This window comes from Rhizobium sp. RU20A (genome assembly GCF_900155885.1).
GTDB lineage: Bacteria > Pseudomonadota > Alphaproteobacteria > Rhizobiales > Rhizobiaceae > RU20A.
This window is the reverse complement of record NZ_FTMB01000002.1, coordinates 54,341-393,106: the sequence shown is the minus strand read 5'-3', so window position 1 is coordinate 393,106 and position 338,766 is coordinate 54,341. Positions and strand designations below refer to the sequence as shown.

298 protein-coding genes, 5 tRNA genes, 1 pseudogene and 1 riboswitch (1 of these 305 running past the window's edge) are annotated in these 338,766 nt (G+C 62.7%); of the genes and pseudogenes, 165 read left to right on the top strand and 139 right to left on the bottom strand.

Annotated elements, in window-relative coordinates; all coding sequences use genetic code 11:
• The first annotated feature begins 335 nt into the window (after window positions 1–335).
• Window positions 336–1,217: a class II fructose-bisphosphate aldolase gene (locus F3H41_RS10485; RefSeq protein ID WP_188129423.1), complete on the top strand. Its 882-nt coding sequence runs from the start codon at window positions 336–338 to the stop codon at window positions 1,215–1,217.
• A gap of 4 nt (window positions 1,218–1,221) precedes the next feature.
• Window positions 1,222–1,920 carry an HAD-IA family hydrolase gene (locus F3H41_RS10480; protein ID WP_149738616.1) on the top strand — a complete coding sequence of 233 codons (699 nt, stop codon included), beginning with the start codon at window positions 1,222–1,224 and terminating at the stop codon, window positions 1,918–1,920.
• A 212-nt stretch (window positions 1,921–2,132) separates the two neighbouring features.
• Here the strand turns inward: F3H41_RS10480 and F3H41_RS10475 are convergent, their stop codons facing one another.
• Window positions 2,133–3,041 carry a MurR/RpiR family transcriptional regulator gene (locus tag F3H41_RS10475; RefSeq protein ID WP_188129422.1) on the bottom strand — a complete coding sequence of 303 codons (909 nt, stop codon included), beginning with the start codon at window positions 3,039–3,041 and terminating at the stop codon, window positions 2,133–2,135.
• Between the two features lie 91 nt (window positions 3,042–3,132).
• Window positions 3,133–3,498, bottom strand: a complete 366-nt coding sequence (locus F3H41_RS10470; RefSeq protein ID WP_149738614.1) for a hypothetical protein — start codon at window positions 3,496–3,498, stop codon at window positions 3,133–3,135.
• Here F3H41_RS10470 and F3H41_RS21430 point away from each other — a divergent pair.
• The 7 genes from F3H41_RS21430 to F3H41_RS10440 all read left to right on the top strand — a co-directional run bounded on the left by F3H41_RS21430 (window position 3,497) and on the right by F3H41_RS10440 (window position 10,915).
• Window positions 3,497–4,483 (top strand): thiamine pyrophosphate-dependent dehydrogenase E1 component subunit alpha, encoded by a 987-nt coding sequence (locus F3H41_RS21430; RefSeq protein WP_210246656.1) that lies wholly within the window; start codon window positions 3,497–3,499, stop codon window positions 4,481–4,483. The genes F3H41_RS10470 and F3H41_RS21430 overlap by 2 nt on opposite strands.
• Before the next feature lie 21 nt (window positions 4,484–4,504).
• Window positions 4,505–5,509, top strand: a complete 1,005-nt coding sequence (locus F3H41_RS21425; RefSeq protein ID WP_210246655.1) for an alpha-ketoacid dehydrogenase subunit beta — start codon at window positions 4,505–4,507, stop codon at window positions 5,507–5,509.
• Between the two features lie 21 nt (window positions 5,510–5,530).
• On the top strand, window positions 5,531–6,748 hold the full coding sequence (locus tag F3H41_RS10460; RefSeq protein WP_149738613.1) for a transaldolase family protein: 1,218 nt from the start codon (window positions 5,531–5,533) through the stop codon (window positions 6,746–6,748).
• A gap of 11 nt (window positions 6,749–6,759) precedes the next feature.
• On the top strand, window positions 6,760–8,130 hold the full coding sequence (locus F3H41_RS10455) for an acetoin dehydrogenase dihydrolipoyllysine-residue acetyltransferase subunit (RefSeq protein ID WP_149738612.1): 1,371 nt from the start codon (window positions 6,760–6,762) through the stop codon (window positions 8,128–8,130).
• 198 nt (window positions 8,131–8,328) lie between these two features.
• A complete protein-coding gene (locus F3H41_RS10450) occupies window positions 8,329–9,036 on the top strand; it encodes an HAD family hydrolase (RefSeq protein WP_149738611.1) in 708 nt (235 codons plus the stop codon).
• 71 nt (window positions 9,037–9,107) lie between these two features.
• Complete coding sequence (locus F3H41_RS10445) at window positions 9,108–10,040, top strand: TIM barrel protein (RefSeq protein WP_149738610.1); 933 nt, start codon at window positions 9,108–9,110, stop codon at window positions 10,038–10,040.
• Between the two features lie 110 nt (window positions 10,041–10,150).
• Window positions 10,151–10,915 (top strand): triose-phosphate isomerase, encoded by a 765-nt coding sequence (locus F3H41_RS10440; RefSeq protein ID WP_149738609.1) that lies wholly within the window; start codon window positions 10,151–10,153, stop codon window positions 10,913–10,915.
• A gap of 65 nt (window positions 10,916–10,980) precedes the next feature.
• On the opposite strand, the gene F3H41_RS10435 is transcribed toward F3H41_RS10440, so the two are convergent.
• Window positions 10,981–11,511, bottom strand: a complete 531-nt coding sequence (locus F3H41_RS10435; RefSeq protein ID WP_149738608.1) for a DUF992 domain-containing protein — start codon at window positions 11,509–11,511, stop codon at window positions 10,981–10,983.
• 279 nt (window positions 11,512–11,790) lie between these two features.
• Here F3H41_RS10435 and F3H41_RS10430 point away from each other — a divergent pair, with 279 nt between their 5' ends.
• Window positions 11,791–12,861 carry an HD domain-containing phosphohydrolase gene (locus F3H41_RS10430; RefSeq protein WP_188129421.1) on the top strand — a complete coding sequence of 357 codons (1,071 nt, stop codon included), beginning with the start codon at window positions 11,791–11,793 and terminating at the stop codon, window positions 12,859–12,861.
• Between the two features lie 53 nt (window positions 12,862–12,914).
• On the opposite strand, the gene F3H41_RS10425 is transcribed toward F3H41_RS10430, so the two are convergent.
• The 5 genes from F3H41_RS10425 to F3H41_RS10405 form a co-directional block, all read right to left on the bottom strand.
• Window positions 12,915–13,697 (bottom strand): glucose 1-dehydrogenase, encoded by a 783-nt coding sequence (locus F3H41_RS10425; protein WP_149738607.1) that lies wholly within the window; start codon window positions 13,695–13,697, stop codon window positions 12,915–12,917.
• Between the two features lie 146 nt (window positions 13,698–13,843).
• Window positions 13,844–14,632: an SDR family oxidoreductase gene (locus tag F3H41_RS10420; protein WP_149738606.1), complete on the bottom strand. Its 789-nt coding sequence runs from the start codon at window positions 14,630–14,632 to the stop codon at window positions 13,844–13,846.
• A gap of 23 nt (window positions 14,633–14,655) precedes the next feature.
• The gene (locus F3H41_RS10415; protein WP_149738605.1) at window positions 14,656–16,134 is read right to left on the bottom strand and encodes a sugar ABC transporter ATP-binding protein; all 1,479 of its coding nucleotides are present in this window, start codon (window positions 16,132–16,134) and stop codon (window positions 14,656–14,658) included.
• 23 nt (window positions 16,135–16,157) lie between these two features.
• Window positions 16,158–17,087, bottom strand: a complete 930-nt coding sequence (locus tag F3H41_RS10410) for a sugar ABC transporter substrate-binding protein (protein WP_149738604.1) — start codon at window positions 17,085–17,087, stop codon at window positions 16,158–16,160.
• A gap of 137 nt (window positions 17,088–17,224) precedes the next feature.
• A complete protein-coding gene (locus F3H41_RS10405; protein WP_149738603.1) occupies window positions 17,225–18,205 on the bottom strand; it encodes an ABC transporter permease in 981 nt (326 codons plus the stop codon).
• Window positions 18,206–18,445: 240 nt separating this feature from the next.
• On the opposite strand from F3H41_RS10405, the gene F3H41_RS10400 reads away from it, so the two are divergent.
• The 6 genes from F3H41_RS10400 (at window position 18,446) to F3H41_RS10375 (ending at window position 24,488) form a co-directional block, all read left to right on the top strand.
• The gene (locus tag F3H41_RS10400) at window positions 18,446–19,255 is read left to right on the top strand and encodes a transketolase (protein WP_149738602.1); all 810 of its coding nucleotides are present in this window, start codon (window positions 18,446–18,448) and stop codon (window positions 19,253–19,255) included.
• Window positions 19,255–20,208 (top strand): transketolase family protein, encoded by a 954-nt coding sequence (locus F3H41_RS10395; protein WP_149738601.1) that lies wholly within the window; start codon window positions 19,255–19,257, stop codon window positions 20,206–20,208. The genes F3H41_RS10400 and F3H41_RS10395 overlap by 1 nt, the downstream gene beginning before the upstream one ends.
• Before the next feature lie 161 nt (window positions 20,209–20,369).
• Window positions 20,370–21,836 carry an FGGY-family carbohydrate kinase gene (locus F3H41_RS10390; RefSeq protein ID WP_149738600.1) on the top strand — a complete coding sequence of 489 codons (1,467 nt, stop codon included), beginning with the start codon at window positions 20,370–20,372 and terminating at the stop codon, window positions 21,834–21,836.
• Window positions 21,837–21,856: 20 nt separating this feature from the next.
• Complete coding sequence (locus tag F3H41_RS10385) at window positions 21,857–22,819, top strand: sugar-binding transcriptional regulator (protein WP_149738599.1); 963 nt, start codon at window positions 21,857–21,859, stop codon at window positions 22,817–22,819.
• Between the two features lie 353 nt (window positions 22,820–23,172).
• The gene (locus tag F3H41_RS10380; RefSeq protein WP_149738598.1) at window positions 23,173–24,015 is read left to right on the top strand and encodes a hypothetical protein; all 843 of its coding nucleotides are present in this window, start codon (window positions 23,173–23,175) and stop codon (window positions 24,013–24,015) included.
• On the top strand, window positions 24,012–24,488 hold the full coding sequence (locus F3H41_RS10375) for a hypothetical protein (protein WP_149738597.1): 477 nt from the start codon (window positions 24,012–24,014) through the stop codon (window positions 24,486–24,488). The genes F3H41_RS10380 and F3H41_RS10375 overlap by 4 nt, the downstream gene beginning before the upstream one ends.
• Before the next feature lie 268 nt (window positions 24,489–24,756).
• Here the strand turns inward: F3H41_RS10375 and F3H41_RS21250 are convergent, their stop codons facing one another.
• The gene (locus F3H41_RS21250; RefSeq protein WP_188129420.1) at window positions 24,757–24,933 is read right to left on the bottom strand and encodes a hypothetical protein; all 177 of its coding nucleotides are present in this window, start codon (window positions 24,931–24,933) and stop codon (window positions 24,757–24,759) included.
• 270 nt (window positions 24,934–25,203) lie between these two features.
• On the opposite strand from F3H41_RS21250, the gene F3H41_RS10370 reads away from it, so the two are divergent.
• Window positions 25,204–26,331 carry a GlxA family transcriptional regulator gene (locus tag F3H41_RS10370; protein WP_149738596.1) on the top strand — a complete coding sequence of 376 codons (1,128 nt, stop codon included), beginning with the start codon at window positions 25,204–25,206 and terminating at the stop codon, window positions 26,329–26,331.
• Window positions 26,332–26,338: 7 nt separating this feature from the next.
• Here the strand turns inward: F3H41_RS10370 and F3H41_RS10365 are convergent, their stop codons facing one another.
• From F3H41_RS10365 to F3H41_RS10355, 3 genes are read right to left on the bottom strand one after another with little or no spacing between them, the layout of a single operon-like run.
• The gene (locus F3H41_RS10365; RefSeq protein WP_149738595.1) at window positions 26,339–27,238 is read right to left on the bottom strand and encodes an NAD(P)-dependent oxidoreductase; all 900 of its coding nucleotides are present in this window, start codon (window positions 27,236–27,238) and stop codon (window positions 26,339–26,341) included.
• Window positions 27,239–27,285: 47 nt separating this feature from the next.
• Window positions 27,286–28,494, bottom strand: coding sequence for a mandelate racemase/muconate lactonizing enzyme family protein (locus F3H41_RS10360; RefSeq protein ID WP_149738594.1), 1,209 nt, complete (start codon window positions 28,492–28,494; stop codon window positions 27,286–27,288).
• A gap of 19 nt (window positions 28,495–28,513) precedes the next feature.
• Window positions 28,514–30,145 (bottom strand): GMC family oxidoreductase N-terminal domain-containing protein, encoded by a 1,632-nt coding sequence (locus F3H41_RS10355; protein ID WP_149738593.1) that lies wholly within the window; start codon window positions 30,143–30,145, stop codon window positions 28,514–28,516.
• 131 nt (window positions 30,146–30,276) lie between these two features.
• On the opposite strand from F3H41_RS10355, the gene F3H41_RS10350 reads away from it, so the two are divergent.
• On the top strand, window positions 30,277–31,194 hold the full coding sequence (locus F3H41_RS10350) for a LysR substrate-binding domain-containing protein (RefSeq protein WP_149738592.1): 918 nt from the start codon (window positions 30,277–30,279) through the stop codon (window positions 31,192–31,194).
• Between the two features lie 72 nt (window positions 31,195–31,266).
• Here the strand turns inward: F3H41_RS10350 and F3H41_RS10345 are convergent.
• Both F3H41_RS10345 and F3H41_RS10340 read right to left on the bottom strand, forming a co-directional pair.
• Window positions 31,267–31,342 (bottom strand) — tRNA-Thr (locus tag F3H41_RS10345).
• A 146-nt stretch (window positions 31,343–31,488) separates the two neighbouring features.
• Window positions 31,489–32,448, bottom strand: coding sequence for a nitronate monooxygenase family protein (locus tag F3H41_RS10340; RefSeq protein WP_149738591.1), 960 nt, complete (start codon window positions 32,446–32,448; stop codon window positions 31,489–31,491).
• 315 nt (window positions 32,449–32,763) lie between these two features.
• Here F3H41_RS10340 and F3H41_RS21735 point away from each other — a divergent pair.
• A pseudogene (locus F3H41_RS21735) lies at window positions 32,764–32,976 on the top strand (biotin transporter BioY); the annotation flags it as partial.
• Window positions 32,977–34,284: 1,308 nt separating this feature from the next.
• On the opposite strand, the gene ppk2 reads toward F3H41_RS21735, so the two are convergent.
• Window positions 34,285–35,166: a polyphosphate kinase 2 gene (gene ppk2, locus F3H41_RS10330; RefSeq protein WP_149738590.1), complete on the bottom strand. Its 882-nt coding sequence runs from the start codon at window positions 35,164–35,166 to the stop codon at window positions 34,285–34,287.
• 131 nt (window positions 35,167–35,297) lie between these two features.
• Here ppk2 and F3H41_RS10325 point away from each other — a divergent pair, with 131 nt between their 5' ends.
• The 7 genes from F3H41_RS10325 to phoB all read left to right on the top strand — a co-directional run bounded on the left by F3H41_RS10325 (window position 35,298) and on the right by phoB (window position 43,268).
• On the top strand, window positions 35,298–36,623 hold the full coding sequence (locus F3H41_RS10325; protein ID WP_149738589.1) for an ATP-binding protein: 1,326 nt from the start codon (window positions 35,298–35,300) through the stop codon (window positions 36,621–36,623).
• Between the two features lie 196 nt (window positions 36,624–36,819).
• Window positions 36,820–37,854, top strand: coding sequence for a substrate-binding domain-containing protein (locus F3H41_RS10320; protein WP_149738588.1), 1,035 nt, complete (start codon window positions 36,820–36,822; stop codon window positions 37,852–37,854).
• Window positions 37,855–38,146: 292 nt separating this feature from the next.
• Window positions 38,147–39,628 (top strand): phosphate ABC transporter permease subunit PstC, encoded by a 1,482-nt coding sequence (gene pstC / locus F3H41_RS10315; protein ID WP_149738587.1) that lies wholly within the window; start codon window positions 38,147–38,149, stop codon window positions 39,626–39,628.
• On the top strand, window positions 39,625–40,944 hold the full coding sequence (gene pstA / locus F3H41_RS10310) for a phosphate ABC transporter permease PstA (RefSeq protein ID WP_149738586.1): 1,320 nt from the start codon (window positions 39,625–39,627) through the stop codon (window positions 40,942–40,944). The genes pstC and pstA overlap by 4 nt, the downstream gene beginning before the upstream one ends.
• Before the next feature lie 13 nt (window positions 40,945–40,957).
• The gene (gene pstB / locus F3H41_RS10305; protein WP_149738585.1) at window positions 40,958–41,773 is read left to right on the top strand and encodes a phosphate ABC transporter ATP-binding protein PstB; all 816 of its coding nucleotides are present in this window, start codon (window positions 40,958–40,960) and stop codon (window positions 41,771–41,773) included.
• A 46-nt stretch (window positions 41,774–41,819) separates the two neighbouring features.
• Entirely contained in the window at window positions 41,820–42,530 is a 711-nt protein-coding gene (phoU, locus tag F3H41_RS10300; RefSeq protein WP_149738584.1) for a phosphate signaling complex protein PhoU, read from the top strand.
• 54 nt (window positions 42,531–42,584) lie between these two features.
• Window positions 42,585–43,268 carry a phosphate regulon transcriptional regulator PhoB gene (gene phoB / locus F3H41_RS10295; RefSeq protein ID WP_149738583.1) on the top strand — a complete coding sequence of 228 codons (684 nt, stop codon included), beginning with the start codon at window positions 42,585–42,587 and terminating at the stop codon, window positions 43,266–43,268.
• Window positions 43,269–43,443: 175 nt separating this feature from the next.
• On the opposite strand, the gene F3H41_RS10290 is transcribed toward phoB, so the two are convergent.
• Window positions 43,444–43,965, bottom strand: a complete 522-nt coding sequence (locus tag F3H41_RS10290; protein WP_149738582.1) for a GcrA family cell cycle regulator — start codon at window positions 43,963–43,965, stop codon at window positions 43,444–43,446.
• 437 nt (window positions 43,966–44,402) lie between these two features.
• Here F3H41_RS10290 and F3H41_RS10285 point away from each other — a divergent pair, with 437 nt between their 5' ends.
• From F3H41_RS10285 to F3H41_RS10275, 3 genes are all read left to right on the top strand, one after another.
• Window positions 44,403–45,605 carry an aspartate aminotransferase family protein gene (locus F3H41_RS10285; protein ID WP_149738581.1) on the top strand — a complete coding sequence of 401 codons (1,203 nt, stop codon included), beginning with the start codon at window positions 44,403–44,405 and terminating at the stop codon, window positions 45,603–45,605.
• A gap of 40 nt (window positions 45,606–45,645) precedes the next feature.
• Entirely contained in the window at window positions 45,646–46,563 is a 918-nt protein-coding gene (gene argF / locus F3H41_RS10280; RefSeq protein WP_149738580.1) for an ornithine carbamoyltransferase, read from the top strand.
• A gap of 193 nt (window positions 46,564–46,756) precedes the next feature.
• A complete protein-coding gene (locus F3H41_RS10275; protein WP_149738579.1) occupies window positions 46,757–47,743 on the top strand; it encodes an Hsp33 family molecular chaperone in 987 nt (328 codons plus the stop codon).
• Between the two features lie 24 nt (window positions 47,744–47,767).
• Here the strand turns inward: F3H41_RS10275 and apaG are convergent, their stop codons facing one another.
• Window positions 47,768–48,160 (bottom strand): Co2+/Mg2+ efflux protein ApaG, encoded by a 393-nt coding sequence (gene apaG / locus F3H41_RS10270; protein WP_149738578.1) that lies wholly within the window; start codon window positions 48,158–48,160, stop codon window positions 47,768–47,770.
• Window positions 48,161–48,436: 276 nt separating this feature from the next.
• Window positions 48,437–49,621: an O-succinylhomoserine sulfhydrylase gene (locus tag F3H41_RS10265; protein WP_149738577.1), complete on the bottom strand. Its 1,185-nt coding sequence runs from the start codon at window positions 49,619–49,621 to the stop codon at window positions 48,437–48,439.
• Between the two features lie 41 nt (window positions 49,622–49,662).
• Window positions 49,663–49,741, bottom strand: a riboswitch (SAM riboswitch).
• A gap of 121 nt (window positions 49,742–49,862) precedes the next feature.
• On the opposite strand from F3H41_RS10265, the gene F3H41_RS10260 reads away from it, so the two are divergent.
• Window positions 49,863–50,966, top strand: coding sequence for a 2'-deoxycytidine 5'-triphosphate deaminase (locus F3H41_RS10260; RefSeq protein ID WP_149738576.1), 1,104 nt, complete (start codon window positions 49,863–49,865; stop codon window positions 50,964–50,966).
• A gap of 81 nt (window positions 50,967–51,047) precedes the next feature.
• A tRNA-Gly gene (locus F3H41_RS10255) sits at window positions 51,048–51,121 on the top strand.
• A 29-nt stretch (window positions 51,122–51,150) separates the two neighbouring features.
• Here the strand turns inward: F3H41_RS10255 and F3H41_RS10250 are convergent.
• Window positions 51,151–53,109 carry a glycosyltransferase gene (locus F3H41_RS10250; protein WP_149738575.1) on the bottom strand — a complete coding sequence of 653 codons (1,959 nt, stop codon included), beginning with the start codon at window positions 53,107–53,109 and terminating at the stop codon, window positions 51,151–51,153.
• 111 nt (window positions 53,110–53,220) lie between these two features.
• Here F3H41_RS10250 and F3H41_RS10245 point away from each other — a divergent pair, with 111 nt between their 5' ends.
• Entirely contained in the window at window positions 53,221–54,027 is an 807-nt protein-coding gene (locus F3H41_RS10245; protein ID WP_149738574.1) for a transporter substrate-binding domain-containing protein, read from the top strand.
• A gap of 5 nt (window positions 54,028–54,032) precedes the next feature.
• Here F3H41_RS10245 and F3H41_RS10240 read toward each other — a convergent pair whose 3' ends face one another.
• The 7 genes from F3H41_RS10240 to F3H41_RS10210 all read right to left on the bottom strand — a co-directional run bounded on the left by F3H41_RS10240 (window position 54,033) and on the right by F3H41_RS10210 (window position 58,890).
• On the bottom strand, window positions 54,033–54,443 hold the full coding sequence (locus F3H41_RS10240) for a tellurite resistance TerB family protein (protein ID WP_149738573.1): 411 nt from the start codon (window positions 54,441–54,443) through the stop codon (window positions 54,033–54,035).
• 215 nt (window positions 54,444–54,658) lie between these two features.
• Window positions 54,659–55,588 carry a hypothetical protein gene (locus F3H41_RS10235; protein WP_149738572.1) on the bottom strand — a complete coding sequence of 310 codons (930 nt, stop codon included), beginning with the start codon at window positions 55,586–55,588 and terminating at the stop codon, window positions 54,659–54,661.
• Window positions 55,589–55,599: 11 nt separating this feature from the next.
• Window positions 55,600–56,265: a helix-turn-helix transcriptional regulator gene (locus F3H41_RS10230; protein ID WP_149738571.1), complete on the bottom strand. Its 666-nt coding sequence runs from the start codon at window positions 56,263–56,265 to the stop codon at window positions 55,600–55,602.
• A gap of 131 nt (window positions 56,266–56,396) precedes the next feature.
• Complete coding sequence (locus F3H41_RS10225; RefSeq protein ID WP_149738570.1) at window positions 56,397–56,999, bottom strand: hypothetical protein; 603 nt, start codon at window positions 56,997–56,999, stop codon at window positions 56,397–56,399.
• Window positions 57,000–57,141: 142 nt separating this feature from the next.
• Complete coding sequence (locus F3H41_RS10220) at window positions 57,142–57,483, bottom strand: hypothetical protein (protein WP_149738632.1); 342 nt, start codon at window positions 57,481–57,483, stop codon at window positions 57,142–57,144.
• Window positions 57,484–57,739: 256 nt separating this feature from the next.
• Window positions 57,740–58,216, bottom strand: a complete 477-nt coding sequence (locus F3H41_RS10215; RefSeq protein WP_244616162.1) for a GNAT family N-acetyltransferase — start codon at window positions 58,214–58,216, stop codon at window positions 57,740–57,742.
• Between the two features lie 92 nt (window positions 58,217–58,308).
• Window positions 58,309–58,890, bottom strand: a complete 582-nt coding sequence (locus tag F3H41_RS10210; RefSeq protein ID WP_149738568.1) for an XRE family transcriptional regulator — start codon at window positions 58,888–58,890, stop codon at window positions 58,309–58,311.
• 153 nt (window positions 58,891–59,043) lie between these two features.
• Here F3H41_RS10210 and F3H41_RS10205 point away from each other — a divergent pair, with 153 nt between their 5' ends.
• From F3H41_RS10205 to F3H41_RS10190, 4 genes are all read left to right on the top strand, one after another.
• A complete protein-coding gene (locus tag F3H41_RS10205) occupies window positions 59,044–60,195 on the top strand; it encodes an MFS transporter (RefSeq protein ID WP_149738567.1) in 1,152 nt (383 codons plus the stop codon).
• A gap of 67 nt (window positions 60,196–60,262) precedes the next feature.
• On the top strand, window positions 60,263–62,089 hold the full coding sequence (gene lepA / locus F3H41_RS10200; protein WP_149738566.1) for a translation elongation factor 4: 1,827 nt from the start codon (window positions 60,263–60,265) through the stop codon (window positions 62,087–62,089).
• A gap of 58 nt (window positions 62,090–62,147) precedes the next feature.
• On the top strand, window positions 62,148–62,381 hold the full coding sequence (locus F3H41_RS10195; protein WP_149738565.1) for a type II toxin-antitoxin system CcdA family antitoxin: 234 nt from the start codon (window positions 62,148–62,150) through the stop codon (window positions 62,379–62,381).
• Complete coding sequence (locus F3H41_RS10190; protein WP_149738564.1) at window positions 62,381–62,680, top strand: CcdB family protein; 300 nt, start codon at window positions 62,381–62,383, stop codon at window positions 62,678–62,680. The genes F3H41_RS10195 and F3H41_RS10190 overlap by 1 nt, the downstream gene beginning before the upstream one ends.
• A gap of 21 nt (window positions 62,681–62,701) precedes the next feature.
• Here the strand turns inward: F3H41_RS10190 and F3H41_RS10185 are convergent, their stop codons facing one another.
• From F3H41_RS10185 to F3H41_RS10160, 6 genes are all read right to left on the bottom strand, one after another.
• Window positions 62,702–63,208: a hypothetical protein gene (locus tag F3H41_RS10185; protein ID WP_149738563.1), complete on the bottom strand. Its 507-nt coding sequence runs from the start codon at window positions 63,206–63,208 to the stop codon at window positions 62,702–62,704.
• Window positions 63,209–63,273: 65 nt separating this feature from the next.
• A complete protein-coding gene (locus tag F3H41_RS10180; protein WP_210246654.1) occupies window positions 63,274–64,902 on the bottom strand; it encodes a CRTAC1 family protein in 1,629 nt (542 codons plus the stop codon).
• Window positions 64,902–66,254 carry a vanadium-dependent haloperoxidase gene (locus F3H41_RS10175; protein ID WP_244616153.1) on the bottom strand — a complete coding sequence of 451 codons (1,353 nt, stop codon included), beginning with the start codon at window positions 66,252–66,254 and terminating at the stop codon, window positions 64,902–64,904. Before F3H41_RS10175 ends, F3H41_RS10180 begins: the two co-directional genes overlap by 1 nt.
• Window positions 66,255–66,409: 155 nt before the next feature.
• Complete coding sequence (locus F3H41_RS10170) at window positions 66,410–68,626, bottom strand: FAD-dependent oxidoreductase (RefSeq protein ID WP_149738562.1); 2,217 nt, start codon at window positions 68,624–68,626, stop codon at window positions 66,410–66,412.
• 153 nt (window positions 68,627–68,779) lie between these two features.
• Window positions 68,780–69,988, bottom strand: coding sequence for an acetyl-CoA C-acetyltransferase (locus F3H41_RS10165; protein ID WP_149738561.1), 1,209 nt, complete (start codon window positions 69,986–69,988; stop codon window positions 68,780–68,782).
• 244 nt (window positions 69,989–70,232) lie between these two features.
• Window positions 70,233–72,029 (bottom strand): acyl-CoA dehydrogenase C-terminal domain-containing protein, encoded by a 1,797-nt coding sequence (locus F3H41_RS10160; protein WP_149738560.1) that lies wholly within the window; start codon window positions 72,027–72,029, stop codon window positions 70,233–70,235.
• A 428-nt stretch (window positions 72,030–72,457) separates the two neighbouring features.
• Here F3H41_RS10160 and F3H41_RS10155 point away from each other — a divergent pair, with 428 nt between their 5' ends.
• The 4 genes from F3H41_RS10155 to F3H41_RS10140 all read left to right on the top strand — a co-directional run bounded on the left by F3H41_RS10155 (window position 72,458) and on the right by F3H41_RS10140 (window position 78,814).
• Window positions 72,458–76,465, top strand: coding sequence for a peptidoglycan-binding protein (locus F3H41_RS10155; RefSeq protein ID WP_149738559.1), 4,008 nt, complete (start codon window positions 72,458–72,460; stop codon window positions 76,463–76,465).
• 286 nt (window positions 76,466–76,751) lie between these two features.
• Window positions 76,752–77,678 carry a sulfite exporter TauE/SafE family protein gene (locus F3H41_RS10150; protein WP_149738558.1) on the top strand — a complete coding sequence of 309 codons (927 nt, stop codon included), beginning with the start codon at window positions 76,752–76,754 and terminating at the stop codon, window positions 77,676–77,678.
• Window positions 77,678–78,508: a TIGR02186 family protein gene (locus F3H41_RS10145; protein ID WP_149738557.1), complete on the top strand. Its 831-nt coding sequence runs from the start codon at window positions 77,678–77,680 to the stop codon at window positions 78,506–78,508. Before F3H41_RS10150 ends, F3H41_RS10145 begins: the two co-directional genes overlap by 1 nt.
• 69 nt (window positions 78,509–78,577) lie before the next feature.
• The gene (locus F3H41_RS10140; RefSeq protein WP_149738556.1) at window positions 78,578–78,814 is read left to right on the top strand and encodes an Lrp/AsnC ligand binding domain-containing protein; all 237 of its coding nucleotides are present in this window, start codon (window positions 78,578–78,580) and stop codon (window positions 78,812–78,814) included.
• Between the two features lie 17 nt (window positions 78,815–78,831).
• Here F3H41_RS10140 and F3H41_RS10135 read toward each other — a convergent pair whose 3' ends face one another.
• The 9 genes from F3H41_RS10135 to F3H41_RS10095 form a co-directional block, all read right to left on the bottom strand.
• Window positions 78,832–79,854, bottom strand: coding sequence for an LLM class flavin-dependent oxidoreductase (locus tag F3H41_RS10135; RefSeq protein ID WP_149738555.1), 1,023 nt, complete (start codon window positions 79,852–79,854; stop codon window positions 78,832–78,834).
• A 61-nt stretch (window positions 79,855–79,915) separates the two neighbouring features.
• Complete coding sequence (locus tag F3H41_RS10130) at window positions 79,916–80,215, bottom strand: alkylphosphonate utilization protein (protein ID WP_149738554.1); 300 nt, start codon at window positions 80,213–80,215, stop codon at window positions 79,916–79,918.
• Window positions 80,216–80,421: 206 nt separating this feature from the next.
• Window positions 80,422–81,324 (bottom strand): PhnA-like protein, encoded by a 903-nt coding sequence (locus tag F3H41_RS10125; RefSeq protein ID WP_149738553.1) that lies wholly within the window; start codon window positions 81,322–81,324, stop codon window positions 80,422–80,424.
• Window positions 81,325–81,445: 121 nt separating this feature from the next.
• A complete protein-coding gene (gene pdeM, locus F3H41_RS10120) occupies window positions 81,446–82,177 on the bottom strand; it encodes a ligase-associated DNA damage response endonuclease PdeM (RefSeq protein WP_149738552.1) in 732 nt (243 codons plus the stop codon).
• A gap of 16 nt (window positions 82,178–82,193) precedes the next feature.
• Window positions 82,194–84,728: a ligase-associated DNA damage response DEXH box helicase gene (locus F3H41_RS10115; RefSeq protein ID WP_244616161.1), complete on the bottom strand. Its 2,535-nt coding sequence runs from the start codon at window positions 84,726–84,728 to the stop codon at window positions 82,194–82,196.
• A gap of 67 nt (window positions 84,729–84,795) precedes the next feature.
• Window positions 84,796–86,055, bottom strand: a complete 1,260-nt coding sequence (locus F3H41_RS10110) for an FAD-binding oxidoreductase (RefSeq protein WP_188129426.1) — start codon at window positions 86,053–86,055, stop codon at window positions 84,796–84,798.
• 55 nt (window positions 86,056–86,110) lie between these two features.
• Window positions 86,111–86,866, bottom strand: coding sequence for an ABC transporter substrate-binding protein (locus tag F3H41_RS10105; RefSeq protein WP_149738549.1), 756 nt, complete (start codon window positions 86,864–86,866; stop codon window positions 86,111–86,113).
• Window positions 86,867–86,963: 97 nt separating this feature from the next.
• Window positions 86,964–87,599, bottom strand: coding sequence for a YitT family protein (locus F3H41_RS10100; protein ID WP_149738548.1), 636 nt, complete (start codon window positions 87,597–87,599; stop codon window positions 86,964–86,966).
• Window positions 87,600–87,812: 213 nt separating this feature from the next.
• On the bottom strand, window positions 87,813–88,748 hold the full coding sequence (locus tag F3H41_RS10095; protein WP_149738547.1) for a methyltransferase domain-containing protein: 936 nt from the start codon (window positions 88,746–88,748) through the stop codon (window positions 87,813–87,815).
• Window positions 88,749–88,977: 229 nt separating this feature from the next.
• On the opposite strand from F3H41_RS10095, the gene F3H41_RS10090 reads away from it, so the two are divergent.
• The 3 genes from F3H41_RS10090 to F3H41_RS10080 all read left to right on the top strand — a co-directional run bounded on the left by F3H41_RS10090 (window position 88,978) and on the right by F3H41_RS10080 (window position 91,231).
• Window positions 88,978–89,244 (top strand): DUF6460 domain-containing protein, encoded by a 267-nt coding sequence (locus tag F3H41_RS10090; RefSeq protein WP_149738546.1) that lies wholly within the window; start codon window positions 88,978–88,980, stop codon window positions 89,242–89,244.
• A complete protein-coding gene (locus tag F3H41_RS10085) occupies window positions 89,241–89,774 on the top strand; it encodes a CAP domain-containing protein (RefSeq protein ID WP_149738545.1) in 534 nt (177 codons plus the stop codon). The genes F3H41_RS10090 and F3H41_RS10085 overlap by 4 nt, the downstream gene beginning before the upstream one ends.
• A gap of 119 nt (window positions 89,775–89,893) precedes the next feature.
• Complete coding sequence (locus F3H41_RS10080) at window positions 89,894–91,231, top strand: MATE family efflux transporter (RefSeq protein WP_149738544.1); 1,338 nt, start codon at window positions 89,894–89,896, stop codon at window positions 91,229–91,231.
• A 16-nt stretch (window positions 91,232–91,247) separates the two neighbouring features.
• Here F3H41_RS10080 and F3H41_RS10075 read toward each other — a convergent pair whose 3' ends face one another.
• On the bottom strand, window positions 91,248–92,336 hold the full coding sequence (locus F3H41_RS10075) for a quinone-dependent dihydroorotate dehydrogenase (RefSeq protein WP_149738543.1): 1,089 nt from the start codon (window positions 92,334–92,336) through the stop codon (window positions 91,248–91,250).
• On the bottom strand, window positions 92,333–92,680 hold the full coding sequence (locus F3H41_RS10070) for a DUF952 domain-containing protein (RefSeq protein ID WP_149738542.1): 348 nt from the start codon (window positions 92,678–92,680) through the stop codon (window positions 92,333–92,335). The genes F3H41_RS10075 and F3H41_RS10070 overlap by 4 nt, the downstream gene beginning before the upstream one ends.
• A gap of 158 nt (window positions 92,681–92,838) precedes the next feature.
• On the opposite strand from F3H41_RS10070, the gene F3H41_RS10065 reads away from it, so the two are divergent.
• Entirely contained in the window at window positions 92,839–93,249 is a 411-nt protein-coding gene (locus tag F3H41_RS10065; protein ID WP_244616160.1) for a hypothetical protein, read from the top strand.
• A gap of 82 nt (window positions 93,250–93,331) precedes the next feature.
• On the top strand, window positions 93,332–93,979 hold the full coding sequence (locus tag F3H41_RS10060) for a response regulator transcription factor (RefSeq protein ID WP_149738540.1): 648 nt from the start codon (window positions 93,332–93,334) through the stop codon (window positions 93,977–93,979).
• Window positions 93,980–94,129: 150 nt separating this feature from the next.
• Here F3H41_RS10060 and F3H41_RS10055 read toward each other — a convergent pair whose 3' ends face one another.
• The 3 genes from F3H41_RS10055 to F3H41_RS10045 form a co-directional block, all read right to left on the bottom strand.
• Entirely contained in the window at window positions 94,130–97,639 is a 3,510-nt protein-coding gene (locus F3H41_RS10055) for a NahK/ErcS family hybrid sensor histidine kinase/response regulator (RefSeq protein ID WP_149738539.1), read from the bottom strand.
• 154 nt (window positions 97,640–97,793) lie between these two features.
• Complete coding sequence (gene bfr, locus F3H41_RS10050) at window positions 97,794–98,285, bottom strand: bacterioferritin (protein WP_149738538.1); 492 nt, start codon at window positions 98,283–98,285, stop codon at window positions 97,794–97,796.
• Window positions 98,251–98,565 (bottom strand): (2Fe-2S)-binding protein, encoded by a 315-nt coding sequence (locus tag F3H41_RS10045; protein ID WP_149738629.1) that lies wholly within the window; start codon window positions 98,563–98,565, stop codon window positions 98,251–98,253. Before F3H41_RS10045 ends, bfr begins: the two co-directional genes overlap by 35 nt.
• Window positions 98,566–98,827: 262 nt before the next feature.
• Between F3H41_RS10045 and F3H41_RS10040 the strand changes: the two genes are divergently transcribed.
• Window positions 98,828–99,580 (top strand): DUF2189 domain-containing protein, encoded by a 753-nt coding sequence (locus F3H41_RS10040; RefSeq protein WP_244616159.1) that lies wholly within the window; start codon window positions 98,828–98,830, stop codon window positions 99,578–99,580.
• A 124-nt stretch (window positions 99,581–99,704) separates the two neighbouring features.
• The gene (locus F3H41_RS10035; RefSeq protein WP_149738536.1) at window positions 99,705–100,148 is read left to right on the top strand and encodes a metallopeptidase family protein; all 444 of its coding nucleotides are present in this window, start codon (window positions 99,705–99,707) and stop codon (window positions 100,146–100,148) included.
• An 84-nt stretch (window positions 100,149–100,232) separates the two neighbouring features.
• On the opposite strand, the gene F3H41_RS10030 is transcribed toward F3H41_RS10035, so the two are convergent.
• Window positions 100,233–100,439, bottom strand: a complete 207-nt coding sequence (locus tag F3H41_RS10030) for a DUF1737 domain-containing protein (protein ID WP_149738535.1) — start codon at window positions 100,437–100,439, stop codon at window positions 100,233–100,235.
• 61 nt (window positions 100,440–100,500) lie between these two features.
• Window positions 100,501–101,427: a CoA ester lyase gene (locus tag F3H41_RS10025; RefSeq protein WP_149738534.1), complete on the bottom strand. Its 927-nt coding sequence runs from the start codon at window positions 101,425–101,427 to the stop codon at window positions 100,501–100,503.
• A gap of 180 nt (window positions 101,428–101,607) precedes the next feature.
• Between F3H41_RS10025 and F3H41_RS10020 the strand changes: the two genes are divergently transcribed.
• The 9 genes from F3H41_RS10020 to F3H41_RS09980 all read left to right on the top strand — a co-directional run bounded on the left by F3H41_RS10020 (window position 101,608) and on the right by F3H41_RS09980 (window position 108,583).
• The gene (locus F3H41_RS10020) at window positions 101,608–101,856 is read left to right on the top strand and encodes a hypothetical protein (RefSeq protein ID WP_149738533.1); all 249 of its coding nucleotides are present in this window, start codon (window positions 101,608–101,610) and stop codon (window positions 101,854–101,856) included.
• A gap of 123 nt (window positions 101,857–101,979) precedes the next feature.
• Window positions 101,980–102,585, top strand: a complete 606-nt coding sequence (gene leuD, locus F3H41_RS10015) for a 3-isopropylmalate dehydratase small subunit (protein ID WP_149738532.1) — start codon at window positions 101,980–101,982, stop codon at window positions 102,583–102,585.
• Window positions 102,586–102,756: 171 nt separating this feature from the next.
• A complete protein-coding gene (gene mscL, locus F3H41_RS10010) occupies window positions 102,757–103,188 on the top strand; it encodes a large conductance mechanosensitive channel protein MscL (RefSeq protein WP_149738531.1) in 432 nt (143 codons plus the stop codon).
• 159 nt (window positions 103,189–103,347) lie between these two features.
• Window positions 103,348–104,529 (top strand): pyridoxal phosphate-dependent aminotransferase, encoded by a 1,182-nt coding sequence (locus tag F3H41_RS10005; protein WP_149738530.1) that lies wholly within the window; start codon window positions 103,348–103,350, stop codon window positions 104,527–104,529.
• A 159-nt stretch (window positions 104,530–104,688) separates the two neighbouring features.
• Window positions 104,689–105,723, top strand: coding sequence for a UDP-glucose 4-epimerase GalE (galE, locus tag F3H41_RS10000; RefSeq protein ID WP_149738529.1), 1,035 nt, complete (start codon window positions 104,689–104,691; stop codon window positions 105,721–105,723).
• Between the two features lie 159 nt (window positions 105,724–105,882).
• Window positions 105,883–106,656, top strand: coding sequence for a glucose-1-phosphate cytidylyltransferase (gene rfbF, locus F3H41_RS09995; protein WP_149738528.1), 774 nt, complete (start codon window positions 105,883–105,885; stop codon window positions 106,654–106,656).
• 4 nt (window positions 106,657–106,660) lie between these two features.
• Window positions 106,661–107,746, top strand: a complete 1,086-nt coding sequence (rfbG, locus tag F3H41_RS09990) for a CDP-glucose 4,6-dehydratase (RefSeq protein ID WP_149738527.1) — start codon at window positions 106,661–106,663, stop codon at window positions 107,744–107,746.
• Window positions 107,746–108,312, top strand: a complete 567-nt coding sequence (locus F3H41_RS09985) for a dTDP-4-dehydrorhamnose 3,5-epimerase family protein (RefSeq protein WP_149738526.1) — start codon at window positions 107,746–107,748, stop codon at window positions 108,310–108,312. Before rfbG ends, F3H41_RS09985 begins: the two co-directional genes overlap by 1 nt.
• An 82-nt stretch (window positions 108,313–108,394) precedes the next feature.
• Window positions 108,395–108,583, top strand: coding sequence for a hypothetical protein (locus F3H41_RS09980; RefSeq protein WP_149738525.1), 189 nt, complete (start codon window positions 108,395–108,397; stop codon window positions 108,581–108,583).
• A gap of 45 nt (window positions 108,584–108,628) precedes the next feature.
• Here F3H41_RS09980 and F3H41_RS09975 read toward each other — a convergent pair whose 3' ends face one another.
• Window positions 108,629–109,291, bottom strand: a complete 663-nt coding sequence (locus F3H41_RS09975) for an HAD-IA family hydrolase (RefSeq protein ID WP_149738524.1) — start codon at window positions 109,289–109,291, stop codon at window positions 108,629–108,631.
• 152 nt (window positions 109,292–109,443) lie between these two features.
• Window positions 109,444–109,764, bottom strand: a complete 321-nt coding sequence (locus F3H41_RS09970) for a chorismate mutase family protein (RefSeq protein ID WP_149738523.1) — start codon at window positions 109,762–109,764, stop codon at window positions 109,444–109,446.
• 250 nt (window positions 109,765–110,014) lie between these two features.
• On the opposite strand from F3H41_RS09970, the gene F3H41_RS09965 reads away from it, so the two are divergent.
• Both F3H41_RS09965 and F3H41_RS09960 read left to right on the top strand, forming a co-directional pair.
• Window positions 110,015–111,226 carry a glycosyltransferase gene (locus tag F3H41_RS09965; RefSeq protein WP_149738522.1) on the top strand — a complete coding sequence of 404 codons (1,212 nt, stop codon included), beginning with the start codon at window positions 110,015–110,017 and terminating at the stop codon, window positions 111,224–111,226.
• 395 nt (window positions 111,227–111,621) lie between these two features.
• Window positions 111,622–113,301 carry a radical SAM protein gene (locus F3H41_RS09960; protein WP_149738521.1) on the top strand — a complete coding sequence of 560 codons (1,680 nt, stop codon included), beginning with the start codon at window positions 111,622–111,624 and terminating at the stop codon, window positions 113,299–113,301.
• 440 nt (window positions 113,302–113,741) lie between these two features.
• On the opposite strand, the gene F3H41_RS09955 is transcribed toward F3H41_RS09960, so the two are convergent.
• Genes F3H41_RS09955 through F3H41_RS09945 form a run of 3 tightly spaced genes read right to left on the bottom strand, consistent with a single transcriptional unit; the run spans window position 113,742 to window position 116,575 of the window.
• Window positions 113,742–114,554 (bottom strand): cephalosporin hydroxylase family protein, encoded by an 813-nt coding sequence (locus tag F3H41_RS09955; RefSeq protein ID WP_149738520.1) that lies wholly within the window; start codon window positions 114,552–114,554, stop codon window positions 113,742–113,744.
• Window positions 114,555–114,569: 15 nt separating this feature from the next.
• Window positions 114,570–115,298, bottom strand: coding sequence for an FkbM family methyltransferase (locus F3H41_RS09950; protein WP_149738519.1), 729 nt, complete (start codon window positions 115,296–115,298; stop codon window positions 114,570–114,572).
• A complete protein-coding gene (locus tag F3H41_RS09945; RefSeq protein WP_149738518.1) occupies window positions 115,295–116,575 on the bottom strand; it encodes an FkbM family methyltransferase in 1,281 nt (426 codons plus the stop codon). The genes F3H41_RS09950 and F3H41_RS09945 overlap by 4 nt, the downstream gene beginning before the upstream one ends.
• 221 nt (window positions 116,576–116,796) lie before the next feature.
• Between F3H41_RS09945 and F3H41_RS09940 the strand changes: the two genes are divergently transcribed.
• Genes F3H41_RS09940 through F3H41_RS09930 form a run of 3 tightly spaced genes read left to right on the top strand, consistent with a single transcriptional unit; the run spans window position 116,797 to window position 119,952 of the window.
• Window positions 116,797–117,708 carry an NAD(P)-dependent oxidoreductase gene (locus F3H41_RS09940; protein ID WP_149738517.1) on the top strand — a complete coding sequence of 304 codons (912 nt, stop codon included), beginning with the start codon at window positions 116,797–116,799 and terminating at the stop codon, window positions 117,706–117,708.
• Window positions 117,656–118,732 carry a radical SAM/SPASM domain-containing protein gene (locus F3H41_RS09935; protein ID WP_149738516.1) on the top strand — a complete coding sequence of 359 codons (1,077 nt, stop codon included), beginning with the start codon at window positions 117,656–117,658 and terminating at the stop codon, window positions 118,730–118,732. Before F3H41_RS09940 ends, F3H41_RS09935 begins: the two co-directional genes overlap by 53 nt.
• The gene (locus F3H41_RS09930) at window positions 118,729–119,952 is read left to right on the top strand and encodes a glycosyltransferase (RefSeq protein WP_149738515.1); all 1,224 of its coding nucleotides are present in this window, start codon (window positions 118,729–118,731) and stop codon (window positions 119,950–119,952) included. The genes F3H41_RS09935 and F3H41_RS09930 overlap by 4 nt, the downstream gene beginning before the upstream one ends.
• Window positions 119,953–120,091: 139 nt before the next feature.
• Here the strand turns inward: F3H41_RS09930 and F3H41_RS09925 are convergent, their stop codons facing one another.
• From F3H41_RS09925 to F3H41_RS09900, 6 genes are all read right to left on the bottom strand, one after another.
• Window positions 120,092–121,195, bottom strand: coding sequence for a hypothetical protein (locus F3H41_RS09925; RefSeq protein WP_149738514.1), 1,104 nt, complete (start codon window positions 121,193–121,195; stop codon window positions 120,092–120,094).
• 747 nt (window positions 121,196–121,942) lie between these two features.
• Window positions 121,943–122,236: a hypothetical protein gene (locus tag F3H41_RS09920; RefSeq protein ID WP_244616152.1), complete on the bottom strand. Its 294-nt coding sequence runs from the start codon at window positions 122,234–122,236 to the stop codon at window positions 121,943–121,945.
• 160 nt (window positions 122,237–122,396) lie between these two features.
• Window positions 122,397–122,690: a hypothetical protein gene (locus F3H41_RS09915; RefSeq protein WP_149738512.1), complete on the bottom strand. Its 294-nt coding sequence runs from the start codon at window positions 122,688–122,690 to the stop codon at window positions 122,397–122,399.
• 90 nt (window positions 122,691–122,780) lie between these two features.
• Entirely contained in the window at window positions 122,781–123,074 is a 294-nt protein-coding gene (locus F3H41_RS09910) for a hypothetical protein (protein WP_149738511.1), read from the bottom strand.
• 116 nt (window positions 123,075–123,190) lie between these two features.
• Complete coding sequence (locus F3H41_RS09905; RefSeq protein WP_149738510.1) at window positions 123,191–123,472, bottom strand: hypothetical protein; 282 nt, start codon at window positions 123,470–123,472, stop codon at window positions 123,191–123,193.
• 110 nt (window positions 123,473–123,582) lie between these two features.
• A complete protein-coding gene (locus tag F3H41_RS09900) occupies window positions 123,583–123,897 on the bottom strand; it encodes a hypothetical protein (protein ID WP_149738509.1) in 315 nt (104 codons plus the stop codon).
• A 741-nt stretch (window positions 123,898–124,638) separates the two neighbouring features.
• On the opposite strand from F3H41_RS09900, the gene F3H41_RS09895 reads away from it, so the two are divergent.
• The 5 genes from F3H41_RS09895 (at window position 124,639) to F3H41_RS09875 (ending at window position 130,011) form a co-directional block, all read left to right on the top strand.
• Complete coding sequence (locus tag F3H41_RS09895; RefSeq protein WP_149738508.1) at window positions 124,639–124,836, top strand: DUF2256 domain-containing protein; 198 nt, start codon at window positions 124,639–124,641, stop codon at window positions 124,834–124,836.
• 309 nt (window positions 124,837–125,145) lie between these two features.
• A complete protein-coding gene (locus F3H41_RS09890) occupies window positions 125,146–125,559 on the top strand; it encodes a hypothetical protein (protein ID WP_149738507.1) in 414 nt (137 codons plus the stop codon).
• Between the two features lie 99 nt (window positions 125,560–125,658).
• On the top strand, window positions 125,659–128,190 hold the full coding sequence (secD, locus tag F3H41_RS09885) for a protein translocase subunit SecD (protein WP_149738506.1): 2,532 nt from the start codon (window positions 125,659–125,661) through the stop codon (window positions 128,188–128,190).
• A 427-nt stretch (window positions 128,191–128,617) separates the two neighbouring features.
• Window positions 128,618–128,827 (top strand): hypothetical protein, encoded by a 210-nt coding sequence (locus F3H41_RS09880; protein WP_149738505.1) that lies wholly within the window; start codon window positions 128,618–128,620, stop codon window positions 128,825–128,827.
• A gap of 173 nt (window positions 128,828–129,000) precedes the next feature.
• Window positions 129,001–130,011 carry a KpsF/GutQ family sugar-phosphate isomerase gene (locus F3H41_RS09875; RefSeq protein WP_149738504.1) on the top strand — a complete coding sequence of 337 codons (1,011 nt, stop codon included), beginning with the start codon at window positions 129,001–129,003 and terminating at the stop codon, window positions 130,009–130,011.
• Window positions 130,012–130,028: 17 nt separating this feature from the next.
• Here the strand turns inward: F3H41_RS09875 and F3H41_RS09870 are convergent, their stop codons facing one another.
• The 5 genes from F3H41_RS09870 to F3H41_RS09850 all read right to left on the bottom strand — a co-directional run bounded on the left by F3H41_RS09870 (window position 130,029) and on the right by F3H41_RS09850 (window position 142,879).
• A complete protein-coding gene (locus tag F3H41_RS09870) occupies window positions 130,029–131,342 on the bottom strand; it encodes a capsular biosynthesis protein (protein ID WP_188129419.1) in 1,314 nt (437 codons plus the stop codon).
• A gap of 2 nt (window positions 131,343–131,344) precedes the next feature.
• Window positions 131,345–132,973, bottom strand: coding sequence for a sulfatase-like hydrolase/transferase (locus F3H41_RS09865; RefSeq protein ID WP_149738502.1), 1,629 nt, complete (start codon window positions 132,971–132,973; stop codon window positions 131,345–131,347).
• 153 nt (window positions 132,974–133,126) lie between these two features.
• Complete coding sequence (locus F3H41_RS09860) at window positions 133,127–133,924, bottom strand: SDR family oxidoreductase (RefSeq protein WP_149738628.1); 798 nt, start codon at window positions 133,922–133,924, stop codon at window positions 133,127–133,129.
• 28 nt (window positions 133,925–133,952) lie between these two features.
• Window positions 133,953–135,368, bottom strand: a complete 1,416-nt coding sequence (locus F3H41_RS09855; protein WP_188129418.1) for an aminotransferase class I/II-fold pyridoxal phosphate-dependent enzyme — start codon at window positions 135,366–135,368, stop codon at window positions 133,953–133,955.
• Window positions 135,365–142,879: a type I polyketide synthase gene (locus tag F3H41_RS09850; RefSeq protein ID WP_149738501.1), complete on the bottom strand. Its 7,515-nt coding sequence runs from the start codon at window positions 142,877–142,879 to the stop codon at window positions 135,365–135,367. The genes F3H41_RS09855 and F3H41_RS09850 overlap by 4 nt, the downstream gene beginning before the upstream one ends.
• A 413-nt stretch (window positions 142,880–143,292) precedes the next feature.
• Between F3H41_RS09850 and F3H41_RS09845 the strand changes: the two genes are divergently transcribed.
• Window positions 143,293–144,462, top strand: coding sequence for a polysaccharide biosynthesis/export family protein (locus F3H41_RS09845; protein ID WP_149738500.1), 1,170 nt, complete (start codon window positions 143,293–143,295; stop codon window positions 144,460–144,462).
• A gap of 176 nt (window positions 144,463–144,638) precedes the next feature.
• On the opposite strand, the gene F3H41_RS09840 is transcribed toward F3H41_RS09845, so the two are convergent.
• The 12 genes from F3H41_RS09840 to F3H41_RS09785 all read right to left on the bottom strand — a co-directional run bounded on the left by F3H41_RS09840 (window position 144,639) and on the right by F3H41_RS09785 (window position 161,742).
• Entirely contained in the window at window positions 144,639–147,413 is a 2,775-nt protein-coding gene (locus F3H41_RS09840) for a DNA translocase FtsK (protein ID WP_149738499.1), read from the bottom strand.
• Between the two features lie 278 nt (window positions 147,414–147,691).
• A complete protein-coding gene (locus tag F3H41_RS09835; RefSeq protein ID WP_188129417.1) occupies window positions 147,692–148,966 on the bottom strand; it encodes a glycosyltransferase family 1 protein in 1,275 nt (424 codons plus the stop codon).
• A gap of 28 nt (window positions 148,967–148,994) precedes the next feature.
• Entirely contained in the window at window positions 148,995–150,281 is a 1,287-nt protein-coding gene (locus F3H41_RS09830) for a glycosyltransferase family 1 protein (RefSeq protein ID WP_188129416.1), read from the bottom strand.
• A gap of 116 nt (window positions 150,282–150,397) precedes the next feature.
• Window positions 150,398–151,423: a hypothetical protein gene (locus F3H41_RS09825; protein WP_149738496.1), complete on the bottom strand. Its 1,026-nt coding sequence runs from the start codon at window positions 151,421–151,423 to the stop codon at window positions 150,398–150,400.
• A 10-nt stretch (window positions 151,424–151,433) separates the two neighbouring features.
• Complete coding sequence (locus tag F3H41_RS09820; protein ID WP_149738495.1) at window positions 151,434–152,147, bottom strand: ABC transporter ATP-binding protein; 714 nt, start codon at window positions 152,145–152,147, stop codon at window positions 151,434–151,436.
• A 5-nt stretch (window positions 152,148–152,152) separates the two neighbouring features.
• Window positions 152,153–153,364: a hypothetical protein gene (locus tag F3H41_RS09815; RefSeq protein ID WP_188129415.1), complete on the bottom strand. Its 1,212-nt coding sequence runs from the start codon at window positions 153,362–153,364 to the stop codon at window positions 152,153–152,155.
• 29 nt (window positions 153,365–153,393) lie between these two features.
• Window positions 153,394–154,182, bottom strand: coding sequence for an ABC transporter permease (locus F3H41_RS09810; protein ID WP_188129414.1), 789 nt, complete (start codon window positions 154,180–154,182; stop codon window positions 153,394–153,396).
• Between the two features lie 20 nt (window positions 154,183–154,202).
• Window positions 154,203–155,381, bottom strand: coding sequence for a hypothetical protein (locus F3H41_RS09805; RefSeq protein ID WP_188129413.1), 1,179 nt, complete (start codon window positions 155,379–155,381; stop codon window positions 154,203–154,205).
• A 366-nt stretch (window positions 155,382–155,747) separates the two neighbouring features.
• Window positions 155,748–157,850, bottom strand: a complete 2,103-nt coding sequence (locus tag F3H41_RS09800) for a tetratricopeptide repeat protein (RefSeq protein ID WP_188129412.1) — start codon at window positions 157,848–157,850, stop codon at window positions 155,748–155,750.
• An 86-nt stretch (window positions 157,851–157,936) separates the two neighbouring features.
• Entirely contained in the window at window positions 157,937–159,472 is a 1,536-nt protein-coding gene (locus tag F3H41_RS09795; protein WP_149738490.1) for a glycosyltransferase, read from the bottom strand.
• Window positions 159,469–160,656, bottom strand: coding sequence for a glycosyltransferase family 4 protein (locus tag F3H41_RS09790; RefSeq protein ID WP_149738489.1), 1,188 nt, complete (start codon window positions 160,654–160,656; stop codon window positions 159,469–159,471). Before F3H41_RS09790 ends, F3H41_RS09795 begins: the two co-directional genes overlap by 4 nt.
• Window positions 160,657–160,755: 99 nt before the next feature.
• Window positions 160,756–161,742, bottom strand: coding sequence for an NAD-dependent epimerase/dehydratase family protein (locus tag F3H41_RS09785; RefSeq protein WP_149738488.1), 987 nt, complete (start codon window positions 161,740–161,742; stop codon window positions 160,756–160,758).
• A gap of 399 nt (window positions 161,743–162,141) precedes the next feature.
• Between F3H41_RS09785 and F3H41_RS09780 the strand changes: the two genes are divergently transcribed.
• From F3H41_RS09780 to F3H41_RS09770, 3 genes are all read left to right on the top strand, one after another.
• Window positions 162,142–163,473: a hypothetical protein gene (locus F3H41_RS09780; protein WP_149738487.1), complete on the top strand. Its 1,332-nt coding sequence runs from the start codon at window positions 162,142–162,144 to the stop codon at window positions 163,471–163,473.
• A gap of 221 nt (window positions 163,474–163,694) precedes the next feature.
• On the top strand, window positions 163,695–164,660 hold the full coding sequence (locus tag F3H41_RS09775; RefSeq protein ID WP_149738486.1) for a sulfotransferase domain-containing protein: 966 nt from the start codon (window positions 163,695–163,697) through the stop codon (window positions 164,658–164,660).
• A 301-nt stretch (window positions 164,661–164,961) separates the two neighbouring features.
• On the top strand, window positions 164,962–167,157 hold the full coding sequence (locus F3H41_RS09770) for a glycosyltransferase family 1 protein (RefSeq protein ID WP_149738485.1): 2,196 nt from the start codon (window positions 164,962–164,964) through the stop codon (window positions 167,155–167,157).
• 89 nt (window positions 167,158–167,246) lie between these two features.
• Here the strand turns inward: F3H41_RS09770 and F3H41_RS09765 are convergent, their stop codons facing one another.
• Window positions 167,247–167,807, bottom strand: a complete 561-nt coding sequence (locus F3H41_RS09765) for an NUDIX domain-containing protein (protein ID WP_188129411.1) — start codon at window positions 167,805–167,807, stop codon at window positions 167,247–167,249.
• Between the two features lie 166 nt (window positions 167,808–167,973).
• On the opposite strand from F3H41_RS09765, the gene F3H41_RS09760 reads away from it, so the two are divergent.
• Window positions 167,974–168,828, top strand: coding sequence for a DUF1796 family putative cysteine peptidase (locus F3H41_RS09760; RefSeq protein ID WP_149738483.1), 855 nt, complete (start codon window positions 167,974–167,976; stop codon window positions 168,826–168,828).
• A gap of 40 nt (window positions 168,829–168,868) precedes the next feature.
• Here the strand turns inward: F3H41_RS09760 and cysC are convergent, their stop codons facing one another.
• The 3 genes from cysC to F3H41_RS09745 form a co-directional block, all read right to left on the bottom strand.
• A complete protein-coding gene (gene cysC / locus F3H41_RS09755) occupies window positions 168,869–170,770 on the bottom strand; it encodes an adenylyl-sulfate kinase (RefSeq protein ID WP_149738482.1) in 1,902 nt (633 codons plus the stop codon).
• A complete protein-coding gene (gene cysD, locus F3H41_RS09750; RefSeq protein WP_348532488.1) occupies window positions 170,770–171,672 on the bottom strand; it encodes a sulfate adenylyltransferase subunit CysD in 903 nt (300 codons plus the stop codon). The genes cysC and cysD overlap by 1 nt, the downstream gene beginning before the upstream one ends.
• Before the next feature lie 131 nt (window positions 171,673–171,803).
• Window positions 171,804–171,878 (bottom strand) — tRNA-Thr (locus tag F3H41_RS09745).
• A gap of 146 nt (window positions 171,879–172,024) precedes the next feature.
• On the opposite strand from F3H41_RS09745, the gene F3H41_RS09740 reads away from it, so the two are divergent.
• The 6 genes from F3H41_RS09740 to F3H41_RS09715 all read left to right on the top strand — a co-directional run bounded on the left by F3H41_RS09740 (window position 172,025) and on the right by F3H41_RS09715 (window position 176,683).
• A complete protein-coding gene (locus F3H41_RS09740) occupies window positions 172,025–172,240 on the top strand; it encodes a hypothetical protein (protein WP_149738480.1) in 216 nt (71 codons plus the stop codon).
• A gap of 209 nt (window positions 172,241–172,449) precedes the next feature.
• Window positions 172,450–173,742, top strand: a complete 1,293-nt coding sequence (gene murA / locus F3H41_RS09735; protein ID WP_149738479.1) for a UDP-N-acetylglucosamine 1-carboxyvinyltransferase — start codon at window positions 172,450–172,452, stop codon at window positions 173,740–173,742.
• A 120-nt stretch (window positions 173,743–173,862) separates the two neighbouring features.
• Window positions 173,863–174,297 (top strand): DUF2948 family protein, encoded by a 435-nt coding sequence (locus tag F3H41_RS09730; protein WP_149738478.1) that lies wholly within the window; start codon window positions 173,863–173,865, stop codon window positions 174,295–174,297.
• Window positions 174,298–174,418: 121 nt separating this feature from the next.
• The gene (hisD, locus tag F3H41_RS09725) at window positions 174,419–175,723 is read left to right on the top strand and encodes a histidinol dehydrogenase (protein ID WP_149738477.1); all 1,305 of its coding nucleotides are present in this window, start codon (window positions 174,419–174,421) and stop codon (window positions 175,721–175,723) included.
• A complete protein-coding gene (locus F3H41_RS09720) occupies window positions 175,720–176,196 on the top strand; it encodes a UPF0262 family protein (RefSeq protein WP_149738476.1) in 477 nt (158 codons plus the stop codon). The genes hisD and F3H41_RS09720 overlap by 4 nt, the downstream gene beginning before the upstream one ends.
• A gap of 4 nt (window positions 176,197–176,200) precedes the next feature.
• On the top strand, window positions 176,201–176,683 hold the full coding sequence (locus tag F3H41_RS09715; protein WP_149738475.1) for a low molecular weight phosphatase family protein: 483 nt from the start codon (window positions 176,201–176,203) through the stop codon (window positions 176,681–176,683).
• Between the two features lie 67 nt (window positions 176,684–176,750).
• Here the strand turns inward: F3H41_RS09715 and F3H41_RS09710 are convergent, their stop codons facing one another.
• The 3 genes from F3H41_RS09710 to F3H41_RS09700 are packed head-to-tail and all read right to left on the bottom strand — an operon-like array spanning window position 176,751 to window position 179,270.
• Complete coding sequence (locus F3H41_RS09710) at window positions 176,751–177,644, bottom strand: metal ABC transporter substrate-binding protein (RefSeq protein WP_149738474.1); 894 nt, start codon at window positions 177,642–177,644, stop codon at window positions 176,751–176,753.
• Between the two features lie 16 nt (window positions 177,645–177,660).
• Entirely contained in the window at window positions 177,661–178,533 is an 873-nt protein-coding gene (locus tag F3H41_RS09705; protein WP_149738473.1) for a metal ABC transporter permease, read from the bottom strand.
• Window positions 178,530–179,270, bottom strand: a complete 741-nt coding sequence (locus F3H41_RS09700) for a metal ABC transporter ATP-binding protein (protein ID WP_149738472.1) — start codon at window positions 179,268–179,270, stop codon at window positions 178,530–178,532. Before F3H41_RS09700 ends, F3H41_RS09705 begins: the two co-directional genes overlap by 4 nt.
• A gap of 500 nt (window positions 179,271–179,770) precedes the next feature.
• Between F3H41_RS09700 and infA the strand changes: the two genes are divergently transcribed.
• The 4 genes from infA (at window position 179,771) to F3H41_RS09680 (ending at window position 181,388) form a co-directional block, all read left to right on the top strand.
• Window positions 179,771–179,989 (top strand): translation initiation factor IF-1, encoded by a 219-nt coding sequence (infA, locus tag F3H41_RS09695; protein ID WP_004435948.1) that lies wholly within the window; start codon window positions 179,771–179,773, stop codon window positions 179,987–179,989.
• 126 nt (window positions 179,990–180,115) lie between these two features.
• Window positions 180,116–180,736 (top strand): Maf-like protein, encoded by a 621-nt coding sequence (locus tag F3H41_RS09690; RefSeq protein WP_149738471.1) that lies wholly within the window; start codon window positions 180,116–180,118, stop codon window positions 180,734–180,736.
• Between the two features lie 4 nt (window positions 180,737–180,740).
• The gene (yacG, locus tag F3H41_RS09685; protein ID WP_149738470.1) at window positions 180,741–180,944 is read left to right on the top strand and encodes a DNA gyrase inhibitor YacG; all 204 of its coding nucleotides are present in this window, start codon (window positions 180,741–180,743) and stop codon (window positions 180,942–180,944) included.
• 368 nt (window positions 180,945–181,312) lie between these two features.
• Window positions 181,313–181,388, top strand: a tRNA-Phe gene (locus F3H41_RS09680).
• Between the two features lie 90 nt (window positions 181,389–181,478).
• Here the strand turns inward: F3H41_RS09680 and F3H41_RS09675 are convergent.
• The 9 genes from F3H41_RS09675 to F3H41_RS09635 form a co-directional block, all read right to left on the bottom strand.
• Entirely contained in the window at window positions 181,479–182,549 is a 1,071-nt protein-coding gene (locus F3H41_RS09675; RefSeq protein WP_149738469.1) for a tyrosine-type recombinase/integrase, read from the bottom strand.
• A 5-nt stretch (window positions 182,550–182,554) separates the two neighbouring features.
• Entirely contained in the window at window positions 182,555–182,803 is a 249-nt protein-coding gene (locus F3H41_RS09670; RefSeq protein ID WP_149738626.1) for a hypothetical protein, read from the bottom strand.
• Between the two features lie 356 nt (window positions 182,804–183,159).
• Entirely contained in the window at window positions 183,160–188,223 is a 5,064-nt protein-coding gene (locus tag F3H41_RS09665; RefSeq protein ID WP_149738468.1) for a tape measure protein, read from the bottom strand.
• Between the two features lie 9 nt (window positions 188,224–188,232).
• A complete protein-coding gene (locus tag F3H41_RS09660) occupies window positions 188,233–188,652 on the bottom strand; it encodes a hypothetical protein (RefSeq protein ID WP_149738467.1) in 420 nt (139 codons plus the stop codon).
• A gap of 33 nt (window positions 188,653–188,685) precedes the next feature.
• Window positions 188,686–191,160: a DUF5906 domain-containing protein gene (locus F3H41_RS09655; protein ID WP_149738466.1), complete on the bottom strand. Its 2,475-nt coding sequence runs from the start codon at window positions 191,158–191,160 to the stop codon at window positions 188,686–188,688.
• Between the two features lie 49 nt (window positions 191,161–191,209).
• Window positions 191,210–191,515: a hypothetical protein gene (locus F3H41_RS09650; protein WP_149738465.1), complete on the bottom strand. Its 306-nt coding sequence runs from the start codon at window positions 191,513–191,515 to the stop codon at window positions 191,210–191,212.
• The gene (locus tag F3H41_RS09645; RefSeq protein WP_149738464.1) at window positions 191,512–192,303 is read right to left on the bottom strand and encodes a hypothetical protein; all 792 of its coding nucleotides are present in this window, start codon (window positions 192,301–192,303) and stop codon (window positions 191,512–191,514) included. The genes F3H41_RS09650 and F3H41_RS09645 overlap by 4 nt, the downstream gene beginning before the upstream one ends.
• An 88-nt stretch (window positions 192,304–192,391) precedes the next feature.
• Window positions 192,392–193,084: a hypothetical protein gene (locus F3H41_RS09640; RefSeq protein WP_149738463.1), complete on the bottom strand. Its 693-nt coding sequence runs from the start codon at window positions 193,082–193,084 to the stop codon at window positions 192,392–192,394.
• A gap of 81 nt (window positions 193,085–193,165) precedes the next feature.
• On the bottom strand, window positions 193,166–193,372 hold the full coding sequence (locus F3H41_RS09635) for a hypothetical protein (RefSeq protein ID WP_149738462.1): 207 nt from the start codon (window positions 193,370–193,372) through the stop codon (window positions 193,166–193,168).
• A 126-nt stretch (window positions 193,373–193,498) separates the two neighbouring features.
• Here F3H41_RS09635 and F3H41_RS09630 point away from each other — a divergent pair, with 126 nt between their 5' ends.
• The 3 genes from F3H41_RS09630 (at window position 193,499) to F3H41_RS09620 (ending at window position 195,049) form a co-directional block, all read left to right on the top strand.
• A complete protein-coding gene (locus F3H41_RS09630) occupies window positions 193,499–193,738 on the top strand; it encodes a helix-turn-helix domain-containing protein (protein ID WP_149738461.1) in 240 nt (79 codons plus the stop codon).
• 123 nt (window positions 193,739–193,861) lie between these two features.
• Window positions 193,862–194,164, top strand: coding sequence for a hypothetical protein (locus F3H41_RS09625; protein WP_149738460.1), 303 nt, complete (start codon window positions 193,862–193,864; stop codon window positions 194,162–194,164).
• A 585-nt stretch (window positions 194,165–194,749) separates the two neighbouring features.
• Window positions 194,750–195,049, top strand: coding sequence for a hypothetical protein (locus F3H41_RS09620; protein WP_149738459.1), 300 nt, complete (start codon window positions 194,750–194,752; stop codon window positions 195,047–195,049).
• 125 nt (window positions 195,050–195,174) lie between these two features.
• Here F3H41_RS09620 and F3H41_RS09615 read toward each other — a convergent pair whose 3' ends face one another.
• The 10 genes from F3H41_RS09615 to F3H41_RS09570 form a co-directional block, all read right to left on the bottom strand.
• Window positions 195,175–195,723 (bottom strand): NYN domain-containing protein, encoded by a 549-nt coding sequence (locus F3H41_RS09615; RefSeq protein WP_149738458.1) that lies wholly within the window; start codon window positions 195,721–195,723, stop codon window positions 195,175–195,177.
• A gap of 300 nt (window positions 195,724–196,023) precedes the next feature.
• Window positions 196,024–196,461: a hypothetical protein gene (locus tag F3H41_RS09610; protein ID WP_149738457.1), complete on the bottom strand. Its 438-nt coding sequence runs from the start codon at window positions 196,459–196,461 to the stop codon at window positions 196,024–196,026.
• 181 nt (window positions 196,462–196,642) lie between these two features.
• A complete protein-coding gene (locus F3H41_RS09605) occupies window positions 196,643–196,858 on the bottom strand; it encodes a hypothetical protein (RefSeq protein ID WP_149738456.1) in 216 nt (71 codons plus the stop codon).
• A gap of 146 nt (window positions 196,859–197,004) precedes the next feature.
• Window positions 197,005–197,721 carry an SOS response-associated peptidase gene (locus tag F3H41_RS09600; protein ID WP_149738455.1) on the bottom strand — a complete coding sequence of 239 codons (717 nt, stop codon included), beginning with the start codon at window positions 197,719–197,721 and terminating at the stop codon, window positions 197,005–197,007.
• A 468-nt stretch (window positions 197,722–198,189) separates the two neighbouring features.
• Window positions 198,190–198,702, bottom strand: a complete 513-nt coding sequence (locus tag F3H41_RS09595; RefSeq protein WP_149738454.1) for a hypothetical protein — start codon at window positions 198,700–198,702, stop codon at window positions 198,190–198,192.
• Between the two features lie 7 nt (window positions 198,703–198,709).
• Complete coding sequence (locus F3H41_RS09590) at window positions 198,710–198,919, bottom strand: hypothetical protein (protein ID WP_149738453.1); 210 nt, start codon at window positions 198,917–198,919, stop codon at window positions 198,710–198,712.
• A gap of 266 nt (window positions 198,920–199,185) precedes the next feature.
• The gene (locus F3H41_RS09585) at window positions 199,186–200,649 is read right to left on the bottom strand and encodes a hypothetical protein (RefSeq protein WP_149738452.1); all 1,464 of its coding nucleotides are present in this window, start codon (window positions 200,647–200,649) and stop codon (window positions 199,186–199,188) included.
• A gap of 86 nt (window positions 200,650–200,735) precedes the next feature.
• Window positions 200,736–201,818 (bottom strand): protein kinase, encoded by a 1,083-nt coding sequence (locus F3H41_RS09580; RefSeq protein WP_149738451.1) that lies wholly within the window; start codon window positions 201,816–201,818, stop codon window positions 200,736–200,738.
• Between the two features lie 9 nt (window positions 201,819–201,827).
• The gene (locus tag F3H41_RS09575) at window positions 201,828–202,112 is read right to left on the bottom strand and encodes a hypothetical protein (protein WP_149738450.1); all 285 of its coding nucleotides are present in this window, start codon (window positions 202,110–202,112) and stop codon (window positions 201,828–201,830) included.
• Window positions 202,112–202,330 (bottom strand): ribbon-helix-helix domain-containing protein, encoded by a 219-nt coding sequence (locus F3H41_RS09570; RefSeq protein ID WP_149738449.1) that lies wholly within the window; start codon window positions 202,328–202,330, stop codon window positions 202,112–202,114. Before F3H41_RS09570 ends, F3H41_RS09575 begins: the two co-directional genes overlap by 1 nt.
• 636 nt (window positions 202,331–202,966) lie before the next feature.
• Here F3H41_RS09570 and F3H41_RS09565 point away from each other — a divergent pair.
• The 3 genes from F3H41_RS09565 to F3H41_RS09555 all read left to right on the top strand — a co-directional run bounded on the left by F3H41_RS09565 (window position 202,967) and on the right by F3H41_RS09555 (window position 207,622).
• A complete protein-coding gene (locus tag F3H41_RS09565) occupies window positions 202,967–204,235 on the top strand; it encodes a hypothetical protein (protein WP_149738448.1) in 1,269 nt (422 codons plus the stop codon).
• A gap of 415 nt (window positions 204,236–204,650) precedes the next feature.
• The gene (locus F3H41_RS09560) at window positions 204,651–206,321 is read left to right on the top strand and encodes a phage portal protein (protein ID WP_149738447.1); all 1,671 of its coding nucleotides are present in this window, start codon (window positions 204,651–204,653) and stop codon (window positions 206,319–206,321) included.
• Window positions 206,318–207,622, top strand: a complete 1,305-nt coding sequence (locus tag F3H41_RS09555; protein ID WP_149738446.1) for a S49 family peptidase — start codon at window positions 206,318–206,320, stop codon at window positions 207,620–207,622. The genes F3H41_RS09560 and F3H41_RS09555 overlap by 4 nt, the downstream gene beginning before the upstream one ends.
• Window positions 207,623–207,976: 354 nt before the next feature.
• Here the strand turns inward: F3H41_RS09555 and F3H41_RS09550 are convergent, their stop codons facing one another.
• From F3H41_RS09550 to F3H41_RS09495, 12 genes are all read right to left on the bottom strand, one after another.
• Window positions 207,977–209,401 carry a mannose-1-phosphate guanylyltransferase/mannose-6-phosphate isomerase gene (locus F3H41_RS09550; protein WP_149738445.1) on the bottom strand — a complete coding sequence of 475 codons (1,425 nt, stop codon included), beginning with the start codon at window positions 209,399–209,401 and terminating at the stop codon, window positions 207,977–207,979.
• A gap of 22 nt (window positions 209,402–209,423) precedes the next feature.
• Window positions 209,424–210,821, bottom strand: a complete 1,398-nt coding sequence (locus F3H41_RS09545) for a phosphomannomutase (protein WP_149738444.1) — start codon at window positions 210,819–210,821, stop codon at window positions 209,424–209,426.
• A gap of 222 nt (window positions 210,822–211,043) precedes the next feature.
• Window positions 211,044–211,760 (bottom strand): Bax inhibitor-1/YccA family protein, encoded by a 717-nt coding sequence (locus F3H41_RS09540; protein WP_149738443.1) that lies wholly within the window; start codon window positions 211,758–211,760, stop codon window positions 211,044–211,046.
• A gap of 34 nt (window positions 211,761–211,794) precedes the next feature.
• Window positions 211,795–212,568 carry an anti-sigma factor gene (locus F3H41_RS09535; protein WP_149738442.1) on the bottom strand — a complete coding sequence of 258 codons (774 nt, stop codon included), beginning with the start codon at window positions 212,566–212,568 and terminating at the stop codon, window positions 211,795–211,797.
• The gene (locus F3H41_RS09530; protein ID WP_149738441.1) at window positions 212,555–213,106 is read right to left on the bottom strand and encodes a sigma-70 family RNA polymerase sigma factor; all 552 of its coding nucleotides are present in this window, start codon (window positions 213,104–213,106) and stop codon (window positions 212,555–212,557) included. The genes F3H41_RS09535 and F3H41_RS09530 overlap by 14 nt, the downstream gene beginning before the upstream one ends.
• 397 nt (window positions 213,107–213,503) lie before the next feature.
• Window positions 213,504–213,965, bottom strand: coding sequence for a YbaK/EbsC family protein (locus F3H41_RS09525; protein WP_149738440.1), 462 nt, complete (start codon window positions 213,963–213,965; stop codon window positions 213,504–213,506).
• Window positions 213,966–214,007: 42 nt separating this feature from the next.
• Window positions 214,008–214,196: a hypothetical protein gene (locus F3H41_RS09520; protein WP_149738439.1), complete on the bottom strand. Its 189-nt coding sequence runs from the start codon at window positions 214,194–214,196 to the stop codon at window positions 214,008–214,010.
• 11 nt (window positions 214,197–214,207) lie between these two features.
• Window positions 214,208–214,462: a GlsB/YeaQ/YmgE family stress response membrane protein gene (locus F3H41_RS09515; protein WP_149738438.1), complete on the bottom strand. Its 255-nt coding sequence runs from the start codon at window positions 214,460–214,462 to the stop codon at window positions 214,208–214,210.
• 69 nt (window positions 214,463–214,531) lie between these two features.
• A complete protein-coding gene (locus F3H41_RS09510) occupies window positions 214,532–214,726 on the bottom strand; it encodes a type II toxin-antitoxin system HicA family toxin (RefSeq protein ID WP_149738437.1) in 195 nt (64 codons plus the stop codon).
• 5 nt (window positions 214,727–214,731) lie between these two features.
• The gene (locus F3H41_RS09505; RefSeq protein ID WP_149738436.1) at window positions 214,732–214,974 is read right to left on the bottom strand and encodes a DUF1902 domain-containing protein; all 243 of its coding nucleotides are present in this window, start codon (window positions 214,972–214,974) and stop codon (window positions 214,732–214,734) included.
• A gap of 121 nt (window positions 214,975–215,095) precedes the next feature.
• Window positions 215,096–216,391, bottom strand: coding sequence for an L-rhamnose catabolism isomerase (gene rhaI, locus F3H41_RS09500; RefSeq protein ID WP_188129410.1), 1,296 nt, complete (start codon window positions 216,389–216,391; stop codon window positions 215,096–215,098).
• Between the two features lie 13 nt (window positions 216,392–216,404).
• Window positions 216,405–218,495: a bifunctional rhamnulose-1-phosphate aldolase/short-chain dehydrogenase gene (locus F3H41_RS09495; RefSeq protein WP_149738435.1), complete on the bottom strand. Its 2,091-nt coding sequence runs from the start codon at window positions 218,493–218,495 to the stop codon at window positions 216,405–216,407.
• A 206-nt stretch (window positions 218,496–218,701) separates the two neighbouring features.
• Here F3H41_RS09495 and F3H41_RS09490 point away from each other — a divergent pair, with 206 nt between their 5' ends.
• The 12 genes from F3H41_RS09490 (at window position 218,702) to fliF (ending at window position 230,651) form a co-directional block, all read left to right on the top strand.
• Entirely contained in the window at window positions 218,702–219,505 is an 804-nt protein-coding gene (locus tag F3H41_RS09490; RefSeq protein WP_149738434.1) for a DeoR/GlpR family DNA-binding transcription regulator, read from the top strand.
• Between the two features lie 639 nt (window positions 219,506–220,144).
• Window positions 220,145–221,791: a globin-coupled sensor protein gene (locus tag F3H41_RS21705; RefSeq protein WP_280177042.1), complete on the top strand. Its 1,647-nt coding sequence runs from the start codon at window positions 220,145–220,147 to the stop codon at window positions 221,789–221,791.
• 127 nt (window positions 221,792–221,918) lie between these two features.
• Window positions 221,919–222,203 (top strand): STAS domain-containing protein, encoded by a 285-nt coding sequence (locus tag F3H41_RS09480; protein ID WP_149738433.1) that lies wholly within the window; start codon window positions 221,919–221,921, stop codon window positions 222,201–222,203.
• Window positions 222,204–222,214: 11 nt separating this feature from the next.
• On the top strand, window positions 222,215–222,580 hold the full coding sequence (cheY1, locus tag F3H41_RS09475; RefSeq protein ID WP_149738432.1) for a chemotaxis response regulator CheY1: 366 nt from the start codon (window positions 222,215–222,217) through the stop codon (window positions 222,578–222,580).
• Between the two features lie 15 nt (window positions 222,581–222,595).
• Window positions 222,596–224,890, top strand: coding sequence for a chemotaxis protein CheA (locus F3H41_RS09470; RefSeq protein WP_149738431.1), 2,295 nt, complete (start codon window positions 222,596–222,598; stop codon window positions 224,888–224,890).
• Between the two features lie 24 nt (window positions 224,891–224,914).
• Window positions 224,915–225,382 (top strand): chemotaxis protein CheW, encoded by a 468-nt coding sequence (locus F3H41_RS09465; RefSeq protein WP_149738430.1) that lies wholly within the window; start codon window positions 224,915–224,917, stop codon window positions 225,380–225,382.
• Window positions 225,382–226,281 carry a protein-glutamate O-methyltransferase CheR gene (gene cheR, locus F3H41_RS09460; RefSeq protein ID WP_188129409.1) on the top strand — a complete coding sequence of 300 codons (900 nt, stop codon included), beginning with the start codon at window positions 225,382–225,384 and terminating at the stop codon, window positions 226,279–226,281. Before F3H41_RS09465 ends, cheR begins: the two co-directional genes overlap by 1 nt.
• A complete protein-coding gene (locus tag F3H41_RS09455) occupies window positions 226,278–227,336 on the top strand; it encodes a chemotaxis response regulator protein-glutamate methylesterase (protein WP_149738428.1) in 1,059 nt (352 codons plus the stop codon). The genes cheR and F3H41_RS09455 overlap by 4 nt, the downstream gene beginning before the upstream one ends.
• Entirely contained in the window at window positions 227,336–227,725 is a 390-nt protein-coding gene (locus F3H41_RS09450; RefSeq protein ID WP_149738427.1) for a response regulator, read from the top strand. Before F3H41_RS09455 ends, F3H41_RS09450 begins: the two co-directional genes overlap by 1 nt.
• Window positions 227,722–228,276 carry a chemoreceptor glutamine deamidase CheD gene (gene cheD, locus F3H41_RS09445; RefSeq protein ID WP_149738426.1) on the top strand — a complete coding sequence of 185 codons (555 nt, stop codon included), beginning with the start codon at window positions 227,722–227,724 and terminating at the stop codon, window positions 228,274–228,276. Before F3H41_RS09450 ends, cheD begins: the two co-directional genes overlap by 4 nt.
• Window positions 228,277–228,358: 82 nt before the next feature.
• Window positions 228,359–228,751, top strand: a complete 393-nt coding sequence (locus F3H41_RS09440; RefSeq protein WP_149738425.1) for a hypothetical protein — start codon at window positions 228,359–228,361, stop codon at window positions 228,749–228,751.
• A gap of 214 nt (window positions 228,752–228,965) precedes the next feature.
• Entirely contained in the window at window positions 228,966–230,651 is a 1,686-nt protein-coding gene (gene fliF / locus F3H41_RS09435; protein WP_149738424.1) for a flagellar basal-body MS-ring/collar protein FliF, read from the top strand.
• Window positions 230,652–230,904: 253 nt separating this feature from the next.
• Here fliF and F3H41_RS21700 read toward each other — a convergent pair whose 3' ends face one another.
• Window positions 230,905–231,039, bottom strand: coding sequence for a hypothetical protein (locus F3H41_RS21700; protein WP_280177041.1), 135 nt, complete (start codon window positions 231,037–231,039; stop codon window positions 230,905–230,907).
• A 133-nt stretch (window positions 231,040–231,172) separates the two neighbouring features.
• Between F3H41_RS21700 and F3H41_RS09430 the strand changes: the two genes are divergently transcribed.
• On the top strand, window positions 231,173–231,913 hold the full coding sequence (locus F3H41_RS09430; RefSeq protein ID WP_149738423.1) for a helix-turn-helix transcriptional regulator: 741 nt from the start codon (window positions 231,173–231,175) through the stop codon (window positions 231,911–231,913).
• An 11-nt stretch (window positions 231,914–231,924) separates the two neighbouring features.
• Complete coding sequence (locus F3H41_RS09425) at window positions 231,925–232,668, top strand: LuxR family transcriptional regulator (protein WP_149738422.1); 744 nt, start codon at window positions 231,925–231,927, stop codon at window positions 232,666–232,668.
• Window positions 232,669–232,809: 141 nt separating this feature from the next.
• Here F3H41_RS09425 and F3H41_RS09420 read toward each other — a convergent pair whose 3' ends face one another.
• The 6 genes from F3H41_RS09420 to motA all read right to left on the bottom strand — a co-directional run bounded on the left by F3H41_RS09420 (window position 232,810) and on the right by motA (window position 238,299).
• Window positions 232,810–233,241, bottom strand: coding sequence for a hypothetical protein (locus F3H41_RS09420; RefSeq protein ID WP_149738421.1), 432 nt, complete (start codon window positions 233,239–233,241; stop codon window positions 232,810–232,812).
• 5 nt (window positions 233,242–233,246) lie between these two features.
• Window positions 233,247–234,326: a flagellar biosynthesis protein FlhB gene (flhB, locus tag F3H41_RS09415; RefSeq protein ID WP_149738420.1), complete on the bottom strand. Its 1,080-nt coding sequence runs from the start codon at window positions 234,324–234,326 to the stop codon at window positions 233,247–233,249.
• A 380-nt stretch (window positions 234,327–234,706) separates the two neighbouring features.
• Entirely contained in the window at window positions 234,707–235,744 is a 1,038-nt protein-coding gene (fliG, locus tag F3H41_RS09410; protein ID WP_149738419.1) for a flagellar motor switch protein FliG, read from the bottom strand.
• 26 nt (window positions 235,745–235,770) lie between these two features.
• On the bottom strand, window positions 235,771–236,415 hold the full coding sequence (fliN, locus tag F3H41_RS09405; RefSeq protein ID WP_149738418.1) for a flagellar motor switch protein FliN: 645 nt from the start codon (window positions 236,413–236,415) through the stop codon (window positions 235,771–235,773).
• Between the two features lie 57 nt (window positions 236,416–236,472).
• Window positions 236,473–237,417 carry a FliM/FliN family flagellar motor switch protein gene (locus F3H41_RS09400; RefSeq protein WP_188129408.1) on the bottom strand — a complete coding sequence of 315 codons (945 nt, stop codon included), beginning with the start codon at window positions 237,415–237,417 and terminating at the stop codon, window positions 236,473–236,475.
• Window positions 237,418–237,420: 3 nt separating this feature from the next.
• Entirely contained in the window at window positions 237,421–238,299 is an 879-nt protein-coding gene (gene motA / locus F3H41_RS09395; RefSeq protein ID WP_149738417.1) for a flagellar motor stator protein MotA, read from the bottom strand.
• Window positions 238,300–238,524: 225 nt separating this feature from the next.
• On the opposite strand from motA, the gene F3H41_RS09390 reads away from it, so the two are divergent.
• The 36 genes from F3H41_RS09390 to F3H41_RS09215 all read left to right on the top strand — a co-directional run bounded on the left by F3H41_RS09390 (window position 238,525) and on the right by F3H41_RS09215 (window position 269,440).
• Window positions 238,525–238,992, top strand: a complete 468-nt coding sequence (locus F3H41_RS09390) for a DUF1217 domain-containing protein (RefSeq protein ID WP_188129407.1) — start codon at window positions 238,525–238,527, stop codon at window positions 238,990–238,992.
• A gap of 1 nt (window position 238,993) precedes the next feature.
• Window positions 238,994–239,722: a flagellar basal-body rod protein FlgF gene (gene flgF, locus F3H41_RS09385; RefSeq protein WP_149738415.1), complete on the top strand. Its 729-nt coding sequence runs from the start codon at window positions 238,994–238,996 to the stop codon at window positions 239,720–239,722.
• 110 nt (window positions 239,723–239,832) lie between these two features.
• Window positions 239,833–241,230, top strand: a complete 1,398-nt coding sequence (fliI, locus tag F3H41_RS09380) for a flagellar protein export ATPase FliI (protein WP_149738414.1) — start codon at window positions 239,833–239,835, stop codon at window positions 241,228–241,230.
• Complete coding sequence (locus F3H41_RS09375; protein ID WP_188129406.1) at window positions 241,227–241,796, top strand: flagellar protein; 570 nt, start codon at window positions 241,227–241,229, stop codon at window positions 241,794–241,796. Before fliI ends, F3H41_RS09375 begins: the two co-directional genes overlap by 4 nt.
• Before the next feature lie 161 nt (window positions 241,797–241,957).
• Complete coding sequence (gene flgB / locus F3H41_RS09370; RefSeq protein WP_149738412.1) at window positions 241,958–242,341, top strand: flagellar basal body rod protein FlgB; 384 nt, start codon at window positions 241,958–241,960, stop codon at window positions 242,339–242,341.
• A 3-nt stretch (window positions 242,342–242,344) separates the two neighbouring features.
• Window positions 242,345–242,761, top strand: a complete 417-nt coding sequence (flgC, locus tag F3H41_RS09365) for a flagellar basal body rod protein FlgC (protein WP_149738411.1) — start codon at window positions 242,345–242,347, stop codon at window positions 242,759–242,761.
• Window positions 242,761–243,099, top strand: a complete 339-nt coding sequence (locus F3H41_RS09360) for a flagellar hook-basal body complex protein FliE (protein WP_149738410.1) — start codon at window positions 242,761–242,763, stop codon at window positions 243,097–243,099. Before flgC ends, F3H41_RS09360 begins: the two co-directional genes overlap by 1 nt.
• Window positions 243,100–243,111: 12 nt before the next feature.
• The gene (gene flgG / locus F3H41_RS09355) at window positions 243,112–243,900 is read left to right on the top strand and encodes a flagellar basal-body rod protein FlgG (protein ID WP_149738409.1); all 789 of its coding nucleotides are present in this window, start codon (window positions 243,112–243,114) and stop codon (window positions 243,898–243,900) included.
• 15 nt (window positions 243,901–243,915) lie between these two features.
• Window positions 243,916–244,422, top strand: a complete 507-nt coding sequence (gene flgA / locus F3H41_RS09350) for a flagellar basal body P-ring formation chaperone FlgA (protein WP_149738408.1) — start codon at window positions 243,916–243,918, stop codon at window positions 244,420–244,422.
• A complete protein-coding gene (locus tag F3H41_RS09345) occupies window positions 244,419–245,546 on the top strand; it encodes a flagellar basal body P-ring protein FlgI (protein WP_149738407.1) in 1,128 nt (375 codons plus the stop codon). The genes flgA and F3H41_RS09345 overlap by 4 nt, the downstream gene beginning before the upstream one ends.
• The gene (locus tag F3H41_RS09340; protein WP_149738406.1) at window positions 245,543–246,076 is read left to right on the top strand and encodes a MotE family protein; all 534 of its coding nucleotides are present in this window, start codon (window positions 245,543–245,545) and stop codon (window positions 246,074–246,076) included. Before F3H41_RS09345 ends, F3H41_RS09340 begins: the two co-directional genes overlap by 4 nt.
• A complete protein-coding gene (flgH, locus tag F3H41_RS09335; RefSeq protein ID WP_149738405.1) occupies window positions 246,073–246,783 on the top strand; it encodes a flagellar basal body L-ring protein FlgH in 711 nt (236 codons plus the stop codon). Before F3H41_RS09340 ends, flgH begins: the two co-directional genes overlap by 4 nt.
• Window positions 246,784–246,873: 90 nt before the next feature.
• The gene (locus tag F3H41_RS09330; RefSeq protein ID WP_149738404.1) at window positions 246,874–247,440 is read left to right on the top strand and encodes a flagellar basal body-associated FliL family protein; all 567 of its coding nucleotides are present in this window, start codon (window positions 246,874–246,876) and stop codon (window positions 247,438–247,440) included.
• The gene (gene fliP / locus F3H41_RS09325) at window positions 247,437–248,174 is read left to right on the top strand and encodes a flagellar type III secretion system pore protein FliP (RefSeq protein ID WP_149738403.1); all 738 of its coding nucleotides are present in this window, start codon (window positions 247,437–247,439) and stop codon (window positions 248,172–248,174) included. Before F3H41_RS09330 ends, fliP begins: the two co-directional genes overlap by 4 nt.
• A 242-nt stretch (window positions 248,175–248,416) precedes the next feature.
• Complete coding sequence (locus F3H41_RS09320) at window positions 248,417–249,385, top strand: flagellin (RefSeq protein ID WP_149738402.1); 969 nt, start codon at window positions 248,417–248,419, stop codon at window positions 249,383–249,385.
• A 267-nt stretch (window positions 249,386–249,652) separates the two neighbouring features.
• Window positions 249,653–250,621: a flagellin gene (locus tag F3H41_RS09315; RefSeq protein ID WP_149738401.1), complete on the top strand. Its 969-nt coding sequence runs from the start codon at window positions 249,653–249,655 to the stop codon at window positions 250,619–250,621.
• A gap of 349 nt (window positions 250,622–250,970) precedes the next feature.
• Window positions 250,971–251,936 (top strand): flagellin, encoded by a 966-nt coding sequence (locus F3H41_RS09310; RefSeq protein ID WP_149738400.1) that lies wholly within the window; start codon window positions 250,971–250,973, stop codon window positions 251,934–251,936.
• 556 nt (window positions 251,937–252,492) lie between these two features.
• Window positions 252,493–253,128: a hypothetical protein gene (locus F3H41_RS09305; RefSeq protein ID WP_244616150.1), complete on the top strand. Its 636-nt coding sequence runs from the start codon at window positions 252,493–252,495 to the stop codon at window positions 253,126–253,128.
• Window positions 253,125–254,318: a flagellar motor protein MotB gene (locus F3H41_RS09300; protein ID WP_149738398.1), complete on the top strand. Its 1,194-nt coding sequence runs from the start codon at window positions 253,125–253,127 to the stop codon at window positions 254,316–254,318. Before F3H41_RS09305 ends, F3H41_RS09300 begins: the two co-directional genes overlap by 4 nt.
• A complete protein-coding gene (gene motC / locus F3H41_RS09295) occupies window positions 254,318–255,622 on the top strand; it encodes a chemotaxis protein MotC (RefSeq protein WP_149738397.1) in 1,305 nt (434 codons plus the stop codon). The genes F3H41_RS09300 and motC overlap by 1 nt, the downstream gene beginning before the upstream one ends.
• Before the next feature lie 2 nt (window positions 255,623–255,624).
• Window positions 255,625–257,388 carry a flagellar hook-length control protein FliK gene (locus F3H41_RS09290; protein WP_149738396.1) on the top strand — a complete coding sequence of 588 codons (1,764 nt, stop codon included), beginning with the start codon at window positions 255,625–255,627 and terminating at the stop codon, window positions 257,386–257,388.
• A complete protein-coding gene (locus F3H41_RS09285; RefSeq protein WP_244616157.1) occupies window positions 257,372–257,890 on the top strand; it encodes a lytic transglycosylase domain-containing protein in 519 nt (172 codons plus the stop codon). Before F3H41_RS09290 ends, F3H41_RS09285 begins: the two co-directional genes overlap by 17 nt.
• A gap of 279 nt (window positions 257,891–258,169) precedes the next feature.
• A complete protein-coding gene (locus F3H41_RS09280) occupies window positions 258,170–258,841 on the top strand; it encodes a response regulator transcription factor (RefSeq protein ID WP_149738394.1) in 672 nt (223 codons plus the stop codon).
• Window positions 258,842–258,948: 107 nt separating this feature from the next.
• The gene (locus F3H41_RS09275) at window positions 258,949–260,154 is read left to right on the top strand and encodes a flagellar hook protein FlgE (protein WP_149738393.1); all 1,206 of its coding nucleotides are present in this window, start codon (window positions 258,949–258,951) and stop codon (window positions 260,152–260,154) included.
• A gap of 28 nt (window positions 260,155–260,182) precedes the next feature.
• The gene (gene flgK, locus F3H41_RS09270; RefSeq protein WP_149738392.1) at window positions 260,183–261,649 is read left to right on the top strand and encodes a flagellar hook-associated protein FlgK; all 1,467 of its coding nucleotides are present in this window, start codon (window positions 260,183–260,185) and stop codon (window positions 261,647–261,649) included.
• A gap of 6 nt (window positions 261,650–261,655) precedes the next feature.
• Window positions 261,656–262,708: a flagellar hook-associated family protein gene (locus tag F3H41_RS09265; protein WP_149738391.1), complete on the top strand. Its 1,053-nt coding sequence runs from the start codon at window positions 261,656–261,658 to the stop codon at window positions 262,706–262,708.
• A gap of 34 nt (window positions 262,709–262,742) precedes the next feature.
• A complete protein-coding gene (gene flaF / locus F3H41_RS09260) occupies window positions 262,743–263,090 on the top strand; it encodes a flagellar biosynthesis regulator FlaF (RefSeq protein WP_149738390.1) in 348 nt (115 codons plus the stop codon).
• Window positions 263,087–263,536 carry a flagellar biosynthesis repressor FlbT gene (gene flbT, locus F3H41_RS09255; RefSeq protein WP_149738389.1) on the top strand — a complete coding sequence of 150 codons (450 nt, stop codon included), beginning with the start codon at window positions 263,087–263,089 and terminating at the stop codon, window positions 263,534–263,536. Before flaF ends, flbT begins: the two co-directional genes overlap by 4 nt.
• Window positions 263,527–263,964, top strand: coding sequence for a flagellar hook assembly protein FlgD (gene flgD / locus F3H41_RS09250; RefSeq protein WP_149738388.1), 438 nt, complete (start codon window positions 263,527–263,529; stop codon window positions 263,962–263,964). The genes flbT and flgD overlap by 10 nt, the downstream gene beginning before the upstream one ends.
• Window positions 263,961–264,227, top strand: coding sequence for a flagellar biosynthesis protein FliQ (gene fliQ, locus F3H41_RS09245; protein WP_149738387.1), 267 nt, complete (start codon window positions 263,961–263,963; stop codon window positions 264,225–264,227). Before flgD ends, fliQ begins: the two co-directional genes overlap by 4 nt.
• A 119-nt stretch (window positions 264,228–264,346) precedes the next feature.
• Window positions 264,347–266,434 (top strand): flagellar biosynthesis protein FlhA, encoded by a 2,088-nt coding sequence (gene flhA, locus F3H41_RS09240; protein ID WP_149738386.1) that lies wholly within the window; start codon window positions 264,347–264,349, stop codon window positions 266,432–266,434.
• A complete protein-coding gene (gene fliR / locus F3H41_RS09235; protein ID WP_149738385.1) occupies window positions 266,431–267,192 on the top strand; it encodes a flagellar biosynthetic protein FliR in 762 nt (253 codons plus the stop codon). Before flhA ends, fliR begins: the two co-directional genes overlap by 4 nt.
• A gap of 44 nt (window positions 267,193–267,236) precedes the next feature.
• Complete coding sequence (locus F3H41_RS09230) at window positions 267,237–267,653, top strand: hypothetical protein (RefSeq protein WP_149738384.1); 417 nt, start codon at window positions 267,237–267,239, stop codon at window positions 267,651–267,653.
• Between the two features lie 170 nt (window positions 267,654–267,823).
• Window positions 267,824–268,390 (top strand): rod-binding protein, encoded by a 567-nt coding sequence (locus F3H41_RS09225; RefSeq protein WP_149738383.1) that lies wholly within the window; start codon window positions 267,824–267,826, stop codon window positions 268,388–268,390.
• A 121-nt stretch (window positions 268,391–268,511) separates the two neighbouring features.
• Entirely contained in the window at window positions 268,512–268,883 is a 372-nt protein-coding gene (locus F3H41_RS09220) for a hypothetical protein (protein WP_149738382.1), read from the top strand.
• Window positions 268,880–269,440: a hypothetical protein gene (locus tag F3H41_RS09215; RefSeq protein ID WP_149738381.1), complete on the top strand. Its 561-nt coding sequence runs from the start codon at window positions 268,880–268,882 to the stop codon at window positions 269,438–269,440. Before F3H41_RS09220 ends, F3H41_RS09215 begins: the two co-directional genes overlap by 4 nt.
• A 59-nt stretch (window positions 269,441–269,499) precedes the next feature.
• Here the strand turns inward: F3H41_RS09215 and F3H41_RS09210 are convergent, their stop codons facing one another.
• The gene (locus tag F3H41_RS09210; protein WP_149738380.1) at window positions 269,500–270,483 is read right to left on the bottom strand and encodes a glycosyltransferase family A protein; all 984 of its coding nucleotides are present in this window, start codon (window positions 270,481–270,483) and stop codon (window positions 269,500–269,502) included.
• Window positions 270,484–270,644: 161 nt separating this feature from the next.
• Here F3H41_RS09210 and F3H41_RS09205 point away from each other — a divergent pair, with 161 nt between their 5' ends.
• From F3H41_RS09205 to F3H41_RS09195, 3 genes are all read left to right on the top strand, one after another.
• Window positions 270,645–271,916: a glycosyltransferase gene (locus F3H41_RS09205; protein WP_149738379.1), complete on the top strand. Its 1,272-nt coding sequence runs from the start codon at window positions 270,645–270,647 to the stop codon at window positions 271,914–271,916.
• Between the two features lie 2 nt (window positions 271,917–271,918).
• Window positions 271,919–272,788 carry a WecB/TagA/CpsF family glycosyltransferase gene (locus tag F3H41_RS09200; RefSeq protein WP_149738378.1) on the top strand — a complete coding sequence of 290 codons (870 nt, stop codon included), beginning with the start codon at window positions 271,919–271,921 and terminating at the stop codon, window positions 272,786–272,788.
• A 72-nt stretch (window positions 272,789–272,860) separates the two neighbouring features.
• Window positions 272,861–273,769 carry a DUF6492 family protein gene (locus F3H41_RS09195; protein WP_149738377.1) on the top strand — a complete coding sequence of 303 codons (909 nt, stop codon included), beginning with the start codon at window positions 272,861–272,863 and terminating at the stop codon, window positions 273,767–273,769.
• A gap of 17 nt (window positions 273,770–273,786) precedes the next feature.
• Here the strand turns inward: F3H41_RS09195 and F3H41_RS09190 are convergent, their stop codons facing one another.
• Together F3H41_RS09190 and F3H41_RS21245 are read right to left on the bottom strand one after the other, a co-directional pair.
• Window positions 273,787–275,052: a lipopolysaccharide biosynthesis protein gene (locus F3H41_RS09190; protein WP_149738376.1), complete on the bottom strand. Its 1,266-nt coding sequence runs from the start codon at window positions 275,050–275,052 to the stop codon at window positions 273,787–273,789.
• 407 nt (window positions 275,053–275,459) lie between these two features.
• A complete protein-coding gene (locus F3H41_RS21245) occupies window positions 275,460–275,636 on the bottom strand; it encodes a hypothetical protein (RefSeq protein WP_188129405.1) in 177 nt (58 codons plus the stop codon).
• 78 nt (window positions 275,637–275,714) lie between these two features.
• On the opposite strand from F3H41_RS21245, the gene F3H41_RS09185 reads away from it, so the two are divergent.
• Both F3H41_RS09185 and folD read left to right on the top strand, forming a co-directional pair.
• Complete coding sequence (locus F3H41_RS09185; RefSeq protein WP_188129404.1) at window positions 275,715–277,658, top strand: GumC family protein; 1,944 nt, start codon at window positions 275,715–275,717, stop codon at window positions 277,656–277,658.
• A 173-nt stretch (window positions 277,659–277,831) separates the two neighbouring features.
• Window positions 277,832–278,731: a bifunctional methylenetetrahydrofolate dehydrogenase/methenyltetrahydrofolate cyclohydrolase FolD gene (folD, locus tag F3H41_RS09180; RefSeq protein WP_149738374.1), complete on the top strand. Its 900-nt coding sequence runs from the start codon at window positions 277,832–277,834 to the stop codon at window positions 278,729–278,731.
• Window positions 278,732–278,800: 69 nt separating this feature from the next.
• Here the strand turns inward: folD and F3H41_RS09175 are convergent, their stop codons facing one another.
• Complete coding sequence (locus tag F3H41_RS09175) at window positions 278,801–279,856, bottom strand: substrate-binding domain-containing protein (RefSeq protein ID WP_149738373.1); 1,056 nt, start codon at window positions 279,854–279,856, stop codon at window positions 278,801–278,803.
• A gap of 301 nt (window positions 279,857–280,157) precedes the next feature.
• On the opposite strand from F3H41_RS09175, the gene F3H41_RS09170 reads away from it, so the two are divergent.
• From F3H41_RS09170 to ugpC, 5 genes are all read left to right on the top strand, one after another.
• Window positions 280,158–281,519 carry an ABC transporter substrate-binding protein gene (locus F3H41_RS09170; protein WP_149738372.1) on the top strand — a complete coding sequence of 454 codons (1,362 nt, stop codon included), beginning with the start codon at window positions 280,158–280,160 and terminating at the stop codon, window positions 281,517–281,519.
• A gap of 157 nt (window positions 281,520–281,676) precedes the next feature.
• Window positions 281,677–282,687 carry a sugar ABC transporter permease gene (locus tag F3H41_RS09165; RefSeq protein ID WP_149738371.1) on the top strand — a complete coding sequence of 337 codons (1,011 nt, stop codon included), beginning with the start codon at window positions 281,677–281,679 and terminating at the stop codon, window positions 282,685–282,687.
• Window position 282,688: 1 nt separating this feature from the next.
• Window positions 282,689–283,834 (top strand): carbohydrate ABC transporter permease, encoded by a 1,146-nt coding sequence (locus F3H41_RS09160; protein WP_149738370.1) that lies wholly within the window; start codon window positions 282,689–282,691, stop codon window positions 283,832–283,834.
• A gap of 28 nt (window positions 283,835–283,862) precedes the next feature.
• Window positions 283,863–285,527 (top strand): alpha-glucosidase family protein, encoded by a 1,665-nt coding sequence (locus F3H41_RS09155; RefSeq protein WP_149738369.1) that lies wholly within the window; start codon window positions 283,863–283,865, stop codon window positions 285,525–285,527.
• Between the two features lie 45 nt (window positions 285,528–285,572).
• Entirely contained in the window at window positions 285,573–286,661 is a 1,089-nt protein-coding gene (ugpC, locus tag F3H41_RS09150; RefSeq protein WP_149738368.1) for a sn-glycerol-3-phosphate ABC transporter ATP-binding protein UgpC, read from the top strand.
• A 333-nt stretch (window positions 286,662–286,994) separates the two neighbouring features.
• Here ugpC and F3H41_RS09145 read toward each other — a convergent pair whose 3' ends face one another.
• The 6 genes from F3H41_RS09145 to F3H41_RS09120 all read right to left on the bottom strand — a co-directional run bounded on the left by F3H41_RS09145 (window position 286,995) and on the right by F3H41_RS09120 (window position 294,522).
• Complete coding sequence (locus F3H41_RS09145) at window positions 286,995–287,444, bottom strand: GNAT family N-acetyltransferase (RefSeq protein ID WP_149738367.1); 450 nt, start codon at window positions 287,442–287,444, stop codon at window positions 286,995–286,997.
• Between the two features lie 62 nt (window positions 287,445–287,506).
• Window positions 287,507–289,327, bottom strand: a complete 1,821-nt coding sequence (gene edd, locus F3H41_RS09140; RefSeq protein WP_149738366.1) for a phosphogluconate dehydratase — start codon at window positions 289,325–289,327, stop codon at window positions 287,507–287,509.
• A gap of 79 nt (window positions 289,328–289,406) precedes the next feature.
• Window positions 289,407–290,105, bottom strand: a complete 699-nt coding sequence (gene pgl, locus F3H41_RS09135) for a 6-phosphogluconolactonase (protein WP_149738365.1) — start codon at window positions 290,103–290,105, stop codon at window positions 289,407–289,409.
• A 9-nt stretch (window positions 290,106–290,114) separates the two neighbouring features.
• Complete coding sequence (gene zwf / locus F3H41_RS09130) at window positions 290,115–291,593, bottom strand: glucose-6-phosphate dehydrogenase (RefSeq protein WP_149738364.1); 1,479 nt, start codon at window positions 291,591–291,593, stop codon at window positions 290,115–290,117.
• 88 nt (window positions 291,594–291,681) lie between these two features.
• On the bottom strand, window positions 291,682–292,968 hold the full coding sequence (locus tag F3H41_RS09125) for an FAD-binding oxidoreductase (RefSeq protein WP_149738363.1): 1,287 nt from the start codon (window positions 292,966–292,968) through the stop codon (window positions 291,682–291,684).
• A gap of 123 nt (window positions 292,969–293,091) precedes the next feature.
• Window positions 293,092–294,522 carry a glutamine synthetase family protein gene (locus F3H41_RS09120; RefSeq protein WP_149738362.1) on the bottom strand — a complete coding sequence of 477 codons (1,431 nt, stop codon included), beginning with the start codon at window positions 294,520–294,522 and terminating at the stop codon, window positions 293,092–293,094.
• A gap of 136 nt (window positions 294,523–294,658) precedes the next feature.
• Between F3H41_RS09120 and F3H41_RS09115 the strand changes: the two genes are divergently transcribed.
• From F3H41_RS09115 to F3H41_RS09105, 4 genes are all read left to right on the top strand, one after another.
• Window positions 294,659–295,843 carry an NAD(P)/FAD-dependent oxidoreductase gene (locus F3H41_RS09115; RefSeq protein WP_149738361.1) on the top strand — a complete coding sequence of 395 codons (1,185 nt, stop codon included), beginning with the start codon at window positions 294,659–294,661 and terminating at the stop codon, window positions 295,841–295,843.
• A gap of 250 nt (window positions 295,844–296,093) precedes the next feature.
• Window positions 296,094–296,234, top strand: a complete 141-nt coding sequence (locus F3H41_RS21240) for a hypothetical protein (protein ID WP_188129403.1) — start codon at window positions 296,094–296,096, stop codon at window positions 296,232–296,234.
• Between the two features lie 209 nt (window positions 296,235–296,443).
• Window positions 296,444–298,975 (top strand): HAMP domain-containing methyl-accepting chemotaxis protein, encoded by a 2,532-nt coding sequence (locus tag F3H41_RS09110; protein WP_149738360.1) that lies wholly within the window; start codon window positions 296,444–296,446, stop codon window positions 298,973–298,975.
• Between the two features lie 160 nt (window positions 298,976–299,135).
• A complete protein-coding gene (locus tag F3H41_RS09105; RefSeq protein ID WP_149738359.1) occupies window positions 299,136–300,971 on the top strand; it encodes a methyl-accepting chemotaxis protein in 1,836 nt (611 codons plus the stop codon).
• A 189-nt stretch (window positions 300,972–301,160) separates the two neighbouring features.
• On the opposite strand, the gene F3H41_RS09100 is transcribed toward F3H41_RS09105, so the two are convergent.
• On the bottom strand, window positions 301,161–301,436 hold the full coding sequence (locus F3H41_RS09100; protein ID WP_149738358.1) for a hypothetical protein: 276 nt from the start codon (window positions 301,434–301,436) through the stop codon (window positions 301,161–301,163).
• A 145-nt stretch (window positions 301,437–301,581) separates the two neighbouring features.
• Complete coding sequence (gene aceA / locus F3H41_RS09095; RefSeq protein WP_149738357.1) at window positions 301,582–302,871, bottom strand: isocitrate lyase; 1,290 nt, start codon at window positions 302,869–302,871, stop codon at window positions 301,582–301,584.
• Window positions 302,872–303,118: 247 nt separating this feature from the next.
• On the opposite strand from aceA, the gene F3H41_RS09090 reads away from it, so the two are divergent.
• The 5 genes from F3H41_RS09090 to F3H41_RS09070 all read left to right on the top strand — a co-directional run bounded on the left by F3H41_RS09090 (window position 303,119) and on the right by F3H41_RS09070 (window position 308,827).
• Window positions 303,119–304,522 carry a helix-turn-helix transcriptional regulator gene (locus tag F3H41_RS09090; protein WP_149738356.1) on the top strand — a complete coding sequence of 468 codons (1,404 nt, stop codon included), beginning with the start codon at window positions 303,119–303,121 and terminating at the stop codon, window positions 304,520–304,522.
• A gap of 170 nt (window positions 304,523–304,692) precedes the next feature.
• The gene (locus F3H41_RS09085; RefSeq protein ID WP_149738355.1) at window positions 304,693–305,784 is read left to right on the top strand and encodes a polyamine ABC transporter substrate-binding protein; all 1,092 of its coding nucleotides are present in this window, start codon (window positions 304,693–304,695) and stop codon (window positions 305,782–305,784) included.
• 172 nt (window positions 305,785–305,956) lie between these two features.
• On the top strand, window positions 305,957–307,099 hold the full coding sequence (locus F3H41_RS09080; protein ID WP_149738354.1) for an ABC transporter ATP-binding protein: 1,143 nt from the start codon (window positions 305,957–305,959) through the stop codon (window positions 307,097–307,099).
• Window positions 307,100–307,103: 4 nt separating this feature from the next.
• Window positions 307,104–308,009 (top strand): ABC transporter permease subunit, encoded by a 906-nt coding sequence (locus F3H41_RS09075; RefSeq protein ID WP_149738353.1) that lies wholly within the window; start codon window positions 307,104–307,106, stop codon window positions 308,007–308,009.
• Window positions 308,010–308,011: 2 nt separating this feature from the next.
• Window positions 308,012–308,827 carry an ABC transporter permease subunit gene (locus F3H41_RS09070; protein ID WP_149738352.1) on the top strand — a complete coding sequence of 272 codons (816 nt, stop codon included), beginning with the start codon at window positions 308,012–308,014 and terminating at the stop codon, window positions 308,825–308,827.
• A 67-nt stretch (window positions 308,828–308,894) separates the two neighbouring features.
• On the opposite strand, the gene F3H41_RS09065 is transcribed toward F3H41_RS09070, so the two are convergent.
• Together F3H41_RS09065 and F3H41_RS09060 are read right to left on the bottom strand one after the other, a co-directional pair.
• Window positions 308,895–309,149, bottom strand: a complete 255-nt coding sequence (locus F3H41_RS09065) for a DUF6460 domain-containing protein (protein ID WP_244616149.1) — start codon at window positions 309,147–309,149, stop codon at window positions 308,895–308,897.
• 95 nt (window positions 309,150–309,244) lie between these two features.
• On the bottom strand, window positions 309,245–311,173 hold the full coding sequence (locus tag F3H41_RS09060) for an AsmA-like C-terminal region-containing protein (RefSeq protein WP_188129402.1): 1,929 nt from the start codon (window positions 311,171–311,173) through the stop codon (window positions 309,245–309,247).
• A gap of 247 nt (window positions 311,174–311,420) precedes the next feature.
• Between F3H41_RS09060 and F3H41_RS09055 the strand changes: the two genes are divergently transcribed.
• On the top strand, window positions 311,421–313,385 hold the full coding sequence (locus tag F3H41_RS09055; RefSeq protein WP_149738350.1) for an acetoacetate--CoA ligase: 1,965 nt from the start codon (window positions 311,421–311,423) through the stop codon (window positions 313,383–313,385).
• Window positions 313,386–313,630: 245 nt separating this feature from the next.
• On the opposite strand, the gene F3H41_RS09050 is transcribed toward F3H41_RS09055, so the two are convergent.
• The gene (locus tag F3H41_RS09050) at window positions 313,631–315,223 is read right to left on the bottom strand and encodes an iron ABC transporter permease (RefSeq protein ID WP_149738621.1); all 1,593 of its coding nucleotides are present in this window, start codon (window positions 315,221–315,223) and stop codon (window positions 313,631–313,633) included.
• Between the two features lie 295 nt (window positions 315,224–315,518).
• Window positions 315,519–319,547 (bottom strand): ATP-binding protein, encoded by a 4,029-nt coding sequence (locus tag F3H41_RS09045; protein WP_149738349.1) that lies wholly within the window; start codon window positions 319,545–319,547, stop codon window positions 315,519–315,521.
• A gap of 254 nt (window positions 319,548–319,801) precedes the next feature.
• On the opposite strand from F3H41_RS09045, the gene F3H41_RS09040 reads away from it, so the two are divergent.
• The 5 genes from F3H41_RS09040 (at window position 319,802) to F3H41_RS09015 (ending at window position 326,755) form a co-directional block, all read left to right on the top strand.
• A complete protein-coding gene (locus F3H41_RS09040; RefSeq protein ID WP_149738348.1) occupies window positions 319,802–320,248 on the top strand; it encodes a phasin in 447 nt (148 codons plus the stop codon).
• A 268-nt stretch (window positions 320,249–320,516) separates the two neighbouring features.
• Window positions 320,517–320,593, top strand: a tRNA-His gene (locus F3H41_RS09035).
• Window positions 320,594–321,691: 1,098 nt separating this feature from the next.
• Window positions 321,692–323,305: a methyl-accepting chemotaxis protein gene (locus F3H41_RS09025; RefSeq protein ID WP_244616148.1), complete on the top strand. Its 1,614-nt coding sequence runs from the start codon at window positions 321,692–321,694 to the stop codon at window positions 323,303–323,305.
• 238 nt (window positions 323,306–323,543) lie between these two features.
• Window positions 323,544–325,595, top strand: coding sequence for a glycosyl transferase (locus F3H41_RS09020; RefSeq protein ID WP_149738347.1), 2,052 nt, complete (start codon window positions 323,544–323,546; stop codon window positions 325,593–325,595).
• Window positions 325,592–326,755, top strand: a complete 1,164-nt coding sequence (locus F3H41_RS09015; protein ID WP_149738346.1) for a UDP-galactopyranose mutase — start codon at window positions 325,592–325,594, stop codon at window positions 326,753–326,755. The genes F3H41_RS09020 and F3H41_RS09015 overlap by 4 nt, the downstream gene beginning before the upstream one ends.
• 22 nt (window positions 326,756–326,777) lie before the next feature.
• Here the strand turns inward: F3H41_RS09015 and F3H41_RS09010 are convergent, their stop codons facing one another.
• Both F3H41_RS09010 and F3H41_RS09005 read right to left on the bottom strand, forming a co-directional pair.
• On the bottom strand, window positions 326,778–333,857 hold the full coding sequence (locus tag F3H41_RS09010; protein WP_149738345.1) for a hypothetical protein: 7,080 nt from the start codon (window positions 333,855–333,857) through the stop codon (window positions 326,778–326,780).
• A gap of 228 nt (window positions 333,858–334,085) precedes the next feature.
• On the bottom strand, window positions 334,086–334,967 hold the full coding sequence (locus F3H41_RS09005) for a LysR family transcriptional regulator (protein ID WP_149738344.1): 882 nt from the start codon (window positions 334,965–334,967) through the stop codon (window positions 334,086–334,088).
• A gap of 107 nt (window positions 334,968–335,074) precedes the next feature.
• Here F3H41_RS09005 and F3H41_RS09000 point away from each other — a divergent pair, with 107 nt between their 5' ends.
• From F3H41_RS09000 to F3H41_RS08990, 3 genes are all read left to right on the top strand, one after another.
• Entirely contained in the window at window positions 335,075–336,571 is a 1,497-nt protein-coding gene (locus F3H41_RS09000) for a CoA-acylating methylmalonate-semialdehyde dehydrogenase (RefSeq protein ID WP_149738343.1), read from the top strand.
• A gap of 199 nt (window positions 336,572–336,770) precedes the next feature.
• Window positions 336,771–337,874 (top strand): DUF898 family protein, encoded by a 1,104-nt coding sequence (locus F3H41_RS08995; protein ID WP_149738342.1) that lies wholly within the window; start codon window positions 336,771–336,773, stop codon window positions 337,872–337,874.
• A protein-coding gene (locus F3H41_RS08990; RefSeq protein WP_149738341.1) for a M48 family metallopeptidase crosses the window boundary here: on the top strand, window positions 337,864–338,766 show its 5' portion. 210 nt of this gene lie beyond the right edge of the window; only the first 903 of its 1,113 coding nucleotides appear in the window; its start codon is at window positions 337,864–337,866; its stop codon lies off the right edge, out of view. Before F3H41_RS08995 ends, F3H41_RS08990 begins: the two co-directional genes overlap by 11 nt.

The window sequence follows — 338,766 nt, the reverse complement described above, 5'->3', positions numbered from 1 at the left end:
GCAGAAATAACAAACGCCACGACAACACCGACGACACACCGATGAGCAAAACAAGGCCGGCGCCAAAAACGCCGGCCTTGCCGCGTCAAGGGGGGGGATGTAGTCGGCAAATTATTTCCATAAATATGACGGGGTATGCTCGTTTCTGGATGGGCGCGTCCGAACTCACGTGATAAGCGCCTAATAACGTCATATTTTCCGTCGCGCTTTGCGTCTTTCATAAGAAAATTATTTACAAAAATCCGTCGTCTGATAGGAAGGAGCGGAGGCCGGCTCGGCCTTGCGGGATCAAGAGGATGGCCCGCGGCGACAACGACCGAACAGGGATGGACACCATGGCACTCGTCACGATGGGGCCGATGCTCAAGCGTGCGCAGGCTGCGCGTTACGGGATCGCGGCTTTCAACATGATCGACTACAACAGCGCGCGCGCGATCGTCGAAGGGGCTGCCGACTTGAAGGCGCCGATGATCGTTCAGGTCTCGGTCAAGACCATCAAGCACTGGGGCTACAAGACGATTGGCACCTGGGTGCGCATGCTGGCCGAGGATGTCGACGTGCCCGTCGCGCTGCATCTCGACCATTGCAGCGACAAGGACGTCATCCGCCGCTGCATCGATGCTGGCTGGACCTCCGTGATGTTCGATGGTTCGGCCCTGCCGTTTGCGGAAAACAAGGCGAAGTCGGAAGAGATCTACGCGATGACCGAGGCGGCCGGCGTTGGCCTCGAGGCGGAGATTGGCGCCATCGGCGGTGTGGAGGACGACAAGTTCGTGGCGGAGGATGCAGCCATCCTCGCCAATTATGACGAATGCGTCGCCTTCGTGAAGGACATGCCGAACCTCGCCGTCTTCGCGCCGGCCATCGGTACGGCCCATGGCTTCTACAAGGGTCAGCCGAAGATCGCCTATGATCTCCTCGAAAAGATCACCGCGACCATTCCGATCCCGATTGCGCTGCATGGCGGCACGGGCCTCAGCCAGGAGCAGTTCGACCGCTGCATCGCCGGCGGCTGCGCCAAGGTCAATATCTCGACCATGCACAAGAACCGCTTCATCGAGGGCTTCCTTGCGGTGCGTGCCGAAAAGCCGAAGCTTGCCGAGCCGCTCCCGTTCATCGAGGGCCAATATGCGGCGATGAAACAGGACGTGCTCGACATGATCCGCGCCTTCGGCTCCGAGGGCAAGGCAGCCCACGCGGCCGGCCAGGGGGCCTGATCCGATGCAGGCGCTGATCTTCGACTGCGACGGCGTGCTCGTCGATACCGAACGTGACGGCCACCGCGTGGCCTTCAACGAGGCCTTCGCCGAGCTTGGTCTCGAGACGGTCTGGAGCGTGGAGCGCTATGGCGACCTCCTGCTGACGGCCGGCGGCAAGGAGCGCATGCGTCGCCATTTCGACGAGACCGGTTGGCCGGAAAGCCATCCGGATCGTGATGCGCTGATCCTCGCGATCCACAAGCTGAAGACGGAGATCTTCATGCGGCTGATCCGTGAGGGGCGCATGCCGCTGCGCTCCGGCGTTGCGCGCATTGTCGATGAAGCGATCGCCAACGGCATCAAGCTGGCCGTCTGCTCCACCTCGAACGAAAAGGCCGTACAGGCCGTGGTAGACGTCATGCTGGGAGCCGAGCGTTCGAAGCACATCACCGTCTTCGCCGGCGATGCCGTCGCGGCCAAGAAGCCGGCGCCGGACATTTACAATCTCGCGGCCCAGACGCTGACGTTGACGCCCGGCCAGTGCATGGTGATCGAGGACAGCAATAACGGCCTGCGCGCCGCCAAGGCCGCCGGCATGCACTGCACGGTGACGGTCTCCTCCTACACGGGCGAAGAGGATTTCTCGCTCGCGGACAAGGTTGTGGCGGATCTGGATGCGGGCGGGGTGGATATTGCAGCCTGCCGGGCGATGATCGGGTGAGGTGCGGGAGAGTACCTGCCTTCAGTTTTGCGCCATTAACCGCCTCATCCGCCCTTCGGGCACCTTCTCCCCGAGGGGAGAAGGGAGGTGCAGCGCCGCGCTTGTGTCCCCTCTCCCCTCGGGGAGAGTGTCAGGGCGAGGGGGCTAACGGCGCAATCGGAAATGAATGACTTACCTAACGCCCGACTAAGATTACGCCGCCAAAGCCTGCCTCACACGCCCCCGCGCTTTTTCCTGTAACGCTTTTCCAGTGCCTCGCCGGTGGTCTTCAGCGCCGTGGCGGGGCCGTCGCCGTTGCGGAAGAGGGCGCCGACATAGAGCAGGTCGATGAGGAAGAGCTGGCTGGCGCGTCCCTCGAGGAAGTCGCCGTGCAGCGGCACCAGTTGCTGGTCGGCGCTCCAGGTGGTCAGCACCACATCGCCGGCATGGCCGACATCGCTATCGCCATTGCTGGTGATGGCGATGGTCGTGGCCTTCTTCTCGCGGGCGAGCAGCAGCGCGTCGGTCACCGTCTCGGTGCTGCCGGTGTGCGAGATGCCGACCATCACGTCGCCGGCCGTCAGGGTCGAGGCGACGATCGTCTGCGTATAGCCGTCGCGATAGCTGGTTGCGTCGAAGCCGGCCTTCATGAACACATGCGCAGCCTCGTCGCATATGGCGGCAGCGCCGCCGACGCCGACGAAGACGATCTTGCGTGCCGCGCGCAGGGCTTCCACGGCCTGCTCCAGCCGGTGCGCGTCCAGCATGCGCTGCGTGCCGGCAAGGCCGGCGATCAGCAGGCTGGCCAGCTTGTTGCTGGTGCTGATCAGCGAATCGGAATCATCGATTTCAAGCGGCAGGTTGACGATGCTGGAGCGGTTGCGCGTGCCTTCGGCGAGCGACAGCTTCATGTCCGGATAGCCGTCATAGCCAAGCGCGCGACTGACACGGCTGATCGTGGCCTCGCTGACGCCAAGGGTGCGGCCGAGTTCGGTGATGGAGCTGTCGAGACGTTTGCCCGCATTGTTGCGCAGGAAGTCCGCGACAATGCGTTCGGATTTGCGCAGCGTGCCGTAGCGTTCCTGGATCCGTTCGAGGAGATCACCTTGTCTGTGTTCCGGCAGCGGCCGCTGTTCCGTCATATCGGGGTCCATATTTCGATGCGGTCATGACAGGACCGTGAACATTGTTAGCATTTCTCAATCCGGAAGAAAAGTTTTCGCGTCGGATCGGTCATCTGTTCGTAGCCGATCCCTTGGGAAGGCGGCCTTTTCCTCTATCCTGCATCTTGCTGCGGAGCCAACCATCTCCGAATTTAATGGCGATGTGGAAGAAATTTTCCTTTTTAAAATATATGAACAAATCCATAGTCTTATCATGATCGAGGTGTTTCGCGAGTGATCGCCGCACTCGATCCGGTTTGCCGTCTAATGAATTGAAATGATGAAATTTATTGAGAGATTCATTCCATGAAGAGGTGGAGAGGGCGACGTCATTCGCACCTCCTGCTTTGAAGAAAATTTTCTCGACAGTCATTTCTGGTGGTGCTAGAGAACTGCCTATCGAAAAATCATGGACTTTCGGGGAGTGAACATCCATGTCAGAGCAGGCATCCAAGGCCAATGCCCCCTCGCGGGAGCTTCTGGAAAAACTTTTCAAGACCGCCTACAAGATCCGCGTTTTTGAATCGGAAGGCATCAAGCTTTACCGCCAGGGTCTGATCCGTGGCTATTTCCATCCCTATCTCGGGCAGGAAGGCATTGCGACCGGCGTCTGTGCGGCGCTGAGCGAAGGCGACTACATCGCCTCCACCCACCGCGGTCACGGCCATTGCATCGCCTGGGGCGCGGATGTGAAGCGCATGGTCGCCGAGCTGCTGCAGAAGGACACCGGCTACTGCAAGGGCTATGGCGGCTCGATGCACATCGCCGACATCTCCGTCGGCAATCTCGGCGCCAACGGCATCGTGGGTGCCGGCACGCCGCTCGGCGTCGGCGCGGCCCTTGCCAATCAGATCAAGGGGAACGACGCGGTAACCGTTACCTTCACCACGGATGGCGCCTCCAACAACGGCACATTCATGGAATCGCTGAACCTGGCGGCGATCTGGAACCTCAACTTCGTCCTCGTCATCGAGAACAACCAGTACGCCGTTTCCACCCGCATCGAGGAATCGACCCGCGAGACCGATCTCTACAAGCGCGGTATCGCACTCGGCGTCGAAAGCCATCTGGTTGATGGCAATGATCCGATCGCCGTGCACGAGATCATGCAGGATGCGGTCGCCAAGTGCCGTCGCGGCGAAGGCCCGATCGTCATCGAGGCGCGCACCTACCGCCACATGGGTCACCACGTAAACGATCCGGGCAAGTACATGCCGGCCGACAAGCTCGCCTATTACAAGGAACGCGACCCGGTCGACCGCGCCCGCAACGCCCTTTCCGAAATGGGTGGCGCCACCGCCGCCGAGATCGAGGCGATCGAAAACGAAATCAAGCAGGAATTCGAGGACGCCGTCGAATTCTCCAAGGCGAGCGGTGAAGTGTCCGTCGCCGAGTTCCGCCAGTTCGCGGACATCTACTAAGGTTCCCGGGGGAGAAACATCATGGCACGAGAACTCATGTACCGCGACGCCCTGCGCGAGGCGATCGACGAGGAAATGGAACGCAACAATACGGTCTTCATCATCGGTGAAGGCATTGCCGAGCGTGGCGGGTCCTACAAGGTCACCGAAGGCCTGCTCGCAAAATACGGCCCGAAGCGCGTACGCGATACGCCGATCGCCGAAGCCGGCATGATCGGCGTCGGCGTGGGGGCGGCGATTGCCGGCGCCCGCCCGATCGTCGAAATCCTCTATATCGATTTTGCCATGCTCGGCATGGACATGATCGTCAACCAGGCCGCCAAGTTCCGTCTGATGACGGGTGGCGAGGGCCGTGTGCCCTTCATCATGCGCACCCAGGGCGGCACCGGCGGCGGCGTGGCCGCGCAGCACTCGCAGAGTCTCGAAGCCATGTTCTACCATGTGCCGGGTCTGAAGGTCGTCATGCCCTCCACCCCGTCCGATGCCAAGGGCCTCTTGAAATATGCCCTGCGTCAGGACGACCCGGTCATGTTCCTGGAGCACAAGCACCTCTACATGACCAAGGGCATGGTTCCGGATGGTGAGCACATCATCGAATTCGGCAAAGGCGACATCAAGCGCGCCGGCAAGGACGTAACGGTCATTGCCTGGTCGAACATGGTCCCGCGCGCGCTCGAAGCGGCGGCCCGGCTTGCCGAAGAAGGCATCGACGTCGAAGTCATCGATCCGCGCACGCTGGTGCCGCTCGACAAGGAGATGATCCTGACGTCGGTTGCCAAGACCAACCGCTGCGTCATCGTACAGGAAGCCGTTCGCCGCGGCGGCGTCGCCTCCGACATCGCGTCCATCATCCAGGAGGAAGCCTTCTACGATCTGGATGCGCCGATCGAGATCGTCGCCGGCCTCAATATTCCGATCCCCTTCAACCTCGAGCTCGAAAAGGCTTCCGTGCCGCAGGTGGATGACGTCGTGGCTGCCGTGCGCCGCTCGCTGCACGCCAAGCCGCTCGCGCAAGCCGCCGAGTGAACCGGAGGGGAGGAAAACATCATGTCGCTTCATGTGCTGGAAAAGCTGGCGGAGACCAATCCGGATTGTGAGATCTGGTGGGATTCCTCGCCGCTCGTCTACGAAGGCTGGAAGGCCTCCGTTTTGAAGGATGCGCCTGCCGACAAGCGGGAAGAGTGGGAGGCGCAGCTGACGCGCCTCTTCAATGCCGAGGATGCGGCTAGCGGCAAGATGGGCTTTCGCGGCGTGACCACCAACCCGCCGCTCTCGCTCCAGGCGATCCAGGCCGACCCGGAATTCTGGGCCGGCGAGATCCGTAAGATCGCGGCCGAGCGCAATGCCGACGATATCGAGGACATTTATTGGGCCGTCTATCTGGATGTGGTGCGCAAGGGCGCGGCCATGATCCGCCCGGTCTTCGATGCCTCCAACGGCAAGTATGGCTATGTTTCGGGTCAGGTCGATCCGCGCTTCGTCACCAACCGCGAACGCATGCTGGCGCAGGGCCTGCAACTGGCCGAGATCGCACCGAACGTGATGGTGAAGATCCCCGGCTCGAAGGAAGGCTACGAGGTCATCGAGGAGCTCACGGCCCGCGGCATCTCCACCAACAACACGACCTCCTTCACCGTACCGCAATATGTGGCCTGCATGAATGCCGTGTCGCGCGGTCTGGAGCGTGCGAAGGCCGCCGGTATCGACCTCTCCAAGTGGCGCTCGGTCATCACCCACATGTCCTCGCGCCTCGGTAATATCGGCGACCTCAAGGCTCAGGCCGATGCTCGCGGCATCGCCTTGACGGCTGAGGAGATTCTGCTCGGCGAAATGGCGGTATTGAAGCGCGCCTATCGCTACGGCAAGGAGAACAACCATCCGAGCAAGATGCTGCAATGCTCGATGCGCGTGCAGGATGACGGTCCGGGCGGCAAGGCCTCCAGCGGCCACATCGCGCTCATTGCCGGTGGTGACTTCGTCTACACCTGCCCGCCGGGCTACATCGCGCAGCTGATGAAGGCGGAAGACCGTCTCCCGGCCTTCGATGCCGGCGCAATCGATACGGATGCCCCTCCGGAACTGATCGAGAAGCTCTTGCGCATTCCCTATTTCCGGCAGGCCTATGAATTCGACGGCATGAAGCCGGAGGAATTCGCCTATTTCGGTGCCTTCGCCGCCACCGCGACCGAATTTGCCGCCGCCACCCGCAAGACCGTCGATTTCGTCGCGCAGTCGGTCGAACAGCTTCGCCGCCGCGTGGCATAAGGAGACAGACCATGGCACGTCCCATTCTGATGCCGCAGGTCGGGCAGGACCTGACCGAAGGCAAGGTGACCGCAATTTTCGTCAAGCAGGGTGATCCGGTCAAAAAAGGCGATATTGTCGCCGAGGTGGAATCGGAAAAGGCGGTCTTCGAGGTCGAGGCCTTCGAAACCGGCACGATCCTCGAAATCCGCTACAAGGTCGGCGATACCGCCATCGTTCTCGAGCCGCTGATGATGGTGGGTGAAGAGGGCGAGGTGCTGGAAACGGCTCCGGCAGAAAAGCCGGCGCCGGCGACCTTCTCGGGCGAGGACGCCCAGACGATCGTCCAGGCTGCCAAGGCGCCCGCCGCCGAACCCGTAGCGGAAAGCCAGCCTGCAAATGTCACGAGCTTCCCCGCGGAAGCGGCACGGGAGGCCGAAACAGCCTTCCTCAAGACCGGTACGACGGGCGGATCCTCCCCGCTCGCCCGCCGGTTGGCCGCCGCCGCCGGGGTGGATATTGCCACCGTCAAGGGCACCGGCCCGCGCGGCGCCGTCGTCAAGCGCGACGTGGAGGCTTTCAGCCGGTCCGGCCAGTCTTCCGGCTCGCAGGTTCTCGCCTTCAGCGGCAAGACGGCGACGGGCGCGGCAGGGTCCTTCATCAAGACGCTGCAGTCCGGCACCGGCGATCCCGTACTCCTGATCCACGGCTTTGGCGGCGAACTTTCCGCCTGGCGGCCGTTCCTCGCCCATCTCGGCATCGCCAATCCGATCCTCGCCATAGACCTGCCGGGCCACGGCGCGGCGTCAGCGACATCCGCCTCGGACTTCGATGCGCTCGTCGCTTCCGTTCGGGCTTCGCTGGCGGCGGAAAAGCTGGATCGCGTGCATCTTGTCGGTCACTCGCTGGGAGCGGCGGTTGCGACAGCCATTGCCGGTGGCGGCGATCTCGATATCCGCTCGCTGACGCTGATTGCGCCGGCCGGTCTCGGCCCGAAGATCAACGGCGATTACGTCGCCGGCTTCCTCGGCTCCTCCACGGAAGGCGCGTTGAAGGTCTGGCTCGACCAGCTCGTGCATGATCCGGCTGCCATGCCCGGCGTCCTCGTTCGGGCCACGCTCTCCGGCCGTGACGGCACCGCCATGGCGGCCAACCAGGGCAAGCTCGCGGCTGGCGTCTTCTCCGGCAATACGCAGCTCTTCTCGGTGCGCGAGGCGCTTGCCCGCTTTGCCGGCCCGGCGCGCGTCATTGTCGGCACGGAAGACCGCATCGTGCCACCGGATCAGACCGTTCCGGCCAGCGTTGCCCTGCACCGCCTGCCGCAGGTCGGCCACCTGCCGCAGCTCGAAGCCGCCGCCCTTGTCGGCCGCCTCGTGGCCCAGACAGTCCGAAGCGCCGGTTGATCCGGCGTTTCACCTCCCGGAGCCGGCCCTGTGTTCCCTGTCGCAGGGCCGGCTCCTCCGGCGGCCTGAAAATGGCGGCAAACTTTCTGTCGCCGACCCTTCCAGAAGCGCGGCAGGTGACTATGCTGGCGGCCGGACAACGGGCGATTCACGCCCGAGAGGACTGACGGGCGGCAGCGCCCGAGGAGGAGACTTGAGATGACGGGCACCACGCAAAAGGTCGGCACGATCATTTTCGACCTTGATGGCACCCTGGTCGACAGCGTTCCCGATCTTGCCGGCTCGCTCGACACGCTGATGGCGGAAATGGGCCTGGCACCGATCGGTGTCGATCTCGCCCGCCGGCTGATCGGCCATGGCATTCCCAACCTCGTACGCCGGGCGCTGACCGAGCGGGGCGTGGAATGGGAAGAGGAAGCCGGCAAGGCGGCGATCCAGCGCTTTACCGAGATCTACGGCAGCCGCGTCGCGCAGGAAACGCGGCCCTATGCCGATGTTGTGGAGGTGCTGACGACGCTCAAGGCCGAAGGCTGGAAGATGGGCGTGTGTACCAACAAGATGGAACGCTTCGCCCGCGCCGTCGTTGATGATCTCGACCTCGCATCCTTCTTCGACATCGTCGCTGGACCCGATACGTTCAAGGTCGGCAAGCCCGATCCGCGCCACCTGACGGAAACCGTCAAGGCCGCCGGCGGCGCCGAGCCGGTGCTCTATGTCGGCGATAGCGAGGTCGATATCGCGACCGGCGTTGCTGCGGAAATTCCCGTCATCGCGCTGACCTATGGTTACACCAAGACGTCGCTTGAGGGCCTCGGCGCCGATCGCCTGATCGACAGCTTCGCCGAGCTGCCGGACGCGATCCACTCTGTTCTCGTTGCCCGCGCGCCCGTCGCGGCCGCATCCTGATCGAATATCCTGCTGCACCGGCCGTGCTGGTGTCGCTGATCTGACAAGGCCATTCCTGGGAGGAAATCACCATGGCGCTGAGGCTGTCCCTCAACACCAATCCGCTCGTCAACCGCTTCGCCGAGGTCGATGACCTCATGGATACCCTCGCCGAGAAGATCCGCATCGGCTACATCCAGCTGACGCCGGAGTTCATTCATCCGTCCTGGCCGGCCTCGACCATTGTCCGGCGCGTGCGCCAGTTTGAAAAGGCCATGGAGCGGACCGGCATCCGCATCACCTCGGTGATGACGAGCACCTATGCTCGCCTCAACCACATGGGCCACCCGGATGCGGATGTGCGCAAATATTACGTCGAGTGGTTCCGCACGCTCGCCAACATTGCCGGCGATCTCGGCGCCGACGGCATGGGTTCGCAATTCGCCATCTTCACCCAGAAGGACTACAATGACGCGGCCCGCCGCGAGGCGCTGATCGACGAGGTCATCGAATGCTGGCGTGACGTGGCGGAGCAGGGCAGGGATGCCGGCCTCAAATACGTCTTCTGGGAGCCGATGTCGGTCGGCCGCGAGTTCGGCCACACGATTGCCGAGTGCCGGTCGTTCGACAAGCGCCTTGCCGCCGCCAATCTCCCGCTCCCCTTCAAAATGATCGTCGATATCGACCATGGCGATGTCACCTCGCCGAACCCCGACGATACCAACCCCTATGCCTGGGCGGCGGCCTTCCCGCAGGAATCGCCGATCATCCACGTCAAGCAGTCCTCAATGAACAAGGGCGGCCACTGGCCCTTTACGGCCCAGCACAATCAGGATGGCCGCATCCAGCCGGAAAAGATCATCCGCACCGTCACGGAAGCCGGCGGCACGGACAACGAGATCTGCATGGAACTGTCCTTCCGCGAGCGCGAACCGACGGACAGCAACATGGTGGAGATGTTGCGCGAATCCGTCGCCTACTGGGAGCCGCACATCGACACCGGCTTCAACGGCCGCAATTCGTAAGCTTTAAATGACGTTACGGGGGTTTCAATCGGCAGTCCCAAGGGGCTGCCGCAGCCCTCCTGTGTGCAAATTTTGAAAGAGGGAGCGGCGCAACCGCGCCGGAGGGATCGATGGCAAGGACGTTCTGGGTCGGCACGAGCTGGAAGATGAACAAGACGCTGGCGGAGGCCCTGGCCTTTGCCGATGGCCTGCAGGCGGCGGATGGGGAGCGCCATCCGAATGTCCAGCGCTTCATCATTCCGCCTTTCACGGCGGTGCGCGAGGTCAAGGCGCGGCTGGAGGGTACCAGCGTCAAGGTCGGCGCGCAGAACATGCATTGGGACGAGGGCGGCGCCTGGACAGGTGAAATTTCGCCGCTGATGCTGAAGGACTGCAATCTCGACCTCGTTGAGATTGGGCACAGCGAGCGGCGCGAATTCTTCAACGAGACAGACGAAGCCGTTGGCCTGAAGACGCGTGCTGCCGTGCGCCATGGGCTGGTACCGCTTGTCTGCATCGGAGAAACGCTCGCGGAGCGTGAGGCGGGCCGGGCCGACGAGGTGCTGCGCCGACAGGTGGGAAAGGCGCTCGAACCTCTCAGCGCCGAGGAGCGAAAGGCTGAGATCCTGATCGCCTACGAGCCCGTCTGGGCCATCGGCGTCAACGGCATTCCGGCCACCATCGACTATGCGAACGCCCGGCATGAGAAGATCGCGGCCGTGGCTGAGGCAGCGCTCGGCAGGCGCGTGCCGATCCTTTACGGCGGCAGCGTCAATCCCGGCAACTGCGCCGAACTCGTCAGCCAGCCGGATATTGACGGCCTCTTCATCGGGCGCTCCGCGTGGACCGTCGAAGGTTACCTCGACATTCTCGCCCGCGTGGCGGCAACGCTTTGAAGAAAAGAAAGCGGGCGGCGACCTTAGGTCACCGCCCGCTTTTGAGATCACGGGGCCGGGAGGCCTCAGCTTGCCGGCTTCAGCGTCACCGAGGTGCCGGTGGCGGCGATGTTGAGCCCGATCTGGCCCTGAACGCTGACCGTCTGCAACTGGATGGAGCCTTCCGTGCCGCCGACGAGAATGTTGGTGCCGACGCCGGCGCCGACCGTCACTTCGGCCGTTGCGCCCTGATAGACGCCGCCCAGTGAGCCGCGATGATAACCCGCGGTCGGAGCAAAGACTGCCCAGATCAGGCGCCCTTCTGTGGTGAAGCCGAGATCGACGCCCATCTTGCGGATGACGCCGACGTAATGGTCACGAGCCTGGCCGCCCACGGTCGAGGTAAAGGTGCAATCGGCTTCCTTGGCCGAGCCCAGCACGTAGCCGACGCCACCGCCGATGCGGCAATCGAGATAGCCGATGCGCACGCCGCCACGCTGATCGGGCTCTTCATAGCGCGGCGCGGCTTCGTAACCCGCCATGTCGGCAGCCAGCACTGCAGTCGTGGAGGCCGTCATGGCCAAGGCGGCAATGGCCGCACGCAAAATCATTGTCATTTTTGGTACTCCGGTTCTGTCGGATGGGGTTCGCCATCACCACGCGGTTGTTGCCGTCTGGTGGTGATCAACGCATGTGGCGAAAGAATGATCCCTCGCGGCCGCAAAATCGGCTTTCCCAGCCGCAACGGGAGGCCCCCGAGTATTCCGCGGGCTCGGACAAATTTGGCTTGAAACAACAACACCTTCTTAAGGCGTTTTGAATATTATTGGCCTCGGCGCGGACGAGTGGACCGCTGATTTCAAGGGTGATGCCGCTGGCTTGAGGGGGACGTTGCAGTGCAGATTCTCGTGGTCGATGACAGCAAGTCTATTCTCGTTGCCATCTCGGCTGCGCTGTCCACCATTCCCGACATCAGGGTTACCACCCTGCTACATCCGATGAATGCCCTCGACCTTTGCGCGACGACGACCTACGATCTGGTGATGGTCGATTACACAATGCCGGTCATGACCGGCGTCGATCTCATCCGGGCGTTGCGCCAGCGCGATGATTACCAGCATGTGCCGATCGTCATGCTGACCTCGGAAAGCGAGCGGTCCGTGCGCCTTGCCGCCATTGAGGCGGGTGCCACCGAATTCCTCAGCAAGCCCTTCGATGCGCTCGAACTGAAGGCCCGCATTGTCAACCTGCTGAAGCTGCGTCGGTTCCAGTTGGACCTTGCAGGGCAGGCCGATATGCTCCAGCGTCTCGTGGACAATGCGACCGCCAAGCTCGCCGCCCGTGAGGAGGAAATCATCTGGCGCCTTGCCCGCGCCATCGAGTATCGCGATGGCTGCACGGGCGATCATATCTCGCGCGTCGCGCAGATCTCCACCCTGCTGGCCGAAGAAATCGGCATGCCCGAAACCCAGTGCCGGATGATCTATCTGGCGACACCGCTTCATGATGTCGGCAAGATCGGCATCGCCGATGGCGTCCTCACCAAGCCCGGTCGACTCACGTCGGAAGAACTTGTCGAGATGCGCCGCCACGTGGAAATCGGCGTACGCATTCTGGAGAACGGTTCCTCCGAACTGCTGCAGATCGCCGAGGGCATTGCCGCCGGCCACCATGAAAAATGGGACGGCACTGGCTACCCCAAGGGGCTCAAGGGCAGCGCCATCCCGATCGAAGCCCGCATCGTTGCCATTGCTGACGTGTTCGAGGCGCTTTGCAGCCATCGCCCCTACAAGAAGGCCTGGACGCTTCAGGCAGCCCGCGAGCATATCCTGTCGGAAGCTGGCCGCCATTTCGATCCCGAATGTGTCGCCGCCTTCGCTCGCCGCTGGCCGCAGATCGAGGCCCTGATGACGGAATCCGAAGGGGCAGGCCACGAAGAACCAGCCCCCCGAGCTGCCGTTGCTTGAAGCCCGCGCCTTAACGGTGGCTTCGGCGCAATGACGGCTGCCGCGCGCCGGTGTCAGGACATGATCAGCCCACCATCGACATTGATGGTCTGTCCCGTGATGTAGGCGGCATCCTCGCTCGCGAGGAAGGTGACGAGGCCGGCGACATCCTCGCCGCTACCGGCCCGCTTCATGGGAATGCCTTCGACCCATTCCTTCATCAGTTCGCCCGGTGCGTAAGTGCCGAGCAGCTTGCCCCAGGCCTGATCGTTATAGGCCCACATGTCGGTCTCGATGATGCCGGGGCAGAAGGCGTTGACGGTGATGCCCTCGATCGCGACTTCCTTGGCAAGGCTCTGCGTGATGCCGACGACGCCCATCTTCGAGGCCGCATAATGCGGCGTGTAGATGAAGCCGTCGCGCGCCTGGCCCGATGCCGTGTTGATGATGCGCCCGCCCTTGCCGTGCTTGCGCATGCGGGCGATTGCTTCCTGCGCGCAGAGGAAGACGCCCTTGGTGTTGACGGCCATCACCTTGTCCCAGTCGTTTTCCGGCAGGTCTTCGACCTTCGCGATGGTGATGACGCCAGCATTCTGGATCGAGACATCGACGCTGCCGAAGGCCTTCTCGGCCGCGTCATAGAGCGCCACGACGCTCGCCTTGTCCGTCACATCGCAAAGAACGGAGATCGCCCGACCGCCCTCGGCCTGGATGGTCTGCGCCACGCCATGCACGGCGTCCTCATTGGCGGAGACGACGAGATTGGCGCCTTCGCGCGCAAAGCGCCTGGCGATGGCCGCGCCAATGCCGCGGCTGGCGCCGGTGATGACGACGGTCTTGTTGGCAAAGCGGGTCATGGATTTCCTTCCGGGAAAAGTGACGGTTGAAGAAAGGACGGCCGGCCCCGAGGGACCGGCCGCCGCAGCCGGTGGACGAACAGGGAGAACGCGCCGCCAACTGCGAGGATGGGTTTTGGGACGGCGTCACGGCCGACGGGCGCGGCTCACCAGCAGCAGAAACCGCCGTCCACGAGAAGGTCGACGCCCGTGACGAAGCTGGCGGCGTCCGAGAGCAGGAAGACGGCCGGGCCGACCATCTCGTCGACATTGGCCATGCGCTGCATCGGCGTCTGTTCTTCGAAAAGCTTGGTCTGGTGCACCATTTCCGGTCGCGTGTTCATCGGCGTTGCCGTGTAGCCGGGCGAGATGGTGTTGACGCGGATGTTGCGCTCCACCCACTCCATCGCCATCGACTTCGACATGTGGATCACCCCGGCCTTGGAGGCATTGTAGTGGCACTGCTGCAGGCCGCGATTGACGATGACGCCGGACATGGAGGCGATATTGACGATCGAGCCCTTGCCGCGCTTCAGCATCGACCTGGCTTCGGCCTGCGAGGAGAGGAAGACGCCCTTGAGGTTGATGTCCATCAGCGTCTGGTACTGGTCTTCTTCCATCTCCTCGGCCGGATTGGCATTGGCAATGCCGGCGGCGTTGACGGCGAGCGAGAGCAGGCCGAGTTCGGCTTCGGTGCGTGCGACGGCGTCCGCCATCGAGGCCTTGTTCGTCACGTCGGCGGCAATCTCGATCGCCTTGCGGCCGGCCTTGCGCACGAATTCGGCGGTGACGGCAAGACCGTCATCCTGCCGGCGGTCGAGCAGGGCCACATCGGCGCCACACTGGGCAAGACCCATGGCGATGCGCTGGCCGATGCCGCTGCCGGCGCCGGTCACGAAGGCGACGTTGCCGGAAAGATCAAAAAGCTTGGGAGCATTGAGAGAGATGGCGGTCATCGCTCTTCCTTTCGTTCAGATGATCAGATGGTGGCCAGTTCCATGACCGAGACGTCGTTTGCCTGCTCGCGGTCGAGCATGCCAGCCTGCCTGCCCTGCGCCAGCACGAGAATGCGGTTGGAAACGCCGAGCACCTCTTCCAGGTCGGAGCTGACGACGATGACGGCGACGCCCTCCTTGGCGAGGTTGGCGATGATGTCGTAGATGCCGGCGCGCGCGCCGACGTCGATGCCGCGGGTCGGCTCGTCGAGTACCACAACCTTCGGGTCGCGCGTCAGCCATTTGGCGATGACGACCTTCTGCTGGTTGCCGCCGGAAAGATCGGAGGCCAGCTGCTCGCCGCGCCCCTTCACGCCGAAGGCGCGGATCGCCATGTCGGCGAAGCTGCGTTTCTTGGAAGGCGTGATCCAGCCGTTTCCGAAGCGGTCGAGATTGGCATAGACGAGGTTTTCATCGATCTTGTGGCCGACGACCACACCCTGCAGCTTGCGGTCTTCCGGCACCATGACGATGCCGCGGGCGATCGCATCCGCCGGGCTCTTCAGGGAGAGCTTTTCACCGTTCATGCGGATTTCGCCCGAGCGAATGGCATCCGCCCCTGCAATCGTACGCACCAGCTCGGTGCGGCCGGCACCGACAAGGCCGGCAATGCCGAGGATCTCGCCGGCCTTGACCGAGAAGCTGACATCGTTGAAGGCACCGTTGGCACCGGTGAGGTTCTTCACCTCGAGGACAGTTTTTTCCTGCGGCACGGCGCGGGCCGGGAACATGCGCTCCAGCGAGCGGCCGACCATGCTCTCCACGATGGTGCGCACCGGGGTCGAACTGTCGGCGAATTCATGCACGCGCTCGCCGTCGCGCAACACCACGATCCGGTCGGTGATCTTCTTGATCTCTTCCATGCGGTGCGAAATGTAGATGATGCCGACGCCTTCGGCGCGCAGCTTGCGGATCTGCTCGAACAGAGCCTCCGTCTCGGCGCCGCCAAGGGCGGCCGTCGGTTCGTCGAGGATCAGGAGGCGCGCGTCAAGCGCCAGCGCCTTGGCAATTTCGATGAGTTGCTGGTTGGCGGTGGAAAGGCCGGCCACCTTGCGGGTCGCGGGAATGTGCAGGTTGAGGCGCGACAGCTGCTCCTGCGCGCGCGCCACCATCTGCGCCCGGTCCACCCTGCCATTCTTCATCGGCCAGCGACCGATGAAAACATTCTCGGCAATCGAGAGTTCGGGCAGAAGCTGAAGCTCCTGGTGAATCAGCACCACGCCCTTGTCGATGGCTTCGCGGGGGGTGGCCGGGGCATAGGGCTGCCCCAGCCATGTCATTTTGCCCTCGGACGGGGTCTTCGACCCGGCAATGATGCCGGAGAGTGTCGATTTGCCCGCGCCGTTTTCGCCCAGAAGCGCCACGACTTCACCGGGGTAAACGTCCATCGAGACGTTCTTCACCACTTCCAGCGGTCCGTACCGCTTGGTGATGCCCCTCAAAGAGAGAACCGGTTCCGTCATGGCACGCCTCCTCGCGTTGGCTATCAGGGATGGTTGGCGATGAAGCCTTCGACGTTGTCCTTGGTGGTCAGCGTCGCGTCGAGGAGCTGAACCGGCTCCAGCTTCTCGCCGGCAACCAGCTTGACGGCGGCGTCAACGGCCAGGCGGCCCATCTTCTGCGTCTGCTGGGTCGCGGTGGCTTCGAAGACGCCGTTCTTCAGGGCTTCGAGGGCAGCCGTGTCGCCATCGAAACCGCCGACGACGATGGTCTGCGAGGGGTTGGCGACCTTGATGGCCTGGGCAGCGCCGAGCGCAAGGCCGTCAGCCTGGGCGAACACGATGGAAACGTCCGGGTTGGCCTGCAGCAGGTTCTGCATGATCTGGAAGCCTTCGTCCTGGCTCCACATGTTCGACCACTGCTCGGCAACAACTTCGACGCCGGGGTTGGCGGCGATCGATTCACCACAACCCTTGGAGCGGTCGACTTCCGGCGTCGTGCCCTTCTGGCCGTGGATGATGACCATCTTGCCCTTGCCGCCGGCCTTGGCAATGATGTGGTCGCAGACGGCCTTGGCCGAAGCGACGGAGTCCGTTGCGAAGAAGGTATCGCCCGGTGCTCCCTCGGCATTGCGGTCGACGTTGACGACGGGAACGCCGGCGTCACGGGCAAGCTTGACCGGAACGGTTGCGGCAGCGGCGCCAGCCGGGATGTAGATCAGCGCGTCGATGTTCTGGGTCAGCAGGTCCTGGATCTGGTTGACCTGCGTCGGGCCGTCGCCCTTGGCATCGACGGTGATGACCTCGATGCCGCGATCCTTGGCTTCGGCTTCGACGGCCTGCTTGATCTGGTTGAAGAAGTTGGCCTGCAGGTTGGCAACGGCCAGGCCGATCTTCTTGGCTTCGGCGGCATTTGCGGCGCCCATCGTCAGGGCCAGGATGGCAGCCGACGTCATCAGGATACGAGACAGTTTCATGGAAGTCCTCCGTTTGTTAAGGGCCGCCCGCAGGAGTTCCTCCACCCGTGGGCTCTTTGAAATCCGCTCCGGTCGCCGGAGAGGAAGCAGGCGCGGCGGCCGGTATGTCAGCCGCCGGAAGTCCGTCCGTCGGCCCCTCAGCGCGTCTTGCGGCGCAGCGTTTCGGCACCCACGGCGAGCACGATGACGACGCCGATGATGACCTGCTGCAGGAAGGGGGAGACGTTGAGAAGATTGAGGCCGTTGCGCAGCACGCCGATGATCAGGACGCCGATCAGCGTGCCGCCGATGCCGCCGGCGCCGCCCGACAGCGAGGTGCCGCCGATGACGACCGCCGCGATCGTGTCGAGTTCATAGCCGAAACCGCTGGAGGGCTGCACCGAGTCCAGACGGGCGGCGAGTACGATGCCGGCAAGGCCGGCCAGAACGGCGCAGAACATGTAGACGCCGATGGTGACGAGCTGCACGTTGATGCCGGCAAGACGCGCCACTTCCGGGTTGCCGCCGATGGCGTAGAGCATGCGGCCTTCGGCCCGGAACTGCAGGAAGAGCCAGGAGACGAGAAGCACGACCAGCATCAGGAACACGGTGGCCGTCAGGATGCCGAAGTGCCGGTCGATGGCCAGCATCATGAACCATTCGGGGAAGCCGACGATCTGCTGACCGTCCGTGATCATGTTGGCGACGCCGCGGGCGGCCGACATCATGGCAAGCGTCGCGATGAAGGCCGGCACCTTGAAGCGCGTGACGAGAATACCGACGATGAGGCCGCAGACGGCGGAGGCGAGAAGCGCGAGCGGAATGGCAACGGCCATCGGATAGCCCGCCACATTGGCGACCCAGCCCATGATCATCATCGAGAGCGCGAGGACCGAGCCGACCGAAAGATCGATGCCGCCGATCAGGATCACGTAGGTCATGCCGACGGCCATGATACCGATGACGGTGATCTGGTCTAGAATGTTCAGCCCGTTGCGAACGGACAGGAACTTGTCACTGGCAAAGGCCAGGAACAGGCAAAGCAGGATGAGGCCGATCAGCGGGCCCGTCGCGCCGCCAAGCCAGGACATGGAATTCTGCGGCTTCTGAGCCTGTTCTTTGACGTCGACCGTAGCCATCGCCCCTCCCAATTGCGCCTCCTCCAGAGAGCCGCTGTGATGCGAGAATATATATTCATGTATGTTGTAAAATTCAGTACCAAGGGAGGCGAGGGCTGTCAATAGGGCTCGTGCCCGCCAAATGACCACAGCCGGATTCGGTTTGCGCGAAAATTTGGCAGGTGGGCTTGACTGAATCGCGAGATGTGCAAGAATATCTATATCTGAATAAATATTCTTACGCGGATCAAAGAGGATCACATGGAGACCAGGGAACTCGAGCAGATCGCCCGGCAGATACGCTTGCGCGATGTGCAGGCGGTCTACGAAGCCGGCGCAGGCCATATTGGCGGGGAGATGTCGGCCACCGATATTCTGACGGCGCTTTTCTTCCGCGTCCTCAACATTTTCCCGGAGAACCCGAAGAACCCGGAGCGTGACCGCTTCGTGCTTTCCAAGGGTCACGTTGCGCTGGCGCTTTATGTGACGCTCGCCAAGCGCGGCTTCATTCCGGAAGAGGAAATCTCCACTTTCCTGAAGCCGATGTCGCGCCTTAACGGCCACCCGAACTGCAACAAGGTGCCGGGCGTCGAGACCAACACTGGCCCGCTCGGCCACGGCCTGCCCGTCGCCGTCGGCATGGCAAAGGCCGCCAAGCTTTCGGGTGCTGCCTACCGCACTTTCGTGCTGACGGGCGACGGCGAAATGCAGGAAGGCTCCAACTGGGAGGCCATCATGGCCGGCGCCCAGTTCGGCCTCGACAATCTGACGCTGATCATCGACCACAACCGTTTCCAGCAGGGCGCATCCCTGAAGGACACCAATGATCTGGCGCCGCTGCGCCCACGTCTCGAAGCCTTTGGCTGGGACGTGACCGAGATCAACGGCAATGCGATGGCCGAAGTCGTGCCGGCGCTCGAAAAGCGCACCGCCCGCCCGCACTGCATCGTTGCCCACACCAACAAGGGCCACGGCATTTCCTTCATGCAGGACAGCGGCGACTGGCACCACAAGGTCCCGAACAAGGACCAGTACGAACTTGCCGTCAAAGAACTGTCGGAGGCCCTCTAATGGACGCGACCACCAAGACCAATCTCTACGACTGCCGCGACGCCTTCGCCTCGGTTCTCGAAAAGCTCGCCGCTGACAATGAGGCGGTCGTTGCCGTCTGCAACGACAGCGTCGGCTCCTCCAAGCTCGGTGGCTTCAAGTCGAAATTCCCCGAGCGCCTCGTCAATGTCGGCATCGCCGAGCAGAACATGGTCGGCGTCGGCGCCGGTCTTGCCAATGGCGGCCGCATTCCCTTCGTCTGCGGCGCTTCCTGTTTCCTCACCGGCCGTGCGCTGGAGCAGATCAAGGCGGACATTTCCTACTCCAATGCCAATGTGAAGCTGATCGGCATTTCGTCCGGCATGGCTTACGGCGAGCTGGGACCGACGCACCATTCGATCGAGGATTTCGCCTGGACCCGCGTCCTGCCGAACCTGCCGGTCATCGCCCCCTGCGACCGCATCGAGACGGCCGCCGCCGTTGCCTGGGCTGCCACCTATGACGGCCCGGTCTTCCTGCGCCTGTCGCGCGTCGGCGTTCCGGACCTCTTGCCGGAAGGCCACGTCTTCGAAGTCGGCAAGGCGAATGTCCTGCGCGAGGGCACCGATGTGACGCTGATCGCGAACGGCACGCTGACGCACCGCATGGTGAAAGCTGCCGACATCCTCGCCAAGGACGGCATCAACGCCCGCGTCCTGAACATGGCGACGGTGCGCCCGATCGACGAAGCCGCCATCATCGCCGCTGCGAAGGAAACCGGCGCCATCGTCACGGCCGAGGAGCACTCGATCTATGGCGGCCTCGGCTCGGCCGTTGCCGAAGTCGTGGTCGATCATGCGCCGGTGCCGATGAAGCGTCTCGGCGTGCCCGGCGTCTATGCGCCCACCGGCTCAGCCGAATTCCTGCTGGACGAATTCGGCATGGCCCCGGGCGCGATCGCCGAAGCGACCGTCGCCCTCTTGCGCCGCAAGTAAGGCTAACCGATGAGAGACGAGGCCGGGGCGTGATCATCGCGCCCCGGTCTTTTTGAACCCCCCCGGCCGAATGGCCCCGTGGGGAGATAGAACCGAGAGACAGGGCCCGTCCGGCGCTTCCCCGTGTCGCCGACGACGGCTTCAGGGAGACGAGACCGTCCATGCGCGCCATTCTTGCGATCGACCAGGGCACCACCAATTCCAAGGCCATCCTCGTCTCGGAGGGCGGCGAGGTTCTCTCCCGCGGCGCGTCCCCCGTCGGCATCAGCTATCCCCAGTCCGGCTGGGTGGAGCAGGACCCGAACCGCATCTGGGCCTCCGTCTGCGAAGCGATCGCGCAGTGCATCGCCGCCGGCCCTGATGTCAGCATCGAAGCCGTCGCCATTTCCAACCAGCGCGAATCCGTCACCATCTGGGACGGCGAAACGGGCGAGCCGCTCGGCCCCGTGCTCAGCTGGCAGTGCCGCCGCACCGCGCCCGAATGCGAGGCGCTGATCGCGAGCGGCCATGCAGGCCGCGTGCTGGAAATCACCGGCCTGCCGATCGATCCCATGTTCCCCGGCGCCAAGATGAAGTGGCTGATCGACCGCGCCCCCGCCGGCCGCAAGCTCCGCGTCGGCACCATCGACAGCTGGCTCATCCATCGCTTGACCGGCGGCAAGGTGCACGCCTGCGATGCCTCCAACGCCGCCCGCAGCCAGTTCCTCGATCTCAAGGAACAGGTCTGGAGCGACGAACTCTGCGCCCTTTTCGGGATACACAAGGCCGTGCTGCCGGAGGTGCGCGACAGTGCCAGTCCGTTCGGCGTCACCGCCGGCGTTCCGGGCATTGCCGATGGCACGCCGATTGCCGCCGCCATCGGTGACAGCCATGCCGCGCTGTTCGGCCATGGCGCCTATGATGTCGGCGACGGCAAGGTCACCTTCGGCACCGGCTCCTCCATCATGGCGACGCTGCCGCGCTTCATTGCCCCCAGCGACGGCATCACAACCACGGTCGCCTGGCGCATCGCCGGCAAGCCCACCTTCGCCTTCGAGGGCAATATCCTCGTCAGCGCCTCCAGCCTGCCCTGGATGGCCGGTATTCTCGGCCTTCCCGATGTCGCGGCGCTGCTGGAGCTGGCGGCAACCGCCCCGGCCGGCGGCCCCGGCTTCGTGCCCGCCTTCGTCGGCCTCGGCGCGCCCTACTGGAACTCCGACGCCCGCGCGCTCTTTGCGCAGATCGACTTCAACACCACCCGCGCCCAGATGGCCCGGGCCGTGGCCGACAGCATTCCCTTCCAGGTGCACGACGTCTTCGCGGCCATGCTGAAGCACGGCGATGTGGCCATCGGCTCGCTTTATGTGGATGGCGGCCCGAGCCGCAGCGATTTCCTGATGCAGAATGTCGCCGACATTCTCGACCACGCCGTCATCCAGTGCGAGGCGCCGGAAGCCTCGGCCCTTGGCGCGGCCTATCTCGCCGGCCTTACCCTCGGCCTCTGGCCGGATCTTGCCGCCATCAAGGCCCTGCCGCGCGCCACCCGCCGCATCGCCCCGCAGCAGGGGCCGATCCGCGGAGAGTTGAAGACGTGGAAGGATGCAATCGCCCGCTCGACCTTTGTTCCGGAGAGCGCTAAGGTTGAATAAAAATTCACCGGGCGGGGCACATGGGACGCATTAACGAACTTCGGCTGATCTCCCGCGTGGCGCAGATGTACCATCTGGAGCACAAGCGCCAGGCGGAGATTGCCCAGCACCTGCGCCTGTCGCAGGCCACCGTCTCGCGCATGCTGAAGCGCGCCGAGGCGGAGGATATCGTGCGCACCACGGTTATCCCGCCGGCCGGCACCTATACCGATCTCGAAACGGCGATCCGCAACCGGTTCGGCACGGGCGAGGTCATCGTCGTCGAATGTTCGGAGGACCGCGATGGCGCGGTCATGGCCCGCATCGGCGAGGCGGCCGCCCACCTGCTCGAAATCACGCTTTCGCCCGGCGACGTCATCGGCGTCTCCAGCTGGAGCCAGACCATTTTCCGCATGGTGGAAAACATCCATCCGCAAAAGAGCGCCCAGGCGAAATACATCGTCCAGACGCTCGGCGGCATGGGCGATCCCTCCGTGCAGACCCACGCCACGCAGCTGACGACACGGCTCGCCCGCCTCACCGGCGCCGAGCCGAAGCTGCTGCCCGTGCAGGGCATCGCCACATCCCGCGAGGCAAAGCTCCTGATGCTCGCCGATCCCTTCGTGCGCGAGACGATCGAACTCTTCCAGTCCATCACGCTCGCCATCATCGGCATCGGCGCCGTCGAGCCCTCCGAACTGCTCGCCCGTTCCGGCAACATCTTCTCCGCCCGCGAACTCACCGACCTCGCCGAAGCCGGCGCCGTCGGCGACATGTCGCTGCGCTTCTTCGACCGCACCGGCAAGCCCGTCAAAACCCCCCTCGACGATCGCGTCATCGGCATTTCGCTCGAAGAACTCGATAAGGTCGACCGCGTCATCGCGCTGGCCGGCGGCGCCGCCAAGACGGCGGCAATTGCAGGGGCCTTGCGCACCGGGGTCATTGATACGCTGGTGACGGATCGGTTTACGGCGGAGCGGCTGGTGGGGGATGGGGTGGCGTGAGGGGTGTGTTGGTAGGGGAGACGAATTCCTAGGTCCGCTATCGGCCCATCGTGGACATTGAGACGAACGTAGTCGAGCGCAGCTTTGCGTTCTAAAAGCTGCAATTCAGCTCGGCCGGAAGATTGCGATTAAGAGGTAGCTTGCCGATAGGCAGTTTTAAGGCCAAACGGGCACTCACCAGCGGCCCCCTCTTGAGGGGCGAGCCTTGGCCTATGGCAGCCACAGCAAGGGTAGATTGGACGACACGCTTGAGGACAAACTGAATTGCTTGTCTATTCCAAAGATCGGCAGATAGAAATGACTCGCCAAATGCGCGAATCACATATTTTAATGCGCCGAAAAGTGAGGGGCGCATGGATAAGAATTTTACATTCCGTTTTTACAACGTCAGCCGATCGAACAACCAGATACCGTCTATGGTATCAATGCTGAAACAATCAGTGAAAGAGCCTGACAAACAAAAGCGGGAAATCCAATTAGCGCAAGACTACGTGATCCGCCTCGAAAATCTTGACGATGACGGCGCGGATGCTGTGGTAGGGGAGTTTGTCAGGTGCCAAGGCACAAACCTGCCCGGTGAGCTGGACGGAGCAACGAGAAAGTCTCTCTCTGCGAAGAAGCTTGCTCACAGCATTGTATTTAGACTTAATCACGTGAAGGGCATACTCGGCGTGCAACACGATCCTCGCGTTGTTTCGGTCGGTCGTATCCTAGATTATCTAGCTTCCTACAACGTAGCCGCTCAGTATCGGCTAGACCCGCGCGTAAACCCTGATGCCTGGAAGAAATTCAACGGTGGCAACACTCGTAAGCTGTCGGTCAGGATTGCAAATCCCGACAGCATGGACGACCTCGGCGGAGACGGAAAAGCGGCATCACAGGGCATTAAAGCGATGGCAGATGCCTACGATGCGCCGTCGATACTGATTGAACTTTCAATGGGTCATCGAAAAGGCTTTTTATCATCTAAAGTGTCCGAATTGGCTGAGTTGTTGGCCACGTCCGTCGGAGCGAAGGCCAGGATTGACAAGCTGACGGCCGTAACGGTTGTGAACGATGTTTCCGAGGAAATCGACTTGATTGAAGATCGTCAGGTCCTGAAGGACACGCTTTCAATCGATGACCGCGACCCGGATAAAAACTACAAGATTAAGGTTCAATTCCTGTCAACGCGAATGAAGAATCTTATGGGATGATGGGCATCATAGAGAAATTCGGACCTATCTCGCTGGCAGCTTTGTCGTGCCTGCTACTGTATTATTTCCGTTCGGATCTCATTCAGCTTTCTGTCTCGGAAGATATCAATGTATCTAATATCTATTCATCGGTTTTTGACTGGTCCTCAATTCAGACAGGTTTCTTATTTGCCATTTTCGGTTTCATCGCAGGCAAAACGGACGGCTTTATAAATCGTATCAAAGACACACCAGAGATGAAGATCTTTCTTAAATACACTAAACACGCTCTTCTTCTCGGATTCGCTATTACCTTCGCATCCATACCTATGACCGTCACATCTTTCGACATAGCAAAAGGCGCGAGCTGGAAGTTCCATTTTTTTGCAGCTTGGAGTTTTCTCTCTGTCTGGGGCTTCTTTTCTTTTTTGAGAGTGGCCTACATTTTTGGTGCCATTATTAAGGTGAAAGACGACAAGCGAGTTGTTGGCTGACGGTTCACTTGGTTCCTGTCAGAATACGCAGTGAGAGTTTCGCAACCAGGAGGGCGAGTGCCTCGACATCTGTCCATTTCCCAGAGAGATTTATCGCCCTTAGGACATTTGCAAGTCTTCTTATCGGGAGTGGCCGCTTTGAAGGTGCTTTGCAGACTAGGCGAGGGGACCGGCAGGTTTTCAGGCAAACGACAGATTGTGCCCAAAGGCCGATATCGAAGGCGCTAAGCTGTCGGGCGAGGGTCAACCGCGACTGGATCTGCATGTGCTAGAGAGGAAGCAAGTGGTTCACCCAAGCCATCACGGCATCCGACGTGTGAATTAGCGTTTCATAAATTTGGTGCTGCTGGGCCTTATAGGAATCAACCGAGATATCGCCGATGATGCCTGATAGTGCCGCGCCGACAACAAAACCCGTGATCTTTACTTCGCCGATACCCTTCATAAGTGCAATCGAAAACCGCGGAGTTCCCCGGCGAGCTTTAGGGACGCAAAGTGGGCGCCGCAAAAATGGCGTTCCCATGTCTGCTCATGGCGCAAAGCAGACAACACCTCCAACTCCCGCACCACGTCCCCCCACCTCCCAGCCGTAGTTTTGACACCCAAAGGCGCAAAGCCACGGATGCGCATGTCGTTTCCTGCGGTATGATCCGACAATCCCACCGGTGCCGGCGAGAGGTCTGCGCGGCGTGCGCAAGGGGATGAGGAGAACGAGATGGCGGGTGCACAGGGTGGCGTGGCGCGCAGGCCGGCCGGTGGCCGGGCGAGGGCCGATGGTGCCGCGCCCGACCGCAAGCTGAAGGTCGGCTTCGTGCTTGCCCGGCTCTTCACCCTCTCGGCCTTCTCGCTCTTCATCGATACGCTGCGGCTGGCGAGCGACGAGCTGGATCGCTCCGGCCGCGTCAAGGCGGACTGGGAGCTGCTCGGCTCGACGCGCCATCTCATCCGCTCCAGCTGCGGCGTTTCCGTCGCGCCGACGGCCGATCTGACGCGTCCCGAACGTTTCGACATGATCGTCGTGGTCGGCGGCCGGCTGGAATCGGAGGAACTGTGCGACGAGGAGACCCTGCGCTTCCTGCATCAGGCGGCCGAGCGGCGCATTCCCCTGATCGGCCTGTGCACCGGCACCTTCATCCTCGCCGAAGCCGGGCTTTTGACCCGTCACCAGACCTGCGTGAGCTGGCTGCACTACGCCTCGTTCCGCGAGCGCTTCCCGGATCTGAAGGCGCGGCCCGACCGGCTCTTCAATTTCGACGGATCACGCGGCTCCTGCGCCGGCGGCATGAGTTCGGCCGATCTCGCCGCCCATATCATCCGCACCTTCATCGGGCGTGATGCCGAGCAGAACGCGCTGGAAGTGCTGCAGATCGGCCGGGCCCGTGCGCCGAACGACACGCAGACCCGCGCGCCGCTGCAATCGCTGGAGGGCATGGCCACCACCGAGCGCCGCGTCAACGCCACGCTCATCACCATGGAGCAGCATTTGGCCGAGCCGAAGAGCATTCAGGCTCTCGCCGGCATGGTGGGCCTGTCCCGCCGGCAACTGGAGCGCCTGTTCCTGACGACGCTCGGCATGGCGCCGGCCCATGCCTACAATCTCGTGCGCCTGCAGCGCGCCCGTGAGCTTCTGGCCAGCACCGACCGCCCCATCATCGCCATCGCCATCGACGTCGGCTTCAACAATGCCTCGCACTTCTCCCGCGCCTTCCGCCGCACCTATGGCGTCTCGCCTACGCAGGTCCGCTCCGGCTTCGCGCGCCTGCCGGAGGAGGGGGAGTTGGAGGGGCCGAAGGATGGAGAGGCCGAGGCCGGTTCATCCGCAGCCGAGAGCCTGCCGGCTTAAGACATCCTCACTCCAGACGGGCGGGAAACCCGTCGGCCCGAAGGTCCGTCCCGACGGCCTCTTCCAGCAGCTTGACGATCTGGGTGGACTGGGCGCTGCCGCCATAGGCCTCCTTGCCCTTGAGGAAGATCGCGTGCGTGTGTTCGGCGAGCGCCAGCGGCACGTCGAAGGTCTCGCCGAAATTCATGGCAAAGCCGAGATCCTTCAGGGCCAGATCCATGCTGAAGCCGACATCATAGCTGCCGTTGAGAATGAGCTGACCTTCCGTCTCGTGCACGAAGCTGTTGCCGGAGCTGGCCTTGATGGCCCGCCAGGCCTGCGCGAGATCGAGCCCGCCGCGCTTGGCCAGCATCAGCGCCTCGCCATCGGCGACCAGATGGATGAAGGCCAGCATATTGGTGATGACCTTGATGACGGCGGCGCTGCCGAGCGGACCCATGTAGAAGATCTGGTCGCCCATGGCCTCGAGGGCCGGGCGATGACGATCGATGAGCTCCTTGTCGCCGCCCGCCAGCATGGTGATCTTGCCCTGCGCCGCCAGATGCACCCCGCCCGTCACCGGAAGTTCCATGGTCGTAACGCCGCGCTCGGCGGCCTTTGCCGCAAGTCGCAGGATCTCGTCGCGGCCAAGGGTGGACATTTCGATCCAGGTCAGCCCCGGCCGCGCGGCCTTAAGGATCTCGTTGAGCACCGCGTTCGACACCTGCGGCGAGGGCAGGCAGGTGAGCACGGCATCCGACTGGCCGGCGAGTGCACCGGCGCTGTCGGCCCAGACCGCGCCGGCCGTAATCAGCCGTTCGGCGGCGGCCGGATCGCGATCATGCACCACGACATCGAAGCCGCTGCGCAGCAGACTGGCCGCCAGATGCCCCCCGAGATTGCCGAGCCCGATGAAACCATAGCGCATGAGAGGACCTTTCCGTGTTGAAGCTGCGGCATGTCGTGACGGGTCGGTCACGGCACCAGCGGCTCGGTGTCGAGATTGAGATGGAGTTCGCTGCCCGTATAGGGGCTCGCGGCGATCGCCGCGTCATTCAGCGTCACGCCGAGCCCGGGCGCGGTCGGCGGGATGACATAGCCGTCTTCCCAGGCGATCGGCTCGTTGAGGAAGCGCATGAAGGGGCCGTCGAAGCGGCCGATCGATTCCAGTACGAGGAAATTCGGACTGCACGCCGCAAGCTGGATATTGGCGGCGGCGACGATCGGCCCGCAATAGAGATGCGGCGCGATCTGCGCCGACCGCGTCTCGGCCATGCCGGCAATCTTCTTCGCCTCCAGAAGGCCGCCGACCCGGCCGAGGTTCATCTGCAGGATCGAGGCGGCGCCTACCTCCAGCAGGCGGGCGAATTCGTGCTTGGTGCACAGCCGCTCGCCGGCCGCAATCGGGATCGCCGTGAAGCGGGCGACTTCCGCCATGTCGGCCGGGTTCTCCGGCGGGATCGGCTCCTCGAACCAGAGCGGATCATAGGCCTCGAGCCGCCGCGCCAGGCGTTTTGCGCCCGAAACCGTGAACTGGCCATGGGTGCCGAAGAGCAGATCCGCCCGGTCGCCGACCGCTTCGCGAATGCGCCGGCAGAAGGCCTCCGAGCGCGTCAGGTCCTCCATGCGCGGCTGGTGGCCGTCATGGATGGTGTAGGGCCCGGCCGGATCGAACTTCACGGCGGTAAAGCCTTGCTCGACCGCAAGCAGCGCCGCTTCGGCGGCCAAGTCCGGGTCGTTGTAGACATTCGGACGGGTAGGGTCGGGATAGACGTCGCCCTGCGGCGGATAGAGATAGGTGTAGCTGCGCAGCCGTCGATGCACCTGGCCGCCCAGCAACTGGTAGACCGGCTGGCCGGCGGCCTTGCCGATAATGTCCCAGCAGGCCATTTCGAGGCCGCTGAGAACGCCCATCACCGTCACATCGGGCCGCATCGTGTAGCCGGCACCATAGCTGCGGCGCCACATCTGTTCGATATGATGCGGATCCTGGCCCTCGAACTGGCGGGTGAACATGTCGACCGCCATCGCCGCGCAGAGGTCCGGCCCGAAGGTGGCGTTGTAGATCTCGCCGACGCCGCTGATGCCGCAGGCCGTCGTCAGCCGCACGAAGATGAAGTAGCGGCCCCCGTGCCGCGGTGGCGGATTGGCCACCACGAAGGTTTCGATCCTGTCGAGCTTCATGCCTGTGTCCTTCTCTGTGTCATCGCCCGAGCCCGACATAGGAAGGGCCGTTCAAAATCAGGTCCGCTGCGCGGTGGGCCAGCATGATGGTGGGCGCATTGGTGTTGCCGGAGGTGATGCTGGGAAAGGCGGAGGCATCGACGACCCGAAGCCCGGTGACGCCGAAGACGCGCAGCGCGCTGTCCGTCACGCCGCTCGCGGCATCCCGCCCCATGCGGCAGGTGGAAACCGGATGATAGACGCTGCCGCAGCGCAGCCGAAAATCCTCAAGAATGCCCCCATCGTCGAGCGCACGCACGTCCGGCGCCATCGCCTCCTTGATGAAGCCGCGCATGGCCGGCGTCGCCGCCATGCGCTGGATGAGGCGGCCGCCGGCGATCACGTCGTCCAGATCCTTCTCAGTCGACAGCGAATTCGGGATGATCCGCGGCGCATCGGAAGGGTCCGGCGAGATGATCTCGATCCGTCCCCGGCTGGTCGGCCGCGTCGGCTGGAAGGACAGAATGAAGCCGGGAAAGGGGTCCGGCCGGATCTTTGGCCGATTGTTCGCCGGCCCCGTCGTGTAGGTGAGGGGGTTGAGGTAGAGCTGCTGGTCGGGCCGCGCCAGGCCCTCCCGCGAGCGCACGAAGCCGCCGCACTGGTTGACGCTGAGGCTGAGCGGACCGCGCCGCGTCAGAAGATACCGCATACCCTGCAGCATCTTGCCCCACCTGGGGGCGAGAACGGAGTTGAGGGTCGCCTCGTTCGCCTTGTAGTAATAGCTGATGCCCAGATGATCCTGAAGATTGGCCCCGACATTCTGATTGGCCATGATGACGGGAATCCCGAGCCGCGCGAGCAGCGCCTGCGGCCCGATGCCGGAGGCTTGCAGGAGCTTCGGCGAATTCACCGCGCCGGCGCTGACGATGACGTCGCGACCGGCCTGAAAGGTCTCCATTCCCTGCGTCGTGCGCACCGAAACGCCGACGGCCCGCCGCCCTTCGAACAGAATGCGCTCGACCATGCAATTCTGGATGAGCGTGACATTGGCACGCGTGAGCGCCGGGCGCAGAAAGGCATCGGCCGCCGACCAGCGCCCTCCCCGCCGGGTCGTGATGCGGTAGCGCGTCACGCCCTCCGGGAAGGGCCCGTTGCAATCCTCCGTCACCGGCAGCCCGAGGTCTCGCGCCATCGCGAAATAGTGGCGGTTGCAGGGATGCGTGTCGTGCCTGACATCGGTGACGAACAGCGGCCCGTTTCCCTCGATCGTGCCGTCCGCCAGGACCCGGCTTTCGATCTGCTCGTAGTGGGCCCGCACCCGGTTCCAGTTCCAGCCGGCCGCGCCAGCCTCCTCCCAGTCGTCGAAATCTCCCGGAAGGCCGCGGCAATAGACGAGCGCATTGATCGAGCTGGAGCCGCCGAGAACCTTGCCGCGCGGCCAGTAGCCGATCCGCCCGCCGGTCTCCGGGTCCGGCTCGGTCCGGTACATCCAGTTGATGCGTGGATCGAAGAAGGTGCGGCCGTAGCCGATCGGCGTCTTGATCCAGAAGCTGTTGTCGCTGCCGCCCGCCTCGAGCACGAGAACGCTGTTCGCACCGCTGCGCGACAGCTGGTCGGCGAGCACGCAGCCGGCAGATCCGGCGCCGACGACGATGTAGTCGAATGTCTTCACGATCCGGTCCCCGACCATGCGATCAGCGCCGAGACGGCGCGTCCTGCTGCCAAAATTCGATCCGGGCTTGGCGCAAGTCAAACAAAGCTTTATGGGCGTAAGGCATCATTTTATTTGAAGCGAGGAGATCGATGGCCTATGCACTCCCGCCCCTGCAATGGCTGCGCGCCTTCGAGGCCGCAGCGCGCCTGTCGAGCTTTTCCGCTGCTGCCGAGGAACTGAACCTCACCCCGGCCGCCGTCAGCCACCAAGTGCGTTCCCTGGAGCGGCATTTGCGCGGGCAACTGTTCAAGCGCCTGCCGCGCGGCCTGCAACTGACGACGGTGGGACGTGCCTATCTGCCGGGGGTGACGCGGGCCTTCGACGAACTCGCCATCTCCACCGTCGGCATGTTCGGTCGCGGCCAGCACACGCATCTTGCCGTGCGCGCCTCGGTTCTCTTCGCAACGACCTGGATTGCGCCGTTGCTTCCGAAGTTCCACGCGCTCTTTCCCCACATCAAGATCCGGCTGCTGGCCGCGGTCTGGGCTGACAGATCCACCAGCGTCGATGTCGATATCCGTTTTGGGGACGGGCAGTGGAGCGACTTCGATGTGCGCCCGCTCTGGCATGAAGATTCCGTCGTCGTCGCGCGGCAGGAGAATGCACCGCCCGGCGGCGGCGACCGCGAACGACTGGCCGCCCTGACACGCGGCGGCGTGGTGCAGATCATGGGCTGCGAAGACCGCTGGACACGCATGCTGCGCCGGCACGACCTCGATGAGACGGCGCTTCGTGTCAACACCATGACCGACAGTTCGCTCATCGCCCTCGAACTGACCGCCGTCGGCTTCGGGCCCTGCATCGTTCAAAGCAGCTACACGACACACTACCTGAAGGAACGCGGCCTCTACCTGCCTTTCGCCGACGGCATCGACATCCCCGAATCCCACTTCATCCTCACCGCGCATGCCGTGGAACGGACCACGCCGGAAGCAGCGATCTTCCGCGACTGGCTCATCGAGGCGCTGAGGGATGCGCGAGGCGCGGCGCGCCTGCCGGCCCAATGACGTCGGCAGGGGTCTTCCCATCCGAAACGTCTCATCATCTGTTGAAGTGGTAGACAGAAGCGATCAGGAAAATGGTGCCGCTTACGTGACTCGAACACGTGACCCCATCATTACGAATGATGTGCTCTACCGACTGAGCTAAAGCGGCATTCCTCTCTCCGGCGCGGCGGAGCGGAAGGTGAGGGGCTGATAACCGCAAAGCGGGGGGAATTCAAGCCTGTTATCTTGGGTTCTGCGAAAAAACTGCGGCGCCCGCTGTGTGCGTCAGGGGCGCCGCCGTCGTGGATCGGGTGCCTAGAGGGCGAGGCGCGCGCGGGCCGCGGTGTATTCGCCTTCAAGGCGCGCCACCAGCGTTTCGACCGGGGTCACGGCCTTGACGGCGCCGATGCCCTGGCCGCAGCCCCAGATTTCCTTCCAGGCCTTGGGGCCCTCGGCGGCCTTTTCGAAGTCCATTTTCGAGGGGTCGGCCTCCGGCAGATGGTCGGGGTCCATGCCCGCCGCGGCGATCGAAGGTTTCAGGTAGTTGCCGGGAATGCCGGTGAAGTAGTTCGAATAGACGATATCGGCGGCGGCGCTGTCGACGATCATCTGCTTGTAGGCATCGACGGCGCGGGCTTCTTGCGTCGCGATGAAGGGCGAGCCGATATAAGCGAGGTCGGCCCCCATCGCCTGCGCCGCCAGAATGGCGCCGCCGGTCGCGATGGCGCCGGACAGGGCCAGCGGCCCGTCGAACCATTCGCGGATTTCCTGGATGAGCGCGAAGGGGGAGAGCGTGCCCGCATGGCCGCCGGCCCCCGCCGCCACCGCGATCAGCCCGTCCGCGCCCTTGCGGATCGCCGAGCGGGCATGGCGATCGTTGATCACGTCATGCAGCACGATGCCGCCATAGGAGTGAATTGCCGCATTCACCTCCGGCACGGCGCCGAGCGAGGAGATGACCACGGGCACCTTGTATTTGACGCAGAGCATCAGATCCTCCTCCAGCCGCTTGTTGGAGCGGTGGACGATCTGGTTCACAGCAAAGGGCGCGGCGGGCTGGTCCGGATGGGCCGCGTCGTGGGCGGCGAGCGTCTCGGTGATCTCGGCCAGCCATTCGTCGAGTTGCGAGGCCGGCCGGGCGTTGAGGGCCGGGAAGGCGCCGACAATGCCGGCCTTGCACTGGGCGATGGTCAGCGCCGGATGCGAAATGATGAACAAAGGTGCGGCAATCACCGGAATGCGGCGAAGGCCGGACAGGACGGGCGGCAGGGTCACGGGTCTCATCCTCCCAGATTTGACGTTTGCGTAAACGTAAGAATAGCCCAGTAGGCGGGGCGAGCGCAAGTCACGTCGCGCCGCGTGCGGACGCCTTTGCGGGGACGGTGTGGGCGCAAGGTTTCGGCGATCAATGTGCCTCGTCCACAGGGCGCGCTGTCGCCACGGCCTTGTCTCACATTGGGGATCATGGTTGCTTTGCCGGCTGGCCTCTTGCGTTACCTTGAGGCAATCGTTACCGAAAAGTAAACGGCACTGGTGGCCATTGGCACGTCCCGCATCGGCGGAGTGTTGCGGCCGACTGAAGGATGAGATGTGAGCGGACTGGAAACTGCGATCAGAAATGCGCTCGACCGCTCGGATCGCGGCAATCCGGAAACGCGCGCCCGCATCTACAAATCCGCCCGGCTGGCGCTCGAAAGCGGCCTGCGCAAGCAGGATGTCACCGATCCCGAGATCGTCGCCCAGCAGCGACAACGGCTGGAGACCATCATCCAGTCCATCGAGACCGAAGAGCAGTTCGCCCTCGGCTCCACACCAGGCAAGCGGGTCCCGCCCGTCGTTGCGCCGCCGGAGAGAAGAGAACCGGAGAGGCGAGAGCCGGACCGCGGCAGCGACCCTGCCTTTACCCCTGAGGTCAACGAGCGCCGGAAGGCTCCCGAACCCGTCGCCGTCTACCCTGCCGGTGCCGCCCCACGGGTCGAAGCGCGCGCGCAGGCGCCGTCGAAGCCGCGCTTCTGGGGGCGCAGTGGCGAAGACACACCGGCCTCATCGCGTCCCGATCCGGCGCTTGCGGCTGAACATGTCCCGCAGACACCCCGTGACGTCGGCGCGGTCGACACCGTTGCCGCCGCGCCCCAGGCACCCGCCGATCTGACGACCCGTGACCCGGTTGGCTCCGATCCGCTGGACGGCTTGCCGGTCGCGCCGGTCCGGCCGCTCGTCTCGCCGGAGCCGGTCGTCAGCGTCACGTCAGGCGAAAACAAGGAAGCCGTCCGGGCGGAGGAAGCAGCATTTCCGGCCGTCGAGCCCGTCACCATGGATGCATCCCTGCGCGACGTGCCGCCCATGCCGGAGGCTGCACGCGGCGATACCGTGAAGCCTTCGAAGGGCCGGCGACAGCCGAAGGCCCAACAGGCGTCCGGAAAGAAGCGTTCATCGATCGGCCGCTTTCTTTTCTCGACCTTTCTGGTGGTCGCAACGCTTGGCGCCGGCATTGGCGCTGCTGCCTGGTGGCTGGACCAGCAGGGCCTTCTCCAGCCGCTGCTCGATCCCGATGCGGAGATGCCCGTGCGCGTGGCCGACACGAGCGATGGCGCCGGCGCCGGGCTGAAAACGCTCGGAAAGCGGGAAGGCTTCACGGCGGACTGGCTGCCGGTCTTCCAGCCGCAGGAAGCGGGCAAGGATTATATCGCTGGCGCGCGCGCGGCGACGGAAGTCGTTCGCGACGAGGCCGGTTCACGCCTGAAGATCGCATCCACGCAGGCCGGGCCGGATGGCGAGGTCGCCATCGACGTGCCGGCCAATGTTCTTGGCGAAATCTCCGGCAAGACATCGACCTTGGCGCTCACCGTGCAGGGGGCCGATGGCCGCCCGACGGAATTTTACGTGGAGTGTGATTTCGCCAGCCTCGGCAGTTGCGGCCGTCACCGCTTTACCGTGCATGGCGAAAAGGTGGATGTGCTCTTCCAGGTCCGCTTCGACAGGACGCTGGCACCGGGAACGCCGGGCAAGTTGCTCATCAACAGCGATGTTTCCGGCCGCGGCGAGAGCCTCAACCTCTACGCCGTCAGGCTGCTGCCGGGAACCTGACCGGTCGGGACGTTCCGTCCCGCGTCAGTCGAGAAATGCGTGGCCGGAACAGACGATGCGGCTGTCGATCGTGCCGACGACGCTCTTGTCCTTGCCCTCGTAGTCGAGCGCCGTGAGAATGCTGCGGATGATCTCGATGCGCGCACGGCGCTTGTCATTGGCCCTGACGACGGTCCAGGGCGCGTGGTCGGTGTCCGTTTCCTTCAGCATGCGGTCCCGCTTTTGCGAGTAGTCGTCCCACTTGTTGAGGGCGGCAATGTCCATGGGTGAGAGCTTCCACGTTTTCAGCCGGTCGTGGGCCCGGTCATGGAAGCGCTTCAGCTGCATTTCGCGGCCGATGTCGAGCCAGAACTTGAAGAAGAAGAAGCCGTCCTGCACCAGCATCTTTTCAAAGCGCGGCGTCTGGGCCAGAAAGCGCTCGTACTCCTCGGGGGTGCAGAAACCCATGACCGGCTCGACGCCGGCGCGGTTGTACCAGGAGCGGTCGAACAGCACGAAGTCGCCCGCAGTCGGAAAATGGGCGATGTAGCGCTGGTAATACCATTGCCCGCGCTCGGTTTCCGTCGGCTTCGTCAGCGCCACAACATGCGCATTGCGCGGGTTCATATAGGCGAGAATATCGTGGATCGCGCCGCCCTTGCCGGCGGCATCGCGTCCCTCCAGCAGCGCCATGACACGCCCGCCGGTCTTCTGCAGCCAGAACTGCACCTTGACGAGCTCGGCCTGCAGATCCTCCAGCGTCTTGGCGAAGACCTCCTTGTCGAGCTTGTCGGGATAGGGATAGCCGCCGGATGAAAAGGCATTGTCATCCACCCAGCCGGGCAGCTTGGGATCGTCGATGTCGAAGGCCCGCTTCTTGCCGCCGATATCCAGAACCACGGCCTTGCTGTCCACGGGGTCGACCATCTCTGTCCTCGCCTTTTCGCCAAGCATCGTGAAAAGGAGGCCACAATTCCATTGCGAATTCAAGCGTGTCGTGACCATCCTGTCACAATGGCCTGCTAGCGTCCCCTCCCTTGAGGGAGTGAGGGAAGGGCATGAAAGAGGGAGTTGTCTTGGCTGAGGAGCCGTCAATCAGACGCCTGTTGGCATCGAGCGTGCGTGCCGGGCGGTGGACCGTGCTGGCGGCGCTTGTGCTTGTATCGGGCCTCCTGGTGCTCGGCCAGTCCGTGGCGGCCGCAAGCCTTGCCGGCATTTTCCTGATGCTGTTTCTGTTCCAGCGTGGCGAACGGCCGGGCCCGGCCGAAGCCGCTGCTCGAACCGAGCTGGCCGAGGAGCCGGTGCCGGCCGATATCGCCGACGTCATGCCCGCGCCGCCGCTCGCCAGCCCCGTCCTGGAAGCGCTCGACATGCCGGTCCTGCTGATCGGCCCCTCCGAGATGGTGCTGCACCAGAATGCGTCGGCGCTCCGCCTGTTTGGACCCATTCCGGCTGGCAGCTATCTCGGTGCCTATGTCCGCTCCCCCGGCATTCTCGACATGGTACGCGACACCTTTTCCTCCGGCCGGGTAACGCAGCTCGAGCATTCCGAGCGCCTGCCATCCGAAGCCGTCTATCTCGTGCGCGCTGCCCTCGCGGCGTCGCAGCCGGCCGGGCAGCAGGGGCAGGGGGCGGGGGCGGGCGACGCCGGCATGTCGGGCCGCCTGCTGGTCCTCTCCTTTACCGATATCTCCCAGACGCGGCGCATCGACCGCATGCGCTCGGACTTTGTCGCCAACGCCAGCCACGAGCTGCGCACGCCGCTCGCCTCCCTCACCGGCTTCATCGAGACCCTTCAGGGGCCGGCCCGCAACGACACCAAGGCGCAGGAACGCTTCCTCGCCATCATGTACGAGCAGGCAACCCGCATGAGCCGGCTCGTGGACGACCTGCTGTCCCTCTCGCGTCTTGAGCTGAAGTCGCATCTCCCGCCACAGGAGGAGGTCGAACTCGGTCCCCTCATTGGCCATGTCCATGACAGCCTCCAACCTCTCGCCGTCGAGCTTGGCGTCACCATCGCGCTCAGCCTGCCTGAGCAGCCCGTACGCGTGCGCGGCGACCGTGACGAACTGATCGAGGTCGTTGAGAACCTGATCGAGAATGCCTGCAAGTATGGTCAGGAAGGAAAGAAGGTCGAGGTGACCCTGGCGGTCGGTGCCAACGGGCCGGAACTCTCGGTGCGCGACTATGGCCCCGGCATTCCGCCCGAGCATGTGCCGCGGATCACCGAACGTTTCTACCGCGTCAATGTGGAAACCAGCCGCACGAAAAAGGGCACGGGTCTCGGCCTTGCCATCGTCAAACACATCCTCACCCGCCACAGGGCGCGGCTGGTGGTGGAGTCCGAAGTCGGCAGGGGAACGGTGTTTACCGTGAGGTTTTGACACACTGAAAATCGTTGTGTCACGAAGCTGTAAAAATACTCAATTTTAACAAATGGATAGGCTGTCATAAATCTTTCGTCGAACCGACATAAAAGGGCGGTGTGACCAGCGTTAAGAAAAGGCAGCCGATCAGGACGGTCCACCTCAGTCTTGAAGCTGGCGGTCGAATTCACAAAGCCCCAACGGGAGATCATCCATGAAAAACGTCAAGTTCACGGTGGCACTGCTTGCTGCCTCCGTCGCTTTCGCCGGCGCTGCCGCTGCCCGCGATCAGGTCCAGGTTGCCGGTTCCTCGACGGTTCTGCCCTATGCCAAGATCGTTGCCGAAGCCTTCGGCGAAACCTTCCCGAACTTCAAGACGCCGGTCGTTGAATCGGGCGGCTCTTCGGCTGGTCTGAAGGAATTCTGCAAGGGCGTCGGCCCGGAGACCATCGACGTCGCCAACTCTTCGCGCGCGATCAAGTCGTCCGAAGTTGAAGCCTGCAAGGCTGCCGGCGTAACGGAAATCCAGGAAGTCAAGATCGGCTACGACGGCATCGTCTTCGCAACCGATTCCAGCAACAAGGACCTGGCGATCGTTCCGAAGGACATCTACCAGGCTCTCGCCGCTGAAGTTGTCGTGGACGGCAAGCTCGTTGCCAACCCCTACAAGAAGTGGTCGGAAGTCAACAAGGACCTGCCGGACGTCGAAATCGCCGCTTACATCCCGGGCGAAAAGCACGGCACCCGTGAAGTCTTCGAAGAAAAGGTTCTCGCCCAGGGCTGCAAGGACTCCGGCGCTGCCGAAGCCATCAAGGGCCTCGTCGCGGACGAGAAGGAGCAGCACTCCAAGTGCGTTGCAGTTCGCAAGGACGGCATGGCTGTCGACATCGACGGCGACTACACCGAAACGCTCGGCCGTATCGGCTCCAACAAGAACGGCATCGGCGTCTTCGGCCTCGCCTTCTACGAAAACAACGCTGACAAGCTGAAGGTCGCCACCGTCAACGGTATCGTTCCGTCGACCGAAACGATCGCTTCCGGCGAGTATCCGGTTTCCCGTCCGCTGTTCTTCTACGTCAAGAAGGCCCACATCGGCGTCATCCCGGGCCTGAAGGAATATGTCGAGTTCTTCACGAGCGACGACATGATCGGCCCCGACAGCCCGCTGGCCCAGTACGGCCTCGTTGCTGCTCCGGACGCTGAGCGCGAAGAAATTCGCAAGGCCTTCGAAGACGGCAAGGTCATGTAATGATCAAAGGCTGGCGCATCTTTGGATGCGCCAGCCCTTTTCGCGAGGTGGGCTTGCCTTGCGATGTCTGCGCGCTGTACGGCCTCTCCGTCTGTCGCGTGTGACTGCCGCCCTGCCGGGGCGCGTGTCCGGCGTCGGCCTTCTGCCGGTCGTCGGAAAAGTTTCGAAATGACGATGACATGTATCGGAGCATGAGCGGCGTCGCTGCCGAGCGTGTTTCAGGCGATCAACGCCAGGCCAGGCCTCGGCTACCGGGGAACGAGGGGCTAGGCGGCCTCGGGGGTTTATCCGAATGAGCACATCACTGCTTCTCTTGCTGGTCGCCATTATCGGCGTGATCGGCTACGTCGCCGGGTCCCGGCGTGCGTCCGTCCTGGCGAACGGTAAGTCGTCCAATCTGCATTCCCGTCCGGGCTATTACGGCGCCTATGTCGGTATCTGGGCCACGCTGCCGGCGATCCTCGTCATGGTGGTCTGGAACATTGCCGCGCCAACCTACATCAATTCCACGGTTCGCGGCGAGTTTCCGGCTGAGGTCCAGGCTGAGTCCGCTGCGACGCAGAACCTTGCCTATGGCATGATCGGCGCCATCGCCCGCGGCCTGAACCTTGCGACGCCCGAGGAAGTCGCGGCCATCGATGCCGGCGGCGACGTGCGCGCCATTCTGGCCGGCAAGGGCGTTCCGCTCGCCGACCAGCCGCAGCCCTACATGATCGCGGCCGCCAAGCATCTCAATGAGATGAACGCGACGAGCGCGATGCTGCTGTCCGTGGCCGTCCTTCTCGTCGCCGTCGGCGGCGCCCTGCTGGCCTACCGCTCGATCGCGGCACGCTTCCGCGCCCGCAACCGGGTCGAGAGCGTGATCCTCGTCAGCCTCATCGTTGCGTCCTCCATCGCCATCTTCACCACCGTCGGCATCGTCTTCTCGATGGCGTCGGAGGCGATCCACTTCTTCACGATGGTCCCCGCCCACGAGTTCTTCTTTGGCACCGTCTGGGATCCGCGCTTTGCCGCGGCCGGTTCGGGCGGCACATCCGGCCAGTTCGGCCTGATCCCGCTGCTGCTCGGCACGCTCTATATCGGCGCGGTCGCCATGCTGTTTGCCGTGCCGATCGGTCTCTTCGCCGCCATCTACATGGCCGAATATGCCGGGTCCAAGTTCCGCAGCCTTGCCAAGCCGCTGCTCGAAGTGCTCGCCGGCATCCCCACCATCGTCTACGGCTTCTTCGCCCTCGTCACGGTCGGCCCCTTCTTCCGCGATCTTTCCGCGCAGATGGCCGGTCTTGCCACGGGCAACTACCAGAGCTTCATCCAGGCGCAGAGCGTTCTGACGGCCGGTTTCGTCATGGGCATCATGTTGATCCCCTACGTCTCCTCCCTCTCGGACGACATCATCACCGCCGTGCCGCGCTCGCTGCGCGACGGTTCGCTCGGCCTCGGCGCCACGCGCTCCGAGACCATCAAGAAGGTCATCCTGCCGGCAGCCCTGCCGGGCATCGTCGGCGCCATCCTGATGACCGCATCGCGCGCCATCGGCGAAACCATGATCGTGGTTCTGGCCGCCGGCGTTGCTGCCCGCATGCAGCTCAACCCCTTCGAGCCGATGACCACGGTCACCGTCAAGATCGTCAACCAGCTGACCGGCGACCTTGAATTCACCTCGCCGCAGACGCTCGTTGCCTTCGCACTCGGCATCACGCTCTTCGTGATCACCCTGTGCCTGAACATCTACGCCCTCTTTATTGTCCGCAAGTACCGGGAGCAGTACGAATGAGCCAGGTCATCTCGGCGCCCGCCGCCACGGCCCGCGCCGCCACACCGCGCCGCGACATCGGCATCAAGCGTCGCTACGCCGCCGAACGTCGCTTCCGCGCCTATGGTTTGGCAGCCATCACCTTCGGCCTGCTGTTCCTCTTCCTGCTGGTCAGCTCCGTCGTCTCGAAGGGCTACACGGCCTTCGAGCAGACCATGATCACCATCCCTGTCGAATTCACCGAGAGCGCGATCGACAAGGACAATGAGCGTGCCACCAACCCGCAGAAGCTGATGACTGCCAACTATCCGGTCGTCGCCCGCAATGCGCTTGCCAAGGTCCTCGGCGTTGACCCGAACGACCGTGCCAGCATGCGCGCTGTCGGCGGCATGCTCTCCGACAGTGTCCGCACCCAGCTGCGCAACATCGTCGTCAACAATCCCTCGGTCATCGGCACCACGCAGCCGGTCTCGCTGCTCGCCCACGGCGATATCGATTCTGCCTACAAGGGGCAGATCGATCTCTCCGTGCCGGAAACCAACCGCAAGGTCTCCGACAAGCAGGTCGGCTGGATGAATCAGCTTGCCGAAAGCGGTGCGCTGGCCGGGCATTTCAACACGGGCATTTTCTTGAACGGCGCCTCCAGCCGTCCGGAAGCCGCCGGCGTCGGCGTCGCCTTCATCGGTTCGCTCTACATGATGCTGATCGTGCTCGTTCTGTCGCTGCCGATCGGTGTCGCCGCCTCGATCTACCTCGAGGAGTTCGCGCCGAAGAACCGCTTCACGGACCTGATCGAGGTGAACATCAACAACCTCGCCGCCGTGCCCTCGATCGTTTACGGTCTGCTCGGTCTTGCCGTCTTCATCAACTTCGCCGGCCTGCCGCGTTCCGCAGCCCTCGTCGGCGGCCTGGTGCTGACGCTGATGACGCTGCCGACCATCATCATCGCGACCCGCGCTGCCCTCAAGGCCGTGCCGCCGTCGATCCGCGCCGCCGCCCTCGGCCTTGGCGCTTCGAAGATGCAGACCGTGTTCCATCACGTCCTGCCGCTGGCCATGCCCGGCATCCTGACCGGCACCATCATCGGCCTTGCCCACGCACTCGGCGAAACGGCTCCCCTGCTGCTGATCGGCATGGTCGCCTTCGTCGCCGATTTCCCGGGCTCGCCGCTGGCGCCGTCCACGGCTCTTCCGGTACAGATCTACATGTGGGCCAACGAAGCCGAGCGCGCCTTCGTGGAACGCACCTCCGGGGCGATCATCATCCTTCTGATCTTCCTCGTCCTGATGAACCTTGGCGCAATCTTGCTGCGCCGTCGATTTGAACGTCGCTGGTAGGGAGTACCCGATCATGAACATGATGAATGAAGCAGCGATCGAAAAGGCAGTGGACCAGAAAATGAACACCGTTCCCTACAAGATGATCGGCAAGGACGTCTCCGTCTACTACGGCGAGAAGCGCGCCCTGTTCGACGTCAACCTGAACATCCGCGAAAACACCGTCACCGCCCTCATCGGTCCGTCGGGCTGCGGGAAGTCGACCTTCCTGCGCACGCTGAACCGCATGAACGACACGATCGACAACTGCCGGGTCACCGGCAAGATCACGCTCGACGCGGACGATATCTACGATCCCAATATCGACGTCGTGGAACTTCGCGCCCGCGTTGGCATGGTGTTCCAGAAGCCGAACCCTTTCCCGAAGTCGATCTACGAAAACGTCTCCTACGGACCGCGTATCCACGGTCTTGCCCGCACCCGCGCCGAGTTCGATGAAATCGTCGCCTCGAGCCTGCAGAAGGCCGGTCTCTGGAACGAAGTGAAGGATCGCCTGCACGAGCCGGGCACCGGCCTGTCCGGTGGTCAGCAGCAGCGCCTGTGCATTGCGCGCGCCGTAGCCGTCAGCCCGGAAGTCATCCTGATGGACGAGCCCTGCTCGGCCCTCGACCCGATCGCCACCGCCAAGGTCGAGGAGCTGATCCACGAACTGCGCACCAACTACACGATCGTCATCGTGACGCACTCGATGCAGCAGGCCGCCCGCGTTTCGCAACGCACCGCCATGTTCCACCTCGGCAACCTCGTCGAGGAGAACGACACGGACAAGATGTTCACCAACCCGGACGACCAGCGTACGCAGGACTACATCATGGGCCGCTTCGGCTGAGGCGGATTGTCCTGCCTGTTGTCACGCGGTTTGAGAGGAAACACCCATGCCCAGCCATATCGTCTCCGTCTATGACGAAGAACTGAAGTACCTTGCCCGCCGCATCTCCGAGATGGGCGGTCTGGCCGAGCAGATGCTCGGCGACAGCGTGCGCGCCCTGATCAACTCGGATGTCGCGCTCGCCCAGAAGGTCATCTCCGATGACGTGATCCTCGACAATGCCGAGCGCGAGATCGGCGAGAAGGCCATCGTCACCATCGCCAAGCGCCAGCCCATGGCCGCCGACCTGCGCGAGATCATGGGTGCGATCCGCATCGCAAGCGACCTCGAGCGCGTCGGCGATCTCGGCAAGAACACCGCCAAGCGCGTCATCGCTGTCGCGACGTCGGGCGTTCCGCGCCAGTTCGCCCGCGGCCTCGAGCACCTGACGGAGCTCACCGCCGCCCAGCTCAAGGAAGTGCTTGATGTCTACGCATCGCGTTCGGCCGAAAAGGCCAACAACATCCGCCAGCGCGATGGCGAGATCGATGCGATCTACACCTCGCTCTTCCGCGAGCTTTTGACCTACATGATGGAAGACCCGCGCAACATCACCTCGTGCACGCATCTCCTGTTCTGCGCCAAGAACATCGAGCGCATCGGTGACCATGCGACCAACATCGCCGAAACCATCTACTACATGACCACCGGCGCCCAGATCGAAGGCGAGCGTCCCAAGGACGATACGACTGCCACGATGCGGGTCAGCGGCGAATAATCCGCCTGCGGGCCCCTTAGGGGGCCTGTTGGCGGGCAGGAAGGAGGAGGCAACATGTTGCCCAGAATTGCAGTGGTGGAAGACGAAGAGGCGCTGAGCGTCCTTCTGCGCTACAACCTCGAGGCGGAAGGTTTCGACGTCGATACCATCCATCGCGGCGACGAGGCGGAAGTCCGTCTCCAGGAACGGCTCCCCGATCTTCTCATTCTCGACTGGATGTTGCCCGGCGTCTCCGGCATCGAACTGTGCCGGCGGCTGCGCCAGCGCGCCGAAACCGAGCGCCTGCCGATCATCATGCTGACGGCACGCGGCGAGGAGAGCGAGCGCGTCCGCGGGCTCGCGACAGGCGCCGACGATTACGTCGTCAAGCCCTTCTCGACGCCGGAACTCATGGCCCGCGTCAAGGCCATGTTGCGCCGCGCCAAGCCGGAACTCCTCTCCTCCGTGCTCAAATGCGGGGATATCGAGCTCGACCGCGAAACCCACCGCGTCCACCGCAAGAGCCGCGAAGTGCGCCTCGGGCCGACCGAATTCCGCCTCTTGGAATTCTTCATGTCCTCGCCCGGCCGCGTCTTCTCCCGCTCGCAACTGCTGGACGGCGTCTGGGGCCACGATATCTACGTCGACGAACGCACCGTCGACGTCCATGTCGGCCGCCTGCGCAAGGCGCTCAACTTTTCCAACATGACCGACGTCATCCGCACCGTCCGCGGCGCCGGTTATTCGTTGGAAGGGTAAGCTTTGCTCAGCATCGCTCCGGCGAGGAACACGGCATCCTGTCCGGTGATCAGCAAAGGCGGTCCGCAAGGTCCGCCTTTTTGCATGCCTTATCCCTGCGAGCCTGCAACCGGCAATGAAAAAGGCGGCCGAGGCAAAGCCTGGCCGCCGCTTTCGAGCAGGGGTGTCCGGCGTCTTACCGAACCCGGCGGCGCTCGGCCGAGGGCTGATAGGCGAGGCGAGCGTGCGCCGTGCAATAGGGGCCGGCCTCGGCGCAGTCATTGCCGCAGAAGTGGAAATCGTCCTTCAGCGGGTCGCCGACGGGCCACTTGCAGGTGCGCTCGGTGAGCTGCGTCAGCACGAGGCGGCGCGTCATCGGCACGACGACGTTGGATGCGGGTACGAAATCTTCCTCGGCAACGAGATCGACTTCGACCTCTTCCTTGAGGACCGTGGCGCCCTGGACGCGCGAGACGGTGCGCGTGGCAACCTTCGAGGCGTAGTTCGGCGCGCGCGGCGGGGCGGTGGTGCGCTTGGTGCGCGGCGCGGCAGCGGCGCTGCCGCCGGCTTTTGCGCGACCGGGGAGGCTGAGGCGATGCACCTTGCCGATTACGGCATTGCGGCTGACGCCGCCCAGTTGCGCAGCGATCTGGCTGGCGCTCAGTCCTTCCGACCAGAGCTTCTTCAGTTTCTCCACGCGTTCGTCCGTCCAGTTCATTCCATTCGTCTCCGCCGGTTCGAGTCCCGTTCGGCGAATCCTTCACCGTGCCCTGAACAGCACAGTCGGAGCGCAAACGCGATAACTCTATGTGGTGACTAGGTCCGCCGCATGCGTCTAGTAATTGACTATTAACCTAGAGACAGGGCGACTCTGTGGCAAGAGTCGGGCGAATCACGCCGAATCGATTTCGCGGTTTTCCCCAACTTGCTTCCCCCGGCGTGGCATTTTTGCAATGGTGCGCAAGGCTCGCGCAAGCTCGCCTCTTTACCTGCCTTCGCCCCCGCAAAACCCCGGTCTTTGTTGACATTGCGGTGCGAGATGGCGATAGTGCGCGCGCCGCCGAAAGGCGGCATTTTTGATTTTTGCGGATCGCAGTCCGGCGCCTCGAATGGCCGCCGCTCAAAGGTCCGGACCACGGCATCAGGAGATGGCAGATGAGCGCCACCGCAGCCCTTTACGACACCTATGCCCGCGCGCCGCTCCGCTTCGAGCGCGGTGAGGGCGTGTGGCTGATCGACGAGGAGGGCAATCGCTACCTCGATTTCGCCGCCGGTGTTGCGGTCAACTCGCTGGGGCATGCCCATCCCCATCTCGTGGAGGCGCTGAAGGCGCAGGCCGACAAGGTCTGGCACCTCTCCAACCTTTATGAAGTGCCCGGCCAGGAAAGCCTGTCGCGGCGCCTGTGTGCCGTTACCTTTGCCGACAAGGTCTTCTTCGCCAATTCCGGCGCCGAAGCGCTGGAATGCGCCATCAAGACCGCGCGCCGCTATCACCATGCCAAGGGCCACCCCGGCAAATTCCACATCATCACCTTCGAAGGCGCCTTCCACGGCCGCACGCTGGCGACGATCGCCGCCGGCGGTCAGGCCAAGTATCTCGAAGGTTTCGGCCCCAAGGCGCCCGGCTTCTACCAGGTTCCCTTCGGCGATATGGCCGCTTTGCGTGCCGCCATCACCGAGGAGACCGCGGCGCTTCTCATCGAGCCGCTGCAGGGCGAGGGCGGCATTCGCCTCGTCAGCAAGGAATTCCTGCGGGAAATGCGCGCGATTTGCGACGAATTCGGCCTCCTTCTGATCTTCGACGAAGTGCAATGCGGCGTCGGTCGTACTGGCAAGCTCTTTGCCCATGAATGGGCCGGCGTCACGCCTGACATCATGGCTGTCGCAAAGGGCATCGGCGGCGGCTTCCCGCTCGGTGCCTGCCTTGCCACGGCGGAGGCCGCGAGCGGCATGGTCGCCGGCACCCATGGCTCCACCTATGGTGGCAATCCGCTCGCCATGGCGGTCGGCAATGCCGTTCTCGATGTCGTGCTGGCCGATGGCTTCCTGGAGCACGTCCGCGATGTCGCGCTCGTCTTCCGCCAGGGCCTCGCCTCGCTCAAGGACCGTTTCCCGGATGTGATCGAGGAGATCAGGGGCGACGGGCTGATGCTCGGCATCAAGGCCAAGGTGCCGAATGGCGATCTCCTGCAGGCGATCCGCGCCGAAAAGCTGCTCGGCGTTCTCGCCGGCGACAACGTGCTGCGCCTCCTGCCGCCGCTCATCACCACCGCCGCCGAGGCGCGCGAAGGTCTGCATCGCATCGAGCGGGCCTGCGAGGCCCTTTCGCAACCGATCCGCGCCCAGGCATTGGCCTGATTTCGCAGCCACACGTTCACCAAGACGGATATCCAACAGCATGGCATCGACCAGACACTTCCTCGACCTTTCCGCCGTCAGCGCCGCCGATCTGCGCACCATCATGGACGATGCGCACAGCCGAAAGCAGGCGACGAAGGCCGGAACGGCGAAGAAGCCGCTGGACGGCAAGATGCTGGCGATGATCTTCGAAAAGCCGTCGACCCGCACCCGCGTATCCTTCGATGTCGGCATGCGCCAGCTGGGTGGCGAGACGCTGTTCCTGTCCGGCACCGAAATGCAGCTCGGCCGCGCCGAAACCATCGGCGACACCGCCAAGGTCCTGTCGCGCTATGTCGATGCGATCATGATCCGCACCACCGATCATCGCCGCCTGATGGAGCTCGCCGAGCACGCCACGGTGCCGGTCATCAACGGGCTGACGGACGATACCCATCCCTGCCAGATCATGGCCGACATCATGACCTTCGAGGAGCATCGCGGCCCCGTGAAGGACAAGACCTTCGCCTGGACGGGCGACGGCAACAACGTGCTGCATTCGCTGATCGAGGGGTCCGCCCGCTTCGGCTACAAGATGCGCATGGCAACGCCCTTCGGCTCGGAACCCTCCGACAAGTTCCTCAACTGGGCCCGCAACAATGGTGGCGACATCCTCTTGATGCATGAGGCTGAGCAGGCCGTCGCCGGCGCCGATTGCGTCGTCACCGACACCTGGGTGTCCATGAACCAGGAACACCGCGCCCGCGGCCACAACATCTTCCAGCCCTATCAGGTCAATGCCGCGCTGATGCAGCATGCCGCGCCCGACGCGCTCTTCATGCACTGCCTGCCCGCCCATCGCGGCGAGGAAGTCACCGACGAGGTGATCGACGGCCCGCAGTCGGTCGTCTTCGACGAGGCCGAAAACCGCCTGCATGCGCAGAAGGCCGTGCTCGCCTGGTGCCTCGGCGCGTTCTGACATTGGCAAGAGGGCCTGGCGGTTCTCCGCTGGGCTGCTGACCTTGCAATTGCCGGGCAACGACCCGATCTAGGGGCCAAACGGTTCCCTTTCGGATGATGGTTGCATCCGATCTCCTTCCGTATAGCTTCACCGTGATCGGCGGCGCGCCTTCCGCGCCGGCCGGAGCGCGGCCATTGATGGGACAAGACTGATGAGCCAGGCAACACCCGCCCTCGGGCAGTTCGATTTCGCAGGCGACGACCATGTCGTGCCGTTTCAGGTAGAGGGGCTCGATGTGCGCGGCCGCGCCGTGCAGCTCGGGCCGATGCTGGACGCCATTCTCGAGCGTCACCGCTACCCTGTGCCCGTTGCCCGGCTGGTGGCGGAAGTCGTGACGTTGACGGTGCTGCTCGGCACCTCCCTGAAGTTCAAGGGAAAGCTGATCATCCAGACCAAGAGCGATGGTCCGGTCGATCTGGTCGTTGCCGATTTTTCGGCCCCGGACAGCGTGCGCGCCTATGCCCGCTTCGATGAGGATGCGCTGAAGGCGGCGCTCGCCGAAGGCCGCGGCGCGCCGGAGCAACTGCTCGGCAGCGGCGTGCTCGCCTTCACCATCGATCAGGGCGCCCATATGCAGCGTTATCAGGGCATCGTGCCGCTGGATGGCGCAACGCTCGAAGAGATCGCCGGCGTCTATTTCCGCCAGTCCGAACAGATCCCGACCAAGGTGCGCCTCGGCGTTGCCGAACTGCTGGATCGCGACGAGCACGGCAAGGCGCGGCATCGCTGGCGCGCTGGCGGCATCGTCGCGCAGTTCCTGCCCGAAGCGCCGGAGCGCATGCGCCAGCCCGACCTTCACGGCGGCGATGGCGACGACCATGCCGATCACGTCGAGGACGATACCTGGGCTGAAGCCAAGACCATGCTGGAGACGATCGATCTCGATGAGTTGACCGATCCGACCGTCGGTTCCGAGCGGCTGCTTTACCGCCTCTTCCATGAGCGGGGCGTGAGGGTCTATCCGCCGCAACGGGTGGAGGACCGCTGCAGTTGCTCGCGCGACCGGTTGAAGTCGGTGCTCTCAAGCCTCAGCGAGGAAGAGATCGCTCACACGATCGAGGATGGCCGCATCTCGGTGACCTGCGAGTTCTGCTCGACGGCCTACCATTTCGAGGCGTCGGAAATCCGTCCGGCCTGAGATAGGTCGCCCCAGGCGCGTCGCTCAGTTGAGCACGCGCACGAGCCCGGGGCTGTCGAGGGAGAAGGCGGGGATGGCGATGTCGAATTGCTCTCCGCTCTCCGCCTCCATGCTGTAATGGCCGAACATGACGCCGGATGGCGTGTCGAGCGGGCAACCGGAGGCGTATTCATAGGTGTCGCCGGGGTTCAGTACAGGCTGCTCGCCGACGACGCCGGGGCCGCTCACTTCGTCCACCTGGCCGTTCTGGTCGGTGATGTGCCAGTAGCGCGAGACCAGTCGAACGGTCAGGTCGGAATGGTTGGCAATCACGATCCGGTAACCCCAGACGTAGCGGCTGTCTTCCGGGTCGGACTGGTCTTCCAGATAGTAGGGTTCGACCACGACTTCGATGTCGCGGGTCAATGCGCGATACATGCCTTCACCTTCCGGAAAGACGACTGTCCAGAAAGACCGACGCTGCGTCGCAATCGTGCCGGCCGATAACGGCGGCCGGCGTTGAGATTGAAAACGGGGCGTGATCCCTGAGCCGGGCCGTCCTTGATGCTGATCGAAGGTAGCGATTGCGGGGGGATTTCGTCAAGGATTCCCGAAGGTTTCACGCGAGATCGGCCCAATCTGGGATATCACGGACATGAAAACGGCCGGTGCTGCGGGCAGCGCCGGCCGTCCTGCTCGTCTGTGCCAAGGCCGTCAGGCCTGAACGTGCTTCAGCGCGGCCGCGAAATCGTCGACGAGATCGTCGCTGTCCTCGATGCCGGCCGAGAAGCGCACCGTGCCGGCGGAAATACCAAGCTCCGCGCGCGCCTCGTCCGAGAGGTTTTTGTGCGTTGTCGTCGCCGGATGGGTGATCAGGCTCTTGGAATCGCCGAGATTGTTGGAGATCTTCACGACCTTGAGGGCGTTCTGCAGAGCAAAGGCGGCCGCCTTGCCGCCCTTCATCTCGAAGGCCACCAGGGTCGAGCCGCCCTTCATCTGTGCGGCCGCGAGGTCCGCCTGCGGGTGATCCTTGCGGCCGGGATAGATGACGCGGGCGATCTGCGGCTGCTCGGCGAGGAAATCGGCGATGCGGCTTGCATTGTGCTGCTGCTGGCGCACGCGCAGCGGCAGCGTCTCTATGCCCTTCAGAAGCGTCCAGGCGTTGAAGGGAGAGAGCGCCGGACCGGTGTGGCGGAAATAGTCGTGCAGGTTCTCGTCGATCCATTCCTTGCTGGAGAGGATGACGCCGCCGAGGCACCGGCCCTGACCGTCAATGTGCTTGGTGGCGGAGTAGACGACCACGTGGGCGCCGAGCTCCAGCGGCTTCTGCAGCAGCGGGGTCGCAAAGACGTTGTCGACAACCACCTTGGCGCCGATCTGGTTGGCGATCTTCGCGACGCCGGCAATGTCCACGAGCTCCAGCGTCGGGTTGGTCGGGCTTTCCAGGAAGAAGATCTTTGTGTTGGGGCGAACCGCCTTTTCCCAGTTCTCCAGCGAGCGGCCGTCGACCAGCGTGAACTCGATGCCGTAGCGCGGCGCCAGCGTCTCCACCACCCAGCGGCAGGAGCCGAAGAGGGCGCGGGCCGCAACGATATGGTCGCCCGCTTTCGCCTGGCACAGAATGGCGGCGCTGACCGCGGCCATGCCGGATGCCGTGGCGCGCGCATCTTCCGCGCCTTCCAGCATGCACATGCGCTTTTCGAACATGTCGTTGGTCGGGCTGCCGTAGCGGGCATAGATGAAGCCGTCCGTTTCGCCCTTGAAGCGCGCCTCGGCCGCTTCCGAGGTGTCGTAGACGAAGCCCTGCGTGAGGAAAATGGCTTCGGATGTCTCGCCGTGGTTGGAGCGCGTGGTGCCGCCATGGACGAGCTGCGTTGCGGGTCTCCAGGTCTTGCTCATGGTCTCGTTGCCTCAAACAAAAAAACCGGCCGCGAATGCAGGCCGGTTTGCACCCGGCCTTTTTAGCTACTTGTTTAACGTGGCTGCAAGCCGGCCGGCCAAATCACCACGGGATAAATTCCCTTACTCTCAAACCCCGGCTTGCGTCAATCAAGCGAGTTTGGTTTTGTCGCGGGCGCCCGGCCTGACGGCCGTTTCCGGCTGCCCGGGCATCGGGACATCGGGTCCCGGAGGGGGCCGCATGACGCGCACGACGGGAATTTTGCCGGACAAGGCGATCGAAGCACTTTTCGCGCGCGGCGCGCTGAAGAGCGAACGTCCGCTGGATGCCGATCAGATCCAGCCGGCGAGCCTCGATCTGCGCCTGGGCGTGAAGGCCTTCCGCGTTCGCGCCAGCTTCATGCCCGGCCCCGGCCATCTTGTCTCCGACAAGCTCGATCGCCTCAGCCTGCATGTGATCGACCTCTCCGAAGGGGCCGTTCTCGAAACCGGCTGCGTCTACATCGTGCCGCTGATGGAAAGCCTGGCGTTGCCCGAGGGCATGTCGGCCTCGGCCAATCCGAAAAGCTCCACCGGCCGCCTCGATATCTTCACGCGCGTCATCACCGACCGGGCCCAGGAATTTGACAAGATCGCGCCCGGCTATGTCGGCCCGCTCTATCTTGAAATCAGCCCGCGCACCTTCCCGATCGTCGTGCGCCGCGGCTCCCGCCTCTCGCAGATCCGCTTCCGCATCGGCCACGCCCTGCTGGCGGAAGAAGAGGTTTCGGCGCTCCACAAGAGCGACATGCTGGTCGCCGCCGAGCAGCCGAACGTCTCGGGTGGTGGCATCGCACTCTCCATCGATCTTGAGGGGCGCGGCAGCGATGGCCTGATCGGCTATCGCGGCAAGCACCACACGGCCGTTATCGACGTCGACAAGAAGGCCGAGCACGGCATCCACGATTTCTGGGAGCCGCTCTACGATCGCGGCCGGCGTGAACTGATCCTCGACCCCGACGAGTTCTACATCCTGGTCTCCCGCGAAGCCGTGCATGTGCCGCCGCTCTATGCGGCCGAGATGACGCCCTTCGATCCGCTGGTCGGCGAATTCCGCGTCCACTATGCCGGCTTCTTCGATCCCGGCTTCGGCCACGTCGCCTCCGGCGGGAGCGGTAGCCGTGCGGTGCTGGAAGTGCGCAGCCACGAGGTGCCCTTCATCCTCGAACACGGCCAGATCGTCGGCCGCCTCGTCTACGAACACATGCTGGAGCGCCCGCAAAGCCTCTACGGCCTCGGCCTCGGCTCGAACTACCAGGCGCAGGGCCTCAAGCTCTCCAAGCATTTCCGCAGCGAGGACGCCTAAGGCGCGGGCAGCGCTCGCGTCTTGACAGCGCTGCTGCCCTGAGAGATTGTCCGCCCGCTGGCGGCACATGCTGCTGCGTCGGCGGGTATGATGTAATGGTAGCCTGTCAGCTTCCCAAGCTGAACGCGCGGGTTCGATTCCCGCTACCCGCTCCACCATTTTATAGTCATTCGTCAGAGGACGGTCATTCGCCGGCAGTCGGCTCCTGCATCGCCCTTGTCGGCATGTGCGGCGTCTTGTTCCAGACGAACGGGCGGCGGTAGAGCTCGCCCACGGCGCGCCAGGCCGCTATCGATATCAAGAGCCAATAGACCGGAAGCCACCGCCACGCGCTTCCAACCTTGCGCCGCTCCCTGGGACCCATGGGGCTGAAGCCGAGGGAGAGCAGCGCGGCGTAGCTGCCAGCCATGTTGACGAGATCGATGGCCGCCAGCAGTTGGGACATGGGATGGGAAAGAAACGTCGGATCGAGGCTGTAGCAGATCGGTATCGATAGGGCAAAGACCAGCATCAGCGGGTGGATGAGCGCCGAAAACAGCATGCCCGAGATCATGATGTGGACGCTGAGACTGGCGCCGGGGCCCATGTCGCGCCACAGGCGACCCGGGGCGCGCATCATTACCAGCCAGGTCTGCAGCCAGCCCTTGAACCAGCGAACGCGCTGTGGCTGCCAGACTCGCCAGCTTGTCGGCGCGTCCTCGAGTGTCGGGAGGCTGATCATTCCCGTGCGCCAGCCGAGACGATGGAGACGCAGGCCAAGATCCGCGTCCTCCGTCATGTTGAACGGGTCCCAGCCGCCGGCCTCCCGCAGCGTATGGGTGCGGAAATGGTTGGAGGTCCCGCCAAGCGGCAAGGGCAGGCCGCGCGCTGCCAGCATGGGGAGCAAACGGCGAAACAGGCCGGCATATTCGAGCGCGAAATTTCCGCTCAGCCAGTGTGCATCGGCATTGGCGATAACAAGAGGCGCCTGCAGGCAGGCGAGCCGGTCGGGCGAGGCGCGAAACGTCGCCGCTGCCTCGCGCAGTTGCTGCGGATGCGGCCTGTCTTCCGCGTCATAGACCGTGAGGAACTCGCCGCGGGCGCCCGCCAGGGCAAAGGAGAGCGCTTTCGGCTTGGTACGGGGCAGGGCCGGCGGCATCTCGACGACCTCGTAGGCAGGACCAAGCGAAAGCGCCCGCAGCGCCTCAAGCGTCTCGGTATCGTCCGCCTCGCAGATGAGCTTGATATCGAGGCGGGAGACCGGCCAGTCCAACTGATCGAGGGCCGCAACCAGTTGATGGCAGACCGCGGCCTCCTTGTAGAGCGCCACCATCACCGTATAGACCGGCAGGGCCTCCTCTTCGAGCCGTGCCGGCGGGCGGGCGCTCGGCCGGGCGCGTTCGCTCATGCTTGTCAGCGCCGACAGGCGCAGCAGGAGATGGCTGAGATAGAAGACGGAGAGCAGGAGATGCAGGATGGTCTGCGCCTCGCCCGGGGCGAGCGCCAGACAGATCAGCAGGTTGGCGGCCAGAAAGCCGATCAGGAAGGCCTGCGGCCCCGCCAGGACGATGCGGGCGCTGATGTCCCGGTCGCGCTCGAAGAGCCGGCCGACCGTCTCCCTGAGCCGACGGGCCGCTCCGGCTTTCCAGACAGCACGGCGTATGGCCGTTGGCGTGGTGATGCCGAGGCTTGCCCTCAGCTCCGGCAGCCTTTCCATGCGCGCAGCGAGCTCGGCGCTCCTCGCCAGTGTCGGCACGATCCAGGTGCGCGGCGGGCGGACGGGGTGATGACAGCGCAGGATTTCCGGGCGCACGAGCTGCGTGTCGAGCCACGCTGCGTCATGGACCGTGGCGGGGTCGATCTCGGCGGCGAAGGGAAGATCGAGCCGCTCGGCGAGAACCTCGTAGTAGACCGTTTCGGAAATGGCGCCGCTGGCCAGCAGTTCCTGCTCGATGCTGGTGCCGTTGCGCGCCGCCAGCGCCGCCATGCGGCCAAGCAGCGGCTTGCCGATCCCGAAACTCATGAGAATGCGCAACTCGCCCGCAAGAGTCGGAGGGATCGAGAAGACGGGGTCTTCCGGATCAGTGCGGTGTTTGCCCTGTATGAGACCATCCTCCGGGCCGGTAGCCAGAAACGCTTCAACCGGGTAATCTTCGCCCTGCATGCGTTACCGTCACCCCGAAAGGGTGCGCCCCGTTTCCTGTGCCCGAAGTCAAAATGAGTGAATCAACCCTTGCGCGCATCCCTAAGAATTAACTGGATTTCGAAGATTCTCATGCTCATCGTTGCACTCGGTTGTGCCGATGCACGTGCCGAGGTATCGAAGCCCGTCTTTCCGCTGCTGTTCGATGCGCGCGAACGCATTGCCAGCCCCGACCTGACAGGCCTGAAGCGCCTGCGTTTCCTGACGACGGTCGATTTTCCGCCGTTCAACTTCATCGACGCATCGGGAAAGCTGTCCGGCTTCCATATCGATCTTGCCCGCGAGATCTGCCGGGTCCTTGCGATCGAGGATCGGTGCCAGATCCAGGCGGTGCCGTTCGATGAGTTGCAATCGGCGCTTGATCGCAGCGAAGGGGAAGCTGTAATCGCTGGCCTGTCGGTGCAGCCGGAACTCAGGCAGAAATATGCGTTCTCCCGACCCTTCATGCGCCTGCCAGCGCGCTTTGCGACGGCTGCGACGATCACCTCGCTGAAGGACCTCTCCGGCCAGCCGGTGGGCGTCGTTGCGAGCACGGTGCATGAAGCGATGGCAAAGGTATTCTTCCCGGATTTGTGGCTCACACCCTTTCCGGATCGTGCCGCCATGCTGAAGGCGCTTGCCGATGGCAGCCTGAAGGCCGCCTTTGCCGATGGCGTGCAACTGTCCTTCTGGGTGGATGGCGCCGAGGCAAAAGGCTGCTGCCGGCTTCTCGACGGCGCCTATTTCTCGCAGCGGTTCCTGGGGGAGGGGCTGACGGTGATGACGCGCAAGGCCGATCCGCTGCTCAATCAGGCGATCGACCACGCCCTGCTCGATCTGTCCCGCTCCGGCCGGCTGGAAGAACTGTACCTGCGCTATTTCCCGAACGGTATTTATTGAACCGGTCAGCGACGAAAGCGCGCCATGGCGCCGCGCTCGATGGCCGCACAGGTCAGCTTGTCGAGACCGAGCCGGTCCCGCAGCAACTGCAGAAAGCGGATTTCCTCGCCGCGAATGGCAAGGTCGGCAGCCGCGACTTCCACGGCCAGCGCATAGGCCGTATCGGCAAGCCGCGACGGCAATGCCTCGCGGATCACCTCCAGCACGATGTCCAGCCCTTCAGGACCGGAGAGCATCAACGTGCACTCCCGCGCGATGGCGACGAGCCGCTCGGTGTCGAAGCCGTCGAAGACCGGCAGCGACTGGGCAAGCCGCCCGATGCGCGAAAGTTCCGCATCGCTGATGCTGGCATCCACGGCCGACATGGTCACCATCGCATAGATCAGGGCATCATGGGTATCGAGACGGGTGGGCATGAAAAGGGTCCGTAAGTGGTGGGCCGGCCGCAAGAGGGCAGGCGGGGATTTAAGGTGGCAAGGGGCGGTATGGTCCCCCAAGCGCGCGTGGCCTGACAGCGCCCGCGCCGCGATCATTTGGGTGGCGAGAAAGCCGGTTGCAAGGCCGTGCGTTGGCCCCGCCGGCGGTGCAAGATGGGGCGCAGGGCGTCAGGGGCCGCCGCCTTGTCGTAAGCCTACTGCTCTGCCGTCGCGGCGGCCCCGGCCAGCGGCAGGGCGTCCAGCGGTTCGGTCAGCTCCGGCGTTGTGGCCACATCGGCGACGGGGCCGGGCAGATCAGCGGGCTTATCTTGCGGCGGTGTCGTGGCAAAAAGGCCGAGGCCCTTCCGGCGGGCCGAATCGGTGAGCGCCGCATAGGTGGAGCCGGCCGCCGCTTCCGCCCAGCCCTGTTCGGCCAGCCAGCGGGCGGGATCCTCGCCCGCGACGGTGCAGCTTGCCTCGATGGAACCGGTCCATTCCGCGCGCGGCACGCTGCAGACCATGGCTCGCGCCCTCAAATAGTTGCGAAAGGCGAGCTTGGCCGCCTTGCCGCAATCCCAGGTGCCGCCGGCGCTGTCGCAGCGACGGTCGTCATCAAGGCCGTCGATCCCTGCAAGGCGGATTTCGCGGGCCCCAAACCGTATATGCCCGGCGGCCAGAACGACGGGACGGCGCAGGACGAGGCTGCGGGGCTTGCTTTCCGTCTGCTGGGTGTCGGGCGTCAGGGCCGGTAGCCGTTCCAATGGCTTACCCTGCACATCGGCGGGCAGGGAAAAACCGGCTGGATCCACGGTGCGCACGGCAGCCACGGGCGTGCCGTTGTCGCTGGCGGCGGGCGCGGCGTTGGCGCCATCGCTGCCGGGCGTTTCGAGTGGCGTTCCCGGCGTGACCGAGGGGCTGGTGGCCGGTGTCTCTCCGGCATTCGGGAAGGACGGCACCATTTCGTCCGTCTCCGTCAGTTCCGCTTCCCCCGGGATGTCCAGCGTCATGTCGGGCGTTTCCAGCTGGAAACCGGCTGCCGGCTGGCTGTCGCGCCCCCGGATGGCGGCCGCACCGCCGGAGAGAACGGCAAACCACACGCCAAGCGCGATGGCGGCGCCGAGAAGCGAAAAAAGCCGGCCCTGCATGCCATCGTCTCCTACTGGCTTGCCCAAATGATCCGGGCGATCCAATCGATGTCCCCGCTCTCGAATGTGCGGTTGGGGTGGTTGGGATTGAGCGAGAGCAGTTCGATGCCGCGCAGGGTCTGGCGGGCCAGCACTTTTGCCATCACCTCGCCGTCGCGCGTCTTGACGACGACGCGGTCGCCGCGCCGCACCTGCGCACCGGGATCGACGATCAGCACGTCGCCGTCCCGGTAGAGCGGCATCATGCTGTCGCCCTGGATTTCCAGCGCGTAGACCCCGCCGGTGCGCCCGGGGCCGGCCGGAAACTCCACCATGTCCCAGCCCTGGCCGGCCGGGAAGCCGCCATCATCGAAGAAGCCGCCGGCGCCCGCCTGCGCAAAGCCGAGCAGCGGGATGGAGCCCGGCTGCGGAGGGAAATTGCCCTCCGGCAGGCTCCCCGGCGGGCGTCCTGGCCTCAGAAGCTCCAGAAACTGCTCGATCGTCGAGCCGGTTGCATCCAGAACCTTGGCGATCGATTCCGTCGATGGCCAGCGCTCGCGCCCATCCGTCGATTGCCGCTTCGATTTATTGAAGGTCGTCGGGTCAAGGCCGGCCCGCCGGGCAAGCCCCGACGGCGACAGACGATGCCGCTCGGCAAGCGCGTCGAGGGCGCGCCAGATCGCATCATGTGAGAACATCGTCGTTTTCCGGCCAGATATTGCGGGCATCTCCAAACGCCCGGCGATGCGGGAAATTAAAGCATGGGGACGCAGGAGTAAAGCAGTTGAGGAAAATAATCCTGCATTTCTGTGCTGATTCTGTGGTGCGGCTAGGAGGAAAATCCGGTGGCAAGCGCCGATCCTGCCAGCGTTGCGGAAAAGGCGAAGAGTGCGACAGCCGCCCCGCGCCGCAGGAGATGCGGGCGCATGGTCGCCGCACCGAAATGGCTGAGCTTGCGCCCCACAAAAACCCATAGCGCACCGACCGAGACGACCATCAGGGCCAAGAGAAAAAGCCTCATGATGCGGCCTTCCGGCGTCCCGTCCGGCACGAGCACGAGACCGAACATCAGACCCTTGGGATTGAGGAGCGTGGTGAGGAAGAGCGTGCGGGCGGTGATGCCGTGCAGCGGTTCCTGCCCCGGGCGGCCCGAAAGCCAGAGGCGAAGGCCGATGACGAGCAGCCAAAGGGCGGCCCCGCCCTTCAAAAGCAATGCTGCCACCGGATGATGATCGCCGATCAGCGGCGCAAGCAGGCTCAGTGGCACAACGACGGCGAGATAGCCGCAAAGCTCGATCGGCAAGAGCCGAAGCGCTGCGCCCAACTGTCTCTCCGCGCCGGCCAGGGCCAGCATCGTGTTGGTCGGTCCGGGCGTTGCCAGGAGGAGAAGAACGGCGAGGCAAAAGGCGGCAAGGCTCATGGCGACAGTCATCGAAAAACCGGCCCCTTCTCAGGGCCAGTGGTGGCAGGATGACGTTCGATAGCATCGGCCGCGCCGCCGCCGCCTTGCGCAAGGTCAACGACGCGGCGTTCGCCTCTCGGGCTGTCAGGCGCCCATGGTCGTTGCTTGTGCCTTATTCCACGAGTTCGATCGTTTCGGTCTCGCCGCCCGTGCAGGTGTAGCAGCAATCCTCGCAGCGCTCGGCATTGTCCGGTCCGGTGCCCCAATAGGTGCCCTTGTCACCCGAAATCCACGCGCCGTAGCAGATCTTTTCGCCCTCGTCGCAGGAGAGCGGAATCTGCTTGGTCTCGCCATCGTCGAGATAATAGACCTCGCCATTGCCCGGCCAGACATGGTCGCGGTCCTGGCTGTAGAGTTCGACCTCCAGCGCATTCGGATGGCTGTTGCGCATCATGAAGGTCACGTCGGCGGCCCCCGCCGCGCCGGCCGCAAAGCCGGAAAGCACGAGCGCCATGGTCACGCGACGGGCAAAGGCTGATGCGACAGTGATGGTTCGTATTGGCATGGTTTCTCCCTCTGCGGCGCACCCCTGCGCCGGACGGTCAGTTTACGAAGGGGCGGGGGCGGCGCAAAGGGGGGAGTGGCCGCAAACGGGGCGCAGAGCGATCATCTTTGGTGCCTTTTGATCCTGCTCGGCACGCCTGCCTCGAACGCGCCTCTTCCTGTCAAACCGCAGGGTGCCGACCCCGACGCAGCGCATCGAAAGATCCCTACGCACCGAGATGCTTGTAGAAGAACGTGGTGTCGCAGGAGCGCCCGTCCGGCATCAGAGCGTAATGCGGAATGACGCCGACGCGGATCCACCCCAGCCGCCCGTAAATGGCCTCGGCCGGCTCGCCGGTGGCCGTGTCAAGCACGAGAACGGTCTTGCCATGACAAAGCGCCGTTTGCTCGGCAAAGTCCATCACGCGCCGGGCAAGGCCAAGGCCGCGCGCGCTGCGATGGACAAGCAGTTTCTTGATGTCGGCCCGGTGTGGCTGGTTGGGCGGCATCTTCAGGCCCACCTGCACGGTGCCGACGATCTCTCCGCCGATGCGCGCCGCGATCAGCGCCACCGCATCCTCCTCGACCGCCTCCGCAACGCCCTCCCAGAAGGGCAGCGCCGCATCCGGCGGAAAGGGCGTCATGAAGCCGAGCGACGCACCGCCCTCGACGCAATCGGAGAGGATATCGCAAAGGGCGGGCATGGCCGCGCGCGCGCCCTCTGCGTTCAAGCGCTCGACAAGGATGTCTCCGGGGGCAGGGCTGGCAGGTCGGGTCATCGATGGGTCCTCTCGCGTCAGCCCGGTTTGCGGTTCAGCACGACGATGTAGCGGGCCGGCATCGTGTGCGGATTGTGAAAGGCATGCGGCTCGCAAAGCCGCATGAACAGGCAGTCGCCGGGCTCCATGGCATGGACCGTGCCGTCCGCCGTCATCTCCAGCCGGCCCTCGATCAGCCAGATATGCTGCGTGACGCCGGCATCGGCCGGCTGCCGGTCGAAGGACACGCGCGCGCCCGGCGGAAAGATCACCTCCACCAGATCGATCGCAGAGCCACCCGCCTCGGTCGAAACCTGCCGCCGCAGATAGCCGGTCTGAGGGTCGCGCCATACCGGCTGCGCGTCGCGGCGCCGCAGCGGCGAGGCGGTGGTATCCTGCTGAAAAGCAAAGAAGCGCGACAGCGTAGTGCCGAGCGCGCTGCACAGGCGCGCCAGCAGTTGCGCCGTCGGGCTCGCCTCGCCGCGCTCGATGCGCGAGATCATGGCGCGGCTGACACCCGACTGCGCCGCCAGCGCATCGAGCGTCAGGCCGCTTTCGCTGCGCAGCGATTTGAGCCGTGTGCCAATGGCCGTGTCCATCGGGTCTTCAACATTTTCCATTTTAATAGAAAATACCTCCCGCATAATGGAGTCAAGGCACCCGAAAATGGATCGAAAATGCGCTGCTGAGACGCGATCTCAGCGGGCATACAACTTAAGATGCGGATAGTGTTGCGAGAGAGCTGATTCGCCGGGGGAGGGCGAGGGCCCCGCATGAAAACCCATTTCTCGACCTATGTTCCGGTCGCCGGCATCATTCTTTCAATGGTCTGCGTCGCGCTCGGCAATGGCATGATGTTCGCCTACGTGCCTTTCGTGCTGGCGCAAACCGGCGCGCAGTCCTGGGCTGCCGGTGCGGCCATCACCGCTGTCGCTTTCGGCGGTCTCGTCGGCTGCCTGCTTGCCGGTCCCATCATCCGCCGCGTCGGCCATGCCCGGGCGTTTTCCTGTTCCATGGCAATCGTCATCATCGCCGCGGTGCTGGTGGCAGCCGGCGTTCATCCCATCCTGTGGATCATCGCGCGCGGCCTCTATGGCGCTGCCGGCAACATGAATTTTGTCATCACCCAGAGCTGGCTGAACAGTGCATCCGAAAACGCCTGGCGCGGCCGGATCATGTCGGTCTTCTACATGGCCTATATTCTGGGGCTCGGCCTCGGTGCCTGGTGCTTCGCGCTCGTGCCGGCTGAAGGCAATATGGCGCCGATCATCACCATCCTCTTCACCGCCTTTGCTTTGCTGCCGATCGGCCTGACGCGCCTGCCCAATCCACCGCCGCCGGCCGGCGTTTCCATTGATTTTCCAATGGTCTGGAAGAATGCGCCCGTCGCGCTTGCCGGTGTCATGGCCGCCGGCGGCCTCTCCATGGTGGTGCAGGGCTTCACGCCGATCTACGCCGCAAGCTCCGGCGCCAGCCAGGATCAGGTGGCGCTTCTGATGTTCCTCATGCAGTTCGGTCTGCTCTTCGTGCAGCTTCCGCTGGGCATGCTCTCCGACAGTTTCGACCGAAGGCAGGTGCTGCTCGGCACGCTGGTTCTCATCCTCGTCGCCGGCATGGGCACTTTCGGCGTCTCTCTCTCCAATTTCATTCTTCTCGCCGCCGTCTTCGCGCTTCTGGCCGGCGCTGTCGAGTCGATCTATTCGATCGCCAATGCCCATGCCAACGACCGCACCGAGCCTGACAAATTCGTGCCATTGACGTCCACGCTGCTGATTGCCTGGTCGGTTGCGGCAACACTGGTGCCGCTGGCCGTGACCGTTCTGACGCCCAGCCTCGGGCCGCAGACCTTCCTCTACGCCGCCCTTGGCGTTGCCTTCCTCTACGCGGTCTTCATCATCTACCGCCTGCAGAAGCGTCCGGACTGAGGGAACCGCTGCAAAGCCTGCATTTCCCGCTTTGCCACAGGCGGGGGCACTGCTATATGCGCGAGCCATGAGCACCAATCCGAACCGCACGCCCCTCGACCACATCAGAAACTTCTCCATCGTCGCCCATATCGACCACGGGAAGTCGACCCTTGCCGACCGTCTCATCCAGTCCACGGGCGGCCTCGCCGACCGCGAGATGAGCGAGCAGGTGCTCGACAACATGGATATCGAGCGCGAGCGCGGCATCACCATCAAGGCCCAGACCGTCCGCTTGCACTACAAGGCCAAGGACGGCGAGACCTATGTCCTGAATCTCATCGACACGCCCGGCCACGTAGACTTCGCCTACGAAGTCTCGCGCTCGCTGTCGGCCTGCGAAGGCTCGCTGCTGGTCGTCGATGCCTCTCAAGGCGTGGAGGCCCAGACGCTCGCCAACGTCTACCAGGCCATCGACAACAACCACGAGATCGTCACCGTCCTCAACAAGATCGACCTGCCGGCCGCCGAACCCGACCGCATCAAGGACCAGATCGAGGAAGTGATCGGCATCGACGCCTCCGAAGCTGTGCTGATTTCCGCCAAGACCGGCCTCGGTATTCCCGACGTGCTGGAAGCCATCGTGACCAAGCTGCCCGCGCCGAAGAGCCAGGGCGGCGAGGATGCGCCGCTGAAAGCGCTGCTGGTCGACAGCTGGTACGACACCTATCTCGGCGTCATGGTTCTCGTGCGCATCATCGACGGCGTGCTCGTCAAGGGCCAGACCATCCGCATGATGGGCACCGGTGCGAAGTACCAGATCGAGCGTGTCGGTGTTCTGACGCCAAAGATGGTCGCCAAGGACGCGCTCGGCCCGGGCGAGATCGGCTTCATCACGGCCTCGATCAAGGAAGTCGCCGATACCCGTGTCGGCGACACGATCACCGACGACCGCAAGCCGACCGCAGAAGCCCTGCCGGGCTTCAAGCCGGCCCAGCCTGTGGTCTTCTGCGGCCTTTTCCCGGTCGATGCCGCCGATTTCGAAGAGTTGCGCTCGGCCATGGGCAAGCTGCGCCTCAACGACGCCTCCTTCTCCTTCGAAATGGAAAGCTCGGCGGCGCTCGGCTTCGGCTTCCGCTGCGGCTTCCTCGGCCTGCTGCATCTGGAAATCATCCAGGAGCGCCTCAGCCGCGAATTCGACCTCGACCTCATCGCCACCGCGCCCTCGGTCGTCTACCAGTTGACGATGACGGATGGCACCCAGAAGGAGCTGCACAACCCGGCCGACATGCCGGATGTCGTGAAGATCGAGGAGTTCCGCGAGCCCTGGATCAAGGCGACCATTCTGACGCCGGACGATTATCTCGGCGGCATCCTGAAGCTCTGCCAGGAGCGCCGCGGCATCCAGACCGAGCTGACCTATGTCGGCAGCCGCGCCATGCTGACTTACGAACTGCCGCTGAACGAAGTGGTCTTCGACTTCTACGACCGCCTGAAGTCGATCTCCAAGGGCTATGCCTCCTTCGACTACAACCTCTCGGACTATCGCGAGAGCGACCTCGTCAAGCTGTCGATCCTCGTGAACAGCGAGCCGGTCGACGCGCTCTCCATGCTGGTGCACCGCTCCGCCGCCGACCGGCGTGGCCGCACCATGTGCGAGAAGCTGAAGGAACTGATCCCGCCGCACATGTTCCAGATACCGATCCAGGCCGCCATCGGCGGCAAGGTCATCGCCCGCGAGACCGTTCGGGCGCTGCGCAAGGACGTGACCGCCAAGTGCTACGGCGGCGACGCCACCCGCAAGCGCAAGCTTCTGGAAAAGCAGAAGGAAGGCAAGAAGCGCATGCGTCAGTTCGGCAAGGTGGAAATCCCGCAGGAAGCCTTCATCGCCGCCCTGAAGATGGGCGACGAATAGGCTTTTCTGTGCCGGTGGCTGAGTCTATCATCGGAGCGTAGCAGAAGGAGGCGTTCCGATGGTTGTGCATGCAACACGCAAGTCCGCGACGGTATCGATCGATAGCCGCCTGCTGATGGAGGCGCGCGACCTGAAAATTGACCCGTCGATAGCCGCTGAAGATGGCTTGGCGCGGGCGATCAAGGCGGAGAAGGAACGGCTCTGGCTGATTGAAAACGCGGACGCTATCAGGGCGGCCAATGAGTATGTGGAGAAGCATGGATTGCCTCTCGCCAAATACCGTCAGTTCTGATGCGCCGCTTCCAGGTTTACCGTATGGGTGAAGATGGAACGCTGGCGCTCGACCTGCAGTCCAATCTCCTCGGCGGCCTTGAAACGCGGGTTGTCGCGCCACTCGTTCTCGCCGCAGACGTATCGAAGCTCGTGAGCCGGCTCAATCCACGCTTCACCATCAATGGAAGCGTCTATGTGATGATGACGGAGTTTCTCACGGCGGTACACATGCGCGAGATCGGTGAAACGGTCGCCGATCTGTCCGGCCGTGCCGACGACATCGTCGCCGCCACGGATTTCCTGTTCCAGGGCTTCTGACCGCCCGTTGCCGGTCGTCGCTCAGTTCGCCGGCTTCTCGATCTTCGCGCTGCAGGTGCCCATCGCGCTGTCGAAGGCCGCATCGGTCGGCTCCAGCGTGCCCGTGTCGATCTGGATCGGGCGATAGGGCGGCACTTCCTGGTTGGCAGGCTGCACCTGTGTCAGGCGGTAGCAGCCGACATAGACCGTCTCCTTGCCACCCTTCTCGGTCGCCTTGATGGCGACGGGAACGGAGATGTGGATCGAGCCGGCGGCGCCTTCGCTCTCGCTTTCGCCGGTGCGCACCACGACCTCGACCGTATTGGCGTAACCCGCCTTGAACTCTTCGAGCTTCGGTGCGGTCTGCGGATCATTGTAGCTCCAGGCGCGCAGATATTCCTGCCTGTTCACCGCATTGTAGAGCGAAACGATGACGCGCTCGGCCGAAGAGCGGTCGTCGATAAAGTCGCTTCCCGGTGCCTGGGCGGCGGCAGGTGCCGCGGCGATGAGGAGGGGCAGGGCAAGAAGGCGGTTCAGGAATTGGCGCAAGACGGGGTACTCCGGTGTCCGTGGGAGAGCGTCAGATAGGGCGACCGCCATAAACGGGAAGGGCGCTATCGCGTGGGCGTGGACGTCCAGGCCTCGATCCTGTCGGCGGCGCCATCCTTGCCCTTGATGGCCGAATAGAAACCATCGGCCTTGATAGCCTGCCAGTCTCCGGTGCCGCCGTCCGGCCAGAGAATGCGGATGTCGGCGGATGTCGCATCGCCGAGACCGAAATGATGCCAGCCCGAAATGCCGCTGGCATGGCCGCCGCCGACCGTCACCTCGCGGCGTTGGACCGTGTCGCCGCGCCGGATCTCGATCCATGATCCCACCGCATCACGGTTCGCCCCGTCCTGAGAGAGCCGGATCTCGACGAAGTGTCCGGCCCTTTCCGTGGCGTTGCGCCACAGCTCGGCCGGCCCGGACTGGTTGACGACGACGAGGTCGAGCAGGCCATCAAGGTTGAGATCCACCAGCGCGGCGCCGCGCCCCGAAAGCATGCTGGCGACGCCGGCCTTGTCTCCGCTTTCCAAGAACGTCCCGTCGCCTTTCTGGAGGAGCAGGTTGTTGGGGTCCTTCAGCGCAAAATCCGGCATCTTCGACACATTGCCCTTGGCAACGAAAAGATCGGCGCGCCCGTCATTGTTGACGTCGGCAAACTGCGCATGCCAGGCCGTGCTCGGCCGCGTCTCCCCGCCGGTATAGGGGCGGTGGGCCGTGACGCCCTTGGCGAGCGCCACGTCCCGGTAGACGGGTTGGGGTGTGCCCTCCGGATCGACCTTGGCCAGTGTCTGCAGCTTGTTGTCGGCCATGGATGTCAGAAAATATTCGGGAAAACCGTCGCCGTTGAGGTCGGTGCTTGCAATGCCCATCCCCCAGATCTTCAGCGTCTTCCAGCCTTCCTGGTGCGTGTAGAGCGCCGGGTCCCGGCCGGGTTCGACGTGCCAGAGCTGCTCCTCTCCGCCCTTGTAGTATTCGCGGTCGTTGGACACCCTAAGCGCCGGCGTCCCGGATCGGTTCCAGTCGGTAAAGAGCATGGAGAGCGGGCAATAGGACGGCTTGAGCGGCATGGGAGGCCCAAAACGTCGCGTGCCGTCCGCAGCCGGGCGGTGCAGCCAGTTGTCCGTACACGAACCCCAGGGGTGAAGATCCTCGTAGCGATCGATATAGTTGCCGATGGCGATGGTCGGGAAGGATGCACCCTTTTCCCACGTCGCCGCCAGCGCCGTCGACCAGCCATCGCCGCCCTCGAAACCCCAGGCCTTATTGGCGCGCTCGAACCGGCAGCCACCGAGGCCGCGCATGGCGACGTTCTCGCCGGAGCGCAGCAGCACGACATCCAGATGGCCATCGCCATCGATATCGAGCGGATATGCGCCGGTGACGGCGTCGAGCTCCAGGCCGCTCCGGCTCTGCTCGAAGGAGAGCGGGCTGCCATGCGAACTGCGGTTCTGGTAGAACTTTGCCGGGACAGCCCCGCCTGGCAGAAGCAGGTCGTCAAATCCGTCGCCATTGCAATCGAAGGCAGCCACGCCGCCGCCGACCATATATTCCCACTCGCCGGTGTAGGTGCTGTCGATGCCGGCCTGCCGGGTCTCGTCGATGAAGTGCGGCACGAGAGGGCCATCCTCGGCGCGTGCCGCACCGGCCGAAACGGCGAGGACGCTGAAAAGGACAAGCGTTCGGCGCATCGCCATCAACCCCGCATCGTGAGGCGCGCCGCATAGGCGCCGATGCAGCGCCCCTGCTCCAGCCCGCGGTCGATCGCCGAACGGAAATGAATGCCGCCATAAAGGCGTGAGATGCCGGCCTCCTCGGCCGCCGCGCGGAAGGAGGCGTAGTGCCGCGGCGCGATCCCGTCGGCGACATGCGTGGCATCGTCGAAACTGAAAGTCTCGCCGAACACCTGGGTCAGCACGACTTCGGCCGCGCCCGACTGGGTCGAATGTCCGCTCGGATATTCGGGGAAGGGCGGCGTGTTGAGAATGGGTTCGAAGCCGGGATCCATGACCTTGCGGATGTAGGTGATCGGCCGGATGAGGTCATAGCGGTACTTGGCATCCCAGCAGCCGATGAAGGCATCGGCGAGCGTGATGCCGAGGCGGGCGAGGACCTCGAAAATCTGCACCGCATCCAGCCGGTCGCGCTCGGCGATCTGCATCGCGATCGACAGCCAGTGCCCCGGCGGTGTCGGCGACAGCATCGGGTCATCGGACCAGAAACGGGCAATGGCGCGCTGCTCCGGCGTCAGGGTCTTCACCGCATCGCGCACCTCTTCCGCCTCCCTGTAGAAAGCCGAACCGGGTGACTCGCTATAGTCCGGCGGCGGCGGCAGGCCACAGGTCTTGCCCGAGGGCGTTGCAAAGCTGCGATTGTTGCCCCAGCCCGGCAGGAGCGGCATTTGCTGCTGCTGTACAAGGCTCGTCGGCGTCCAGCGTCCCGGCTCGCGGGACAGCGCGTAGGTGAGGGGAAAACCCATATTCTCAACCACCGCGCCGCCATCCGTCATCGACCAGGTGAGAATGTGGTCCGCAACGGTCTCACCATGCGCAATGCCGGCCGCGACGGCCTGGGGATCGGCGCCTTTCGCCACCCGCGCGGTCAGTCGCGCCGTCATCTTGCGGATGGCCCGTTGTCCCGTCGGCCCGGTGTTGGAGAAGAAGTGCCCGACGGCGGCGGCAAGCGCGGCATTCAGCATCGCCGTCTCGTCGCAGGCGCGCGTGGCATCGGGCGCTGGAGAGGCCGTCAGTCCGTTCAACTGGCCCGCCAAGGAGACGAGACCCGGCTGCGTGGCGGCAAGCGCTTCCCAGCCCGTGACGCCGAGATAGGCAAAGGCCCGGCTGGCGACGGGCGGCGAATAGGTCGGCGTATGCCGGACGAGTTCCAGCACCAGCCTGTACCAGGTGAGGATCACCTCGCTTGCCGCAAGGCGGTCTTCGGCGCGCGCCGTGCGCGGAGCGAAGACGGTGCCCGGCCGTGAAGCAAAATCAAGGCCTGCGGCCGCTGCCAGAAGGCCGCCACCGAACTGTCGCCGGCTGATCATTCCCATGAAATCCTCCCCAAGATCCCGTCCACCGATAGACCATGATCATCGACAGGCTTCAAGGGGCAGCGTTTGTCGGTAGGGAGTTACGCTTTGCCGGACACGAAAAGGCCGGCGGATCAGGTCGATCCGCCGGCCCCTGTTCTGGCTGTCGCTGCCACTCAGGCGGCCTTGTCGGCTGCCGGATAGGGATTGAAGCGCCCGTAGAACGTCTCGCCCTTGGCGGCCATTTCCTTCAGGAGCGGCGTCGGCTGGAAATGCGCGCCGTAGCTGGCGGCCAGCTTTTCGCACAGCGCCACGAAGGCCTTCGCCCCCATGCCGTCGATGTAGGACAGCGTGCCGCCCGTGTAGGGTGCAAAGCCGAAGCCGAGGATGGAGCCGACATCGGCCTCGCGCGGATCGGTCACGATGCCCTCTTCCATGGTGCGGGCAGCTTCCAGCGCGATGGTGACGAGGAGGCGCTGCTTGATCGTCTCGACGTCGAATTCTTCCGCCGGCTTCTGCTCGAACATGTCCTTGAGGCCCGGCCACAGGAACTTCTTGGCGGGCTTTGCGGGATATTCGTAGAAGCCCTTGCCGTTCTTGCGGCCGCGGCGATCGAGCTCGTCCACGAGCTTGTTGATCATCGTCAGGTGACGCGGATCGACAGCCTGTTCGCCGAGATCGGCAACGGTCGCCTTGAGGATCTTCTGGGACAGATCGATGGCGACCTCGTCGTTCAGGGACAGCGGACCGACCGGCATGCCGGCCATCTTGGCGGCATTTTCGATCAGAACCGGCGGCACGCCTTCAAGCAGCATGTCGTAGGCTTCGTGGATGTAGCGGAAGACGCAGCGGTTGACGTAGAAGCCCCGCGTGTCATTGACGACGATCGGCGTCTTCTTGATGGCTGCGACATAGTCGAGCGCGACGGCAATCGCCTTGTCGCCGGTGTCCTTGCCGAGGATCACTTCCGTCAGCATCATCTTCTCGACCGGCGAGAAGAAGTGGATGCCGATGAAATCGACCGGGCGCTTGGAATTGCCGGCAAGGCCGGTGATCGGCAGCGTCGAGGTGTTGGAGGCGAAGATGGCGCCTTCCGGCAGTACCGCTTCCACCTTCTCGATCACATCCTTCTTCACCTGACGATCCTCGAAGACGGCCTCGACGACGAGGTTGGCATCCTTGAGATCGGCATAGTCAGCCGAGGGGGTGATGCGGGCGAGCAGCGCCTCGCCCTCTTCCTTGGTCATGCGGCCCTTGCCGACGCTGTCCTTCACGAGACCTTCGGAATGCGCCTTGCCCTTGCCGGCCGCTTCGAGGTCGCGGTCGATGAGGGTGACGCGGATGCCGGCGGCAGCCGTAACATAGGCGATGGACGCGCCCATGAAGCCGGCGCCGACGACGCCGACATGCTCGAACGTCGTCTTCGGCACGCCGGCCGGGCGGCGGGCGCCCTTGCCGAGTTCCTGCATGGAGATGAAGAGCGAGCGGATCATCGAGAAGGCCTCGGTGGTCTGCAGGATCTGCGTGAAGTAGCGCTGCTCGATCCTGAGGCCCGTGTCGATCGGCACCTGAAGGCCTTCATAGACGCATTTGAGGATGGCGAGCGCGCCCGGATAGTTGCCCTGCGTCTCGCGGCGCAGAATGGCGGTGGCAGCCGGCCACATCTGGGCAGCCGCCGGCGTCCAGATGCCGCCACCCGGCGCCTTGAAGCCCTTTTCGTCCCACGGGGCAACCGGCTTCAGGCCGTTCTTGATCATGGTCTTGGCGGCTTCGACCAACTGGTCCGGCTCCACCACCTCATGCACGAGGCCCATGGCCTTGGCACGCTGCGGGATCAGCGTCTGGCCGGTGGTCATCATCTGCAGCGCGTCCTGCGCATTCGTCAGGCGCGGCACGCGCTGCGTGCCGCCGGCGCCCGGGAAGATGCCGACCTTGACCTCGGGAAGGGCGATCTTCACGCTTTTGCCATTGGCAGCGACGCGGCCGTGGCAGGCGAGTGACAGCTCGAAGGCGCCGCCCATGCAGGTGCCGTTGATGGCCGAGACCCACGGCTTGCCGCAGGTTTCGATCTTGCGGAACAGCCAGGTCATCTTGCCCGCGAGGTCGAAGAGCTTCTTCGCCGCATTGTCGGGATCGAGCGCCTTCTGCTCCTGCTGGAAGCTGAACATGCCCTTGATCATCGACAGGTCCGCGCCGCCGGAGAAGGTGGACTTGCCGGAGGTAAAGACGACGCCCTTGACGGCTGCGTCGGCGACGATCTGGTCGGTGACGGCGTCAAGCTCGGTCAGAACCTCGGCCGTGAACACGTTCATCGACTTGTCCGGCATGTTCCAGGTCACGAGCGCAATGCCGTCTGCGTCAGTCTCGACCGTGAAATTCGTATAGGTGGTCATGGTGGGATACCTCTTCCCTTGAAATCTTCGTCCTGCGGTCGGGCGCCCGGTTCTCTTCACGTCATCCTCGGGCTTGACCCGAGGATCCCTTGCCGCCTGCGGCTGGATGGTCGGGTCAAGCCCGACCATGACGGTGCGTCGGGCGCGCCGCCCTTACACCCGTTCGATGATCGTCGCCGTGCCCATGCCGGCGCCGATGCACAGCGTCACGAGCGCGGTGTTGAGATCGCGCCGTTCCAGCTCGTCCAGCACCGTGCCGAGGATCATCGCGCCGGTGGCACCGAGCGGATGGCCCATGGCGATGGCGCCGCCGGCGACGTTCATCTTGTCGTGCGGAATGTCGAAGGCCTGCATGTGGCGCAGGACGACGGCCGCGAAGGCTTCGTTGAGCTCGAAGAGGTCGATGTCGGAGAGCTTGAAGCCCGAGCGTGCCAAGAGCTTTTCCGTGACATCCACCGGGCCCGTCAGCATCAGCGCCGGATCGGAACCGATATTGGCGAAAGCGCGGATGCGGGCCCGCGGCTTCACGCCGAGGATATTGCCGCCTTCCTTGGAGCCGACGAGGACGCCGGCCGCGCCATCCACGATCCCGGAGGAGTTGCCGGCATGGTGGACGTAATTGATCTTCTCGATATCCGGATGCGCCTGGATGGCGACGGCTTCGAAGCCGCCCATTTCGCCCGGCATCTGGAAGGAGGGGTTGAGCGAGGCGAGCGACTGCATGTCCGTGCCGGGACGCATGTGCTCGTCACGGTCGAGAATGGTGATGCCGTTGACGTCCTTCACCGGCACGACGGACTTGGCGAAGTGGCCCTTTTCCCAGGATTCGGCAGCGCGACGCTGGCTTTCGACTGCATAGGCGTCCACGTCGTCGCGGGAAAAGCCGTATTTGGTGGCGATGAGGTCGGCCGAAACGCCCTGCGGCATGAAATAGCCGGGGAAGTTGACGGAGGGGTCCATGTACCAGGAGCCGCCGGCCATGCCCATGCCGACGCGCGACATGCTTTCAACGCCGCCGGCGATGACGAGATCGTCCGCCCCTTGCGCGATCTTGCCGGCCGCAAGGTTGACGGCATCGAGACCTGAGGCGCAGAAGCGCGAGATCTGGATGCCCGGCGCCTTCATCGAATAGCCGGCTTCGAAGGCGGCCGACTTCGGGATCACGGCACCGGCTTCCATGACCGGATCGACGCAGCCCATGATGATGTCGTCGACCTTGGTCGTGTCGATGCCGTTGCGCTCGCGCAGCGCCGTCAGCACGCCCGCCGCCAGCCGCGGCGTCGGCACCTCGTGCAGCGCGCCGTCCTTCTTGCCGCGCCCGCGGGGCGTGCGCACATGGTCGTAGATGAAGACTTCAGTCATTGGTTTCTCTCCCGTACCGGGTTGGATCTCCGGCGCAGCGCAGCCGCACTGAACACCGTGTGTGTCGTCGCTTCTGGGGCCGTCGTCTCCTGGCCAACGCCGCATTGCGCTGCCATCAGCATGCGCATTCTGCAGCCGCTCGTCCCATGACATTCCCAGATAGCATCAGCTTCGTGGCGAATGGACAAGTCTGAAAGCCGAAGACCGGCACCGGCTTCTCAGCCGGCGCCGGATCGCGGCTGGATCAGAATGCCTCGGCAGCCAGTTCCATCATCGTGTCGCTGCCGGCTTCGATGCGGGACTTCCGCAGCGTGGTTTCCGGCATCAGGCGTTCCATGAAGAACTTCGCCGTGACGAGCTTGTTGCGGTAGAAGGCTTCGCGATCGCCCGCACCGGCCACCAGCGCGTCCTCGGCGGCCTTCGCCATCTTTGCCCACATGTAGCCGACGACGACGAGGCCGAAGAGGTGCATGTAGTCGGTGGAGCCGGCGCCGGCATTGTCGGGCTTGGCCATGGCGTTCTGCATGAACCACATGGTGGAGGCCTGCAGGTCGTTGAGCCCCTTCTTCAGCGCCTTGGTGAAGCCCGAGAGCTTCTCGTTGTCGCGGTTTTCCTCGCAGAAGCCGCCGATTTCCTGGAAGAGAGCCATGACGGCGCGGCCGCCATTCATGCCGAGTTTGCGGCCCACGAGGTCGAGGGCCTGGATGCCGTTGGCACCTTCGTAGATCATGGCGATGCGCGCATCGCGCACATACTGGCTCATGCCCCATTCTTCGATATAGCCGTGGCCGCCATAGACCTGCTGGGCCATGACCGCGTGGTCGAAGCCCTTGTCGGTGAGCACGCCCTTGAGGATCGGCGTCATCAGGCCGAGAATGTCGTCGGCGTTCTGGCGTTCCGCCGCATCGGTGGCGCGGTGGGCGACATCGGACTTCAGCGCCGTCCACAGCGTGAAGGCGCGGCCGCCCTCGTTCCAGGCCTTGATGGTGAGCAGCGCACGACGGATGTCGGGGTGCACGATCAGCGGATCGGCCTTCTTCTCCGGCGCCTTGACGCCCGAAAGAGAGCGGCCCTGAATGCGCTCGCGCGCATAATTGGCCGCGTTCTGGTAGGCGATTTCCGAAATCGACAGGCCCTGCAGGCCGACGCCGAGGCGGGCCTCGTTCATCATCACGAACATGGCGTTGAGGCCCTTGTTCTCCGCGCCGATGAGATAGCCGGTCGCACCGTCATAGTTCATGACGCAGGTCGCATTGCCGTGAATGCCCATCTTGTGCTCGATCGCGCCGCAGGACACGGCGTTGCGCTCGCCCGGCGTGCCGTCGTCCTTCAGCACGAATTTCGGCACGATGAAGAGCGAAATGCCCTTGGTGCCCTCAGGCGCGCCTTCGATGCGGGCCAGCACGAGGTGGATGATGTTCTCCGACATCGTGTGCTCGCCGGCGGAGATGAAGATCTTCTGACCGGAGATCTTGTAGCCGCCATTGCCATCCGGCACGGCCTTGGTGCGCAAAAGACCCAGGTCGGTGCCGCAATGGGGCTCGGTGAGGTTCATCGTGCCGGTCCAGGTGCCTTCCACCATTTTCGGTAGATAGGCGGCCTTCTGGGCGTCGGAGCCATGCACGAGGATGGCCGCGATCGCGCCCTGCGTGAGGCCCGGATACATGGTCAGCGCCATGTTGGCCGAGGACATGTATTCGCCCACGGCGGTGTGCAGCGTATAGGGCAGGCCCTGACCGCCGAATTCTTCCGGCACGGCAAGGCCGAGCCAGCCGCCCTGGCAATAGGCGTCATACGCTTCCTTGAAGCCCTTCGGCACGGAGACGGTGGCGTCCTCGTTGCGCGTGCAGCCTTCCTTGTCGCCCGAAAGATTGACCGGGAAGAGCACTTCCTCGGCGAGCTTGGCTGCTTCACCGGCAATTGCCTCGATCATGTCGGGCGTCGCCTCGGCAAAGCCGGGAAGGTTGTTGTAGCGCTCGATGCCGAGCACGTCGTTCAGAATGAAAAGCGTATCGTCGACTGGGGCCTTGTAGATCGGCATGGGCTTTCCTCACCTAAGCATACGGGCGTTCGGCAAGGGCCGACGCCTTTTCCTCCGGCCGGCTGCGGACGAGCAGTCCGGCAATCTCGAAGAGGATGCTACAAAAATTTGACGTTTGCGTAAACGTCAAATTTGCAGCCGTTGCCAAATTTCTTCACCCGCCCGGCAATCTCTTCGCCCGGTGGTAAAGTGTGGCGCTCCTCACCCTGACGCAAGCCTCGCATCAGCATGGAACGAAATGGTTAAAAAAATTTCGGGAAGGTTAACCGCTTGTTTACCATGTTTGGCCGAATGTGCCGGCTTAGAGGGCTATGCCGCGCTCAGTCTGTTCTTCGCGTCGATGCGGCATCGCTTGGTTATGTCGGCCGGGGCTTCTCGCCCATGTCAGTGCCGGCAGGCGGCAAACCGTCAAACGAGGCGAAGAAAATATGAGCGGATCGCGACCCACCTATCCCCGAAGCGCCGGGCGCCCCGGCGGCGACCGGACATCGCTTGATCAGCTCAACCGCACGATCGACGGGCTGGAAGCACGGCTCGAAGGCCTGATCGGCACACCGCGCGGCCGCTCGCAGCCCGTGCGCGAGGAAACGCGCGACCCTGTCGACGAAATTCGCGAACGTCAGCGCGCCCTTGGCGCCCTGCGTGACCGCACCTCGATCCGCGACACGATTGCCGCCCGCGCCGATCGCCTGCGCGAGCAGGATGTCCGCCCGCAGCCGCCCGTGCATGCAGAGCCGCCCTACCAGCCGCAGGCACACGCCGCGCCGCGCGCCGATTTCGCCGTTCGCCCCGAGCCCTTCGCTCGCGCCGAGATGCGCGAGCGCCCGGATGCCTATGCCCGGCCCGAGATGCGCGAACGCGCCGCTCCGACCCCGCAGCCCGTGGTCCGCGATCAGTCGGCCAACGACATCGCCCGCGCCCTTGTCGATCTGCGCCAGGACCTCAAGCGGGACCTGACGGAAGGTCTGACGCGCGAGATGGATGCCCTGCGTGCCGAAATGCGCGCCATCCGCTCCGCCGCCGAAAGCAGCGACAGCGTGGAGGACATCCGCGGCGAGATGCAGCGTCTGGCCGAAAGCATCGGTCAGCTCGGCCGTCAGGCCAGCCCCGCCCAGGCGGATGCGTTGCGCAGCGAATTCAACGACATGCGCTCGCTGATCGACGGGCTCGCCCGCGAAGACAGCGTGCGGCGCATGGAAACCCGCTGGAGCGGCGTCGAGCAGCGCCTCAACGCCTTCGACGCGACCCGTGACGACGAACTCGTCGCGCTCGCATACCGCCTCGACGAGATCAAGAGCCAGATCGAGAGCGTCGGCAATCCGAAGGTGCTGAATGCGCTTGAAGACAAGCTGATCACGGTCGCCCATGCGATCGAAATGATCGGCCGCCAGATGCAGCCGGACGACCATCATCTGGCGTCCCGCTTTGCCGAACTCGATGTCCGCCTGGATGAGATCAGCCGTGCCATCATCTCCAGCGGCCGCACGGCCGGCAATGCGGACCATGCCGGTGTCTCGCGGCTCGAAAGCCGCCTGAGCGACCTGGCGCGCCATGTCGAGAGCCTGGCCACGCGCCCGGACGACGGCCTTGCCATGCGTCTTGAGGCGCTGGCGGCCCGCGTCGAGGAACTGGCTTCCGACGACGCCGCAAGCCGGCTCGAGGAGCGCCTGCATCAGCTCGCCGTTCTCATGGAACGCTCCAACCGTGACAGCGACGTCGAGCTCGACCGGCATCTCGCCGACATTTCCCACAAGATCGAATCGCTCGAACGTGGCAACCTGAACGGCCAGCTGGTCGACAGGCTGGATGCGCTGGCCCGCCGCATCGACGGCCTCAACGTGCCGCAGGTGGCCGACACGCGCGATCAGGACGCCCGCTTCGAGCGCCTCGAAGACCAGCTTGCAACGATCGCCACGCATCTGGCCGAAACGCAGGTCGCCCCACGTGACGACCGCGAGGCCCTGCGCGGACTGGAATCGCAGATTGCCAGCCTGTCCGCGCTCGTCTCCTCTTCCGCACCGGCGGCGGCCGCGCTGCCGGCGGAATTCGAAAGCCGCATGCACGTCCTGGAAGACTATCTCGCCACCAGCGACGAGTACATCATCGAGGCTGCTCGCCAGGCGGCAGAGGCGGTCATGGAAGCCTATCAGCGCAACGGCGTCGGCGCGGCTCCCCAGAACAACGCCGGTGACGTTTCCGCCATCGCTGCCCTGGCGGAAGATCTGAGGGCGCTGGAAGGCATCAGCCGCTCCAGCGAGGAGCGTACCGCCCGCACCTTCGAAGTCCTGCACGAAACGCTGGTCCACATCGCCGAAAAGCTCGAGCGGCTGGAAGAGGGCGTGGAGCGTCGCGTCGCGGCGCCGCCGGCCATCGATCCGCGTCCGGCCGTTGCCGCCGAGCGGGACAATGGTCCGCGCACGGCCACTCTCTCTGGTCTCTCGCCGGCGCTGGAGGACGGTGAGCGCGACCCTTTTGGCGAAATGCTCGTGGCGGCCCTTTCGCAGCGGGAGCCGGTCGCCGATAGGGCATCTGTTGCTTCGCTCGTCGCCGCACGCGACGAGGCCAAGCGCGAGGACATGCGGGCTCCCGCCGCGGCAACGGCTGCAACGCGGCCCGCACCGGAGGACGCGCCGCGCGAAACCGCCTCGACGGGCCTCGCTTCCATCGGCGAGGACGTGGAGATTCTGGTCGATGACGAGGATCTCGCAACCGCTGCCGAAGCCGAAATGCGCGGCGGTCTGCTGTCCTCGCTCACCCGCCGCTTCACACCCCAGCGCAAGGAAAAGTCGACCGCTGACGAGACGGCTGCTCGCCATGAAATCGATCCCGCCCCGTCAATCGACGCTGCCGACATGGCCGCGCCGGATATGTCGAGCCAACTGATCGAGCCGGGTTCCGGCCTGCCGGATGTCAAGCGCATCCTCGAGCGTGTTCGCGCCGGTCAGCGCGACGGCGTCAAGCCTGCCGATGCCGATGAAGGCGAGCGGATCGACCACATCGCGGCCGCGCGCCGCGCCGCCAAGCTCGCCGCCGAAGAAGCCGGCACGATCCGGGCCGAACAGGCTGGTGCAAGCCCCAAGGCGGCCCCTGCCAAGAGCGGCAGCCGTCGTCCGCTGCTTCTTGCCGTCGGTGCCGTGCTGCTTGCGGTCATGTCGTTCCCACTTGTCAACACGCTGCTCAACGGCGAAAGCGCACCGCCTGCCATCGAGGCGAGCGCCGAGCCCTCGGCAACAGAAACATCCTCCGCGCCGGCCGAAGAGCCCGCTGCCGAAACCGGCGATGCGGCCGCGACAGGCGCCGCGAACCCCGATGAGGCCACGGCTTCCGATGCTCAGCCGGAGCCCGTCATGCCCGAAGCCGAAACGGCAATGGCGAGCGAGACGGCCGAAGCCTCGGCAGGTGATGTCGGCACGCGCGTCCCGGCCGTAACGGTCCCGACCACGACGCTCACCCGTCCGGCGGAACCCGTGGCCAGCCTGACCTCTGACGCGCAGACCGGATCGGAGGCGACCCTTGAGCCGCTTCCGCAGACGCCGGCGGCCGCGCCGGTCGCCAGCCAGGCAGAGCCCGTCACCGTGCCGGACAATATCGGCCCCGCGGCGCTCGTCGAGGCTGCCCGAAAGGGAGATCCGCTCGCCTATTTCGAAATCGGCGCCCGCTATACCGATGGTCGCGGCGTGCCCGCCGATCTCGCCGAAGCGGCGAAGTGGTACCAGCGCGCCGCCGATGCCGGTGTCGTGCCGGCCGAGTATCGCCTCGCGAACCTTTACGAGAAGGGGACGGGCGTTGCCCGCGACCTCGACAAGGCCAAGGCGCTCTACGAATCGGCCGCCAATCGCGGCAATGCCAGTGCCATGCACAATCTGGCCGTCCTGCTTGCGACCGGCAGCGGCGGCAACCCGGACTTCAAGGCCGCGGGCGAATGGTTTCGCAAGGCCGCCGACTTCGGCGTGAAGGACAGCCAGTTCAATCTCGCCATCCTCTATGCCCGTGGAAACGGCGTGCCGCAGGATCTAGAAGAAAGCTACAAGTGGTTCGCCGTTGCGGCCGCCGGCGGCGACACGGATGCCGCCCAGAAGCGCGATGAAGTGGCCTCCGCCATGAAGCCGGAGCAGCTGGAAAGCGCCAAGGCGAAGGCCGATGCCTGGACGGTGCAGCCGCTCAGCGAAGACGCCAATTCCGCCAACGTCCCGGATGCCTGGACCGGCGGCGGCGTGAAGACCTCGACGATCGACATGAAGAAGGCGATCCGCAACATTCAGGCGATCCTCAACAACAACGGCTTCAAGGCCGGCACGCCAGATGGGACGCTGGGTCCGCAGACGGTGAGCGCCATCAAGGCCTTCCAGACATCGATCGGCCAGGAACCGACCGGCGAACTGACTGACGCCCTGGTGCGCGAACTTCTCAAGCGCAACCAGGCCAAGGCCGGCTGAGCGGTCGAAGGACTGGATCCGGCGGCCCGGTCAACAGGCCGCGTCACAAAATGGACACGCCGCGCGGGTGAAAGAAAACCGCGCGGTTTTCGGTTCCGCGCAGGCGGTTGACAGCCACAGGCTGGCAGCGCAAGACGAAGAAGGCCGGTCGGCCGGGCCATGCCCGTTGATGCCGGTCTCTGCTGATCGATCAAGACGCCCGGCGGGGCGACCCGCCACCGACGCCCGCCGGCCTTTGCGGGCCCCTGCTGGCCTTTCCAGGTCATTGGCACATCGAGGTCCGCCCGTGACGGTGTATCTGCCCATTGCAGAATTGTCGGTGAACATCCTCGTCATTCTCGGAATGGGTGCGGCTGTCGGCTTTCTTTCCGGAATGTTCGGTGTCGGCGGCGGCTTCCTCATCACGCCGCTCCTGATCTTCTACAACATCCCCCCGGTCGTCGCTGTCGCCACGGGCGCCAACCAGGTCGTCGCCTCTTCCATCTCCGGCGCCATCACCCATTTCCGGCGCGGCACCATCGACGTCAAACTGGGCAGCGTGCTCCTGGTCGGCGGTCTCATCGGCGCCACCATCGGCGTGTGGATCTTCTCCATGCTGCGCCGCATCGGCCAGCTCGATCTTGTCATCTCGCTGCTCTACGTCGTGCTGCTGGGTGTCGTTGGCGCGCTGATGCTGGCCGAGAGCCTGCGGGCCATGCGCAAGGCCTCGAAGAACCAGCCTGTGGCGCTGAAGCGGCCAGGCCAGCACAACTGGGTGCACCGGCTGCCCTTCAAGGTGCGCTTCAAGAAGTCGAAGATCTATCTCAGCATCATCCCGGTCATCGCCCTCGGCATGGGCATCGGCGTGCTGACCTCCGTGATGGGCGTCGGCGGCGGCTTTATCATGGTCCCCGCCATGATCTACCTGCTGCGCATTCCGACCAACGTCGTCGTCGGGACCTCGCTCTTCCAGATCATTTTCGTCTCCGCCTATGCGGTGATCGTGCAGGCCTCGACCAACTACACGGTCGATATCGTCCTTGCCTTCATCCTCATGGTCGCCGGCGTCATCGGTGCGCAGTATGGCGTGCGCGTCGGCCAGAAGCTGCGCGGCGAACAGCTGCGTGCGCTGCTCGCGCTGCTCGTGCTCGCGGTCGGCATCCGCCTTGCCATCGATCTCGTCCTTCCCCCCGCCGACATCTACTCGGTCGTTTCCACGGGGGTCGGCTACTGATGCGCGCCTTCGCCCCGAAACTCCGTTCGCTGTGCGCCGGCCTCCTGCTGGCATTCGCCAGTGCCGCCCCGGCACTGGCGCAGGCGGATGGCAGCGGCGGAGCGCAGCCATCGGGCGATTTTACCGAGCAGCTTGAAATCGGGATTTCCACCGACGAGATTTCGATCACCTCCGATTTTCGCGGTGCCGACCTGACGATCTTCGGCGCCATCGAGGGCTTTGACGAGCGCCTTCTCGCACAGGGCAAATACAATATCGTCACGGTGCTGGAAGGTCCGAAGGACAATGCCACGGTTCGCAAGAAGGAGCGCGTTTTCGGCATCTGGGTAAACCGCTATTCGATGACCTTCGAGCTCGTGCCGGAATCCTATTCGCTCGCCACGACCCGCGACATCAACCAGATCGCCCCGCCGCAGGACATCGCCAACATGGGCATCGGCGTCGATCACATGCGGCTGATCCCGACCGGCTTCGTCGGCAACGGCTCGAACCTCACCGAATTCCGTGACGCTTTCCGTCGCATCCGCGAGCAGAGCGGCGTCTATGAGCGCGATCCCGGCGGCGTGCAGTTCATCTCCTCCAGCCTTTTCAAGGCCTCGATCCGCCTGCCGGCGGATGTGCCGAACGGCATCCACCTCGTGCGCGCCTACCTTTTCCGCGATGGCACCTTCGTTGCCGCAAAGGCCCTGCCGCTCCGGGTCGTGAAGACCGGTCTTGAAGAAGCGATCACCCGTGCCGCGCACGAGCAGCCCTTCTTCTACGGTGTGTTTGCCGTGCTGATCGCGGTCATCACCGGCTGGGGCGCGAGCCTGCTCTTCCGCCGCGACTGAAGCGGACGCGCATATTGACCGGTCGGCGCAAATCGACCACATCAGCGACAAACGGAGGACATCCCGACCATGAAGCCGATTTTCGTCCAGATCCAATGCGCCCCCGGCAAGACCTACGAGGTCGCCGACGAGATCTACAAGAAGGAGATCGTCTCGGAGATGTATTCGACAAGCGGCGACTACGATCTGCTGCTGAAGATCTATATCGCCGAAGGCGAGGATATCGGCAAGTTCATCAACGACAACGTCGCCACCGTTCCCGGCATCACCCGCTCGCTGACGACGCTCACTTTCAATGCGTTCTGACGGGCCGAATTCCGGCCTCAGCGCCAGCCGAGCGCCGGCGCCACATGGGTCAGGATCGCCTCGATGACATGGGCGTTATAGGCGACGCCGAGCTGATTGGGCACGGTCAGCAGCAGCGTATCGGCTTCAGCGATCGCCTCGTCCTTCTTCAACTCCTCGATGAGGACATCCGGCTCGGCTGCGTAGCTGCGGCCGAAGATGGCGCGGGTGTTCTCGTCGATATAACCGATCTGGTCGCTTTCCTTGCCGCTGCGGCCGAAATACATGCGGTCCTGATCATTGACGAGCGCGAAGATGCTGCGGCTGACGGAAACGCGCGGCGTGCGCGTGTGGCCTGCCGCTGCCCAGGCATCCCGATAGGCGCGGATCTGCCGGGCCTGCTGGATGTGGAAGGGCTCGCCCGTCTCATCGTCCTTCAGCGTCGAGCTTTGCAGGTTCATGCCCTGCTCGGCGGCCCAGACGGCGGTGCGGTTGGAGCCGGCACCCCACCAGATGCGATCGCCCAGACCATCAGAATAGGGCTCCAGCCGCAGAAGCCCCGGCGGGTTGGGAAACATCGGCCGCGGGTTGGGTTGAGCAAAACCTTCGCCCTTCAGCACGTCGAGGAAAATCTCGGCATGATGGCGGCCCATCTCGGCATCGCTCATGCCCTCGGGCGGCACATGGCCAAAGTAACGCCAGCCATCGATCACCTGCTCCGGCGAGCCGCGACTGATGCCGAGCTGCAGGCGTCCGCCGGCGATGAGATCGGCAGCGCCGGCATTTTCCGCCATATAGAGCGGGTTCTCATAGCGCATGTCGATAACGCCGGTGCCGATCTCGATGCGCTTGGTGCGCGCGCCGACGGCCGCAAGAAGCGGGAAGGGCGAGGCAAGCTGCCTGGCAAAATGGTGGACGCGGAAATAGGCGCCATCCGCACCCAGATCCTCGGCCGCAACGGCAAGGTCGATCGATTGCAACAGCACATCCGAAGCCGTCCGCGCGCCCGATTGCGGGGAGGGCGACCAATGCCCGAAGGAGAGAAAACCGATCGACTTCATCCTGCCTCACTTGTCGTTCGGCCGGGACGGTCTCTTGCGACCCTCCCGCCGTCGATGTGTATTAGCGCTTCTTCACGAATTCGGTGCGCAGCACGAGGCCCTTGATGGCATCGTGACGGCAGTCGATTTCTTCCGGATTGTCTGTCAGCCGGATGGAGCGGATCACCGTTCCCTGCTTCAGCGTCTGATTGGCCCCCTTGACCTTGAGGTCCTTGATCAGCGTGACGGAATCCCCGTCCGCCAACACGTTGCCGGCGCTGTCGCGCACCACGGATGCAGCGGCGGCAGCCGCAGCCATTTCCGAAGCCGGGCGCCATTCGCCCGTGACCTCGTCGTAGATATAATCATCATTGTCGGCCATTGAAGCCCCTTTCGTCCGGCGGCATCGGTGCAGCACCCCCAAAGCGCATGGCCCGGCCGTCTTGCCGGGCATAACCGATGGCAGGGTGCGCCGCAATTGCCGCGCCCGCGAACCGCGCCCTGACGCGGGCCGTCCGGCAAACGCAAAAACGGCCACCCGTGACAAGGGGCGGCCGCCTTCGTTGAACGGAGTGGTGTCGAACAGCGTTAGGCGCGGACGTAGACATCCTCCGTCCGCACGACACGGGTGGTCCCGACCGAACCACCAATGAGAGAGGCGATTGCGCCGACCACGAGAGCGACGAAGGCGAGCACGGCACCCGTGGAGACGGCCGTGGCGGCGGTCTGGGCGGCGGCAGTTGCCTGCTGCTTGGCGGTTTCCATCGCCTGGCGGTACTCGGTCTCGTACTGGGCGACCTGCTGGCGGGCCTGCTCGACCGGAATATTCTGGGCGCGGGCAATGGCGTCTGCAGCCTGTGCGCGGGCCTGTTCGGCCTGGGCCGGATCGCCGGTCAATGCCGCCTGAACGGCCTTGACGGCGGTGTCACGCAGAACGGCCGGATCATTGCCGCCGCTGGTTTCGCGGATCTGCTGCTCGATGGCGGCCATCGGGTTGGTGGCTTCGGCAAGTTGCGGGGCGGCCGCGGTCACGGCAGTTGCCGCGGTCGAGCCGGCGCCGGAGATGATGCCCGAAATGCCGTTGAAGAGACCACCGGCGAGGGCGCCGACCGAGGTCGTCAGCAGGTAGAAGATGACGAGCGTGGTGACCGCCCAGGAAGTCAGGCCATGCAGCGCGCCCGTGGAACGCAGCGGACGGCCGGAAAGGCGGCTGGCAACATAACCGCCGGCAAACGAGGCAATGATGCCGCTGATCACGAACCAGGCGATGGTGCTCATCGAGAAGGTCGATGCGGCCGGATTGTCTGCTGTGCCGGGATCAAGCACGGCCGCGCCAATGCCAACGCCAAGCAGATTGAGTACCAGCTGAACCGTCAGCGCGATCGCCACACCGGCGAAAACGGCGCCCCAGGAGACGCGGTTGAAAGCTTCGTTGAGGGTGGGGGAAGTGCCGCGCGTCTGCACGTGCGCGTAGGTGGCGGTATCGGCCATGGGGTTCTCTCTCCTGTGTGCCGGAACGCGTTCAATTCCGGCATGTCTTGAATGCCTCGCAAAACGGGCAGCAGGAGTGTTTGTTCCCGAGGTTGCTAAAAAACGTTCGGGCGTAGGAAGGTCAGCTTTTGAGATTGCCGTAGCGGACGGAGTAGATGCGGTCGCGGCCGAGCAGGTGGGCGATGAGGGACGGGCGGTTGAAGAGCCCGGTCATGGCGCGGTGGTTGAGGTCGAGGCCGCCCGTCGTCACCCCGAAGGCGGGCATCAGGAGGCGGGCGCCGTCCGTCGCGAAACAGGCGCGGCGCACGGATTTCTCGCGCCGTGTGACGATCGCGGCCGGGTGCAGGTGGCCGGCGATCTCGCCGGCTTGCGGCCCAGCGCTCGGCTCGTGCCGGAAGGTGAGGCCGCCGTGGCACAGGCTGTCGGCGGAGATGCCGGGCAGGCCGAAGACGCCGTCGGGATCGTGGTTGCCGGCAATCCAGACCCATTCACGCCCGCGCGCCATGGCTGCGATCATCTCTCGAAAGGCAACCGGCATCAGGGCTGCGCCGACGCGGTCGTGGAAGGTGTCGCCCAGGCTGACGACGATCTTCGGATCATGCCGGACGATCAGCCGCGACAGCAGCGTCAGGGTCGCCAGCGTATCGTAAGGCGGAAGCATCATGCCGCGCCGGGCAAAGGCGGAGCCCTTCTCCAGATGCAGGTCGGAGACGACGAGCATGTCGAGCGACGGCAGGATCATTCCGCCCATGGGATCGAGCAGCGCGCGAATGCCCGCCACCTCGGTTTCCACGAGTGCGCCCGCCAGTTCCGTCTCCGCCCGGCGCGCCAGCGCCACCCTGTCAATCGTCATCTCGTATCCGGTCTTCTCAATCGGGGATCACGCCGAGCGCTTCCTCGATCAGGTCTTCGGCCGCTTCCGCCAGCACCGCATCCTGCGCTTCGCCGGCCACCGGCTCCCTGCCGATTTCCAGCATGATCGGCACGGCGAGCGGTGAAATCCGCTCGAGCGCCCGGTGGGTGATGTGGCCCTTGATTCGTGCCAGCATATCGCCGAGACGGCCAATGTCCAAAAGCCCCGTGGCCGCATCGTTGCGCGTCGCCTGCATCAGGATGTGGTTCGGCTCGTGGCTGCGCAGCACGTCGTAGATGAGGTCGGCCGACACCGTCACCTGCCGTCCGGTCTTTTCCTGTCCCGGATGGCGCTGGTCGATCAAGCCGGCAATCACGGCGCAATTGCGGAAGGTGCGCTTGAGAAGAAAGCTCTCGTCGAGCCAGGCTTCCAGATCGTCGCCCAGCATGTCCTCGTCGAAAAGGGCGGCCAGCGAAGGCTGGCGTATCTGGAAAGCCCAACCCATGTCTTCGAGAGCCCAGATCGCCAGCGCGTAATCGGTCGCGACGAAGCCGAGCGGCTTCAGTCCCATGCGCTCCAGCCGCCTTGTCAGCAGCATGCCGAGCGTCTGGTGCGCCAGCCGCCCTTCGAAGGCGTAGGCCACCATGTAGTGGCGCTGTCCGCGCGGGAAGGTCTCGATCAGGAGCTCGTCCGCCCGCGGCAATTGCGAGACGGCATGTTGCAGCGACAGCCAGTCGCGCACCTGTTCCGGCAGATGGCTGCGTCGTTCGGGGTCGGCCAGCATGTCGCGCACCTGCGCCGCGAGATAGGTGGAGAGCGGAAATTTGCCGCCCGCATAGGCTGGCACCTTCGGGTCCAACTTGAAGCCTTGCGTGACGAGGCACTCGTTTTCGCGAATGCCTTCAAAGCGCAGCACCTTGCCGGAAAAGAGGAACGTATCACCCGGCGACAGCATCTCGGTGAAATATTCCTCGACCTTGCCGAGCGACATGCCGCCGCGCCCGACGGCGCCGCGCGCATTGCGCTTCACCATGCGCACGTTCAGCATCGGGCTTTCGACGATGGTGCCGACATTCAGCCGGTATTGTTGCGCGACCTGCGGGTTGGAGACCCGCCAGAGCCCGTCCGCCGTCTGGCGGATGCGGGCATAGCGCTCATAGGTCTTCAGCGCATAGCCACCGGTCGCCACGAATTCGATCACCTGCCGGAAGGTGTCGAGCGCAAGATCGGCATAGGGCAGGGCGCTCGTCACCTCTGCATAGAGGGCTTCTGTCGCAAACGGCGCCGCGCAGGCCGAGCCGAGAACATGCTGCGCCAGCACGTCGAGCGCGCCCGCGCCGATCGGCGGCGTGTCCTGCGCGCCGATGTAGTTGGCGTCCAGCGCCGCCTGGCACTCCATCACCTCGAAGCGGTTGGCGGGAACGAGGATCGCGCGGCTAGGCTCGTCCATCCGGTGGTTGGAGCGGCCGATGCGCTGCGCCAGCCGCGAGGCACCCTTGGGCGCGCCGACATGGATGACGAGATCGACATCGCCCCAGTCAATGCCGAGATCGAGCGTGGAGGTGGCGACGACGGCGCGCAGCTTGTTCTCGCTCATCGCCGCCTCCACCTTGCGGCGCTGGCCGACATCCAGCGAGCCGTGATGCAGCGCGATTGGCAGGTTGTCGTCGTTGATGGTCCAGAGCTCCTGGAACAGCAGTTCCGCCTGGCTGCGCGTATTGACGAAAAGCAGCGTCGTGCGGTGCTCCTTGATCGCCGCATAGACATCGGCCATCGCGTAGCGGGCGGAATGGCCCGACCAGGGGACCCGCTCCTCGGTGCCGAGAATGGTGATCACGGGCTTGGCGCCGCCGGCGACCGTGATCAGCCCGGCATGGCGCACCTCATCCGCCCCCTGCGGCACCAGCCAGCGCTGCAGCTCCATGGGGTCGGCCACGGTTGCGGAAAGCCCGATGGCGCGCATCTCCGGCGCCAGGGTTCTCAGCCGCGCGAGCCCGAGCGACAGCAGATGCCCGCGCTTGGACGTGACGAGCGAATGCAGCTCGTCCAGCACCACGTAGCGAAGATCCTTGAAGAACCGCTCCCCCTCGCCATTGGCGATGAGGAGCGCCAACTGCTCGGGCGTTGTCAGGAGGATGTCGGGCGGATTGAGCTTCTGGCGCTGGCGCTTGCCCTGCGGCGTATCGCCGGTGCGTCCCTCGATGGTGATCGGCAGGCCCATCTCGCTGACGGGCTTCATCAGGTTGCGCTCGATATCGACGGCCAGTGCCTTCAGCGGCGAAATGTAGAGCGTGTGGATGCCCGTAAAGGCGGTGCCTGGCTTCTTGCGGCCGCGGTGGGTGAGCGAGACCAGCGAGGGTAGGAAGCCCGCCAGCGTCTTGCCGGCGCCCGTCGGGGCGATCAGCAGCATGTCCTCTCCGGCGGAAACGCGCGCCAGCAGATCGAGCTGATGGGCACGCGGCTGCCAGCCCTTTTCGGCAAACCAGCCGGTGAAAGGCGCGGGAAGCAACGGCAGTCCGTCGCGGGGCGGGGGCGAATCGATGGCGTTCACGGCAAGAAGGTAGTGACGCGCAGCCAAAAAAGAAGCCGCGCCTTTCGCCGGGCTGAACCCGCGACCCTCAGGCGAAGCGCGTGGCCGCGTAGGGCGCGGGATCCACGAACGGCGTCTCGCCCGTCATCATCTCCGAGAGCAGCCGTCCGCTGGCCGGACCAAGGGTGAGGCCGTGATGGGCATGACCGAAATGGAACCATAGGCCCTTGTGCCGGGGGGCGGGTCCGATGATCGGCCGCATGTCAGGCAGGCATGGGCGAAGACCGAGCCAGGGCGTTTTCTCCACCGGCGGCCCGAGATCGAGCAGCCGGCGCGCCTCAACTTCGTCGCGGCGGATCTGGATGTCGTTGGCGGGGGCGGCGGGATCGGCAAACTCGATGCCGGTGGTGATGCGCAGGCCCTGCCGCATCGGCGCCAGCACATAGCCGCTTTCCTCGTCCACCACCGACAGGCGCGGCATGGCGCCGTCCGTCTGCGTGTAATGGCGGTGATAGCCGCGCTTGATGCCGAGCGGGATGCGATACCCTGCCTTGCGAAACACGAGACCGGACTGCGGTCCCAGCGCCACCACGGCCTCGCGCGCCGTGATTGTTGCGCCGTCCGCGCCGGTCACCTGCCAGCCGCCGGCAATCTCTGTAAGCGTCGCCGCATCGCCGCGCGCCATTTGCCCGCCGTTCGCGGCAAAGAGATCGGCATAGGCTTTCACCAACCCCTGCGGGTCGGTCACCGTTTTCGGATCCTGCCAGTGAATGGCGCCGGCGATGGTGGAGAGTCCCGGCCGGTAGGCCGGTTCCAGTGCGATGAACTCCTGCGGCGTCAGGACGCGATACTGCAGCCCGAAGGGCGCAAGACGCCCGGCTTCCGCGACGGCGGCGTTAAACCGCGCCGTCGTCTTGTAGAGGGCCACCCAGCCATCGGCCCGGATGAGGTGCTCGGCCCCGGCGCGCGCCACCAGCCGGTCATGCTCGGGAATGCAAGCCTGCACCAGCGGCAGCATGGCGCGCGTCGCCACCTCAAGCGGCGCGGCGGCGGAGTTGCGCCAGTATTGCCAGAGGAACGAGGCCGCCTTCGGCAGGAAAGAAGGGCTGTATCGCACATCCGACTGGCCGTTCAGCGCGTAGCGCAAAAGCGCCATGGGATCGCGCGGAAAGGAATAGGGAATGACCGACGAGCGCTCGATCAGGCCCGCATTGCCGTAGCTCGTGCCGCTGCCGGGCTCGGCCCGGTCGAACAGCACCACGGAGCGGCCGCGCTCCAAAAGATGAAGAGCGGTGCTGACGCCGACAATGCCGGCACCGAGAACGAGAACGTCTGATGTCATGGGGATATGCCTTCGCGATGTCCCCGCCCGCAACGGGCGAGCAGGGACGAGCTTCGCGGTCTCAGTAGATGTCGAAGGGGAAGTATTTCTGCGTGATCTTGGCGTAGGTGCCGTTGGCGACGATGGCGTCGATTGCCTTGTTGAAGCGTTCTTTCAGCTCCGTATCACCCTGGCGGATGCCGATGCCGGCTTCCGTTTCCGTGCCGGCCACGTCGCCGACCATCTTGCAGCAGTCCTTGCCGTCCTTGTTCAGCCAATCGGTGAGCACGAACTTGTCGGAGATCAGCGCATCGAGACGGCCCGCCACGAGATCCGCCACGGCCTCGTCATTGGTCGGGTACTGCTTCACGTCGGCGCCGCCCTTGGCATAGACATCATCGGCATACTGCGCCTGCGTGGTGCCCGACTGAGCACCGACCGCCTTGCCGTTCATGTCTTCGGCGGTCGTGCCGGCGAGCGTGCTGTCCTTCGGCGCGACGACGGCCAGCGGCGTTACGTAGTATTTGTTGGTGAAGTCGATCTGCTTCTTGCGCTCTTCGGTGATCGACATGGAGGCGATGATCGCGTCGTACTTCTTGGCGATCAGGCCGGGGATCATGCCGTCCCACTCCTGCGCGACGATCTCGCACTTGGCCTTCATTTCTTCGCACAGGGCGTTCGCGATATCGACGTCGAGGCCCTTCAGGCTGCCATCCGTATCAACATAGTTGAAGGGCGGGTAGGCGCCCTCGGTGGCGATCTTGATGGTCGCGTCCTGGGCCGAGGCCGTGCCGGCAGCGAGCATCGCCAGCGCAGCAAGGAAAATGGTCTTCTTCATGGTGCTGTTCCCGTTTCGGCGCCGTCCGGGCGGCGCATCTTTGACACTATCGCACAGACGGGCCAAAACAAGGCGGAACGTGGTCTGGCGTCGCCCTTCAGAGGGCGACGTAGCGATCCGAGCGGTGATTGATGGCGATGAAGAGGTTGAGCACCACGGCGCCCAGCACCGAATAGATCACGGTGGTCGGCGGGGTGATGAGGAAGGCGGCGGCCAGCACGCCCATGTCGATCGTCAACTGCACGAGGCCGGCGCGGATGCCGAAGCGCTCCTGCATCCAGACGCCGAGAATGCCGACGCCGCCGAGGCTGGCGCGGTGTCGATAGAGCGCGAGAAGCCCGTAGCCGAGCAGAAGGCCGCCCGAGAGCGCGCCCCAGGCCGGGTTCATGCCCGAAATGGTGAAGAACTGCGTCTGGACGTTGGAGATCACGGCGGTAAGGCCGATCGCGATGAAGGTCTTGATGGTGAAGGCGGGGCCGAGCTGACGCCAGGAGAGGTAGAAGAAGGGAACGTTGAGGAGGAAGAAGGCGAGGCCGAAATTCACGCCCAGCGCATAATGCAGCAGGAAGGCGATGCCGGCCGTACTGCCGGTCAGAAGCCCGGCGCTGGCAAGAAGGTAGAGGCCGAGGGCGGCCACCAGGCTGCCGGTGAAAATGCCCTGCACATCTTCCACCGGCGTGTGGCGCGTCGCGCTGCTGTTCCAGAAACCGAGACTGTTCATCAACTGCGTCATGGCTGCAAATCTCCCACGGGAAACGGTCCGCGCGGACATCGGGCCGGCGGGCGACGGTGATCTGTAAAGGAAGGTATCTGTGAAATGAGGATATGAGCGGGTGCCCATCATCCCCTATGTGCCAGAAGTATCAGCGATTTAGAGTGGTCCGGCAAGGGAAATATGTAAGCAATGCTGACCTAATTGAAAATCGCAAGATTGCGTCTGGCGTCGTCAGCGCTGCGCAACAAACAGAATACCCGGTACCGTTTCGGCGCCATCTTTGCGAAGGGTGGTTTTCTCCACCGCCAGCAGGGTCATCCCGGCGCGCTTCACCAGACCCCGCACATAGATCTCTGAATGGGCAAAGCGCAGCGATGGCCTGAGCACCACATCGCCATTCCCACCCGCATCCTCCACCGAAAAGGCGAAGATGCCGGCAGGCGCGAGGAGCCGGGTGATGATCGCAAAGACCGGATCGAGCGCCCCGATATACATCAGAACATCGGCTGCCGCCGCGAGATCGGCGCGCCGTTCGCTGCAGTCGGCGGCAAACACGCCGCACGCCTCCGGTGCCAGCGACAGGTCTGCCTCGCCCAGCCGGTCATAGAGCCCCTTGGCCTCTGCTTTCGCCAGCATGCCCGCGGAGAGATCATAGCCTTCGAGACGATCGACTTGGGCGCGAAGTTCCGCGCCCAGAAGGCCCGTGCCGCAGCCGAGATCGACGGCGTGCGCAAAGCGGCGGTTGCCGGTCGCGGCAAGCAACAGCGCCGTCAGCGTCTGCGGCACGCTGTAGCCGAGACGCTCCACCAGCGCCGCATCGAAGCGCTCGGCATAATCGTCGAAGAGCCGGCCGACATAGGCGCTCGGCGCCTGCCGGGTCTTCTGCGCTCCGGACAGAAGCGCGATCTTCAGCGAGGCCCCGAAAATATCCTCGGGCACAAGATCAAGCGCCGCGCGATAGGCGGCGACAGCTTCCGAAACCAGCCCCGCCTTTTCCCGGTACTCCCCCAGCCGGAACCAGCCCGCCGCCCAGCCGTGCACGATCTCCAGCGCCTGCTCCATCAGCTCGGCCGCGCCGGCAAACTCGCCGCTTTCCGCCAGCATGCGGGCATAATCGGCCCGGCGGTCGGCGAGAAGATCACCGGAGGACAACTGGTGGGTGGACATGGGCAAGATCCCGAAGCGTGTGCGGATGGCCGTCCTGTGACGCCATTGCCGGGGAAAGGCAAGGCCGCGCGACATTCCGGCAGCTCCCATTTTCAAAGACTGGCGCGCCTCCATAGTTTCGCCGCCTTGCCGGTGTCATCCCGCATCCTTATGTGTGCCGCGAGAATGAGACGCGGCGGCGTGGCCTAAGGGCTGCGCGGGCACGCGGGTGCAACAGGAGATGATCGGCATGGCCGAAGGGTTGAACAGATTTCTGGGCGATACGCCCGGCCGCGTGATCATCAAGCTGATCGTGGTCTCGATCATCGTCGGCTTCGTCATGGCCGTCTTCCACGTGAACCCGGCCGACATCCTCTTCACCATCCGCGATTTCGTGCTCGATCTCTGGCACACCGGCTTTGCCGCGCTGGGACGTGTGGGGGATTACCTGATCCTGGGCGGTGTCATCGTCATTCCCGCCTTCATCATCCTGCGCCTTCTGAGCTGGCGCCGATGAGCCGGGTTGTTCATGCCCCGGTCCGCACGACCGGTCTTCAGGCCGACGCCAACCCCTCCCGCCGCCTGCTTCTCGGCGGCGCGGCGGCCTTCACGCTCGCGACCATCGCCGGATGCGCCTCGCGCCCGAAGGCACCGCCGGCCGCGGGGGCCGACCAGACCGCAACGGTCCTGCCGCTGATCAACGACCTGCGCGCCAAAAAGGGTCTCTCGCCGCTCGCCTACGATCCGGCGGCTGCAAAGGCCGCCGAAGGGCAGGCGATCCGTATGGCCGAGGCGCGCAAGATGGCGCATCTAATCGGCCTTACCGACACCTTCCTCGGCCGTATGAAGGGCGCGGATGTGCGCCTGCCGGCAGCTGAAAACATCGCGGCGGGACAGCAGAGCCCTGAGGCCGCCTATCAGGCCTGGGTCGACTCCCCCAAACACCTCGAGAACATGCTCGGTCCCTACCGCGGCCTTGGCGTGGCGGTGGCAAAAACGGGCGAAGGCCGGCCCTACTGGGCGATGGTTCTCTCCAACGCCGGCTGAACCGCCATTGGGTGGGGAAACAGAGCCAGGCGACCCTCTTTGTCGGAACCGGCTCTTTCCCGGCCATCCCTGCGCCTATATGAATTTTCCGTGATGACAATGCGGAAAGGGCGTGCGAGATGGTGGCGAGCGAGCGCGCAGACGAGGCCGGGCCCTTTGAGGTCACCGATCGCCTGATCTTCTCCATCGCCGTGCCGATGACGCTCGCCTTCCTGACGACGCCGCTGCTCGGCCTCGTCGATACGGCCGTTGTCGGCCGCCTCGGCAGCGCAGCGCTGATCGCCGGCCTTGCGGTCGGAGCGGTGCTCTTCGATCTTCTCTTCTCCACTTTCAACTTCCTGCGCGCTGCCACCACCGGTCTCGTCGCGCAGGCGCTCGGCGCCGGTGACCGGCGCGCCGAACAGGCGACCTTCTGGCGCGCGCTTGTCAGCGCCCTCTGTCTGGGGACGGTGATGCTCGCCCTTTCGCCGCTGCTGCTCGCCGCCGGACTCTGGCTGATGGCGCCGGAACCGGCCGTGGCAGAGGCGACGCGCGACTATTTCGGCTGGCGCATCCTCTCGGCCCCCCTCGCCCTCGCCAACTATGCCATCCTCGGCTATGTGCTCGGCCGTGGTCAGGCCGGTCTCGGCCTCTTCCTGCAGATCCTCATCAACGGCATCAATATTGTTGGATCCATCGGCCTCGGGCTTGTCGCCGGCTGGGGTGTCGCCGGCGTCGCGGCCGGCACGGTGGCCGGTGAAACGGTGGGTGCCCTGGTCGGCTTCCTGCTCGTCATCAGGCGCTTCGACCGCAGCTTTGCTCCGTCCGTGGCCGATCTTCTCGACCGCAAGCGCCTCGCGGAACTCTTCGCGCTCAACCGCGACATCATGATCCGCTCCTTCGTGCTGCTGGCCACCTTCACGCTGATGACGCGCATCGGCGCGGGCATGGGGGCGCTGACGCTCGCCGCCAATGCCGTGCTGATGACGCTCTTCATGGTCGTCGGTTTCGGCCTTGATGGTTTTGCCAATGCCGCCGAGCAGATCGTCGGGCGTGCCGTCGGCGCACGCTTTCGTCCGGCCTTCGATGCGGCGCTGAAGCGCATCGCGCTCTGGTCCTTCGGTCTTGCCGTGGTGATGGGCGCGCTCTTCCTTGTCTTCGGCAGTGCGCTGATCGACCTTTTGACCACGGTCGCGGACGTGCGCGCCGAAGCGCACACCTATCTGCCCTGGGTGGCGCTGACGGCGGTGACCGGGGCGCTCGCCTTCCTCATGGACGGGGTGTTCATCGGCGCCACATGGTCGCGCGACATGCGCAACATGATGCTCCTGTCCTTCCTCGTTTTCGCGGGGTCGGCGTTGGCGCTGGTGCCGGTTCTCGGCAATCACGGCCTGTGGGCCGCGCTCAACCTCTTCCTGCTGATGCGCGGCGTGCTGTTGATCGCTCGCGTGCCCGCCCGCAGCGCCGAGAGTTTCTGAAAGCCCGTGCGGGTGCTCAGATCGGCTGCGCGGCCCAGTGCTCGACGCGGCTGTCCCGGATGTCGCGGATCGAGGACAGGCTCTCGCGGGTGCAAAGCTCGGACAGGCCCTTGACGATCCGGCCGGGCAGGGAAGGGCCGCCGTAGACCATCATCGAATAGAGCTGCACCAGATCGGCGCCCGCGCGGATCTTCTCCGCCGCCGTTTCCGCAGAGCCGACCCCGCCGACGCCGACGATGACCGTTTCCGGCCCCAGCAACTGGCGCATGCGGGCAAGAACCGCCGTCGAGCGGGCAAAGAGCGGCTTGCCGGAGAGGCCACCGGCCTCGCCGGCACGGGTGCGATCGGTCAGTCCATCGCGCGACAGCGTCGTGTTGGAGACGATCACGCCGTCAAGCCGCTGCGCGATCACCTCCGCCGCGATATCGTCGATCCCCTCTTCGGTAAGGTCGGGCGCAATCTTCAGGAAGACCGGCACGCGGCGTCCGGTCTTCGTCGCCTCGTCGTTGCGGACCGCCAGCACGGCGCTGAGCAGAGCCGCGAGGCTTTCGCGCGCCTGCAGGTCGCGAAGGCCCGGCGTATTGGGCGAGGAGATATTGGCGGTAAAATAGCGCGCAACAGGATAGAAGAGGCGAATGCCGGCCACGTAATCGGCAACGCGGTCGACGCTGTCCTTGTTGGCGCCGATATTGACGCCGATCAGCGCCGCGCGGTCGCAGGCGACCAGCCGCTCGAAGGCCGCGGCGTGGCCTTCATTGTTGAAGCCGAGCCGGTTGATCACGGCCTCGTCGTTCACGAGGCGGAAGATCCGCGGCTTGTCGTTGCCGGCCTGCGCACGCGGCGTCACGGTGCCGATCTCGGTGAAGCCGAAGCCGAGCTTCAACAACGCCTCCGGCACCTCTGCATTCTTGTCGTATCCGGCAGCCATGCCGAGCGGATTGGGGAAGGTGAGGCCGGCGAGCGTCTGTGCCAGGCGCGGGTCGGCAGGCGCCGCGCAGGCGGGCACCAGTCCGGTCTTGAGCGCCCGGATCGAGGCACCATGGGCGGTTTCCGGATCGAGCAGGAAGAGGCCGCTGCGGGCGAGACGTTCGAAGGCGCCGATCATGCGTCAAGCTCCGGAAAGATGTGTACGCCATCCGCCCCGAGCGGCAGCGGCTTTACCCAGACGGCTTCGGCCGGATCGAGGCTGGCGTAGAGATGGGGAAAGAGCGCACCGCCGCGCGAGGCCTCATAGACCAGCGCCGAACCGAAGCGCGCGCCGTCAAAGGCGGCGAGCAGCAAGCCCTCCTGTCCGGCAAAATGCCGGGCGGCGGTTTCGCGCGCCTGCTCTGCCGTCGAGAAGTGTATGAAGCGATCCGCAAGATCGACCGGCGCACCTTTGAAAATACCCCTGGCCATGGCATCCTGCCAAAGATTGGTCGGAACGATCTTGTAGATCAATGTACCCATGTCATCCGTCTTTGCGCGCACTATGTGTATCGTTATTGGACGCTTGCCTTAACGCGGATGGAAAGTCCACCTTCGGTGAAGCGTTGCTCTCGTTTTCAACCCTCAGAAAGGCAAACGCCATGAGGAAACTGATCGCCCCCGCGCTGCCGTCCGCCTTTATGCTGTCTGCCCTCATTCTGTCTGGCGCCTCCGGCGCCCTGGCCGAGGAGATCGGCCGCTACCAGATGCAGAAGACGGAGACGGGCGTTGCCCGCCTCGACACGCAGACCGGCGAGATGACGCTGTGCCGCGAGCAGGCCGGCGAGCTCATCTGCCGTATGGGCGCCGATGAGCGCCGCGCCTTCGAAGACGAGCTGGACCGCCTTTCGGCGCGGATCGATGCGCTGGAAAAAACCGTAAGCGGCGGCGAAACGAGCCTCAATCGCCGCCTGCCGAGCAACGAGGAGATTGACCAGACCATGAGCATCATGGAAAGAATGATGCGACGGTTCATGGCGATCGTGAAGGATCTGAATGCGGAAGAGGCTCAGCCCCCGGGTGGTGCCCAGCCGACGCCTGACAAGACCTGATCCGCCGCCGTCATGAGCGTCCCGCCGGAGCGATTGGAGGATTGCCCGGCCAAGAAGACGCGCCAAGGGAGGGACGGGTTGTATGACGGACGGACTGACCATCATCATCGCGGATGACCATCCGCTGTTTCGTGGTGCCATGCGACAGGCGATTTCGGGGCTCGATGGCCAGCCGACGGTCATCGAGGCCGGTGATTTTGCCGCCGCCCGGCAGGCGGCCGAGGACAATCCCGCTGCCGATCTCCTGCTTCTCGATCTCACCATGCCCGGCGTCAGCGGCCTTTCCGGCCTGATCGCGCTGCGGGCGGAGTTTCCGAGCCTGCCGGTGATGATCGTCTCGGCCCATGACGAGCCTGCCACGATCGGCCGCGCGCTGGACCTCGGCGCGGCCGGCTTCCTTTCAAAATCCTCCGGCATCGACGATATCCGCACCGGGATCGAGACGGTTATCGCCGGGAACATCTTTACGCCGAAGGGCTTCGAGCGCGGTATGGAGCACGAGCCGGAGGTCGCCGATCTCCTGCACCGCCTCCAGACGCTGACACCGCAGCAGTCGCGCGTGCTGAGCATGCTCGGGGAGGGGCTGCTCAACAAGCAGATCGCCTACGAACTCGGCGTTTCCGAAGCCACCATCAAGGCCCACGTTTCCGCCATCCTCCTGAAGCTCAACGTCGACAGCCGCACCCAGGCGGTGATCCAGCTCGGCAAGATCGGCGCGGTCGCGGCGTAGTCAGGCGCCATGTTGCGGGGCTGTCCTTTGGCGACCTGAAGAACGCTCCCTCACCCCGCCGGCCTTCTCCCTCGGGGAAAAGGTGCCCGAAGGGCGGATGAGGGGGCTTGCCCGCCATACGTCGCCGCACGCCATCGCCTGACAGCCACGTCACTCCGCCGCTGTCCGCAAGCTGATCGATAGCTGCGTCAGCCAGGCCCGGAGCGCTGCCGGCTTCACCGGCTTGTTCTGCAAGGCAATTCCATCACGCTCGGCTGTCGCACGCACCTCCGGCGAGCGGTCGGCGGTGACCAGCAACGCCGGCAGGCCCGCCCCGAAGGCGTTGCGGGCAGCAGAGACAGCATCGATGCCGGTGCCATCGTCGAGATGGTAGTCCGCAATGATGGCGTCCGGCGCGGCCGGCAGGGAGGCGGTCAGCGTCGCCAATGCGCCGAGGCTATCGGCGGTCAGCACCTCGCAGCCCCAGCCGCCGAGCAGCACCCGCATGCCGTCGAGAATCTGCGGCTCATTGTCGACGCAGAGAACCTTCAACCCCTTCAGCGGTTCGGAGACCGGCCGGATCGGCTGCGCCGTGCGGGCCGTTGCAGCGAGCGCCGGCGCCTTGGCGATGGGAATGGAGACCCGGAACAGCGTTCCGCGCCCCTGCTCGGACCGCAGTTCCACAGGATGATGCAGCACGCGGGAGATGCGATCGACGATCGACAGGCCGAGGCCGAGGCCTGAGGCCGTGCGAGCGCCCTCGTCGAGACGGGCGAACTCCTTGAAGACCGTGCGGAATTTCGAGGCGGGAATGCCGATGCCGGTGTCGAAGACCTGGATGACGGCCTTTTCGCCCTGCCGCTTCACGCCGACCAGAACACGGCCGGAAGGCGTGTATTTGATCGCGTTGGAGACGAGGTTCTGCACCAGGCGGCGCAAAAGGTTCGGATCGGTGCGCACGCTGAGCGAACTTGGCAGCACGACAAGCGCCAGGCCCTGCGCACGGGCGACCGGCGCAAAATCGGTCTCGATGCGCTTGAGGAAATCGTCGAGCGCGACGGTCTGCAAGCGCGGCTTCATCGCGCCCGTGTCCAAACGGGAAATGTCGAGCACGGCGCCGAGAATGGCCTCCACCGATTCCAGCGAGGAATCGATGTTGCGCACCAGCGTGCTGTTGTCGCTTTCCCCGAGCCGCTCCACCAGCGAGGAGGAATAGAGCCGTGCCGCGTTAAGCGGCTGGAGGATATCGTGGCCGGCGGCGGCGAAGAAGCGCGTCTTGCCGATATTGGCCTCTTCCGCCGCGGCACGCGCTTCGGCAAGCTCGGTATTGACGCGCGTGAGCTCGCCAGTGCGCTCGGCCACACGTTGCTCAAGCGTCTCGTTGGCCTGCTTGAGGGCCTGATCGGCCGCCATGCGCTGGGTAATGTCGGTATAGGTCGTGACGATGCCCTTGTCGGGCATGGCGTTGGTGCGCACTTCCACGATGCGGGCGCCGCCGGCAAGCGTCAGCAGGAAAGGCTTGTCGAGGGTGAGGAAGGTCGCGATCACCGCCTTCTCGTCGCCCGGCGCGATATCGCCGCGCCGCGCCAGCATGGCCACGATATCGGCCAGGGGAAAGCCGACCTGTCCCGCCGCTTCCGGCAGGTCCAGCAGTTGCCGGAAACGCCGGTTCCAGATGATCAGATTGTTGGAACTGTCGAAGACGGCAATGCCCTGTTCCATCTGCGAGAGCGCGGTCTGCAGCATATCCTGATTGTATTGCAGCGCTTCCGAGGCCTGGTCGAGCAGCCAAGCCGTGTCGGAGGAGGGGTCGTCCATGCGCTGCAAGACCAGCGAAAGAACGAGTCGCGCAGACGAGGAGCCGATCGCGCTGCCGAGCAGCTGTTCGGAAAAGTGGATCAGCGCCATGTCGGCCGCGCCATTGTCGTCGAGCCAGCGGCCGCTCTGTCGCTCGTAGCTGTGGAAGGAGCGCAGCATGCGTTCCTCGCCGAGATAGCGCGCGATGGTGGCCTTGAGGTCGCCGACGGTGACCTTTGTCTTGCGTCCGCGGAAGGCGCGCTCCGTTCGTGAGCGGCGCGTGATGAAGACGCCGGCCTGTAGGCGCTCCAGGGGCTTCGGCGCCCGCGTCAGCGAGCCCAGCACATAGGCAATCCCGTTGGCGATCAGGCTGAGCACGGTGGCGCTGACGAGCGGGTCAAGGCCGGTCGCCTGTCCTTCCGCCGTGAAGGGGAAGAGGAAATGCAGGACCTTACCCGCAACCCATGAGTAGTCGGGTCCCCCAAGGCTCGGCAGGAACAGCAGATAGGCCCAGACGAGAAAGCCGATGGACATGCCGAGAATGGCGCCGCGGGCATTGGCCTGCCGCCAGACGAGGCCGCCAAACAGCGACGGCGCCATTTGCGCCACCGCGGCGAAGGAGAGCAGCCCGATCGACGCGAGGCCGCCCGTCATGTCCGCTGTGCGATAATAGGCATAGCCGAGCAACAGCACGATGAAGATCGCGCCGCGGCGGATGTTGAGCAGCGTGGAGGCGAGGTTTTCCTGGCCCGTGCTGCCGCGTCGCATCAGGTTGCGGCGCAGGAAAATCGGCATGACGATATCGTTGGACACCATGATCGACAGTGCCACGGACGCGACGATGACCATGGCGGTGGCGGCCGAAAAGCCGCCGATGAAGGTGGCAAGCGTGATCAGCGGCTCATTGGCCGCCATCGGCAGCCGCAGGAGATAAAGATCGACGTCGCCGGACCCGCCAAAGGTCAAAATGCCTGCCAGCGCCACCGGCAGCACGAAAAGATTGATGCCGACGAGGTAGAGGGGGAAGAGTACGGCGGCCGTCTTCAACTCCCGCTCGTTGCGATTCTCGACGACGGTGACGTGGAACTGTCGCGGCAGGAGGATGATGGCGAAGGCGGAAAGAACGATCAGCAGCAGCCAGCGGGAGATCGGCGTCTCATAGGTCAGCGCGGACATGGCCAGCGGGCTTTCGGCCGCCTTCTGCCAGAGATCGGAGGGCCCATCGAAGATGACGAAGAGGATATAGAGCCCGGCCGTCAGGAAGGCGATGAGCTTGATGACCGATTCCATGGCGATGGCGAGGATCAGCCCGTCCTGGTGCTCCGTCGCATCCGTGTGGCGCGTGCCGAAGACAATGGCGAAGCAGGCGAGGAAAAGCGTGACGAGCAGCGGCAGATCCATCGCCATTATGCCCGCGCCGAGGCCATAGCCCGTCGTATCGACCATGGCTTCCACCGAACTCGAAACGGCTTTCAGCTGCAGGGCAATGTAGGGAATGGCGCCGACCAGAGAAATCAGGGCCACGATCGCGGCCACCGCCGGGTTCTTGCCGTAACGGGCGGCGATGAAGTCGGCAATCGAGGTGATCCGCTCGGACTTGGCGAGCCGCACGATGCGGCGGATCACCGGCAGGCCGATCGTGAACATGAGGATCGGACCGATATAGATCGCCGTGAATTCGAACCCCCGCTCGGCCGCCAGCCCCACGCCGCCGAAATAGGTCCAGGAGGTGCAGTAGATCGCGAGGCTGAGCGCATAGACGATCGGCCGGCCGCGACCCGCCGCCGCCGTGCTGCGGGCACGCCGGTCGCCATAGCTCGCCACCGCAAACAAGAGCAGCAGATAGCCGACGGCGCAGCCGAAGATCACCGACCCAGACAGCATGCCTCCTCCTTCCTCCCGTGGAGAGCATAGGCCAAAGCCGCGGGAGAGAGAATTGCCCTTCGCTACGCCTTAAGTTCTATGCAGACGGTCAAGGCAATAAAAAAAGGCGGAGCAGCCAGGCTGCACCGCCTTCGCACCAAAAGGGGCGTTTTGTTTATTCGGATTCGGCTTCGTTGGCCGGCGCTGCATTCAACTGGCCGTACTTCGATTCGCCGATCTTGCCGAGAAGTTCGAGCTGGGTTTCGAGGAAGTCGATGTGACCTTCCTCATCGATCAGCAGTTCTTCGAAGAGCTTCATCGTGACGTAGTCGCCGGCATCGTGACAGATGTCGCGGGACTTCTTGTAGGCCGTGCGGGCGTCGTATTCGCCGGCGAGGTCGGCTTCCAGCACTTCCTTCACCGTCTGGCCGATGCGCAGCGGCGCAACCGTCTGAAGGTTCGGGTGACCCTCAAGGAAGATGATGCGGGAAATCAGCTTGTCGGCGTGCTGCATTTCCTCGATCGACTCGGCGCGCTCCTTGGCGGCCAGCTTGGCATAGCCCCAGTCATCGAGAAGACGGTAATGCAGCCAGTACTGGTTGACGGCACCAAGCTCGAGGAACAGGGCCTCGTTAAGCTGCTCGATGACTTTTTTGTCGCCTTTCACGGTCGGCTCTCCTTTGATCGTCATGGAACTGTTTCAGACGGCTCATGAAATCGAAGATTTCCGCTTCCGTCGCGTTACGGCGGGTAGCATGATAATCTTCGGTTGTCTGAATAATAATGTCGATGACGTTCGGAAAGCAACCACAGCAGCGGCCGCGCTTTTCCATGGCATGGTAGACCTTGGCCGGGACGATCAGCTGCCAACAGTCCTCATCGAGGAGGGCGTTGATCGTATCAACGATCTCCTGTTTCGTGATGAAATTGCAGCTGCAAACCAGCATGGCGAGATCTTCCCGGTCGACCTTTGCGTTCGTCATCTATGCTAAAGCGGAGAATGAATGTCAAGATAACCCTGTGTGCGTTGCCGCTTTCCCTCCCGCTGTATGCCTCCACTATTTTTTCAAGCGTTTGACGGCTGTTAAGGACGTCGCCGGCAACTGCGGCATAATGGCACTTCAGGACAGGACGGCGGGGAGGGTCGGAATGGACGAGAGTGCAAAGGCAGGCCTGCGCAAACGGGGGCTTGAGGCGGTCTTTCCGGGCATGCCCGACGTCAGGGCTGTGACGGCCGCGGATATCGGCAGCGCGCTTGCCGCCGGCCTTGCCGATTTTCGCCGGGCGCCGGCCTTCGGCCTGTTCTTCGGGGCCGTCTATGCGATGGGCGGTCTGATCATCGCGCTGTCCCTGGCGCTCTGGCATGTGCCCTGGCTCATCTATCCCTGCGCCATCGGCTTTCCGCTCATTGGCCCCTTCATCGCCGTCGGTCTTTACGAGGTCAGTCGCCGGCTGGAGCGTGGCGAGACGCTTTCCTGGCCCGGCGTGCTAGGCTTCGTCTGGGCGCAGCGCCGGCGCGAACTGGGCTGGATGGCCTTCGTCATGCTCTTCATCTTCTGGGTCTGGATGTATCAGATCCGCCTGCTGATCGCGCTCGTGCTCGGGCGCCTGTCCTTTTCCACCCTGCCAAAATTCGTCGACATCGTGCTGACGACCCCGGAGGGCTGGCTGTTTCTCGTGCTCGGCCACATCGTCGGGGCGGTGCTGGCGCTCATCCTTTTTTCGCTCACCGTCGTCTCCGTGCCGCTGCTGATGGAGCGCGATCTCGACATCGTCACCGCCATGGCCACCAGCGTGCGGGCTGTTCTGGCAAGTCCGGTGCCCATGCTCGGCTGGGGTGTCGTCGTCACGCTGCTGGTACTCGCCGGCGCGGCCAGTGCCTTCATCGGCCTCGTCGTCGTGCTGCCCGTGCTTGGCCACGCCACCTGGCATCTTTACCGCGCGATCATCCCGCCGGCCTGAGCGCAACGGCGCTGGGAGGGGCCGCCGCGTCGTTAAGGCAAAACCGAGAAACCGGGCCTGCCCGGCATTCCCGTCTCGAAATCCGCCGTGGGCTCCGCTATATGGGGGCTGACAAGGAGACCCCATGGCACGGATAGACCAGACCGACGACTGGCGCGAAAAGCAGGCACCGACCCTCGATACCTTCGAGACCCTGGCATTGGAGGCCTATGGCCACCTGCCGGAGGAATTTCGCGCGCTCGCCAGCGATCTGATCATCGAAGTTGCCGATTTCCCGACGGACGAAGTCTTCGAGGACATGGCGCTGGAAACGCCCTTCGACCTGCTCGGCCTTTTCGAAGGCCGCGGCATCGGCGAGCGTTTCACCATGGAAACCGGCCAGTTCCCCAACCGCATCACCCTCTATCGCCGCGCCATCATCGACTACTGGGCCGAGCACGAGGAAACGCTGGGCGACATCATCACCCACGTCCTCATCCACGAGATCGGCCACCATTTCGGCCTGTCGGACGACGACATGGAGCGCATCGAAGCGAGCGTCGAGCACGTGGGGCCGTCGGGCGGCTGAAAGACACGGCTGGACGACACGCGCGTTTGGACACGCGCAGGCAGGGCGGGGACGAGCCAATCGTGCACGCCCGCCAGCGCGTTCTCAATGCTCCGACAGCTTCGTCTCCGGCGTGTACTCCTTGCCCGGCACGTCCTTCACGACGGCCTGCCCGCACATCATCAGACGCGTCTCGGCATTGTAGGCGTAGGTCGGCGAGCCGTGGAGGTCCCAGCCCTTGTTGAGGGCGGCCGTGACCTTGTGGCAGAAGGTGGCGTCGTCCTGAGCGGTCAGCAGGCGGTAGAGTTTCATCGCAGTTTGCCTTTCACTTGTGTTGTCCGACGCCAGGCATGGCCGGCGTGCGGAAGAAGGATCAGATGACATCGGGATCGCGCGTGCGCGCCGCGATGGCCGCCACGCGCGCCAGGAGACGTTCGGCCTCGACGAGATGCAGCCGCTCCACCATGCGTCCATCGACGGTGATGACGGCGCGATCTTCATTGCCCGGCAGGGCAAAGGCCGCAACGATCGCCTCAGCCGCCTGGCGTTCGGCAGCGTTGACGCCGAAGGCGGCATTGGCGGGACCGATTTGGGCCGGGTGGATGAGCATCTTGCCGTCAAAGCCCATGGCGCGGCCCTGCTCGCATTCGGCCACAAGCCCCGCCGCGTCGCGAAAATCGTTGAAGACAGCGTCGATAATGTCGAGCCCGGCCGCGCGGGCCGCCAGGAGAATCTGCATGAGCCATGGAACGAGATAGGTGCGCCCCGGCATGGCCGGCACACCGGTCTCCTTGCGCAGGTCGTTCAGCCCGGGCACGAGGCAATCGAGCCGCGCGCCGCGCGTGCGTCCCGCCTCCGCGGTGGCGGCGACATTCAGCACGCCTTGCGGCGTCTCGATCATCGCCCACAGGCGGATATCGTCGCCATCTTCCATCTCGGCCAGGAGATCGGCGGCGAGCGCGATGTCGCCTGGGCCGGAAACTTTCGGCAGCAGGATGGCGTCGGGTTTCAGCGGCGCGATCGCCATCAGATCCCGTCGCCCGGTCTCTTCATGGAGGGAATTGATCCGCACGATCCGCTCGAAGGGGCGCTCCGCCCCGTCCGACAGATGCGCCACCAACATGGCCCGCGCCTGGGCTTTCGCTTCCGGCAGCACCGCATCCTCAAGGTCGTAGATCACCGCGTCTATGGGAAGCGTCGTTGTTTTTGCCAGCGCACGGGCATTGTCGGCCGGAAGGCACAGAACGGAACGGCGCAGCCGCACGGGATGACGCGGGTGCGTTGCGGCGGGTGAGAGCATGGGCGGTCTCCTCCGATGAATGGGTCGCCGCGGCACCGATCGCGATCACGGATCCGCGAGCGCCGCGAATTCGGTTGTCTTGCCCGCCTTCTGCCACTTTCGCAAGGGACTGTCGGCCTTGCAAAGAAGACGACGCGTTCCCAAATGAAGTACCGAAGGTCCGGAAGGAGGGCCTTGCTGATGAAGACGATCCGTTCCGTATTGCTGACTGCCATTGCCGCCGCTGTTGGGCTCGTAGCTCTGGTGTTTACCGCCTCGCTGGGCCTCATGCTGGCCGCGCTGATGTCGGTTGTTCTGGTCGGCGCCACGCTGGCCAATCGCCTGCAGCCGCGCCCCGTGCGCGCTCGCGCGACGGCAGACGCCCGCTCCGGCCAGCGCCAGCCGCTGCGCGTATGGAACGACGGTCGCGGCACGATCATCGACATGTAATCCTGTTGCGGACTGCAAGGCGGCGCATGTGACGCAGGAAGGGCAATTTTGCCCTTCATTTCCGGGCGATTTTGCACTAGAGCGTCACGCCAGAAACGCAGTCGCAACGTAAAGGCCTGCCCCATGGACAAGTTCGTGAAGCTCACCGGCGTCGCCGCGCCCCTCCCGGTCGTCAATATCGACACGGACATGATCATTCCGAAGGACTACCTTAAGACGATCAAGCGCACCGGCCTCGGCACCGGCCTCTTCGCCGAAGCCCGCTACAAGGAAGATGGCTCGCTGAACGAAGAGTTCGTGCTCAACAAGCCGGCCTACCAGAATGCAAAAATTCTCGTTGCCGGTGACAATTTCGGCTGCGGCTCCTCGCGCGAGCATGCGCCGTGGGCGCTTCTCGACTTCGGTATCCGTTGCGTCATCTCCACCAGCTTTGCCGATATCTTCTACAACAACTGTTTCAAGAACGGCATTCTGCCGATCGTCGTGAGCCCGGAGAACCTCGACAAGCTGATGGACGATGCCAGCCGCGGCTCCAATGCCATCCTCACGGTCGATCTGGAAACCCAGGAAATCACCGGGCCGGACGGCGGCAAGATCAGCTTCGAGATCGACGCCTTCAAGCGCCACTGCCTGCTGAACGGCCTCGACGACATCGGCCTGACGCTAGAAAAGGTCACCGCGATCGACAGCTTCGAAAAGTCCAACGCGGCCTCGCGCCCCTGGGCCTGATCGTCCCGGGCCGTCCTCCGCTATCTGATTGTTCGCGAAAACCGGCTCCCTGGGGCCGGTTTTCCGTTTCGGGTGGCTGTGAAATCCTCTTTCCTTTGTCGCTTCCTGCTTTAATTTGACACGCGGGGGCGCGTGTCACGCGCCGGTTTGCAGTCAGGAAGCGGGGAAGCCATGCTCAACGAATTCAAGGCCTTTATCGCGCGCGGCAACGTGCTCGATCTCGCCGTCGGTATCATCATCGGCGGCGCCTTCACACTCATCGTCAATTCGATGGTCAACGACATCATCATGCCCGTGATCGGCGCCATCACCGGCGGTCTCGACTTTTCCAACTTTTTCTTTGCTCTGTCCGACAAGGTCACGGCCAATTCGCTGGAAGAGGCCCGCAAGCAGGGCGCCGTTTTTGCCTATGGCAACTTCATCACCGTCGTCATCAACTTCCTCATCCTCGCCTGGATCATTTTCCTGCTGGTGAAGGCCGTGAACCGCATGCGCGCCACGCTGGAGCACGAGAAGAAGACCGAGGCGACGCCGCCGGCCCCGCCGCCGGAAGACATCCTGTTGCTGACGGAAATCCGCGACCTGCTGAAGCAGCGCGGCTGATTTCGCCGGCATCGTCCTTTTCAAGACCCCGGATCGCCTCGCGACCGGGGTCTTTTGCATCAACGAAATCAATCCATGCCTCAAGGAAAGGCGCGTGATCCCCTGCGGAAATCCGGTTAAAAGCACCTGAAGACCGTTGTTGACCGGAGACGCCAGGGCATGACCACCGCCACCACCGCACCGCTCGCCGCCATCAGTCCGCGGGCCCTTTCGGCGCCGGAAAGCGGGATCGTCGAAGTGGTCAATTATGCCCGTGGCCGTGAGGGACTCATCCCGCTCTGGGTTGGCGAGGGCGATCTGCCGACGCCGGATTTCATCTCCGCCGCTGCCGCCACCGCCCTTCGGGCCGGCGAGACCTTCTACACCTGGCAGCGCGGCATCCCAGGCCTGCGCGAGGCGCTGTCGCGCTACTATGCACGCCGTTTCGGGCACGTGCTTTCTCCCGAGCATTTCTACGTCACCGGTTCCGGCATGCAGGCCATCAAGCTCGCCATCGAGGCGATCTCCTCGGTCGGCGATGAACTTGTGCTGCTGACGCCCGCCTGGCCGAATTTCGCAGCCGCCGCCGATCTTTCCGGCGTGCGTCCCGTCTGCGTTCCGCTCGCCTTCGAGAATGGCGCCTGGCGTCTCGATCTCAACCGTCTCGAAGCGGCGATCACGCCGAAGACGAAGGCCCTCTTCATCAACACGCCCTCCAACCCGACCGGCTGGACGGCAACGCCTCAGGATCTCGTCGCCATTCTCGACATTGCCCGCCGCCGGGGCGTCTGGATCATCGCCGACGAGATCTATGCGCTCTACTATTACCACGGCGCCCGCGCGCCCTCCTTCCTCGACGTCATGCAGCCGGGCGACCGCATCCTCTTCGTCAATTCCTTTTCCAAGAACTGGGCGATGACCGGCTGGCGCGTCGGCTGGGTGGTGGCCCCGCCGGAAACCGGACAGGTCTTCGAAAATCTCATCCAGTATTCCACCTCGGGCGTGGCGCAATTCATGCAGCAGGGCGCGGTCGCCGCACTCGATGACGGCGATGCCTTCGTCGATGCCGGGGTTGCCCGTGCCCGCAAGGCCCGTGACATTCTCTGCGATGCGCTGATCTCCACCAATCGGGTGGAAACGCTGAAACCCGATGGGGCCATCTACGCCTTCCTCAAGATCGATGGCGTCACCGATGCCCGACAGGCGGCGATCGACATCGTCGACAAGACCGGCGTCGGCCTTGCGCCCGGCACGGCCTTCGGCGAGGGCGGAGGTCTCTTCATGCGAGCCTGCTTCCTGCGCGACCTCAAGGACGTGCGTGAGGCAGCAAGCCGTCTGGTGGACTATATCGCGGCCCGCTGAGGCCGCGCCGATTCCGGTCGCCAGCCCTCGTCGTCCGTAGCAATGTCTTTACCAAAGACGCTAAAAGGCCCTGCTTTTCCGGCTCCCGAGGGGCCGCGAAAGGAATTCCTGAACCGATCTGCGCTTTGATGTCTCCCAAGAGAATTAAGGGAGAAAGTCATGGCTGTTCTGGTCACAGGCGGCGCAGGCTATATTGGAAGTCACATGGTCTGGGCTCTCGTCGATCGCGGCGAGGAGGTTGTGGTGGTCGACAATCTGTCGAGCGGTTACCGCTGGGCCGTCGCGCCGGCTGCGATATTCTACGAGGGCGATGTCGCTGACGAAGCATTGATCGCCGACATTCTGCTGGCCCACGAGATCGATGTGATCGTGCATTTTGCCGGATCGAAGGTCGTGCCCGAATCGGTCGCCGACCCGCTCGCCTATTACGACAACAATACTGGCCGCACCCGCGCATTGCTCACGAGCGCCGTGCGTGCCGGCGTCCCGCATTTCGTGTTCTCGTCCACCGCCGCCGTCTATGGCGCTGTCGATACGGGACATCTGGTGCGCGAAACCGATCCGCTGACACCGCAAAGCCCCTATGGCTGCTCCAAGTTGATGAGCGAACTGATCCTGCGCGACTGTGCCTACGCCTATGGGCTGAATTTCGTGGCGCTGCGCTATTTCAATGTCGCCGGTGCCGATCCGCTGGGCCGCACCGGTCAGTCCTCCCCGGATTTCCCCCATCTCATCAAGGCGGCCTGCCAGGCCGCGCTCGGCATCCTTCCCCATGTCAGCGTATTTGGCACCGATTACCCGACCCATGACGGCACCGGCGTGCGCGACTACATCCACATCGCCGATCTCGTCGAGGCGCACTTGAAGGCGATCGACCATCTGCGCGATGGCGGGGAGTCGATGGTGGCCAATTGCGGCTACGGCGAGGGCTATTCGGTTCTCGACGTCCTCAACGCCGTGACCCGCGTCCACGGCCGCCGTTTCGATATCCGCTACGAAGGCCGGCGTGCCGGCGATCCAGCAGCGCTCGTTGCCGACCCCACCGTCGCGCGCCGCCGCCTTGGCTGGGAGCCGCGCTTCGACAATCTCGAGGATATCGTCGAAAGCGCGCTGCGCTGGGAGCGGGCACTGCTGCGCCGCAGCACCTATGCCCGGGAAACCGCCCGCTCGCTCGCCCGCCTCCATCCGGCCTGAGCTCGGTAAGCTTCTGGTGAAATAACGGGCCAACCGCTCCAGTTTGACAACAGTTTCACCCGCTATCGTCCCTCAAACAGTGACGATAGCTGGGCGAACCATGGCTTGTGATCCGATCATCCACCGGGACGGACGCGCCGCATTTTGCGGGGGGCGCCCATGAAAGCCGTCATTCTGGCCGGCGGCCTCGGCTCGCGACTGGCCGAGGAAACGCATCTGCGCCCCAAGCCCATGGTGGAGATCGGGGGGCGGCCGATCCTCTGGCACATCATGAAGATCTATTATTCCCACGGCATCCGCGATTTCGTGATCTGCTGCGGATTCAAGGGTTATGTGATCAAGGAATACTTCGCAAATTACGGCCTGCACATGTCGGACATCACGTTCGATCTCGCGGAAAACCGCATGGTCTTCCACCGCCAGAGCGCCGAGAACTGGCGCGTGACGCTGGTGGACACCGGCGAGGGCTCGCTGACGGGCGAGCGCCTGCGGCGCGTGAAGGACTATCTGAAGGACGAGGACGCCTTCTGCTTCACCTATGGTGACGGCGTCAGCAGCGTCGATGTCAGCGCCACCATCGCCTTCCACCGCAGCCACGGCAAGCTGGCGACCGTGACCGCCGTGCGCCCGCCGGCCCGCTACGGCGCGCTGCAGCTCGATGGCGCCCAGGTGCAGGGCTTCATCGAAAAGCCGGAAGGCGAGGGCGGCCTCATCAATGGCGGCTTCTTTGTGCTGTCGCCGAAGGTGATCGACCGCATCATCGAAGCCGACAATATGAGCTTCGAGGGCGAGCCCCTCACGGGCCTCGCCGCCGAGGGCGAACTGATGGCCTACATCCATCATGGCTTCTGGCTGCCGATGGATACGCTGAGAGACAAGAACCAATTGGAAACATTGTGGCAGAACGGCAATCCGCCGTGGAAGAGCTGGTGATCGGATGAACGAAGAATTCTGGAGCGGCAAACGCGTGCTGCTGACCGGGCACACCGGCTTTAAGGGCAGCTGGCTGAAGCTCTGGCTGGAAGAGCTGGGTGCCGAGGTCCATGGCCTTGCGCTTGCACCGCGCACCGAGCCGGCCCTCCACAGCCTGCTCGGCCATGGTGCCGAGGGAGACGATATCATCGACATTCGCGATCGCGTCGCGGTCACCAACCGTGTCGTTTCGGTCAAGCCGGACATCGTCTTCCATCTCGCCGCCCAGGCGCTGGTGCGCGCCTCCTACCGCGACCCGGTCGGCACCTATGAGGTCAATGTCAGCGGCACCGTGAACCTGCTCGACGCTCTGCGCCTTCTGCCGGACCTGATGGCCGTGGTGGTGGTGACGACCGACAAGGTTTACCACAATCCCGAATCCGGCCTCGCCTTCATGGAAAGCGATCCGCTCGGCGGGCACGATCCCTACAGCGCCAGCAAGGCGGCTGCGGAGATCGTCGCGGCGAGCTACCGCACCTCCTTCTTCTCCGGCCGCAGCGTCGGTATCGCAACGGCCCGCGCCGGCAACGTCATTGGTGGCGGTGACTGGGCGGAAGACCGGCTCATTCCCGATGCCGTGCGCGCCTGGACGCGCGGCGAGGTGCTGCAGGTGCGCCGGCCGCGCGCCGTACGCCCCTGGCAGCACGTGCTGGAGCCGCTCGGCGGCTATATCGACCTTGCCGAGCGTCTTGCAGGCGCGCCGGGTGCGGCAGAGGCCTATAATTTCGGCCCCGACCATGCCGAATCCGCCTCGGTCGGCGCGGTGCTCAAGGTCGCGCAGAAGCATTTCGGCAGCGGCGAGATGGCCTTTGGCGATGGCATGGACGGGCCGCACGAGGCCGGCTACCTCGTGCTTGACTCCGCCCGCGCCAAGGCCGATCTCGGCTATCGTCCCCGCTGGGGCCTCAGCGAAACGGTGGCCCGAACCATGAAGTGGTACAAGGCGCTTGATGCCGGCGGCATCGCCCGTGACCTGTGCCTCGGCGATATCAGGGACTTCGCCAGCGGTGAACGGGCTGCACCTGGCCGGATGTTCGCAAAGGCCGGCTGATGTCCCTGCGCTTCTCCCCCCTTCCGACCCCGATCGACGGTCTCCATCTTCTGGAGCGCCGCCGCATCGGCGACGAGCGGGGGTTCTTTGCGCGCCTCTTCTGTGCCGAGGATCTCGCGCCCTTCGGATGGGACGGCGCGGCTGTGCAGATCAACGAGAGCCTGACGCGTATTCCCGGTACGGTACGCGGCCTGCACTATCAGAACCCGCCCTTTGCAGAGCACAAGCTGGTCACCTGCGTGGCCGGCCGCGTCCTCGATGTTGCAGTCGATATCCGTAAGGGTTCACCGACATTTCTTCAGAGTTTTGCGACCGAGCTGAGTGCCGAGAACGGCCGTTCGCTGCTGGTGCCGCGTGGCTTCGCCCATGGCTTCCAGGCGCTGACGGCAGACGTCCATCTCGTCTATGCCGTCTCCACCCCATACTCCGCCGAGCACGAGGCTGCGCTGCACTGCCTCGACCCGGCCATCGGTATCGATTGGCCGCTGCCGGTCGTCAATCTTTCGCCGCGCGACAGCGGCCACGCCTTCATCACGCAGACTTTCGAGGGAGTGGCGCTGCAATAAGACGGTCGCGCCAGCCATCCCTGATCCTTGCAGAGCGCCAGGGGGGCGCCCTGCCGAACCGCAGCCCGAAAGGGGTAGCACCATGGACCTGAAACCGAATAGCCAGCACACGGGCTTTATCTTCCAGCGGCTTGGCTGGGAAACCGACCCGCGCGCGCCACGCGTCGCCACCGTCCTGCCCGCGCCGTCCGACGAAGCCGCGAGTGTGCCTATCCCGACCATCGAGATCACGCTGACCACGAAGGCGGCGAAGAGCGAGTCGGAAAAGTAAGCGAAAACGACGGATTGCTGTTGTGGCCGGCGCCGACGCTGGCCCTCAGGGGACGCGCACGACCTGCAGTCGCCCATCGTCCGCCGGCAGCATGGCGACACCGCGGTAGTCGGCAATTTTCGGACCCGTCGTCTCCACATGGGCGCGATGCGCACCCGTGATCAGCATGACGTCGGCGCCGGCGCTGAGCCCGGCTCGCATGCCAGCCGGGGCATCTTCGAACACCAGGCAATTGGCCGCGGAAAAGCCGAGGCGCTGGGCGCCAAGCTGGAAGCAATCCGGGAAGGGCTTGCCATTGGCGACGTCGGAGGCGCCGATGATGACCTTCGGCAGCGGCAGTCCGGCCGCTTCCACGCGGCGCTTCGCCAGCGGCATTTCCGCCGAGGTGACGATCGCCCAGCGATCAGACGGCAGCGACGAGAGGAAGTCGACCGCACCCGGCAACGCCGTGATGCCGTCCATGTCCTCCATCTCTTCCTCGAACATCTGCCGCGCCACGGCCTCGCAATCGGTCCCCTCGGGCGCGAAGCGACGGATATTGTCGATGGCCCTGACGCCATGGATCACCGAGAGCACGTAGAGCGGATCATGGCCATAGGTCACCGCCAGTTTCGACCAGATGCGCTCCACCACCGGCAGTGAATCGAGGATCGTCCCATCCATGTCGAAGAGATAGGCATCATGCGTGCGGGAGAAGAACGGCTTCATGGGAAGGGCCTGGCTTGGAGGGCAGGAAGGAAACGGCCGGAGCCGCCGGATTTGTCCTGTCCTTAAACATATTCCGGCGGCGCTTGAAAGTTATTTTCAGGAAATTCTGACAATTGTCAGACGGCGTGGCACAGAGGCCGTCCCGACCGGCATCACCGCGCGCTGCCGTTCTCGTCCTTTTCGCCAAGAATGGCCTTCTCATGAGCAATCGACTGCGCGATCAATTGGCGCCAGATTGCCTGGTAGAATTCGGGCTCGAGCCCCGCGGCAACGGCGTTGCGCCCGGCATTGGCGACCACCTCCTCGACGCGCTCGGGGATGTCGGCCTTCAGCCCCTGCGGCCCTTTGATCTCGGCGGCGCGACCGATATAGCCCCAGCGCTCGGCAAACAGCGCCATCAGCGCCCGATCGATCCGGTCGATCTCCAGGCGGATATCCGCCATGGTCTGGCAGTTCTCAGCCGTCTTTCCCATGCGCCTCGTCTCACTCTTCAGGCCCGCCTGACGGCGCTTCCCTCACATAGGGTGCCGCCTTTCGGTCGTCCATGCCAACGGCACGGCTCATAACAAGCCCGCCCGCCGATGAAAAGCCGACGAAGCGCCGCGCCGCGCGCCGCGGTGGGCCGCCTCGTCGCAAAACACGCTCGCCTTCGCCATCGTTGGCCACCCGGGGGCAAGCCTCGCGCAACCGCCCCCGACTAGGGTGCGGCAAACGGAGAAGACCATGACCGCCACGCCGACGCTGACCATCTGCGTTCCCTCGCGCAACCGTCAATACACGTTCAAGGAAACGATCCGCAGCCTCGTCATGAGCCCGCGCCTCGACGTGCACTTCGTCTTCGCCGACAATTCCGACGATCCGTCGATCATGAACGACTTCATGAAAGACGTCATCGGTGACCCGCGGGTCACCTACCTGCCGACGGACGACCGCATCCACCCGATGAGCGGCAACTGGGAACGCTGCGTGGAAGCCGCCCGCGGCGACTTCATCTGCGTCATCGGCGATGATGATTATGTGGATCCGGACGTGGCCGGGCTGATCAGTGATCTGTGCGCGAAGGAGAAGGACGTCGATGTCGTCGTGTGGGGTCGGTTGAGTTTCAACTGGCCGGACAATCGCTTCGCGCCATGCAGCGTGGCCGTTCCACTTGGAACCAAGGTCTTCGAAGTTCCGAGGGTGCACCTCTTTGAGGAGTTCTTCGGCTGGAAGGTGCATGATGCGACGCCGAATTGCCCCTTTTCCATCTATCACGGCGCGGTGTCGCGTCGCGCGATGGAGGCCAACAAGCGGCGATTTGGCGGGCGTCATTTCGGTCACATCACCGTCGATTTCGAGACGAGCTGCAAGCTCGTCGTGAATGCGCGTCGCTTCTTTTATGTCGAGCGACCTTTTTCCGTACTTGGGGCCTGTTTTGCCAGCAATTCGGGTGGCGTTGGCAACCCGGAAGAGCTCAAGCGCCGGCACGCGAATGCGATGGCCGAGCTTGGCCGCAACATCGACGAAGACCCCTATATGAAGAATTTCCCCTTTGGCTGCATTCTCGGCGTGGCTGCAGCGGTCGGTCAGGTCCAGGAATGGTTTTGCACAACGTTCGGCATCAAGAGACCGAAGGGCTGGGAAGCGAATTTTGCCGACGCCTGTGCCTTGGATTGCAATCGATCGGGCAGCCAACAGGCCTTCGATCTTATCGTCGAGGGTTACTTGCGGGGCCTGCGCCTGTGGAAGGGGGGGGAATATGTGAAATATTTCAACCCGGTATTCAAGGAACGTTCTGCAGGCCTGGTGTATTTCGGGATGAATGAAAAAAATCTTCATATCGACGAAAATGTCGCAGATGTTCAAACGCCAGCAGAGCTTTATCGCATCGTCAGTCAAGTCATGGTCCCGATTGCTGAGCTGAAGAAAACAAATTCGAAAAAGAAGGTGGCATAGACAGCACAAGGATAATTCCTCTTTGGTGCGCTGTTCGAAATCATCGGATCTGAACGGTCTTGGAAGTCTCCTCATGCGAAGCGTGAAACGTCATCGCCCAGTCTCAAATCGTCAACAGCGGCGGACTGAAATATAACTAGAGCACGTCCAGCAAAACTGCGTTAGCGGTTTTGCGTCCGGACTGCGTAAAAGCAAATAGATAGAGCATTTGAGATGCTCCCGTTTTCACCGGAAATGCTCTAGCGCCATTTAGTGCCACAAATCTCAAATATTTCTGTAAAATAGACAGGCTGGTGCAAGTCATGCGCAATATTCTCTTCGGAGATAGTTCCGCCATCACACAGATTTCGCGGTTCTCTTAACGGTGGAAGCCGAAATCCCTGAGGAGGTTGCCCATGACCAAATTGCTTTTCATAATTCCGCCGTACTTCAACGCAGCTGACTACATTGGGAAAGTACGAAACGCCGTCCTGCCGGCCTTTACGATTCCCTATGGCATTTTGTCGATGGAGACTTACCTGAAGGCAAACTGCACGACGGACGTGGATGTCCGGGTTGTCGATCTGAACATCACGCTCAAGACCTTGGTCGAAGATGGCCGAGCGGAAGACCATGAGCAGATATTCTCGGCGGAAATTCGCGAAATTCTGCAGGAGTTCCAGCCAGATATTGCCGGTGTATCGGCGCTCTTCAATACCTCGTTTCGCTATATCCAGTCGTTGGTGAATACGGTCAAGCGATATGATCCCAACATTCTGACGATCGCCGGCGGCGGGCTGCCATCTGCTGCCCACGGGATGATGTTGGAGCGATGCCCCGACCTGGACGCCATTTGCAAAGGCGAGGGTGAATCGCCTCTCAAGGCTCTGATCGATGCGCCTGATCGGGCGATCGTTCTGTCTGAGCACAAGGCGTGGATTACCCGTGAGGGGGTCGCCCGCGGGAAGGTGCCCGCACACGACTTCATCGATAATCTCGATGACATCCCCCAGCTCAACTACAGCATACTTGATCTCAACAACTACAACAGCCGCAGCATCGATAAACGATATGCCAACGAGCAGCGTAGGGAAATGGCGATCCACACGTCGCGTGGTTGCCCGTTCCTGTGCGTCTTTTGCTCAAATCCGTCACTGCATGGTCGCACTGTCCGCTTCATGTCGATCGAGCGTGTCGTGGAAGACGTTCGACGCATGCGTGACGAATTCGGCATGACCGTTCTCATGGTTGAAGACGACCATTTCTTTCAGGACAAGGAGCGCGCCAAGAGGCTGCTCGCCGCCCTTGCCGACCTGAATATTCGATTGGAATTCCCGAACGGTGTCGCCGTTTATGCGATTGATGAAGAGGTCGCGGAGTTGTTCTCGAAGGCGGGCGTGTCAGCCGTAGCCTTGGCCGTTGAGTCGGGGTCGGACCACGTCCTGAACAACATCATCAAGAAGCCGTTGAAAAAGAAACTCATTCGCCCTGCGGTGGAGGCGTTGCGGAAATTCGATGTCCGAAGCCATGTCTTCATCGTTGCGGGGCTTCCCGGTGAAGAGGATGAACACCGGCAGGAGACGCTCGAAATGCTCTTGGAGAACGGCTTTGACTGGATTCACGTCTATCTCGCCATCCCGATTTTCGGGAGCAGGCTCTACGAGATTTGCGTTGAAAACGGCTATATCCAGTCGACGGACAATGATGACTTCGTTGCGACGAAGACGGTCCTCAATGTTCCCGGCCAGGACCCGAAAAAGCTGGAGGCCTATGCCTATGAAACGCAACTGCGCGTGAACTTTATAGAGAATTACAATATGCGGATTGGACGTTACGACGTTGCGATCCACTACATGAAGAACGTGTGCGACAAATATCCGGACCATGCATTCGGGCAGCTGTATCTATCGCGGTGCTATGCTGCGCGTGAAGAGCACGTCTTGGCCTCCCAACACGCGGCACGAGCTCTGGAGATTTTTGCTAGGGATGATTATTGGCGTGATCTCGCGGATCGCTTTGGCGTTGATTACACCAATGTCCTTAATCTCGCGCTCCCTTCCGACCAGCACAGCTCGTCACTTCGGCAGTTCGCATGAGGCTGCCCAGTGCCTCTGATTCAAGCGAAGGGGCGACCATGTGAGAGGACTCGAAGGCTTTGCTCCGCTCAGGCAGGCGACGCATGTGGTTCTTCACGCGAGCGGTTTGATGTCCTCGCGAGAAAGCCAACGCCTTTAGCGCGCGAGGACATAATTGGGCGCGAGTGACGGGGATCGATCTGATTCTGCCTCAACATAAGAGATTTAGAGCGCGATCTCGTCCAATCAGATCGCGCTCTATTTCGTTTGGACTTCATACATTCGGCCTTCGGTAATGTATGGAGGCGTGCGCCTTCAGGGCGCACGAAAGCAGGGAAATCGCCGCGATCTGCAGAAATGCAATCAAGAAGCAGATACGAAGGAATTCCGGTGCGCCGGTCTCGCCTGCTCGGGAGACAACGCATCGTCGGAAAGACGCCCCGCCTCTCGCCGTTTGACTGTTAGACCCTTCGCAGGAATCCGTCCGGCGAGGCGGTGATGGCGATCTTATGCTCGATCGTGTGGTCATATTCGAAGGTGAGCCGCTCCCCGTCTGCCGCCTCGCGTCCCTCGTCCGACAGGCGCTTCATGTATTCCCAGACCGCCGTCTTCGGATTGTCACCCTTCCCCCAAGGGCGGTTTGCGCACATTTCGTTCGGCAAGTCTTCGACGCCCGTGTCCCAGACAACGCAATAGGATCCCTTGGTCGTAAGCGGTGCATAGGCTTCCAGCTCCGCCAGCACATGTTCGTGCGTATGGTTGGAATCAAGGAACAACATGACGCGGTCGTAGCCCTTGGCTATCGCCTTCACTTGGTCAACGATCTCCGGCGCAACGGAGGAGCCCTGCAATAGTGTGATCTTGTGAGAAAGAGGATGGCTCTCGATTCCGGCACGGTTATGGGCACGAATGTCGATATCGATGCCCACGACTTTGCGGCGGCTGGCACGGGGGTCCAGCGTCGTGCCGGCTGCAGCTGCATCGCAGTAGTCGAGCATGGCCAGCATTGAGGCGCTCATGATCAGCGAGCCGCCGTGGGCGATGCCGGTCTCGATAACGAGATCCGGGCGGCAGGCCCAGACAAGTTCCTGGATGGCGTAGGTATCCTGCGGCACTTGAATAATCGGTCGCCCCAGCCAGGTGAAGTTTTGCGCGTAATTGTGCCGGATACATTCGCGGATCCAGACCTGCGACAGACCTTGGAAACCTGCATCGGCTGCCGAACGCTCGATGTTGCCACGCACGAATTCCGCAAATTTCTGTTCTTCAGTCATGGTGCGATTTACCTTTTATGAGATCTTCGTGCAGTGGATGTCCCACCATTGGGTCCGCGGAGCTAGCCTGTTGCCGGTCCGGTCACGGACCGTTCGGCTATAAACATCGACAACCGCGTCGTAGGAGAGCCAATCTCCCTCGATATCGGGGCCGAGCGGACCGGATGACCCCTGCGGGAAACGGTGGCCAGTTATGGAATCGATCCGCCCCTCCACGGTCGATTGGTCGAAAAGCTTGAAGCCGTCATAGCCGCAACGCGCGAGGCTTTCCAAATATTCATATCCGAAGCGGCAATCCTCCACGCTCACGAAACGGGGCAGCAGCGGCAGTCCGTGCAACTGGCCGAGAACCATGTGATCAACCCCTTCGACGTCGATTTTCAATGTGAAGGGGACGCCGTGGCTGCTGAACAGTTGCGGCAAGGTCAGGCATTGAACCTGAACAGCCTTGCAGGCACTGCCATTCCGGCTTGCCCAGCCGATATCGAGACTGCTCCAGTGATCGTTTTCGAGATTGATGTAGAAGGTTTGCTCGCCGGAGCTTTCCCAAATGGCCGCATTGATGATTGTCAACCGTCCTGTTCGCGCGGCGTCGGCGAATCGACCTGCAGCTCGTTCGCAGAGCGAAGGGTTGGCCTCGAGTGCGACCACACGCAGCCCTCGCTCGAGATAAAACGCGCTATCATCGCCATTGTTCATGCCGAGATCGAAGATCAGGCCATCGTCTGAGACAAATTTGGTCATGAACGGGAAGACCTTTCCATAGGAAGCGCATACACCACCGCTCCCGTGCCGCACCAGCCATGCAGGCGAAACAGGAAGCGGTATCCGTCCAGCGTCTCCATCATCACCTTCGCCGTGCGATAAAGGCCGTCCGCGTCGTGATAGACGGTGACCGCAATAATGGGGCGGTGCTGGCGGATGGTGGCGAGGCCGCCGAGAAGCGCGTCGCGTTCGGCGCCTTCGAGATGCAGCTTGATGAAGCCGGGGGCGGCCGGCAGGTTGGCTGCGAGCGCATCGATCGTGGTTGTCCGGATGATCTCGCTGCCAGTCTCGGAGAGCTGCGAGGCATAGCCGAGGCCGGAGTGGAAGCGCCGGCGGCCGGGCATGGCATCTACCGGGTCGTTTTCGATGATGATGCGCTCAGCGATGTGTGAGGGCAGGCGCGAGACAAGTGTCAGAAGCGCCGCCCGGTTCGCCGCATCCGGCTCGACCGCGAGGATGCCGCCGAAGGGTCGTATCGTATTGCCGTCGGCGCCGATGGCGTCCAGATAAGCTTCGACCACGCTGCCATGATGGGCGCCGAGGTCGAGGAAGGTTTTTGCGGGATCCAGGGCCGTGCGCACCTCCGGGATGAAGAAGCGTGCGCAGGACGGCATCGGCGCGCCCGCAAAGCTCCATTCCGCCCTCAGCCGCCGCCAGGCGATGAACTGCAGGTGATGGGCACGCGAGATATCGTCGTCCCAGCCATCGAGGACGGCGGTCATGGCATGGAGGTCGTCGTCGGAAAATGCACCTGCGAACCAGCCGTTCGAGAGAGGATGCCGGTCGCGGAAGGTTTCGGCAAGGTCGTAGAAGGGCACCACGCGGTGCCAGCCATCGGCCATCAGCTGCGCTTCCAGCGGCACGAAGGGCACGGTGGAAATGCTGACGGCCAGCAGTGCCGTGGCCTTGATGCTGTCCGGCACCGCGTCCGGCGTCATCAGCGTCACGCCCTGCCAGGCCGGGTCGTCCTTGAGGGTGTCGGCATTGCGGTCCACGACCAGCGTGAAATCGAGCCCGACGAGGCGCAGGTGATCACGTGCCAAACGGCCAAGATTGCCGGCGCCGTAGAGCACCACAGGCCGGTCTGCCCTCTCGGGCGCAAAAGTCGGCGTCTGCGCAGCGATAGTCTCCAGCAGGGCGCGCGCCGTCGCCGCATCGGGCAGGCCGGCAAAATGCCGTTCTGGGTGCGCATGGGCAGCGACGTCGTTGAGGCTTGCGGCCGGCGTCTCGGTTTTGGTCGGCTGGGCGCGTGTCATGTCCGGTTCCGTCTGTGCCGCGTCCTGGTGACGGGGCGTCCTTGCGTCAGTATCGTCTTACCAGGCAAGGCATCGCCGTGATGCCGCAAGCCAAAATCATGTGACAGTGCGCCGGCGGATGCTTAAGGCTTGCGGTTGTCGATCATCAAACCGATTCGCGACCTGACCATGCGCGCCACGCTTTTCGCACCTAATCCCTTCGAGCTTTCCCGGACCTTGTCATGACCCATGTTCTCGTCACAGGCGCGACGGGTTTCGTCGGTCGCCAGGTGGTCAAGGCGCTGCTGGCCAATGACCACACCGTCACGGCCATCTGCAGGCCGGGCTCCGAGGGGAAGCTCGGAACGCTCGCGGACAAGGTCGCAATCATTGTCTCCGCCGACATGTTTCGCGAAAGCGAGGAGTGGTTGGCCGGGCACCTCACCGGGAAAGACGCGGTCATCCATGTCGCCTGGTACGTCGAGCCCGGCAAATATCTCGATTCGCCGGAAAACCTTGCCTGCGTCGAAGGCTCGCTGCGCCTTGCGCGCGCGGCCGTGGCGGCCGGTGTCGGGCATGTCATCGGCGTCGGCACCTGCTTCGAATACCGTCTGCCGTCCGACCATCTGACGGTGGAGTCCCCGCTCGCCCCCCAGACCCTGTATGCCGCATCTAAACTTTCTGTTTACCATATGCTGGGACAGTATCTGGCGAAACAGGACACCCGCTTTTCCTGGTGCCGCCTTTTCTATCTCTTCGGGGAGGGCGAACATCCAGCACGGTTGGTGCCCTATGTCAGAGGCAGGCTCGCAGCAGGCGAAACGGCCAAACTTTCGGCCGGAACGCAGATCCGGGACTTCCTCGACGTCGCAATAGCCGGGGCGATGATCGCCGACGTGGTGAGAACTGGTCAGCCTGGCGCAATCAACATCTGTTCAGGTCGGCCGACAACGATCCGTGCGCTCGTCGAAGGGATCGCCGACGAAGTTGGCAGGCGCGACCTGCTGGAATTCGGCACGGCGGCCATTCACCCTTCCGATCCTGCCGCCGTCGTTGGTGTCTGCAATGCCATCGCACCGGAACGCGTGCGGGAGACCTCTGATGAAAGCCCAGCTGAAGCCGCGCATCAATCTGGAAGACCGCACGGCGCTTGAGACGGTCATTCCGCTCGACACGCCGTTCATCGTGTTCGTCGATCCCGCCAGTTCCTGCAATTTCAAATGCACCTTCTGCCCCACCGGCCATCGCGACATGATTGCGGAGACTGGCCGCTATCAGGGCGCCATGAAGTACGATGTCTTCACCAAGGTGATCGACGATCTCGGCGCCTTCGAAAAGCCGATCAAGGTGCTGCGCCTCTACAAGGATGGCGAACCCTTCCTCAACAAGCGCTTTGCCGACATGGTGCGCTACGCCAAGTCGAAGGACTATATCGAATATATCGACACGACGACCAACGGGACCTTCCTGACGCCCGACCGCATCGGCCCGGTGCTCGAAGCCGGCATCGACAAGATCAACATCTCGGTCGATGGCATGACCGTCGAGCAGTACATGCAGTTCACGGGCTTCAAGTTCGACTTCCCGAAGTTCATCGAAAACGTGAAGTGGATCTACGAGAACAAGGGCAATACCGAAATCTCGATCAAGATTCCCGGTGAACTCATCACGGAAGACCAGAAGCAGGAATTCTTCGATACGTTCGGCGATTATTGCGACCGCATCTTCATCGAAAATTTCGCCCCCTGCTGGCCGGAATTCGACATCGAAAAGCACACTGGCGTGAAGATCACCAAGGGCATCTACCAGCAGGAAATCGGCTCGACCGATACCTGCCCCTACATCTTCTACGGATGCTCCGTGAATGCCGACGGCCTCGTCTCCTCCTGCTTCCTCGACTGGGGCCGCAAGCTGATCATCGGCGATGCCCGCATCCAGTCGATGCAGGAGATCTGGAACTCGGACAAGATGAATGCGCTGCGCCTCCAGCATCTGGAAGGACGCCGCTGTGAGAACCAGACCTGCGGCAATTGCGGCCAGCTGACGCACTGCCTGCCGGATAGCATCGACGCCCACCGCCCGATGCTGCTTGAGAAGTTCAAGCAGATGGTCAAGCTCGACCCCTCCGTCCGGGCGCCCGGCGGCACCCGCATTCCGGCGCCCATCGCGGCCGAATGAAGATCCTTCACATCGCGGCGCATCTCGGCGGGGGGGTCGGCAAGGCCCATGCCGAGGTCACCGCCTGTGACCGCAGCGATATCCGCCGCCACTTCGCCCTTCTCGAAGAACCGCGCGACCGTCGCTTCGCGCACGCCATCGTGGCCGCCGGCGCGACCGCCGACGTCGTCGCGGACATGGCCGAACTCGCGCGCCGCGCTGCCGATGCCGATATCGTCCAGGTCGAATGGTGGAACCATCCCCGGCTCTATGCGGCCCTGTGCGCAGCAGGGCTGCCGGCGGCACGGTTCATCTTCTGGTCCCATATTTCTGGCCTCTTCGCGCCCTTCCTGCCGGAAGGCCTGACGGACGCCGGCAGCGCCTTTATCGCGACGTCGCCGTGTTCCCTGCCGGAGGGTGAAACGCTCCGCCGACGGGCCATCGGCTCCGGCTTCGGCTTTGCCCTGCCACAAGACCGAACGCCTGCGGTCGCCCGCAACCCGCGCGCCGTCGGCTATCTCGGCACGGTCGACTTCGCCAAGATGCACAGCCGCATCTTCGACGCGATTGATGCCGCATCGCCCAGGGCCGGCGCATTTGCCGTCACGTTCCATGGCGGTGTGGCGCCCGATGGACCAGTGCCCCTCGCGCAGGCCGCCATGCGCCATCCGGGACGTGTACAGCTGGCCGGTCACACGCCGGACCCGCGGGCGGCGCTGGAGCGGCTGGGCATCTTCTTTTACCTGCTTGATCCCCGGCACTACGGCACGGCGGAAAACGCGCTGGTGGAGGCCATGTCGCTCGGCGTGGTGCCGATCGTTCTTGCCAATCCCTGCGAACAGGCGATTGTTGAGCACGGCATCACCGGCTTCGTCGAGCCCGATATCGAAGCGGCCGCGCGCCGTCTGGCCTGGGCGCTCGATCACCCCGAAGCCCTGCCGCCGATCGGCAGCGCCGCCATGCAGGCCATGGCCGAGACGCGTACCGCGCAACGATCGGCAACGGCCTTTGCTTCTCTTTACGATGCGGTGCTGGCGGATAGGCCCGAGGTCATCGACTTCGCGGCGCTGCTGGGCGCCAGCCCCGCCGAATGGTTTCTCTCCACGCAGGGCGCGCGCCGCAGCGCCTGGCCGGAACTGGCCGCTGCCAAACCCTGGGCGAGAGGAGGAGGGGAAAGCAAGGGCAGCCTTGCCCATTTCCGCGCCTGCTTTCCCGAGGATCCGGGCCTTGCAACTCTCTGACAGTCGCGTCATCAAAATGAAAAAACCGCCGCGGATCTTGCCCTATCCGCGGCGGTTTGCGCGAGCCCCTGCGGGTTTCGCCTGAGGCGCATCGACAAATCGCCCTGTCGATGCGCAAGCCTGGCACCATCGTCCTTCGTCAGGCCGCGTCCGTAACGCCGCCGCAGATGAGGCCGACGGGCGCCATCATGGCACGCGCCACGCGGAAGAAAGCGGGAGCCGTCTGCGCGCCGCCCAGAAAGCGATCGACAAACAGGATCTTGTCCTTGAGGCCACGGCTGAGGTCCGGCGCCTGTTCCCCACGGAAATCAGGCCGGAAGAGATGGGCGAGGGCGCCGCCATTGAACCGCTCCAGCGAGGCGAAATAGGCATTGCCTTTGGCAACGAAGCGCTGCCGATCCGTTTCCATGATGCAATCGATCATGCAGGCCCGCACGAAGGCCTCCCCGACCTGCCAGGGGCTGCTGAGTTCCCTGAGGACATGGAACTGCACTTCTGCGACGGCGCCTGTAATGCCGAGACCGGAGTGGAAAAGGAAATATTCGGACGCTTCCGGCTCTACCGGTTGGTAGCGCACGGCATTGATCGCCGAAAGCGGGCGCGCGCAGAAGGCAAGCTCCTCCGCAAAAAGCAGGGCCTTGGCTGCCCATTCATATTGCGGAACAGGTGTCTGCCACGCGTCCGTCGTCGGAATGGCAAGGATGCCCTCGAGGAGCGAACGACGGACCGCGCCGTGGTAGAGGCCGAAAGGCATCTTGGGAACGTTGAGGCTGTTTTCCCAATGGAAGAACGCCTTCAGCATGGCGGTCTTGTCGAAGCTGTTGATCTGGTAGGCCGCGGGAATGGCGACGGAATTGGTTTTGCCGGGTTTTGCATCCGGATCGATCTGGAAGGCGTTCCAGCCCAGCGCATCGACCTGGGGATGGGAGGCCTTGAGATAGGAAACCATCACATGCAGATCGGGTTCGATCGCATCGCCCGGCCGGATCAGGCAAATCCATTCGCCGCTCGTTGCCGACAGCGTCGCGTGCCAGAGCATGCGACGATGGGCGGCGTCTGTGGTGATGAGCTTGACCCTTGCGTCTTCGGCGGCAAGCGCCGCAAGCGGGGCGGGGAAGTCCACGCCGGCCATGGCGCCGACGAGCACCTCGATATCGGCGGCCGCATCCTTGAGCAGCGGCACGATCTCGCTGGCAGGATCCTCGCCGTGTTCGAGCGGTATGGCGATGGAGAGTATCGGCATGAACTGTTCCCCGGATCGCCGGCCTGCTGTCAGCCGTGACCGGCGAAGCATGGCGGCGGATGATCGCAAACACCGTGCGCCGCGTGCTTCGCTCCCGGAAGACACGCCGGCGCCACGGCACGATGGTGCCGCCCCAGTGGAGCGGCCATGCTCCGCACGGATCCGGCGCAACGCCGAAGTCCCATGTGCGACACCCCCGCCTCATGCGGGAGGGAATATGGGCACACCGGTGGAAAAGTCTGTCGTCGAAGGAGGGTGCGGTCCTGTCTTCGCCGCCAACCTTTTTCCACCGGCATGTAGGGGGACACTACCGAGACAAGCTTGACCGAAACTGTCATGCGCCGGGCGTAGATATTGCCCGGCAGCAAGCCCGCGACACCATGGCGCCGACCGCTAGAGGCAGCGGAAAATGCAAATGATGGCGATCGATAAAATTGCGCTGACTGTCTTTATGGTGGGGCAAGCGGGAGCGTCTAGGTTCACCCTCAAGACGGAGAGAACAGGCGGGCACGGCGCCCGCGGCTCCTCCGCCCGGAGCCTGCCCTGCCGTATCCCCCTGCGGCGCTGAATGATCATGTCCCGCCTTGCCGCAGCACGCCCGTCGTCGCTGCGGCATTTTCTTTTTGTTCCTATGCAAACACCCCGGACGGGGGGTGTCCGGGGTGTCTGAAGGCATGGCTTCAATGGGGGGCGGAAGCCATGCCACCGAGCCGCCTGGAGTGAGCGGCCCGGTCGGTAGCCTGTGCCTTAGCGGGAAAGGCCGGGATAATAGTCACCATTTTCGACGGGGCTCTGCGGCGCTGCGCCACGAACCACCGAGCCGGTGGCCAGCGTATCGACCGGCGTGCGCGAGACACCGGAATAATAGGTGCCGTCGCCGCCATTGTTGACCCGGGCCGCGGTGCCGGCCGTCGAAGCGGCGCGACCCTGGAAGATCGGTGCATCCGATACGCCGTTGTAGTAGTTGCCGGTCGCAAAGGCAGAGGATGCGGAGCCAAGAGCTGCGGCTGCGATGACGAGGGTTGCGAGGGTCTTTTTCATGGTCATGTCCTTTCAAGAATGCGCCCGCTCCTGCGGGCGGTCCGGCCTCGGGTCGATCGCCTCGGACCGACCGGGCCAATTGATCTGGCCTGATGTGGATTGCACGGCCAGGGCGAAGCGATCCGGGAGGAAAGACCGCTTCGCATGAAGGACGTGCCGCTTAGCGCGACAGGCCCGGATAGTAGTCGCCGTTCTCGATGGCGGTCTGCGGTGCGGCGCCCCTGACGATCGAACCGGTGGAGACGGCGTCGACGCCGGTGCGGGATGCGCCGGTGTAGTAGGTGCCGTCACCGCCATTGTTGACGGCGGCTGCCGTGCCGGCGGTCGATGCGGCCCGGCCCTGGAAGAGCGGGGCTTCCGACACGCCGTTGTAATAGTTGCCGTCGGCAAAGGCGGAGGAAGCGGAGCCGAAAGCAACGGCGGCGACGATGAGCGATGCGATGGTCTTGGTCATGGATCTATTCCTTCTTGGGTCGGATGCGCCCCGGTTCGAGGGGCCTGCATCACGGAGTGATTGTCAGTGTTGCGTCTTTTGGCCGGATGCTTAGCGCGACAGGCCCGGATAGTAGTCGCCGTTCTCGATGGCGCTCTGCGGAGCAGCGCCCTTGACGATCGAGCCGGTGGCAACGGAATCGATGCCCGTGCGGGAGGCGCCGGCATAGTAGGTGCCGTCACCGCCATTGTTGACGGCGGCAACCGTGCCGGCAGAAGCCGAGCCGCTGCCCTGGAAAAGCTGGGCCGGAGAAACGCCTTCGTAGTAGTTGCCGCCGGCAAAAGCGGAGGAAGCGGAGCCGAAGGCAACGGCGGCGACGATGAGCGATGCGATGGTCTTGGTCATAATAAGGTTCCTTTGGGTGTCAGAGGCCCTGGCACGCCTTCAGGGCGCGTTCCGGGCGTTCAGGTTCGGTAAAAGGGCGGGGCGACCGGTGTGGGCAGTCGCGGGTGGTGAAAGCGTCAGTCGGCAAAGCCGGTGCCGGTGGCGGAAAGGCCGGCCCCGGAGGATGCCGAGGACGACGCCTCGGATGTGAGAATGCTGCCGGTCGCCAAGGTATCCGTCAGGCCAGTATCTGCACGGGCCTGCAGTGCGGCGCCGTTTCCGGCCATGGCGGCCCAGGCGGCCGTAAAGCCGGGTGCCGCACTTCCATCCTGCTCGGAGGCGTTGGCGTTGAGCGGCATGGCCATCAGGAGTGCTGCGGACAACAGTGTTCCGAGCGCGGACGCGAGCGTCCTCGTCATGGTCGTCTTCCTATCGTGTCTGGGTTCTTCAGTATCGGGTTCAGATGGCCGGGCCCGGTTTGGGGCCCGGCATGGCGCCGTTGCCGGCGCTGGTCGTGTCAGGGCGTCCGTTATTCGACGTCAGCACCCTGGTAGTAGTCGCCGGGCTGGAAGGGGCTCTTCACAGCCTTGCCCTTGACGATGGAGCCCGTGGCGACATTGTCGACCGGGTCACGCGAGACACCCTGGTAATAGGTGCCGTCGCCGCCATTATTGGGCTTCAGCGAAGCATTGGAGCCTGCGCCGACCGTGGCGGAGGCGGTGAACATCGGGCTGGCAGTGACGCCCTGGTAGTAATCGCCGCTGGCAAAGGCGGTGGATGCGCCGGTGATGACCGAAGCGGTCAGAACGAGGGCAGCGAGGGTGGCATTGATGGTCTTGGACATGATCGTATCTCCAGTGTTTAACGGTTCAGTTCCAGACGACCGGGGCGATCACGAATGCGTCTCGTGCCAGCATCGCTGGCGGCGCCATCCGTCGGTCGGAGCGGCCGGGTCGAGGCCGGAGAACCATGCGTCTTACACCTTGGGCGCATGATGGTCCGGACCGAAGAGGGTGCACCGGCCGCCCTGGTCACCTTCCGGTGAAGGCTGGCGGCCTGTCACGAAGTGCATCCCTTCGTCCTTCGACACGTCTCACAAGAGTGTTTCGTTGCTCTTGTGAGATTAGATATGGTCCCTCAATATGCGGGTGTGAAGTAAGAATTATTGGAAACCACTGTCAACACATAGTGAACAATAGAAACTGCCCAAATTGCCTTCGTCCTGTCCGCGCGCAAAGTCTCTGCGCCGGGTCAATAATTCGGAAGTTTCGTAAGTGACAGAAATCTAAAAAGGTCGAGGAATAGGGCGTTTGAGCGAACCGAGCGGTTCGAAATGACCCTCGTCAACGCGAATTCGGCGTGTGCACGTCGCCGCGTTAAGAATTGGGGCGAAGACGCCGACTTGGGAAATTTCAAGACCCTCACGAAGGTGTGAACCGCTCGGTTCGATCGAGGCGGGCGGTTTTGCGGGGCGGATTTTGCGGCGAAAACAAGGCAATCCGAGCCCATCGCTGCAGCGTATCAGGCCGTCACCACCGGCGCGCGACCGTTGCCGGACGACTTTCAAACACGGGAGACGGCGTTCATGCCGCGCGGAGTAGCCAAGCAGAACCTGCCGGAAAAGATCTGCCCCACCTGCGGGCGTCCCTTCAGTTGGCGCCGCAAATGGGCACGAAACTGGGAAACGGTACTTTACTGTTCAGAGCGCTGCCGCCGCGAAAAATCGGCAACAGTGTCTCCCATGCATGCGCAGGGGACGGGCACCGGGCGGGCCGGCAGATAGCGGATGACAAGCGCCGGGCCGGAATGCGATCACGGTGAGGTTGGCCGTGGCAACTTCCTCTGTCGCGGCAGGAATGCGTCCCTGGGACGAGCAAAAACCGGCCTTGTCCGGCCGAAACACCCCGCAAACGCCCGCCTTGAATTGACTTCCGGACCCGTGGGTGGTTCTGTGCCGCGCCTGCTCCGGCTGCTTTGCGGCGGTCGGCGGGAGATGTGGTAGCAGGTGTTCATGAGGCCGCCGCATCCCCGACAGGACAGAACGAACTGTCGTTGCCACACCGGGCAACAGACGGAGCGAGGAACCGAAAACGTGACGAGCCGGACGAGGCGAAGAGGGCAGGGCAATCCGGCGACAGACCGTCGGCGGCTCATGCCCGTGCTCGCGATGGCGATCGCGCTCGTCGCCCTGCAGTTCGCCGCCCTGTCCGGCTTCGATCCCGCCGCGGCGCGCTCGGCGCGTGCCGCTGGCACCGTCACGCCGGATGGCGGCGAAACCGCCGCTGCCCGTCAGGTGCTGCGGGCAACGCTGGCGGCCGATGTGCGGGTACTTGGCGAAAGAGCCGATGGCAAGACCCTTGCCGGTGGCCCGCAGCCTCTCCTTCTGCCCTTCCTCCCGACAGAGCGCTGGCCGGCGCCAGCCACCCTTGCCCTCGGGCCGGGTTCGGACAGTGCGGTTGGCGGCGTGTTTGCCAGCCACTACCGCGTTCGCGCGCCCCCGGCCTGACCTCTGATCCTTTCGCGGGGCAGGTGTCTGTCCCTTCTTTCCATCCTTCATGTGCCCCGGTTGCGGACGTTTGTCTGCCCGGGTCAAAGGTATTGATAAATGCGCACATCCCGCTGGGCCTTGCTGGCCTATATTCTGGTGACCGTTTTCGGGATCGCCGCCGCGCTGCCGAACGTGCTGCCGGCTTCCATGGAACAGTCCATTGGACGCTATCTTCCCGCATCTCCTGTCACGCTTGGTCTCGACCTGCGTGGCGGTTCTCACCTCGTCCTGGAAGTCGATGCCGCCGGCCTGCGCAAGGCTCGACTCGACACGCTGATGGACGATGCCCGTCGCATCCTGCGCGAAGAGCGCGTTTCGGGTGCCACCGTTCGGCTCGTCGGCGACCAGGTCAGCGTCCAACTGGCGACCGCCGACGACCGCACCAAGGTCCTGCCGCGCTTCCAGGAACTGGCAGCCCCCACCGCCGGCACGCTCGGCTTTGGCGGCGGCGAATCCGACATCGCCATTGGCGGCGACGGCCAGACCATCACCATGGCCCTGACGGAAGCCGGGCTCGCTGACCGCATGAACAAGGCGGTCGAGCAGAGCCTGGAAATCATCCGCCAGCGCGTCGACCAGGTTGGTGTCGCAGAGCCGCTGATCCAGCGCGTCGGCTCCGACCGCATTCTCGTGCAGCTCCCCGGTCTCCAGGATCCGACACGCCTGCGCCAGCTCCTCGGCTCCACCGCGCAGATGAGCTTCCACATGGTGGATCCGTCCACCGATCCCAACACGACGACCCCGCCGCGCGGCGTGGAAATCCTGCCGGGCCAGAATGACGGCCAGAAATATGCGGTCGAACAGCGCGTAGCCATCTCCGGCGAGCGGCTGGCCGATGCGAAGGCCGGTTTCGACCAGCGCACCAACGAGCCGATCGTCTCCTTTACCTTCGACAGCCTCGGCGCGCGCCAGTTCGCCGACATCACGCGCGACAATGTCGGCCGCCCCTTCGCCATCGTTCTCGACGGCAAGGTGCTGACCGCGCCTGTCATCCGCGAGCCGATCATCGGCGGCCAGGGCCAGATCAGCGGCAACTTCACCGCCCAGGAGGCGACAGTCCTGTCCGCGCTCCTGCGCTCCGGTGCCCTGCCGGCACCCCTGACCATCATCGAGGAACGCTCGGTCGGTCCGAACCTCGGCTCGGATTCCATCCAGCGCGGTCTCTATACCGGCGCCGCCGGCCTCGTCGCCGTCGTCGTCATGATGGTGGTGCTCTACGGCGCCTGGGGCTGGATCGCCAATTTCGGTCTCGTCCTCCACACCATCTTCACTATCGCCGTTCTAGGCCTTCTCGGCTCGACCCTGACGCTGCCCGGCATCGCCGGCATCATCCTCGGCATCGGCATGGCGGTGGATGCCAACATCCTCATCAATGCCCGAATAAGGGAAGAGACGGCCGCCGGCGCGGGCGCCATGAAGGCGCTTGACCTCGGCTTCAGCAAGGCCTTCGCCACCATCGTCGATGGCAACGTCACGACGCTCGTCGGCACCATCCTGCTGTTTATGTTCGGCACCGGCCCGGTTCGCGGCTTTGCCATCACCATGATGATCGGCATCGTGATCTCGATGTTCACCTCGATCACCGTCGTGCGCATGATGATGCATGAGGTTGTCGTCCGCCGGAAGATGAAGAAGATCGAGATTCACTCGCTCTTCGGCAAGGTGCCGCAGCTGCCGCAATTCTCCTTCATGCGCGGTCGCTTCATCGCCATCGGCATGTCAGCCTTCCTGTCCATCTCCTCGGTCGTGCTGTTCTTCACGCCGGGCCTCAACTACGGCATCGACTTCGTCGGCGGTATCCAGGTGGAGGCGACGTCCAAGCAGGCGATCCAGCTCGCGCCGCTGCGCGCGGGCCTGGAGAATCTGAACTACGGCGAAGTGGCGCTGCAGGAATTCGGCCAGGGCACCTCCGTCCTGATCCGCATCCAGCGCCAGCCGGGCGGAGAGCAGGAGCAGACGGCGGCATTGAACGCGATCCGCGATCGCGTCCAGCAGATCGTTCCAGACGCGACCTTCGAGCGAACCGAAGTGGTCGGACCGACGATCTCGGCCGAGCTTGCGCGCTCGGGCTTCCTCGCCGTCGGCCTCGCCATGCTCGCCATCCTGATCTACATCTGGTGGCGCTTCGAATGGCACTTCGCGATCGGCGCCATCGTCACGCTGTTGCTCGACATCACCAAGATGATCGGCTTCTTCGCGCTGTTCCAGATCGACTTCAACCTGACCGCCATCGCCGCGGTGCTGACGCTGATCGGCTACTCCGTCAACGACAAGGTGGTCGTCTATGACCGCATGCGCGAGAACCTGCGCAAGTACAAGACGATGCCATTCAGCCAGTTGATCGACATGTCGATCAACCAGGTGGTGATGCGATGCATCTTCACTTCCGTTGCGGTCTTCCTGTCGCTGGTGCCCATGGCCATCTGGGGCGGCGATCCGGTCAAGCCCTTTGCCTGGCCCATGGTTTTCGGCGTCATCGTCGCCACGACCTCGTCGATCTATATCGGCGGTCCGATCCTTCTCTTCCTCAGCCGCTGGTGGAAGGACCGCGAGGCCACGCGCACGACGGACGGCAAGGTCGAAGCCTGATTTCTGTCGCATTGATCGACCACAAGGAGGGCCGCGGGAAATTTCCGCGGCCCTCTTGATTTGGAGGTATAACCTTCCCAGTTATGGCCCGGACTGAAACGGACCTTTTCTGGATTCGGTCTACAGGCAGGAAAAGTGAAATTATTTTTCACAATCCTGTCATGGTAGTTGAGTAAAGAGATAGAAAATTCTATTGTAGTCGCATGGTTCGAGATGGATCCATGGACTTCGAAGCGAGCTAGAGGAGAGTGGCATGTTCGGTTCCGCCTGCATTAACGCTATCCGCGGTTCGATCTCCCGTTGTCGTGTGACGGGTAAACGAGTGGTTGCATCGGCCCTTTGCCGAATGTGACCGAAAGACAAGCGTTTCCGAAAATCACGAAGACTTTGAAGCCTGCATGGTGCGCCATGCAGCGGGAGAATACGCATGAGCAAGCAAGTCATCGAATTCAATGGTGAACCCGTCGGCGTCGTTGTTCCGGATCAGGATCGGCTGAAGTTCCTGGCTGTGAAGTATCACGTCTGGGCGCTGGACGCGCAGCGTTTCGAAAGCGTCGAGGAAGCCCAGGCGGCCATCCGCAGCCTTTTCGCCGGCCCGCCGAAGAGAGCAGCCGCCCATCAGGGCATGGCGGCCTGACCGGGCCGGTGCCGTGCCCCTGCGAGGCGGGTCGCTCGGCTGGCCCGCTGACGCTATCCCTTCACGAATGCGCCCACCGCTTCACCGCCCGGGGCCCTCGCATGCGCGGGTGTTGATCTGTGAGGCCAAGAGGTTTAGCAGGGGGCTTTCAAACGGCAGCCCCGAGGACAGCCATGGCATTGAGACCCCTGACATCGGATGCGGCGGACGAGGCCGGTGCCCGCGCTTCGGTCGAACGCAGCCTGAAGGCGACGGTCGACGGCGCGCGCGCCCTGCAGGCCGCCTTCGAGGATGGCGCCACGCTGGCCCGCAGCGTGATCGACGCCGTCGCGCTGATCGCCGCCGGCCGTGGCCGTGTCGTGGTCTCCGGCGTCGGCAAGAGCGGACACATCGGCCGCAAGATCGCCGCGACGCTCGCCTCGACGGGCACCTCCGCCTATTTCGTCCATCCGACCGAGGCCAGCCATGGCGACCTCGGCATGGTGACGTCTGACGATATCCTTCTCCTCCTCTCCTGGTCAGGCGAGACGGCGGAACTGGCGAACATGCTGACCTACGCCAAGCGCTTCCGTGTGCCGATCATCTCGCTGACATCGGGCGCGGATAGCGTGCTCGCCCGCAATTCCGATGTCGCGGTCGTGCTGCCGAAGGTGGTCGAGGCCTGTCCCCACGGTCTGGCGCCCACCACCTCGGCGCTGCTGCAACTGGCCATCGGCGATGCCATTGCCATCGCGCTCCTCGAAGGACGCGGCTTTTCCGCCGAGGACTTCAAGGTCTTCCATCCCGGCGGCAAGCTCGGCGCGCAGCTGATGCTGGTCGGCGAACTCGCCCATTCCGGCGAGGCTATGCCGCTCCTGCCGCTGGGCACGCTGATGAGCGAGGCGCTGATCGTCATGACCTCCAAGGGCTTCGGCGTTGCCGGCGTCACGGATGACGAGGGCAGGCTGACCGGCGTCATCACCGACGGTGACCTGCGCCGTCACATGTCGGGCGACCTCATGCAGACCCCCGTCGATGCCGTCATGTCGCGCCACCCGCGCACGGCGCCGGCCCGCATGCTGGCAAGCGCCGCCCTGAAGGCCATGCAGGACCAGAAGGTCACTGTGCTCTTCGTCGTCGACGAGGCCGGCGTTCCGACCGGCGTGCTGCACATTCATGACCTGCTGCGCGCCGGCGTCATCTGACATCTGATCGGATCCCGTCAGCGCTGGCCCTCCCGCCAGTCCCGTTTCACGGGCTTGCGGCGCGGCGCCGGATCGACATAGGCCCCGGGCTCGTTCACATCGCGGGCATCAAGCCGCGCGGCGATCGCTTCCGCGCCGGCCTTGGCGCCTTCGATGGAATAGAAGTTGCCGCGCACCTGGATCGTTGCCGCCATCAGCCGCAGGAAAGCCGAGAGCAGGGCTGGGTCCGGCTGATGCGGCTGAGCCCAGAAGGCATCGAGCGGCCGCTGGTCCGAGAGCCCCTCGACATCGAAGACCGCTGATCCCAGCACCTTCACCGGCACGGCCTGCTGGTAGGCATGCAGGCCAACGGTCGAATTGACCGTCACCACGCCGCGGCTGCGCCCCAGCAGCAGCGCCAGATCCCCGCCGTCGAGATAGACGATACGCCTGACAATGCCGAGCGCCTCGGCGCGTGCGCGCGCATAGGCTTCCCAGTCGATGAGGTCGTTGTCGAGCGGATGAACCTTGATGACCAGCGTAGCCTCCGCCGGCGCATGCGCCGCGAACGAGACGAGGATCTCGTCGATGGCCTGTCTCTGGCTGTGATAGGGCGAATGGGCGCGCAGCTGGAAATCTGTCTCCAGTTGCAGCGGATAGACGAAGAAGGGGCGCTCGCTCGCCAGGAGCTCTTCGATCCGCCGCTGAGCGGTGGCCGAGCGCCGCTTGCCCGTCACAAGCCTGCGCAGCCAACCGGCATATTCCGCCAGAGGATGAAAGATCGCATGGCGGCGATAATACGGGTAGAGGAACCAGAAGAAGACGTTCGGGAGATTGTAGATGAGGTCGAGCCCGGCATCGGCGAAGAAGGTCTGGCTGTAGCGCCGCGTCCAGTCCGGTTCCGGCAGGCCTTTGGCGGCTGAAAGAATATGGGCAGGGTCGCGCGGGAAGCGGGAGTTGGAGGACATGCCCTCCCGCTCGATGGTAATCCAGTCTGGCCTCAGATACCCCATCTCGACCACGGAAATCCTGACGCCATTGCGACGTGCGGCCGCGCAGGCCACCTGATGGTAAGGCCGCTCTTCGCCGAGCAGGATGAGTTCGTCGACGCGGTTCAAGAGCAGGAAGCGCTCGACGAACCCCGGCCAGTCCGCCTGTTTGCCGCGATAGGCCGTCGCGCCGCTGTGGCGCCAGAAGATCTGGTCGCCCGCGTTCAGATTGATGCGCAGGCACCGGTGGCCGCGCCGTTCGAGCGCCCGGGCGATGTAGACGAAGAGCAGCGAGGATGGTCCTTCCAGAAACAGGAAGGTGCGGGCGGCGGGCGGTGCCTCCATTCGGGTCTGGTCCGTCACCGTCAGCTCAGCCTTTCCTTGTTGAGGCCGGCATGGTTCAGCAGCGCGCGCACCAGATTGGCGGGGTCCTCGTTCTTCGGGAAGGTCGGGGCATGCTGCGCCTTGCGGGCAGCGGACAGCGGCACGATGAAATAGTCGGTGCGCGGATCCGGGAAGGGATCGGCGAAGGATTTGAGAAGCGGCGCATGATCGCCGTAAAACAGCAGCCAGACGGGCCGGTCGAGATGGTTGAGGCCGTCGAGCAGCTTGGCAAGCGCCTTGTCCGACTGCTGCAGAAGCTCGAGATAGATCGAGACGGGGTCCGTCAGGCCCTCGACCCGGTTCGGCTCCCATGGGCCGTGATTGGCCATACTGGCGACAAAGACGAGACCGGCCTGATCGCCGTCGATCGTCTCGCAGATCCCGAGCACCTTGTCCGTCAGCCTGTCGTCGGAGACATAGGGGCCGTCCCGCTCCGGATCATGGTCGAAGCTGTCGAGCATCGACATGTGGTCGAAACCGAGCTGCGGCATCGCCTTGTGGCGCAGGAAGAAGGTGCGGTCGTAGGGATGGACGAAATGCGTCGACCAGCCCGCCGCCCGCATCTTTCCGGGCCATACGATATCCGCATAGTGGCTGGCGCGCAGATAGGGGTAGCTCGCATCCACATGGATGTCGTCCGGCTGCAGGCCACTCAGCACCGCAAATTCGGTGCGCAGCGTATAGCCGCCCTCGAAGACGCTGTTGAGGCGGCCCCATTGCACGGCCCGCTGCTTCATGCGGTCGATGGTCGGCAGTGCCAGTCCTGGCACGTCGAAGTGGCGCATGTCGATGAAGGATTCCGACTGCCAGACCACGACCAGCGGCGCCTTGTCTGTCGTATACTGGTCGATCAGGTCATGGAAGGCCGCCAGAATACGGTTCGACACGTCTGTCACGATCCTCTCGCGCCGGACGCCGAGCCAGATCAGGAAGTTGAAGATCACCGAACAGAAGGTGCCGAACCGCACCGTGATCAGCCGCGGCTCGATGACCGGCATGAACCGTTGCACCGTGGCCGCAATCGGCGCGTTGATCGGCGCGAAGAACAGAAGGAACCAGGTGACATTGGCGATCAGCCACATCACGAAGATCCAGAAGAGGTGATTGTCCTGCGGCAGCACATGCGGTTCGAACCACATATAGAGCCCGGAAACGCCGAAGACGTAGGAAAAGGACGCAATCCAGAAGACGATGTTGAGCTTGGAGGCGTAGAAGATCGTCTTGTATTTGAAGACATCGGCAACGAGCGCAATGTCGGAGAAGACCAGCGGCTCGCGGATGAACTGGAACTTGGCGCGCGAGATGGCCATGAAGATGATGAAGAAGCTCATCGTTCCCGCGCCCGCATAAAGCGGCCGCCAGGAAATGGCGAAGAAGCCGATGAAGACGAGCGCGATGACCGGCAGCCGCACGGCGACGTCGAAGACGTGGTTCTTCCACGTCATGCCCTGTCGCTTGGCGCGGCGCACCCGCTTCGGCACGGCAAAACGATCCATGAACACGGAAACGATGACACTGAGCGTGAAGGTGCCGAGCGTGAGGAGAAACGGATAGTCGTGAAGGCGGAAGGGGATCAACGCAAATACATCCGTCTGCTGGCGGCCTGTCATCGGCCGCACTCTGCCTCATTCCATGTGGGGAGCCGACGCGCCGGCTCCGGGACACCATGCCGTTCTTTTCCCGTCCCGTGCTTTAGGCGCAAACGGGGCCCGGGACAAGACGGCGCGCCGTTCTCCACCGGCGGTGCGGCCCGCGCGGCTCGATCAGGATCGCCGGTTGCGTTTGCCCAGCACCGCGATCTGCCGGTCGAAAACGGCGTTGATCAGCGGCGCGGCGAGCGGTCCGAGCCGCGCCAAAGCCCATAGGGTGGGCGTGAAGAAGGTCTCGAAACGTCCGGTGTCGATGGCGCCGACGATGCCGCGTGCCACGCTCTCGGCCTCAACAGGCTTCACCGTGCCCATGATCACCTGCGCCTCCGGTGGGCGGCTTGCGAGTTCACGAACGAACTGCGGCGTCTGCGTATCCGGCGGATAGCAGATCGACACGGCGATCCCACTGGCCTTCAGCTCACTGCGCAGCGCCCCGGCATAGCCCCGCAACGCATATTTCGAGGCGCAGTAGCCGGCATAGCCGTGAATGCCGATGAGGCCGGCGCCGGAGGAGACCAGCATGATGCGCCCCCCGCCCGCCTGCCGCATCGACGGCAGAACGGCACGAACGGCATTGGCCGTGCCGGTGAGATTGACCGCGATCTGCCGGTCAAAGAGGTCGGCGGGCTGGTCCGCAAATGCGCCAGGCTCGACGATCCCGGCGGAAGAAACGAGGATGGTGCAAGGGCCGAACCTTTCGGTGGCGCGCACAATCGCCGCCTCCAGCGCCGCACGATCGGCGACATCGGCGGCCTCTGCGGCCGTTTCTCCCGTTCCCAGCAGCGCAAGGGCCTCGTCGAGAAGACCCGCGCCGCGCGCAATCAGCGTCACGCGGGCGCCGCGCGCCCTGTAAAGCCGTGCAACCGTCAGTCCGATGCCGCTCGACCCGCCGGTGATGATCACATGCGGCATGCCGGACGGCGCCATGGCGGGGCCTTTCTCAGCGGCTGGCAAGCAGCTTCATCATCTGTTCGATATCGACGGAGCCAAGCCCAAAATTCCGGTCCGTCAGCGCTTTGAGCTTTTCCGCCGTCAGCCGCACCGTCTCGCGGATCTGCGCATCGGTGTGCTCGCTGGTGATGAAGAAGCGCAGGCGGGCAAGGCCTTCGGGCACAGCGGGATGGATGATCGGCAGCGCATTGACGCCGGCCGCCAGCAACTCGTTGGAAAGCTGAACGGCCCGCAACGAATCGCCCACCAGCACCGGCACGACGGAGTAGCCGACGCTGAGGCCCGTATCGAGCCCGGCTTCCTGCGCAAGCTTGAGGAAGAGTTCGCCATTGTGGCGCAGCCGTGCGGTGCGTTCTGGTTCGCGCGAGAGCACGTCGAGGCTGGCGATCGCCGAGGCCGCAAGGGCAGGGGCAAGGCCGACCGAATAGACGAAGCCACCGGCCTGCGCCTTGAGCACGGCCGCCAGCGCCTCGCTGCCGGCCACATAGCCGCCGCAGCTGCACGTCGTCTTCGACAGCGTGCCCATCCAGATGTCGACCTGCTTCGGATCGATGTCGAAATGTTCGAAGGTGCCGCGGCCGCGCTGGCCGAGCACGCCAAGCGAATGGGCCTCGTCCACCATCAGCCAGAAGCCGTACTCGGCCTTCAGCTTCAGGATGGCCGGCAGATTGGCGACATCGCCATCCATGGAGTAGATGCCCTCGACGATGACGAGGATGCGGCGATAGTCCCCCGAGACCGTGCGCAGCACATGTTCGAGATCGGCCGCATCATTGTGCTTGAAGAGGCGCCGCGTCGCGCCCGACAGCTTGATGCCGGAAAGCGCGCTGTTGTGGATGAACTCGTCATGCACGATGAGGTCCTGCGGCCCCATCAGGCAGCTGATCGCCGCGACATTGGTGAGGTAGCCGCTGACGAAGCTGACGGCGGCGTCGACGCCGTAAAAGCGCGCGATCGCTTCCTCGAGATGCTGGTGAACAGGTCGCTCCCCGGCGACCAGGCGACTGGCGGAAGCGGAAATCCCGAAGGTCTTGATCGTCTCCGTCGCCTTTTCCAGCACTTTCGGGTGCCGGTTGAGGCCGAGATAGTCGTATGAGGCGAAATTGATCAGCTCACGGCCGTCGATGATGGTGGTAGCACCTGCGGCCGTCTGGTGCGCACGGTAGAAGGGATTGGCGATCCCCATCTGCTCGCTGACCATCTTCTGCGTCATCACCTGCTTGTATTCCGGCAGATCCTCGAAGCGGGCCTGCTGGCGGCGCACCGGCGTCGGCAGCTCGCGTTCGGCACGGGCCGCACGGTTGCGCTCTGAGGACTGGTGCGTGTTGCGCATCCGGTCGAGAAGATTTTCCTTGACGCTGCTCTTCATCTTCCGCGCCTGGTCGGACATATCGCGATCGCTCATTGGTTCAACGCCTTTTCCGGTTCTCCGGCCGTGGCCACGTGGCGCTGGGCAAGTTCGGCCACCAGCTTGTGATCGCCGCCATCGCCGTCTTCGCCGCCACCCTGGTCACGCTTGCTGACCTTTTCGTAGAGCTTGCGGGCCACGTCGCCAACCGTCGTTGTATCGGCAACGCCTGACAGGGGCATGTCAAAGCCGGTGTTCTGCTGGAAGCTCATGCCGAGTTCGACGGCCATCAGGCTGTCGAGGCCGATTTCCTTCAGCACCTTGTTGCGCGAGATCGTGTCCTTGGAGACGCGAAGGATCGCGGCGATTTCGCCCGCCACCACATCGAACAGCGCCTGCTCGGCATCCTGCGCCGACTTGCCCTCGATCATGGCGACAAGGTCCATCTTGGCCCCGTCGCTGCCGCCGGCGTGCTGGTCCGCACTGCGCAGCACCACCCCGAACAGCGCCTGACGGGCGACCGGCAGGTTGCGCGCCGCGGCCCAGTCGATTTCCGAGATCATCACCGTTGCCGCATCCACCGTGCCGGGATCGGCCTCGATATAGGCCTCGACCTGGTCGAGCGCGACCTGCGCCTTCAGCGCCGTCTTGCCGATGCGCTTGGCGAGAAGATCGTTCACGTCGGTGTTCTTGGCGAGATAGCCGGTATCGGCAATGGCGCCGAAGCCGACCGCAAGACCGGCAAGACCAGCCGCACGCCGGGCGCGGGCCAGGCCCTCGAGATAGCCGTTCGCCGCCACATAGTTCGATTGGCCGGGATTGCCGACCAGCGTCGTCGCGGACGAGAACATCAGGAAGAGATCGAGGTCGTCGCCGCGCGTCAGGCTGTCGACGATGCCGGCACCGAGCGCCTTGACGGCGATGACCGGATGGTTGCGCTCGCGCGTCAGATTGCTGATCAGCGCGTCATCCAGGACCATGGCGGCGTGGACGATGCCCTTGATCGGCGCTTCGGCCCGGAGCGTCGCCAAGAGGTCGTAAGCAGCTTCCCGGTTCGTGACGTCGCAGGCATGCACCGAGGCGGTGACGCCAAGCTTCTGCCAGGCCGCGATCGCTGCCTTGGTTTCCGCATCCGCCACGCCGCGGCGCGAGCAGAGCGCGATGCGCCGCGCTCCCTTTTCCACCAGCCAGTTGGCGGCAACGAGACCGAAGCCGCCAATGCCGCCGATGATGAGATGCACGCCTTCGCCCGAAAGCTTCATGGGGCGGACCGACATGCTTGCCACCTCGTCGCGGCCGGCGACAGGCGGAAGCACTACGATCTTGCCGATATGGCCGGCATTCTGCATCAGGCGGAACGCATTGCCGATCTCGTCATGATCGAAGGCGCGGAACGGCAGCGGCGAGAGGCGCCCTTCCTCGAAGAGCGCGCCGATCTCGGTGAAAATCCGACGCGTCAACGACGGCTGGTTGACGAGCAGCTGGTCGGCGTCGATGCCGAAATAGCTGATATTGCGACGGAAGGGCCGAAGGCCGATCTTGCTGTCGCCGTAATAGTCGCGCTTGCCAAGTTCGAGGAACCGCCCGAACGGCTTGACGAGCTGCAGGCTGAGTTCCATCGCATCCGCAAAGAGCGAATTCAGCACGAGGTCCACGCCCTCGCCATTCGTGACGCGGCGCACATCTTCGACGAAGGCCAGCGTGCGGCTGTCGAAGACGTGGTCGACGCCGAGCATGGTGAGGAACCGGCGCTTTTCCAGCGTGCCGGCCGTGGCGATGATCGTCGCGCCCTTGAGCTTGGCGATCTGGATGGCGGCAAGGCCGACGCCGCCGGCGGCGCCGTGGATCAGGATCGTCTCACCCGCCTGCATGCGGCCAAGCTCCACCATGGCGTAATAGGCCGTGAGGAAGGCGACAGGAACGCTCGCCGCCGCCACCGGATCAAGACCGGACGGCAGGCGCGCCACGCCGGCGCGCGACACGACGGCATGGGTCGAGAAGGCGTCAGAGGCAATCGCCATCACGGCATCGCCGACCGAAAGGTCGCTGACACCCTCGCCAACGGCCACCACATGGCCGGATAGCTCCATCCCGATGGTAGCTCCGGCAAAGCCGTCTTCCAGCGCCTCTTCCGGCAGCAGGCCCATGGCCCACATCACGTCGCGGAAATTGAGGCCGGCGGCGGCGACCTTGACGACGATCTCGCCTTGGCCCGCCTTTGGAATATCGGTCTCTTCCCAGGCGATGCTGCCGACCTGCGAAGAGACGCGCTGGCGGATCGTGGCCGCCTTGAAATCACGCGTCATGCCGCTGGTCGAACCGACCGGGCCCGGCACGGCCCTGACTTCGCTCAGCCGTCCGCTAACGGGATCGACTGTCCATTCGCGGTTGGCTGCTTCGCTCGTGGCAAGGGTGAGGGCGGCCTCGACCGTCGCGGCATCGCTGCCTTCGGCATCGACGAGGTGGAGATCGATCAGGTCATATTCGTTCTGCACGACACGGCCGAATACCCACAGACCGGCATTGACCGGGCTCGGTGCGCGCTTGCCGATGTCCGTAACGGGCGCTCCGCCGGGTGCGAGGACGATGAGCCGCGGCCGCAGCGCCGCCACCGGCTCGGAGGCACCAAAATGGTCCCGCACCGCTTCGGCAAAGGCGCTGAGATGCAGGACGCGATCCTCGAGGATGGCTGCCGCCGTGGCGTCCTCGGCCTTCACGGCTGCGGAGGGGTAGACGGCCCGAACCAGCCGGCCCCTGAGAGCCCTGAGAGCCTTGCCGATTTCGGCGGCATCGGCGGTAAGATCTCCCTTGAGGGGCACGGTCACCACATGCCCGGCGGGCTTGGCCAGCTTGGCTCCGGCCGGAACGAGCAGAATTGTTTCCTGATCCTCGATGACGGCATCGGCCGCACCGTTGCTCGCCAGCGAACCCACCACCGTTTCGATGCCGATCAGCGAGCCGGTCGCCACCTCGATATCCTCGACGCGTGCATCGCCTGCGCCAAGATCGTCCAGCAGTTTTTGCCACTGGCTGGCCGAGGCGACCTTCCCGATCGGGAATTCGGATGTCTGGCTTCGGGCGAACCATCCCTCGCTCATGCCGAATACGAAATCGGCGAAAATGCCGGGACCGCCGACGGCCGCGATCAGCTTGCGCGCATGGCTGGCCTCGCTGCGGAAGGCGGCGCGCACTGCCGCATCGTCCTCGATCAGCGTCTGCAGGCTGTCCGAGGCGCTGAAGGCAAGGTCAAAGGCCGGCAGCTCGCCAAGGGCCTGCTTGGTCAGGACGTCGACATGGGCCGCGGTTTCAAATGTGAGCTCAAGGTTACGCTGTGGATTCTCGCGCGGCTCGAAGATCGCCAGCGTCGCGCCACGCCGACCGGCAAGATCGGCGACCTTGCGGCTGAAGCTCGGCGACACCGTGCCGACTTCGATCAGGCGGAGCGCCGCACCGGGGGCCGCATCCAGGGCACGCTCAAGGGCGGCCAGCACCGTCTCGCACCGCTGCCGGCTGGCCGCAGAGTGGACGGCCTGATGGTCGGCCGTGGCGTCGGAGATGAACGGCTTGCGGGCAGGGGCTTCCGCCTCCTGCCGCGTCCCTGCCTGCTCGATGCGGGCGAGGGCCTCGACATAGGCGTTGTTGACCAGAACCGCCTCGACGGCCCGGTCCGACCGGTCGGCATAAAGTTCGGTCAGGATTTCGCCGACGGCCGGCAGCGAGAAGTCCGGCTCGATGGTCACGGTTCCGTTGCGGTTCTGGCAAAGGCCGGCATCCTCAAGGATCAGCAGGCAGTTTTCCAGGAAACAGCGGAACTCGAAGTCGCCGCCGATCTTGCGCGTTTCGATCGTGCCGCTGCCGCGTGCGAGTTTCAGCGCAATTTCGTGGCAGGCACGGTAGATCGCGGCGTTGATGAGCAGCGAGGTCTCGTCGATGCCCGTCTCTGCAGGCGTTTCCAGCAGGGAATCGGCAAGGGCGGGGCGGCGATCCGGCGTCGCGAAGGCCGCAAGGCTTGGCACCGTCTCATAATGGAAAGCGAGTTCGCGCAGGCCCTTGTGCTGGCGCAGATAGGTGCGGCGGAAGCGGCAATCCTCGAAGGCGGCAATAAGTTTGCCGGATTTCCCAAAGAAATGGAACCTCGCCTTGATCGAATTGGCGCTGACGCGCTCGATCTCCACCAGCGCCTTCCTGACCGGAACGCCCGGCGCGATGAAGCGGATATTGCCGAAGCGCACGGGAATGTAGGGCGCGCCGCCCCGCTCGCCGGAAAACCGGTCGAAGAGGGCAACGAGGCCATGGAACGTCGCGTCGACGGACATGGGATTGAGGTCGTAGACGGCCAGCGGATGGCCGGGCGCAGCGGCATCCTTCAGTTCGACTTCGATGAAGCGCTCTCCGTACGCTGTCGCCTTCGACAGCAGCTGGAAGCGAGGACCGTAATCGAGACCGAACTGCCGCGCCGTCTGGTAGGCCTTTTCAGGCGTGACGGAGGCGGTTTTCGGGCCCCGATCGGCCGGCAACGCGAAAGGAGCGGCCGCAAACGGCACGGGCTTTCGGCTGCGGGCCACCGCATGCACGGCCCAGTCGTCTTCCGTCAGCCGTTCGCGCGAGCGGATCTCGATGTCGCCGGTCTCGGGCGAGACGACGGTGGACAGTTCCATGATCCGACCCTCGACGAGTTCGAGCGGACGCACGATCTCGAGGTTGACGATCTCGGCACTGTCGGTGCCGTGGAAGCGGCGGGCCGCCTGCAGGGCGATCTCGATAAAGCCGCTGCCGGGCAGGATCGGTTTGCCGTCCACCACATGCTCGGCAAGATCGGGGAAGAGATGCGCGTCGATGTGGTTCTTCCAGACCGAACCGTTCGGATCGACCCGCCAGCCGGCGAGCGTATAGATGTGCTGGCCGCCGCGACCGAAGATATCGCTGGAATCGGACGTCGTGGCCGGGCGCAGATCGACCGGCTCGAAGGGCAGTCCGGGCAGCGCGATGGCAGCGTTACGCTTGCCGAAGACGCGGGAGGTTTCGATGGCTGCGCCGTGGGCGACGGCGCGGGCCATGGCGCGCGAGACGGGATCCTGACCCTTCTCGGCAGCATCACGCATCAGCGTCGGGATGACCGCGCCGGGCGCCGAGGACTGCTTCACCGTCTCCTTGAGATAGGACGACAGGATGGCGCGCGGCGACATTTCCACGAACAGCGAACAGCCGAGTGCAATGGCCGCCTCCGTCGCCTGCTGGAAACGCACCGGCTCGCGCACATTGCGCCACCAGTAGGCCGCATCGAGCTGATCGCCGTCGAGACGATCGCCGGTCACGGTCGAGAGATAGGCAATATCGCTGGTGCGCGGCGCGATATCCGGCAGGTCGGAGAGGAAGGCATCCTTCGCCTGATCGATGATCGGATGGTGGAAGGGATAGTTGATGTCGAGAACCTGCGCCGGGATCTTCGCCTTTCGAGCCTGGTCGCGATAGGCATGCACGGCATCGACCGGGCCGGAGATCGTCACGGAATTATGGGCATTGGTGGCCGCGATGCAGATTTGCGTGAGCCCGCGCGCCTCGCCAAAGGCCTTGGCCTGCTCCTCGCCCAGCATGACGGCGGCCATGGTGCCCTGTCCGGCCAGCATGTCCTGATGCAGCGAGCGCTTGGCAACGATCGCGACGGCATCCACCAGCGTCAGGGCCCCGGCGGCATAGGCCGCGGCGATCTCGCCGACGGAATGGCCGAAGACGGCCGTCGGCTTGATGCCCATGGCCACGAGCGAATCCGAAAGTGCTGCCTGCACGGCAAACAGCAGCGGCTGCGCGATCTTCGTGTCGGCAAGCTTCTTGTCGAGATCCGGATCGGTCAGAACCTCCACGAGGTCGAGATCGGAATGGAAGCGGAACAGGGCGGCAACGGAGGTGAAGCTCTGGCGGAAGTGCAGGTTCTCGCGGAAGGCATCGACGCCCATGCCGGCAAATTGCGAGCCGTTGCCCGAAAAGACGAAGGCAACGCGGGCATCCCGCACCAGCGCCTCGCCGGTCTCGCCGATGTCCGAGGCCGGCTTTTCGAGGTGATGGGCAATGGCGCGAACGATATCATCGGCATTTTCGGCGCGGGCCGCGAAGCGATGGCGCATCTGCGTGCGATTGGCGCCCGAGGCCGAAACGATGGCGCGCACATCCTGGCGCGAGGCCCGCGCAAAGCGCTCCTTGTAGTCCTTCAGGAGGTTTTCGAGCGCGCTCGCCGTATGGGCGCTCGCCAGGAACACGTGGCTGGTTCCAGCCGACGGCGCCTTCTCGTCCGCTACGGTCTCCGGGTCGGAGATGACCACGTGCGCATTGGCGCCGCCGAAACCGAAGGAGTTGATGCCGGCCAGACGCGCCCGCTTGCCCTTCAGAAGTTCGATCGGATTGGCCGTGACACGCACGTTGAGGCCCTCGAAATCGATATTCTCGTTGGGCGTCACGAAATGCAACGAGGCAGGCAGGTAGTTGTTTTCCAGCGCCATCTGCGCCTTCAGCATGCCGAACAGGCCCGAAGCCGGCTCGGTATGGCCGATATTCGACTTGATCGAGCCGATGGGGACCGGCGCATTGCGCGGCTTGCCGATCACCGTTCCGATCGACCAGACCTCTGAAGGGTCGCCGACCTTTGTACCGGTGCCGTGACCTTCGACGAAAGCAACCTGGTTCGGGTCGATGCCGTTGTCATCATAGATGGCGCGCAGCAGGTTGGCCTGCGCCTCGCGCGAGGGAAGGGAAATGCCATTGGTCCGGCCGGCGGAATTGGTGCCGGAGGCGACGATGCGGCCGTAGCTGCGGTCGCGCTCGCGCCGAGCCCGGTCGCTGCGCCTCAGAACGAAGACCACGCCGCCTTCCGCACGCACATATCCCGCGCCATCATTGTCGTAGGCCCGGCACAGACCCTCCGGAGAGAGCATGCGGGCCTGCGCAAAGCCGACGAAGGGGAGAGGATGGGCAAGAATGTTGACGCCGCCGACGATCGCCGTGTCGATTTCGCCGGAATTCAACGCACGGTAGGCCTGGTCGAGCGCCACCAGCGAGGAGGAACAGGCCGTATCGACCGTCATGCTGGGGCCGCTCAGCCCGAAAATGTGCGAGATGCGGTTGGAAACGATCGACAGTGTGTTGCCGGTCATGAAGTAGGGGCCGGCCGCAGCCGGGTCCTCGACCGTCAGATTGGCGTGGTCGAGGCTGGAGGCGCCGATATAGACGCCGACATTTTCACCATGCAGCGAAGCCATGGAGATATTGGCATCTTCGAGCGCCCGCCAGGCAAGCTGCACCAGGACGCGCTGCTGCGGATCCATATACATGGCCTCGCGCTGCGACATGCCGAAGGCGCCGGCATCGAAGGCATAGATACTATCGAGAACGCCGGCGCGGAACGTGTAGGTCTTGCCGGCAACACCCATTTCCGGATGCCAGAAACGGGCTTTTTCCCAGCGGTCGGCTGGAACCTCTGTAACGGCACATTCGCCCCTGCGCAGCAGGCCGAAAAGCTCGGCTGGCGTTTGGGCTCCGGGGGCGACGCATGCACGTCCGATAATCTCAACCGTCATATTCCGCAAAAAACCCTTGATAAAACAGTATCTACGCACGCGCGCACATTGATCGTGATGTGTGTCGCGGACGTCGCAAGGCGACGGCCCGCGCAACCGGTGCGTCCACCTCTCGATTAGTCTGCTATTAACTGATCTCCCCTAGCTTGCAAAGGCAGGTGACAGATTACCCCGCATGAGGCTCCTGCCCGAGCCCCTTTCGGGGTTTGTCCGTTCACATATAAAAACAGGTATTAATCCGCCTGACTGCTATTGCCATTATGGCACAGGCAGTGAATTTGGAGGATGGCGCCCCCTGGTGTCTTGTTGTATCGGCGTTATTGTGCTTTTCAGGTCGCGGGCAGAAGCGTCCCAAAAGCATGCGGCAGTCACGGCGCTTCGGCGGTTCGTGTGCCGAATTCGGAGTACAGTCTTTGATCCGTTACGGTGCGATTGCAATTTGTCTGGCGCTTGCAAGTTGTAAGGCAGTGCCCGGAGAGGGCCCGCTTGCGAGCGACATCCTTTCCGATGCCGGCCGGTCCGGCTCTGAAATCGGCCGGCGCGATGCGACCGTTTTCGATATCGTCGATGTCGATGGCTATAGCGCACGCCTTGTTTCCAATTACGTGTCGACCGCCCTCAGCCGCCGGTTCGGCGTTGGCGGCGGCGTCGGCCGCGTCACGATCGGCGTCGGCGACCAATTGAAGGTCAGCATTTTCGAAGCCGGCAGCGACGGCCTTTTCTCGACCACCGAATCCAAGCAGACCGCGATCGATATCGTCGTCCAGCCCGATGGCATGGCGGCCATCCCCTATGTCGGCTCCGTGCGTTTTGCCGGTCGCACGCTGGAGCAGGCCCGCCAGGCCATCCTGCAGGCGCTCGTCAACAAGGCCGTCGAGCCCGATGTCATCGTCACCAGCGTGGGCACCACCTCGCGCAACGTGACCGTCTCGGGTGCCGTCGGTCGCCCCTCCATGGTGCCGCTGAACCTGATCGCCGAATCGATCATGGATGTCATCGCCCGTGCCGGCGGCCCCGTCGCGCCGCCTTACGAATCCTACGTCACGCTGACGCGCAACAACAAGACCAGCACCGTTCTCCTGAAGACGCTGCTCGATTCGCCGCGCGAAAACATCAACGTCCAGCCGGGCGACCAGATCTTCGTCGTTCGTGATCCCCGCACCTTCACGATTCTGGGTGCCGTCAAGGGCAACCAGCGCGTTCCTTTCGGCGCCAACGACCTGAACCTTCTCGAAGCCGTGGCACTCGCCGGCGGCGGCAACGACCAGTCGGTCGATGCTCAGGGCTACTTCGTCTTCCGCTACGAGGAAGCCGATATCGTCGAGGCCCTGCTCGGCCCGCAGAAGTTCAACAATCTGGTCAACAAGGGCCTGAAGCCGGATGCCCAGGGGCGCTACCCGATCGTCTACCGGTTCGACATGTCGCGCCCGGACAGCCTGATCGTCGGCCAGACTTTCCCGGTCAAGAATCGCGACGTCATCTACGCCTCGCGCCATCCCTCGGTCGATATCTCCAAGTTCATGGACTTCGTCGCCCGCCCCATCGGCGCCGCCTCCTCGGTACGGTCGATCACCAACAACTGATCCCGATCCGATCCTAACGCCTTGAAACCTCGCCAGCGAAAGCCGGCGAGGTTTTTTGTTGGTCTCCTTTGCCGGCGAACCGACCGCGCCGGACGCATGCGAATCCGGCAATGAAAAACCCCGCGCCGGGCGGCGCGGGGTTCATGGCTTGGCTATGGGTTAGAAGGAGGAGCCGATCAGTCCTCGGCGTCCATCTCCATCGCCGCCGGCGCCTCGCGTTCCAGCCCGATGATGGAGCGCTTGCCGACATGGTTAGCGGGGCCGACCATGCCTTCCTGTTCCATCCGCTCCACCAGCGAAGCGGCACGATTATAGCCGATCTGCAGGCGGCGCTGAATGTAGGAGGTCGAGCACTTGCGGTCGCGCAGCACGAGCTTCACGGCCTTCTCGTAGAGATCGTCCGCGTCGCCTTCGCCCATCGCGCCCTTGTCGAAGACGGCGGTGTCCTCGACCTCCTCCACCTCGGCCTCGTCTTCCTCTTCCGTCACGGTGCTGAGATAATCGGGCCGGCCCTGCAGCTTCAGATGCGCGACGACACGCTCCACTTCTTCGTCCGAGACGAAGGGGCCGTGCACGCGCGAAATCCGCCCGCCGCCCATCATGTGCAGCATGTCGCCCTGGCCGAGCAGATGTTCGGCGCCCTGCTCCCCGAGAATGGTGCGGCTGTCGATTTTGGACGTGACCTGGAAGGAGATGCGGGTGGGGAAGTTGGCCTTGATCGTACCGGTGATGACATCGACCGACGGGCGCTGCGTCGCCATGATCAGGTGAATGCCGGCCGCACGCGCCATCTGCGCCAGACGCTGGATGGCCCCTTCGATCTCCTTGCCGGCGACCATCATCAGGTCGGCCATTTCGTCGACGATGACGACGATATAGGGCAGAGGCGAAAGGTCGAGTTCCTGTTCCTCGAACACCGGCTCGCCCGTGGAGCGATCAAACCCGGTCTGGACGCTGGCGAGGATGGTTTCGTTGCGGGCGCGCGCATTGGCGGTGCGCTGGTTGTAGCCGTCGATATTGCGCACGCCGAGTCGCGACATCTTGCGATAGCGCTCCTCCATTTCGCGCACGGCCCATTTCAGCGCCATCACCGCCTTCTTCGGATCGGTGACGACGGGGGTGAGCAGATGCGGGATCCCGTCATAGATCGACAGTTCCAGCATCTTGGGATCGACCATGATCAGCCGGCACTCCTCCGGCTTCAGCCGGTAGAGCAGCGAGAGGATCATCGTGTTGATGGCGACCGATTTGCCCGAGCCGGTGGTGCCGGCCACGAGCAGATGCGGCATCTTGGCGAGCTCGGCAATGACAGGTTCCCCGCCGATGGTCTTGCCGAGGCAGAGCGCCAGCCGTGCGCGGCTTTCGGAATAGGCCGCGGATTCCACCAGTTCGCGGAAATAGACCGTCTCGCGCACCGGGTTCGGCAGCTCGATGCCGATGACGTTGCGGCCGGGAACGACGGCGACACGCGCCGACAGCGCCGACATGGAGCGGGCGATGTCGTCGGAAAGGCCGATGACGCGAGAGGATTTCACGCCCGGCGCCGGCTCGAATTCATAGAGCGTCACGACGGGGCCGGGCCGCACGTCGATGATCTCGCCGCGCACGCCGAAATCCTCCAGCACGCTTTCCAGCAGCCCGGCGCTCTGTTCCAGCGCCTCCTGCGTCATGGTCATCGTCTCGCGCTCGGGCGCATCGTTCAGAAGGTCGAGCGAGGGCATCTCGTATTCGCCGCCGCTCGAAAGCGGTGCCGGCATCATGGTCAGCGGGCGGGCGGAAACCGTGCGGGTGCGCGTGCGTGTTGCCACGGGCGCAGCGGCAGGCTCGGCTTCCACGACGGGTGCCTGCGCCTCGATGGTGACAGGTGGCGCCTCGGCGGCAATGTCGGCGGCGACGTCTGGCGCCACGCTTTCTGATGCCGGCTCGGCATCCACGGCAGGGATAAGATCCGCAGGCGCGGACAGATGCGCCGCCGCCGCCGAGAGCGCCGCCTCCAGGGCTGAAAGCGCGGCACTCGGGCGGCGCAGATCGATGGCGCGGTAGAGCGTTTCGATCGGCGGCATGGACCGGGCCGGTTTGGGCCAGGCGCCAAAGCGCGGCGCGGCGGTCGCCGGAGCAGCGGCGAGGGGAGGGACAGGTGCCGCGACGACGGGCGCGGGCGCGACCGGGAAAGCCTTCGACGCGGCCGCGACCGGTGCCGGCTGTATGGGTGCCTGATAGGCGACGCCATCCACAGCCATCCCCGATTCGAATCCGGCAAAGAGTGTCAGATCCACATCTTCGGCCATTGCCGCCCAGAAGATCGAATCCGGCAAAGCGTTGACCGATGGGGACGCGGAAAGAGCCGGCTCGACCTTTGCTGCCGGGCTCGCCTCGCCCGGCGTCGAAGCGGGCGACGTGAGCCCATGCATCTGCGGCGCAACCCAGCCCGTAACAGGAGAGTCGGGCGCTGCGATCGTGATCATCGGCTGCGTCTCTACCGCCGCCGGCGTCTCGACGAGCTTGACGGGTGATTCCGGCCGGGGCGTAAGCCCAAGCGCGTCGGCGGCTTCCCGATGGCGCAAGGTGCCAGCCACTTCACGCCGCAGTTTCGCCAGAAGCGACATGGCGTCACCCTGCCAGACCACGGGCTGCTCGACAGGCGGAACGGCAGTTGAAGCCGTCTCCTGGGGTCCATTTTCGGCCGGAACCTGAGCCGGCACTGCCGGTGCTTTTGCACCGATCTGCGGGCCGATCATCGCGGGCGCCGACGCCTCGACCGACATCTCCGCAGCGACATCGCTTTCGCCTTCGGTACCCTTGCGGGGGATGGCATTTTCCGGCGTCCGGGTAAACCGCACATTCGGTCGCAAAATGAACGCCCGCTGCCACTCCGGCAGGTCGGTCAACTCACCGGCTCCCTTCAGCGTGCCGGCATCGCCCCGGCCGAGATCTCCGCGCCCCCCTTGCATCTCAGCCACCTTTTTCGGCGTGGGCGTTACGGGTGCGGGACGGATCTGACGCATGGGACGCTTACTCTCAACTACATGTCGAACGGTGCCTTTCTCAATAGAAAAGAAAGGTTAATAGCCGCTTGATGCGGCCTGCGAAAACGCAGCCCGCCTGCCTCGTATGTGGTTGAAGAAAGTGCAGGAATTTTTGAAAAAATGATATAATATCAACGGATTATAGTCGGCGCTCGCCGCGTTTTCGCAGGGGCCTTCCCGTTTGCGGCGGTGCAGCCGCTGCCTCACCCGATCCGGGCGTAGGCGTCCCGCAGCCGGGCGCGATAAGCGGTGCTGGAAAATGTCTCTGCGCGGATGCGTCCGGCATCCACAAGCTCGTCGCGCAAGGACGCTTCACCGGCAATCCGGCAAAGACCCTTCGCGATCGATGCGACGTCATAGGGATCGACCAGCAAGGCCGCATCGCCGGCGATTTCCCGCATGGCACCGATATTGCTCGTCAACAACGGCGTACCAAACAGCATCGCCTCGACCAGCGGCAGGCCGAAGCCTTCATAGATCGACGGGAAGGTCACGGCCAAGGCGGCCCGTGTCAGCCGGACCAGTTGCGCGCGCGTGACATAAGGCAGGCGGATGACGCGCAATGACCCGCCGGGCGCGGCAAGATGCTGATTGTAGGCCCTCAGCTCATTTTCCATCAACCAGCCATCCTTGCCGACGATGACAAGCGGCATGTCGAGCCCGGACGACAGATGCGCCTCGATCAGACGCCCCACATTTTTCTTCGGCTCTATGGCCCCGTAAAACAGCAGGAAACGCCCGGCCTCCAGCTGAAAATCGGCGGCAATCATCCCGGCCACCTGATCCATGGTTTCGGCGAGCAACTCTGCGGGAATGTCGACATCCTGATAGGTGTTGACGACCCGCTCATCCGGGACATCGAACAAGTCGTGGATATCCGCCTTCGATTGTTCCGACACGGTCACTATCAGATCCGCCGTCTGCGTGATCTTCCGGATCATCGCATGATAGGCCCGCTTGTTGTCGAGCGTCGTCTCCGGCAGCTTCAGCGGCACGAGGTCGTGCAGCGTGTAGATGTTGGCGGCGCCGTTAAGGCGCGTGGGCACCGGATAGGTCCAGTGCGCCGCGTCGGCGTTCATGACGTTGCGGATGGCCTGGAAGCGATGCCATGTGAAGGAAAAGGAAGGCCTGTCAAACACGTAAGGTGCCCGCCAATAACGAGACACGCCGTCCACTTGCCGGAGATCGCTTGTTTGAAGAGGGGTCTCTGTACCGATATCAGTTGGTACGATCGCGAAGGCCAACTTTCCCAGCCGCTCCGCATAGCGGAGAAAGGCGGGGCGCTTTTGGTGCCATGCAAGAGCCGCTGGCGACCGGTGGCCATAGAGAAGCTGTACATCGGCGTCGAGCATCGCGAGGTTTCTGCACAGGGAACGTGCATAGGTCGCCACGCCGGTGCCTTGCGGCAGCGCGATGTTTTTCCCATCGACGAGGATACGCTTTTCTCTGGAAGCCATCGTTTGCCGATCTGCCATCATCCGAGCGCCTTCTCTCCCGAATGCGCTCTTATGAGCGGTTTGTAATCTCGTCGATCGACCGAAGGGCGAGGTCGACATGCATGTCCCAGGAAAATTCCAGAGGAGGGGATGCGCCGTTTGCACGGCCCTCTCCAGACATGATGGATAAAATTTCACGCAGCAAGCCTTCGCCATCGTGGATTCCGACAAAGGTCGCGGCATCGGAAAGGACTTCTCGGTGCGCTGGAATATCGGATGCAATGACAGGCAAGCCGAGCCTCGCAGCTTCGACGGGTGGAAGGCCGAAACCTTCCGTTATGGAAACGGTAATCAGTCCGGCTGCCTTCCGCATGAGCCCGTAAAGCTCACCATCCCGTAGCCCTGACACTTCGATGACATGGTTCGCCAGATCCCGACTGCGGTCCAGAGCGGAGACGACGGTTTCACATTCCCAGCCGCGACGGCCGACAATGACGAGGCGGGGAGCCTTCAACGGGCCGAGACGCTCGATCAGCGCGCGCCAGACGGTGAGAATGTGGGAGATGTTCTTCCGTCCCTCGATCGTTCCGACATGGATGAAGAAGGGGACATCGGCACGAAAGTCCGCAAATGCCGGGATATCGCGGGTCTGAATCTTGTTTGCCAAAGGCACGACCCGGCACTCAGGCAGGTTCCGCTGTTTCACATAGCGCTGAAGAGATGCTTCGGTGAAATGGGAGTTGACCAGGATTCCGCGCGCATGGCGCAGGATGGTTTCCATCCTGCGCCCATGCCGCTCGGCGGCCCGTGGGGAGCAGAATTCCGGGAACTCGATGGGAATGAGATCGTGCACGAAAAAGAAGGGCTCGATGTGTGGCGCTTCGAGCCAGCGGAAGCATCGCGGATCATCGAGTTGGAGATGTGACACATGAAAATATGTCGTCGGAATGCCATCACGAACCATTGCCTGAAAGCGTTTGCGCCCTCTGATCACTGCGTTCGCAACGCTCCAGATGCTGTCTGCGGCCGCTTTGTCGCCGGAGCGTAAGCTCAACGGCGAAAGTCGATCGACGGAAGGCGGAGCCGCAAGCGTGCTCAGCAGTTTGAGACAGTTTTCTCCCGTTTCCGATTGCGCATCTCTCTCGTGGTTGTCCTCGATTTTCCTGAAGAATGGATAGAATTCCTTTGCCGTCAACGCGCCGCGCCCCAAAGCCGAATTCGCGAGGAAAAAGACATTTTCCGCCAATGGGCTGGAAAGAAAATACCGGATGTAGGCGTGCTCTACCCGGTCGATGCCTGTCGGTGTCGATTTTTTTGAGTGTACAAGGGTGCGTGTGACGTCGAGGAGTATCCGCATGGTGCATTGGCTTAGCGGCATAGCGGGGCGCGTTCAACCTGCATTTTCCGGTTTTGCAAAGGCCGTGGGAGCTTGGCCGACAGCGGCATTCTGTGCGCACCCGTAAACTGCAACGACTAGGTCAGCGCCACCATCTTCAGGCTCTGGATCGTGAGAACGCCCTCGATGGCGCCGACATAAACGAATGTGCGGACCTCAAAGGCGGCACTTGCGCGGGTGATTTCGAAGTTGAGTTCAGCCTGAAACGTTCCTTCTCTCGGCATCTGTGTCTTTGCAAAGGCAAGAACGACGTCATTGCTGAAGATATCCATGGCAAACTCGTTTCCAGAGTGGTTGTCCCGGATATCGAAAAGAAGCTCGGCACGCCATCGGCCGACCGGCAGGTGCATATACGGTCCAAATGTCAGAATACGACTGGGTCCCAGAAGATCGATCGTCCCCTCGAGATGGGGATGAGGTGGTTCGGCGCGGATCAGCATTTCCGTTGGAATCTCGACTGATTCCGGATGCTCCCGATCCATCAGCGCGCCATAGCTCTCCTCAAGCCGCTTGATCAAAAGCACTTCATGAGGAAGGAGAATGTCTCTTGATTGATAGGTGTCAGCGGCTCTTTCGACACTCTGTCGCTGCGCATCGATGACGGTTGTCGAACTGCTGTCCTTGGAAATGGCAATGCAAGCCTCTTCCAGTTGGTTGTCGTCCAATGAAAGTCCCAGCATAAGCATGAGGCGCGTTGCGACGGCGTGAACCGTATCCTGCTCCGCGATCGGAAGGCGCGCTGTCCCCTCGCTTGTCGCCACCGGGCTTAACGCGCTGACCTGACGTGTCACGTCACGCAGTGCGCCGACGAAGTCTGATCCTGTGGTGCGCATCGATTGGCACGCCAGAGTGGCAAAGTCTTGGGTGACCAGCAGAATCGACATTCGATTTCGCAATATCGAGGCCGAGATCTCTTCCGAAGGACAGGTCGTCATGAGGATCATGACGTGTGATCTGCGCTCTTGTAGCGCCGCTCTAAGCTCCTCGACGGTATTGGCCGTTACGACGTCCACAACGCCGTGGACACGCTCCAGCATCGCAAGGAGCAATTGCATGACAAAAAGGAGATTAGGGGAAAGCGGGCCCGCGCAAATGAAAATCATCTCTGGATCTTTAAAGCGCGGAGTAAATCTGGATCGCAAAGTCCAAATCTTCAAAGACTTTGCTACGGCCGGCTTTCAAAACGACAGCTCGGTCGCAATACGACCGTATGATGCCAATGTCATGGCTGATCAGGATCATGGCGCAGTGTTTACGTTTTTCGAAAAGGGCTTCGTGGCTCTTGCGTTGGAAACGCTGGTCGCCAACGGAAATGACCTCGTCGATCAGGAAGCAGTCGAAATCGATCGCCAGCGTCAGCGCAAAGGCCAGTCGTGCGCGCATGCCGGATGAATAGGACTTCACCGGTGACATCAGATGTTTGCCAAGTTCCGCAAAGTCGTCGACGCGCTCGATCGTCTCGCGAATGGGCTGGTTGTAGAGACGGGCAATAAAGCGGATATTGTCGAGGCCCGTCATGGTCGGTTCGAAGCCGCCGCCGAATGCGATCGGCCAAGACATCGACATGCCCCGGTATATGAAGCCACTTGTCGGCCTCTCGACACCACCCACGAGTTTTACGAGGGTCGATTTGCCGGCGCCGTTTCGTCCGAGGATCGCAATTTTTTCGCCTGCCTGCACATCGAAGGAAATGCCCTTGAGTACATGGGCCGTGCCCGTTGGCGTGTGGTAGTCCTTGACCAGATTCCTGATCGCGATGGAATTTTTGCGGATAGGCGCGTTTGCCGCCTCAAGATCCACCGGCAGGACAGGTGCGCTGGACGTCATCGATGTCAGCCTTCATCCATGGCCAGTTCCCACGCCGTCTTGACGGTCCAGTAGGCCGAAAAAGTCAAAATGAGCGTAAGAAAGACGTTGAGAAGAGGCCGCATATGTTCAGAAACGTCGGAGACGCCCGGGGTTACGACCTCGTCGATATACAACTGTTTCTTGGCCGCATCGAGTTCCGCCTTGCCAAGTGTCGCAAAGGCGTTGACGAGAACCTTCTCCGCAATTTGCTTGCGCAGGAAAATCTCGGAATACGCCTCCATTTTCTGGGTCAGGGAGTTGTCCGAGCCGCTCAAGCGCGCCCGGAACTGGTCGAGCTGATCACGCAAGGCGTCGCGGCGCAGTTGAAGTTCCTTTACCCTCGGATTGTCAGGGGAGCCCTGCAGCAGCTGTGAAAGCTGAGCATCTGCTGTGCTCAGTTCAGACATGAGACCGGTAATGATCTCGCTGTTCATCTTCATTTCGACATCGGGCGTCAAAAGACGGCTGTCATTTCGAAAATCGGTGATCTCTTTCTGAATGAGCGCGAGCTTGGTTTGTGCATCTGCCACATTCTGACGGGCCAGTCGGATGGCGTCCGCCTTTGCCGTATCTCCAAGCGCATTCACCAGTTTTTCAGCGCCCTCCAGCAGGCGCGACGCAATTTTCTGTGCATCGATGGGGGTGAAGCCCTGAGTCTCGAGCGAAACAATGCCGGTCGTGGAGGAATATTCCACGTCATAGTAATGTTGGAAGTGCTTGTAGAACTCGTCGAAGGACGAGCCGTTGATCCAGCTTGGAAAACGAGATCCGAAGTCGATACTGGCGCCGGAAAAGATGGAACTGAGCATCCCGTCGCTATCGAGGAATTTAACGGCATCCCTTGATTCAAGATACGTGACGACGGCGTAACTCGCTTCATCCGATCGCGTCAGGCCACCTTCGCCGATGAGTGCCGCAACACCTGTATTCGCCTTGTTTTCACGGACGATGAAGGACACTTCGGATGTGTATCGCGGGGTTGCGATGACGAAATTATAGATCCCGGCGACCAGCACTGGAAGCAGAACAAAAATGGAAAGCGACTTGGATGGGATCCACCGCGAGGCTTTCCTTTGCCCGGATTGCGGAAACGCGACGAATTCATCAGCGTCGATGCGGACGAGTTGTCCGCTCGAACTGATCGTCTTTAAGACAAGGGTCTCGTCCTGCTGACGTTCTTGCTGATCTGTGGCCATGGTGTTTGCTGTGTCCTGCCGTGATGGCCCTAGGAAATCTCGATGTGTCGTTGCGTCCGTTTGACCAAGGTCCATGCGATCGCGTTATTCACCAGAGCCCAGGTCACCACGTACCAACCATTCCAGGACGTTGCAACGGACGGTCCGAAGTAGCCGGCCCTGAACATTTCGTTGCAGTGGACCAGCGGTGACAGCAACACGATCTTTTGTGCGGACTCAGGCAGCCACGCGACCATGAAGAACGATCCTGTCGCTGGAATGGCAAGGTAGAGCATGGGCTGAACGAAGCGTTCCGCGGTCTCCGACATCTGGCAAATGCAGGCGACGATCATGCCAAAGCCGGAAATTCCGAAGCAGAACAGGAACCATGCGCTGAGCAGAAGGGAATAGTCGTAGATCGGGTCAAAATATCCGAGCAGGCGCATCGGGATGTAGGCCACGAAAAACGCGATCAGGACGCCAACCGTCTCGAGAAGGCCTCGCGCGATCAGGGTATCGACCGGTCGTACGGAGCGATGGAAAAGCAGCCCTGCATTGTCACGGAAACAGTTGACGTACCGGCTGATGATGTGCCGGAACAGCGTCAGTGTGGAATAGCCGGTCAGAACGACCGGCATGATCTTCACGCCATGTTTCTGTTCGCCGTATAGGAGCGTCCACATTCCCATCACCCCGATCGTCAGGATGAGGGGCTCGCCCACAAGCCACATGAAGCCGATATTTCCGTGGCCAAAGCGCACCATGAGCTCGCGTACCAGGAGCGCGTTGATCGTGCGCGCTTTGCTCCGGAGCTTCTGGCCAGTGGTCTGGCGTCCCATTGCATACATCTTGGTGCCGCCTAGTGCAGGTTCAGGTGTTCTCGGCTGCCCGAGACGAGAAGATAGATCATGATGGCACTGGCCATCGTCAAAAGGCCGACAGTGAAGACGTTGTGCAGGCGGTAAGGACGCGTCGCCTTGTCCGGAAGATTGGGCGTAACGATCGTCTGCAGGTAGATTTGCTTGCGCAGCGCTTCCTCCCGCGCCTGATTGACGGCATTCACGGATGCTTCGTAAGCCCGATTGGCCAGTTCACGTTCGAAAACCAGTTGCTCGTACTTGCCGATCTTCGATGCGAGCGATCCATCGTCCCCGACAAGCTTCCCCTCAGCAGCAGCCAGCTGTTCCCGGAGCGAGTCGACTTTCAGCTTCTGCGCCGAAATGCCGGGGCTATCGGCGGCGGCTCGCAGCAATTGATCCAGCTTTATCTGTTCCTGAATGCTCTGAGCATAGAGCTTGCCGATAACGGTGGAGCTCATCTGCGCTTCGTTCGCAGGATCGACCAGAAGCTCACTGTTGCGATAGAGGGTCAGGCTACGTTCACTTGCTGAAAGCCGGGCTTCGGAAAGCTGCAGTGCATCCTCGGACAGCTTCAGCGCGTCTGCGCGCGCGCGGGCGTTCATATCGTTCACGCGCATCTCGCCGAGGGCAAGAAGGGTGTCAGCGATTAACTTGGCGTCATCCGGCCGATAGGCCGATACCCTCAATGTCGATACGCCGGACTCCGCGTTTCGTTCGACCTCGATCTGATCCAGGTAGTAGTCAAAAAGACTCTCGGTCGTATCTCCGTAGAGAAACGAATGAAAGCGCGTGAGAAAATCGCTTTCGGGCCGGCTATAGACCTCGCGCAGATCGATTTTGTTTTGGAGCGAGCCGAGCGCGTCCCGAGACTTGAGATAGTTCTCAATCGCGTACGAGTCATCGTTCGATCGCGAAATGCCAAACGTCCTCAGCAGCATGGAAAGGCCGCCGACCTGAGTGGAGTTTACCCCCTTAACGACAAATTGCGCTTCGGAAACAAAGCGATCTGCCGCAATCAGGTTGTAGAACAGCGACGCGCATGTGGGGATCACGAAGACGGCCATGAATATCACTCGGGTATAGTGCGCCGATACCCACTCTTTCAGCGATACTTTTTTCAACGCCGGCGCCGGCTTGCTGCTGGCGCCGGAGACGGCCATTTGCGATTCGATGGACATATGTGTGTGCATTCCCCAGTAGCGCGGGATTGTTTGCCCCCTGCGGCAAAGCGCGCAACATCCAATCGAGTGACATCAAAGAAAACGAGGCACTCATATGTCTACACGATCCAGCATCGCGCGGCAATTCGAGCCTCAGGAGGCATTCCCCGCAGTGTCACCCCGGCGAAGCCGCCCTCAGTGCTCAACCGCTCCATCAACAATGATGCGCCACACGTGTCGAACCAAGACAAAACCTCGGAACTGAGACATATCGCGACGCCATCCGCGTCCGAGTGGCGTGACCTCGCCCAACCCTATTCACTGCGAGAAGCCGGAAAAAAGCGGCGAGAATGAGACGGGATGAAGAGCGTCGCCTCTTGGAGTTCAGACCCGCAGAAGACGTCTCAATTCCAGAAGCTGCCTGTCATAGTCAACTTGCTCCAGGAAGGCGCCCCAGAGATCGTTGCGTCCGAGTGGGTGCGTGAAGAGCGCGAGACAATCACCCCGGCCGTCAGGGGGCAAGGTGTCAAGCACCTTGAGCTCGATGAAATGAGGAGATCCGTTGACGGGCTTGATGAGGTCGAAGCAGATCCACTCCAGCGTCTCGTTTGCTCGCAGGCGGCGGATGGGAAGTTGCTGCTCTTCTGCGGGCAAGCTGCGATCGAAAACGTCGATGCGTGATGACGATGGCTGTCTGAGAAGGATCTTCACAACATGGCGCGAGCGCATTGGCGCAAGAAGGGAAAATTGCAGAGCAAGGCCGCCTTTGCCGAGCGACGGCACGGCATTTGCGTCAGGAGGCGCCGAACTGCCGAGTGTGGCGAGAGTGACGCCGTCTTGCTCTTCACCGTCCCCCTTCTGCAGCCAGGCAAAAGAGCCGGCCGGCTGGAGGCAGAACGCGTCGGTCGCAAGCGTTGCTAAGCCGCCGTCCATGCCGACTGACAGAGGTTTTGGGATAGGAACCACGAGGTCCTGAACGCGCATTGGCGGCACAATCTGCCGCTGGAGGTGGTCGATATGCCGTCGCGCATCGACAAAACTCGGATCGATTGAAAGCGCCCAGGTAAGGGCAGCCAGACCCTCTGCTTGCAAGCCTGAAGCGATCAGGGCTTCGCCAAGGTAGAAGTAACCTGGCGCCGTTTCACCCTTTTCGAGACCGCATGCATAACTCCTGATGGCTCTCCTATGATCTCCGAGACGCCGACAAGCGTGTCCGAGGTGATAGAAGGTATCCGCGGACGGGGAATACACTGCGGCCGCGTCGTAGGCCGCAAAAGCTGGAACCGGCATGCCGGTGTCGCGAAACGCATGGCCAACGCGCAGGCAAAGTGTTTCCAGGATATCGGTGGCAAGAGATTGAAAGCCGCAAGCATCCGGAAACACGTGTCGGCGCCCCGCTTGCATCAGAAAGCTCCGCTTTTCCTTCAGCACACGTTGCTCAACGATATCGCGCACCAGGCGCTCTGCTTCCGGATAGTCTGCGCGATGCGTCAAAGCGGCGCCACACGCATAGATCGCAGCGTCGAAGCTGCCTGCCGCCTCAAGCGCATTTGCAAGGCGAAGATAGGTTTCGTCATTTTCCTGCCGGACCAAGGCCTCCATGATCGCGCCAGCGTCTGAAAATGCGTCAGAATGCGCTGGGAAAATCAGATGCTGAAGTTTGCTCAGCAGTCGCGACCACTGGTCCCGTGCGGCCGACAGGCCAAGCGTGTCCGCCTCCTCGAAAGCGAGCATGGCACCTTTCAGATCGCGCGAGGCTTCCAGCGCTTCCGCGAGATAAAAATGCGCCTCTGCCGATTGTGGTGCGAGATCGATAGCCTTGCGATACGTCTCCTCCGCGGTCTTGAAACGACCACTCTGCCGATAGGCGTGGCCAAGGTGGAAGAAGTTGTCAGGCGTGGGCGCTGCTTCGGCTGCAAAAGCATAAGCGGCGATAGCCCCTTCCATTCGCCCGCAATCTCGAAATGCATGCCCAAGCCGCAGCCCAAAGCGCTCCATCCATGCAACGTGAGTACGGGTGTAGCCATGATCTGCTGGAAGAAGGCTCTGGCATGTGCCGCGCAATCGAAAATCAATTGCCCGAGACCTTACCGACAGGTTGATCGTCTCCAGCGCTTCCGTGGCCGGTCGAAAGTCCGAGTCGAGAGACAGCGCACACAGAAGGCTGATGGTTGCCTCCTCGTGAAGTGACAGAGAGGACAACGCTTCAGCAAGAGCCACGTAGCCAGCCGCCGACTCGCTCTCAGCCAACGCAACGAGGTGTTGTTCGACGCTGCTGCTTAAAGATGCGAGGCGTCGCCCATCCGAAGAAGCCGATAGCGCAACTGCAGCGCTGGAGAGTGCGTGCACCTCTTCCATGGCTTCGTCATCGCCAGCCTCGGCGGCCAGCTTGTAGGAAACGATCGCGCCTTTCCAGTCTCCGCTCTCACGCAGGATGTCCCCATGACGACGGTGACTTTGGGCTTCTGCTGCTATGGCCGTTTGCATTTCAGATCCAATTCCCGCGCGGTTCGGCCCGAACTCCGATGGTTCCCCGCCTGACGGGGGCGTCGATACCCTCTCAGACAACTCTCTCATTCGAACTCAATGCGTTCGATGCCGAGGCTGACAAGCCCCTCAATCCCGTTTTCCTTCGCCAGTTCCGTCGTCTGAAGACAGAAGGTGCGCGTCAGATCGTTCTGGAACACCGGTAACTCTGCGGAAATTTCCGCGTTACCTTCGGATAATTGAAAGACTCCAACCAAAGCGTCGTTGCAAGACACGACAAGCGTTTGCGTTTTCATTTTAGCTGGAAGCCGCAAGGCGACATTCATACGTCGGTACAGCGGGTTCTTGATGCCGAAGTTCATATGAAGATCGACACTCTTCCCCGTGATCCAGGCAACCGGATCGGCAACCACCAGCTTTCCTTTGGCGACATGATCCGGTAGCGAAAGCAAGTCCATTCGAGCGTTCCACAGCATCGGCGGCAATTCGCCTCCCCCGGGCGCGATTGTCGCCAGCGCCGGGCGCAGGTTTGCTTCCTGATCGAAAGTGCCCTTGACCGACACGCCCAACTGGGCCAGCACAGACGACGCTGCCGATGTAAGGAAGTGCCGGTAATACTCTATCCCGCCGTAGTAGGCGCTGAATAGCGAACGCGCGTAGCGATCAATGTCGAACGAACCGACTGCGTCTGGGCGGGGCGTGTTTTCGATGAAGTCGAGCATCGACGGAATATTCTCAAGCCACTGACGATGTCCGTCGACGACTGTGAGATAGGCCATGTCGGCGATTTCTTCGACCTGCTCGCGATCAAACGGAATAGTGGAGACCGTGTGACTTGAGAACAAGATGCCATTCAACCAGTTTGCAATGTATTCGCTATGGGTGGGACGATCGTGCGCAAGCACGAGCATGCCGCGGGCCATGGCTTCAAGGAATGCCATCCCAATACCCTCGGTGAGCCGAGGTGCGATAAAGACATTGCACTCCGCGAGGGCATTCCGATAGGCAGCCGGATCCTCCCCCCATCGTGTGACCGTCAGTTGATAGTCGTCACGGCTGGGCACGATATGCTCCGGCCCGGCGTCCTCTGCACGGTCCGGTGCGTGATGGATATGAATGCGGTCGCATTGCCCGCCCAAAAACGCTTCGACAAGCCTCAGGGTAATTCCGTGATCGGGGCGCCTGATCCACAAGAACGCGTTGATCGGGCCGTCGAACTCTGCCCTGCGGCTTTCCTCGACCGGCGGCCGGAAATAGCGAAGAGCCATCGAGGTTCCGCCAGTCATGCGCACGCGATGGTGCAGCGCCAGCGAAAAATTGAGATAGGATGCCTTGCGGCCGAAGATCCAGTGCAAGTCTGGCATCAATTCCGACCCGTCGAACATGGGAATGACGACGGTCGGAATCCCGATAATGGTAAAGATGGACGCCAGATAATCCATTTGCCAGACGACGATCAGATCGAAATTCTTCGCCGTCTCGATAAGATCGCTTGGGTATTCACGCTCCGGCTCGATGTAAAATACCTCGACGTCGAAGCGCGTCGATAAAATTTCGATAAAGAAGTTGCTCGACCGGGTGAGCTTGTGAGCCGCATGATCGACGAACAGGAGTTTCTTCATGGGCGCTTCATCCAGAATTGATAGGACGCAATATTATCTCTAATGTATCGAAACCTTGCCTGCTTGGCCCTCACCTCAAGCGTGTCGCGGTCTTCCGCAGCCATTTCGAGCGCAGCTTTCACCATGTCCGCCGGCGAGGCGACCACCTTTCCGAGGCCGTAATAGCGGACAAGCTCGGCAAACGCCGTCCCCTCATAGGTGATGGCAGGCCTTCCGTAAGCTGTTGCTTCCATTAGAACCGCGGAGCCGCGAAATTCATAGATGTCTGCTGCATAGGGCAGCAGGACGGCGTGGCTTCTTCGAAAGGTCTCGATCATGTCTTCGGCCTCGATTGCGGATGGCTGAAGCTCCACACCCGGGATTGCCTGGATCTTCAAGAGGCTATTGAGGTGATCTTTCAGGTCGCGATCCGGGAGGATCTGCGTGATGAAGCGGATAGACAGATCGCCGCACGCCCTTCTGATGCCGCCGAAGATTTCGGCCAGGTCGAGGAACCCCTTGTCGAAGCGGGCCGAGCCGGGGCAATAAAACGTAAAGGGAATGTCCTGACGCATCGGCATGGCGTCCGCTTCGTCTGGGTAACCGGTCACAGCGACCGTTATCCCAAGCTCCGCAGCAACATAGTCGGCATAGCGCGGCGTCTCCGCGCTCACGCGCACCGTTATGCCACTCTCCAATGCGGCCCTCACGCGAGCCAGCAATTCGGCGGTCGGTTTCCGATAGGTGATTGTGGCGTTCTCCATCACGCCAATGAAGCGCAGCAACAGGTGCGGGCGGCTGTCAGGGTGCATCTCGCTGAGCGCATTGAGCATTCCCGCAACGCCATAGAAATCGAGATGGGGGAAGAGAATATCGTCCTCTGGGCCGATTTCGTAGGACGTCAAAAGTCGACGCGCGTCGTCGGTGGCAATACGTTCGAACTCGTCGGGATAAAAGGCTGCGTCATCCGAGCCATCCGGTACGGCCGGCTCTGCCGCCTCAACAGATGGAAAGTACCGATGGTAGTAAAAATTATAGAAAGCAACGAAGTTCTCTCTCTCGACCACTGAGGGATCAAGGAGTTTGCAGCACAACGGAACGATGGCCTGGTACTGCTCGCGAAAAGCGCGAGTGAAGTACCGCAGCGCTGTTACATTGTGGCCGAATGCCTGCACGCATACAGGGTCGCAGACGAAAAGACGCATCATTTTCTCCAGCGATGCAGGCAGTGTAAAGGGGGATTTAGAAGCACCTGGCTCGGCATTGTTTCTGCCGTGCCGGGTGCTTCTGGCAATATGGACGTTCTAAGCCGCCGACTTGTTGCCGGCGCTGTTCGAGCGGATCTGCGCTTCGATCCAGGCGTAGGTCTTTTCAAGGCCGGCGCGCAGCGTCGCGCCGGGTGCCCAGCCGAGCTTCTCCTCGATCAGGCGGTTGTCCGAGTTGCGGCCACGCACGCCCGTCGGACCCGGAATGTGGTTCTTGTGGATCTTCTTGCCGGCGATATCGGCAACGATGTCGACAAGCTGGTTGATCGTTACCATCTCTTCCGAGCCGATGTTGACCGGACCTTCGAAGTTCGAGCGCGTCAGGCGGATCGTGCCTTCGATGCACTCGTCGATGAAGAGGAAGGAGCGCGTCTGCGCGCCGTCACCCCAGATCTCGATCTCGCCATTGTTGGCCGCCAGCGCCACCTTGCGGCAAATCGCGGCCGGGGCCTTTTCCTTGCCGCCCTGCCAGGTGCCTTCCGGCCCGAAGATGTTGTGGTAGCGCGCGACGCGGTTCACCATGCCGTAATTGCGGTTGTAGGCCAGGAACAGGCGCTCGGAGAACAGCTTCTCCCAGCCGTATTCGCTGTCCGGTGCCGCCGGATAGGCAGAGGATTCCACGCAGTTCGGGTTTTCGGGATCTTCCTGGTTGTAGGCCGGGTACATGCAGGCCGAGGACGAATAGAAGATGCGCTTGTTGTTGCGCTTGTAGGCGCGGTCGGCGACGTTCAGGTTGATCGTCGCGGAATTGTGCATGATGTCGGCATCATGCTCGCCGGTGAAGATGTAGCCGGCCCCGCCCATGTCGGCGGCCAGCTGGTAGATCTCGTCGAAGGAGCGGTCGATGACACGCTCGACCACGCTCTGGTCGCGCAGGTCGGCCACGATGAAATCGTCGGCTTCCGTCTCGGCGAAGCCCGGGAACTTCAGGTCCACGCCACGAACCCAGAAGCCTTCACGCTTCAGGCGCTTCACCAGATGGCTACCGATGAAACCGCCAGCCCCACAAACCAAGGCAGTCTTCATGAAACTCTCCATTATTCTTTGTGTGATCACTCCGACGAATGATCGAGAATGTGCTGATTGTGGTGTTCGTATTGGCAAAACGCGCCGATATCGTCAATAGGAGTAAGTTTTACCAATTATTCGTTATTTTGAATACTATTGTATGCGAATATTATACATTCGTGATCTACGAAAATCCACATCTACTATATTTTATATTCCAAACATGTATCATGGATTGTATTATAAGTAATATATGATTTTATAGGATCAGGAGATCAATGAGATAAAGTGTCGATTTCAAATTGGTTTGCGCTAAGTTGGACGGCCTGTCCTTGATGGTGCCAAGTGGCAAAGCCGTAGCGGCGCGTGCCTCTTGCCCCGAAATTTGCAAAGTCTAAAGTCTGAGGTTCATCGCGCATGGCTGCCAAGGTGCCGCTCTCCATCAGGTTTCGACGGGAGGGCAGTGCCTTTGTCCTTCGAACGCATGCCGTCTGCGGAAGTCCGTTCGAGTGTTTTTTTGCATTCATCAACTGGCAGGGGGCCTTATGGTCGGCCAGCCGTTATCATGTCATGTTCGGTCCGGAGGACTGGCCTGAGGATAAGAGCGCTTATCTGAGCCGAATCGTCATCAGACGATGGCGTCGGGAGGACGACGGTCTCGTCTGCGAAAGCGCGCTTGATATCGGTTCCGGCAACGACCCGCGTGTCACCCATGTCGGTGACCGTGCCATTGTGTTGTTCCGAGGCGCACTGAACAGCGAGCATCCCTATTACATTTATGACATTGGCCGAGAGCGTCTTCTGCCGGTCCTCGTGCGTGATCCGTGGTTCACGTACGGTAAGAACTGGATGCCTTTCGACAATAACGGTCGCCTCGGTGCCGTTCACGGCTTCGATCCGAACCAGGTGCTCGACATTGATCTCGAGACCGGTCTTGCAGAACTGGAACAGGCAAAACCCGGCGGTTTCGCGCCACGTGCCCCGCATGATAATTTCAACATGATGCGGGGAGGGGCGAATGCCCTGAACCGGAATGGCATCCTGTATGGCTTCGGGCACGCCACGATCACGCCAAGTCACCATTACCCATTTCAGTGGTCCCTGAATGCGGAACGCGAGTCGTGTTTCCGGCTGGACAACGACGTCGAAGCACTAAGCCGGCTGGGCTTTTCGATCGTCGATCCCACCTGCCTTTTCTCCACGGATGATGGCGGTACTTTTGCCGGGTTCTGTTGCTCGGAACGGGACTGGTTCTATGACCAGTCGTTTGCCGAGATCCTTCTGCCAGTCAATATCAATGACACTCACCTGTCGATGCCCCGTATCGCGATTGATACCTCGGGCTTTCAGGCGAACGCTTATTCAAAGCTTATGCTGGGCGAGCGGTTGCGCCATCAGGTCGAATCGGACGTCGTTCCCTATGGCGGACGTCGTGTCAGCCATCGCGAGGGTTTTGTCGCCTTTGGCCAGTACGGCTATCTGCCCCCGAATCGCTATACGGTGGCCTATCGATATCAAAGCGACGCGCCGTCCGAGCAGCCGATCGGATGGGCTGACTTCTGCGTCTGCCGGCCGAACGAATGCCTGCCGGCGCATACGATCCAACTGTCCGGTACCGGTGGCCGAACCGTCCGGGTATCCTTCGACGTCTCCGTCAATCTCGCTGACGACGAACGCTTCGAAGCCCGCGTCTACTCGCATGGAACATCCGTTTTGACCCTTCATGACATTACGATCACATCAAAGTGAGGCCAATCGTAGCTCGCATCTTTGCAACCTGATTTTGCAGGCGTTTTCAGAGTTCGCTTACCACCATCCTTGTCGTTCGTTTGTTTTCTTATCAAGATTGGCGCCTTGACGGTTGAGCGGGGGCACGTGCAAGCCCTAATTGCGAAGATGACAAAGCGGTAACGGTTGGGAGAGGCGCAAAAGTGCGTGGCGCTAGCCGTTGCGTCAGTGGGGGAACTGCATTGGACGGCAGGCAGCAGGTGAGTGGGGTTTCAGTGGATAAAAAATTCGTCTTCCTTGGGTTTCGCCGCGGCGGAAGTTCGATCCTCTTCATGCTTCTACAGGGCTTGCTTGAGAGATCCGGGTACCGGGCTGACGACACCGTTGCACGCTTTCATCTACAGGCTATTGCCCCGCATGATATCCCCGAGGAACACCTCCAGGACGCCTTCGAACAAAATACTCTCGTTGGCTGTTTTCGCGGCGGTGTGAGCGTTGTCGAGAAGGTGAAGGGGTTCGAGATCGTACCCATTCTTGTCGTGCGCGATCCGCGAGACTGTCAGCTAAGTTGGTTTCATGCCCGTTATCTGCACCAGCAGGACGCTTTGCCAGCCTCTATCATTCACGATGCCGACATTGACCAGCCTTTGGGTGTCGATGACACGTTCATCGACGATATCCGCCAACTGCACGATTTCGCCCGACAGCGAGAGGGTCTCATTAGGAAATATGAAGATGTCGTGCAGGATCCAATAGGGTTCCTTATCGAGGTCGCCGAATTCATGGGCATTCGGCCCGATCGGGAGGCCTTGGATCTCATAGTCATGGAAGCGAATTTCCTTCAGTTGGTCGGCAACACGGATCAGCACAACCGTTTGGGCCGCCCGTACGAGGCGCTGAATGCGCTCTCTGCCGATGATCTGAAGAAGATCAATGGAACCTTCGGTGAGATCGCGACGACGCTCGGTTACCCCTTGACGGCCGAGGGGCTTGCTTCCATTGATCTGCGCGCCCTCCAGTCCCGCGACGTCTACAAGCGCTTTGCGATCCGTCTAGCCAGGGAAAACGGTGACCGGATAGAGGAAATCCATCGGCAGCAACGCTTGATCGAGGAATTGCAGACTGAAAATGGATACAGGATCGATGAAATAAGGCGCATCAACGAGACACTGTCCCGTCTTCATGCCGCTTTGGCCGACGGTGTCTAAGGGTATGAGCGGGCGGCAATGCCCCCGTTGCAGAAATCCGTTCGAAAGATAGGCACTCGAATGCTCCATCTCCTTGTTTTGACAGGATCCGGGCAAGCAACCCCAGGCGGACAGGTATTTTAAGCCCCCGATGAGGTTGCAACTGCTCGCGATTTGAGTACTTTCCGCAGCACTTTATAGATTTTTCATAAATGCAGCCTTGGGCTGCAGTCAGTAAATGAGAGATAACTCGCCAATCCTTGAAATGTCCCGGTTTGCCCTCAGCGTCGCCTGGGTCGAGGCTAAAATCTAAGGTTTAAAGATGAACATGTCGCAGGTCGCAAAAGCCCAGATGACTGGAACCGAAATAATCAAGCCGGCATACGGCTCCGAAATGCCCAAGTGGGGTAACGCGCTGCTCCCGAAGATGATCGGCAGCCGCCCCATCTATTGGTTGGACATAACGGATTTCGTCGCTTACGCGCAGGATGGAAACACCACCGTCAGTGGCATCCAGCGGGTTGTTGCAAATCTCATCGTTCACCGTGCGATGGCCGATGTCGATGTCATTCCCGTTATTCCGGAATTTGATCGCCAGCGCGTTCTTGCCGCCGATGCTGAGGCGGTGCAGACACTCGTTCAGTTGCTGCAAGGCGGCAGCGCATCGCGAGAAACAATCCGCAAGGCTCTCGATGCCGTCTATGACAGCCGCATAGAAGTGTCACCGCGCGCGATTGACAGCTACGTCATGGTGGGCGCGTTCTGGATTTACTACCATCATGACCTGTTGATCCGTCTTCGGATGGAAGGTGTGCGCATTTCACTCTTCATCCATGACCTCATCCAGATCAAGAACCCCGAATACCTCTCCGAGGTCGCCAATCGCACCTTCCGACGCTCTCTGATCGATGTGCTTTCTGTTTGCGATCAGGTGTTGACGAACTCCGACTTCGTCAAAGGTGAAGTCGAGGAGTTCATGGGGCGGCGGTTGAATCTGTCGTTGCCCGTGACAGCGGTTCAACTTCCCACCGAGCTTCCGAGCGCGGTTCAGTCCGCCACCCAGCCGTCGCGCTTTTCCGCGCTCTCAGGTCAGGACTACGTTCTGTGCGTCGGTACGATCGAAATCCGAAAGAACCATAGTTTCCTGATCAAGATCTGGGAGGCCCTTGCCACCGAATTTGGCGATGCGAAGATTCCCCGCCTCGTCTTCGTCGGCAAATGGGGATGGAACATCGAGGAACTGAAGGAAGAGATCTCGCGCACGAAAGCTGCTGATCGCTGGCTGCAGGTCTACAACAACATTTCAGATGCGGAACTCGACTACCTCTACGAAAATTGCCTTTTCACGGTATACCCCAGCTTTGCGGAGGGTTGGGGCCTGCCCGTCGGGGAGAGCTTGGCACGCGGCAAGCCCTGCGTGACGTCATCGGCGACCTCCATGCCTGAAGTCGGAGGGCGTTTCGCACGATATGTGGATCCCTTCGACTGGCAGAGCGGCCTTGCAGTTATTCGCCCGCTTTTGCTCGACAGAAGCGACCTTGCAGCCTGGGAGCGGAACATCCGCGAGAATTTCAAGCCGAAGACCTGGCTTGCGTTCTGCCAAGAATTGTATGACGCCCTGAAGGCGTTCACCTGGCCTTCGACGAGGCCGGTCTGCAATTACCGATTTTCTCCCGGCACCCTTTACGATTTCGGGGAGGCGCGTTTGCCTCGCTTGGATCTCGAAGGTGACCTGATGGTCACGGCGCGTATGACCCGGAGCAAAGGATGGGGCCCCTGTGAGCAACAACTCGCCTGGGCGAACGAGGCCAACGCTACGCTGGAACTTCAGACGGTGCTGCCGACAGGTTGGCTCGTTGATATCTATCTCTGCCTGAGTTCTCCGGCTCCCGGTGCCCGCATCGTGGAGATCACGGCGGGCACATCTGCGAAAACCGTGGTGCTTGCCGTGCGTCGCTCGGTCCATAAGCTGACGGGCTGCGTCGGGGATAACGGGATTTTGACGCTCGCCTTCGACTTCAAGACGAATTCGGCTGGGAAGACCGTCCCTGCGGGTGAGCCGCTCTTTGGAATATCGTCCATCGGTTTTGCGGACGTGACGGTTCCTGACCATCATATGCGGCTTATCGAAGCCCTCACCCTTGCGGGCTGCGAAGTACCGCATCCGGTCGACGATGGTCGGGGAGAAGTCCTTGACCCTGTGAAGGGGGCTCGTACTGCGATTGAGTTCCTGTCCGCAACAGCACCGCTGTTCGACATCTCGGCGCTGTGGCTGCAGTTGGCGCGATCCTCGGCCAAGGCGAGGTCATGGGGATGGGCCTCGCGGTTCTATGCGCGTTACCTGCGGGCAAAGCCCGAGTCAGCCGCCGCCTGGAAACAGTTTGGCCATGTTGAAAAGGAACGCGGACGCTTCGAGAACGCCTACGTCGCTTACTCCTTTGTCCGCCACCTCAATCCCGGCGATCATGAAGTGCTTTCGCATTACGAGTTCGTCCGAAACGTCCTGCGCGAACGCTAAAAATGGCACAGCTGCCGGGCCCGGTTTGGCATCGGCAGCTGTCACATTGGCGGTCCGCAAGAGCGGGACGGGGGGACGTTCCTGACGGGCTATTTCAGCGCTAAGGATTGCAACAGAATGATCGTCTTCATATCGATGATCTGTCCCGTCTTGATCATGTCGAGGGCGTCGCGGAGGGGAAGTTCAACCACTTCGATGAATTCATGTTCCTCGGCAAGCCCTGCCGTCTTCCGTGGCTCGTTGTCGTACTCTCCCAGGAAGAGATGCACCTTCTCCGTGACGGCTGCCGGCATGGCGTAGACGTCAGCAATCTTTTCAAGATTGAACACGCGGCACCCGGTCTCTTCGAGGGCCTCGCGTTTGGCACATGCAGCCGGCTCCTGACCGTCGAGCCCGCCAGCCGCAGCTTCAAGCAGGAATGCGTCGTCGCCAGACAGGAAAGCGCCGATACGCATCTGCCGGACAAGAACGACGGTTTTCTTTTCGAGATGATAGGGAAGAACGGCCGCGGCGTGACCGCGATGGTAGCATTCCCGCCGGATCTCGACATCCTGTCCCTCCGAGGTGCGGTAAGCGACAGTGTAATCCCTGAGCTCTCCCCAGCCCTTTCCAATGAGCGTGTCGGACAAGAGGCGCAGCTTTTTCGTCATGGGCGTCAACCTTGAGTTTGAACATGAATACGCGAATGCGCCGGCGAGCGGTAGCGTCCGACAAGCAATTGCAATAGATGAACGCGGCTGTCGTTCAAGAGGCGGATCTGAGGCGTGATGTCGCCTGGAGGAAGGCAAGGCATGGTATCGAAGGAGCATCGTTAACGTGTTGCCAATTTTCAAGAAACGGGCATTGGAAAAGGAACGTCGCCAGAAGATCTCTTTGATAGGCTCGATGTATCGGGCGGTCCTTGGGCGGGAGCCGGATCCCGAAGGATTACACGTCGCGCTTCAGAATGCCGACAGGCCCAATTGGGCCGACCATGTGCTGCAAGTCTTGCTGGAGAGTGACGAACGCCGCCTGAGCGCACGCAACGAGGCACTGCGCGTTATGGTTGGTCCGAGTCCAGGCACCGTGGTCAGCCTCGGATCGTCATGCCACATGGCCTCTATTCTTGGATCCGCCGGCTGGCGTACACAGTCATTTCCTTTCGACTGGATTTTCAGCGACTGGCGGGCAGTGATTGATATCCTCGACACTGATTTCCGCGACTTTCTCGATACGAGTTTTTACGAGCCCAACCTCGAAAGCACTGGAACCGACCGCGTACTCCATCGAAAATATGGCGTTCATCCGCCAATGTTCCAGCACCACGACGTGCACCGTCCGGATGGACACGCCTACTTGATACGATGCGTGGACCGGCTACGCGCCTTGAAGGGCGAGGCGATCACCTTTGCCGCGACATCTCATGCCGACCGTCTCAGTAACGATGTCTGCGCCGAGATGGTCTCGGCATTGCAACGGTATTTCGGGCCGCAGATTGTGCTTCTTGGCTTTGCGGTCGCCAGGCCAGAAAGTCGCCCGCTTCCACAGATAAGCGAGCGGTGGGAGGACTGTGCGAGCCGGGTCTTCGACTTCGTCCCGGTCTCAAGCTGGCGCCACACGCAATTCGAAGATCCGATCGATGATGCGGCCATTTTGCGGACCATCAGCGCGTTTGGGCGGTTCGGGCGATAACACATCCTGCATGGCAACCGCGAGGCGGCTGGCGAAGGCCTCACTGACATATCACATTTGCTTCGAGGTAATCGCAGACCTTGTCGGCGAGTTCGGCCGATGCCGCCTCCAGCGTGTTGAGATATACCTCCGGGCTCTCCGGTCTTTCATAGGGAGAGCTTATCCCCGTGAAATGTGCGATCTCGCCCCGTAGCGCTTTCTTGTAAAGGCCTTTCGGGTCTCTCCGGATGCACTCCTCGAGGGGGGTGTCGACGAAGACCTCCACGAACGAACCTTCACGAACCAGAGATCGCGCCATGGCCCGTTCCGAAGCAAAGGGCGAAATGAACGAGACAAGAACGATTAACCCGGCATCGGCCATGAGGCGTGCGACTTCCGCGATCCGTCTGATGTTCTCGACGCGGTCTTCGTCAGTGAAGCCGAGATCCTTGTTCAGCCCGTGCCGGATGTTGTCGCCGTCCAGGAGATATGTGTGCCGGCCTGCCGCGTGAAGCCGGCGCTCGATCTGGTTTGCGATCGTTGATTTACCTGACCCTGAAAAGCCGGTCAGCCATACCACGGCCGATCGATGATGCTTGAGGCTGCTTCGCGCTTCTGCATTGATGTCAATGCTCTGCCAATGCAGATTCAAGGCGCGGCGAAGCGGGAAATCGATCATCCCGGCTCCGACCGTCTTGTTCGTTGCACGGTCGATGAGAATGAAGTTTCCCGTGGCGCGGTTGGCGCTGTAACTGTCGAATGTCAGCGGACGTTGTGTGGCGATGTTGCAGACTGCAATCTGGTTCATCGCGATTGTCGTCACCAGGCATGGTGCATAACTCTCGATGTCGATCATGTGCACGATGGCCGTGATCGTGCAATCGACCATGTCCGTTTCCGTTTTCAGGCGATAGCCACGTCCGGCCATCAGCGCCACCGCGTCGAACCAGATGACGTGGGCCTGAAACTGCTCGGACAGCCGAGGGCGATCGACGGGGTCGGCCAGTATATCGCCGCGCGAAACATCGATGTGGTCGTTCAGGACGAGGGTGACCGCCTGGCCCTCGCTTGCCTCGGGTAGAGACCCGTCATAGGTGACGATTGACGCGATGCGTGATTGCTGTCCGGTCCGTGGAACGATGATCTCATCGCCAACGGAGATCGAGCCCGACGCAATGGTGCCGGCAAATCCACGGAAATCGGCATCCCGCCGACTGATCATCTGGACTGGGAATCGAAACGGCCTTTCCCCGTAAGGCCTGTCGATCACCACGTTTTCAAGATGTTCGAGAAGCGTCGGACCCTCATACCAGGGTGTGTGTTCCGATCGCGAGATCAGGTTGACGCCTGCCCTTGCCGAGATCGGGATTGCTTGGACAGTTGCAAAGGAAAGGTGTTCACAAATTGCCGCGAAGTCGTCAACGATCGCCCTGAAGGGTGCGGGTTCGTAGCCCTGGATATCGATCTTGTTGACCGCCAGGACGACGTGGCGCACGCCCAGCAGTGAAGCAACGAAGGCGTGGCGCCGTGTTTGCGGCAACAGACCCTTGGTACTGTCTACCAGAAGAATAGCAAGGTCCGCGGTCGATGCCGCCGTCACCATGTTCCGCGTGTATTCTTCGTGTCCTGGCGTGTCGGCTGCGATGAACTTTCGACGGTCTGTCGAAAAGAAGCGATAGGCGACATCGATCGTGATGCCCTGCGCTTTTTCAGCTTCCAGGCCGTCAACCAGAAGCGCCATGTCCAGCGCCGCGCCCGTCGTACCGTGTCGCTTGCTATCGGTCGCGAGCGTTGCCAACTGATCTTCCGGTACTGCCTCGAGATCATGCAGCAGGCGACCAAGAAGCGTGGATTTTCCATCATCGACCGAACCGCAGGTGATGAACCGCAACAGTGAGCGTGCGTCGCTGTTCTTGTTCGCCGCCGGTGATTCACGCACATCGTCTTGTGGTCGTGGAAGCATCAAAAATATCCGTCCCGCTTCTTTTTCTCCATCGAGCCACTTTCGTCCCGGTCGATGAGCCGCCCATGTCGCTCGGACATACGTGAAACGCGCATTTCCTCGAGGATGTCGGCAACAGTCGAGGCGCTAGAGGGCGTTGCAGCCGTCAGCGGATAACATCCAAGGGTCCGAAACCGGATAAGTCGCTCTACCGGAGCTTCACCCGGTCGCAGGGGCAGCCGGTCGTCATCGACCATAATCAGCATCCCGTCGCGCTCTACAACCTTCCTGCTCTTCGCGAAATAGAGAGGCACAACGGGTATCGCCTCTTGCGCAATGTAGCGCCAGATATCCCTTTCGGTCCAATTGGAGAGCGGAAAAACCCGCATGCTTTCACCCGGTGACAGGTGGGTGTTGAAGGTCTTCCAAAGCTCAGGCCGTTGGCTCTTCGGGTCCCAGGCATGGGTCGCGCTGCGTATGGAAATGATGCGTTCCTTGGCGCGGGCCGGCTCCTCGTCCCGTCGCGCGCCGCCAAATGCTGCATCAAACCGGTAGGCCTCCAGCGCCTGCCGCAGGGCCACCGTCTTCATCGCGTGCGTATAGTGCGACGAGCCGTGCACGAAAGGGCTGATGTTGTCGCGCTCTCCGTCCTCGTTGGTATGCACGATCAAGTCGACATCATGCTCGCGCGCCACAGCATCGCGGAATGCAATCATTTCCTTGAACTTCCACCCCGTGTCGATGTGAAGAACCGGAAATGGGAGCTTGGCGGGGTAGAATGCCTTCAGGGCGAGGTGCAGGAGAACGGATGAGTCCTTGCCGATGGAGTAGAGCATGACCGGGTTCTGCGTGGTGGCCACGACTTCTCGGAAAACATGAATCGCCTCCGCCTCAAGGCGCTGAAGATCTGTGAGGGACATCAAATGGCTCGCTCATCAAAGAGGCGCTCTAGACCGCCGTTTCCTGGTTATGGTCAGTAGAGGCTAACCCAACGGCGTTTGGTGTGTCCATTACAAGAAAGGAGGACACCGAAGTCATTTATATCAAGAAAAACTGGTGCTGCGAAAGAGGATTGAACTCTCGACCTCTCCCTTACCAAGGGAGTGCTCTACCACTGAGCTACCGCAGCATCTGGGGCGGCGGGGGCTTTGCCCTCGCGACGTGGGGCCTATTGCCATAGGTCGGAGGGGAGTGCAAGCCGCATTTGAAAGTTTTCGGTGTGGCTGACGTCCCAGGGCATTTTGTACGGGGACAAACTGCAGTATCAGGCGGTGTATGGCAGGCACGGACGATTCATCACCGGACAAGCGGCAGACGATCAGCGAGGCGGAGCGCAAGCGCCTTCGGCTGGCCGAGACGTTGCGGCGCAATCTGGCGCAGCGCAAGCAGCAGGCCCGCGCCCGGCGGCAGGGGGCGGCCGATGAGGCGGATGGTCTGCCTGCCGCAAAAACGGACGAATCGCCGTCTTCTGGTGGCGCGGACCGCGACTAGTGGTCTGATTTTGACATTTGCTACCGTTCGCGGCACCCTTGAGAGCAAATGTCAAACTCATTCCACTAGGCGCGCAAGGCGCCGCGGCGCTTCGTGCGGTCGCTCTCCCCAGCGTTGGGCAAGGCGCTTTCAAACTCGCTCCGCTTCTTCTAAAGAGGCGTCACGAAAATGTCAGATTGGAAAGGCGGGCGGTGCCCGGCGGGTATTCGATGGATCGCATCAGGATCAAGGGTGGAAATGAACTCAACGGGGTCATTCCGATCTCCGGCGCGAAGAATGCCGCGCTGCCGCTGATGATCGCCTCGCTGCTGACGGACGACACGCTGACGCTGGAAAACGTCCCGCATCTGGCCGATGTCGAGCAGTTGATCCGCATTCTCGGCAATCACGGCGTCGATATTTCGGTCAACGGCCGCCGCGAGCGGCAGGGCGAAAGCTATGCCCGCACCATCCACTTCACCTGCCGCAGCATTGTCGATACCACCGCCCCTTACGAGCTGGTCTCCAAGATGCGCGCCAGCTTCTGGGTCATCGGCCCGCTGCTCGCCCGCGAGGGCCAGGCGCGCGTGTCGCTGCCGGGCGGTTGCGCCATCGGCACGCGCCCTGTCGATCTCTTCATCGAGGGGCTGAAGGCGCTGGGCGCCGAAATCGAAATCGACAGCGGCTATATCAATGCGACGGCGCCCAAGGGCGGCCTGATCGGCGCGCGCTACGTCTTCCCTAAGGTCTCCGTCGGCGCCACCCATGTGATGATGATGGCGGCAACGCGGGCCCGCGGCACGACGGTGATCGGCAATGCCGCCCGCGAGCCCGAAGTCGTCGATCTCGCCACCTGCCTCAATGCCATGGGCGCCAAGATCACCGGCGCCGGCACCTCCACCATCACCATCGAGGGCGTCGCCTCGCTCTCCGGCGCTCGCCACCGCGTGCTTCCCGATCGCATCGAGACCGGCACCTATGCCATGGCCGTTGCCATGACGGGCGGTGACGTGACGCTGGAAGGCACCGATGGCGCGCTGCTCGAAACCGCGCTGGAGGCCATCCGCCGCGCCGGCGCCGAGATCACGCAGACTGAAAGCGGCCTGCGCGTCGTCAGAAACGGCGGCGGCATCAAGCCGGTGGATGTGGTGACCGATCCCTTCCCGGGCTTTCCCACCGACCTGCAGGCGCAGTTCATGGGCCTGATGACCAAGTCTTCGGGTGTCTCGCACATCACCGAAACGATTTTCGAGAATCGCTTCATGCATGTGCAGGAGCTTGCCCGTCTCGGCGCGCGTATCTCGCTTTCCGGCCAGACGGCCAAGATCGAGGGCGTGCCGACGCTGAAGGGCGCCCCCGTCATGGCAACGGATCTGCGTGCCTCGGTGTCGCTGGTCATCGCAGGCCTTGCGGCCGAGGGCGAAACCATGGTCTCGCGCGTCTATCACCTCGACCGCGGCTTCGAGCGGCTCGAAGAAAAGCTTACACGCTGCGGCGCCATCGTCGAACGCGTCAGCGAATGAGCCGCGTGCCGCCTGCCCGGCAATTGCGCTTGTAGCATCGCCACCCTATGTGAAAGGCGGGTCCGGATTTCCGGGCCCGCTTTTCTTTTGCTGGCTGGTCTTACAAAGGATGCGGATACCATGGATGCCCTGAAGCTGATGGCGCTGGATGCCGAAGACCTCGCAATCGTCTCCGCCCATGTGCAGGATGCGGTGTTGAAGGTCTCGGGCCTGGTGTTCGAGCCGCGCCGCCAGCAGCTCTCGGTCATCGTCAACCGCTTCGTCTGGGAAAAGGCCGAGGGTCGCCGCCGCAGCTATGAGCGCCGCCGCGCCGCGCTGGTTTTCAAGCGCGTCAGGGCCGTGCGCTCGGCAGGTATCGACCGGGAAAAGCCGGAGGACGTGCTCTCTTTGCTCGCGGCCACCTTTACCCCGCATGGTGAAGGGCCGGAGGGAACGGTCAACCTTGCCTTTTCCGGTGGAGCAACCATGGCGCTGGACGTCGAATGTATCGAGGTACAGCTTGCAGATACCGGCGGAGCATGGGAAACCTCATCCCTGCCGCGCCATCAGGCGTAAGGGCCGTCCTGCAAGCCGGCTCTGACTGATGCCGGCAGGGGCGTGCGGGCCGCCGGAAATGCCGGCCGGGCCGTGGCGCCCGATGTGACTGGCAGCAGACTGGCATTTGGGGAACCGCATCTTGGCAATCAGGCTCGACACGCGACAGGCTGGCTTCGAACAGGCCTTCGCCGCATTTCTCACGACCAAGCGGGAAGTATCGGACGACGTGAACCAGACGGTGCGCGCCATCATTGATGATGTGCGGGCCCGCGGTGATCAGGCGCTGGCAGACTATTCCAAGCGGTTCGACGGCGTCGATTTCGCCGTGACGCCGATGCGCGTCAGCGCGGCCGACATGGATGCCGCCTTTGCCGCGGTGGCGCCCGCTGTCGTCGCCGCGCTGGAGCTTGCGGCAAAGCGCATCGAGAGCCACCACGCCCGCCAGTTGCCGAAGGACGATCTTTATGAGGATGCGCTCGGCGTCGGCCTCGGCTCGCGCTGGACGGCCATCGATGCCGTCGGCCTCTATGTGCCGGGCGGCACGGCGAGCTATCCAAGCTCGGTGCTGATGAATGCGCTTCCGGCCCGCGTGGCCGGCGTGCCGCGTATCGTCATGGTCGTGCCGGCCATGGGCGGGGCCATCAACCCCGCCGTGCTGGTCGCCGCGCGCATCGCCGGCGTCGAGGAAATCTACCGCATCGGGGGCGCGCAGGCCGTGGCGGCGCTCGCCTATGGCACCGAGACCATCGCGCCGGTCGCCAAGATCATGGGGCCGGGCAATGCCTATGTCGCCGCCGCCAAGCGCCAGGTCTTCGGCACCGTCGGCATCGACATGATCGCGGGCCCCTCCGAAGTGCTTGTCATCGCCGACGGCGACAATGATCCGGACTGGATCGCCGCCGATCTGCTCGCCCAGGCCGAGCATGACCGCGGTGCCCAGTCGATCCTCATCACTGATGACGCCGCTTTTGCCGACGCCGTCAACACCGCGGTCGAGCGTCAACTGGCGCAGCTCGGTCGTGCCGAGATCGCCCGTGCGAGCTGGCAGGATTTCGGCGCACTGATCCTCGTGCCCGACCTCAAGGATGCCCTGCCGCTCGCCAATCGTATCGCTGCCGAACATCTGGAAATCGCCGTCGAGGACCCCGAGCCGCTGATCGCGGGCATCCGCAATGCCGGCGCCATCTTCGTCGGCCGCCACACGCCGGAGGTGATCGGCGACTATGTCGGTGGCTCCAACCACGTGCTGCCGACTGCGCGTTCGGCGCGGTTCTCCTCCGGTCTCGGCGTGCTCGACTATATGAAACGCACCTCGATCCTCCGGCTCGGCGCGGAGCAGTTGCGGGCGCTCGGCCCGGCGGCCATCACGCTGGCGCGCTGCGAGGGGCTGGATGCCCATGCCCGTTCCGTCGCCATCCGTCTCAATCTCGGGGATGAGGGATGACGGCACCAAGCGCCTTCCGCCTTTGTGATGTCGTGCTGGACGAGACCATCGGGCGCTCCACGCCTGACGTCGAGCATGAGCGTGCGGTCGCCATCTTCGATCTCCTGGAAGACAACTGCTTCGAGCCCATCGGCCACCCCGGCGGGCCCTACAGGCTGAAGCTGTCGCTGCTCGACCAGAAACTGGTCTTCGCCATCGCGACGGAGGGTGGGGCGGATGTCGCCACGCACATTCTGTCGCTGACCCCTTTCCGGCGCATCGTGAAGGATTATTTCCTGATCTGCGAAAGCTATTACGAGGCCATCCGCTCCTCGACGCCAAGCCAGATCGAGGCGATCGACATGGGCCGTCGCGGCATCCACAATGAAGGGTCCCAGACGCTGATGGATCGCCTTTCCGGCAAGATCAAGATGGATTTCGACACCGCACGGCGGCTCTTCACGCTCGTCTGCGTGCTCTACTGGAAGGGTTGAGCGCATGGAGGAGCCCGTCGGTGCAAAATCCGGCGCAGGGCCACGATCCATTCTGTTCATGTGCGGCATGAATGCCATCCGCTCCCCGATGGCCGAGGCGCTCGCCAAGGCCCGTCTGCCGGCCGGCACCTATGTCGCCTCCGCCGGCGTCAGGCCCGGCGAGCGCGATCCCTTCGTCGATGTGGTGCTGGATGAGGTGGGCCTGACGATCGGCCGCCACCAGCCCCATACGCTGGAAGATCTCGAAGACGATTATTTCGACCTCATCGTGACGCTCGCGCCGGAAGCCCACCACGCCGCGCTGGAACTGACGCGCACCGATGCCGTCGAGGTCATCTACTGGCCGACGCCGGATCCGACAGTGGCCGCTGGCGGCACCCGCGACCAGATCCTCGCGCACTACCGCGATGTGCGCGAACATCTCGATCGGCTGATCGTTGGGAGGCTGGCACCGAAGGGCCTGCCGACAGGACCGGAAGCGGGGTAGGCCCCTGCGTTCTTCAAGCCAAAGCCGGCCGGCGCTGTGTCACGCCGACCGGAACCTCGCGGCTCGCTCAGCTGTTCTTTTGCATGGCTGAGGACAGTTGCTCGACATTGTAGCGGAACATCTTCTCATAGGTCGGCGCCGGCCCGTTCTTGTCAGACAGCGATTCGACATAGAGCTCGCCGCCGGACTTGGCGCCCGTCGCCTTGGCAATCTGCTGGACGAGGCGCGGATCGTTGGAGTTTTCGAAGAAGAAGGTCTTCACCCCCTCCGACTTGATCTGTTCGATCAGCCGGGCGACGTCGCCGGCAGAGGCTTCCGTCTCGGTGGAAACGCCGAGCGGCGACAGGAACGTCACCTTATACTCCGCGCCGAAATAGCCGAAGGCATCGTGGCTTGTCAGCACCTTGCGGCGATCTTCCGGGATCGGGTCGATCTTCGCGTGCGCAAAGGCGTTCATGGCATCGAGCGTCTTGAGATAGGCAGCCGCATTGGCCTCGAAGGTGCTCGCATCCTCGGGATCCGCCGCCTTCAGCGCTGACGCGATGTTCTTCACCCAGATCGTCACGTTGACAGGGTCGTTCCACACATGCGGATCCGTCACGGTCTTGCCGTCTTCTTCCATCGTGTGCAGCTTGATCCCCTCGGAGACGACGACCGGCGTGCCCTTGTAGCCGGAGGCGGAGATCAACCGATCCATCCAGCCTTCGAGACCCTCGCCGCTGACGAACACCACATCGGCCGCCTTCAGGTGCTTGGCATCGGCCGGCGAGGGCTCGAACTCATGGGGGTCGCCGTTCGGTCCGACAAGGCTCGTCACCTTCACATGCTTTCCGCCGACCTGGTGCACGACATCGGCGAGTACGGTGAAGGAGGCAACAGCCTGGATATCCCGGGCGGACGCCGCGGTGGCCAGCCCGGCGAGGGGAAGAGCAAGGGCGATGGAAAGAAGGCGCTTGGACATGTCACACACTCCTGTGTCAGTTTGCGAGGTGGGGACGCCGGATAAACCGGCTCATGAGGCCGGACGGAGCAACAAGCAGCGAGGCCGCATAAAGGATGGCCGCCGCAACGATGATCGTCGGACCGGAGGCCAATTCGAGGTGATAGGAGGCGATGAGACCGCCATAGCCGGAGACGAGCGCGGTGGCCACGGAGATGGCGAGCATCATCGGCAGCGTACGGGCCCACAGTTGCGCGATGGCGGCCGGAAGCATCATCAGGCCGACCGCCATCAGCGTGCCCAGCGCCTGGAAGCTGGCGACGAGGTTCAGCACCACCATCAGCATGAAAAGGGCATGGATCAGCGCCCCGCGCCCGCCGACGGCCCTCAGGAACCCGGGGTCGAAGCAGTCGATCACCAGCGGGCGGTAGAGGAGGGCGAGTGTCAGCAGGGTGAGCGATGTAATGACGCCGATCAGCACCAGCGCATCCGTATCGATGGCGAGAATGGTGCCGAACAGCACATGCAGGAGATCGATATTGGAGCCGCGCAGCGACACGATCAGCACGCCGACGGCGAGCGAGATCAGGTAGAAACTCGCAAAGCTCGCATCTTCCTGCAACACGGTCATGCGGCTGACGACGCCGGCCAGCAGCGCCACGGAGAGTCCGGCGATCAGCCCGCCAATGCCCATGGCGGTCAGCGACAGTGACCCGGCCACGAGATAGCCTATGGCTGCGCCCGGCAGCACCGCATGGCTCAGCGCATCGCCCATCAGGCTCATGCGCCGCATGGAGAGAAACGTGCCGATCGGTGCTGCCCCAAGCGCCAGGCACAGGCACGCCACCAGCGCCCGCCGCATGAAGCCGTAATCCATGAAAGGCGCGATGAGGAAGTCGTAAAGGCTCATGATGCCACCGCACAGACGGGCGCGTTGTCGTCCCAGCGCTCGGCCAGCGCCCGGGCGCGCCTGAGGTTGTCGTGCGTCATCACCTCCGCCGTCGGTCCCCAGCCGATCAGTTCGCGCGCAATCAGCAGCGTCTGCGGAAAATGACTGCGCACCTGATCATGGTCGTGCAGCACCGCCACCACCGTCCGCCCCTCGCCATGCCAACGGCGCACGATAGCGATCAGGTCTTCGCTCGTGCGGCTGTCGATGGCCGTGAAGGGCTCGTCGAGAATGATGATGGCGGCATCCTGCAGCAGCAGCCGGGCAAAGAGGGTGCGCTGGAACTGTCCGGCCGACAGCGAGCCAATTGGCCGCTGCTCGAAGCCCTCGAGCCCCACGGCGGCAAGCGCTTCGCCCGCCTTCTGCCGCTCGGCCCGGCCGATGCCGCCGAAGGCACCGGCCCGCTTCCAGGCGCCCGTCACAACCGTATCGATGACGGAGACCGGAAAGCGCCGGTTGATATCGGCGGCCTGCGGCAGATAGCCGAAGTCGCGGCTCGGGATGGCACGGCGGATCTCGCCCTCCGCCGGCTTCAATTCGCCCATGATGGCGCGCAGCAGCGTCGATTTTCCCGCCCCGTTCGGCCCGGCAATCGCCGTCAGGCTGCCATGCGCCAGCGAGCCCGAGACATGATGCACCGCCGGGTGCCGGTTATAGGTGACGGTCAGGTCCCGAAGCGAAATGGCCGGCGTGTTCATGGCAGCAAGACCGCCCAGGCAATGGCACCCCACAGGCCGGCAAGCGCGATACCCGCAAGACCGATGCGCACAAGGGCGGATTGCTGCATGAGGCTGGTCGTATCGGGCCCGTCTGCGCAAGCGCGGGGCGCGGAGAATGCAGACGCCGAGGGATGAGGGGAGTGGGCATGCGGCGAAGACCGAGAGGACATAAGTGGCAATCCAAATGTTATAAAGTTACATAATTTGTTCTCCTGTCCTGCGCTTCAGTCAAGGCAAATGTGAGGCAAAATTCCCGTGGAACGCGGACGCCGGCATCTGGCCCTTGGCGGAAGCTGCCGCCATCCCCACCTATCCTTTACCGCTGAAAGGCCCCGAATGCGGGGCATAAGCCTTGACAAATGCGCCGAAACCCTGCACCGCCCGGTTCACAAAGGCCGTGCGATTGTGTAGTTTCCGGCAAATTTTTAAGGGGCCCTCACAGTCGGGCACCCATCGACAGCTGAAAGACAAATCCTGATATGGCGAAAGAAGAAGTCCTCGAATTCCCGGGCGTCGTAACCGAACTCCTGCCGAACGCCACGTTCCGCGTGAAGCTTGAAAACGAACATGAGATCATAGCCCACACCGCGGGCCGCATGCGCAAGAACCGCATCCGCGTTCTCGCCGGCGACAAGGTGCTGGTCGAAATGACGCCCTACGACCTGACCAAGGGCCGCATCACCTACCGCTTCAAGTAAGTCCCCGGGCACGCTTGCCGGCCGGACGGCGCCTTACGGCGCAGGCAGCAAGCGGCCGGACGGCCGGACCGCGCCGCCAGGGCGGTAAGCTCGCACGGACGCCGCACCACAACGGACGAACGCATCATGGCAAAGCCGCAGACGCTTATTCTTGCTTCCGGTTCGCCGCGCCGCGTGGAGTTGCTGGCCCAGGTCGGCATCACGCCGGATCGCCTGATGCCGATGGATCTTGATGAGACCCCGAAGCGGGCAGAGCATCCGCGCTCGCTCGCTCGCCGCCTCTCGGCCGAGAAGGCGCGCGCCGCCGAAGCCGCCCTGCGCGGCGATCCGGAATGGGCCGGCAGCTACATCCTGGCCGCCGATACCGTCGTCTGCGTCGGCCGCCGTATCCTGCCCAAGCCCGAACTCGTCAGCGAGGCCAATGCCGCGCTGACCCTGCTCTCCGGCCGCAGCCACCGTGTCTATACCGGCGTCTGCCTCATCACGCCCGATCGCAAGCTGCGCCAGAAGATCATCGACACCAAGGTCCGCTTCAAGCGCCTCTCGACCGTGGAGGTCGAAAGCTACCTCGCTTCCGGCCAGTGGCGCGGCAAGGCCGGCGCCTACGGTATCCAAGGCATCGCCGGCAGCTTCGTCGTCAAGCTCGTCGGCTCCTACACCAATGTCGTCGGCCTGCCCCTGCAGGAAACCGTGACGCTGCTTTCCGGCGAAGGCTTCGACGTCGCCAGCCGCTGGCTGGAGGCCTGATCCCATGGCCGCCATCCCGCCCGGCGCCAAGGTCGAGCCCCTGCGCCCGACGCGTCCCTGCCCCGAATGCGGCCGCGCCTCGGTGCGCGAGCACTATCCCTTCTGCTCCGACCGCTGCCGCAACATCGACCTCAACCGCTGGCTCTCCGGCAGCTACGCCATCCCCGTCTCCGAAGACGACACCGAAGACCGCTCCGACGGCGACTGACATCCGTGCCGCACGCTGAGGGCGTCAGCAGCGGCCTATCAGTGGCAACAGGGGAGCTGACGGCGCGAAAACGAGGCGGACAGCTCCAAGGGCATGCTGCTTGCCGCCGGCGAGGCTCCACTCCCGCAACGCAGGATAAATGGCTCGCCCCGTCAACAGATCACGCCGCCGCAGCCCCCGCGCCACCCTGCGCCCGCTTCAATTCCCCCATCCGATCAACACCTTACGGCGCAGCAACATTTCTGTCGGAAATCTGTCATTTCCCGCTGGACACTGCCGGTCAAGCTGCTATAACCCGCCTCGCTCCCGCCGGAACGGCCCGCAAGGCCAAGCGGATCAACGGGAAGCGCAAGGCCGCAAGCGGTCATGCCCGGATAGCTCAGTTGGTAGAGCAGCGGATTGAAAATCCGCGTGTCGGTGGTTCAAATCCGCCTCCGGGCACCATCATAAAATTTTTTCATTTAAAATCAAATACTTAACGGGTCATTTTGTCCCACTATTTCGAACCACTGCCAAAAGTGGGACACTTTTGAGCTACTTCTGTTCCGCTGAAAGCCTTTTCATCGCACTGTCAGCGCGCTTCTTTTGGCTCGCTGCTTTCGTGTATCGGGTCACCTCTTTCGATGTTGAGTGTCCGGTAACAGCCATAATCTCGAACTCGCTACAACCGAGTTCTGCCAACCTGGACGCGGCGGCTTTTCGTAGTCCATGTGCGCTACAATCTGTGAGGCCGGCCTCATCGCAGCGCTTGCGAAACCAGTTGCCAAACCCATTCGAGGTAAAAGGCCTGTTGAATTCGGTGACCAAGAAAGTCAGGTCGCCGCAAGGGCTCGCTTCGATGATCTTCTGCAGTTCCTCAATTACAGGAATCTCCAGGCGGACCGGTTTGCTGTTCCGATTTTTGTGTTGGGTGAAAATCAATCGACCATCGCGGATATGCTGTCTGCCGAATGAAATGATGTCGCTTCGCCGTTGACCGGAATAAAGCATGAGAGCCAAGGCTAGACGAGCCTTCGTTCCTATGGGGTGGCGGGCTTCGTAGCGTGCGATTTCTTCAAGCGTCCAAGAGTGGAAGCCGTCAGGGTTCTTGTTCTTCAGATACTCGACTTTAGCGGCGGGATTGTCGTCGTGGTGATCGTAGCGAACGGCAAATTTGAAGAGTTGTCTGAGGGCTTTGAGCATGCCGTTGGCTGCTTCAGGGCGATCCATCATTTCGTCGCGGCGTTGACGAAGATGCCGAGGTAGAATGAGCCGGTATGGTTTATCGCCGTCATCCTTGTTCTGGCAAAATCGTTCGAGAAGACCACGACGAACATATTGGGTTCGCGCGTCCAATTCGTTGAACATGGCCGATTGAAAATACTGGACGCAAAGCCACCGAACCGAGCCGGCCTTGATCACCTTGACCTTGCCGTCATCTGCCTTTGCAGGGGGTGCGCCGGAATCAGCGGCTTTGTAAGCGGCCAAGAACGCTGGTGATCCTAACGGGCCAGGTAGTCGAACCTTCGTCGAGCCTTTGCGCCGGTAATACAGGCGGATGTTGCCATGACGGTCAACGTCTTCGACAACGTATTTTAAACGGACTCTCATCTCTTCCTCGGACATTGGCCTCAACTGTCCCAAGGATTATGGTCGTCGGCGTTCGCCGATGGCAACTGTTCGAACGCGAGATCCAATGCGCGCAAGTCCCAAATCTTACGGCCATCAATACGCTTTGGTTGCGGCATCCTCCCGTCGATCACCAGCGCGTCAAATTTCGTTGCACCGATGCCGATATATTCCGCTGCTTCGACCCGTGAAAGGCCGCGCTTGCTTGGGAGTGGAAGAGGTCGTGCAACGGAGCCATTATCGATCCGCATCATCAACGCTCACAATCTGATGCTGCGATCAACTCGCCAGTGTTGATTGTCGGATTGGCTGTCTGATGGTGGTGGAGAATTATCGTCCCGTCGCTCCGCAATTCCGTACGAAGGATTTCCAGGCCGGCATTATGCGCAGCTTTGACCGCGCGAACGACAGCATCCATTTTGAATGTTGCAGCAGGTCTCGGCATCGGAATTTCCTCAATCAGACGATATGGCTCGATATTGCCCCAAACCTCCCGCCACCCTCAAGAATTGATGGTTTATTCAACTTTATATTGAAATTGTTGCGATAGGAGCAGTTAGATGCTGATCGGTTGAATAAAGAAATTTCAAATTTTCAGCACTGCAGTTCAATTGCCCAACATGCGCTTGATCGTGGCAGCGTTGTTCTTGATGTGTGTCACCACGACCTGCTCACCGCGGCTGCTCGCGAGGGCGTTCGCCAGGTCTTTCGGATCAAGAACCAAGACCTGCTTGATGGATTGGCCACGCGAGTTCTGCCCGCCATCCTTCTCGCCCGTGTTGTTGAACCGATGACGCGGATCCTGTTCGGTCAAGACCTCCTCATTCTTCTTCAGCACGGTCGGTACTTCGTCAGGTCGCAGACCAGCGATACCGCCTGTGTGGTAGCGGATCGGATTCATAAACCAAGCCGGTGAAACCTGACGCGAACCATTGCCGCCACCGGTCGCTGCAGAGCCGACAAGACCGCCTGTGTGGGCCATGGGGACGCCCATGCCGAGACCTGGGAAAGCTGAGTTGATCATACGGAAGAAGATGGCCTTCATGATCATCGTCGCAATTTGACGCAGGAAGTCGGCGGCGAATTGAAGGAAGGCGTTGCGCAGCGCCTTCATGGCGTCCTGCCCACTGGCGATCGACTGTGCGAAGCTGTCGAACGCACCAACCAGACCGTCAGCAAAATTGACGGCAAGCTGCTTGGTCTGGTTGAAGTTGAGGCCGAGGAAGCTGAACTGCGTTCCGACCTTGGCGGTGTTCAGCTGAACCTTTTGCAGCTGAGCGACCATCTTCTCGTCGCCAAGGGCGCGGGCGAGTTCGAGAGCCTTCGGAATTGCCTCGGACAGCTGTTGGTTGACACCCTCAAGCTGCGTCTTCAATTCAGCCGTCTTGCCGGTATCCCCTTCATTTTGGGCCAACTGGATTTCTTGCAGCAAGTTCTTGCGCTGCTGATCGAGGCCGACAATATCGTTCAGGAGATCACGCGCCTGCTCCTGGTTGGCCTTCAGCTGCTCATCAGCATGCGCGGAGTCGTACTTGGCGCCAACTGCTTCTCGGATTGCGTCTCTCTGCTGATTGGTGAGTTCGACGCCGGCCTTGCGTGCTTCGTTCTCGGCTTCAGCCAGGGCCTTGGCGATCGCGCCTTCACGATTGGACTCCTTGCGTGCAGCAGCCTCTTCTTTCCATCCCTTGACACGCTGGTCGAGGTTTTCGTTGAAGGACTCCTGCTTCGTCTGACCACCTGCCATGATGGTCGATCCGCCACCAACCTTTTGCAGTGCCCAATTCTGAAGATCGCGAACGGTCGTTCCGGCGCCAATGACGGACGGGTTGGCTTTGACGGAAGCCGAGTTGACGATGTCCTTGGCGAGCGCGTCCGGATTGGCGACCAATACCTTGATGGCATCCCCGGCACCAAGGAAGTGCGCGAGATAGGTGTTGGCATCTGTCGGCGAGACACCAGCGTTCGCAAGTCGCATCTGATTGCGCTTGGTGAACTCTTCCAGCACCGGCCGGGCAAACGCCTCATTGGCGCGATACTGCAGCTTCGCCGAGTCCGAAAGCTGTCGGAGCGCGGGAAACAGTTCGTTGAAGATTGGCAGCCATGTGCTTTCGGTAAACTGGCCAATGCCCCGCGCGCTCGACGTCGATGGGCCGGTCCCGTTCTGCCCGCCTTCGACATAAATGATGCGATCAATCAGGGTCTTCCTGGTGTCAGGGAGCGAGTCGAACTGCTTCTGCGAGAATGACTGATTGACGCCTGCGATTGCGTCACCATAGGTCTTGGTCGCTTCAACGACCTGACCGATGGTCGTTGCGAGCTTCAGTGCGTCCCGATACTGCTTTTCGAGACCATTGATGGTTTCGAGCTTCTTCAACTCGTCAGCCACGCCGGGAATGTTCTCCCGCATCGTGTTCAATATTTTGTTGAATTCGGTAGCCTTGCCATTGTAGTCGAGGTTCTGAACGGTTTCCTTGGCTTGATCGTTCATGCCTAGAAGCGCTTTGTCAGCTTCTGTGGCCGTATTAGACATGAAGCGGATTTTCGCCTCAGCCTCAGTGACTGCTTTCTCAAGATCCAGAATGCTTGGTGCGCCATCCTTAGCTGCATCGATCGCGTCCTGGAGAGTCAGCGTCAGGTCTTTCAGGCCGCTATTCTCGGTCGCCCGGTTGATCTCGTCCAAAGCAACACGGAAATCATTGAGCGAGATCGTCTTGCTTTGGACCTTGTCGAGAAGATCAACCACCTGTCCCATGCGATTGAAATCAGCAGCCGAAACGGCCGAACGCATGCCTTCTCCGCCGACCCCTTGCATCTGCGCATAGATCGTCTTGAGATTGCGTCCCTTCGAAATGAGGTCGTTAAGGGCGCTATCGAAGGTGTCAGTCAGGTTCTGAAGATTGCCCTGCGCCTGACTGAGCGTGACATTGTTGATCTCCTTGGCCCAAGCGCCCACTTTGTCCTTGGCACTGTCATAGGAGGCTTTGACAATATCCAGCTGACGCTTGTGCTCATCGAGCGACGTCGTTGCCGAGTCGACACTGGTGATCCACGAACCCACTGCCAAGGTAATGCCGGTGATCGCAATTCCGATCGGCCCACCGAACGCCGCAAGCAGGGCACGGAATGCGCCTGCCCCGAGGATGAGGGCTTTCTGAAGCACACCAACCGAGGTTGCCAAGCTCAGCACGCCAACGCGAGCCACGGCCGTCTGGCTTGTCGATGCCAGGAGATTTTGCCTGAATACGCCAAGGGTGCTGACAGTCTGCGCAAGCCCGCGGCTGAAAATTCCTTGGGCGGCTGCAGCTGCCTGCGTTCGCGGGCCGACAAGCTGCAATTCTCGACTGAACACACCGAGGGCAGACGTGGACTGAACCACGCGCCCAATCATTCCCGTGAAGACCTCGGCGATCTTGACGGCAGCGAAAGTCTTCGCGCCAAGCGTGATGAGATCGAAATATTTCGGCAGTTCTGCCAGGATCTGAATGACGTTGCCAACCGCTACGCCGATGTTGCGGAAGGTCTCCTGACCTTCGGTGCTCTGAGCGAAGGCGTTGAAAGATTGCAAGGCAGATCGCAGGGCCGGAATGAAACCGTTTGCCATGGCAATCTGCGCATTGAATAGGTTGTTCTCAAAGCGCCCGATGTCAGTGGAAACCGAGTCCAAAGATGCCTGCAACTGCGGGCCGAAGCGACGAGAAAGCTCGTCTGCGAACTTCAGCATGGTGCTGCGGTCGGAAAGAACCTCTCCCTGCTGCATCATCTTGTCGAGTTCGGCGGTCGATTTGCCGATCGCCTGCGCGAAGATGTTGAATGCGCCCGGAAGGCGTTCACCAAGTTGTCCGCGAAGTTCCTCGGCAGAGACTTTCCCCTTCGAAATCATCTGCGTCAGAGCGAGAAACACGCCCGACGTCTGTTCAACAGACAGCTTGTTGACGCGAGCCGCCTCAGCGACGGAAAGGAAAATCCGCCGCGTGTCATCCGTGGTGAAATTGGCCGCTTTGGCAGCAATGGCATACTTGCCGTATTCGTCTGCCAAGACTCCGAAGCTGATACCGAGACGGTCTGCCTGTTGCTGCAGGAACTGGATCTGTGCAGCAACCTTCGCGTTATTCTGCTCGTAAACGGAGCCGAGACGGTTCTGAACCGCTTCCAGCGCCCGGAACGAATTGATGGCGCCAGCAATCTGCGAAATCGCAGCCTGAAAACCAATGTAGCTGGCCGTCAGCGACAGAACCTCGCCCCGTAGCGCCTGCATCAACGAGCGCGTCTGCAGGCTATCTTTGCCAACGTTGGCAAGGGCCTGAGCGAAAAAGCCTGTCTGTCTGCCGGCATCACTCGCTGCATTGGCGGTATTACGAATGGCTGGGCGAAGCTGGCGCTGTGCGTTCGCAGCGCCATTGGCTGACGCTGCCATCTGATTGTTGGCTGCCGTCGTGCTTGCTGCAGCAGATCCCAGCTGACTGGTCGCTTGGCTGAACTCACGGAAGGTGGACCGGGCAGTGCCGGAAAGATTGGCGAGCGTCTGGCGCTGAGCTTCATACGCCTGCTTGCTCAAAGCCGCCTTGGCTTGCGCCGCGCCGAATGCGGCACCCAACTGCTCAGTCGGCTGTTGGGTTTGTCGCATCTGCTGGCCGAGCGCCTTGACGTCAGCTTGTGCAGCCACCCACTCCCGTCGTGCTTCGAGCAGGGCGCGGCGTTGGGTTGTCAGCGCCTGAACATCCACGCCTCCAACTGAAAGCGCGGCGGTTGACGCCCCGCTCGTTACCTTGGTGTTCGAAAGCCCTTCGATACGAGCCTTTGCTGCTGCCAGGTTCGCCGCCATGCGCTGCGCTGCTGCACTCACAGCTTCCTGGGAGACGACCACGCCGCCAAGTGCAGTGCCTGCCTGCGCCGAAACGGTGCGGATCGAGTCGAGTTCCCCTCGGGCTCTGCCGAGGTCTTCCTTCTCGGCTTTCAGCGCCGTTGATGCTCGCGATGTCTCGTTGGCAAGCTGATTCTGCAGCGAAGACGCGGCAGAAATCTGCGGGCGCAATTCCTTGATTGCTGCCTTGGAGCCTTCGATCGATTTTTTGTAGGTGTTAATCTCTGCGTTGATCTGCGCCTGTTGCGCTCGCAGTTTGCCAATGTCGGCGCCAGCCGAAAAAGGCAGCTGGACACCTTCAGGAAGACCGCGTCCCTTCTTGTCGCCGTCCTTGATCGCTTTGTTGTAGTCGCGTTGCTGCTTCTCTGCGTCCCTGACAAGGTCGTTGACGCGCGCCAGTTCTTTGCGAGTATCGGCTAGGCCGGTCTTGCTGGAAGCAAGCGCCACCTCCTCGGCGGCAAGCTGACCTTTGAGACGGGCAGCGGCTTGCGCAGCAGCATCGCTTTCGCGTGCCATCTTGGCAAGTTCGGCAGCATTGGACTTCAGCGACCCTTCCATCCGATTGACGGCATCGGTCGCCTTGTCGAGTTCAGCAGCTACCTTTCCGGCTGCCTGGAGCTTCGCAAGTTCGCTTTGGAATTTCGAAGCGTCGGTCGCCAGTTTGCCAAGGGCGTCCGATGTTTTGGAAGCACCCTTGGCGAGGTCGGCTTGATCCTCAACATTCTTCTTCAGGGCCTTCGAAATCTTGTCGAGTTCGCTGGACGCCCGATCCTTCGCTTTGATGATGAGATCGATGTCCTTGCCGGCCATAGTCCTACCTCACTGCTTGCGCTGACCGAAGGTGGTTGCCGCGGCTTGAAGCCCGACCCTTGCAACAAGGTGGCCAACGGCGGCTTCCAGGCTGGCTGAAAAATTATCACCGGGAAATCGCTGAGCGACGACCTGCACTGCAGTCCCTACGCATGCGAGGATGCCGACTGCCTTCATCTCCTCTCTAGACTTGCCGCTGGCAGCGGCGGAAAGAGCAGTCGCGATCGGCAAAAGACGCGGCACCAGGCCTTCGCTAACGGCGCCTGCAGCGAAATCAGCTACGCTTTCAGGGGGTGAGTTGAAAAACGCGTCGTCTATCGATGAAGCAAGATCCGCAGAAAATTCATCCAGTATGGCGTCGAACTCTGCGTGTGAAAGCATCTTTGTAGGCAGGGCGAATGAGGTTGCTAGGATGAGAATGTTAAACATGAAGGCCCTATAGTTATTCAACAAAAAGTTGAATTAAAGATCAACAATACTATCTTCAATGATTGTTGAGTCGATAGCAATGGCTGGTTGAATACTTTCTTGCCAATGAATAGGTGAGCCGAGCCAAGCTTCAAATTCTGCTCTGCAAACAGGCAGCGGTGGAACGATGAAAAACCGCAAGCGATCGCCTGCCGATCGTGTTCGACCGACTTCTGTGGAGGGAACCAATGTTAGAAGGCGTTTACTGAAAGCGGTGTCATTCGCCTCTGAGCCCTGCCAATGCCGCCTGTGAAGCCAGTTTGCGTATACGGATCTAAGGTCGCCCTTCTCGATTCGTAGCGGGCTGTCGAACCAGTCCGCAGCAATGTGTCCATTGCCTTCTATGATTGCGGAATCGAGGGTTTCGTACCACCATCGTTCGACGTTCTTGAGCCCTTCCACCTTTTGCTCAGCGAGGCCGATGGTGTTCGGAACCTTGCGCACCTGGAAATTCGAGATGTCACGATCCATCAGCATGGCGAGGAGGGCTTCAGGTCCACCATTGTTCATCTCATGGCGGATTTTCTGGAAGTAGGGATGGTCGCCCAGGCGTTTGTTCGAGACGTTCAGGACGAAGAAACGGCGCTCATCCTCCGTAGCTGGCACGACCCACTTTTCATTCGAGGAAATGCCAATGCGCAGCACGGATTTTACCGGGAAGGCGTTCATGCCCTTCGGCTCAATCATGGCGTTTTCTGAGGTTATTGTTGCTTTCAGCGCACCTTCTTGGCGCTTGTCGCCGGCCCAAAAGCCTTCCTGGACGTGCAAGAATAGGCAATGAGCCTGGTGCGCGTTGAATTTGCCTGTAAACTGGTCTGGGTTCCAAATCGTTACATAGTGATTAAATACGATCTTGCTGATGTAATCGAAGATCGTGTCTTTGCCCGTGCCTTTCTTTCCCACCAAAACGATAGCCACGCCCGGTTTTTCCTCGGGCCGCTGGATCATGTGCGCGAAGTAGTCCATCGCGTATTCGAAATGCTCGGCATTCTTGTCGCAGATCACCTCGAACAGGTGCTGGGTGAAGAGCGCGCATGACTTTGTGTCATCAGGCTCGACAGAGAAGCCTTGCCATAGGTTATAGGTCCCTTCGATCTCCTCGTTGGGCGAGAAGACAATTCCGTTGGGATAGGTGCGACGGTAGCGCGAACGCATCCAGGCTCTGGAGACCGGTTCGGTCGTGTCGTCCTTCGGCACGCGGTCGTTTTCGTAGAAGCTGTGCAGGTCGCTGATTGAGCCGTAGCTGACTGTCCCGTCGTTGCGGAAGTCAATCACCACCGTTTTTCCGCCAGCCCGCGCAATGGCGTGCTGGCGGTTCAGGCGTTGGATCTTCGGCGGCACCTTTTTGCCGAGATCGAATTCCACCTGTTCTTTCCGGAGCTTGATTTCAGCCTTGCCGGGCTTGCGTGCCTTTTCAGGCGCCGTTCCAAGCAGATCGCCGAACATGTCGTCGTCTGAATCAGGGCTTTGATCCTCAAATTCGTCTTCGAAGCTGAGATCATCATCTCCCAAATCCTCGAATTCGCGTTCGATGCGGATGTCCTTGACGACCGAGACCAATGAGGCCATTCGGAAAGGTAGCTGCGCCCGGTTCTTGAAGGATTTCCAGACCCTCTTCTGGTCCTTCTCGTCGAATTTCTCGCTTAGGCGCGAATATTTGCACCAGAGGTCGAACCCCTGGTCGCTGCCACCCGTCTCATGGTGCAGCGCCATGCCGACGCGCATCCACTGGTCACGATCCTCGAACCATTCCGCGGCAGGAAGATCGTCGAGGACGCCGACGATCTCGCTTTCGGACAATCCAAGTGGCTGCAGGCGCTCAGGACTGACGTCGGCATCTTCGTCCGGCGCCTCGATCATCGTAGCGATCACATTGGCCGGAATGATCGGGCCGAGGCCGAGTTCGAGGGTGTCGAAATCGAACTGGCGAAGCCAACGATAGGGTTTTTCCGTGTCGGGATGGATTGAAGGCGGGAGAACGACCTGGGACCCGGTGCCCATCAGGTGCAATTCCCAATCCCACTTCTTGACGTCGCGCTGTTTGCTTTCGTCCCACACCATCTCGAACCCATCACTGTGGGCGAACTTGCGGGGCGTAAAGGCGCGGTCGGTCAGGAAATAGAAATGGCGGCTTTCGCCGCCCGAGCCCGAGATGACAGTCGGGCATGACGATTGGTCAAGGTCAGGGAGCATGGTGGCGAGCACATCAAGTGCTTCGTCAGCCAACTCATTCTTGCGGATATCGACATCAATGACATGGAGAAACAGGTCGCAAACGACCGACCATTTGCCGAGACGGACACCGACGTTGTTGCCGGGCCGATATGTCCGTTCGAGATCTGCGAGCGATGCGACAGGCTTTGAGGCCCATCCATCCCCGATCGGTCTCTTGGATTTGGCATAAAGCCAATGGATAGCGAATCCGGCCTTTGCCAGTCGCTCGATTGCGGTCTTTAAAATTTCGGGCATTGGTCACCGTGGCGCCAAATGGCGCGCTTCCGATTTCAAATTTCGATGCTTAATGCCGAAAAGCAGAGTGCAAATTTTCGGCGGCAGACCAAGCATTCGCGCGGCTACGGTCGGCCTCAGGAATGTCCTCTATTGGCGCCTTCAGGTACATGCTGTAGGTGCCATCAGGCCTGAGGCTCGTGATAAGCATGCCTTTGCGAGCCAGGTCGTGACCTACCAATCCTTCGGCTGTCTGCCGGGCCTTGGCTTCTCGTCCTGCCAGATCGGACGCGAGCACGCGCGGCATTCCGGTCATCTGAAGCTCACGCACCCTGTGGCGGCGCCAGTCCTTCCAAATTCGTGAAAGGCCGTTCATTGGCCATCCTCGGCCGACATGTCGCTCTCAAGCGCGGCCTTCGCGGCGGAGAAACCGGGAAATATCGATGCACGATCGATGCCGAACCACGTTGGCCGCAAAGGCGAGTCGTGGCGAAGCGCCTTTCCAAGAGCTTCTGCAAAACGAAGGCAGTATTTCGGGTCATGGTGGTGCAGTTCGATGTGCTCCTCAATCGCAAGTATCGCGGCCATGTCGCCGCCTAGCTCATGAAGCTTTTGTCTCACCGCGTTTACACGGTGACTGTGTAGAGCCAGCAGCCAATCCCTGGTGGCATTGCTCATGGCCTGCGCGGCCTGAATGCGCCTCTTGCTAAGCTCTCCCCCTTTGGTCGTGAGCGCCTGAATAACCTTACCAGCGACCAGTGCATCCTTCTCGGCTTCAATGAGATTTAAGGAGTGCTCAGAGATCTGAAGGTCAATTTCTGTCGGGTCGAATTCGATATCTGCGATCGCCGCCGAGGCTTCTGCGTCAAGATTCTTGTTCCGAAGGCAATCGACATGGGCTTTCAGTTGATCGCGCCGTTCAATCGCAACTTGATGTTTCGCAACGCGGGTTTTGTTCTGACTGATTTCCTCGTCGACAATCGCAAGCATTCGCACTCGTTGCAAACGACGGGCTTGAGCCTGCAGCAGGTCTGGGAGTTCGCCCAACGGCGAGTACGTACGCGGAAGTTCGTTGGGGGGATTCTGGTTGAAATAATTGTTCCTCGGTGTCAGAGCCGGATCGGGTGTTTCGCCGCTGAGATTGATCTGTGTAACTACTACCATCGGACTGTCCTTGAGTTCGGATCGGTAGTATTAGGCTGGTTGAATAGAGTTAGCCGCAAGCGGTTATTTTGCACAAATCGCGGAACGGCTATTTGTGCAAAAATTGCTGATCTGGACGCAGGTGTCCCATCGGGTCGCCGAGTAAGTCATAGAACAGCGCTTGAATTGGCGTTTCACCGCGGGCAATTTCGTCACGTTGCTTTAGAAGGCGCCCAAGCTTTGTGATGATTGAGTCAAGCGCATTGTCTTTAAAGCTTGCAACATCAACAGGCTCGATGTCCTGCGCTGCCTTGCCCTGCTTGTTGCGGAATACCACCTCGGAATAGAATGTTTTGGCGACCGCGCGCCGAAGGTCGGGTTTAAGCTCTGGATAAAATCGAGCTTTTTTAAGTTGTCTTGGATCAGAGTCTGCCGCGACAGCATCATGTAAATAAAGCAGCCTTCGTTGATGCTCGATTGTCCAAAACGTCCAACTCTTCGGCGGCTGTCTTCTCTTCCGTTGAGCGATCAAAGCTCCCGCTATGTCACCGGACACCCGGCCTACCATAAGCTCAACGATTTCTCTGTTTTGCTCATAGATGCCGTGCTCAATAAGATGGGTGGCGATCTCAAGTATTCCCGCGGCTAGTTTAGGACGCTTGCCACCGTTGTGCTCCGATTCCTCTCTCCAGATCTCTCGAATGAGTGCACTGGATGAGGGCGCCAGCGTCTCGAACGTCGCCAAATAGCGAAGCGGCACTGCCTGTCCGGCTGCTGTTGGTTCGATGACTAGTTCATCCATTGAGATCTCCCTGCACCCGGATCCTACCGGCCATCAGCCAGTGCTCGCCGTTAGAATCCGGGTAAGCCGCGATCCACGATATCAATTCTGAATCAGCCGTTCAGCAATGTTCTGTGCAAACCCTACAGCTTCGGCCCGACGATCGCGATCAGAGAAAAGGTCGGTAAGGGCGTCTCTGAGGTGAAGGGGATTGTGATCGGCCTGCATTCGCTCAATTACTGAGTCCGCGAATTCGCGGCCCTGTCGGTTCTGTTCGCTCCAAGTGGTGGACTGCGTATAGCTGATCATTTCGGTCGCCTCTCTAGCAGTTGGTTTTCGTAACTTGAATTTTTATCAAGTCCACTTGGTTTACCATCTGTTGATGATGTGTCAACTAGGGTTGATGAAATATCAACCAGAGTTTAAGGTGAGTGTATGATTGAACCAGATCAAATCCGTGCGGCGCGGGCGCTCGTCGGCCTTACGCAGTCTGCGCTTGCGAAGGCAGCGGGGATATCGACAACTGGACTCAACAACATCGAGAGAGGGGTCGCTGATCCCAAGGCTTCCACGTTGAAGTCGATTAAGTTCGCTTTGGAAGAAGCCGGCATCGTTTTCTTGGCAGCAGACGAAATGGTCGCTGGCGGTCGCGGCGTTCGGCTCAAGCACTTATAAGGGCTGAAGCGCGCTTTACTGCGCCCATAAATTCCCGTACGAATTTCTCAAATACATATGAAATACAATTGGTTGATTGGTCATCAACTTGTTGATTGACAATCTCGGCATAGGAGAATGGGGATGCATTCTTTCGATGACGCGATTTCTCCAGCGGTTGCGGTCGCCATGCTCCAGGGGCAAGGCATCAAGATATCCGAGCGGACGCTCCGCGAACGTGCTCGCGAACTTGGCGCATGCCGCGTGATTGGAAAGGCCATGTTTCTGTTGCCTGTGGATATCGAGGCAATTCTGGAAGCGTCAAAGCCGGTGCGCCGATCGGCATCCGCTCCAAGTGCTAGCGCATGGAGCGAGGCGGATTCGCTAGCGCTTTACCAGCGCCTAAGGGAGCCGCGGAAAAAGCGACAAGCCAAACTGCCGGATTAGCGAATGTCCTGTTGTGCACGCCATTCAACTGTCCCGACTTCACGTAGGGACAGACCCTACGTGCGTCTGACGACGTAGGGACGCCCTATCTATCTGATTTAATGGCGGAAAATGGGCGTTTTCACATGGTGTCCCTACTGTCCCTAGTGAAAATCAAATTCATTACGTACATGTGTGCGTGCGTGGCCAGCCAGTGTTGAACGGCGGTGTCCTGTGTCACCATTTATTTCCAGTAGTCACGGATGATTTTTCCAGTAGGGACAGTAGGGACAGTAGGGCCATTTGAGATTAACATATTGAATAAAATGAAGATTGTGGTGTCCCTACTAAGGTTGAATTTGTCCCTACTGTCCCGACGTTTGCGGGAAAAGTTGAATGCTCAAGTCTTAAAACCGGCAAAAAATCCCAAAAAATTTTCATGAACCGGGGCTCAGCGCCCCTCGCGAGACATGATCAGACCAGATGGGACCCACGGACGTTCGAAACATCGCACAGTCAAGACAACTTGATTAGGTTGAATGCACAAAAAGACATTTGCATTCGAACGTCACATAGACGAGCGACTTTGTTCAGTTCCTCGCCTACATGTCGAAGACGGGCACGGCCGAAGACAAGGAACACGTCTTCGATACGCTTGTGGGTGTGGTCAATGATCTCCAGCCCGAGAATGTGGGGCCGGTCGAAGCCCTGACGTTGCAAGCCCTAGCTTTGACTATCGCGGATCGCATCGAACGGTTTACGGAAGACCCAGAGCTTGTGCAGTCCCTTGTGCAGTTGCAGGCTAACGCCATCCGATCCGCAGCGGTCTTGCTTGAGGGGCTGGCAGCCGAAGGTGTCGACGGGCGCCGGTTCTTTGAAGAGATGCCACACCCTACCGTGCAGTAAATCGGCCGGAGATTTCCAACTCGCCTAAATCAGGCCAAGGAAAGCACGTGGCGCGTTTTCATCACTAGCCGCAACTACGTCCGAATTTGGCTGACAAAAAGGCCCGGCGTGGCGTCTTTTCGGACCTAAGGCCACTTGAAAGCATTGTGACCGATCAGATCGAGTGAGCCATCGAGAGGGCGGGTCCTGTCAACAGCAGTTGCCATCTCACCGCTTGCCGTGAAGGAGCTTGAAAAGGCCGCCATTTCCACAATCCACCCGCGTTTGTGAGCGATGTTTACGAGCGGGATAAAGTCTCGATCTCCGGATGCAATGACTAGGACGCCTTTCTCTGGTCCGGTTGCTACAGCCAACGTACCTTGCGCCACGAGTTCTGTGTCGACCGCCTTTTCCTTGTTCTGGGAATCCCGATCATGTGTGATCACATCGAAGCCACCGTTTTTGGCCATCTCCCAGACGTCATCTTTCGGCGGCGGGCGCGATCCAACAAGAAAAGCAGCATGTATGTTGCGACCATCAGCAAGAAATGTAAGCAGTTTTGCAAAGTCGATCCGCCATGAAGGGTCTGCCGGTCGCTTGCCGAACTCAGTCGGCGTCTGCCCCCTTCTAACTGCTGAAGCTTTCTGACCTTCGATGAAGATGTTTGAGTTATCAACGAGAATTACGCAGTCCATAGTTCCTCCTGGCACCTGCGGTTAAACTGTAGGTGTTGGTTCAGAGCTTATCGCCGCCAGCCGTGACCGCGTGGACATCGATACCCATGCCGATCTCGCGTGTCGCAGGCGTATCGCGAAAGGGCTATCCTTATCGATACGGCGGGCAATAAGAACAAAGCCAATTATCATCAATGCGGAAAGGACGAACACGCCTCCGGTTGGGGTTTGGGCATTGCTGATGATGGTCTGTACAGCGTCCATAGTGTGATCCCTTTCCTTCTTTGCCAATGAGTAAAGATTCACTCGCGGCTCGGCGGATTACCATCCTCCGGGACGCGCTGACGCGGCCCTGCGTCCACAGCGACGACCCGCAGCATCATATTGCCACTCGTATTGGCAGTTCCCCTGATATGACGGCGTATAGCTCGGATAGCTGGTGCCCCCGCAATTGTTGTTGGCGCACACAGCTACCGCTGTTCCGACAAGCGCCACTGCAACCAGCGCGGCAGCGGCTTGGTTCTGCTGCTGAACCATGTCGAAACAAGACATCGGCTCGATTTTGCGTCGCACCAGTTCTGCGGCGACCTGACCGCGCAGATACTGATCTGGCGTCTCAACAAACGTCCGACAGAGCGCGGCCTTGCTCACGCCCTTTGGGTTCTTTTGAAGTTCTGCCTCTGTTGTCGTGCAACCGGCTAAAATCAGGCACAGCGAAGCTGCGAGCGCGATCCGCGCCCTTGTAATTTCCCCAAGCATTGTGTTTCCCCTCAGTTCCCCGAGAAGATACTGTCACAATCGTGGATGGAGTCCACCCCGTTTTCTGCGGCTCGCCAGCGCTGAAATTGCGGGTGAAGGATTGGCGCGTCAAAAGTCACGCGAGTGTCACGGTTTCGCTCATGGTAGGGAGACACCGCGAACGGCGCGCCCCAAGGATGAGCTATTCCGCAATTTCCAGAGTTCCTGGGGGGACAGCTAGGAAACTGTCGTCGGCGAGAGACCTTGTCGGGGCTTCCAAACGAATGCGCTTGACACTCGCACTGTCGGAAAGAAGCGCTATAGCTGTCTCAGAAATCACGTAGGATTTTCCGCCCACAAAAACATATTCGCCCTTGCTAAAGTCAGCCAGGGTGTCGATAGCGCGTTTGAAATACATTGCGTTTCCGCGAAAGAACTCAGCAGTATAAGGCATAGTTTCAATACTCCCGATTGGCATTCACGGGATCTAGTGAAACACGGCTCAACCATTTATAGAAGAGCCGAATTCCAACCTTAAGTCGGAACGCGAGTACCCCCGGTCCGTCAGGCCGCTTGTAACTGTACCAGTCTGTCAGCCGGCAGCGGCCTTTGCAGGCCCTTTCCCTCTTCCCAGGGCGCCGTCATCCAAGCCTCGACTTCTTCGCGGTCAGTCAGCAATACCGGCATCGCCTTCTCATGGATCGGCGCAACGACCTGGTTGGGCTCCGTGGTCAGGAAGGCAAACAGATCTGTGGTGATCTCGCCTTCTTTCACCTTTCGAACGCTCGTCCAGTCCGGCACCCAAAGGCCGGCGAAGAACATCAACGGTTCTCTCTCGTCTCGGGCAAACCATGCATTCGGCGTCCGGCCACCGTCTACCTTGCTCTTCGGATCTGGTTCGGCAAAACGCGTAACCGGGACGACACATCGGTGCTCGACACTAAGCCACCGTTTCCAATGCTGGCTTGACGTGTTGCGGACGTTCGTCGTTCCGCCATCCGGTTCCATTCTCAGCAGGTGGTCGAAATCCACGTCCTTGGCCTTGGCCCGCAATTTCTCGGCACGTTTCGTAGCGGCATCCAGCAGGGCTTTTCGTGAAGAAGGCAGCCCCCAACGGACCATTGCCATTTCGCGGCCCTTCGGCGTGTTGCGGACAATTGGCGCCTTGTAGTCGGGGTATATGTCCAAAGACGGCTCAAGGTTGCCGAGGCTGTCAATCGCGGCTTGTGTGAACTGCCTGATCGCCTCTTGCGTCGTCGTCACGTTGTACAGATTGCACATGTCTGCCTCCCTATTGCCCAAAGGATAGGTTAGGCGCGGCAAATCGTGAAGGCAGCGCATTGATTGGCGGCTGCATCTCTTAAAGGAACCCAGATGAACGCCCCGGAGCTGAAGCTTGTTATGTCGCGTGTCCGACAGAGTTACAGGACTGGTGAGACGCCCGAAGCTGCACTGCTTACAGTCCGTTCGATGGTGTCAGCGCAGTGGAAGGCGGACCGGAAGAACGAGCGCGCCCCTTGCTCTCGATCGTCAGCGCCTCTAACTGCGCCATCTCCAAAAGGTAAATGAGCAGGTGGTATTCTGCCTCCTTTGGCAGCGACCCTTTTAGAGCTTCCAAAGCTTCCACAATGCCTGGCTTCAGTGACATCCGGCCGACCCCCTTTAGCGCGCACTAACGCTCTCATGAATTGCAATGTGTTTCCATCGCAAAAACTCATGAGTGTTCGGCATCCCTTGGGGCCACCGCTCCTATCGCGGCGCGGCCGTAACAGCGAAGAGGTTGCCCATGCGGTTCCGGCAAGCCTTGCAAGCCAGTTTCGTTGCGAGGTCGCCAAGTTTCCTATCGGCGGGGAAGCGTCTAGCCAGCTTGTGACGATCCACGAAATAGATGCGACGGCAGGCCCGACATACCCCGAACAGCATGTGCCAATCCTGGAAGTCGCCGACTTTCATCTTGCTGGCGTCGGTCAGCTTGCGTTTCGACGCCGGATCGTGAAATGGGATTTCCGCGTATTGTCGGGGCGGCCTCGTGATCTCGATCCGGGCGAGACAAGGCGCTTTGCCCAAGCCTTCGCGGACACAGCCAGCTTTTCGAGCCGCTGCCGCTCGGACACCCATCAACTGCCGATCCTCCGACAGCAGCGTCAGCAGGTCGATGCTCGCGCGCCAATGAAGCCCACATTCTGCAATCGCACATGTGATGCCGATGTCCTTGCCGGGATGCCAGGATAGCCAGCCACTTTCGGGACCGTCGAAGCCCATGCCAGTTTCAGGGACGTTCGAACGCCGGCCGCCATCCGCGCGTCATCCCTCGTGACATCGATGCCTCCATCAGTGCCAGTTGCTCGCGAAGGTGAACGCAATCCTTCAGCAGTGTCAGGATAGCCGCCCGGATGTCGCCAGCATGGTAGGACAGCACCTCGTCAACTGGATCGATCGCAATGGGTTCATTGACGGCTTCAGCCAGATCAGCGCACATAGGTATCCTCTCCCGCGGTGAACGACGCCGTGGCTGCAAAGTCAGGTCATTTGGATTGCCGCTTTATCGCGGCCGGAATGTTCCTAAAATGTTCTGGTCGAGCCTGAGAGTCAAGCGGCCTCTTCCGGTCGTTAATTACCATTCTGCTTGAAAGGTGTGCCTGCACTTTCCTAACGGCAGTAGGCATGCTTCCATTGCAACCTAAACAAGCAGGTGAGAATGCCTTAGACCGGAGATAATCAGGGTTTCATTCAACCGTAGTGCAATTATCGAATTATGAACCGGATTTCCTCGCCCGTTCTCGGGTTCACAATTGTCCTGACCTGCGTGGGCGCTGAATATTGCAGTTGTAGGAAGTCCCGCGTAGCAGACCAAATGGTGAGGTCGGCCTTTAGCTTTTTCAGCCGATCTTCAAGCTGAAATGACAATTGTTCGAACTCGGCCCTATCAACGCTTCCAGAAACAACCTCGTTTTCTAGCCAATGAGAAATGGCGGATGCGTACAAATTCGGGTACTTCGGTAGAGCACGTTCAGCGGCCTCTCTGTAAAATCTGCGTCCCTCCGAAAAATTTCCGCTCTTAAAATGCCATAACCCATGTAGCGCAAGATCAAAGATTGGACGTTGCGGGTCATGGACAAGCTTTCCTTGCACCGGTAAAATTTTTTGCGCTTCATCCAAGCGGCCGCACATTATAAGGGAAAAGATGCGGTTGTTTTGTAACGTGTCGTCATCGGGATTTGAGATGAGACCTCTCTCACAAAAAGCAAGCGCTCTCGAGTATGATCTTGTAAACGTGCAGTTTATAAACGAGCCCTGCACAGCTGGTCCGGATGAAAATGGCTCGTCATTTAGCCAATTCCATGCGAATCGGTCAGCTCGCTGGTACTCCTTCATATGGATGGCTTGAAATACGCCCGCTTCGTATGCCTGTTCACTGGGGTTCAGGTTAAGATCTACAAATTGATGCTTGGCCTTCGTCGACATCCAGACTGCTTGAGCAAGAGAATTCTCTGTCGGATGGTCCAAGCTTCGCCTGATAAGTTTTCTCGCTATCTTGTGCGCCCCATTTCGATCTTCCAGGGCGCCCAGAGCGGAAGCTAGCTCGCTGTAGTTAATCGACGCATGCTCTAAGCCTGAAATTCGCTTCAGTTGTCTAATCCCAAATTCTTGTCTCTCTCCAAAGCTATCGGCTACCGCCACCTCAGCTGCCATTAGCCAAGGATCATGTTTGATCGAATTCGACCTTTGAAGAAAATAAAGTGCTTTCTCTGGTCGGTCATAGTGAACAAATAGACGAGCGGCTGAGCGCAACACAAATCGACTGTCGGGAGAAATTTTGACCGCCATTTCCATATGCCTGTCGGCTGCTTTCGCTTGTCCCGCCACTGCGTAAAGCCGAGCAATTTCGACATGACCAATGCTATTTCGTGGCTGGTCTATTAGAGATTTTCTTTTTTGCGCTATGGCGCCTCGCAGTTCAGTTGGTGAAGCGGGATGGGAATGTTGCTTCACAGCTTGGGTGAATCGCTCCGTCACCATTGGCATTAGGGCGTCGCGCCGCTCCTGCAAATAACGAAGAGCGGCTGAGGCTCGGTCGTCGTGGCCCAGCAGAGATACGGCATCAGCGACTTCGGCTGCTGTGTAAGCGGTTGGGGACTTCTCGAATTGCCTGACAGCAGCATCCAGTATGTGAGAAGGACGATCTCGTGTTGTTGACTTTGTCGTCATCGAACGGAGTTCGTGAAGAGGTGTTTCTCTAAACGCGCGCCACCGAGGCACAACCGTTCGGCGTGTAACGTCGTCTTGTCGCTCCATTACTGCAGCCGGTGAGATAGAACGTTGAAAGCGGAAATGTATCGTTGAAGGTTGAACGTGCGAATGCCATCGACTTGATCGAGGGGATGGCCTCTGAGTTCAGGATCGGGATCACAAAGTTGACTTAGGAAAGTAATAATTTGGTCAATCGACCGCGCGTCAAAATCGTTCCTTTGCGCAAGTGCCTTACGAAGAGCAGTAAACTCCTCCGACATTGCCTCACGCCAAAACGGAATCAGATCGTTGTAAGGACCCTCCCATCCTTCACCTTCAAAGCTTGGAAGGTGGACCGGGTGCAGCCTTTCAAGAATACATGGCGTCATCATTCTGCCACTAAACAGAAAGTGCATAAGACTTCCTAGCAGGTATAGGTCACCGCATTGACGTAACCTATTGGGCAGTAAGCGTGCGCCAGGATCACCATCAAAGGAGTAAAGCGCCTCTGGTGGTGCATATCTGGGATCACCAACCACGGCGTTCCAATCATGAGGTGCAATAAGGTCTTCCCGAGTCGCTTGCCCCAAGTCGGAGACCTTATGATCGTCCGCGTACATAAGCACGTTCGGCGGCTTCAAATCGTTGTGGCTCACCTTCACACTGTGAAGCTGGGAGAGGCCCACCGCTACCTGATGCAAAAGGCGGAATTTTCGCTGAACAGTCCACTGTTCAGCGGTAAAAATCTGATCTCGAATATCCCCGTCAGCAAGCTCAAATACTAGATAGAAAACGGCTTCCCTCACGCCGTTAGCCTCGATCACTGCATCCCCGTGGTCAATCGCAAGGCACACTCGGTCCATGTTATTCCCATGACAATGATCTGACACGCAGGTCTCAAATTCATGGTGCATTAGGAGTGCTTTTAAGCGCACAAGCAGGCTTTCTTCTCCGCCTATGAAATCCACGTCCGCTGCTTTAAGAAACGCGAAGCGCCCAGAGGCCTGATCTTTAACCTTGTACACATGCGAATTAGACTCAGTGCTTTTAACAGCGGTGGGGGTGTTGAGGCTTTCGACTACTTCCCATCCAATCCCAGTCTTGTGGCCTTTTAGTATCTTTCCAGTCAGATGCTGCGCATTTCCCATTGCCCATCCTTAGTCTTTTGAAGTCGAGAAGGCAAAGCCAATAGCAGCACCGACGACTAACGAAATCAATCCTGTAGACCAAGTCTTGAGTTCTGTATCCTTCGTGCAAATTGCGACAATCAACGCGATGAACCCGAGAATAACCGCCGCGCCCGATATCCAAATTGCTGCAAGCATTTTTAGGCGTTCTACGTCGATTGGGTTAACAGAGCCCGGAGGAACAACTTCTGTTGAACTGATTTGCTCTGGTCCTGGCGTAGGGCGAATGTCGATTATCTCGGGATCATTGATCATTAGTTGAGGATGCCTATGATCTCGGCATCTAATTTACTTGGGTCCGACACAAAACCCATATGACTCCTACCTTTGTCTTTCTGACTTTTATATGCTTTCATCACGGATAAAGCGCGACGCACGATTTCGGTCTTCGTCGCCCCTTCTTCTTGCGCTAGCTCATCCAGGAAGGCCGCGACATCTGCACTCACTTCGATGTTCATTCTGACCTTGCTCATAAACCTCTCCAAAAATGTGCATTTTCTGCGTACTATATATGCATATTTTTGCGCATAGCAAGTGCGTCAGTGTGTATCAGATGGCCTTCAAGTAGGGCAACACCGCTTCACAGGCCTTTGTCGGTTAGCGTCTTAACTAGCGGGGGGCATGCGGGCACTGCCATTTCCTGCAACAATGTCAGGAATTACGCCGCGGCGACGGCCACTTGAGCCCGGAAAAAACTTTCAAGAAGACGCAAAGCAGCGATTACGAGCCCCCGAGTCATGGGTCGCCATACCGTCCGAACGGCCATAACCTATCCGGTCTCCAAGCTCCCGGACAGGGGAGCCCTTCTCCTCGTTTCCGGCTACCCGATCGGGTTGCGCTTATCATGAACCACTGGGAGGAATTTGAAACGGATTGATTGAGGGTGCTGGAAGCTGTCCACAGGTGATACGAGGGCACTTTGCCAAACCAATTTTCGTTGGACGAGGGCATGCGGCGGAAAGCCAGACCCGAAAGTGCGGTTACAAGGTCGATGGGCAAAGAGAGTTCTGTGAAAAAAACTGACGACTGGTTTAAATCGGATTCTCAAATTACTCGGTTCGCGCGAATCATGGTCTAACGTAGATCAGAGAACTTGAAGGAGGCCAGCGATGACGTCAGAAATCTGTATGATGAACCGGCTGGCTGTGGTCTTGGCGGCTGATTCTGCCTCTACTGTTACCCAGTGGGTCGAGAATAAGCGAGAAGAGCGCTATTTCAAAGGCGCGAACAAAGTCTTTCAGCTTTCTGACCATCATCCGGTTGGTCTAATGATTTTCGATGGAGCCGATATCCTTAATGTCCCATGGGAGCTAATCATCAAGGCCTTTCGGGCACAGTTGGGCCGTAAGTCATTTAATACAGTCGAAGAATATGCCGCGGAGCTCTTTAACTTTCTTGGCAAGGCACACGACTCATTTTTCCCAGATGACATACAGAAAAACGCTGTCCGTAGACCGGCGCAAAATCTGATTTTTGGTTGGATCGCCAAGGCAATCGACGGCGCAAGTGAAGAGGGGCACTCAGATCTCGTGCACGCAGCTTTTGCTTTCGAAGTAGAAAAGAGGCGGGTGATACAGCCAGCGCCCTGCATCGGCGATGCGCTCGGCAATCAAGTCGTAGGTGAGCTCACAGACAGCGTCGCTGAATGGATAGGTGGTTTTCTCGATGCCATCGAAGTTCCCAGGCCTGACAACCTTATGGATGCCGCGAGTGCAGCTTTGAAAGAGGTCATGTCTAAGCCGCAGGAAAACCTACCTACAACTGGGCTCGTGTTTGCGGGATTTGGCGACCACCAGATTTTTCCGGCTATGGTCGAGTATGTGTCATGCGGACTGTTAGGTGGACAACCTATTTGCATCAGCCAGTCGGACCAGAAAATCGACCATGAGACCCCAGCTTGGCTTTCAGGCTTCGCTCAAACATCAATGACTGATACATTTTCGCTTGGCTTAAGTTACGATATTTACTCCTCGCTGATGGTTGCGGTGACAGAGAACTTAAGATCGTTCGCTGACGAGGTGGTGGTGCAAGCGGGTGGTGATTTTTCGGCAATTGATGACATCGACAGCGTCGTGCAAGCTACCACCCAGAAAATCGGCGAAGCGGTGATGGATAAGGCTAGGCGCGAGCATTCGATGCCATTAAAGAACGTCCTGCGCCATCTCCCCGTTGAGGAAATGGCGGGACTGGCTGAAACCTTAATCTCTCTTCAATCGTTGAAGGAGAAAGTGACAAAGCCATCAGAGACGGTTGGCGGACCGGTCGATGTGGCGATAATTACCAAGCACGAGGGCTTGGTTTGGGTGAAGAGGAAACATTTCTTTAGCCCTGACCTAAATTCGAGATATGCGCTGCGACAGGCGGCACAGTTATCATAGCCCTGGGGAGAAGCATGATGAACTCGGCACCGAATGCGCTTCGGAAAGCGATTGATGCAAAAACGGTTCGGAGCGAACAACCACGCAGAGCGGACGTAGACCGCGATGCTATTATCCGCGAAAGCAAGGCTCAGTACCGAGGGTTCGTTGACGCGATAAATCGAGCGAGCGACCAGGACATTGAAGCCGCTCTGAAACGTTGTTGAGCCCACGAGGAACTATGCACGGGAAGAGGCGGCCAGTTGGTCGCCTTTTTTTGTTGCGCAGGTACATCTCTCTCTCTCTCTCTCTCTCTCTCTCTGTCGTTAATACGCGGAAACAAATTCAATAAAAAATTGAATTAAAACAATGGTTTGAATGATAGCGTATTCTTTGCCATAGTCTGATCGCGTGTTGACGGACAGACGGGTAGGCAATGAATCACGATCCCGAAATCATGGAACTGCTCGGTGACGCACCATCGAGCGGGAAGCCCGCGCCGGTACGTGTCAGGGTGAACGGAGCCGGCGCGGGCGAGGAACTGTCGATTGCAGGTGATGCCTATGAGGGTGCATCCCGTTTCAGCCGCGAGATGGCAAATTATTCGCCCGTCATCCGCTCGGCAGATGCCGATCTGCTTCCGGCCAAGGCGACCGCAGACGCCCGCACACGCGACACCGCGCGCAACGACGCCTATGTCCAGGGCGGTGCCACGCTGCGCAAGGATAATATCGTCGGCTCCTACTACATGCTGAACGCAAAGCCGGTCACGACCGTGCTTTTCGGCAAGGAGGACGAAAAATGGGAAGACGAATGGCAGGAGGAGGTCGAGGAGAAATTCGCCCTTTGGGCTGAGTCGCTCGACAACTGGCCGGATGCCGCACGCCAGAACACGTTGACTGGTCTCGTGCGCATGGCCGTTGATACCCACACCATTCACGGTGAAGTCTTGGCTTCAGCCGAGTGGCTGCGCGACCAGCCGCGCATGTTCAACACCGCCATTCAGATGATCGACATCGACCGTCTTTCCACGCCGCCCGAGTTCGCTGGTGATCCGGCCGTTCGGGGCGGTGTTCGTCGCAACAAGCATGGGGCGCCGCAGACCTACTATGTTCGCATGGCGCATCCTAGCGACTGGATGACGCCCGACTCCTATCTCTGGAAGGCCATCGACATCCGCAAGCCCTGGGGCCGGATCCAGATGATGCACATCTTCGAGCAGCTGCGCCCGGATCAATCCCGTGGCATCTCTGCCATGGTGGCCGCGCTGTCCGAGATGAAGATGACGAAGAACTTTCGCCAGATGGTTCTTCAGAACGCCGTGCTCAATGCGACCTATGCGGCAACGGTCGAGTCCGAACTGCCAACAGAAGCGATCTTCGCCCAACTCGGCGGATCGGATGTGTCGCCCGAGAAGGTGCAGGAAATGCTCATGTCCTACATGGGCGGGCATTTCAACACGCTCAGCCAGTTCATGGGCGCTGCGAAGAACCTTCAGATCGACGGCGTGAAGATTCCCCATTTGCCGCCAGGCTCGAAGTTCAAACTCCAGGGCGCTGGTCAGGGCGGTCCGCTTGGCAGTGAGTTCGAGCAGTCCCTTCTTCGCCACATCGCTGCTGCCCTTGGTGTCAGCTACGAGCAGCTGTCGCGTGACTACACGAAGACGAACTACTCGTCGGCCCGCGCCGCGATGGCCGAAACGCACAAGGCCATGCTGTCGATCAAACGCATGGTCGCCGATCGCTTTGCCTCGCACATCTACACCCTGTGGCTGGAAGAGGCGATCAACAAGGGCGAGATCACCTCGGTTCGCCGGAACATGCCGAGCTTCTACGAGAAGCAGTTCAAGGACGCATACACCGCCTGCGATTGGGTCGGCGCTAGCCGTGGACAGGTGGACGAAAAGAAGGAAACCGAGGCAGCGATCCTGCGGATCGACAACGGTCTGTCGGACCTCGAAACCGAGAACGCTCGCCTCGGCGGCGACTGGCGCAAGCGCATGCGGCAGATCAAGCGCGAGATGGGCTGGAAACAGTTCTACGGCATCCTGCAGCCCGAGGCGAAAAATCAGTCCAATGCCGCCAGCGGCACGAAAAAGGCGGCATGACGATGAAAAACGCGCTCCTCGCCAGCTTCAACAACGAACCTGCTCTCGTGAATTCGGCGATGCACACGCAGTTCGAAGCGTGTCTTGCCGAGGGTCAGACGGCGCTCAGCCGGATCGAAACTTCCAGCGAGAAGATCGTCATGCAGGACGACTTCTGGCCGTCGCCCGACAGCTGGCTGGCTGTGTATCGTCCCTATATCGTCAAGAACGGGATCTTGATGATCCCGGTGAAAGGTGTGCTGCTTTACGGCGTTGGCTACGCGATCGGCTCCTGGCTGACCGGCTATGTCTACATCACCAAGGCGCTGGAACGCGGTCTCGCGGATCCCGAGGTCAAGGGGATCGCCTTCGTTATCGACTCGCCCGGTGGTCATGTTGCCGGATGTTTCGACCTCGGCGATAAGATCTATGCTGCCCGTGGTCGAAAGCCTATGCGAGCCTATGCGGCTGAGAATGCATATTCCGCGGCATACCTCATCTTTTCGTCAGCTGATCCAGGTCAAGCAACGGTCTCGCGCACAGGCGGCGTCGGGTCGATCGGCGTGGTCACCATGCATATCGACGCCAGCAAGGCGATGGATGACTACGGCTACAAGATCACCTTCATTCACTACGGCAAGCACAAGGTTGACGGCAACGCCTACGAGGCATTGCCGGCCGATGTGAAGAAACGAATCCAGGCTCGCATTGACGGGCTCGGGGAGCTTTTCGTGTCAACGGTGGCACGGAACAGGGCGATGGACGCTCAGGCAGTTCGGGATACCGAGGCCCTGACGTTCACAGCCGAAGAAGCCACGTCGAACGGGCTTGCCGATGCAATCGGTTCGCTTGACGACGCCATTGCCGTATTCGCGGCAGACATGTCCAACCAAGAGGAAGATGACATGAGCACCAAGGACACGTCGGCGGTCGATCAGGCCGCTGTTGATACCGCTCGCGCCGAGGGCGTTGCCCAGGGCACCGAAGCCGGCAAGCGCGAAGGCGCACTGGCTGAGCGCACCCGCATTTCGGCAATCCTCGATTCCGAGGAAGGCAAGAAGCGTCCCGCCGCTGCACTGGCAGCCGCTCTCGATACCGACATGACGGCTGACCAGACCATCAAGTTCATGGCGAAGCTGCCGGCTGAACCGTCGAAGTCTCTAAGCCGTGCAGAGGTCGCGATGCGTGATGCAGGATATGCGCCGCGCGGTGCTGAAGAATCCTCGGCACCAGCCGCCCGCCCGCTGTCGCATCCTCAGCGGCAACTTTCAAAGGTCGAGCAGGCATTGGCAGACGCAGGCTACCAGCCACGTCTCATGTAGTTCGATGCCATATCGACTTGGCGGATCTCCAAAATGGGGTTCCCGTCGATGGCCAAGAATGCTCATAGCATTAGCTTTTCGGTGGGACACCAATTTCAGAAAACCTTGGAAACTCCTGCAACTTTCTTGGTGTCCCACTTTCTGTAAATAACTGAATTCATATGATTTCTGTATTCCGCCTCCGGGCACCATTTTTCTAAAAAAATTCAAAACATACAGCCGACGTGTTTCGACTTTCGCACGCACTGTTCGCGGCAGCCTCCGGTCGTGACCGCCGCGCGAAAACGCAAAAAGCGCGCCCGAGGATCTAGGCGCGCTTTGCCATTGTTCGGATATGTCGAACGGCGAACCGTCTCACACCCGTCCGAAACTATCCTCAAAGCGAACGATATCGTCCTCTTCCAGATACGAGCCCGTCTGCACCTCCACGAGTTCCAGGAGGATCTTGCCCGGGTTCTTCAGGCGGTGGACGGAGCCCTGGGGGATGTAGGCGCTTTCGTTTTCCTTCAGCGTCTTCACCTCGTCATCGACGATGATCTCGGCGGTGCCGCGCACCACGACCCAGTGTTCGGCGCGGTGGTGGTGCTTCTGCAGGGAGAGCTGCTTGCCGGGCTTGACGAAGAGGCGCTTGACCTGGAAGCGGTCGCCGGAGAGCAGGTTGGTGTAGCCGCCCCAGGGGCGGTAGCTGGTGCGGTGCTCTTCCGTCAGGCGGAAGGTGCCCTTGTCCTTCATCAGCGTCTTCACGACCTTGCCGACGTCCTGCGCATCGCTGAGCTTGCCGACATAGATGGCATCTTCCGAGGCGACGACGGCGATGTCATCGAGGCCGTTGACGGCGACGTGCAGGTTTTCCGAGATCACCATGGAATTGCGCGTGTTGAAGAGGCTGACCGGCCCACGCGACAGGTTGCCTTCCGTATCCTGCGGGCTTTCGCGCCACACGGCGTCCCAGGAGCCGAGGTCCGACCAGCGGATCGGGGAGGGGACGACGGAGGCGAGCTTGGTCGGCTCGAAGATCGCGTAGTCGACGGAAATGTCCGGCGCCGCGCCGAAGGACGGCGCATCGAGGCGAATGAAGTCGAGATCGCTCGCCGCGGTATCGACCGAGGCCTTGGCGGCTTTCAGCACCTCGGGCGCATGCGCTTCGCATTCGGAGAGGAAGACATCCGAGCGGAACAGGAACATGCCGGAGTTCCAGGTGAAGTTGCCGGTCGCCAGCATTTCCTTGGCGCGCTCTTCGTTCGGCTTTTCCACGAAGCGCTTCACGGCATAGGCGCCGCTCGGCTCCTTGTCGCCAGCCTCGATATAGCCGAAGCCCGTGGCCGGGCCCGTCGGCTGGATGCCGAAGGTCGCAAGGCGCCCCTCACGGGCAGCAGCGGCGGCCGTGTCGATCGACGTGCGGTAGGCGTCGTCGACGAGAATGTCGTGGTCGGAGGCCAGCACATGGATCAGCGTCGGGCCGTCCTTGGCCGCGACGAGAGTGGCTGCGGCAATGGCCGGGGCCGTGTTGCGGGCCATCGGTTCGAGGATCACGGCGCCGAGTTCCACGCCGCATTCCAGTGCCTGCTCGGCCACCAGGAAGCGATAGTCGGAATTGGTGACGATGATCGGCGCGCGGTAGCGTTTCGGATCGGCAAGGCGCGTCAGCGTCATCTGGAAGAGGCTGAGATCGCTGGTCAGCGCCAGAAACTGCTTCGGGCGCTGCGAGCGGGACATTGGCCACAGGCGCGTGCCCTTGCCGCCGGCGAGAACGATCGGGGTGATGAGGTCGAGGGTCATCGGAAAGCTCCGTGAAAAGGCGTCAGATCTTCGCCTGAAGGGTCGCGATCAGGTCGGAAAGAAGGGTGTCGGTGGCCGCGGTCGACGCGGTTTCGACATAGATGCGCATTTCCGGCGCATTCCCCGACTGGCGGAAATGCACGGTGTCGCCATTGGCAAAGGCCATCCGCACCCCGTCCATGGTCGAGATGGAGACGGGATCGGCGATGCGCGCATCGAAGCCGGCGCGAAAATCGCGCGAGGTCTCGACCTGCTTGAGGAACGGGTTGGCCTTGTCGGCCGGAACATTCTTGACGCGATCGGCCTTCATCACCCGCGGCGGCAGACCGCCGGCAAGTGCCGACAGCGTGACGCCGGCCTTGCGGGCCGCGGCAAGGGCAGCGATCGCCGGCAGGGCCGAATCGCGCGTCGGCAGGCGTTTCAGCACGCCGTGGTCGAGCTTGACGTCATCGCCCAGCAGGAAGCCGCCATTGGCCTCGAAGCCGACGACTGGATGGGCGGTCGCGGCATTCATGCCGGCCACGACGAAGGGCGAACCGATGCGGGTGCGCTCCACCGTCTCGAACCAGCCGCTCTGCTCGATCGCGCTGGTGGAGGAAAGGGGAGTGACCACAGTGCGTGCACCGAGAAAATGCGCCGTCAGGGCGCCCAGCACATCGCCATTCACCTGCCGCCCGGTGTCATCGATAACAAGCGGCCGGTCGCCGTCGCCATCCGTCGAGATGACGGCGTCAAGACTGTGTTCGGCGATCACGCCGCGCGAACGGGCGACGTCGGCAGGATCCAGTGCCTCGGTATCGACGGCAATGAAACCCTCGACGCGGCGGAAGGGATGGACGCTTGCGCCAAGACTTTCGAAGATCTCCACCAGCAGGTCGCGGCCGACGGCCGAATGCTGGTCGATACCGATCTTCAGACCTGCAAGGGCCGTAGGGCCAAACGCGGCGCTCCAGCGGGCAACGTAGTCGCGCGCGACGGGCTCGAAGGGCGCGCCGGGCTCTTCGCGGCCGGTATCAAAACCCTCTGCGAGGAGAGCTTCGGCCCGCGAACGCACGGGGGCCTCGTCTTCCTTCAGGAACTCGCCGTCCGGGCGGTAGAACTTGATGCCATTATATTCTTCCGGAATGTGGCTGCCGGTGATCATGATCGCTGCGGCGCCCTCCGCCATGGCATAGGCGGCGACCGCTGGGGTCGGCACCTGGCCGGCCCAGACGGGTTCCCAGCCGGCCTTGCGCACGGCGGCGAGACAGGAGCCGGCGATGCGCGGCGAGGAAAAGCGGAAGTCGGAGGCGATATAGGCGCGGCGCACCGTGGCGATGCCGGCGATGTGTTCGAGGAAGGCCGTCACATAGGCTGCACACAACCCATCCGTGAAGTTTTCCTGAAGGCCCCTGATGCCCGAGGTCCCAAATGCCGCCATGCCGCTGTCACCTTCTGTCCTTGATGTTGCGCGGCACAATTAACGCATCGTTAAGCCGGAACGCAAGCTTTCAAATCTGGTCGCGTATGCTGGCGCAAACGGCAATTCGAAACGTGGTTTACGCACGCGGTGCCGCCAGCCATGCCCGGCTGGAACGACCTTGGATAGTAAACAGAAAGGCCGGCCTCCGGAGGAGGGCCGGCCCCGCACTTGGCGTGCCGATTATTCGCGTTCACCCGTGAAATTCAGCAGCAGCTGAAAAATGTTCACGAAGTTGAGGTACAGCGACAGCGCGCCGAAGACGGCCATCTTGCTGCGGGATTCCTGGTCGAAATTCTCCGCATACTGCTCCTTGATGTTCTGCGTGTCCCAGGCGGTCAGGCCGACGAAGACGACGATGCCGATCACCGAGATGGCGAACTGCAGGGCCGACGAGCCGAGGAAGATGTTCACGATCGAGGCGATCACCACGCCGATCAGGCCCATCATCAGGAACGAGCCGAACTTCGACAGGTCACGCTTCGTCACGTAGCCGTAGAGGCTGGTGGCGCCGAACATCGTCGCGGCAATGAAGAAGGTGCGCGCGATCGACGTGCCCGTGAAGACCAGGAACACCGAGGCGAGCGACAGGCCCATCACGGCGCAGAAGGCCCAAAAGGTCATCTGTGCTGTTGCGGCCGACATCGACTGGATGCGGAATGAGAAGAAGAACACGAAGGCGAGCGGCGCCAGCATGACCACCCACTTCAGCGGCGACTGGAAGATCGGCACGTAGAGGGCCGGCGTCGAGCCGACGATGAAGGCCACGAGGCCGGTGATGACAAGACCGAGGCCCATATAGTTGTAGACGCGCAGCATGTGCTGGCGCAGGCCCTCGTCGAAAAGGGCGGCCGACTGGGCCGAAGCGCCATAGCCGGTATTGAGCGGAGACGGATTCATGGTCGAATAACTCCCGTTCGTCGTTGATCAGGTTTCAGTAGAGCGCGCGGGCAATCCGCTGCGCCGTTTCGTCGAGCCGGTCCGGACGCGTCGTGTCCGAGACCAGGGCATAGGCGACTTCGCCGATCTGCCAGTAGGCAGCCTCGGTGGAGCCGGAATGAAGAAGCGCGACCGGTTCCACGGCAAAGGAGCCGGGCCGGACCGCAAAGAGCGACAGGCGCCCGCCCTCTTCGGGCGTGATCGCCAGCTCCACGCTGGGGCCGAAGGCGGAAGGAAACACCTGGCTGTCCGTCACCTGCCATCCCTTTGGCAGTTCAGGCAGCACGATGCCGGTCGCGGCGCGGATTTCCGTCGCGTCAAAATGCGCGCTCTCCGGCTGCGAGGCCATGTCCTCGCGCAGCTTGGCGGTGGCATGCGCGCGCACCGCCTCTTCCACGAAGGCCGGCGGCTGCTCCGAGGCCACCACGCGGCTGGCGCCGAGCGGCCCGAAGGAGGAATGGGCGGCCCAGCCGACGCCGATGAAGAGCGCCACGGTCGCGGCACGCCTGAGGACGGACATGGCAGGCCTGAGGGACAGCGCCCGCTCCAGGCGCCGCGCCGCTTCGCGGGTTTCCGGCCGGTGTTCGCTGCGCGCCGTCGCCAGCGCGAGGCGCAACTCGTCCCGGACCCTCAGATCGGCCATGACGCGCGCGGCAATGTCGGGCCGTTCGGAAAGATAGGCCTCGACCGCGATGCGCCGGGCAACCGGCAACTGGTCATCGACATAGGCGTCGAGATCGGTATCGAGAATGGGGTCAGCCGTGCTCATCGCCGGAACCTCCCACGAGTTTGAGATGGGGTGTGGTGGAAGCGCCTGTCCGGGCCTCGTCTTCGAAGGCCCGCAGCCGGGCGCGAGCGCGCGAGACGCGTGACATCAGGGTTCCCACGGGAATCCCGAGGGCATCGGCCGCTTCCTGATAGGAAAGATCTTCGATCGCCACGAGATGCAGCGCCGCGCGCTGGTCGTCCGGCAGTGCGAAGAACGCCGTCTGCAACTGCCGCAGCCGCACGGAAAGATCCTGCGGAGCGGCCATCGCCTCGGGAGTCAAGTCGGCAGCCGCCGTTTCGCGCTGAAGGCGCGAGCGGCCGCGTCTCAGCCGGTCAATGTGCGCATTATGCACGATCGACATGAGCCATGTGCGGATGTTGCCACCCGTGCGGAAGGTGCCCTGTTTCTCATAGGCGCGCACCAGCGCATCCTGCACAAGGTCTTCCGCCTCGTCCGGCGAGCGCACCAGCGACATGGCATAGCGCCTGAGCGCACCAAGCTGGCCGAGCACATCGAAACTGGTCTTTCCTGTCGTCATGCCCCGTATACGCAGCCGCTGATCATTCTCTTCCCTGGCTTCGAAATTTTTTTGGCGACGGTCTGATCGCACGCGGTTCAGGAGGAAAATCTTATGAGCCGGTTAAGCTTTGAGGCGCAATCATGGTTGCCTGGGCGATCTTCGGATCAAAAGGCGGGGCTGCTGCGTTGCAGTCGAAAACCGCCGGTCGTCGTGGCGCAAGCCAGATGAACGACACTTCGAACCGCTACACCCCGTCCGAAGCCTGGAGGATGCTGCGGACCCATCCGAGGAGGATAGCATGGCTCACCGCATGATGCTTGTCTTACTGCAATTCATGGCCGCGCTTTCGGTCGGCTCCGTGTTTCTGCTGTTCGCCGTGGTTTGACGGAAGCAGAAAGCAAGGCGTGTCGGATGCTCAGGCCGAGCAGACGTCGATCCAGGCTGCGCCTGTGAGCGCTGCCATGCGGTCCGGCGCGATGCGGACGGCCGCATGAATGGCGCCCGCAGCCGGAACCACGATGTCAAACGCTTTCAGGGATACGTCACAATAGACCGGCAAAGGCCGTTGCAGCCCGAACAGGCACACGCCGCCGACGGGATGGCCGGTCTCGGCTTCCACCTCGTCGAGCCCAAGCATCTTGGCCTTGACGCCGAACCGGTCGCGGAACTTCCTGTTGTCCAACCGCGCATCGCCCCGTGTCGCGATCAGGATCACGCCGTCCGGAAGCCTGAGCGCCAGCGTCTTGCAGATCTGCGCCGGCTCGACGCTGTGACCGGCAGCTGCAAGCTCGACTGTCGCCGTGCTCTGCGCAAGTTCGATGACCGCGATGTCAGGCGCACGGTCGGCAAAGAACGCCTTGACGGAGGAAAGGCTCATGGGCTGCGGGTCCGGTCGGCTGTTGCGGCAGCCGACGGGATATCAGTCGTCGTTCGTCGCGTCCAGTTCCTCCGGCCGCAGTCCTTCCTGCCCGGTGGGCAGGAAGCCGTTTTCCGAAAGCCAGCTCTCCACGATAAAGGCGAGGGCGCCCTCGCGCCCGCCATGCTGGGGTTGGCGCTCGGCAAAGGCTGAGAGGGCCGTTTCAAGATGGGCGGGCAAGGATGCTGCCATTGTGGTCTCCCTCAGGCGCGTTTGATGACGCGGATCAGGACGAGAAGGATGATCGCGCCGATCGTCGCGTGGATGATCGCGGCGAGAATGCCCCCGCCGATGGTGAAGCCCAGCGCCGGAAAGAGCGCACCGGCAATGAAGGCCCCGACGATGCCGACGACGATATTGCCGAAAAGGCCGAAGCCGAAGCCCGACACGATCAGCCCGGCCAGCCAGCCGGCGATGGCGCCGATGAGAAGAAAGACGAGAAGATTTTCAACGGTCATGGAAGCCCCCAGTGAAGGATCACGGGAAAGATTTAGGGCGCAGCAGGGATTGGGCGAGGGGGGTTATCTTCAGAATGCCTTGGGGAGGCCGGCTTGTTTGAGCGTTTCATTTGCCGTGTGTCGCGATTTGACGCCGCTGTCGACCGTGAAATGCCTGTTGGTCAGTGGGCTGAACCAGATCTCGTGGTCGCCCTTGCCGGGGCGCACGAAACGGCACCCGGCCGCCGTGAGCAATGCCTTGAGCTCTCGCAGATACCCCGCCATGATAATCAGAAATGCGGGTTTGGGATTTTGAGAATATGTTCCGTCCGAAGGCGAACCGGAATTTCCGCCAGTTCGGGTCCCACCCCGTTCAGTTCCAGCAGGTCCGAAACCGCGTCGGCGACCTTCTTTTCCAGCCTTTCCAGCGTATCGGCCTCGACGGCCAAACCGTCGATATCGTCGCTCGTTGCGAACCAGACGGACGCTTCTTCGTCCCAGGTGGCGGTGACGACCATTGTGGTGTCCAGCATGTCATCTCCCAGAACGTGAGCCGAAGCGCTCTCGACGATGGCCAATTTAGGTGCAAAGGCCCCAAAATGCAAAAGGGCCGGCACCGCCGCGCCAGCCCTGACAGATGGAATGCCTCTCGTCTCAGACGATCCCGCCACCACCGCCTGAAACCGCCGGGCGTTTGGCAGCAACACCCGCGCGATACGCGCTCTCGCGGAAGCAGGCGATGGGGTCGATGGCGCCGCCGTTTTCGAGGCGGGCCATGGCGAGGATCGGTTCCACATCGATGCGGAAGCCCGCCTTCAGCGTTTCGCTGGCCATCAGCGCATCGTTCTCCGCCTGGTAGCCGTCCAGCGCTTGGCGATCCACGAGCAGGGCCTGGGCATAGGCGCGGCAGATCTCGGTGGCGCTGCGCATCAGGCTTTCGATCGGGTCTGTCACATTGTGGCTCTGGTCGATCATATGCGCCGGACGGAAGTCGTCCGCGCCATGCGTTTCGGCATCTACCAGCTCGTTGAAGACGAGATAGAGGCGGTAGGGATCGACGCTGCCTGTATCGAGGTCGTCGTCGCCGTACTTCGAATCGTTGAAATGGAAGCCGCCCAGCTTCTTGAACTGGATAAGACGGGCGACGATCATTTCAATGTTGACGTTGGGTGCGTGGTGGCCGAGGTCCACGAGGCAATAGGCCTTGGGGCCGAGCTCCTGGGCGATCAGGTAGTTGGTGCCCCAGTCCTGCACGACCGTGGAGTAGAAGGCCGGCTCGAACATCTTGTGTTCGGAAAAGATCCGCCAGTCCTCCGGAAGCCCCTTGTAGATCGCCTTCATCGAGTCGAGATAGTGTTCGAAGGCGCGGGTGAAGTGGCTCTGGCCCGGGAAGTTGGAGCCATCGCCCAGCCAAACCGTCAGGGCCTTGGAGCCCAGTGCTCGGCCGATTTCGATGCATTCCAGATTGTGCTCGATCGCCTGCTGCCGCGTCGCCGCGTCATTGTGCGAGAGCGAGCCGAACTTGTAAGAATGCGTCTGTCCCGGCTGGTCCTGGAAAGTGTTGGAGTTCATGGCGTCGAAGCCGAGGCCGAGCGCTTCGCCGCGCTGCTTCAGCGCCGCGACATCGTCCACCTTGTCCCACGGAATATGCAGCGAAACGGCAGGCGTCGCCCGCGTCAACTGCTGGATGACGGCGCAGTCCTCGATCTTGTCGAAGATGTTGCGCGGCTCGCCGGCTCCCGGAAAACGGGCAAAGCGCGTGCCGCCGGTGCCGACCCCCCAGGAGGGAACGGCAACGCCGTAGGCTGCGACCTTCGCCTTGACGGCGTCGATATCGACGCCGCGGCGGGCCAGCCGCGCACCAAGCGCAGCATAGTCTTCCCGCAGGTCGTCGCGGCGCGTGTCGTTGTGGGCCTCGATCACGGAGGCGGAGATCATCTGGTCCGACATCATGTTCTCTCCCTCAGCGCGTGAAGGACTGGGCGTTGCCCGCGTCCACATTGATGATGTTGCCGGTCGACTTGGCCGAGAGCGGCGAGGCGAGGAAGTAGATCGCCTCGGCAATGTCTTCCGGATAGACACCGAGCTTCAGCATGGAGCGCTCGCGGTAATGCGCCTCCAGATCGTCGGTCTTGTAGGCGGCTGCGCGCTGCTCACGCCATTCGCCGGACCAGATCTTCGAGCCGCGAATGACGGCGTCCGGGTTTACCGTGTTGACGCGGATGCCGGCGGATGCGCCTTCGAGCGCAAGGCAGCGGGCGAGATGGATTTCCGCCGCCTTGCCCGTGCAATAGGCCGAGGCGCCCGGCGATGCCGCAAGGCCGTTCTTGGAGGCGACGAAGACGATGTTGCCTCCGGCCTTCTGGTTGCGAAAGATGCGGAAGGCTTCACGCGAGACGAGGAAGTAGCCGGTCGCGAGAATGTCGATATTCTTGTGCCAGAGCGCCAGCGACGTGTCCTCGACCGGTGCCGAGGAGGCAAGGCCGGCATTGGAAACGAGGATGTCGAGCCCGCCATATTCGGTCAGCGCATCCTCGAAGCCCTTGATGACATCGTCTTCGCTGGTGACGTTGATGCGAACGCTGCGGACCTGGTCGGCGCCGAATTTTTTACCGAGTTCCGCGTTGGCTTCCGCCATGGCGGCTTCGTCGATATCGGCGATGACGACGCAGGCGCCTTCCTGCATCAGGCGGATGGCGGTCGCCTTGCCGATGCCGCCGGCGCCGCCGGTGACGAGCGCCACCTTGCCGGCCAGCGACTTCGGCTTCGGCATGCGCTGCAGCTTTGCTTCCTCCAGCAGCCAGTATTCGATGTCGAAGGCTTCCTGTTCCGGCAGGCCGACATAGGTCGAAACGCCGGAAGCGCCGCGCATCACGTTGATGGCGTTGACGTAGAATTCGCCCGAGATGCGGGCCGTCGCCTTGTCCTTGGCAAAGGTGATCATGCCGACGCCGGGCACAAGGTAGACGACGGCGTTCGGGTCGCGCATGGCCGGGCTGTCGGCATGCTTGCAGCGCTTGTAGTAAGCGGCATAGTCGGCGCGGTAGGCTTCAAGCGCATCCGGCAGGCCGGCAAGCGTCGTCTCCACATCGGGCTTTGCCGGATCGAAGGCGATCACCAGCGGGCGGATCTTGGTGCGCAGGAAATGGTCCGGGCAACTGGTGCCGAGCGCCGCAAGCGCTTCCATGTCCTTGCCGGACACGAAATCCAGCACGGCCTGGCTGTCGTCGAAATGGCCGACCTTGGCTTCGGAGCCGCTGATGAGGCCGCGGATGACCGGCATCAGCTTGCGGGCAACCGCCTTGCGCTCGGCTGCGTCGAGAACGGGGCGGACGGCGCCGCCGAAGGCCGGCTTGGTATTGTTGGCCTCGAACCAGGCGATCGCCTTGTTGATGATCTCGACGGTCGTCTCATAGGCTTCCTTGGCCGTGTCGCCCCAGGTGAAGAGGCCGTGGCTTTCGAGGATGAGGCCGCGTGCATTGGGGTTCTTGGCGCAGAAGTCGGAAAGCCACAGGCCGAGTTCGAATCCCGGACGCTTCCAGGGCAGCCAGCCGATCTCGCCGCCGAAGATCTGGTCGGTCAGGTCGCGGCTGTTGGCGGATGCTGCGATCGCGATGATCGCGTCCGGGTGCATGTGGTCCACATGCGTCTTCGGCACGAAGGCATGCAGGGGGGTATCGATGGACGCGGCGCGCGGATTGAGGTTGAAGGTGCAGTGCGGGAGGTAGCCAACCATTTCGTCTTCGAAGGCGACGCCGCGATAGATGCCCTTCAGCGCCTCCAGCTTCTCCATGTAGAGCGTCGCGAAACCGTCCATCTTGATGGTGCCGACATCGCCGCCCGAGCCCTTCACCCAGAGCACCTCGACATCTTTCCCCGTCAGCGGATCGCGCTCGATCACCTTGGCGGAGGTGTTGCCGCCGCCGTAGTTGGTGATGCGCTTGTCGGAGCCGAGCAGGTTGGAGCGGTAGAGCAGCCGTTCGGCCTCGCTCATGCCCGCCGCCTTGGCGTCATCCCAAAGGTTCGCCAGGCGTGCGCCTTCATTCGATGTCATCTTGAGATTCCTCCCCAGGAAAGAGACGTGCAGCCGGTCAAGGTGCCGACTGTCGATGCTGCAGGATTCCACGCAGGGCTGGCGAATGTCAATCAAGAACAATCATAAACGATCACAAATCGTCAAATTGGCGATCCTGTGCCTAGATTTGATTGACATTGATCATGACGGCGTCAAGGATGATCGTGAAAGAAAGGGTCCGCCTCATGCATGAAAAGGAACGCCATCGCGTCATTCTCTCGGCGATCCAGCAGCAGCCGGTCGCAACTGTTGCCGCGCTCGTGGACCTCACGGGCAGCTCGGAAGCGACGATCCGGCGCGATATCGCGGCACTCCATCTGCAAAAGAAGCTGCGGCGTGTGCGCGGTGGCGCCGAAGCCCTAACGCCGCCGTCGATCCTCGGTCTTGCCGGTCGTCCCTATGCCGTCAACGAGGGGCTGAATGCCCGGCAGAAAAACGCGATCGCCCGTGCCGCGGTGGCGCTGTGCGAGGATGGCGAGCCGATCATCATCAATGGCGGCACCACGACCTTTCCGATGGTGCATCCGCTTGCCAGCCGGCGCATGACGGTCTTCACCAATTCCTTCCCCATTGCCGAGCACCTGATCAAGCATTCCAAGAACACCGTCATGCTCTCGGGCGGCACGGTCTACCGCGAGCACAACATCATCCTCAGCCCCTTCGACAACGACGTGACGCGCAATTTCTATGCGCGCCGCATGTTCATGGGAGCCCAGGGCATCGGCCCGCTCGGCCTCATGGAAACGGACCCGCTGCTGATCCAGGCCGAACAGAAGCTGATCCACCAGGCCGACGAACTGGTGGTTCTTGTGGATTCCTCGAAATTTCGTCACCGCTCCAGCCTGATCCTCTGCGCGCTGGAAAGGATCACGACCGTGGTGACCGACTGGAACGTCGAGGATCGGGACGCGCAGATGCTGGAGCAGGCCGGCGTCCGGCTCGTGATTGCTGAAGAGGGGACGGTGGGGCGTGCGGGCGTGGCCGGTTAAGGGCGCTCAACTCGCATTGGGCCGACGCAACGCTTTGGCCGCTAGCACAGGCGTCGGCCTTCCTATCTGATTGTTTTATCATTCACCCCGTCGGGGCCGCATGCCGGGTTCCGGCATGGCTGCGCGATGACGCGCGGTCAGAACGGCAGCCGGCCGGCGCGCCGGGGTCGACGCGCGACGCCGGCATGAATGCCGATGGCGATTGCCGAGAGCATGGCGAGCAGGGCTGCCGTGACTGTCAGAACGATCATGGTTCCACTCCAGGCGTTCATCGCCCTGGTTGAAAGTAGTGAGATCGCCTTGCCCGAACCTTGATCAAGGCCCTGCAGAACGGCCTGTTCCGGAACGTGAGCACTTCCGAAAGGACGAGGGGGTGGGGGGCGACGTTAACCTTCAAGCAAGGAATTAACCATAAACATTGTCTTGCACGTCGGAATGGGTGACGGCTGGTCTCCCGCCTTGGCATGACGCCGCTTCGTTGCACCGGTCACGGCCCGGTATGGCAGTCTTATCAGTCAATTTCGTGGGACCAGAAAAGCAAGGGTCAGCGCCCTGTGATCGCCGTATCCGGTGGGTCGCGGGCACGACAAGAGCCCGCAAGTCCCCATTGTCATGCACCTCTGAAGACCGGGGAACAGAGTGGATCAGGGCCAGGCACAGGAACAGGCGGGACGGGAGCGGGCGGGCAGCCTGCAGGACCGTTTGCGCTTTGCCGGCCTCGACGAGGCGGCCTGCACGGCCATTCGCGCCCAGCGCACGGTGCTCTCCGAGCGCGTTGAAGCGGCCATCCGCGATCACTTCCAGCGTATTCAGACAAGTCGGGACGCCGGCCGCGCCTTCAAGAGCGAGCGGTCTCTGGATCGCCTGCACGATCTTCACCTGTCCCATTGGAGCGTTCTGACCGACGCCCGCTTCGACAGCCTCTATGCCGAGCGCGTCAAGGTGCTCGCCGATGCGCAGGCGCGCATGGGCGTCGAGCCGCGATGGCAGGTTGCCGGACACGCGGTCGTCGTTGAACATCTCGTCGGCGAACTCGTCGATAAGTTCTGGCCCCGCGGCGTCTTCGGCGCCGGCAAGGCGCGCCGGGACGAGTTGCAGTCCATTCTCGCATCGGTCCTGCGCATGGCCTTCGTCGATCTGGAGATCGCCGTTTCCCTGCGCTTCAACGATCTGCGCCTTGGCCACCAGCGCCAGCTGAACGAGCAGCATGCCGAGGACGAGGCCGCGACGGACCAACTGTTCGGCGATGTCGTCCGGGCACTGCGCGAGCGCAATCTGGTCGTTCGCGCCAATGCCGAGGCCGCCGGCGGCCATCGTCCGCTGGTCGAAACCTTCAATGAAGCGCTGGATGATTTGCGCGACTTCTGTCTTCAGGGGCGCGCCATGGCCGAGCGTGCGGGTGCGCTTGCCTCCAGCCTCGTCGCCGAGACCGGCCAGATTGCCGAACGCGCCGCCGACCAGTCCAATCTCCTGTCCGAACGGCAGGCCGGCCTTGCCGAAATGACCGAGGCGCTGCGCGCCGGTGCTGCCCGCATCCGCGATGCCGAGCGGGACGCCGGCACGGCGCGCGAGAGCGTCGAGGCGAGCGGCGCCATTGCCGGTCAGGCAATCGCCGCCATGGCCGATATCGAGAACTCTGCCGAGAAGATCGGCCAGATCATCGGCGCCATCGACGAGATCGCCTTCCAGACCAACCTGCTTGCCCTCAACGCGGGCATCGAAGCCGCCCGTGCCGGCGACAGCGGCCGCGGTTTTGCCGTCGTGGCGCAGGAAGTGCGCGCCCTTGCCCAGCGCTCCGGCGATGCGGCCCGCGAAATCAAGCAGCTCGTTTCCGATACGAAGTCGCAGGTCGAGACCGGCGTCGATATTGTCGGCCGCACGCAAAATGCCATCAGCGCCATCGTCGGGCAGGTCACCGACATCAACAAGGCCATGGCCACGATTTCCGCCGATGCCACCCGCCATGTCGACGCGCTCGATGCAGCCACGCGCGATCTAGGCGATCTCTCGCGGGCTGTCGGTGAAACGGCCCGCACGGCCGGCGCCGCAGGCCAGGGTGCAAGCGACCTGTCGACCGTCATCCTCGAACTCGGCGCGACGATCCGCAGATTCCACGTCGAGCGGACACCCTATCAGGATCGCGCCCAGCCGACCGCTGCGCGCGGCGAATCGCGCATTGCGATCGGCCGCAGCGAGGCGCCGGAGGAGGAGGAAGGTCTCTCCTTCCTCGAAGGCGCCCTTGAACTTCCGCGTCGCCTTGCTGCCGGGGGATCGCGCCATGCGTGAAACCGTGCGGATGGTGGCGCTTCGACGCCGCGCTTTCGAGCCGCAGGGCCCGCCCCGAGGGGGCATGCCGTCGGCGGCGGGACAGATCCCGCGCCAAGCCTTCACCTCGGGAAAGGGATACTAGCGAATGGCAGCCAGAAAAAGCGCTCCGAAGACCATCACCCTCAAGCCGGTTCTCGACATGAACGAGGCAACCGCGCTGCACGAATCCCTTTCCGCCGTTCGCGGCCAGCCGGTCACCATCGACGCATCGGCAGTCGAGCGCACGGGCACCCTCTGCGTGCAGGTCCTGCTGGCGGCCTCGCGCACCTGGGACAACGACAAACAGCCCTTTACCTTTTCGAAGGTGTCGGACGCTTTCAAGAAAACAACCCAGCTGATCGGCATCAATTTCGATCATCTGGCGGCTTAGGAGATTTAGGTATGAAGAAAAAAGTGCTCACGGTCGATGACTCCCGCACGATCCGGAACATGCTTCTGGTGACGCTCAACAATGCGGGTTTCGAGACCTATCAGGCGGAAGACGGAGTCGAAGGCCTCGAGGTTCTCGAGGAAGCCAATCCCGACGTCATCGTCACCGACATCAACATGCCGCGTCTGGATGGCTTCGGCTTCATCGAAGGCGTGCGTCGCAACGACAAGTACCGGGCCGTCCCGATCCTCGTCCTGACCACGGAAAGCGATGCGGAAAAGAAGAACCGCGCACGCCAGGCCGGCGCCACCGGCTGGATCGTGAAGCCCTTCGATCCGACCAAGCTGATCGATGCCATCGAACGTGTAACCGCCTAATCCAGGATTTTCCCCATGGATATGAACGAAATCAAAGAGATCTTTTTCCAGGAGTGCGAAGAGCAGCTCGCGGAACTGGAATCGGGTCTTCTGAAGCTGAACGATGGCGATCGTGACCCGGAAACGGTCAATGCCGTCTTCCGCGCCGTCCACTCGATCAAGGGTGGCGCGGGTGCGTTCGGCCTCGACGATCTCGTGGCATTCGCCCACGTTTTCGAGACGACTCTTGATTGCGTTCGATCCAACAAGCTCGAGCCCGGGCCGGAAGTCCTGAAGGTGATGCTGAAGTCGGCGGACGTCCTCGCCGACCTCACCAATGCTGCCCGCGACGGCGGCTCCGTGGATCAGGCGCGCAGCAAGCAGCTGATCCGCGAACTCGAAGCGCTCGCCAATGGCGAGATCCCGGTCGCCGCCGAAACGCCGGTTGCCAAGCCGGCCGCGCAGCCGGCTGCCGCTGCCGCGCCGGCGCCGGTCAATGAGGAAGGCTTCCAGCCCGTCGGCTTCTCCTTCGACGATTTCGAAACCGCCGTCGACGAGGGCGAAGTCCTCATGGTCATCCCGACCTACGAGGTAATCTTCAAGCCGAAGTCCGAGCTCTTCGCCAAGGGCAACGATGCCACGCTGCTGTTGCGCGATCTCTCCAAGCTCGGCGAGATGAGCATCTATTGCAACACCGACGAACTGCCCCCGCTCGAGGAACTCAATCCCGAGCGCGCCTACCTCAGCTGGAAGATCCAGGTGAAGACCGACAAGGGCGAAGAGGGCATTCGCACCGTTTTCGAATTTGCCGAATGGGACTGCGACCTCGACGTCACCGACGTGACGAATGCGGGCGCGCCGGCCGACGAAGACATGCCGATGCAGCCGATCCCCTTCGATCTGGCGCTGCTCGACGACAATGACGACCACGATCGCCCGATTGGCGTCGTGGAAGAGGAAGAGCATATCGCGAGCGACCAGCAGGCTGCCGTCGCCGCTGCCGCGACGGCCGCGAAAGTTGTCGAGATGGCCGGTCAGGCCGCCCGCCAGCCGGCCGAGCAGCGCGCTGCCCCGGCCGCCGCCGCCGCTGCAAACAATGCCGCCAACGCCCAGTCCGCCGCCGGCACGCCGACGATCCGCGTCGATCTCGACCGCGTCGACCGCCTGATCAACCTCGTCGGCGAACTCGTCATCAACCAGGCGATGCTCTCGCAGAGCGTTGTCGAGAACGACACCAACGGCACCTCCTCTATCAACATGGGGCTGGAAGAACTCCAGCAGCTGACCCGCGAGATCCAGGACTCGGTGATGGCCATCCGCGCCCAGCCGGTGAAGCCCGTCTTCCAGCGCATGTCGCGTATCGTTCGCGAAGTGGCCGACATGGTCGGCAAGTCGATCCGCCTCGTCACGGAAGGTGAAAACACCGAGGTGGACAAGACGGTCATCGACAAGCTCGCCGAGCCGCTGACCCACATGATCCGCAACGCCGTCGACCACGGCATCGAAACGCCCGAAAAGCGCGTCGCCAACGGCAAGAATCCGGAAGGTACGGTCAAGCTGACGGCAAAGCACCGCTCGGGCCGTATTGTCATCGAGCTTGCCGACGACGGCGCCGGCATCAACCGCGAACGCGTGCGCCAGAAGGCCATCGACAACGACCTCATCGCCGCCGACGCCAACCTCTCGGACGAGGAAATCGACAACCTGATCTTCATGCCGGGCTTCTCCACGGCCGACAAGATCTCGGACATTTCCGGCCGCGGCGTCGGCATGGACGTGGTCAAGCGCTCGATCCAGGCCCTTGGCGGTCGCATCTCGATCTCCTCGCGCCCCGGCAACGGCTCTACCTTCACCATGAGCCTGCCACTGACGCTCGCCGTCCTCGACGGCATGGTGGTCACGGTGGCCGGGCAGACGCTCGTCGTGCCGCTGACGGCCATCGTCGAGACGCTGCAGCCCGAGCCCTCGGCCATCCATTCCTTCGGCTCCAACCAGCGGCTCATCTCGATCCGCAACTCCTTCTGCCCGCTTGTCGATGTCGGCCGGATCCTCAACTTCCGTTACCAGCAGGCAAATCCGGTGGATGGCGTGGCGCTTCTGGTGGAATCGGAAGGCGGCGGCCAGCGCGCCCTCATGGTCGATGCGATCCAGGGTCAGCGCCAGGTGGTCATCAAGAGTCTGGAAGCGAACTACACCCACGTGCCCGGCATCGCTGCGGCCACGATCCTCGGTGATGGCCGCGTCGCGCTCATTCTCGACGTCGATGCCATTGTCGCCGCCTCGCGCGGCCAGCCGCTTCGGTCCGACAGCTCGCTTGCAGCAGCAGGTTAAGGTGAAGGTTCAGGATTGAGTGTCATGAGCAACATCGCAAAAAATCTTGTTCAGGGGAGCCGGGAGCTGATCGCTTTCCGGATCGGTGACCAGGAATTCTGCGTGAACATCATGTCGGTGCGTGAAATCCGTGGCTGGACCCCAGCCACGCCGATGCCCCACGCGCCCTACTACGTGCTCGGCGTCATCAATCTTCGCGGTGCCGTCCTGCCCATCGTCGATCTGTCCATGCGCCTTGGCATGAAGGCGGCCGAGCCCACGGTTCGGCACGTCATCATCGTCGCCCAGGTCAATACCAAGGTCGTCGGCCTGCTCGTGGATGCCGTTTCCGACATCCTGACGATCACCGACGAGAACATTCAGCCGACACCGGATGTGGCCTCCGAGTTCGAGCGCAATTTCGCCCGCGGCATTCTCGCCATCGAGAAGCGGCTGATCTGCTACATCGAACTCGATGCCATCTTCCCCCAGAGCGAAAGCGAGGCGGCATGATGGCCGTTGCCCATATCGACAGCCGCCTGTCCCTCGACGAGTGCCTCGCGTCCGGGGAGTACCCGTTGACGCGCCGTGATCTCAACGAGATCGCCGCCATGATCTATTCCGATGCCGGAATCTATCTGAACGAGACCAAGGCCTCGCTCGTCTATTCCCGGCTGTCCAAGCATATCCGCAATCTTGGCCTCAGCGGCTTCAAGGAATATTGCGCGCTCGTTGCCTCGCCGGCCGGTGCCGCCGAACGGCGCGACATGCTCTCGCACCTGACGACGAACTTCACGCGCTTCTTCCGCGAGAACCACCATTTCGATCACCTCAAGAGCGATGTCCTGCCCGAGCTCATCCAGCGCGCCAAGGCCGGCGGGCGGGTTCGCATCTGGTCGGCCGCCTGCTCGGACGGGCAGGAGCCATATTCGATCGCCCTGACGGTCCTCGGCATGATGCCGAACGTCGCCGATTATGACTTCAAGATCCTTGCAACCGACATCGACCCCAAGATCCTCGCGATCGCCAGGGCCGGTGCCTATGATTCCGGTGCCCTCGAAACCGTCAATCCGGCCATGCGCAAGCAGTGGTTCTCGGAGGTTTCGGTCAATGGCCGGCCCAAGTGGCAGGTCGATGCCAAGGTCAAGCGGCTCATCACCTTCAACGAACTCAACCTGCTCGGCCAGTGGCCGTTCAAGGGTCAGTTCGACGTGATCTTCTGCCGCAACGTTGTCATCTATTTCGACGAACCGACCCAGATGAAGATCTGGTCGCGCTTCGCCCAGATGCTGCAGCCCGGCGGGCACCTCTACATCGGTCATTCCGAACGCGTGTCGGGCGATGCCAAGTCGCTCTTCGACAATATCGGCATCACCACCTATCGGTACACCGGCAAGGGAGGCCGCGCATGACGGCGCAAGCAAGAGTCCTGGTCGTCGATGACAGCCCCACCATGCGCGGGCTGATCACGGCGGTCCTCAGTGCAGATCCCGAGGTCCGCGTCGTCGGCCAGGCTGCCGACGCCATGCAGGCCCGTGCCGCCATCAAGGAACTCGATCCTGATGTGGTGACGCTCGACATCGAGATGCCGAACATGAACGGGCTCGAATTCCTCGACAAGATCATGCGGCTGCGTCCAATGCCCGTCATCATGGTCTCGACGCTGACCCACAAGGGCGCCGAAGCAACGATCGCCGCGCTCGAGATCGGCGCCTTCGACTGCGTCGGCAAGCCGTTGCCGGGCGATCCGCGCCCGTTCCACGAACTGGCTGAGAAGGTCAAGGCAGCGGCCCGCTCCCACCGCAAGACCATGATCAGCACCAATCGCCTGGCGACGCCGCAGGCGGCCAATGTCAACGCGCAGTCCGATTACCGGGCCTCGCGCCGCATCATCGCTATCGGTTCGTCGACCGGTGGTGTCGAAGCCCTCATCGCCGTCCTGCAGAAGTTCCCGAAGAACTGCCCGCCGACGGTGATCACGCAACATATGCCGCACACCTTCACCAAGAGCTTCGCCGAGCGCCTGAACCGCCTCTGCGCCCCGCAGGTGGAGGAGGCGACCGACGGCGCGCGCCTCGACATTGGCCGCGTCTATCTGGCGCCGGGCGGCGAACGTCATCTGCAGGTCGTCAATCCCTCGTCGCCCTCATGCCGGCTTGCAGATCTCGACCCGGTCAACGGTCATCGTCCTTCGGTCGATGTGCTCTTTGACTCGGTCGCCCAAGTTGCCGGCCGCAATTCGGTCGGCGTCATCCTGACCGGAATGGGCCGTGATGGCGCAACCGGCCTGCTGAATATGCGAAAGGCGGGTGCCCGGACCTTCGGGCAGAACGAAAAGACGTGTGTCGTCTACGGCATGCCGCGCGTCGCTTACGAAATGGGTGCCGTGGAACATCAACTGCCCCTCTCGGCGATCGGAGAGGAAGTCATCAAGTCTACGGCCGCCCGGAAAGAAGGAACGGAATAATGTCTATCGCCGAAAAAATCAAAGTCCTGATCGTCGACGACCAGGTCACCAGCCGTCTTCTGCTGGGCGATGCCCTGCAGCAGCTCGGCTTCAAGCAGATCACGGCTGCCGGCGACGGCGAGCAGGGCCTGAAGATCATGGCCCAGCAGCCCCACCACTTGGTGATCTCCGACTTCAACATGCCGAAGATGGACGGGCTGGGCCTGCTGCAGGCCGTGCGCGCCAACCCGGCGACGAAGAAGGCGGCGTTCATCATCCTGACCGCGCAGGGCGACCGCGCGCTGGTTCAGAAGGCGGCGGCGCTCGGTGCCAACAACGTGCTGGCAAAGCCGTTCACCATTGAAAAGATGAAGGCGGCGATCGAAGCCGTGTTTGGGGCGCTGAAATGAGCATGGACCATGCAGGAAAGCGTGTTCACGTCATCCAGGGCGAGTACAAGGTCGTCAGCGATCCGGACGTGGTGCTGACCACAATTCTTGGCTCCTGCGTGGCGGCATGCCTGCGCGACCCCGTCGCGGGCGTCGGCGGGATGAACCATTTCCTGCTGCCCGGTTCGGCGGAGGCGATGGCGGCCGGCGGAGATGCGACGCGTTACGGCGTCCATCTCATGGAGCTTCTGATCAACGGACTGCTGAAGAAAGGTGCCCGTAGGGACCGGCTTGAAGCCAAGATCTTCGGCGGCGCAAAGACGATTGCGCGCTTCTCGAACGTCGGCGAGCAGAATGCGCGCTTCGCGCGGCAGTTCCTCAGCGACGAAGGCATCCGGATCGTCAGCGAAAGCACGGGCGGCGAGCATGGGCGCAAGCTGGAATTCTGGCCGGTCAGCGGCCGCGCACGGCAATATGCGCTGACCGGTGTCGAAACCCAGAAGACCGTTCAGATGGAAACCCGTCCGGCGCCGGTTGCAAAGCCCGCCGAAAGCTCGATCGAATTCTTCTAAGGCGTTGCGGTCCACGGCGAGCCTTCGTCTGCTGCAACAAAGAAAAAACCGGCGCCGCGGCGCAAGCATGAGGACGGATGACATGACAGCGGAACGCCAGGCCCATTCGGGTCATTTCGAGGAAGCGCTCCCGGATGTGCTCATGCGCATCGTCTCGGAGCTGCACGACGTGGCCTATCTGATCGAGCGTATCGAACCGCAGCTTTCCGACACCAAAGGTGAGACGCATCTGACGGAAGCTGACCGTATGATGGTGCTGCAGGGCATCGATCTTGCCGTGCAGAAGACGCGCGGCCTTGCCGAGTTCATCGACACCGTGACCTCGACCATTCCGGCCGAGTGGCTCGTCGATGTGACGACGGCGGTCAATCTCATCAAGCTTGCCGACATGCAGCGTTCGCTCGGCCATGGTTCGCTCCGGCGTGGCCATTCCCAGCCGATCGATGAATCCGCCGGCGCCTTCGAAGCCTTCTAGGTCTTCAGCTTCATTCTCCCGCCCGCGGCACGTCCGAAGGGGCACTCCAAAGACAAGTTCGCGCAAGTTTCGTTTCCTAGAGTCATCTCGGAACCGGTGGATCTGCGTCCGCATGCGGCGTGATTCGACAGCCGGGCCGATGTGTTGACCTGCGCAACACCGGGGGGAGCGATGTCTGCTCCGATGCCCGTTGCGCTATTGGGTGCGGAACAGAATGAATCTGTTGGAACAATTTTCGACCATCGCCAAAAACCTGGGTAGTCTCGGGCAGGGCAGGCTCGTAGCGCTTGCCGCAGCCGGTCTCCTCGCCATGGGCGTCATCATCGCCACCGGGCTCTACGTCAACAAACCGGCCTTCGAAACCCTCTACGTCGGCCTTGAAAAGCCTGACGTGAACCAGATCAGCATCGCGCTGGCCGAAGCGGGCATCGATTTCAACGTCGGCACGGACGGTGCATCCGTGCAGGTGCCCGTCGGCATGACGGGCAAGGCGCGGCTGATGCTCGCCGAGCGCGGCCTGCCCAACAGCGCAAATGCCGGCTACGAGCTCTTCGACAATGTCGGTTCCCTCGGCCTCACCTCTTTCATGCAGGAAGTGACACGGGTGAGGGCGCTCGAAGGCGAGATCGCCCGCACCATCCAGCAGATTTCCGGGATCGCCGCAGCGCGCGTCCATATCGTCATGCCTGAGCGCGGCAGTTTCCGGCGCACCGACCAGACGCCCACCGCATCCGTCATGATCCGCGCCAGCGCGACGGTCGGCCGCAATGCTGCGGCCTCGATCCGTCATCTGGTGGCCTCGTCCGTTCCGGGCCTCAATGTCGATGACGTGACCATCCTTGATTCCACGGGCCAGCTTCTGGCGACCGGCACGGATCCGGCCAGCAACAATCTCAACCAGTCGCTCTCCATCGTCCAGAATGTACAGGGCGAGATCGAGAACAACATCGACAAGGCGCTCGCACCGTTCCTTGGCATGGACAATTTCCGCGCCAGCGTCACCGCGAACCTCAACACCGACAGCCAGCAGATCCAGGAAACCATCTTCGATCCCGAATCCCGTGTCGAGCGCTCGACACGTGTGACGAAGGAGGACACCCAGTCCAGCCGCCAGCAGGCCGACAATGCCGCCACCGTGCAGCAGAACGTGCCGCAGGCAGCCCCGGCGGGCGGCGCCGCCGGTCCGCAGTCGAGCGACCAGGCGCAGAAGAAGGAAGAGCAGACCAACTACGAGATCAACCAGAAGACCGTCGCGACCACCAAGAACAGCTACCGTATCGAGAAGCTCTCGGTCGCCGTCGTCGTCAACAAGGGCCGCGTCGCCACCATGCTCGGCGAGGGCGCGGACCAGGCCAAGATCGACGCCTATCTGCAAGAGATGCAGAAGATCGTCGCCTCGGCCGCCGGCCTCGATACGGCGCGGGGCGACGTTGTCACCCTGACGGCCATGGACTTCGTCGACAATCAGCTGGTCGATGAACCGGTCGCCGGCCCCGGTGTGCTCTCGGTCCTCACCCAGAACCTCGGCGGCATTATCAATGCGGTTGCCTTCCTCGCCGTCGCCTTCCTCGTGGTCTGGCTCGGTCTTCGCCCGCTCGCCCGCTCCGTCGGCCTTGGCACACCGACCGGCATCGAAACCGAGTCCGCCGGCCTGGAACTGCCCGACTTCTCTCCTGCCCCGGCAGGGGTTGCGAGCGGCGGTGCCCTCATGGAAGGCTTCGGTTCCGACTTCGGCTTCGACAGCACCGACGACCTGCTCAGCCTCGACGAGGACACCTCCGGCGGCTTCAACCGCCGCGTCAAGGAAGGACCCGAGCGGCGCCTGTCCCGCATGGTCGAAATCAGCGAGGAACGCGCTGCCAAGATCCTGCGCAAGTGGGCCGTCGACAAGGCCGCCTGAGCCCAGCGACACTATCCTTCAAAATCACACTGCCCGCCCCATGGCGGGCATTGTCGTTTCTGTCCTGAAAAGAAGGTCGGCGCGGGGTCAGAAGGATGCGCGACCGTCCTCGTCCCGGTCTGCTCGGCGTAGTGATTCTTGTCCCGAAGGGACGAAACTGTTGCGTCTATGCACCACGCGGATCTGAAAAATCGGCTCCTTTCGGTTGTTCGAAATCGGGACGGAAGCCGACGCCATATTAACCATTTTGAAACTATTTCAGCACGTTGGAAAAATGCCAGCCGGGCTTGTTCCCGTTCTGATCCGGGGCGGAAACCGGCCGCGAATCACCTCGAAAAACGGCGTCAAAGTAAATCGCGAGAACAGAGCGGTGGTTTTTCCACGCCATCTGCGTATCCTGGTATCCAGTTGATTCGCGTAGTGATTTGCGGGATTCGAGGCGGCGGAAATGGCTCGAAATCCAGCGATCGCGGCGGCGGGCGTGTGCAGGTGCTGCGCGAATCCATCACGGGGGCAATACCATGGATGCTGTGCAATCGGATTTCTCCGTCTGGCCGGTGCCGGGCGCTATTGAACGTGCGTCGAAGCGGGCTCGTCCGCTCGACAGGCTTGTCGATCGTCTGGGTGACTTGTGCGCGGACGGCGGCTTCACGGCTGGTCTTTCTGCGGTAACCGAATATGTCGGCGCGCGTCACTATCTGCTGGCCCGCATCGACGGCGTGCCGGATGGCGATATGGACTTCGTCGTCTGCGCCGACTGGCCCTTTTACCTCGTCCGTCGCTTTGCCGCGATCTACGGGGCGGCCAATGGCCGTTCGAGCGAATTCGACCGGTGCCTTTCGGTGCTGCGGCCGAGCTTCATGGGGCTGCCCGATGACATCGAGATGCCCAAGGGTCTCAGCCGCCAGTATTGCGCTCTGACCTTCAATGTCGGTCGCACCCGCTACGTCCTGGCGCTGCTCTTTCCCGAAAACGTCATCCTCTCACCCGAGAGCCTGCGCGAAGTGGCACTGCTCACGGGCTATTTCGCAAGCTTCGCCCAGGCCCAGAAGGGCCGCGCCGACCGCGATTGCGAGCTGACCGATCGCGAGATCGAATGCCTTTTCTGGATCGCCGAAGGCAAGACGAGCGACGAGATCGCCGTCATCCTCGGCATTTCCCGCAACACCATCAACAACTACATCACCAGCGTCATGCGCAAGACGGCGACAAAGACGCGCTCCGAGGCGATTGCCCACGCCGTACGCCACAATTTGGTGTGAGGGAGGGGGCGATGGGGCAATCTTCCGGCAAAGGCAGCGACGACATGCGTCTCGGCGGACGGGCGAGCGGTCGCATCGGCCGCATCGAACTCTTCCAAACCCGCCTGCAGGCCATGCGCAAGGCGCTCGCTGCACGGCACTACGCTGTGTTCCGCATCGCCGCTGTCGGTGCGCCGCCAGTGCGCACCTTGAGCCTCGAACTCAACAGTTGGGGTGACGAAGCAGAGCGCGAGGCTTCGGCCTTCACCGCTCTCTTCGGCGAAGATCTCGTGGCCCATATCGAGGCCTCCCTGCTGCCGGTTGTCTGGAATGGCACGGAGGAGCATCAGATCTGCGACGTCGATGGCCTCAGCCGCTTCTTCCGCCGGCTGGGCAACCGCGCCCTGCCGAGTGCCGGTCTTGCCTTTCCCGTCCGCCTCGGCACGCAGGGCAATGGCTATGTCGTCTTCACGGCCGACAGCCTTGACCTCAAGAGCGAGACGATCCTCAGCCTTCATGCCCGTGCCTGCCAGATCATGACCGACATGCTGGCAATGGAGGAGCGCAAGGTGCAGCCCTCCGCTGCCCTCAACGAGCGTGAAATCGCCTGCCTGCAAATGGCTGGCGACGGCCATACCAGCGAAGTCATCGCCGAAAAGATGGGCCTGTCCGTGCACACGGTGAACGCCTATCTCGGCACGGCAACCACCAAGCTGAATTCGGTGAACCGCATCCAGGCGATCGCCAAGGCCATCCGCCTCGGCTTCATCGATTGAGCAGACGGCGCCTACCAAAACAACAAGCTTCGACATTACGCTGGCCTGGTGCGCCGGCGTGATTCCGTTTGCAGTCATGGTTGCGTAAAGCCCTGCCACCCGGTCGCTCGGACCGGGCTGACAGAGGTACCCGAGGGAAGATCAGGCGGCAGCGCGCGTTTGCAGGAACTGCGCTTCGGCAAGGCTCTGGGCCAGAAACGCGGTGTTTTCGTCCGGATCGCAGGATGGCTTCTGGAAGGCGATGTGAGTAATTTCCAGGCCGGCGCGGTCCTTGCCGAGCATCAGTTGCACATAGGCCGTCACCCCGCGCGGCTTCAGCTCGAGATCGAGCACGATTTCCGGCTCCACGCCCCAGTCGACGGTGTAGTTGCCGCCAATGCCGAAGTTGACGGTGCCGGGCTGGAAATACAACTCCGCTGCCGACGAGACGAGATCCGCAAGGCTGCCGTAGGACTCAAAACGAAGCAGCGCAATAAAGTCCGCCGCGTCGATCAACCGCAATTCCGTGGCGACCGGACGGATCGCATCGGCAATGATCTTTTCGCGCTCTTCGGAATATTGGCATTTTTTCATGAGGATCAATTCACCCGTTTTTGAGGCGCCTGCGATGCGTAGACCCGGTGAATGAGTTCGGCCACGGCCTTGTAGAACACCGGTGGAATGACACTATCCACCGAGACTTGTGCAAACATGGAGCGCGCGAGCGGCGGATCCTCGAAAACCGGAATGCCGTTCTGCTCGGCGATCTCGCGGATCTTCAGCGCCACAAGGTCCGTCCCCTTGGCAACCACCATCGGCGCATCGCTTTCCTCCCGCACATAGCGCAGCGCAACGGCATAGTGGGTCGGGTTGGCGATAACGAGCGTCGCCCGCGGCACGTCGTTCATCATTCGCCGGCGGGCGCGGTCGCGCTGCAGCGAGCGAAGCCGGCCCTTGACGATCGGGTCACCCTGGGACTGCTTCATTTCCTCCTTGATGTCCTGCTTGGTCATGCGCAGCTGTTCGTACCAGTGGTAGCGCGTCCAGAAAAAATCGACCACGGCGATGATGCCGGTCGAAAACAGGATGACCATGATGATCTGGTTCAGATCCTTGGTGATGCGCGCAAACAGCGTCATCGGATCGGCGAACATGGCATCGATGGATTCGTAGAAGTCGTTCTGAAGCACGAGCACCACGATCATCGAGACGATGACGATCTTGAACAGCGATTTCCCGAACTCGACGAGACCCGGCAGGCCGTAGATGCGCTTCAGGCCTGACATGGGCGAAATGCGCTCCATCTTCGGCGCGATGCGGTTCAGCACAAGCGCCGGCATGTTCTGTGCGACGGATGAGCCGATACCGAACACGATCAGCAGGATGAAGATGGGGACGATGAGTGGCGCAGCCTGCCGGAAGACGTGGCCGATCAGACCCACCACGTCATTGGCATTTTCAAGCCGCCAGGCCTCCGGCTGCTCGAAAATGTCCTTCAGCCCCTCGGCGAGCGAGGTGAAACCGGACGGAAGGAAGAACACGAAGAAGATGTAGACGGCAACGGTCGTGGCAAAGACCGTCACCTCGCGTGAGAAGGGTATGTTGCCTTCCTCGATCGCATCGGAAATGCGCTTCTCGGACGGGGCTTCTGTTTTACTGTCCTTGTCGTCGTCCGCCATCGGCGACCCCGCTTTCCTGCGTCATCGCGGGTCTCGCCAGCCTGAAGGGCGGCCCGGGAGCATCCATCCATTGACGTACGCATGTCGATCGGCGGCCGGCGAAATCGATCAGGCAACAGGCCGGCTGTTTTCTCGGAAACGCGCAGAGCCAAGCGGACACGGGGACACTGTTGGTCCTGCCGCTCCGGCACTACAAGCCGAAAGCGGCGGAAGCACGGTCAATCCAAAGAAACTTGGCGGCCCAATCCATATTTGCCGGCCGGAAGCGACGGCCCATTGCCGGCCGAGGCTGCGACGGCAAGGCTGAACGCCGGCAAATACAAAAAGGCTCCGCGGTCGAAGGAGCGCGGAGCCTTGCCAGTGTCGGTGATTCGGATGCGTCAGGCGGCCTGCGCCGGTGCATCCTTGTCCTTCAGTTCCAGCTGGCCGCTGGCGGCAAGGCGGATGGCTTCCTGGGTGATGTTGCGGCGGGCAACGGCAATGTCGCGCGGGTTCACGCCGGCGTCGCCGCCCTGCAGATCCTGCTCGATCATCCGGCGCTGGCGTGCGCCGAGCGCGGCGAGCACGCATTCGCGCAGCTCGTTCGGCGTGCCGCGCAGCGCCATGGTGATGATGTCGCTGGAAATGTCGTTGAACAGCTGAACGCGGCTGCGCTGCGGCATGTAGAGCACGTCGTCGAAGAGGAAGATCTTCGGACGGACCTTCTTGACCGAGTCCTGGCTGAGCGCTTCGAGCGAAGCGAGCAGGCTGTCCACCTGGCTCTTGTCGAGTTCGTTCATGACATCGGCGACCTTGGTCGGGCCGACGGCATTGCGCTCGGCTTCGAGCTGCGACGCCAGTTCGAAAACGCGCGTCTCGATGATCTGCGCCGCCTTCGGGCTGACATCCTTGATGTTGACGGTACGGTTGATGATGTCGGGACGCATCTCGTCCGGCAGGCCCAGCAGAACCTTCGCGCCGACGCTCGACGGCATCTGCGACAACACGTAGGCGATCGTCTGGGGATGTTCCTTGGACAGATACTCCGAAAGCGCCGTCGGGTCGGTTTCCTGCAGCCGGTCCCAGATGTTTTCGTCGTAGCTCTGGAAGCTGGTTCGACGTCCAAGCAGCCCGTCCACCTCGTCGGGCGTCAGGCCTTCCTCAAGAATGCTTTCGATGGCCTTGGCATTGTCCATGAGGCCGGCGCCCTCGGTGAAGAGGTCCTCGAACTCGTTGACGATGATCTCAAGCTCGTGCGGGGGAATGGAGCGCAGCGACTGGGCCGAGGCGATGATCTGCTGCAGCTCGCTCTGGGTAAAAAACTTCAGGAGTTTCCCGGCAACGCCCTTGCCCATGGCGAGAAGAACGGCGGCCGCCTTGTCGGTCTGCGACAGGGGACGGGTTGCAAGACCGGTATCGAAACTGTCGAAATCCATCATGGATCTCCCTGAGTGCGATCAGGGCATCAGCCGCGGCCGGTACCCTTGATCTCGATGAGCTTGACGCCGAAGCGCGAATTGTCTTCCTCGAGCACGGTGATTTCTCCACGACCGATGACACGGCCGTTGACCATCACCTCGACCGGCTCGCCAATCTTGCGATCCAGTCCGATCGTTGCCCCTTCCTGCAGTCCCATCAGTCCCGAAACCTGCATGCGGCTCGTGCCGAGCACGATCTGCACGTCGATCGGGATGTCCTTGATGAGATCGAGGTTCGACGTCATCCCACTGCCCGGGGCAGGCGTCATGCCTGCGGAACCGGACGGCATGGCATGATTGCCGCCGAAATCGTCGCCCCCGAAGGAGCCTGCGTCGTCGAGACCGCCGGCAACCGGGAAATCCGATCCGCCGAAATCGCCGCCGCCAAAATCGCTACCGCCACCGAAGTCGCTGCTGCCGCCGAAATCGCCACCGAAGCTGTCCGCAGCGTCACCGCCGAAGGCCGAAAGATCCGTCTCGCCGCCGCCGATGTCGCCACCGAACTCCGCACCGAAATCACTGGAGGAGTCCTTCTTCAGCACGCCGCGCAGATCGTCGATCGCCTGATCGAGTTCCGCGTCGCCTGCACCGAAATCGGTGTCGTCCAGAGGTGATGCTTTCTTGGGTGCCATGACCGACTTATTCCAGTTGAAGCTTGCCCCAGGCGTGCGCCCGGACCTTGCCTGACACTAACTCATGATATGGTTGAAAATGTCTTCATCCGAGCCGTGGGTGTCCTTCACCCGCACCGTGTAGCGCACCCCGGCGCGCCCGAATTCGCAGACATAGAGATCGCGGCCATTGGCGTTGACATCGACGCGCACGTCCTGCGCATCGCGGAAGGGAATGATGTCGCCCGGCTGCAGGCGGCTGATCGTATCCAGCGACAGGCTTTCAAGAGAGATGCGGGCCTCGAGCGTCACGCTGGAGCGGCGCACCTGCTCCTCCAGCTTCTCGGTCCAGACATTGCGCCCCTTGCGGGCCTGCACGCTCTTGGGCACCACGACCTGCGTCTTCAAAAGGGTCTGCTGGGACACGATGATCGAGAAGACCGAGAGCGTCGTGCCGATGCCGATCGTCATGCGAATGACGGCTGCGAAGGGATCGGGGGAACCTTCTTCCGGGCTTTTGCGATCATCGGTGTTGTAGGGCCGGCCGACCATGGTCTCGAAGCCGCCCTGGGCATTGGCCGCCGTGCGCAGCACCGCGCCGATCTTGTCGAACACCATGGTCGCGATATCGAGCTCGATGGTGGAGAGCCGGCGCGGACGCGGCTGCGGAATGCGCTTGGGATCGGCGCCCAGCAGCGATTCCATCATGGCGATGATGATCGGGCTTTCGCAGGCGATCTGGAAATCATTGTTCCAGTTGCGCAAGGATGCATCGGAAATGGCAACGGCGCCGCCAAGCTCCGCAATCAGCGTGTCGCGCAGGCCCGTCGCGCAGCCGGCATAGGCGATCTTGAGGTCGAGGCCCGTCTCGCTCTCCAGCATATCCGGCAGGAATTCGCAAAAGGCCGTGCCGAAGTCGGCGGCGATCTTCTCGATGACGTCGTCGTCGCCGAGCGCGCCGATCATGCGGGCCAGAAGCGTCTTGTCGAAGGGGAGAGCGGATTCCGCTGCCTGCTTGCTCATCTCTTATGCCGCCTTGCTGTCGCCGCCGCCACCGGGGTTCATCATTTCCTGCTCGACGGCGTCGATCGACGGACGCTCGTAGGAGGAAATCGTCTTGCGGCCGTATTCCAGAGCAACCTGCGGAACCGAGCCGTTCATGTACGCCAACAAAGTCTGCTTCACGATAATATAAAGCCGATTCTGTTTGGAACGGACAGCCTTGACGTTGGCGACAAGCGGAGAAACCACGCAATAGGAAAGAAAAATCCCGAGCATCGTGCCAACGAGGGCGGCTGCGATCTTGCCGCCGAGGACTTCCGGGGATTCGGTGATGGCGCCCATGGCCTTGATAACGCCGAGAACGGCCGCAACGATGCCGATGGCGGGGAAGGCGTCGCCCATCGTGACGAGCGCTTCGTAGCTCTTCATCTTGTCATGCTCGATCGTGTTGATTTCCTCGTCCATCAGCGCCTCGATCTCATGGCTGCGGGCATTGCCGATGATGATGAGGCGCACATAGTCGCAGATGAAGGCCGTCAGGTCCGCATTCTTGAGAACGGTCGGGGCCTGCTGGAAGATCGGTGATTCCGCGGGATTGTCGATGTGGCTTTCGATCTCGTTGCGCGACTTGGTGCGAAGATCGCGCATCAGGCAGTAAAGCACGCCGAGCGTATCGAGATAGTGGCGTTCCTTCGGCACCTTGTGGGAGAACGCCTCGCCCAGCGCCTTGCCGGCATCCTTCACCGTCTTCATCGTGTTTGCCATCACAAAGCCGCCGAGACCGGCGCCCCCGATGATGACGAGCTCGAAGGGCTGCATGAGCACCTCGAGGTGACCGCCCATGGCGATGTAGCCGCCGATCACGCAGCCGATGGTAAGGACGAATCCGATGATGATGTTCATGTGCCGGCACCTGCCACGATCGTGTTTGGGGACAAGAGATACGCCGAAAGCCTTGCGTGAGGCTTAATGAAACCTTCCTTAAGCGCAGAAAGCCTTCACGATCCCGTTCATTTTCAGGGGCGTCTTTGGCCGTGCCGCCAAACAGGTTCGCGCAAGCATGCTTTGCAATGGTGCTGACTGGGGCAGCGCATGACGCGCCTTCGTCAGTCAAGCGGGGAATGCACCGTGGTCCGGGCAAACGGCCATACAGTTGGAAACGAGAGCAGCGGCACGGCCGGCGCCTTGCCTGCCGCCGTGCGCGAGTGTGACTACTACCTCTCGCATATCCGTCAGGTCGAGACGGTCGAGGCCCTGATGGGCGACGCGCGGCTCTATGATTTTGTGATGACGGCCCACGGGCTGGAAGACATGGCCTATGCCCGCAGCTTCATTCGCCGTTTGCTTGTCGGCGGGCTTGACGGTCCAGGCGCCCTGGCGATCCGCTTTTCCGACAGCCGTTACAGCGCGCTCCTCGCCGCCTTCAACTTCGCCCTTCACGGCACGTCGACCACCAGCCGCCGCGCCGCGCTGGAAGGCGTCGTCACCCGTTACCTTCGTCGTGCAGAGGAAAAGGCAAGCCGCGCCCGTCTGGTGCCGCCGTCTGCCCTGCGCGCGATCCGCCCCCATCACCGCATTCGTCTCGGAGGACGCTGACATGCAAACCGGCCTCTATGTTGCCCTTTCGTCCCAGGTCGCACTCGAACGGCGCATCAACACGCTGGCTGACAACGTCGCCAACGCCTCGACAGCCGGCTTTCGCGGCACTCAGGTAAAGTTCGACGAGGTCCTCGCCAGCACCGGTGCCAGCAGGACAGCCTTCGTCTCGCCCGGCGAGGAATATCTTGACACCAATACCGGCGGCTTCAAGCAGACCGGCAATTCGCTGGACGTCGCCATCAAGGGTGACGCCTACTTCCAGATCCAGACGCCGTCCGGCGCGGCGCTGACCCGCGACGGGCGTTTCAGCATGGCGCCCGATGGCAGCCTGATCTCGACCATGGGCTTTCCCGTTCTCGATATCGGTGGCGGCCCGATCCAGCTCAATGCCAATGGCGGCGAGATCCGTATCGGTGCCGATGGCGTGATCCGCCAGGGCGAGCAGCAGGTGGCGCAGATCGGTCTCTTCGAGGCGGATTTCTCGCGCGGTTTCACCCGCGTGCAAAACAGCGGCATCATTCCGGTCGCCGAGCCCCAGGCCGTCGTCGACAACATGGCGGTGGGCGTGGCGCAGGGCTACATCGAAGAGTCGAACGTCAATCCGATCCAGGAAATGTCGCAGCTCATCAACATCCAGCGCGCCTTCGACAGCATTTCCAGCCTGATGCGCGACACCGAGCAGACCTTCGGCAAGGCCATCGAAACGCTCGGAGGCTCTCGCGGCTGATGATCGCTCGGGCGCTTGATGGGGCAATGACGGCCCGCTGTGCGACCCTTTTGCGGGCCATCCTCGGGATGTGCCCGGTACATCCCTCCCTGTTCGGAAGGTGACGAGGCATGATGCCTGAAAAGCTTGAAATTCGCCCGCGCAGCACGGCCCTTCGCCAGTTCGGCGACCTCGTCGAACGTTTCGCGCGCCCCGACCTGTCGATTGCCGCCGGCGGTCATGTGAAGACGATCTCGCCCGGTCATTACACGGTGACGGGCCTGTCGCGCCATGTGCGCCTTGGCGATTTCGTTGCCCATCGCTCGGCGTCCGGTACGCATCTCGGCGAAGTCGTGCGTGTCGAGCCGGAAACGGTCTTCGTCTGCCCCATCGAGCCGGGCGATCCCATCGGCATCCACGACACCGTCATCCGCGTCGGCGCCTTTCGCGTCGCACCCGATGACAGCTGGTGCGGCCGGGCCATCAATGCGCTCGGAGATCCCATCGATGGCGGTGGCCCGCTGATCAAGGGCGCCATCGCCCGCCCCATCAACAATTCCGCGCCGCCCTCCATGACGCGCCGGCGTGTCGATACCGGCTTTCGCACCGGGGTGCGCGCCATCGACATCTTTTCCCCCCTCTGCCTCGGCCAGCGTCTCGGCATCTTCGCCGGCTCGGGCGTCGGTAAATCGACGCTGCTCTCCATGCTCGCCCGCGCCGATGCCTTCGACAAGGTCGTCATCGCGCTGGTCGGCGAACGTGGCCGTGAAGTGCGCGAGTTCATCGAGGATACGCTCGGGGAGAACCTCAAGAAGGCCGTTGCCGTCGTCGCGACAAGCGATGAGAGCCCGATGGTGCGCAAGATGGCGCCCCTGACCGCCGTCACCATCGCCGAGCACTACCGGGACCAGGGCGACAACGTGCTCCTGATCGTCGACAGCGTCACACGCTTTGCCCATGCCATCCGCGAGGTCGCGACCGCCTCTGGCGAGCCGCCGATCGCGCGCGGTTATCCGGCCTCCGTCTTCACCGAGCTGCCGCGCCTTCTGGAGCGCGCCGGGCCGGGCGCCGAAGGGGCGGGGACGATCACCGCGATCATCTCCATCCTCGTCGATGGCGACAACCACAATGATCCGATCGCCGATAGCACGCGCGGCATTCTCGACGGCCATATCGTGCTCGAGCGCAGCCTTGCGGAAGAGGGGCGCTATCCGCCCATCAACCCGCTCGCCTCGATCTCGCGTCTGGCCCGCAAGGCCTGGACACCGGATCAGGAAAAGCTGGTGGCGCGCCTCAAGGCGCTCATTCACCGCTTTGAGGAAACCCGTGACCTGCGCCTGATCGGCGGTTACCGCCCCGGCGCCGATCCGGATCTCGACATGGCGATCAAGCAGGTGCCCGTCATGTACGAGGTCCTGAAACAGACGCCCGGCGACCGGCCGGCCTTCGACGCATTTACCGATCTTGCCACAGCGCTGAAGGCCGCCGCCAATGGCGGTCAGCCGGGCATGAACAGACCGAGGACGTGACAGTGACCGACCACGATGCAGACGAGATCGTTCCGCAGCGCAAGCGCCGCGAAAAGACGCCGACGATCGACAAGGTTCTCGGCGTAACCGGCGTTGCGCTTGCCGCCTTCGGTACCTTCTTTCCGTGGTACGCCTTCTTCAACCAGGACAAGTTCCACCTGCCGACCCTCTGGCAGGGCGATGTGCGCGACCTGCCGGAACAGCCGGGCCCCGCCGTCGTCACCGTCTCGCCGCTCGCCATGCCCGATGCCGGCGACGGCGCGCGGCAAGCGACGCGCCAGGCCGCCATCGACCAGATCACCACCGCCACCGTCCCGGGCATCAACGATGACGGCACGCGGCCGGGCGAAGGGGAGGCGGGCCTCGATCAGCCGTTCCCCGCCAGCAATGCCTTTCGCCTGATGCATGTCGCCAACGGCCGCGCCCTGATCGAGGACAAGACCGGCATGTACATCGTGCGCGTCGGTGCCGTCCTGCCGGACAACAGCCGCCTCGCAACGCTCGAGGAGCGCGAGGGCCAGTGGGTGCTGATCACGTCCAAGGGCCAGGTCTTCAAGGCACAGTGAAATCAACAGCCTTGCCCTCAAGGGCATGTCGGCGGCCTGCGCATCGCGTGGGCCGAAACTGTGTGAAATGGCGCGCCAAAGCCCGCAAAACCCGGCATTTGCGCCAGTCCCACGCAAGTTTACGCCGCTAGTGTCTCCATTGAAAATGATGGAGGTGCATGATGCAACCGATTCAGCTCTTCGAGCTCGCGTCCCGGCAGGCGCAATGGCTGGCAGCTCGCCAGAACGTCGTGGCCGGCAACATCGCCAACGTGAATACCCCCGGCTACAATGCGCGTGACGTTCAGCCCTTCGATGCGGTGCTGAGCCAGACCAATGCCATGCGCATGGCCGCCACCAATCCGCGCCACTTCACCCAGTCGCCCATGGCCGCCGAGGTCATCGAGACCAGCACCATGGATGCGTCCGAGGTCAAGGTCTCCGGCAACAGCGTTTCGGTCGAGGACGAACTGATGAAGTCCGGCCAGATCAAGCGCGACTACGAGCTGAATGCGGGGCTCGTCAAAGCCTTCCACCGCATGATGCTCCTGACGCTGAGGAAGTAAGCCATGGATCCGTTGTCAGCCGCCCTCAAGGTTTCCGCCTCCGGTCTGGAAGCCGAATCCACCCGCCTGCGCATCGTGTCGGAAAACATTGCCAACGCCCGCTCCACGGGCGATGCGCCGGGTGCCGATCCCTATCGTCGCAAGACGGTCAGCTTTGCCTCCGAGGTCGATCGTGTCAGTGGCGCCGCCCGCGTCGAAGTCCAGCGTCTGGGCGAAGACGATACGCCCTTCATCACCGAGTACGATCCGGGCAATCCGGCCGCGGACGAAAAGGGCATGGTCAAGATGCCGAACGTCAACGTGCTCGTGGAAATGGCCGATATGCGCGAAGCCAATCGCTCCTACGAGGCCAATCTCCAGACCATCAAGCAGTCGCGTGACCTGATCTCTGCGACCATCGACCTCCTGAGGGCACAGTAATGATCGACAGCATCAGCAGCATTGGCGCCCTCGGCGCAACCAGGATCACCGACGGCGCGGCCGAAGCGAACGCGCTGCTGCAGCCCGGCATGGCCCAGTCGAGCGCCGCCACCGGCACCGGCCAAAGCTTCGCATCCATGCTCGGCAACATGGCGACCGACACGATCAACCAGCTGAAGAGTGCGGAAACCGCCTCGATCCAGGGCATTCGCGGCGAAGCCAACACCCGCGAGGTCGTTGATGCCGTGATGAGTGCCGAACAGTCGCTGCAAACGGCCATGGCGATCCGCGACAAGCTCGTGACCGCCTATCTCGATATCACGCGTATGCCGATCTGAGGAACCTGATCCATGAAGGCCCTGTCCATCGCCGCCACCGGCATGAATGCCCAGCAGCAGAACCTCGAAGTGATCGCGAACAACATCGCGAACATCAACACGACGGGCTACAAGCGGGCTCGCGCCGAGTTTTCTGACCTCATCTACCAGACCGAGCGCGCCCAGGGCGTGCCGAGCCGCGCCAATCAGGCCATCGTGCCGGAAGGCGCGCTGATCGGCCTCGGCGTCCAGACGGCGGCCGTCCGGAACCTTCACATGCAGGGCTCCTTGACCCAGACCGGCAACGACTTCGACCTCGCGCTCGTCGGCCGCGGCTGGTTCCAGATCCAGACCCCGGACGGCCAGACCGCCTATACCCGCGCTGGCGCCTTCAACACCAATGCAGAAGGCCAGCTTGTGACGCTCGACGGCTACACCGTCGTTCCCGGCGTCACGATCCCGCAGAACGCCACCTCCGTTGATGTCTCCGCCACGGGCCAGGTCATGGTGACGATCGGCAACGACACCGTGCCCCAGCAGGTCGGCCAGTTGACGATCACCAACTTCATCAACGAGGCCGGTCTCGAGCCGCAGGGCGACAACCTGTTCAAGCAGACGCCGGCCTCCGGTGACCCGATTGTCGGCGCCCCCGGCGATCCCGGCTTTGGCGAAATCAAGCAGCGCTATCTGGAAGCGTCCAACGTCGATCCGGTGAAGGAAATCACCGATCTGATCTCCGCCCAGCGTGCCTACGAAATGAACTCCAAGATCATCCAGGCCGCCGACGAGATGGCTTCCACCGTCAGCAAGAACCTCAGATAAGCAGGAGGGACGACGATGACGTCCGGTCGCATTCGCAAAGCCAAAGCTGTCCGCCGCCCGACGCGCCTCGGCCTCGCCCTTGCCGCGCTCGCGGTCCTGGGCGCGGCAGGCCTCGTCGCGCCGGCCCATGCCGGCCAACGCACGGCCGTCATTCCGACCCAGACCATCTATCCCGGCGAAACGATCGTCGGGTCCAAGCTCGAAGAGGTTGATGTCACCAATCCCAATGTGGTCGAGGGCTTCGCCGGCAGGATCTCCGATGTCGTTGGCAAGGTCAGCAAGCGTACCCTTCTGCCCGGGCGCGTCATCATGACGAGCGCGGTGCGCGAAGCCTATGCGGTGGAGCGCGGCACCACGGTGCAGATGGTCGTTGCCGTCGGCACCTTGAGGATCAGTGCCAAGGGCTCGCCGCTTCAGGATGCCGCCGTCGGCGATCTCATCCAGCTGCGCAACATCGACAGCGGCGTCATCGTCGCCGGCACGGTCATGTCCGACGGTACGGTCGAGGTGGTGACGAAATGAAGCGTCTTCTCCGCACACTGGCGACGGTTCTCATCGCCGCCGCCCTGACGCTGCCGGGCATGCCGGCGGCCGAAGCGGCGGCAACGTCACGCATCAAGGATATCGCCTCGCTCCAGGCCGGCCGTGACAACCAGCTGATCGGCTACGGTCTCGTGGTCGGCCTTCAGGGCACGGGCGACAGCCTGCGCTCCTCGCCCTTCACCGAGCAATCGCTGCGTGCCATGCTGCAGAACCTCGGCATCTCGACCCAGGGCGGCGAATCGCGCTCGCGCAACATCGCCGCCGTTCTCGTCACCGCCACGCTGCCGCCTTTCGCAAGTCCGGGCAGCCGCATCGACGTGACCATCGGTTCGCTCGGCGATGCCACGTCGCTGCGTGGCGGCACGCTCGTCATGACCTCGCTGTCGGGTGCCGACGGCCAGATCTATGCGGTCGCGCAAGGCTCCGTCGTCGTCAGCGGCTTCAGCGCGCAGGGCGCAGCCGCCACCGTCAACCAGGGTGTCACGACCGCCGGCCGCGTACCGAACGGTGCCATCATCGAACGCGACCTGCCGGCCAAGTTCAAGGACGGCGTCAGCCTCGTCCTGCAACTGCGCAATCCGGACTTCTCGACCGCGCTCGCCATGCAGCAGGTCATCAACCAATATGCCAGCCAGCGCTTCGGCGGTCGCATCGCCGAGGCCCGCGACAGCCAGAGCGTGATGATCGAGAAGCCGAAAATGGCCGATCTGACCCAGTTGATGGCCGAAATCGAAAATCTCGTCGTACAAACCGATGTGCCCGCCCGCGTCGTCATCAACGAGCGCACCGGGACGATCGTCATCGGACAGGACGTGCGCGTTGCCCCTGTCGCCGTCAGCTACGGCACGCTCACGGTGCAGGTCACGGAAAATCCCGAAGTCGTCCAGCCGGCGCCCTTCTCCCGTGGCCAGACCGCCGTCGAGGAAAACACCACCATCAAGGCGGTCGCCGACGGCGGCACCGTCGCCATGCTGGAGGGATCCAGCCTGCGCCAGCTTGTCACCGGCCTCAATTCCATCGGCGTCAAGCCGGACGGCGTGATCTCCATTCTCCAGAGCATCAAGACGGCCGGCGCCCTTCAGGCGGAGCTTGTTTTGCAATGACCGATGTTCGTACTCCCTCCATCTCCGCCCGCAAGGGCACGCTGGCCGCACTGGCCCTCCTGGCGCTCGCCATTCCCGGCGCCTTTGCTCAGGAGGTGGCAGCGCCCGCCGGCGCCGATCCGACCGCAAGCGAAATCCAGCGCTTCTGCACCAACATCGCCGATGCCGCGCGCGACCAGCGCTACCTTCTGCAGAAAAAGGAACTCGCCGATCTCCAGTTGCAGGTCGACGAGCGCATCGCCGTTCTGGAAAAGCGCAAGGCGGAATATGAGGACTGGCTGAAGCGGCGCAACGACTTCCTCCAGCAGGCCGAAGCGGGTCTCGTCGGCATCTACAAGACGATGAAGGCAGACGCCGCCGCCAGCAAGCTAGAGCTGGTCGAGCCCGATATTGCCGCCGCCATCCTCATGAAGCTGCCGGCGCGCCAGTCGAGCCTCATCCTCAGCGAAATGAAGAACGAGAAGGCCGCCAAGCTCACCGATTTCATCTCGGCCGCCAGCGACCCGAACACATCGAAGGAACCGTCATGATCTATCGTCTTCCGCTGCTCGCCGCCGTCGCGCTCCTTGCCGGCTGCCAGAGCAAGACCTTCGAGGAAATCGGTCGCGCGCCTTCGATGAGCCCCATTGGCACCGGGCTGCAATATGCGCAGACCCCGCAGATGGCCATGTATCCCAAGCAGCCGGCGAGCATATCCAACGGCTACTCCCTCTGGTCCGACAGCCAGGCCGCACTCTTCAAGGATGCGCGGGCGCTGAAGGTCGGCGACATCATGACGGTCGATATCCAGATCAACGACAAGGCCTCCTTCGATAACAAGACCGACCGCAGTCGCCAGAACAGCAGCGGCTTCAACATCGGCGCCAACGGCTCCTCCGTCGGTGGAAAGTTCGGCTGGCAAGGCGGGCTCGACTACGGCTCGGATACCAAGACGCAGGGGCAGGGTACGACGGCCCGTGCCGAAAAGCTGCAGTTGCTGGTCGCCGCCGTCGTCACGGGCGTTCTTGAAAACGGCAACCTCCTGATCAGCGGTTCGCAGGAAGTGCGCGTCAACAACGAGATGCGCATCCTGAACGTCGCCGGCATCGTCCGGCCGCAGGATGTCGACGCCAGAAACATGATCTCCTACGACAAGATCGCCGAGGCCCGCATCTCCTACGGCGGCCGCGGTCGCCTGTCGGAGGTGCAGCAGCCGCCTTACGGCCAGCAGATCATGGACATCGTTTCGCCCATCTGACGGCGGCGCCATCGCGCCGCCCGCGAAGGGCGGCCTTCAGGACTTCAAGGCGGGATGGTGTCCCGCGGCACGGCAACGGGATCGGACGGCATGTCAGAGGAAATCGCACCGGAAGGCGAAGTCGCCAAGAAGAAATCCTCGCCGATGGTCCTGATCGGCGCGGTCGTCGTGCTGACGCTGATTGCAGCCGGCGGCGGCTGGATGATCGGCGGCATGGTCGCGCCGAAACCCATGACCAAGGAAATGGCCGACGCCATCGAGGCGGTGAAAAAGGCCGAGGCCGAGAAGAAGGCGGCGCTCGCCGCTGGCGCGCCCGCCGATGCCCATGGCGGCGACAAGAAAGAGGAGGGGCTTCCCAAGGCCTTCACCGAGGCGCACGGCATCCTCCAGCTCGATCCCATCACCACGAACCTCGCCTATCCCACCGAGAACTGGATCCGGCTCGAACTCGCCCTCGCCTTCAAAGGCGAGCCGGACGTGAAGATAGCAGAAGCCGTGCAGGCCGATGTGGCGGCCTACCTGCGGACGGTCTCGCTGCAGCAGATCCAGGGACCGCGCGGCTTTCAGTATTTGCGGGACGACATACAGGAGCGGGTTGACCTCAGGTCTGAAGGGCGCATAACGAATGTCATCTTCAGAACATTCGTCATTCAATGATTCGCATCCTTGCCTTCATAGTCGCCATGATGGCGACCTCCGGGATTGCCGGTGCCCAAGGATTTCCGACGGATCTCCTGAACGTTCCCGTTGACGGCTCCGCAGCCGCCTGGATCGTGCGTACCTTCGGGCTTTTGACGGTCCTGTCGATCGCGCCCGGCATCCTCATCATGGTGACGAGCTTCCCGCGCTTTGCGATCGCCTTTGCGATCCTGCGCTCCGGCATGGGGCTGGGCACAACGCCGTCCAACACCATCCTCGTCAGCCTCGCCCTGTTCATGACCTTCTACGTGATGTCGCCGACCTTCGACCGGGCCTGGCGCGAGGGCATCGATCCGCTCCTCGCCAACCAGATCACCGAAGCCGAGGCACTGCCGCGCATCGCAGAACCCTTTCGTCAGTTCATGCAGGCCAATACCCGGCCGAAGGACCTTCAGCTCTTCGTGGATATTGCCCAGGAAAAGGGCCAGACCGTCGTGACGGGCGATGTGGTGGACCTTCGCGCCCTCATCCCGGCTTTCATGATTTCGGAAATCCGCCGCGGCTTCGAGATCGGCTTTTTGATCCTTCTGCCCTTTCTGGTGATCGACCTGATCGTTGCCACCATCACCATGGCCATGGGCATGATGATGCTGCCGCCGACCTCGATCTCGCTGCCTTTCAAGATCCTGTTCTTCGTGCTGATCGACGGCTGGAACCTGATGGTCGGCAGCCTCGTCCGTTCCTTTAACTGATTGTTTTCCATGTTCTCGGCCTGCCTGCATTTGGGGCAGGATTGGCGGCATTTGTCTCGAAATGCGCCCGCCGTTTAAGCATATGGCAAGACTTGGCTGCGAAGCTCCAACTTACATAACGGGTTTGGTTTTTCGCACCGAGGGTGACGAAGCCGAGGGCATGAGGCCACTCCGTTATCACCGGTAAGTTTTTAGTCCGGTATGTCCCTAACCGTGTTTTGAGTATCAGAGGGACACTCTCCATGACCAGCATCATGACCAATGCCGCCGCTATGGGCGCACTTTCCACGCTCCGCTCCATCTCCTCGCAGATGGAAACCACGCAGAGCAACATTTCCACCGGCCTGCGCGTCAACACGGCTTCGGACAACTCGGCCTACTGGTCGATTGCAACGACCATGCGTTCGGACAACAAGGCGCTCTCCACCGTTAAGGATGCCCTCGGCCTCGGCGCTGCCAAGACCGACACGGCCTACACCGGCCTGAATGCCGCCATCGATGTCGTTTCCGAAATCAAGGCCAAGCTCGTTGCCGCTCGCGAACCGGGCGTTGACAAGACGAAGATCAACAAGGAACTGACCGAACTCAAGAACCAGCTGGTTTCGACGGCAAAGTCGGCCTCGTTCTCGGGCGAAAACTGGCTGTACCGTGCGAACGCCGACGCGACTGACGTGGGCACCAAGGAGATGGTCGGCTTCTTCACGCGTAGCGCCAGCGGTGACGTCGCCGTCGGTACGGTCAGCTTCGATGCCGCCACCTCGGTTCTCGTTGACGACAAGAATGCAGCAAAGGGCCAGTTGACCAAGGATATCTCGGTCAGCGAAATGCAGGCCAACGGCACGGCGACGACCAAGACCTACTTCCTGGTTGCCAGCGCCGGTACGTCTGCTGCCGGTACGAACGTCGCCCTGACGACGTCGACCACCACCTATGAAATCTCCGGCATGATCTCCGCCGTTGACAAGATGCTGACGAACCTGACGGACGCTGCATCGACGCTCGGTGCGACCAACAAGCGCATCTCCATGCAGGACAGCTTCGTTTCTGACCTGAAGGACACGATTGCCAAGGGCGTGGGTCGCCTCGTTGACGCCGACATGAACGAGGAGTCCACCAAGCTCAAGGCCCTGCAGACCCAGCAACAGCTCGGTATCCAGGCGCTTTCGATTGCGAACTCGGACTCGCAGAGCGTTCTGTCGCTCTTCCGTTAATCGGAAAGGACAGGCTTCTCGCCACAAGGTCGGGCAGCTTAACCGACATGCAGGCCGCGCCCAGAGATGGGCGCGGCTTTTTCGTTGCCCGCCAAATTTAATTCATCACTTTCAATGTTCATTAACCACGATGGTGTTTCCTGTGAACATCGAAACGACGGGTTAACCAAGACAATTAACGCGTTAGCAAGCATGAGGCTGGCCGTCGTTTCCCGGTAGCGTCCGGAATGTCCCTTCACATTGTCTGTCTAAAGGGGCAGTTTCACTATGACGAGCATCAATACCAATATTGCTGCAATGGCAGCACTCTCGACCCTTCGTTCCATCGGTAACGACATGGAGACGACGCAGGGTCGCATCTCCTCTGGCTACAAGGTTGGAAGCGCCGCTGACAACTCGGCCTACTGGTCGATTGCAACGACCATGCGTTCGGACAACAAGGCCCTGTCGACCGTTCAGGATGCCCTCGGCCTCGGCGCTGCCAAGACCGACACCGCCTACACCGGTCTCAACAACGCCATCGACGTCATCTCCGAAATCAAGGCCAAGCTCGTTGCCGCTCGCGAACCGGGCGTTGACAAGACGAAGATCAACAAGGAACTGAGCGAACTCAAGAACCAGCTGGTTTCGACGGCAAAGTCGGCCTCGTTCTCGGGCGAAAACTGGCTGTACCGTGCAAACGCCGACGCGAATGACGTTGGCACCAAGGAGATGGTCGGCTTCTTCACGCGCAGCGCCAGCGGTGACGTCGCCGTCGGCACGGTCAGCTTCGATGCCGCCACCTCGGTTCTCGTTGACGACAAGAATGCAGCAAAGGGTCAGTTGACCAAGGATATCTCGGTCAGCGAAATGCAGGCCAACGGCACGGCGACGACCAAGACCTACTTCCTGGTTGCCAGCGCCGGCACGTCTGCCGCCGGTACGAACGTCGCCCTGACGACCTCGACCACCGTCTACGAAATCTCCGGCATGATCTCCGCCGTTGACAAGATGCTGACGAACCTGACGGACGCTGCCGCGACGCTCGGTGCGACCAACAAGCGCATCTCCATGCAGGAAAGCTTCGTCGGCGATCTTCAGGACGTGATCAAGAAGGGTGTCGGTCGCCTCGTAGACGCCGACATGAACGAAGAGTCGACGCGCCTCAAGGCTCTGCAGACGCAGAACCAGCTCGGCATTCAGGCCCTCTCGATCGCAAATTCGACCCCGGAATCGGTCCTGTCGCTCTTCCGCTAAGCGGAGAATTGACGACAGCCGCGTAGTGCCGGCGATAGAAACCGAAAGCCGCATCCCGAAGGGGGTGCGGCTTTCACGTTTTCGGGCTCGCCGAAAGCCTCCGGGCAGAAATGCTTGGAAATAGGCAGTGCTCAAGCTCATGATTTCTTTACGTTTATGAACTGGTTTTAACCAAAATGACCGTACTCTTAACGTCGTTAACCGTTGATTAACCATCTTTTGGTTAGGTAATGGTTAAGAGCGACGGGCCGATCCAGGGCAAAACAGGATCGGTCGCATGATGCACCTGCCCGCGCTGCCGGTCCCACTCCGGAATGTTTGGTTCAACGAACATCAGGGCTTTACGACGATGACCAGCATCATGACCAATTCCGCCGCCATGGCGGCACTCCAGACGTTGCGTTCGATCAACACCAACATGGAAACGACGCAGAGCCGCATCTCCTCCGGCTACCGTGTCGAGACCGCGGCCGACAACGCCGCCTACTGGTCGATCGCGACCACCATGCGCTCCGACAACAAGGCGCTTTCCACCGTTCAGGACGCCCTCGGCCTCGGTGCCGCCAAGGTCGATACCGCCTATTCGGCGATGGACAACTCGATCAAGGTGATCTCCGAGATCAAGGCCAAGCTCGTCGCGGCCCGTGAACCGGGCGTCGACAAGGTGAAGATCAACAAGGAAATCACCGAACTCAAGAACCAGCTCGCCTCCTCGGCCGAGTCCGCCTCGTTCTCCGGGGAGAACTGGCTGTACAATGCGAACGCTGCGGCGCCGGGCATCAAGCAGGTCGTCTCTTCCTTCAACCGCGCAACCGATGGCTCGGTTTCGGTCGCAACCCTCGACTATGATACCGCCAGCTCGATCCTGATCGACACGAAAGATTCCTCTCGCGGCATGTTGACCAAAGCTTGGACCGTTGATGACGGCACCACGCCCGGCACGGCGGCAGCAACCTACCACCTCATTCTCGCAACCGGCGGCACGGCGCCGACGGGATCGACGGCCGTCGTCATCAACACGGCAACGACCAACACGCAGCTTGACGGCATGATCTCTGCGGTCGATGCCATGCTCAGCCAGCTGACCGACGCCGCCTCAACCCTTGGTGCGATCACCACCCGCATCGACATGCAGGACAATTTCGTCGCCAACCTCATGGATGTGATCGACAAAGGTATCGGGCGCCTTGTCGATGCCGACATGAACGAGGAGTCGACCAGGCTGAAGGCGCTCCAGACCCAGCAGCAGCTCGGCATTCAGTCGCTTTCGATCGCCAATACCAATTCCGAGAACATCCTCAAGCTGTTCCAGTAACCGCGCACGCCACCCGCTTCCGGGTGGCGGTCGCTGGCCGAAGACATCTCGGCCTTGCATTCGCCGGGCGCCGCAGGTCATCTGCGTCCGGCGGCCCTGCCTGGACCGCGCCGATTGCCCCGGCGCGGTCCAGCGCCATTGACCCAAGAACAAGAAGCGCGCAAGAACGTCGCAAGAGAAGGGCGCAAGAGCGCCATCGCATGAAACGAGGCGAGGCTGAGCATCATCATCCTCGCACAAGTTTGACAGCCTAGCCTTCACTCGCAGCCATATGACGTGGGTGCCGGCCGATATGATGATCGTGCCGCCTGTGCTCCGGAAACGAGGGACCGTCATGGCCCTGGCAACCGGGGCCGAAACCCGAAAGACGGGCCGCCGCCGTCCGATGCGGTTCCGGGAAGACGCACGTCTGGCAGAGCCGGCCCCTCGGGCCAGGAACGGCCGGGTCCCGTCGTCACCGGCACAACGGATCTCCGGTCGCACCCGCCTCGAGAGCGAGCGAATGACCGTCCAGCTTTCACGATACCTTAAAGATTTCAGCGCCCCGAAGGTGGATATGGCCGCCTTGTCGGCGGCGCCGCGCTATTTCGCCGACAAGGACGCTCGAGCCGCTCGACTGGACATGCACGCCCAACGCCCGCAACAGCCCGAGATCGATATCGAAGCCGAGCGCCGCGCGGCCTACGAGCGGGGCCGTGCCGAAGGTCTAGCCGAGCGCAACGCGCTGCTCGCGGCGCAGCAGTCCGCCGTTTCGGCCCATGCCGCCATCCTTGAAGAGCTCGAAGCCCGCCATGCCGCGGAAAAGCAGGAACTCATGACCCGCTTCGACCATCAGGTCGCGGGCCGGATCGATGCCCGCTTTACCGAGATGGCCGATGGGCTCGCCGACATGCTGATGACCGAAACCGCCCGGGCGCTCGCCCCCATCATGGAAGAGGCGCTGATGCGCCGGGCGATTGACGACATGGCGGGGATGGTCCGCCGGGCCTTTGCGGAGGGCGATTGTGGTCGCATCACCGTGAGGGGACCGGAAACACTTTATGAACGGCTGAAGGACAAGATCGACGACGCCGATCTGGTCTTCCGCCACGAGGAAAATGGCGACGTGGACCTGACGGTGGAATTTGGTGAAGCCGTGCTCGTGACCCGCATGAACGCCTGGGCCGAGACGGTTCGAAAGGTACTCGAATGAGCGAACCCGAAAGCCATCACCACGGCAAGAATGAAATCATCATCGTCAAGCGCCATGGCGGTCATCACGGCGGCCATCACGGGGGCGCGTGGAAGATCGCCTATGCCGACTTCATGACCGCCATGATGGCCTTCTTTCTCGTGATGTGGCTTGTCAATGCTGCCAACGAGAAGACCAAGGCGTCGATCGCTTCCTACTTCAATCCGGTCCAGTTGACGGACGAAAAGCCGTCCGAAAAGGGCGTGAAGAAGCAGGCCAAGGACGCCAAGGGCGAACAGGACCAGGACAAGTCCAAGGTTGACGGTGATCAGACCAAGACCGGCGGCTCGGCCAAGACCGGTGAGGATGCCACGGCGACGTCGGGCGAAGAGACGAAATATTCCGACGCCGACTTCTTCGAAAATCCCTATTCGGTCCTCTCCGAAATCGCCAAGGATACGGGCCAGCAGGCCAATATCAGTGCGAAGGGCGAGGGCGGCGCGCAGCAGTCCGGCCCTGCAACGGGCGCCGATGGCGGCGAGGCCTATCGCGATCCCTTCGACCCGGATTTCTGGACCAAGCAGATGCAGGTCGAGAATGCATCCGGCTCTTCCGGGCAGCTTGCGGGCGACACGACGGGCAAGGAACAGGCCGGTCAGGAACAACTCGCCAAGGCTGACGCGGACAAGCCGGCCGATGGCAAGGATGCGGCCGGCGCCAAGGCTTTGACCGCTGAAGAGCAAAAGGCGGTCGAACTCAAGCAGGCCATCGACAAGGCGTTGGGCGGCGGTCTGGCCGGCAAGCTCGCCGAAGGCCTGATCGTCACGCCGACCGAAGGCGGCCTGCTGGTCAGCATCAGCGAACAGAGCGAGGCGCCGATGTTCACGCTGGGCTCGGCCGTGCCGGAGCGCGACATGGTGGTCGCCATGGAGAAGATCGGCAAGATCCTGGCCGAACGTCCGGGCGCTGTCGCCATTCGTGGCCACACCGATGCGCGTCCCTTCAAGAGCGGCACCTATGACAACTGGCGTCTGTCCTCGGCCCGCGCCGAAAGCGCCTATTACATGCTGGTGCGCGGCGGTCTGGACGAAAAGCGCGTCAGCCAGATCAGTGGCTTTGCCGATCGGCGTCCGCAGGTTCCCGATGATCCGCTCTCGCCGGCCAATCGCCGGATCGAAATTCTCCTTCAGGACACACAGGACAAGACGTGATGCTCGCCGGGCGCCTGCGCCTCCTTCTCATCTCGGTCGCAGCCCTGCTGCCACAGCTTGCCGCGCCAGCCATCGCGGAAGAGCCCGATGATCTGCCGCCTTACCGCATGGTGCGCTCGCTGCTCGCCGTGCAGGATGGCATCGTGCAGGGAGACCAGTCGGCCAGCGAGATGCAGCGCTTCATGCTGGCGACCATCGACAAGCGCCTGAGGGCCGCCGCACCGGATGTCTTTCGGGATCCGCGCAATGTCGATGCCGCGATGATCTACGCCATGAGCGGCGGCAATCCGGCCACGCTCGGCGAACTCGCCGCCCGCGACATCAACGGCTATTTCGACAATCGGCTGACGGATTCGGTGCGCCAATACATGAACGGCAAGGGTGCGTTGACGGTGCAGGCGCTGACGGCCGCCATGCCGGAATACAAGACCTCGCCCATCGCGCCCTATCTCTACCTCGTGCTTGCCAATGCCAGCGCCCAGCAGGCGCCCAAGGATGCGCTTAAATATTTCGACCTTGCCCGTCTGGAATCGCCAGGGACGATCATTGAAGAGTCGGCCCTGCGCCGTGGGATGATGCTGGCGATCAAGGAGAAGGATGTCGACCGATCCTTCCGGTACGCTCTGATCTACGCGCGCCGCTTCCTGACCTCGCCCTATGTGGGTCAGTTTGCCGATGCCTTCGTGGACTTTGCGGTCACCCACCATGACGCTGGAAACGAGCAGAAGCTCGTCGAGGTCCTGTCCTTCTTCGACAATCGCCGGCAGCGCGAGGTCTACCTGCGGATCGCTCGAAGGGCCGCGATCAGCGGCATGAGCGACTTTGCGCGGCTTGCGGCCGAGCGGGCCGCGGTCCTCTCGGAAAATCCCGGCGACGATGAGCCGAGAGCGCTCGCCGATCTCTATTCCAGTCTCGTCAATGTGCCGACGGCCGACATTGTCAGTGCCGTCGAGCAGATGAGCACCATTCCGGAATCTGCCCTCTCGCCGGAAGACCGGGCCCTTCGCGAGGCGGCACGCGCAATGGCTGAGCAGGTTCTAAAGCAGCCGGAGGCGGAAAGCCTCGCGCAAGCAGCTCCCGATAGCGTTGTCGACGATATCCCGCAATCCCCGCGCGACGGCGCCGGTGCGAGCGACAGCCCCTTCGCGGCGACCCCCGCGGCAGCGACTGGCGAAGCACCACCGGCCGAGACTGCAGGCAGTGACGGCACGGCGGCGACTTTTGTCGATCCGCAGTTCGGGGACTACCTGTCCCAGAACAAGAGCCGCCTTGATGCCATCGACGCGCTTCTGAAGAAGGAATAGCCATGTCCGGCCTCGACCAGAGCCTGCTCGCAGCGCCCACAGCCAATCCGCGTGCCGGCAAGGCGGTCTCGGGCGATCGCGGCTCGGCCTCCGGGCGTCCGTCTGGTGAAACCGCTGGCTTCAACGAGGTGCTGGCCAAGACGGGACAGGGCACATCGGGCGCAAATCCGAAGGACGACGAAACTTCGGCGAAGGCGACGGGCGCACCCGCAAAACCGCTAATCGACATCCGCTTTCAGAAGGCTGAAACCGCCGAGACGGGCGAGGATGCACAGGCGGCGGATACGAGCGACCAGCCGTTGGAAAACACAGGCGCTCGCAAAGGCAAGACTGCCCAGAACCGCCCCGCCGCTGTCGCGGGAGAAAGGGGCGCACTGGCGCAGCCGACAACAACGCAGCCGTCGACTACGCTGCCTGGATCGGAGTCTGTCCTGACATCCGCTGCCGAACCGGAAGGGGAGGGTGCGGCGTCGGCCACGCGGCCGGTGATCCACAAGGCGCGCAACGCGGCAGAGAGCCCGGAATCGTTGCAGGAGAACGTGGCGGATACCGTCCAGATGGTCGCGGTCGACAAAGCTGCGGGATCGGCAAAGACGGCCAACCGGGCGCAGGCAGGTGGTACCGTGCACGCGCGCGGTGCGGCAAAGACCGATACGGCTGATGACGCAGGCCCGCTTCCCAGGACGTCGGACGAACTCGTCCACCAGACACTGGCCCGGCTCGTGGGCGTCGTGACGGGCAAGGATGAGACCGGAATGCGTTCCGACGATGCCAAGCCTGTCGCAGGGCCGGCGGACGGCGCTTCGGCGGCGCCCCTTGGTCAGCTGTTCGATCTGCTCGGTATGGCCGGTGAAGGCGTTCCAGCCCTGCAGGGCAAGAAGACGGGCGACGGTCCTGCGAATGCTGCTGCCGATGGTCTCGATGCCTTGGCAAAGCCTGCGGCGGCGATGCAGGCGCACGGTCATGATGCCGTTGCGGGTCTTGGCGCTGAGGGCGGCGGGGCCGAAGATGCGCTTGCGGGCGAGGCTGATGGCAACGGCAAGGATCGCCTGTTCCGCTTCGCGCGGGCGGATGGTACGGGCGAGGCCCTCACCATGCGCATCGGCGGTGACGGCAAGGGCGATGTCGACGCAAAGGACACGGCAAAGGCCGAGCCTGTTGTCGTGCTCGATAGCCGCCGTTACCTCGGTGTCGCCCTGCCAGCCAATGCGCAGGCCGTGACCAACGCCATCGCGGCCAGCATGGATGGTCAGACAAGCCTGATGTCGTCCACGGTGCTGTCCAACCCGGACGCCTGGACAAGCGCCGGCAAGGTTCTGCACACGCTGAAGATCCAGCTCAACCCGGTCGACCTCGGCGCCGTTACGGCGACGATGCGGCTGAAGGACAATGAACTGCAGGTCGAACTGCGGGTCACGAGCGGCGAGGCCCTGCGCCAGCTGACCGGCGATCAGGATGCCATGGTGCGCGCCCTGCGCGATCAGGGCTTCGGCGTCGACCAGATCACCGTTGTGCTCAGCCAGTCGACCGACACGTCGTCGGGCGGCCAGGGCAATGGCCAGGGCAGCGGACAGACCAACAGCGGTGCGGGCCAGACGGCCGGCGACCAGCAGGCAAGACAACAGGCGTCCGGGGACAGGGCGCGGGACGAGCGTCGTCAGGGTGGCCATGATGGGGCCGCGGGCGGTGACTGGAGGATGAACAATGCGAGCGAAGGCCTGGCTGCTGCCGGTGATCGTATCCGCACTGATGATGTCTATATCTGAGGCGAAGGCAACCGCCGGCGCCTGTGAACGTGAAATCGTCAATGCCGCTGCCAAATATGGCATTCCGGCCGGTATCCTGTATTCGGTGGGTCTGACCGAAACAGGCCGGAAGGGCTCGCTGCAGCCCTATGCCATGAACATCGAGGGCAAGGCTTTCTTCGAGGAAAGCCCCGAGGGTGTGCTGCAGCGCTTTCAGTCGGCGCGTGCGCAGGGCGCCAAGCTCATCGATCTCGGCTGCATGCAGATCAATTATCACTTCCATGGAGAGCACTTTGCCTCGCCGGCCGAGATGCTCGATCCGCGCAAGAATGTCGAATATGCGGCCCGCTTCCTGGCGGATCTGCATGCGCGCCACGAGACCTGGACGATGGCCGTCGCGCGGTATCACGCTGGCCCGAACAACGACCCCGCGCAGAAAAAATACGTCTGCCGGGTGATCGCAAACCTGGTTGCAACGGGTTACGGCAAGTGGACGCCCAACGCCTCCCAGTTCTGTCAATAACACGCAATAATAGAATTTAAAGTGACTAATATGTCGTTTGGCACATTGTGTCCAGAATTTGGACAATTTGCGGCATCAACGGAATTTTAACGGAGCGTTAACTTTCTCCCCAAGAGATTTGTGCCATTTTGGGTCTGTACCCACTAAATCTAGCGCAAATCGGGACAGATCGGTTAATCAACTATTAATTCGCGCCACTCAGTTTCCATAGTTGTTCGTGATTCCCCCGATTCGTACCTCTAGGTCTACGAGGTGCCACATTGATTCGGAGGCGGACGAATGATCGTAGTGGTTGATGAAAGAGAACTTGTAAAAGACGGTTACACGTCGTTGTTCGGTCGGGAGGGCGTTCCTTCCACCGGCTTCGACCCGAAGGAATTCGGCGAGTGGGTGAACACGGCCGCGGCGGCCGACATCGAAGCGGTTGAAGCCTTCCTGATCGGCCAGGGCAACGAGACCCTGAACCTGCCGCGGGCGATCCGTGATCGCTCCCAGGCACCGGTGATTGCCGTCAGCGACAGCCCGTCGCTGGAAAACACGCTCGCCCTCTTCGACTGCGGCGTCGATGATGTCGTGCGCAAGCCGGTTCACCCCCGCGAGATCCTTGCGCGTGCGGCGGCCATCCGCCGGCGCCTGAAAGCCATCGTCAACTACACCGACGTCGGCTCCATCCGTGTCTTCTCGGACGGACGCGACCCAGAAATCAGCGGCGATGTCTTCCCGCTGCCGCGGCGCGAACGCCGTATCCTCGAATATTTGGTCGCCAATCGCGGCCGCCGTGTCTCCAAGACGCAGATCTTCAATGCGATCTACGGGATCTTCGACGAGGACGTCGAAGAGAACGTCGTGGAAAGCCACATCAGCAAGCTTCGCAAGAAGCTGCGCAAGAAGCTCGGCCACGACCCGATCGATTCCAAGCGCTTCCTTGGCTACTGCATCGACTGGGAGTAGGCGCATTTCCTCCTTCCGGACGGGGTGGCGGCCCCGTCCGGAAGGAGAACAGGTTCACGCAAGGCCCAAAACCTAATCTTGCGGAACAACAAAACGAGGATTGCGACATGAGCCTTTACGGGATGATGCACACCGGTAGCTCCGGGATGAACGCACAGGCAAACCGCCTTTCCGCCGTCGGCGAAAACATCGCAAACGCCAACACGGTCGGCTACAAGCGCGTGTCGACGGAATTCGCCACCATGCTGCTGCCGGCCACGACCGGCGCCTACAATTCCGGCGGCGTACAGACCTCGACGCGCTACTCCATTTCCGAGTCGGGTGCGACCAACTACACGACGTCGTCGACCGACATGGCGATCGACGGCAACGGTTTCTTCATCGCAACCGACCAGAACGGCAAGGAATTCCTGACCCGCGCCGGCGCTTTCACGCAGGACGAGAACGGCAACCTCGTCAACACCGCCGGCTACACGCTGATGGGTTATAAATATGTCGAAGGCCAGCCGCCGACCATGGTCGTCAACGGCTTTGACGGTCTGATGCCCATCAACCTGTCGACAAGCGGCCTTGCGGCGCAGGCCTCGACGAAGGGCGGCATGGGCGCCAACCTGCCGGCCAGCGCGGCCGTCGGTGACAGCTACAAGACTTCGCTCAGCGCCTTTGACAGCCAGGGCACCTCGCACCTGCTCGACTTCAACTACACCAAGACCGGTGCCAATGCGTGGTCGGTGGATGTCGTGGACCGCGATTCCGGCACCAGCATCGGCACGAAGGCCCTGACCTTTGCCGCCGACGGCTCGGTCTCCACGGTGCCGACGACCTTCACGACGACGGCGCTGGCCGTGCCGGCGACCGGTGCAACCCTGGAAGCCATCGAAATCGACCTGATCAAGACGACGCAGCTCGGTTACCCCTTCAACCCGGATGGCGGCTCGATCAACGGTAACGCTGCCGCCAAGGTCAAGGGCGTCAACATCGACCGGAACGGCATTCTCTACTTCACCTATGACAAGGGCGATCCGCGTCCGGTCTTCCGCGTTGCCATGGCGAACGTGCAGAGCCCGGACAAGCTCATCCCGCAGAGCGGCAACGTCTATTCGCAGGGTCCCAATTCCGGTGTCGTCGTGACCGGTTTTGCCGGCGAAGGCCTGTTCGGCAGCATCATTGCCGGTGCGGTCGAAACCTCCAACGTCGACATCGCGACCGAGTTGACGACCATGATCGAGGCACAGCGCAGCTACACCGCCAACTCCAAGGTCTTCCAGACCGGCTCCGACCTGCTGGACGTCCTCGTCAACCTGAAGCGCTAATTGGCTTAGGCCAGGGACGATCAACGTCATGACCCTCGCATCGACAATCCAGACGGCGCAGACCATCTTCGGCAATACTGCGACCCAGTCGGCCATTGTTGCCAAGAATATCCAGAATTCCGGCAATGCGGATTATGCGCGCCGTCTGGCGATGATGGGGATCGATGCCGACGGGCAGCGCTTTGTAACAATTCAGCGCGCCCAGAACAGTAACCTGTTCAAGCAGAACGTGACGAGCATTTCCGAGGAGGCGGGCCAGGAGCGCCTGCTTTCCGGCTTGCAGCAGTTGCAGTCGATGCTTGGTGGCGACGGCTACAAGAATTCGCCGTCGCACTATATGTCGGTGCTGCGCGACAGCCTTCAGGCCTACGCCGCATCGCCCAACAACAACACCATGGCCTCGACGGCGGCCAGCAATGCGCGTGATCTGGCCAACTCGCTGAACACGACGACGCTGTCCGTGCAGGAAATGCGGGCCCAGGTCGACAAGGAAATTTCCGAGCAGGTCCTTCAGCTCAACCAGATGCTGAAGAAGTTCGGCGAGGCCAACGACCAGATCATCACCTTTACGGCGACCGGCAAGGACGCCAGCGACGCCCTCGACCGGCGCGATGCGTTGCTCAAGCAGATCGCGTCGATCACCGGCATCCAGGCGGTGACCCGCAACAACAACGACATGGTTCTGTACAACACCGACGGAACCGTCCTGTTCGAAAACAGCGCGCGCGCGGTCACCTTCGTGCCGAAGGGCACCTTTGACGCGAGCACGACCGGCAACGAGGTCTTCGTCGACGGTATCGCGATGAAGGCCGGCACGGGCGGCAACACGACGGGGCAGGGCACGCTGGCGATCCTGCTGCAACTGCGCGACGATGTAGCGCCCACCATGCAGGCGCAGCTCGACGAAATCGCCCGCGGGCTCATCAATATCTTCCGCGAAACCGATCAGACGGCCACCGCCCAGCCCGACCTTGCCGGTCTCTTTACCTGGGACGGCGGACCGACGCTGCCATCGGCAACGACGCTTGTCCCGGGCATTGCCGGAACGATCAAGGTGGCCGATGCCGTCATCGCCAAGCCGACGCTTCTGCGCGACGGCGGCATCAATGGCGGCGACTACAGCCCCAATGATCCGACCGGAACGTCCCCGATTTCCGTCGGCTACTCCAAGGTTCTCGACGACTATCTCGTCGACATGAGCACCGACCGCTCCTTCGATGTGAGCGCTGGCATCGTCGGTAAGGCGACGATCATTTCCTATGGCGCCGCGTCGATCGGCTGGCTGGAAGAGGTGCGCAGCGCCGCGAAGAATGCCAGCGAGACCAAGTCGGCGATGCGCTCGCAGACCGACCAGGCCCTTGCCAATGCCACCGGCGTCAGCCTCGATGAGGAACTGTCGCTGATGCTGGATCTCGAACAGTCCTACAAGGCCTCGGCCAAGCTTCTGAGCACGGTCAGCGAAATGCTGCGCACCCTGCTCGACTCGGTGAGGTAACGCGCCATGAAAACATCCTTCGTTTCGACGCTCGCCGGCCAGAATGCGATGCGCACCACGATCAACCGGGCCCAGGAAGAGCTGCGCAAGCTCCAGGGAGAGGTCACGACCGGCAAGCGCGACGACGCGGGCGTGTCGCTCGGATCCGGCACCTCGCAGGTGGTCAACCTGACGGCCGAGATCGAGCGCCTCAACAGCCTGAAGGAAACCAACACGGTTGTCAGCCAGCGTCTGTCCGCTTCCCAGGTGGCGCTCGACAGCATGCGCAAGGCCGGCGAGAAGATCAACACGGTGCTGCTCTCCGTGCTTGGCTCGGACGACAAGACCAATCTCTCCATCGCCAAGACCGATCTCGTTTCGTCCTTCCAGACGTTCCTCGGCGCCGCCAACACGCGCGCCTTCAACGGCGAGTATCTGATGGCCGGTATCAACACCGATGCCCAGCCGCTGAAGGATTACGAGCCCGGCTCGCCCGCCAAGGCGACGTTCGACAATGCCAAGGCCACGTTCATGGCCGGCCGCGGTTATACGTCGATGGATCAGTTCACCGTCGCCGACATGGACGACTTCGTGAAGAACACGCTGGAGCCGCTCTATACCGGCAACCAGTGGACCACGGACTGGTCGTCGGCCTCCGACCAGAACATCCAGAGCCGCATCACCGCCAACGAGGTCGTGCAAAGCTCGTCCAATGCCAATTCGACAGGCGTGCGCATGTTCGCCCTCGCCTCCGTCATCGGGATGGAACTGCTGGATTCCGGCATTACGCCGCAAGTCCGCGCCAGCCTGAACGTGACGGTGCAGAACTACGCCCAGCAGAGTATCGCGGGCCTTATCCGCGAGGCGAGCGTGCTCGGCGTGTCGCAAAACAGGGTGGAGAACGCCAACACGTCTCTGCAACTGCAGACCAACCTTGTGGAAACGCACCTCAACGATCTCGTGGATGTCGATCCCTACGAAGCATCCACGCGCATGAACACGCTGCTGACGCAGATCCAGACCTCGTACACGCTCACCTCGCGCATACAACAGATGAGTCTGATAAACTTCCTCAAATGACCGAGGGACCGAAGACAACATGAAGGATGTCTGAATGTACCAGTTTTCCTACGCCGAGATCATGGAGGACGGCGTCGCGGATTCCAAGGACCGCGAAAGGCAGGTTCTCGATCGCTCGCTCGCGCTTCTCGAAGCGGCCAAGCAGCAGCGCGGCTATTCGCGGGAGGCGATCGAAGCGATCTACTTCACGCGTCGTGTCTGGATCCGGTTCATCGAGGATCTCCGGTCTCCGGAAAACCAGTTGAACGACGAACTGCGCGCCAACCTCATTTCCATTGCCATCTGGATTCTCAATGAAACCGAGAAGATCCGGAAAAGGGAATCGATGAATTTCCAGGGCATTATCGATATCACCACCATCATCAAGGATGGCCTCAAATGAAGAGCACACTGCGTATCTCACTGAAGTCCGGCGAACGTATCTTCGTCAACGGTGCGGTGCTGCGCGTCGATCGCAAGGTGGCCATCGAGTTTCTGAACGACGTGACCTTCCTTTTGGAAAACCACGTTCTTCAGCCGGAAGACGCCACCACGCCGCTGAAGCAGCTCTATTTCATCGCCCAGATGATCCTCATCAATCCGGAAGGGGCCGAGCAGTCCACCCTCATGTTCCGCAAGTCGGTCGTGATGCTGCTGAACTGCTTCCGCAACGATGAGGTTCTGGCCGAGCTGAAGCGCATCGACGCTCTCGTCTCGCAGGGCCGCGCCTTCGACGCGCTGAAGGCCATCCGCGGCCTTTACCCGATCGAGGACCGCATCCTCAACAGCGAGGAAATGCCGGCGGCCACGATCGAACAGATCCGCAAGGAAATTGCCCCATGGCGGTAACCCCGATCGACACGACGATCCCCCAGAAAGTCAACAGCGCCACGGCGTCTGAAAAGGCGTCCAAGGCGGCGAGCGTCAATTACGACAGCTTCCTGAAGCTGCTGATCGCCCAGATGAAGAACCAGGATCCGACCGATCCGATGAAGGCTTCCGAACAGATCGCCCAGCTGGCGACCTTCTCGCAGGTCGAACAGTCGATCAAGACCAACACCAACCTCGAGGCCATTCTCCAGAGCAACGCGCTCGGTCAGGCCGACTCGGTCATCGGCCGTAAGGTGACGAGCGCCGACGGGCAGACGAGTGGTGTTGTGGAGCAGGTTGAGGTAACGTCTACGGGAATCACCGCGGTGCTCGCAGACGGATCGAAGATCGCGATCGGGCAGGGGGTGAAGATCGCCGCTGCCACGACCGGGACCAGCCAGGAATGAATGAAGCCGACGCGCTCGACATCGTCCAGAATGCCATCTGGACAGTGATGGTTGCATCCGGGCCCGCCGTGGGCGCGGCCATGGTCGTCGGGCTCGTCGTCGCGCTCATTCAGGCCCTGACCCAGATTCAGGAAATGACCCTGACCTTCGTGCCCAAGATCGTCGCCGTCATGGCGGCGGTTGCCATCTCCGCGCCCTTCATCGGCGCGCAGATCTCCATCTTCACGAACGTCGTCTTTTCGCGCATCCAGACGGGCTTTTAGGCCCCGCTGCGCACCAACTCCTTTTCAGCCACCCTCGCGCAAGCTTCGCCCGATAGTTTCGGCATGAACTGGGCGGCCCATGATCGGCCGCCGGATCTCATGAAGAGACGGACAGCGCCATGGCTCAACAAGCAGCACTGATCATCCCCAAGGTCGCGCCGAAGGGACGCGATATCGGCTTTGCGCTCGGTATCGTGATGATCCTGTCGATCCTGTTCCTGCCGATACCGCCGTTCCTCATCGACGTCGGCCTGGCATTCTCGATCACATTCTCGATCCTGATCCTCATGGTGGCGCTGTGGATCCAGAAGCCGCTGGAATTCTCGTCCTTCCCGACGATCCTGCTGATCTCGACCATGGTGCGGCTGGCGCTCAACATCGCCACGACGCGCGTCATTCTTTCCCACGGGCATCAGGGCCACGATGCCGCCGGCGGCGTGATTGCGGGCTTTGCAAGCCTCGTCATGTCCGGCGACTTCGTCATCGGTCTCATCGTCTTCCTGATCCTCATCACGGTGAACTTCATCGTCATCACCAAGGGCGCCACCCGCATCGCGGAAGTCGGCGCCCGCTTCACCCTCGATGCCATCCCCGGCAAGCAGATGTCGATCGACGCCGACCTTTCGGCCGGCATGATCGACGAAAAGGAAGCGCAGCGCCGGCGCCGGGAACTGGAAGAGGAAAGCTCCTTCTACGGCTCCATGGACGGTGCCTCGAAATTCGTACGCGGCGATGCCATTGCCGGCCTCCTTATCACCGCCATCAACGTCTTCGGCGGCATCATCATCGGCTTCTTCCGCCACGGCATGGACATCGGACAGGCGGCCGACGTTTTCGTCAAGCTCTCGGTCGGTGACGGTCTCGTCTCGCAGATCCCGGCCCTGATCATCTCGCTCGCCGCCGGCCTCCTGGTCTCGCGCGGCGGCAGCACGGGCTCCACCGACGAAGCGGTCATGAACCAGCTCGGCGGCTACCCCAAGGCCCTGATGGTCTCCGCCGGCCTCATCTCCCTGCTCGCCGTCATGCCCGGCCTGCCCTTCATTCCCTTCGCCATTCTCGGCGGCGCCCTTGGTTTCTTCGCCTGGGCCATCCCGCGCAAGCTGGCGGCACAGGCCGAGGAAAAGCGGGCCGAAGAAGCGGTCAAGGCCCAGCAGGTGCAGGAAACGGAGAAGGACTCGGTCAAGTCGGTGCTCAAGACGCCGGAAATCGAGCTGATGCTGGGCAAGCAGGTCTCGACCCGCCTGCTCGGCGCGCACCAGGAACTGGCCTTCCGCGTCGGCAAGATGCGCCGCAAGTTCGCCAGCCAGTACGGGCTCGTCGTTCCCGAGATCAAGGTCTCGGACGATATCTCGGTCCCGGACAAGGCCTACCATATCCGCATCCACGGCACGACGATCGCCTCGAACACGGTGCGCGTCGGTGAAGTCCTCGTCGTCACCGGTGGCGGCCGCAAGCCGAGCGTGCCGGGGGACGATATCCGCGAACCCGCGTTCGGCATGCCGGCGGTCTCCATTCTCGAGACGTTCACGGAGGACCTGAAGCGCGAAGGGTTCCATCCGATCGACAACGTCTCGGTGGTGCTGACCCATCTGTCCGAAGTCATCCGCAACAACCTGCCGCATCTTCTCTCCTACAAGGACGTCAAGATCCTCATCGACCGGCTGGATCCGGAATATCGCAAGCTCGCGGACGAGATCTGCTCCTCGCACATGTCCTATTCGGGCCTTCAGGCCGTGCTGAAGCTGCTGCTGGCCGAGCGCGTCTCCATCCGCAACCTGCACCTCATTCTCGAAGCGGTCGCCGAACTCGCCCCGCATGTGCGCAAGACCGAACAGATCGTCGAGCATGTGCGCGTGCGCATGTCGCAGCAGCTGTGCGGCGACCTCGCCGACAACGGCGTGCTGCGCGTGCTGCGCCTCGGCAACAAGTGGGACATGGTGTTCCATCAGGCGCTCAAGCGCGATGCCAAGGGCGAGATCGCGGAATTCGACATCGATCCGCGGCATCTGGAAGAGTTTTCCGAGCAGGCCAGCAAAGTCATCCGTGAACATCTCGATCGCGGCATGCCATTCGTGCTGGTATCCTCGCCCGAATCCCGCTCTTATGTGCGCATGATCGTCGAACGCCTTTTCGCCACCCTGCCGGTTCTCAGCCATGTCGAGCTCGCCAAGGGGCTCGAGATCAAGATCATCGGCTCCATCGCATGATCGCTGGTATCACCGATCCGCAGGGCATGATCCTGGCGCTCTTCGCCGCGTTCTGCCGGATCGGTGCCTGCCTGATGGTGATCCCGGGCTTTTCGACGGCCCGTGTTCCGGTCCAGGTTCGGCTTCTGACGGCCGTTGCCGTATCCATGGCCATCCTGCCGCTCATGTGGAGCGAGATCTATCCGAAGGTCTCCGTCGGCAACAGCGCCTATATCTACCTGATCGGCTCGGAGACCATCATCGGCGCGGCGATCGGCCTTGTCGCCCGCTTTTACTTCCTCGGGCTTCAGTTCGTCGGCACCGTCCTGTCGCTGATGATCGGCTTCACTGCCCCGCCCATGCAGGATGTCCTCGAAGATTCGACCGAAAACCAGCTGACCAACCTGATCACCTATGCCGGGCTGATCATGCTCTACATGCTGGATTTCCATCACATCATGTTCGAGGCGGTCGTACAGTCCTATACGGCACTGCCGATGTCGACCGGTTTCGATCCGCAGAACCTTCTGGTGTCGCTGACGAATTCGCTGTCGACCACCTTCCTGATCATGTTGAAGCTGTCGAGCCCCTTCATTCTCTACGGCATCCTCTTCAACACCGCGGTCGGCATGGTCAACAAGCTCGCGCCGGCCATTCCGATCGCCTTCATTTCCACGCCTTATCTCATTCTTGGCGGGCTGTTCCTGACCTATCTCGGAATTGCCGCCATGCTGCGCATTTTCGCCGACAGTTTTGCGCAGGTCATGCAGGCCATCTGAGCAAGCCGTCGCCCGAACCGGTGCGCCGAAAGACAGGAACCGTCATGCCGACAAAACGATCCGACAAGCTCAAGCGCCTCGTGGCCGTGCAGCGCCAGCTGGAGCAGATGGCCGAGCTCGATCTTGCCGACACGGCCCGCAGCCGCCGGGAGGTCTCCGAGACCATCGACATCGTGGCGGACGCCATGGGCTCTGCCCATCCCATGCACCGCCTGTTTTCCGGCCAATATGCCGTGCAGCTCGACCGTCTCGCCCAGAAGGACCAGATGCTGGCCAATATCCAGCAGGCCCACGAGACGCGCGTCATGCGCGAGCGGGCCAAGGGTGACCGGCTGGAGGAAAACATGCGCGACGCCCGCATGGCCGAAGACCGCGAAGAGACCGACACTGCGATCTACGATCTCGTCGATCAGTTCGTGCTGATCGCCCCGCCAGCTTCCGGTAAGCTTGGCGAGCAATAGTCTTCTCCAAGGCGGTCGGCATGATGCCGCGACCGATTTTCCAGACAGGATGCCGTCGACGATGAGCAGTTGACGGCGGGCGCATGGACAGCCCGCGGGCGCTTTTCCCGGTGAGGGACGAGCGAGGACGCGTGCGGCTGCCCGGCGGCGCGCCAAGGAGACGGAGCAGGATGGCGATCAATCCCCCCAGCGATATTGTCATGGACGTGATGCGCGCCGCGGACCCCGCCGGCATCGAGGAAGCCCAGGCAAAGCTCAAGGCAAACCGCGCCGCCTTCGAGGCGAACAGCCTTGCCGACAGCGGCAGCGGCTTTGCATCTGCCGTCACCATCCTCAACCGCGACAGCGTCAACGCCCAGCGTTCCGTTGAGGCCGAGAGCCAGAGCGACAAGGTCTCGCCCACCTATCGCAAGTTCGAAGCCATGGTGCTGCAGAATTTCATCAAATCCATGATGCCGTCCGACGATGAGAACGTCTATGGCCAGGGCCTTGCCGGCGACACGTGGAAGTCGATGATGGCCGAGCAGATCGGCGACGTCGTCGCAAAGTCCGGCGGGATCGGCATTGCCGCCAGCCTGATGCGCAAGGAAGGGCTTTCCTCGCCGGAGAACAATCACGGCCTCGTCAATGCCTCCAACGATGTCAGCAGCGTCAACCTTGCCGCCAGCATTGTCCAGGAACACCAGCGCAAGGCCGTGGCAGGCGTTCTGCCCGGCAACACCGACACCGCTGCCTGATCGCTCAGGGGCCGTCTCCATGGCGGCTTCGCCAGGGTAGCATCTTCGAATTGAACCGCCAGACCGAGCGCGTCCGATCGCGCAATGGCGCGGCAATCACAGCATGATTGGGAGCCATAAGATGGACGTAGACGTTTCGAGTGACCTCAGGATCCGCAATGTTCTGGGGCGCCTGGAGATGATCCTGGACAACGAAACCAGCCGCATCGGCGTCGATCCGACCTTCGACATCAAGACTTCGAACGCCCACAAGAGCCGCTGCCTCTACGAACTTTCCATGTTGCAGCGCAAGGCCAATCCGGCCGACCTGCCCAAGAGCTTCGAGGAGCGCACCCGTTCCATCCAGCGCAAGCTGGAAGACAATGCGATCCGCATCGAGGCGCATATGGAAGCCGTCCGCTCGGTCGTCGATATCCTCAAGACCGCCATGCACGACGCCGATGCCGACGGCATCTACACGCCCGAGCAGTTCCGCTACAGCGAGGCCGGATGATCAAGATCATACTCGTCGGCGTCTGGGTCTGCGCGGTCACGCTGGGCACGGTCTATTTCTCGGTGCAGTACGCCTCCGCGCCGACGACGCCGGATGACGGCAAGCCGCAGGTTGCCGCCGAGCATGTGCCGGGCGAACTCGTCACCATTCCGATGATCGCCGATGGCGCCATCAAGGGCTACTTCATCAACAGGCTCTCCTTCAATGCCGACAAGGAGAAGCTGAAGGAGATCAAGACGCCGCTGAAGGAAACGCTGACGAGCACGCTGTTCGATATCCTCGTCGGCTCCAAGATGATCGACATTCCCAACACCCGGAATTTCGAACTCGCCACTTTCAAGGCGGCGATCAAGGACGGGCTGAACAAGGAATTCGGAGACGAGGTGATCCTCGAAGTCTATGTCGAGCAGCTCGAATATCTCTCCAAGGAAGACGTGACGCGCCTGTCGACCAAGCAGGATGACAAGAAACAGCAAAAGCCTGTCACGGTCGTCGACAAGAATGGCGACACGGCCCATGACGCGCCGCCGGCCAAGGAAGCCAGCAGCGGTCACTGACCGGCCCTTCCTGAAATGCCGCAAGCGCCGCCCACCGGGCGGCGTTTGCCGTTCGGTGATCAGTTCTTCTCCGGATTGCGATATTGCTCGTTGATCAATCCGGCCTCCGCCATCAGCCGGCCGATGGCAACTTCCGCGTGGAAAAGCCCCGCCATTGCAAGGCCCGATCGGCGCCACAGGCGAAAACCGCGCAGCGGCGAAAGGGCAAGAAGTGCGAGCGACTTCAGGATCGTCTTTGTCCGTCCCGTGACGCTCGGGTCGGCGCGATGCTCCAGCATGGCGGAAAGCGCGCCCGTACGCAGGCTCCGCGCCCGGATCCAGGAACGCTCCGTACGCCGCAGCGGCACGGTCTCCGCCACCCATGCCTCCTTCGCCCAGGCAAATCGGAAGCCCTTCAGCTTCGCCCGGCGATAAAAATCGCTGTCGCCGCCGCCGGTGAAATTGAACAGCGTGTCGAGGAAGGGCCGCGGCATGGCATCGAGCACGGGCCGCGTGATCAGCACATTGCCGGAGGAGTAGAGGATCGGAACCGGTCCCGTCGTGTCATAATGGGGCATGAAGACGGGGTGGTGCTTGAAGGCAGGGTTGGCGCCGGCCTCGAAGACCGGCAGCTGCGGGCCGCCGACGAGCTCCGCCTTCGTGGCGGCCTGTACCGAAAGAAGACGGCTCAACCAGTCCGGTGCGGCCACCTCGTCATCATCGATCACGGCGATCGCCTGAAGCATCGGATAGGTGTCGAGCGCTGCCTGCCAGCCACCATTATAGGCATGGCAGTTGCCCCGATCCCGCGTGACGATGACGAGGCCGTTCGTCTCGTGGGCGGCGAAGAAATCGCGTGCCGCCACTGCGCCGGCCTGACCTTCCGCATCGTTTTCGATGACGACGACGGCAAAGGGCAGGGGGCTGCTCTGCGAGATCAGCGTACTGAGCGTTTTGACGAGGTGCTCGGGCCGGCGAAAGGTCGGCACGGTGATGACGACCCGGATCGCCTCCGGCAACTCCTGTCCGCAGCGGAAATAGACGGTGATGGGCTCGCCGGTCACGTAAACTTTTCCCCACTGCTCCAACACTCTGTTAACCGCACTAGACCAGATCTTCCTAAACAGATGCTGAACGGGTGAAATCGCTTTTGAATGAATAGCTTAAATGGCCTTTCAGTTTAGCCTGATAGGGTTCCTGCAATCACCTTTGAACGCAGGGTCCCATGCATCTGGTTTTCGTCACATCGCTGGTTCCGGTCGAAAACCCGTCCTCCGGATTCGATATCGCCAACCGCGCCGTCTATGAGGGGCTGGTCGCACTTGGGCACCAGGTCAGCGTCCTCGGCTTTGCGGGGCCCGCTGACAAGCCGCTGAAGCGCGGCGATGTCCATCTGCTCGGCCGGATCGAAGTCACCAACGCCCGGGTCGATGCCTGGCGCAGGGCAACCTGGCTGCTTGGCGCCTTCGCGGCCAATCTGCCGGTATCCGTCGCCAAGATGCGTGCGGTCGACGAGGCCGATCTTCGCGCCGCGATCGATGGACTCGGACCGATCGATGGCTTTGTGCTCAACTCCGTGCAATTGCCGGGCGCTTTCCTCAACCTTTTCCGCTCGACGCCGACACTCTATGTCGCCCACAATATCGAGGCCGCGACCGCTCGGGAAAATGCCGAGCGTGCGCAGGGCCGCCTCTCACGGGTCCTCTTCTCGCGCGAAAGCCGTCTTCTGGCGGGCATCGAGGCGCGGCTGACCCATGAGGCCTCGTGGGTCTTTACCTTCAGTGAAGGCGACAGGCTGGGCTTCGGCCCGGCGGTGGCAGCCAAATCCTGCGTCCTGCCGCTGGTGACGCGGTGGGAGGCGCCGGCCGATCTGCCCGCCGTCCCGGGCAGCGCCACCCATGATCTCGGCCTCATCGGCACCTGGAGCTGGGAAGCCAACCGCATCGGCCTGGACTGGTTTGTCGGCGAGGTCGTCCCGTTGCTGCCGCCGCATCTGACCATTGCCGTCGCCGGTGAAATCACGTCTCCGCCGAAGTCGGACCATCCGGGTCTCCGCTTTGTTGGCCGGGTTCCGGACGCCGATGCCTTTCTCGCCAGCACACGCCTCGTACCGCTCGTTGCCCGGGCCGGCAGCGGCGTGCAACTGAAAACCATCGAGACCTTCGAGCGCGGTCTTCCCTGTGTCGCGACGCCCGCCTCGGTGCGTGGCATCGAAACCCTGCCCGCGCTCTGCCGCGTTGCCGAAACGCCCGAGGCCTTCGCGGACACCATCATCGCCCTTCTCGGTGCGCCCGGTCTTGCCCCCGATGCCGATGCCGGCCGCCTGTTCCATGCCGAACAGAAGACCCGTCTTCAAGCCGCGCTTGCGACGGGCCTCTCCCATCTCGACCGCGTCGGCGTCTGCGCTCCGACGCTGACCCGCCCTTCTACGCCAAACACCCCCGCACCGGCTGCAGATTCGTCTTTCGCGCCGGTCGCCCGCCTTGGAGGCTATTGATCATGCAGTTCGCTCCAGACACCGCCATCCAAGCCTCGCAGCGCGATATTCTTGGCCTCAAGGTCTGTGACCTCGGCTGGGCCGATGCCCTGGCTTTCGCCGATGAGCTCCTGTCCCTGCCGATCGGCCAGACCGTGGTTTCGTTTCTTAACGCCAACAACGCCAACCTGATGATGAAGAACCCGGACTACCGGGTCATCCTCGATCGCCAGCTCGTCTTCCCGGACGGCTATGGCGTCGATATCGCCAGCTGGATAAGCCACGGCTCCATGTTCCCGGCCAATCTGAACGGCACGGACTTCGTGCCCGCGCTGCTGACCTATGTGTCGCGCCCGCTGAAGGTCGCGATGATTGGCGCCCGGCCGGAGGTGCTGGCCCGCGCCGCTGAAGCCTTCCGGCGCCACGCGCCCTGGCATATGTTCGTGCCGGTGTCCGACGGCTTCTTCGCCGAAGAGGAATCCGATGCGATCATGGCACGGGTGCGCGATCTGAAGCCGGATCTGCTGCTCGTTGCCATGGGCAGCCCCAAGCAGGAAAAGTGGGTGGACACCTATGTCGGTCCCGGTCATGCGCGACTGGTCATGACGGTCGGCGCACTCTTCGACTTCGTCGGCGGCCAATTCCCGCGCGCGCCGGCCATGGTGCGCCGCCTGCGCCTCGAATGGCTTTACCGCCTCGCCCAGGAGCCGAGCCGCCTGTGGCGCCGCTACCTGCTCGGAAATCCGGTTTTCCTGTTGCATGCGATCAGGCATAAGGTGCTGGGCGGCGAGTTGCCGCGCACCGGTGCAATGGTACAATCGCCGGCACCGGGTGCGTCGCCGCGCGGCAAGGACACGGCCACGTCGTCCACGACCGTGCAGTCGCCGAACTGAGACGCGTCGGACGCTTTTGCTGACAGGACGCCGCGCTGCCCTGACGACCCGGATGAGGATGGATCATTTCCGATGGCGCTTATTCGAACAGCCCCTGTCACAGCGCCTGTCACCGCGCTTGTCACCGCTTCCTATTCGCGGGATTTCGAGCGCTGCCGCCTGCTGTGCGAGAGCATCGACCGACACATGCAGGGCGCGTGGGTCCACTATCTTCTGGTCGCGCCCTTCGACGTCGCTCTCTTCCGGCAGTTGGAAGGACCGCGTCGCCGCGTCATCGACGAGCGCGAAATCCTGCCATTCTGGTTGCGGGCAGTGTCCGATCCCTTCTCCGGCGGCGGACGCAAGATGTGGCTCAGCCCCTTTTCCCTGCCCCTGCGCGGCTGGCATGTGCAGCAATTGCGCCGCCTTGGTCTTGCGCGGCTGATCGAGGAACCCGCCATGCTGGCGCTCGATTCCGACGTGGTGCTCCTGCGCCCCTTCGATCCCGCCGCCCTGTGGCAGGAGGATCGCCTGCGCTTCTACCGCAAGGATCTGGCGATCACGCAGGCGGCGCGGTCAAACCACCTGGCCTGGCTTTCCCATTCCGATAGCCTCCTTGGCATCGGCCCCTACCGCTTGCCGACCCACGACTACGTCAACACCATGATTGCCTGGCGCACCGACACCGGTCGCGCGCTTCTGGATCATATGGAGACCCGCAGCGGCCGCCACTGGGTCCGGGCCATGACGGCCAGCCGCGCCTTTTCGGAATGCATCATCTACGGCCGTTTCGTCGATGAAGTTCTCGGCGGCGACGGCCATGCGCCGAACCCGCGTCCTCTCTGCCACGTTCTATGGCAAGCCGGGGACTACCCCGCCGGCCGCGAGGGCCTGCGCCGTTTTCTTTCCGAGCTTCAACCGGATCAATATGCTGTCGGCATCCAGTCCTTCCTGGCCCATGAGCCGGGCGAGATCGAAGCGCTGCTGCGCGAAGCGGCGTGATCGAAAAGGACGGCCGGTCAGATGACCCGCCGTACCGGATGGCGCAGGGCGGTGTAGGTCAGCGCGAAGGAGAGGGCGTAGACCACGGCATAAAGGCCGTTCAAGGCCGGTGCCCAGGTGTTGACCTCCGTTGAGGCCACCAGCAGCAACGCCAGAAGCCCGATCTTGGCGCCGCCAGCAAAGACGAGGTTGATCGCCCGCCGCGCCGTGCGTCCTGTCGCGTAAAGCAGTTCCGACTGGTATTCCACCAGATTGCGGAAGGCGGGGACGAGCAGGATCAGCGCGATATAGGGCGAGGCTTCCGCCACATTGCGCCCGAGCCCGGACGGGAAGATGTGGAGATAGATGGCCATGCTGGCGATCGCCGCCAGCGAGACGGCGAAGACACCGGCCTCGATGAGCAGCCGGGTGCGCCAACTGGCAATCGTCTGCGGCGCGCGCATGATGCGCTGGACCAGAAGCGTATTGAAGGAGCGCACCGGCAGCGCCGTGAGGTCGGCAAGCCGCATCATGATGGCGTAGAGGCCGGAAACGGCAGGACCGCCCACCGCAAGAACGACGATCTTGTCGAATTCCGACTGCACGTAGAATAGCACTTCAGCACCGGCCACCGTGACGGAATCGGCCCAGCGCCTAAGGTAAAGGCGCGGCTGCCAGCGAAGCCGCACGCGCGGATAAAAGACCAGGATGCCGATCGCGAGGCTTGCCGCATTGGCCACGAGATAGTGGACCGACCAGCCGGCAAGATCGGGCGTTGCCGACAGGCTGAAGGCCAGCGCCGCAAGCGTGCGTAGCGCCGTTCCGATGATGACGAGCCATGCGCCGGCGCCGAAGCGGCCGAGGCCGTTCAGTACGATCACCACCGTCTCGAAACCACGCCAGAACACCACCTCCGACAGCATGAAGGTCGCAAAAACCGTTGCCGTCATGTCGCTAGCGAAGGTGAAGTGGAAAATCAGCGCGCCGAAGGGCACCAGCAGCGGTAGCGAGACGGCGGCGCCGGCCAGGAAGCCGAGCGTATAGGTGCCGATCAGGTGCGGTTTGACGGTCGCCACGCGGTAAAGTGGGGACATGAAGCCGAAGGCGAGCCCCCGCGACAGGATGATGCCGGCCGCAGACGCGGTGGCAAACAGACCGAACTGATCGATGCTCAGCGTATTGGCGACGCAGATGAAATAGACGAGCGACAGCACGAGCCGGCCCGCTGATCCGCCGGTCATCGACACATAGGCCCGGATCAGGCTCCGGTTGCGCGCATAGGCGGTTTGCAGGAAGGACAGCATGGGAGACCGGTTTGAACTTTGTCCCTCTCTTACGCCTCAAAGCTTAACGCGCTCTAATACCAGAGATCACTAACGGACGATGAGCCGGTCGCTTTTGTTGCGCGTATCTTCGAAGGCCACCGATTAACGGTTTGTTTGCCATAAAAATCTACAGTGTGTTCACGAGTTGCCGGATTTGCCGGCACATGGGTGTGTGAATGGTCAACTTGCCGCCGAAGAGGACGAAGCCGCCAGGCGGTTCGCTGCTGGATGCCGTGGGCTCGCAAAGCCCCGAGGCGGACGCACGCACGCCTTCACTGCTGGATGCCGCTTTCCGTCCGAAGCGCACGCCCCGGATCGACGTCGAGGCCTATGCCTTGAACTCCCGCCGGGATGCTCGTGCCGAAAGCCCTGTGGTGGCGGAGCCGTCAAGGCCGCGCCACCGGGAGGACCCTGCCGCGCATCCGGCTGCCCATGGCGAGCAGGTCCGCCTTCGCCGCGCGCAGCACGAAGACGTCTCTGATCGAGATCATCACGAAATTGAGCCGCGTCCCTCGCTTCTTGGCCGCCTGGCCGCGCGTTTTTCCCCGGTTTCGCGGGGCCATGCACGCGACCATCGTCACGACGGGCCGTGGCCCGACGCGAACGGCGAGCGCCGCGCTGGCCCCGAACGCCGTGATCGCGTGACGGCATCCCACGTCGGTGAAGAGGCTCCATCCGTCGCATCCGCTGCGCCGCTCGCGGACAAGCCTCTTGTCGACCTCAGGGTCGTTATCGGCTCGGTCTGGACGCTGCGCTATGCGATTGTCGCCACGACCGTGCTCGGCGCCGTTGCCGGCGTGATGCTGGCCCTTGCCACTCCCAGCAAATACGTGGCGACCAGCAAGCTCTATGTCGATCCGCGCGAAATGCGCCTGACCGATTCCGACCTGTCCAAGCAGAGTCTTGCCACCGAAGGTATTCTCGCCCTTGTCGACAGCCAGCTTGAAGTGCTGCGCTCGCGCGGCGTCCTTGAAAAGGTCGTGACGGATCTTGGCCTTGAGCGCGATCCGGAGTTCGGCGCCGCGAGCGGCGGCTTCCTCAGCCGTCTCACGGGGCAGCCGGCGGCTGGTTCCGGCGGCAGTACAGTTGCAGCGCGCAGCCTTGATGCGCTCGCCGAAGCCATTGCGGTCGGCCGCGACCCCAAGACCTTCATCATCACCCTCGATGTCACCAGCCGCGATCCGGCAAAGTCCGCCCTGATCGCCAATCGTCTCGTGGATGCGTTCCTCGCCGAGGAGCAGTCGGCGCAATCAGCCTTCTATCGCCGCACCACCGAAGCGCTGGACTCGCGTCTGGAGGAACTGCGCAAGGAACTGGATGTGGCTGAAAATGCCGTTGAGGACTTCAAGGCCAACAACGACATCGTCGGCGCCAATGGCCAGCTGATCTCGGAAAAGGAACTTTCGTCGCTGAACGATCAGGTCTCGGCCACCCGCAGCCGCATCGCGGAAGCGAAGGCCAAGGTCGATGTCGCAAGCCGGGTCAGCCCCAATGCCGTCATCGGCGGCAATTTTCCCGAAGAGGTCAATTCGCTGACGATGACCGAGCTGCGTAAGCAATATGCGACGGCCAAGACGGAGCTCGGGGCGCTGGAAGCCAATCTCGGCCCGCGCCATCCCCAGCGCCTTGCCGCGGCCCAGTCGGTGGAAACCGCGCGCAACGAGATTGCCAACGAGCTGAACCGCATCGCGGCCAATGCCCGCGCCGAACTTGCCCGTGCCGAGCAGGCCGAGCGTGACTTGGTCAACCAGCTCAACACCCAGAAGACCCGTCAGATCACCGCCTCCTCCTCCTATGTGGAGTTGCGCGACCTCGAGCGCACAGCGAACGCCACCCGCGCCATCTATGAAAGTTTCCTGAAGCGGGCCCGCGAGACGAGCGAGGAGCAGAAGCTCTCCGACCGCAACATCCGCGTTATCTCCAAGGCCGAGCCGCCCCTGCAGCCGGTCGGTCCGTCCCGCAAGCTGATCGCCATTGCCGGCGTCATCGGTGGCCTGTTCCTCGGCCTCGGCCTCGCCGTGCTCTTCGGCATCGTCACCTCGCTGCGACCGCTCTTCGATCCGACCTCGACGGGACGCAACCTGCGCCGGACGGATCGTGGCGACGGCGGAACGCCTGATCGCGCCGACCGCCAGCCGCCGCGCGCGCAGCACCGCCAGCCCCCGTCACGGCCGGCCTATGCCACTGCCGATGATGCGTTGCGAGCCGCTCCGGAGGCCGACGCCTATCGCGGTTCGCCCGTTCAGGATCATGCGCGCCGGCAAGCGTCGCAGCAGGATGGCCGTACCGCGCGCTCCCCGGAGCGAGCCGCAGAGCGCTATGTCGGCTACGATGAAGGTCCGATGCTCTCCCCACGCGGCCATGGCCGCCCTGCTGCCACGGCCGGCGCGTCCCAGGATGCCGTCGAGGCACTGCTGACGGCGCGGCGCATGATGGAGGACGAGCGTCGCCGCGACGAAGCGCCGCCTGCATCGCGCACCAGCCCGCGCCCTGCCCAGCCGATCGACACCGTCGAGGATGATCTGCGCGCGCTGCGTCACCGCGTCGAGGCCTATGTGCGCCGGCAAGCCGGTAGGGGCCGCTAACCGTCCATCCTGTGGCAGCCCTCGACGCTGATCCGCATTCTTCCCCCCCACGCCAGCGGTTCGCGCTTGCATTTGTCGGCTCTGGACAGCATAGGGCGCAGAGAGGCCATCCTGCCCGCCTTGCCGGGCTAGAGTGCGGTCTCGGATTTAGGAGCGGAACGGGGAGAAGTGTTATGGCCACCCTCATCGATGGAAAGACGGTTGCGCAATCGGTCACTGGTGCGGTCAAGGCGGCGGCTGAAACCCTCCAGGCGGAAACCGGCGTGCAGACAGGACTCGCCGTCATCATCGTCGGTGACGACCCGGCCAGCCATGCCTATGTCGGCGCGAAAAGCCGGATGGCCAAGGAGTGCGGCTTCAAGTCGATCCAGCATACGTTGCCGGAAGGGACCTCGCAGGAAGACCTCGCAAAGCTGGTCGAAACGCTGAATGCCGATCCTTCCATCCACGGCATTCTTGTGCAGTTGCCCCTGCCGAAACACCTGAAGTCCGATCCGATCATCCAGTCCATCCTGCCGGAAAAGGACGTGGACGGCCTGCATGTCGTCAATGCCGGCAAGGTCGCAACAGGCGATCTCGATGGCGGTCTCGTCTCCTGCACCCCGGCCGGCGCCATGGTCTTCGTGCGCCGCACCCATGGCGAGGACCTGTCGGGCCTCAACGCCGTCGTCATCGGCCGATCCAACCTCTTCGGCAAGCCGATGTCGGCCCTGCTGCTCGCCGCCAACGCGACCGTCACGACCGCCCATTCCCGCACGAAAGATCTGGCTGCCGTCTGCCGCAACGCGGATATTCTCGTCGCCGCCGTCGGCCGTCCCGAGATGGTGAAAGCCGACTGGGTCAAGCCCGGCGCCACCGTCATCGACGTCGGCATCAACCGCGTGCCGGCCCCGGAAAAGGGCGAGGGCAAGTTCCGCCTGGTGGGCGATGTCGCCTTTGCAGAATGCGAAAAGGTCGCGGGCGTAATCACGCCGGTGCCGGGCGGCGTCGGCCCCATGACCATCGCCATGCTGATGGCCAACACGGTCATCGCCGCCTATCGCAAGGCCGGTCTCACGCCGCCGAAATTCTGATCGCGCCGGGCAGGGGCGGGCAGGGGGCGTAAGCGACGCTGCCGTCTCCTCAACCCGCCGCTGTCCCTGTCATGCGCTGCGGACCGGTCTCGCACAGCGGGCCGGTGCCGCGCCCGTCGAGGCGCGGACGATCAGTTCCGTCTTCCACAATTCCTGGATCGGTGTTTTCTGCTGGCGGGAAACCGAACCGATGAGATGTTGCGCGACGCGCGTGCCGGCTGCCCGCAGGGACGAGCGCGTCGTCGTCAGGGGCACGGTGAAGTTTTCGGGCTTCAGCATCGGCAGCACGTCGTCATGGGCAATCAGCGAAATGTCGCGGCCGAGCACGAGTCCCGCCTGGTTGATGGCGCGCACGGCCCCGAGCGCCAGCACCGTACTGGAACAGAGTACCGCCGTTGGCGGGCGGTCCGCCGAAAGAAACCGCTGCATGGCGCGATAGCCGTGCTCGTCGGTCATCGGCGACTGTTCCTGAAGCGCCGGATCGAGCAAGATGCCGGCTTCGCCAAGGGCCCGCTCCATTCCCTTCTTGCGGCGGATGGCGAAGGTCAGGTCGCAAGGCCCGTTGATCAGGGCAAAATCGCGATGCCCAAGCTGCAGCAGCAGGCGCGTCGCGTCGTAGAACGCGCCGGTATTGTCGATATCGATATAGGGGTAGTCGCGCGCCCCGCCGATGGCCCGGCCATGGACGATGAAGGGAATGGAGAGCGACTTCAGGATGTCGATGCGCGGATCCTGCGCCCGCATGTAGGCGATGAAGAGGGCATCGACATTGCCGCTGGCGGCCAGCCGGCGGAAGGTCGCCTCTTCCTCGGCGGGTACCGCCGGATTGATGACAAAGTGAAAGTCGTGACGCACGGCTTCCTCGGCAAGGCCCGCCAGGAATTCGCCGAAGTGGATGTCGCTGTCCATCCCCGCCGCAATCGGCATCACGAGGCCGATCGAATAGGCTCGTCCGGTCGCCAACCGCTGGGCGGCGCGGTTCGGCCGGTAACCCGTTTCGCGCACGGCGGCCAGCACACGCTTGCGCGTCTCCGCATTCACCTCGGGATAGCCGTTCAATGCCCGACTGACCGTGGTCTGCGAAAGGCCGAGCAATGCGGAAAGCTGCCGCAGATTTACCGCCATATCTGACCGCCCTCCCAAAGCGCTTTGATTTTCCACCCAGTTCAGCCGCAATCCGGGCATGGGTGGAAGATGTAGCACCGCCGCCATTGAAAGCGAAAGCAAAATTCACGCTGTTGCATCGCGGAAAATTCGCCGCAGGGCAGCATTTCATCACGTCTGTGTCCAAATTTTCGAAAGCTCTTGACTCCCCTTCGGCCTTGATGATTTGTAGAGGCAACCAAAGCGCTTTGAAAATGGGGCGCTGACGGTGGGAGATCATGGGGTCTGTCCGGCGGTGCCGGAAGCTTTTCGGGAGGAAGACATGAAGAAAGCATTCCTGATGGGAGTGGCTGCGTTCGCGCTGTGCGCCGGTATCGCGCAGGCGCAGGAACTGAAGTTCAAGCCGGGCGAGGATGCGCGGTTTACCTGGTCGAGCTACGAGGATTTCAAGAAGGCGCATGGCGACCTCAAGGGCCAGAAGCTGACGATCTTCGGCCCCTGGCGCGGTGAGGACGAGGCGCTCGTCAGGTCGATGCTCGCCTATTTCACGGACGCCACGGGCGTCGAGGTCAGCTACTCCTCCTCTGAAAACTACGAGCAGCAGATCGTCATTGACACCCAGGCCGGAAGCCCGCCGGATATCGCGGTTCTCCCGCAGCCGGGTCTTTTTGCCGACCTCGCCTCCAAGGGCTTCCTCGTCTCGCTTGGCGACGACACCGGCAAGTGGATCGAGGACAACTATGCGGCCGGCCCCAGCTGGCGCAAGCTCGGCACCTACAAGGGCAAGGATGGCGCTGAGCAGTTCTTTGCCTTCCCCTACAAGGCCGACCTGAAGTCGCTCGTCTGGTATTCGCCCGAAAACTTCGAGGATGCCGGCTACGAAGTCCCGAAGACCATGGAAGAGCTGAAGTCGCTGACCGAAAAGATCGCGGCCGATGGCGAAAAGCCCTGGTGCATTGGTCTGGGTTCGGGCGGCGCCACCGGCTGGCCGGCGACCGACTGGGTCGAGGACATGATGCTGCGCACGCAGTCGCCGGAAACCTACGACAAATGGGTGACCAACGAGATCAAGTTCGACGATCCCGCCGTCACCGGGGCCATCGACGAGTTCGGCTGGTTTGCACGCAACGATGCCTTCGTGGATGGCGGTGCGGCGGCCGTTGCCTCCACCGACTTCCGCGACAGCCCGAAGGGTCTCTTCGCCTCGCCGCCGAAGTGCTACATGCACCGTCAGGCGTCCTTCATCCCCTCCTTCTTCCCGGAAGGGACGAAGCTTGGCCAGGACGCAGACTTCTTCTACCTGCCGCCCTACGCCTCCAAGCCGGAGCTCGGCAGCCCTGTGCTCGGTGCCGGCACGCTCGTCGCCATGACGAAGGACACGGCTCCGGCCCGCGCCTTCATCGCCTGGCTGCAGACGCCGATCGCCCATGAGGTCTGGATGGCGCAGTCCGGCTTCCTGACGCCCTTCAAGGCGGCCAATCCGGACGCCTATTCCAACGATCCCTCCAAGAAGATGGGCTCGATCCTGACCAGCGCCACGACCTTCCGTTTCGACGGTTCGGACCTGATGCCGGGCAAGATCGGCGCCGGCGCCTTCTGGACCGGCATGGTCGACTATGCCGGCGGCAAGTCCTCGGCTGATGTCGGGACCGAAATCCAGCGCGCCTGGGATGCGATCAAGTAAGGCACGTCACCTGAAGCCGTGTTCATCCGGGGGAGCTTTGCCTTTCCCCCGGATGGATCTGCCGGCCTTGCTGCCGGCGTAGGACTGCTTGTCGATATCGGCGACCGAAGACACAAGGCGCAAAGCCCGTTCGGTCCCACCTGGGGGAGGGCCAATCATGCAGCAATTGTTCGTTGCCATCGCGACCATGGTCGCCGGCGTTCTGGGGTGCGCTGCCTATTTCTGGGGCACCAACTTCATCCTCGATCGCATCTTTCCGTCGAATGGGCCGAGCGCCGTCGCCGCCTCGCGCAATCTGCGCATCGCCAACTCCATCCGCCCCTGGCTCTTCCTCGCGCCGGCCATCTTTGCGCTTGGTATATACCTCGTCTATCCCGTCATCGAATCCGTCTGGCTGAGCTTCCACGACAGGTCCGGCAACACGTTCGTCGGTGTTTCCAACTATGTCTGGCTGATCAATGACGGCGAATTCCGCCAATCGATCTTCAACAATTTTCTCTGGCTGCTGGTCGTGCCCGCCGCCGCCACCTTCTTCGGCCTGATCATCGCGGCACTGACCGACCGGATCTGGTGGGGCAATATCGCCAAGACGCTGATCTTCATGCCGATGGCGATCTCCTTCGTCGGCGCCGCCGTCATCTGGAAGTTCATCTACGACTATCGCGCCGCCGGCCAAGAGCAGATCGGTCTCCTGAACGCCATCGTGGTCTATTTCGGCGGCGATCCGCAGGCCTGGATCACGCTGCCCTTCTGGAACAACTTCTTCCTGATGGTCATCCTCATCTGGATCCAGACAGGGTTTGCCATGGTCATCCTCTCCGCTGCCCTGCGCGGCATCCCGGAAGAGACGATCGAAGCCGCCGTGATCGATGGCGCCAATGGCTGGCAGATCTTCTTCAAGATCATGGTTCCGCAGATCTGGGGCACCATCGCCGTCGTCTGGACGACGATCACCATTCTCGTGCTCAAGGTCTTCGACATCGTGCTCGCCATGACCAACGGCCAGTGGCAGAGCCAGGTGCTCGCCAACCTCATGTTCGACTGGATGTTCCGCGGTGGCGGCGACTTCGGGCGCGGCGCGACGATTGCCGTTATCATCATGCTGCTCGTCGTTCCCATCATGGTCTGGAATATTCGCAATGCACGCCGCGAGATGGGAGGTCACTGAGATGATCGGTTCGAAGCGCTCTCCACTCGCCTGGGCCGTGCACCTGTCCGTCGCCCTGCTCGTTATCCTCTGGACCCTGCCGACCGCAGGCCTCCTGATCTCCTCGCTCCGCGACAAGGATCAGCTTGCCGTGTCCGGCTGGTGGACAGCCCTGTCCACCTCCTCGCAGAACCGTCAGGCCCGCGCCGCAGGGCCGGACACGCAACGTGAGGAAAACGGCCAGTTCGTCATCTCCGGCAATGTGCTCGAGGGGCAGTCCGGCATCGTCTCGGCCTTCGGCTTCAACAGCCGCGAGCCGGCCGCCTTCGAGCCCGGTGCCACCGCGACCATGAACGACGGCGAACAGCTCACCGTTCAGGAAAACGGCGACTACACCATCGTCTCTCCGACCAAGATGGAAGGATCGCGCGGCCAGCGCATCTTCTACACAGCCTCCGTGCCGCCGCGTTTCACTTTCGACAATTACCGCGAGGTGCTGAATGCCGAGGGCATCGGCCAGTCCTTCATCAACTCGCTGACCGTCGCCATCCCCGCCACCATCATCCCGATCCTCGTGGCGGCCTTCGCGGCCTATGCGCTGGCCTGGATGCCGTTTCCGGGGCGCGCGCTGCTGATTGCCATCGTCGTCGGCCTGCTCGTCGTTCCCCTGCAGATGTCGCTCATCCCGCTTCTGAAGCTCTATAACGGCGTCGGCGCCTTCCTCGGCGTTCCCGCCAAGACCTATGTCGGGATCTGGCTTGCGCATATGGGTTTCGGCCTGCCGCTCGCCATTTATCTCCTGCGCAACTACATGGCCGGCCTGCCGCGCGAAATCATGGAGTCGGCCCGCGTCGATGGCGCCAGCGACTTCGAAATCTTCGTCAAGATCATCCTGCCGCTGTCCTTCCCGGCACTCGCCTCCTTCGCGATCTTCCAGTTCCTGTGGACCTGGAATGACCTGCTCGTCGCCATGGTCTTCCTCGGCACGGGCAACAACGAGCTGGTTCTGACGGGGCGGCTCGTCAACCTGCTCGGCTCGCGCGGCGGTAACTGGGAAATCCTGACGGCTTCCGCTTTCATCACCATCATCGTGCCCCTGATCGTGTTCTTCAGCCTGCAGCGCTACCTCGTGCGCGGTCTGCTCGCTGGCTCCGTCAAGGGCGGCTGACCCACACAACAAGGACGCAAAGACATCCATGAGCATGACCGAGGCAAACGGCTCGATCCTGACCCCCGACCGCGACTGGTGGCGGGGGGCGGTGATCTATCAGATCTATCCGCGCTCCTATCAGGACAGCAACGACGACGGCATTGGCGATCTCGCCGGCATCACCCGCCGGCTGCCCTACGTCGCCTCGCTCGGCGTTGATGCCATCTGGATCTCGCCCTTCTTCACCTCGCCCATGCGCGACTACGGCTACGACGTCTCGAACTATCGGGATGTCGACCCGATCTTCGGAACGCTCGCCGACTTCGACGCCCTGATCGCGGAAGCGCATCGCCTCGGCCTCAGGGTGATGATCGACCTTGTCATCTCGCACACCTCCGACCAGCATCCCTGGTTTGCCGAAAGCCGCTCCAGCCGCTTCAACAAGAGGGCCGACTGGTATGTCTGGGCCGATGCGAAGCCCGATGGCTCGCCGCCCAACAACTGGCTCTCCATCTTCGGCGGCTCCGCCTGGCAGTGGGACCCGACGCGCCTGCAATATTACATGCACAACTTCCTGACGTCGCAGCCCGACCTCAACCTGCACAACCCCGAAGTCCAGGAAGAGCTGCTCGCCGTCGAGCGCTTCTGGCTGGAGCGCGGCGTCGATGGCTTCCGCCTCGACACGATCAACTTCTACTTCCACGATCAGCTTCTGCGCGACAATCCCGCGCTCGCGCCGGAACGCCGCAATGCCAACACCGCGCCGGCCGTGAACCCCTACAACTACCAGGAACATCTCTACGACAAGAATCGCCCGGAAAACCTCGCCTTCCTGAAGCGTTTCCGTGCGGTCATGAACGAGTTCCCGGCCATTGCCGCCGTGGGCGAGGTGGGCGACAGCCAGCGGGGTCTCGAAATCGTCGGCGAATACACGTCCGGCGGCGACAAGATGCACATGTGCTACGCCTTCGAGTTCCTGGCGCCCGATCCGCTGACGCCGAAGCGTGTCGCCGAAGTCATGCATGATTTCGAGCGCGCCGCGCCGGAAGGCTGGGCCTGCTGGGCCTTCTCCAACCACGATGTGACGCGCCACGTCAGCCGCTGGGGCCAGCATGTCGCCGACAAGGATGCCTTCGCCAAGGGACTTGCCAGCCTCCTGATGGCGCTGCGCGGCTCTGTCTGCATCTACCAGGGTGAAGAGTTGGCCCTGCCGGAGGCCGAGATCGCCTTCGAGGATCTGCGCGACCCCTATGGCATTCAGTTCTGGCCGGACTACAAGGGCCGTGACGGCTGCCGCACACCGATGGTCTGGGAAAAGGATGCGGTGAACGGCGGCTTCGGTGAAGGTCGCCCCTGGCTGCCTGTGTCGCCCGAGCACCTGCCGCGTGCCGTGGACCGGCAGGAAACGGATATGCGCTCCGTGCTGCACCACTACCGCCGTTTCCTGGCCTTTCGCGCCGAGCACCCGGTCTTCGCCAAGGGCGAGATCGAGTTCCTGGGCGTCGAGGCGCCGATGCTGGCCTTCGTCCGCGCCTACGGCAACGAGAAGATCGTCTGCGTCTTCAACATGAGCGGTGAGCCTCATGCGGCGCCGGTGCCGGCCGACCTCGGCACCATCGAGCCGCTGAGCGGCCACGGCTTCGACTCGTATCTCAGCGACGGCAGCATTGTGCTTCCGGCCTGGAGCGGCTTCTTCGCGCGGCTGCTGTAAGGCAATCGGCGATATAACACGACAAGAGGGAAGGGGAGACAACCGATGACCGGGCTTCAACTCAAGCAGATCCGCAAGTCCTACGGCGCCGTGGATGTCATCCACGGCATCGATCTTGAGATCAAGGAGGGCGAGTTCGTCGTCTTCGTCGGTCCCTCGGGCTGCGGCAAGTCCACCCTGCTGCGCATGATCGCGGGCCTCGAAGACATCACCGGCGGCGACATGTTCATCGACGGCGAGAAGGTCAACGACGTGCCGCCGTCGAAACGCGGCATCGCCATGGTCTTCCAGTCCTACGCGCTCTACCCGCACATGACGGTATACGACAACATGGCCTTCGGCATGCGCATCGCCAAGGAGAGCAAGGAGGAGATCGACCGGCGCGTGCGCGCGGCCGCCGACATCCTGCAACTCACGAAGTACCTCGACCGCCTGCCGAAGGCGCTTTCCGGCGGCCAGCGCCAGCGCGTCGCCATCGGCCGCGCCATCTGCCGCAACCCCAAGGTCTTCCTCTTCGACGAGCCGCTCTCGAACCTCGATGCCGCCCTGCGAGTCGCGACCCGCATCGAGATCGCCAAGCTGCACGAGCAGATGTCGGATACGACGATGATCTACGTCACCCACGACCAGGTCGAGGCCATGACGCTGGCCGACCGCATCGTGGTGCTGTCCGGAGGCCATATCGAACAGGTCGGCGCGCCACTCGATCTCTACGAGCGACCCGCCAACCTCTTCGTCGCCCAGTTCATCGGCTCGCCCGCCATGAACATCATCCCGTCCAGCATCCGCGCCGCCGGGGCACAGACAACCGTCGAGCTGTCGGGCGGAAAGTCCGTTACGCTCGATATCCCGACACCCGCTGGCGACATGGGCAAGGCCGCCAGCTTCGGCGTGCGTCCGGAAGACCTCGAAGTCAGCACCGGCGAGGACTTCCTCTTCGAAGGCACGGTCGCCATCGTCGAGGCGCTCGGCGAGGTCACGTTGCTCTACATCGAAGGCCTCGTGAAGGACCAGCCGATCATCGCCAAGATCCCCGGCATCCTGAAGGTCGCCCGCGGCGAAAAGGTGCGCTTCACCGCGCCGCGCGCCAAGCTGCATCTCTTCAATGCCGACGGCAAGACCTACCGCGTGTAGGCGGCCTGCTTGAAATTGTAGAAAGCTTTGCTATTCTACCGGAGTGATGCCGGGCCGTTGCTGCAGCCCGACATCCATTGTTTAGGCTACGATATTGACCCGCACGGTGATTGACCACGTCGTGCGGGTTTTCTGTATCCTAAACGTGACGCTGATGGGGATGAACCACATCGTCGACACCTCCGGTTCGCAAAGCGAGGCTTTCGCCAAAGCCGGCGTGGCCCATCCTCGCCGGTGCGCCCCGTGGTCCAGGCGCCTGCTGCTTTCGCCTGCGAGCTCGATGACGATAGATTTGCAGCTTTCGGTTGTCTATGGGCTGTGTGCTTGAAATTCTCAGGCGTCTTGGCGCGCCAGCCACTCGCGCCGCAGGATCGACATGACGACAAGGTCCGCACGACTGCCGTCGGGGAGCGGGTAGTGCTCGCGCAGGATGCCGTCCTCACTGAGCCCGCAGGCGGCATAGACGTGGCGGGCGCGGCCGTTCGACACGAAGGCGTCGAGCCAGAATTTGGCCGCTCCACTCTCTTCGAAGGCCGCCCGGATCAGCGCCAGCAGGAAGCGCTTGCCCAGTCCCTGTCCCGGAGAGGCAACCGCGATACGCTTGAGATAGACGAGCCCGTTCGCATGGCCAATGCCTTGCAGGATTGCATAGGCGAGGGGCGCCCCGGCCGCATCCTCGGCGAGAAAGTAGCGGTTCTCGCCACCGTCGATATTGGCCGCGTGCTGCTCCGCGCTGGAGCGGCCGACGAGATGTTCGAAGCCGGGCCTGCGCTCGATGGCCATGATGGCCGGGATGTCCTCCCGGCCGGCTGGACGGAGCGTGAAATCCGTCACGGGCGCGCGCGTCAGTGGAAGAAGACGCTGGCGCCGTTGTCGGCCGTGCCGGTTGCGGCGCGGAAGGGCTGGAAGAGTTCGCGGCCCATGCCGAATTCGTTGCCGGAAAGGTCCGCCGTCGCGGCCGGGCGTGCGGCGAGTTCTTCGGCCGACACCAGAACCTCGATCGTGCCGGCAGTTGCGTCGAGCCGGACCACATCACCTTCCCGGATGCGTGCGATCGGGCCGCCATCGACGGCCTCTGGCGTCAGGTGGATCGCCGAGGGAACCTTGCCCGAAGCGCCGGACATGCGCCCGTCGGTGACGAGCGCCACCCGCTGGCCGCGGTCCTGAAGAATGCCGAGCACAGTGGTCAGCTTGTGCAACTCCGGCATGCCGTTCGCCTTCGGGCCCTGGAAGCGGACCACGGCGACAAAATCGCCCTCCAGCGTGCCCGCCTTGAAGGCCGCCTGCAATTCGCCCTGGTCGTGGAAGATCTTGGCGGGCGCTTCGATGACGTGCCGGTCGGCCTTGACGGCGGAGATCTTGATAACGGCCTTGCCGAGATTGCCGGTCAGCATCTTGAGGCCGCCCGTTGGCTGGAAGGGCTTGTCGACGGTGGTCAGCACCTTCGGATCGGCGCTTTCGGCCGGAATTGGCTCGCGCCGCACGGTACCGTTCTCGCCGAGCTTCACATCGATCGCATAGGCGTCGAGCCCTTGGCCGAAAACGGTGCGCACATCCTGGTGCAGATAGCCGGCCTTGAGGAGCTGCGAGATCAGGAAGCCCATGCCGCCGGCGGCATGGAAATGGTTTACGTCCGCAAGCCCGTTCGGATAGACGCGGGCGAGCAGCGGCACGATGTCGGAAAGCTCGGAAATATCCTGCCAGGTCAGCGCGATGCCGGCCGCGCGCGCCATGGCGACGAGGTGCATCGTGTGGTTGGTGGAGCCGCCGGTGGCGTGCAGGCCGACGACGCCATTGACGATCGAGCGCTCGTCGATCATCTCGCCGGCCGGCGTAAACTCGTTGCCGAGCGCGGTGATCGCCAGCGCCCGCTTCGTCGCTTCCCGGGTCAGCGCGTCACGCAGCGGCGTGTTGGGGTTGATGAAGGAGGCGCCGGGCATGTGCAGGCCCATGATTTCCATCAGCATCTGGTTGGAATTGGCCGTGCCGTAGAAGGTGCAGGTGCCCGGCCCGTGATAGGACTTCGATTCCGCCACCAGCAGTTCGTCACGGCCGACCTTGCCTTCGGCGAAGAGCTGGCGCACGCGCGCCTTCTCGTCGTTCGGCAGCCCCGACGTCATCGGCCCTGCCGGGATGAAGATCGCCGGCAGGTGGCCAAAGGTCATGGCCGCGATCATCAGGCCGGGTACGATCTTGTCGCAGACGCCGAGATAGACGGCCGCGTCGAACATGTTGTGCGACAGGCCGACGCCGGCCGCCATGGCGATCAGGTCGCGCGAAAACAGCGACAGCTCCATGCCCGGCTGTCCCTGGGTCACGCCGTCGCACATGGCCGGCACGCCGCCGGCGACCTGCGCCACGCCGCCGGCTTCCTTGGCGGCTTCGCGGATCAGGGCCGGATAGGTCTCGAAGGGCTGGTGGGCCGAGAGCATGTCGTTATAGGAGGTGATGATGCCGAGGTTTGGGACCTGGTCGCCGGCCAGCGCATCCTTCTCGGCGGGGGAACAGACCGCAAAACCGTGGGCAAGGTTGCCGCAGCCCAGCACCGAGCGATGCACCGACTTCGAGGCGGCGTTGCGCAGCCGTTCCAGATAGGGCTCGCGATAGGGCTTGGAGCGCTCGACGATGCGGGCGGTGATGGCGGCAATACGGCTATCGACGGACATGATCCAACCTTTCCGGAAGCGATCGTCACTTCCTCAGACATCAGAAACAGGCAAATGCAGGCTCGGGCGTTGGCGACGCCTAGGGAGCCCAGTAAATCTCAACCGGCGAGGCGGCGCGTCGCAGCATCGCGCGGATCGGCATGTCGGCTTCCGGCCCCTCGGCCTCGGCCTTGGCCAGCACGTCTTTCTTGCCGTTTCCCTCGATGTGCAGCACCAGAAGGCGGGCATCGGCAAGGGCGCTGAAGGTGAAGGTCAGCCGCGGCTCGCCGGCGCCCTCGGCTTCCATGGTGATCACGCTCCGCGCCGTTGCCGGGTCGAGCGCTTCGACCAGTCGCGAGCCGCCGGGGAAGAACGAGGCCGTGTGCCCGTCCGTGCCCATGCCGAGGATCGCAACATCGAAGGGCTGACAGATGTCGGCCGTTGCTTCCGTCGCGTCCTGGGCGGCATGTTCTGCCGTTTCTCCGGCATGATAGAGCGGCACGAAGGCGGCGGCCTTCGCAGCGTTCTGCAGCAGGTTTTCAGCCACCAGCTTGTGGTTCGAGCGGTCATTCTCCGGCGGCACGAAGCGTTCGTCCACCAGCGTCACCGTCACCTTCGGCCAGTCGATCTCGGCCGAAGACAGGGCCTTGAAGAAGGCCTTGGGGGTAGAGCCACCGGACACGGCAAGCGAGGCGCGTCCGCGCGCCTGAATGCCCGCCGAGAGCGCATCGGCAACCCGCGCGGCAAGACCTTCGGCGAGAGCCGCACCATTGTCGAATGAATTCAGCTTCGCCGTCATGTCTCTGCCTCAGATCACTTCATGCCATGTCCGGCCGTCGCGCTCGATCAGCGCGATCGACTGGCTCGGACCCCAGGTGCCGGCCGTGTAGCCCTGCACCTTCTGCCCGGTTTCCTCCCAGGCCTTGAGGATCGGATCGATCCACTTCCAGGCGGCTTCCACTTCGTCGCGGCGCATGAAGAGCGTCTGGTTGTTCCTGATCACGTCGAGCAACAGGCGCTCGTAGGCATCCGCATTGCGCGCCGCAAAGGCTTCCGCAAAGCTCATGTCCAGCGACACGTTGCGCAGGCGCATGCCGCCCGGACCTGGGTCCTTGATCATCAGTGACTGCTTGACGCCTTCGTCCGGCTGCAGGCGGATGATGAGCTGGTTGCTTTCGATCCGTCCGGCCGCCGCATCGAAGATCGAATGCGGGATCTGCTTAAAGGTGATGACGATTTCGGACATGCGGCCCGTCATGCGCTTGCCGGTACGGATGTAGAAGGGAACGCCCGCCCAGCGCCAGTTGCCGATTTCCGCCTTGATGGCAACGAAGGTTTCCGTGTTGGAGACGCCGCCTTCGAGTTCGTCGAGATAACCCTTCACCGCGCCGCCGGAGGAGGCGCCGGCGCGATACTGGCCGCGCACCGTCAGGCGCTCGACATTTTCGGCCGTGATCGGCTTCAGGGCACGCAGCACCTTCAGCTTTTCATCGCGCACGGCGTCGGCCGCCATGGAGGTCGGGGTTTCCATCGCCACCAGGCAGACGAGCTGCAGGATGTGGTTCTGCACCATGTCGCGCAGCGCGCCGGCCTTGTCGTAGTAGCCGGCACGGCTTTCGAGGCCAACGGATTCGGCGACCGTGATCTGCACATGGTCGATATACTGGGCGTTCCACAGCGGTTCGTAGAGCGCGTTGGCAAAGCGCAGAGCCATGAGGTTCTGCACCGTTTCCTTGCCGAGATAATGGTCGATGCGGAAGATCTGCTCTTCCTTGAACACCTTGCCGATCGTCTCGTTGAGTTCCAGCGCCGAGGCGAGGTCGCGGCCGATCGGCTTTTCCACCACGATGCGGGTCTGCTTGGTGATCAGCTTGTTGTCGCGGATGCGCTCGGAGATATCGCCGAAGATGGCCGGCGCGACCGCGAGATAAAAGGCGCGCACACGTTCCTTGCCGCCGTCGTCGAGCAGCGCCTTCAGCTTGTCCCAGCCATTGTCCGACTTGGCATCGACGGAGACGTAGAAGAGCTTTGAAACGAAGGACTTGACCTGGGCTTCCTGAAACTCGTTGGCCTTCAGGTGCTCCTTGAGCGCATCGGTCGCGAACTTGCGATATTCCTCGTGCGTCATCGGGGTGCGCGAAGCGCCGATGATCCGGGTCGGATCGGTAAGTTGGCCGTCCAGCTGGCGCTGGTAGAGTGCGGGAAGAAGCTTGCGCTCGGCAAGGTCACCATTGCCGCCGAAGACGACATAATCGAAGGGTTCGACCGGAATGATCTGGCTGCTCATGGGCGTATGTGTCCCCTGCTGTTCGGAACGATATATAATCTAATCGATTTAAAAGCGCTAGTGCTGCGACGCAAAAAATCGCGACGGCTCAGAATCGGTCCCTGAGGGCGTACCAGCTCAGCGCGACAAACAGAAGAAGTGGCCGGAAGGCCGGGCCACCCGGAAAAGCCGGGATCTTCATGTCCTTGAGCATCTCGAGTTCGTTTGCCTTGCCGGCCACCATGTCGGCATAGAGCTTGCCGCAATAGTTGGACAGCATGACCCCGTGACCGGAATAGCCGCCGACCGACATGACGTTCGGCATGACTTCCTTGACGTAGGGCCGGCGTGACATGGTGATGCCGACCGACCCGCCCCAGGCATAGTCGATCTCGATATTGGCGAGAGCCGGATAGAGTTCGGCGATCTGCCGACGGATCGGCCCGTCCATGTCGGAGGGATTGTCGGCCGTATAGGCTTCCCGCCCGCCAAACAGCAGGCGCCCGTCCTTCGACTTGCGGAAATAGCGCACCACAAAGCGCGAATCGGCAACGGACTCGCCGCCCGGAATGATCTCGGGATGATCGTGGAGTACGCGCGTCGCGCCGATAAAGGAGCGGATCGGCATCACGTGCCGCGCCGTCGTGCGCTCCAGCGGGCCGATATGCCCGTTGCAGGCCAGCAGCGCCTTTTCCGCGGTGATCGTGCCCTTCGGCGTGGTGATGATCACCTTGCCCTCGACGGTGCGGATGTCGGTGGCCGGCGTCTGCTCGAACAGGGCGGCGCCCGAGGCTGCCGCGACGCGGGCGAGGCCCACGACGAGCTTCATCGGGTGGATGTGGCCGGTCCCGGCGTCGCGGCTGCCGAAATGGTAGAAGCTCGAGCCGGTGCGCTCCACCGTCTCCTCCCGCTCCATGAAGCGCACATGCGGGTAGTCGTAACGCTCGGCGAGGATTCGGGCATTCTCGCGGAAATCTGACTCGTAGGACGGCTTGTGGCTGACGGCGAGATGGCCGGGCATGAAATCGATGTCGATGGCATGGTTGCGGGCAAAATCGAGCAGATGCCGCTTGGCATTTTCGGACATGGCGAAGAGGGCCCGCGAACGCTCCAGCCCGAGTTCGGCCTCCGCCTCCTCCGGCCACCAGCGCTGGCCGGTGCCGATCTGGCCGCCATTGCGGCCCGACGCGCCGTCACCGAAACGGTGGGCCTCGATCAGCGTGACGTCGATGCCGTGGCGGGCAAGATTCAGCGCCGCCTGCAGGCCGGTAAAGCCGCCGCCGATGATGGCGACCGTCGTCTGGCGTGATCCGTCCATGGCCGGATAGGACGGCCGGCCGGGCACCGTCGCCTCATACCAGGATTTGCCAGGGGAAATGGGGCTCTGCCATGCCATGGGTCTGATATCCTTCACCGATGCGGCACACGGCGATGGCCGCGCGTCGCCGGGCTGTGGTCGTTCCGCCGATGTAGAGACTGGACGTCCCGGCCGCAACAGGCGGCCGGGAGCGCTCCACATTTAGACGTTCAGCAGCAGGAACTCGCGCTCCCAGGGGCTGATCACCTGCATGAAGGTCTCGAACTCGCCGCGCTTCACGCCGGCATAGAGGCCGATGAATTCGGGACTCAGGACCTCGCCAAGACGATCGTCCGATTCCAGCAGCGAAACGGCTTCCAGCAGGCCACGCGGCAGCTCGATCGTGCCGGCATTGGCCGTGTCTTCCGTCGGCGGGCTCGGCTCCACCTCGTGCATGATGCCGAGCAGGCCGCAGGCCAGCGAGGCGGCGAGCGCGAGATACGGATTGGCATCCGAACCCGGCAGGCGGTTTTCGATGCGCCGCGCCGCCGCGTCCGAAACAGGCACGCGGAAGGCGGTGGTGCGGTTGTCGTAGCCCCAGGCATTGTTCACCGGCGCCGACATTTCCGGCATCAGGCGACGATAGGAATTCACATAGGGCGCCATCATCGAGAGCGTCTTGGGCACGAAGGCCTGCATGCCGCCGATGAAGTGGAAGAAGGCGTTGGACGCCGTGCCATCCGGGTTCGAGAAGACGTTCTTGCCGGTCTTGATGTCCACCACCGATTGGTGGATATGCATCGCAGAGCCGGCCTGCCCCTGCATGGGTTTTGCCATGAAGGTGGCGTAGATGCCGTGCTTCAGCGCCGCCTCGCGGATGGTGCGCTTGAACATGAACACCTGGTCGGCCAGCTCGATCGGATCGCCGTGGCGAAGGTTGATTTCGAGCTGCGCCGGGCCTTCCTCATGGATCAGCGTGTCGATCTCGAGACCCTGCTTTTCGGAGAAGTGGTAGATGTCGTCGATGAGTTCGTCGAACTCGTTGATCCCCGCGATCGAGTAGCCCTGTCCGCCGAGGATGGAGCGGCCCGAGCGGCCCTTCGGCGGATGCAGTGGGTAGTCAGGGTCTTCGTTCTTGGCGACGAGATAGAATTCGATTTCCGGCGCCACCACGGCCTTCCAGCCGCGCTCGGCGTAAAGGCGCATCACGTTCTTCAGCACGTTGCGGGGTGTGTAGGCCGTGTGCCGGCCCTCGGTATCGACGACGTCGCAGATCACCTGCGCGGTCGGGTCGGTCTCCCAGGGCACGACGGAAAGGGTGGACAAGTCCGGCATCAGCTTGAGGTCGCTGTCGCGCGGCTCGTAGCGGAAGTTGCCGGTTTCCTCTGGATATTCGCCGGAGATCGTATGACGGTAGAGGGCCGATGGCAGGGCAAGCGACGTGTTCGAGGTGAACTTCGAGGAGGGCATCATCTTGCCGCGGGCAACGCCGGCAAGGTCCGGTGTGATGCATTCGATGTCTTCGATCCCGCGATAGCGCAGCCAGTCGGCCGCATCCTTCCAGGTCTTGACGCCGCGGGGCGCCAGAAGCGACGCGGGAGGGGTTTTCGAAGTCTTTGCCGCCGGGTTCTGGGCAGTTTTCTTCGAGGGCATAAATCACCGTTTGTTGTTGCGAATAGTCTCATCATAGCCAGAGTTCGGCCCTTGGCTAGGGTCATTCCGCCGCGTAAGGAGGCGTTTGACGGCGAAATGCGCGGCAAAACGGGCTTGGGCGGCGAAACGGCAGGGCATGGTGAAACAGCACGATATCGTGATTATCGGGGCCGGTGCGGCGGGCATGATGTGTGCCGTCGAGGCCGCCCGCCGCGGCCGGTCCGTACTGGTCATCGACCACGCGAAGGCGCCGGGCGAGAAGATCCGCATTTCCGGCGGCGGGCGCTGCAACTTCACCAACATCCACTGTTCGCCGAAGAACTTCCTTTCGGACAATCCCCATTTCGCCAAATCCGCGCTCGCGCGCTACACCCCGCAGGATTTCATCGCGCGGCTCGCGGTCCACGGCATCGCCTGGCATGAAAAGACCCTGGGCCAGCTGTTCTGCGACGGCTCGGCACGCCAGATCGTCGATATGTTCGTCACGGACATGCGCGAGGCCGGCGTCGATCTCAGACTGTCGACGGTCGTCGAAGCGGTCGAAAAGACCGATGCCGGCTTTGCAATCCGCCTTGCCGACGGCGCCGTCGTCGCGCAAAGCCTCGTCATTGCCACGGGCGGCAAGTCCATCCCGAAGATGGGCGCGACCGGCTATGCCTATCGGCTGGCGGAAGAGTTCGGCCTAAACGTCACCGAAACCCGTCCCGGCCTCGTTCCGCTCACGCTCGATCCGGTGAGGCTGTCGGAATGGGCCCCGCTTGCCGGCCTTGCGCTGCCCGTGCGGGCAAAGGCGGGGAAGGGGGCCTTTGACGAAGCGATGCTCTTCACCCATCGCGGCCTCAGCGGTCCCGCCATCCTCCAGGCTTCGTCCTACTGGCGCGAGGGCACCGACGTCGCGCTCGACATCCTGCCCGATCTCGACCTCGCCGCCAGCCTGCGGCAGGCCAAGAAGCAAAACGGCCGCCAGGCGCTTTTGACTGCCCTTGCCGATTTCCTGCCGCGCCGTTTTGCCGAATGGGTCGTTGCCGACGCGGCCATGCCGCCAAAGCCGCTCGCAGACCTGCCGGACCGGGCGCTGGAGGCGCTTGCGGCTCGTCTCCGACCCCTGACTGTCCGGCCCGCCGGCTCGGAAGGGTATCGTACCGCGGAAGTCACGCTCGGCGGCGTCGACACAGGCGGCCTTGATTCCCGCACCCTTGAGGCCATGACCGTGCCCGGCCTATTCTTCATCGGCGAATGCGTGGATGTCACGGGCTGGCTGGGCGGCTACAATTTCCAGTGGGCCTGGGCATCGGGCCATGCTGCCGGGCAGGCGGCCTGACGCGGCGACAGCACCGCAGCCCCGGAAGAATATGACATGAGGCGAAATGTGCGAAACGCACGGAGTTGCGGTCTGCTCTTCAGCCAATCTTAAGCTTCGCCGCTCACTCTGAATGTCTGCCGGTATGCCCGGCTGGCTGGGCAGGGGATAGAACGCCTCGCGCGGCTCGTTGCGGCGGAACATGATGTCGGACCGGAGACGCCGGATGAACCGGATGGCCTGACCTTGCTTGACCTCAACGGAGAGACCCATGACCGCAGTCCGCCGCAAGCCCCGCGCCATCGCCATCGCCCGCGCTGATGACCGCCGCGAAACCCAGGCCCGCGCCTTCCTTTTGACGGTGCTCGCCGGCGTGACCCTTGCCGCCGTTGCGATGCTGCTGGCGGGTTGACCGTTAAAAGATACAGACAATCTTAGACAATTCTTAAGCGCCTTCTCCGACATTGGAGCGTGCCGGAGTTGTCCGAGGAGCGACATTGTCCCACCGCGGGCAGGACGGCACGAGCGGTCGTGACCCGGCCGATACCAACCAACATCCGCACGGCGTGTCCGTGTACCGACGCGAATGCGCGTGACGCGTGCCTTCGACAGGAGTTTTCCATGCTGATCGACAAGGTTCTGGCCCGTTTCCGGATCCACACCAAAGTCATCTTCTTCATTCTGCCCTTTGTTGTCAGCATCTGCGCGGTCGGCCTCACCGGCCTTTACGCCTCTGGCATGCTGCAGGGCCGCATGGAAATCTCCAACAGCGTGCTGCAGTCTCTCAGCGGTTTCAAGGCCGTGTACAGCGGCATGAATGACTTCTTGCAGACGACGACCGAAGAGAACCGCAACGCCGTGTCCGAGAAGATCGCCACCCAGCGCGGTTTCCTCGAAGATACGCTCTCCCAGGTGACCGACGAGGGAAGCCGCGCCGAATTGCAGCAGGCGATTGCCGGCAGCGAAAAGATCGGCGGCAGTGTCGACGGGCTCTGGAAGCTCTATCAGGATGAACGCGCCCTGCGCGCCTCGGTGACCTCGACGCTCCAGAAGCTGATCGCCGCCCAGCAGACCATTCTCAAGGCCGCGACCGACTTGGAATCGCAGGTTCGCCTCGACGAAGGCGCCGCAAAGGACCGTCTGCGCGAAGCCGAGCGGCTGAATGCCGGCGCCGAGATGCTGTCGACGCTGTCCTCCGATGTCGCGAAGGAAAAAACCCCGGCCGGCAAGATCAAGCGTGTGGCCGACGCCCTGCCGTCGCTCGACAAGCTGCACCGCCGCGTCGCGCCGCTGATGCCGGAAAACCAGAAGGCCGTCGCCGATACGCTGCGCAAGACGCTTGACGACATGAAGGCACTGACGGCAACCGGCGATGTCAGCGAGGAAAGTGCCCAGGCGCTCGGCAAGCTTGTTGCCCGCTTCCGCCAGACCACCATCCAGCTCCAGGCAGCCGCCGTCGTGAAGATGCGCGATGCCACGAAGACCTTCCGCGAACTCGACCAGCCGCTGGAAAAGGCAAGCGCCGTGCTCTCCGGCACCCGCAGCGTCGTCGATGCGACCTACAATATCCGCATTGCTGCCGCGAGCTTCCTCGACAGCGTTACGCCCGAAAACCGCGCTCGCCTCGTCACCGAGTTCAATCCGCTGAACATGGAAATCGACACGCTCGCCCAGGCGGCCGGCGAGCTTCCCTTCTTCAACCAGCAGGTCCGACCGATCAAGGAACTGGTGCTGACGCTTGACAAGGCCGCCGAGGCGCTGGTCGGGATCAGCGCCGCGCGCCAGAAGGAGTTCTCGGCCGCCGCCGCCGAGATCAACACGATCTGGAACCTGCTCACCACCTTTGCCGAAAACCAGAAGCAGACGGCGTCCGTTGAATCCGACAAGGCCAACCAGGTCTCGCTCGCCGCCACGATCAGCGGTGTTCTCATCGCGATGCTGGCCGGGGGCGCGCTCGTCCTGACGCTCAAGGGTCCGATTGGCCGCATCACCGACGCCATGCGTCGCCTGGCCGATGGCCGTCTCGACACCGCGATCGATGATGGCGCCCGCAGCGACGAAATCGGCGACATGGCCCGCGCCCTTGGCGTCTTCAAGGAAAACGCCCTCTCCAAGGTGCGCATCGAAGCGGAAAGCGCCGAGCAGCGCAGCCGCGCCGAGACCGAACGGGCCCGCAACGACGCGGAAAAGCGCGACCTCGACGCCCAGATCGATTTTGCGGTGAGCCAGCTTGCCGCCGGTCTTGGCCGCCTCGCCAAGGGGGACCTTTCCGAGACGATCGAAACGCCCTTCATGACGCGGCTCGAGCCGCTGCGCATGGACTTCAATGGCTCCCTCAACCGCCTCCAGGATACGATCGGCCAGATCCAGGCCAATGTCGGCGCCATCCAGGGCAATGTCCGGCAGATGTCCAACTCCACCGATGACCTGTCGCGCCGCACCGAAACCCAGGCCGCCTCGCTCGAGGAAACGGCAGCCGCCGTCAACGAGGTCACCGCCAATGTGCGCTCCGCCGCCGAGCGGGCGCGCGAGGCCAACGCGATCGTAGCCGAAACCCGCCAGCAGACCGACGGCTCCATTGTCATCGTGCGCGATGCCGTCTCCGCCATGGGGCGCATCGAGGCTGCCTCGCAGAAGATTGGCCAGATCACCGAAGTCATCGACGCCATCGCCTTCCAGACCAATCTTCTGGCACTGAACGCCGGTGTCGAAGCCGCCCGCGCCGGCGATGCCGGCAAGGGCTTTGCAGTCGTGGCACAGGAAGTGCGGGAACTCGCCCAGCGCTCGGCCAGTGCCGCGCGCGAGATCAAGCAACTGATCAGCGCCTCGACCGAAGAAGTGGCCGGCGGCTCTCTTCTCGTCCAGAAGACCGGCGATGCGCTGGCGACAATCGGCGAGCAGGTGTTGCGCATCTCCACCCAGGTGGAGAGCATTGCGTCGTCGTCGCGCGACCAGTCTTCAGCCTTGCAGGAAGTCAACGGTGCCGTCAGCCAGATGGACCAGCTGACCCAGCAGAACGCCGCCATGGTGGAAGAGACCAGCGCCGCCAGCCGCCAACTGGCCGAAGAGGCCGACCAGCTGATGATGCTGGTGGAGCAGTTCCGTCTGGAGCGGGCGGGCAACACCACCTGGCAGGCCCATCGCGCCGCCTGACCCCCTGTGCAATCGCATGACAAAGGCCCCGCAGAGCTCTCTGCGGGGCCTTTGTCTTTAGGTTTTGCCTTGGCCCCGAAAACGAGGGATGTCCAGATAAATAGAATTTAATCAATTCCGCTCAATCTCGGATCTCAAACATCCGCTGCGGGGGCAAATGATGCGCAATATTCTTCCAAGATCCATCGTGACACGAAATGTTCTGGTCACGATCTCCCTCATCGTCATGAGCGCCGTCATCGTGCTTGGCGTCCTGTTGGCGCGCTTGAGTGGGTCGGTCATGGACGAGGCAACGCGGGATGCACGCGATGCCATGCGCGGGATGACCGTGCTCTATGCGAGCATGCACAAGGACGCCCGTGTCTCCCTTAAGGATGGTGAGGTGGCGGGCTTCACGCTCGATGAGGTCAGGCCTGATGCCGATCACAGGCTGGTTGACGAGGCCGCGCGCATGATCGACGGTGTGGCGACGGTCTTTGTCAAAGAAGGCAATGACTTTGTCCGCCTGTCGACCAATGTGAAGAAGGAAAACGGAGATCGCGCCGTCGGCACGAAACTGGCCGCCGATCATCCGGCCCAGGCGGTTCTCGCCCGCGGCGAGGCCTATTTTGGGCCGGCCGTGCTGTTTGGCAAGGACTTCATCACGGGCTATTACCCCATCAAGGACACGAAGGGCGCCACCGTCGGCGTGCTCTTCATCGGCATCCCCACCATCGAGTACTTCAACAAGATCGCCGAGCTTCGCCTGTTGACGATCGTCACCGGCGTCTGCGTTGCCATCGTGTTCGGCGTGATCGCCTTCGTTTTCGTCCGTCGGCAGATCAATCCGCTGCGCAAGCTGACCGGATCCGTCCAGGCGATCTCGCAAGGACGGCTGGACACGGACGTGCCCTGTCTGGATATGAAGTCGGAGTTCGGTGACATCGCCCGCGCCCTCTCCGTGTTCCGTGACAATGCGCTGGCCAAAGCGCGCATCGAGCGCGAGACCGAAGAAGCCCGTGCGGAAGCCGAGTCCGAGCGCCGGGCGCGCGAGAACGAAAAGCTCACCGTCGACGGCGAAATCGATCGTGCTGTCAGTGCTCTTGCCGAAGGCATGGAGCGTCTGGCGCGGGGTGACCTTTCGCTGTCGATCGACACGCCCTTCTCGGGACGGCTCGAAAAACTGCGGCTCGATTTCAATACGGCCATCGGCGGCCTGCGGCGAACCCTGTCGGACATTCGTGCCGGTGCCGAAGCAATCCAGGCCCGTGGCGGACGGATGCGCGATGCCGCCGACACCCTGGCGCGCCGCACCGAAACGCAGGCCGCCTCGCTGGAGGAGACCGCCGCGGCCGTCGAGGAAATCACCGTCACCGTCAAATCGGCTGCGGAGCGGGCGGGCGAGACGAACGCGATCGTTCTCGTCAGCAAGAAGAGTGCCGACAGTTCCGCCGACGTGGTGTCCAATGCCGTTGCGGCGATGGGGCGCATCGAGGAGGCATCCGGCCAGATCGAGCAGATCATCGAGGTTATCGATGATATTGCCTTCCAGACCAATCTTCTGGCGCTGAATGCCGGTATCGAGGCCGCGCGGGCCGGCGAGGCCGGCAAGGGCTTTGCCGTCGTCGCGCAGGAAGTGCGCGAACTCGCCCAGCGGACCGGCGAGGCTGCGCGCCAGATCAAGGATCTCATTGCCAAGTCGTCGCGCGAGGTGGATGCCGGTTCCGAGCTTGTCGAGGAGGCCGGAAAGGTGCTGCAGTCGATCAGCGCCCAGATCGTCACGATCAGTCAGCATGTCGGCGTTATCGCCACGGCCTCGTCCGACCAGTCCGCCGCGCTGCAGGGGGTCAACAGCTCGGTGGCGCGCATGGATCAGATGACGCAGGAGAATGCAGCCCTCGTGTCCGACACCGCCAGTGCCAGCGAGCAGCTGTCGCTCGAGGCTGACCGTCTCATGGAGATCGTCGACGGTTTCCGCTTTGCGGCCGAGGCGGATCCCCAGCGCCGCGCGGCGTGAGCGGCGCGCAGCCGCACTGTTTTCCTCACGGTTGAAATGACCGCCTCTGCCGTTCGGCGCAGAGGCGGTCATTTTCTCTCTTAAACGACAAAAGCCGGACGCCCACGCGGACGACCGGCCTCTGCGTCCCGCAGGGCGGAACTGGCATCTTCAGGATCCCGGGGCGGGTGGGATCGGATCGGCCGCGGCTCAGCCCTGGCCCTGCGTGACGATGACGGGGACCATCAGGTCGCCCCAGTTGCCGGCGCCGCCATGGTGGCGGGCGGAGCGGATGAGCTCGACGGAAACGCCGGCATCGACAGCGCGCATGATGGACTGGTTGAGACGGTGCAGGTCGTTGGCGACCATGCGGATCGTGGCCTGCTGATCGCTCGTCATGGCGCTGGCCTGTTCTTCGGCGCGCTCCTTGACGTGGGTCTTGATCGGGGCCGGATTGGTGGCGAGGGCTGCGGACTGGATGGACATGGTATTTCTCCTCTCGTTGATATCAGGGGGTTCTTGATGGTTTGCTTGGCGCCCTCCGCGGCGGGCGCGGAGGGGATTGCTTTGGGCCACCTGCCGCGCTGTGGGGCAAGCGGCAGGGGCGGGCAGGGACTTTATTGGCCGGAGATCATTCCGCGGCGGGGCGGAACTGCTCGTGCTCGGTCGATTCATGCATGGCGGTCGTGGACGACTTGCCGCCGGTGATCGCCATGGAGACGGCGTCGAAGTAGCCGGTGCCGACTTCGCGCTGGTGCTTGGTCGCCGTGTAGCCGTTGATCTCGGCGGCGAATTCCGCCTCCTGCAGCTCCGAATAGGCGGCCATCTGGCGGTCCTTGTAGCCACGGGCGAGCTCGAACATGCCGTAGTTCAGCTGGTGGAAGCCGGCGAGCGTGATGAACTGGAACTTGTAGCCCATGGCACCGAGTTCGCGCTGGAACTTGGCGATCGTTGCGTCGTCGAGGTTCTTCTTCCAGTTGAACGAGGGCGAGCAGTTATAGGCGAGCTTCTTGCCCGGATGCGCCTTGTGCACGGCCTCGGCGAACTTGCGGGCCTGTTCCAGATCCGGCTTGCCGGTTTCCATCCAGATCAGGTCGCAATGCGGGGCATAGGCGATGGCGCGGGCAATGCACGGCTCGATGCCGTTCTTGACCTGGTAGAAACCTTCGACCGTGCGGCCGGCATCATAGTCGACGAAGGGCTGGTCGCGCTCGTCGATGTCGGAGGTCAAGAGCTTGGCAGCCTCCGCGTCCGTGCGGGCAACGATCAGCGTCGAAACGCCCATGACGTCGGCGGCAAGACGCGCGGCGTTGAGGTTGCGGATATGCGCCGCGGTCGGGATCAGAACCTTGCCGCCGAGGTGGCCGCACTTCTTTTCCGAGGCCAGCTGGTCCTCGAAGTGAACACCGGCAACGCCGGCCTCGATGAAGGCTTTCATGATCTCGAAGGCGTTCAGCGGGCCACCGAAACCGGCTTCGGCGTCGGCAACGATCGGGGCGAACCAGGTGTCGACCGACAGGCCCTTGCCCTCCTGCGTTTCGATCTGGTCGGCGCGCTGGAGCGTGCGGTTGATGCGCTTGGCAAGCTCGGGCGCGGCATTGGCCGGGTAGAGCGACTGGTCGGGATACATGGCGGACGCCGTGTTCGCGTCGGCGGCAACCTGCCAGCCCGAGAGATAGATGGCCTTGAGACCGGCGCGAACCATCTGCATGGCCTGGTTGCCGGAGAGGGCGCCGAGCGCGTTGACGAAGTCTTCCTCGTGGATCAGCTTCCACAGGCGGGCGGCGCCCTTTTCGGCCAGCGTGTACTTGATCTCGACGGAGCCGCGCAGGCGCTTGACGTCCTCGGCGGTGTAGGGGCGCTCGATGCCGGCAAAGCGGCCTTCCGGTGCGTTCGGAATCAGTGTGTCAAAATCAGTCATGCTTGGTCCTCCTGGTCTGGTCCACCGCCCTTGGACTTTCGTCTAAACGCCGTGTGGTGTGTCGAGTTGATGTATGGGTATTTACATCGCGGTGCACAAATCGACCAGAGAGAAAGGAAAAATAGGCATTTGAAAGGGGTTAGGATGTCTTGTCATTGACAAGGTGGCGTTGTAAAAAAGTAAATATTGTAAAAGTCGCTGCGCTGCGGCGCTCTGTAAAGACTGTTACAAAGGGGAGGGAGCGACGATGGCGGAAAACAAGATCTTTGCCGGAGCGCGCGTGCGCCGGGTGCGCAATGGTCTCGGTCTCACCCAGACGGCCATGGCCGAGGCGCTGGGGATCTCGCCCTCCTACCTCAATCTCATCGAGCGCAACCAGCGCCCATTGACCGTGCAACTCCTCTTGAAGCTCGCCTCCGTCTACAAGGTCGATCTTGATGATCTGCAGGGCGAGGCGTCGGGCAGTATCGGCGAACTGAAGGCGGTCTTTGCCGATCCGCTGCTGGCGGGCGAACTGCCGGGCGACCAGGAACTGGTCGAGATCGCCGAAGCCGCCCCGAATGCCGCCAAGGGCATGCTCAAACTCTACCGCGCCTACCGCGAGCAATCCGCCCGCCTGCGTGACCTCACCGATCTCCTGGCGCGGCAGGGTCACCAGACGGCGCTGGCCGAGGCGCGCCTGCCGATGGACGAGGTGCGCGAAGCCTTCGAGACGCGACCAGCCTATTTCGCCCGCATCGAAGAGGCGGCCGAGGCCTTCCATGCGACGCTCGATGCTGCCGACGGGGTCGCCGCGCCTCTGAAAGCCTGGCTGCGGCGCGAGCACGGTCTTGCCGTGCGCACCCTGCCGGTTCACGCCATGCCGACGCTGAAGCGCCGCTTCGACCGCCACTCGATGCGTCTCTTCCTCTCCGAGCGCCTGTCACCCGCCGATCAGGCCCGGGAGATCGCCATGGAGGCTGCAATGATCGCGCTACATGAGCCGATCGTTGCAGAGCTCGATGCGCTGTCGCTCTCCACCGGCGAGGCCCGCCGCATCGCGCGGTTCGAACTGGCGCGGTTGGCGGCCCATGCGCTGATGATGCCCTATGGCGCCTTCCTGCAGGCCGCTCAGCGCGCCCGCTACGACATCGACGTTCTCTCGGCCCGCTTCCATGTCTCCTTCGAGCAGGCGGCGATCCGGCTCGTCGCGCTGCAACGGCCGGGCGCGGCGGGCATCGCCTTCTTTACCATGGAGGTCGATAGCGCCGGTAACCGTCTGCGCCGGGCCGGGGCGCAGGGTTTTCCGCTCGCCCGCTTCGGCGGCGACTGTCCCAAGCTCGCCATCTCCGCCGCCTTCTCGCAGCCGGGACAGGTGCTGGCCGAGACGGTGGAGATGGAAGATGGCGCCCGTTTCCTGACCGTTGCCCGCACCGTGGAAGGCCCGCGCGCCGGCTTTCGCGAACGCGTGCGCCGCACCGCCATTCTCATTGGCTGCGATGCGGCAAGCGACACGGTCTATGCCGATCCGCACGGTCCGCCGCTTCTCGTCGGCACCGCCTGCCGGCTTTGTGAGCGGCAGGGCTGCCTTGCCCGCGCGGAGCCGCCCGTCACCCGTCCGCTGGGTCTCGACGAGATGGTTGCCGGTCTCAGCGTGTTTGACTTTCAATAACTTCGTTTCATCTCACGCGATGGATTTTGCGTCTGCGAAATCGCTTGAGCTTGCCGGAAAACCTGCCTAACCTTTTACCGCGTGGTCAAGAACCCGGCCGCCGCAGGGTCCGTCGAAGATCCCGGCACCCGTGGCCCGCCTATCGATACAAGACGAAAAAGGGGAATGGGATGAAGAAGATTGCAACTGCCCTGGCCACCGTCCTGCTGGCGGGCATCGCCGGTGTGGCGCAGGCGCAGGAACGCGTCGTCAACGTCTATAACTGGTCGGACTATATCGACCAGAGCATCCTTGAGGAGTTCACCAAGGAGACCGGCATCAAGGTCGTCTACGACGTCTTCGATTCCAACGAGATCCTCGAGACGAAACTGCTGTCCGGTGGCACCGGCTATGACGTTGTGGTTCCGACGGCCCACTTCCTTGCCCTTCAGATCCAGGCCGGCGTGTTCCAGAAGCTCGACAAGTCCAAGCTGCCGAACATTTCCAACATGTGGGACCTCGTCAACGAGCGCACCGCCAAGTACGATCCCGGCAACGAATACTCGATCAACTACATGTGGGGCACCGTCGGCCTCGGCTACAATGTCGAAAAGGTGAAGGCTGCCCTCGGCGTTGAAAAGCTCGACAGCTGGAGCGCCGTGCTCGATCCCGCCAATGCCGAAAAGCTTGCCGGCTGCGGGATCTACATGCTGGACTCGCCTTCAGACATCCTGCCGTCCGTCCTGAATTACCTGGGGATCAGCGCAGACACCACTTCTGCAGAGGACCTCGCCAAGGCGGAAGAGGTGATGATGAAGGTCAGGCCCTTCATCCGCAAGTTCCATTCCTCCGAATATATCAACGCGCTTGCCAATGGCGACATCTGTGTGGCCGTCGGCTTCTCCGGCGACATCTTCCAGGCCCGTGCCCGCGCCGAGGAGGCAAAGCAGGGCGTGACGGTCGATTACGTCGTGCCGAAGGAAGGCGCGGAAATGTGGTTCGACCAGATGGCGATCCCGGCCGATGCGCCGCATGTGGAGGAAGCCCACGCCTTCATCAACTACATGATGAAGCCCGAGGTGATCGCGAAAGCCAGCAACTATGTCTTCTATGCCAACGGCAACAAGACATCGCAGCAGTTCATCGACAAGGCGATCCTCGACGATCCCGCCATCTATCCGGATGACGAGATGCTGAAGAAGCTCTTCACGGTCTCGCCCTACGATCCCAAGGTCCAGCGCGTCATCACGCGGTTGTGGACCAAGGTGGTTTCCGGCCAGTAACAAGACAAAATGCCCGGATCTGTTCCGGGCATTTTTCTTTGCCGCAAAGGAAAGCGGCATCTGACATTTCCGTGCCGCCGCCTGCACCCGTCGGCGCATGATTTCAAGAAGACAAGGTCGTGTGGCGGCGGACCCGAGCCGCCGCACGGCCGCGCGAAAATGGGGAACCCGCATGAAATCTCTCGGCAGCATCCGCCGCTCCTTTGCCCCCTGGGCCGATCCGACGGCAAAGCCCTATATTTCCTTCCAGAACGTCACCAAGCGCTTCGGCGATTTCACCGCCGTCGACAATCTCTCCCTCGATATCTACCAGCGCGAGTTCTTCGCGCTGCTTGGCGCCTCCGGTTGCGGCAAGTCCACGCTGCTGCGCATGCTTGCCGGCTTCGAGGACCCGACGTCGGGCGACATCATTCTCGACGGCCAGAGCATCAAGGGCATTCCGCCCTATCGCCGCCCGGTGAACATGATGTTCCAGTCCTATGCGCTCTTCCCGCATATGTCGGTGGAGAAGAACATCGCCTTCGGCCTGAAGCAGGATGGCATGCCGAAGACCGAGATTGCCGAACGCGTGGCGCAGATGCTCAAGCTCGTGAAGCTCGAAAAATTCGCCGCCCGCAAGCCGCATCAGCTTTCCGGCGGTCAGCGTCAGCGCGTCGCTCTCGCCCGTTCCATCGCCAAGCGCCCGAAGGTGCTGCTGCTCGACGAACCGCTCGGCGCGCTCGACAAGAAGCTGCGCGAGGAAACCCAGTTCGAGCTGATGGACCTGCAGCAGGATCTCGGCCTGACCTTCGTCGTCGTCACCCACGACCAGGAAGAGGCCATGACCATGGCGGACCGCATCGCCGTCATGAGCGCCGGAAAGGTGATCCAGGTCGCGACACCGGCCGAAATCTACGAGGCGCCCAACTCCCGCTTCGTGGCCGACTTCATCGGCGACGTGAACATCTTCGAAGGCAAGGTCACCGCATCGAGCGGCGCGGCCATGACGGTCGCTGCGTCCAGTGGCTTCTCACTGGAGGTCGAGACAAGCGACCCACTTGCGTCGGGTGCCGATGCGGCTGTCGCCCTGCGTCCCGAAAAGATCCGCGTCACCTCGCAGCCCCCGGCCAGCACCGCCATCAACACCGTCGAGGGCGAAATCTGGGACATCGCCTATCTCGGCGACATGACCGTCTTCCACGTGCGTCTGCCCGATGGCAAGGTGGTCAAGGCCTCCATGCTGAACGCCGCCCGCGAGATGGACGATCCGCTCGCCTATGACCAGAAGGTCTGGGTCTCCTTTGCCGCCAATGCCGGCGTCGTCCTGAAGGGGTAGCAACATGTCCAAGGCCCTTTCCGCCCTTTCCAGTCGGCTGGTCATCATCATCCCCTTCGTCTGGCTGCTGATCTTTTTCCTCGCGCCATTCTTCATCGTCTTCCGCATCTCGCTGTCGACGACGGCCATCGCCATGCCGCCCTATACGCCGGTCTTCGACCTTGCCGACGGCATCTCCGGCATCTTGGAGGGCATCCGCGAGTTTTCCTTCGACAATTACGTCTGGCTGACGCAGGACGCGCTCTATTTCAACGCCTATATCTCCAGCCTGACGATCGCGGCGATCTCGACCTTCCTGACGCTGCTGATCGCCTACCCCGTTGCCTACGGCATGGCGCAGGCGCCGCGCAGCATTCGGCCGACGCTGCTCATGCTGGTCATCCTGCCGTTCTGGACGAGCTTCCTGATCCGTGTCTACGCCTGGATCGCGATCCTCAAGCCCGAGGGGCTGCTGAACCAGTTGCTGCTGTTCCTCGGCGTCATCGATAGCCCGCTCGTCATCCTCAACACCAACACGGCCATCTATATCGGTATCGTCTATTCCTACCTGCCCTTCATGGTGCTGCCGATCTATTCGGCGCTGGAAAAGATGGATGGCTCGCTGGTGGAAGCGGCCCAGGATCTCGGCTGCACGCCGACAACGGCCTTCTGGAAGGTCACCTTCCCGCTGTCGCTGCCGGGGGTCGTGGCCGGCTGCATGCTGGTCTTCATTCCCGCTGTCGGCGAGTTCGTCATCCCCGATCTTCTCGGCGGATCGGAAACGCTGATGATCGGCAAGACGCTCTGGAACGAGTTCAACGCCAACCGTGACTGGCCGGTCTCGTCCGCCGTGGCCATCATCCTTTTGATGATCCTCGTCGTGCCCATCATGTTCTTCCAGAACGCCCAGACCAAAAGCGAGGGGAGATAGACATGACCCGCTGGTCCCGCTTCAACATCGCCTCCATCGTGGTCGGCTTCGGCTTTCTCTACCTGCCGATCGTGCTTCTGGTGATCTTCTCCTTCAACGAATCGAAACTCGTCACCGTCTGGGCGGGCTTCTCCACCAAATGGTACGTCTCGCTGTTCCAGAACCAGGCTCTGATCGATGCCGCCTGGGTGACGATCCGCGTGGCGTTGCTCTCCGCGACGCTCGCCACTGTCCTCGGCACGCTGGCCGCGCTGGCGTTGACGCGGTACCGCCGCTTCCATGGCCGGGTGCTGTTCTCCGGCATGGTCTATGCGCCGCTCGTCATGCCCGAGGTCATCACCGGCCTGTCACTGCTCCTGCTCTTCGTGGCCATCGGCCTCGATCGCGGCTTCTGGACGATAACGCTCGCCCACATCACCTTCACCATGTGTTTCGTGGCGGTGGTGGTGCAGTCACGCCTCGTTACCTTCGATCGCTCGATCGAGGAGGCCGCGCAGGATCTGGGCGCAACCCCGGTCGCGACCTTCTTCCAGGTGACGCTGCCGGTCATCGCGCCGGCGGTTTTTTCCGGCTGGGTGCTCGCCTTCACGCTGTCGCTCGACGATCTCGTGATCGCCAGCTTCACCACCGGCCCCGGCGCAACGACGCTACCGATGCGGATCTACAGTCAGGTGCGTCTCGGCGTGACACCGGAGATCAACGCGGCCTGCACCATCCTGATCGGTGTCGTTGCCTTCGGGGTGCTGGTCGCCTCCATCGTCACCCGCACCCGGGAAAACCAGCGCGAGCGCGACGAGCGGGCTGCAGCCGCAGTGTGAGGCAGGCGAACGGACTGAAGAGGCGGAGGGCCGGGCCGAAAGGTGCCGGCCCTTTTCACGCCGGCCGTCAGGCGTCGCCGCGTGGCGGCAGGAAGATGTAGGTCAATAGCCAGACCGGCACGACGATCAGCGATCCCAGGAGAATGTTGGGCACGGCCCATGTCACGCCGCGCATGATGTAAGCCCACAGATCCGCAGGCGTCATGCCGATGCGCGCCAGCAGTTCCGCCGAGGAAAGGTCGAAGAAGGACAGCCCCGCCCCGGTGATGAGCGAGGCCAGTGCGATCTTGAAGGTGGCTGCCAGAAAGCGAAGCAAAGACATCCCCAGGTCGATGATTCGGCGGAAATCAGGCAGAGCATACTGCAAGCCGCGCAAAAGTAAGCAGCCATTTGCGGGTGGTACCCGCGTCGGCCGCCCTATTGATCGGGGGTGAGCACGGAGAGCGGCGTGATGACGGCCTGCGGCCAGGTGCCGCCGACGAAGAAGCGTGCGCCGGTCGTCAGCGGTTGGCGCGGCTCTGCCGCCCCGTTTGCGGAGCCGGTGCTCGCGGTGCCGACGGCCTGCGGGTCGTAGCGGCCCGCGAGCGCAAGGCCGCTGGTGGGCATGTCGATCATCCCTCGCAGATCGAGACTGCCGGCCGAGCCGACAAGACGCCCATACTGGACGTTCAGCCGTCCCCGGTCCAAGAGAGCGGCAATGTCCAGCATGTCGAACGGCATGCTCCCATCGGCGACGCTGGAGAGGGAGAAGGCCCCGCCGGTCTTGACGTTCTGCGTGAGCGTGGCCGGGGCGAGACCGGAAATCCGCCCCGCGCCGCTTCGGATCGTCAGGTGTCCGGTCAGCGACTGCGCCGGTGCCAGCAGGATCGGGTCCGGCGATTGCAACGCCAGCGAAATGGCGGCGCGCCCCTCGGTCATCGGTCCGCCGAGATTGAATGCCGTTGCGAGGCGCTGCATGTCCGCGTCGCGAACATGAATATCCACGCTGCCGCGGGTCTCCTCGCCCGGCGGAGCCGCGACCAGCAGCGTGCCCGACAGGCGCCCGTCCGCCACCGTCGCATCGCCGATGTCGAGGCTGAGACGGCCCGGCGCGCCGCGCAAACCCGCCGCCACCCGTGTTGCCGTCAGGCTGGAGAACTGCACGGTCTCGGCCGAGAGCCTGAGATCGGTCCGCACGCGCACCGTCAACTGGTCCTCGATCGCCGCGCCAAGATAGGACCGCTCCACCTGCAGGCCGCCGATGACAGGCAGCATGCTGGACAGATCGATCCTGTCGAAGGCAAGCGTACCCGACAGCATCGGCGTCCCATTGTCCGGCAGCGAAACATCGAGAACGCCGCGTCCCCCGGTGTCTCCGAGCGTGAGCTCGACGCCGTCAAACTTGATGGCGTCCGCCGCGGTCGACAGGCGAGCCTCCAACGCCACCGGTCCCAGCGTGTTGCGGGCAAGCTGCTCCAGCCCGAAGAAGCGGGCCATGCCGCCCACCGTCGGCGCCGAAACGCTCATCGAGCCCGCGACAAAGGGCTGCGCCGAGATCGTGACCGTGCCATCAAAGCGCGCGGTGACCGGCGTGCTTGTCACGGCGAGAAAAAGCGGCGCACTGCCGCCCCGGATGAGGGTCGCCGCGTCGCTGCTGCGGAAGGAAAGCGTGGTTGGCACGCCGTGCAATACGCCGGTCAGATCGCCGCTGACGCCCGTTCCGCCGGCTGGCAGCGCGACCGTTCCCCAGATGTCGTCGATCGACAAGGCGCTTGCGTCGTCATCACCCAAGACGCGCAGCCGTCCGCCCTCGATGACGAGGTCGCCGGTCACCGCGCCGTTCGGATCCGAGGGCCGCAGAAGGGCAAGCAGGCGCAGGATTGCATCCGCATCCCGTGCGCCCGCATCCGCTCCGCTTCCATTCGGGCTGAGGGTAAAGGTCGGTTGGTTGAGCCGCACGCCGTCATAATCGGGATGGCCAAAAAGCGCGCCTGTAACGTCGAAGCCGATCGTCACGCTGCGGGCTGTCACGGTCACGCCGGAGGGGTTGCGGCTGTCGGCGAAGCTGACATCCGGCATGGTCAGCACGGGCGCCGGCCAAAGGCTGAGGTCGGGCTCGCCGGCGACCGTGATCTTTGCTCCCATGCTTCGCGAAACGGCGGCCGTGAAGGCGGAACTCAGATCGCCGGCACTGAAAAACAGCGGAAAGGCCAGCCGTGCGACGACCGCCAGAAGAAGGGTGAGGCCGATGCAGGCGATGAGAACCCGACGCGCCAGGCGCAGACGCGGCGACACCGCAAGATGCGCGAGGCGCCAAACCTGACGGCGGCAGGCGGCAAGAAGGGCGGCAGGCGCGCTCGGCTGCATCGTGTCTCTTTTCCGCTCAGTGCATTTGGTGTTCTGGATAGGCGTGGGCGGTGTCAAATGCAATCGCCCCAGGGTTGGGGCGGCTCCTGTTGACCACAGGAGGGTTTGGCGGGACATGGTCGGGCAAGGCAAGCGATGAGGCATCGGTTGAAAGCCGTGTCCGTTAGAACCAAAGCCCATAGCCGCACCCATTTATTTCGCGTTGCAGCATGGTATACAAACAGCATGTGAGTGGAGGAAAACGAGCATGCAGCAGGACGCGCCCCTGTGGATTCCGAGCCAGGATCTCCTTACCAAAAGCCCCATGGCACGATTGATGGCGGCGGTCGCCGTGCGGCACGGTTTGTCCTTCGCCGGCCCCGATGCGTTCCATGCCTGGACGATCGAAAACCCCGGCCTGTTCTGGACGGAGGTCTGGGAAGACTGCGGCGTGATCGGCGAGCGCTCCGGACCCGCTCTCGTCCATGGCGACCGCATGCTGGAAGCCCGCTTCTTCCCCGAGGCAAAACTGAACTTTGCCGAGAACCTGCTTGCCCATGCTGCAAAGGGGTCCGGCGATCGCCCGGCCATCCTGTTCCGCGGCGAGGACAAGGCTCGCTCCGTGCTGTCGTGGGATGCGCTTTCGGCCCTCGTCTCCCGCCTGCAGCAGGCCTTTGAAGCGATGGGCATCGGCGCGGGCGATCGCATCGCCGCCATGATGCCCAACATGCCGGAAACGGTGGCCCTGATGCTGGCCGCCGCCTCCCGCGGCATCATCTGGTCCTCCTGCTCGCCCGATTTCGGCGACCAGGGCGTGCTGGATCGCTTCGGCCAGATCGGCCCGAAACTCTTCATCACCTGCGATGGCTATTGGTACAATGGCAAGATGCAGGACGTCTCGGCCAAGGTCGGGGTCGTCGCTACGAAGCTTGGCGTGCCCGTGCTCGTCGTTCCCTATGCGGGCGATGCGCCGGCGCTTGCCGCAAGCCTCCCGGATGGCCGCACGCTCGCCGACGCCATCGCGCCCTACACGGCCGCGCCCGTCACCTTCGCGCAACTGCCCTTCGCGCACCCGCTCTACATTCTATTTTCCTCCGGCACGACGGGCGTTCCCAAATGCATCGTGCATTCGGCCGGCGGCACGCTGCTCCAGCACCTCAAGGAGCATCGCTATCACTGCGGCCTGGAAGCCGGTGAACGGCTCTTCTACTTCACCACCTGCGGTTGGATGATGTGGAACTGGCTGGTCTCGGGCCTTGCGGTCGGCGCCACGCTCTGCCTGTTCGATGGTTCGCCCTTTTACCCCGGCGGGGAGGTCCTGTTCGATTATGCCGCGGATGAGCGTTTCGCTGTCTTCGGCACCTCGGCCAAATACATCGATGCCGTGCGCAAGGCGGGCATCACGCCGGCGACCAGCCATGATCTTTCGTCCCTGCGCCTTCTGACCTCCACAGGTTCGCCGCTCTCGCCGGAAGGCTTCTCCTTCGTCTACGAGGGCATCAAGCCGGACGTGCATCTCGCCTCCATTTCCGGCGGCACCGACATCGTCTCCTGCTTCGTCCTCGGCAATCCGCTGAAACCGGTCTGGCGGGGCGAGATCCAGGGGCCGGGCCTTGGCCTTGCCGTGGATGTCTGGAACGACGATGGCCAGCCGGTGCGCGGCGAAAAGGGCGAACTCGTCTGCACCCGCCCGTTCCCCTCCATGCCCCTGATGTTCTGGAACGATCCGGACAAGGCCAAATACAAGGCGGCCTATTTCGAGCGCTTCGACAATATCTGGTGCCACGGCGATTTCGCCGAATGGACCGCCCATGGCGGCCTCATCATCCACGGCCGGTCGGATGCGACGCTGAATCCCGGCGGCGTGCGCATCGGCACGGCCGAAATTTACAATCAGGTGGAGCAGATGCCCGAGGTCGCCGAAGCGCTGTGCATCGGCCAGGACTGGGACGACGATGTGCGCGTCGTGCTGTTCGTTCGCCTTGCGCCTGGCGTCACGCTGACGCCGGATCTCGACAAGGCGATCCGCACCCGTATCCGCACCGGCGCCTCGCCGCGTCATGTGCCCGCCAAGATCATTGCCGTTGCCGACATTCCGCGCACCAAGTCCGGCAAGATCGTCGAGCTTGCCGTGCGTGAAGTCGTGCACGGCCGGCCCGTCAAGAACAAGGAGGCACTGGCCAATCCGGAGGCGCTGGCGCTCTATGCGGACCTTCCAGAGTTGCAGAAATGAGGCGCTACACGCATTAACCGGAAAAGTCGCCGGAGTTAACCAAATGCCTGATTTCACGGAGCAACCGAGAGATGATGGGGTCGAAAATTAAGGTCTTGTTGACGATTGCAACGGCATTCTGCCCCCAACTTGAGACCGATCCATGATGGATAGGGCCGCAGCGCGCTGCATCAAGGCATGAAGCCGGCGTCTCCTCCAGTTGGTTTTCAGCTCGACTCATGAGGCAGCCTCGGCTGCCTCTTTTTTTATGCCGGTTTTGCCGCGCGGCTCTTGTCGAGCGAGCGCGAGACGAGCACGACGGGGATGAGGCCGGCCAGCACGATGATGACGGCCGGCACCGAGGCATCCTCGATCTTCGCGCGCGAGGCGTCTTCGTAGACGAGGGTCGCCAGCGTGTTGAAGTTGAACGGTCGCAGCATGATGGTCGCGGACAATTCCTTCAGCGTCTCGATGAACACGAGCAGGGCGGCCGAAAGCGTTGCCGGCCGCATCAGCGGCACCAGCACGCTGAACAGCGTCTGCGTCCCCGTGCGCCCCAGCGTGCGCGCCGCCATGTCGAGATGCGGGGAGAGCTTCTGGAACCCGGCCTCGATCGTGCCTTCGGCCATGGTCAGGAACCGCACGGAGGCGGCATAGACGATGGCAAAGCCGGTGCCGGTCAGAAGGAGGCCGGTGGAGAAGCCGAAGGTCGAGCGCATCAGGCCATCGACGCCGTTGTCGATGGCGGCAAGCGGAAAGAGCACGCCGATGGCAAGCACTGTCCCCGGCACGCCGTAGCCCATGGAGGAGATGCGGGCGGCCATGGCGATCGGCCGCGAATGGGTGGTGCGGGTGGCATAGGCCATCAGGAAGCCGATCAGCACGGTGATGAGCGCCGCCATGCCGGCCACGAAGAGGCTGTTGCCGAGGGCGCTGAGCAGCCGCTCGGAGGCAAAGGCGTCCAGGCGGCGAAGCGCAGATGAGCCAAGCACCAGCAGCGGCACGGCAAAGCCGAAAAGGACGGGCACGAGGCAGACCGCCATCGCACCCCATTTGCGCCAGCCGGTCAGCCGCAGGCGGATGCTGTCATTGACGGCGGTCGTCGTCTTGTTGCTGGTAAAGCGCTGCCGCCGCCGCGCCGCGCGCTCCACCGCCATCAGCGCAACCACGAAGACGAGCATGATGCAGGCGATCTGCGCAGCGCCAGCGAGACTGCCGCGATTGAGCCAGGTGTCGAAGATCGAGAAGGTCAGCGTCTGCACGCCTAGGAATTCGACCGCGCCGATATCGTTCAGCGTCTCCATGGCAACGAGGGTCAGGCCGACCATGATGGCCGGGCGCGCCATGGGGATCTGCACGGTGAAGAACACGCGCAGCGGCCCGGCGCCGAGCGTGCGGGCCACATCTGCCGCCGCACGCCCCTGCATCAGGAACATCGAGCGGCAGGCGAGATAAATATAGGGATAGAGCACCGAACTCAGCACCAGCACGGCCCCGCCCATCGATCGGATGTCCGGGAACCAGTAGTCGCGGCTTGTCTTGAAGCCGAAGACAGCCCTGAGGGCCGATTGCAGTGGCCCGGTAAAGGTGAAGACCTCGCCGAAGGCATAGGCCGCAAGATAGGCGGGAATGGCAAGCGGCAGAACGAGCGCCGCGGCCAGGACCCGGCGCAGCGGAAACTCGCAGGACGCCACCAGCCAGGCGGTCGTGACGCCCGTCACCACCGTCACGAAGCCGGTCATGGCGATCAGTTGCAGCGTGCGGCCTGTGGCGCGCGGAATGACGTGTTCGACAAGATGCGGCCAGTCTGCCGCGCCACCCGTCATGGCCAGCCAGACGATGGCCACGATCGGCAGCATGACGAAGGCGGCAACAAGAAGTGCTCCCGCCGTGAGTAGCGGATGGGTCAATGCCCTGCGGGGCGCATCCGCTTTCGTCCGGTGACGTTCAGGGTGCGTGGCAGCAATCGTCACAGTCGCATTCGTCCTTTCCCGGCACGGTCGGCCCCAGGGCGCCGACGCTGGACGGCGCGAAAGAGGAGCGCACGCCTCATGTTTGCTCTAGCGCATCGTGCGGGAAATCAAAACGGATTTTCGGGTGCGCTCCCCCTGCGGACGGGCGTAAGGGAAGGGGAACGGGCCACGGCCCGCTCCGTCAATCCGCCAGCACGCGCTGCGAGGGGAAGGTGATCTCCACCAGCGTGCCCTCATTGGGCGCGGAGGTGATGGCAAACTGCGCGCGGTTGGCTTCCACCATCGCCTTCGTCAGGGGAAGGCCGAGGCCGGTGCCGTCGCCGCGCTTGCGCGCGCCCGTCGTCACCTGGCGGAACGGCTTCATCGCCTGCTCCAGCTCGCCGCGCGTCATGCCGACGCCGGTGTCGCGGATGCGCAGGATAACGTTGCCATTCGGCTCATAGCCGCAGGACACGACGATCTGCCCGCCCGACGGCGTGAAGCGGATGGCGTTCGAGAGAATGTTGAGCGCGATCTGCTTGACGGACCGCTGGTCGGCGACGACACGCGGCACGGCGCCCGAAAGCGATGTGCGGATGATGACGCGCTGGGCATTGGCCTGCGGCTGCACCAGCGAGACGGCTTCCGCGATCGCCTCGTTCAACTCGACGGCGGAAAATTCCAGCTCCATTTCGCCCGCCTCGATCTTGGAAATGTCGAGGAGGTCGTTGACGATATCGAGAACATGCCGGCCGGAGCGGCCGATGTCGCTGGCATATTCCACATAGCGCGGATTGCCGATGGCGCCGAAATGCTCGCTCGCCATCATGTCGGAAAAGCCGATGATGGCATTGAGCGGCGTGCGGATCTCATGGCTGACGCGGGCGAGGAACTCCGTCTTGTGGGCATTGGCCGTCTCTGCCGCCCGCTTGGCGCTGCGCAGCTCGTCTTCTGTGCGCTTCCACTGGGTGATATCGCGGATGACGGCGCAGAAGCCGTTGGAGGCGGAAAGCCTGCCCATCGTCATGAACAGCGGCAGGAAACCGCCCGACGCTTCGCGGCCGATCACCTCGCGTCCGTCATTCAGCACGCTCGCCACGCCATGGCCGGAAAGACCGGCAATATAGTCCATCACCGCCCTCTGGCTCTCATGGGCAAAGAGCATCGCAAACGGCTTTCCGCGTGTTTCGCTCTCGTCGTAATTGAAGAGGGCGGAAGCGGAGCGGTTCAGCGACCGGATCTCGCCCTCCGGCCCCAGAACGACGACGCCGTCCGTCGCAGTCTCGAGGATCGAGCGCAACTCGTCCACTTCCGTGCGCAGCGCCGCCATCTGCTCGCTGTCCGCGGCGGCGGGTGCAAAGGCGCTCGCCGTTTCGGTCGGCGTATCGATTGGCTCGTCGCTGTCGCTGTCGCTGCCGTCGAGGTCGACGGCCGGTGCCAGCGCCAGCAGCAGCGCATGGCCGTCATGCCAGCGAATGGAACGCAGCCGCGCCGTCACGGCCAGCAACCGCCCCTCCGGCCGGATCAGTTGCATGGTCCCGTCCAGCAGTTCCTCTTCATCGTCTTCGGGCGCCGCAAACAGCGCGTCCAGCCCGCCTTCCGCATCAAGGTCGGCGAGCGAGGCATAGCCGGTCAGGTTGAGGAATTCCGGGTTGGCGTGAAACAGGTTGTCGCCATTGTGGACCAGCAGCGCGACGGGCAGCGCATCGATCAGCGACTCGTCAAGGCCCGTGCCGCGGCGGGCGCTGTCCGGGTCGAGCGCATCCTCGCTCGCCTCTTCACCGTCATCGATGTCGGGCGACACAGCCATCGTCTCGACCGGCGCCGCCGGTTCAGGCGCCAGCGCAGCCTCGTTGGTGTTGTCCTCCGCATACGCCGCATCCGTCACAGGCTCGGCCAGCCCGTCCGTATCCTCCGCGTGATCATTTCTGGAAACGGTCGGCGCATCGGCCGCTTCGTCACTAGATTGCGACAGGCGCTCGGCATCCACCGGATCGTCGTGGGTGTCCGTGCTTTCCGCCGCGCCGGTGGTTCCATTGTCCGTATCGGCGGGCGGGGCGGGGGCTGCCTCGACGGTTGGCGCGACCGCAGGCGAGCCTGCTGCCTCCAGCGCATCTGCCTTGTCTTCGGTCGCACGATCCGTCTCGGCGGGGGCGGATGCCGGGGCGCTATCGATCGTCTCACCCAGCCGCCGCGCGATTTCGCGGAAGGCCGCCTGTTCGCCACGGCTTAGCGGCTCGCGAACGGGCTGGCGGATCGAGGAGAGCGGAATGACGTTCTCGCCGATCACCGGCGCTGCCGCATATTGAAGCGCCGGCGTTTCGCCCGCGAAGGGATCGTCGGTGGGCACGCCTTCAGCGGTGTCTCCTGTCGTTAATTCCCCCAAAGCTTCCGGCAGATCGTCCTCCGTCTCCGGTGCGTCCGCAACGGCGGCGCCGAGAACGTCAGCGCCGGACACGAGCGTGAGGCCGATGCCGTCCGCATCCTCCGCCGCATCCGAAACCCGCACGATGCCGAAGCCGCGGAAGCCGTCAAAACTGCGGGCGCGCGAATAGGTCGGCAGGGCCGCGAGATCGACGGGCACTTTAAGCCGCGTACCCTCCACCGGCCAGAGCACGGTCTTGCCTGACCAGGTGTCGCGCCGCTGGAGAAGACCGGTAATCACGCCATCCGGATCGATATGGAAACGCTCCGCCAGCGCCGCGAAGGACTTGCCGACCACATCGCCGGCATGCGGGCCAACGGTCGCGGCAAATTCGTCGGAGACTTCGCTGAAATGCCCGTCGGCATCGATCTTCCACACGAAACGCACGGCGCGCCCGCCCGGCTGGAAGGTGAAGACCGGCTCGGCAGGCTCGGCGGCCTTCTCGCGCGTCGCGGCAACTCCCGTGCTCACATTGGTCTTTGTGGCCGGCTCGGTTGTCCCGGGCGCAGCCGAGACGCCGTCCTGTGCGGCATCATCCCGCGCCACTTCGGGCCGCGAAACTTCAGGCGTCTCATCATCGGTCGGCTTTTGAGGCGCCTCGTCCGTCGCGACGTCGTCGGCCGGCAGGGCACCTTCCTCGGAATGGACGATGGTGGACGGATCATGGGCCTCGCCCGTCGCGGCAGGCGTTGCCACCGGCTCTTCGCCATTCTCGGGCGGGCAGGTCAGCAGCGCGGGGTCCTCATCGCTGCCGGGCAGCTCGTCAATGTCGACGGCCATGTGGTCGGCGGGCGTGAAGGCGACCGCGGCCTGATCCCCGGCGGCGGCAAGAACGTCGCCGGCGGATGCCACGGTCGAGGCTTCCGCAAACGCGGCATCGTCCATCGGCGGATGGTCTTCCGCCTCGTCCGTTTCCACCGGTTCCGGTGCGCCGAACGTTTCCTCGTCGCCCTTGGGAGGGGCGGCTGGCAGTGCGGGGTCCTCGTCGCTGCCTGGCACCTCGTCAATATCGACCGGCCGAGGTTCTGCCGAGCCGGAAGCGGCATCGGTCTGGACGGCGGCATCCTCAACGGCAAGGGGCTGCGCCGCAGCGGGCGCGGCGGCCGCGGCCGGAAAATCCTCGTCCTCCATCGGATCCAGACGGCCGAGAATGGTCTCGACGGCAAAGAGGAGGTGCATCTCGTCGGATACGCGGCCGATGGCGGCCGGCAGCGTGCCGCGTCCGGTGGTGATGGGGCGCTTGACGAGGCGGTCCGGATGGCGCGCAACGGCCGAGATCAGTGCCTGCGCCGTGTCCGGGCGCAGGCCGAGCGCATCAAAGCCCGCCGACGCCGCGATCACCTCGCCCTCGGTGCCGAGCACAGCCATATGCGTATCGGGATCATCAAAGCCCGAGATCATCCGCGCCGCGCAATCGCGCGTGCCGGGCCGGCTTGCGGAGACTGGTGCTGCAAACAGCACGGCCGGCTCTCCGGCGTGGATTTCGATGAGGGACAGCGTCGCCACGACGACCGTGCTGCGAAAGCCGCTGGCAATGCGCAGCGAGACGCTGCGGGTCTCGCCGAGCGCGGAAAGTTGGCGCGCCGCCGCCTGCAGCTGCCGCGTCATCACGTCGTTGGCCGGTAGGCCGCTATCGATGAAATCATAGATATTGCCGGTGCTGAAAAGCGCGGCCGCAGCACCATTGGCCCACAGCACCCGCAACAGATCCGTCGACATCAGCGCCGCCGCCGCGCCGCTCGCAAAATGCGCCCTGACAGCCGGGTGAACGGCGATATCGATGAAGGGATACTGTTTCGCGGCCATGGACGGTCTCATTGCTCGGTGCTCCACCCGGAAGGCGGGCTTTTCTTAACACTCTATTAATACCTTTGCAGGGCGAAAGGGTCCATGCCGGCCGTCCTTCGCGCCACCCCTTTCGCCGTGAAGGGTTAACGGCCAAGCCGATGCCCGATTTATGTTGCGGTGCACAATGATATTGCAATGCACAATAATCGGTGCTATATAATGGGCATCCGAGGAAACAGGGCTTTGACGACAGGGCCCAAAAGGAGATCACCATGGCCACGAAGAAGACCGACGACGTATTTGGCTTTGCCGCTTTCGACCCGGCAAAGCTGACTGAAAACTTCCGCGACCTCGCCGAAAAGGGCGCGACCCAGTCCAAGGACGCCTATGCCAAGATGAAGGTTGCCGCCGAAGACGCGGCCAAGACCGTCGAAGCGACGATGGAAAGCGCCCAGGCCGGTTCCGTCACCCTCGGCCTCAAGGCCATCGAGGCCCTGCGCGTCAACGCTGAAAGCTCGCTCTCCCACATGGAAGCCCTGCTCGGCGTCAAGTCCGTTTCCGAGCTCATCGAGCTGCAGACCGCGTTCCTGCGCAAGCAGGCCGAACTCGTTGTCGAGCAGGCAAAGACCATGCAGGAAGCCACCCGCAAGGTTGCCGAAGACGTCTCCAAGCCGGCCAAGACGGCCGCTGAAAAGACCCTTGCCACCTTCCAGAAGTAAGTCGGAGGCCGGCCTCGAAGCCGGCCGTCTGCTTCGCCTCGCATTTCCGGGCCCCGTTGCGCCATGATGGCCGCAGCGGGGCTTTTTCCTATGTGCAGCCCATCGCCTCGTCAGGCAGGTCGCAGCGTCTCTGCGTCTGCAGCTGTCACACCGACCCGATACACCCGGCGCGACTTTTCTACCCCTTGGCCCAACTTATGACTTGCAAAAATCCCCCTCCCGCCGTATGTGACCCCCCGTGCAGTGCCGACGGCGCCTGCGCGATTGTGCGGTTGTAGCTCAGTTGGTTAGAGCGCAGGTTTGTGGCACCTGAGGTCGTAGGTTCGATTCCCACCAACCGTACCATTTTCCACAATTTGTTCAGTATGTTGGGAAGCAAGTGCTTTTCCGCTTGGTGCTGAAGTCATGTGCCAGCGTTCCTGTGGAACAGGTCTTGAACATCTCCGGCGCTCCGGCATGAAGCTTTTTTGAGCTTCGGAACGCCGATAATCCAAATGCAAGACCCTTTGGAATTCTGGCTGGTATCCCGATTTGTCCTGATATGCAGGCCTTAACTCTCGACATTATCTCACGTTCAGTGAAATGCGCTACGCGCATCACCGTCGTCATTTATCTGCGCAACGGCCAATAGGGGCTGTAGTACATGACCTTGGAAGATGATTTTAGAGCATTTCCGGTGAAAACGGGAGCACCTGAAATGCTCTATCTATCTGTTTTTACGCAGTCCGGACGCAAAACCGCTAACGCACTTTTGCTGGACGTGCTCTAGTGTAATCGACTGTGCCAATGATTTCGGAGAGGAGATCGAGGTCTTCACTTGTGGAAAATATGACCTGCTGGTGCCTGCCTTTGGACTGTGCCGCGCACCGAAGTAGCTGTCCGAAGCTTATGCGAGAAGAAGATTGTTGCCTTGGTTCGTCGAAGACCAGAAGGCCTGGATGATTTGTTTTTTCAGTTGAGGCTGTCTCCAGCAGGCCGAGTTGGTACGCCCACTTTACCCGCCTCGTGCTTCTTCAGAATGCTGATGATCTGTTCGTCCGTGAAACGGTTGCGCTTCATTCTTTGGTCCTCTCGATGGGCCAGAGCTTACTTCAAAATGGATGAGTTCAGCGGGGGCAAGGTCTCCCCCCGCAGGCGCTTTTATATGTGCCTGCGAAAGTCTGCAAGAATAGCCATGCTCAAAAAAATTTCCAGGATTGGTGATCCAAATAAATTCATTATCCGTAGAAATAAATTTTTACGATACTCAATTATACTTTCAAGATAAAAAACAAGCGTGTCGGGCATAAATGATATATTAACAAATTCTTCCCAGCATAAAGCCAAGGCTGAATTGGCATTATTGTTTCGGGGAGATGTGAAATGCTGTTGGGGCGTGCGGCGAAGGCGCAGATACAGGCACTCAATGCCATCAAGGCAAATGTTATGGTCGCGGATGCGTCCTTGAATATCACTTACATGAATCCGGCCGTCGTGGCACTTCTTGAGGAAGCCGAGGCGGATCTGAAGAAGGAGTTGCCGCGCTTCAGCGTTGCTTCGCTGATTGGTAGCAACATCGACATCTTCCACAAGAACCCGACGCATCAGCGCACCATGCTCTCGGCGCTGAAAGACACGCACAGCGCCACCATCCGGGTTGGCGCGCGCGTCTTCGATCTCGTCGTTACGCCGCTGAAGAACGGCAAGACCGTGACCGGCTTCGTGGTGGAGTGGGCCGATGCCAAGGCGCGGCTCCTCAACATGGACTATGCCGCGCAAATCGCCGCGATCAGCCGCTCGCAGGCCATCATCGAGTTCGAGATCGACGGCACGATCATCACGGCGAATGATAATTTCCTCCAGCTGATGGGTTATACGCTGGACGAACTGCGCGGCCGCAAGCACGAGATGTTCGTCGATCCCGGTTTTGTCGCGTCCGCGGAGTACGGCACGTTCTGGAACACGTTGCGCTCCGGCCGACACGTGGCATCGGAGTTCAAGCGCCGGACCAGGACCGGCCAGGAAGTGATCATCTCGGCGTCCTACAACCCCATTCTCGACCATCAGGGCCGTGTGGTGAAGGTGGTCAAATTTGCGACCGACGTCACCCAGCGCGTCAAGACGGTGGCCTCGCTCGGCGATGCCCTGAAGAAACTGTGCTCCGGCAATTTCGGCTTCCAGCTGGAAACGCCCTTCTCGCCGGAATTCGAGGAACTGCGGCACGACCTCAATCGCTCCGTCACGCAGCTGTGCGGGACCTTCCTCGAGATTTCCGGCAGCGTGGATACGATCGGCTCCGGCAGCGAGGCGATCCGCGAAGGCGTTCAGGACCTCTCGCGCCGCACCGAATCCCAGGCTGCGACGCTGGAGGAAACGGCCGCCGCGCTTGACGAGATCACCGCCAATGTGACCGCCTCCACGGCCCGCGCCGCCGATGCCCGCCATGTGGCGGCCGAGGCCAACGCCAGTGCCCACAAGTCCGGCGAAGTCGTTGCCCGCGCCGTCGAAGCGATGAGCCGCATCGAGGACTCCTCCTCGAAGATCTCCTCCATCATCAGCGTGATCGACGAGATTGCCTTCCAGACCAATCTCCTGGCGCTGAATGCCGGGGTCGAGGCCGCACGTGCCGGCGAGGCGGGGCGCGGCTTTGCCGTCGTGGCGCAGGAGGTGCGCGAACTGGCGCAGCGCTCCGCCAAGGCTGCAAAGGAGATCAAGGACCTTATCCGCAATTCGACGGATGAAGTGTCGAGCGGCGTCAAGCTGGTGAGCGAAACCGGCCAGGCGCTGAAGACGATCAGCGACTTCATCTATCAGATCCATGCGCATATGGAGGCAATCTCCACCGCATCGAAGGAACAGTCGATCGGGCTTGCCGAAGTCAACGGCTCCGTCAACAGCCTCGACCAGACGACCCAGCAGAATGCCGGCATGGTGGAGCGCTCCAGCGCCGCCGCCAGCTCGCTCGCGGCGGAGGGCCAGAAACTGCGCCTCATGATGGGCCAGTTCCAGCTGGAAAGCGAGGGGCGCGCCTCCTTCGCGGCTGCTTCCTACACCACGAGATCAAGTCGAGCCGCCTGAGCCGACAGGCGCCCCCGCTTGACCGCCCGGCACGGTGCCCCCCGCCGTGCCGGGCCGATTTTTCTGAAGACGTGCGTTCCTTTGTGGATATGTCGCCAAAGCGCACGTCTGACGCCTCCTGCCGCAGCCGGTTTGCCGTCAAGCGTGGTAAAGCCGGTTGAGATGCCCCGGGGCGCGTGCTGCCCCTGTCGATCGCCGTCCCATGGCGACGTGACGGGCGAGACGAGGGGAAGACGCCATGACCATCGCCAGCAGCCATCCGTCTGAGCCCGATGGCGCCCTTCAGGTCATGCGCGACCTGGCTCGCACCGGAAAGCTCGGCGTTCCCGAACTGCTGCAGTTTGCCGAGGCGCGGGCGGCCGCCGGCCGGACTGGCGAGGCAACAGAGATCTACAAGGTCTGGATCGCCTACAACGAGACCCATCCGCACGCCCATCTCGTGCTCTTCAACTATTCCGTCGTGCTCCGGCAGGCAGGCGATATCGCCGGCTCCATCCACGCGCTCAGGGCCTGCCTGAAGGTCGAGCCGCGCTTCGGCCAGGCGCATATCAATCTCGGCCGTGCCTATGAGGATAGCGGCCTGTCGGCGCTTGCCATCCAGCAGTGGCGCGCCTTTACGGAGCTGACGGCAGAGAGCACCGCCGACAAGGTCGCGCACCGGCTGATGGCTCTGCAGCATATCGGCCGCGTCATGGAAAATGCCGGCCTGATGGAAGAGGCGGAAACCGCGCTCTGGCAGGCGATCGAGCTCAGGCCCGACAAGCCCGAGGCCGGCCAGCACTGGAGTGCGCTGCGCCAGCGTCAGTGCAAATGGCCGATCCTGACGCCATCCGAACATGCGCCGCTGCGCGCGCTGATCGATTCCCTCTCGCCGCTGGCGCTCGCCTGCTACGCGGACGACCCGCTGTTCCAGCTCGCCCGCGCCTGCCGCTACAGCAAATCCTTCGTCGGTCGGCCCGACACGAGCGGCTTTCCACGCCGCCCCGTCAGGCAGAAGACCGGCAGCGGGGCGCGCCTGAAGATCGGCTATGTCTCCTCGGACCTGCGCGACCATGCGGTCGGCTTTGCGCTGCGCGAGGTGCTGGAACTGCACGACAAGGCCAGTGTCGAGGTCCACGCCTATTATTGCGGCGATCCCGTCCCCAATGACGCCACGCAGGCGCGCATGAAGGCGGCCGTTGATGTCTGGCGCGAGATCGGCGCCGTCTCGGATGCCGAAGCCGCCCGGCAGATCGCGGCCGACGAGATCGACATCCTCATCGACGTCAATGGCTATACCAAGCACGCCCGCACCCGCATCTTCGCCTATCGTCCGGCGCCGGTGATCGTCAATTTCTGTGGCTACCCCGGCTCCATGGGCAGCCCTTTCCACCAGTACATGATCTCGGACGGGCGCATCGTGCCGCCTGACCACGAGATCTACTACTCGGAAAAGGTGCTGACGCTCGCCTGCAGCCAGCCGGTGGATCGCAAACGTGTCATCGACCAAATGCCCGCACGCGCCGAGGCCGGTCTGCCGGACAATGCCTTTGTCTTCGCCTGCTTCAACGGCATGCAGAAGATCACGCCCTCCACCTTCGCGCAGTGGATGGACATCCTGAAGGAAAGCCCCGGCAGCGTGCTCTGGCTGCTGACCGGCGGCGAGGCCGTGGACGAGCGTTTGCGCCTTCTTGCCAAAGCGGCCGGGATCGAGGCCGACAGGCTGATCTTCGCGCCGAAGGCTGCGAATGCGAAGCATCTCGCCCGCATCGCGCTCGCCGATCTCTTCCTCGACACCTTTCCCTATGGCGCCCATTCCACCGCGGCCGATGCGCTGACCATGGGGCTGCCGGTGCTGACCTTCCCCGGCAAGGGCTTTGCGGCCCGCTTCTGCGCCAGCATCGTCGCGGCCGCCGGCGTACCGGAACTGATCGCCGCCGACCCGGCCGATTACACGGCAAAGGCCATCGGTTTTGCCCGCCGCCCGGAGATGCTGAAAGCGCTGCGCGCCACGCTGGCCGCCCGGCGCGACACTTGCGCGCTACGCGACACGCCCGGCGTCGCCCGCCGACTGGAAGAGCTTTACTGGCAAATGCAGGGCGAAGCCGAGCGCGGCGAAACGCCGGTGCCGGACCTTGCCAATCTCGATGTCTACTACGAGATCGGTGCCGAACTGCTGGCGGGTCACACCGTACCCGTCGACGACGAGACCTACCGCGCCCGCTACCGGGAAAAGCTCGCCGCCTGGCACGCCTTCTCACCCATCCCGCCGGATCGCCGGCTCTGGAACCGCGAGGATGCTGCGCGGTGAGCGTCGGCCAGAGCAGGGCGATTGCCATTGCCGGTGCGGGTCTTTCCGGCGCCGTCATCGCCCGCACGCTCGCCGAGGCCGGGCATCGGGTCGAGGTCTTCGAAAGCCGCGACCACATCGCCGGCAATTGCCACACGGCCCGTGATGGTGAAACCGGCGTGCTTGTCCATGTCTACGGCCCGCACATCTTCCATACCGACGATGCCGAAGTCTGGGACACTGTGAACCGCTTTGCCCGCTTTCGCCCCTATCGCAACCGGGTAAAAACCACGAGCGGTGGGCAGGTCTATTCGCTGCCGGTCAACCTGCACACGATCAACCAGTTCTTCGGTCGCACCTTCCGCCCGGACGAGGCCCGCGCCTTCATTGCCGGGAAGGCCGACCGAACCATTGCCGAGCCCGTTACCTTCGAGGAGCAGGCGCTCGCCTTCGTCGGCCGCGAACTCTACGAGGCCTTCTTCAAGGGCTACACGGAAAAGCAATGGGGCTGCCCGCCATCCGACCTGCCAGCCTCCATCCTCAAGCGCCTGCCGGTGCGCTTCAATTACGACGACGACTATTTCTTCCACCGCTTCCAGGGCATGCCGGAGGAGGGCTATACGCCGATGGTCGCCGCCATGCTCGATCACCCCGGCATCGCCGTCCACCTGCAAACCCCCTTCAGCCGCGGCGGCAGGGATGGCTACGCCCATGTCTTCTCATCCGCGCCGCTGGATAATTGGTTCGGTATGGCTTACGGATCGCTCGGTTATCGCACGCTGGATTTCGAGCGGTTTACCTTTGAGGGCGACTATCAGGGCTGCGCCGTCATGAATTATGCAGATGCGGACGTCCCCTACACCCGCATCACCGAGCACAAGCACTTCGCCCCCTGGGAAAGTCACGACGGATCCGTCTGCTACCGCGAAAGCGCGCGGGCCGCGGGGCCCGACGACATTCCCTACTATCCGATCCGGCTGGTGCGGGAAAAAGCCCAGCTCGCCCAGTATGTTGCGCTGGCAGCAGGGGAGACCGCGACCACCTTCGTCGGCCGCCTCGGCACCTACCGCTATCTCGACATGGACGTGACGATCCGCGAGGCGCTGGATTGTGCCCGGCTTTATCTTCAAAAGAGCGCTGCCGGCGAGCCCATGCCCGCCTTCGTCACGCCACCGCTCTGATCCTGACTGCGTAAGTGATGTATTACGCAGTCAGGAAGGCGTTGATGACGGCGGCGATCTGGTCGGGGTTGAGATTGCCCATCTGGTGATCCATCAGTGCACCGACCTGATCGCGCGACATGCGCGAAATGTCGGCGGTCGAGAGCCCCGTCAGGCCGGAGCGGCTGAAGGAGGCGACGTCCTCGGCCGAGAAGGTGGCGAGGTCCTCGTCTTCCAGCGCCTCGACCTGTGCCGAGGTCATCGCATTCACCTGCGCCGGCGTCAGGGCCTTGGCCTGCTCCGTGCTGAGTCCCGCAACCGCCAGCGTGGTGAGGCCGGAGATGGCGCTGGTGGACAGGGCCGCGATCTTCTCGCTGGACAGAAGCGCGATATCGTCGGTGCCGAGGCCGGCGGACTGGATGGCGGTCAGGGCGCTGACCTGAGTGAGGCTGAGCGCGCCGACCTGCGCCGTCGTCATCGCCAGCACCTGATTGTAGCCGAGGGCGGCGACCTGCGCGGTGGAGAGCGCACCGATCTGGTCGGTCGTCAGCGTTGCGACGATGCCCGTCGAAAGGCCGCGCAGGGCGGCCGGCTTGATGAGGGCGAGTTCGGCCAGCGAAATCGTGGCCATGTCCTCGGTCTGCAGGCCGGACACGCCATCGGCGGAAAGCGCCGCGATCTGGCCCGTCGTGAAGGCGGCGATCTGGTCGACGCGAAGGGCGGCGACCTGCTGGCTCGTCAGGCCACCGACGGCTGCCGTGCCGAGCGCCTGGATCTCAAGGGCGGACAGGCCGGAGATGAAGCTGATCGGCAGGCCCGCGACACCGCTGGAGCCGAGCGCGGCCAGATCGGCGGTCGAGAAGGTCGGCAGGTCCTCTGCCTCCAGCCCTGACAGCGCCGCGCCGGTAAGGGCGCCGATCTGCGTCGTGGTGAAGGCGTCGATCTGGTCGGGCCTCAGCGCGCGAATCTGGTCGCTCGTCAGTGCACCGACCGCCTTGGTGTTGAAGGCGGCAATCTGCGCGGTCGTGAGGGACGCCATGTCGTCGGTGGTGAGCGCGCTCATCTGCAGCGAGGTGATCGCCGCAATCTGTGCGCTGGAAAGCGCCTTGATCTGCGCACTGGAGAGGGCGTCGATCTGCGCCGTCGAAAGGCCGGAAATGCCGTTGGCAGAGAGCGCGGCGATCTGGTCCGGCGTAAAGGCCGCGATCTTGTCGGTTCCGAGCCCGGTGATCGCCAGGGAACTGATCGCCGCGATGTCGGCCGTCGAAAAGGTTTCGAAGGCCGCGCTGCTGAGCGCGGCGATCTGGCGCGACGAGAGCGCGGAGATCTGCAGCGTCGAGAGGGCATTCACCTGATCGGCGCTGAGAGCCGCGATCTGGTTGGTCGTCATGCCGCTGATCGCTGCGCTGCTGAGTGCCCCGATCTGCTGTGCCGTCAGCGTGCCGAGCGTTGCCGCCGACAGGCCGAGGATGGCGGAAGACGAGATGGCGGCAAGATCGGCCGTCGAGAAGAGGTCAAGCTTGTCGGCGGTCAGCGCGCTGATCTGGCCGGACGTCAGGCTGGCCACCTGCGTGCTGGAGAGCGCCTCCACCTGATCGAAGGACAACAGTGCCACCTGATCGGAGGAAAGACCGGCGATCGCCGCCGTGCTGAGGGCTGCGATCTGGCTGGTCCTGAGGGCAGCGATATCGCCGCTCGTGAGGACCGCGACCTGACGCGCCGTGAGCGCGCTCGCCTGCGCGGTGGTGAGTTGGCTGATCTGCTCGCTGGAGAGCGCCGCGATCTGGTCTGTCGTCAGGCTGCCGACGCTGGCCGCAGCAAGGGCGGCGATCTGGTCGGCCGACAGCCGTTCGAGCGCCGCGCTCGACAGGCCCGTGATGGCCGAAGCGGAGATCGCGCCGATGTCGGCGGTGGAGAAGGTCTCGATGTCGTCGGTGCCGAGCGCGGCCAACTGGCTGGAGGTCAGCACCGCAACCTGCCCGGCGGTCAGCGCTTCGACCTGCGCGGTGGTCAGGGTTTCAAGCGCGGAGGTGCCGAAGCCGCGTACGGCCGCAGCATTGAGGGCGGCCACCTGTGCCGTCGAAAGTGTTGCAATGTCGTCGCTGCCAAGCGCCGCCACCTGCCGCGAGGTCAGCACGCCAACCTGCTTGGTCGTCAGCGCCGCGATCTGCGTGGTCGAGAGCGCGTTGATCTGATCGGAGGTCAGGCCGGAAATCGCCCCCGTCCCGAGCGAACTGATCTGATCGGCGGTCAGGCCTGAAAGAACGGCGGTCGCAAGCCCGGGCGCACCCGACGCGCTGAGGGCGGCGAGATCATCGACCGAGAAGACTGCGAGGTCATTGAGATCGAGGGCCGCGACCTGTGCCGACGACAAGGCCGCCACCTGCGTGGAGGTGAGCGCCCCCATTTGCAGGGAGGACATGGCATTGATCTGCGTCGAGGAAAGCCCGGCCACGCCATCGGCGGTGACCGCCGCGATCTGCGCGGTGGAAAGGGAAGCAACGCCGACCGTTCCGAGTGCCTGCACCTGCCGCGAGGAGAGCGCCGCCATCTGGCTGGTCGTCAGCGCCGTGATGCCGGAGGAGCCGAGTGCCCCGACCTGCGCGGTTGAGAGGCCCGCGATCGCGGTGGTGCTGAGCGCGCTCAACTGCTCGCTGCTCAGCGCCGCAAGCACTGCTGCCGGAACGCCCGGCAGTGCCGCCGCGCTGATCGCCGCCATTTCGGCCGTTGAGAAGGTCGCGATATTGGCGGCCGTCAGCACGCTGATCTGCCGGGACGTCAGCGCGCCGATCTGCGTGGATGTCAACGCCTCCATCTGCTCGCCGGAAAGGGCGGCAATCTGGGTGGTGCTGAGTCCGGAAATCCCGTCTGCGCTGAGGGCCGCGATCTTGGCGGCGGAGAGCGCTGCGATATCATCCGTGCCGAGCGCTGCAGTCTGCCGTGCGCTCAGCGCTCCGATCTGCCCGGTCGTCAAGGCCGCGACCTGGTCGCTCCCCAGCGCCGCCACCTGCCGCGAGGTCAGGCCGCTGACGGCCTGGGTGCTGAGAGCCGCAAGATGGGCGCTCGAGAGCGAGGCCATGACGTCTGTGGTCAGGCCGACGACGGCATCGGCACCGATTGCGGCGACTTCGTCGGCGCGGAACGTGGCGATGTCATCGGCGCCGAGCGCCGAAAGCTGCGCAGAGTTCAGTGCCTTCACCTGCGCCGTCGTCAGTGCCTCCACCTGTGCGGTGCCAAGGGCAGCGATCTGGGCGGTGCCGAGCTTGGCGATCGAGGCGGTGCCGAGCGCGCTGATCTGCTGCGCCGTCAGCGAGGCGATCGTTGCCGTCGTCATGCTGGCGATGGCGTCCGGGCTGAGAGCGGAAAGATCGGCCGTCGAGAACGTGGCGAGCGCGGCCGGATCAAGCACCGCGATCTGCGAGGCGCTGAGGGCCGCAACCTGCGTCGGCGTCAGCGCCCGCATCTGGTCGCTGGACAGGGCGGAAAGCTGGCGCGTGGTGAGGCCGGAAATGCCGGCAGTGCCAAGCGCCGCGACCTGCGCCGTCGACAGCACCGACACGTCATCCGTTCCGAGAGCGCCGACCTGCGTCGCCGTCAAGGCCGCCATCTGCCTGGTCGTCAGCGCCTGGACCTGGGGCGCGGTCAAGGCATCGATCTGCCGCGTGCCGAGGGCCGCGAGCGTGGAGGTGGCAAGGGCTGCGATCTTGTCGCTCGACAGCGTTGCCACAACACCGATCGAAAGGCCGGTGATCGCATCGGAGGTCAGCGCCGCCATGGCGCGCGTGGAGAGGGCTGCAACATCGGCCGAATCAAGGGTCGATATCTGCGTGGAGGTCAGCGCCGCGATCTGCGGCGTCGTCAGCGCCTGAAGCTGTGCTGAACCCAGCGCATCGATCTGGCCGTTGGTGAGCGCCGTCACGGTCGTCTCCGCCAGCGCGGCGACCTGCGCCGTCGTCAGCGCCGCCATGTCATCGGTGCCGAGCGCGCCGATCTGCGCTGCGCTGAGCGCGGCGATCTGGCGGGTCGTCAGGGTGGCGATCTGGTCCGTGGAGAGCGTGGCAAGCTGCGCGGTGGTAAGGTTCGGAATGCTGGTCGCATTCAGCGCCTGCAACTCGCCTGACGTCATGGCCGCCAGCACGGCGGTCGAAAGGCCGGCGATGGCAGCCGGGCTGATGGCGGCAATGTCGCGGCTGGAGAAGACCTGGATATCCTCCGTGCCGAATGCGCCGATCTGATCGGAGTTGAGGCCAGCGACCTGTCCCGTCGTCAGCGCTTCGACCTGCGCGGTGGAGAGCGTGCGGATCTGGTCGGCGCTGAGGCCGGCGAGCGCCGCTGTCGTCAGGGCAATGATTTGCGCGGTCGAGAGGGCCGCGACATTCGCCACATTCAGCGCCGACACCTGCAGCGAGGTCAGCGCCGCGACCTGCTTCGTGGTCAACTGGGCAACCTGTGCGGTGGAAAGCGCAGCGATCTGGTCGGTGGTCAGCCCCGGAACGGCGACCGTCGTGATGGCTGTCAGCCTGTCGCTCTCAAGACCCGTCACATTGTCCGTGCTGATGGCGCCGACCTGACCAGCCCCGAGCGCCGCGATCTGCTTGCTGCTGAGGGCGGCAAACTGGCTGCTGCTGAGCCGGCCGATCTGCTCGCTGGTCAACCCCGACGCGCCGGCAGTGGAGAGTGCCGCCACCTGCGCCGTCGTCAGCGCCGAGATGGCAGAGGTTGTCAGGCCCCCGATCGCCGCCCGCGTCAGCGCCGCGATTTCGTCGGTGGAAAGGGTGGCAATGTCATCGGTGCCGAAGACGGCGAGCTGTGTCGAACTCATCGCGCCGACCTGCGCGGCGGTCAGGGCTTCCACCTGCTCCAGCGTCAGGGCTTCGACCTGCGTCGCCGTCAGCGTACTGACGGCCCGCGTGTTGAGGACGGCGATCTTGTCGGTCGACAGGCTCGCCAGCACGTCATCCGTCAGGCCGGGCATGGCCGCGGCCGAGATGGCCATGATGTTGGCGAGAGAGAAGGTCGCCAGATCATCCGCACCTAGCGCCGCGATCTGGGACGATGTCAGCGCCGCAACCTGCGTGGATGTGAAGGCCGCGACCTGCGCCGTGGACAGCGCTTCCAGATGCTCGTCCGTCAGTCCCGCAAGACCGCGCACACTGATCGAGCCGATCTGCTCGGGCGTCATGGCGGCGATGCTGTCCGCACCAAACGCCGCAAACTGGGCCGGGAGGAGGGCGCGTACCTGAGCACTGGTCAGAGCGCGAACCTGACCCGTTGAGAAGATCTGCAATTGCTCCGACGTCATGGCGGCAAGGGCAGGAGTATTCAGTGCGGCGATCTGATCGGTCGAAAGAGCCGCGATCGCGTCGGTGTTCAGCCCGATGATCGCTGCTGAGTTGAGGGAGGCAATATCTCCCGTTGAGAAAGTCTTCAGTCCTTCGATGCTGAACGCTGAAAGTTGGGCTGACGTCAGCGCGCGCGTCTGCGCCATGGTCAGGGCCTCGGCTTGCGCGGTGTTGAAAGCCCGGATCTGGTCACCACTCAGCGAGAACACGGCTGCTGCGGAAAGCGCGGAAATTTGCTCCGGTGACAGAGCCCCGATGGCGATGCTGGAAAGACCGGGAACCGCTTGCGAACTGATGGCAGCCACGTCGGCCGTCGATAGAACGGCAAGGTCATCGGTACCAAACGCTGCAAGCTGCGCCGCGCCGAGCGCACGCACCTGAACCGGGGAAAGGGCCTCGATCTGGCCAGTTGTCAGCAGGGCGATCTGGTCGGTCGTCAGTCCGGAAACGCCGTAAGTGGAAAGCGCCGCGATCTGGTTCGTGGTAAAGGTGGTCAGACTTTCATTCTTGAGCGACGCTATCTGCTCGGCATCAAGCATCCGGAGATGTGCCGGGAGCAGCGCGCTTGTTTGCTCCGGCGAAAGAGCCGCGATCTGCGTTGTACTGAAAGCGGGAATAACGGAGGCATTGAGACCGGCGATCTGAGCTGGCGAAAGCGCATTGAGAACCGCCGGCGTCAGTCCGCCGACCGCGGAGACGCCGATGGCCGACATTTTGGCCGGTGCGAACGTCGCGATATTGGCCGCCCCGAGAGACGCCAGGTGGTAGCTGTTGAAGTCCAGAATATGCGTGTAGGTGAGGGTTTCTGCCTGAGCAGCGGTAATGGCCTGCATTTGCTCGCCCGACATGCTCCGGGTGCCCGTCGGGGGGATGGCTTTGAACTGTTCCGGCGTCAGCGCAGCAATCGCTGCAGGACTAAGGGCCCAGATGGACTGACTGGTCAGGACCCTGACTTCGTCAACTGTGAGAGTCGCCATGTCTTCGGGGCCGAGCGTGGCGCGCTGCGCTGAAGTCAATTGCCGGAGCTGGCTCGCGCTCAATGCCGTCATCTGATCCGATGACAGTGCCGCGATGGCGTCCGTCGACAGTCCGGAAATAGCCAAGGGATTGATAGCGCTGATTTGGTCGGTGGTCAGCGCCGCAATCGCGGTGGTGGACAGGGTTGCTGTCTGCCCTGAATGAAGCCATGAAACCTGGCCCGGCGACAATGATTGAAGCTGGGCCGCGGAAAAGGCAGCGAGTTGGGGGCCGAGCAATCCCGACACGGCGCTGGAGCCGAGAGCGCCAATCTTTTCCGGCGTCAGCACCGCAATGGCCGCCGCCGACAGCCCGCCAATGTTCCGGTTGCTGAGCGCCGCCATATCCTCCGTCGAGAAGGTGGCGATGTCGGCGGGGCTGAGGGCTGCGATCTGCGCGGACGTCATGGCGCGGATCTGGGCGGGCTGCAGGGCTTCGGCCTGCGGGGTGGAAAGGCCCTCGACCTGCTGTGCGGTTAGCGCCATGACCTGGTCGGAACTGAAGCTCTGGATGTCGAGGCCGTCGAGCACGGCGATCTGGTCGAGCGTCAGGCCGACGATCGATCCCTGCGCAATGGCCCGAAGCTGCTGGCTGGAAAGGACGTTGACGTCCTCGGTGTCGAGTGCGGCGATCTGCGCGGAGGACAGGACATTGATCTGCCCGGTGGATAGCTGCGCCACATCTTCAGTGGTCCAGGCCTGCACGGCCGCCGTGGAGAGCGAGCGGATCTGGGCCGTGCTCAGGGAAGAAATGGTTGAGCTCATGCGCGACATCCTCGACTGTGCGATGCCCGCTTGCGGCGTCCTGCCGCCGGGCCCTGGCGTTCGATCCGGAGCGATGCGCATCGCGGGCCGTCGAACGCCGCCAGGGCGCGAAGATCGTCCCCGCGCGAGACGGACTCCGGGCTTCTGGCTGGGGCAACCTAGGATACAGGCCTTGCCCGAGACTGGCTTTGCGGCGGCGGGTGCAGCGGGATCTGAGGGGCGGGAAGATCAGTCGAACATGGTGCCGGCCGCGACGATCAGTTCGGCGAGGAAGCTGGCGACCGTGCGGACCCTTACGAGGTCGCGCGCGCTTTCATGATAGGTCGTCCAGTAGGCGCGGCGGATGGTGATCTCCGGCAAAAGCCGCACCAAACCGGGCACGCCCTTGGCGATGTAATTGTGCAGGATGCCGATGCCGGCACCGGAGCGCACCGCCTCCGTCTGGCCGGTGGCGCTTGAAATCTCGAAGCCGGCGTTCCAGCTGCGCAGCACTTCGGAGGAAAAGTCGAGCGAGGGCGTGAAGATCAGGTCTTCCACATAGCCGATCCGCCGATGGGCCTTCAGCGCCTCGACCGTCTCGGGCCTTTCCGAGCCGGCGAGATAGTCCGCGGAAGCATAAAGACCGAGCGTATAATCGACGAGCTTTGCGGAGACGAGCCGTCCCTGCTCGGGTCGTTCCAGCGTGATGGCGATGTCGGCCTCGCGTTGCGACAGCGAGAAGGAACGGGGCACCGGCACCAGCTGGATTTTCAGTTCCGGATAGCGCGCGGTGAGACGTCCGAGCCGCGGGGCGAGAAAAGAGACCCCGAAGCCATCAGGCGCACCGATCCGCACCGTGCCGGCAACGGCCGCATCTACCCGCCCGATGCTCGCCTGAGCCGCCAGCATCTCCGCCTCCATCCGCTCGGCCGCGGTGAGAAACACTTCGCCCTCCGGCGTCAGATCGCAGCCATTGGTGCGGCGGATGATGAGCCGCGTGCCGAGTTGCTCCTCAAGTGCGGAGACGCGACGCGACAAGGTGGCATGGTTGAGCCCCACCCGCCGCGAGGCGGCGAGAAGCTGGCCGCTGCGGGCGACAGCAAGAAAGATGCGCACATTGTCCCAATCCATCCCATACCTCCGGAACATCAATTTATGCACAACGGATGCGTAAATCATCCCATTGTCTTGTGCAAATGGAAGCGCATACTGCCGCCATCAACACAGGGAGGATGCCCATGTACGAACTCGGTCATTTCATCGACGGCAAGCGCGTTGCCGGTACCAGCGGCCGCACGGCCAATGTCTTCAACCCGGCCACCGGCGAAGTGCAGGCGACCGTTGCGCTGGCTTCCGACGCGGAAATCGCCGCGGCCGTTGCAAGCGCCAAGGCCGCGCAGCCCAAGTGGGCCGCCATGAATCCGCAGCGCCGCGCCCGCGTCTTCATGAAGTTCGTGCAGCTTCTGAATGAAAACATGGATCCGCTGGCAGAGATGCTCTCGCGCGAGCATGGCAAGACGATCGAGGATGCCAAGGGCGATATCGTGCGCGGCCTCGAGGTCTGCGAATTCGTTATTGGCATTCCGCATCTGGCGAAAAGCGAGTTCACCGAAGGCGCCGGCCCGAACATCGACATGTATTCGATCCGCCAGGCGGTCGGCGTCGGTGCGGGCATCACGCCGTTCAATTTCCCGGCCATGATCCCGATGTGGATGTTCGCGCCCGCCATCGCCTGCGGCAATGCCTTCATCCTCAAGCCCTCCGAGCGCGACCCTTCCGTGCCGCTGCGCCTTGCTGAACTCATGATCGAGGCCGGCCTGCCGGAAGGCGTGCTGAACGTCATCAACGGCGACAAGAGCGCCGTCGACGGTCTGCTGACCCATCCCGACATCGCCGCCATCTCTTTCGTCGGCTCGACGCCCATCGCCCGCTACGTGTATGGAACGGCGGCGATGAACGGCAAGCGCGCCCAGTGCTTCGGCGGCGCCAAGAACCACATGATCATCATGCCCGATGCCGATCTCGATCAGGCCGCCAATGCCCTGATGGGCGCGGGCTACGGCTCGGCCGGCGAGCGCTGCATGGCCATCTCGGTCGCCGTGCCCGTCGGTGAGGAAACCGCCAACCGCCTCGTGGAAAAGCTGATCCCGATGGTCGAAAGCCTGCGCGTCGGCCCCTACACCGACGACAAGGCCGACATGGGCCCTGTCGTCACCAAGGAAGCCCAGGCCCGCATCAAGAGCCTTATCGACCGCGGCGTCGAGGAAGGCGCCAAGCTTCTGGTCGACGGCCGCAACTTCTCGCTCCAGGGCTATGAGGACGGCTTCTTCGTCGGCGGCTGCCTGTTCGACAACGTCACGCCCGAGATGGACATCTACAAGACCGAAATCTTCGGCCCTGTTCTCTCCGTCGTGCGTGCGAAGACCTATGAAGAAGCGCTCGACCTGCCGATGAAGCACGAATACGGCAACGGCGTCGCCATCTACACCCGCGACGGCGATGCCGCCCGCGACTTCGCCAGCCGCATCAACATCGGCATGGTCGGCGTCAACGTACCGATCCCGGTTCCGCTCGCCTACCACTCCTTTGGTGGCTGGAAGTCCTCGTCCTTCGGCGACCTTAACCAGCACGGCACGGACTCGATCAAGTTCTGGACCCGCACCAAGACGGTCACCTCGCGCTGGCCGTCCGGCATCAAGTCCGGTGCCGAATTCGTCATGCCGACGATGAAGTAAGCCGATCGGACCGTTTTTGATTGCTGCACGATGGGGCATGCCGCTGGCGTGCCCCATTTTCGTTGCCCGGTTGCGGGAGGTCGCGGCTTGACCTGCCCTCGGCGATCATCGAAGCTTGTTGCTTGAAAGCATTGGCAAAGTCCGGCTCGAACCGACCGGCGGCCGATGCGCTGGGGGCAGGACTAGAGGGGAGTAGACAATGACCGCGATCGACAGCGCTGCGCCGTCCGTGGCCGCCGCCGGCCCGGCGGAGGCGTTCCACCGCGTTTCGTTCACAGGAAGCGGCAAGGAATATTTCGGCATCTGGATCGTCAACATTCTTTTGACCATCATTACCCTCGGCATCTACTCGGCCTGGGCCAAGGTGCGCCGCAACCGCTATTTCTACGGCAATACCATGCTGCTCGGCCGCGGCTTCGAATATCATGCGCGTGGCTGGCAGATCCTGGTCGGACGCGTCATCGTGGTCGGCTACTTCATCCTCTACAACGTTGCGCTCACGGTCTTCCCCATTGCCGGTCTCGTGCTCGGCCTCCTGATCGTCCTGGCGCTGCCTTGGCTCGTCATGCGCGGCATCCGTTTTTCGGCCCGCGTCACCAGTTACCGCAACGTCCGCTTCAATTTCGTCGGCGGCATCGGCGGCGCCTTCCTCGCTTTCATGGTGGGGCCGGTCATCACCGTTTTGACGCTCGGCATTCTCGCCCCCATCGCAAGCCGTTGGGTCGGGCGTTACGTCGGCAACAATCTGCGCTGGGGCAGCAAGACCTTCGCAACGGATCCGCCGCTGGCGCCGATCTATGGCACCTGGTTCGTCGCGGCCCTCGTCGTGCTCCTCGGCATCGTCATCCTTGCCGTCGGCGCCTTTCTCAACTCTGCCCTGATCATCGCGACCATCGACGGGAGCGGCACGCTGCCGGCAGAGTTTCAGGCCTCGATGATCGCCGCCGTCATCTTTGCCTATGTGGCAATCTTCATCACCTTCGGCCTTGCCAGCCTCGTCTACCGCGCCGGTGTGCGCAACGTCGTCTGGTCCGCGACCACACTGGAAGGCGGCCATCAGATCCTCAGCGATCTGCCGCGCTTCGGCTATGCCTGGGTCGCGATCAGCAACATCATCCTCACCATCCTCACGCTCGGATTTTATCGCCCCTGGGCGGCGGTGCGGCTGGCCCGTTACACCTATGAGCACACTGCCGTGCGCTTCAATGGCCCGGTCGGCGACGTGATGGCGCCGGCCGAAAAGGATGGCAGTGCCGTCGGCGCCGAGTTCGTCTCCTTCGAAGGCTTCGACTTTGGCTTCTGAGGAACGCGTCATCGCCGAGGGAGCCTGGCATGCGGAGGGCTCAAGTCACGCCGTCAAGGCCCGCCTCGTCGATGCCGGCGATCGGATCGCCTGCATGGCGGTTGCCACCGAAGGGGCGCCCGGGCGTATGGGCACGGGTGATGGACCGGCAGGCGAGGGAGTGCCGCCCGCCCTGGCATCGGCACCCTTTTCGAGCCTTCAGATCTGGGAACGCATCGGCCGCTTGCCGCGTCGCATCGCCTTCCCGGATGGCTCGGTCTTCGAAACCGCTGACAATGATGCGATCGATGCGCTGATGACGGCGCGGGGGCGGCGCGGCGTCAGTTTCGTCCACCGGCTCGAACGCTTTCATCCGCGCCTCATCCTGCTGGCTGCGGGAACCTTCCTGCTCGGCGGCGCCGTCTACCGTTACGCCTTGCCGCTGCTGGTCGAGATTGCCGTCCTCGTCACCCCGCCGGTGGTGCCGCAGATCATGGCGAAAAGCACGCTGGAGACGCTCGACCGCACCGTCTTCGATGCGTCCCGGCTGGATGCCGAGACACAGGCGCGGCTGACGGAGGGGTTCCGCGAACTGGCCGCAGAAGGTGCGCGCGGCGCCGAGGGCTACACGCTGAACTTCCGCACCGGCGGCGCCATCGGCCCCAATGCCTTTGCCCTGCCGGACGGCACGCTGGTCATGACCGACGAACTGGTGGCCCTCGCGGATGGTGATGAGGAGATGCTGTTCGGCGTTCTCGCCCATGAAATCGGCCATGTCGATTTAAAACACAGCCTGCGCCAGCTCTACCGCGCCGCAGGCGTTGCTGGTCTCATCATGCTGATCGCCGGCGACGTCGGCTCGGGCATCGAGGATCTCCTGACGCAGGGCGCCGGCCTCGTGGCACTCTCCTAT

Coding starts and splice junctions, on each gene's coding strand:
- flgB (WP_149738412.1), top strand. CDS start 241,958: ATGCAACCGATTCAGCTCTTCGAGCTCGCGTCCCGGCAGGCGCAATGG.
- F3H41_RS09920 (WP_244616152.1), bottom strand. CDS start 122,236: ATGAAAAAGACCCTCGCAACCCTCGTCATCGCAGCCGCAGCTCTTGGC.
- F3H41_RS10455 (WP_149738612.1), top strand. CDS start 6,760: ATGGCACGTCCCATTCTGATGCCGCAGGTCGGGCAGGACCTGACCGAA.
- F3H41_RS09050 (WP_149738621.1), bottom strand. CDS start 315,223: ATGCTGCCGATCGTGGCCATCGTCTGGCTGGCCATGACGGGTGGCGCG.
- F3H41_RS09495 (WP_149738435.1), bottom strand. CDS start 218,495: ATGACATCGAATGAAGGCGCACGCCTGGCGAACCTTTGGGATGACGCC.
- F3H41_RS10170 (WP_149738562.1), bottom strand. CDS start 68,626: ATGACCACCTATACGAATTTCACGGTCGAGACTGACGCAGACGGCATT.
- F3H41_RS10265 (WP_149738577.1), bottom strand. CDS start 49,621: ATGAGCAAGACCTGGAGACCCGCAACGCAGCTCGTCCATGGCGGCACC.
- F3H41_RS09575 (WP_149738450.1), bottom strand. CDS start 202,112: ATGATCAATGATCCCGAGATAATCGACATTCGCCCTACGCCAGGACCA.
- F3H41_RS09310 (WP_149738400.1), top strand. CDS start 250,971: ATGACCAGCATCATGACCAATTCCGCCGCCATGGCGGCACTCCAGACG.
- F3H41_RS10105 (WP_149738549.1), bottom strand. CDS start 86,866: ATGAAGAAGACCATTTTCCTTGCTGCGCTGGCGATGCTCGCTGCCGGC.
- F3H41_RS10440 (WP_149738609.1), top strand. CDS start 10,151: ATGGCAAGGACGTTCTGGGTCGGCACGAGCTGGAAGATGAACAAGACG.
- rfbG (WP_149738527.1), top strand. CDS start 106,661: ATGAACGAAGAATTCTGGAGCGGCAAACGCGTGCTGCTGACCGGGCAC.
- cheR (WP_188129409.1), top strand. CDS start 225,382: ATGGCCGTTGCCCATATCGACAGCCGCCTGTCCCTCGACGAGTGCCTC.
- F3H41_RS09715 (WP_149738475.1), top strand. CDS start 176,201: ATGGAGGAGCCCGTCGGTGCAAAATCCGGCGCAGGGCCACGATCCATT.
- cheD (WP_149738426.1), top strand. CDS start 227,722: ATGAGCATGGACCATGCAGGAAAGCGTGTTCACGTCATCCAGGGCGAG.
- F3H41_RS10070 (WP_149738542.1), bottom strand. CDS start 92,680: ATGGGTACATTGATCTACAAGATCGTTCCGACCAATCTTTGGCAGGAT.
- F3H41_RS09535 (WP_149738442.1), bottom strand. CDS start 212,568: ATGAGCACGGCTGACCCCATTCTCGATACCGATCTCGACGCCTATGTC.
- cheY1 (WP_149738432.1), top strand. CDS start 222,215: ATGAAGAAAAAAGTGCTCACGGTCGATGACTCCCGCACGATCCGGAAC.
- F3H41_RS10350 (WP_149738592.1), top strand. CDS start 30,277: ATGGCCTATGCACTCCCGCCCCTGCAATGGCTGCGCGCCTTCGAGGCC.
- F3H41_RS09730 (WP_149738478.1), top strand. CDS start 173,863: ATGGATGCCCTGAAGCTGATGGCGCTGGATGCCGAAGACCTCGCAATC.
- F3H41_RS09440 (WP_149738425.1), top strand. CDS start 228,359: ATGACAGCGGAACGCCAGGCCCATTCGGGTCATTTCGAGGAAGCGCTC.
- F3H41_RS10450 (WP_149738611.1), top strand. CDS start 8,329: ATGACGGGCACCACGCAAAAGGTCGGCACGATCATTTTCGACCTTGAT.
- lepA (WP_149738566.1), top strand. CDS start 60,263: ATGAGCACCAATCCGAACCGCACGCCCCTCGACCACATCAGAAACTTC.
- F3H41_RS09905 (WP_149738510.1), bottom strand. CDS start 123,472: ATGACGAGGACGCTCGCGTCCGCGCTCGGAACACTGTTGTCCGCAGCA.
- F3H41_RS09710 (WP_149738474.1), bottom strand. CDS start 177,644: ATGTCCAAGCGCCTTCTTTCCATCGCCCTTGCTCTTCCCCTCGCCGGG.
- F3H41_RS09215 (WP_149738381.1), top strand. CDS start 268,880: ATGATCAAGATCATACTCGTCGGCGTCTGGGTCTGCGCGGTCACGCTG.
- fliP (WP_149738403.1), top strand. CDS start 247,437: ATGATTCGCATCCTTGCCTTCATAGTCGCCATGATGGCGACCTCCGGG.
- F3H41_RS09580 (WP_149738451.1), bottom strand. CDS start 201,818: ATGGGAAATGCGCAGCATCTGACTGGAAAGATACTAAAAGGCCACAAG.
- mscL (WP_149738531.1), top strand. CDS start 102,757: ATGCTCAACGAATTCAAGGCCTTTATCGCGCGCGGCAACGTGCTCGAT.
- F3H41_RS10410 (WP_149738604.1), bottom strand. CDS start 17,087: ATGAAACTGTCTCGTATCCTGATGACGTCGGCTGCCATCCTGGCCCTG.
- infA (WP_004435948.1), top strand. CDS start 179,771: ATGGCGAAAGAAGAAGTCCTCGAATTCCCGGGCGTCGTAACCGAACTC.
- F3H41_RS10175 (WP_244616153.1), bottom strand. CDS start 66,254: ATGGGAATGATCAGCCGGCGACAGTTCGGTGGCGGCCTTCTGGCAGCG.
- F3H41_RS09945 (WP_149738518.1), bottom strand. CDS start 116,575: ATGACACGCGCCCAGCCGACCAAAACCGAGACGCCGGCCGCAAGCCTC.
- flbT (WP_149738389.1), top strand. CDS start 263,087: ATGAAGAGCACACTGCGTATCTCACTGAAGTCCGGCGAACGTATCTTC.
- F3H41_RS09940 (WP_149738517.1), top strand. CDS start 116,797: ATGACCCATGTTCTCGTCACAGGCGCGACGGGTTTCGTCGGTCGCCAG.
- F3H41_RS09100 (WP_149738358.1), bottom strand. CDS start 301,436: ATGTCCATCCAGTCCGCAGCCCTCGCCACCAATCCGGCCCCGATCAAG.
- F3H41_RS09285 (WP_244616157.1), top strand. CDS start 257,372: ATGATGTCTATATCTGAGGCGAAGGCAACCGCCGGCGCCTGTGAACGT.
- motC (WP_149738397.1), top strand. CDS start 254,318: ATGCTCGCCGGGCGCCTGCGCCTCCTTCTCATCTCGGTCGCAGCCCTG.
- F3H41_RS09170 (WP_149738372.1), top strand. CDS start 280,158: ATGAAGAAAGCATTCCTGATGGGAGTGGCTGCGTTCGCGCTGTGCGCC.
- F3H41_RS09795 (WP_149738490.1), bottom strand. CDS start 159,472: ATGAAGAAACTCCTGTTCGTCGATCATGCGGCTCACAAGCTCACCCGG.
- F3H41_RS09855 (WP_188129418.1), bottom strand. CDS start 135,368: ATGAGCGATCGCGATATGTCCGACCAGGCGCGGAAGATGAAGAGCAGC.
- F3H41_RS10080 (WP_149738544.1), top strand. CDS start 89,894: ATGGTGGCGAGCGAGCGCGCAGACGAGGCCGGGCCCTTTGAGGTCACC.
- F3H41_RS10475 (WP_188129422.1), bottom strand. CDS start 3,041: ATGACGGAACAGCGGCCGCTGCCGGAACACAGACAAGGTGATCTCCTC.
- F3H41_RS09480 (WP_149738433.1), top strand. CDS start 221,919: ATGGCAGCCAGAAAAAGCGCTCCGAAGACCATCACCCTCAAGCCGGTT.
- phoU (WP_149738584.1), top strand. CDS start 41,820: ATGCCCAGCCATATCGTCTCCGTCTATGACGAAGAACTGAAGTACCTT.
- F3H41_RS09330 (WP_149738404.1), top strand. CDS start 246,874: ATGTCAGAGGAAATCGCACCGGAAGGCGAAGTCGCCAAGAAGAAATCC.
- F3H41_RS09530 (WP_149738441.1), bottom strand. CDS start 213,106: ATGACGACAGGAAAGACCAGTTTCGATGTGCTCGGCCAGCTTGGTGCG.
- F3H41_RS09740 (WP_149738480.1), top strand. CDS start 172,025: ATGGCAGGCACGGACGATTCATCACCGGACAAGCGGCAGACGATCAGC.
- F3H41_RS10100 (WP_149738548.1), bottom strand. CDS start 87,599: ATGACGCAGTTGATGAACAGTCTCGGTTTCTGGAACAGCAGCGCGACG.
- pstC (WP_149738587.1), top strand. CDS start 38,147: ATGAGCACATCACTGCTTCTCTTGCTGGTCGCCATTATCGGCGTGATC.
- F3H41_RS09675 (WP_149738469.1), bottom strand. CDS start 182,549: ATGTCCGAGGAAGAGATGAGAGTCCGTTTAAAATACGTTGTCGAAGAC.
- F3H41_RS09300 (WP_149738398.1), top strand. CDS start 253,125: ATGAGCGAACCCGAAAGCCATCACCACGGCAAGAATGAAATCATCATC.
- F3H41_RS09420 (WP_149738421.1), bottom strand. CDS start 233,241: ATGAAAAAATGCCAATATTCCGAAGAGCGCGAAAAGATCATTGCCGAT.
- F3H41_RS09175 (WP_149738373.1), bottom strand. CDS start 279,856: ATGGCGGTAAATCTGCGGCAGCTTTCCGCATTGCTCGGCCTTTCGCAG.
- F3H41_RS21245 (WP_188129405.1), bottom strand. CDS start 275,636: ATGGCCCCGCGAAACCGGGGAAAAACGCGCGGCCAGGCGGCCAAGAAG.
- motA (WP_149738417.1), bottom strand. CDS start 238,299: ATGAACATCATCATCGGATTCGTCCTTACCATCGGCTGCGTGATCGGC.
- F3H41_RS09470 (WP_149738431.1), top strand. CDS start 222,596: ATGGATATGAACGAAATCAAAGAGATCTTTTTCCAGGAGTGCGAAGAG.
- F3H41_RS09565 (WP_149738448.1), top strand. CDS start 202,967: ATGACGTCAGAAATCTGTATGATGAACCGGCTGGCTGTGGTCTTGGCG.
- F3H41_RS09670 (WP_149738626.1), bottom strand. CDS start 182,803: ATGCGGATCGATAATGGCTCCGTTGCACGACCTCTTCCACTCCCAAGC.
- F3H41_RS10325 (WP_149738589.1), top strand. CDS start 35,298: ATGAAAGAGGGAGTTGTCTTGGCTGAGGAGCCGTCAATCAGACGCCTG.
- fliR (WP_149738385.1), top strand. CDS start 266,431: ATGATCGCTGGTATCACCGATCCGCAGGGCATGATCCTGGCGCTCTTC.
- F3H41_RS10320 (WP_149738588.1), top strand. CDS start 36,820: ATGAAAAACGTCAAGTTCACGGTGGCACTGCTTGCTGCCTCCGTCGCT.
- F3H41_RS09510 (WP_149738437.1), bottom strand. CDS start 214,726: ATGGCGGGGTATCTGCGAGAGCTCAAGGCATTGCTCACGGCGGCCGGG.
- F3H41_RS10190 (WP_149738564.1), top strand. CDS start 62,381: ATGCGCCGCTTCCAGGTTTACCGTATGGGTGAAGATGGAACGCTGGCG.
- F3H41_RS09955 (WP_149738520.1), bottom strand. CDS start 114,554: ATGACTGAAGAACAGAAATTTGCGGAATTCGTGCGTGGCAACATCGAG.
- fliG (WP_149738419.1), bottom strand. CDS start 235,744: ATGATGGATTTCGACAGTTTCGATACCGGTCTTGCAACCCGTCCCCTG.
- F3H41_RS09515 (WP_149738438.1), bottom strand. CDS start 214,462: ATGACCGTTGAAAATCTTCTCGTCTTTCTTCTCATCGGCGCCATCGCC.
- F3H41_RS09120 (WP_149738362.1), bottom strand. CDS start 294,522: ATGCCCTCGAAGAAAACTGCCCAGAACCCGGCGGCAAAGACTTCGAAA.
- F3H41_RS09455 (WP_149738428.1), top strand. CDS start 226,278: ATGACGGCGCAAGCAAGAGTCCTGGTCGTCGATGACAGCCCCACCATG.
- F3H41_RS09465 (WP_149738430.1), top strand. CDS start 224,915: ATGAGCAACATCGCAAAAAATCTTGTTCAGGGGAGCCGGGAGCTGATC.
- F3H41_RS10470 (WP_149738614.1), bottom strand. CDS start 3,498: ATGGATGTTCACTCCCCGAAAGTCCATGATTTTTCGATAGGCAGTTCT.
- F3H41_RS09820 (WP_149738495.1), bottom strand. CDS start 152,147: ATGACGTCCAGCGCACCTGTCCTGCCGGTGGATCTTGAGGCGGCAAAC.
- F3H41_RS09620 (WP_149738459.1), top strand. CDS start 194,750: ATGTCGAAGACGGGCACGGCCGAAGACAAGGAACACGTCTTCGATACG.
- flgC (WP_149738411.1), top strand. CDS start 242,345: ATGGATCCGTTGTCAGCCGCCCTCAAGGTTTCCGCCTCCGGTCTGGAA.
- F3H41_RS09000 (WP_149738343.1), top strand. CDS start 335,075: ATGTACGAACTCGGTCATTTCATCGACGGCAAGCGCGTTGCCGGTACC.
- F3H41_RS09320 (WP_149738402.1), top strand. CDS start 248,417: ATGACCAGCATCATGACCAATGCCGCCGCTATGGGCGCACTTTCCACG.
- pstB (WP_149738585.1), top strand. CDS start 40,958: ATGAACATGATGAATGAAGCAGCGATCGAAAAGGCAGTGGACCAGAAA.
- F3H41_RS09980 (WP_149738525.1), top strand. CDS start 108,395: ATGGACCTGAAACCGAATAGCCAGCACACGGGCTTTATCTTCCAGCGG.
- F3H41_RS10035 (WP_149738536.1), top strand. CDS start 99,705: ATGGCACGGATAGACCAGACCGACGACTGGCGCGAAAAGCAGGCACCG.
- F3H41_RS10005 (WP_149738530.1), top strand. CDS start 103,348: ATGACCACCGCCACCACCGCACCGCTCGCCGCCATCAGTCCGCGGGCC.
- F3H41_RS09765 (WP_188129411.1), bottom strand. CDS start 167,807: ATGACGAAAAAGCTGCGCCTCTTGTCCGACACGCTCATTGGAAAGGGC.
- F3H41_RS10125 (WP_149738553.1), bottom strand. CDS start 81,324: ATGGCCGATACCGCCACCTACGCGCACGTGCAGACGCGCGGCACTTCC.
- F3H41_RS10425 (WP_149738607.1), bottom strand. CDS start 13,697: ATGACCCGCTTTGCCAACAAGACCGTCGTCATCACCGGCGCCAGCCGC.
- argF (WP_149738580.1), top strand. CDS start 45,646: ATGGCATCGACCAGACACTTCCTCGACCTTTCCGCCGTCAGCGCCGCC.
- phoB (WP_149738583.1), top strand. CDS start 42,585: ATGTTGCCCAGAATTGCAGTGGTGGAAGACGAAGAGGCGCTGAGCGTC.
- F3H41_RS09225 (WP_149738383.1), top strand. CDS start 267,824: ATGGCGATCAATCCCCCCAGCGATATTGTCATGGACGTGATGCGCGCC.
- F3H41_RS09065 (WP_244616149.1), bottom strand. CDS start 309,149: ATGTCTTTGCTTCGCTTTCTGGCAGCCACCTTCAAGATCGCACTGGCC.
- F3H41_RS10375 (WP_149738597.1), top strand. CDS start 24,012: ATGATGGGCATCATAGAGAAATTCGGACCTATCTCGCTGGCAGCTTTG.
- F3H41_RS10135 (WP_149738555.1), bottom strand. CDS start 79,854: ATGAAGTCGATCGGTTTTCTCTCCTTCGGGCATTGGTCGCCCTCCCCG.
- F3H41_RS09540 (WP_149738443.1), bottom strand. CDS start 211,760: ATGAATCCGTCTCCGCTCAATACCGGCTATGGCGCTTCGGCCCAGTCG.
- fliF (WP_149738424.1), top strand. CDS start 228,966: ATGAATCTGTTGGAACAATTTTCGACCATCGCCAAAAACCTGGGTAGT.
- F3H41_RS10460 (WP_149738613.1), top strand. CDS start 5,531: ATGTCGCTTCATGTGCTGGAAAAGCTGGCGGAGACCAATCCGGATTGT.
- F3H41_RS09290 (WP_149738396.1), top strand. CDS start 255,625: ATGTCCGGCCTCGACCAGAGCCTGCTCGCAGCGCCCACAGCCAATCCG.
- F3H41_RS10030 (WP_149738535.1), bottom strand. CDS start 100,439: ATGAAACTCTACCGCCTGCTGACCGCTCAGGACGACGCCACCTTCTGC.
- F3H41_RS09040 (WP_149738348.1), top strand. CDS start 319,802: ATGGCCACGAAGAAGACCGACGACGTATTTGGCTTTGCCGCTTTCGAC.
- cysC (WP_149738482.1), bottom strand. CDS start 170,770: ATGCTTCCACGACCACAAGACGATGTGCGTGAATCACCGGCGGCGAAC.
- F3H41_RS10395 (WP_149738601.1), top strand. CDS start 19,255: ATGGACGCGACCACCAAGACCAATCTCTACGACTGCCGCGACGCCTTC.
- F3H41_RS09080 (WP_149738354.1), top strand. CDS start 305,957: ATGAAATCTCTCGGCAGCATCCGCCGCTCCTTTGCCCCCTGGGCCGAT.
- zwf (WP_149738364.1), bottom strand. CDS start 291,593: ATGAGCAGCCAGATCATTCCGGTCGAACCCTTCGATTATGTCGTCTTC.
- F3H41_RS09430 (WP_149738423.1), top strand. CDS start 231,173: ATGGATGCTGTGCAATCGGATTTCTCCGTCTGGCCGGTGCCGGGCGCT.
- F3H41_RS10225 (WP_149738570.1), bottom strand. CDS start 56,999: ATGACTGTCGCCATGAGCCTTGCCGCCTTTTGCCTCGCCGTTCTTCTC.
- F3H41_RS09880 (WP_149738505.1), top strand. CDS start 128,618: ATGAGCAAGCAAGTCATCGAATTCAATGGTGAACCCGTCGGCGTCGTT.
- F3H41_RS09190 (WP_149738376.1), bottom strand. CDS start 275,052: ATGCTGTCCTTCCTGCAAACCGCCTATGCGCGCAACCGGAGCCTGATC.
- F3H41_RS09895 (WP_149738508.1), top strand. CDS start 124,639: ATGCCGCGCGGAGTAGCCAAGCAGAACCTGCCGGAAAAGATCTGCCCC.
- F3H41_RS09275 (WP_149738393.1), top strand. CDS start 258,949: ATGAGCCTTTACGGGATGATGCACACCGGTAGCTCCGGGATGAACGCA.
- F3H41_RS09305 (WP_244616150.1), top strand. CDS start 252,493: ATGGCCGCCTTGTCGGCGGCGCCGCGCTATTTCGCCGACAAGGACGCT.
- F3H41_RS09490 (WP_149738434.1), top strand. CDS start 218,702: ATGCATGAAAAGGAACGCCATCGCGTCATTCTCTCGGCGATCCAGCAG.
- F3H41_RS09425 (WP_149738422.1), top strand. CDS start 231,925: ATGGGGCAATCTTCCGGCAAAGGCAGCGACGACATGCGTCTCGGCGGA.
- F3H41_RS08995 (WP_149738342.1), top strand. CDS start 336,771: ATGACCGCGATCGACAGCGCTGCGCCGTCCGTGGCCGCCGCCGGCCCG.
- F3H41_RS09400 (WP_188129408.1), bottom strand. CDS start 237,417: ATGAGCAAGCAGGCAGCGGAATCCGCTCTCCCCTTCGACAAGACGCTT.
- pstA (WP_149738586.1), top strand. CDS start 39,625: ATGAGCCAGGTCATCTCGGCGCCCGCCGCCACGGCCCGCGCCGCCACA.
- F3H41_RS10290 (WP_149738582.1), bottom strand. CDS start 43,965: ATGAACTGGACGGACGAACGCGTGGAGAAACTGAAGAAGCTCTGGTCG.
- F3H41_RS09950 (WP_149738519.1), bottom strand. CDS start 115,298: ATGACCAAATTTGTCTCAGACGATGGCCTGATCTTCGATCTCGGCATG.
- F3H41_RS09340 (WP_149738406.1), top strand. CDS start 245,543: ATGACCGATGTTCGTACTCCCTCCATCTCCGCCCGCAAGGGCACGCTG.
- F3H41_RS09635 (WP_149738462.1), bottom strand. CDS start 193,372: ATGATCAGCTATACGCAGTCCACCACTTGGAGCGAACAGAACCGACAG.
- F3H41_RS10140 (WP_149738556.1), top strand. CDS start 78,578: ATGAAGCCGATTTTCGTCCAGATCCAATGCGCCCCCGGCAAGACCTAC.
- F3H41_RS10180 (WP_210246654.1), bottom strand. CDS start 64,902: ATGGCGATGCGCCGAACGCTTGTCCTTTTCAGCGTCCTCGCCGTTTCG.
- F3H41_RS09860 (WP_149738628.1), bottom strand. CDS start 133,924: ATGCCGCATGTGATCATCACCGGCGGGTCGAGCGGCATCGGACTGACG.
- F3H41_RS09520 (WP_149738439.1), bottom strand. CDS start 214,196: ATGGCAGCATCCTTGCCCGCCCATCTTGAAACGGCCCTCTCAGCCTTT.
- F3H41_RS09550 (WP_149738445.1), bottom strand. CDS start 209,401: ATGACCCTCGACCTCATCACCCCGATCGTTCTCGCCGGCGGCAAGGGC.
- F3H41_RS09965 (WP_149738522.1), top strand. CDS start 110,015: ATGACCGCCACGCCGACGCTGACCATCTGCGTTCCCTCGCGCAACCGT.
- F3H41_RS09785 (WP_149738488.1), bottom strand. CDS start 161,742: ATGAAGACTGCCTTGGTTTGTGGGGCTGGCGGTTTCATCGGTAGCCAT.
- F3H41_RS09925 (WP_149738514.1), bottom strand. CDS start 121,195: ATGCCGATACTCTCCATCGCCATACCGCTCGAACACGGCGAGGATCCT.
- F3H41_RS09630 (WP_149738461.1), top strand. CDS start 193,499: ATGATTGAACCAGATCAAATCCGTGCGGCGCGGGCGCTCGTCGGCCTT.
- F3H41_RS10275 (WP_149738579.1), top strand. CDS start 46,757: ATGAGCCAGGCAACACCCGCCCTCGGGCAGTTCGATTTCGCAGGCGAC.
- F3H41_RS09825 (WP_149738496.1), bottom strand. CDS start 151,423: ATGATTTTCATTTGCGCGGGCCCGCTTTCCCCTAATCTCCTTTTTGTC.
- F3H41_RS10155 (WP_149738559.1), top strand. CDS start 72,458: ATGAGCGGATCGCGACCCACCTATCCCCGAAGCGCCGGGCGCCCCGGC.
- F3H41_RS09205 (WP_149738379.1), top strand. CDS start 270,645: ATGCATCTGGTTTTCGTCACATCGCTGGTTCCGGTCGAAAACCCGTCC.
- flgG (WP_149738409.1), top strand. CDS start 243,112: ATGAAGGCCCTGTCCATCGCCGCCACCGGCATGAATGCCCAGCAGCAG.
- F3H41_RS10195 (WP_149738565.1), top strand. CDS start 62,148: ATGGTTGTGCATGCAACACGCAAGTCCGCGACGGTATCGATCGATAGC.
- F3H41_RS09790 (WP_149738489.1), bottom strand. CDS start 160,656: ATGCGTCTTTTCGTCTGCGACCCTGTATGCGTGCAGGCATTCGGCCAC.
- F3H41_RS09970 (WP_149738523.1), bottom strand. CDS start 109,764: ATGGGAAAGACGGCTGAGAACTGCCAGACCATGGCGGATATCCGCCTG.
- F3H41_RS09830 (WP_188129416.1), bottom strand. CDS start 150,281: ATGCGGATACTCCTCGACGTCACACGCACCCTTGTACACTCAAAAAAA.
- flaF (WP_149738390.1), top strand. CDS start 262,743: ATGTACCAGTTTTCCTACGCCGAGATCATGGAGGACGGCGTCGCGGAT.
- flgA (WP_149738408.1), top strand. CDS start 243,916: ATGACGTCCGGTCGCATTCGCAAAGCCAAAGCTGTCCGCCGCCCGACG.
- F3H41_RS10370 (WP_149738596.1), top strand. CDS start 25,204: ATGGCGGGTGCACAGGGTGGCGTGGCGCGCAGGCCGGCCGGTGGCCGG.
- F3H41_RS09700 (WP_149738472.1), bottom strand. CDS start 179,270: ATGAACACGCCGGCCATTTCGCTTCGGGACCTGACCGTCACCTATAAC.
- F3H41_RS10385 (WP_149738599.1), top strand. CDS start 21,857: ATGGGACGCATTAACGAACTTCGGCTGATCTCCCGCGTGGCGCAGATG.
- flgH (WP_149738405.1), top strand. CDS start 246,073: ATGATCTATCGTCTTCCGCTGCTCGCCGCCGTCGCGCTCCTTGCCGGC.
- F3H41_RS10260 (WP_149738576.1), top strand. CDS start 49,863: ATGACGCGCACGACGGGAATTTTGCCGGACAAGGCGATCGAAGCACTT.
- flhA (WP_149738386.1), top strand. CDS start 264,347: ATGGCTCAACAAGCAGCACTGATCATCCCCAAGGTCGCGCCGAAGGGA.
- F3H41_RS10480 (WP_149738616.1), top strand. CDS start 1,222: ATGCAGGCGCTGATCTTCGACTGCGACGGCGTGCTCGTCGATACCGAA.
- F3H41_RS09645 (WP_149738464.1), bottom strand. CDS start 192,303: ATGGTAGTAGTTACACAGATCAATCTCAGCGGCGAAACACCCGATCCG.
- fliQ (WP_149738387.1), top strand. CDS start 263,961: ATGAATGAAGCCGACGCGCTCGACATCGTCCAGAATGCCATCTGGACA.
- F3H41_RS09590 (WP_149738453.1), bottom strand. CDS start 198,919: ATGTGCGCTGATCTGGCTGAAGCCGTCAATGAACCCATTGCGATCGAT.
- F3H41_RS10235 (WP_149738572.1), bottom strand. CDS start 55,588: ATGCAGGGCCGGCTTTTTTCGCTTCTCGGCGCCGCCATCGCGCTTGGC.
- F3H41_RS09010 (WP_149738345.1), bottom strand. CDS start 333,857: ATGAGCTCAACCATTTCTTCCCTGAGCACGGCCCAGATCCGCTCGCTC.
- F3H41_RS10055 (WP_149738539.1), bottom strand. CDS start 97,639: ATGCTGTCTGGGTCGGTGATCTTCGGCTGCGCCGTCGGCTATCTGCTG.
- F3H41_RS09600 (WP_149738455.1), bottom strand. CDS start 197,721: ATGTGCAATCTGTACAACGTGACGACGACGCAAGAGGCGATCAGGCAG.
- F3H41_RS10245 (WP_149738574.1), top strand. CDS start 53,221: ATGCTCATCGTTGCACTCGGTTGTGCCGATGCACGTGCCGAGGTATCG.
- F3H41_RS09640 (WP_149738463.1), bottom strand. CDS start 193,084: ATGGATGAACTAGTCATCGAACCAACAGCAGCCGGACAGGCAGTGCCG.
- F3H41_RS10065 (WP_244616160.1), top strand. CDS start 92,839: ATGCTGTCTGCCCTCATTCTGTCTGGCGCCTCCGGCGCCCTGGCCGAG.
- apaG (WP_149738578.1), bottom strand. CDS start 48,160: ATGTATCGCGCATTGACCCGCGACATCGAAGTCGTGGTCGAACCCTAC.
- F3H41_RS10090 (WP_149738546.1), top strand. CDS start 88,978: ATGGCCGAAGGGTTGAACAGATTTCTGGGCGATACGCCCGGCCGCGTG.
- F3H41_RS21425 (WP_210246655.1), top strand. CDS start 4,505: ATGGCACGAGAACTCATGTACCGCGACGCCCTGCGCGAGGCGATCGAC.
- pgl (WP_149738365.1), bottom strand. CDS start 290,105: ATGACGGCGAAGCTGAATTCATTCGACAATGGTGCGGCTCTCGCCGAA.
- F3H41_RS09650 (WP_149738465.1), bottom strand. CDS start 191,515: ATGAACGGCCTTTCACGAATTTGGAAGGACTGGCGCCGCCACAGGGTG.
- F3H41_RS10060 (WP_149738540.1), top strand. CDS start 93,332: ATGACGGACGGACTGACCATCATCATCGCGGATGACCATCCGCTGTTT.
- F3H41_RS09960 (WP_149738521.1), top strand. CDS start 111,622: ATGACCAAATTGCTTTTCATAATTCCGCCGTACTTCAACGCAGCTGAC.
- F3H41_RS09665 (WP_149738468.1), bottom strand. CDS start 188,223: ATGGCCGGCAAGGACATCGATCTCATCATCAAAGCGAAGGATCGGGCG.
- F3H41_RS10040 (WP_244616159.1), top strand. CDS start 98,828: ATGCCCGACGTCAGGGCTGTGACGGCCGCGGATATCGGCAGCGCGCTT.
- F3H41_RS10400 (WP_149738602.1), top strand. CDS start 18,446: ATGGAGACCAGGGAACTCGAGCAGATCGCCCGGCAGATACGCTTGCGC.
- F3H41_RS10445 (WP_149738610.1), top strand. CDS start 9,108: ATGGCGCTGAGGCTGTCCCTCAACACCAATCCGCTCGTCAACCGCTTC.
- F3H41_RS09085 (WP_149738355.1), top strand. CDS start 304,693: ATGAAGAAGATTGCAACTGCCCTGGCCACCGTCCTGCTGGCGGGCATC.
- aceA (WP_149738357.1), bottom strand. CDS start 302,871: ATGACTGATTTTGACACACTGATTCCGAACGCACCGGAAGGCCGCTTT.
- F3H41_RS09655 (WP_149738466.1), bottom strand. CDS start 191,160: ATGCCCGAAATTTTAAAGACCGCAATCGAGCGACTGGCAAAGGCCGGA.
- F3H41_RS10215 (WP_244616162.1), bottom strand. CDS start 58,216: ATGCCCGCCCTTTGCGATATCCTCTCCGATTGCGTCGAGGGCGGTGCG.
- F3H41_RS09450 (WP_149738427.1), top strand. CDS start 227,336: ATGTCTATCGCCGAAAAAATCAAAGTCCTGATCGTCGACGACCAGGTC.
- F3H41_RS09230 (WP_149738384.1), top strand. CDS start 267,237: ATGCCGACAAAACGATCCGACAAGCTCAAGCGCCTCGTGGCCGTGCAG.
- F3H41_RS09220 (WP_149738382.1), top strand. CDS start 268,512: ATGGACGTAGACGTTTCGAGTGACCTCAGGATCCGCAATGTTCTGGGG.
- F3H41_RS09145 (WP_149738367.1), bottom strand. CDS start 287,444: ATGGCCATCGAGCGCAGGCCCGGCTTCGAACATCTCGTCGGCCGCTCC.
- F3H41_RS10240 (WP_149738573.1), bottom strand. CDS start 54,443: ATGCCCACCCGTCTCGATACCCATGATGCCCTGATCTATGCGATGGTG.
- F3H41_RS09975 (WP_149738524.1), bottom strand. CDS start 109,291: ATGAAGCCGTTCTTCTCCCGCACGCATGATGCCTATCTCTTCGACATG.
- F3H41_RS10025 (WP_149738534.1), bottom strand. CDS start 101,427: ATGCTCTCACCCGCCGCAACGCACCCGCGTCATCCCGTGCGGCTGCGC.
- F3H41_RS10210 (WP_149738568.1), bottom strand. CDS start 58,890: ATGGAAAATGTTGAAGACCCGATGGACACGGCCATTGGCACACGGCTC.
- F3H41_RS10165 (WP_149738561.1), bottom strand. CDS start 69,988: ATGACTGAAGTCTTCATCTACGACCATGTGCGCACGCCCCGCGGGCGC.
- fliI (WP_149738414.1), top strand. CDS start 239,833: ATGATGCCTGAAAAGCTTGAAATTCGCCCGCGCAGCACGGCCCTTCGC.
- F3H41_RS09915 (WP_149738512.1), bottom strand. CDS start 122,690: ATGACCAAGACCATCGCATCGCTCATCGTCGCCGCCGTTGCTTTCGGC.
- F3H41_RS09595 (WP_149738454.1), bottom strand. CDS start 198,702: ATGGGCTTCGACGGTCCCGAAAGTGGCTGGCTATCCTGGCATCCCGGC.
- F3H41_RS09105 (WP_149738359.1), top strand. CDS start 299,136: ATGCGCAATATTCTTCCAAGATCCATCGTGACACGAAATGTTCTGGTC.
- F3H41_RS09125 (WP_149738363.1), bottom strand. CDS start 292,968: ATGGCATGGCAGAGCCCCATTTCCCCTGGCAAATCCTGGTATGAGGCG.
- galE (WP_149738529.1), top strand. CDS start 104,689: ATGGCTGTTCTGGTCACAGGCGGCGCAGGCTATATTGGAAGTCACATG.
- F3H41_RS09110 (WP_149738360.1), top strand. CDS start 296,444: ATGCTGATCGACAAGGTTCTGGCCCGTTTCCGGATCCACACCAAAGTC.
- F3H41_RS10485 (WP_188129423.1), top strand. CDS start 336: ATGGCACTCGTCACGATGGGGCCGATGCTCAAGCGTGCGCAGGCTGCG.
- F3H41_RS09705 (WP_149738473.1), bottom strand. CDS start 178,533: ATGAGCCTTTACGACTTCCTCATCGCGCCTTTCATGGATTACGGCTTC.
- F3H41_RS09560 (WP_149738447.1), top strand. CDS start 204,651: ATGAATCACGATCCCGAAATCATGGAACTGCTCGGTGACGCACCATCG.
- F3H41_RS09195 (WP_149738377.1), top strand. CDS start 272,861: ATGGCGCTTATTCGAACAGCCCCTGTCACAGCGCCTGTCACCGCGCTT.
- edd (WP_149738366.1), bottom strand. CDS start 289,327: ATGTCCGTCGATAGCCGTATTGCCGCCATCACCGCCCGCATCGTCGAG.
- F3H41_RS10130 (WP_149738554.1), bottom strand. CDS start 80,215: ATGGCCGACAATGATGATTATATCTACGACGAGGTCACGGGCGAATGG.
- F3H41_RS10095 (WP_149738547.1), bottom strand. CDS start 88,748: ATGTCCACCCACCAGTTGTCCTCCGGTGATCTTCTCGCCGACCGCCGG.
- F3H41_RS09900 (WP_149738509.1), bottom strand. CDS start 123,897: ATGTCCAAGACCATCAATGCCACCCTCGCTGCCCTCGTTCTGACCGCT.
- F3H41_RS09690 (WP_149738471.1), top strand. CDS start 180,116: ATGGCAAAGCCGCAGACGCTTATTCTTGCTTCCGGTTCGCCGCGCCGC.
- flgK (WP_149738392.1), top strand. CDS start 260,183: ATGACCCTCGCATCGACAATCCAGACGGCGCAGACCATCTTCGGCAAT.
- fliN (WP_149738418.1), bottom strand. CDS start 236,415: ATGGCACCCAAGAAAGCATCACCTCTGGACGACACCGATTTCGGTGCA.
- F3H41_RS09045 (WP_149738349.1), bottom strand. CDS start 319,547: ATGGCCGCGAAACAGTATCCCTTCATCGATATCGCCGTTCACCCGGCT.
- F3H41_RS10020 (WP_149738533.1), top strand. CDS start 101,608: ATGAAGACGATCCGTTCCGTATTGCTGACTGCCATTGCCGCCGCTGTT.
- F3H41_RS21430 (WP_210246656.1), top strand. CDS start 3,497: ATGTCAGAGCAGGCATCCAAGGCCAATGCCCCCTCGCGGGAGCTTCTG.
- F3H41_RS10250 (WP_149738575.1), bottom strand. CDS start 53,109: ATGCAGGGCGAAGATTACCCGGTTGAAGCGTTTCTGGCTACCGGCCCG.
- F3H41_RS09800 (WP_188129412.1), bottom strand. CDS start 157,850: ATGCAAACGGCCATAGCAGCAGAAGCCCAAAGTCACCGTCGTCATGGG.
- F3H41_RS10420 (WP_149738606.1), bottom strand. CDS start 14,632: ATGACCGCCATCTCTCTCAATGCTCCCAAGCTTTTTGATCTTTCCGGC.
- F3H41_RS09055 (WP_149738350.1), top strand. CDS start 311,421: ATGCAGCAGGACGCGCCCCTGTGGATTCCGAGCCAGGATCTCCTTACC.
- murA (WP_149738479.1), top strand. CDS start 172,450: ATGGATCGCATCAGGATCAAGGGTGGAAATGAACTCAACGGGGTCATT.
- F3H41_RS09615 (WP_149738458.1), bottom strand. CDS start 195,723: ATGGACTGCGTAATTCTCGTTGATAACTCAAACATCTTCATCGAAGGT.
- F3H41_RS09570 (WP_149738449.1), bottom strand. CDS start 202,330: ATGAGCAAGGTCAGAATGAACATCGAAGTGAGTGCAGATGTCGCGGCC.
- F3H41_RS10285 (WP_149738581.1), top strand. CDS start 44,403: ATGAGCGCCACCGCAGCCCTTTACGACACCTATGCCCGCGCGCCGCTC.
- F3H41_RS09005 (WP_149738344.1), bottom strand. CDS start 334,967: ATGGATTGGGACAATGTGCGCATCTTTCTTGCTGTCGCCCGCAGCGGC.
- F3H41_RS10085 (WP_149738545.1), top strand. CDS start 89,241: ATGAGCCGGGTTGTTCATGCCCCGGTCCGCACGACCGGTCTTCAGGCC.
- F3H41_RS09200 (WP_149738378.1), top strand. CDS start 271,919: ATGCAGTTCGCTCCAGACACCGCCATCCAAGCCTCGCAGCGCGATATT.
- F3H41_RS09070 (WP_149738352.1), top strand. CDS start 308,012: ATGACCCGCTGGTCCCGCTTCAACATCGCCTCCATCGTGGTCGGCTTC.
- F3H41_RS10415 (WP_149738605.1), bottom strand. CDS start 16,134: ATGACGGAACCGGTTCTCTCTTTGAGGGGCATCACCAAGCGGTACGGA.
- F3H41_RS10160 (WP_149738560.1), bottom strand. CDS start 72,029: ATGCCGATCTACAAGGCCCCAGTCGACGATACGCTTTTCATTCTGAAC.
- F3H41_RS09810 (WP_188129414.1), bottom strand. CDS start 154,182: ATGGGACGCCAGACCACTGGCCAGAAGCTCCGGAGCAAAGCGCGCACG.
- F3H41_RS21250 (WP_188129420.1), bottom strand. CDS start 24,933: ATGAAGGGTATCGGCGAAGTAAAGATCACGGGTTTTGTTGTCGGCGCG.
- F3H41_RS10405 (WP_149738603.1), bottom strand. CDS start 18,205: ATGGCTACGGTCGACGTCAAAGAACAGGCTCAGAAGCCGCAGAATTCC.
- F3H41_RS09555 (WP_149738446.1), top strand. CDS start 206,318: ATGACGATGAAAAACGCGCTCCTCGCCAGCTTCAACAACGAACCTGCT.
- F3H41_RS09265 (WP_149738391.1), top strand. CDS start 261,656: ATGAAAACATCCTTCGTTTCGACGCTCGCCGGCCAGAATGCGATGCGC.
- F3H41_RS09505 (WP_149738436.1), bottom strand. CDS start 214,974: ATGCTGGACACCACAATGGTCGTCACCGCCACCTGGGACGAAGAAGCG.
- F3H41_RS09090 (WP_149738356.1), top strand. CDS start 303,119: ATGGCGGAAAACAAGATCTTTGCCGGAGCGCGCGTGCGCCGGGTGCGC.
- F3H41_RS10145 (WP_149738557.1), top strand. CDS start 77,678: ATGCGCGCCTTCGCCCCGAAACTCCGTTCGCTGTGCGCCGGCCTCCTG.
- F3H41_RS09835 (WP_188129417.1), bottom strand. CDS start 148,966: ATGATGGCAGATCGGCAAACGATGGCTTCCAGAGAAAAGCGTATCCTC.
- F3H41_RS09360 (WP_149738410.1), top strand. CDS start 242,761: ATGATCGACAGCATCAGCAGCATTGGCGCCCTCGGCGCAACCAGGATC.
- F3H41_RS09605 (WP_149738456.1), bottom strand. CDS start 196,858: ATGTATTTCAAACGCGCTATCGACACCCTGGCTGACTTTAGCAAGGGC.
- F3H41_RS09625 (WP_149738460.1), top strand. CDS start 193,862: ATGCATTCTTTCGATGACGCGATTTCTCCAGCGGTTGCGGTCGCCATG.
- F3H41_RS09165 (WP_149738371.1), top strand. CDS start 281,677: ATGCAGCAATTGTTCGTTGCCATCGCGACCATGGTCGCCGGCGTTCTG.
- leuD (WP_149738532.1), top strand. CDS start 101,980: ATGGACAAGTTCGTGAAGCTCACCGGCGTCGCCGCGCCCCTCCCGGTC.
- F3H41_RS09875 (WP_149738504.1), top strand. CDS start 129,001: ATGGCATTGAGACCCCTGACATCGGATGCGGCGGACGAGGCCGGTGCC.
- rhaI (WP_188129410.1), bottom strand. CDS start 216,391: ATGTCGGACCAGATGATCTCCGCCTCCGTGATCGAGGCCCACAACGAC.
- F3H41_RS09315 (WP_149738401.1), top strand. CDS start 249,653: ATGACGAGCATCAATACCAATATTGCTGCAATGGCAGCACTCTCGACC.
- F3H41_RS09545 (WP_149738444.1), bottom strand. CDS start 210,821: ATGGCGGCATTTGGGACCTCGGGCATCAGGGGCCTTCAGGAAAACTTC.
- F3H41_RS09115 (WP_149738361.1), top strand. CDS start 294,659: ATGGTGAAACAGCACGATATCGTGATTATCGGGGCCGGTGCGGCGGGC.
- F3H41_RS10220 (WP_149738632.1), bottom strand. CDS start 57,483: ATGGCGCTCGTGCTTTCCGGCTTTGCGGCCGGCGCGGCGGGGGCCGCC.
- F3H41_RS09345 (WP_149738407.1), top strand. CDS start 244,419: ATGAAGCGTCTTCTCCGCACACTGGCGACGGTTCTCATCGCCGCCGCC.
- flgD (WP_149738388.1), top strand. CDS start 263,527: ATGGCGGTAACCCCGATCGACACGACGATCCCCCAGAAAGTCAACAGC.
- folD (WP_149738374.1), top strand. CDS start 277,832: ATGGCCACCCTCATCGATGGAAAGACGGTTGCGCAATCGGTCACTGGT.
- F3H41_RS09805 (WP_188129413.1), bottom strand. CDS start 155,381: ATGTCCATCGAATCGCAAATGGCCGTCTCCGGCGCCAGCAGCAAGCCG.
- flgF (WP_149738415.1), top strand. CDS start 238,994: ATGCAAACCGGCCTCTATGTTGCCCTTTCGTCCCAGGTCGCACTCGAA.
- F3H41_RS09160 (WP_149738370.1), top strand. CDS start 282,689: ATGATCGGTTCGAAGCGCTCTCCACTCGCCTGGGCCGTGCACCTGTCC.
- F3H41_RS10075 (WP_149738543.1), bottom strand. CDS start 92,336: ATGATCGGCGCCTTCGAACGTCTCGCCCGCAGCGGCCTCTTCCTGCTC.
- F3H41_RS09840 (WP_149738499.1), bottom strand. CDS start 147,413: ATGCAAGGGGGGCGCGGAGATCTCGGCCGGGGCGATGCCGGCACGCTG.
- F3H41_RS10435 (WP_149738608.1), bottom strand. CDS start 11,511: ATGACAATGATTTTGCGTGCGGCCATTGCCGCCTTGGCCATGACGGCC.
- F3H41_RS21240 (WP_188129403.1), top strand. CDS start 296,094: ATGACCGCAGTCCGCCGCAAGCCCCGCGCCATCGCCATCGCCCGCGCT.
- F3H41_RS09780 (WP_149738487.1), top strand. CDS start 162,142: ATGGCTGCCAAGGTGCCGCTCTCCATCAGGTTTCGACGGGAGGGCAGT.
- rfbF (WP_149738528.1), top strand. CDS start 105,883: ATGAAAGCCGTCATTCTGGCCGGCGGCCTCGGCTCGCGACTGGCCGAG.
- F3H41_RS09770 (WP_149738485.1), top strand. CDS start 164,962: ATGAACATGTCGCAGGTCGCAAAAGCCCAGATGACTGGAACCGAAATA.
- F3H41_RS10365 (WP_149738595.1), bottom strand. CDS start 27,238: ATGCGCTATGGTTTCATCGGGCTCGGCAATCTCGGGGGGCATCTGGCG.
- F3H41_RS09585 (WP_149738452.1), bottom strand. CDS start 200,649: ATGACGACAAAGTCAACAACACGAGATCGTCCTTCTCACATACTGGAT.
- F3H41_RS09930 (WP_149738515.1), top strand. CDS start 118,729: ATGAAGATCCTTCACATCGCGGCGCATCTCGGCGGGGGGGTCGGCAAG.
- F3H41_RS09720 (WP_149738476.1), top strand. CDS start 175,720: ATGACGGCACCAAGCGCCTTCCGCCTTTGTGATGTCGTGCTGGACGAG.
- F3H41_RS10380 (WP_149738598.1), top strand. CDS start 23,173: ATGGATAAGAATTTTACATTCCGTTTTTACAACGTCAGCCGATCGAAC.
- flhB (WP_149738420.1), bottom strand. CDS start 234,326: ATGGCGGACGACGACAAGGACAGTAAAACAGAAGCCCCGTCCGAGAAG.
- F3H41_RS09815 (WP_188129415.1), bottom strand. CDS start 153,364: ATGGCCACAGATCAGCAAGAACGTCAGCAGGACGAGACCCTTGTCTTA.
- F3H41_RS09910 (WP_149738511.1), bottom strand. CDS start 123,074: ATGACCAAGACCATCGCATCGCTCATCGTCGCCGCCGTTGCCTTCGGC.
- F3H41_RS09985 (WP_149738526.1), top strand. CDS start 107,746: ATGTCCCTGCGCTTCTCCCCCCTTCCGACCCCGATCGACGGTCTCCAT.
- F3H41_RS10045 (WP_149738629.1), bottom strand. CDS start 98,565: ATGCTGGTTTGCAGCTGCAATTTCATCACGAAACAGGAGATCGTTGAT.
- F3H41_RS09060 (WP_188129402.1), bottom strand. CDS start 311,173: ATGCAGCCGAGCGCGCCTGCCGCCCTTCTTGCCGCCTGCCGCCGTCAG.
- F3H41_RS09155 (WP_149738369.1), top strand. CDS start 283,863: ATGAGCATGACCGAGGCAAACGGCTCGATCCTGACCCCCGACCGCGAC.
- F3H41_RS10230 (WP_149738571.1), bottom strand. CDS start 56,265: ATGTTCTCACATGATGCGATCTGGCGCGCCCTCGACGCGCTTGCCGAG.
- F3H41_RS09280 (WP_149738394.1), top strand. CDS start 258,170: ATGATCGTAGTGGTTGATGAAAGAGAACTTGTAAAAGACGGTTACACG.
- pdeM (WP_149738552.1), bottom strand. CDS start 82,177: ATGACGATTGACAGGGTGGCGCTGGCGCGCCGGGCGGAGACGGAACTG.
- F3H41_RS09020 (WP_149738347.1), top strand. CDS start 323,544: ATGACCATCGCCAGCAGCCATCCGTCTGAGCCCGATGGCGCCCTTCAG.
- F3H41_RS09660 (WP_149738467.1), bottom strand. CDS start 188,652: ATGTTTAACATTCTCATCCTAGCAACCTCATTCGCCCTGCCTACAAAG.
- F3H41_RS21700 (WP_280177041.1), bottom strand. CDS start 231,039: ATGGCGTGGAAAAACCACCGCTCTGTTCTCGCGATTTACTTTGACGCC.
- F3H41_RS09935 (WP_149738516.1), top strand. CDS start 117,656: ATGAAAGCCCAGCTGAAGCCGCGCATCAATCTGGAAGACCGCACGGCG.
- F3H41_RS09610 (WP_149738457.1), bottom strand. CDS start 196,461: ATGCTTGGGGAAATTACAAGGGCGCGGATCGCGCTCGCAGCTTCGCTG.
- ugpC (WP_149738368.1), top strand. CDS start 285,573: ATGACCGGGCTTCAACTCAAGCAGATCCGCAAGTCCTACGGCGCCGTG.
- ppk2 (WP_149738590.1), bottom strand. CDS start 35,166: ATGGTCGACCCCGTGGACAGCAAGGCCGTGGTTCTGGATATCGGCGGC.
- F3H41_RS10205 (WP_149738567.1), top strand. CDS start 59,044: ATGAAAACCCATTTCTCGACCTATGTTCCGGTCGCCGGCATCATTCTT.
- F3H41_RS10360 (WP_149738594.1), bottom strand. CDS start 28,494: ATGAAGCTCGACAGGATCGAAACCTTCGTGGTGGCCAATCCGCCACCG.
- F3H41_RS09525 (WP_149738440.1), bottom strand. CDS start 213,965: ATGAGCCTTTCCTCCGTCAAGGCGTTCTTTGCCGACCGTGCGCCTGAC.
- F3H41_RS09865 (WP_149738502.1), bottom strand. CDS start 132,973: ATGACAGGCCGCCAGCAGACGGATGTATTTGCGTTGATCCCCTTCCGC.
- F3H41_RS10390 (WP_149738600.1), top strand. CDS start 20,370: ATGCGCGCCATTCTTGCGATCGACCAGGGCACCACCAATTCCAAGGCC.
- secD (WP_149738506.1), top strand. CDS start 125,659: ATGCGCACATCCCGCTGGGCCTTGCTGGCCTATATTCTGGTGACCGTT.
- yacG (WP_149738470.1), top strand. CDS start 180,741: ATGGCCGCCATCCCGCCCGGCGCCAAGGTCGAGCCCCTGCGCCCGACG.
- F3H41_RS09850 (WP_149738501.1), bottom strand. CDS start 142,879: ATGACGGTTGAGATTATCGGACGTGCATGCGTCGCCCCCGGAGCCCAA.
- F3H41_RS09075 (WP_149738353.1), top strand. CDS start 307,104: ATGTCCAAGGCCCTTTCCGCCCTTTCCAGTCGGCTGGTCATCATCATC.